The sequence below is a fragment of the Mesorhizobium sp. WSM4313 genome (assembly GCF_002294725.1).
Taxonomy (GTDB): Bacteria; Pseudomonadota; Alphaproteobacteria; order Rhizobiales; family Rhizobiaceae; genus Mesorhizobium.
On the sequence record NZ_NSFT01000003.1, the window covers coordinates 112,472 to 571,205 of the forward strand.

General features: G+C 63.4%; 419 protein-coding genes, 3 tRNA genes and 7 pseudogenes (2 of these 429 cut by a window edge). 197 read left to right on the plus strand and 232 right to left on the minus strand.

Annotation, left to right across the window (positions count from 1 at the left end; translation table 11 throughout):
* On the minus strand, nt 1-269 hold the 5' portion of the coding sequence (locus CK219_RS08390) for a LacI family DNA-binding transcriptional regulator (protein WP_095766312.1). 775 nt of this gene lie to the left of the window's left edge; 269 of the gene's 1,044 nt are visible here — the first part of the coding sequence; its start codon is at nt 267-269; its stop codon lies beyond the left edge, outside the window.
* Nucleotides 270-509: 240 nt separating this feature from the next.
* Here CK219_RS08390 and CK219_RS08395 point away from each other — a divergent pair, with 240 nt between their 5' ends.
* The 4 genes from CK219_RS08395 to CK219_RS08410 all read left to right on the plus strand — a co-directional run bounded on the left by CK219_RS08395 (nt 510) and on the right by CK219_RS08410 (nt 5,247).
* Nucleotides 510-1,664: a dihydrodipicolinate synthase family protein gene (locus CK219_RS08395; protein ID WP_095766313.1), complete on the plus strand. Its 1,155-nt coding sequence runs from the start codon at nt 510-512 to the stop codon at nt 1,662-1,664.
* Nucleotides 1,665-1,743: 79 nt separating this feature from the next.
* Nucleotides 1,744-2,850 carry a GDP-mannose 4,6-dehydratase gene (gene gmd / locus CK219_RS08400; RefSeq protein ID WP_095766314.1) on the plus strand — a complete coding sequence of 369 codons (1,107 nt, stop codon included), beginning with the start codon at nt 1,744-1,746 and terminating at the stop codon, nt 2,848-2,850.
* 11 nt (nt 2,851-2,861) lie between these two features.
* Nucleotides 2,862-3,830 carry a GDP-L-fucose synthase gene (locus CK219_RS08405; RefSeq protein WP_095766315.1) on the plus strand — a complete coding sequence of 323 codons (969 nt, stop codon included), beginning with the start codon at nt 2,862-2,864 and terminating at the stop codon, nt 3,828-3,830.
* Nucleotides 3,817-5,247, plus strand: coding sequence for a hypothetical protein (locus CK219_RS08410; RefSeq protein WP_245340425.1), 1,431 nt, complete (start codon nt 3,817-3,819; stop codon nt 5,245-5,247). Before CK219_RS08405 ends, CK219_RS08410 begins: the two co-directional genes overlap by 14 nt.
* 41 nt (nt 5,248-5,288) lie before the next feature.
* Here the strand turns inward: CK219_RS08410 and CK219_RS08415 are convergent, their stop codons facing one another.
* From CK219_RS08415 to CK219_RS08425, 3 genes are all read right to left on the minus strand, one after another.
* Nucleotides 5,289-5,957 (minus strand): outer membrane protein, encoded by a 669-nt coding sequence (locus CK219_RS08415; RefSeq protein WP_095766316.1) that lies wholly within the window; start codon nt 5,955-5,957, stop codon nt 5,289-5,291.
* A gap of 213 nt (nt 5,958-6,170) precedes the next feature.
* A tRNA-Val gene (locus tag CK219_RS08420) sits at nt 6,171-6,245 on the minus strand.
* A gap of 115 nt (nt 6,246-6,360) precedes the next feature.
* Entirely contained in the window at nt 6,361-6,723 is a 363-nt protein-coding gene (locus CK219_RS08425) for a response regulator (RefSeq protein WP_006199474.1), read from the minus strand.
* 150 nt (nt 6,724-6,873) lie between these two features.
* On the opposite strand from CK219_RS08425, the gene CK219_RS08430 reads away from it, so the two are divergent.
* Complete coding sequence (locus tag CK219_RS08430; RefSeq protein ID WP_095766700.1) at nt 6,874-7,830, plus strand: N-formylglutamate amidohydrolase; 957 nt, start codon at nt 6,874-6,876, stop codon at nt 7,828-7,830.
* A 356-nt stretch (nt 7,831-8,186) separates the two neighbouring features.
* Nucleotides 8,187-8,960, plus strand: a complete 774-nt coding sequence (gene hisN, locus CK219_RS08435; protein WP_095766701.1) for a histidinol-phosphatase — start codon at nt 8,187-8,189, stop codon at nt 8,958-8,960.
* A 58-nt stretch (nt 8,961-9,018) separates the two neighbouring features.
* On the opposite strand, the gene CK219_RS08440 is transcribed toward hisN, so the two are convergent.
* The 3 genes from CK219_RS08440 to CK219_RS08450 all read right to left on the minus strand — a co-directional run bounded on the left by CK219_RS08440 (nt 9,019) and on the right by CK219_RS08450 (nt 10,722).
* Nucleotides 9,019-9,204, minus strand: coding sequence for a hypothetical protein (locus CK219_RS08440; protein WP_095766317.1), 186 nt, complete (start codon nt 9,202-9,204; stop codon nt 9,019-9,021).
* Nucleotides 9,204-9,470, minus strand: a complete 267-nt coding sequence (locus tag CK219_RS08445; RefSeq protein ID WP_141245314.1) for a hypothetical protein — start codon at nt 9,468-9,470, stop codon at nt 9,204-9,206. The genes CK219_RS08440 and CK219_RS08445 overlap by 1 nt, the downstream gene beginning before the upstream one ends.
* Before the next feature lie 295 nt (nt 9,471-9,765).
* The gene (locus CK219_RS08450; RefSeq protein ID WP_095766319.1) at nt 9,766-10,722 is read right to left on the minus strand and encodes an alpha/beta hydrolase; all 957 of its coding nucleotides are present in this window, start codon (nt 10,720-10,722) and stop codon (nt 9,766-9,768) included.
* Nucleotides 10,723-11,336: 614 nt separating this feature from the next.
* On the opposite strand from CK219_RS08450, the gene CK219_RS08455 reads away from it, so the two are divergent.
* Together CK219_RS08455 and CK219_RS08460 are read left to right on the plus strand one after the other, a co-directional pair.
* Complete coding sequence (locus CK219_RS08455) at nt 11,337-11,804, plus strand: Hsp20 family protein (RefSeq protein WP_095766320.1); 468 nt, start codon at nt 11,337-11,339, stop codon at nt 11,802-11,804.
* 135 nt (nt 11,805-11,939) lie between these two features.
* Nucleotides 11,940-12,692 carry a sulfite exporter TauE/SafE family protein gene (locus CK219_RS08460; protein ID WP_095766321.1) on the plus strand — a complete coding sequence of 251 codons (753 nt, stop codon included), beginning with the start codon at nt 11,940-11,942 and terminating at the stop codon, nt 12,690-12,692.
* 10 nt (nt 12,693-12,702) lie between these two features.
* Here CK219_RS08460 and CK219_RS08465 read toward each other — a convergent pair whose 3' ends face one another.
* Entirely contained in the window at nt 12,703-13,596 is an 894-nt protein-coding gene (locus CK219_RS08465) for an MBL fold metallo-hydrolase (RefSeq protein ID WP_095766322.1), read from the minus strand.
* Between the two features lie 25 nt (nt 13,597-13,621).
* On the minus strand, nt 13,622-14,671 hold the full coding sequence (locus CK219_RS08470) for a low specificity L-threonine aldolase (RefSeq protein ID WP_095766323.1): 1,050 nt from the start codon (nt 14,669-14,671) through the stop codon (nt 13,622-13,624).
* Nucleotides 14,672-15,161: 490 nt separating this feature from the next.
* Between CK219_RS08470 and gltB the strand changes: the two genes are divergently transcribed.
* Both gltB and CK219_RS08480 read left to right on the plus strand, forming a co-directional pair.
* Nucleotides 15,162-19,898: a glutamate synthase large subunit gene (gene gltB, locus CK219_RS08475; RefSeq protein ID WP_095766324.1), complete on the plus strand. Its 4,737-nt coding sequence runs from the start codon at nt 15,162-15,164 to the stop codon at nt 19,896-19,898.
* Nucleotides 19,899-20,040: 142 nt separating this feature from the next.
* Complete coding sequence (locus tag CK219_RS08480; RefSeq protein WP_095766325.1) at nt 20,041-21,495, plus strand: glutamate synthase subunit beta; 1,455 nt, start codon at nt 20,041-20,043, stop codon at nt 21,493-21,495.
* Between the two features lie 41 nt (nt 21,496-21,536).
* Here the strand turns inward: CK219_RS08480 and CK219_RS08485 are convergent, their stop codons facing one another.
* The 3 genes from CK219_RS08485 to CK219_RS08495 form a co-directional block, all read right to left on the minus strand.
* On the minus strand, nt 21,537-21,944 hold the full coding sequence (locus CK219_RS08485; protein ID WP_095766326.1) for an MAPEG family protein: 408 nt from the start codon (nt 21,942-21,944) through the stop codon (nt 21,537-21,539).
* A 91-nt stretch (nt 21,945-22,035) separates the two neighbouring features.
* Entirely contained in the window at nt 22,036-23,253 is a 1,218-nt protein-coding gene (locus tag CK219_RS08490; protein WP_095766702.1) for a DUF459 domain-containing protein, read from the minus strand.
* Between the two features lie 112 nt (nt 23,254-23,365).
* Entirely contained in the window at nt 23,366-24,586 is a 1,221-nt protein-coding gene (locus CK219_RS08495; RefSeq protein WP_095766703.1) for a lytic murein transglycosylase, read from the minus strand.
* A 235-nt stretch (nt 24,587-24,821) separates the two neighbouring features.
* Between CK219_RS08495 and galU the strand changes: the two genes are divergently transcribed.
* Nucleotides 24,822-25,727: a UTP--glucose-1-phosphate uridylyltransferase GalU gene (galU, locus tag CK219_RS08500; RefSeq protein ID WP_095766327.1), complete on the plus strand. Its 906-nt coding sequence runs from the start codon at nt 24,822-24,824 to the stop codon at nt 25,725-25,727.
* A 157-nt stretch (nt 25,728-25,884) separates the two neighbouring features.
* On the opposite strand, the gene CK219_RS08505 is transcribed toward galU, so the two are convergent.
* On the minus strand, nt 25,885-27,678 hold the full coding sequence (locus tag CK219_RS08505; RefSeq protein ID WP_176476967.1) for an outer membrane beta-barrel protein: 1,794 nt from the start codon (nt 27,676-27,678) through the stop codon (nt 25,885-25,887).
* Nucleotides 27,679-27,838: 160 nt separating this feature from the next.
* On the opposite strand from CK219_RS08505, the gene CK219_RS08510 reads away from it, so the two are divergent.
* Nucleotides 27,839-28,840: a KpsF/GutQ family sugar-phosphate isomerase gene (locus CK219_RS08510; protein ID WP_095766328.1), complete on the plus strand. Its 1,002-nt coding sequence runs from the start codon at nt 27,839-27,841 to the stop codon at nt 28,838-28,840.
* A gap of 56 nt (nt 28,841-28,896) precedes the next feature.
* Here CK219_RS08510 and CK219_RS08515 read toward each other — a convergent pair whose 3' ends face one another.
* The 11 genes from CK219_RS08515 to CK219_RS08565 form a co-directional block, all read right to left on the minus strand.
* Nucleotides 28,897-29,361 carry an NfeD family protein gene (locus tag CK219_RS08515; RefSeq protein WP_095766329.1) on the minus strand — a complete coding sequence of 155 codons (465 nt, stop codon included), beginning with the start codon at nt 29,359-29,361 and terminating at the stop codon, nt 28,897-28,899.
* 20 nt (nt 29,362-29,381) lie between these two features.
* Nucleotides 29,382-30,332 (minus strand): SPFH domain-containing protein, encoded by a 951-nt coding sequence (locus CK219_RS08520; protein ID WP_095766330.1) that lies wholly within the window; start codon nt 30,330-30,332, stop codon nt 29,382-29,384.
* Nucleotides 30,333-30,467: 135 nt separating this feature from the next.
* Complete coding sequence (gene hemH, locus CK219_RS08525; RefSeq protein ID WP_095766331.1) at nt 30,468-31,532, minus strand: ferrochelatase; 1,065 nt, start codon at nt 31,530-31,532, stop codon at nt 30,468-30,470.
* A gap of 144 nt (nt 31,533-31,676) precedes the next feature.
* A complete protein-coding gene (locus tag CK219_RS08530) occupies nt 31,677-33,812 on the minus strand; it encodes a bifunctional UDP-sugar hydrolase/5'-nucleotidase (RefSeq protein ID WP_095766332.1) in 2,136 nt (711 codons plus the stop codon).
* A 190-nt stretch (nt 33,813-34,002) separates the two neighbouring features.
* On the minus strand, nt 34,003-34,377 hold the full coding sequence (locus CK219_RS08535; RefSeq protein WP_095766333.1) for a hypothetical protein: 375 nt from the start codon (nt 34,375-34,377) through the stop codon (nt 34,003-34,005).
* Between the two features lie 188 nt (nt 34,378-34,565).
* Entirely contained in the window at nt 34,566-36,011 is a 1,446-nt protein-coding gene (locus CK219_RS08540; RefSeq protein ID WP_095766334.1) for a homospermidine synthase, read from the minus strand.
* Between the two features lie 132 nt (nt 36,012-36,143).
* The gene (locus tag CK219_RS08545; RefSeq protein WP_095766335.1) at nt 36,144-37,079 is read right to left on the minus strand and encodes a DUF3445 domain-containing protein; all 936 of its coding nucleotides are present in this window, start codon (nt 37,077-37,079) and stop codon (nt 36,144-36,146) included.
* A 39-nt stretch (nt 37,080-37,118) separates the two neighbouring features.
* Nucleotides 37,119-37,781 (minus strand): aminotransferase class IV family protein, encoded by a 663-nt coding sequence (locus CK219_RS08550; protein WP_095766336.1) that lies wholly within the window; start codon nt 37,779-37,781, stop codon nt 37,119-37,121.
* On the minus strand, nt 37,730-38,875 hold the full coding sequence (locus CK219_RS08555) for an aminodeoxychorismate synthase component I (RefSeq protein ID WP_095766337.1): 1,146 nt from the start codon (nt 38,873-38,875) through the stop codon (nt 37,730-37,732). The genes CK219_RS08550 and CK219_RS08555 overlap by 52 nt, the downstream gene beginning before the upstream one ends.
* A 152-nt stretch (nt 38,876-39,027) precedes the next feature.
* The gene (locus CK219_RS08560) at nt 39,028-39,732 is read right to left on the minus strand and encodes a proton-conducting membrane transporter (protein ID WP_095766338.1); all 705 of its coding nucleotides are present in this window, start codon (nt 39,730-39,732) and stop codon (nt 39,028-39,030) included.
* Nucleotides 39,733-40,085: 353 nt separating this feature from the next.
* Nucleotides 40,086-41,924 (minus strand): M3 family oligoendopeptidase, encoded by a 1,839-nt coding sequence (locus tag CK219_RS08565; RefSeq protein WP_176476968.1) that lies wholly within the window; start codon nt 41,922-41,924, stop codon nt 40,086-40,088.
* 156 nt (nt 41,925-42,080) lie between these two features.
* Between CK219_RS08565 and CK219_RS08570 the strand changes: the two genes are divergently transcribed.
* Complete coding sequence (locus CK219_RS08570; protein ID WP_095766339.1) at nt 42,081-43,628, plus strand: sigma-54 dependent transcriptional regulator; 1,548 nt, start codon at nt 42,081-42,083, stop codon at nt 43,626-43,628.
* Nucleotides 43,629-44,007: 379 nt separating this feature from the next.
* Nucleotides 44,008-45,864 (plus strand): DUF882 domain-containing protein, encoded by a 1,857-nt coding sequence (locus CK219_RS08575; RefSeq protein ID WP_095766340.1) that lies wholly within the window; start codon nt 44,008-44,010, stop codon nt 45,862-45,864.
* 72 nt (nt 45,865-45,936) lie between these two features.
* On the opposite strand, the gene CK219_RS08580 is transcribed toward CK219_RS08575, so the two are convergent.
* Complete coding sequence (locus tag CK219_RS08580) at nt 45,937-46,575, minus strand: 2-dehydro-3-deoxy-phosphogluconate aldolase (protein ID WP_095766341.1); 639 nt, start codon at nt 46,573-46,575, stop codon at nt 45,937-45,939.
* Between the two features lie 156 nt (nt 46,576-46,731).
* Here CK219_RS08580 and CK219_RS08585 point away from each other — a divergent pair, with 156 nt between their 5' ends.
* The 3 genes from CK219_RS08585 to CK219_RS08595 all read left to right on the plus strand — a co-directional run bounded on the left by CK219_RS08585 (nt 46,732) and on the right by CK219_RS08595 (nt 49,516).
* Nucleotides 46,732-47,661: a rhodanese-related sulfurtransferase gene (locus tag CK219_RS08585; RefSeq protein ID WP_095766706.1), complete on the plus strand. Its 930-nt coding sequence runs from the start codon at nt 46,732-46,734 to the stop codon at nt 47,659-47,661.
* A 123-nt stretch (nt 47,662-47,784) separates the two neighbouring features.
* Nucleotides 47,785-48,516, plus strand: a complete 732-nt coding sequence (locus CK219_RS08590; protein ID WP_095766707.1) for a tellurite resistance TerB family protein — start codon at nt 47,785-47,787, stop codon at nt 48,514-48,516.
* 238 nt (nt 48,517-48,754) lie between these two features.
* A complete protein-coding gene (locus CK219_RS08595) occupies nt 48,755-49,516 on the plus strand; it encodes an SDR family oxidoreductase (protein WP_095766342.1) in 762 nt (253 codons plus the stop codon).
* Between the two features lie 12 nt (nt 49,517-49,528).
* Here CK219_RS08595 and CK219_RS08600 read toward each other — a convergent pair whose 3' ends face one another.
* A complete protein-coding gene (locus CK219_RS08600; protein ID WP_095766343.1) occupies nt 49,529-50,713 on the minus strand; it encodes a pyridoxal phosphate-dependent aminotransferase in 1,185 nt (394 codons plus the stop codon).
* Between the two features lie 82 nt (nt 50,714-50,795).
* On the opposite strand from CK219_RS08600, the gene CK219_RS08605 reads away from it, so the two are divergent.
* The 4 genes from CK219_RS08605 to denD are packed head-to-tail and all read left to right on the plus strand — an operon-like array spanning nt 50,796 to nt 53,714.
* On the plus strand, nt 50,796-51,482 hold the full coding sequence (locus CK219_RS08605) for a GNAT family protein (protein ID WP_095766708.1): 687 nt from the start codon (nt 50,796-50,798) through the stop codon (nt 51,480-51,482).
* A 13-nt stretch (nt 51,483-51,495) separates the two neighbouring features.
* Nucleotides 51,496-52,479 carry a cation diffusion facilitator family transporter gene (locus tag CK219_RS08610; RefSeq protein WP_095766344.1) on the plus strand — a complete coding sequence of 328 codons (984 nt, stop codon included), beginning with the start codon at nt 51,496-51,498 and terminating at the stop codon, nt 52,477-52,479.
* 51 nt (nt 52,480-52,530) lie between these two features.
* Nucleotides 52,531-52,737 carry a hypothetical protein gene (locus tag CK219_RS08615; RefSeq protein WP_095766345.1) on the plus strand — a complete coding sequence of 69 codons (207 nt, stop codon included), beginning with the start codon at nt 52,531-52,533 and terminating at the stop codon, nt 52,735-52,737.
* Between the two features lie 2 nt (nt 52,738-52,739).
* A complete protein-coding gene (gene denD / locus CK219_RS08620) occupies nt 52,740-53,714 on the plus strand; it encodes a D-erythronate dehydrogenase (RefSeq protein WP_095766346.1) in 975 nt (324 codons plus the stop codon).
* 65 nt (nt 53,715-53,779) lie between these two features.
* Here the strand turns inward: denD and CK219_RS08625 are convergent, their stop codons facing one another.
* The 4 genes from CK219_RS08625 to CK219_RS08640 form a co-directional block, all read right to left on the minus strand.
* The gene (locus CK219_RS08625; RefSeq protein WP_280950875.1) at nt 53,780-54,847 is read right to left on the minus strand and encodes a nickel/cobalt transporter; all 1,068 of its coding nucleotides are present in this window, start codon (nt 54,845-54,847) and stop codon (nt 53,780-53,782) included.
* Nucleotides 54,848-55,001: 154 nt separating this feature from the next.
* The gene (locus tag CK219_RS08630; RefSeq protein WP_095766709.1) at nt 55,002-55,670 is read right to left on the minus strand and encodes a DUF1007 family protein; all 669 of its coding nucleotides are present in this window, start codon (nt 55,668-55,670) and stop codon (nt 55,002-55,004) included.
* 79 nt (nt 55,671-55,749) lie between these two features.
* Entirely contained in the window at nt 55,750-56,649 is a 900-nt protein-coding gene (locus CK219_RS08635; protein WP_095766348.1) for a LysR family transcriptional regulator, read from the minus strand.
* Nucleotides 56,650-56,651: 2 nt separating this feature from the next.
* Entirely contained in the window at nt 56,652-57,848 is a 1,197-nt protein-coding gene (locus tag CK219_RS08640) for an amidase (RefSeq protein WP_095766349.1), read from the minus strand.
* Between the two features lie 542 nt (nt 57,849-58,390).
* Between CK219_RS08640 and odc2 the strand changes: the two genes are divergently transcribed.
* Both odc2 and CK219_RS08650 read left to right on the plus strand, forming a co-directional pair.
* The gene (gene odc2, locus CK219_RS08645; protein ID WP_095766350.1) at nt 58,391-59,524 is read left to right on the plus strand and encodes an ornithine/lysine decarboxylase; all 1,134 of its coding nucleotides are present in this window, start codon (nt 58,391-58,393) and stop codon (nt 59,522-59,524) included.
* A 343-nt stretch (nt 59,525-59,867) separates the two neighbouring features.
* Nucleotides 59,868-60,392: an N-acetyltransferase gene (locus tag CK219_RS08650; RefSeq protein WP_245340444.1), complete on the plus strand. Its 525-nt coding sequence runs from the start codon at nt 59,868-59,870 to the stop codon at nt 60,390-60,392.
* 120 nt (nt 60,393-60,512) lie between these two features.
* Here the strand turns inward: CK219_RS08650 and CK219_RS08655 are convergent, their stop codons facing one another.
* From CK219_RS08655 to flhA, 7 genes are all read right to left on the minus strand, one after another.
* Nucleotides 60,513-60,797, minus strand: a complete 285-nt coding sequence (locus CK219_RS08655; RefSeq protein WP_027165149.1) for an SCP2 sterol-binding domain-containing protein — start codon at nt 60,795-60,797, stop codon at nt 60,513-60,515.
* A gap of 190 nt (nt 60,798-60,987) precedes the next feature.
* Complete coding sequence (locus tag CK219_RS08660; protein WP_095766351.1) at nt 60,988-61,518, minus strand: hypothetical protein; 531 nt, start codon at nt 61,516-61,518, stop codon at nt 60,988-60,990.
* A gap of 30 nt (nt 61,519-61,548) precedes the next feature.
* Nucleotides 61,549-61,968, minus strand: coding sequence for a hypothetical protein (locus CK219_RS08665; protein WP_095766352.1), 420 nt, complete (start codon nt 61,966-61,968; stop codon nt 61,549-61,551).
* 8 nt (nt 61,969-61,976) lie between these two features.
* Complete coding sequence (locus CK219_RS08670; protein WP_245340427.1) at nt 61,977-62,546, minus strand: rod-binding protein; 570 nt, start codon at nt 62,544-62,546, stop codon at nt 61,977-61,979.
* A 70-nt stretch (nt 62,547-62,616) separates the two neighbouring features.
* Nucleotides 62,617-63,003 (minus strand): hypothetical protein, encoded by a 387-nt coding sequence (locus CK219_RS08675; protein WP_095766354.1) that lies wholly within the window; start codon nt 63,001-63,003, stop codon nt 62,617-62,619.
* Nucleotides 63,004-63,005: 2 nt separating this feature from the next.
* On the minus strand, nt 63,006-63,758 hold the full coding sequence (gene fliR / locus CK219_RS08680; RefSeq protein WP_095766355.1) for a flagellar biosynthetic protein FliR: 753 nt from the start codon (nt 63,756-63,758) through the stop codon (nt 63,006-63,008).
* Nucleotides 63,755-65,842, minus strand: a complete 2,088-nt coding sequence (gene flhA / locus CK219_RS08685) for a flagellar biosynthesis protein FlhA (protein WP_095766356.1) — start codon at nt 65,840-65,842, stop codon at nt 63,755-63,757. Before flhA ends, fliR begins: the two co-directional genes overlap by 4 nt.
* Before the next feature lie 121 nt (nt 65,843-65,963).
* Between flhA and CK219_RS08690 the strand changes: the two genes are divergently transcribed.
* Both CK219_RS08690 and CK219_RS08695 read left to right on the plus strand, forming a co-directional pair.
* Nucleotides 65,964-66,263, plus strand: a complete 300-nt coding sequence (locus tag CK219_RS08690) for a putative quinol monooxygenase (RefSeq protein WP_095766357.1) — start codon at nt 65,964-65,966, stop codon at nt 66,261-66,263.
* A 320-nt stretch (nt 66,264-66,583) separates the two neighbouring features.
* Complete coding sequence (locus CK219_RS08695) at nt 66,584-68,365, plus strand: chloride channel protein (protein WP_095766358.1); 1,782 nt, start codon at nt 66,584-66,586, stop codon at nt 68,363-68,365.
* Between the two features lie 99 nt (nt 68,366-68,464).
* Here the strand turns inward: CK219_RS08695 and CK219_RS08700 are convergent, their stop codons facing one another.
* The 32 genes from CK219_RS08700 to CK219_RS08855 all read right to left on the minus strand — a co-directional run bounded on the left by CK219_RS08700 (nt 68,465) and on the right by CK219_RS08855 (nt 99,113).
* Nucleotides 68,465-70,108 (minus strand): MFS transporter, encoded by a 1,644-nt coding sequence (locus CK219_RS08700; RefSeq protein ID WP_095766359.1) that lies wholly within the window; start codon nt 70,106-70,108, stop codon nt 68,465-68,467.
* Nucleotides 70,109-70,258: 150 nt separating this feature from the next.
* Entirely contained in the window at nt 70,259-72,124 is a 1,866-nt protein-coding gene (gene asnB, locus CK219_RS08705) for an asparagine synthase (glutamine-hydrolyzing) (protein WP_095766360.1), read from the minus strand.
* Nucleotides 72,125-72,286: 162 nt separating this feature from the next.
* Entirely contained in the window at nt 72,287-72,553 is a 267-nt protein-coding gene (fliQ, locus tag CK219_RS08710; protein ID WP_095766361.1) for a flagellar biosynthesis protein FliQ, read from the minus strand.
* Between the two features lie 122 nt (nt 72,554-72,675).
* The gene (flgD, locus tag CK219_RS08715; RefSeq protein ID WP_095766362.1) at nt 72,676-73,083 is read right to left on the minus strand and encodes a flagellar hook assembly protein FlgD; all 408 of its coding nucleotides are present in this window, start codon (nt 73,081-73,083) and stop codon (nt 72,676-72,678) included.
* 1 nt (nt 73,084) lies between these two features.
* On the minus strand, nt 73,085-73,522 hold the full coding sequence (gene flbT, locus CK219_RS08720) for a flagellar biosynthesis repressor FlbT (protein ID WP_095766363.1): 438 nt from the start codon (nt 73,520-73,522) through the stop codon (nt 73,085-73,087).
* Nucleotides 73,519-73,866 (minus strand): flagellar biosynthesis regulator FlaF, encoded by a 348-nt coding sequence (flaF, locus tag CK219_RS08725; RefSeq protein WP_040989989.1) that lies wholly within the window; start codon nt 73,864-73,866, stop codon nt 73,519-73,521. The genes flbT and flaF overlap by 4 nt, the downstream gene beginning before the upstream one ends.
* Before the next feature lie 31 nt (nt 73,867-73,897).
* Nucleotides 73,898-74,947: a flagellar hook-associated family protein gene (locus CK219_RS08730; protein WP_095766364.1), complete on the minus strand. Its 1,050-nt coding sequence runs from the start codon at nt 74,945-74,947 to the stop codon at nt 73,898-73,900.
* Nucleotides 74,948-74,950: 3 nt separating this feature from the next.
* Entirely contained in the window at nt 74,951-76,402 is a 1,452-nt protein-coding gene (gene flgK / locus CK219_RS08735; RefSeq protein WP_095766365.1) for a flagellar hook-associated protein FlgK, read from the minus strand.
* A 29-nt stretch (nt 76,403-76,431) separates the two neighbouring features.
* Nucleotides 76,432-77,685: a flagellar hook protein FlgE gene (locus CK219_RS08740; RefSeq protein WP_095766366.1), complete on the minus strand. Its 1,254-nt coding sequence runs from the start codon at nt 77,683-77,685 to the stop codon at nt 76,432-76,434.
* Between the two features lie 214 nt (nt 77,686-77,899).
* A complete protein-coding gene (locus tag CK219_RS08745) occupies nt 77,900-78,568 on the minus strand; it encodes a response regulator transcription factor (protein ID WP_095766367.1) in 669 nt (222 codons plus the stop codon).
* A 222-nt stretch (nt 78,569-78,790) separates the two neighbouring features.
* Nucleotides 78,791-79,381 carry a transglycosylase SLT domain-containing protein gene (locus CK219_RS08750; RefSeq protein WP_095766368.1) on the minus strand — a complete coding sequence of 197 codons (591 nt, stop codon included), beginning with the start codon at nt 79,379-79,381 and terminating at the stop codon, nt 78,791-78,793.
* Nucleotides 79,311-80,660: a flagellar hook-length control protein FliK gene (locus tag CK219_RS08755; RefSeq protein WP_095766369.1), complete on the minus strand. Its 1,350-nt coding sequence runs from the start codon at nt 80,658-80,660 to the stop codon at nt 79,311-79,313. Before CK219_RS08755 ends, CK219_RS08750 begins: the two co-directional genes overlap by 71 nt.
* Nucleotides 80,657-82,222: a chemotaxis protein MotC gene (locus CK219_RS08760; protein ID WP_245340428.1), complete on the minus strand. Its 1,566-nt coding sequence runs from the start codon at nt 82,220-82,222 to the stop codon at nt 80,657-80,659. The genes CK219_RS08755 and CK219_RS08760 overlap by 4 nt, the downstream gene beginning before the upstream one ends.
* Entirely contained in the window at nt 82,219-83,637 is a 1,419-nt protein-coding gene (locus CK219_RS08765; protein ID WP_095766370.1) for a MotB family protein, read from the minus strand. The genes CK219_RS08760 and CK219_RS08765 overlap by 4 nt, the downstream gene beginning before the upstream one ends.
* Nucleotides 83,634-84,260 (minus strand): hypothetical protein, encoded by a 627-nt coding sequence (locus CK219_RS08770; RefSeq protein ID WP_095766371.1) that lies wholly within the window; start codon nt 84,258-84,260, stop codon nt 83,634-83,636. The genes CK219_RS08765 and CK219_RS08770 overlap by 4 nt, the downstream gene beginning before the upstream one ends.
* A 3-nt stretch (nt 84,261-84,263) precedes the next feature.
* Nucleotides 84,264-85,922 (minus strand): flagellar basal-body MS-ring/collar protein FliF, encoded by a 1,659-nt coding sequence (gene fliF / locus CK219_RS08775; protein WP_095766372.1) that lies wholly within the window; start codon nt 85,920-85,922, stop codon nt 84,264-84,266.
* Between the two features lie 173 nt (nt 85,923-86,095).
* Nucleotides 86,096-87,166 (minus strand): flagellin, encoded by a 1,071-nt coding sequence (locus tag CK219_RS08780; RefSeq protein WP_095766373.1) that lies wholly within the window; start codon nt 87,164-87,166, stop codon nt 86,096-86,098.
* A gap of 256 nt (nt 87,167-87,422) precedes the next feature.
* Nucleotides 87,423-88,409: a flagellin gene (locus CK219_RS08785; RefSeq protein ID WP_095766374.1), complete on the minus strand. Its 987-nt coding sequence runs from the start codon at nt 88,407-88,409 to the stop codon at nt 87,423-87,425.
* Nucleotides 88,410-88,654: 245 nt separating this feature from the next.
* The gene (gene fliP / locus CK219_RS08790) at nt 88,655-89,386 is read right to left on the minus strand and encodes a flagellar type III secretion system pore protein FliP (RefSeq protein WP_095766375.1); all 732 of its coding nucleotides are present in this window, start codon (nt 89,384-89,386) and stop codon (nt 88,655-88,657) included.
* Nucleotides 89,383-89,877 carry a flagellar basal body-associated FliL family protein gene (locus tag CK219_RS08795; RefSeq protein ID WP_095766376.1) on the minus strand — a complete coding sequence of 165 codons (495 nt, stop codon included), beginning with the start codon at nt 89,875-89,877 and terminating at the stop codon, nt 89,383-89,385. Before CK219_RS08795 ends, fliP begins: the two co-directional genes overlap by 4 nt.
* Before the next feature lie 18 nt (nt 89,878-89,895).
* Nucleotides 89,896-90,600, minus strand: a complete 705-nt coding sequence (flgH, locus tag CK219_RS08800) for a flagellar basal body L-ring protein FlgH (RefSeq protein ID WP_095766377.1) — start codon at nt 90,598-90,600, stop codon at nt 89,896-89,898.
* On the minus strand, nt 90,597-91,142 hold the full coding sequence (locus tag CK219_RS08805) for a MotE family protein (RefSeq protein ID WP_224524356.1): 546 nt from the start codon (nt 91,140-91,142) through the stop codon (nt 90,597-90,599). The genes flgH and CK219_RS08805 overlap by 4 nt, the downstream gene beginning before the upstream one ends.
* A gap of 68 nt (nt 91,143-91,210) precedes the next feature.
* Complete coding sequence (locus CK219_RS08810) at nt 91,211-92,299, minus strand: flagellar basal body P-ring protein FlgI (protein ID WP_224603773.1); 1,089 nt, start codon at nt 92,297-92,299, stop codon at nt 91,211-91,213.
* A gap of 149 nt (nt 92,300-92,448) precedes the next feature.
* Entirely contained in the window at nt 92,449-92,973 is a 525-nt protein-coding gene (flgA, locus tag CK219_RS08815; RefSeq protein ID WP_095766380.1) for a flagellar basal body P-ring formation chaperone FlgA, read from the minus strand.
* A gap of 3 nt (nt 92,974-92,976) precedes the next feature.
* Complete coding sequence (gene flgG, locus CK219_RS08820; protein ID WP_095766381.1) at nt 92,977-93,765, minus strand: flagellar basal-body rod protein FlgG; 789 nt, start codon at nt 93,763-93,765, stop codon at nt 92,977-92,979.
* 4 nt (nt 93,766-93,769) lie between these two features.
* Nucleotides 93,770-94,099 (minus strand): flagellar hook-basal body complex protein FliE, encoded by a 330-nt coding sequence (locus CK219_RS08825; protein WP_095766382.1) that lies wholly within the window; start codon nt 94,097-94,099, stop codon nt 93,770-93,772.
* Nucleotides 94,099-94,515, minus strand: coding sequence for a flagellar basal body rod protein FlgC (gene flgC, locus CK219_RS08830; RefSeq protein ID WP_095766383.1), 417 nt, complete (start codon nt 94,513-94,515; stop codon nt 94,099-94,101). Before flgC ends, CK219_RS08825 begins: the two co-directional genes overlap by 1 nt.
* Before the next feature lie 2 nt (nt 94,516-94,517).
* A complete protein-coding gene (gene flgB / locus CK219_RS08835) occupies nt 94,518-94,898 on the minus strand; it encodes a flagellar basal body rod protein FlgB (protein WP_095766384.1) in 381 nt (126 codons plus the stop codon).
* Nucleotides 94,899-95,093: 195 nt separating this feature from the next.
* Nucleotides 95,094-95,870: a hypothetical protein gene (locus CK219_RS08840; RefSeq protein ID WP_095766385.1), complete on the minus strand. Its 777-nt coding sequence runs from the start codon at nt 95,868-95,870 to the stop codon at nt 95,094-95,096.
* Nucleotides 95,851-97,257: a flagellar protein export ATPase FliI gene (gene fliI / locus CK219_RS08845; protein ID WP_095766386.1), complete on the minus strand. Its 1,407-nt coding sequence runs from the start codon at nt 97,255-97,257 to the stop codon at nt 95,851-95,853. Before fliI ends, CK219_RS08840 begins: the two co-directional genes overlap by 20 nt.
* 4 nt (nt 97,258-97,261) lie before the next feature.
* Nucleotides 97,262-97,984: a flagellar basal-body rod protein FlgF gene (flgF, locus tag CK219_RS08850; protein WP_095766387.1), complete on the minus strand. Its 723-nt coding sequence runs from the start codon at nt 97,982-97,984 to the stop codon at nt 97,262-97,264.
* Between the two features lie 7 nt (nt 97,985-97,991).
* Nucleotides 97,992-99,113 (minus strand): DUF1217 domain-containing protein, encoded by a 1,122-nt coding sequence (locus CK219_RS08855; protein ID WP_095766388.1) that lies wholly within the window; start codon nt 99,111-99,113, stop codon nt 97,992-97,994.
* A 148-nt stretch (nt 99,114-99,261) separates the two neighbouring features.
* Between CK219_RS08855 and motA the strand changes: the two genes are divergently transcribed.
* Genes motA through CK219_RS08885 form a run of 6 tightly spaced genes read left to right on the plus strand, consistent with a single transcriptional unit; the run spans nt 99,262 to nt 104,146 of the window.
* Complete coding sequence (motA, locus tag CK219_RS08860) at nt 99,262-100,137, plus strand: flagellar motor stator protein MotA (protein WP_095766389.1); 876 nt, start codon at nt 99,262-99,264, stop codon at nt 100,135-100,137.
* 34 nt (nt 100,138-100,171) lie between these two features.
* Nucleotides 100,172-101,107, plus strand: a complete 936-nt coding sequence (locus CK219_RS08865) for a FliM/FliN family flagellar motor switch protein (RefSeq protein ID WP_095766390.1) — start codon at nt 100,172-100,174, stop codon at nt 101,105-101,107.
* Nucleotides 101,108-101,137: 30 nt separating this feature from the next.
* On the plus strand, nt 101,138-101,518 hold the full coding sequence (gene fliN, locus CK219_RS08870; RefSeq protein ID WP_095766391.1) for a flagellar motor switch protein FliN: 381 nt from the start codon (nt 101,138-101,140) through the stop codon (nt 101,516-101,518).
* A 43-nt stretch (nt 101,519-101,561) separates the two neighbouring features.
* On the plus strand, nt 101,562-102,584 hold the full coding sequence (locus CK219_RS08875) for a flagellar motor switch protein FliG (protein WP_095766392.1): 1,023 nt from the start codon (nt 101,562-101,564) through the stop codon (nt 102,582-102,584).
* Between the two features lie 24 nt (nt 102,585-102,608).
* Nucleotides 102,609-103,691 (plus strand): flagellar biosynthesis protein FlhB, encoded by a 1,083-nt coding sequence (flhB, locus tag CK219_RS08880; protein ID WP_095766393.1) that lies wholly within the window; start codon nt 102,609-102,611, stop codon nt 103,689-103,691.
* A gap of 17 nt (nt 103,692-103,708) precedes the next feature.
* A complete protein-coding gene (locus CK219_RS08885; RefSeq protein WP_095766394.1) occupies nt 103,709-104,146 on the plus strand; it encodes a hypothetical protein in 438 nt (145 codons plus the stop codon).
* Nucleotides 104,147-104,307: 161 nt separating this feature from the next.
* Here CK219_RS08885 and CK219_RS08890 read toward each other — a convergent pair whose 3' ends face one another.
* The 4 genes from CK219_RS08890 to CK219_RS08905 all read right to left on the minus strand — a co-directional run bounded on the left by CK219_RS08890 (nt 104,308) and on the right by CK219_RS08905 (nt 107,944).
* The gene (locus CK219_RS08890; protein ID WP_095766395.1) at nt 104,308-105,078 is read right to left on the minus strand and encodes a helix-turn-helix transcriptional regulator; all 771 of its coding nucleotides are present in this window, start codon (nt 105,076-105,078) and stop codon (nt 104,308-104,310) included.
* The gene (locus CK219_RS08895) at nt 105,075-105,785 is read right to left on the minus strand and encodes a helix-turn-helix transcriptional regulator (RefSeq protein WP_095766396.1); all 711 of its coding nucleotides are present in this window, start codon (nt 105,783-105,785) and stop codon (nt 105,075-105,077) included. The genes CK219_RS08890 and CK219_RS08895 overlap by 4 nt, the downstream gene beginning before the upstream one ends.
* 431 nt (nt 105,786-106,216) lie before the next feature.
* Entirely contained in the window at nt 106,217-107,248 is a 1,032-nt protein-coding gene (locus CK219_RS08900; protein WP_095766397.1) for a histone deacetylase family protein, read from the minus strand.
* A 42-nt stretch (nt 107,249-107,290) separates the two neighbouring features.
* Complete coding sequence (locus CK219_RS08905; protein ID WP_095766398.1) at nt 107,291-107,944, minus strand: TetR/AcrR family transcriptional regulator; 654 nt, start codon at nt 107,942-107,944, stop codon at nt 107,291-107,293.
* A 250-nt stretch (nt 107,945-108,194) separates the two neighbouring features.
* Here CK219_RS08905 and CK219_RS08910 point away from each other — a divergent pair, with 250 nt between their 5' ends.
* The 8 genes from CK219_RS08910 (at nt 108,195) to CK219_RS08945 (ending at nt 118,903) form a co-directional block, all read left to right on the plus strand.
* Entirely contained in the window at nt 108,195-109,862 is a 1,668-nt protein-coding gene (locus tag CK219_RS08910; RefSeq protein ID WP_095766399.1) for an amidohydrolase, read from the plus strand.
* A gap of 141 nt (nt 109,863-110,003) precedes the next feature.
* Nucleotides 110,004-111,107 carry an ABC transporter ATP-binding protein gene (locus CK219_RS08915; RefSeq protein ID WP_095766400.1) on the plus strand — a complete coding sequence of 368 codons (1,104 nt, stop codon included), beginning with the start codon at nt 110,004-110,006 and terminating at the stop codon, nt 111,105-111,107.
* Nucleotides 111,107-112,054 (plus strand): ABC transporter permease, encoded by a 948-nt coding sequence (locus tag CK219_RS08920; RefSeq protein ID WP_095766401.1) that lies wholly within the window; start codon nt 111,107-111,109, stop codon nt 112,052-112,054. Before CK219_RS08915 ends, CK219_RS08920 begins: the two co-directional genes overlap by 1 nt.
* Entirely contained in the window at nt 112,047-112,859 is an 813-nt protein-coding gene (locus tag CK219_RS08925) for an ABC transporter permease (protein ID WP_095766402.1), read from the plus strand. Before CK219_RS08920 ends, CK219_RS08925 begins: the two co-directional genes overlap by 8 nt.
* Nucleotides 112,860-112,904: 45 nt before the next feature.
* Nucleotides 112,905-113,933, plus strand: a complete 1,029-nt coding sequence (locus CK219_RS08930) for an extracellular solute-binding protein (protein WP_176476969.1) — start codon at nt 112,905-112,907, stop codon at nt 113,931-113,933.
* Between the two features lie 121 nt (nt 113,934-114,054).
* Nucleotides 114,055-115,251: a serine hydrolase gene (locus CK219_RS08935; RefSeq protein ID WP_095766403.1), complete on the plus strand. Its 1,197-nt coding sequence runs from the start codon at nt 114,055-114,057 to the stop codon at nt 115,249-115,251.
* A gap of 29 nt (nt 115,252-115,280) precedes the next feature.
* Nucleotides 115,281-116,459, plus strand: coding sequence for a serine hydrolase (locus tag CK219_RS08940; protein WP_095766404.1), 1,179 nt, complete (start codon nt 115,281-115,283; stop codon nt 116,457-116,459).
* Between the two features lie 122 nt (nt 116,460-116,581).
* Complete coding sequence (locus CK219_RS08945; protein ID WP_095766405.1) at nt 116,582-118,903, plus strand: Tex family protein; 2,322 nt, start codon at nt 116,582-116,584, stop codon at nt 118,901-118,903.
* Here CK219_RS08945 and CK219_RS08950 read toward each other — a convergent pair whose 3' ends face one another.
* Nucleotides 118,904-119,815, minus strand: coding sequence for a LysR family transcriptional regulator (locus tag CK219_RS08950; RefSeq protein ID WP_095766406.1), 912 nt, complete (start codon nt 119,813-119,815; stop codon nt 118,904-118,906).
* 106 nt (nt 119,816-119,921) lie between these two features.
* On the opposite strand from CK219_RS08950, the gene CK219_RS08955 reads away from it, so the two are divergent.
* From CK219_RS08955 to CK219_RS09005, 11 genes are all read left to right on the plus strand, one after another.
* On the plus strand, nt 119,922-121,118 hold the full coding sequence (locus CK219_RS08955) for an acyl-CoA dehydrogenase (RefSeq protein ID WP_095766407.1): 1,197 nt from the start codon (nt 119,922-119,924) through the stop codon (nt 121,116-121,118).
* A 106-nt stretch (nt 121,119-121,224) separates the two neighbouring features.
* Nucleotides 121,225-124,575: a transglutaminase family protein gene (locus CK219_RS08960; protein ID WP_095766408.1), complete on the plus strand. Its 3,351-nt coding sequence runs from the start codon at nt 121,225-121,227 to the stop codon at nt 124,573-124,575.
* A 6-nt stretch (nt 124,576-124,581) separates the two neighbouring features.
* On the plus strand, nt 124,582-126,993 hold the full coding sequence (locus CK219_RS08965; protein ID WP_095766409.1) for a circularly permuted type 2 ATP-grasp protein: 2,412 nt from the start codon (nt 124,582-124,584) through the stop codon (nt 126,991-126,993).
* 124 nt (nt 126,994-127,117) lie between these two features.
* Nucleotides 127,118-128,002: a transglutaminase family protein gene (locus tag CK219_RS08970; RefSeq protein ID WP_095766410.1), complete on the plus strand. Its 885-nt coding sequence runs from the start codon at nt 127,118-127,120 to the stop codon at nt 128,000-128,002.
* Nucleotides 128,003-128,112: 110 nt separating this feature from the next.
* Nucleotides 128,113-129,048, plus strand: coding sequence for a glycosyltransferase family 2 protein (locus CK219_RS08975; RefSeq protein WP_095766411.1), 936 nt, complete (start codon nt 128,113-128,115; stop codon nt 129,046-129,048).
* Nucleotides 129,048-129,920 (plus strand): glycosyltransferase family A protein, encoded by an 873-nt coding sequence (locus CK219_RS08980; protein WP_095766412.1) that lies wholly within the window; start codon nt 129,048-129,050, stop codon nt 129,918-129,920. Before CK219_RS08975 ends, CK219_RS08980 begins: the two co-directional genes overlap by 1 nt.
* Nucleotides 129,917-130,660 carry a hypothetical protein gene (locus tag CK219_RS08985; protein WP_095766413.1) on the plus strand — a complete coding sequence of 248 codons (744 nt, stop codon included), beginning with the start codon at nt 129,917-129,919 and terminating at the stop codon, nt 130,658-130,660. The genes CK219_RS08980 and CK219_RS08985 overlap by 4 nt, the downstream gene beginning before the upstream one ends.
* A 63-nt stretch (nt 130,661-130,723) precedes the next feature.
* Nucleotides 130,724-131,815: a DNA topoisomerase IB gene (locus CK219_RS08990; protein ID WP_095766414.1), complete on the plus strand. Its 1,092-nt coding sequence runs from the start codon at nt 130,724-130,726 to the stop codon at nt 131,813-131,815.
* A 110-nt stretch (nt 131,816-131,925) separates the two neighbouring features.
* Nucleotides 131,926-132,300 (plus strand): YciI family protein, encoded by a 375-nt coding sequence (locus CK219_RS08995; RefSeq protein ID WP_095766415.1) that lies wholly within the window; start codon nt 131,926-131,928, stop codon nt 132,298-132,300.
* Complete coding sequence (locus tag CK219_RS09000) at nt 132,297-133,571, plus strand: RNA polymerase sigma factor (RefSeq protein ID WP_095766416.1); 1,275 nt, start codon at nt 132,297-132,299, stop codon at nt 133,569-133,571. Before CK219_RS08995 ends, CK219_RS09000 begins: the two co-directional genes overlap by 4 nt.
* A gap of 179 nt (nt 133,572-133,750) precedes the next feature.
* Nucleotides 133,751-135,265 (plus strand): aldehyde dehydrogenase family protein, encoded by a 1,515-nt coding sequence (locus CK219_RS09005; protein WP_095766713.1) that lies wholly within the window; start codon nt 133,751-133,753, stop codon nt 135,263-135,265.
* 74 nt (nt 135,266-135,339) lie between these two features.
* On the opposite strand, the gene ugpC is transcribed toward CK219_RS09005, so the two are convergent.
* From ugpC to CK219_RS09035, 6 genes are all read right to left on the minus strand, one after another.
* Nucleotides 135,340-136,416 (minus strand): sn-glycerol-3-phosphate ABC transporter ATP-binding protein UgpC, encoded by a 1,077-nt coding sequence (gene ugpC / locus CK219_RS09010; RefSeq protein WP_095766417.1) that lies wholly within the window; start codon nt 136,414-136,416, stop codon nt 135,340-135,342.
* Nucleotides 136,403-137,341: a PfkB family carbohydrate kinase gene (locus CK219_RS09015; RefSeq protein ID WP_095766418.1), complete on the minus strand. Its 939-nt coding sequence runs from the start codon at nt 137,339-137,341 to the stop codon at nt 136,403-136,405. Before CK219_RS09015 ends, ugpC begins: the two co-directional genes overlap by 14 nt.
* Nucleotides 137,341-138,357, minus strand: coding sequence for an SIS domain-containing protein (locus tag CK219_RS09020; RefSeq protein ID WP_095766419.1), 1,017 nt, complete (start codon nt 138,355-138,357; stop codon nt 137,341-137,343). Before CK219_RS09020 ends, CK219_RS09015 begins: the two co-directional genes overlap by 1 nt.
* Nucleotides 138,358-138,359: 2 nt before the next feature.
* A complete protein-coding gene (locus CK219_RS09025) occupies nt 138,360-139,205 on the minus strand; it encodes a carbohydrate ABC transporter permease (RefSeq protein ID WP_095766420.1) in 846 nt (281 codons plus the stop codon).
* Entirely contained in the window at nt 139,205-140,089 is an 885-nt protein-coding gene (locus CK219_RS09030; protein ID WP_095766421.1) for a sugar ABC transporter permease, read from the minus strand. Before CK219_RS09030 ends, CK219_RS09025 begins: the two co-directional genes overlap by 1 nt.
* 187 nt (nt 140,090-140,276) lie before the next feature.
* Nucleotides 140,277-141,515, minus strand: a complete 1,239-nt coding sequence (locus CK219_RS09035) for an extracellular solute-binding protein (RefSeq protein ID WP_095766422.1) — start codon at nt 141,513-141,515, stop codon at nt 140,277-140,279.
* Between the two features lie 222 nt (nt 141,516-141,737).
* On the opposite strand from CK219_RS09035, the gene CK219_RS09040 reads away from it, so the two are divergent.
* The gene (locus tag CK219_RS09040; RefSeq protein ID WP_095766423.1) at nt 141,738-142,940 is read left to right on the plus strand and encodes an ROK family transcriptional regulator; all 1,203 of its coding nucleotides are present in this window, start codon (nt 141,738-141,740) and stop codon (nt 142,938-142,940) included.
* A 130-nt stretch (nt 142,941-143,070) separates the two neighbouring features.
* Here CK219_RS09040 and CK219_RS09045 read toward each other — a convergent pair whose 3' ends face one another.
* Nucleotides 143,071-143,937 carry a hypothetical protein gene (locus CK219_RS09045; RefSeq protein WP_095766424.1) on the minus strand — a complete coding sequence of 289 codons (867 nt, stop codon included), beginning with the start codon at nt 143,935-143,937 and terminating at the stop codon, nt 143,071-143,073.
* A 463-nt stretch (nt 143,938-144,400) separates the two neighbouring features.
* Between CK219_RS09045 and CK219_RS09050 the strand changes: the two genes are divergently transcribed.
* The 5 genes from CK219_RS09050 to CK219_RS09075 all read left to right on the plus strand — a co-directional run bounded on the left by CK219_RS09050 (nt 144,401) and on the right by CK219_RS09075 (nt 151,061).
* On the plus strand, nt 144,401-145,234 hold the full coding sequence (locus CK219_RS09050) for a GNAT family N-acetyltransferase (protein ID WP_095766425.1): 834 nt from the start codon (nt 144,401-144,403) through the stop codon (nt 145,232-145,234).
* Nucleotides 145,235-145,329: 95 nt separating this feature from the next.
* Complete coding sequence (locus CK219_RS09055) at nt 145,330-146,100, plus strand: SDR family oxidoreductase (protein ID WP_095766714.1); 771 nt, start codon at nt 145,330-145,332, stop codon at nt 146,098-146,100.
* A gap of 68 nt (nt 146,101-146,168) precedes the next feature.
* The gene (locus CK219_RS09060; RefSeq protein WP_095766426.1) at nt 146,169-146,930 is read left to right on the plus strand and encodes an SDR family NAD(P)-dependent oxidoreductase; all 762 of its coding nucleotides are present in this window, start codon (nt 146,169-146,171) and stop codon (nt 146,928-146,930) included.
* A 512-nt stretch (nt 146,931-147,442) separates the two neighbouring features.
* Nucleotides 147,443-149,824, plus strand: a complete 2,382-nt coding sequence (locus CK219_RS09070) for a phosphoketolase family protein (protein WP_095766428.1) — start codon at nt 147,443-147,445, stop codon at nt 149,822-149,824.
* A gap of 61 nt (nt 149,825-149,885) precedes the next feature.
* Complete coding sequence (locus tag CK219_RS09075; protein ID WP_095766429.1) at nt 149,886-151,061, plus strand: acetate/propionate family kinase; 1,176 nt, start codon at nt 149,886-149,888, stop codon at nt 151,059-151,061.
* A gap of 154 nt (nt 151,062-151,215) precedes the next feature.
* Here the strand turns inward: CK219_RS09075 and CK219_RS32080 are convergent.
* A pseudogene (locus CK219_RS32080) lies at nt 151,216-151,505 on the minus strand (GNAT family N-acetyltransferase); the annotation flags it as partial.
* A gap of 34 nt (nt 151,506-151,539) precedes the next feature.
* Nucleotides 151,540-151,616, minus strand: a tRNA-Met gene (locus CK219_RS09085).
* A gap of 252 nt (nt 151,617-151,868) precedes the next feature.
* On the opposite strand from CK219_RS09085, the gene CK219_RS09090 reads away from it, so the two are divergent.
* The gene (locus CK219_RS09090; protein ID WP_095766430.1) at nt 151,869-152,834 is read left to right on the plus strand and encodes a Gfo/Idh/MocA family oxidoreductase; all 966 of its coding nucleotides are present in this window, start codon (nt 151,869-151,871) and stop codon (nt 152,832-152,834) included.
* A gap of 18 nt (nt 152,835-152,852) precedes the next feature.
* On the opposite strand, the gene mnmA is transcribed toward CK219_RS09090, so the two are convergent.
* Nucleotides 152,853-154,043, minus strand: a complete 1,191-nt coding sequence (gene mnmA / locus CK219_RS09095) for a tRNA 2-thiouridine(34) synthase MnmA (protein WP_095766431.1) — start codon at nt 154,041-154,043, stop codon at nt 152,853-152,855.
* 253 nt (nt 154,044-154,296) lie between these two features.
* On the opposite strand from mnmA, the gene CK219_RS09100 reads away from it, so the two are divergent.
* On the plus strand, nt 154,297-154,572 hold the full coding sequence (locus tag CK219_RS09100; protein WP_006203587.1) for a DUF1153 domain-containing protein: 276 nt from the start codon (nt 154,297-154,299) through the stop codon (nt 154,570-154,572).
* A gap of 66 nt (nt 154,573-154,638) precedes the next feature.
* Here the strand turns inward: CK219_RS09100 and CK219_RS09105 are convergent, their stop codons facing one another.
* Nucleotides 154,639-155,565: an NADP-dependent oxidoreductase gene (locus CK219_RS09105; RefSeq protein ID WP_095766432.1), complete on the minus strand. Its 927-nt coding sequence runs from the start codon at nt 155,563-155,565 to the stop codon at nt 154,639-154,641.
* 92 nt (nt 155,566-155,657) lie between these two features.
* Here CK219_RS09105 and CK219_RS09110 point away from each other — a divergent pair, with 92 nt between their 5' ends.
* Nucleotides 155,658-156,059 carry a helix-turn-helix domain-containing protein gene (locus tag CK219_RS09110; RefSeq protein ID WP_095766433.1) on the plus strand — a complete coding sequence of 134 codons (402 nt, stop codon included), beginning with the start codon at nt 155,658-155,660 and terminating at the stop codon, nt 156,057-156,059.
* 82 nt (nt 156,060-156,141) lie between these two features.
* On the opposite strand, the gene CK219_RS09115 is transcribed toward CK219_RS09110, so the two are convergent.
* A complete protein-coding gene (locus CK219_RS09115) occupies nt 156,142-156,519 on the minus strand; it encodes a flagellar export protein FliJ (RefSeq protein ID WP_040989842.1) in 378 nt (125 codons plus the stop codon).
* 448 nt (nt 156,520-156,967) lie between these two features.
* Between CK219_RS09115 and ctrA the strand changes: the two genes are divergently transcribed.
* The gene (ctrA, locus tag CK219_RS09120) at nt 156,968-157,663 is read left to right on the plus strand and encodes a cell cycle two-component system response regulator CtrA (RefSeq protein ID WP_006203583.1); all 696 of its coding nucleotides are present in this window, start codon (nt 156,968-156,970) and stop codon (nt 157,661-157,663) included.
* A 130-nt stretch (nt 157,664-157,793) separates the two neighbouring features.
* Here ctrA and CK219_RS09125 read toward each other — a convergent pair whose 3' ends face one another.
* Together CK219_RS09125 and CK219_RS09130 are read right to left on the minus strand one after the other, a co-directional pair.
* The gene (locus CK219_RS09125; RefSeq protein ID WP_095766434.1) at nt 157,794-158,162 is read right to left on the minus strand and encodes a response regulator; all 369 of its coding nucleotides are present in this window, start codon (nt 158,160-158,162) and stop codon (nt 157,794-157,796) included.
* A gap of 222 nt (nt 158,163-158,384) precedes the next feature.
* On the minus strand, nt 158,385-159,014 hold the full coding sequence (locus CK219_RS09130) for a histidine phosphotransferase family protein (RefSeq protein ID WP_095766435.1): 630 nt from the start codon (nt 159,012-159,014) through the stop codon (nt 158,385-158,387).
* A gap of 382 nt (nt 159,015-159,396) precedes the next feature.
* Between CK219_RS09130 and CK219_RS09135 the strand changes: the two genes are divergently transcribed.
* Together CK219_RS09135 and CK219_RS09140 are read left to right on the plus strand one after the other, a co-directional pair.
* Entirely contained in the window at nt 159,397-159,933 is a 537-nt protein-coding gene (locus tag CK219_RS09135) for an EipA family protein (RefSeq protein WP_224514585.1), read from the plus strand.
* Nucleotides 159,934-160,067: 134 nt separating this feature from the next.
* A complete protein-coding gene (locus tag CK219_RS09140; protein WP_095766436.1) occupies nt 160,068-161,210 on the plus strand; it encodes a hypothetical protein in 1,143 nt (380 codons plus the stop codon).
* Nucleotides 161,211-161,389: 179 nt separating this feature from the next.
* Here CK219_RS09140 and CK219_RS09145 read toward each other — a convergent pair whose 3' ends face one another.
* From CK219_RS09145 to CK219_RS09170, 6 genes are all read right to left on the minus strand, one after another.
* Nucleotides 161,390-162,187 carry an RNA methyltransferase gene (locus CK219_RS09145; protein ID WP_095766437.1) on the minus strand — a complete coding sequence of 266 codons (798 nt, stop codon included), beginning with the start codon at nt 162,185-162,187 and terminating at the stop codon, nt 161,390-161,392.
* Between the two features lie 55 nt (nt 162,188-162,242).
* Nucleotides 162,243-162,581 (minus strand): metalloregulator ArsR/SmtB family transcription factor, encoded by a 339-nt coding sequence (locus CK219_RS09150; protein ID WP_095766438.1) that lies wholly within the window; start codon nt 162,579-162,581, stop codon nt 162,243-162,245.
* 158 nt (nt 162,582-162,739) lie between these two features.
* Nucleotides 162,740-163,510: a HugZ family protein gene (locus CK219_RS09155; RefSeq protein ID WP_095766439.1), complete on the minus strand. Its 771-nt coding sequence runs from the start codon at nt 163,508-163,510 to the stop codon at nt 162,740-162,742.
* A 36-nt stretch (nt 163,511-163,546) separates the two neighbouring features.
* A complete protein-coding gene (locus CK219_RS09160) occupies nt 163,547-164,734 on the minus strand; it encodes a CaiB/BaiF CoA-transferase family protein (RefSeq protein WP_095766440.1) in 1,188 nt (395 codons plus the stop codon).
* Nucleotides 164,735-164,740: 6 nt separating this feature from the next.
* Complete coding sequence (locus CK219_RS09165; RefSeq protein ID WP_095766441.1) at nt 164,741-165,502, minus strand: 3-hydroxyacyl-CoA dehydrogenase; 762 nt, start codon at nt 165,500-165,502, stop codon at nt 164,741-164,743.
* Nucleotides 165,503-165,529: 27 nt separating this feature from the next.
* Complete coding sequence (locus CK219_RS09170; protein ID WP_095766442.1) at nt 165,530-166,135, minus strand: N-acetyltransferase; 606 nt, start codon at nt 166,133-166,135, stop codon at nt 165,530-165,532.
* A gap of 325 nt (nt 166,136-166,460) precedes the next feature.
* Here CK219_RS09170 and CK219_RS09175 point away from each other — a divergent pair, with 325 nt between their 5' ends.
* Entirely contained in the window at nt 166,461-167,447 is a 987-nt protein-coding gene (locus CK219_RS09175; RefSeq protein ID WP_095766443.1) for a glutathione S-transferase family protein, read from the plus strand.
* Here CK219_RS09175 and CK219_RS09180 read toward each other — a convergent pair whose 3' ends face one another.
* The gene (locus tag CK219_RS09180; protein WP_095766444.1) at nt 167,448-167,951 is read right to left on the minus strand and encodes an NUDIX domain-containing protein; all 504 of its coding nucleotides are present in this window, start codon (nt 167,949-167,951) and stop codon (nt 167,448-167,450) included.
* A gap of 164 nt (nt 167,952-168,115) precedes the next feature.
* On the opposite strand from CK219_RS09180, the gene CK219_RS09185 reads away from it, so the two are divergent.
* Nucleotides 168,116-169,051, plus strand: a complete 936-nt coding sequence (locus CK219_RS09185) for a metallophosphoesterase (protein ID WP_095766445.1) — start codon at nt 168,116-168,118, stop codon at nt 169,049-169,051.
* On the opposite strand, the gene CK219_RS09190 is transcribed toward CK219_RS09185, so the two are convergent.
* The 4 genes from CK219_RS09190 to leuA all read right to left on the minus strand — a co-directional run bounded on the left by CK219_RS09190 (nt 169,041) and on the right by leuA (nt 174,613).
* Nucleotides 169,041-169,658: a hypothetical protein gene (locus CK219_RS09190; RefSeq protein WP_095766446.1), complete on the minus strand. Its 618-nt coding sequence runs from the start codon at nt 169,656-169,658 to the stop codon at nt 169,041-169,043. The two genes, CK219_RS09185 and CK219_RS09190, sit on opposite strands and share 11 nt — an antisense overlap.
* Before the next feature lie 134 nt (nt 169,659-169,792).
* Nucleotides 169,793-170,596 (minus strand): alpha/beta fold hydrolase, encoded by an 804-nt coding sequence (locus CK219_RS09195; protein WP_095766447.1) that lies wholly within the window; start codon nt 170,594-170,596, stop codon nt 169,793-169,795.
* Nucleotides 170,597-170,768: 172 nt separating this feature from the next.
* Nucleotides 170,769-172,556, minus strand: coding sequence for a hypothetical protein (locus tag CK219_RS09200; RefSeq protein ID WP_095766448.1), 1,788 nt, complete (start codon nt 172,554-172,556; stop codon nt 170,769-170,771).
* Nucleotides 172,557-172,882: 326 nt separating this feature from the next.
* Nucleotides 172,883-174,613 (minus strand): 2-isopropylmalate synthase, encoded by a 1,731-nt coding sequence (leuA, locus tag CK219_RS09205; protein WP_095766449.1) that lies wholly within the window; start codon nt 174,611-174,613, stop codon nt 172,883-172,885.
* A 440-nt stretch (nt 174,614-175,053) separates the two neighbouring features.
* Here leuA and CK219_RS09215 point away from each other — a divergent pair, with 440 nt between their 5' ends.
* From CK219_RS09215 to CK219_RS09230, 4 genes are all read left to right on the plus strand, one after another.
* A complete protein-coding gene (locus CK219_RS09215) occupies nt 175,054-176,220 on the plus strand; it encodes an ATP-grasp domain-containing protein (RefSeq protein ID WP_095766451.1) in 1,167 nt (388 codons plus the stop codon).
* A gap of 4 nt (nt 176,221-176,224) precedes the next feature.
* The gene (locus CK219_RS09220) at nt 176,225-177,001 is read left to right on the plus strand and encodes an alpha/beta hydrolase-fold protein (RefSeq protein WP_095766452.1); all 777 of its coding nucleotides are present in this window, start codon (nt 176,225-176,227) and stop codon (nt 176,999-177,001) included.
* 157 nt (nt 177,002-177,158) lie between these two features.
* Nucleotides 177,159-177,473, plus strand: coding sequence for a nuclear transport factor 2 family protein (locus CK219_RS09225; protein WP_095766453.1), 315 nt, complete (start codon nt 177,159-177,161; stop codon nt 177,471-177,473).
* Nucleotides 177,474-177,622: 149 nt separating this feature from the next.
* Entirely contained in the window at nt 177,623-178,696 is a 1,074-nt protein-coding gene (locus tag CK219_RS09230; RefSeq protein WP_095766715.1) for a siderophore-interacting protein, read from the plus strand.
* 9 nt (nt 178,697-178,705) lie between these two features.
* Here CK219_RS09230 and CK219_RS09235 read toward each other — a convergent pair whose 3' ends face one another.
* The 3 genes from CK219_RS09235 to CK219_RS09245 form a co-directional block, all read right to left on the minus strand.
* A complete protein-coding gene (locus tag CK219_RS09235; protein ID WP_095766454.1) occupies nt 178,706-179,923 on the minus strand; it encodes an MFS transporter in 1,218 nt (405 codons plus the stop codon).
* On the minus strand, nt 179,923-181,995 hold the full coding sequence (locus tag CK219_RS09240; protein ID WP_095766455.1) for a TonB-dependent siderophore receptor: 2,073 nt from the start codon (nt 181,993-181,995) through the stop codon (nt 179,923-179,925). Before CK219_RS09240 ends, CK219_RS09235 begins: the two co-directional genes overlap by 1 nt.
* Nucleotides 181,996-182,144: 149 nt before the next feature.
* On the minus strand, nt 182,145-183,671 hold the full coding sequence (locus CK219_RS09245) for an MFS transporter (protein WP_095766456.1): 1,527 nt from the start codon (nt 183,669-183,671) through the stop codon (nt 182,145-182,147).
* 144 nt (nt 183,672-183,815) lie between these two features.
* Between CK219_RS09245 and CK219_RS09250 the strand changes: the two genes are divergently transcribed.
* Nucleotides 183,816-184,703, plus strand: a complete 888-nt coding sequence (locus CK219_RS09250; RefSeq protein ID WP_095766457.1) for a LysR family transcriptional regulator — start codon at nt 183,816-183,818, stop codon at nt 184,701-184,703.
* Nucleotides 184,704-184,737: 34 nt separating this feature from the next.
* Here the strand turns inward: CK219_RS09250 and CK219_RS09255 are convergent, their stop codons facing one another.
* The 5 genes and pseudogenes from CK219_RS09255 to CK219_RS09270 form a co-directional block, all read right to left on the minus strand.
* Nucleotides 184,738-185,490: an SDR family NAD(P)-dependent oxidoreductase gene (locus CK219_RS09255; RefSeq protein WP_095766716.1), complete on the minus strand. Its 753-nt coding sequence runs from the start codon at nt 185,488-185,490 to the stop codon at nt 184,738-184,740.
* 151 nt (nt 185,491-185,641) lie between these two features.
* Nucleotides 185,642-185,765, minus strand: a pseudogene (locus CK219_RS31105) (AbrB family transcriptional regulator); the annotation flags it as partial.
* A 1-nt stretch (nt 185,766) separates the two neighbouring features.
* Entirely contained in the window at nt 185,767-186,078 is a 312-nt protein-coding gene (locus CK219_RS09260; RefSeq protein ID WP_095766458.1) for a putative quinol monooxygenase, read from the minus strand.
* A gap of 51 nt (nt 186,079-186,129) precedes the next feature.
* Nucleotides 186,130-186,903, minus strand: a complete 774-nt coding sequence (locus tag CK219_RS09265; protein ID WP_176476970.1) for an SDR family oxidoreductase — start codon at nt 186,901-186,903, stop codon at nt 186,130-186,132.
* Nucleotides 186,904-186,984: 81 nt separating this feature from the next.
* The gene (locus CK219_RS09270) at nt 186,985-187,419 is read right to left on the minus strand and encodes a DsrE family protein (protein ID WP_095766460.1); all 435 of its coding nucleotides are present in this window, start codon (nt 187,417-187,419) and stop codon (nt 186,985-186,987) included.
* Nucleotides 187,420-187,515: 96 nt separating this feature from the next.
* Between CK219_RS09270 and CK219_RS09275 the strand changes: the two genes are divergently transcribed.
* Entirely contained in the window at nt 187,516-188,598 is a 1,083-nt protein-coding gene (locus tag CK219_RS09275; protein ID WP_095766461.1) for a hypothetical protein, read from the plus strand.
* A gap of 239 nt (nt 188,599-188,837) precedes the next feature.
* Here CK219_RS09275 and CK219_RS09280 read toward each other — a convergent pair whose 3' ends face one another.
* From CK219_RS09280 to CK219_RS09300, 5 genes are all read right to left on the minus strand, one after another.
* Nucleotides 188,838-189,785 carry a cation diffusion facilitator family transporter gene (locus CK219_RS09280; protein WP_095766462.1) on the minus strand — a complete coding sequence of 316 codons (948 nt, stop codon included), beginning with the start codon at nt 189,783-189,785 and terminating at the stop codon, nt 188,838-188,840.
* Nucleotides 189,786-189,790: 5 nt separating this feature from the next.
* Complete coding sequence (locus tag CK219_RS09285) at nt 189,791-191,980, minus strand: anthranilate synthase (RefSeq protein WP_095766717.1); 2,190 nt, start codon at nt 191,978-191,980, stop codon at nt 189,791-189,793.
* A gap of 238 nt (nt 191,981-192,218) precedes the next feature.
* A complete protein-coding gene (locus CK219_RS09290) occupies nt 192,219-193,274 on the minus strand; it encodes a succinylglutamate desuccinylase/aspartoacylase family protein (RefSeq protein ID WP_095766463.1) in 1,056 nt (351 codons plus the stop codon).
* Nucleotides 193,275-193,441: 167 nt separating this feature from the next.
* On the minus strand, nt 193,442-194,818 hold the full coding sequence (locus tag CK219_RS09295; protein WP_095766464.1) for an FAD-containing oxidoreductase: 1,377 nt from the start codon (nt 194,816-194,818) through the stop codon (nt 193,442-193,444).
* Nucleotides 194,815-195,276 (minus strand): DUF4126 domain-containing protein, encoded by a 462-nt coding sequence (locus CK219_RS09300; RefSeq protein WP_095766718.1) that lies wholly within the window; start codon nt 195,274-195,276, stop codon nt 194,815-194,817. The genes CK219_RS09295 and CK219_RS09300 overlap by 4 nt, the downstream gene beginning before the upstream one ends.
* A 134-nt stretch (nt 195,277-195,410) precedes the next feature.
* On the opposite strand from CK219_RS09300, the gene CK219_RS09305 reads away from it, so the two are divergent.
* Nucleotides 195,411-195,968: a sugar O-acetyltransferase gene (locus CK219_RS09305; protein ID WP_095766465.1), complete on the plus strand. Its 558-nt coding sequence runs from the start codon at nt 195,411-195,413 to the stop codon at nt 195,966-195,968.
* On the opposite strand, the gene CK219_RS09310 is transcribed toward CK219_RS09305, so the two are convergent.
* Nucleotides 195,955-196,941 carry a helix-turn-helix domain-containing protein gene (locus CK219_RS09310; protein WP_095766719.1) on the minus strand — a complete coding sequence of 329 codons (987 nt, stop codon included), beginning with the start codon at nt 196,939-196,941 and terminating at the stop codon, nt 195,955-195,957. The two genes, CK219_RS09305 and CK219_RS09310, sit on opposite strands and share 14 nt — an antisense overlap.
* Nucleotides 196,942-197,068: 127 nt before the next feature.
* On the opposite strand from CK219_RS09310, the gene CK219_RS09315 reads away from it, so the two are divergent.
* The 3 genes from CK219_RS09315 to CK219_RS09325 all read left to right on the plus strand — a co-directional run bounded on the left by CK219_RS09315 (nt 197,069) and on the right by CK219_RS09325 (nt 199,403).
* A complete protein-coding gene (locus tag CK219_RS09315; RefSeq protein WP_095766466.1) occupies nt 197,069-197,710 on the plus strand; it encodes a cysteine hydrolase family protein in 642 nt (213 codons plus the stop codon).
* Between the two features lie 157 nt (nt 197,711-197,867).
* Complete coding sequence (locus tag CK219_RS09320) at nt 197,868-198,083, plus strand: hypothetical protein (protein WP_140838766.1); 216 nt, start codon at nt 197,868-197,870, stop codon at nt 198,081-198,083.
* Nucleotides 198,084-198,098: 15 nt separating this feature from the next.
* Nucleotides 198,099-199,403 (plus strand): hypothetical protein, encoded by a 1,305-nt coding sequence (locus tag CK219_RS09325; protein ID WP_141245315.1) that lies wholly within the window; start codon nt 198,099-198,101, stop codon nt 199,401-199,403.
* Between the two features lie 66 nt (nt 199,404-199,469).
* On the opposite strand, the gene CK219_RS09330 is transcribed toward CK219_RS09325, so the two are convergent.
* The 8 genes from CK219_RS09330 to CK219_RS09365 all read right to left on the minus strand — a co-directional run bounded on the left by CK219_RS09330 (nt 199,470) and on the right by CK219_RS09365 (nt 209,867).
* Entirely contained in the window at nt 199,470-201,149 is a 1,680-nt protein-coding gene (locus tag CK219_RS09330) for a formate--tetrahydrofolate ligase (protein WP_095766469.1), read from the minus strand.
* Between the two features lie 314 nt (nt 201,150-201,463).
* Complete coding sequence (locus CK219_RS09335) at nt 201,464-202,588, minus strand: DUF2333 family protein (protein ID WP_095766470.1); 1,125 nt, start codon at nt 202,586-202,588, stop codon at nt 201,464-201,466.
* A 217-nt stretch (nt 202,589-202,805) separates the two neighbouring features.
* On the minus strand, nt 202,806-204,110 hold the full coding sequence (locus CK219_RS09340; RefSeq protein ID WP_095766471.1) for a DUF6638 family protein: 1,305 nt from the start codon (nt 204,108-204,110) through the stop codon (nt 202,806-202,808).
* Between the two features lie 225 nt (nt 204,111-204,335).
* Nucleotides 204,336-206,246, minus strand: a complete 1,911-nt coding sequence (locus tag CK219_RS09345) for an ATP-binding protein (protein WP_095766472.1) — start codon at nt 206,244-206,246, stop codon at nt 204,336-204,338.
* A gap of 23 nt (nt 206,247-206,269) precedes the next feature.
* Nucleotides 206,270-207,415, minus strand: coding sequence for a hypothetical protein (locus tag CK219_RS09350; protein ID WP_095766473.1), 1,146 nt, complete (start codon nt 207,413-207,415; stop codon nt 206,270-206,272).
* Between the two features lie 34 nt (nt 207,416-207,449).
* Nucleotides 207,450-208,538, minus strand: coding sequence for a hypothetical protein (locus CK219_RS09355; protein ID WP_095766474.1), 1,089 nt, complete (start codon nt 208,536-208,538; stop codon nt 207,450-207,452).
* A 430-nt stretch (nt 208,539-208,968) separates the two neighbouring features.
* Nucleotides 208,969-209,580: a thymidine kinase gene (locus CK219_RS09360; protein WP_095766475.1), complete on the minus strand. Its 612-nt coding sequence runs from the start codon at nt 209,578-209,580 to the stop codon at nt 208,969-208,971.
* A gap of 62 nt (nt 209,581-209,642) precedes the next feature.
* A complete protein-coding gene (locus tag CK219_RS09365; protein WP_095766476.1) occupies nt 209,643-209,867 on the minus strand; it encodes a hypothetical protein in 225 nt (74 codons plus the stop codon).
* Between CK219_RS09365 and CK219_RS09370 the strand changes: the two genes are divergently transcribed.
* The 4 genes from CK219_RS09370 (at nt 209,866) to CK219_RS09385 (ending at nt 214,101) form a co-directional block, all read left to right on the plus strand.
* Entirely contained in the window at nt 209,866-210,801 is a 936-nt protein-coding gene (locus tag CK219_RS09370; RefSeq protein ID WP_095766477.1) for a choline ABC transporter substrate-binding protein, read from the plus strand. The two genes, CK219_RS09365 and CK219_RS09370, sit on opposite strands and share 2 nt — an antisense overlap.
* A 123-nt stretch (nt 210,802-210,924) precedes the next feature.
* Nucleotides 210,925-211,779, plus strand: a complete 855-nt coding sequence (gene choW / locus CK219_RS09375; RefSeq protein WP_095766478.1) for a choline ABC transporter permease subunit — start codon at nt 210,925-210,927, stop codon at nt 211,777-211,779.
* Nucleotides 211,776-212,957 carry a choline ABC transporter ATP-binding protein gene (gene choV / locus CK219_RS09380; RefSeq protein ID WP_095766479.1) on the plus strand — a complete coding sequence of 394 codons (1,182 nt, stop codon included), beginning with the start codon at nt 211,776-211,778 and terminating at the stop codon, nt 212,955-212,957. Before choW ends, choV begins: the two co-directional genes overlap by 4 nt.
* 106 nt (nt 212,958-213,063) lie before the next feature.
* Nucleotides 213,064-214,101 (plus strand): MBL fold metallo-hydrolase, encoded by a 1,038-nt coding sequence (locus CK219_RS09385; protein WP_095766480.1) that lies wholly within the window; start codon nt 213,064-213,066, stop codon nt 214,099-214,101.
* A gap of 149 nt (nt 214,102-214,250) precedes the next feature.
* Here CK219_RS09385 and CK219_RS09390 read toward each other — a convergent pair whose 3' ends face one another.
* Nucleotides 214,251-216,251, minus strand: coding sequence for a transcriptional regulator (locus tag CK219_RS09390; protein ID WP_095766720.1), 2,001 nt, complete (start codon nt 216,249-216,251; stop codon nt 214,251-214,253).
* A 242-nt stretch (nt 216,252-216,493) separates the two neighbouring features.
* Here CK219_RS09390 and CK219_RS09395 point away from each other — a divergent pair, with 242 nt between their 5' ends.
* Both CK219_RS09395 and CK219_RS09400 read left to right on the plus strand, forming a co-directional pair.
* Nucleotides 216,494-217,579 (plus strand): pyridoxal-phosphate dependent enzyme, encoded by a 1,086-nt coding sequence (locus tag CK219_RS09395; RefSeq protein ID WP_095766481.1) that lies wholly within the window; start codon nt 216,494-216,496, stop codon nt 217,577-217,579.
* 81 nt (nt 217,580-217,660) lie between these two features.
* Nucleotides 217,661-219,142 carry a pyridoxal-dependent decarboxylase gene (locus CK219_RS09400; protein ID WP_095766482.1) on the plus strand — a complete coding sequence of 494 codons (1,482 nt, stop codon included), beginning with the start codon at nt 217,661-217,663 and terminating at the stop codon, nt 219,140-219,142.
* 20 nt (nt 219,143-219,162) lie between these two features.
* Here CK219_RS09400 and CK219_RS09405 read toward each other — a convergent pair whose 3' ends face one another.
* From CK219_RS09405 to CK219_RS09415, 3 genes are all read right to left on the minus strand, one after another.
* Nucleotides 219,163-219,537: a YciI family protein gene (locus CK219_RS09405; RefSeq protein ID WP_095766483.1), complete on the minus strand. Its 375-nt coding sequence runs from the start codon at nt 219,535-219,537 to the stop codon at nt 219,163-219,165.
* A 95-nt stretch (nt 219,538-219,632) separates the two neighbouring features.
* A complete protein-coding gene (locus tag CK219_RS09410; protein ID WP_095766484.1) occupies nt 219,633-221,042 on the minus strand; it encodes an ATP-binding protein in 1,410 nt (469 codons plus the stop codon).
* Nucleotides 221,039-221,755 carry a response regulator transcription factor gene (locus CK219_RS09415; protein WP_095766485.1) on the minus strand — a complete coding sequence of 239 codons (717 nt, stop codon included), beginning with the start codon at nt 221,753-221,755 and terminating at the stop codon, nt 221,039-221,041. The genes CK219_RS09410 and CK219_RS09415 overlap by 4 nt, the downstream gene beginning before the upstream one ends.
* 246 nt (nt 221,756-222,001) lie before the next feature.
* Here CK219_RS09415 and CK219_RS09420 point away from each other — a divergent pair, with 246 nt between their 5' ends.
* From CK219_RS09420 to clpS, 4 genes are all read left to right on the plus strand, one after another.
* Entirely contained in the window at nt 222,002-222,307 is a 306-nt protein-coding gene (locus tag CK219_RS09420) for a hypothetical protein (protein ID WP_095766486.1), read from the plus strand.
* A gap of 37 nt (nt 222,308-222,344) precedes the next feature.
* Complete coding sequence (locus tag CK219_RS09425; RefSeq protein ID WP_095766487.1) at nt 222,345-222,620, plus strand: hypothetical protein; 276 nt, start codon at nt 222,345-222,347, stop codon at nt 222,618-222,620.
* Nucleotides 222,621-222,772: 152 nt separating this feature from the next.
* Nucleotides 222,773-223,105 (plus strand): hypothetical protein, encoded by a 333-nt coding sequence (locus tag CK219_RS09430; RefSeq protein ID WP_095766488.1) that lies wholly within the window; start codon nt 222,773-222,775, stop codon nt 223,103-223,105.
* Nucleotides 223,106-223,233: 128 nt separating this feature from the next.
* Nucleotides 223,234-223,539, plus strand: coding sequence for an ATP-dependent Clp protease adapter ClpS (gene clpS / locus CK219_RS09435; RefSeq protein ID WP_095766489.1), 306 nt, complete (start codon nt 223,234-223,236; stop codon nt 223,537-223,539).
* A gap of 252 nt (nt 223,540-223,791) precedes the next feature.
* Here clpS and CK219_RS09440 read toward each other — a convergent pair whose 3' ends face one another.
* From CK219_RS09440 to CK219_RS09455, 4 genes are read right to left on the minus strand one after another with little or no spacing between them, the layout of a single operon-like run.
* A complete protein-coding gene (locus CK219_RS09440) occupies nt 223,792-225,879 on the minus strand; it encodes a hypothetical protein (protein ID WP_095766490.1) in 2,088 nt (695 codons plus the stop codon).
* Between the two features lie 3 nt (nt 225,880-225,882).
* Nucleotides 225,883-228,705: a DUF4159 domain-containing protein gene (locus CK219_RS09445; protein WP_095766491.1), complete on the minus strand. Its 2,823-nt coding sequence runs from the start codon at nt 228,703-228,705 to the stop codon at nt 225,883-225,885.
* Complete coding sequence (locus CK219_RS09450) at nt 228,702-229,616, minus strand: DUF58 domain-containing protein (RefSeq protein WP_095766492.1); 915 nt, start codon at nt 229,614-229,616, stop codon at nt 228,702-228,704. The genes CK219_RS09445 and CK219_RS09450 overlap by 4 nt, the downstream gene beginning before the upstream one ends.
* Nucleotides 229,616-230,620 (minus strand): MoxR family ATPase, encoded by a 1,005-nt coding sequence (locus CK219_RS09455; protein WP_095766493.1) that lies wholly within the window; start codon nt 230,618-230,620, stop codon nt 229,616-229,618. The genes CK219_RS09450 and CK219_RS09455 overlap by 1 nt, the downstream gene beginning before the upstream one ends.
* Nucleotides 230,621-230,663: 43 nt before the next feature.
* Between CK219_RS09455 and CK219_RS09460 the strand changes: the two genes are divergently transcribed.
* From CK219_RS09460 to CK219_RS09470, 3 genes are read left to right on the plus strand one after another with little or no spacing between them, the layout of a single operon-like run.
* Complete coding sequence (locus CK219_RS09460; RefSeq protein ID WP_224524592.1) at nt 230,664-231,449, plus strand: DUF1285 domain-containing protein; 786 nt, start codon at nt 230,664-230,666, stop codon at nt 231,447-231,449.
* Nucleotides 231,449-232,081 (plus strand): CoA pyrophosphatase, encoded by a 633-nt coding sequence (locus CK219_RS09465; protein WP_095766494.1) that lies wholly within the window; start codon nt 231,449-231,451, stop codon nt 232,079-232,081. Before CK219_RS09460 ends, CK219_RS09465 begins: the two co-directional genes overlap by 1 nt.
* Nucleotides 232,078-233,346: a CCA tRNA nucleotidyltransferase gene (locus CK219_RS09470; protein WP_095766495.1), complete on the plus strand. Its 1,269-nt coding sequence runs from the start codon at nt 232,078-232,080 to the stop codon at nt 233,344-233,346. Before CK219_RS09465 ends, CK219_RS09470 begins: the two co-directional genes overlap by 4 nt.
* 24 nt (nt 233,347-233,370) lie before the next feature.
* Here CK219_RS09470 and CK219_RS09475 read toward each other — a convergent pair whose 3' ends face one another.
* The 5 genes from CK219_RS09475 to hemF all read right to left on the minus strand — a co-directional run bounded on the left by CK219_RS09475 (nt 233,371) and on the right by hemF (nt 237,093).
* Nucleotides 233,371-234,351 (minus strand): S8 family serine peptidase, encoded by a 981-nt coding sequence (locus CK219_RS09475; RefSeq protein ID WP_095766496.1) that lies wholly within the window; start codon nt 234,349-234,351, stop codon nt 233,371-233,373.
* A gap of 85 nt (nt 234,352-234,436) precedes the next feature.
* Nucleotides 234,437-235,099: a hypothetical protein gene (locus tag CK219_RS09480; protein WP_224524597.1), complete on the minus strand. Its 663-nt coding sequence runs from the start codon at nt 235,097-235,099 to the stop codon at nt 234,437-234,439.
* Nucleotides 235,100-235,302: 203 nt separating this feature from the next.
* Nucleotides 235,303-235,488: a DUF1059 domain-containing protein gene (locus CK219_RS09485; RefSeq protein WP_095766497.1), complete on the minus strand. Its 186-nt coding sequence runs from the start codon at nt 235,486-235,488 to the stop codon at nt 235,303-235,305.
* A 169-nt stretch (nt 235,489-235,657) separates the two neighbouring features.
* Nucleotides 235,658-235,918, minus strand: a complete 261-nt coding sequence (locus CK219_RS09490) for a DUF1344 domain-containing protein (protein ID WP_095766498.1) — start codon at nt 235,916-235,918, stop codon at nt 235,658-235,660.
* A 260-nt stretch (nt 235,919-236,178) separates the two neighbouring features.
* Entirely contained in the window at nt 236,179-237,093 is a 915-nt protein-coding gene (gene hemF, locus CK219_RS09495; protein ID WP_095766499.1) for an oxygen-dependent coproporphyrinogen oxidase, read from the minus strand.
* Nucleotides 237,094-237,214: 121 nt separating this feature from the next.
* Here hemF and CK219_RS09500 point away from each other — a divergent pair, with 121 nt between their 5' ends.
* On the plus strand, nt 237,215-237,472 hold the full coding sequence (locus CK219_RS09500; RefSeq protein ID WP_095766723.1) for a hypothetical protein: 258 nt from the start codon (nt 237,215-237,217) through the stop codon (nt 237,470-237,472).
* A 154-nt stretch (nt 237,473-237,626) separates the two neighbouring features.
* Here the strand turns inward: CK219_RS09500 and soxR are convergent, their stop codons facing one another.
* Together soxR and CK219_RS09510 are read right to left on the minus strand one after the other, a co-directional pair.
* The gene (gene soxR, locus CK219_RS09505; protein ID WP_095766500.1) at nt 237,627-238,070 is read right to left on the minus strand and encodes a redox-sensitive transcriptional activator SoxR; all 444 of its coding nucleotides are present in this window, start codon (nt 238,068-238,070) and stop codon (nt 237,627-237,629) included.
* Between the two features lie 148 nt (nt 238,071-238,218).
* Entirely contained in the window at nt 238,219-238,677 is a 459-nt protein-coding gene (locus CK219_RS09510; protein WP_095766501.1) for a tRNA (cytidine(34)-2'-O)-methyltransferase, read from the minus strand.
* 443 nt (nt 238,678-239,120) lie between these two features.
* Here CK219_RS09510 and CK219_RS09515 point away from each other — a divergent pair, with 443 nt between their 5' ends.
* The 5 genes from CK219_RS09515 (at nt 239,121) to CK219_RS09535 (ending at nt 245,743) form a co-directional block, all read left to right on the plus strand.
* Nucleotides 239,121-239,537, plus strand: coding sequence for a hypothetical protein (locus CK219_RS09515; RefSeq protein ID WP_224606058.1), 417 nt, complete (start codon nt 239,121-239,123; stop codon nt 239,535-239,537).
* Nucleotides 239,538-239,562: 25 nt separating this feature from the next.
* Nucleotides 239,563-241,443, plus strand: coding sequence for an ABC transporter ATP-binding protein (locus CK219_RS09520; RefSeq protein ID WP_095766503.1), 1,881 nt, complete (start codon nt 239,563-239,565; stop codon nt 241,441-241,443).
* 206 nt (nt 241,444-241,649) lie between these two features.
* A complete protein-coding gene (locus tag CK219_RS09525) occupies nt 241,650-243,542 on the plus strand; it encodes an ABC transporter ATP-binding protein (RefSeq protein WP_095766504.1) in 1,893 nt (630 codons plus the stop codon).
* Nucleotides 243,539-245,422: an ABC transporter ATP-binding protein gene (locus tag CK219_RS09530; protein WP_095766505.1), complete on the plus strand. Its 1,884-nt coding sequence runs from the start codon at nt 243,539-243,541 to the stop codon at nt 245,420-245,422. The genes CK219_RS09525 and CK219_RS09530 overlap by 4 nt, the downstream gene beginning before the upstream one ends.
* 9 nt (nt 245,423-245,431) lie before the next feature.
* A complete protein-coding gene (locus tag CK219_RS09535; protein WP_095766506.1) occupies nt 245,432-245,743 on the plus strand; it encodes a DUF6665 family protein in 312 nt (103 codons plus the stop codon).
* Here the strand turns inward: CK219_RS09535 and CK219_RS09540 are convergent.
* Nucleotides 245,740-246,594 carry an alpha/beta hydrolase gene (locus tag CK219_RS09540; RefSeq protein ID WP_095766507.1) on the minus strand — a complete coding sequence of 285 codons (855 nt, stop codon included), beginning with the start codon at nt 246,592-246,594 and terminating at the stop codon, nt 245,740-245,742. The two genes, CK219_RS09535 and CK219_RS09540, sit on opposite strands and share 4 nt — an antisense overlap.
* Before the next feature lie 81 nt (nt 246,595-246,675).
* Nucleotides 246,676-247,020 carry a cupin domain-containing protein gene (locus CK219_RS09545; RefSeq protein ID WP_095766508.1) on the minus strand — a complete coding sequence of 115 codons (345 nt, stop codon included), beginning with the start codon at nt 247,018-247,020 and terminating at the stop codon, nt 246,676-246,678.
* Between the two features lie 310 nt (nt 247,021-247,330).
* Between CK219_RS09545 and petA the strand changes: the two genes are divergently transcribed.
* The 5 genes from petA (at nt 247,331) to CK219_RS09570 (ending at nt 251,660) form a co-directional block, all read left to right on the plus strand.
* Nucleotides 247,331-247,891 (plus strand): ubiquinol-cytochrome c reductase iron-sulfur subunit, encoded by a 561-nt coding sequence (gene petA, locus CK219_RS09550; RefSeq protein ID WP_095766509.1) that lies wholly within the window; start codon nt 247,331-247,333, stop codon nt 247,889-247,891.
* 16 nt (nt 247,892-247,907) lie between these two features.
* Entirely contained in the window at nt 247,908-249,206 is a 1,299-nt protein-coding gene (locus CK219_RS09555) for a cytochrome b N-terminal domain-containing protein (RefSeq protein ID WP_095766510.1), read from the plus strand.
* A gap of 21 nt (nt 249,207-249,227) precedes the next feature.
* Nucleotides 249,228-250,085, plus strand: coding sequence for a cytochrome c1 (locus CK219_RS09560; RefSeq protein WP_095766511.1), 858 nt, complete (start codon nt 249,228-249,230; stop codon nt 250,083-250,085).
* A gap of 139 nt (nt 250,086-250,224) precedes the next feature.
* On the plus strand, nt 250,225-250,920 hold the full coding sequence (locus CK219_RS09565; RefSeq protein ID WP_095766512.1) for a phosphatase PAP2 family protein: 696 nt from the start codon (nt 250,225-250,227) through the stop codon (nt 250,918-250,920).
* A gap of 194 nt (nt 250,921-251,114) precedes the next feature.
* Nucleotides 251,115-251,660, plus strand: a complete 546-nt coding sequence (locus CK219_RS09570; protein WP_095766724.1) for an adenine phosphoribosyltransferase — start codon at nt 251,115-251,117, stop codon at nt 251,658-251,660.
* Between the two features lie 157 nt (nt 251,661-251,817).
* Here the strand turns inward: CK219_RS09570 and CK219_RS09575 are convergent, their stop codons facing one another.
* From CK219_RS09575 to CK219_RS09600, 6 genes are all read right to left on the minus strand, one after another.
* Nucleotides 251,818-252,288 (minus strand): MaoC family dehydratase, encoded by a 471-nt coding sequence (locus tag CK219_RS09575; RefSeq protein WP_095766513.1) that lies wholly within the window; start codon nt 252,286-252,288, stop codon nt 251,818-251,820.
* Nucleotides 252,285-252,755, minus strand: coding sequence for a MaoC family dehydratase (locus tag CK219_RS09580; protein ID WP_095766514.1), 471 nt, complete (start codon nt 252,753-252,755; stop codon nt 252,285-252,287). Before CK219_RS09580 ends, CK219_RS09575 begins: the two co-directional genes overlap by 4 nt.
* Before the next feature lie 114 nt (nt 252,756-252,869).
* Nucleotides 252,870-253,844 (minus strand): magnesium/cobalt transporter CorA, encoded by a 975-nt coding sequence (corA, locus tag CK219_RS09585; RefSeq protein ID WP_095766515.1) that lies wholly within the window; start codon nt 253,842-253,844, stop codon nt 252,870-252,872.
* A 19-nt stretch (nt 253,845-253,863) separates the two neighbouring features.
* Nucleotides 253,864-254,967: a redox-regulated ATPase YchF gene (gene ychF / locus CK219_RS09590; protein ID WP_095766516.1), complete on the minus strand. Its 1,104-nt coding sequence runs from the start codon at nt 254,965-254,967 to the stop codon at nt 253,864-253,866.
* Between the two features lie 198 nt (nt 254,968-255,165).
* On the minus strand, nt 255,166-255,888 hold the full coding sequence (gene pth / locus CK219_RS09595; RefSeq protein ID WP_095766517.1) for an aminoacyl-tRNA hydrolase: 723 nt from the start codon (nt 255,886-255,888) through the stop codon (nt 255,166-255,168).
* Nucleotides 255,889-255,999: 111 nt separating this feature from the next.
* Nucleotides 256,000-256,641, minus strand: a complete 642-nt coding sequence (locus CK219_RS09600; RefSeq protein WP_095766518.1) for a 50S ribosomal protein L25/general stress protein Ctc — start codon at nt 256,639-256,641, stop codon at nt 256,000-256,002.
* A 346-nt stretch (nt 256,642-256,987) separates the two neighbouring features.
* Here CK219_RS09600 and CK219_RS09605 point away from each other — a divergent pair, with 346 nt between their 5' ends.
* The 6 genes from CK219_RS09605 to CK219_RS09630 all read left to right on the plus strand — a co-directional run bounded on the left by CK219_RS09605 (nt 256,988) and on the right by CK219_RS09630 (nt 262,424).
* Nucleotides 256,988-257,632 carry a glutathione S-transferase family protein gene (locus CK219_RS09605; RefSeq protein ID WP_095766725.1) on the plus strand — a complete coding sequence of 215 codons (645 nt, stop codon included), beginning with the start codon at nt 256,988-256,990 and terminating at the stop codon, nt 257,630-257,632.
* A 140-nt stretch (nt 257,633-257,772) separates the two neighbouring features.
* Entirely contained in the window at nt 257,773-258,330 is a 558-nt protein-coding gene (gene msuE / locus CK219_RS09610; RefSeq protein WP_095766519.1) for an FMN reductase, read from the plus strand.
* A gap of 37 nt (nt 258,331-258,367) precedes the next feature.
* Nucleotides 258,368-259,732 (plus strand): LLM class flavin-dependent oxidoreductase, encoded by a 1,365-nt coding sequence (locus CK219_RS09615; RefSeq protein WP_095766520.1) that lies wholly within the window; start codon nt 258,368-258,370, stop codon nt 259,730-259,732.
* Nucleotides 259,733-259,756: 24 nt separating this feature from the next.
* Complete coding sequence (locus tag CK219_RS09620; RefSeq protein WP_095766521.1) at nt 259,757-260,605, plus strand: ABC transporter permease; 849 nt, start codon at nt 259,757-259,759, stop codon at nt 260,603-260,605.
* A 44-nt stretch (nt 260,606-260,649) separates the two neighbouring features.
* The gene (locus tag CK219_RS09625) at nt 260,650-261,645 is read left to right on the plus strand and encodes an ABC transporter substrate-binding protein (RefSeq protein ID WP_095766522.1); all 996 of its coding nucleotides are present in this window, start codon (nt 260,650-260,652) and stop codon (nt 261,643-261,645) included.
* Between the two features lie 17 nt (nt 261,646-261,662).
* Nucleotides 261,663-262,424, plus strand: coding sequence for an ABC transporter ATP-binding protein (locus CK219_RS09630; RefSeq protein ID WP_095766523.1), 762 nt, complete (start codon nt 261,663-261,665; stop codon nt 262,422-262,424).
* Between the two features lie 39 nt (nt 262,425-262,463).
* Here the strand turns inward: CK219_RS09630 and CK219_RS09635 are convergent, their stop codons facing one another.
* Nucleotides 262,464-262,913, minus strand: a complete 450-nt coding sequence (locus tag CK219_RS09635; protein WP_095766524.1) for a MarR family transcriptional regulator — start codon at nt 262,911-262,913, stop codon at nt 262,464-262,466.
* A gap of 146 nt (nt 262,914-263,059) precedes the next feature.
* Here CK219_RS09635 and CK219_RS09640 point away from each other — a divergent pair, with 146 nt between their 5' ends.
* Complete coding sequence (locus CK219_RS09640) at nt 263,060-263,917, plus strand: alpha/beta hydrolase (RefSeq protein WP_095766525.1); 858 nt, start codon at nt 263,060-263,062, stop codon at nt 263,915-263,917.
* 266 nt (nt 263,918-264,183) lie between these two features.
* A complete protein-coding gene (locus CK219_RS09645) occupies nt 264,184-265,470 on the plus strand; it encodes a glycosyltransferase (RefSeq protein ID WP_095766526.1) in 1,287 nt (428 codons plus the stop codon).
* 143 nt (nt 265,471-265,613) lie between these two features.
* Here CK219_RS09645 and CK219_RS09650 read toward each other — a convergent pair whose 3' ends face one another.
* The gene (locus CK219_RS09650) at nt 265,614-266,843 is read right to left on the minus strand and encodes an MFS transporter (protein WP_176476971.1); all 1,230 of its coding nucleotides are present in this window, start codon (nt 266,841-266,843) and stop codon (nt 265,614-265,616) included.
* A 167-nt stretch (nt 266,844-267,010) separates the two neighbouring features.
* On the opposite strand from CK219_RS09650, the gene CK219_RS09655 reads away from it, so the two are divergent.
* Together CK219_RS09655 and CK219_RS09660 are read left to right on the plus strand one after the other, a co-directional pair.
* Nucleotides 267,011-267,880, plus strand: coding sequence for a helix-turn-helix transcriptional regulator (locus CK219_RS09655; protein ID WP_095766527.1), 870 nt, complete (start codon nt 267,011-267,013; stop codon nt 267,878-267,880).
* 115 nt (nt 267,881-267,995) lie between these two features.
* Nucleotides 267,996-268,562 (plus strand): dihydrofolate reductase family protein, encoded by a 567-nt coding sequence (locus tag CK219_RS09660; protein WP_095766528.1) that lies wholly within the window; start codon nt 267,996-267,998, stop codon nt 268,560-268,562.
* On the opposite strand, the gene CK219_RS09665 is transcribed toward CK219_RS09660, so the two are convergent.
* The 8 genes from CK219_RS09665 to CK219_RS09695 form a co-directional block, all read right to left on the minus strand.
* A complete protein-coding gene (locus tag CK219_RS09665; RefSeq protein ID WP_095766529.1) occupies nt 268,563-269,498 on the minus strand; it encodes a ribose-phosphate pyrophosphokinase in 936 nt (311 codons plus the stop codon). It abuts the gene before it with no gap.
* Between the two features lie 189 nt (nt 269,499-269,687).
* Nucleotides 269,688-270,314, minus strand: a complete 627-nt coding sequence (locus CK219_RS09670; RefSeq protein WP_095766530.1) for a hypothetical protein — start codon at nt 270,312-270,314, stop codon at nt 269,688-269,690.
* 55 nt (nt 270,315-270,369) lie between these two features.
* A complete protein-coding gene (locus CK219_RS09675; RefSeq protein WP_095766531.1) occupies nt 270,370-271,521 on the minus strand; it encodes a Xaa-Pro peptidase family protein in 1,152 nt (383 codons plus the stop codon).
* Entirely contained in the window at nt 271,521-272,309 is a 789-nt protein-coding gene (gene pgeF / locus CK219_RS09680; protein WP_095766532.1) for a peptidoglycan editing factor PgeF, read from the minus strand. The genes CK219_RS09675 and pgeF overlap by 1 nt, the downstream gene beginning before the upstream one ends.
* Nucleotides 272,310-272,398: 89 nt before the next feature.
* Nucleotides 272,399-273,466: a class I SAM-dependent methyltransferase gene (locus tag CK219_RS09685; RefSeq protein WP_095766533.1), complete on the minus strand. Its 1,068-nt coding sequence runs from the start codon at nt 273,464-273,466 to the stop codon at nt 272,399-272,401.
* On the minus strand, nt 273,463-274,317 hold the full coding sequence (lgt, locus tag CK219_RS09690) for a prolipoprotein diacylglyceryl transferase (RefSeq protein ID WP_095766534.1): 855 nt from the start codon (nt 274,315-274,317) through the stop codon (nt 273,463-273,465). The genes CK219_RS09685 and lgt overlap by 4 nt, the downstream gene beginning before the upstream one ends.
* A 144-nt stretch (nt 274,318-274,461) precedes the next feature.
* Nucleotides 274,462-274,593 carry a type II toxin-antitoxin system RelE/ParE family toxin gene (locus tag CK219_RS32715; RefSeq protein WP_348628330.1) on the minus strand — a complete coding sequence of 44 codons (132 nt, stop codon included), beginning with the start codon at nt 274,591-274,593 and terminating at the stop codon, nt 274,462-274,464.
* Nucleotides 274,590-274,850 carry a type II toxin-antitoxin system ParD family antitoxin gene (locus CK219_RS09695; protein ID WP_095766535.1) on the minus strand — a complete coding sequence of 87 codons (261 nt, stop codon included), beginning with the start codon at nt 274,848-274,850 and terminating at the stop codon, nt 274,590-274,592. Before CK219_RS09695 ends, CK219_RS32715 begins: the two co-directional genes overlap by 4 nt.
* Before the next feature lie 135 nt (nt 274,851-274,985).
* On the opposite strand from CK219_RS09695, the gene CK219_RS09700 reads away from it, so the two are divergent.
* The 3 genes from CK219_RS09700 (at nt 274,986) to CK219_RS09710 (ending at nt 276,479) form a co-directional block, all read left to right on the plus strand.
* On the plus strand, nt 274,986-275,288 hold the full coding sequence (locus CK219_RS09700; protein ID WP_040990372.1) for an accessory factor UbiK family protein: 303 nt from the start codon (nt 274,986-274,988) through the stop codon (nt 275,286-275,288).
* Between the two features lie 313 nt (nt 275,289-275,601).
* Nucleotides 275,602-276,102, plus strand: a complete 501-nt coding sequence (locus CK219_RS09705; protein ID WP_040989643.1) for a YbjN domain-containing protein — start codon at nt 275,602-275,604, stop codon at nt 276,100-276,102.
* A gap of 17 nt (nt 276,103-276,119) precedes the next feature.
* A complete protein-coding gene (locus CK219_RS09710) occupies nt 276,120-276,479 on the plus strand; it encodes a tRNA-binding protein (RefSeq protein WP_040989641.1) in 360 nt (119 codons plus the stop codon).
* Here CK219_RS09710 and CK219_RS09715 read toward each other — a convergent pair.
* The 4 genes from CK219_RS09715 to CK219_RS09730 all read right to left on the minus strand — a co-directional run bounded on the left by CK219_RS09715 (nt 276,471) and on the right by CK219_RS09730 (nt 280,461).
* A complete protein-coding gene (locus CK219_RS09715) occupies nt 276,471-277,535 on the minus strand; it encodes a glycosyltransferase family 1 protein (RefSeq protein ID WP_245340445.1) in 1,065 nt (354 codons plus the stop codon). The genes CK219_RS09710 and CK219_RS09715 overlap by 9 nt on opposite strands.
* A gap of 225 nt (nt 277,536-277,760) precedes the next feature.
* Nucleotides 277,761-279,176 carry an ATP-binding protein gene (locus tag CK219_RS09720; RefSeq protein WP_095766536.1) on the minus strand — a complete coding sequence of 472 codons (1,416 nt, stop codon included), beginning with the start codon at nt 279,174-279,176 and terminating at the stop codon, nt 277,761-277,763.
* 51 nt (nt 279,177-279,227) lie between these two features.
* Entirely contained in the window at nt 279,228-279,947 is a 720-nt protein-coding gene (locus CK219_RS09725; RefSeq protein ID WP_095766537.1) for a response regulator transcription factor, read from the minus strand.
* The gene (locus CK219_RS09730) at nt 279,934-280,461 is read right to left on the minus strand and encodes a MarR family transcriptional regulator (RefSeq protein WP_140647554.1); all 528 of its coding nucleotides are present in this window, start codon (nt 280,459-280,461) and stop codon (nt 279,934-279,936) included. Before CK219_RS09730 ends, CK219_RS09725 begins: the two co-directional genes overlap by 14 nt.
* A 259-nt stretch (nt 280,462-280,720) precedes the next feature.
* Between CK219_RS09730 and CK219_RS09735 the strand changes: the two genes are divergently transcribed.
* From CK219_RS09735 to CK219_RS09745, 3 genes are all read left to right on the plus strand, one after another.
* On the plus strand, nt 280,721-281,614 hold the full coding sequence (locus CK219_RS09735) for a branched-chain amino acid aminotransferase (RefSeq protein ID WP_095766539.1): 894 nt from the start codon (nt 280,721-280,723) through the stop codon (nt 281,612-281,614).
* Nucleotides 281,615-281,760: 146 nt separating this feature from the next.
* Nucleotides 281,761-282,069 (plus strand): hypothetical protein, encoded by a 309-nt coding sequence (locus tag CK219_RS09740; protein WP_095766540.1) that lies wholly within the window; start codon nt 281,761-281,763, stop codon nt 282,067-282,069.
* A 131-nt stretch (nt 282,070-282,200) separates the two neighbouring features.
* On the plus strand, nt 282,201-282,842 hold the full coding sequence (locus tag CK219_RS09745; protein WP_095766541.1) for an MBL fold metallo-hydrolase: 642 nt from the start codon (nt 282,201-282,203) through the stop codon (nt 282,840-282,842).
* A gap of 212 nt (nt 282,843-283,054) precedes the next feature.
* Here the strand turns inward: CK219_RS09745 and CK219_RS09750 are convergent, their stop codons facing one another.
* The 3 genes from CK219_RS09750 to CK219_RS09760 all read right to left on the minus strand — a co-directional run bounded on the left by CK219_RS09750 (nt 283,055) and on the right by CK219_RS09760 (nt 284,399).
* Entirely contained in the window at nt 283,055-283,468 is a 414-nt protein-coding gene (locus CK219_RS09750) for a BA14K family protein (RefSeq protein ID WP_095766542.1), read from the minus strand.
* Between the two features lie 267 nt (nt 283,469-283,735).
* Nucleotides 283,736-283,948 (minus strand): cold-shock protein, encoded by a 213-nt coding sequence (locus tag CK219_RS09755; RefSeq protein WP_008877668.1) that lies wholly within the window; start codon nt 283,946-283,948, stop codon nt 283,736-283,738.
* A 238-nt stretch (nt 283,949-284,186) separates the two neighbouring features.
* Nucleotides 284,187-284,399 carry a cold-shock protein gene (locus CK219_RS09760; RefSeq protein ID WP_006202520.1) on the minus strand — a complete coding sequence of 71 codons (213 nt, stop codon included), beginning with the start codon at nt 284,397-284,399 and terminating at the stop codon, nt 284,187-284,189.
* A 450-nt stretch (nt 284,400-284,849) separates the two neighbouring features.
* Between CK219_RS09760 and CK219_RS09765 the strand changes: the two genes are divergently transcribed.
* Complete coding sequence (locus CK219_RS09765; RefSeq protein ID WP_095766543.1) at nt 284,850-285,242, plus strand: Kazal-type serine protease inhibitor domain-containing protein; 393 nt, start codon at nt 284,850-284,852, stop codon at nt 285,240-285,242.
* 190 nt (nt 285,243-285,432) lie between these two features.
* Nucleotides 285,433-287,067, plus strand: coding sequence for a sulfotransferase (locus tag CK219_RS09770; RefSeq protein WP_095766544.1), 1,635 nt, complete (start codon nt 285,433-285,435; stop codon nt 287,065-287,067).
* Between the two features lie 234 nt (nt 287,068-287,301).
* Here the strand turns inward: CK219_RS09770 and CK219_RS09775 are convergent, their stop codons facing one another.
* From CK219_RS09775 to CK219_RS09805, 7 genes are all read right to left on the minus strand, one after another.
* On the minus strand, nt 287,302-287,655 hold the full coding sequence (locus tag CK219_RS09775; protein WP_095766545.1) for a DUF1428 family protein: 354 nt from the start codon (nt 287,653-287,655) through the stop codon (nt 287,302-287,304).
* Between the two features lie 179 nt (nt 287,656-287,834).
* Nucleotides 287,835-288,251 carry a glyoxalase/bleomycin resistance/extradiol dioxygenase family protein gene (locus CK219_RS09780; RefSeq protein WP_095766546.1) on the minus strand — a complete coding sequence of 139 codons (417 nt, stop codon included), beginning with the start codon at nt 288,249-288,251 and terminating at the stop codon, nt 287,835-287,837.
* A gap of 156 nt (nt 288,252-288,407) precedes the next feature.
* A complete protein-coding gene (locus tag CK219_RS09785; RefSeq protein ID WP_095766547.1) occupies nt 288,408-288,590 on the minus strand; it encodes a hypothetical protein in 183 nt (60 codons plus the stop codon).
* A gap of 92 nt (nt 288,591-288,682) precedes the next feature.
* Nucleotides 288,683-289,072 carry a nuclear transport factor 2 family protein gene (locus tag CK219_RS09790; protein WP_095766548.1) on the minus strand — a complete coding sequence of 130 codons (390 nt, stop codon included), beginning with the start codon at nt 289,070-289,072 and terminating at the stop codon, nt 288,683-288,685.
* Nucleotides 289,073-289,193: 121 nt separating this feature from the next.
* A complete protein-coding gene (locus tag CK219_RS09795) occupies nt 289,194-290,720 on the minus strand; it encodes an ABC-F family ATP-binding cassette domain-containing protein (RefSeq protein ID WP_095766549.1) in 1,527 nt (508 codons plus the stop codon).
* Between the two features lie 309 nt (nt 290,721-291,029).
* Nucleotides 291,030-294,152, minus strand: coding sequence for an excinuclease ABC subunit UvrB (gene uvrB / locus CK219_RS09800; RefSeq protein WP_095766550.1), 3,123 nt, complete (start codon nt 294,150-294,152; stop codon nt 291,030-291,032).
* A gap of 99 nt (nt 294,153-294,251) precedes the next feature.
* Nucleotides 294,252-295,187 carry a LysR substrate-binding domain-containing protein gene (locus CK219_RS09805; protein ID WP_095766551.1) on the minus strand — a complete coding sequence of 312 codons (936 nt, stop codon included), beginning with the start codon at nt 295,185-295,187 and terminating at the stop codon, nt 294,252-294,254.
* Between the two features lie 104 nt (nt 295,188-295,291).
* Here CK219_RS09805 and CK219_RS09810 point away from each other — a divergent pair, with 104 nt between their 5' ends.
* A complete protein-coding gene (locus CK219_RS09810) occupies nt 295,292-296,512 on the plus strand; it encodes a TauD/TfdA family dioxygenase (protein WP_095766552.1) in 1,221 nt (406 codons plus the stop codon).
* Between the two features lie 226 nt (nt 296,513-296,738).
* Here the strand turns inward: CK219_RS09810 and CK219_RS09815 are convergent, their stop codons facing one another.
* The gene (locus CK219_RS09815) at nt 296,739-297,995 is read right to left on the minus strand and encodes a hypothetical protein (protein ID WP_095766553.1); all 1,257 of its coding nucleotides are present in this window, start codon (nt 297,993-297,995) and stop codon (nt 296,739-296,741) included.
* Between the two features lie 131 nt (nt 297,996-298,126).
* Between CK219_RS09815 and CK219_RS09820 the strand changes: the two genes are divergently transcribed.
* Both CK219_RS09820 and CK219_RS09825 read left to right on the plus strand, forming a co-directional pair.
* A complete protein-coding gene (locus CK219_RS09820; RefSeq protein ID WP_095766554.1) occupies nt 298,127-299,170 on the plus strand; it encodes a CapA family protein in 1,044 nt (347 codons plus the stop codon).
* A 465-nt stretch (nt 299,171-299,635) separates the two neighbouring features.
* A complete protein-coding gene (locus CK219_RS09825; RefSeq protein ID WP_095766727.1) occupies nt 299,636-300,607 on the plus strand; it encodes a DUF3137 domain-containing protein in 972 nt (323 codons plus the stop codon).
* A gap of 3 nt (nt 300,608-300,610) precedes the next feature.
* On the opposite strand, the gene CK219_RS09830 is transcribed toward CK219_RS09825, so the two are convergent.
* Nucleotides 300,611-301,093 carry a DUF2314 domain-containing protein gene (locus CK219_RS09830; protein WP_095766555.1) on the minus strand — a complete coding sequence of 161 codons (483 nt, stop codon included), beginning with the start codon at nt 301,091-301,093 and terminating at the stop codon, nt 300,611-300,613.
* Between the two features lie 164 nt (nt 301,094-301,257).
* Between CK219_RS09830 and CK219_RS09835 the strand changes: the two genes are divergently transcribed.
* Entirely contained in the window at nt 301,258-301,884 is a 627-nt protein-coding gene (locus CK219_RS09835; protein WP_095766556.1) for a hypothetical protein, read from the plus strand.
* Nucleotides 301,885-301,893: 9 nt separating this feature from the next.
* On the opposite strand, the gene CK219_RS09840 is transcribed toward CK219_RS09835, so the two are convergent.
* Entirely contained in the window at nt 301,894-302,409 is a 516-nt protein-coding gene (locus tag CK219_RS09840) for a hypothetical protein (RefSeq protein ID WP_095766557.1), read from the minus strand.
* Nucleotides 302,410-303,233: 824 nt separating this feature from the next.
* Between CK219_RS09840 and CK219_RS09845 the strand changes: the two genes are divergently transcribed.
* Nucleotides 303,234-304,172, plus strand: a complete 939-nt coding sequence (locus CK219_RS09845) for a diacylglycerol kinase family protein (RefSeq protein WP_095766558.1) — start codon at nt 303,234-303,236, stop codon at nt 304,170-304,172.
* Between the two features lie 349 nt (nt 304,173-304,521).
* Here the strand turns inward: CK219_RS09845 and CK219_RS09850 are convergent, their stop codons facing one another.
* Genes CK219_RS09850 through CK219_RS09860 form a run of 3 tightly spaced genes read right to left on the minus strand, consistent with a single transcriptional unit; the run spans nt 304,522 to nt 308,260 of the window.
* On the minus strand, nt 304,522-305,439 hold the full coding sequence (locus CK219_RS09850) for an NAD(P)-dependent oxidoreductase (protein ID WP_095766559.1): 918 nt from the start codon (nt 305,437-305,439) through the stop codon (nt 304,522-304,524).
* On the minus strand, nt 305,436-306,647 hold the full coding sequence (locus tag CK219_RS09855) for a mandelate racemase/muconate lactonizing enzyme family protein (RefSeq protein ID WP_095766560.1): 1,212 nt from the start codon (nt 306,645-306,647) through the stop codon (nt 305,436-305,438). Before CK219_RS09855 ends, CK219_RS09850 begins: the two co-directional genes overlap by 4 nt.
* A complete protein-coding gene (locus CK219_RS09860; RefSeq protein WP_095766561.1) occupies nt 306,644-308,260 on the minus strand; it encodes a GMC family oxidoreductase N-terminal domain-containing protein in 1,617 nt (538 codons plus the stop codon). The genes CK219_RS09855 and CK219_RS09860 overlap by 4 nt, the downstream gene beginning before the upstream one ends.
* A 188-nt stretch (nt 308,261-308,448) precedes the next feature.
* On the opposite strand from CK219_RS09860, the gene CK219_RS09865 reads away from it, so the two are divergent.
* Entirely contained in the window at nt 308,449-308,844 is a 396-nt protein-coding gene (locus CK219_RS09865; RefSeq protein ID WP_042646168.1) for an acyl-CoA thioesterase, read from the plus strand.
* Between the two features lie 124 nt (nt 308,845-308,968).
* On the plus strand, nt 308,969-309,172 hold the full coding sequence (locus tag CK219_RS09870) for a hypothetical protein (protein ID WP_095766728.1): 204 nt from the start codon (nt 308,969-308,971) through the stop codon (nt 309,170-309,172).
* Nucleotides 309,173-309,332: 160 nt separating this feature from the next.
* Here the strand turns inward: CK219_RS09870 and CK219_RS09875 are convergent, their stop codons facing one another.
* Nucleotides 309,333-309,701: a helix-turn-helix domain-containing protein gene (locus CK219_RS09875; RefSeq protein WP_095766562.1), complete on the minus strand. Its 369-nt coding sequence runs from the start codon at nt 309,699-309,701 to the stop codon at nt 309,333-309,335.
* Between the two features lie 90 nt (nt 309,702-309,791).
* Between CK219_RS09875 and CK219_RS09880 the strand changes: the two genes are divergently transcribed.
* Nucleotides 309,792-310,397 (plus strand): NADPH-dependent FMN reductase, encoded by a 606-nt coding sequence (locus tag CK219_RS09880; RefSeq protein WP_095766563.1) that lies wholly within the window; start codon nt 309,792-309,794, stop codon nt 310,395-310,397.
* A gap of 196 nt (nt 310,398-310,593) precedes the next feature.
* Nucleotides 310,594-310,959, plus strand: coding sequence for an avidin/streptavidin family protein (locus CK219_RS09885; RefSeq protein WP_095766564.1), 366 nt, complete (start codon nt 310,594-310,596; stop codon nt 310,957-310,959).
* Between the two features lie 46 nt (nt 310,960-311,005).
* Here the strand turns inward: CK219_RS09885 and CK219_RS09890 are convergent, their stop codons facing one another.
* Both CK219_RS09890 and CK219_RS09895 read right to left on the minus strand, forming a co-directional pair.
* Nucleotides 311,006-311,479 carry an SRPBCC family protein gene (locus CK219_RS09890; protein WP_095766565.1) on the minus strand — a complete coding sequence of 158 codons (474 nt, stop codon included), beginning with the start codon at nt 311,477-311,479 and terminating at the stop codon, nt 311,006-311,008.
* Between the two features lie 47 nt (nt 311,480-311,526).
* Nucleotides 311,527-312,396, minus strand: a complete 870-nt coding sequence (locus CK219_RS09895; protein WP_095766566.1) for an NmrA/HSCARG family protein — start codon at nt 312,394-312,396, stop codon at nt 311,527-311,529.
* A gap of 105 nt (nt 312,397-312,501) precedes the next feature.
* On the opposite strand from CK219_RS09895, the gene CK219_RS09900 reads away from it, so the two are divergent.
* Nucleotides 312,502-313,395 carry a LysR family transcriptional regulator gene (locus tag CK219_RS09900; protein WP_095766729.1) on the plus strand — a complete coding sequence of 298 codons (894 nt, stop codon included), beginning with the start codon at nt 312,502-312,504 and terminating at the stop codon, nt 313,393-313,395.
* A 152-nt stretch (nt 313,396-313,547) separates the two neighbouring features.
* Here CK219_RS09900 and CK219_RS09905 read toward each other — a convergent pair whose 3' ends face one another.
* Both CK219_RS09905 and CK219_RS09910 read right to left on the minus strand, forming a co-directional pair.
* The gene (locus CK219_RS09905; protein ID WP_095766567.1) at nt 313,548-314,858 is read right to left on the minus strand and encodes a hemolysin family protein; all 1,311 of its coding nucleotides are present in this window, start codon (nt 314,856-314,858) and stop codon (nt 313,548-313,550) included.
* A 171-nt stretch (nt 314,859-315,029) separates the two neighbouring features.
* Nucleotides 315,030-315,737 (minus strand): LssY C-terminal domain-containing protein, encoded by a 708-nt coding sequence (locus tag CK219_RS09910; protein ID WP_095766568.1) that lies wholly within the window; start codon nt 315,735-315,737, stop codon nt 315,030-315,032.
* 160 nt (nt 315,738-315,897) lie between these two features.
* Between CK219_RS09910 and CK219_RS09915 the strand changes: the two genes are divergently transcribed.
* Nucleotides 315,898-316,569 carry a gamma-glutamylcyclotransferase gene (locus CK219_RS09915; RefSeq protein ID WP_348628331.1) on the plus strand — a complete coding sequence of 224 codons (672 nt, stop codon included), beginning with the start codon at nt 315,898-315,900 and terminating at the stop codon, nt 316,567-316,569.
* Nucleotide 316,570: 1 nt separating this feature from the next.
* On the opposite strand, the gene CK219_RS09920 is transcribed toward CK219_RS09915, so the two are convergent.
* From CK219_RS09920 to CK219_RS09930, 3 genes are all read right to left on the minus strand, one after another.
* The gene (locus CK219_RS09920) at nt 316,571-317,401 is read right to left on the minus strand and encodes an extensin family protein (RefSeq protein ID WP_095766569.1); all 831 of its coding nucleotides are present in this window, start codon (nt 317,399-317,401) and stop codon (nt 316,571-316,573) included.
* A gap of 136 nt (nt 317,402-317,537) precedes the next feature.
* The gene (locus CK219_RS09925) at nt 317,538-318,527 is read right to left on the minus strand and encodes an extensin family protein (RefSeq protein ID WP_245340429.1); all 990 of its coding nucleotides are present in this window, start codon (nt 318,525-318,527) and stop codon (nt 317,538-317,540) included.
* A gap of 132 nt (nt 318,528-318,659) precedes the next feature.
* A complete protein-coding gene (locus CK219_RS09930) occupies nt 318,660-319,085 on the minus strand; it encodes a DUF3775 domain-containing protein (RefSeq protein WP_095766571.1) in 426 nt (141 codons plus the stop codon).
* Nucleotides 319,086-319,263: 178 nt separating this feature from the next.
* On the opposite strand from CK219_RS09930, the gene CK219_RS09935 reads away from it, so the two are divergent.
* Complete coding sequence (locus CK219_RS09935; protein ID WP_095766572.1) at nt 319,264-319,800, plus strand: tetratricopeptide repeat protein; 537 nt, start codon at nt 319,264-319,266, stop codon at nt 319,798-319,800.
* 260 nt (nt 319,801-320,060) lie between these two features.
* Complete coding sequence (gene greA / locus CK219_RS09940; RefSeq protein WP_095766573.1) at nt 320,061-320,534, plus strand: transcription elongation factor GreA; 474 nt, start codon at nt 320,061-320,063, stop codon at nt 320,532-320,534.
* Between the two features lie 140 nt (nt 320,535-320,674).
* Here the strand turns inward: greA and waaC are convergent, their stop codons facing one another.
* From waaC to rfaD, 3 genes are read right to left on the minus strand one after another with little or no spacing between them, the layout of a single operon-like run.
* Nucleotides 320,675-321,649 (minus strand): lipopolysaccharide heptosyltransferase I, encoded by a 975-nt coding sequence (gene waaC, locus CK219_RS09945; protein ID WP_095766574.1) that lies wholly within the window; start codon nt 321,647-321,649, stop codon nt 320,675-320,677.
* Nucleotides 321,646-322,653 (minus strand): lipopolysaccharide heptosyltransferase II, encoded by a 1,008-nt coding sequence (gene waaF, locus CK219_RS09950; RefSeq protein WP_095766575.1) that lies wholly within the window; start codon nt 322,651-322,653, stop codon nt 321,646-321,648. Before waaF ends, waaC begins: the two co-directional genes overlap by 4 nt.
* Nucleotides 322,626-323,576, minus strand: a complete 951-nt coding sequence (gene rfaD / locus CK219_RS09955; RefSeq protein ID WP_095766576.1) for an ADP-glyceromanno-heptose 6-epimerase — start codon at nt 323,574-323,576, stop codon at nt 322,626-322,628. Before rfaD ends, waaF begins: the two co-directional genes overlap by 28 nt.
* A gap of 163 nt (nt 323,577-323,739) precedes the next feature.
* Between rfaD and CK219_RS09960 the strand changes: the two genes are divergently transcribed.
* From CK219_RS09960 to CK219_RS09980, 5 genes are all read left to right on the plus strand, one after another.
* Entirely contained in the window at nt 323,740-324,198 is a 459-nt protein-coding gene (locus CK219_RS09960) for a thioesterase family protein (protein ID WP_210199996.1), read from the plus strand.
* 63 nt (nt 324,199-324,261) lie between these two features.
* Complete coding sequence (locus CK219_RS09965) at nt 324,262-324,894, plus strand: LysE family translocator (protein ID WP_095766577.1); 633 nt, start codon at nt 324,262-324,264, stop codon at nt 324,892-324,894.
* Between the two features lie 152 nt (nt 324,895-325,046).
* A complete protein-coding gene (rfaE1, locus tag CK219_RS09970; protein ID WP_095766578.1) occupies nt 325,047-326,531 on the plus strand; it encodes a D-glycero-beta-D-manno-heptose-7-phosphate kinase in 1,485 nt (494 codons plus the stop codon).
* A 7-nt stretch (nt 326,532-326,538) separates the two neighbouring features.
* Nucleotides 326,539-327,111: an SIS domain-containing protein gene (locus CK219_RS09975; RefSeq protein WP_095766579.1), complete on the plus strand. Its 573-nt coding sequence runs from the start codon at nt 326,539-326,541 to the stop codon at nt 327,109-327,111.
* Nucleotides 327,104-327,733: an HAD family hydrolase gene (locus CK219_RS09980; protein WP_095766580.1), complete on the plus strand. Its 630-nt coding sequence runs from the start codon at nt 327,104-327,106 to the stop codon at nt 327,731-327,733. Before CK219_RS09975 ends, CK219_RS09980 begins: the two co-directional genes overlap by 8 nt.
* 69 nt (nt 327,734-327,802) lie before the next feature.
* Here the strand turns inward: CK219_RS09980 and CK219_RS09985 are convergent, their stop codons facing one another.
* Nucleotides 327,803-328,279, minus strand: coding sequence for an Lrp/AsnC family transcriptional regulator (locus CK219_RS09985; RefSeq protein ID WP_040989590.1), 477 nt, complete (start codon nt 328,277-328,279; stop codon nt 327,803-327,805).
* 266 nt (nt 328,280-328,545) lie between these two features.
* On the opposite strand from CK219_RS09985, the gene trxB reads away from it, so the two are divergent.
* Nucleotides 328,546-329,520, plus strand: a complete 975-nt coding sequence (gene trxB / locus CK219_RS09990) for a thioredoxin-disulfide reductase (RefSeq protein ID WP_095766581.1) — start codon at nt 328,546-328,548, stop codon at nt 329,518-329,520.
* Between the two features lie 71 nt (nt 329,521-329,591).
* Nucleotides 329,592-330,488 carry a LysR family transcriptional regulator gene (locus CK219_RS09995; RefSeq protein ID WP_095766582.1) on the plus strand — a complete coding sequence of 299 codons (897 nt, stop codon included), beginning with the start codon at nt 329,592-329,594 and terminating at the stop codon, nt 330,486-330,488.
* A 146-nt stretch (nt 330,489-330,634) separates the two neighbouring features.
* On the opposite strand, the pseudogene CK219_RS10000 reads toward CK219_RS09995, so the two are convergent.
* The 3 genes and pseudogenes from CK219_RS10000 to CK219_RS10010 form a co-directional block, all read right to left on the minus strand.
* Nucleotides 330,635-331,130: pseudogene (locus CK219_RS10000) on the minus strand (isoprenylcysteine carboxylmethyltransferase family protein).
* 784 nt (nt 331,131-331,914) lie between these two features.
* Nucleotides 331,915-333,963, minus strand: a complete 2,049-nt coding sequence (locus CK219_RS10005; RefSeq protein ID WP_095766583.1) for an elongation factor G — start codon at nt 333,961-333,963, stop codon at nt 331,915-331,917.
* A 322-nt stretch (nt 333,964-334,285) separates the two neighbouring features.
* Nucleotides 334,286-335,143 carry an alpha/beta hydrolase gene (locus CK219_RS10010; RefSeq protein ID WP_095766584.1) on the minus strand — a complete coding sequence of 286 codons (858 nt, stop codon included), beginning with the start codon at nt 335,141-335,143 and terminating at the stop codon, nt 334,286-334,288.
* Nucleotides 335,144-335,250: 107 nt separating this feature from the next.
* On the opposite strand from CK219_RS10010, the gene CK219_RS10015 reads away from it, so the two are divergent.
* Nucleotides 335,251-335,844 (plus strand): isoprenylcysteine carboxylmethyltransferase family protein, encoded by a 594-nt coding sequence (locus CK219_RS10015; protein WP_245340430.1) that lies wholly within the window; start codon nt 335,251-335,253, stop codon nt 335,842-335,844.
* Here the strand turns inward: CK219_RS10015 and CK219_RS10020 are convergent.
* Nucleotides 335,799-336,212 (minus strand): annotated as a pseudogene (locus tag CK219_RS10020) (aminotransferase class I/II-fold pyridoxal phosphate-dependent enzyme); the annotation flags it as partial. The gene CK219_RS10015 and the pseudogene CK219_RS10020 overlap by 46 nt on opposite strands.
* 114 nt (nt 336,213-336,326) lie before the next feature.
* Complete coding sequence (locus CK219_RS10025; RefSeq protein ID WP_095766586.1) at nt 336,327-337,856, minus strand: EAL domain-containing protein; 1,530 nt, start codon at nt 337,854-337,856, stop codon at nt 336,327-336,329.
* A gap of 298 nt (nt 337,857-338,154) precedes the next feature.
* Here CK219_RS10025 and CK219_RS10030 point away from each other — a divergent pair, with 298 nt between their 5' ends.
* Nucleotides 338,155-338,550, plus strand: a complete 396-nt coding sequence (locus CK219_RS10030; RefSeq protein ID WP_095766587.1) for a cupin domain-containing protein — start codon at nt 338,155-338,157, stop codon at nt 338,548-338,550.
* A 63-nt stretch (nt 338,551-338,613) separates the two neighbouring features.
* Here the strand turns inward: CK219_RS10030 and CK219_RS10035 are convergent, their stop codons facing one another.
* The gene (locus CK219_RS10035; RefSeq protein WP_095766588.1) at nt 338,614-339,816 is read right to left on the minus strand and encodes a pyridoxal phosphate-dependent aminotransferase; all 1,203 of its coding nucleotides are present in this window, start codon (nt 339,814-339,816) and stop codon (nt 338,614-338,616) included.
* A 219-nt stretch (nt 339,817-340,035) separates the two neighbouring features.
* Between CK219_RS10035 and CK219_RS10040 the strand changes: the two genes are divergently transcribed.
* From CK219_RS10040 to CK219_RS10050, 3 genes are all read left to right on the plus strand, one after another.
* Nucleotides 340,036-340,938, plus strand: coding sequence for an EAL domain-containing protein (locus CK219_RS10040; protein WP_095766589.1), 903 nt, complete (start codon nt 340,036-340,038; stop codon nt 340,936-340,938).
* Nucleotides 340,935-341,795 (plus strand): EAL domain-containing protein, encoded by an 861-nt coding sequence (locus CK219_RS10045; protein ID WP_095766590.1) that lies wholly within the window; start codon nt 340,935-340,937, stop codon nt 341,793-341,795. Before CK219_RS10040 ends, CK219_RS10045 begins: the two co-directional genes overlap by 4 nt.
* A gap of 187 nt (nt 341,796-341,982) precedes the next feature.
* Nucleotides 341,983-342,591, plus strand: coding sequence for a glutathione S-transferase family protein (locus CK219_RS10050; protein ID WP_095766591.1), 609 nt, complete (start codon nt 341,983-341,985; stop codon nt 342,589-342,591).
* 82 nt (nt 342,592-342,673) lie between these two features.
* Here CK219_RS10050 and CK219_RS32085 read toward each other — a convergent pair whose 3' ends face one another.
* From CK219_RS32085 to CK219_RS10065, 3 genes are all read right to left on the minus strand, one after another.
* Nucleotides 342,674-342,928 (minus strand): hypothetical protein, encoded by a 255-nt coding sequence (locus tag CK219_RS32085; protein WP_095766592.1) that lies wholly within the window; start codon nt 342,926-342,928, stop codon nt 342,674-342,676.
* A complete protein-coding gene (locus CK219_RS10060) occupies nt 342,925-343,125 on the minus strand; it encodes a hypothetical protein (RefSeq protein WP_095766593.1) in 201 nt (66 codons plus the stop codon). The genes CK219_RS32085 and CK219_RS10060 overlap by 4 nt, the downstream gene beginning before the upstream one ends.
* Before the next feature lie 325 nt (nt 343,126-343,450).
* Complete coding sequence (locus CK219_RS10065) at nt 343,451-343,663, minus strand: cold-shock protein (RefSeq protein ID WP_027168154.1); 213 nt, start codon at nt 343,661-343,663, stop codon at nt 343,451-343,453.
* A 278-nt stretch (nt 343,664-343,941) separates the two neighbouring features.
* On the opposite strand from CK219_RS10065, the gene CK219_RS10070 reads away from it, so the two are divergent.
* Nucleotides 343,942-344,268, plus strand: a complete 327-nt coding sequence (locus tag CK219_RS10070) for a hypothetical protein (protein WP_095766594.1) — start codon at nt 343,942-343,944, stop codon at nt 344,266-344,268.
* Nucleotides 344,269-344,279: 11 nt separating this feature from the next.
* Here CK219_RS10070 and CK219_RS10075 read toward each other — a convergent pair whose 3' ends face one another.
* On the minus strand, nt 344,280-344,849 hold the full coding sequence (locus CK219_RS10075; RefSeq protein WP_095766731.1) for a methylated-DNA--[protein]-cysteine S-methyltransferase: 570 nt from the start codon (nt 344,847-344,849) through the stop codon (nt 344,280-344,282).
* A 165-nt stretch (nt 344,850-345,014) separates the two neighbouring features.
* Here CK219_RS10075 and CK219_RS10080 point away from each other — a divergent pair, with 165 nt between their 5' ends.
* From CK219_RS10080 to CK219_RS10120, 9 genes are all read left to right on the plus strand, one after another.
* Nucleotides 345,015-346,076 (plus strand): transglycosylase SLT domain-containing protein, encoded by a 1,062-nt coding sequence (locus CK219_RS10080; RefSeq protein ID WP_245340431.1) that lies wholly within the window; start codon nt 345,015-345,017, stop codon nt 346,074-346,076.
* Between the two features lie 35 nt (nt 346,077-346,111).
* Complete coding sequence (locus tag CK219_RS10085) at nt 346,112-346,609, plus strand: N-acetyltransferase (protein ID WP_095766596.1); 498 nt, start codon at nt 346,112-346,114, stop codon at nt 346,607-346,609.
* Nucleotides 346,610-347,031: 422 nt separating this feature from the next.
* Nucleotides 347,032-348,288, plus strand: a complete 1,257-nt coding sequence (locus tag CK219_RS10090) for an ABC transporter substrate-binding protein (protein ID WP_245340432.1) — start codon at nt 347,032-347,034, stop codon at nt 348,286-348,288.
* 23 nt (nt 348,289-348,311) lie between these two features.
* Complete coding sequence (locus CK219_RS10095; protein WP_095766598.1) at nt 348,312-349,226, plus strand: sugar ABC transporter permease; 915 nt, start codon at nt 348,312-348,314, stop codon at nt 349,224-349,226.
* 1 nt (nt 349,227) lies between these two features.
* Nucleotides 349,228-350,052 carry a carbohydrate ABC transporter permease gene (locus CK219_RS10100; protein ID WP_095766599.1) on the plus strand — a complete coding sequence of 275 codons (825 nt, stop codon included), beginning with the start codon at nt 349,228-349,230 and terminating at the stop codon, nt 350,050-350,052.
* A 116-nt stretch (nt 350,053-350,168) separates the two neighbouring features.
* Nucleotides 350,169-350,924 (plus strand): DUF899 family protein, encoded by a 756-nt coding sequence (locus CK219_RS10105; protein WP_095766732.1) that lies wholly within the window; start codon nt 350,169-350,171, stop codon nt 350,922-350,924.
* A gap of 114 nt (nt 350,925-351,038) precedes the next feature.
* Nucleotides 351,039-351,593, plus strand: a complete 555-nt coding sequence (locus tag CK219_RS10110; protein WP_095766600.1) for a DUF4142 domain-containing protein — start codon at nt 351,039-351,041, stop codon at nt 351,591-351,593.
* Between the two features lie 253 nt (nt 351,594-351,846).
* Entirely contained in the window at nt 351,847-352,239 is a 393-nt protein-coding gene (locus tag CK219_RS10115; protein ID WP_095766601.1) for a RidA family protein, read from the plus strand.
* 403 nt (nt 352,240-352,642) lie between these two features.
* On the plus strand, nt 352,643-354,718 hold the full coding sequence (locus CK219_RS10120) for a helix-turn-helix transcriptional regulator (protein ID WP_095766602.1): 2,076 nt from the start codon (nt 352,643-352,645) through the stop codon (nt 354,716-354,718).
* Between the two features lie 56 nt (nt 354,719-354,774).
* On the opposite strand, the gene carB is transcribed toward CK219_RS10120, so the two are convergent.
* The 4 genes from carB to CK219_RS10140 form a co-directional block, all read right to left on the minus strand.
* Nucleotides 354,775-358,278 carry a carbamoyl-phosphate synthase large subunit gene (carB, locus tag CK219_RS10125; RefSeq protein ID WP_095766603.1) on the minus strand — a complete coding sequence of 1,168 codons (3,504 nt, stop codon included), beginning with the start codon at nt 358,276-358,278 and terminating at the stop codon, nt 354,775-354,777.
* A gap of 326 nt (nt 358,279-358,604) precedes the next feature.
* Nucleotides 358,605-359,417: an SH3 domain-containing protein gene (locus tag CK219_RS10130; RefSeq protein WP_095766604.1), complete on the minus strand. Its 813-nt coding sequence runs from the start codon at nt 359,415-359,417 to the stop codon at nt 358,605-358,607.
* Nucleotides 359,401-360,210, minus strand: a complete 810-nt coding sequence (locus CK219_RS10135) for a metallophosphoesterase family protein (protein WP_095766605.1) — start codon at nt 360,208-360,210, stop codon at nt 359,401-359,403. The genes CK219_RS10130 and CK219_RS10135 overlap by 17 nt, the downstream gene beginning before the upstream one ends.
* Nucleotides 360,211-360,247: 37 nt before the next feature.
* Nucleotides 360,248-360,604, minus strand: a complete 357-nt coding sequence (locus CK219_RS10140) for a helix-turn-helix transcriptional regulator (RefSeq protein WP_095766606.1) — start codon at nt 360,602-360,604, stop codon at nt 360,248-360,250.
* A gap of 193 nt (nt 360,605-360,797) precedes the next feature.
* On the opposite strand from CK219_RS10140, the gene CK219_RS10145 reads away from it, so the two are divergent.
* Complete coding sequence (locus CK219_RS10145; protein WP_095766607.1) at nt 360,798-361,976, plus strand: MFS transporter; 1,179 nt, start codon at nt 360,798-360,800, stop codon at nt 361,974-361,976.
* A gap of 31 nt (nt 361,977-362,007) precedes the next feature.
* Here the strand turns inward: CK219_RS10145 and CK219_RS10150 are convergent, their stop codons facing one another.
* Nucleotides 362,008-362,472 (minus strand): MarR family winged helix-turn-helix transcriptional regulator, encoded by a 465-nt coding sequence (locus CK219_RS10150; protein WP_095766733.1) that lies wholly within the window; start codon nt 362,470-362,472, stop codon nt 362,008-362,010.
* Nucleotides 362,473-362,661: 189 nt separating this feature from the next.
* Between CK219_RS10150 and CK219_RS10155 the strand changes: the two genes are divergently transcribed.
* On the plus strand, nt 362,662-363,456 hold the full coding sequence (locus CK219_RS10155; protein ID WP_095766608.1) for an SDR family oxidoreductase: 795 nt from the start codon (nt 362,662-362,664) through the stop codon (nt 363,454-363,456).
* A gap of 369 nt (nt 363,457-363,825) precedes the next feature.
* Here the strand turns inward: CK219_RS10155 and CK219_RS10160 are convergent, their stop codons facing one another.
* A complete protein-coding gene (locus CK219_RS10160; protein ID WP_095766609.1) occupies nt 363,826-364,425 on the minus strand; it encodes a LysE family translocator in 600 nt (199 codons plus the stop codon).
* A 99-nt stretch (nt 364,426-364,524) separates the two neighbouring features.
* Here CK219_RS10160 and CK219_RS10165 point away from each other — a divergent pair, with 99 nt between their 5' ends.
* A complete protein-coding gene (locus CK219_RS10165; RefSeq protein ID WP_095766610.1) occupies nt 364,525-365,391 on the plus strand; it encodes a LysR substrate-binding domain-containing protein in 867 nt (288 codons plus the stop codon).
* Between the two features lie 7 nt (nt 365,392-365,398).
* Here CK219_RS10165 and CK219_RS10170 read toward each other — a convergent pair whose 3' ends face one another.
* The 4 genes from CK219_RS10170 to CK219_RS10185 form a co-directional block, all read right to left on the minus strand.
* A complete protein-coding gene (locus CK219_RS10170; protein ID WP_095766611.1) occupies nt 365,399-366,046 on the minus strand; it encodes a glutathione S-transferase family protein in 648 nt (215 codons plus the stop codon).
* An 80-nt stretch (nt 366,047-366,126) separates the two neighbouring features.
* On the minus strand, nt 366,127-366,777 hold the full coding sequence (locus CK219_RS10175; RefSeq protein ID WP_095766612.1) for a dihydrofolate reductase family protein: 651 nt from the start codon (nt 366,775-366,777) through the stop codon (nt 366,127-366,129).
* Nucleotides 366,778-366,929: 152 nt separating this feature from the next.
* Nucleotides 366,930-367,772: a methyltransferase domain-containing protein gene (locus CK219_RS10180; RefSeq protein WP_095766613.1), complete on the minus strand. Its 843-nt coding sequence runs from the start codon at nt 367,770-367,772 to the stop codon at nt 366,930-366,932.
* A gap of 36 nt (nt 367,773-367,808) precedes the next feature.
* Nucleotides 367,809-369,167, minus strand: coding sequence for an Nramp family divalent metal transporter (locus CK219_RS10185; RefSeq protein WP_095766614.1), 1,359 nt, complete (start codon nt 369,165-369,167; stop codon nt 367,809-367,811).
* A gap of 223 nt (nt 369,168-369,390) precedes the next feature.
* Here CK219_RS10185 and mntR point away from each other — a divergent pair, with 223 nt between their 5' ends.
* The 3 genes from mntR (at nt 369,391) to CK219_RS10200 (ending at nt 372,355) form a co-directional block, all read left to right on the plus strand.
* Nucleotides 369,391-369,846 (plus strand): manganese-binding transcriptional regulator MntR, encoded by a 456-nt coding sequence (gene mntR, locus CK219_RS10190; RefSeq protein WP_176476973.1) that lies wholly within the window; start codon nt 369,391-369,393, stop codon nt 369,844-369,846.
* A 154-nt stretch (nt 369,847-370,000) separates the two neighbouring features.
* Complete coding sequence (locus CK219_RS10195) at nt 370,001-370,921, plus strand: neutral zinc metallopeptidase (protein WP_095766616.1); 921 nt, start codon at nt 370,001-370,003, stop codon at nt 370,919-370,921.
* Nucleotides 370,922-371,086: 165 nt separating this feature from the next.
* On the plus strand, nt 371,087-372,355 hold the full coding sequence (locus CK219_RS10200) for a TCR/Tet family MFS transporter (protein WP_095766617.1): 1,269 nt from the start codon (nt 371,087-371,089) through the stop codon (nt 372,353-372,355).
* 14 nt (nt 372,356-372,369) lie between these two features.
* Here the strand turns inward: CK219_RS10200 and carA are convergent, their stop codons facing one another.
* Nucleotides 372,370-373,575: a glutamine-hydrolyzing carbamoyl-phosphate synthase small subunit gene (carA, locus tag CK219_RS10205; RefSeq protein WP_095766618.1), complete on the minus strand. Its 1,206-nt coding sequence runs from the start codon at nt 373,573-373,575 to the stop codon at nt 372,370-372,372.
* 270 nt (nt 373,576-373,845) lie between these two features.
* On the opposite strand from carA, the gene CK219_RS10210 reads away from it, so the two are divergent.
* Entirely contained in the window at nt 373,846-374,295 is a 450-nt protein-coding gene (locus CK219_RS10210) for a GatB/YqeY domain-containing protein (RefSeq protein ID WP_095766619.1), read from the plus strand.
* A 9-nt stretch (nt 374,296-374,304) separates the two neighbouring features.
* Here the strand turns inward: CK219_RS10210 and CK219_RS10215 are convergent, their stop codons facing one another.
* Nucleotides 374,305-375,303, minus strand: coding sequence for a hypothetical protein (locus CK219_RS10215; protein ID WP_095766620.1), 999 nt, complete (start codon nt 375,301-375,303; stop codon nt 374,305-374,307).
* A gap of 284 nt (nt 375,304-375,587) precedes the next feature.
* On the opposite strand from CK219_RS10215, the gene CK219_RS10220 reads away from it, so the two are divergent.
* Both CK219_RS10220 and CK219_RS10225 read left to right on the plus strand, forming a co-directional pair.
* Complete coding sequence (locus tag CK219_RS10220) at nt 375,588-376,298, plus strand: DNA helicase (protein WP_095766621.1); 711 nt, start codon at nt 375,588-375,590, stop codon at nt 376,296-376,298.
* Nucleotides 376,299-376,339: 41 nt separating this feature from the next.
* A complete protein-coding gene (locus tag CK219_RS10225) occupies nt 376,340-376,897 on the plus strand; it encodes a GNAT family N-acetyltransferase (protein ID WP_095766622.1) in 558 nt (185 codons plus the stop codon).
* Between the two features lie 105 nt (nt 376,898-377,002).
* Here the strand turns inward: CK219_RS10225 and CK219_RS10230 are convergent, their stop codons facing one another.
* The 3 genes from CK219_RS10230 to CK219_RS10240 form a co-directional block, all read right to left on the minus strand.
* A complete protein-coding gene (locus tag CK219_RS10230; RefSeq protein ID WP_095766623.1) occupies nt 377,003-378,184 on the minus strand; it encodes an MFS transporter in 1,182 nt (393 codons plus the stop codon).
* Nucleotides 378,185-378,310: 126 nt separating this feature from the next.
* The gene (locus tag CK219_RS10235; RefSeq protein WP_095766624.1) at nt 378,311-378,520 is read right to left on the minus strand and encodes a DUF2061 domain-containing protein; all 210 of its coding nucleotides are present in this window, start codon (nt 378,518-378,520) and stop codon (nt 378,311-378,313) included.
* Between the two features lie 94 nt (nt 378,521-378,614).
* Complete coding sequence (locus tag CK219_RS10240) at nt 378,615-380,279, minus strand: Na/Pi cotransporter family protein (RefSeq protein WP_095766625.1); 1,665 nt, start codon at nt 380,277-380,279, stop codon at nt 378,615-378,617.
* 352 nt (nt 380,280-380,631) lie between these two features.
* Between CK219_RS10240 and CK219_RS10245 the strand changes: the two genes are divergently transcribed.
* The 6 genes from CK219_RS10245 (at nt 380,632) to CK219_RS10270 (ending at nt 387,261) form a co-directional block, all read left to right on the plus strand.
* On the plus strand, nt 380,632-380,994 hold the full coding sequence (locus tag CK219_RS10245; protein WP_095766626.1) for an RcnB family protein: 363 nt from the start codon (nt 380,632-380,634) through the stop codon (nt 380,992-380,994).
* 137 nt (nt 380,995-381,131) lie between these two features.
* Complete coding sequence (dnaG, locus tag CK219_RS10250) at nt 381,132-383,072, plus strand: DNA primase (RefSeq protein ID WP_095766627.1); 1,941 nt, start codon at nt 381,132-381,134, stop codon at nt 383,070-383,072.
* A 426-nt stretch (nt 383,073-383,498) separates the two neighbouring features.
* Nucleotides 383,499-385,526 (plus strand): RNA polymerase sigma factor RpoD, encoded by a 2,028-nt coding sequence (rpoD, locus tag CK219_RS10255; RefSeq protein WP_095766628.1) that lies wholly within the window; start codon nt 383,499-383,501, stop codon nt 385,524-385,526.
* A gap of 208 nt (nt 385,527-385,734) precedes the next feature.
* Nucleotides 385,735-386,028 carry a GYD domain-containing protein gene (locus CK219_RS10260; RefSeq protein WP_095766734.1) on the plus strand — a complete coding sequence of 98 codons (294 nt, stop codon included), beginning with the start codon at nt 385,735-385,737 and terminating at the stop codon, nt 386,026-386,028.
* A gap of 60 nt (nt 386,029-386,088) precedes the next feature.
* Nucleotides 386,089-386,469 (plus strand): DCC1-like thiol-disulfide oxidoreductase family protein, encoded by a 381-nt coding sequence (locus tag CK219_RS10265; RefSeq protein WP_176476974.1) that lies wholly within the window; start codon nt 386,089-386,091, stop codon nt 386,467-386,469.
* A gap of 135 nt (nt 386,470-386,604) precedes the next feature.
* A complete protein-coding gene (locus CK219_RS10270; protein WP_095766629.1) occupies nt 386,605-387,261 on the plus strand; it encodes a PadR family transcriptional regulator in 657 nt (218 codons plus the stop codon).
* 79 nt (nt 387,262-387,340) lie between these two features.
* On the opposite strand, the gene CK219_RS10275 is transcribed toward CK219_RS10270, so the two are convergent.
* Together CK219_RS10275 and CK219_RS10280 are read right to left on the minus strand one after the other, a co-directional pair.
* The gene (locus CK219_RS10275; protein WP_095766630.1) at nt 387,341-387,601 is read right to left on the minus strand and encodes a YiaA/YiaB family inner membrane protein; all 261 of its coding nucleotides are present in this window, start codon (nt 387,599-387,601) and stop codon (nt 387,341-387,343) included.
* A 43-nt stretch (nt 387,602-387,644) separates the two neighbouring features.
* On the minus strand, nt 387,645-388,322 hold the full coding sequence (locus CK219_RS10280) for a PspA/IM30 family protein (protein ID WP_095766736.1): 678 nt from the start codon (nt 388,320-388,322) through the stop codon (nt 387,645-387,647).
* Between the two features lie 177 nt (nt 388,323-388,499).
* Between CK219_RS10280 and CK219_RS10285 the strand changes: the two genes are divergently transcribed.
* Both CK219_RS10285 and CK219_RS10290 read left to right on the plus strand, forming a co-directional pair.
* A complete protein-coding gene (locus CK219_RS10285) occupies nt 388,500-389,141 on the plus strand; it encodes a TetR/AcrR family transcriptional regulator (protein ID WP_095766631.1) in 642 nt (213 codons plus the stop codon).
* A 51-nt stretch (nt 389,142-389,192) separates the two neighbouring features.
* On the plus strand, nt 389,193-389,483 hold the full coding sequence (locus CK219_RS10290) for an HlyU family transcriptional regulator (RefSeq protein ID WP_095766632.1): 291 nt from the start codon (nt 389,193-389,195) through the stop codon (nt 389,481-389,483).
* Between the two features lie 36 nt (nt 389,484-389,519).
* Here the strand turns inward: CK219_RS10290 and CK219_RS10295 are convergent, their stop codons facing one another.
* The 3 genes from CK219_RS10295 to CK219_RS10305 form a co-directional block, all read right to left on the minus strand.
* Nucleotides 389,520-390,452: a 3-keto-5-aminohexanoate cleavage protein gene (locus CK219_RS10295; RefSeq protein WP_095766633.1), complete on the minus strand. Its 933-nt coding sequence runs from the start codon at nt 390,450-390,452 to the stop codon at nt 389,520-389,522.
* Between the two features lie 122 nt (nt 390,453-390,574).
* Complete coding sequence (locus CK219_RS32090) at nt 390,575-390,781, minus strand: hypothetical protein (protein ID WP_245340433.1); 207 nt, start codon at nt 390,779-390,781, stop codon at nt 390,575-390,577.
* A 107-nt stretch (nt 390,782-390,888) separates the two neighbouring features.
* A complete protein-coding gene (locus tag CK219_RS10305) occupies nt 390,889-391,527 on the minus strand; it encodes an FMN-dependent NADH-azoreductase (RefSeq protein WP_095766634.1) in 639 nt (212 codons plus the stop codon).
* 113 nt (nt 391,528-391,640) lie between these two features.
* Between CK219_RS10305 and CK219_RS10310 the strand changes: the two genes are divergently transcribed.
* The gene (locus CK219_RS10310; RefSeq protein ID WP_095766737.1) at nt 391,641-392,588 is read left to right on the plus strand and encodes a LysR family transcriptional regulator; all 948 of its coding nucleotides are present in this window, start codon (nt 391,641-391,643) and stop codon (nt 392,586-392,588) included.
* Here the strand turns inward: CK219_RS10310 and CK219_RS10315 are convergent.
* Nucleotides 392,530-393,156 (minus strand): TetR/AcrR family transcriptional regulator, encoded by a 627-nt coding sequence (locus CK219_RS10315; RefSeq protein WP_095766635.1) that lies wholly within the window; start codon nt 393,154-393,156, stop codon nt 392,530-392,532. The genes CK219_RS10310 and CK219_RS10315 overlap by 59 nt on opposite strands.
* A gap of 66 nt (nt 393,157-393,222) precedes the next feature.
* Here CK219_RS10315 and CK219_RS10320 point away from each other — a divergent pair, with 66 nt between their 5' ends.
* Entirely contained in the window at nt 393,223-393,648 is a 426-nt protein-coding gene (locus CK219_RS10320) for a VOC family protein (protein ID WP_095766636.1), read from the plus strand.
* A 15-nt stretch (nt 393,649-393,663) separates the two neighbouring features.
* Here CK219_RS10320 and CK219_RS10325 read toward each other — a convergent pair whose 3' ends face one another.
* Nucleotides 393,664-394,611 (minus strand): trypsin-like peptidase domain-containing protein, encoded by a 948-nt coding sequence (locus CK219_RS10325; protein WP_095766637.1) that lies wholly within the window; start codon nt 394,609-394,611, stop codon nt 393,664-393,666.
* A gap of 160 nt (nt 394,612-394,771) precedes the next feature.
* Between CK219_RS10325 and CK219_RS10330 the strand changes: the two genes are divergently transcribed.
* The 3 genes from CK219_RS10330 to CK219_RS10340 all read left to right on the plus strand — a co-directional run bounded on the left by CK219_RS10330 (nt 394,772) and on the right by CK219_RS10340 (nt 397,272).
* A complete protein-coding gene (locus CK219_RS10330; RefSeq protein WP_095766638.1) occupies nt 394,772-395,647 on the plus strand; it encodes a S1C family serine protease in 876 nt (291 codons plus the stop codon).
* An 8-nt stretch (nt 395,648-395,655) separates the two neighbouring features.
* Nucleotides 395,656-396,300: a helix-turn-helix transcriptional regulator gene (locus CK219_RS10335; RefSeq protein ID WP_095766639.1), complete on the plus strand. Its 645-nt coding sequence runs from the start codon at nt 395,656-395,658 to the stop codon at nt 396,298-396,300.
* A 105-nt stretch (nt 396,301-396,405) separates the two neighbouring features.
* Nucleotides 396,406-397,272, plus strand: coding sequence for an NAD(P)-dependent oxidoreductase (locus tag CK219_RS10340; RefSeq protein ID WP_095766640.1), 867 nt, complete (start codon nt 396,406-396,408; stop codon nt 397,270-397,272).
* On the opposite strand, the gene CK219_RS10345 is transcribed toward CK219_RS10340, so the two are convergent.
* Together CK219_RS10345 and CK219_RS32095 are read right to left on the minus strand one after the other, a co-directional pair.
* A complete protein-coding gene (locus tag CK219_RS10345) occupies nt 397,266-397,805 on the minus strand; it encodes a TIGR00645 family protein (protein WP_095766641.1) in 540 nt (179 codons plus the stop codon). The genes CK219_RS10340 and CK219_RS10345 overlap by 7 nt on opposite strands.
* Before the next feature lie 420 nt (nt 397,806-398,225).
* Nucleotides 398,226-399,392: an OmpA family protein gene (locus CK219_RS32095; protein WP_245340434.1), complete on the minus strand. Its 1,167-nt coding sequence runs from the start codon at nt 399,390-399,392 to the stop codon at nt 398,226-398,228.
* On the opposite strand from CK219_RS32095, the gene CK219_RS32100 reads away from it, so the two are divergent.
* The 3 genes from CK219_RS32100 to CK219_RS10365 all read left to right on the plus strand — a co-directional run bounded on the left by CK219_RS32100 (nt 399,327) and on the right by CK219_RS10365 (nt 402,008).
* Nucleotides 399,327-400,706, plus strand: coding sequence for a hypothetical protein (locus tag CK219_RS32100; protein WP_245340435.1), 1,380 nt, complete (start codon nt 399,327-399,329; stop codon nt 400,704-400,706). The two genes, CK219_RS32095 and CK219_RS32100, sit on opposite strands and share 66 nt — an antisense overlap.
* A 178-nt stretch (nt 400,707-400,884) precedes the next feature.
* Nucleotides 400,885-401,331 carry a YcgN family cysteine cluster protein gene (locus CK219_RS10355; protein ID WP_095766643.1) on the plus strand — a complete coding sequence of 149 codons (447 nt, stop codon included), beginning with the start codon at nt 400,885-400,887 and terminating at the stop codon, nt 401,329-401,331.
* A 323-nt stretch (nt 401,332-401,654) separates the two neighbouring features.
* Nucleotides 401,655-402,008, plus strand: coding sequence for a hypothetical protein (locus tag CK219_RS10365; protein WP_095766645.1), 354 nt, complete (start codon nt 401,655-401,657; stop codon nt 402,006-402,008).
* Between the two features lie 295 nt (nt 402,009-402,303).
* On the opposite strand, the gene CK219_RS10370 is transcribed toward CK219_RS10365, so the two are convergent.
* Nucleotides 402,304-403,014 (minus strand): SIMPL domain-containing protein, encoded by a 711-nt coding sequence (locus CK219_RS10370; RefSeq protein ID WP_095766646.1) that lies wholly within the window; start codon nt 403,012-403,014, stop codon nt 402,304-402,306.
* Between the two features lie 222 nt (nt 403,015-403,236).
* On the opposite strand from CK219_RS10370, the gene CK219_RS10375 reads away from it, so the two are divergent.
* Nucleotides 403,237-403,312: transfer RNA gene (locus tag CK219_RS10375), tRNA-Ile, on the plus strand.
* 201 nt (nt 403,313-403,513) lie between these two features.
* Here the strand turns inward: CK219_RS10375 and CK219_RS10380 are convergent.
* The 3 genes from CK219_RS10380 to CK219_RS10390 are packed head-to-tail and all read right to left on the minus strand — an operon-like array spanning nt 403,514 to nt 406,112.
* Entirely contained in the window at nt 403,514-405,208 is a 1,695-nt protein-coding gene (locus CK219_RS10380) for a recombinase family protein (RefSeq protein ID WP_095766647.1), read from the minus strand.
* Nucleotides 405,205-405,678 (minus strand): DUF2924 domain-containing protein, encoded by a 474-nt coding sequence (locus CK219_RS10385; protein WP_095766648.1) that lies wholly within the window; start codon nt 405,676-405,678, stop codon nt 405,205-405,207. Before CK219_RS10385 ends, CK219_RS10380 begins: the two co-directional genes overlap by 4 nt.
* 5 nt (nt 405,679-405,683) lie before the next feature.
* The gene (locus CK219_RS10390; protein WP_095766649.1) at nt 405,684-406,112 is read right to left on the minus strand and encodes a DUF3489 domain-containing protein; all 429 of its coding nucleotides are present in this window, start codon (nt 406,110-406,112) and stop codon (nt 405,684-405,686) included.
* 379 nt (nt 406,113-406,491) lie between these two features.
* Here CK219_RS10390 and CK219_RS10395 point away from each other — a divergent pair, with 379 nt between their 5' ends.
* Both CK219_RS10395 and CK219_RS10400 read left to right on the plus strand, forming a co-directional pair.
* A complete protein-coding gene (locus CK219_RS10395; protein ID WP_245340436.1) occupies nt 406,492-407,532 on the plus strand; it encodes an aminotransferase in 1,041 nt (346 codons plus the stop codon).
* Nucleotides 407,525-411,139, plus strand: coding sequence for a DEAD/DEAH box helicase (locus tag CK219_RS10400; RefSeq protein WP_245340437.1), 3,615 nt, complete (start codon nt 407,525-407,527; stop codon nt 411,137-411,139). Before CK219_RS10395 ends, CK219_RS10400 begins: the two co-directional genes overlap by 8 nt.
* A gap of 367 nt (nt 411,140-411,506) precedes the next feature.
* Here CK219_RS10400 and CK219_RS10405 read toward each other — a convergent pair whose 3' ends face one another.
* The 5 genes from CK219_RS10405 to CK219_RS10425 all read right to left on the minus strand — a co-directional run bounded on the left by CK219_RS10405 (nt 411,507) and on the right by CK219_RS10425 (nt 419,806).
* Nucleotides 411,507-412,706: a Wadjet anti-phage system protein JetD domain-containing protein gene (locus CK219_RS10405; protein ID WP_095766652.1), complete on the minus strand. Its 1,200-nt coding sequence runs from the start codon at nt 412,704-412,706 to the stop codon at nt 411,507-411,509.
* Nucleotides 412,703-416,146, minus strand: a complete 3,444-nt coding sequence (locus tag CK219_RS10410) for an SbcC/MukB-like Walker B domain-containing protein (RefSeq protein ID WP_095766653.1) — start codon at nt 416,144-416,146, stop codon at nt 412,703-412,705. Before CK219_RS10410 ends, CK219_RS10405 begins: the two co-directional genes overlap by 4 nt.
* Nucleotides 416,143-416,808 (minus strand): DUF4194 domain-containing protein, encoded by a 666-nt coding sequence (locus tag CK219_RS10415; protein WP_095766654.1) that lies wholly within the window; start codon nt 416,806-416,808, stop codon nt 416,143-416,145. Before CK219_RS10415 ends, CK219_RS10410 begins: the two co-directional genes overlap by 4 nt.
* Complete coding sequence (locus CK219_RS10420) at nt 416,798-418,318, minus strand: Wadjet anti-phage system protein JetA family protein (RefSeq protein WP_095766655.1); 1,521 nt, start codon at nt 418,316-418,318, stop codon at nt 416,798-416,800. The genes CK219_RS10415 and CK219_RS10420 overlap by 11 nt, the downstream gene beginning before the upstream one ends.
* Nucleotides 418,319-418,783: 465 nt before the next feature.
* Nucleotides 418,784-419,806, minus strand: a complete 1,023-nt coding sequence (locus tag CK219_RS10425) for a LacI family DNA-binding transcriptional regulator (RefSeq protein ID WP_095766656.1) — start codon at nt 419,804-419,806, stop codon at nt 418,784-418,786.
* Nucleotides 419,807-419,982: 176 nt separating this feature from the next.
* Here CK219_RS10425 and CK219_RS10430 point away from each other — a divergent pair, with 176 nt between their 5' ends.
* The 14 genes and pseudogenes from CK219_RS10430 to CK219_RS10495 all read left to right on the plus strand — a co-directional run bounded on the left by CK219_RS10430 (nt 419,983) and on the right by CK219_RS10495 (nt 435,342).
* A complete protein-coding gene (locus CK219_RS10430) occupies nt 419,983-421,200 on the plus strand; it encodes a CaiB/BaiF CoA-transferase family protein (RefSeq protein ID WP_095766657.1) in 1,218 nt (405 codons plus the stop codon).
* Complete coding sequence (locus tag CK219_RS10435) at nt 421,197-422,024, plus strand: 3-ketoacyl-ACP reductase (protein ID WP_095766658.1); 828 nt, start codon at nt 421,197-421,199, stop codon at nt 422,022-422,024. Before CK219_RS10430 ends, CK219_RS10435 begins: the two co-directional genes overlap by 4 nt.
* 67 nt (nt 422,025-422,091) lie before the next feature.
* Entirely contained in the window at nt 422,092-423,564 is a 1,473-nt protein-coding gene (locus CK219_RS10440) for a sugar ABC transporter ATP-binding protein (protein ID WP_245340438.1), read from the plus strand.
* Between the two features lie 13 nt (nt 423,565-423,577).
* Nucleotides 423,578-425,053, plus strand: a complete 1,476-nt coding sequence (locus CK219_RS10445) for an aldehyde dehydrogenase family protein (protein WP_245340439.1) — start codon at nt 423,578-423,580, stop codon at nt 425,051-425,053.
* Entirely contained in the window at nt 425,050-425,874 is an 825-nt protein-coding gene (locus tag CK219_RS10450; RefSeq protein WP_095766661.1) for a Cof-type HAD-IIB family hydrolase, read from the plus strand. The genes CK219_RS10445 and CK219_RS10450 overlap by 4 nt, the downstream gene beginning before the upstream one ends.
* Nucleotides 425,875-425,896: 22 nt before the next feature.
* The gene (locus tag CK219_RS10455) at nt 425,897-426,883 is read left to right on the plus strand and encodes an ABC transporter permease (protein WP_245340440.1); all 987 of its coding nucleotides are present in this window, start codon (nt 425,897-425,899) and stop codon (nt 426,881-426,883) included.
* Nucleotides 426,884-426,968: 85 nt separating this feature from the next.
* Nucleotides 426,969-427,916: a substrate-binding domain-containing protein gene (locus tag CK219_RS10460; protein WP_095766663.1), complete on the plus strand. Its 948-nt coding sequence runs from the start codon at nt 426,969-426,971 to the stop codon at nt 427,914-427,916.
* A gap of 60 nt (nt 427,917-427,976) precedes the next feature.
* Nucleotides 427,977-428,936, plus strand: coding sequence for a dihydrodipicolinate synthase family protein (locus CK219_RS10465; RefSeq protein ID WP_095766664.1), 960 nt, complete (start codon nt 427,977-427,979; stop codon nt 428,934-428,936).
* 3 nt (nt 428,937-428,939) lie between these two features.
* Nucleotides 428,940-429,716, plus strand: coding sequence for an enoyl-CoA hydratase-related protein (locus CK219_RS10470; RefSeq protein ID WP_095766665.1), 777 nt, complete (start codon nt 428,940-428,942; stop codon nt 429,714-429,716).
* A gap of 38 nt (nt 429,717-429,754) precedes the next feature.
* A complete protein-coding gene (locus CK219_RS10475; protein WP_095766666.1) occupies nt 429,755-431,368 on the plus strand; it encodes a GMC family oxidoreductase N-terminal domain-containing protein in 1,614 nt (537 codons plus the stop codon).
* 446 nt (nt 431,369-431,814) lie between these two features.
* A pseudogene (locus tag CK219_RS32105) lies at nt 431,815-432,317 on the plus strand (adenylate/guanylate cyclase domain-containing protein); the annotation flags it as partial.
* A 114-nt stretch (nt 432,318-432,431) separates the two neighbouring features.
* Complete coding sequence (locus CK219_RS10485) at nt 432,432-433,709, plus strand: hypothetical protein (protein WP_141245316.1); 1,278 nt, start codon at nt 432,432-432,434, stop codon at nt 433,707-433,709.
* A gap of 81 nt (nt 433,710-433,790) precedes the next feature.
* The gene (locus CK219_RS31110; protein WP_141245317.1) at nt 433,791-434,306 is read left to right on the plus strand and encodes a hypothetical protein; all 516 of its coding nucleotides are present in this window, start codon (nt 433,791-433,793) and stop codon (nt 434,304-434,306) included.
* 502 nt (nt 434,307-434,808) lie between these two features.
* On the plus strand, nt 434,809-435,342 hold the full coding sequence (locus tag CK219_RS10495) for a hypothetical protein (protein WP_141245318.1): 534 nt from the start codon (nt 434,809-434,811) through the stop codon (nt 435,340-435,342).
* Nucleotides 435,343-435,733: 391 nt separating this feature from the next.
* Here the strand turns inward: CK219_RS10495 and CK219_RS10505 are convergent, their stop codons facing one another.
* The 3 genes and pseudogenes from CK219_RS10505 to CK219_RS10520 form a co-directional block, all read right to left on the minus strand.
* Nucleotides 435,734-441,547, minus strand: a complete 5,814-nt coding sequence (locus tag CK219_RS10505; RefSeq protein WP_141245319.1) for a hypothetical protein — start codon at nt 441,545-441,547, stop codon at nt 435,734-435,736.
* Complete coding sequence (locus CK219_RS10510; RefSeq protein WP_095766672.1) at nt 441,544-451,329, minus strand: hypothetical protein; 9,786 nt, start codon at nt 451,327-451,329, stop codon at nt 441,544-441,546. Before CK219_RS10510 ends, CK219_RS10505 begins: the two co-directional genes overlap by 4 nt.
* 999 nt (nt 451,330-452,328) lie before the next feature.
* A pseudogene (locus tag CK219_RS10520) lies at nt 452,329-452,563 on the minus strand (MucR family transcriptional regulator); the annotation flags it as partial.
* Between the two features lie 549 nt (nt 452,564-453,112).
* Between CK219_RS10520 and CK219_RS10525 the strand changes: the two are divergent.
* The 4 genes and pseudogenes from CK219_RS10525 to CK219_RS10540 form a co-directional block, all read left to right on the plus strand.
* Nucleotides 453,113-454,921 carry a caspase family protein gene (locus CK219_RS10525; protein ID WP_095766674.1) on the plus strand — a complete coding sequence of 603 codons (1,809 nt, stop codon included), beginning with the start codon at nt 453,113-453,115 and terminating at the stop codon, nt 454,919-454,921.
* Between the two features lie 11 nt (nt 454,922-454,932).
* Nucleotides 454,933-455,880, plus strand: a complete 948-nt coding sequence (locus CK219_RS10530) for an alpha/beta hydrolase (RefSeq protein ID WP_095766675.1) — start codon at nt 454,933-454,935, stop codon at nt 455,878-455,880.
* A 394-nt stretch (nt 455,881-456,274) separates the two neighbouring features.
* Nucleotides 456,275-458,008: a hypothetical protein gene (locus tag CK219_RS10535; protein WP_141245321.1), complete on the plus strand. Its 1,734-nt coding sequence runs from the start codon at nt 456,275-456,277 to the stop codon at nt 458,006-458,008.
* A 194-nt stretch (nt 458,009-458,202) separates the two neighbouring features.
* A pseudogene (locus CK219_RS10540) lies at nt 458,203-458,734 on the plus strand (IS110 family transposase); it runs 491 nt beyond the window's last position.

Sequence of the window (458,734 nt, forward strand, 5' to 3'; positions counted from 1 at the left end):
AAGACGCGCTCCATGCCGACCGCCAACTCGGCGAAAAAGGGGTTGGTGAGATCGTTGATCACCATGCCGATGACATTGGAATGGGCCTTGCGCAGATTGGCGGCGCCGCGGTTGTAGACATAGCCGACATCCTCGATCGCCTTGCGCACCTTGACCGCGGTTTCAGGCCGGATCAACCCGCTGCCCTGCAGCACGAGCGACACCGTCGATTTGGACACGCCGGCCTCGCGGGCGATGTCCAGGATCGTCGCCTTGGCCCGGCTGGCCATCCTCGTCATGTCCTCCAAGTTTCGAGAAAATTTATTGGAACGTTCTAATCATCGATCCAAATCCGAGTCAATCAGGATTCCGCTGAGATTCGAAAAATTGATTGGAGCGGTTCAAAACGTCAATGAATGTAAGGACTATTCCAAAGGAGACACAATGTCTTCCGGCTTGGATGCCGTGAATCATAATGGTTCTTGATTTATTGGAACGTTCCATTTATAGCGACCGCACGGGAGAGTTCCATGGACATCACCTTGCCTGCGGCAAACGGCGACCGCATCAGTTATCGGCTTGTCGGCAAACCGGTCGAACCGATCGAGGGCGCACGCTTTTCGCGCATCGCCTATGCCGCCGCCCATGTCGTTGCCGATCCCATCGCCATGACCGATCCGTGGTCGCGGCCGGCGGTCGACTGGAACAGGACGATGGCGTTCCGCCATCATCTGTGGCGGCTCGGCTTTCGCATCGCCGAAGCCATGGACACGTCTCAGCGCGGGATGGGTTTCGACTGGGCGAGCGCGAAGGAGCTGATCCGCCGCTCGATCGCGGAAGCCAAAACGGTGCCGGGCGCCGACCTCGCGTCGGGGGCGGGGACCGATCACCTGGCGCCGGCTGCGGCCAAGACGCTCGATGACGTCATCGGCGCCTATGAAGAGCAATTCGCCTTCATCGAAGGCGAGGGCGGCAAGGCGATCATGATGGCGAGCCGCGCGCTCGCGGCGGTGGCCAAAGGGCCGGACGATTATGCCCGCGTTTATGAGCGCATGCTGTCCCAGGCATCGGGCAAGGTCATCCTGCACTGGCTGGGCGACATGTTCGATCCGGCACTCAAGGGCTATTGGGGCAGCAACGATTTTGACGCGGCGCTCGACACGGTCGTCGCCATCATCGGGCGGCATGCGGGCAAGGTCGAAGGCATCAAGATATCGCTGCTCGACGCGGAGAAGGAGGTCTTGCTGCGCAACCGGCTGCCCGAGGGCGTCGTGATGTTCACCGGCGACGATTTCAACTATCCCGAACTGATCGCCGGCGACGGCAGGAAACACTCGCACGCGCTGCTCGGCATCTTCGACGCCATCGCGCCGGTGGCAAATGCCGCGCTGGCGAAGCTGGCGGAAGGTGACAAGACCGGCTATGACGCGCTGATGGCGCCGACCGTGCCGCTGTCGCGAAAAATCTTCGAGGCGCCGACCGAATACTACAAGGCCGGCATCGTCTTCATGGCCTGGCTGAACGGGCATCAGGACCACTTCACGATGGTGGGCGGCATGCAATCGGCGCGCGGCATATGCCACTACGCGGATGCCTTCCGGCTCTCCGACCAGGCCGGGCTGCTGGCCGACCCCGATCTTGCCATCGCCAGGATGAAGACCCTGCTGGCGGTCGCGGGCGTTTAAGCCGGTCCCCGTGCGGGGATTTGCGTTTCGGCGATAAATCGTATTCGCTTGCCGAAAATAGGCGCGGGCGCACATGGCAATGGCGGAGAAAGTCGCCCCGGCAGACAAGGTCGCCCTGGCAGACAGGGTCGCGCTTGTCACCGGGGTTACCGGGCAGGACGGGGCTTATCTGGCTGAGCTGCTGCTCGGCAAGGGCTATGTCGTCCACGGCGTCAAACGCCGGTCGTCTTCCTTCAACACCGAGCGCGTCGACGACATCTATGTCGATCCGCATGAGAGCGGCACGCGCTTCTTTCTGCATCATGGCGATCTGACCGACGCGACCAATCTGATCCGCCTCGTGCAGGAGACGAAGCCCAGCGAGATCTATAATCTCGGCGCGCAAAGCCATGTCCAGGTGAGCTTCGAGACGCCGGAATACACCGCTAATGCCGATGCGCTGGGGACGCTCAAGCTTCTCGAAGCGATCCGCATTCTCGGCCTCGAGAAATCGGTGCGCTTCTACCAGGCCTCGACCTCGGAGCTCTATGGCGACGCGGTCGAAGCTCCGCAGAACGAGAGCACGCCATTCCGGCCGCGCTCGCCCTATGCGGCAGCCAAGCTTTATGCTTACTGGATCACGGTCAATTACCGCCAGGCCTATGGCATGTTCGCCGCCAACGGCATCCTGTTCAATCACGAGAGCCCGACGCGTGGCGAAATCTTCGTCACCCGCAAGATCACGCGCGCCGTTGCCGCGATCCATCACGGCCTGCAGGATACGCTATATCTCGGCAATATCGACGCACGTCGCGACTGGGGCCATGCACGCGACTATGTCGAGGGCATGTGGCGTATCCTGCAGCATGACGAGCCGGACGATTTCGTGCTCGCGACCGGCGAGGCGCATTCGGTGCGCGAATTCGTGGAACTCGCCTTCGCCGAGGCCGGACATCGCATTCGCTGGCAGGGCAGCGGCGCCGATGAAGTCGGCATCGACGCAGCCACCGGCGCCGCGCTTGTGCGGATCGATCCGCGCTACTTCCGGCCGACCGAAGTGGATACGCTGGTCGGCGACGCCGCCAAGGCAAGAAAGGTTTTGGGCTGGTCGCACACCATCGGCTTCAAGGACCTGGTGGCGGAAATGGTTCGGGCCGATCTGATGCGCGCCGCCGGCGCTACTTGGCGCAACGGCCGTTCAACCTAGGACCTGCGCTTATGGACAAGAGTTTCGATCTCAAAGGAAAGCGCATTTTCATTGCCGGCCACCGCGGCATGGTCGGCTCGGCCCTGATGCGCCGCCTGGCCGGCGAGGATTGCGAGATCGTGACCGTGGCGCGCAGCGAGCTCGACCTTCTCGACCAGGCCGGCGTGCGCCGCTGGATGGAGGACCGGCGGCCCGACGCGGTGATCATGGCGGCCGCCAAGGTCGGCGGCATCCTGGCCAATGACAGCTTCCCGGTGGATTTCCTTTACGAAAACCTCGTCGTGCAGACCAATGTCGTCGAGGCCGCCTTTCGCAGCGGGGTGCAGAAGCTCCTGTTCCTGGGCTCGTCCTGCATCTATCCGAAGCTTGCGCCGCAGCCGATCCCGGAAGACGCGCTGCTCACCGGCCCGCTCGAACCCACAAACGAATGGTACGCCGTCGCCAAGATCGCCGGGTTGAAACTTTGCCAGGCCTACCGGCGCCAACATAGCGTCGACTACATCTCGGCCATGCCGACAAATCTCTATGGTCCGGGCGATAATTTCGACCTCGACAGCAGTCATGTCGTGCCTGCGCTGATGCGCAAGGCGCATATGGCGAAGCTAACCGGTCAAAAGACCCTGCAGGTGTGGGGTTCGGGCCGGCCGATGCGAGAATTCCTGCATGTCGACGACGCCGCCGACGCCTTTGTCTGGCTTTTGAAGACTTATTCCGGCGACGGCCACGTCAATGTCGGCAGCGGTGAGGACATCACCATCGCGGAGCTTGCCGGCACCGTCGTATCGGTCGTCGGCGCCGGCGCCGAGATCGCGTTCGATCCGACGAAGCCGGACGGGATGCCGCGCAAGCTGATGGACGTCTCGCGCCTGTTCAAGACCGGCTGGAGGCCGGCCTATTCGCTTCGAGATGGATTGGAACAGACCTATGCCTGGTTCCTCGACCATGTCGAGAAAGGCGATATCCGTCTTGGCGCTGCATGATTCTCAATCGAAACTCATCGCGGCGACCAGGGAGGACGGTTTGGGCGGCCGGCTTCTGGCTATGGTCAACGCCAAGGCGCTTGCCGACTCGCTCGGCTATCGCTTCGGCTTTGCCTGGAAGCCGATCCATGACGATAAATTTCACTCGGTCGAGAAAGTCGACAAGATATTCTCCGCCGATTTCATCGAGAAGCACTGGCTGGGGGAGACGGTCGAACCATTGGGTTTCGATGTTCTCGGAGAGGTAGCCTTTAGCCGTGCCAGTCTCGATGCCGCGGCGGCACGGCGAAGGTTTCGCGGCTGGATCTGCAACGAGTTTGAGATACTGGATCATTTTCAGGGCGGACCCCAACTCGTCCAACGATCGGAGACATTGCGAGGTTTCGGTTTTTCCAAGACCGTGAATCAGGCGCTCGACGCCGCCGACAAGTGCCCGTTTCCGGGGCCGATCGCCGCTTTGCATCTTCGCAGCGGCGACATCGTGCGCGGCAAGTATCGCTTCATGCTGCATTTCAGCGACAAGGTAGTGGCCTCGACCTTGGTCAAGGCTGTCGCGTCGGAGCTTTCGTCAAAAGGCCTGACAACTCTTCTGATCGGTCAGGATCGTGAAACGCTCGAATATCTGCGGTCGGAAACGGGAGCCTTGCTGGGCGACGATCTGGGATCGGCGGAATTCGCAGATGAGACGCTCAAGGCATTCTTCGAGATGAGGCTGATGGCGCGGTGCCAGAAAATCTATGCAGGCGGCAGCGTCTATGCGTCCGTCGCATCGACGATGGGCGATGTCGGTCTCGTCCATCCGAAAACCTTGTTCGACGGTTCGAGAGCCGCGGAAATGATTCTGGCCGAACTCAGCCGACATCAGGGCGATTACCACCCGCTCGAGGCGGCCTTCGGCTATCAAACCGCGTTTCTCGATCTCGAGGATCAAATCAATCCCGCGCGAGCAAGAGACATCCTGGAAAAGGCTCACGCGCTGGATCCGCACAACGACGTCTATCCGCTCAAAATCGCGGCGGCCTTTTTTCGCGAACGCGACTATCGGTCCGGCGAAGCCGTTTTGAAGGCGCTCATGACAAGACAGTTCGAAGCCTCTCCCGCAATGCCGTTGCGAGCGATTGGCGTGCTGGTCTGCCGGACATGGCGCGGCGATGTCATGTCGAAGGATTTCGAGTCCTTCTTCGCGGCGGCCGCAGAGGGGCATCCCTACGCCGCGGCGTGCTCGGCGCATATCCTCCATGCAACATTCGGGAAGGTGAAGCCGGCTCTGCGGATGATTGCGAAGTCGCTGGATGCGGAACCGGCCAATGCCTTGTTCAAGAGAATCAAACGGCACATACGGCCATTGACGACGCCTCAGTCCGGTCCTCTGGCGAAGGCGCGGCTGCGACTCTGGAAGGCGGGGATTCGAATATAGGGACCGCCGCTGCGGTCTTTGCCGCGGCTGCATTAGGGAGATCAAAAGCGGTAGTTCAGACTCAGAGAAACCGTATGGGTGCTGGGCTTGACGAATGTTGGACCAACCAACGCGCTGTCGTTTTGGAAATTATGGTCCGAGAAATGCGCGTAGGCGTAATCAAGGCCGACAACCCATTTGTCATTGAGCGCGTAGTCGGCGCCGACACCGATCGTCCAGCCGGTATAAGTCCTGTCAAACTTGGTATCGCCAAAACCGAGAACGCTATATCCGGTATCGTGCAGGTGCAGGAAGGCCACGCCGCCCTTAACGTAGGGTAGGAAATTGCCCATCGCATATCCGGCCTTCGCAACGATATCGCCTTGCCAATCGGCAGCGGTCTCGAACGTTTCAGCGTCGATTGTCGGCACCGTCTTCTTGTTGAACACCGCAACCAGGCGGGCCTCCGCTCCGAGAACGAAATTGTTGTCGAACTGGTATTGATAGCCTACTTGGCCGCCAACCGATGCCGACGTGCTATCACCATCGTATTCGCTAGGATCGTTATTGGGGATCGTCACATCGCCCTGGAGAAAATTGACGCCGGCCACTGCGCCGATATAGGCGCCTGTCCAATTGTAGGACGTGGGCTCGACCGACAATGCATCCGCAGCAAAGGCTGACGAACAAAACCCAACAAGCATTGCCGACGTGAGTAGAACTTTCCTCATAATTCGCCTGTCGCTCCCGATCCGCCATTGCACCTAAGGGTTGATAGCATGGCTTTCAGGGGTTGCGCTGTAACACAGCGGCAACAGTGGCGCTGGAGGAGCTTAGCCTGACGTGCCGCGCGAGACCGGAGGCTAGGCCGGGCGGAGGCTGCAATATACCCAGCCGGTGTGCGCGGGGTCCACTGGCGGAGATCGGCCAATTTAATGGAAGGATGGTGGGCGTGACAAGGATTGAACTTGTGACCCCTGCAATGTCAATGCAGTGCTCTCCCGCTGAGCTACACGCCCATCCGAAGCCGCGCATACACCACTTTTGATCCGGCGCGTCAATAGCGGGAATGTGGAAAGACGGCTTCCGTTTGTCGCATCGACACGGCGCATCGTCGATGCCTGCCGAGGTGGCTCAGGCCGCCTGCAGCATCTTCTCGACCTCGTTGACGAGATCGCGCAGGTGGAAGGGCTTCGACAGCACCTTGGCGTCCTTGGGCGCCTTGGAATCCGGATTGAGCGCGACTGCGGCAAAGCCTGTGATGAACATCACTTTGAGGTCCGGATCGATCTCGGTGGCGCGGCGGGCAAGCTCGATGCCGTCCATCTCCGGCATGACGATGTCGGTCAGGAGCAGCGAAAAAGGCTCTTCGCGCAGCCGCTCATAGGCGCTGGCGCCATTGTCGAAATCGCTTACCTGGTAGCCGGCGCGTTCCAGCGCCTTGACGAGGAAGCGGCGCATATCGTCGTCGTCTTCCGCCAGCAGAATGCGTGCCATCATATCCCGTCCGAATCACCCGCCCCAAGCCTGCCGCCGGGCAAGGCTGTTAACCATGCTGTATATGAGGATGTGTCGGTAAACATCAAGTGAATGAAGGGCGTCCCGCATCCGGTTCAAGCTGCGGTTTCGTCGCCCGAAATGCTGGACATGCCGCACGCAAGGTGGCAAGTTTTACGTCATGATGCAGTGCTGTTTCCTGGTTCGTGCAAATTGAAAACGGCAGCCGAGGATTTTTCGGTCGTCCCACCCTTCGAAATCCGATCGGGCGCCGAGCAGCGCGTCCCTTTCCTGTTCAACTCACCGCATAGCGGCCGCCACTATCCGGAGCGCTTCCTGGCCATGGCGCGGCTTGACCGCAACGCCATCCGCCGGTCGGAGGACTGCTATGTCGAGGAGCTTTTCGGCGGCGCCGTGCCGCTCGGCGCGCCACTGCTGGCGGCCAATTTTCCGCGCGCCTATCTCGATGTCAACCGCGAGCCGTGGGAACTCGATCCGCGCATGTTCGCGGAGCCGGTCCCGTCCTTCTGCAACATCCGGTCGGCGCGTGTCGCCGGCGGGCTGGGCACGGTGCCGAAGCTTGTCGGCGAAGGCCTCGATATCTATCCCGGCCGCCTGCCGCTGGCTGAGGCCGTGGCGCGCATCGAAGCGGTGTACAAGCCTTATCACGAGACGCTGAAGCGGCTCCTGACCAGAACGCATGCCAGGTTCGGCTATGCCGTGCTGATCGACTGCCACTCGATGCCGGCCAGCATACGCGTCGGCGACAACGGCGTGCGGCCCGACTTCATCATCGGCGATCGGTTCGGAATTTCGGCCTCGCCGGCGCTCACCGAGATGGCCATCGGCCTGCTTGTCCGCATGGGCTACACCGTCGCGCACAACAAGCCCTATGCGGGAGGGTTCATCACCGAACATTACGGCAGGCCGGCGCGGCATCTGCATGCGTTGCAGATCGAGGTCAATCGCGGGCTTTACATGGACGAGCGGACGTTCCAGAAATCGGCCGGCTTCGACGCCTTGGCCTGCGACCTGACCCGCTTCTCGGCCGACCTGATGTCGATGCCCGACCACCATTTCGTCGATTTGCCGCTTGCGGCGGAATGACGGCGCGGTTGGCGCGCCGAGTTCTTGTATACGCAATTCCGGACGGAAAACCGCTTCACACTTTCCCGGAATTGCCTGAAAAAAAGACCGCATCGTTTTCACGACACGGTCGAAGTCTAGGGAGGAAACGCCCAAGGAGGGCATGGACAGGAAAACCTGTCCGATGACAAAATTATTGTGCGCCGCACAAATGTCAATCGACAGCGGGCTTTTTTAATTCAATATGATGTGGAAATTCCGCTTCGGCGGCTCAGATGTGACATTCGGGCAACAGAAAACGGGCATCTGACCGGTCTTCGGCGCGCCTGTTCCGCGAGCAAGAGCGGCCGGCAACGGCCGCGATGGGGGAGAGCGACTTGGATATCAGCACCGATTTCATGCGGCGCATCGCGCATGCCGCCGCCGCCGAAACCTTGCCGCGCTTCCGCAGCCAGGGGGCGGTCACCAACAAGCTTGCGGGAAGCTTCGATCCGGTAACCGAGGCCGATCGCGAAGCCGAACGCGCGATCCGGGCGCTGATTTCGTCCGAATATCCCGAGCACGGCATCCTCGGCGAGGAGCATGGCAGCCACAACCTCGCCAGCCGACATGTCTGGGTGATCGACCCGATCGACGGCACCCGCGCCTTCATTTCCGGCATCCCGGTCTGGGGAACGCTGGTCGGGCTGACCGTCGACGGCGAGGCGGTCGCCGGCATGATGTCGCAACCCTTCACCGGTGAGCTGTTTTACGCCAACACTTCCGGGTCGCATTATGAAGGACCTGGCGGCCCGCGCCGGCTCGCGACCCGCAAGACGACCGAACTCGCGCAAGCGACGCTGTTCACGACTACGCCGGCATTGTTCCAGGGCGATGCGCGCAAGCGCTATGACCAGTTCGAGACAAAGGTGCAGCTAGCCCGCTACGGCACCGATTGCTACGCCTTCGCCATGCTGGCGGCCGGCAGCATCGACATCGTCGCCGACCCGGGCCTGAAGCCCTACGACATCGTCGCGCTGATCCCGATCATCGAGAAGGCCGGCGGCGTCATCACCACTTTCGAAGGCGGGCCGGCGGAGAAGGGCGGCGATATATTGGCGGCAGCGACGCCCGAGCTTCACGCGGCAGCGATGGCGGCGCTGCGCGGCTGAGCACCAGGCGGCCCAAGAGACCGTTTCATGCAAAGCCGGTGCAAGACTGCGGCGCGCTCTAGCTCTCGGTTGACGAAGGCTCTGCAAGGCGCAAGCCCCACAGAATGAGCGCGAAAGCAATGAGGCCGGTTGGCGCCGACGAATATCCGATGCCCTTGATCGCCGTCTCCTGAAAGGCGCTGCCGTGGAAGGCTCCGGCCGCCAGGGGCATCGTCTCGTTGCCGGCACCCCAGACGCTCGCCATCACGTGGCGGCCAGAATGGCAAGAGCCGAATAGATCAGAAGCCAGAACGCAACCCGCGATGCGGCGACGCTGAGACTGAGCCTCTCCCAAAGGAGACCCAGCGCCAGCAGGAGAACGGCTTCCAGGCCGCTGAGCGTATGCGCCGACAGCCCCAGGCGCGGTGCGGCGAGGTACGGGATTGCAAATCCTTCGAACGACGAAAACAGCAGCAGGGCGACGCCGATCTGCAACAGGCGATGTCCCTGACGTGACAGCGATGCGTTCATGTCCGTTCCTCCTCCCGGCACTGTCGGCTGGCGCATGGCGCCCGGAAGGTATCTAGCGCTCCGTGCCTTGGCGGAAACGAGGTGTCGCTCCCGCGCGGGCGCGCCTTCCAGTCAAGCCGGTTCCGCCCGCGTTTGCTGCAGGATCGGCAATGACTATGCAGGTGACGTGCCGGCGATGCCGGCAGCGTTCAGCCGAGACTTGGCGGACCGAGCGGCGAGGGCGCGAACCCACCGGCCGTGAAGCTCGTGTCCCGGCCGCAAGGCGTCACCGGCTGCCGCCGCCCACCACCTGGCGTCAGATGGCATCACCCGTGCCGGGGATGAAGGCGTCGAAAGCCGCCAGGAGCTGCTCGCGGTAGATGTCCTTCTCCTGCAGGATCTCGTGTTGCGCGCCGTCAATCATCAACAGCGAGCCGACGCGCAGTTTCCTGGCATAGGCCTCCACCGCCTTGGTCGAGACCACCCGGTCGGCGCCGGCGGCGACGATCAGCATCGGCACCTTCACCCTTGCCATGAAATCCGGATCGCTGACGGCTTTCGCGGCCGCGGCGGCGGCCCTCAGCCAGCGGATGGTTGGACCGCCGAGCGCGAGCTGCGGCCAGGCCTCGTAGATTCCGACATTGCGCCGGTAGCGCGCAGCATCCGAGGTCACCTTGTTCACCTCGAAAGCGGGCGGCACTTTCGGGCGCGGACCGAGCGCGGCATAGAGCCGGCCGAGACCCAGCGCGCAGAAAACCGTGCAGACGCGCCGGACCGTGGCGATCGAGACCGGCAGGTCCGGCACCTCGAGAAAAGGAGCCAGCAGCACCATGCGTCGCACCCGGTTGACCATCGACGGCGAGGCAAGCAGCGCAATCACCGCGCCCGTGGAATGCGCGAGGATGTAATAGGGGCCGCGGCAGTCGGGCAGCACGATTTCTTCGAAGAATTGCTCGAGATCGCGCGTATAGTCACGGAAGCTGCGGACATAGCCGCGCTGGCGGTCACGCAGCAGGCGGCTGGAATCGCCCTGGCCGCGCCAGTCGAGGATGGCGACGCCGAAGCCGCGATCGGCGAGATCGCGGATGGTCTCGAAATATTTCTCGATGCATTCGTTGCGCCCGGTCAGCAGAACCACCGTGCCCTGCAGCGGGCGGCTGACAGCGGCAAAGACGCCATAGCGGATCTTCTTGCCGTCGCGTGTGGTGAAGAAGCCGCCCGCGGCATTCTGCGGCGCGGGATTGTCCTCGGTCAGATGGAAAAGATCCGTCATGCGGCGTCTTGCTTGTTTTTTGCCCGGACGGGCGAGGCGTCGGCATGGTGATAGACGGCCAGGCGGCAAAAGCAAAGGCGTTGCGAGGATTTACGCAGTTGCCGCGCATGACCCCCGAAAACCGGAATCGATTTCGGAAAGGATCATGCGCGAAATCAAAAGGCTACTGCGTCCTTAGCGCGTCCAGAGGACGCGCGGCGCTGTAGCGCGGGGAAGGCCGGAAGTGCCTCGGTGCACTTCCGGCCTCTGTCGATCCGGGAGGAAGGGACGTTGCACCCGGTTCGGCCTCGTCGCGGCGCAGGGAAGGGGGGCGCCGCTTGTCTCTCTGTCTTGACGCAATTCCGGACGGAAAACCGCTTCACACTTTTCCTGGAATTGCTCGAACTTGACCAAAGCCTAATGCCGCATGACTGAACGGATGCCGAAGCCGTGGTTCATCCACCGTTCATGAACGTGGCTGCATTGCGACCAAGGAAAACCTTGAAATGGCTTTTTGAGCTTCCCAAATGAAGGTTGTGGCCGCCGATGTCGGGGCCGCTGGCCTATCCCGAACGCCTTTCGAGGGTTTCGCACCGGGTCATACGCAAACCATGTTGCTCAAAAGGAGAACACTCATGCGTCACGTTGATTTTTCCCCGCTTTATCGTTCGACCGTCGGCTTCGACCGGCTGTTCACCATGCTCGATTCGCTCGGCCAGCCCGAGACCGCGCAGACCTATCCGCCCTATAATATCGAGCGCACGGGCGAGAACGCCTATCGCATCTCGATGGCCGTTGCCGGCTTCTCGGAAGACGAGATTTCGATCGAAGCCCACCGCAACGTGCTGACCGTCAAGGGCGAGCGCAAGGAAGAGAACAACAGCGAGGGTTCCGAGCTGCTTTACCGCGGCATCGCCTCGAGGTCCTTCGAGCGCCGCTTCCAGCTCGCCGACCACGTCGAAGTGGAAGGCGCCACGCTGAAGAACGGCCTGCTCTTCGTCGACCTCAAGCGCAACATTCCCGAGGAACTGAAGCCGCGCAAGATCGCGATCACCTCGTCCGCGGACAAGGCCAAGCAGATCGAAACCAAGGCCGCCGCGTAACCCGCGGGGCCCGTAGTAGACAACGTCTCCCTCCCGAGACGAAAGCGGCGCCGCGAGGCGCCGCTTTTTATTGTGCCACCGGCAACGCGCCGTTCTGGCTCTTTTGAAGCATGCAGCGGCGGATCATGAAGGGCGATGTCCGATTTTTCCCTGCTGCTGACACTCACCGTTGCAATCACTTTCCTGCTCGCCGGTATCGTCAAGGGCGTCACCGGCATGGGCCTGCCGACGCTGGCCATGGGATTGCTTGGCACCATCATGCCGCCGGTGACCGCGGCGTCGCTGCTGATCGTGCCGTCCTTCGTCACCAATCTCTGGCAGCTTTTCGCCGGCCCGAGTTTTTCGGCGGTCCTGCGCCGGCTTTGGCTGATGATGGCGGGCATTCTGATCGGCACGATCGCCGGCTCGCGGCTGCTCGCCAGCGACAATGTCAAATGGACGACCGCCGGCCTCGGCGCGGCATTGATCGTCTATGCCGCCTATAGCCTGCTCGCGCGGCAGCCTGTCGTTCCCGAGAAAAGCGAGCACTGGTCGTCGCCGGCCGTGGGTTTCCTCACCGGCCTGGTCACGGGCGGCACCGGCGTCTTCGTAGTGCCTGCCGTGCCTTACATCCAGGCGCTGGGCTTGAGCCGGGACGATCTGATCCAGGCGCTCGGTCTTTCCTTCACGGTGTCGACGATCGCCCTGGCGCTGGGCCTTGCCTCGCATGGCGTCTTCGAGGCGGGACATCTGGCGATGTCCTCGCTTGCCGTGCTGCCGGCCCTGCTCGGCATGTGGCTGGGGCAAATCCTTCGCCGGAAGATCAGCCCGGCAACTTTTCGCCGCTGGTTCCTGATTTTTCTGGTCCTGCTCGGCGTCGAGTTGTTGCTGCGGCCCTTTGTGGCCTAGCTGCAGGGGACTACTTATTATTTGCCGCAAGAACGGCTTCGAGATTCCGCCGGTGAACGGCTTCGTATGGCGCGAAATACTCGGTCGCCGTGGTGGCGAAAATCTCGGCGCCGAAGGTCCGCAGATCCTGCTTGGCTAGGTCGGGGTCTTGCCGGCAGGCAAGCAGCTTTCGGACGTAAGCCTCGGTGGCATCGATGAAGCTTCTGTCATAGCCGCCGGCTTCGATCGCCTCAAAGGAACCGTGGTTGGGCAGGATCCGGTCGAACTGCCAACTGGACATGCGCCCAAGGTCGACCAGATGCTCGCTCAGGCGCTCCGGCTCCGACACATAGGTGACGGAGTCTTCCAGCGTGTCGCCTGCCAAAAGCAGGCCGGCGTCGGGCATCAGCAGCACCGTGCCGTCATGGCTGTGGATCTCGACCTGGCGCAGTTCGATGGGGACCGCCCCGACCGTCAGGCTGAGGCTGTTGTCGAAAACTCTGTTGGGCAGCACAAGCGGCTTGATCGGCGGATTACCGCCCTCGATGTCGGCCCGGCCGCGTTCGAGCGCCAAGGCGGTGAGGCGGTTGGCGATGATCTCGCAATCCTCAAACACCTCGTTGCCGGCGATATGGTCGTCATGCCAGTGGCTGAGCACGACGCGGATCGAGGTCACGCCCATCTCTTGGAGGGTTTTCCGGATGAAGCGGGCATGGGGCAGGGATATGTGCGTGTCATAGACAAGCGCCTGCGACCCATCGACGATCGCATAGGTGCAGATGCCAAGCGTGTAAGCGCCGTCGTCAAGCCAATTCGGCTCGTCCGACCAGATGCGAACGCCTTCGATGCGGCCGTCATAGAAGCCCAGCACGTTCGGCGCCGGACGGGCCAGCCGCATCGTCGAGCCGAGAGACGGCTTGGTCATCTGGCTGCTCCCGAGTGCCGCAAGCTCAGCCAAGCAACTGGCCGAGACGGTCGATCTCTTGCTTCGTGGTGGCGAAGCTGGCGACGAAGCGGTAGATCGCTTCATTGTCGCCGAGGTGGCCATCGAACCCCTGCGGCACGCCCCACTCGTAGAATTTGGCGCCGGCCGCTTGCAGCTTTTCCGCGGTGGCCCGACCGAGGATGGCAAACACTTCGTTGGCCTGCGGCAGCCAGGCGAGCTTGCCGGCCGGCGCATCCTCGATCGTCTCGGCCAGATGCGCGGCCATCGCATTGGCGTGGCCTGCCATCCTCAACCACAGATCGTCGGTGAAATAGGCCTCGAACTGGGCCGAGATGAAGCGGGCCTTGGAAAAAGTCTGTCCGGCGCGCTGGCGCAGCAGGCGCAGATCCTTGCTGGCATCCGGATTGAGAACCACGACCGCATCGGCCATCCAGCAGCCATTCTTGGTGCCGCCGAAGGAGATAAGATCGACGCCGCTCTTCCAGGTCATTTCGGCCGGGCTGACGCCGGTCGCTGCAATCGCATTGGCGAAGCGCGCGCCGTCCATGTGCAGCGGCAGCTTGTGGCGGCGGCTGACCTCGGCGATCGCCTTGACATCGTCGACGCTGTAGACCGTGCCGACCTCGGTCGCCTGGGTCACGGTGACCGCCATCGGCTGGCCGGCGGGGGCCAGGTCCTGCGAATATCGCTTGATGGTCCGGTCGAGAGCCTCCGGGGTCATGCGCCCCAGCGGTCCCGCCACCGGCGCCATGCGCGCGCCGCCGGTGTAGAAACCCATCGCGCCGAACTCGTCGACATTCATATGCGCTTCGTAATGGCAAAGCGCGATACCGCCGATGCGGTTCAACGCAGCCATCGAAAGCGCGTTGGCCGCCGTGCCGGTCGCGACGAAGAAGACCTGCACCTCGCGCTCGAAGATCTCGTTGAAGCGACGATAGACGGCGCGGTCAAGATCGCCGTCGCCATAGGCGGTCGCGATGCCTGCGGCGTGGCGCGACAGGTTGGCCGAAATGTCGGGATGGACGCCCGCCCAGTTGTCGGATGCAAAGAACATCGAGAAATCCGTATCGTGATCGGCGAAAGTGGCGGGACTTGACCGCTTCGGCAGTCGAAGCGCAAGGGCCAATCGTCGGCGAAGCGGTGAAGCCAGCAATCGACGCCAAAATGCCTGGACCAAAGCTTGCGTTTCCGACGCCTTTCACGAAATTTTGTGTCGTGGCACGCCCAAGTTTTTTGTGAATCGGTCTTGTGCGGCTGTCTGATTTCTGCCATAAAAAATTTAGGACAGTAGTGCTGTCTTATTTTGTCGCACAAAACAGGCCGGACTGGCGTATCATCGCTGCCATTCCGGCCATTGTCGCGAGCGGCGGGTAGACGGCCCGGCTCTGGCCTGTACGATACCGGATGCGAACCGGGCGTATAGCCGTTTGGTTCGGTGGATTTCGCGAGACGTGCAGCAACATGAAGGGGAAGCATCATGCTTCCCAAGGCAAACCAGCGTCCTGAGACAGTCGGGGCCAAGGTGGAGAACGGAGGATAGGACGATGACGGAACTGACGCCATCTGCGATCAACGGCCAGGCCGCGCAGACGAAAGCGGCAGCCGTTAAAAATACCGTCCTGGCCAAAGGGCTGCGAACCGCCAACGGCATGACCGCGCAGGGCCTCTATGATCCGCGCAACGAGCACGACGCCTGCGGCGTCGGCTTCATCGCCAATATGAAGGGCGTGAAGTCGCACGGGATCGTCGAGGACGGTCTGGCGATGCTGGAAAACCTCACCCATCGCGGCGCCGTCGGCGCCGATCCGCTGGTCGGCGACGGCGCCGGCGTGCTGGTGCAGATCCCGGACGCTTTCTTCCGCGAAGAAATGGCGGTCGTGGGCGTCGAACTGCCGCCGGCCGGTCAATACGGCGTAGGCCATTGGTTCATGCCGCAAGACGCGGCGCTGCGCGCCCATATCGAAGAGATCATCGCCGAATCGGCGCAGTCGGAAGGGCTGCCGCTTATCGGCTTCCGCGACGTGCCGGTCGACAATTCGTCGCTGTCGAAGGCGCCGGACATCGTGGCGTCCGAGCCGTTCCATCGGCAGGTGTTCATCGGCCGCACGGCCGACATCCCGGACGACGAGGAATATGAGGCGCGGCTTTACCTGCTGCGCAAGGTGATCTCGGGCCGCATCTATGCCGAGAACGACAACAAGGATGTCGGCGCCTATTGCGTGTCGCTGTCGGCGCGCACCATCGTCTACAAGGGCATGTTCCTGGCCTATCAGGTCGGCGCCTATTACAAGGACCTCAAGGATACGCGCTTCGAAACGGCGCTGATCCTGGTTCACCAGCGCTTCTCGACCAACACCTTCCCGTCATGGAAGCTGGCGCATCCCTATCGCATGGTCGCGCATAACGGCGAGATCAACACCGTGCGCGGCAACAACAACTGGATGGCGGCGCGCCAGGCCTCGGTCGATTCCGAGCTGTTCGGCAACAACATCTCGAAGCTCTGGCCGATCTCCTATGAAGGCCAGTCGGACACGGCGTGCTTCGACAACGCGCTCGAGTTCCTGTTCCAGGGCGGCTACTCGCTCACCCACGCCATGATGATGCTGATCCCGGAAGCCTGGGCCGGCAACAAGCTCATGGACGCCGACCGCAAGGCTTTTTACGAGTACCATGCGGCGCTGATGGAGCCGTGGGACGGACCGGCGGCGGTGGTCTTCACCGACGGCCGCCAGATCGGCGCTACGCTCGACCGCAACGGCCTGCGCCCGGCGCGCTATATCGTCACCGACGACGACCGCGTCATCATGGCGTCGGAGGCCGGCGCGCTGCCGGTGCCGGAGGAAAAGATCGTGCAGAAGTGGCGGCTGCAGCCCGGCCGCATGCTGCTCATCGATCTCGCCAAGGGCCGCATCGTCTCCGACGAGGAGATCAAGTCGGAGATCGCGACCAGGCACCCCTACAAGACCTGGCTCGCCAACACGCAGCTGATCCTGGAAGATCTGAAGCCGGTCGAGCCGCGCGCGCTGCGCAAGGATGTCAGCCTGCTCGATCGCCAGCAGTCCTTCGGCTACACGCAGGAAGACACCAAGCTTCTGATGGCGCCGATGGCCACCACCGGCCAGGAAGCCGTCGGCTCGATGGGGACCGACACGCCGATCTCGGCGATGTCGGACAAGTCGAAGCTGCTCTACACCTATTTCAAGCAGAACTTCGCCCAGGTCACCAACCCGCCGATCGACCCGATCCGCGAGGAGCTAGTGATGAGCCTGGTATCGTTCATCGGGCCGCGGCCCAACATCTTCGACCTCGTCGGCACGTCGCGCCGCAAGCGGCTCGAAGTGCGCCAGCCGATCCTGACCAATGGCGATCTGGAGAAGATCCGCTCGATCGGCCACACCGAGGACCGTTTCGACACCAAGACGATCGACATCACCTACGGCTCGAACGAGGGCGCCGCCGGCATGCAGGGCGCCATCGACCGGCTCTGCGAGCGCGCGGAGGCGGCGGTCGCCGGCGGCTACAACATCATCATCCTGTCCGACCGCCAGGTCGGCCCGGACCGCATCGCGATCCCATCGCTGCTGGCGACGGCGGCCGTGCATCATCACCTGATCCGCAAGGGCCTGCGCACCGCGGTCGGCCTCGTGGTGGAATCCGGCGAGCCGCGCGAGGTGCATCATTTCTGCTGCCTGGCAGGCTACGGCGCCGAGGCGATCAATCCCTATCTCGCCTTCGACACGCTGCTCGACATGCACAAGCGTGGCGAGCTGCCGGAAGAGGTCGACGAATACGAGGTGGTCTCGCGCTACATCAAGTCGATCGGCAAGGGCATCCTCAAGGTGATGTCCAAGATGGGCATCTCGACCTACCAGTCCTATTGCGGCGCGCAGATCTTCGACGCCATCGGGCTGAAGTCAGACTTCGTCGAGAAGTATTTCACCGGCACAGCGACGCTGATCGAAGGCGTCGGCCTGGACGAGATCGCCACCGAGACGCTCAGCCGCCACAGCGACGCCTTCGGCAGCGATCCGGTGCTGCGCAACAACCTCGAGGTCGGCGGCGAGTACATGTTCCGCATGCGCGGCGAGGCGCATATGTGGTCGCCCGATGCCGTCGCCAGCCTGCAGCACGCCGTGCGGCAGGGCTCCTGGGACACGTTCAAGGACTATTCGGCGCAGATCGACAGCGCGACCGCTCGCGCCCAGACCATTCGCGGCCTGTTCAAGATCAGAACAGCGGAAGAGACCGGCCGCAAGAAGGTCGCGATCGAGGACGTCATGCCGGCGGCCGAGATCGTCAAGCGCTTCTCGACCGGGGCGATGTCGTTCGGCTCGATCTCCAGGGAAGCGCACACCACCCTGGCGCGCGCCATGAACGCCATCGGCGGCAAGTCCAACACCGGCGAGGGCGGCGAAGAGGCCGACCGCTATCTGCCGCTGCCCGGCGGCGGCAAGAACCCGGAACGCTCTGCGATCAAGCAGGTCGCTTCGGGGCGCTTCGGCGTCACGGCGGAATATCTGGTCAATTCCGACGTCATGCAGATCAAGGTTGCGCAGGGCGCCAAGCCCGGCGAGGGCGGCCAGCTGCCCGGACACAAGGTCGACGCGACTATCGCCAAGGTCCGGCACTCGACACCCGGCGTCGGCCTGATCTCGCCGCCGCCGCATCACGACATCTATTCGATCGAGGATCTGGCGCAGCTGATCTACGACCTGAAGAACGTCAATCCGGCGGCCGACGTCTCGGTCAAGCTGGTGTCGGAGGTCGGCGTCGGCACGGTCGCGGCGGGCGTCGCCAAGGCGCGCGCCGACCACATCACCATCTCAGGCTATGACGGCGGCACCGGCGCTTCGCCGCTGACCTCGCTCAAGCATGCCGGCAGCCCGTGGGAAATGGGCCTTGCCGAAACACATCAGACGCTGGTGCTCAACGGCTTGCGCTCACGCGTCGCGCTGCAGGTCGATGGCGGCCTGCGCACCGGGCGCGACGTCATCATCGGCGCGCTGCTCGGCGCCGACGAGTTCGGCTTCTCGACCGCGCCGCTGATCGCGGCCGGCTGCATCATGATGCGCAAGTGCCACCTCAACACCTGCCCGGTCGGCGTGGCGACGCAGGACCCGGTGTTGCGCAAGCGCTTCAAGGGCACGCCGGAGCACGTCATCAACTTCTTCTTCTACGTGGCGGAAGAGGTGCGGGCGCTGCTTGCCGACATGGGCTTCACCCATATCGACCAGATCATCGGCGACACCGATCTCCTGGAAAAGCGCGACGTCATCCAACACTGGAAGGCGCGCGGGCTCGACTTCTCGAAGATGTTCTTCAAGCCGGACGCGCCGCACGAGGCGCTGCACTGGACCGAGCGGCAGAAGCATCCGATCGACGACGTGCTCGACCGCAAGCTGATCGAGCTGGCGAAGCCGGCGCTGGACGCCAAGCAGCCGGTCACCATCGAGCTGCCGATCCGCAACGTCGACCGCTCTGTCGGCGCCATGCTGTCGGGTGAAGTCGCCAAGCGTTTCAAGCACAAGGGCCTGCGCGAGGACACGATCAAGGTGAAGCTGACCGGCACCGCCGGCCAATCCTTCGCCGCCTTCCTGGCGCGCGGCGTCTCCTTCGAGCTGGTCGGCGCCGGCAATGACTATGTCGGCAAGGGCCTGTCGGGCGGCCGCATCGTCATCCGGCCGCCGCAAGAGGCCAAGATCGTCGCGGCGGACTCGATCATCGTCGGCAACACGGTGCTCTACGGCGCCACCGAAGGCGAGGCGTATTTCGCCGGCGTCGCCGGCGAGCGTTTCGCGGTGCGCAATTCCGGCGTGGCGGCCGTCGTCGAGGGCGTCGGCGACCACGGCTGCGAATACATGACCGGCGGCATCGTCGTCGTGCTCGGCAAGACCGGGCGCAACTTCGCGGCCGGCATGTCGGGCGGCGTCGCCTATGTGCTGGACGAGAAGGGCGATTTCGCCGAGCGCTGCAACATGGCGATGGTCGAGCTCGAGCCTGTCCCGGAAGAGGACGACCTGATGGAGAAGCTGCTCCATCACGGCGGCGACCTCGACCACAAGGGCCGCGTCGACGTGTCGGGCGACATGACCAGCCATGACGAGGAACGGCTCTACCAGCTGATCTCGAACCACGTGCATTTCACCGGTTCGGTACGCGGCCGCGAAATCCTCGACGATTGGCAGAACTTCCGGCCGAAATTCCGGAAAATCATGCCGGTGGAGTATCGCCGCGCGCTGATCGAGATGGAACGCATGCGCATGAGCGTGGCGGCGGAATAGTTTCGGGCATGGCCGGAAAGATGACTTTCCGGCCGGCCTCCTCACCAACAATCCTGACCTCGGAACGAAGGTTGCCACGGCAGCCTTATGGGGTTAACGGGTGCGCTGCAAAAGCGTGCCTTCGGACAGCAGGGACTGGACTATGGGCAAGGTAACAGGCTTTCTCGAGATCGACCGGCAGGTGCACAAGTACCAGCCGGCCTCCGACCGCATCCGGCATTTCCGCGAATTCACGCTGCCGATGTCTGACAAGGAGGTTGAGAAACAGGCCGCGCGCTGCATGGATTGCGGCATTCCGTTCTGCCATGGGCCGACCGGCTGCCCGATCCACAACCAGATCCCGGACTGGAACGACCTCGTCTACAATGGCGACTGGGACAGCGCGATCCGCAACCTGCACTCGACCAACAATTTCCCGGAGTTCACCGGCCGCATCTGCCCCGCGCCTTGCGAGGAAGCCTGCACGCTGAATCTCGAGGACATTCCGGTCGCCATCAAGACGGTCGAGCAGGCGATCGCCGACAAGGCATATGAGACCGGCCACATCCGGCCCTATCCGCCGGAGAAGAAGACCGGCAAGCGCGTTGCCGTCATCGGCTCAGGCCCGGCCGGCATGGCAGCGGCGCAGCAGCTCGGGCGCGCCGGTCATGACGTGCATGTCTATGAGCGCGAAAGCCGCCCCGGCGGGCTGATGCGCTACGGCATACCGGACTTCAAGATCGAGAAGCACTATATCGACCGGCGCATCGAGCAGATGCAGGGCGAGGGCGTGACCTTCCATTGCGGCGTCAATGTCGGCGTCGACATGAAAGCGGCCGATCTGCTCGGGGAATTCGACGCTGTGCTCTATTGCGGCGGTTCGGAGACGCCGCGTCCGGCCGGCATTCCGGGCAGCGACCTCAGCGGAGTCTATGACGCCATGCCCTACCTGGTGCAGCAGAACCGCCGCGTCGGCGGCGAGCCGATCCAGTCGGTGGCCTGGCCCTCGCACCCGATCATTGCCGGTGGCCAGCATGTCGTGGTCGTCGGCGGCGGCGACACCGCGTCCGACTGCATCGGCACCGCCTTCCGCCAGGGCGCGGTGCGCGTGACGCAGCTCGACATCCGCCCGCAGCCGCCGGAGAAGGAAGACAAGCTTGCCGTCTGGCCCTACTGGGCGACGAAAATGCGCACGTCCTCCTCGCAGGCCGAGGGCGCCGAGCGCGAATTCCAGGTGGCGACGCTCGAGTTCATCGGCGAGGAAGGCCAGCTGACCGGCGTGCGCTGCTGCGAGGTCGACGACAAGCGCAAGCCGATCGCCGGCAGCGAGTTCGTCATCCGCGCCGATCTCGCCTTCATCGCCATCGGCTTCGCCGGTCCGGCGGGCGACAGCCTGATGAAGGAGCTCGACGGCAAGATCAAGGTCGTCACCGACAGCCGCCGCTCGAACAATGTCGAGGCCAACGATCGCGACTACAGGACCAGCGTCGACAAGCTCTATGCGGCGGGCGACGTGCGCCGCGGCCAGTCGCTGGTGGTGTGGGCGATCCGCGAGGGCCGCCAGGCGGCGCGCTCGATCGACGAGGCGCTGATGGGATCGACGGTGCTGCCGCGGTAAGGCTTCAAAGCACTCACTGAGCCGTAAGCTTCTTGAAGCGTCTAACCGGCCAGCAGCTTTACCGCCCAGTAGAGGCCGATGGCCATCTGGATCGCGAACGCGGAAAATCGAGCCTTGACCGCGTTTGGACTTGTCGATGCCAGATGAATGGCCGACTGGATTAGCCGCGCGGCGATAAACCAGTATGCAAGTGGGTCGGTGATCCCCGTCCGCGAAGTCATCATGGCCACGCCCATGAGGCCCCCGAATATCGGGAGTCCCTCAATGCAATTTGCGTGGGCTCGCGCAAGCCGCTGCAAAAAGGGCGAAAGACCTGCGTTATCCGGCGTGAAGCCATTTGCCGGGATGCGCCCACTCACCACAAGACAGGTGCGCAGGATCTCCATCCATACAAGCAGGAGGAGGGTCCAAGTTACGAACCCAAGCAAGGCATAGCCCGTCGCCGACATGTTCGCCCCCTGTAATCCCAGCCGAATAGAACAATGCCATTGTTCGGCCTGGCGTGAAATCGCTCCTCCCGACGAATCCGATGGACGTCGATTAAGGGCTGGCGGGCGTGGGGTCCGACTCGACAGTTGCTGTCGCCGGCTGCGTCTTCGGCGGCCACGAAAAATCGTCGGCGCGGCCCGGCGAGGCGGCGGGCGCCTTGCCTTCGACGATCAGTTTTTCGCCTGGCAGGTTCGGATCGGCCCTGGCCGGCTGCGCGGCGCCGAGCAGCTCGGTGCCGCCGTCGAGCGCCGGGTCGCCGAGAAGCATCGGCGCGGTGCGGTCGACGATGACGGGCGCCGCGGCCGGTTTCGGCGCCTCGACCGGAGCGCCGGCCGGCGCCGACACGGTCGTGACGCTTCCGGGCGCCGCCAGGCCCAGGATCTTCGCCAGCGGCTTTTCCGCATAGAAGGCGAGCTTGCGCTTGCCGGCCTTGGTGACGTTGATGCCGTCATCGGAACGCAGGCGAACAGGCTGGCCGTTGATGTCCGGGCCGGAGGTGACGAAAGCGCCGTTCTCGTCGACGAAGCCGTCCCAGACGTCGACGAATTCGCCGCCATGCTTTTCGGCGACCGAATGGTAGATGTCGTTGAAGGCGAGCATGTCCGAGTTCATCTTCGACACACCGAAAGCCGGCATGCCGATCCATAGGAACGGCACCTTGGTGTCCTGGATGCCCTTGCCGAGCGCATCGGCGCGGCGCTCGTATTCCTTGGTCCAGTTCTCCGAGCGCGGCTGCTCGCGCACCTCGCCGACCCGCATCTGCTGGCGGTCATTGGAGCCCAGCATGACGATCACGGCCGACGGCTTCTCGGTCTCGATCAGTGACTTGATCTCGACCGGCCAGTTATAGAAATCGTCGCGAACGAAGCCCGACGACCCGTTGGCGCGGGCGACGATCCTGACGGCGGGATTGTCGGCAAAGGCGGTGTCCAGGCCCTCGGCCAGCCCGCCCGCCAGAAAATCGCCGACCACCAGCACGACATGGGCGTCGTTCGTCTTCTCGACGACCGGCGTTTCCGGCTCGGCCGGCGGGCGCGGCTTGGATTTCTTCTTCGGTTTCGGCCTTGATTTCTGGATTTCGAACGGTGGCTCGACCCGTTCGCTGCGGCGCGGGAACAGAAGGTCACGCAACGACCAGCCGCGGCTTTCCTCCTGCGCGAATGCCGGTGCGTGGAAAGCGCCCGCGGCAGTGACGACGAGCACGGCCAGGGCGAGAATCAGGATCGGCGCCCGGCGAATGCCCTGCCTGATACGCGCGACCGAAACCAAACACCTCTCCATCCCTTGGCGCATGACCGGAAGACGTGGGAAAGTCATGCGCAAGCCGAAGCGCTACAGCATCCTTGCCGTCTTTGAGAGGATGCTGGCGCTTCCCCAGGCTTTACTGCTTGCGGAGCCATTTGAGCACTTCCAGGCTCGGATAGCCATCCTGGTTCAAGCCGACCTTGGCCTGGTAGGCCATGATGGCGGCTTTCGAGCCATCGCCGATCTTGCCGTCGAACTTGCCGTCATAGTAGCCGTGATCTGAAAGCCGCTTCTGCAGTTCCTGCCGTTCCTCGAAGCTTAGCTTGGTGAAAGGCCGCTGCCAGTCCTGCACCAGGCCGGTGCCGCCGGCGATCTCGTCGGCCAGAAGGCCCACGGCCAAAGCGTATTTGTCGGCGTTGTTATAGGCCTTGATGACGGAGAAATTCCTGATCATCAGGAAGGCGGGTCCACCCCGGCCGTCCGGCACTTTCAACGTCGCCTTGTCGGTCAGGTTCTTGAACGGCTTGCCGCCGGCCCTGACGACGCCGAGCGCCTGCCATTGGGCGATCGTCTTTGGGCCGCCGGGCAATTTGCCGGCCGGTATGGAGACCTCATAGCCCCAGGTCTTGCCGGCCTGCCAGCCGTTCTTCTTGAGCAGATTGGCGGAGGTCGCCAGCGCGTCGGGGATCGAACTCCAGATGTCGCGCTTGCCATTGCCGTCCATGTCGACCGCATAGCGCTGGTAGCTGGTCGGGATGAATTGGGTCTGGCCCATCGCGCCTGCCCAGGAGCCCATCAGATGGCTTTCATCGATGTCGCCGGTCTGCAGGATCTTCAAGGCCGCGATCAGTTGGGTGCGGGCATATTTCGAGCGCTTCGGATCGCCATAGGCAAGCGTCGCCAGCGAGCGGACGACGTTGCGCATGATGTCGTCGCGCTTGAGCGTCTCGCCATAGTTCGATTCCATCGACCAGATGGCCAAAAGGATGTTGCGGTCGACACCGAACCGCGCCTCGATGCGATCGAGCCACGGCCTCCATTTCTTCGCCATCGCCTGGCCGTTGGCGACTGCCTGGTCGTGCACGCGGTTGTCGAAATAGTCCCAGGCGGGCGCGGTGAATTCCGGCTGGGTGCGGGCCTTTTCCAGCACGACCGGGTCGGGCTCGATGCCTCTCATGGACTGATCGTAGACCGCCCCCGAAACGCCGCCCGCCACCGCGGTTGCGCGGAAATCCGAGACCCACTGGCGGAATCCGGCATCGGCCAAAGCGGGTCCGGCGGGCATCAGCAAGGCCAGCGTGAGGCCGGCGGCCGTCGCCAGTGCCGTCAGGCGCCTCGCGGTGTTGCGAACGGACATCATTTCCTCCTTCGTCAAATCAGGAAGATCATTCAACGCCGAACCGGGTTAGCATTTGGTTTACCATAGGTCCCCCGGGGAACGAAAAGAGGTGTCGCGGCTTTTAGTTCTCACGTTCACTGCTCGCCCTTAATCCAACATTCCGGCGTGAAAATGATTTCCGTCGGGAAATGTTTGGGGGATTGCGGAGCGTGCCGCCGAGCGGATAATTGGCTGAAACGCAGGGGGTGTCAGCATGAAGCGCGTTCGCAAGGCAGTTTTCCCGGTCGCCGGCCTCGGCACGCGGTTTCTTCCGGCCACCAAGGCCATCCCGAAGGAAATGCTCACCGTCGTCGACCGGCCGGTCATCCAATATGTGGTCGATGAGGCACGCGAGGCCGGCATCGAGCATTTCATCTTCGTGACCGGACGCAACAAGGCGGTCATCGAGGACCATTTCGACGTACAGTTCGAGCTGTATGACACGCTTGCCCAGCGCGGCAAGGACGATCAGCTCGCCCATCTGCAGCGGCTGCAGCCGGCGCCGGGACAGACGAGCTTCACGCGCCAGCAGGTGCCGATGGGCCTTGGCCACGCCGTCTGGTGCGCCCGCGAGCTGGTCGGCGAGGAGCCGTTCGCCTTGCTTCTGCCGGACATGATCATGCAGTCGGAAAAGAGCTGCACGAGGAGTATGGTCGAACTCTATGCCGAGACCGGCAACAATATCGTCGCCGTGCAGGAATGCGATCCGGCGGAAGCGCATAAATACGGCATCGTCGGCCGCGGCGAGGACGCGCATTACGGCTTCCGCATCACCGGCATGGTGGAGAAGCCGAAACAGGGGACCGCGCCCTCCAATCTCTTCATCAACGGCCGCTACATCCTGCAGCCGGAAATCTTCGGCATCCTGGAGAGCCAGGAGCGTGGCGCCGGCAACGAGATCCAGCTGACCGACGCGATGCTGAAGCTGGAGAAAGAGCAGCCCTTCTACGGCTATCACTACAAGGGGCGCACGTTCGATTGCGGCTCGCCGGAAGGTTTCGTCGAGGCCAATGTCGCCTTCGCGCTCTGGCGTAGCGACATGAACGGAAGCATGGCCGGCGTCATCCGCACGCTGCTGGACGAGGTGCGGCCGGTAGAGCGGCGCGGCGCCGCGTCTTAGCCTATGCCGATATTCAGGTGAGGCCGGTCTGCGAACGGCAGTTTCCTGCGCTTCCGGTGCTCACGTACTTTGAGTACGCTCCGCTCCGGTTCTCGGAAGTCACCGTTCTCGACTCGGCCTCACCTGAATCTCGGCATAGGCTTGGCGGTTGCTGCCTTCAGCGCTGGACCTTCAGGCCGAGATAGACACTGTTGGTCGTATAGTCTCGGCCAGGCAGATTGCTGGTCAGCTTCTCCGTCCTTACCCTGGTGGTGACCCCGGCATAGCGGTTCAACCACCAGGTCAGCCCGGCCTCGGCGCTCAGGATCAAATCGTGGCCGTCGGAGCCGGTGTAATCGCGCCAGTCGAGGCCGAGCGCCGAGTTCGCCGTGAGATTGGCGCGGATCTGGCGCTCGCCGGTCAGACGGCCGGAGTAGAGGATATCGCCGCTCTCATTAGCCGTCGTGGTTGTTTCGACCCTGGTCTTGCCGGTCAGGCCTATAGTGGTGCCGCGCTCGGGCGACCATTTGAGGTCGGCATCGATGCTCGGACCCGCTACCGCCGGAAGGCGGTTGTCGTCGATCGCCTCGCGCAGCCAGCCGACGGAAAATTCGCCGGACAGCTTCTCGCCCATGTCGAGCTCGAGCCCGGCGCGCGCGCCAAGCCTGGTCGAGGATCGCTCGAAGCCGTCGGTGTCGACGCGCAGGTCATAGAGGCGCCGCCCGGCCTCGACTTCCGTGAACGGCGTCAGCGCCGGCGAAATCTCGTAACCGGTGCGCAAGGTCGCGGTATAGAGCGTGGAGTCGCGATCCTTCTGCGAAACGGTGGTGCCGTCGGAGAGTTCGGCATCGCCGTAGAAATCATGCGAGACCGCGCCGGTCAGCGCGTAGCGCATCTTGCCGACACTCTTTTCGAGACCGAGGCTGCCGTCGACGGTCTGGCGCAGCGGCTGTTGGGTGACACCGGCGATCGCATCCGGCGAGGAGGCCGATTCTGGCGCGGCCTCGTAGCCCAGCTTGGCGATGGCGCGCAGCTCGTTGTCGAGGTCAACATTGAGCTGACCCTCGATACGGCCCTGCGCGTCGTTAATCTTCTGGCCAGAGACGGTGTTGCGGAACTGGCCGTAGCCGGTAATCAAAGCCGAATTCTCGCGCCAGTCGGAGGTCGCGGTGAAGCGCAGCGCCGTCTCGGACAGAACCGCCGATTTGCCGGTGCTGCTGGAATCGGCATTGGAGGTCGCGGTGAAGCCCTGCTCGAGCGTCGGCCGGAAGAGAAAGGTGCCGACCTTGATGCCCGGCGCGGCGAAGGGATCCTCCTCCGGCTTGACTTTCAGGCCTTCTATGGAGGCGGTGCGCTCCTGACCGGGGTCCAGCTTCTGCTTGTCGACGCTGTCGATGGTGACGGCACGGCGGTTGCTGCCGTCTTCATCGCCGGTGGCCGCGGCGTCGGTCCGGTTGCCTGTGCCGGCGGTCGCGGCGGTGGTCGTGCTGTCCGTCGCTTCGCCGGTTTTCTTCTTGGCCTTTTTCTTGTCGGCGGTTTTGGTGCCGGCCTTGGCGTCCTGAGCACGCTGCTTTGCCGTCGAAGGTCGGCGGGGTTTTACCGGAGCCTTCGTATCGGCCAATGGATCATCCGTTGCCTGCGGCTGGTCGAAGATGCTGTCCGTCGCGCCCGCCGTCTGATCGTCATCGGGAACGGCGCCGGGGCTTGACGGCTGATAGGTCGTCGATGCCGTGTCCTGGACGGCAGCGGCGGCGGGCGGGGTCTGACCCTGCGATTCCCGCGCCCGCAACTGCCTGGCCTTGCGCTGCTGGTCGGCGAGTATGGCCGATTCGGAGACCTCGCCGCGCAGCTCGGTTTCCTGGGAGAATGCCGGCGCGGGACGCAGCAAGGCTAGCGCGCTTGCTGTCAGCAGCAGTGCTGCAACGGCAATGCCCTTCCGACCGATTTTCGTTTCAGGCTGGCCCCCGGACATCGTCACCACTGCTTGCGCGGCGCGGTTGCGCCATACTTACCGAACCGTAAATGCGGATGGTTAACGGAGGGTTGAGAGAGCCGCCTCTGAGCCTCCCCAATCGGAGGTTGAGGGCAATTCCGTTGGACAGGGGCGCGGCAAAGCGCTAATCGCTTGCGCCATGCATGCGGGGTCCCCAGAGAGAAAGCAGCCGGACAGGCAGGCCGTGATCGAATCGGCGCTGAGAACGGTGGCGACGGAGCAGACCGGCGTGGCGGCCCTGGCCGCCGCGCTCGCAAACGGGCTGACCGAGCCTTTTGCCGCCGCGATCGACCTGATCTCGCGGATCGAGGGCCGCGTCATCGTCACGGGCGTCGGCAAGAGCGGGCATATCGGCGCCAAGATCGCCGCGACGCTTGCCTCGACCGGCACGCCAGCCTTTTTCGTCCATCCCGCCGAGGCCAATCACGGCGATCTCGGCATGATCGCCAAGGACGACGCCATCATCGCCATGTCTTGGTCGGGCGAAAGCAAGGAATTGATGGGCATCGTCGCCTATTCGAGGCGTTTTTCCATCCCGCTGATCGCCATTACTTCCGGCGAGAGCTCGGCGCTGGCGCGTGCGGCCGATGTGGTCTTGCTGCTGCCGGTCGTGCCCGAGGCTTGTCCGCACGGGCTGGCACCGACGACATCGACCCTTCTCCAACTCGTGCTGGGCGACGCGTTGGCTATCGCTCTGCTCGAAGCGCGGGGCTTCACGCCGGATCACTTCCGAACCTTGCACCCCGGCGGGCAGCTTGGCGCCAATCTGACCCTGGTGTCGGAGATCATGCGGACCGGCGATCAGGTGCCGCTCGCCCTGCTCGGCACCAAGATGCCGGAAGCGGTGATGACGCTGTCGCAGAAGAAAGTCGGGTGCGTCTGCATTGTCGATGCGAGCGGCAAACTGGTCGGGATCGTGACCGACGGCGACGTTGCACGCAATCTGCATCGCAATCTGGCCGACGTGACCGTCGATGAGGTCATGACCCGCACGCCCAAGACGATCGATCCGCAGACGCTGGCGGGCACGGCGATCGCCATGCTCAACGAGCACAATATCGGCGCGCTGGTCGTGACCAAAGACAAAATGCCGGTGGGCGTAGTTCACTTCCACGACCTGCTGCGCATTGGCGCAGCCTAGCCACGCACTTTTCCAGGAATTGCCTTAGTCTCAGCCTGTCCGATACCTGTCTCGGTTCAAGCCGCCTCGACCGTCAGCTCCAGGTCGGTGTCGGCGGCGCCGACAACGCGCACTTGCGTGCCGGCAGGGAGGTCAGGACCGGAAACGCGCCACAGCGTGTCGCCGAGCTTGATGCGGCCGCGGCCGTCCTTGATCGGCTCGGCCAGCGTCGCCAGCTTGCCCACCATCTGCGCGCCGCGGCGGTTGAGCAGCGGCTGGTCGGCATCGTCGTGGCGGCCGGCCATCAGCTTCTTGCCGACGAAAGCCGAGATCAGCGACAGGATCAGGAACGCCAGCACCTGCACCTGCCAGGTCCAGAAAGCGGCGTCCCATATCGCCAGCGACACGGCGCCGACGATGAGCGCGGCGATGCCGATCCACAGCATGAAGACGCCCGGCGCGACGATCTCCATCACCAGGAGCACGAAGCCCAGAACCATCCAGTTCCACGGGCCGAGCTCGGAAACGATACGGTCGAACATGGGAGCAGCCTCCTATGATCTCAGTTTTCGTTCGGCCGAACCAGCGGCGGGCGTGCGGCCTGCCGCTGCGCGCCGGCCGTACCTTCACTCCTGAAAACTTCCTTGGCGATCTCGCCGATGCCGCCGAGCGTTCCGATCAGCGACGAGGCTTCAAGCGGCATCAGCACCACCTTGCTGTTCGTGGCCGAGCCGATCCTGGTCAACGCCTCGGTGTATTTCTGGGCGATGAAGTAGTTGAGCGCCTGGACGTCGCCCTTGGCGATGGCTTCCGACACGACCTGCGTCGCCTTGGCCTCCGCTTCGGCCGAGCGCTCGCGCGCCTCGGCGTCGCGGAAGGCTGCTTCCCTGCGGCCCTCGGCCTCGAGGATCTGCGACTGCTTGAGGCCTTCGGCGGCCAGGATCTGGGCGCGCTTGTTGCGCTCGGCCGTCATCTGGCGGCCCATAGATTCGATCAGATTGGCCGGCGGATTGATGTCCTTGATCTCGACGCGGGTGATCTTGATGCCCCACGGATGCGCCGCCTCGTCGACGACGCGCAACAGGCGCTCGTTGATGGCGTCGCGATTGGACAGCAATTCGTCGAGGTCCATCGAGCCCATGACGGTACGGATGTTGGTCATGGTCAGGTTGAGAATGGCGTTCTGCAGCCCGGCCACCTGATAAGCGGCCTGCGCGGCATTGAGGATCTGGTAGAAGGCGATGCCGTCGACACCGACGATGGCGTTGTCGCGGGTGATGATCTCCTGCGTCGGCACGTCGAGCACCTGCTCCATCATATTCATCTTGGCGCCGACGCGCTCGAAGATGGGGTTAATAATGTTCAGGCCAGGCGTCAGCGTCTTGGTGTACCGGCCGAAGCGTTCCACCGTGTAATTATAACCTTGCGGCACCGTCTTGATGCCTTTGAAAAGAAGGATGATGACCAGGAAGACAAGAACAATGATGGCAATATCGAAACCGCTGAAGCCCATTTCGTTTCTCCCTCAAAAGGCGGCGACCTCACGGAATCACTTAAGTGTGTTTCCGCAGCGTTACAATCAGGTGATCGGGAATATTGGTTAGCGAAGGCTTTTGCGCACCGGTTTCGAGCCTGTCGGTGAAACCGGTCACACCCAGCCGGAAAGCTCGCGCCGGGCCAGCGCTTCGATGACCGCCATGCCCTCGGCGCTGTCGTTGAGGCAGGGGATGTGCGCAAAATTCTCGCCGCCGGCGTGATGGAAGGTTTCGGCCGCCTCGCGGCCGATCTCGTCCAGCGTCTCGATGCAGTCGACGGAGAAGCCCGGATTGACGATGGCGATCGATTTCACGCCGTCCTTGGCCAGTTTCTCGACGGTGACGTCGGTGTAAGGCTGCAGCCATTCCTGCGCGCCGAAACGCGACTGGAAGGTGGTGATGAGCTTGTTCTCGTCCCAGCCGAGCCTTGCCCGCAGCAGCCGCGTGGTCTCCAGGCAATGCGCCCGGTATGGATCGCCCTTGTCGGAATAGGGCTTGGGGATGCCGTGATAGGAGGCGATCACGACCTCCGGCACGAAGTCGAGGGTCGCCAGGTGCTGCTCGATCGAACGCGCAAGCGCGTCGATATAGACCGGTTCGTCATAATAGGGCGGCACGCTGCGGATCGCCGGCGCGCGCCTGATCTTCATCAGCGCGCGGAACAACTGGTCGTTGGCGGTCGCCGTCGTCGTCGCCGAATATTGCGGATAGAGCGGAAAGGTGAGGATGCGGTCGCAGCCCTGGTCGACCAGCTTCTGAGTGACGCTTGCCGTCGAGGGATTGCCGTAGCGCATCGCCCAGTCGACCACCACATCGGGCAGGTCGGCAAGTGCGGCGGCCAGCTTCTGGCCTTGAGCGCGGGTGAAAGTGCGCAGCGGCGACTCGTTCATCTCCCGGTTCCAGATACGGGCGTAGTTGGCGCCGGATTTCTTCGGCCGGGTCGTCAGCACCAGTCCATACAGGATCGGATACCAGATCGCCTTGTTGAGCTCGATGACGCGCGGATCGGAGAGGAATTCGCGCAGGTAGCGCCACATCGGCCTGAAATCTGTGCCGTCGGGCGTGCCGAGATTGACCAGCATGATGCCGATCTTGCCCGGCCTGACCGGCGCGGCATGCGCCGGCGGCAGGCCGACGGCCTTTGCGGCTTTGGCATCGGTGGGGTTGGCAAGGGTCATCGACAGTCTCCGGTAGCGCCGCGAAACTAGCGATGCCCTGCCGGGTTTCAATGCCGCGTCTGGCCGCACCTTATCGCGTCAGGACCTCAAAAAGGAACACCCGCCCGGTTGCCCGGACGGGTGCGATCAGTCCCGGCCCAGGCGTTACTTCGCGGCCGGCGGAATGGTCAGCGTCGCGCCGAGCGGCAGGCGCCGCGGCTTAAAGTCCTTGTTGGCTTCGGAGATGAGCTTCCACTTGGTTGCGTCGCCATAGGCTTTCTTGGCCAGGTCCCAATAGGTATCGCCGGCGGCGATGGTGTGGCTGGTCTCGGCCGGTTTCGCTTCGGGCTGCGTTGCCTGCGCCGGCTTGGCCGGCTCGGCTGCGGGAGCAGGCGTTGCCGGGGCGGTCTCGGCGGGCTTTGCCGGTTCCGCGGCCGGCGCCGCGGGCGCGGTCTCGGCCGGCTTCGCGGTCTCGGTGGGCGCGGCCGGAGCGGTTTCAGTAGAAACCGCCGGCGGCGTGCCGGCAATGTCGCTGGAACCGGAAGGCGGAGCCGGCATCGCCGGCTCGCTGTTTGCCGGCGCAGTCTCGGCTGGTTTTGCTGCCCCGGCCGCAGGCGCCTGGGTGGCGGGGGCGGTCTCGGCAGGCTTTGCCGATTCCGCAGGCTTGGCCGGCTCGGCCGCCGTCGCCGTTGCCGCAAGCTCGGTGATGCGGCCGTCGAGCTTGGGCGTATAGGGACGGTGGGCGCCGAGATAGTCGGCCACCACCTGCTCCAGGCCGGGGCCGTAGTCATAGGCGTCGGTCGCCTTGTCGGCGAAAACCTTGTAGCCGTCGCCGCCCTGGCGGACGTAGTTGTTGGTGGCGACGAGGTACCGCTTGTCCGGGCTGATCGGCGTCCAGGCGCCGTTCTCCATCACCTCGACGGATTTGACGCGGCCGGCATTGGGCGCGACGGATCTGTCGAAGGAATATTTGATGCCGGCAACCTGCGGGAAGCGGCCGGCGCCGTCCTCGATCTGGCTGAGGCCGTTTTCAAGGCCCGCGACCAGGTCCTTGCCCGAGATCTTGAAAGTGGCCAGCGTGTTCTGGAACGGCAGCACGGTCAGCACCTCGCCCATAGTCACTGTGCCCTGGTCGATCGAGGCGCGCAGGCCGCCGCCATTGGAGATGACGATTTCGACGCCCTGGCCCTTGGTGCGGTCGAGAATGGCGTCGGAGACGAGATTGCCCATCTCGCATTCGCGCGCGCGGCAATTCTCGCGGCTGCCGTCGATGGCCTTGGTGGTCTCGGCCACCTCTTTGTTCTTCAGCGCCTCGATCGGCGCGCCGAGCTCCTTGATGCGGGCAAGAACGGCGGGATCGGGGGTGATCGACTTGTCGAGATAGATCGGCGCGCCGCTCGCCTCCTTGACGACGCCGTTGTCGTCGAACACGACCTTGAACTCGCCGAGATATTTCGAATAGGACGCCGCCTGCACCACCGGCACCTTGTAACCGTCGGGGTTGTCGACCATCGTCGGGTACGGTCCCTCGGCCTTCGGATCGGTGTTCGACAGAAGGGTGTGGCTGTGGCCGCCGACCACCACGTCGACACCCGGGATTTTCGCTATGACGTCGCGCTCGCGCCTGTAGCCGATATGGGTGACCGCGATGATCTTGTTGATGCCTTGTGCCTTGAGCTTCTCGACCTCGGCCGTGATCGACTTGACATCGTCGGCGATGGCGATGTTCGGGCCGGGCGAGGCGAGTTCCGGCGTGTCGTTGGTGACGGCGCCGACGATGCCGATCTTCTGGCCACCGACCTCGACGACGATCGAAGGCTTGATCTTGTCCTTGGCGCCGGACTTGTCGTTGGGCACGACATTGGCGCTGACGATCGGGAATTTCGCCTTGTCGAGATAGGGAACCAGCGCAGTCTCGCCGTCGTCGAACTCGTGGTTGCCGAGCGTTACCGCGTCGGGCTTGATCTGATTGAGGAATTCCTCTTCCGCCGCACCCTTGTAGGTGATGTAGAACAGCGATCCCTGGAAGCTGTCGCCGGCATTGAGCAGCAGCAGGTTCTGGCCTTCGAGCTTCTTGCGCTCCTGAGCGATCGCCGTGATCAGCCGGCCGGCGCCGCCGATGCATTCGCCCTTGGTCTCCTCGTCGGCGGAGCAGGTCGACTCGTATTTGTTGTTACCTTCGATGCGGCTATGCCAATCGTTGAAATGCAGGATGTTCAGCGTGTAGTCGGCAAAAGACGCGCCTGCCGACAGGCCGAGCGCCGATGCCGACAGGGCTAGGATCGCGGCAATCTTCTTCATCTTCGTCTCCCGGATAAGCTGACTTCGAATATGCTTAGCGCCCTCGCTTGACTGGAAAATAACAGTCAGCTCCGGTCATGTTCACATCGGGTTCCGGTCGATGCAAGCACAAATCAGGGAGATGTTTGCCGGCACAAAAAAGGACGGCGGCTTGCGCCGCCGGCCCTGTCGGCTGACGATTTGCGAACGCTCAAGCCCGGCGCGTCAGCACGAAATTCTGGCCGCTGGCGCTGGTGCAATTGAGTTGGCTGATGGAGACCATCAGGCAGTTGAAGCTGACCGGCGTCTGGCGGATCAGCGAGGTGCCGTGGATCTCGACCGAGGTCGCTCCGGTCATGGTGTAGCTGCCTTCCGACAGTTTCTGGCCGGTGTCGGTGGCGACGGTGGTGAAGCTGCCGGCCGCGAAGGTCGACAGGCCGGTGCCCTTGGCGTCGATCCAGTTGCCCTCGACGCCCTTCGGCGCCGCCATCGAAGGCTGGTCCGCGGGGCCGGTGGTGGTGCAGGCGGCCGCAGCCAGAAGGCTTGCCGCGGCGCCTGCCGAAAGCAGTTTGCGCGCAATGGTCATTTTGAAAATCCTCTCCTCAGTCCGCCGATACTCAATCGCCCGATTTCCGGGCGATTGCAAGGCGCAGAGGGAGAGCGTCTCCACCGTTTCGCGGAAACGGCGAGCCGCTCTATCCCCTTGTTTTCACGCAAATCCGGACGGAAAACCGTTTCACACTTTTCCTCGAATTGCTCTGGTAGGTCCGGCTGCTATCGGACCAGAATGTTGCGGAACTGCCACGGGTCGTCCTTGTCCAGGTCCTCGGGGAAGAGACCCGGCCGGTTATCCAGCGGCGTCCAGTCGGTGTAGTAGCCCCTGACCGGGCCGAGATAGGGAAGTTGCACTTCGAGGCAGCGCCGGTAGTCCATCTCGTCGGCCTCGACGATGCCGGCGGTCGGGTTCTCCAGCGCCCAGACCATGCCGGCGAGCACAGCCGAGGTGACCTGCAGGCCGGTTGCGTTCTGATAGGGGGCGAGCTTACGCGCCTCGGCCAGCGACAGCTGCGATCCATACCAGTAGGCGTTCTTGTCGTGGCCGTAGAGCAGCACGCCGAGCTCGTCGACGCCGTCGACCAATTCGTTCTCGTCGAGCACGTGGTGGACGGGCTGCGACTTGCCGGCGGCGCCGAACATCTCGTCCAGCGACAGCATGGCGTCGTTGCAAGGATGGTAGGCGTAGTGGCAGGTCGGGCGATACTGGACCTTGCCCTTTTTCGAGCGCACGGTGAAGAAGTCGGCGATCGAGATCGACTCGTTATGCGTCACCAGCAGGCCGTATTGCGCGCCGGGCGTCGGGCACCAGCTGCGCACGCGCGTGTTGGCGCCGGGCTGTTCCAGATAGATCGCCGCTTTGGAGCCGTGCTTGTGCTTCTTGCCGTTCTTAGGCATCCAGTTTTCATGCGTGCCCCAGCCGAGCTCGGCCGGCTGCAGGCCCTCCGAGATGAAGCCTTCGACCGACCAGGTGTTCCAGAACACGTTCATCGGCTTCGGCTTCTTCGTGCGCTGGGTGTCGCGCTCGGCGATATGGATGCCCTTGACGCCGGCCTTCTTCATCAGCCTGGCCCAGGCCTCGCGATCCTCCTGCGCGGGCTCGGAAAACTCGAGACCGAGATCGGTGGCGAGGTTGACCAGCGCCTTCTTGACGAACCACGAGACCATGCCAGGATTGGCGCCGCAGGTGGAGACCGCCGTCGGGCCGCCGGGCTTGTCTTGCTTTTCCTTGATCATCGCCTCGCGCAGCGCATAGTTGGTGCGGCTGGCATTATCGGCCTCGGTGTCGAAATAGAAGCCGAGCCACGGCTCGACGACGGTGTCGATGTAGAGCACGCCGAGCTTGCGGCACAATTTCATCAGGTCCACCGAGCCGGTGTCGACCGACAGGTTGACGCAAAAGCCCTGGCCGCCGCCATTGGTCAGAAGCGGCGTCAGCAGCTTCTTGTAATTCTTCTCGGTCACCGCGTCCTGCATGAAGGCGATGCCGCGCTCGTCGAGCAGCTTGCGGTCGGTGTCGCGCGGGTCGATAACCGTCATGCGCGACTTGTCGAACTTGAAATGGCGCTCGATCAGCGGCAGCGTTCCCCGTCCGATCGAGCCGAAGCCGATCATCACGACAGGGCCGGTGATTTCACCGTAAACGGGCCAGTTTTCGTTCGCCATTTTTTCGCACACTCCTTCAAACACGCGCAAAACCGGGGCCTTTTGCCCGACGGCCAAGCGCTACAACCACAGATCATTGTCATAAACCAGCGAAAAGCACCAACCGCCGGCCAGGCCCGGCTGGCACCTTGGTTAAGGCGTGCAGGCCATGCCGCTGAGGAATTCGACAAGCCGGTCGCGGTCCGCGGTCAGGCCCTTATAGTCGAGTTGTTGCTGATCGAGGGCCAGGAGCTGCTCCGCGAAGGAGACGGCGAGGGCTGCCCGGTCAGGATGGCGAACGAGCAGCTTGAGCGGATCGAGATGGATGCGGATGGTGAAGAGGATGTCGCGCGACAGGGGAAGCTTGCGCAGCGTCTGGCGTTCGACGCGGATGAAGGCGTGGACGTCGACATCGCCGTCGGCGAAGCGGCCCGGGCGGTTCGTGGCGCGGTCGATGCGTTCGACATTGGAGAGCGGATGATAGAGCGCATCGCCGGCCTGGATCGACCAGTTGAAGCGCTCGACCGCCTGGCCCTGCAGGCCGTCGAACATGCGGTTGATGAGCTCGGCCGGCCGCGTGCCGGGTCCGAATCCAGGCACCGGTTTGTGAATCTCCTGCAATGGCTTGCCGAATTTTTCCTGCAGCGACCAAGACGAAGGGAAGCAGAGCGAGCCGGCGGCGAGTCGCCAGCCGCGTTCGTCGCGGCGCATCAGGATCAGGTCTTCCTGGACGAGCAGCGAAGCCTTAGCCAGCGGCGCCTCGCGCAGGGCAGGAGGCAGCCTGTCGCTTGCCGTCTCGAAACCGATCGGCTCGACAACCTCTCCGTTGCGACGATACGTGCCGGGATGCGCGGCTTCGAGATGCGCGACGAGCAGGTCCAGCACTTCGCGCTGAGCCTCGCTTGTGTGGTCTTCCTCGACAAAGACCTTTTCCGGGATTTCCGCATAGAGCCGTTGCTTCTCGGCCAGATGCGGCAGCAGCAATTCATCGACCTCGATCCAGCGGTCGAAGTCGAGCGGCTTCAGCCCGATGGTGAAGAGTTTCGAAGACCCGTCATAGGGCGTGTGCGTCGGCTGGCGAATGGTCATGCCTGTTTGGGTGTTATCCAGTTTATGTCTCCAGCACGGTCAGCCGAGTCGCGCCGGAATCAGCCCGCGCAGCGAGTTACCGACGAAGATCGCCTTCGCCGCCTTCAGATCGTCGAAGCTGTAGATCGCTTCCACGGCGCGGCCTTCGTCCAGAAGCGCGCCGCGCAATATTCCAGGCAAAAGGCCGCAGTCGAGGCGAGGCGTGACAAGCGGGCCGTCGCCGAAATCGGCGAAGAGATTGGTGATCGTGCCCTCGCAGAGCTCGCCGCGCTCGTTGGCCAAAAGCACTTCGTCGGCGCGGGTCGCGAGATATTCGCTGCGCGCCTGCGTGTAGACCTGGCGCAGGCTTGTCTTGTGGCGCAGCAGCGTGTTGGCTGAATCGAGACGGATGCGCGCCAGCTGCAGCCGCCAGACCTTGTCGGCGGGCAGCGGTTCATAGGCTTGAGCGGCGGCTGCCGCTTCGCCATTGCGCTGCAGGGCGAGGCGCACGCGCAAGGCAACTCCCTGTCCGCCGACGGTATTCGAAAGCACCTCACCGATCCGCGCCGGATCGCAGGTGAAGCCGAGTTCAGCGGCGGACGCATAGAGCCTCGCAAGGTGGCGCTCGAAGCGCAGAAAGCCTGTGGCCGGCTCCCAGCGCATGGTCTCGATCAGCTCGAAGCCGGCACCGTTCCCGTCGCGAAGCGAGCTTTCAACAGGCACTCCCGATACTCCTCCTCGGCGGTGGAATCGAAGACGACGCCGCCGCCGACATTGTAGACGGCCTCGCCGTCGGCAAAGAGCGAGATGGTGCGGATCGCCACCGAAAAGCGCATCCTGCCACCCGGCGCGATCCAGCCGATGGCGCCGCAATAGACGTCTCGCGGCGCGTCTTCCAGCTCGTACAGGATTTCCATGGCGCGGATTTTCGGCGCGCCGGTGATCGAGCCGCAGGGGAAGAGCGCGGCGAAGACCTGGCGGATGCCGATGTCGGGCAAAAGCCGCGCCCGCACGCGGCTGACCATCTGGTGCACCGTCGGATAGGTCTCGATGCGGAACAGTTCCGGCACGTCGAGCGTGCCGACTTGGCTGATCAGCGAGATATCGTTGCGCAGAAGGTCGACGATCATCCGGTTCTCGGCCTGGTTCTTCTCGTCGTTGCGAAGGAAGGCCTTCAGCCGGGCGTCTTCGGCCTTGGTCGCGCCGCGCGGCGCGGTGCCTTTCATCGGATGCGTCTCGATCATGCCGTCGGCATCGATCTCGAAGAACAGTTCGGGCGAGCGCGACAGGACGATCGGATCGCCGAGCGAGACCAGCGCGCCGTATTTCACCGGCTGGCGTTCGGTGAGCGCGTCGAAGGCCGCAAGCGAATCTCCGGACCACTGCGCACGGACCGGAAAGGTGAGGTTGCCCTGATAGCAATCGCCCTTGCGGATGTGGTTGTGAAGGCGCGCGAAACGGCCAGCATAGTCCTCGGCCGACCAGGCTGCGCGGGCATCGAAGATTGGACCATTGCTGGCTGACGCCCGTGACTGCGGGACCTCCTCCTCGTCCGGCGCATCGAATACGCCGAGGCAAACCAACGGCGCGCGGCGGCCATCGGGCAGCAGCGGCACCAGTTTCGGCTCGAGCAGGTAACCTGCTTCGTAGGAGAAATAGCCCGCCAGCCATTTGCCGGAGTCGGAGGCGGCCTGGGCCCTTTCAAGCGCAGGCCCGAACTCTTCAGCCTCGTGCGCGACGATGATCTCATCCGGCCGGTCGAAGACCAGCTGACGAGCGGTCGCGTCGTTGCGGAAAATGGCTGCGGGCAGGGACATGAGCCTCGGATGCGGACAATTCAGCCGACCGCTCTATATGGGGGTTCGGCGTGGCGCAATCGAGGGAACGGCGTCGCGCGCCGCAAAGGCGGCTGGGCCAAAACAAAGACGGCGCCCGTGAGGACGCCGCCTTGCTTCAACAAGCGGATTGTTCAGCTGTTGCTTGCGGTTCCGGCCGTCGGGAACTGGCTGGCGAATTCGGCCTCGTTGCCCGAAGCCAGCAATTTTGCCTGCTCGATCCACTTTTCACGCGCGATGCGGCCGTCGAAATTGAGCACCTCCTCGATGCGTTTGACGTCGGCGGCGGTCCAGGCGGCGATCTGGGCGTAGGTGGTGACGCCTTGGCCTTTGAGCAGCCTTTCATTGACCGGCCCGATGCCGATGAGGCGGCGCAGATTGTCTGCCTTGCCGGACGCGGCCTGCGGCGCTGCCGCCTTCTTTGCCGCGGGCGCTGCCGCCTTCTTCGGCGCGGCGGCTTTGGCCGCCGGCTTCGGTGCCGCTGCAGTCTTCGTTGCGGCCGGCTTCTTTGCAGCGGCGGGCTTTGCGGGCCCGGCCTTTGCCGTCGCCGATGTCGTCGGCATCAGCGCCGACGGCGCCGGCGTGGCGGCCTTGTCGGCGCCGGCCTTGGCGGAAGGCGTATCACGTAGCCGGCTTTCGAGATCGGCGCGGGCACGGCCGCTGGCGTCGAGCTCGCCCTTCAACCGATCGCTGTCGGCGCGCAGCCTGTCGCGCTCGCTCCGCGTGCGGTCGAGATCGCCACGCACGCTGTCGAGCTCGCCGCGCAGACGGCCCCAGATGAACCAGCCGACCAGGATACCCACAACGAACGCCAGGAGCATGTAGAAAAAAGTGCTCATTTCCCTCTCCAGTCCGATCTGTCGGCCGAGGCCCGGAAAGGCGAGCTCACGCCAGGGATCGTCAAAGGTTCCGTGATCGGCGCAATCGCCGGCTTCAATCGAGCCATCGGCGTTGGCCTTGTCCGAAGCCGACGGCCGTCATCGCATTCGCCGTGGCGGCGCGACCAGCCATCTCTGGCCTGCGCGATGCATCCGGCTGAGCTTGAGGCCGGACGCTATCATATGGCTTGTCGAAAGCCAGTTGAAAAATGCGCCGGAGAGTTATTCAAGAACAGCTATTTAGGGCAAGAATAGATTCTTGCTAATATGCGTCTTGGCTAAACTATAGCTGCCGATGCGCCCTTCGTTGCTGTTCACCTCTCGAGCGCTTCCAACTCGTCGATCAGCGAACCAATCACGCCAAGGCCGATCTGCCAGAAAGCGGGATCGGTGGCGTCGAGGCCGAAGGGCGCCAGAAGCTCCGAATGATGCTTCGTGCCGCCGGCGCGCAGCATCTCGAAATACTTCTCCTGAAATCCGCGCTCGGCATTCTGGTAGACGGCGTAGAGCGAATTCACCAGGCAATCGCCGAAGGCATAGGCATAGACGTAGAAAGGCGAGTGGATGAAGTGCGGGATGTAGGTCCAGAAGACCTCGTAGCCCTCGCGCAGCTTGATCGCCGGCCCCAGGCTCTCGGCCTGCACCTCCAGCCAGAATTCGCCGAGCCTGTCCGAGGTCAGCTCGCCGTTCTTGCGCTCGGCATGCACCTTGCGCTCAAACTCGTAGAAGGCGATCTGGCGCACGACGGTGTTGATCATGTCCTCGACCTTCTGGGCAAGCATGGCCTTGCGCTCGCGGCGGTCAGCGGTCTGCTCGAGCAGCGAACGGAAGGTCAGCATCTCGCCGAAGACGGAGGCGGTCTCGGCCAGCGTCAGCGGCGTCGAGGCCATCAGCGCGCCCTGGCCGGCGGCCAGCACCTGGTGCACGCCATGGCCGAGCTCATGCGCTAGCGTCATCACATCGCGCGGCTTGCCCATGTAGTTCAGCAGCACATAAGGATGCGCCGACGGCACCGTCGGATGGGCGAAGGCGCCGGGCGACTTGCCCGGCCGCACCGGCGCGTCGATCCATCTGCGATCGAAAAAGCCGCGGGCGATCTCGGCCATGTCGGGCGAGAAGCGCTGATAGGCGGAAAGCACCGTGTCCTTGGCGTCGTCCCAGCGGATCACCGCCTGCGGCGTCTCCGGCAGCGGCGCGTTGCGGTCCCAATGGTTCATCACCTCCATGCCGAGCCAGCGCGCCTTCATCGCGTAATAGCGATGCGACAGCCGCGGATAGGCCTCGCGCACCGCCGCGGCCAGCGCGTCGACGACGTCGCGCTCGACGCGGTTGGCGAGGTGGCGCGAGTCGGCGATGTCCTGGAATCCGCGCCAGCGATCGGAGATTTCCTTATCCTTGGCTAAGGTATTGGTGATGAGGGTGAAGGTGCGCAGGTTCTTGCGGAAGGTCGCCGCGAGCGCCTCGGAAGCACGGCGCCGCACCTCGCCATTGGCATCCTGCAGTCGGTTCAGCGCCGGCTCGAGCGTCAGCTCCTCGCCGTCGACGTCGAAGCGCAGGTCGGTCATCGTCTCGTCGAACAGGCGGTTCCAGGCGCCCCGCCCGGTGACCGACTTTTCGTGGAACAACTGCTCGACGCGATCTTCGAGCTGGTAGGGCTTGTCCTTCCTGAGGTCGAGCACCCAAGGCCGGTAGTGGCCGAAGTCCTTGTCGGCGGCTAAGGCGTTCTCGATCGCCGCATCGTCGATCAGGTTCAGCTCGAGCGCGAAGAACAGGAGATGGGCGCTGGCGTCCGTCATCTTTTCCTGGACGTCGCCATAGAGCTTGGCGCGCTGCGGATCGGCGGTGTTGCCGGCATAGACGAGCCCGGCATAGGAGACGATGCGGCCGATCAGTTCCTCGAGCGCCTCATAGGTTTTCAGCGCCTCGCCAAGCCGGCCGGCGCCGCCGCGCCCGGCCTCGGTGGCCAAAGTGCCCTTCCAGCGGGCTTCGAAGGCAATGGCGTCGCTGGCCGCCTTGGCGATGTCGCGCTTCAACTCGGGCGCTTCCATGCCCGAATAGAGATCGGCGAGATTCCACTCCGGCAGGTCGCCAAGCTCCGCCGCGCCCTGGCCGGACGCTGGGGCCGCAAGCCGCCGGCCAAACATCATGCGCATCGACAATACCTTCTTTGAACCAAGGCCAGAATCAAAGGGAAAGGAGAAGCCGGTCAAATCCTAAGGAATTCGTTCACCGGGTTTTTTGAAACCTTATTTAGAACCCTGTGCCAAGATGATCCATGGGATTTTCTCGGGCGGACAACTCAAACAGTCATGACAGGTTCCATACTCATAGTCGATGACGATCCGGTGCAGCGCAGGCTGGTCGAGGCCGCGTTGACCAAGTTCGGCCACACCGCGATCGTCACGGATAGCGGCGCCGCCGGCCTCGACGTGCTCGACGGGCCGAACGCGCGCGAGGTCTCGGTCGTCATTCTCGATCTCGTCATGCCCGGCCTCGACGGCATCGGCGTGCTGAAGGCGATGCGCGAGCGCGCCATCAACATCCCCGTCATCGTGCAGACCGCCCAGGGCGGAATCGAAACCGTCGTCTCGGCGATGCGGCACGGCGCCTTCGACTTCGTCGTCAAGCCGGCCTCGCCTGACAGGCTGCAGACCGCGATCTCCAACGCGCTCAAGGTGGAAGCCGTCGAGGACGAGATGAAGCGTGCGTCGCGGCGGCGCGGCGGCGGCCACCTCACCTTCAAGGACATGATCACGCGCAGCCCGGCAATGGACCGCGTGATACGCCTCGGGCAGAAGGCGGCGGCCTCCAACATCCCAATCCTGATCGAGGGCGAATCCGGCGTCGGCAAGGAACTGGTGGCGCGCGCCATCCAGGGCAGCGGCGACCGCCGCTCAAAGCCCTTCGTCACCGTCAATTGCGGCGCTATCCCCGACAATCTGGTCGAATCGATCCTGTTCGGCCATGAGAAGGGCTCCTTCACCGGCGCAACGGACAAGCACATCGGCAAGTTCGTCGAGGCGAATTCCGGTACGCTGTTCCTCGACGAGATCGGCGACCTGCCGCTCGACGTCCAGGTCAAGCTTTTGCGTGCCGTGCAGGAAGGCGAGGTCGATCCGGTCGGCGGCCGCTCGACCGTCAAGGTCGATATAAGGCTGATCTCGGCCACGCACCGCAACCTTCTGCAGCAGGTGAAGGACGGCAAGTTCCGCGAGGACCTGTTCTACCGGCTGAACGTCTACCCGATCTTCGTGCCGCCGCTGCGCGACCGCCGCGACGACATTCCCTACCTGGTCCGGCATTTCATGGAAAAGGTCGCTCCGACCGATCCGCGCCGCCGCCTTGCCGGCATATCGGCCACGGCGCTTGCGATGCTCCAGGCCTATGACTGGCCGGGCAACATCCGCCAGCTGGAGAATGCGGTCTTCCGGGCGTCGGTGCTTGCCGAGGGCGACGTGCTGACCGAGGAGGAATTCCCGCAGATCCGTGCGCAGGTGGAAGGAACGGTCAATCTCGGAGCGGAACCGGCATCCGCCATCGCCGATACCGTTGCGGACACGACTCGGCAAGGGGATGAGACTGTCGCAGATGCAATGGGAGCCGGCTTGTCCGACGGCGAAGCGTCAGCCAGGCCGCAGCCGCGTTTCGGAACGCTCCGTGCGCTCGATGAGCGCGGCAATGTGCGGGCGCTGGCCGACGTCGAGCTCGAGATGATCAAGCTTGCGATCGACCATTACAACGGCCAGATGAGCGAAGTCGCCCGGCGATTGGGCATCGGCCGCTCGACGCTCTACCGCAAGTTGAAGGAATATGGCATTGATCCCGAAGCTGGTCGCGTCGACCGGCTTGCCTCATGAGGGGCAAGCCTCGAACCAGCTTGCCTGCCTAAAATCCGAATCAAATTGTCGCTTTTGACCTGAAAACGCTGGGTTTTCAGCGGTTGGCGTTGCCGAGGATCACGCATTAACGCTAACGGTAACAGATCGTGTTCTCGGCGAGGCCGGATTCTTGATATAAACCAGCGGTTTACCACGAAATGCTGTGCATCATTTTTGACGGGATATCGCCACGGTGTTACCGCATTTCGGCTTCAATAAACGATGATTAACCATTAGGATCGATATTCGGATGTGAAAACGACGCATCCGTTTGGTCAAATCCGGGGACAAACGGCAGCCTGCAAGGCCATTTGATTTGAACAAAGTCGAACGACACAACAACGGGCGGCATTTTCACATGAGCGTCTGGCCGAGGTGGCTGGCGTTCGTGATTTTGGCCGTCGGTTTTCTGTCCGCGGCGACGTCGGGCGCCCGGGCCGAGGTTCGTACGCTCAAGCTCTATCACCTGCACACCCACGAGAAGGCCGAGATCGTCTACAAGCGCAATGGTCGCTACGATCCCGAAGGCCTGCGCAAGATCAACATCATCCTGCGCGACTGGCGCCGCAACGAGCCGACCAAGATGGACCCGCGGCTGCTCGACCTCGTCTGGGAAGCCTATCGCGAAAGCGGCGCGACCGACTATATCCAGGTCGTCTGCGGCTATCGCTCGCCGTCGACCAACGCGCTGTTGCGCTCGCGCAGCCGCGGCGTCGCCGAGAAGAGCCAGCACATGCTAGGCAAGGCGATGGATTTCTACATCCCCGGCGTGCCGTTGAAGAAACTGCGCAACATCGGCCTCAAGATGCAGGGCGGCGGCGTCGGCTATTACCCGACTTCCGGTTCGCCCTTCGTGCATATGGATGTCGGCAACGTGCGCCATTGGCCGGGCATCAGCCGCCAGGAACTGGTCAGCCTGTTCCCCAACGGCAAGACGCTGCATGTGCCGAGCGACGGACGCCCGCTGCCCGGCTATGAGCAAGCAGTGGCAGCGTATCAGGCCCGCAAGGGGGCCGGCACCCCGAACATCGAACTGGCCAGCGCCGGCGGCTCGACCAAGCGCTCCGGCGGCCTGCTTGCGGCCTTGTTCGGCGGCGGTGCCGACGAGGCCGACGACGCCGCCGACGAAAGTGCCCCGGCGCCCCAGCGGAAAGCCGTGAAGCAGGTTCAGGTCGCTACTGCTGCCACGGCACGCGACAGCAATCTTCCGGGCATCGCGATTGTTTCGCCGAAGGATGCCAAGCGCGCCAGCATCCCGCAGATCGCGGATGACGGCGCCGACGAGCAACAGCAGGATACGCCGGAGACGATCATCGCCGCCCTGCCGCCCAAGGAAATCCCGCTGCCCGATTTCGCGCCGCGTCCGAAGGTTGATGTCGGCCAGCAGACGCCGCAGAACGTGCCGTTCGCCATGGCGGATGCCTCGGCGACGACGGAGCAGGCGGTTTCGACTGCGCAGGCGCCGGTGCCGGACAAGGTTCCGTTCGCCACGGCCAGCGCCGCCGAGGCCGCGAGCACCGATCCGGCCCAGGTAGCGGTCAACAACATCCCGCTGCCAACCTGGCGTCCCGACCGCTCGGCGACGCCGGCCGATCTGGCGCCGAAGGACAAGAGCGTGCTTCTGGCGCTGGCCGAAACCGCTTCGCAGGACAAGAGCGCGACCGACGCGTTCTCCGTGCTGCCGACCGCCCGGCCGCAGCCCGGCAAGCAGGACGAGGTCAAAGCCGTCCTCGAACAGGCCAATGCCACCGTCGAGGCCGATGGCGTCGGCGTCGCCGAATATCAGCTTGCGTCGCTGACCGAGCCGGAGCCGCGCTCCGCGTTCAACGACCCGTCGGGCGTCGATGCGGCCTCGCCGCGCCAGGCCATTGCCGCGCTCCCGGCCGGGAGCGATCCGGCGCAGGCAATTGGCGCCGGCGTGAAGACGACGGCCAAGGAAGCCAGGGCGTCTGCCCACGATCTGAAGCCCGGGCCCAAGGCCATGGTGGTGGCGACGCCGCCGCAAGCCGCGCGCTGGGCGCTGGGCAGCGGCGTCAACATTGCCACGGTATCCGACCCGACGACAGCGCCGCGCTATGCCTACAACATCGTGCATACGCCGCCGAGCGAAGTGTATACGGCCGGCTTCCAGGCGGATGGCGGGGTGCCGGACGCAAGCCGGTTCACGGGCAACGCGGTGAAGTTCCTCTCGGTCGCGCGTTTCCAGACGAAATAGGCGAGCCAGCGTGGCCGCTGAAAAGCCGCGTTGGCCCGCCAGCGCGGCTTTTGCTTTATGGCGGCGGACCGATTACTTCTTGAGCTTGCTTGCCTCACGCGCCAGCGCTTCGATCTCGTCCCACTTGCCGGCCTTGATGAGATCGTCGGGCGCGACCCAGGAGCCGCCGACGCAGACGACGTTCGGCAGGCTCAGATAGTCGGCGGCGTTCTTGGCCGTGATGCCGCCGGTCGGGCAGAATTTCACGTCGGCCAGCGGCGAGGCGAAGGCTTTCAGCGAAGCGATGCCGCCGGACTGCTCGGCCGGGAAAAATTTCAGGAAGCGCAGGCCGGCTTCGCGGGCGGCCATGATCTCGCCGGGCGTGATGGCGCCGGGCAAAAGCGGCACCTGGCTGTCCTTGGCAGCGTCGAGAAGCTGGCTGGTGATGCCTGGGCTGACGATGAATTTCGAGCCGGCGGCGGCCGCTTCATCGAACTGCCTGGCATCGAGAATGGTGCCGGCGCCGACAACCGCGTCCTCAACCTCGGCCGCGACGCGGCGGATCGCCTCCAGCGCGCCGGCGGTGCGCAGCGTGATCTCGATGGCCCGCAAGCCGCCGCGCGACAAAGCGCGGGCGAGCGGCACCGCATCGGCGACATTGGCAATCTTGAGCACCGGGATGACCGGCTGACCATTGAGGAGCGACAGGAGCTTTTCGGTCTTGCTGGTCATGTGCTGGTCTCCAATTCGATCGTTTTAAACCGATTAGCAGAAGGGTTCGCTCAAGTCCACGGAGCCCAGCGTGTCGCTATGCCGCGCAACGGGTCGTGCGCCGCGTGAACTTTCTTTGCCTTGAAACAGCTTTGACCACAGTCTAGTGGCATGGCCATGACGACAACCAAGGAAATTCAGCCCATCCGTGTCGCCGCGCTTTACAAATTCGCGCGGCTCGACGGATACGAGGCCTTGCGCGCGCCGCTCGCCGCCTTCTGTTGCGGGCGCGGCATCAAGGGCACGCTGCTGCTGGCGCATGAAGGCATCAACGGCACCGTCGCCGGCAGCGAGGAGGCGATCGCCTCGCTCATCGACCATCTCCAGGCCATCGAAAACCTAGCAGGTCTGGAAGTCAAATACAGCAGCGCCGCAGAGATGCCGTTCCACCGCATGAAGGTGCGGCTGAAGCGCGAGATCGTCACCATGGGCGTCGAGGACATCGATCCGAAGGCGAGCGCCGGCACCTATGTCGCGCCGGCCGACTGGAACGCGCTGATATCGGATGCCGACACGCTCGTCATCGACACGCGCAACGCCTACGAAGTCTCGCTCGGCACTTTCCGGGGCGCGGTCGATCCCAAGACCACCAGCTTCCGCGAGTTCCCCGCCTGGGTCGAGCAGCATCGTGGAGAGCTCGATGGCCGCAAGGTGGCGATGTTCTGCACCGGCGGCATTCGCTGCGAGAAGGCGACGGCCTATGTGAAGTCGCTCGGCCTCAAAAACGTTTTCCATCTCAAGGGCGGCATCCTGAAATATCTGGAGGACGTGCCGGCCGAAGAGAGCCTCTGGCAAGGCGAATGTTTCGTGTTCGACGAGCGGGTCTCCGTCTCGCATGGTCTGGTCGAGGGGGAAGCGGAGCTCTGCCGGGCCTGCCGGCATCCGCTGACGGTCGAGGACCGGCTGTCGCCGAAATACGCAATCGGCGTCTCATGCCCGCATTGCTTTGAAGTGCGGTCCGACGAGGATCGCGAGCGCTATGCCGAACGCCACCGCCAGGTCGAGCTGGCGCAAGCGCGCGGCGGCAAGCGCCATATCGGCAATTAGAGCGGCCAGCTCTGCGAGCGAAAAGCTGCCCCCGTCATTGTAATGTCGATGCACGGGGCCTACCTCTTGCCGGTCCGAAACCCTGCCCGGGCGCGTTCGGCCGGGCCCATTCTGGAGGCATTGATGCTCGATCCCAAGAAGCTGCTCGACGACCTTCTCGGCTCGCAAATCCCCGGGACCGGCTCGACTGTCCGTGACAAGGCGGGGCAGGCGGTGCAGATGGCAAAGGACAATCCGCTCGCCGCCGGCGCGCTGGCAGCCGTGCTGCTCGGCACCGGCACTGGCCGGCAGGTCACGGGCGCGGCCGTCAAGCTCGGCGGCCTGGCTGCGATCGGAGGCCTCGCCTATAAGGCTTATCAGAACTACAAGGCCGGCAAGGAGCCGGCGCAGGCGCCGGCCGCCGGCGAGCCGGAGCTGCTGCCGCCGCCGGCCGACACCGCCTTCCATCCCTCGCAGGCGCCGCAGGGCGAGGCCGAGTTCACGCTGACGCTGGTCAGGGCGATGATCTCGGCGGCGAAGGCCGACGGCCATGTCGACGATGACGAGCGCAAGAAGATCGCCGACAAGCTCAAGCTCGCGGGCATGGGCGCCGAAGCGGAAAAATTCCTGCTTGCGGAGCTCGAAAGCCCGCTCGATCTCGACGCGCTGATCGCCGGCGCCAAGACCGATGCGCAGAAGCTCGAACTCTACACCGCCTCGCGGCTCACCATCGATCCCGACACGCGCACCGAGCGCGGTTATCTCGACCTGCTCGCCGGCCGCCTCGGCCTGCCGGACGCCCTGGTCGATCATGTCGAGGCGACGGTTTCGGCGGCCAAGGTGCCGGCGGGAACGGCGTCCAATTCACCGTGGTGATTCGGCGTGGTAAACGTCCTTCGGGGACGCCTTGCCGGTCGTTAATCTTCCGTTAACCCAGCAAGCGCATCATTCTAATCAGTCGGACCGGCTTTTCTTCCTCCCAAGCGCGGTTCAGATCGGGGCGGTCGCCAATGGCCGCCCTTTTTGTTGGCCTTTCTTTATTGCCAACAGCGGCTTGCCATGACCCCATGCATTTGCGATGCCACGTCTTTCCATCCATGACCGGAGGACGGCGATGACAGCCATAGCAGAGAAGACCGCCATCGTTACCGGCGCCGGCACCGGCATCGGCAAGAGCGTCGCGGCGGCGCTGCTCAAGGCAGGCTGGAACACGGTGTTCTGCGGCCGCCGCAAGACGCTGCTGGATGAGGCGATCGCAGAGGCGGGGAAGACGCAGGCCAAGGCATTGGCCATCGCCTGCGACATCAGCAAGGCCGAGGAAGTCGACGACATGTTCGAGACCGTGCTCGAAGGCTTCGGCCGCGTCGACCTGCTCTTCAACAATGCCGGCATGGGCTACAAGTCGACGCTGATCGACGAGATTCCGGTCGAGGTGTGGAACGACGTCGTCGGCGTCAATCTCACCGGATCGTTCCTGTGCGCTCGCGCAGCCTTCGGTGCGATGCGGCGGCAGAAGCCGATGGGCGGCCGGATCATCAACAACGGCTCGGTGTCGGCCTATGCACCGCGCCCGGGCTCAGCGCCCTATACGGCGACCAAGCACGCGATCACCGGGCTCACGAAGACGCTGGCACTTGACGGCCGGCCCTTCGATATCGCCTGCGGCCAGATCGACATCGGCAATGCGCTGACCGAGATGGCGCAGCCGATGACGGTGGGCGTGCCGCAGGCCAATGGTTCGATCGCCGCCGAAGCGGTGATGGATGTGCAGCGCGTCGCCGACGCGGTGCTGCATATGGCCAGCCTGCCACTCGACGCCAACGTGTTGTTCATGACGGTGATGGCGACGAAGATGCCATTCGTCGGGCGCGGATGAGCGCTTGATCGATCACTTGTTCAGGAACGCCTCGATCCGCTCCAGCGCGCGCAGGATGTTCTCCTCCGAATTGGCATAGGAAAGCCGGATATAGCCTTCGCCGAGAACGCCGAAATCGGGGCCGCCGATGAGCGCCACGCCGGCGTCTTCCAACAGCGCCGAGGCGAGCTTCTTCGCCTTCCAGCCAGTCTTCGAGACATTGGGGAAGGCATAGAAGGCGCCCTTCGGCGTGATGCAGGAAATGCCCGGGAGCGCGTTCAGCCCTTCGACCACGATCTTCCTGCGATTGTCGAAGGCGCGCATCATCTTTTCGACATCGTCCTGCGGACCGTCGATCGCGGCGATGCCGGCGAACTGGCTCGGCGCGTTGACGCAGGACCAGCAGTTCACCGCCAGCTTGCGAACCTTGTCATAGAGATGCGCGCCCTTGTCGCCGTTCGGCCAGATCGACCAGCCCATGCGCCAGCCGGTCATCGCCCAGGTCTTCGACCAGCCGTTGAGCACGATCAGCCGGTCGCGGATCTCGGGGAAATTGAGTAGCGAGCAGTGGGTCTCGCCGTCATAGGTCATGACGTCGTAGATCTCGTCGGACATGATGGCGACCTCAGGGTGCTTCTCCAGGCCCTTGACCAGCTTCTCGATCTCGGCCCGCGGGGTAACGCCGCCGGTCGGATTGGCGGGCGAGTTGAGGATCAGCAGCCTGGTCCTGGGCGTGATCAGCGCCAGCGTCTCGTCGGCCGAGAAGGCAAAGCCGTTCTCCTCGCGGATCGGAACCGGCACCGGAGTGGCGCCGGTGAACTCGATCATCGAGCGGTAGATCGGAAAGCCGGGATCGGGGTAGAGGATCTCGGTGCCGGCCTCGCCGAACATCAGGATCGCGGCGAACATGGTCGGCTTGCCGCCGGGCAGGATCATCACGTTCTCGGGCGACACCTCGACGCCGGTGGTGGTCAGCGTGCGGCGCACGACGGCCTCGCGGGTGGCCAAGAGGCCGTTTGCCGGCGTGTAGCCATGGTGGCCGTCGCGCAGCGCCTTGATCGCCGCCTCGACGATGTGCTGCGGCGTCTTGAAGTCGGGCTGGCCGATGCCGAGGTTGACGATGTCGCGACCCTGATGGGCAAGCGCGGTGGCCCTCGCCAGCACCGCGAAGGCATTTTCCTCGCCGAGACGGTCGAAGGCCGCGATCGTGTGGAGCATTTTTCCCGATCCTGTGGTTCTTTCTGTGAGCGAGCGTTTTTGTGACCGTCCGCAGGCAAAAGTCAAACGGATTGGAATGGCCGTGTCGGAAGATCTGAAGAATTGGCAGCCGCGCCCGCGGCCGGAGCGCAAAGCGATAGAGGGACGCACCGTCAGGCTCGAGCCGCTGAGCGCGGCAAAGCATGGCGACGGCCTCTACGAGGCCTCCTCGGTTTCGGATGCCGGCGGACGTTTCGCCTGGCTGCCGGACTATCCGCCAGAGACCCGCGCGGCCTTCCAGCCTTGGCTGGACAAGGCCGAAGCGAGCGAGGACCCGCTGTTCTTCACCGTCATCGACAAGGCGAGCCGCAAGGTCGCTGGGCGTCAGACGCTGATGCGCATCGACGCCGCCAACGGCGTCGGCGAGATCGGCAACATCTATTGGGGTCCGCTGATCTCGCGCAAGCCGGCCGCGACCGAGGCGCAGTTCCTGTTTGCGAAATATCTCTTCGACGATCTCGGCTACCGCCGTTACGAGTGGAAGTGCAACAACCGCAACGAGCCCTCGAAGCGCGCCGCCGAGCGCTTCGGCTTCAGGTTCGAAGGCATTTTCCGGCAACACCTTGTGGTCAAGGGTGAAAACCGCGATACGGCGTGGTATTCGATCATTGACAAGGAGTGGCCGGCCTTGCGCAACGCCTATGAGGGCTGGCTCGATCCGGCGAATTTCGACCGCGAAGGCGCTCAGAAGCGGCGGCTCGAGGATTTCCGCGCTGATTTCGGCGCGTGACAGGAGTTCAGCGATGGCGCATGACCACGCTTCGCACGATCACGGCCCGGCCGGTCCCGGCCATGTGCATGGCTCGACTGACAAGAAACGGGTGCTGATCGCGACCTGCCTGACCGCGGGCTTCATGGTCGCCGAGGCGCTAGGCGGCTGGCTGACCGGATCGCTGGCGCTGGTCGCCGATGCCGGGCACATGCTGGCCGACGCCATCGCGCTCGGTCTCGCCTGGTATGCCTTCCACCTGACAGGCCGTCCGGCCACCGGCCGCCTCACCTATGGCTTCGCCCGGGTGAAGACGCTGGTCGCCTACACCAACGGCATCGCCATCTTCGTCATCGCGCTCTGGATCGTCTACGAGGCCTGGGGGCGGCTGATGAACCCGGCGCCGGTGCTCGGCGGGCCGATGCTGGTGGTGGCGGTGGCAGGCCTCCTGGTCAACATCGCGTCCTTCTTCGTGCTGCATGGCGGCGATCGGGAAAGCCTCAACATGCGCGGCGCCATCCTGCATGTGCTGGGCGACTTGCTGGGTTCCGCGGCGGCGATCGTCGCCGCCATCATCATCGTGGCGACGGGGTGGACGCCGATCGATCCGATCCTGTCGGTGCTGGTAGCGCTGCTCATTCTCTCGACAGCATGGTCGCTGATGCGCGAGGCGGCCCACGTCCTGCTCGAAGGCGTGCCGGCAAGCCTCGACCGCGACGTGGTCGCCAAGGACATCGAAAGCGCGGTCAAAGGCGTGCGCGAGGTGCATCACATGCATGTCTGGTCGCTCGACGGGACCTCCAACATGGCGACGCTGCATGCCTGCCTGAACGACGGCGTCGATGCGCATGTGGCGGTGAGCGCCATCAAGAAGCGGCTTGCGGTCAAGCACGGCATCGAACATGCCACGGTCGAGCCCGAATTCGGACAATGCGCCGACAGCCATGACGAGCACGACCACCATCATGATCACGACCATGCGCATGATGCGCCGCGCGATCGCCGGCACTATCACTGATCGCGGCGTGATGATGAACCCGAACAGCCTCGAACTGAAGAACGTCAGCTGATGGATCGTGACACCCGCAACGCGGCGACGGCCGCGGCCGTGATACTGCTCGTGTTCGGCCTCGCCGCCTATTTCCTGCCGGCCATCATGCTGGCCGCCGGCAAGGTGTCGACGGTGCTCGCGGCCGTCATCGCCGCGATCTTCATGGTCGGTCTGTTCGTCGTCCTGTGGCTGCGCGGACGCAGCCAGCGCAAGAAAGGTCTCTGAAGATGAGAATACTGATCACGGGCGCGGCCGGCATGGTCGGCCGCAAGCTTATCGCGCGGCTCGCCAAGGACGGCGCCTTGCGCGGGCGAAAGATCACGGCGCTCGACCTGCATGACATCGTGGCGCCGCAGGCGCCGGCGCTCGCCGGCGTCGATGTCTCGATCCATACCGGCGATCTTTCCGCGCCCGGCGCCATGTCCGCTCTCGTGGCTCCGCGCCCGGATGTGATTTTCCATCTGGCGGGCATCGTCTCGGGCGAGGCAGAGGCTAATTTCGACCTCGGCTATCGCGTCAATCTCGACGGCACGCGCACCCTGTTTGACGCCGTGCGGCTGGCGGCGTTCGCGCCGCGCCTCGTCTTCACCTCGTCGATCGCCGTGTTCGGCGCGCCGTTTCCGGACGTCATCCCGGACGAATTCCATCCGACGCCGCTCACCTCCTACGGCACGCAGAAGCAGATGAGCGAAGCGCTGCTCGCCGACTATACGCGGCGCGGCTTCTTCGACGGCATCGGCATCCGGCTGCCGACGATCTGCGTCCGCCCCGGCAAGCCGAACAAGGCGGCGTCGAGCTTCTTCTCAGGCATCATCCGCGAGCCGCTCGCCGGGCAGGAGGCGATCCTGCCGGTTCCGCGTTCGGTGCTGCATACCCATGCCAGCCCGCGCTCGGCGGTGAATTTCCTCATCCATGCGGCCGAGATCGACGGCGACAAGGTCGGCCCGCGCCGCAACCTTACAATGCCGGGCGTCGCCGTCACGGTCGGCGAGCAGATCGAGGCGCTGCAGCGCATTGCCGGCGCCGAGGTCGCGCAGCGGATTCGCGAGCAGCCCGACGAGACCATCTGGGCGATCGTCAAAGGCTGGCCGACGCGCTTCGAGGCGAGGCGGGCGCGGGAATTGGGGTTTACCGCCGAAAGCAGCTTTGGCGAGATCATCCGCGCGCATATCGAGGATGAGCTTGGCGGGAAGATCGCCTGACGTCTATCGATGCCAAGTGATGCCGGCCTGACCCGAAGCTCAATACAGCTTTGGGCACTGCCTGGTCAGGCGCCGCCCGACAGGCCGGCCGACAGAAGCAGCAGGCCGACCAGGAAGATGAAGGCGGCGCCGCCGATCTCGACGATCGAGTGGATGCGGTTGCCGATGCGTCCATCGCCGGCGAAATAGACCGCCCAATTTTTGGCCAGCACCGCGATCGTCGCCAGCGCCGAGACGGTGATCGCGGTGCCGATCGACATCGCCAGCACCGACAGCAGCCCTCCTACCCACAGTCCGTTGAGCAGCGCGAAGCTCAGCACGATCAGCGCGCCGGAGCAGGGGCGGATGCCGACGGCGGCCACCGCCGACCAGGCGGTCTTCCAATCGAAGCGGTCACCCGACAGCATTGCCGGATCCGGGGCATGCGAATGGCCACAGGTCTCGCAGACTTCTCCCGGGCCATGATCGTGGTGGTCGTGGTCGGTGTGATGGTGACCGTGCGAATGATCATGATCGTCATGCACGTGCAGTGCATGCGTATGAGCATGCGAGTGGCCCGCATGCCCGCCATGCGAATGACCGGCATGAGCGGCCGACAGGCTGTAGGCAGGCGTCCTGCCGAACAGGCGCAGGATCGACGGCCCGAGCTTGCGCCACAAAAGCCAGGCGCCGAACAGCGTCACCAGCACGTAGCTCGAGATTTCGAGGAACCAGGCCGCATCGGTCATCGAGATCGCGGTGCCGCGCAGCACGAAATAGGCAAGCATCATGACGACCACCGCCGTCAGGCCCTGCAGCATCGCCGAGACAAAGGAGAGCATGATGCCGCGTCTCAACGCCACTTCGTTGGCGACCATATAGGAGGAAATCACCGCCTTGCCGTGGCCGGGACCGGCGGCGTGGAAGATGCCATAGGCGAAGGACAAGCCGATCAGCAGCCAAAGCTTGCTGCCGTCCTGGCGCATCGCCTTCATGGCGGCCGCCAGCGAATGGTAGAACTCCTGCTGACGCAGATTGATCCACATCAGGATGTGGGCGAACGGACCGGTGGTGGTGGGCGCCAGGCCGTCATTGGTGCCGATGCCGAGCGAACTTTGCGCATGCGCGACGACAGGCAGATGGGTCACAATCAAGGCGGCGGCCAAGAGCCCGAGGGCCAGTCGGATATTCGTGGGATGCCCCACGAATATCCGCTTGGATTCCCTTGTTTGTCGCAGGTTCCGATCGCAAAACCGTGAGACACTTTTGCGGAACCTGCTTGCGCGCAGCGACGGTTTCATCACCAAATCATCCTTCCGGCGGGCAGTTCAACTCGAGCTTGGTGGCGAAGATCTTGCTCATGTTGGTGCCTGTCGGATCGTTGAAGAACGCCTCCGTCAGGGTCTTCTGGTTTTCCTTGATCGCCTCGTCAGGATCGGGCCGGATGACCTTTTTGGTGCAGGTCGATGGCAGGCCTTCGACGGCAAGGTTGGCGTCGTCGGTGAAGTCGATCGCTGTATAGAAGGTCGGATCGTAGACGCCGATGTCGACTTTGCCGGCGAGCTTGATCGGGGTCTTCGGCTGCGACTCGAACAGGATGATCAGCTGGTCGTTGTCGAAGTTCGCCATCAGATGCGGCGGCGGCACCATCGGCACGTCCTTGCCGTCCTGGGTGACGAGCTGGAAGTAATTGAACTCGGCCAACGAGGAATGGACGGTGTCGGCCACTTCCTTGAGCTCTTTGTCGTCAAGTTTCAGATCGGAGTTCTTGTCGAACTCCATCATCACCGTACTCGAAAAAAGGTCGTCGAAGCGCCAAAGGTGGCGCAGCGCCGTCACACTTTGGTGATCCTGGCTGAGGATCACGTCGAGGCGAGCCTCGGCGAAGACATGCGGGTGCACCTCGGCCTGCTCGACCGAGGCGAACGTGGCCACTATGGCCGAAGCCAGCATGGCTGCTTGCCGTTTCAGATGCATTCCGGGCCGCGATTCCATCGACTTCGGGAGTGAGGGCCCGAGAGTTAACATAAAGGGGGCGAAATTGGGACGCGGGTTATCACGCTGTGTCGCGCGTCTTGAACCACTGCACCAGGAAATCGACGAGGACCCTTACCTTGGCCGGCAGATAGCGGCGGTGCGGGTAGACGGCGAAGATGCCGGTGCCCGCCAGGAGACGATCGTCGAGCGCGGTGACCAGCTTGCCGGATGCGACGTCGGGGGCGGCGACGAAATCCGGCAGCATGGCAAAGCCCAGGCCGGAGAGCGCGGCGGCTCTCGCCACGATCGGGCTGTTGACCTCGATCGGGCCCGAAACGGCGACGCTGATGGAGTCCTCGCCCTCGCCCTTGAAGCGCCAGTTGGACAGCGAGCGGCCGTTGGTGTCGACGATGCAGGGCATGTTGGCGAGATCCTGCGGACGTGTCGGCTTGCCATGCTTGGCCATCAGCTCCGGCGACGCGCAAAGCCTGACCGAGAACGGCGCCAGCCGCCTGGCGATCAGCGAGGAGTTCTCCAGCCGCGAGATGCGCACGGCAAGGTCGAAGCCTTCCTCGACAAGATCGACGAAGCGGTCGTCTAGATGGATGTCGAGCACGATATCGGGGTGCTGCCTGGCGAAGTCGACCAATGACTGACCGATCGGCGCATCTGCGAAGGTACGGGCGGCCGACAGCTTGATCCTGCCGCGGACGTCGCCGGAAGACTGGCGCACAGCCTCGGCGAGGCTGTCGACCTCACGCACGATCTCGGAGGCGCGCTGATAATAGGTGTGGCCGGCTTCGGTCAGCGAGAACTGGCGCGTTGTGCGGTTCAAGAGCAGCGCGCCGAGCTCGTCCTCCAGCTCGCGCACATATTTCGACAAGAGCGCCTTGGAGCGGCCGATCTTGCGCGCCGCGGCCGAAAAGCCTTCCGCCTCGACCACGTCGATGAAGGCGCGCATGCGCGTCAATGTATCCATGGTCAGACCTTTCGTACCGCGTCTAGAATCCTCCGGGCGAGCCGTATCAGGGCAACGTCGCTGCCGGAAGGGCCGAGCAGCGAAAGACCGAAAGGCGCGCCATCGACGGAGCCGATCGGCAAGGTGATCTGCGGAAAGCCCGAAAGACCGGAAAGGCACAAGAGATGCAGCGCCCTTTCGCGGTAGGCCTGGAACTGTTCCGGCGTGCTGGCGGCGAGCGGCGCCGCGCCGGGAACGGTGGGCAGGACCAGAAAGCCGTTGTTGCCGAGCAGCGCCCCGAATTCGGCCCGGAACGCCAAGCGGCGCGCGGCTTCGGTGGTGGCAGTTTTGGCATCGATGGTGCGGCCGAAGCCGAAACGCTCCTCGACGCCCGGGCTGAGCCGGCCGCCGGCCGAGATCCAGGGGCCATGCTCGCGCCAGGCCTCGAAGGCCTGCAGGCGGCGGAAGCACCAGTAAAGCTCGTCCGGGAAAGAAGCGAAGGCGTATTCGGTCTCCACCGGCTGGCCGATGACGCCGGCCGCCAACGCCTTTATGCGCGCATATTCGGTGGCTTCCGCCGGACCCATGACGAAAGCGTCAAGCCAGCGGATCGACAGCGGCCGGTTGAGCGGGTGCTGGTGCGGATCGCGGCCGAGCAAAAGCTTGCCGACGGTCTCATAGGTCTCGATGTCGTCGGCGAACCAGCCGAACGTGTCGAAGCTCGATGCTAGCTTCATCGCGCCGTCGAGCGGGATGCGGCCATGGGTGGTGCGCAGCCCGATCAGGCCGCAGAAGCTTGCCGGCGCGCGGATCGAGCCGCCAGTGTCGGAGCCGGTGGCGATGTTCGCCAGCCCGCCGGCAACAGCGGCCGCCGAGCCGGAGGAGGAGCCGCCGGTGACGCGCTCGGGCGCGGCGGGATTGATCGGGTAGGGGAAATGCGCGTTCTGGCCGAACAGCGAGAAGGCCAGCTCGTCGGTCTGGGTCTTGCCGACGAATCGCGCGCCGGCGTCGAGGATCGTCTGCACCGCTTGCGCCGTGCGCGAGGCAGCGTGCGCCTCCTCGAATTTTTGCGGGTTGCCGCAGCCTGTGCGGTAGCCGGCAACGTCATAGATGTCCTTGACGGCCAGGCGAAGGCCTGCGAGCGGGCCCAATTCCGCATTCGCCACAGGCATTTGGCGCAGATCGAGGAAGGCGTTGAGCGGTGCTTGAGTTCCTGGCATCGTTCGATATCCGGATACAGTGCGGCAAGCATTGTTCGATGCCAGAAATTTTACAACCTGCGCTTACGATTTTTATTGATTGTGAAACCCTTCGCTCCTATATGGCGCTTGCCCAAAGTCGCACGTGCCTGTGGGTGTCCGCCGATCCTCGAATGGTGAGGGCAATCGGTAAGGTAACTGGAGCCAACCCCTCCAGTCGGTCAGTGGCCAACCACAAGACCGAGGACACCTTGAAGCAACGACGGTGCGGGCCTTTCTGGTTCTCTTCCGGTTGTCCAAAGACCGGGGTTACTAAAGAGGCACACCTTCATTGCCGGCAGTGCGGACGGGGTCTCCCATCCAAGCCAAGGCAGACAAAGCGAACCGAGGCCGGGCAAGGCCAAGGTTCACCGCCGCGAGACGGCGATTCGTGGTTCCGGGGTCTCCACCGGCTGGTTCCATGGATTTTCCGTCCCGCCTTTGTCCACCGCGAGTTCGCGAGGCTGAGCGCCCGCGTTCCGCAGCCTTTGTGCGCGCCGAAAGGCGCCAATGGAGAGACCTCGATGGCCACTCAGCGCATCCTTGATTTCCTCGCCACCCGACGTCCGAACGGCCCTTGCCTCGTCGTCGACCTCGATGTCGTGCGCGACAATTTCCGCGCCTTCGAGAAGGCGTTGCCCGATTCCAAGATCTACTATGCGGTGAAAGCAAACCCGGCGCCGGAAATCCTGCGCCTGCTTGCTGCGATGGGCTCGTCCTTCGACACCGCATCGGTTGCCGAGGTCGAGATGGCGATGGATGCCGGCGCGCCGGCGGACCGCATTTCCTTCGGCAACACCATCAAGAAGGAGCGTGACATCGCACGCGCCTACCAACTCGGCATTCGCCTCTACGCGGTGGACTGCGTCGAAGAGGTCGAGAAGATCGCGCGTGCCGCTCCCGGCTCGCGCGTGTTCTGCCGCGTGCTGACCGACGGCGAAGGCGCGGAATGGCCGCTGTCGCGCAAGTTCGGCTGCGAGCCGGCGATGGCCGTCGACGTGCTGCGTCATGCCAAGGGCCTCGGCCTCGATGCCTATGGCGTGTCGTTCCATGTGGGCTCGCAGCAGACCGACCTGTCGGCCTGGGATCGCGCGCTGGGCGACGCCAGGAAGGTGTTCGCGACGCTCGCCGAGGAAGGCATCGTCTTGAAGATGGTCAACATGGGCGGCGGCTTCCCGACCCGTTACCTGAAGGACGTGCCGGCGGCCCAGGCCTACGGCCAGGCGATCTTCTCGGCCCTGCGCAAGCATTTCGGCAACGCGCTGCCCGAGACGATCATCGAGCCGGGACGCGGCATGGTCGGCAATGCCGGCGTGATCAAGTCGGAAGTCGTGCTGATCTCGAAGAAGGCCGACAACGACAATGTGCGCTGGGTGTTCCTCGACATCGGCAAGTTCGGCGGTCTCGCCGAGACCATGGACGAGGCGATCCGCTATCCGCTGGTCACCCGCCATGACGGCTCGGAGACCGCGCCCTGTGTGCTCGCCGGCCCGACCTGCGATTCGGCCGACGTGATGTATGAGAAGACACCTTATCCGCTGCCCTTGTCGCTGACCATCGGCGACGAGGTGCTGATCGAAGGCACCGGGGCCTACACGACCACCTATTCGGCGGTCGCCTTCAACGGCTTCGAACCTCTCCGATCCTACGTGATCTGAGCATTTCGCAAGAAACCGCTCAGATCAAACCGGCGCGGGCGCCTGTCGCCCGCCCGGGCTCGCTTGTGGGACAGATCTCCGCTCGTGAAGGATCGCGGACATGGAATACCTGACCAAATCGGCCTTCGCGGCCACTGAAATTGCCCCCTCGTCCGGACCGTTGGCTGAGCTTTTCTCCGCGGGGGAGAATGGCTCGACGGCAGCGCTTCTCGGCTCATTTTCTTACGGCGAACCGGTCTCCACTTCGCCTGAAAATGGGTTTGCGCCCTCCCTGGCCCTGCGGGCACAGGCTGGCTCGCGCGGCGCGCCGGACGAGGGGGCCGCCCAGGCGCCGGCCTTCGTCATTCTTGGCGAAGGCGCGGGCGACGTCGCGGCGCGCGAAGCGCTGCTCGACCGCGCCATGGGGCCGAAGCGCAAGAAGAAGTCATCCGAGAAGCTGCGGCGCGGCCGCCGGCCCTCGGAAGGCCTGGCCTTTGTCGCCCGCGATGCGTCGGGCGCGGTCGTCGGCACGGTGCGGCTGTGGGATGTGAGGTTGGGCGAGGGCGGTCCGGCAGCGCTGCTGCTCGGCCCGCTCGCGGTCGAGCCGGGATTGAAGAGCGGCGGCATCGGCTCGGCGCTGATGCGGCACGCACTCGCCGAAGCGGCGCGGCTCGGCCATGGCGCGATCCTGCTCGTCGGCGATGCGCCGTATTATGGACGCTTCGGCTTCTCGGCCCACCGAACCGGGGCGCTTGCCATGCCCGGCCCCTATGAGCGGCACCGGCTTCTGGCGCTGGAACTGCAGGAAGGCGCGTTGGACGGCGCCAAAGGCACGATCAAGGCCGCCGGCCGCAAGATCAAAGGACAGGCGCTGGATTTCGTCGCCTGAAACCTTTGTTTTCACGCAATTCCGGACGGAAAACCGCTACGCACGTTTCCTGGAATTGTTTTAGGTTCGACAAAAACAGCAACGCCGCCCGATGGGCGGCGTTGCTGTTTTTGCAAAGGGTCAGCCGAGCAACTGGCTGAGTGCCATGGCGACGGTCATGTCGCCCTCGACCTTCAGCTTGCCGGACATGAAGGCCATGGTCGGATTGAGGTCGCCGGCAATCAGCGAGTCCAGATCGTCGAGCGACAGCTTGACGGTGCAGTCGGTCGGCGCGTCGGTGGTCGAGACGGTCGCGCCGTCGATGACGATGACGCCGTCGCTGCCGGTGTCGAACTTGACCGAATGCTCGAAGCCGGCGCTTGCCACGCGCGACTTGATCTTGTCGGCAATCTCCTGAACGCCCATGGCGGTTCTCCTCGTTGGTTGCGTTGACGCGCACCGGCGCTTGGCCGCTGGGCGAGGTAGACGCGCCGCGCTCCAGCGCGACCACAGGCGCATATAGCTTCGAGTTGACGTTTACGTCAACGCGGTCACCATGCGTCATATCGCTTAGGGAAACTGGGCCATGTCTATCGCCGCGGACGCGGCCACGCAGTCAATGCTCCGGCGCCGCCTGGAAAGGCTTGGTCATCGCCGCCGCGGTGTCGCCGGCATTCTTGCGGCGCCGAAGCGCGTTGTCGCGGATATCGTCCTTGGACAGGAAGTTGACCTGGTCGATCAGCACCTCGTGCACCAGCTCGACGCCGACGCGGGTGTTGATGGTGTCGCGGATCGACTTGCGGAAAGCGTCGAGATCGATCGATTCCTTCTTGGTGAAATCGATCTGCGGGTTGGAATAGAGATAGGAATAGACCTGGTCGGTCATCAGCGCCTGCGCCGGGATCGACAGCTTCTTTATCTGGTCCGGCTCAACCGTGTAGACGAGCTTGGTGAGGAAATAGCCCTCGATCGTCCCGTCGCGCAGCAACGGCACCGAGATCATGTCGGTCTTGACATAGTCGAGGCCGCCCAGCATCGGCTTCGGCGGCTCGGCCGCGCCGCGCTGGCCCGCCGCCTGGAAGGAATAGAAGACCGCGCCGAGCGTCACGGCGCAGATCCACAGCGCGGCGGCGATGAATTTTATCACCGGGTCTGTCCTTGCGCCTCGATCATCTCATCAGGCTCGCGCCATTCCGAACTCACCGGCCGAATAGGTGCCGTCGGTATCGGCGCGCTGGATGGCGTTCCTCAAAAGCGTGGCGACTTCGTTGACCGCGTTGAGATGGGCAAGGATCGCCGCCTCGTTCCTAGCCAGCTTCTGGCGCAGCCGCAGCAGGCCTTCGCGATGCTGCTCGAGGAATTCGATCTCGTTGGCGCCCTTCATGGCGCGGTTCAGCTCGTAGAGATACCGGCTCTTGCGCGCGTTCGAGGCCTTGAGATCATAGGCCGTTCCGCTGCGGATGCCGGCGGTTTCCTCGTCCACGACTTCCTCGATGCGGCCGATGATGGCGGCGAGGTTGCCGGGTCGCGCGGCGGCGGGCGCCGCCATTGCGCTGGTGCGTGCGGGAAGGTTGGAAAGGTCCGTTTGGTCGGCCATGTAGGTCCCTAGATCTTAATATCTGTTTTTATGGTCGTCTCGTCGCCGGTCATCGACCGTGCTGCTTTGCGCTCAAGCTCCTCGATCATCGAGGCCGAAAGCCGGGTCTGCCGGTCGATCTCGGTTTTCTGCGCTCCACCGGCAATGGGGCCGACCGGCACCTTGTGCTTGCCGTCGAGATAATGGTCGGCAAGCATGGATCTGGCGATGCCGATGCCGCCATGCGCGGCCATGACATCGGCCACCTTTTCGGCGAGCTGCGACTTCCACATGTCGCCGGCCAGGCCCTTGCCGTAAACACCCTCGGTGTCCTTGGGCATCATGTTCTGGATGAAGGTGGTCAGCACCATCGCCTCGAAGCGCTGGAACTTCTTCGCCGGATTGGCGGCTTCCGCCTTGTCGGCCGTTGCGCGCGAGAGAATGGAGCCGGCATCGACCGTCGCGGATGGATCGACAGAGAAAGGCGCCGAGGTGCCATTCGCCCTTCTCGCGAGCGCCGCGCGCGCGGCCTCGACATCGGCCGGCTCCGCTGCGCGGGCAACGTCCATGACGATGTCGCTGGGTGGGGAAATGGCCAAGAAAGTCCGCCCTTTGCCGGTTTTGTTAGTTGCACAATGACTGAAGAAGCTTGTGGCAGGCTTGCGATGATCAGCCGTCGGAGGTTCGCTTCTGCATGATCAGATCGAGCCGCTCGCGGTCGGAGCGTTCGCGCTCGTCGCGGCGGCGCTCGTCCTTGTAGGCGCGCTCGACCATGTTGGTGCGCGCCGTCGCAGTGGCGATCAGCGATACTTCCTGGCGGGCGTTCTCGAGGTTCCGTTCCTGACGGCCGAGCGCGTCGGTGATGCGGCGGTGGTAGATTTCCGGAAAGAGGGAACCCAGCGAGCTGTCGGTGTCGAAGCGCTCGATCAGCTCCTTGGCCTCCGTTTCGGCCTTGACGGCGGCGGCGAGGAAGCCGGCATGGCGGGTCTCGTGCAGCGCTTTCAACTGCTCCTGCACCTTGACCAGTTTCTTCAGGCGGTCTTTGCGCGCAGTCATGGCTATCTCGCCAGCGTGAGGTCGACGAAGCCGTCGACGAACAGCGACAGCAAGGTGCCGACGGCGAAATAGAAGATGATCATGCCGCCGGCGATGACGAAGGGCAGCGAGATGAAATAGACCGGGATCTGCGGCGTCAGCTTGTTGACGAAACCGATCGTCAGATTGACCAGGATGGCATAGGCGACGAACGGGCTGCCGAGCCGAATGACCAGAAAGAACGCATCCGACACCGTGTCGGTGACGTCGACCAGGGCGGCCTGCGGGTTGAAGAACACGTTGACCGGAGCGACCTGGTAGGAGGCGACGAGCGCCTTGACGATCTCGTGGTCGAAGTCGAAGACGAAGAGCAGAAGCAGCGCCGAGAACGAGATGATGGCGGCAAGCGCCGCCTGCGGTTCCGGCTCCTCGATCGCCGGTCCGCCCGAGCCGCCATAGCCGATCAGCATGGCGATGGCCGAACCCATGAAGCGCAGCGCCTCCATGTAGAGCCTGGTCATGGCGCCGATCAGGCCACCGACCAGGAGCTCCGAGACGATCATCGGCGCCAGGACCTGCGGGCGCGGATCGACGAACGGGTAGATGCGGTCCCAAAGGAAAGCGAGCAGGCCGCCGGTGGCGGCGAGCGAAACGAACAGCCGGATCTGCAGCGGCACGCGGGCGCTGGACAGGCCGGGCATCAGCATGAAGCAGGCGCCGATACGGCAGAAGGCGAGGAAGGCGGCGATGACGACGCCTTGCGAGAGCGCGTTCACGAGATTGTTCCGAGCACCTTGATCTCGACGCCCTTGGCGATCTCGACATGGCTGAGAACGGGAAGCGTCGTGAACAGCCGCTCGATGATCATGCGTACATAGGGACGGGCGTCGGGCGCGGTGACGAGCACAAAACGCTCGCCGGCCTCGAGATGCTTGCGGATCGCCTTGGTGGCGTCCTGGCCGAATTCCTCGAGCTGACGCGGATCGATGTCGAACTCGCGCACCTCGCCCTTGGCGTCGCGTTTGAGGCTCTGATGGAAGGCCAGGTCCCAGCGGTTGCCCAGGCGCAGCACCTTGAGCGTGCCGCCTTCGGAGAGGTCGCCGCAGATCTGCTGCGCCATGCGGATGCGCACGTGCTCGACGATCTGCTCTGTGCGGCGCACATGCGGCGCGATCTCGGCGATCGCCTCGATGATCAAATGCAGGTTGCGGATCGAGACGCGCTCGGCGAGCAGCAGCTTCAGCACGGCCTGCAGGCCCGGATAGGAGATGTGCGAGGTGCATATCTCGTCGGCGAGCTTGCGGTATTCCGGGTCGAGCCGCTCCAAGAGCGCCTTCATGTCCTTGTAGGACAGAAGCTGCGGCAGGTTGTTGCGGATCACCTCGGAGAGATGCGTGAGCAGCACCGACATGTTATCGGCGAAGGTGAAGTTCTCGCGTCTCAGATCCTCGGCGAAGGTTTCGAGCACCGAATAGGCGCGCATGCCGAAGGCCGGCTCGCGAATTTCCTCGCCGGGGATTTCCGGCACGCCGCGCGTGCCGAGCAGCACCATGATCTCGCCGACGCGCATCTGGTATTCGGCGACCACCGTGCCGTGCACCTTGATCTGGTAGCTCTTCGGCGGGATGGCGAAGTCGTCGGCGACGCGCACCTCCGGCACCACGAAGCCGTATTGCTGGGCGAATTTCTTGCGCATCTTCGACATGCGGAACACCAGTTCCTGATGCGCCACCATCAGCCTTGTCGAAAGCTGCTTGCCGATCAGAAGCTCGATCTCGGCGGTGACCAGCGAGGCCTTGACCGAGTTCTTCTCCTCCTCGACCTTGTTCGCCTTTTCCTGCGTCTTCAGGGCTTCGGCGGCGGCACGCTCGCGGCTCAGGCGCAGCGGGATGATGTAGCCGAGGCCGGCCATGCCGCCGGCAAGCGCGAAGAAGGGGAACAGGGGCAGGCCGGGCATCAGGCCGAGGATGACCAGCAGCGAGGCCGCGACATAGAGCGCTCGCGGATGCGCGCCGAGCTGGCCGAACACCGCCTGGTTGGTCGAGCCGCGCGTGCCGCCCTTGGAGACGAGCATGCCCGCGGCGAGCGAGACGATAAGCGCCGGGATCTGGGTGACGAGACCGTCGCCGACCGACAGCTTGATGAAGACGTCGGCCGCCTGGCCAAGGCCCATGCCGTGGCGCAGATAGCCGATGGCGATGCCGCCGACGATATTGATGGCGGTGATGATCAGGCCGGCGATGGCGTCGCCGCGCACGAATTTCGAGGCGCCGTCCATCGAGCCGAAGAAGGAGCTCTCCTCCTCCAGCTCGCGGCGGCGCAGCTGCGCCGTCTTCTCATCGATCATGCCGGCGGAAAGGTCGGCGTCGATCGACATCTGCTTGCCGGGAATGGCGTCGAGCGTGAAGCGCGCGCCGACCTCGGCGATACGGGTCGCGCCCTTGGTGATGACGATGAAGTTCACCACGATCAGGATCATGAAGACGATGAGGCCGATGACGAAGTCGCTCGACATCACCAGCTTCGAGAAGCCCGAGATGACATAGCCGGCAGCATGCGTGCCCTCGTTGCCGTGCGACAGGATCATGCGCGTGGTGGCGATGTTGAGCGATAGCCTGAGCATGGTGGCGATGAGCAGCACGGTCGGGAAGGACGAGAAGTCGAGCGGCCGCTGGATCCACAGCGCCACCATCAGGATCAGCACCGAAAGCGCGATCGAGAAGGCGAGGCCGATATCGATCAGGAAGGCCGGAATCGGCAGGAACAGCACCGCCAAGATGAAGACGATGCCGAGCGCGAAGAAGATGTCGCGGCCGTTCTTGACCGCCAGGCCGGACGGTAGTGTTTCGCTGATCGCCATGTCGTCCTCAAATCCAGGGCAGCCACGCACAGGGCAGGCCCTCGACCGTAGCCCTCCAAGCTTGCGCGAAGGTGGGAGAGCGGCTACGGCGCCTTAGCCACTTATCGGAAGGGAAAAGCGCATGCTCCTGATCATCGGCACGGTCCGCTTGCCGCCCGACAGGCTCGACCAGGCAAAGCCGGCGATGCAACGCATGATCATGGCGAGCCGCGCCGAGCCGGGCTGCCTCGACTATTCCTACGCGCAGGATGTGCTGGATGCCGGGCTCATCCATGTCTCGGAGGCCTGGAGCGACCGTGCCGCGCTCGAAGCCCACTTCAAATCGGCGCATATCGCGGAATGGCGCGCGAGCTGGGCCGAGCTCGGCATCGGCGAGCGCAAGCTCACGCTTTTCGAGACGGACGGCGGCGCGCCGACCTGATCGTGTGAGGCATTTACGGCTGTGCCGCATCCGCGGTCGCGACGGCGACCAGCCAGCGCCGCACGGCGCGTTCTTCCGCGGCGGAGAGGCCGGCGGGCGGAGCTGCTGGCGATCTTCGTCGTACAAGACGATTCCGGCCCTCTCACCATACCGGTGCCCGACTAAGTCTATCTCCTGGTCACGCGGCAAGTCTTGCTTAAGACTAATGCGGCGCAACGCCAAAATGGCCACATGCGGTCGGCATTGCGGTTGCCACGCAAAGCCGCCGCGCGTATCAGGCACGGCAGTTCTTATCTTTCGCATACCGGCGAGCCGCTTCGTTGCCTGCCAGAAACGACCCACAAGTTTACGCCCGCCGGCTTCGCGCGGTGCTGATCAGCTCGATCCCCGTGCTCGAGGCGCGCGGCATCGTGATCGTGCTGATGGCCGGCATGGTCGGCGTCATCGCGGGCGCGCTGGTCACCGGCATGAGCGCGCTGGTGCAAGGCATGCATTACCTGCTGTTCGACGTGCAGCCGGGCGGCCGGCTTTCGGCGATGTTCTCGCTTGCCGACCCCGTACAGGCGATGTTCCCGGCGATCGGCGGCCTGCTGCTCGGACTTTCCGTCCTCTGGCTCAGAAAGCGCAAGTTTCGCACACCTGTCGACCCGATCGAGGCCAACGCGCTCTATGGCGGCCGCATGTCGCTCACCGACACGTTCATCATCGTGGCGCAGACGATGATCTCCAGCGGCTTCGGCGCCTCGGTCGGATTGGAAGCCGGCTACACGCAGATCGGCTCCGGCGTAGCTTCCCGACTTGCCCGCGCCTTCCACCTGCGCCGCAATGACGTGCGCATTCTGGTCGGCTGCGGTGCGGCCGGCGCGATCGCCGCCGCCTTCGACGCGCCGCTGACCGGCGCCTTCTACGGTTTCGAGCTGGTCATCGGCATCTACTCCGTCGCCAATGTGGCGCCGGTGATGGCGGCGGCGATCGCCGCTTCGCTGACGGCGGAAATGTTCGGCGGCGTGCCGTTCCCGCTGGAACTCTCAGGTCTGCCGAATCTGACCGCCAGCGAATATGTGCCGTTCCTGCTGCTGGGGCTGCTCGGCGGGGCTGCCTCGATCGCGATCATGCATCTGGTGAGCATCGTCGAGCGGCTCTTTGTACGGTTGTCGATCGACGTATCGGTCAGGCCGTTCATCGGCGGCATCTTCGTTGGCTTGCTCGGGCTGGTCACGCCGCAGGTGCTCTCCAGCGGCCATGGCGCGCTGCACCGCGAGTTCGCCATGAATTATGCCCTTCCCGTGGTGGCGAGCGTCTTCGTGATGAAGCTGGCAGCCTCCGCCATCTCGCTCGGCTCGGGCTTCCGCGGCGGCCTGTTCTTCGCCTCGCTGTTCCTGGGGGCCTTGCTCGGCAAGGTCTTTGCCGGCGTCATGGCGCTGACCGCGCCGTCGGCTGGCATCGACCCGGCGGTCGCCGCCGTCGTCGGCATGACCTCGCTTGCGGTGGGCGTCGTCGGCGGTCCGCTGACCATGACGTTCCTGGCGCTGGAATCCACCCGCGACCTGACGCTCACCGGCGTGGTGCTGGCCGCCTCGATCATGTCGGCGATCCTGGTGCGCGAGACCTTCGGCTACTCCTTCTCGACCTGGCGTTTCCACCTGCGCGGCGAAACGATCCGCAGCGCCCATGACGTCGGCTGGATGCGCAGCCTCACCGTCGGCTCGATGATGCGCAAGGACGTCCGCACCGTCCCTGCCTCGACCACGCTCTCCGAATTCCGCAAGGAGGTGCCGCTCGGCTCGGCGCAGCGGGTCATCGCCGTCGAGCAGGCCGACCAATATGTCGGCATGCTGCTGGTGCCGGAACTGCACAGCGATCGCTCTGATGGCGAAATGCCGGTGAGCACGCTCGCCCAGTTCAAGGATGCGGTGCTGGTGCCGTCGATGAATGTCCAGACCGCCGCCGAGACCTTCCAGCGCACCGGGGCCGAGGAACTGGCGGTGGTCGAGGATTTCGACGAGCGCATCGTGCTTGGCCTGCTCACCGAAAGCCATCTGATGCGCCGTTATGCCGAAGAGCTCGACAAGGCGCGCCGCGATCTGTCGGGTGAGGGCTAGTCGGTCGACGGCACAGCCACTCGCAAGCTCTACATGATCCAGAGCGCCGACTGATCGTCGACCCTTTGCACGCCGAAGCAGGCTTCGGACGACGTGCGATCAGTGATCGATCGGCCCCTTCGGCGAGACAAGCGTCGTGCCCGCGGTGGTCGGACGCTCGATCATGCGGCGCACGCGCGGCGGGTTGTCGCCGCTGTGCAGCGCGCGGATGCGTTCGCCGACCACGGCGTCGGCATGGGTGGCGCGCCGGTTGTGGCGGATATACTCGACCCAGGTCGGCGTGTGGTAGTGCTCGATCCACACCGACGGATTTTCGAGGTCGCGGGCCAAAGTCCAGTTGCGGGCGCCGTCACGGCGGCGGATGCGGCCGCGCTCGGCCATGGTCGCCAGGAATTCCGGCACGTCCTCCTCGCGGATGATGTATTCGATCATGATAGCGATCGGGCCGATGCGCGGCTTGAGGTCGAGCGCCAGCATCGGTTCCTTGAAACGGTTGAGCGGATCGAGGTTGAGCACCGTCTGCCGCGGCAAGGGTAGGACGAAGCCGATGGCGCCGCCGGCGAGCATCGCGACCGCCGCAGCGGTCAACGCGGTCTCCGCGCCATGCGCGTCGGCGACGACGCCCCAGATCCAGCTGCCCAGCGCGATGCCGCCGAAGGTCGCCGTCTGGTAGATCGACAGCACGCGGCCGACCACCCAGCGCGGCGTCGACATCTGCACCGTGACGTTGAAATGCGAGAGCGCGATCACCCAGCAGGCGCCGCCGATGAGCAGGCCCGCCGATGTCTGCCAGGCATTGTGGCTGACTGCGGCGTTGAGGGCGCAGAGCGCGAAGCCGCTAAAGGCCATGCGCACCATCGTCTCGCTGGACAGCAGCTGCCGCAGCCGCACACTGATCAGCGCGCCGCCCACCGCGCCGATGCCGAAAGCGCCGAGCATGATGCCGTAGGTCAGCGCATCGCCCTTGACGACATCGCGCGCCACCAGGGGAAGAAGCGCCAGCACCGCGCCGGCGCTGAAGCCGAAGGCCGAACCGCGGACCAGCACCTTGGCGATGTTGGGCGACATGGCGACATAGCGCAGGCCGGCGCCCATCGCCGCGCCGAGCGACTCGCGCGGCAGGGTTTGCTCGGGCAGCGCCGGCTTCCAGCGGGCGAGCACGACGATCAGGCCGATATAGCTGACGGCGTTGGCGGCGAAGGCGGCCGCCGCACCCGCGGCGGCGACGATGACGCCGCCGATGGCCGGGCCGACACTGCGGGTGATGTTGAAGCCCAGCGAATTGAGCGCGACCGCCGCCGGCACCTTGGCGCGCGGCACCATGTCGCCGACCGAGGCCTGCCATGACGGGCTGTTCAGCGCCGTGCCGCTGTCGATCAGGAAGGTGAAGGCAAGCAGCGTCCAGGGCGTCATCCAGCCTTGCCAGGTGAACAAGGTCAGCAGCGCCGAGACGACCAGCATGAAGGTCTGCGCCACCAGCATCACCTTGCGGCGGTTGAAGCTGTCGGCGATGGCGCCGGCAACGAGCGCGAACAGCATGATCGGCAAGGTAGTCGAGGCCTGGACCAGCGCCACCTGGTAGGGCGAGGTAGCGATCGTGGTCATCATCCAGGCGGCGCCCACGCCCTGGATCAGGCCGCCGAAATTCGACACCAGGCTGGCCGACCAGACGGCGCGGAAGATGCCGTGCCGGAACGGCGCCAGCGCGGAGACGCGTTCGCTTTCCGGCTCGTCGTCGATCATGGTTGCGCCTTCGTCCGCTTTAGAGGCTCGCCGCGCCCGCGCAGGCGGGCGACTCGCCAAAGAGTGCGACCCAACAACAGGATGGCAAAGGCGAAAATGCGTCGGTGAAGCTTTAAGCCAAGCATCTGGCCTGTCTGGACCAACTTCTGGCTATGTCGCGTTTCTCGCCTCGGCATGCAGGGCCTCGGTCAGGCCGCCTGGCGTCTCGCCATTCATGTAAAGCCTGAGCAGCATTTCCATGCCGACGAGACGCAGGCGCGACGTTTCCTGGCTGCTTGCCATGTCGATCAGGTCGTCCAATTCGGAAGCAGACCATTTCATCGCGTCGCGTAGCAGACCGCCGCGCAGCAGGCCCTGCGTGCCGGCTGAAAAAGCGGCCCCGATCTCGAAACCGTTCTTCGCTGCGCGAACATTTTCGCGCGGCAGATGGCGTTCGGCGACCTTCTTGAGCAGCCACTTGCCGGTCCCGTCGCGATATTTCTGCCGTCGCGGCAAATGAAGGGCGAAGTCGATCAGCCGGTTCTCGAGGAACGGCACCCTGAGCTCGACGGACGCCGCCATGCTCAACCGGTCGTGCCGGTGCAGCAGGTCCTGCAGGTGCGAATAGAGGTCGTAAAAACAGCTTGCCAGGAAAGCGCGATCGCCGGGCGGCGCGACACCGTCCAACCTGTCGAACAGCTTGGTCTGCAGGAAGTTCAGCTCGGGGGACAGGGCTCTGAGCGCCATGGCGCGGTCCGTCGGCGAGCCGCGACCGATCGAATTGCGGAACGGGGCGCGGCGCAATTCGGCGAATTTGCGGTCGCGCCCGGCTTTCGACCGGAACAGGCGCTGCAGCCAGGACTGGCGCCAGAGCCTGATCGTCGATGCCTGCCATTTGTAGCCGCCGAAAAGCTCGTCGGAGCCCTCGCCGGTCAGCAGCACCTTGACGCCGTCGGCGCGGCACTGCTCGGCAAGCGCCAGCAGCGCCGCGTGGCTGGCATGCCAGCCATCGGTTTCGAGATGCCAGACCGCGCGCGGCCAGAGCTCGAGGAACCGGTCTCTGTCGAACGGCACTCGGCGCAGGCTAACGCCGATATGGCGACCGGTCCGCTCGGCATCCTCGGCCTCGCTGCGGCCGAGCTTCGGGTCGACGACATAGCCGTGCAGCTCGGGCCTGAAGCGTTTGGCAAGCGCAGTGATCAGGCCCGAATCGATGCCGCCGCTGCAGGCGGTGGCAAGGCTGGTATCGGCGATGCAATGCAGCTCGACACTTTCCTCGAGCAGCGTCTGGAGCATCGCCATGTGTCCGGCGTCGGACGTCTTGTCGCCGGCGATGCGCGCGGTCTCGAGGACGTCGAGGACGTGCCAGAAGCGGCGCTTGTCGATGCCGTCCCCGGTGATCTTCCAAAGGCCGGCCGGCGGCAGCCGCTCGATCCCGTCGAAAACGCTGTAGCTCGAATCGCGGCTCTGCCAGGCGAGCCGCAGCGTCAGCTCGCGCGTGTCGATCCGGCGGGTAAAGTCGGGGCAGGCGAGGATCGCCTTGTCCTCGGAGGCGAACAGAACGCGGTCGCCGGTCTCGGCGACCGACATCGGTTTGATGCCCAGCCTGTCCCTGGCAAGCCACAAGGCGCCGGCGCGGGCATCGAAATAAGCGAAGGAGAACATGCCGTCGAACAACGGCACCGCCTTTTGCGGGCCCCAGTGATGCAGGGCCTGAAGCACCACCTCGGTGTCGGACACCGTGCGGAACGTCAGGCCTTCCGCCTCCAGCGACCTGCGCAACGCGCGAAAATTATAGACCTCGCCGTTGTAGCAAAGCACACTGTCGCCGGACGCGATCAGCATCGGCTCGCGCGCGGCGGGCGATGGGTCGATGATGGTCAGCCGGCGATGGCCGAGCGCCAGGCGGGCGTCGTTCCAGTTGCCGTGATCGTCGGGACCGCGATGCGCCAATGCCTGCATCATGCGCGCGACGTCGCGACGATCGCCGCTGCCGATCGGATCGCGCTTTCGCCAGACGCCGGCTATTGCGCACATGGCCCGCCGGCCGTTTCTGCCCGATGCATCGCTTCCTGAAGTGGCCTAGGACAAGGGCACCGGCCGATGCCGGCGCGCTTCACAATCTAGCTGCTACAGATTCCGCCGCAAGAGATCATCCGGGGTCGGGGCGAAAGGCTACCCGACGCTCGCTGCCTTGCGTCAGAAGCCGTGCTCGATGCGTTCGAAGATGACGTTGGTGAAGGCCGAGATCTGGCCGCCGATGAAGGGGCCGGTCAGCGCCACCACGAGCATGATGGCGACGATCTTCGGCACGAAGGTCAGGGTGATTTCCTGGATCTGGGTCAGCGCCTGGATGAGCGCGATGCCGATACCGACAACCATCGCCACCAGCACCACGGGAGCGGAAGCGGTAAGAACCGTCCACACGGCGTACTGGACGATGTCGAGGGCATCGGCCTCGTTCATGGCTGACCTCTCGCGAGCCCGCTAAAGCGGGTCGCATGAAAAACAGTACACGCGACCTGTTTTTGGCTTTGATTTAAGCATGTCTTTGCCCCGAAAACCGGATCCACTTTCGTGAGACATGCTCAGGCGGCCGGCTTGATCGACACGCCCGCGCCGACGGGAACCTGGGTGCCGTCCTGCAGCACGGCGATCAGGCCGCTGCTGGAGAGCGTCACCGAAGCCACCGTTCCGGTTGTCTTGCCGTCGGCCGAGGTGATCGAGCGGCCGATCAGCGCATCGGCCTGCGACAATGCCGAGGACTGCATGATCTGGTCGAGCTTGGTGTTGGTCTGCACCGACTGCTCGACCTGGGAGAAGGTGGCGAGCTGCGCGACATATTGCGTGGAATCCATCGGCTTGGTCGGATCCTGGTTCTTCATCTCGGCGATCAGGAGCTTCAGGAACGACTGGTAGTCAACCGCCGTCTTGGAAGTCTTCTGGCTGGCCTGGTTGGCGCCAACCGGGATCGTTGTCCTCATGTCGACGGCCATCTTATGCTCCTACAGCCAGTGCGCGCGGCGTTTGGGAAATGTCGTCATCGTCTTCGAGCACCCTGCGCTCGAGCGGATAGAGCGCGCGGATCGCTTTCAGCGCCTCGTAGATCTCATCCTCGCCGACCATCCGGTCGATCTGCTTCAGGCTCTTGCAGATGTCCTGATTGTCGAAGCTTGCGATCAGCATCGGCAGCGAGCGGCGGAACATCTCGCGCGCCTCGGGGGCGCCGAGCGGGTTGATCAGCATGATCTGCACGATGAAATAAAGCTGCCTGAGCGGCGTAGAGGCCTGATCGGCCTGGAGGACGTGGCTTTCGAGCAGGAACTGCACGTCGTTCATCAGCTCGATGGTGACCTTGCGGTCGACGCGGATGACCGCGCCGTTGATATAGATCTTCTCGTTGGGCTTTAGCGAGATCTTCAGCGTGTTGGTCATTGGATGCCGTCTCGGATGATCTGGGAGACCTCGATCAGTCCTTCGAAATTGTTGGTGCGGCCCTGGCGGATGTCTTCCGTCTCGCGCAGCAGCCATAGGCCGATCGAGATCAGGTTGGCGCGCAGTTCCTTGGGCAGGGCGTTGTCGCTGGAGCCGAGATCCTCGACGAAGGTGGTCCAGATGCGGTTGGTGAAATGCAGCGCCTCGACGGCTTCCATCGACTCGGTGCCAACGGCTGCTGCCGCTGCCAGCATGTCGATCGACCGGGTGAGCAGCTGCCGCTCCCGGTCCTTGGCATCGGCGACGGAGTCGGTCTGGATGTCGGCGTAGGAGAATTGATACATCGTCGGCGCTCTGGCGTTCCGGTTTACGTGTTCAAGTCAGATAGTTCAGCAGGCTGAGCTGCTGCAGACGCGCGGTCAAGGCGAAGGAGGTCTCGATATGCTGTGTCAGGTCGGCGACCCGGGTAGCGGCTTCCGCGGGATCGACGCCTTCGAGATCGACGATATGCTTCTCGAACAGGTCGACTTGGGTTTTCATGCGGTCGCTGGCGTCGAATACGCGCTGCTGGGCAAGGCCCGTTTCGGCCCGCACCTGGGTAATGCCGCCGATGGCTTCGCCGACCAGCGCCTGCGCGCGGCTGACGACCGCGTTCTGGGCGGCCTCGCTGATGCTGCCGGTAAGCAGGCTGCTGACCATGGCGGACGCCATGGCGAGCTTGCGGATACCCTGTTCGTTGGCGCTGACCGAGGTCTGGGTGGTTTCGTTGAGCGAGATGCGGCTGGTGATCTGCTCATCGGTGGCGCTCGACCAGTTGGCCTGCCAGCCGGCGCCCAGGAATTGCGGCTCGACTTTGGTGGTGATGAAGTCGTCCATCTGGGCAGCGGTGATGTTGGCCGCCGCCGGGTCGGTTTGGGCAAAGCCGAAATAGCTCGAGAAGGCCGCATCGAAGGCGGCTTTGGCCGGCGAGCCAGTGGCGTTGAAATCGTCGATCGGCTTGACGTCGGTGTTGGTGCCGGCAAACAGATATTCGCCGTTGACGCTGGTGTTCAAAATACCCGTCATCTGCTGCAGCGCCGAGGCGCCGGCGGTCTGCAGGATGCTGGTCGAGGAGTCGCCCGACACGCCGCTGGTCAGTGCCGACAGGAAGCTCTGCGCGGCACCGGCGATCTGGCCGAGCGAATCCTGGGTCGATGTCAGTCGCGCGGTGACGAGCGCGTTGGAATCGACGATGCCGTTCAGCCGGTCGAGGTCGCGCTGGAAGGTGACGGCCTGGGTCGTGCGCCCGCCAAGCGCCAGACCGACATCCGCGACCTTGCCGGTCGTGGATTCCGTCGTCGCCTTCACAAGGTCGGCCTGCATTTTCGCTTGCTGGTAACGCAGGGCGTTGGAGATGGCGGCTGAGGAAACGGCTGTCGCTTTCATGAATTATCCTACCGCGCTCATCAGGGCGTCCAGCATGTCGCTCACGGTCTTCATCATATGCGCCGAGGCCTGATAGGTGTGCTCGAGGTCGAGAAGCAGGGACATCTCCTGGTCGACATTGACCCCGGTATCGTTGGACAGCGCCTCGGCCGTTCGCGCTGCCAGCGCCTGCTTGCTGTCGGCGTTGGTCGAGGCCTGCTGGCGCACGCCTTCGAACCATCCGATGGCATTGGCCGCGTAATCGGAGACGCCGGAGCTGACGGCGATGCCGGCCGAGGCATCGAAGGCCATCGGCTGATCGAGCTTGTTGCCATAGCTGATCAGAAGGTCCGAATAGGATGCGTTGCCGGTGTTGACGACATAGGCCGCGCCGTTGGCGCCGCCGTCGCGCAACAGCGCGGGATTGCCGCCAGCGCTCGGATCGAAGGCGGCGTTGACGCCGATCGATCCGGCGAGGCCGTCGACCAGGGTGCCGGCGGCCGGGATTGCCGGCGCGCCGGACCATGTGAACAGGCCGGCCGCATTGGGCTGCGATGGCGCGGTTTCGGCAAATGCGGTGATAAGGCCGCGCGCGATCTCGTCGAGCTGGCTCTGCATGGTCGAGGCGACGCCGTCGCGCAGCTTCAGCAGGCCCGCAAGCTTGCCGTCGGCGGTCGCGTTGTCGCCAGTGCCGGCCGAGACCGGCACATTGTCGATGTAGACCGTGTTGCCGGGCGTGCCGGCCGAATAGCCGGCCGATGGCGCGAAGGTCACCGAGCGCGGCACGGTCTCGAACAGCGTCGTGCCGTCCTTGGTGGTGACGACCATGTCGTTGTCGCCGCGCGTGAAGGTCGATACCGGGACATATTCCGATATCTTCTTCAGGAGGGCGTCGCGCTGATCGAGCGCGTCGGACACGTCGGTGCCAGATCGCGTGCCGGAGATGACGGCCTTGTTGGCGTCCTGGAACTGGCCGAGCAGGGAGTTGAGGTCGTCGACGGCGGTGGCGATCTGGCTGTCGGCCTGGGTGCGGAAGTCCTGGATCGCCTTGGTGCCGCTGTTGAGAGAATTCACCACCTGCTTGGCGGCATCGATGACGCTGGTGCCGAGGGTCTGGTTCGATGGCGTCGTGGCGTAAAGCTGCAGAGATTGTTGCAGCTTGGCGATGGCCGTCGAGGGAGACGACGCGTTGTCGACCCCGTTGACCGACAGTTCGAGTTGATCCATGCCGTTGTAAAGCGCGCTCTGGCCGCTCCATGCCGACAGCGCCGAAAGGTTCTGGCGGAACAGGAGCTCGTTCGCGGCGCGTTGGATTTCCACCGCCCGGGCGCCCGGCGCCGTGCTGGTCACCACGGCGATGCGGCGGGTATAGTCAGGGTTCGACGCGTCGGCCACATTGCGCGATACGACGCTGGTCTGCTTGGACGTGGCCAGGAGCGCCGATTGGGCAATGCTTAGTGCGGAGGAAAGCGACATGCTGATCTTTCACGGGCGGCGCCCGTCGTTTATCTCTTCAAGTTGACGAGGACGTCCATCAGGTCCGAGCCGGTCTGGAAGACCTTGGAATTGGCGGTGTAGCTGCGCTGCGCCGCAATCATGTTGGTCAGTTCCTCGGCGATATCGACGTTGGAGTTTTCGAGCGCCCCGGAGACGATGGAGCCGAGCTTGCCCTCATTGGCAAAGCCGATGTGGACGGCGCCGGAGTCGGTGCTCTGCACATAGACGTTGCCGGGCATCGCGGTGAGGTTGTCGGGGCTCTGAACATCGGCAAGCGGGATCTTGTAAAGCGCCTTGGTCGAGCCGTCCGCGAACTGAGCGTAGATGACGCCATCCTGGCCGATCTGAACCTTCTGGATGGAGCTCGGGGCGTTGCCGTTGACCTTGGCGTCGGCGACGGTGAAGCCGGTGCCGAGCTGGGTCAGCTTGGAGAGATCGAGGTTGAGGGTCTGGCCGCCCGGAACGGTGAAGGAGACGCCCGTGGTCGCGCCGGTGAGCTTGCCGGTGGTGGTGTCGAAGGTGAGGTTGGCCGATCCCAGCGCACCGCCGGTATAGGGGAAGGAGGTGCCGGGGGTCGCCTTCGACTGATCGAAGACCGAGACTTCCCATGTTCCGGTGCCGGTCTTGGTGAAATAGACGTCGAGCAGCTTCTTGTTGCCGAGATTGTCATAGGCGACCAGCGAGGTTTTCGACGTGTATTCGGCGGTCGCGCTGTTACTGGACGGCAGCGGACCGGAGGGCGGCGTCGCGCCCGCGGGCAGGTTGCCGGAGAACAGGCCCTCGGTGCTCGGCGTCGCCGTCATTTGCTGATCGGAGATCTGCACCGGCACGAGGCCCTCGAAGCCGTTGGCGGTCGCTGCCGGATCGCCATTGGCGTAGTCGTAGGCCATGAGCTGGTAGCCCGCGGCATTGACCAGCCGGCCCTGCGCATCCGGAACGAAGGAACCGGCGCGGGTGAGGTAGGGCGTGCCGCCGGCATCCTGGACGACGAAGAAGCCGTCGCCGTTGACGGCAAGATCGGACACCGAGGTGGTGTAGGTCATGACGCCTTGCGTGCTGACGGCCGAGCGGATCGCGGTGGTCACGCCACCGGAATTATAGGCGCCGCCGGTGCCGGGCATGATCAGTGACGAGAACTCGGCCGAAGAGCGCTTGTAGCCGGTGGTGTCGGAGTTGGCGATGTTGTCGGCCACCGCGGAGAGGCGGTTGGCCTGCGCGTTCATGCCGGAAACGCCGGTCCGCATCATTCCGTAGAGGCTCATCGATGGATCTCCGCAGTGCCTGGATAGCAGGCCGTAAAACTATGCCTCGTGTCTTGCGCGAGGCTGGCGCGGGATGGGCCTAGACCGCGATGGCGCTTCGTTGAATCGCCAACGCGCTCTGACTCTTCGTTGGAGCATGATCCTTGTCCGAAAACCGGTTCCCACTTTTTGCTTTCGCTGACCTTCGGTTCGGGATCACGCTCGAGGGCGGCCATCAAAACACCAGCCGGTAGCCGAGGAACCTCTTGGAATCGATCGGATCGTGACCGAGCTTCTCGCGCAGCTTCTTGCGCAGCTTCGAGATGTGACTCTCAACAACGTTCTCCTCGACCTCCTCGTCGAAGATGCCGTAGATGGCGTTGAAGACCTGGGTCTTGGTCACGCGCCGGCCGCGGTTGCCGGCCAGATATTCCAGGATGCGTCGCTCGCGCCGCGGCAACGGCAGCGGCTCGCCGTTGATCTCCGGATCGCGGCCATCCATGAAGATCCGCATCGACCCGACCTCGGTATAGGCGGCCTCTTCGGAGCCGCGGCGGCGGATGGCGGTGATGCGGGCGAGAATCTCACGGATATGCACCGGCTTGCGTACGACATCGTCGACGCCGCTTTCGAACAGCCGCAGCGTGTGCTCGAGCGAGTGATGTTCGCTCAGCGCGATCACCGGCGCGCCGGTGCGGTCGCGGATCTGGCGCGGCGATATCGCGCCTTCGCGGCAGTCGCCGATGAGAAAGGCCCTGACGGATCTGAGATCGGTGTCGGCGGCGGAACTCACCCACTCGCCGAACTCGCCTGGCGCAAAGCCGGCAGTGGCCACCCCCTCGCGATCGAAAAGTGAAGAGTAGCCCTCTGTCACGAGCTCTCGCTCGTCAACGATCACGATCATCGGCCCGCCCTCCGAATCATTTCACTTGCCCCGTGGGGAAAGGCGTACCCGGCTCGATGAATCCTGAAAAACCATCATTTCTTGTAGCTATTTTCTTGGGAGTTTTTTTGGGAGCCGTAATAAAAGCGGTTGCGCTGGTGTATTCGCGCCAACTGTTGGCCGACGAGTATCGGGGTCGGCGGATAGGCTGGCGAAGGTCGACCGGCTTCTCACGTACAACAACTACTGATTGCAGAAGGTGCTGGCATTCGGAGTCCATTTGCCGAAGCCGGTGGCGACCATGTTGGCGATGACGCGGCAGACATAGACCTTCTGCGCGGGGTCGTTGTCGGGGCCGGCATGATAGCGGGCGACGGCCATTGACCAGGTCATGTGCCGGGCATGCAGGCTGACCAGGAAGCGCGCCGCGTAGTCGACATTGCGATGCGGGTCGAGCATGTCCTCGACGCTGCGGAACTGCGCGCCGTGATAGCGATGGTTGATCTGCATGCAGCCGAGATCGATCAGCGTCTTGCCCTCGCGACGCGCGTTCTCGAATGCGGCGAGCGCTTCGCCGCGGCTGCGAGGAAACACGGCTTTTCCTTCTATATTCAAGGCATTAGGCTGAAGGCTGCCCTTCTTTCCGGTCTCGGTCAGGCCGACGGCGTACAGGATTCCGGCGGGCACCCCGTAGCGATCGGCGGCGCGCAGGATCTCCGGCTCGCAGGGATTGGCTGCGGCGCTGGCCGCGCCGGCAGCGAAACTAGATATACATATCGTCGTCAGCACGCTCGCGAAGAGGCGAAGCAGCTCGACCGAATTCCTGTGCGCCATCGCCATTGTTCCTTCCCGGTTGCCGGCCGCCGCCCGCGCCGTTGCTGCCCGAGTTCCCAGGCTGGAACGAAGGCTGGTCACGGCCTGTCGACATCGGCATGGCGCTGGTTGCGTCGGCGCGGCTGGCCGCATGCACTGCTATTGAGGGTTGCAGTATGGTGACCTTGTCGACGTCGAAGCCGAGGCTGCGCATCGACTTGACGACGGCGTCGCTGTCGGCGGTGAGACGGCGGTATGCCTCGTGTGTCTCGGGCTTCATCTCAATCGAAAGTCGCTCCCCCGAGAGCCGCAGGCTGGCGACAACCGATCCGAGTTCCGAAGGGTGCAGCTCGATCTTCAGCACGTGTGTCGGAACGGCAACAGAATTGGTCGTCTGGGAGCCCGTCGAGGCGCTTGCAAAGGCTTGCTGGAAGCCATTGTCGGAGGCAAGCCCTTCAACCAGCGCCGATGCCGTCTGGCCGATCGGATTTTGCGCCGGCGCCGGGAAGCTCTGCTGGCTGACGACTTCCATGCGTCCGGCGGAAGAAGACGGCTTGCCCGGAGTCTGCTGCGCGGCCGACTGCGATTGCAGCGAAGCCTTGGATGCGGAAGCCGGCCGCCAGCCTTGCGGCGGCAACGGGCTACCGGCCGCCGGATCATCCCCTTGCGCCGGCAAGGCATCGGCATCACGCCGGCCCGGCATATCGAGAGCCATTTGCGCCTTCACCGGCTTTAGCCCAAAATCGGGCCCGGAATCGTCCGCTGCCGTCGAACGGGTGGATCGCGACAGCGGCTCGGCGGAACTGTCGATCGCCGTGCGCTTGCCGGCGCGCAGCCGCAGTTCCAGCGATCCGTGGTCGCCGGCGGCTTCTTCACCATCAGCGCCGCCCGCGCCCGACGATTGCGCGAAATGCTTCATGTCGCCCAGCGCCATCAGCAACGGCAAGCGGTCCTGCAGCGGCGTGGAATCATCGGCTTGCGCCGCGGTATCCTTATCCGCGGTCTGCTTCGCGGATAAGGATTGCCCGTCGGTCTTCGCGGACTTTCCCGTCGCCTTCTGCGAACCGGTTTTCCCCTGCCGGTCCTGGTCCGGCTCATGCCTGCCGGCATTGGCCGGCAAGAGCCTTGCCGGATGCGCGTTCGGCATTACCGGTTCGGCCGTGTGCTTGTCCTGTGGGCTCTCGGTCCCATGCACCATCTTGCCGAAATTCTGATCCCCATCCTTGTCGCCGGCAGTGTGCTGCCGGGACTGGGACTGTGTCGAAGCAAAGCCCGGCAAGGTCTGGTTGACGCTGGTCATTTTGGGGCTGCTCCGAGGAGTTGGTCGATCTGGTCGAGCTGACGCCGCGTGCTGGTGACCGCCGCATCGATCGGGTCTTGCATATCGGGCGTCGCCGGTGCGGATGCCTTAACCACCGGCGCGGCGCCGGTCGGAGCCGGAGCGGCCGCCGGGGTTCCAGCCGATGCTTGCGCGGGCTGCGGGAAAGGGGGCGGCGAAGCGGCGGGCGGCGTGTCTTTCTCCTGGTCGCTCGGCGCGACCGGCGGATCGCTCACCGCGACCGCCGGATCGCGTGCCGCGATCGGTGGCTGGTCGGGCATCGCTCCTTCAACGGGAGGCAAGTCGGCATTGGCCGGGTCGGCTGCGGCCTCGGTCGCGGATTTCCCTCTGTCGCCTCTTGCAACGATTGTCGGTGCGGCTTCGGCATTTGCGGGCGCTTTCACCGGCGCCATCACTTCGCCCGCCACGGCCTGCGCGGCGTCGAGCAGGTCGCGGTCGCTTTGCGAAAGCTTGCCGCGATCGATCTTGCCGAGCTTGGCGCGCACTTCATCGACATTGGCCGATGTCATGGTGGAAAGGCTCGAATAGAGCTGAGTGCGCGGGTCGTCCCGGCTGCCGCTGCCGTTGCGGCCCAGCTCGGCCTTCGCCGAGGCGAAAGCCGAGAGTTCCGTCATCCCGTCGATCGCGGCACGGCGTGCGATGCGCAGGTAGATCACTTTCTCGCGCTCGGGATCCATCATCGAGGTGATGTCGGCGATCTTGTCCTGGCTGATCGCCATGTGCAGCGTAATGACGCCGGAAACAAAGGCATCGGCGAACTGGCTGGCGTAAGGCGAATAGAGGTAGGACGCGACATACTGGGTCGAGGCCAGCGCGAAACGGGCGGCATCGCCCCGCGCGGCCGCCATGCCCACGGAGCGGCGAAGCGCTGCCTCCTCGACCAGCGTGCCGGGGCTAAGCAGGCGCGCCTCGTCGAGCAGGTTCAGCGCTGCCGCAGGGTCATCGGTCGCAAGCAGCGAACCCTTGACCAGCGCCAGGAAGGCGCCGAGGTCGGCGGGCACGCCCATCGGATCGATCGGCTTCAGCATATCGATCGCCTCGGCCGGCCGGCCGCTCAGATAGGCGACGACGCCTTTGGCGATGGCCAGGCTTTGCGGGTCGGTTACCGCGCGCGAAGCCGCCGCCGCGACCGTCACCGGGTTGCCGCCGCTCATGCCGTAGACGAGCAAAGCGCGGAAGTTCTTCGGCTCCTTGAAATCCTCGGCATCGGCATTGCGCATCCGGGCGTCGATCATTTCGAGGAGTTTTGCCTGCATCGGCAGCGCGGCATGATCGCCGCCGGCAATACGATCCTGGATCAGCTGCAGCGAACGCACCAGCTGATAGGGTTGCAGGGCGTCCTGCGCCAAGGCCGCCGATGACGGCCCGGCAACGAACAGCGCCAGCGCCAGCGCCGTTCCGGGAAAAGCGTGAGGTGGTTTTCCATTCGGAATTGCGCCTAGGCAAAGAGGTGGAGCGGTTCGCCGTTTCGCTGAAACGGCGAGGCGCTCCATAGCATGGCCGATGACGGTCCTGGCCCTCATCCGCCGGCCGCCATCAGGATTTCGATGCGTCGGTTCGCGGCAGCCATCGGATCGGAGGCGATCTTTGGCTGCCGGTCGGCGAAGCCCGCGACCTCGGTGATGCGGCTTTCGTCGACGCCCCCGCGCACCAGCATATAGTAGGCCGAATGGGCGCGCGCGGTGGACAGCCGCCAGTTGTCGTAAGTGTCGCTGCGAAACGGCCGCGCGTCCGTGTGGCCGCTGATGGTGATGGTGCCCTTCTTCTCGTTGACGATGCGGCCGATCTTTTCCATCGCCAGCACCAGCTCGCGGCGTGGCATGGCCGAGCCGATCTCGAACATGCCGAAATCGAGCTGGTCGGTGATCGAAATGACGACGCCCTTGTCGGTGGCCTCGACCGAGACGCCGTCGGCCAGCTTTTCGCCCGGCAGGAATGCCTTGGCGAGCTCCTTCTTGATATCCGCCGCTTCCTGAAGAGCGGCTTTGCTCGGCGCCTTGTCGCCTTTGTCGGCGGCTTGCTCGGGTTCGGCCTTTTCTGCCTTCGCGCTTTCGGCTTTGGTGTCGGCCGCTGCAGCCTCGCGCTTGTCGACTTCAGCTTTCCCGCGTTGGGCTTTCTCGGTTTTGTCTGCTTCGCCCGACGCCTTCTCGGCGTCGCCTTGCGCGGCCTTTGGCCCGCTCTTGGCGTCGGTCTTTTGCGGGGTTGCCAGCGGCTCCAGCGGCGCGGCCGTCAGGGCAGGAGCGGCCGGAACGACCTTCACCTTCGGCACCGCGACGGCGGCGACCTTCTCGCCAGGCTTGACCGGATCGCCTTCGATCCTGGCGCGTTCGGCGGTGGCCTCGGCGCCAGGCGCCGCCACTTGCTGCGACCAGAAATCCGGCGCGAACGGATCGCGGTAGGATTCGCCGCCGGATGCGCCGGTTGCCGGACCTGCCGCCTGGGCGCCGCCTTCGCCCTTGGCGCTGACGTTCTGCATCACGCCCGTATCGGCGGCGATCTCCGCCAGCACCGCGTAGGGATCGGCAAACAGCTTTTCATCGGAGAGCTGGGCATCCTGCGCCCCGGCCTTGGTCTGGCGGCGTTCGGAGGAACCGGCGCCGCCCTTGCCGTCATCGCCCGCCTTGGTCGCGCCCTGCTGCGGGTTGTCCGCGGTCAGCCCGACCTTGCTCGGGCCGTCGCCGAGGTCTTCCAGGCCCTTGCGGCTGGAGTTGCGATCGATCAGCTCGACCGGGTTGAAATAGCTGGCGACGGCCGCCTTGGTCTGCTCGTTGGCGGCGTTGATCAGCCACATGACGAGGAAGAAGCACATCATCGCCGTCATGAAGTCGGCGAAGGCGATCTTCCACACGCCACCATGGTGACCGTCGTCATGACCGTCGTGATTGCGCTTGACGATGATGATCTCGTGCCGGGGGTCGGCATGGTCGACGGCGCTCATGACAGGACCTCCGACAAGGACGCCGACCACTCGGCGATACGCGTCTCGAACACGGTTTCGTCGATGGTGACGGTCAGGTCGAAGCCCGGCGCCTCGGTGAAGTCGAGATTGGCGGCGCGGGATCCGAGCGCCGCCTGCAGCGGCTCGAACAGCGACAACGGCCCGCGGACAGCGATGCGCACGGCCTCGCTGTCGGCGATCGCCGCACTGATGGCGCGGGAAAGGGCGGCGAGCGAACGCTGCTGCAGGTCGTCGCTGAGAAGGCCGCCGACGATACGGGCGACGGTTGCGCCGGCAAGCTCGGCAACGCGCTGCTCCATGGCCTCGATGCGCGTGGCGACGGCGGCGCCGAGATCGCCGCCGAAGCTCTCAAGGAAAGTTTGCGCGGCCTGGTCGCTGGCCTGGCGCTCGGCGTCGAGCGCTGCCTGATGGGCCAGCGCGAGGCGCGCCTCGAGCGCTGCCTCCGCGTCGGCCACGGCCTCGGCGATCAGCGCGCCGATATCGGCCTGCGGCTCCGGCGCGGCCGGCAGATGCTCGGCGTCGCGCGCGGTCGGCGCCTGATTGGCACGCGGCGTGCGCGAACCAAAATCGGGCAGGAGATCGAAGAGGGCTGCGGAGGCCATGGCCTAACCCACGGCTTCCGGGACGGCTGCCCATTTGCGCAGAATCTGCGCGGTGCGCTCCTCGTTGAGGTCGACCATGCGGGCAAGCCGGTCCTGCGGCGCCGGCCGGATTTTCTGGCGCAGGTCATCGAGCGGGGTTGCACCGGCGCGCGCGCCGGGCAGGGCGCCGGCCGGGGCCTCGGCGGTGATCGCGGCGACCGGCGCATCGGGGGTCGGCAAGGAACGCTGCACGTCGTCGAAGCTCGGGCCGGCAATGGCCGCAGGCCTTGCCGACGCCGTCAGCGCGGCGGCCATCGGCTTGAGGCCGAAGAACGCCACCAGGAAGACGACGACGATGAAGGCGCCGGCATTGATCAGCGTGCCGGTATAGGTGCCGATCGAGGCGAGAATGCCCGGCTGATCTATCGGCTCGCCGTCGAGGCCGTTGATGAATTCGACCGCCGAGACGTCGATGATGTCGCCGCGCTTGTCGTCGAAGCCGGTCGCCGAGGCGACCATCTTCTGGATATCGGCGACTCGCTTGGCGATCTGCTCCGGCGTGGCGTCCTTGCCGAGGATGGTCTTCAGGCGATCCTGGTTGACGACGACCGCGATCGACATCTTGTTGACCGTGTAACCGTTGGAGACGGTGGCGATCTTCTTGGAATTGATCTCGTAGTTCGTGATCTCTTCCTTGCGGTCGTTCTGCGATGTGGATTGCGGGCCCTCGGTGGTGGTGGTCTGCGTCTCGGGCAGGTTCTGCTCGACGCTGGTCGGGGTCGAAGCCTGCTTCTGGTTGCTGGCCTCGTTGGTCTTCACCGACTGCACCGAACGCTCGACGCGCGAGTTCGGATCGAAGATCGTCTCCTCGGTCTGGCGCGTGTCGGTGTTGACGTCGGCCTTGACGCTGGCGCGGAAATTGTCCGGGCCGAGATAAGGGGTGAGCGCGCGGCGGATGTTGTCGCCGATCTGCGCCTCGACCGTCTGCTCGACGCCCAGCGTGCGCGCGGCGCTCGTGTTGGACGGGTCGTCGCCGGCGGCCAAAAGGTTGCCGTTGGAATCGAGCACGGTGACCTTGTCGGCCGAGAGGCCGGGAACGGCCGCGGCGACGAGGTGGCGGATCGACATGGCGCTCTTCTCGGCATCGCTGCCCGCATAGCGGATGACCACCGAGGCGGAGGGCTGCTGCTCGTCGCGACGGAAATTGGCACGCTCGGACATGACGATGTGGACTCGAGCCGCCTTGACGCCGGAGATCGACTGGATGGTGCGCGCGATCTCGCCTTCCAGGGCGCGCACGCGGGTGATCTGCTGCATGAAGGAGGTGAGGCCGAGCGAGCCGACATTGTCGAACAGCTCATAGCCGGCGTTGGCGCTGGTCGGCAGGCCTTTCTCGGCAAGCAGCATGCGCGCCTGCGCGGTGGTGCCGGCCGGTACCATCACGGATGTGCCGTCGGAGCCGACGTCGAAGCCGATGCCGGCGTCGGCCAGCACCAGTCCGATCTGATTGACGTCGGAACGCTCGAGGCCGACATAGAGCGTCTCATAGGCCGGACGGTTGAGATAGACCGACGCGATGCCGATGACGGCCATGACCAGGGCCGCGATGCCGCCCATGAGCGCCAGACGCCTCACGCCGAAGCTCTTCAAATTCGCGATGACGCTCTGGATCTGTTCCGGCACGATTCAACCGCTCCCAGCATGACTGTCCGCCGGAAGACTAGACCGCGAAGCTTGTGCGAGGATGATAGGCGTGCCGCCGAAGGTCCAGCAAAGCGTCGACCCGGCTCTTATCCAAAAACGAAAAAGGCCGCGCCCGTGGCGCGGCCTTTCGCCGGTCGGAATATTTCTGCCGATTAGCCGTTCTTGAACAGCGCCAGGATCGACTGCGAGGAGCTGTTGGCGATCGACAGCGACTGGATGCCGAGCTGCTGCTGCACCTGCAGCGCCTGAAGGCGGGTCGATTCCTTGTTCATGTCGGCATCGACGAGCTGGCCGACGCCGCGGTCGATGGAGTCCATCAGGCTCTGGGTGAAGGTCTTCTGCAGGTCGATCGAGCTCTTGGCGGCGCCGAGCACGGTGGCGGCGTCGGTAAGCTGACTCATGACGTTGTCGATCTTGGTGACCATCTGGGTGATGATGTCGTCGGTCACGCCCGTTGCCGTGATGTCGAGATTGAAGGCGGAGACGTTGTCGATCTTGACGGGCGAGCCCGACACAGCGGCCTGGCCCGCGGTGTTGGCGGCGATGTCGGTGGCGCCGCCGGCGATCGAGGCCGCGTAAGCGGCATCATATGCCGACTGGTCCGCAGCGGTGGAATAGATCGAAGTCTTGCGATCGAGAATGCCCTGGTTCTTGACGGCCGTTGCGAGGCCGGAATCGAACAGCTTGGTGCTCTCGACATTGATGTCGATGGTTCCGAGCGAGATGGCGCCGGACGAGGAGCGGTTGAACGAGGAGACGATCTGGGCGTCGGGCTGGACACCGTCATTGGCGGCGGCGACTTGGGTCGACGTGACCGAAAGGTAATTCGAACCGGAGAAGGTGGCGGCATCGGCGAAGGACTTCATCTGCGCCTGAAGCGAGGTGATTTCCGTCTGCGTCTTGGCTTTGTTGGCACCCGATTGGCCGACGCTCGAAAGCAGCTTGGTCTTGATCTGGCCGATCGTCGAAAGGACGTTGTTCATACCAGTGTAGGCTGTATCGACTTTCGAGGCGCCGAGGCCGAGCGCGTCCTGCACCGTGGAGAGTGCTTGATTGTCGGACCGCATGGTGGTGGCGATCGACCAGTAGGCGGCGTTGTCGGCGGCCTCGGAAACCCGATAGCCGGTCGAGATCCGGGCCTGCGTCTGCTCGAGCGATTTGTTGGTGGCGTTGAGGCTTTGAAGTGCAGTCAACGCCGCAGCGTTCGTCATGATGCTCGCCAAGAAACTCGCTCCTTCTCAAAAGCCGGCATGCCACACAGGCCGGGATCGGCCCGTCCATCGGTTGCGATCATGCCGGTGGGCCGATTCGACAACCTAAGTGATTGGTTAACCATACCTAGCGCGATATGGTTAATGGCCTGTTAAAAGTAGGCTTCGGAGAAGTTAAGGAACGAGGGTTGCGCGAGCCTTGAGCAAACGCAAATCGGGCCGCGCTTTTGGCGCGGCCCGATGCTTTGGTCCGGTCAGTATGAAGCGATCAGCCGCGGAAGAGCGACAGGATCGACTGCGACGAGCCGTTGGCGATCGACAGCGCCTGGACGCCAAGCTGCTGCTGAACCTGCAGCGCCTGGAGGCGGGTCGATTCCTTGTTCATGTCGGCATCGACGAGCTGGCCGACACCGCGATCGATGGAGTCCATCAGGCTCGAGGTGAAGGTCTTCTGCAGGTTGATCGAGCTCTTGGCGGCGCCGAGCTTGGTGGCGGCGTTCGTCATGTCCTTGAGCGCGGCGTCGACGACGTTCATCATCTGCTGGATCTGAGCGTCGCTGGCAGCGGTGGTGCCCGAGAAGATGGCCAGGCTGGCAACCGAATAGGTATCGCCGGCTGCCGGAGCTGCACCCAAGGTCGGGTTCTGAGCCGTGGCGGTCGTCGCGCCGGTGGTGCCGAGGCGAGCCGCATCGAGGATACCCTTCGAGGTCGGGGCAGCGCCCGAGTCATAGAGCTTGATGCTTTCCACATTGACGTCGATCGTCGAGATCGAAACCGCGCCAGCGGCGCTGCGGTTGAAGGCCGAGACGATCTTGACGTCCGCCGCCGTGCCTGAAGCCGTCGAGACGGACAGCATGTTGGTGCCGGAGAAGGTGGCGCCGTCGGCATAGGCCTTCAGCTGCTTCTGAAGAGCGGCGATTTCGACCTGGGTCTTTTCCTTCGAAGCATCCGTCTGGCCGTAGGAAGCGGTCAGCTTCTGCTGGATCTGGTTGATGGTCGTGATCGCGCTGTCCATGCCGGTGTAGGCGGTGTCGACCTTCGAGGCGCCGAGGCCGAGCGCGTCCGAAACGGTGGACATGGCCTGGTTGTCGGAGCGCATCGTGGTGGCAATCGACCAGTAAGCGGCGTTGTCGGAAGCCTGGGAAACGCGATAACCCGTCGAGATGCGGGACTGGGTGGTGTCGAGGTTCTTCTGGGTGGCGTTCAAGCTCTGCAGCGCGGTCAGCGCCGAGGCATTGGTCATGATACTGGCCATGGTACTCGTACCTTATTTTTACACGGATTTTTTTGACATACCGGCATGTCCGGTATGACGGTGCGGCATCATGCCAATGACCGCTCAATTGGGTCACCCGCCATCTGCAGGCGACTATGGCGGCAAGTTGCTACCAAAGACCTAAATCGGACGGTTAATCGAAAATAATGTTGGAAGATTTGCGCGCAGCTTGCTCAAGCTGTCGAGGCGTGGCGCGGCATGCTTGTGCGGTCCGGCGGGAACGATCAGGTGAAGGATCGTACCAGGCTGCCGACCAGAAGGTTCCAGCCGTCGATCAGCACGAAGAACAGGATCTTGAACGGCAGCGATACCACCGTCGGCGGCAGCATCATCATGCCCATGGCCATGGTGACGGTGGCGACGATCAGGTCGATGACGAGGAAGGGCAGGACGATGAGGAAGCCAATCTCGAAGCCGCGGCGGATCTCCGAGATCATGAAGGCCGGCACCAGGATGCGCAGGTCGACAGTCTCGCGCGAGACGGTCTGGCCGCGCTCGCGAGCGAGGTCGGCGAAGAGGTCGAAATCCTTGTCGCGCACATTGTGCAGCATGAAGTCGCGGAACGGGCCGGAAATCTTCTCGAACGCCTCGCCCTGCGTGATCTGGTTGTCCATCAGCGGCTTGACGCCGGTGTTCCAGGCCTGGTCGAAGGTCGGCGCCATGACATAGAACGTCATGAACAGCGACAGCGAGATCAGGATCAGGTTGGCCGGCGTCGATTGCAGGCCGATGCCGGCGCGCAGAATCGAGAAGGCGATGACGAAGCGGGTGAAGCTCGTCACCATGATCAAAAGGCCCGGGGCCACCGAGAGCACGGTGAGCAGGCCGAACATCTGAATCAGATAGCCGACGGTCGTGCCGTCGGCCTTTCCGATGCCGCCAAGATCGAGCTGCTGAGCCGCGGCGACGGACGTGGTGACGACGATGAGCGCCGTGGCTATGAGGAACTTTCTCATTCGAGCAGCATCGTCCTGACGAGAACCTGTTTGACGTGGCCGCCGCTGCGCAGCGCCGCGCGCTCCTCGAGATCGGCCTTGAGATGCTGGTAGCCGCTGGCGCCTTCTATCTGATGCAGCTTGAGCGTGCGCACATAGGCGAGCAGGTCCTGGTGGATCTGCTCGGTCATCTCCTGCGGCTGCGGGGCATCGTAGAGCAGCGACGCCTCCAGCCGGATCCAGACTTCCGACGGCGAGGCGAGATTGGTGGTGATCGGCGCCAGCTGCACCAGCGCTGGCCCGGCGCCCACCTTGCCGCCTTCGGCGGGTTTTTCCGCGGCACCGGCGTTTTCCGGAGCTGCGGGCACCGCTGCCGGCGTTTCGCCTTGCTTGAGATAGCCGCCAGAAAGCCAACCCATGCCGACGGCCGCGCCGGTCATGGCCAACAGCATGGCGAGCTGGATCGCCAGGGAAGGTCCCTTCTTGGGCTGGATTTGCTCGACATTTGCCACGGCAGCGCTCTCCCGGCCCTAGAAAGGAAGAACCTGGTCGAGGATCTGCTGGCCATAGGCAGGCTGCTGGACCTCGCTCACACGGCCACGGCCGCCATAAGAAATGCGCGCCTCGGCGATGCGCTCGTAGGGGATGGTGTTTTCCGCGCCGATGTCGGACGGACGGACCATGCCGGCGATTGTCAGCACCCGAAGCTCGTAATTGACGCGGACCTCCTGCGAGCCCCTGATCATCAGATTGCCGTTGGGCAGCACGTCTGTCACGACAGCGGCGACATTGAGCTCGAGATTTTCCGAACGTTTGATCTCCCCATCGGCATTGGTCTCGGTGCTGGAGCTCAGGCCGGCGTCGCCCTTGCCGCTGGTGCTTGCCTTTTCCCATCCGAGATTGATGTCATAGCCAAGCTTGCGCGCGGCGGTGCGGCTGCGGTCGTTCTGGTTCTTGAAATTGGCCTTGTCGTTGAGCCTGATGTTGACGGTCAGGATGTCGCCGGCGCGCAGCGCGCGCGGGTCGGTAAACAGCCGGCTCTGGCGATCGTCCCACAGCGAGAATTTCTTCGGCCGGGAGACAGGCGGCTCGGGGTAGCTGTAAGGGCCGGAACCACCTTCGCCGATGCCGGAGCCGACCGGCGACAAAGCGGGCTCCCTGCCGACCTCCCTGAGATCGGTACCGCAGCCGGCCAGGGTGGCGAGGGCGATCAGGGCCAGCAATTTCAACTTCATGACGGATCAACCCTTCGCGCCGCGCTGGCCATGATGCCGGTGAGCGTCGCCGCCGCCTTCTGGTCCATTTCGTTCAGGATGACGCCGGCCTTGCGCGAATCGAGCTTCATCAGGATGGCCGCCGCGAGCTCGGCGTTGACCATCGCCAGACGTTCGGCGGCGGCATCGGGCTTCATGCCGGCATAGATCTTGACGACGCCGTCTTCGGCACGCGCCAGGAACACTTCGCGGCGTTTCAGCCATTCCTCGTATTCGGCCCGCTTTGCCTCCAGCGCTTTCATGCGCTCGTCGATGCCGGCCTGCAGCTGCTTCAATTCCTCGGCCTGGAGAGCGTAGCGGCGGTCGCGCGCGGCGTCCGCGATGTTGGAACAGAAGCGCTGGATCTCGCTTTCGTCCGGCGCCTTGCCGCCTGCGAGCGCAGCCGGCTGAAGCGGCGCATTTTCATGTGTGAGCTGTGCCGGCTGAACCGGCGCCTGACCGCCCGGCAACACCTGTCGTACCTCGTCCGCATGGGCAGCGGTGCCGCCAAGCAGAGCAACCATTGCTGCGATGGCCCGGAAGCTCAGGTGACGGCGGGGTGTTAGGGAGGAAAGCGCGATCATCGGCATGCCTATTGGAGAACCAGATCGGCCTGCAAGGCGCCGGCCGATTTGATGCCTTGCAGGATGGCGATGATGCCGTCGGGCTTCACGCCGAGGCGATTGAGGCCCGAGACCAGCGTTTCGAGGTCGGGACCGTCGAGCACGGCAACGCGGGCGTCGGGCCGGCTCGCCTCGATGGCGGTGAAGGGCTCGACGGCGGTGTGACCCCTGGAGAAGGGTTCCGGCTGAACCACCTTCGGCGCTTCGGTGATGCGCACGGTGAGGGTGCCGTGGCTGATCGCCACGCGCGAGATCCTGACATTGCTGCCGATGACGATGGTGCCGGTGCGCTCGTCGATGACGACGCGGGCAGGGGCGTCGGATTCGACGACGAGATTTTCGATCTCGGCATAAAAACGCGCGGCCGAGACATTCCTCGGCCGCCTGATCTGCACCGTGCGGGCATCGCGTTCGGCGGCGACCCGCATGCCGAAGCGCTGCGAGGTGTAGTCGTTGATGGCGTCGGCGATGCGGATGGCGGTCGAGAAATCGGGATTGCGCAATTGCAGCGTCAACACGCCCTGGTCATCGAACTCGGCCGGCACCGAGCGCTCGACGATGGCGCCGTTCGGCACGCGGCCGGCGGTCGGCACGCCTTGCGTCAACTGCTCGGCCTGGCCCTGGGCGGTGAAACCGCCGACGATCACCGAGCCCTGCCCGACGGCATAGATCTCGCCGTCGGCCGCCTTCAGCGGCGTCATCACCAGCGTGCCGCCGGCGAGCGAGGTGGCGTCGCCCATCGAGGAGACGTCGATGTCGATACGGCTGCCCGACTGGACGAAGGGCGGCATGTTGGCGGTGACGATGACGGCCGCCACGTTCTTGGCGCGCGCTCGGCCGTCTTCGGTGGCAATGCCGAGATTCTCCAGCATGGCCCGGATCGACTGTTCGGTGAACGGCGAGTTGCGCAGGCTGTCGCCGGTTCCGGCGAGGCCGATGACCAGTCCATAGCCGACGAGCTGGTTGTCGCGCGCGCTCTGCAGCTGGGCGATGTCCTTGATGCGCGCCGCGACCTGACCGGGCGGCAGCGTGCTTGGCCCGGTCGAGACCCGGAACATGCGCTGGGTGGTGGCCGGATCGTATTCCGGATCGTCGTAGACACCGCCGTTTTTCTGCGCGAGCTCCCGCTTGGCCTTGGGCGTCAGCCCATCCGCGAATGCCGGCTGCAGGCCGATGGCGGCGCTCAGCAGAAGAACAAAGGCGCGCATCACGAAGCGCCGACCTTGATGGTGCCGTCGGCCATCACCGTGCCGGAGATGATCTTGCCGCTGTCGGTGTTGCGGATCCTGATCTGGTCACCGGCAGCACCTGGCTGCAGCGTGACGCCGGCGGCCGAAATGGTGAGCGCGCCGGCGGTGAAATAGACCTGGACGGAAGCGCCCTGCTCGACCAGCCAGGCGTCGCGGATGGCAGTCACCGGGATGTAGCGGCCGGGCAGCAGCGTGCGCTTGGCAACCTTGCCCTGAAGCTCCTCCGAGCGCGTCGCCATGCCGTCCGGCTTGTGCTTGCCGGGGATGAGCGTCACCTGCTTGAGCGAGGCGGGCTCGATGGTCTCGCCGGGATAGATGACCCGGTTGGGGATCAGCACGGCCTCGCCGACGACCTGGCCGGCGGCGATCTGGTTTGCCGACTGGCCGGTCGGGTCCTGCGCCAAAGCCGGCGTGCCGGCGGCCACCAGGACGGTGGCCAGCACGGCGCGACGGAGTGCGGAGGAGATCGGCCAGGCCATCATCCGTTACCTGATGTTCTTTGAGACCACCGAGGCCATGTCGTCGGCGGCCTGGATGACCTTGGAATTCATTTCGTAGGCGCGCTGCGCCGAAATCAGCTCGGTGATTTCCTTCACCGGATCGACGTTGGAGGATTCGAGATAGCCCTGCTGGATCGTGGCGAAGCCCGGATCGCCGGGGACGCCCACATTGGCCGGGCCTGAGGCGGCCGTTTCCTGGAAGAGGTTGTCGCCGAGCGGCGCCAGGCCCGCCTCGTTGGCGAAGTTGGCGATTTGAAGCTGGCCGAGCAGCTGGAGGTCCGTCTGGCCCTGGATGCGGGCGAAGACCTGGCCTGTCTTGTTGACGATCACCTCGACCGCGTCGGTCGGCACAGAGATGGCCGGAATGACATTGGCGCCGTCGACCGTCACGAGCTGCCCGGTGGCGTTGGTGTTGAAGGCGCCGGCGCGGCTGTAGAGCGTGGCTCCATCGGCGCCCTCGATCTGGAACCAGCCCCTGCCGGTCAACGCCAGGTCGAAGCTGTTGCCGGTGCTGGTCAGCTCGCCTTGCGTGTGGACGTTGCGCACCGCCGTCGTCTTGACGCCAAGACCGATCGAGACGCCTTCCGGCACCAGCGAGGTGTTGGAACGGTTGGGCACCCCTTGGGTGCGGTCGACCTGGTAGAGCAGGTCGGAGAATTCGGCCCGCGCCCGCTTGTAGCCGGTGGTGTTGATGTTGGCGATGTTGTTGGCGATGACTTCCAGGTTGGTCTGCTGGGCATTCATGCCGGTGGCGGCGATGGCAAGGGCTTTCATGACGCTAGATACTCATGCGGCTGATTTCGAGATAGGCCGAGACGACTTTGTCGCGGATCGCGATGGTGGTCTGCAGCGCCTGCTGGGCGCTCAGCACCGCATCGACAACCTGGCGCGTATCGGCGTCGCCCTTCAGGGCCTGTATCGACATCTGCTCGGCGCCCTGCAGGGTGTTGACGGTCTTCGTCGCCGCTTGGCTGAGCACCTCGGCGAAGCTGCTGCCGACGCTTTCGCCGGTCTGCGTTCCGACGCCGCCCTGCAGCAGGTTCGGTGACGCCTGCTCCGCCCCATCAACCGCCGTTTTGAATTGTATTGCCCCGATACCGCCGATCATTACTGGTTCCTCATCAGGTCGATGGTCATGGAAATCAGATCGCGAGCCTGCTTGATGACCTGCAGGTTGGCTTCATAGGAGCGGTTCGCCTCGCTCATGTCGGCCATTTCGACCAATGTGTTGACGTTGGGCATCTTGACGTACCCTTTGGCGTCGGCGGCTTCGTTGCCGGGCTGGAATTCGATCGGGAAGTCCGAAGGATCGCGGGAGATCGCGTTGACTTCCACCAGCGAGCCGCCGGTTGCGCGGTCGACCTCGGACTGGAAGGTGATGGTCTTGCGGCGATAGGGATCGGCGCCGGGCGTGCTGCCGGTCGACTGGGCGTTGGCAAGGTTCTCCGAGACCACGCGCAGCCGCTCGGACTGGGCGCCAAGGCCGGATGCCGCGACTTTGAGGGCTGCAGTCAGCGCATCCATGATCAGCTCTTCACCACCATCGTCATCATCGAGTGGAAGGCCTTGACGATCGCCGTGTTGAGCTCGAAGGAGCGGCGAACCTCGCCGGCTTTCATCAACTCCTGTTCGAGAACCACGGTGTTCTTCGACGGCATGATCGCGCCGTCAGGGTCCTCGGGCTTGACGTTGAAGCCGGCATTGGCCGCTTTGGCGCCAAGGTGGCCACTCTGCGTGGCGGCAAGCGTCACCGCGGTCCGCTCGAGGAGCTTTTCGAAGGGCTCGACGTCATTGGCGATGTAGCCGGGGGTGTTGGCATTGGCGATGTTGGAGGCAATCGCCGACTGGCGCACGGCCAGCCATTGCGACTGCCGCGTGGCGAGATCGAAAAGATTTACGGGTTCCATGGGAATCTCCCGGGCAAGTACGCGCAAGACTAGGCGGCCAGTCTTGCGTGGACCTTGCGCGGGGTGGGCTTGCGCCCTGGAGCCGGATGATTTCAGGTCTATGGACCTGAAATCTGAATCCTCTTCTAAATCAAGGAATAGAGCACGACGTCGTCCGAAAACCGCTTCACACTTTTCGGCATCATGCTCTAGCGGCTACTTCGAGAGCTGGATCACCTTATCGGCGCTGGTGACGATCACCCATTTGCCGCCGCGCTGCTCGATCGAGGCGACGCGGCTGGAATCCGGCAGGACGGAGCCGCGCTGCACGATCCACAGACCGGTATCGTCCTCGATCATCGCGCGGCCGTTGGCGGCATGCACCATCTTGAATTCCGAAGCGGCGGCCGGGAAGGGCTGTTCGCCAGGCGCCGGCGCGGGGTCGTCCTGCACCGTTCCGGTGGCAAACAGGTCGATATCGGCATTTGGAATGTCCTTGACCGTCAGCGGCCCGCTGCGTTCGGCCACAACGCCGCCACCCTCGCGTCCGGAATTGCTGCCGCTGCCGCCGAACTTGATGGCCTGAACGCCGAACTGCTCCTGGTTGAAGAAAATGTACCAGGGAAACAAGGCGCAGATCAGCCCGAGCGTGATGCCGAGCGCGGCGATGACGAAATCGCTGCGGCGATCCGCGCTCTTGTCGGCGAGGCGCGGGAACTGGGCTTTCGGCGGCTCAGGCCACTCGGTGTGAGGAAAAAGCCCGTCGAGCAACGAATCGCGACTGGCCTGTGCCATATCGGCGGTCGCCCTCGGCGGATGCGGCCTGTTGGCTCTGTTTAGAAGAGCCGTCGCCTTCTCCGTCCTGGCGCGCGCGGCTCTGTTCCTGGCAATTCTTGCTTCATCGGCAGCGGCTTTCTCCGCCGCCTCGGCCTCGGCAAGCATGTCGCGCAACATGCGCTCGGTGTATTGGAGCTCAGTCTCCTTGATCGCCATTCAGCTTCCCCTTGAGGTGGCGGGCGAGGTCGGCGAACGGATCGGCCGATGCGCGGTCTCTCGGCGATTGCGTGAGCGCCTCATAGATCAGCGGCACCTGGCGCACCGCGATGTCGAGCTCGGCATCGGCGCCGCTCTGGTAAGCGCCCAGCAGACGGATGTCGCGCGTGTCCTCGAAGCGCGCGATCATCGATTTCAGCCTTGTCACCAGGATGCGCTGCTCCGCGCTCCAAGCCTTGTCGGCGAGGCGCGAGATCGACGACAGCGGATTGACCGGCGGATAACGACCCTGCTCGGCAAGCGCGCGGTCGAGCACGACGTGGCCGTCGAGGATGCCGCGCACCGAATCGGCGACCGGATCGTTGTGGTCGTCGCCGTCGACCAGCACGGAAATGATGGCGGTGATCGAACCCTTGCCTTCGGCCCCCGGCCCGGCTCGTTCGAGCAGCTTCGGCAGGTCGGTGAAGACCGAGGCCGGATAGCCGCGCGCGACCGGCGGCTCGCCGGTTCCCGTCGCCACCTCACGCAGCGCATGGGCGAAGCGGGTGATGGAATCCAGCACCAGCAGCACGCGATGGCCCTGGTCGCGGAAATGCTCTGCCACGCACATGGCGGTGTCGGGCGCGCGCCGGCGCATCATGGCGCTTTCGTCGCTGGTGGCGACGACGGCGACGGTCTTGGCCATGCTCTGGGCGCCGATCGTATCCTCGAGGAATTCGCGCACCTCGCGGCCGCGCTCGCCGATCAGCGCCACGACCACCGTATCGAAGGCCTCGGCGCCGGCCAGCATCGCAAGCAGCGTCGACTTGCCGACGCCGGAGCCGGCGAAGATGCCGAGCCGCTGGCCGAAGCAGAGCGGCGTGAAGATGTCTATGACCCTGACGCCGGTGAGGAAGCCGGTGCCGACGCGCTGACGCGCCAGGGCGCCGGGCGTCGCGCGATGCGCGACCTCGGCGGCATTCGGCCTGATCAGCGGCGGTCCGCCGTCAATGACGCGGGTCAAGGCATCGATGGCGCGCCCGCGCCAGGAAACATGCGGTGCGACCGCGAGCGGGCCGCGGCGGAAAACGACGTCGCCGATGCCGGCGTCGGCGCTGCGCTCGAAAGGCGCGACCACCACCTCGTCGCTGCCGATCTTGACGATCTCGCCGCGGCGTGCGCCGGCCTTGCCGCGCTGCTCGACGATGTCGCCGAGCCTGGCAATCCCGGACAGGCCGCGGACCTTGTAATGCGTCGGCGAGATCTCGACGACGCGGCCGCCGCGTGAAAGCAGCGCCTGCGGATCGTCGAACCGCCGCCAGACGCGTTCGAGCGCGACCAGCCTGTCGGTCCGTTCGGTGGCCGGCGGGTTGTCGGAAGCGCGCAACAGGGACGAGCCGGTCGTCATGCCGTCACTTCGAGCCGAGCGTCTTGATCGCGTCGTCGGTGGAGGAATCGGTCTGCCGCATCAGCGCCGCCGTGTTCTCGAAAGCGCGCTGCACCTGGATCAGCCGAGTCATTTCCAGCACCGGGTTGACGTTCGACTCTTCCAGAAACCCTTGGGCGATACCGACGTCCGAGCGGTCGGTGACGGGTTCGGGCGTGCGCGCCGGAACGACACCCGAATTGCCATAGCGGACGAAATTCTCGCCGGGGTCGAAATTGTAGAGGCCGATCGCGCCGACCAGTTGATCGTTCTGCCTGAGCGAGCCGTCGGCGCCCGCCTTGGGCGGGCCGTTGCGCGGATCGAGCTGGATCGGGGCGCCGCCGCCGTCCAGGACGGGGTAGCCTTCGATCGACATCAATTCGCCGTTCTCGTTCATGGAGAAGCGGCCGTCGCGCGTCATCACCGTGCCGGCGGGCGTCTCGATGGCGAACCAGGCGTCGCCCTGGACGGCGAAGTCGAACGGGTTGCCGGTTTCGGTCAGCGCGCCATGCGCGCCGGAAAGATAGGTCTTGCCGGAGGAGGCGAAGGAAACCGACTTCGGCCCGGTGCCCGAAACCATATCCTCGAATTTCACGCCGGTGGCGCGAAAGCCGATTGTCGAGGCGTTGGCTACGTTGTCGGCGATGGTGTCGAGACGGCGCTCGAGCGCGATCTGCGAGGAAAGGGCGACGTAAAGGCTATCCTGCATGATCTTCTCAGAACTTCAACTGCTGCATGGCCATCATCAAATCGGTGGAGATGCCGACACTGGTCGGCTGCGCGAAGAGCACACTGACAGACGTCACCGCCGTCGAGGTCGGGTGGTTGATCTCGTACATGCTGGTGAAGCGAGTCAGGAATTTGGTGAGCTTGTCCGGATCGATGAAGTCCTTGATGTCGAGCTTCTGCTCAAATAGCTGCGCCTGCTTGTCGATATCGGCGGTGGCGAAGGAATCGGGCAGGCCGAGCGCGGTGCGGACCACGCTGGCTAAAGCGGTGTCGGCGAGCACGTCGTACCAGCTGGTGATGTCGGGTGCCTTGCGCTGGAAATAGAGCGCCAGCCGCACGCCTTCATTGGTCTTGCCGGCATCCTCCTCCAGCGTCTGGCGCATGTACATGTCGACGGTCGGCTGCTGCGCCGGAACATAGGTGGTGGCATTTGCGCCGTACTGCTCGAAGTTGAGGGCCGAGGCCAGCCCGGCATAGGCCTTGTTGGTCTGCTTGTTGGCAACGCTGTCCGGATCGCGCACACCGCCCTCAAGGACCTGCCTGATCAGGTCCTTGTCTTCGGTGGCGGAGTCGAGACCGAACGCGGCCAGCGCGTAGGTGTAGAGGCGGTCGTTCGACATCAGGTCGTCGACCGATTTCACCTTGGTGATGTTGGCGAGATAATATGTCGTCTCGCCCTTCACATAGTCCGAATCCGGGTCGAGACCGGCGATCTCAGCCTGCATTGCGTAGTTCTTCGTGACCAGCTGCTGCGCCGGATTGTAGACCGTCGCATCGGCGCCATCCGCCGCGAAGTTGAAAGCGCGGACGAATTGGGCGTAGCGCTTGTCGGTCAGCTTGTTGGCGAAGCTGTCGGGATTGGAGACGCCTTCCTTCAGCGCCTTGACCATAAAGGCCTTGGCATAGTCCATGTTCTCCAGCCCGTAGGCCTTCATGGCGTATTTGAACAGGCGGTCGTTGTTGACGAAATCGTCGATCGATTTCACCTTGGTGATGTTGGCCAGATAGTATTGGGTATCGCGATCGACCGTCGGCTGCTGCTCGATGCGGGCGATAGACTTAGGGATGTCTTTGGCGATCAACTGGTAGCTGATGTAGGTGCTAAGCAAAGGGCATGCCTCCGGCCGAAGCTATCCCCGCACAATAGCGTCACTTCCTTGCGCGAAGCTGAATCGCGTTCGATGCCTTCGATTCAAGCCTCACACAAGGCACGAGGACTATCCCTGATCCACGATGTGACATGCGGAAGGACCTGTCGTGGGCATTCTGATCGGACTTGTGGTGACGCTCGGCTGCGTTCTCGGCGGCTTCATGGCCATGGGCGGCCATCTGCATGTGCTGCTGCAGCCGTGGGAAGCGGTGGTGATCTGCGGCGCCGCGCTCGGCACCTTCCTCGTCGCCAATCCGATGAAGACGGTCAAGGATACCGGCAAGGGCATTCTCGAAGCCTTCAAGCAGGCGGTGCCGAAGGAGCGCGACTACCTCGAGACGCTGGGCGTCCTGCACAGCCTGATGCGCGAGCTGCGCTCGAAGTCGCGCAGCGAGGTCGAGGCGCATATCGACAATCCGGAGGAGTCGGCCATCTTCCAGGCCTTTCCGACCGTGCTGAAGAACCACGACCTGACCCATTTCATCTGCGACTACTGCCGCATCATCATCATCGGCAACGCTCGCTCGCATGAGATCGAGGCGCTGATGGACGAGGAGATCCAGACGATCCGTACCGACAAGCTGAAGGCCTATCACGCGATGGTCGCGGTCGGCGACGGCCTGCCGGCGCTGGGCATCGTCGCGGCCGTGCTCGGCGTGGTGAAGGCGATGGGTGCGCTGGACCAGTCGCCGGAAATCCTCGGCGGCCTGATCGGCGCGGCACTCGTCGGAACCTTCCTCGGCATCTTCCTGTCCTATGCGGTGGTCGGTCCGGTTGCCACGAAGATCAAGACGGTGCGCGAAAAGAAGAACCGCCTCTACATCATCGTCAAGCAGACGCTGCTTGCGTATATGAACGGGGCCCTGCCGCAGGTGGCGATCGAATTCGGCCGCAAGACCATATCCTCTTACGAACGTCCGACGATCGATGCGGTGGAGCAGAGCACCATGAACGCCGGCACCGCCGAGAAGAAGGCGGCCTGAGCATGCTCCATCGCAGACAGGGCCGCCTGCCGTCATGACCAGTCCGGCCAGTCCGTCAGAAACGCGGGCCTTGATCATCGAGCGGCTCGTCGGCGACAGCGGCGAGGCGGCGCAGGTGATCGGCGTCGGCCGCGGCATGGCCGAGCGGGCGCTGCCGTTGCTGCAGAAGGCGCTTGTCGCAGAACTCGGCGCGGCGGTGACCGTCGATCTGCAAGTGGTAGAGGTCGGCCGCGTTCCAGAGGCGCGGTCGCGCGCCGGCGATGCCTTCGCGCTGACCATCGTATCCTCGCCGGCCTCGGCCGACGCCATGACGCTGGTGATGGATGCGCATGCGGTGGCCGTCATGGTGAGCGCGCTGTTCGGCGGCGATCCCGACCAGCCGGTGGCGCCGATCGAGCGCGACCTGTCGCAGATCGAGGCCGATGTCGCGACCATGGTGTTCCAGGAGGTCGCGGCGGCGCTCAACGGATCCGGCAAGCGCTCGCTCGAGCTGCGCCTGCCGGTGCCAAAGGCGACGTCGGGCGGCGAAGCGAGGCGGCGCGTGCTGCGCGACGGCGCCGCGGTCCGCATCGTGTTCGGTGTCTCCACGCCGACCGATACCGGCACCATCACGGTGATGATTCCGCAGCGCGTCCTTCTGTCTACGCGCGGAGCCACCGCCAGAACCGAAGAAGGCGAAGCCAGTGAATTCGACTGGCGGGCCCGCTTCTCCGAAGAGGTGATGCGCTCGACCGTCCGGCTCGAAGCGACGATGCCGCTCGCCCGGCTGACGCTCGGCGACCTCGCCGCGTTCGAGCCCGGCCAGGTGATCGAATTGGAGGAGAACGCCCAGCTCAACGCCAAGCTCAGCGCCCGCGACAAGACCCTGTTTGTCTGCGAGTTCGGCAAGCTGGGACAGAACTACACCGTCCGCATCAGCCATCCGCATGATGCCGGGCAGGATTTCATCGACGGACTGTTGCCGGGCTGACGCCAGGCACGGGATTCATGGAGACGACAGATGGCAAAAACCAAGGTGGAAGCCGAACCCGATCAGCCCGACGAGCAGCTCGACCGCGCCATCGAGGAACTGCGCGGCGTGCTGCGGGAAGAGGAGAGGCGTCCGGACGCCGCCCTTCAGTCGAGCGCCAATTCCTCGATCATCATGACCATTCCGGTCGACGTCCAGATCATCCTCGGCAGCACGGAGATGCCGGTGTCGGAGCTGATGGCGCTGCAGAAGGGTTCCACGGTCGCGCTCAATCGCCGTATCGGCGAGCCGGTCGACGTCGTGGTCAACGGCCGCAGAATAGCGCGCGGCGAGATCACGGTGCTGGAAAGCGATCCGACGCGTTTCGGGATCCGGCTCACCGAAATCATCGCCGCGACGAAGAGCGCCTGAGAATGGCCGGCGGGCGGACCAATCGGCAGCGAGGACAACACGCATGACGACGGCATTGGCGCTCACACGTCCGCAAAAGGCGGCGGCCATATTGGTGGCCATGGGCAAGCCCGCGGCCAGCCGCCTGCTCAAATTCTTCAAACAGGACGAGCTGAAGGCGCTGATCGAGGGCGCGCGTCTCCTACGCACCATTCCGCAGGCTGATCTGGAACGGATCGTCGCCGAGTTCGAAGCCGAGTTCACCGAGGGCGCCGGCCTGCTCGATTCAGCCGACCGGATGGACACGATCCTCAACGAATCGCTGTCGCCCGAGGAAATGAGCGCCATCATGGGCGACAAGAAATTCGAGCCTGTCCCGGAAGGACCTGCGCCGATATGGCCGGACCTAGAAAAGCTCGAGCCGGCGCGCCTTGGCAGCTTCCTTGCGGGCGAGCATCCGCAGACATCGGCCATGGTGCTGTCGAAGCTTGCGCCGCAGACAGCCGCTAACGTGCTGCTCACCATGGAAAAACCGATGCGCAGCCAGATCATCAAGCGCATGGTGACAATGGCCAACATCCCGGACGCGGCATCGCGGATCGTCGAGAACCAGCTGCGCGTGAGCGTGCTGTCGCAGAAAGCCAGCCGGGACACCACTGCCGGCCAGGAGCGCGTCGCCAGCATGCTCAATGAAATGGCGAAGCCGGAACTGGACGACCTTATGCAGGACCTGGAGGAAGCCGGCACGCCAGATCTCGCCGGCGTCAGGTCGCGGCTGTTCGCCTTCGACGATCTGCCGCTGCTGCCGCAAAAAGCCCGGGTTCTGCTGTTCGACGGATTGTCGACGGAGCTCGTCACGCTGGCGCTGCGCGGCGCGCCGCCGGAACTCGCCGAATCGGTGCTCTCGGCGATCGGCGCACGCTCCCGCCGCATGATCGAATCCGAGCTCGGACAAGGATCGGAAGGCATTGCCCTTGCCGACATCATGGCGGCGCGCAAGAGCATATCGGTCGCGGCCATCCGGCTGTCGCGCGAAGGGGCTTTCGAGCTGCCCTCGACGCAGACCGCCACCGCCGAAGCCGCCTGACGATCATAGCCCGGTCAGGACGCCATGGCTGAAGCGGTCGACAAGGATTCCAAAACAGAGGAAGCCACAGAAAAGAAGATCCGCGACACGATCGAACAGGGCAAGCTGCCCCATTCGCGTGAGACCGCGATCTTTGCCTCCTTCCTCGCCATACTGGTTTTCGCCGTCTTCTACGCCAAGGACGCGATCGTCGATCTCGGCATGTTCCTGTCGACGTTCCTGGAAAAGCCGGAAGCCTGGCCGATGGACACCGAGACCGACGTCATCTCGCTCTACAAGCAGGTCTTGGTCGAGATCGGCGGCGCTGTCGTCAGCCTGCTGGTGCTGCTGACGGTTGCCGGCATCGGCGCCTCGGTGTTCCAGAACATGCCGCAAATCGTCGGCGAGCGGATCAGGCCGCAACTGTCGCGCATCTCGATCGCCAAGGGCTGGAGCCGGATGTTCGGCGTGCAGGGCTGGGTCGAATTCCTGAGATCGCTGGCCAAGCTCGGCTTCGCTATCGCGGTGTTGACCTTCACGCTCTCGGAAGATCATCGCAAGCTGCTCGCCGGCATGATCACCAATCCAGCCTCGTTCGGCCTGGTCATACGCGGCATCTTCGTCGACATATTGGTGGCGATCGTCTTCGTCATGGGGCTGATCGCGGTGGTCGACATCGTCTGGTCGCGTTTCCACTGGCGGCGTGACCTGCGCATGACCAAGCAGGAAGTCAAGGACGAGCTGAAGCAGTCGGAAGGCGATCCGATCGTCAAGTCGCGGCTGCGCTCGCTGGCGCGCGACCGGGCGCGCAAACGCATGATGACGGCCGTGCCGCGCGCGACGCTGGTGATCGCCAATCCGACGCACTATTCGATCGCGCTGAAATATGTGCGCGAGGAGGATTCCGCGCCGATCGTGCTGGCCAAGGGACAGGACCTGGTGGCGCTCAAGATCCGTGAGATCGCCAGGGAGAACAACATCCCGATCTTCGAGGACGTGGCGCTCGCGCGCTCCATGTACAAGCAAGTTTCGGTTGATAGCGTGATCCCATCGCAATTCTATCAGGCGGTCGCCGAGTTGGTGCGGATCGTCTACTCGAAGAAGGCAGCGCGAAAAGCAACCCAATGAACGGACGCCGCTAACCCATGGACCGGCAACCACACGCCAATTCCCGCGAGCTGATCGTCGCCAGCGCCATCGAGCCCGTGGTGGGCGAATTGAGGCTCATCGACGTTGCCGACTATATCGCCTTCATCCGGCTTGAGCATTTCGCCTGCCTCTCGGACCTAGTGGATTCGGCGGCCGAGCTCTACTTCCGGCCGGGCATGCTGCGGCTCGGCCATGGCGGCGAGGCGCATGTCGACTGGAGCGGCAGCCCGCGCATCGTGCTCGACCTCGAGCTTCGGCCGCGCGGCGTGACGGTCTATTTCCAGCTTACGCTGATCGAGCACGAGGCAGCTGTGACGGTCAACTACGTGTCGTTCGAGAAGCCTGGCGAGACGCCCGAGCACAACACGGCCTTGCTCGAGGACGCGATCGAAGAGGCTCGCATCCGCAGGACCGAGCCGCTGGCATTCCCCTGAGATTGATAGCAGGCGAGCCAACCTAAAGCGCGTCGCAATCTTTTGGATTCGCTCCCTGCGCTTTAGGCTTTTGATTTTGCGCATGTCTTTGCCCCGAAACCAGTTCCCACTTTCGGGAGACATGCTTTAGCCGCGGCATGTTCAGCGCCGCAGGCGTGACGTCACTCGATCAAGCCGAGCCGCAACGCCTTGGCGACCGCCTGGTTGCGGTTCACCGCGTTGAGCTTCTGCGTCGACTGGGTGAGGTACTGGTTGGCGGTATGCACCGAGAGCTTGAGGAGCTTGGCGATCTCCTCGCTGGTGTTGCCGTTGGCGGTCAGCTTCAGGCATTCCAGCTCGCGCTTGGAGATTGAACGCGCCCTGCCGGTGTCGCCGGGGCGGATGCGGGCGACCGCCGCGAAAAGCGCGAAGGAGCGGGCGTGGATCTCGCACAGCGTTTCGTCGGACAGCGCGATCTCCGAGCCGAGAAAGACGACCAGACCGCATTGGCCGCGATCGGCATGCACCGGAAAGGCGATGCCGTTGGTGCCGGGCGCCAGCGGCGTGGTCGGCTCCGCCCAGGCGAGCGAGTGGAAGACCTGCCGCGATCCGGCGCTGCCGTCGTCGGCCCACCAACGCGGCGCCGTCGAGAGCCGGCTGTGGCGCACCATGTCCTCGCCATTGGCGCCGGAGATGAACTTGGTCGCGACCGCGGTGCCGGGATAGTCGGAATCGAAACACGCCACGAGACGTTCGCGCTCGGGCGAGGGGCTGACGAAATAGAGGCCGAACGCCGAGGCATTGATATCGACCGCAATCCAGCGGCAGCGACGCACGGCATCCGGAATGGTGACCGCTTGATGGGTCTCCGAGCCGAGCGAGAAGGCGCCGAACGGATTGCGCTGATCGTTGAAAAGGGCGGCGGCCGCCTCTTTGACCTGTGCGTGCTTCAAATGATGCCGCTCCTGATCGCGGTCGCGATCGCCATCGCGCGGTTGCTGGCCGCGAACTTCTGGATGGCGTGCGTGATGTAGCTGTTGACGGTGTTCGACGAGACGCCGAGGATGACAGCCACCTCATCGGTGGTCTTGCCTTCCGAGACCCAGAACAGGCACTCGCGTTCGCGGTCCGACAGCGGATCCTGCATGGATGCCGCCGCGATCAGCTGCGGGATGCTGGAAAGCGCATAGCAGCATTTGAGCTGTGCCTTCATCAGCGCAGCCAGGTCGATCCTGCCTGCCTCGGCGGCCGAGAACAGCACGAACAGGCGCTGCCGGCCGACATTGAGCCGCAGCGAATAGATTTCGGCGTGGCCGAGCACGTCGAGCAGGCGGGCTTCCTCGCCGGTCAGCAACGCGCCGGCGTCGGGCGCGTGCGCCGCCACCAACGGCTTCGGGCGTACGCCCGGCGCCACGGTCAAGGGGCCCAGCGCCAAATTGGCGATCAGCCTTTTGCCGATCAGCTCTATGGCGTCGAAGATCCAGTTGGAGGAGACGATGCGCGCATCGTTACGGTCCTGGTCATGCACGATGGCGACCAGCATGTAGCTGTCGGCGCCGATATCGGCGGCGAGCTGCATGAAGAAGCTGGTGAGATCGCCGCGCGACGTCAGGCGCGAGCCTGAAGCGTCGGGTTGGAGAAGCGCGGCGGGACTGCTCATTTTAATTCTTGGATTCTTGCCGGAATCGATCCTTGTGCCCGGTGCTGGCGAAGCCAACGGCCGGACCCGAAACGCGTCACGTTTACGAAGACACACTCACGGGCGCGAACGGCGCCCAACCGCGCCGAATCCTTCTAGGGAACGCGAAACCGTCCGCGTCTGGTGCCGGCCTGACGCCGGACTCGAGACTTTGGGTGGTCGCCGCGCCCCCGTGGACCGGCTGATTCGGGTCTAATCTACCCGCAGATGAATCTGACATCAAACGCGATTTGACAAAATCGAATCCGATGGACTCGCATTGCGACTCAGCAGCCGGTCTTCGCGTTATTTGGCGGTAGTTCAAAGCTGAATTGAGCCGATGATTTCGAGGCGAGGTCGTAAAAAAATACGCCCCCGGTTGCATCCGGGAGCGCATGGCCTTGAACAGGGGCTTAGCGATCCTCGAAGCCGGTCAGCACGCCGACGGCGTTGATGCCGATCTCTTCCACGGCGTAGCCGCCTTCCATGACGAACAACGTCGGCAGGCCGAGCTTGGCGATACGGCGACCGATCTTGGGATAGTCGACGCTCTTCAGCTTGAACTGGCTGATCGGGTCCTTCTCGAAAGTGTCGACGCCGAGCGAGACGATGACGACATCGGGGGCGTAGGCCGTGAGCTTGGCGCAGGCGTCCTCCAGCGACGCGCTCCAGCCGTCCCAATCGGTGCCGAAAGGCATCGGATAATTGATGTTGAAACCTTCGCCTTCGCCTTCGCCGCGCTCGTCGGCATGGCCAAGGAAGAACGGATACTCGACCATCGGGTTACCATGCAGGTTGAGCACCTGGACGTCGCCGCGGCGATAGAAGATCTCCTGCGTGCCGTTGCCGTGATGGTAGTCGACATCGAGAATGGAGACACGGCTTGCGCCGTGGTCGCGGAACCACTGCGCGACCACGGCGGCGTTGTTGATGAAGCAATAGCCGCCCATGAAGGCAGCGCCGGCATGATGTCCAGGCGGGCGGCAAAGCGCGAAGGCGCTGCGTTCGCCGTCCTTGACCAGGGCGGCGGCGGTCAGCGCCACGTCATAGGAGGACTTGATCGCCGCCCAGGTGCCTTCGACGAAGGTGGCGCCGGCATCGAAGGAGTAATAGCCGAGCAAGGCATCGATGCGCTTCGGCGGCACGTCGCCGCGCAGGCCGCGCGTCGGCCAGGTGAAGCCCATGGCCGATCCAGTGAAGCCGGCGGCGACCCATTCCGGCCATACCGTCGGCAGGAAGTCGATGTAGGGGGCTTCATGCACACGTTTTGCGGCGGCGAGGTCGTGCTCGGTCGGTCCGATGATCGGCCCGAGTTTCTCGCTCTCCACCCGCGCCTTGATGAATTCGGCCCGCGACGGCTTCTCGAAACCCGGCACGATGGCCGACGTGACCAGTTCCATCTGGCCTGAATGGCCGGCATGAAGTGGCGAATAGACAGTTTTCATGGAAACTCCCCTGGAAATGCGAAATCGGTTGGAAGTGCGAAATCACTCGAGATTGAGATGAGGGCTGACCAGAGCGAGCCACATGGCTTCCACATCGTCCTCGATGAGGTCGTATGTCCTGCGATCCCTCTTCAGCCCGACAAGCCGGCAGACATGGCCGACTTCCATCATCAGCACGCCGAGCCGGCTGGCGACCTTGTCTTCGAGAGACGGATTCACATGCTGCAGCCACGCGGCGTAAAGGGCGACGATCTCTTTGTCGTATTCGTCCTGGATCGGCCTCAGGTCGGCGTTGCCGGATATGGCCTCGATCACCGGCATCAGCGTGGCGTTCTCGAGATAGAGCCTCGATGTGTCGGCGAAGAGCTTGCGCACCTCGCGCCGAAACTCGTCACGGTTGGTCGGCCGGGGGACGTTGATGCGTTTCCGGATCACCTCGGGAAAAGACGACAGCCAGCGCCGGGCCAGGTCCAGAAGAATGGCTTCCTTGTTGGGAAAGTACTGATAGACGGAGCCCACCGACAGGCCCGCGCGCTGCGCGATGGCGAGCGTCGTCGGCGTTCTGGTTCCTTGCTCTCGCGTCAGGATCAGGGCCGCATCGAGAATCCTGTCGACCACCTTGCTTGACCGTTGTTGCCGCGGCTGCTTGCGCGGTTCGAGCGCTATTCTGGTCTTGCGGTCGAGACTGCGCTTCACTGCTTGTTGCCCCCGTTCCCCGCTCGGCCTCGCCATCGGCGTGCGGTGCAGTCCACAGTACATTCTAAATCCGGCATGTTGACAAACGCGAATAATCAGTCGCATTCTTTATCCACGCTGTCTTCCACGATAACAAGGGGAATTTCGAAGACGGCGCATCGGCATCGATTTGTCCCACGGCGCTGTCCATATGGAGCGGCGGCTCGTTGGGTCTGGCGTTGCCGATCCCTCAGCAAAATGTGGAGTCGCGATGTCGGTTGCGGATGGTGGTGCGGATCTTGTGGTCGTCAACGGCCGCGTGCTGACCATGGACAATGACAATCCCGCTGCCGAGGCCGTTGCCGTCAAGGACGGCGCCATCATCGCCATTGGCAGCCGCGCTTCCATCGAGGAGCTCAAAGGTCCGACGACAAAGGTCGTCGATGCACAGGGCGGCTCCGTCCTGCCGGGCTTCATCGAGGCGCATATGCATCTGTTCGGCGGCGTGGCCGAGCTCGACAATCTGCATCTGGCGGGCGTGCACGGCTTCGAGGCGCTGCGCGACGCGATCCAGGATTTCGCGGCGAAGCGCCCGGACGCCAGGCTTCTGATCGGCGCCGGCGTCGACTATGCCATCCTGCCGGAGCCGGTGACGCGCCACGATCTCGACCGCATCATTCCCGACCGTCCGTTCGCCATGTCGGCTTCGGACCACCACACGATGTGGGCGAACACCAAGGCGCTGGAAGAGGCCGGCTTGCTCCAGGGTAGGCAGGTCGGACAGGGCAATGAGATCGTCATGGGCGCTGACGGGCTTGCCGCCGGCGAGCTGCGCGAAAGCGAGGCATTCGGTCCGGTCCTCGACCATTACGGGGCGAGCCGGGCGCGGCTTGGCCTCGAGGGCGCCGAGCCGGATCCATCTCCTTCGGAGAACGAATTGGCGGCCGATCGCGATCTGATGCATCGCGGCCTTGAATGGTGCGCCAAGCATGGCATCACCTCGATCCAGAACATGGACGGCAATCTCTACCAGCTCGAGCTGCTGGCCGGGCTGGAAAAAGAGGGGCGGCTCCTTTGCCGCACCAAGATCCCGTTCCACTTCAAGAATTTCATGAAGCTGGACATGCTTGAGAAAGCCTCGCGGATGGCCGCGAGCTACAATTCCGAGTGGCTGTCGTCCGGCATGGTCAAGCTCTTCTATGACGGCGTGCTGGATTCCTGGACGGCGGTGATGGTCGACGACTATGCCGATCGGCCCGGATGGCGGGGCGAGCCGCTGTTTTCGCCTGAACATTTCGCCGAGGTGGCGGTCGAGGCCGACAGGCGCGGGCTGCAGATTGCCGTGCATTCGATCGGCGACGGCGCCGTGCGGGCAGTGCTCGACGGCTACCAGGCGGCGCTGAAGAAGAACGGTCGGCGCGACAGCCGGCATCGCGTCGAGCATATCGAGGTGATCACGGCCGCCGACGTGCCGCGCTTCGCCGAGCTCGGCGTGTTGGCGTCGATGCAGCCGGCGCATCCGCCCGGCGCACTGAACTTCCCGCTCGAGCCGACGATCTCGCGCATCGGCCGCGACAAGTGGCCGTTGAGCTATGCCTGGCGCACGCTGAAAAACGCCGGCGCGCGCGTGGTGTTCGCTTCCGACTGGCCGGTCTCGCCGGTCGATCCGATCCTGTCGATCCAGGCGGCAGTGATGCGCAAGCCTTGGGCAGAAGGCATGCCGGACCAGAGCTTCTCGTTGCAGGAGGCAATAGAGGGCTACACGCTCGAGGGCGCTTATGCGGAGTTCAATGAACATCGCAAGGGCCGCCTCAAAACCGGATATCTCGCCGATATCGTCGTTTTGTCGGCCGATATCGAGGCGACCGCGCCGGAGGCGCTGCACACCGTGCATCCGGTGACCACCATCTGTGGAGGGAGGATCACCTACCAAGCCTGACGATGGCATAGGAATTGCTTAATTGAATGGGGACTCGGGATCGAGTCACTGCTGCGCAGTTGCCAAGCCGACCGGCTTGTGGTGACAATCAAAACAGGAACACACCTGCCGACAAGAGCAGGCGCTCTCAATGGGGTAATCGTGCCGGAACAACCGGGTAAGAACGCGATCGAAGTTCGCGGTGTTCGCAAGGTTTTCGGAACCGGCGAAAACCAGGTAGCCGCCCTCGACACGGTATCGGTGTCGATCCGCGAGAACGAGTTTTTCACACTGCTCGGCCCCTCCGGATGCGGAAAGACGACGCTGCTGAGATTGATTGCCGGCTTCGATTTCCCAACCGCCGGCGAAATTCTGCTGCACGGCCAGGACATCGCGCCGCTGCCGCCCTACAAACGCCCGGTCAACACCGTCTTCCAAAGTTATGCGCTCTTCCCGCATATGACGGTGGCGCAGAATATCGGCTTCGGACTGGAGATGCTGGGCAAGCCGAAAGCCGAGATCGAGGCGCGCGTCGCCCAGATGCTGAAGCTGGTCAAGATGGAGGCGCTGAAGGCCCGCCGCACCAGCCAGATTTCAGGCGGCCAGCAGCAGCGCGTGGCGCTGGCCCGGGCGCTGGCGCCGCAGCCGAAAGTGCTCTTGCTCGACGAGCCGCTCTCGGCGCTGGACTACAAGCTGCGCAAGGAAATGCAGATCGAGCTGAAGCGGCTGCAGAACGAGACCGGCATCACCTTCATCTTCGTCACCCATGACCAGGAGGAAGCGCTGACCATGTCCGACCGCATCGCGGTGATGTCGGCCGGCAAGATCCTGCAGGTCGGCACGCCGCGCGACATCTATGACCGGCCTGCCGAACGCTTCGTCGCCGACTTCATCGGCGAGACGAACTTCCTGCCCGGCACTGTGGTGTCGAAGCAGGGCGGCGTGGCGACGGTCAAATTCGCCAGCAGCGCCACGATTAGTGCCGGCTATCCAGAAGGCTTCAATCCGACCGGCGAGGTGACGCTGGTGGTGCGTCCCGAGCATGCCGATCTGGTACCCGATCCGACCAAGGGCACGATTACCGGCACGCTCTCCAACATCGTCTATTTCGGCACCGACACCCATTTCCACGTAAAACTCGACGGGGACGGCGAGAATTTCATCGTGCGCCACCAGAACAGCCGTTCGAGCGCGGTGACCTACGAGACCGGCGCCAAGGTCGGCATCCAGTTCGAGGAGGACGCCGCCCGCGTCCTGAAAGACTGATGACGACAGCTGCTCTCTCCTCAGCCCCGCTCTCCAAGGCCGCGTTGTTTGAAGCCCAGGCGGTGAAAACCAGCGCGCGGCGCAACCGGCTCTTGTCACTGCCGGCGCTGATCATCATCGGCATTTTCGGCGTGCTGCCGCTGGTCATCATCTGCGTCTATTCATTCCTGGTCGCTGCGCCTTATGGCGGCGTGCAGTGGCAGTTCTCGACCGACGCCTATCTGAACTTCCTGTTCCAGCGCGACATTTTCGACGACACGCTGCAGTTCACGCCGGACTTCCTGATCATCTATCTGCGCTCCTTCCTGTTCGCGGTGGTGACGACGATCATCTGCCTGCTGCTCGGCTTTCCGACCGCCTATTTCATGGCGACGCGGCCGCCGGCGCAGCGCAACTGGTGGGTGCTTCTGATTACCATCCCGTTCTGGTCGAACCTCCTGGTCCGCACGCTGGCGATCATGTTCATCATCCGCGACGAGGGGCTGATCAACAATGCGCTTCTGGCGCTCGGCGTGATCGATAGGCCGATCACGATGCTCTACACCAATTTCGCCATCCAGCTCGGCCTGCTCTACGCCTTCCTGCCGTTCATGGTGCTGCCGCTCTATTCGAGCCTGGAAAAGCTCGACTTCCGCCTGGTTGAGGCAGCCTACGATCTTTACGCGACGCGCCGGCAGGTGCTGTGGCGGGTGATCATCCCCCTGTCCAAGCCCGGCATCATCGCCGGCTGCCTGCTCGTCTTTATTCCGGCGCTCGGCGCTTATGTGACGCCGCTGATCCTGGGCGGCGGCGTGCACCTGATGATCGGCGATCTCATCGCGCAGCAATTCGGTTCGGGCCGCAACTGGCCGCTCGGCTGCGCGCAGGCGCTGATTCTGATGGCGGCGGTGCTGGTGGCGCTGTACTTCTATGTCCGCAATACGTCGGGCAAGGTGCAGCATGGCTGAGCCTCGCGTCATGGACATCAAGGACCAGCCGGGCTTCCGCTCGATCGCTATCATCTGCTTGCTGGTGCTTTATATACCGGTGCTGATCCTGATGATCTTCTCGTTGAACAGCGGCTCGCTGGTCACGCATTGGGAAGGCGTCACGCTCAAATGGTATGGCAGCGCCTTCCTCAACCAGGAGTTCCACAGCGCTGCGAAGAACACGCTGATCATCTCGGTGACCGCGACGATAGTCTCGACCATCTGCGCGACGCTGGCCGCGATCGGCATGACGCGGGTGAAGCCATGGCGCGGGCTCGCCGCGGCCTTCATGGTCATCAACCTGCCGCTGATGGTGCCGGAGATCATCACGGCGGTGGCGACGCTCTCGTTCTTCGCGCTGATCGCCGGCACGCTCGGGCTGAATTTCGGCATCGGCAATTTGATCCTCGCCCACACCGTGTTCTGTATCCCCTTCGCCTATATGCCGATCAGGGCGCGGCTCGAGGACATGGACCTGACGCTGGAATACGCGGCGGCAGATCTCTATGCGACGCCGTGGAACGCCTTCAAGCGCATCACGCTGCCGCTTTTGGTTCCCGGCATCATGTCGGGCGCGGCGCTGGCCTTCATCGTCTCCTTCGACGATTTCACCATCACGCAACTCGTCGCCGGCCCCGGCCAGACGACGCTGCCCCTCTACATCTGGAACCAGATCCGGCGGCCGATGACGCCGGAGATCAACGCCATCTCGACCATCTTGCTCCTGGTGTCGATCCTGTTCGTTTCGGTCTCGTTCCTGATCGCGCGGCGGCGAGCAAAATGATCCGCGAGCTCCAACACAACAATGGGAAGGCAAGGAGAACATAAAATGTCTGGAAAGATGATGGCGGCCGTGTCCGCGGCCGTTCTGCTATGGGCAGTGCCGGCGCTCGCCGACGGCGAACTGCACATCTACAATTGGGGCGACTACACCAACCCCAAGCTGATCGAAAAATTCGAGAAGCAGTACAACGTCAAGGTGACGCTGGACGACTACGATTCCAACGAAACCATGCTGTCCAAGGTGCGCGCCGGCAATTCCGGCTACGACATCGTCGTGCCGTCCGACTACACTGTGAAGATCATGATCGAAGAAGGCCTGCTCGAAAAAACCGAGCCCAACGCGATGCCGAACGGCAAGAACATCGATCCGCGCTTCCTCAACATTTATTGGGACGACGGCCGCCATTATACCGTGCCGTGGCAATTCGGCACGACCGCGTTCTCCGTCAATACGGACAAGTTCAAGGGCGACATCAACACGTTGGCCATCCTGTTCAATCCCCCCGATGAACTGAAGGGCCAGATCAACATGCTGGACGACGTCAACACCGTCATGCATGCGGCCGAGCGCTATGCCGGCGTGCCGCGCTGCGGCGCCGACAAGGCCAATTTGAAGAAAATCAACGACATCCTAACGGCCGCCAAGCCGTCGTGGAAAACCTTCAGTTACGACACCATCACCAAGATCACCTCCGGCGACGTCATCGTCTCGGAGCAGTGGAACGGCGCCAGCTACCGTTCGCGGCAGAAGACTCCGGCGATCAAATATGCCTATCCGAAGGAAGGCATCGAAGGTTGGATGGACAATGTCGCGGTGCTGAAGGGCGCCAAGAACCTCGAAAACGCGAAGCTGTTCCAGGACTTCGTCATGGCGCCTGAGAACGCGGCGCTGATCTCCGAGTTTGCCGGTTACGACAACGGCATCGCCGGCAGCCATAAATTCCTGCCGCCGGAGTTTGCCAACTCGCCGGAAATCAGCCCTCCGGCCGGCTCGCCGACGCCGGAATTCGTACCGCCATGCCCGCCGGACGTGGTGGAGATCTACAACAAGATCTGGACCAACCTGCGCAAATAAAACAGCGCGGCGCATGGAAGGAGGGGAGGCTCCGGCCTCCCTTTCTTGTGACTGGTTCTGTGCATATCGTTCTGCGAAAAACCGCTTACGCATTTGGGCGACATGCATCGAGGAGGAAATCTTGTCGTCCTATCGCAACTCCGATCCGCGGCTGCCGATCATGCAGGGCTCGCCGCCAAAGCTGGTGCCGCCGAAGCTCGACTGGGATCGGCCGCCCTGGAACCGCTGGGCCTTCCAGCACATCCGCGAATTTCTGCCGACCGTCGAGGTGTGGCGCGGCAGCGGCCATCGCCATCGCCTCGAGCGCGCGGAGGTGGACCTCGACGATCTGCCGGTGGCCGACAGCAACGGTGCGCCGACGTCACTCGCGGGCCTGCTCGACGAGACCTATGCCGACGGCTTCCTGGTGCTGAAGGACGGCAGGATCGCCTATGAGCGTTATTTCAACGGCATGGACGAGCGCACGCTGCATCTGTCGCAATCGATGGCGAAGTCGGTCACCGGAGCGGTGTGTGGCATCCTGGTTGGCCGCGGCCTGATCGATCCGGGCAAGCTGGTCACCGACTATCTGCCGGAGCTTGTCGAGACCGGCTGGGCCGGCGCCACGGTGCAGCAGGTGCTCGACATGACGACGGGCGTGCGCTTTTCCGAAGAATACACCGACCGCTATTCCGAGATCGGCCAGGTCGATGTCGCGACCGGCTGGAAGCCGATCCCGCCGGGCAGCGATCCGGACTTCGAGTGGCCGTCGCATCTGTTCGAGCTGATCCTGCGGCTGAAGGACAGAGTGCGCCCGCATGGCGAGGCGTTCGAATACCGCTCGATCGAGACCGACGTGCTCGCCTTCATCATGGAGCGGGTGAGCGGCAAGCGCCTGGCGCAGCTCGTCTCGGAAGAGCTCTGGCAGAAGCTCGGCGCCGACGAGAGCGCCTGCTTCACCGTCGATAGCGCCGGCTATGCGCTGGCCGATGGCGGCTTCAATGCGACGCTGCGCGACTATGGCCGCTTCGGGCAATTGATCCTCGACAATGGCGGCGGCGTGATCCCGGCCGACTGGATCGAGGCGACACGCAGCGGCAAACACGGGCCGAATTTCAGCCCGAGCCTTCCCGACGGCAGCTACCGCAACCAGTTCTGGATCGAGGATTCGCGCTCACGCTCGCTGATGTGCCGCGGCGTGTTCGGCCAATTGATCCACATGAGCTGGGAACACAGGATGGTCGTTGTGAAGCTTTCGAGCTATCCGGATTTCGTCAATTCCGCCTATTCGGTGGCGACGCAGAAGGCGGTGCATGCCATCGCCGCCGCGCTGACCTGAAACCGCAAAACAAGATCCGGGAGAGCATCATGAGCGGCAAGACCGCGTTCGAGGCCAGATACGGCTTTGCCCGCAAGGATGTGCGGCTCGACAACTGGCGGCTTTCGCCGTTCAACCGATGGTCGTTCCAGAATGTCGGCGAGCTGGTGCCGAGCGCGCATATCGCGGCGGCGCCCGCCGGCGAGAGCCAAGCGAAATCGCTCGGCGCATTGCTTGAGGAAAAAATATCGCTCGCCGGTGGCAGCGAGACCGTCGAGGGTTTCCTGAAGCGTTCCGACACGGACGGGCTGACGATCCTGAAAGCCGGCAAGCTGGTCGGCGACTGGTCGGCGCCGCATATGCCGTTCGGAGCGCGCCACATCATCTTTTCGATCAGCAAGTCGGTGACGGCGATTCTCGCAGGCATACTGGAAGGCGAGGGGTTGTTCGATCCCAACGCGCCGGTAACGCACTACATCCCTGAAGCCAAGGGCTCAGCCTATGGCGACGCGAGCGTGCGCAACGTGCTCGACATGACGGTGAGCCTCGATTTCGAGGAAGCCTATCTCGATCCGGAAAGCGCCTTCGCCCGCTACCGCCGCTCGACGCTGTGGAATCCCGGCGGCGGGTCCGAGAGCCTCACCGCGTTCCTGATGACCATCCAGCGGCTTGCCGAGCCGCATGGCCAGACCTATCGCTACCGTTCGCCCAATTCAGACGTGCTCGGCATCCTGATCGAACGGGCTTCCGGCAGGCGTGTCAGCGACCTGCTCAGCGAGAAACTGTGGCAGCCGCTCGGTGCTGGAAGCGAAATGTCGGTGACCGTCGACATGGAAGGCACGGCGCGCACCGCCGGTGGCATGTCGATGACGCCGCGCGACCTTGTCCGCATCGGCGACATGATGCGGCAGGGCGGCATCGCCAATGGCCGCCGCATCGTGCCGGAAGCCTGGGTGCGCGACACGGTGGCCACCGGCGGCAGCCATGAAGCCTGGCAACGCGGCACGATGGCGTTCCTGTTCCCGAAGGGACGCTACCGCAACAAATGGTATCAGACCGGCCACGACAGCGGCGCCTTCTGCGGCATCGGCATTCACGGCCAGTGGCTTTACGTCAATCCGAAGACGGACGTGGTCATCGCCAAGATGTCGTCGCAGCCGGAACCGGTGGACGACAAGCTGGATGGGGACATCGTGGCGTTCTTCGAAGCGTTGAGCGGCATGGTTTGAGCCGGTCAGAGGCTGGTTCCAACAGCTGTTTTCTGTGGACCTTCGGCGCGTGACGAAACCGTTGCGGTTGGCGCAGCGGTTCTCCCGTCCTATGGTCGCCGCTCTTTTCCGCAGGGACCAGCATGGCATCGGACATCAAGCGCATCGCAGCAATCATCGCGGCCGAGATCGGCGCGCGGCCGGAACAGGCAGCGGCGGCAATCGGGCTGCTCGACGAAGGCGCGACAGTCCCCTTCGTGGCGCGTTACCGCAAGGAAGTCACCGGCGGGCTCGACGATACGCAGCTGCGCGACCTTTCCGAGCGGCTCGCCTATCTGCGTGAGCTCGATGCGCGGCGCGAGACCATCGTCAGCTCCATCCGCGAGCAGGGCAAGCTTACCGAGGAGCTGGAAGCCAAGATCCGGGCGGCCGCCACAAAGGCGGAGCTCGAGGACATCTATCTGCCCTACAAGCCGAAGCGGCGCACCAAGGCCGAAATCGCCAAGGAGCGTGGGCTTGGGCCGCTCGCAGAGGCGATCCTCGCCGATCGCTCGAAAATTCCGGCCGAGCTTGCGCTCGCCTATGTCACGGAAGAGGTGGCCGACGCCAAGGCGGCGCTTGAAGGCGCGCGAGACATCCTGTCGGAGCAGTTCGCCGAAAATGCCGATCTGGTCGGCAAGCTGCGCGCCTATATGAAGGAACGCGCCTTCCTGCGCGCAAAAGTCGTCGACGGCAAGCAGGAGGCCGGCGCGAAATTCTCCGACTATTTCGACCATGTCGAGCGCTGGGCAGGCGTGCCCAGCCACCGCGCCCTGGCCATGCTGCGCGGCCGCAACGAGGAAGTGCTGTCGCTCGACATCGAGGTCGATGCCGACGATCAATCGCCGGTGAAGCCGGTCGATCGCATGATCGCCAACGCCTATGCGATCGGCGCGACGCTGCCCGGCGATAAATGGCTGATGGAGGTAGCCGGTTGGACCTGGCGGATAAAACTGTCGCTGCATCTGACGCTTGACCTGATGCGCGACCTGCGCGAGCGGGCCGAGGAAGAGGCGATCCATGTCTTTGCCCGCAACCTGAAGGACCTGCTGCTGGCCGCGCCCGCCGGCTCGCGGCCGACCATGGGGCTCGATCCAGGCATCCGCACCGGAGTCAAGGTTGCGGTGGTCGACGGCACCGGCAAGCTGGTGGCGACCACCACCGTCTATCCGTTCCCGCCAAGGAACGACGTGCGCGGCACGCAGGCCGAGCTCGCCGCCCTCATCCGCCAGCACAAGGTCGAGCTGATCTCGATCGGCAACGGTACCGGCAGCCGAGAGACCGAGAAGCTGGTGGCCGACATGCTTTCGGACCTGCCGGCAGGTGCCGGGCCGAAGCCGCTCAAGGTGATCGTCAGCGAGGCTGGCGCCTCGGTCTATTCGGCCTCGGCGACGGCAGCGGCAGAATTCCCGGGCCTGGATGTGTCGCTGCGCGGCGCGGTGTCGATAGCACGGCGCCTGCAGGACCCGCTGGCCGAGCTGGTCAAGATCGAGCCGAAGTCGATCGGCGTCGGCCAGTATCAGCACGATGTCGACCAGTACCGGCTCGGCCGTTCGCTGGAAGCCGTGGTCGAGGATGCGGTGAACGCCGTCGGTGTCGACCTCAACACGGCGTCGGCGCCGCTTTTGGCGCGCGTGTCGGGACTTGGGCCGTCGCTGGCCGAGGCGATCGTTGCGCATCGCGACGCGGCCGGGCCGTTTGCCAGCCGTAAGGACCTGCTCAAGGTGGCGCGGCTCGGGCCGCGCGCATTCGAGCAAAGTGCCGGCTTCCTGCGCATTCCGAACGGGACAGAGCCGCTCGATGCGTCATCGGTGCATCCGGAAGCCTATGGTGTGGCCAAGAAAATCGTCGCCGCTTGCGGCCGCGACGTGCGCGCGCTGATGGGGGACAGCGCGGCGCTGAAGGCGCTCGACCCGCGCGTCTTCGTCGACGAGCGTTTCGGCCTGCCGACTGTGCGCGACATCATCGCCGAGCTGGAAAAACCCGGACGCGACCCGCGCCCCGGCTTCAAGACGGCGACCTTTGCCGAGGGTGTCGACGACATCAAGGATTTGAAGCCGGGCATGCTGCTCGAAGGCACAGTTACCAATGTCGCCGCCTTCGGCGCTTTCGTCGATATTGGCGTGCACCAGGATGGGCTGGTGCATGTCTCGCAACTGGCCGACCGCTTCATCAAGGACGCGCATGAAGTGGTGAAGGCCGGCGATGTCGTGAAGGTGCGGGTCGTCGATGTCGACATCAAGCGCAAGCGCATCGGCCTTTCGATGCGCAAGGATGGCGGCGAGGGCGGGGCGCCCCGTGGCGGCGAGCGCGATCACGGCGGCAGCAAGCCGGCGCCGCGCTCGCCAGCGCCGCAGCGCCAGCCGGAGCGGCCGTCGCAGGGCGCGCTCGGTGCGGCGCTCGCCGAGGCGATGAAGCGCAAATAGCTACCACGCCAGGACAGCCGGCTCCTTGCCGATCTGACCCAGCAGCCAGTCGCGAAAACTGGCGACCGGCGGGTGGCCGCGCTTGTCGTGCGGCACGACGAGGTAATAGGCGCTGCGGCTTTGCATCGGCGTGCCCGGCGCCGGCACCAGCTGGCCGCGCTGCAACTCGCCGGCAATCAGGATTTCCGGCAGCAGCGCCACGCCGAGACCCGCCATGCAGGCCTGGGCGACGGTGCCGAACTGCTCGAACTGCATGCCGGGCCCGGTCGGGGCCTCAAGCCCCTGATGCTCGAACCACTCGCTCCAGGCGCCGGGGCGGGTCGCCATATGCAGCAGCGGCAGACGGCTGATGTCGGCCGGCATGGCGATGGCGCGGCTGGCCAAAAATTCGGGCGAAACCACCGGCATTACGGTCTCGCGCATCAAGAGCGTGCAATCGGCGTCCGGCCAGTCGGGCATGCCGTGATGGATGGCGGCATCCAGCCGCTCGCGGGCGAAGTCGAAGCGTCCGATGCGGGTGGCGAAGTTGATGGTGATGTCGGGATGGCGGGCGACGAAATCCGGGATCAGCGGCATCAGCCAGCGTGTGCCGAAGGTCGGCAGGATGGCCAGGTTGAGAACGCCGCTATGCCGATTGCTCATCAATCCAAGCGCTGCGTCGCGCAATTGGCCAAGCGCCGAGCGCACCGCTTCGGCATAGATCTCGCCGGGCGGCGACAGCCGGACGTTGCGGCTGTCGCGTTCGAACAGCCGGCGACCGAATTGCTCTTCTAGGAGGCTGATCTGCCGGCTGACAGCCCCTTGCGTCAGGTGGAGCTCACGCGCGGCGGCGGTGAAGGAGCCGAGACGCGCAACCGCTTCGAAGGCGGCGAGGGCGGCGGTGTTGGGTAGAAGGCGGCGCTGGACATTCATGATCCATTACTAACGCTCATTGATCCGTGATGCAATTTCGTTTGATTTTTTGCACGCGGAGTCCGATAAGCCGGCCATCTCAACAATATGTCGGGAGATCGAGGCCATGGCCGCCGAGAAGAACGCCTTCGTGTGGAACGATCCTTTCCTGATCGAGGACCAGCTTTCCGAGGATGAGCGCATGGTGCGCGACGGCGCGGCCGCTTTCGCGGCCGACAAGCTGGCGCCGCGCATCGAGGAAGCCTATGCCGAAGAGAAGACCGATCCATCGATCTTCCGCGAGATGGGCGAAGCGGGCCTGCTCGGCATCACCATTCCGGAAGAATATGGCGGGCTCGGCGCCAACTATGTGACTTACGGCCTGGTGGCGCGCGAAGTCGAGCGGATCGATTCCGGCTACCGCTCGATGATGAGCGTGCAATCCTCGCTGGTCATGTATCCGATCCATGCCTATGGCTCGGAAGCGCAGCGCAAGAAATACCTGCCGAAGCTGGCGTCGGGCGAATGGATCGGCTGTTTCGGGCTCACCGAGCCGGACGCCGGCTCCGATCCAGGCGGCATGAAGACGCGCGCCGAGAAGACGGCGAACGGCTACAGGCTCTCCGGCTCCAAGATGTGGATCTCGAACGCGCCGATCGCCGACGTCTTCGTCGTGTGGGCGAAGCTGAAGGGCGACAGCGGCAAGGACGAGATCCGCGGCTTCGTGCTGGAAAAGGGCATGAAGGGACTGTCGGCGCCGAAGATCGGCGGCAAGTTGTCGTTGCGGGCGTCAATCACCGGCGAGGTGGTGCTGGAAGGCGTCGAGGTCGGCGAAGACGCGTTGCTGCCCAACGCCAAGGGCCTCGGCGGTCCGTTCGGCTGCCTCAACCGGGCGCGCTACGGCATCTCCTGGGGAGCGATGGGCGCGGCCGAGGATTGCTGGCACCGGGCGCGGCAATACGGCCTCGACAGAAAACAGTTTGGCAAGCCGCTCGCCGGCACGCAATTGTTCCAGAAGAAGCTCGCCGACATGCAGACCGAGATCGCGCTCGGACTGCAGGGCTCGCTGCGCGTCGGCCGGCTGATGGACGAAGGCAAGATGGCGCCGGAAATGATCTCGATCGTCAAGCGCAACAATTGCGGCAAGGCGCTCGACATCGCCCGCCAGGCCCGCGACATGCATGGCGGCAACGGCATCCAGATCGGCTATCACGTGATGCGCCACGCGCAGAACCTGGAGACGGTCAACACCTACGAAGGGACGCATGATGTGCATGCGCTGATCCTCGGAAGGGCGCAGACGGGGATCCAGGCGTTTTTCTAAGCCGGTAAGGCTGCTTAAATTAGGTGCAGCGCAACATCTCTGCTTGGAGAATGGCCAGCATCTATGTCAGGGTTCGGCGAATTGAAACGCCGAACTCCGGGGCACCATGGCAATTCAGGCAGCCGTTCATCACCTGACCCATTACAAATATGACCGGCCGGTGGTGCTCGGTCCCCAGGTGATCAGGCTGCAGCCGGCGCCGCATTCTCGCACCAAGGTGCTCAGCCATTCGCTGAAGGTCGAGCCGGCAAACCACTTCGTCAATCTGCAGCAGGATCCCTACGGCAACTTCCTCGCCCGCTTCGTCTTTCCGGAGCCGGTGACGGAACTGAAGATCGAAGTCGACCTCGTCGCCGACATGACGGTCTATAATCCGTTCGACTTTTTTGTCGAGGAGAGCGCCGAGACCTTTCCGTTCGACTATCCCGAAGAGATCAGGGAAGACCTCGCCATCTACCGCGCGCCGGAGCCAGCCGGGCCGCTGTTGTCGAAATTCCTGGCAAGCATCGACCGCAGCCCGACAAACACCGTCAATTTCCTCGTCGACCTCAATGCAAGGCTGCAGCGCGAGATCGCCTACATCGTGCGCATGGAGACCGGCGTCTACTCGCCGGAAGAGACACTGGCCGCGGCCAAGGGTTCGTGCCGGGATTCGAGCTGGCTCTTTGTGCAGATCCTGCGCAATCTCGGCATCGCCGCGCGCTTCGTCTCCGGCTACTTGATCCAGCTCAAGCCGGATCTCGTCTCGCTCGACGGACCGCCGGGAACCGCTATCGACTTCACCGACCTGCATGCCTGGTGCGAGGTCTATATTCCCGGCGCCGGCTGGATCGGCTTCGATCCGACCTCCGGCCTGCTCACCGGCGAAAGCCATGTGCCGCTGGCGGCGACGCCGCATTTCCGCAATGCCGCGCCGATCTCCGGCATGGCGAGCTTCGCCAATGTCGATTTCAACTTCGACATGCGCGTCGACCGGATTGCCGAGCATCCGCGCATCACCAAGCCGTTCTCGGACGAAAGCTGGGAGGCGCTCGATCGACTGGGTGAAAAAGTCGACGCGGTGCTGAAAGACGGCGACGTGCGGCTCACCATGGGCGGCGAGCCGACCTTCGTGTCGATCGACGATTTCGAGTCCGCCGAATGGAACACGGCTGCCGTCGGTCCGACCAAGCGCGACAAGGCGGATGAGTTGATCCGCCGGCTGCGCGAGCGGTTCGCGCCGGGCGGCTTCCTGCATTACGGCCAGGGCAAGTGGTATCCGGGCGAGAGCCTGCCGCGCTGGACCTTCTCGCTCTACTGGCGCACCGACGGCGAGCCGGTGTGGCGCGATCCGTCGCTGATCGCGCGGGAAAAGAGTGGCGCTGCCGTGGGACCGGAGCAGGCCGAGAGCCTGCTCACGGCGATCGCCGGCGAGCTCGGCATCGACAAAGCGATGGTGGGCGAGGCCTATGAGGATCCGGGCGAGTGGCTGCTCAAGGAAGGCAAGCTGCCGGACAATGTCGATCCTTCCAATTCGAAGCTGGAAGACCCTGAAGAGCGGAGCCGCATGGCGCGCGTCTTCGAGCGTGGCCTGACCAAGCCGTCAGGCTATGTGCTGCCGGTGCAGCGCTGGAACAGCCAGGCCGCTGGACAGCGCTGGCGCTCGGAAAAATGGAAGACCAGGCGCGGGCGCCTGTTTCTGGTGCCGGGCGACTCTCCAGTCGGCTACCGCTTGCCGCTCGGTACGTTGCCCTATGTTCCGCCGGCGCAATTCCCTTACATCGTGCCCGTCGACCCCTCAGTGCCACGTGGCCCGCTGCCTGCGCGCGCCGAAATCCTGCCGGAAGCTCCGGCCGGCGGCGCGGACGAAATGGCGCGTCAGCAGGCTGAGGCCTCCTTCACCGCCGCCACGGCCCAGCAGGACCGGGTCGAGCAGCGACTGACCGAGATCGGCGGCGCGGTGCGGACCGCACTCACCGTCGAGCCGCGCGACGGCAGGCTCTGTGTGTTCATGCCGCCGGTCGAAGCGCTGGAGGATTATCTCGAACTGGTGGCGGCGGCGGAAAATGCTGCCAAGGCCATCGGGTTGCCGGTGCATATCGAGGGCTATGCTCCGCCGCACGACCCGCGCCTCAACGTCATCCGCGTCGCGCCGGATCCAGGCGTCATCGAGGTCAACATCCACCCGGCCGCCAACTGGCAGGAATGTGTCACGACAACCACAGCCATTTACGAGGAAGCGCGGCAGTCGCGGCTCGGTACCGACAAGTTCATGATCGACGGCCGCCACACCGGCACCGGCGGCGGCAATCATGTCGTGGTCGGCGGCGCGACGCCCAATGACAGCCCGTTCCTGCGCCGGCCAGACCTTCTGAAGAGCCTGGTGCTGCAATGGCAGCGGCATCCGTCCCTGTCCTACCTGTTTTCGGGCCTGTTCATCGGCCCGACCAGCCAGGCGCCGCGCATCGACGAGGCGCGGCACGATTCGCTCTACGAACTGGAGATCGCGCTGGCGCAGGTGCCGCATCCCGAGAAGGGCGAGGCGCCCTTGCCATGGCTGGTCGACCGGCTGTTCCGCAATCTCTTGACCGACGTGACCGGCAACACGCACCGTTCGGAAATCTGCATCGACAAACTGTTCTCGCCGGATGGCCCGACCGGCCGGCTCGGGCTGGTCGAGTTCCGCGGCTTCGAGATGCCGCCCAATGCGCGCATGAGCCTCGCGCAGCAATTGCTGGTGCGCGCGATCATCGCCCGCGCCTGGAGGAACCCGCTCGACGGACGCTTCGTGCGCTGGGGCACCTCGCTGCACGACCGTTTCATGCTGCCGCACTACGTCTGGGCGGATTTCCTCGACGTGCTGGAGGATCTGAAGCTGAACGGCTTCGATTTCCGCCCCGAATGGTTCGCGGCCCAGCTCGAATTCCGTTTCCCGTTCTGCGGCGAGGTCCAACATGCCGGCGTCAAGCTGGAGTTGAGGCAGGCGCTAGAGCCGTGGCATGTGATGGGCGAGCAGGGCGCTATCGGCGGCACGGTCCGCTTCGTCGATTCCTCGGTCGAGCGGCTGCAGGTGCGAACCGAAGGCCTCAATCCGGAGCGTCACGCCATCGTCTGCAACGGCCGCCTCGTGCCGATGAAGGTCACCGACAATCGCGAGGTCGCGGTGGCCGGCGTTCGCTTCAAGGCTTGGCAGCCGGCGTCGGGCCTGCATCCGGCGCTGCCGGTCAACACGCCGCTGGTCTTCGACATCTATGACCGCTGGTCGGGCCGCTCGGTCGGCGGCTGCGTCTACCATGTCGCGCATCCGGGCGGCCGCAACTACGACACCTTCCCAGTCAACGGCAACGAGGCCGAGGCGCGACGGCTTGCCCGGTTCGAACCGCGCGGCCACACGCCGGGCGGCTATGTGCTGCGTGACGAAGAAGCTGCTGAAGAGTTCCCCATGACCCTTGACCTCAGGCAGCCGGCGAGATTCTGATCGACAATGGCCAAGGGGAATCAGAGACGGGTGGGCGGCAGGCCGCGGGCGCCGAGCCTGCTGGAAAGCTACCGACCGATCGAAGGCGTCGTCGACGAGATGGTCGACGCGGCCGGCAGCCCGCGCCCGGCCTGGCGCTCCTTCATCGACGCGCTCGACGATCTCGGGGCGGATCGGCTCGGGCAGCGGTTTGCCCGCGCCGACCAGTATCTGCGCGATGCCGGCGTCTATTACCGTGTCTATGAGCAGGCTGGCGCCAATGAGCGGGAGTGGCCGCTCGCGCATGTCCCGCTGCTGATCGACGAGAAGGAATGGGCCGAGATCAGCGCCGGCCTCGTCCAGCGCGCCGACCTGTTCGAGGCGATCCTGTCCGACATTTACGGGCCGAACCGGTTGGTCGAGAAAGGCATTCTGCCGGCCGGCCTGATTGCAGCCAGCCCGGAATATCTGCGCCCGATAGCCGGCGTCCGGCCGGCCAACGGGCATTTTCTGCATATGGTCGCCTTCGAGCTCGGCCGTGGCCCGGACGGCCGCTGGTGGGTGCTGGGCGATCGCACCCAGGCGCCGTCGGGCGCAGGCTTCGCGCTGGAGAACCGCGTCGCCACAACGCGCGCGCTGTCGGATATCTATGGCGAGATGCATGTGCATCGGCTTGCCGGCTTTTTCCGCCGCTTCCGCGACGCGCTGAACGCTATGGCAAGGGAGTCGGGCGGCCGCGTCGCCATCCTGACGCCGGGACCGCTCAACGAAACCTATTACGAGCACGCCTATATCGCCCGCTATCTGGGCATCATGCTGCTCGAGGGCGAGGACCTGACCGTTTCCGGCGGCAGGCTGATGGTGCGAACCGTTTCCGGCCTGATGCCGATCGGCGTCCTGTGGCGGAGGCTCGATGCCGCTTTCGCCGATCCGCTGGAGCTCAGGCCGGACTCGCAGATCGGCACACCGGGATTGGTCGAGGCAATCCGGCGCGGCTCCGTATCGGCCGTCAATGCGCTGGGTTCGGGCCTGATGGAGACGCGGGCATTGCTGTCGTTCCTGCCCAGGATCGCGCGAGAACTGCAAGGTGACAATCTCAAGCTGCCGAGCATCGCCACCTGGTGGTGCGGGCAAGAGGCGGAGCGCGCGCATGTGCTGGCCAATATCGACCGCATGGTGGTCGGCCCGGCGCTCTCGACCCGGCTTGCCTTCGAGGACGATGGCGCGACCCGGCTCGGCTCGTCCCTTTCGGCCGGCGAGCGGGCCGAGCTCATCGCGCGCATCGAGGCGGACGGCGCCGGCTTCGTCGGGCAGGAAGCCGTGACGTTGTCGACCACGCCGGTGTTCGTCGACGGCTTGCTGGAGCCGCGGCCTGCCAGCCTGCGCGTCTATCTGGCGCGCACGCCGGAAGGCTGGACGGTGATGCCCGGCGGCTTCGCCCGTGTCGGATTTTCGCTCGACCCGACGGCGATCGCCATGCAGCGCGGCGGCCAGGCGGCGGATGTCTGGGTGGTCAGCGACAGGCCGGTCGAGCGCGAGACATTGTTGCCGCAAGAGCATGACGGCTTCACCCGCACCATGCCGGGCAGCCTGCCCAGCCGCGCGGCCGAGAACCTGACCTGGCTCGGACGCTATATCGAGCGCTCCGAAGACACGGTGCGCGTGCTGCGCGCCTATCACGTGCGGCTTGCCGAGACGTCCGATCCGGATATGCCGCTGCTTGCCGATATCAGGGACTATCTGGAACCGTTCGGCATCGACGTCGAAACGGCGATACCACCGGGGTTGATCGGCACTTTGGACAGCGCGGTCTACAGCGCCGGCCAGATTCGCGACCGCTTCTCTCCCGATGGCTGGCTGGCGCTGAAGGATCTGTCCAAGACCATCCACAAATTCGCGGAGACGGTCGCGCCCGGAGACGACGCGACGCGTGCGATGACGGTGATGCTGCGCAAGCTTGCCGGCTTTTCCGGCCTGCTGCACGAGAACATGTACCGCTTCACCGGTTGGCGCTTCCTGGAGATCGGCCGCAGGCTGGAACGCGGCATCCAGATCGCGCGCACGCTCAGCCAGCTGACAAGGAATGAGGTGCCGGAAGGGGCGCTGGACATGATGCTGGAGATCGGCGACAGCGTCATGACCCATCGCCGGCAATATCCGGTGCAGGCCGGGCGGCACACGGTTATCGACCTGCTCGCGCTCGACCCGCTCAATCCTCGCTCGATCTTGTTCCAGCTGGAGCGGCTGAAGGCCGAGATCGGCATGCTGCCTTCGATCGGCGGCGAGGGGCACATGTCACCCGCCGCCAAGGAGATCCTGCGGCTCAACACGGCAATAGCCGTCATGGAGCCATCGGACATGAGCGCCAAGGCGCTCGACGACCTCGCCGGCCAGATCGGCGATCTCTACAACAGCCTCTCCAAGGCCTATTTCGGTTAGAGCATTTCCAGCGAAAAGGATCGCCTTCAATGCTCTATCTCTCTGTTTTTGCGCAATTCCGGACGCAAGGCTACGGCGAAGCCGCCGAGCCCAACGGCTGCGCTTTTTTGCTGGAATTGCCCTAATGCTCTACGACATCAAACTCCATTTGCATTACGACTACGCCGCTGCCGCCGGTGGCGGACGGCACCAGGTGCGCGTCATGCCGCAGACGATCGCCGGAGTGCAGCGCGTGATCGCCGCCTCGCTGTCGTTCCAGCCGTCGCCGGCCGAGCGTGCCGATTTTTCCGATTTCTTCGGGAACAACGTCACCTCGATCGCTTTTCGCGACGCGCATGAGACGCTCGACATCCGCATGAGCGCGCGCGTGTCTGTCTCGCGGCCCGAGCCAGGTCTCGATGTCTCGCCCGATATAAGCGGGCTGAGGTCGGAGCTCGATCTGGTACGCTCGCTATTGCCGTCCGCGCCGCATCATTTCCTCGCCGCCAGCGACCATGCCGGCATCGATGCGGCGATCACGGCCTATGCGCGGGAAAGCCTGGCCGGCTCAGCGGTGGCAACGGCGGCCGATCTCTGCAACCGCATCCATCGCGATTTCACCTATGACGGCAAGGCAACCACGGTGCAGACGCGGGCAAGCGACGCCTTCGCGCTGAAACGCGGCGTCTGCCAGGATTTCTCGCATATCATGATCGCCGGCCTGCGCGGGCTTGGCATTCCCGCCGGTTATGTCAGCGGCTTTTTGCGCACGATCCCGCCCAAGGGCAAGCCTCGGCTCGAGGGCGCCGATGCCATGCATGCCTGGGTCAAGGCCTGGTGCGGACGCGATGCCGGCTGGCAGGAGTTCGACCCGACCAACGGCATAAGGGCGAGCAACGACCATATCACGGTCGGCTACGGCCGCGACTATTCCGACGTCGCGCCGATCGTCGGCGTGTTGAAGACCACCGGCGGCCAGGTCGGCGAGCAAGCGGTCGACGTCATTCCGGTCGTCGTCGAAAAGGTGTAACGACAACCCGATTGCCCGTGGGCGCTTCTCAAATGCGCCTGCCGTCAGTATCCTGGGCACGGGATTGACGGGGGCGCGCGCCTGCGTGGGCGTGGCGCGCGGAGATAGATTTGGAAGCGGTAAGCGTCATCATACCAGCACATGATGCGGCTCGGACGATTGCCCGGACGCTCGCTTCACTGGTTTCGGAAAAAGAAGTTATCGGCGAGGTGCTGCTGGTTGACGATTCGTCGTCCGACGCCACCGCGGCCGTCGCGTCGGATTTGTCCTTGCAGTGCGGGTTGCCGCTGTGCGTCGTCAAATCGAGCTGCCGTGACGCCGGCGGCTCCAGGAATCTGGCTCTGGAGCAGGCCCGCTTTCCCTGGATCTATCTGATCGATGCCGACGATATTCATCTCGAAGGCGGCCTGCGCGCACTGCTGGCCAAGGCCGTAGGGGATCGAGGAGCGGACATGGTGGTCGGCGCCTACCGCCGACAGGTCGGCGGCGAGGAGCGGTCGACCAAGCTGCCGGGCGGCTACACGAAGAGCGGACCGGCCAATGCCTGCGCCTATCTCGAAGGGCGGATACGGTCGATCGCAGTCGGCAGCGCGCTGGTGTCGCGGCGGGTTGTCGGCGACACGAGGTTCCCCACCGGGCTCGCCTATGACGAGGACACGCTGTTTTGGGCGCGCCTGATGGCCAAAGCCTCGCTTGCGGTCCTGACGCGACCGATCTTCATCTATTTCGTCTCGGCGGAGCGTTCCGACGATCGTTTCACGATCAGGCCCGCCGCTTGCTTTCTCGAATGGCGCCTGGCGCTGCGCCGGCTCCGGTCCTGCGGCATCGCGGAGCGGTCGCTCAAGACCAGGGAAGGCCTCGTCGCCTTGAAGATCGCGCGCGTTCATTATGCGCGCGGTGATTTCGACATGGCGGGAAGATTCCTCAGCGTGGCCGAAGCTGCGCCACGGACGGGCGCGGCTGTCTGGCGGTGCATGCGCTATCGGCTGAAGATCGCGTTGCGGCGCCGGTTCTGGGCGCCGGCCGCCCAATTGCAACGCGCCTGATGGCCGCAAGGCCGGATCTCGCGGTCGTGGTGATTGGTTTGCGGGCACCCGCCTCACTGGCGGCTGCGGTAAGGTCGGTGCTCGACCAGAATGTTCCGCTCGAGATCGTGGTGGTGAATTCCGGCGGCGGCGACGCCATGGCGCTGCTTGCCGATTGCGGCATCGGCGTAACTGTCATCGATGTCGAGGAGCGGTTGTTTGCCGGGGCCGCGCGAAATCGCGGCATCGCTGCAACGCAGGCTCCGTTCATCGCCTTTCTCGCGGATGATTGCCTGGCCTGTCCGCAATGGGCCGAAATCCGGCTGCAGCGTCACCGGGAGGGTGCCGCGGCTGTGGCGAGCGCCGTCCTCAACAGCCATCCGCGCAATCTAGTCGCCTGCGCGGCGCATCTCGTCACCTATATGCGACGCCTGCCCGGTCTCCCGGCCGGGAAGGCGCAGTGCTACGGCGTTTCGTTCGACCGGAAGTTGTTCGAGCGATATGGAGCGTTCGACGAGGGGCTGAAGTCCGGAGAAGACACCGAATTCATGGCCAGACTGCCGGAGGCTCTGCGGCCGGTCTGGGAACCGAGGGTCCTGACCGTTCACCGCAACGAGATGAGCTTGTCCGGCTTGCTTGCCGACCAGTATCGCCGCGGGCGCCGCTATGGCGCCTATCTCCGGTCCCTCGACACCGGAAAACCCATGCGTCCGTTCCGAAAGGTGTTCCGCGACCGGCGCAATGTCGGCAAGCTGATCAAGGAGGGGTTGTCCGGCAAGGACAGGACCTTCGCAAGGCTGTCGCTGCCGATCGTGTGGCTGGCATTGTTCGCCAAATCGCTGGGGGCGTCCGCCGGCGCCCGGCATGGCGACACGACGGAGGACCGGCGATGATCACCATCGAGATGAAGCCGCCGCGTCGGCGGCGCGGCCGATGGTTTTGGTCACAGCGCAAAATCGTCGCCGTTTTCAGCTACCGCTACGATCAGCATCTCGTGCCCGACCTTATCGCCAATCTCGAGCCTGTCGTCGACGGCTGGATCGCCTATGACGACCGCGCCTCGGAGGGGCTTTTCAGCAGCGAGCCGCAGAGGCGGCGTGCGCTTATCGCCGCGGCCCATGAGGCCGGCGCCGATTGGGTTCTGGCCATGGATCCTGATGAAAGGCTGGAACAAGCCGTTGCCGGCCGGATCGGCCGCCTGACCAGCGGGTCCAGGCGCATCGCCTGGGGGTTCCGCTGTCGGGAGCTGTATACGCCGGCCAGCTACAGGATCGACGGTCGCTGGGGCCAGAAGATGCAGCACAGGCTTTTTGCCGCCTATCCCCCTGACCGTTATCGATCGAAAGAACTGCACGGCGCCTGGTTTCCCGACGATATCGGCTTCAGGCTCGAGGATAGCGGTCTCAATCTTTATCATTTGAAGATGATCGAGCCAAAGCGGCGCGCAGCGCGTCGCGACCTCTACAATTGCCTCGACCCGGATCGCCGGCTGCAGCAGATCGGCTACGACTATCTGGCGGACGAGTCGGGAATGGTTCTCGAGGCCGTGCCGGCCGGGCGAGAGTACGTTCCCGCTCATGCCGACGACGGCGGGCTCTGGATGGCGGATCTCTCCGCCATGCGGCGGGACTGAAAGCTGTTTCGGAACCAGCCGCCGGTTACGCGGCTTATCTACGGGAACTTCCGTGGAGCCATCATGCTGCAACAATCGCGATCCTGCGTCGACCGGCCGGCAGGCGAGGACCGAAGCCGGAAAGACGGTGCGCAGGATTCGGCCGAGCGCGCGTCGCTCAGCTATGTCAGCGACACCGATCCCGGCGTCCGACGATTGAGAAAAGGCAAGGGATTTTCCTATGTCGGTCCGAACGGGCGCAAGGTCAGCGCGGAGACACTTGCCCGCATCAAGGCGATCGTCATTCCGCCGGCCTGGACGGATGTATGGATATCCCCCGATCCGGACGGCCACATCCAGGCAACAGGTCGGGATCAGCGGGGCCGCAAGCAGTACCGCTATCACCCGCAATGGACCGAGGAACGCGACGGCGTCAAATATTCCAGCCTCGTCGCCTTCGCGGAAAGCCTGCCTGCCCTCAGGCGGCAGATCGATGCCGATCTGCGCCGCCACGGGCTGCCGATGGAGCGCGTCGTCGCCTCGGTGGTCTGGTTGCTCGACAACACCATGATCCGGATAGGCAACGCGGCCTATGCGCGCGACAACAAGAGTTTCGGACTGACCACGCTGCGTGACCGCCATGTCGAGATCACGGGCTCCAGCCTACGCTTCGCCTTCAAGGGCAAATCGGGCAAGGAATGGAAGCTGAAGCTGGCCGATCGCCGCATCGCCAAGGTCGTGCGCGGCGCCCAGGATCTGCCGGGACAGAAGCTGTTCCAATATCTCGACGAGGACGGCGACCGGCGGCCGGTGCGCTCGGAGGACGTCAACCGCTATATTCGCGAGGCATCCGGCGCTGAATTCAGCTCAAAGCATTTCCGCACCTGGGGCGGCACGATCCATGCAGCGTCGCTGTTTGCCGGGACCGAGCTGCCGGAAAGCAAAACGCAGCAAAACCGGGTCATCAACAGCGTCGTCGACAAGGTCGCCGAGCGGTTGGGCAACACCCGTGCCGTCTGTCGCAAATGCTACATCCACCCGCTGGTGTTCGAGGCGTGGAGCAACGGGCGCCTGCTCGACGAAATGGCCGAAGCCAATAAGCGCAAGCGCGTCATACCCGGTCTCGACGAGGAAGAAACGCTGGTGCTCAGATGGCTGCAGGCGCGCGGCGCCTGACAGGCGGTTGCGGAGATCGTCAAGTCAGTGATCCCTCGATAAATTTTTTTATCGACCTGGTGTCGGGAAGGGTCCTAGTGTCGCGTCCTTTGATACGGAAAGGACCTGCCATGCTTTACGCCATCCTCTGCTACGCCTCCGAAGACGTCGTCTGCTCCTGGAGCAAGGAACAGGACGACGAGGTCATGGCAAAGCTCCTCAACGTGCAGGACAAATACGCCAAGGCGGGCCGGCTGGGGCCGGTGGCGCGCCTGTTGCCGACGACGGCGGCCACGACGCTGCGAAAGGTCAAAGGGGAATCGATCGTGCTCGACGGCCCATTCGCCGAGACCAAGGAACAATTCCTCGGCTTCTACACGCTCGAATGCAACGATCTCGACGAAGCCGTCGAATTCGCGCGCGAGCTTTCCGAAGTCAATCCGAGCGGCGGCTCCTACGAGATCCGGCCGGTTTCGGTATTCAATCCGACAAAGGTCGCGGTATGACGGAACTCGCCTGGATAAACGCCGCGATCAGCAATGCCCGCCCGCAGGCGATGGGCGCGCTGCTGCGCTACTTCCGCGACCTCGACGCCGCGGAAGAGGCTTTCCAGGACGCATGCCTGAGGGCGCTCAACAACTGGCCGAAGAACGGGCCGCCACGCGATCCCGCGGCCTGGCTGATCTTCGTCGGACGCAACAGCGGCATCGACGCCGTGCGCAAGCGCGCCAAGCAGGCGCCGATGCCGGAAGAGGACCAGATTTCCGATCTCGAGGATGCCGAAGGCGATATGGCCGAGCGGCTGGACGGCGCGCATTATCGCGACGATATCCTGCGGCTTCTGTTCATCTGCTGCCATCCGGATCTGCCGGCGACGCAGCAGATCGCGGTGGCGCTGCGCATCGTGTCCGGCCTCACCGTCAAGCAGATCGCGCGCGCCTTTCTCGTCGGCGAGAGCGCCATGGAACAGCGCATCACCCGCGCCAAGGCGCGCATTGCCGATGCCGGCGTGCCGTTCGAGACGCCGGGCGCGGTTGAGCGCTCGGAGCGGCTCGCCGCAGTCTCCGCAATGGTCTATCTGATCTTCAACGAGGGCTATTCGAGCAATGGCGGCGAGGCGCCGGCTCGCGCGCCGCTGTGCGAGGAGGCGATCCGGCTCGCCCGGCTGCTGCTCAGGCTGTTCCAGCAGGAACCTGAAATCATGGGGCTGACGGCGCTGCTGCTTCTCCAGCATGCGCGGGCACCGGCGCGTTTCGACGAAGACGGCGAGATCGTGCTGCTCGAGGACCAGGACCGCTCGCTCTGGAGCCGCAAGATGATCGACGAGGGCTTGGCGCTGGTCGACAAGGCGCTGCGCCACCGCAAGCCCGGCCCTTATCAGGTGCAGGCGGCGATCGCAGCGCTGCATGCGCGGGCGGCGACGGCCGAGGATACCGACTGGACCGAGATCGACCTGCTCTATGGTCTGCTGGAGCAGATGCAGCCGTCGCCGGTGGTAACGCTCAACCGCGCCGTCGCGGTCAGCAAGGTGCGCGGCCCGGAAGCCGCACTTGCCATGATCGAGCCGCTGGAAGAGCGGCTGTCGGGCTATTTTCACTTCTTTGGGCTGAGGGGCGGGCTGCTGATGCAGCTTGGGCGCAACGACGAGGCGCGCATCGCCTTCGACCGCGCCATCGCCCTGGCCAACACCGCGGCCGAGGCGGCGCATATCCGCATGCATATCGACCGGCTGATCAAGGAAAGCACTGAGAAGTCTTCCTTCCAAAAAGCGCGCTGATCCGGCTTCGCCGTCTGGCCCAATTTCGCAATCCGGCCTTGGACCATGCCGGGGTAGCGGTTTTCCCCCGAAACGCGTAATGCCACGCCATGAAAGCGCCCGGCTGTGCCCGACGGCACGGACATGGCGCATGGCTTCCACGCCCGTCCCATGAGCGGCGGGATATGAAAGGGACAAAAATGACGTTAGCGAAGGAAACCGCTTCACTTCTTGAGAAACTGGGCGTCGCCAAAGATGCGCTTTCGGGGGGCGACCTGATCGTGCGCAGCCCGGTGACGGGCGAACAGATCGCGGCGCTGAAGTCGATCTCGGCCGCCGACGCCGGCAAGGCCATCGATGCCGCGCACAAGGCTTTCCAGGCCTGGCGGCTGGTGCCGGGGCCAAAGCGCGGCGAGCTGGTGCGCCTGCTCGGCGAGGAGCTGCGCGCGCATAAGGACGAGCTTGGCCGGCTGGTGTCGATCGAGGTCGGCAAGATCCCGTCCGAGGGGCTGGGCGAAGTCCAGGAGATGATCGACATCTGCGATTTCGCCGTCGGCCTTTCCCGGCAACTCTATGGCCTCACCATCGCCACCGAGCGCCCCGGACACCGCATGATGGAGACCTGGCATCCGCTCGGCGTCGTCGGGGTGATCTCGGCCTTCAATTTCCCGGTTGCCGTTTGGTCTTGGAACTCGGCGCTGGCCTTCGTCTGCGGCGACGCGGTGGTGTGGAAACCGTCGGAAAAGACGCCGCTGACGGCGCTTGCCTGCGAGGCGATCTTCAAGCGCGCCGCCAAGCGTTTCGGCACTGATGCGCCGGCAGGACTGCTCCAGGTGCTGATCGGCGACCGCGCCGCCGGCGAGGTGCTGGTGGATCATCCGAAGGTGCCGCTGGTCTCGGCCACCGGCTCGACCCGCATGGGCCGCGAGGTCGGCCCCAGGCTCGCCAGGCGTTTTGCGCGCGCCGTGCTTGAGCTCGGCGGCAACAATGCCGGCATCGTCACGCCCACCGCCGATCTCGACATGGCGCTGCGGGCGATTGCCTTCGGCGCCATGGGCACGGCCGGCCAACGTTGCACCACGTTGCGGCGCCTGTTCGTGCATGACAGCGTCTATGACGCGCTCTTGCCGCGGCTGAAGAAGGCCTATCAGTCCGTCTCGGTCGGCAATCCGCTGGAGGGCAAGGCGCTGGTCGGTCCGCTGATCGACAAGGCGGCCTTCGACAACATGCAGAAGGCATTGAAGGAGGCTGAAGCGCATGGCGGCAAGGTGACCGGCGGCACGCGGGTCGAGAACGGCCACCCGGACGCCTATTATGTGCATCCGGCACTGGTCGAGATGCCTGCCCAGGTCTCGCCGGTGACGGAAGAGACCTTCGCGCCGATCCTCTATGTGATGAAATACTCCGATTTCGACGAGGCGCTGGAGCAGCACAATGCCGTGGGCGCCGGCCTGTCATCGTCGATCTTCACGCGCGACCTGCAGGAATCAGAGCGCTTCCTAGGCGTCGACGGTTCGGATTGCGGCATCGCCAACGTCAATATCGGCACTTCGGGCGCGGAGATCGGCGGCGCCTTCGGCGGCGAGAAGGAGACGGGCGGCGGCCGCGAGAGCGGCTCGGACGCCTGGAAGGCGTATATGCGCCGCGCCACCAACACGGTGAACTATTCCAAGGCGCTGCCGTTGGCGCAGGGCGTGTCGTTCGACATCGATTGAGGACGAAGCGACGGGTCGCCCGCGAGCTGACCCGGCTCGAGATCAGGCCATGCGGGCGGAAGGCGAGCGATTGCTCAGAAAGCCTTGCCGGTGGCCGGATCGAAGAGGCGGAGCGCGTCCGCATCGAAGACGAACGCGCATGGCTGACCCTTGGCGACGCGGGCGCGCGGCGGCAAGGTCGCCGTCAAGTTCTGCGCGCCGATCCGGGCCGTGGTGACCTGTTCGGGACCGGTCAGTTCGACGACGTCGATCTCGACCGGCAGCGACAGATCCGCGCCGCTGCCCGGCCCCAGCCGGAGCGCTTCCGGCCTCACTCCGGCAATGACCTGAGCACCGTCGCGGCCCGCTTTGGCGTAGCGCGCCGGCAGCGCCAGTCGCGCATCGGTGCCGGCAATGGCGAGCTTGCCGTCCTCGACAAAAGCTTCCAGCATGTTCATCGCAGGCGCGCCGACGAAGCCTGCCACATAGAGTGTCGCCGGATGGTTGTAGATCTCTTCCGGCGTGCCGAGCTGCTCGATGCGACCGTCGCGCATGACGGCGATGCGGGTCGCCAGCGTCATCGCCTCAATCTGGTCGTGGGTGACGTATACGACCGTGGTGCGCAGCATCTCGTGCAGGCGCTTCAACTCGGTGCGCATCTCGAGCCGCAGCTTGGCGTCGAGGTTGGAGAGCGGTTCGTCGAACAGGAAGACCTGCGGCTTGCGCACCAACGCCCGGCCGATGGCGACGCGCTGGCGCTGGCCGCCGGAGAGCTGCCCGGGCTTGCGGTCGAGCAGGTTCTCGATTTGCAAAAGCTTCGCCGCCTCGCGCACCGCCTTGTCGCGCTCGGCGACGGGAACCTTGCGCATCTCCAGCCCGAAGCCGATGTTGCGGCTCACCGTCAGGTTCGGATAGAGCGCGTAGGACTGGAAGACCATGGCGATGTCGCGGTTCTTCGGATGCACGCCAAGCACGGACCGGCCGCCGATCAACACGTCGCCGCTGGTCGCCTCGGCAAGACCAGCGATGATGTTGAGCAAGGTCGACTTGCCACAGCCGGAGGAGCCCAGCAGCACCAGGAATTCGCCGTTCTCGAGCGCGATGTCGATGCCTTTCAGCGTTTCGACGCTGCCGTAATTCTTGCGGATATCGCGGATTTCAAGCGCGCTCATGGATGGCTTCCTCGAAGAAAATCGGCCCGCCATAATCGCGGGGCAGGGTGGAAATGGCCCGCGATGCCACCTGAACAGCCGCTGCAAGGCAACGTGCCAGAGCGTGCTCCCGAGCAAGCGCCGCCAGAAAGGCGCCGTTGAAGACATCGCCGGCGCCGATAGTGTCGACGACGTTGACGCGTGGCGCGGTCGCATCGATGATCTGGCCGTCCGGGCCGATAGCGATCGCGCCCTCGGGTCCGCGCTTGACGACCACGGTCGCGGCTTTTTTCATGCCGTCGCGGATCTTGCGTGCCGCGTCCGTGGGATTCTTCAACCCCGCCAGCGTCGTCGTCTCGACCTCGTTGAAGAGCGCAAGCTCGCAACGCGACAGCCAGGCGCGCGCCGCGGCACAATTTTGCGCCGTCCAGCCATCCATCGGCCAGCCGGTGTCGAGCGCGACGGCGATGCGGTGTGCCTCCGCCCAATCGAAAAAAGCATCGTACTGGCGCGTGAGGTCGTCGGTCAGGAAGGAGCCGCAAAGCAGCGCGTAGCCGCCCGAGAGCCGCTTGCCGTCCAGAACCGAAAGCACGTCGTCGAGATTGAAGCGCGGCAGGTGACCGCGGGTGGTGAAGAAGGTGCGTTCGCCGTCCGGATGGGTCATGCCGACCGACAGCGTCGTGCCCTCCGTGTGGACCGGCCATCTCGCGGCGCGGCCCCCGAATGCTTCGCGCAGCCAGCGCCCGAACTGGTCGTCGCCAAGATTGGCGGCAATCTCGAAATCGATGCCCAGCGCCTGCCAGGCAAGCGCCGTGTTACCGGCCTGGCCGCCGACACGCAGGTCGTCGTGGTCGACGACGGTCTCCGTGCCCGCCTTCGGCCATGGCGCGACCGGCCCGACGATCAGGTCGACGTTGACGTTGCCGATCACCGCGAGCGGCCGCATCACTCGCTCCTGGTGATCTTGGTGGTGCGCACCGGCGTTCCGGCATTCTCGACGCGGGAATCGGCGAACGCGATCATCAGGCTTTGCGCCACCGGCAGCATGGCAAAGATCGCCGCCAGTCCGGACGCGGGCTTGAACCTCAATGTGACGGCGCCTGCGACCGGCGGTTTGCCCGAAGCATCGAACACGATCAGCGGCGCCCCGGTCTCGACCGCTGAAGCGGCCATGGCGGTGACGAGGTCGGCGGTCGGGTCGTTGCCGCGGAAGAGCACGACGCCAATGCTTGGACCCAGCATCTCCATCGGCCCGTGGCGCAACTGACCGCCTTCGAGCGAGAAACAAGGCAGGCGCGACAGTTCGGTGAAGCCGAGCGCAAGGGCTTCAGCCACGCCTTGAAGCTTGCGGCCAGAAGTGACGATGGTCGTCACCATCCTGAGCGCCGCGAGCGCGGCATCGATCTCGACCGTCTGGGGCGCCTTGAGCCCGGCGAGCGCGCCGGCGGGATCGTCGCCTAGCGCAGTCAGGATGGCGAGATGCAGGGCGAAGGTCACGGTCAGGCTGCGGGTCGCGGCAAAGGCGAGCTCGCTACCGCCGGCGCCGACGAGGCAAGGCACCCTACGGCCAAGAAACGAGCCGGCCTCGAGCGTCAGACCGAAGGTCTCCGTGCGATCGCCGGTCTCGGCAAACCAGCGCAAGACCTCGGCGCTTTCGCCGGATTGAGAGGTGACGATCACCGTCTTGCCGGCCAGCGGAAGCGGCTGGCCGAGCTGCTCCGACAGCGGCAGCGCGATGGCGTCGATGCCGTGCGCGCGATAGAGCGGCTCGACTGCGCGGGCGACGGCATGCGAGGCGCCCATGCCGAGCAGGAGGAGCCTGCCGTTCTTGTTGATCGAGGCAGCGATCTCGGCGGCTACTTCTTGATTGCTGGCGAACGAGGCAAGCGCATCCTCATGCTGGCGCGCCATCTCGCGGTCGATGGCAAGGAGGCCTGTCGGCCGTTGTTTGTCTGCGGTCATGATTATCCTTTCACACCGCCGCTGGTCAGGCCCGAGATCAGCGCGCGTTGCATGACGAGGCCGATCAGCACCGGCGGCAAGGCCGCAAGCACGCCGGCGGTGGCGATCAGTCCGTAGTCGGAGACGCGGCCGCCGGCCAGATCGGCGATGGCGACCGTCAGCGTCTTTGCCCGCTGGTCCGAGGTGAAGAGCAGGGCGTAGAAGAACTCGTCCCAGGCAAGCAGCACGGCAAACAGCGCCGATGTCGCCACCACGGGCGCAGCCAGCGGCAAGGTGATGATGCGCCACGTCTGGAGCAGCCCCGCTCCGTCGATCATGGCCGCCGCCTCGATCTCGCGCGGGATGGAATCGAAACCCGATTTCATCAGCCAGGTGGTGAAGGGCGCGAGGATCGTCAGATAGATCAGCGCCAGGCCGAAGACGTTGTTGAGCAGGCCGAGATGGGACAGGCCTATGTAAAGCGGTACAGAGAGGGCCACCGGCGGCAGCATGTAGGTGGCGATCACCATCGACAGCGACCAGCCGACCGAAGGCGTGCGCGAGACGGCCCAGCCGGCCGGCACGGCAAGGACACTCGTTGCCAGCGTCGCCATGGCGGCGACCTCCAGGCTGTTGCGCAGCGATGCGGTGAAGGCGGCGCCGGCACTGTTCTCGGCCCTCGATAGAAGCTGCGTGTAACGGGAGAAGTCGGCCGCCTGCGGCCACCAGCGCAGCGGCTTGGCGGCGAGGTCGGCGGCCGGCGATATGCTCATGACGAAGAGCCAGGCGAGCGGCGCCAGGATCACGACGGCGAGCAGAATGGCGCAGGCGTAGATGAAAGCGGTGAAGACCGGGCTCTTGCGTTCCATCAGGCCGCGCTCCCCGCGGTCTTCTTGACCAGCGTCGCATAAGCGACGGCGAGCACGGTGACGAGCAGGGTGACGGTCAGCGCCAGCGAGGCGCCGGAGCCGGCGCGCTGGAAGGAGAAGGCTTCCTGGTAGACCAGGATCGACAGCGAGCGCGTGCTGTTGGCCGGGCCGCCGCGCGTCATGACCCAGATGATGTCGAAGACCTTGAAGGCCTCGATGGTGCGCAGCACCAGCGCCACCATCAGCGGGCCTGCCAAATAGGGCAGGATGACAAAGCGGAAGCGGTTGAACGGGCCGGCGCCGTCGACAAGCGCCGCTGCGGTGACGTCGCGCGGCACCGCCTGCAGGGCGGCGAGCGCAATCAGCGCGACCAGCGGGAAATTCTTCCAGCAGTCGGCGACGATCAGCGCCGCCAGGGCCGTTCCCGGCTCGCCTAGCCAGGAGCGGTAATCGTCTATGATATGGAGCTGCGTCAGCGCCGCGTTCAGCGCGCCATATTCGGGATTGTAGATCAGCCGCCAGAGCGTCGCGTTGACGACGGTGGGCAGCGCCCAAGGCAGGATCATCAGCCCGCGCAGCACGGCGCGGCCGCGGAATTCCTGATTGAGCAGAAGGGCCGCAAGCACGCCGATCACCATCTCGGCGGCGACCGAGATAACCGCGAACCAGGTGGTGGTCGAGAGCGTGCGGGTGAAGTTCGAACTGGTCAGCATCTTGGTATAGTTGTCGAAGCCGACGTAGTTGCCCGCCGTGCCGACCAGCTGGGCGTCGGTGAAGGAAAGCCTGACGGTATCGACCAACGGCCAGCCGATGACGGCCACCATGATCATCAGAAGCGGCAGCATCAACAGCCACGCGCGCATCGTCATCCAGGTGCCCGACATTAGAGCGCCTCTCTCCTGTCATCCGGTCAGAGCGGTTCACCCGTTTCACGGAAACGGCGAACCGCTCTATCTCTTTGTTTTGACGCAATTCCGGACGGAAAACCGCTTCACACTTTTCCTGGAATTGCTCTCGAAATAGCACGGGCGGCGCTCGTGGATGAGGCCGCCCGCGTGGAGGAACGCCAGATCAGAGGCCGCTGTTTTCGGCAGCGGTCTTGAGCGCGTCTTCCGGCGTCGCCTGGCCGAGCAGCGATTCCTGGATCGCCTGCTGCAGCGCCGTCGACAGCTGCTGGTATTTCGGCGTGGTCGGGCGCGGATACATCGCGGCAAGACCGAGCTTGGCGGCGGCGATCAGTTCTTCCTGGCCCTTGGTGACGGCCGGATCGTCATAGGACGAGGCCCAGATCGGCAGCGACAGCTTGGCATACTGGTTCTGGGTCGCCTGCGAGGTCATGAACTCGATATATTTCCAGGCTTCGTCCTGGTGCTTCGACACCGCCGTCACGCCAAGGCCCATCGAGCCGTTGACGGCCGAGACCTCGCTGGTGCCGGCAACGCCCGGCGCCGGCACGACGCCGACCTTGCCCGCGACCTTGGAGTCCTTCGGATCGTTGGCCATGTTGTACATGTAGGTCCAGTTCAGCGCGAAAGCGGCATCGCCGTTCTCGAACACCTTGCGTACATCCTCTTCCAGGAATTCCTTGGAGTTCGGATTGGTCAGGCCCGACTTGTAGCTGTCGACCATGTATTTCAGCGCCGAGAGACCGCCGCCGTTCTGGAAGTCGGGCTTGCCGTCCTTGAGGAAGTCGCCGCCATAGGCGCTGACCAGCGTGGTGTAGTCGCAGATGGCGGCTTCGGCCTGCGACCAGCTCCAGGCGATCGGCGTCTTCAGCAAGCCCTTGTCCTGGATGGCCTTGGCCTGCTGGCCGAGTTCTTCCCAGGTCTTCGGCGGCGCCTTGATACCTGCCTTTTCCAGGATTTCCTTGTTGTAGAACAGGTATTTGGTGTCGAGGATCCACGGCATGCCATAGTACTTGCCGTCATATTGGACGGTGGTCCAGGCCCCGGGCAGAACGCCCTTCTTCATGTCATCGGTGATCTTCGACGACACGTCGACCAGCACCTTGTTGGTCGCATATTCGGCCGGCCAGATGACGTCGAACAGCACCACGTCATAGCCGCCGCCGGATCCTTGGGCGAGCACGGTCTTGTCGTGCAGGCCTTCATAAGGAACGAATTCGAGATTGACCTTGATGTCCGGATTGGCCTTGGTGAAGGCCTCCGTCATCGAGCGCACGTCAGCCTCGCTATAGGCGGCCTGCGCCATGAAGAGCGCGTTCAAGGTGGTTTCAGCAAAGGCGTGGGGGACGAGCAGCCCGCCAACGAACAACGCGCCCAGAAGTGTCTTACCGATCGATTTCAGCATTTGTCTTTCTCCCATTTTCGACGGCTGCGAGTGGGCGGCCAAGGCTGTGCCGCTTTCTCGAATTCCCATCGCGTCTGACCGGATCCATCCCCAACGGCGCGCGGCGGAGCTCGAAAGCTTTTGCCGTCTTTTTTAAAACCGCGGAGGTCTCACCTATTAAGTCAATTCGCTTGACTTAATTAGTCGATCAATCCTTTAATGGAGTCAAGAGGGGAAACGACGGTGCACGACATTAGCCCGATCCGCGCCAAAAGCGGCACCAACCAGGAGGGAACGAGCGCCCACAACCGGCGCGTCATGATCGAGGCGCTGCGGCTCAACGGCGCGCTTTCGCGCGCCGACCTGGCACGGGCGACGCAGCTTACCAAGCAGGCGGTCTCCAACATCGTCGAGGATCTCGAGCGCGATGGCCTGGTCGTGGCGCTGGATGCGGTGCGCAAGGGCAGGGGACAGCCTTTCACGCCCTACCGGCTGGTCCCTGAGGGAGCTTTCGCCATCGGGCTGCAGATCGACCGGCATTTGACACGCGTGGTGGTGGTCGACCTCGTCGGCAAGGTGATCGCACGCGCCGAGGCGGGGCTGCCGTTCGACGTGCCCTCAGAGGGCGTGGAAATAATCCTCGGCTTGGTCGACCGTGTCAGAGGCGAGCTGGCTTCCTTGTTTGCCCAGTCCGAGCGGCGACTGGTCGGACTGGGCGTCGCCATGCCGGGACCCTTCGGGCTGAAGAACCCCGACAACAAATGGATGATGCCCGCCTGGCAGCAATTTCCGCTGGTGGAGGCGCTTGCGGCCGGTACCGGACTCAATGTCGGCCTGCAAAACGATGCGGCAGCCTGCGCGACGGCGGAGCGGATCGTCGGCGCGGCGCATGGCGTCGATCACGCCGTCTGCCTTTATGTCGGTTACGGCATCGCCGCCGGGCTGATCCTCAATGGCGAGCTCTACAGCGGCGGCAACGGCAATGCGGGCGAGGTCGGCATGGCGCTGCTTTCGCCGGCCGGCCCCGGTTCCACGCCGCTCGAACACCGTGCATCGCTGGCCTCGCTCTATCAGCATCTCGGCCTGGACCCCACCGAGAGGGGGCTTTACGAGACGCTTGGCGCACTGGCGCTTGCGCAAGATCCGCGGGTCATGGGCTGGGTCGAAAGAGCCGCGTCCGACCTGCGCTGGAGCGTGCATCTGATCGAAACGATCTTCGATCCGCAAACCGTCATCCTCACCTCCAGCGCGCCGGAGGCGCTCGCCCGGCTCCTGCTTCGGGCCATGCATCCGCTGCTGCCGTCGATTGCGGATCGCCCGGTCCGGCGCCTGCCACGGCTGCAACTGGGCACCACCGATCCCTGGGCGATCGCGGTCGGCGCCGCGGCAGAGCCGATCAGCCGGGCCTTCGATCCGCGCTTTTCCGCGATCCTGAAGGCCGGATAGAAGCGGTCGGCCCGTCGCCTGCGTCATGCTTGCGGCGAAAGCCGCGTCGATGATGGCGAGCTTGACCGCCTGCGCGGCGCCCGCCAGCGCGGGTACCGGTCTTGGGCGGCGCCGGGCGGAGTCTTGACGGTCAGCGATTCTTCAGAGCCGAGATACAGGCTTCGAAGGCCTCGTCGACGACGGCGAGCTTGGCTGCCTGGACGGCCATGTATTCGTCGAAGAAAGCCCTCGAAACCCACATCACGGAATGGCCGCGCTGGCCGATCCAGCCGATGCTGCCGAGCGCCTCGGCATCATACAGTTTGCGCGCCAGATGGGTGCGTGAGAGCTTCAGCCAGTGGGCGAATTCCCTGACCGAGATGACGCCGGTCGGTATCCTGTCGAGATGGACATCCTCAGGATCGATACCGGACATCAGCCAGTCCATGACGATGCCGCCGTTGTTTAGCCAGATGAACAATGAAAAGGTCTGCCCAGGCTCCCGCACTGCGCCGCTGGCCAGCAATCCATCGGCGATCAGAGGCTGCAGGATGGGCAGCATCTCGGGTCGCTCGAGGAAGTTTTCCAGCCGGTTCGCGCCATCTATGCGGTCGAGCGTTCGCAGATGCGCGTAAATCCAGCCGGTGAAGGTCTCTATGGTGCCCGCCGTGACCCGCAACGGATGGGCGCGGCCATCACCGCTGGCCGAAATATATTCGGCGATGTTGTAGTGCAGCATCTCCTTGACGAAAGCCTCGGCGGTGTTGCGGCTGGCCACGGAATTGCGGCGCACGACCTCGATGAAACGCGCCATCGTCATGTCGGTGCGGCGGTCGTTGGGATCGCGCCGGAAATGCAGAGCCAAGCCGACATGAGCGAGCAGCCAGCGCTGCTGGGTGGCAAACACGGCAGCCAGCCGCGGGCTCGTTTGATAAATATGGATGAGCGCTTTGGACTGCTCCTGGACACCGCGAAGCGCTGCCGGATGACGGGCGATTTCTGCGGCACTCAGCGGCATTTCCTACGGCACTCCATGCGATTCCAAGCACGACAAATGAAGATTCCCAGTCTTCGCCGGTCGTGTCCAGTTGCCCATTGGAACAACGAACGATCAGGCGGTGAATTCGCTGCTAACTCTTTGCATCGGTTCGGGAAAGCCGTCGGGCCCGCAGCTCCTGCGTTGAATTGACGAGTCCCGCCAGGCGAGCATAGGTTCCGCGCCATCGGGGCTGCGGGGAGTGCTTCCCGGGGCCGGGCTCCGTCCCTGGTGCCGATTCGCAGACAATCCTGCAGGATCCGCGCTTCGAGGATGCCGCATTCTGTCGGGCCAGCGCGACGGTCTCCAATACATGCGCCTTGGCGTCGGCCGCGCCGGTCGGCGCCGATCGATAACGTATGGCTGACGAGGAATACGCGCAGCCCTTTGCAGCCTGCGGAGGGCGGCCTATCCTGGTCGGTGATGGCCAACCCTGAGTGAAACGATGCCGAGAACAATCAGGACGCTGACCGCCAGCGAGGTGGAAACGCTTGTTGGCTGGGCAGCGGAGGAGGGCTGGAATCCGGGCACCGGCGATGCCGCGGCGTTTCGGGCGGTCGATCCGCAAGGGTTCATCGGCGCCTTTGTCGGCGGCGAGGTGGTGGCCGGCATTTCGGCCGTCGCATACGGCTCGGGCTTTGGCTTCATCGGCCTCTACATCTGCCGGCCCGACCGGCGCGGCGAAGGTCACGGCAAGGCGGTCTGGGACGCCGGCATGGCGCGTCTGGGCAACCGCATCATCGGTCTCGACGGGGTGGCCGAGCAGCAGGCGAACTACCGGCGTATGGGCTTCGTGCCTGCCTATGAGACCGTCCGCCACAGCGGCCGCCCCGCCGGCTTGCCCGAGGGCGGCAAGACAAGACCCGTGACGGCCGGCGACACGGCTGAGATTTTCGCCTACGATCGCAAGTGCTTTCCAGCACCGCGCGAAACCTTCCTTGGCGAGTGGCTGCGACCGCCGCGGATTGCGCGGCTCTCAGCCCGATCGGACGCCATTGCCGGCTACGGCGTGGCGCGCCGTTGCAGGCAGGGTTTCAAGGTCGGGCCGCTGTTCGCAGATCGGACGGACCTGGCCCTGGCGATGCTGGCGGACCTGTCGGACGCAACTGCCGGCGAGGAATTGCACATCGACGTGCCGGCCGGCCAGGTTCAATTCACCGCCATGCTGCAGGCCGCCGGCATGGTTCCCGGCTTCACGACGACACGCATGTACAAGGGCGGCAAGCCCGGCAACGACCAGTCGACGGTTTTCGGCGTCACGACGCTCGAGCTGGGATGATCGCGTGCTGAGATCATTGTTTTGCCTGGCTGGTCCATGCGACATGGCTTCATGACGTGGTTGCCTTTGCCGAGCTGCGTTTCGGAGATTATCGAATGGCTGGAAGGACTGTTCTGATTGCCGGCGGCGCCGGCGGAATGGGTCTGGCGACCGGACTGCGTTTCGCCGCCGACGGCGAGCGGATCGTGCTCGCGGATCTTCCCGGCTCCAAGCTCGACGGCGCTGTGGCCAAGATTACCGCGGCTGGGGCGGCCGCGATCGGCTTGCCGCTCGATATCCGCTCCGTCGCTGCCTGCCGCGACGTGGTGGGCAAGGCCAGGGAGTGGGGCGGTGCGATCGACATTCTCGTCAACGCCGCCGGGGTCTGGCTCGAGGGACCGGCACGCGAGGTCGAGGAAGATCAGTGGGACCTGGTGCTGGACATCAATCTCAAGGGAGCCTTCTTCCTGATCTCGGCATCCATACCGCATCTGTCGACGGCGCAGGGCGTGATCGTCAACATTGCGTCCGACGCCGGCATCGTCGGCAACAACGGGGCTTCCGTCTATTGCGCCTCGAAGGGCGGACTGGTGCTCTTGACCAAGGCTCTCGCGCTGGAGCTCGCCCCGCAAGGCATCAGGGTCAACGCCGTCTGTCCTGGCGACACGGCAACGCCGATGATCGAATACCAGGCCAAAACCTATGGCGCGGACGACCCCGACGGCTACAAGCGCCGGCTCCTGGGGCACTATCCGCAAGGGGACAAAGCAAGGTTCATCCAGGTGGAGGAGATTGCTTCCTTCATCCACTATCTGTGCCAGCCGGGCGCGGCGCCGATCACCGGGGCCGCGCTTTCGATCGATTTCGGCGTCAGCGCCGGCTATTGAGCCGGTTCGGTTCGTCGCGGCTGTGATTGGCCGCGCCGGCATGTCGGCGCCTGTATCCTGGAGGGCAAATGATCGTGTTCCGCAAATCCCGCAAGGCACTGGTGACCGGCGCGGGCGCCGCCGACGGCATCGGCGTGGCGATCGCGCGTGCGTTGGCCGAGGCCGGTGTTTCGGTCACCATCACCGCTTCATCCGCACGCGTCGAGCAACGAGCGGCGGAACTGCGGGGCGAGGGGCTCGATGTCAGCGCTTTCGCGGCCGACCTGACGCTCTCGGGCGACGTCGATCGTTTACGCTCCGAGACCGGCGAGATCGACGTCCTCGTCAACAATGCCGGGATGGGCACCGTTGCCCAGCCGGCGCTGCAGCGGCGGTTTCTCGATCTCACAGAAAGCGATTGGGATCGCGGCATCGATGTCAGCCTGAAAACCGCCTTTTTGAGCACGCGCGGCTTTCTGGCCGGCATGGTGCAGCGCGGCCATGGACGCGTCGTCAACATGGCATCGGTGACGGGGCCTTACGTATCCAATGAAGGCGAGGCCGCCTACTCCGCGGCCAAGGCCGGCATGATCGGGCTGACGCATGCGCTTGCCCTGGAGGTCGGCCGCAGCGGGGTCACGGTCAATGCCGTGGCGCCGGGATGGATCGCGACGGGCGCCTCGACGCCTGAGGAGCTTGTCGCTGCCCGCAACACACCGCTTGGCCGTGCCGGCAGCTCCGAGGAAGTCGCGGCGGCCGTGCTGTTCCTGGCGTCCGACGGAGCCAGTTATGTCAACGGCGCCGTTCTCGTCGTGGACGGCGGCAACATCCTGCAGGAACGCAAGGCATGACCGCGAGCGCGAAAGTCAAAATACAGGGACGCTCTGGTACTCAGGTCATAACAGGATGAAATGCGAACCCAGGAACACGAGGAACTGGCCGGTAATCAGAGGGACCCGCAAAATAGGGCCGCTCTCTGCGCTGTCCTGAACGGGTTGTCCGCGCATGCAAGGGTGCGCCTTCAGCACATTTCTCCAGATCGTGGGAAAGTCCGATCCCTTGCTTCTTTCGGCGTTGCACGTGTCGACAAGTCTCGCGACGGCATTTTTCATCGAGCGGAATTCACCTTAAGCGCCTGATTGTAAGACATATGGCCATTATGACAGGAAGAATTTGAGCTCGATCAATGCGCCGAAAAATGAGCCGCTCACAGCGGTACATTTGCGATGGATCAAAGCTCGATCAGTCTTGTCCGGATAAATCGAAATCGCCCGTTGTTGACGCCGACCAGTGGTGAACCGGCGGCGGCCTTTAAGCGTTCAGCTTCAGCCGGGTGGGTCTGGCACCAGCGAAGGAGCGGAAAATGACCGAGCGTCCCAGCACCAATCGCTTGTCCGCACAGGAACTGCACGACATCGATGCCTACTGGCGTGCCGCCAACTATCTGACTATCGGGCAGATCTATCTGCTCGACAATCCGCTGCTTCGCGAGCCGCTTCGGCTGGAGCACGTCAAGCCGCGGCTGCTCGGCCATTGGGGCACGTCGCCGGGCCTCAGTTTCATCTATGCGCATTTGAACCGAGTGATCCGGCAACGCGACGCCAATGTCATCTATGTCTGCGGTCCGGGTCATGGCGGACCCGCGATGGTTGCCAACAGCTACCTTGAAGGCACCTACAGCGAGATCAATCCGGACGTCGCGCCGGGCGAGGCTGGGATGAAGAAGCTTTTCCGGCAATTCTCCTTTCCGGGCGGCATCCCAAGCCATGCCGCGCCCGACGTGCCCGGCTCGATCCATGAAGGCGGCGAGCTTGGCTACGCGCTCTCGCATGCCTATGGCGCGGCTTTCGACAACCCGGACCTTGTCGTTGCCTGCGTGGTTGGCGACGGCGAGGCGGAAACCGGACCACTCGCCACGTCCTGGCATTCCAACAAGTTCCTCAACCCGGCGTTTGACGGCGCGGTGCTGCCGATCCTCCATCTCAACGGCTACAAGATCGCCAATCCCACCATTCTCGCCCGCATTCCCGAAGAAGAGCTGCGTGCCTTGTTCGTCGGCTATGGTTACGAGCCGTTGTTCGTCGAGGGCGACGATCCGGCATGGATGCATGAGCGAATGGCGCTCGTGCTCGACGATGCGCTCGACCGCATCAAGGCGATTCAGGACACGGCTCGTAACGGCGCGAAGACCGCGCGGTCGCGGCCGAACTGGCCGATGATCGTGCTGCGAAGCCCGAAGGGCTGGACCGGTCCCAAGGAGGTCGACGGACTGAAGACCGAAGGGTTCTGGCGCGCCCACCAAGTCCCGCTTTCCGGCCTCGCCGATAACCCCGCGCATCTGAGGATGCTCGAGGAATGGATGAGAAGCTACCGGCCCGAAGAGCTTTTCGATGCCGCCGGCGCGCCCGTGGCTGCGGTCCGCACTACTGCGCCAAAAGGTGAAAGGCGCATGAGCGCCAACCCGCATGCCAATGGCGGCCTGCTGCGCCGGTCTCTGGAACTGCCCGCCTTGCAAGAGCACGCCGTCCCGGTCGAGCGGCCCGGCGGCGTCAAGGCGGAGTCGACCCGTGTGATGGGCCGTTTCCTGCGTGACGTCATGGCATTGAATCAAGGCACCAGGAACTTCCGCATCGTCGGGCCCGATGAAACGGCATCGAACCGGCTGCAGGATGTCTTCGAGGTGACGGAGCGTGCCTGGATGGAAGAGATCCTGCTCGAGGACGTGCATCTCGGTCGAGAAGGCAGGGTTCTGGAAATTCTATCCGAGCATACCTGCCAGGGCTGGCTGGAAGGTTACCTGCTCACCGGGCGCCACGGTTTCTTTTCCTGTTACGAGGCTTTCACGCATATCGTCGATTCCATGTTCAACCAGCATGCGAAATGGCTCGATGCCTGCCGCAAGCTTGCCTGGCGGCGGCCGATCGCCTCGCTGAACTATCTGTTGTCTAGCCATGTCTGGCAGCAGGAGCACAACGGCTTCAGCCATCAGGATCCGGGCTTCATCGACGTGGCGTTGAACAAGAAGGCGGATGTCGTGCGCGTCTATCTGCCGGCGGATGCCAACAGCCTGATCTGCGTGACCGATCATGTGCTGCGGACATGGAACCGCATCAACATCATCGTCGCCGGGAAAGCCAATTCCTGGCAGTGGCTGTCCATCGACGAGGCGAAAGTCCATTGCAACGCCGGCATCGGCATATGGGGTTGGGCGTCGACCGACGGCGGGGCCGAGCCGGATGTGGTGATGGCCTGCGCCGGAGACGTGCCGACGCTCGAGACGCTGGCCGCCGTTCAAATCCTGAGGCGCCACATTCCCGGCCTCAAGGTGCGTGTGGTCAACATCGTCGACCTGATGACCCTGCAGCCAAGGGAACACCATCCGCACGGACTGTCGGATCGCGAATTCGATGCTTTGTTCACCAGGGACAAGCCCGTCATCTTGGCCTATCACGGCTATCCTTGGACCATCCATCGCCTGACCTACCGGCGGACCAATCACGACAACATCCACGTGCGTGGCTATAATGAGGAGGGGACGACGACGACGCCCTTCGACATGACCGTGCTTAATGGGCTCGACCGCTATCATCTGGTGCTCGGCGTGCTCGACCGCATTCCCGAGCCGGCCGGTGCGCATATCCAGCTGAAACAGGCCATGGAAGGCAAGCTGATCGAGCACCGGGCCTATATCCGCGAGCACGGGCAGGACATGCCGGAGATCCTCGGCTGGAAATGGGAGCAGTAGCCGATGCCGAAGCGCCAGACCGACAGGATCCGACCCGCAAAAGTGGCTGGAACGGTCGGACATGACTGATGTCATCCTTGTCCTCAATGGCGGCTCATCGAGCCTGAAGTTCGCCGCCTTTCAAGGACGCCGCGAGCTTCACCTACTGATGCGGGGCAGCGTCTCGTCGATCGGCGAGCGGCCCAGACTCCATGTCGCGCCGACTGCAACGACGCCGCCGTTCGACAGGAGCCTCGGCGAACGAGCGATCTCCGTCGGCGAGGCATTCGAAGCCGTTGCGTCCTATCTGACGGACCGCGGCCTGTTGCGCCGCGTGAGCAGGGTCGGGCATCGCATCGTCCATGGCGGTCGGGAGTTTGCCCGCGCAACGCTGCTTGACCAGGCCACGCTCGATGCCTTGCACAAGCTCGAGCCGCTCGCTCCGATTCATCAGGCGATCAACCTGGAGCTCGTCGATCTGGCCCACCGTCTTTTGCCCGGCGCCATGCAGGTCGGCTGCTTCGATACCGCCTTTCACGCCACGCAGCCTCAGATCGCAAGACTTTATGGCCTGCCGCACGAGATGTCGGAGCAGGGCATCGTGTCCTTTGGGTTCCACGGGCTCTCCTACAGCCATATCGCCAACGAGCTCCGCAGGCGTTACGGCGCCGGCGCGGGTGGCCGCGCCGTCGTCGCCCATCTTGGCAGCGGCGCAAGCCTTTGCGCGATGAAGGCAGGGGTAAGCCAGGCAACCACCATGGGTTTCTCGACGCTCGACGGCCTGGTCATGAGCACGCGTTGCGGCGCGATCGATCCGGGCGTCCTCCTGCACCTTCTGCAAGACAGGAAGCTGTCCGCCGACGAACTGTCCACCTTGCTTTACGAGAAATCCGGTCTGCTCGGCGTGTCCGGCATCTCCGGGAACATGCAGACGCTGCTGGCGTCGAAGGATCCGGCGGCAATGCGCGCTGTCGATCTGTTCGTCTATCGGGTCGGGCGAGAGATCGGATCACTGGCGGCCGCGCTGGGCGGGCTCGACACGCTGGTGTTCACCGCCGGCATAGGCGAGCATGCGCCGGCGATCCGGCGACGGATATGCGAGGCTGCCGCATGGCTGGGCGTCGCTATGGATGACGGTTTGAACGGCAGCGGCGAAGACCTTGTAAGTGCCGCGAATTCCCGTGTCGATGTGCTTGTCATTTCGGCCGACGAAGAACGAGCGGTGGCGGCAGAACTGCTCGGCGTCGAAACGGCTTGAGCGCAACAGTCTCCCGCTTATTGGCGGAACGCCCCTCGCATGCCTGAGCTGTCGATTGAAGTGGATGGCCGATCCCTCGGAGGCAGCCATTTGCGCCCGCTGCCGATCTCCACGACCGTGTAGCGGCTCCCATACGGCTGGAAATGGCAGGATCTTAATCCGCCAACGTGGCGCCGAGCTTCCGCTGGACCAGGACAAGCGTCGGATCGTCGGGAACCATCGCGACAGTGAAGCCCATCTCGCGCTCAAGCTCGATCGCCGCTCGGTTCTCGCGCTTTCGATCGACTCGAGCGTCTCGATGCCATGGTCGTCGGCATAGTGCGCGATATAGCCGAGAAATTCCCAGCCGACGCCGAGATGCTTACGGTCCTCGCGAATGCAGATGGCGACTTCGCCACGCCTGTCGGCCGGATCGGCTGCGAGGGTCGCCACCGCGATCAGCATTCCTCTAAGCATTTCGGCCGTACAGGGGGAGCAATGGTAGCGGGAGAGGGACTTGAACCCCCGACCCCAGGATTATGATTCCCGTGCTCTAACCAACTGAGCTACCCCGCCAGGGTGGCAAATGGCCCGAAAAACCGTCCTGGACGGACGGGTTGTTTCAAGGCGTTCGCCAAGGTCGCGCGGATATAAGGTTGGGAGGGTGGGCCTGTCAAGCTTCGAAGCGGCCGACATGTGGGCATAATCCGGCCGTCATGATCTCATCCCAGAAAAGCTTTGCCGGACAGACACTCAGGGCCTGCCCCGGGGTTGAGTTCGGCGGGGCACGTCGTTATGTCTCGGCCAAGAAATTCTAGAGTTGAGCGAATGAAGCCGCGCATCGCCGTCCTCGGTTGCGGATACTGGGGCAGCAACCATATCCGCACCCTCAAGGCGCTTGGCACGCTCCATGCCGTTTCCGACGCCAACCGCGCCCGCGCCGAAGGATTCGCCAGCGAGCAGGATTGCCTGGCAATCGAGCCGGACAGGCTGTTCGAGCGCAACGACATCGACGCCATCGTCATGGCGCTGCCGCCGCAATTCCATGCCGACACCGCGGTGCGGGCCGTCGAAAGCGGCAAGGACGTGCTGGTGGAAAAGCCGATCGCGCTGACGGTCGCCGATGCCGAGCGCGCGGTGAAGGCGGCAAAGGACAATGGCCGCATCTTCATGGTCGGCCATGTGTTGCGCTTTCATCCCGCATTCGAGACGCTCAAGGCGCTGATCGACAATGGCGAGCTCGGCGAGGTGCGCTACATCCATTCGCACCGGCTCGGCCTCGGCAAGTTTCATACCGAGAACGACGCTCTCTGGGACCTTGCGCCGCACGATTTGTCGATGATCCTCGCCATCACCGGCACCGAGCCGATCGAAGTGAGGGGCGAGGGGGCAGCACTTCTCGACAATCTCAGCGACTTCGCGCATCTGCATATGCGCTTCCCGAACGGATTGCGCAGCCATCTCTTCGCCTCGCGACTCAATCCCTATCGCGAGCGGCGGCTGACGGTCGTCGGCACCAAGGCGATGGCGGTGTTCGACGACGTCGAGCCCTGGGAGCGCAAGCTTGCCGTCTACCGCCACGCAGTATGGCAGGACAGCGGCCAGTGGGCCTTCACCGCCAACGAACCTGCCTATGTGGCCGTCGGCGAGGGCATGCCGCTGACTCGCGAGCTTGCCCATTTCATGCAATGCATCGAGACGCGCGCCGAACCGCGCACCGACGGCGAGGAAGCGATAAGGGTGCTGCGCATCCTGACCGCCGGCACAGTGATCCACACCGGCTCGTCTGCATAAAGCAATCAGATCGAGAATTTACTCAGCGGGAATCTGCGCCGGCCTGTCCGCCAGCCGGGACAGCATGGCCTCGGCCTCGGCGCCGCGCTCGGAGCGCTCGATGAAGCCGCCGCCGAAGACACGCGCCTCATTGCCGTCGTCGGAATAGAGCACGCAGGCCTGCCCCGGCGCGATGCCCGACTCGCCGTCGGCCAGCTCGACGGAGGTCACGCCGTCGCGGTGATGCAGCACGGCCGGACGCGGCGGCCTGGTCGAGCGGACCTTGGCGAAGAGCTCGATCCCGCCGGCCGGAACATCCGACAACAGTCCGTCGCCCAGCCAGTTCATGTTGCGCAGATAGATCTTGTGCGTCTCCAGCGCTTCGCGCGGGCCGACGATGACGCGCGCGCGGTCGGCGTCGAGGTGAACGACGTAGAGCGGCTCGCCGGAAGCGATGCCGATGCCGCGGCGCTGGCCGATCGTGTAGCGCAGGATGCCTTCATGGCGGCCGAGCACGCGGCCGTCGATATGGACGATGTCGCCAGGATTGGCGGCGGCCGGCTTCAGCCTGGCGATGATGTCGGAATATTTGCCCTGCGGCACGAAGCAGATGTCCTGGCTATCCTGCTTGGCGGCGACGGTCAGGCCCATTTCCTCGGCAATGGCGCGGACCTGCGGCTTCGACAGGCCGCCGAGCGGAAAGCGCAGATAATCGATCTGCGCCTGCGTGGTGGCAAACAGGAAATAGCTCTGGTCGCGATCGGCGTCGACCGGCCGGTAAAGCGCACGATGCGCTCCATTGGCGCGCGAACGAATGTAATGGCCGGTGGCCAAGGCGTCGGCGCCGAGATCCTGAGCGGTCGCCAAAAGATCGGCAAACTTCACAGTCTGGTTGCAGGACACGCAAGGGATGGGGGTCTCGCCGGCGACATAGCTTTCGGCGAAGGGATCGATGACCGCCTTGCGGAAACGTTCCTCGTAGTCGAGCACGTAATGCGGGATGCCGAGCGTCTCCGAGACGCGACGCGCGTCATCGATATCCTGTCCGGCACAGCAGGAGCCGGCACGATGGGTGGCCGCGCCGTGGTCGTAAAGCTGCAGCGTCACACCGACGACATCATAGCCTTCGCGCTTGAGGATGCCGGCAACCACCGAGGAATCGACACCACCCGACATCGCGACGACGACGCGGGTTTCTTCGGGGCGGCGAGGGAGATCGAGGCTGTTCATGATGCTTTCACTGTGCGGCGCTCAATGCCAATGGCCGGAATATAGGTCAAGCGCCACGCATGCGCCAGCTTGCGGCCAAGACGGGTTCACCGGCAAAATCAAGGCCCGGAGGCCGGTGTTTCAAATTCTAAACGAAATCCTAACCGGGCGTTCACGATCCTTACTTAGTCATTAGGGTTCGCTTAGGCAATTTTTAAAGCTGTGACGGTACTGTGGCGGGGATTGGGTCTTTGAGTTTTTAGTAGAGAGTACGATGACCGATCTGGTTAGACCTAGAGTCAAGTATGTTATTGGGCCCGACGGCAGCCCTCTTACGATCGCCGATCTGCCGCCGACAAACACGCGGCGCTGGGTTATCCGGCGCAAGGCGGAAGTGGTCGCCGCTGTACGCGGCGGCCTGCTCAGCCTTGAGGAAGCCTGCCAGCGCTACAAGCTCACCACCGAAGAATTTCTCTCCTGGCAGGCATCGATCGACGAATACGGCCTTGCCGGGCTGCGCACCACGCGAATCCAGCAATACCGGCATTAAGCTGCCGGCCGAAAACGAGCAAGGGCGCGGGACTCCGCGCCCTTCGCTTTTGCAGCGGCCTTCCATTCAAACTGTCAGCACGACCTTTCCGATGGGTCGGGTCGCGAGGAAGGCATGGGCGGCCGCCGCCTGGTCGAGCGGGAAAGCTTTGGCCACATGCGGCATCAGCTTTTTGGCCTCGACCAGCCTGGCGAGTTCGGCGAGGCCCTCGCGATCAGGCACCACAGACATGCGTTCAACGCGGATGTTCCGCTCCTTGGCATTCGCCCTGGTGGCGTCGTGTACGTCGAGCAGCGACACCAGAACGCCGCCGTCACGCAGCACTTCCAGCGACTTATCGGCGTGGTCGCCGCCGATCGGGTCCAGCACCAGATCGACATTGCCGACCTTCCCGGTGAAATCGTCCCTGGTGTAGTCGATCACCTCGTCGGCGCCGATCGAGCGGACATAGTCGGTTTTGTCCGGACTGGCGGTCGATGCCACCCAGGCGCCGCGCGCCTTGGCGATCTGCACCGCCAGATGGCCGACGCCGCCGGCGCCGGCGTGAACCAGCACGCGTTGTGCTGCCTGCAGGCCGCCATGGCGGACGAGGCCTTGCCAGGCCGTCAGCCCGGCCAGCGGCAATGCAGCCGCATGGGCATGGTCGATGGCGGCAGGTTTCGCGACGATCTCGTCCACCGGCGCCGCGGCGAGCTCGGCATAGGCGCCGGCCTGCTTGGGAAAGCGCGGCATGCCGAACACCTCGTCGCCGACCTTGAAGGCGGTTACGCCGCCTCCGAGCGCCGCGACGGTCCCGGAAATGTCCCAGCCAAGGATGAAAGGCGGTTCGCCGAGCAGCGGGTAGAACCCGCCGCGCACGGCGCCGTCGACCGGGTTGAGGCCCGCCGCCTTGACGCGGACGAGCACTGCACCGGGGCCGGGCTCGGGGTCGGGCTGCTCGGCCGCGAAAAGGACCTCGGGTCCGCCGACGGAAGTCTGGATAACGGCACGCATGAACGCCTCCTGTTCGAGTGGATGTGCCCGCTATCATTTGGATAGTAATATTCGATTGTCGAGTATGTACCTTTTGTATATATAGGCACCTCATGGATAGCGAAGACAGATCCCCCTGCGGCTACGACGCGTTCCGGCGCACCTGCCCGTCGCATACGGTGCTCGAGATGCTGGCCAGCAAATGGGTCTATCTCACCGTCTGCGCATTGCGGCGCGGCCGGCTGCGCAATGGCGAGCTGGCGCGCAAGCTGGAGGGCATCACGCCCAAAATGCTGACTCAGACGCTGCGCGTGCTGGAGCGCGACGGCCTCGTGCGGCGCGAGGTGTTCGCGGTGATCCCGCCGCGCGTGGAGTACGAACTGACGGAGCTTGGGCGGAACCTTGCGGGATTGCTCAGCCAGATACGCTCCTGGGCGGAAGAGCATGCATCCGAAATCAAGGATGCCCGAACCCGGGCATCGGCCGATCACGGCGAGAAGGCCGCTATGCCGTGAAGACGGCGAGGACGATTTTTGGCGATTGCCAGCTCTGAGGATGCCGGCAGGTCTCCGGCATGGCCGCGATTAGGCCCGGCGATCAGCCGATCATGGCGCTGCGGCCGCCCGTTTCGGCCTCGCGGATCTTGGTGTCGCGCGATTCCAGCATCTCTGCCTTGGACAGCTCCGCTTCAGCTTCGCCGAGTAATGATTCGGCGGTGCTTCGCTGCTGGGCGAGGTCACTTTGTGAATTCCTGAGGTTGTCGCGGCGCAAGCGGGCCGCCTTGGCGAAGGTCGGATAGGCGAAATGGTTGATGTCGGTGATGCCGGCTTTTTTCTCTTCGGCGATGATCTGCGCCTCCAGCTCGACGGCCATGCGCTCGAACTCGGCGATCATCATGTCCAGCTGCAAGAGCTGCCGCCGCTTCTCATTCACCTGAAACTGTTTCAGTCGAACGAGGTTTTCACGTGACTTCATGACTCGATACTCCGCAAACGCACACCTGCAATACCGTCCAGTCCGCCCGGAAAGACCTAAGCGCCGCCCGTTTCTCCCGGCTTTCCCTGGGCTATAGGAAACAAAGCCCTAAAGATTTTCGCCGGCGGTAACCATTCGTTTACGGGCATTGTTAATCATACGGGCGAGGACTTAAGGCCGGGTAAACTTCCGGCGGCGGCGGGAAGCCCGGGCCAGCGAGTCCCTGGAGTCACTTAGGCTGACTTTTTAATGTGGTGCATTAGCGGTTTTGGTGTGTGATTCGTTATTAGATTCAAGTGGGTGTAGAAAGGGGTTAAAAAATCTGGTATCGTGGATGGCACGAAATTAGGATTTGTTAACCAGTCGGTGGCACCTTCTGTTCAGGCAATCACTGCTCCGGGTCCCGGACGGGTCGTGACACGGTCCGGCAGCAGAAAAGGGGAATGAAATGCGTGTTCTGCTGATTGAAGATGACAGTGCAACCGCACAGAGCATCGAACTGATGCTGAAGTCGGAGAGCTTCAACGTCTATACGACCGATCTCGGCGAAGAAGGTGTCGATCTCGGCAAGCTCTACGACTACGACATCATCCTTCTGGACCTCAATCTCCCCGATATGTCGGGCTATGAAGTCCTGCGCACGTTGCGCCTTTCCAAGGTCAAGACGCCGATCCTGATCCTCTCCGGCATGGCCGGCATCGAGGACAAGGTGCGCGGCCTGGGCTTCGGCGCCGACGACTATATGACCAAGCCCTTCCATAAGGACGAGCTGGTGGCGCGCATCCACGCAATCGTGCGCCGCTCCAAAGGGCATGCCCAGTCGGTCATCACCACCGGCGACCTTGTGGTCAATCTCGACGCCAAGACAGTCGAGGTCGGCGGTCAGCGCGTGCACCTGACCGGCAAGGAATATCAGATGCTGGAGCTGCTCTCGCTGCGCAAGGGCACGACGCTCACCAAGGAAATGTTCCTCAACCATCTCTATGGCGGTATGGACGAGCCGGAGCTGAAGATCATCGACGTCTTCATTTGCAAGCTGCGCAAGAAACTCGACGCGGCGTCCGGCGGTCAGAACTACATCGAAACGGTGTGGGGCCGCGGCTATGTGCTGCGCGAGCCGGAGGATATTCGCGTCAGCGCATAAGCCATCCCAGCGATTCGAACGAAAAACCCGGCTCAGGCCGGGTTTTTGCTTGAGCGCATAAGCGATCCAGGTGATTCGAACGAAAAAGCCGGCTCAGGCCGGGTTTTTGCTTGAAAACGGTTCCGGCGAATCAGGCGGCTATCTTCAGGACGCGAAAGCTTTCGAGCAGTTGCGCACGGTTGAAGGGCTTCAGCAGATAGCCTTGGGCGCCGGCGCGCTTGGCGCGCATGATCGCCGCGACGTCGACCTCGACCAGCGAGACCAGAATCTGCGGCTTGATGGGCGCTTCGATAGCACGGATGCGGCGAATAAGGTCCACGGCCGGGACGTCGGCAAGACCACCGTCGATGACGATGACATCGGGCATGTCGCCGGCGCAAATGTCTGTAGCCTCGACTCCGGTCGAGGCCTCGACGACAATCATATCCGAGCCGCCAAGAATGCGTTTTGCGACCTTCCTGATGACGCTCGAATCATCGACGAACAGGCAGCGCTTCATGTCCGGGTCCTCTTTGCCATCTGCCGAACCGCAATCTCGGAGTGGCCGCAAACCACCATAGGCCAATCTGGTAAAGAAGCCGAAAAGGCGTTGGGTAAAGTTTTTCCAAACACGGTATCGCGCGGCCTTGGCCCCGCAGCGCGATTACATGGATCGCGGCTGGCATTGCTCAATCTGCGCCGCCAGCAAAAATATCAGCAACAAAAGATACTTCGGTTTTTCTTAGGCTGCCGTCAGCACGATCTCCTCGGCGGTCGCGTGGATCGAGATCGTCATATTGGCCTCGCGCGCCAGAAGCAGCGTATAATAGGGCTGGACCGAATGGGCGTCGATCGGCTCCTCCGGCTTGTGGCCGGAATGCAGCTCGAGGAATTTCGGCGGCACGCGCAGCATCGGGCCACTGGCCGACAGCGAAAAACGCGGCTCGGTTTCGAGACTTTCCAGCGTGACCACCAACTTGCCGCCCCGCGGTATGGCTGCGTTGGCGACGAGAATGAGGTTGAGCAGCAGCTTGACCTTGTTCTTAGGAAGCAGCGCACGGGGGCCGTTCCACAGCAGTTCCGGCTTTTCGTTCTTCAAGAAGGCGATGGCCACGGCCTCGGCATCGCCCGTGTCGATCATCATGCCGGCGGAACCCGCGGCGCCGAAGGCGATGCGGGCAAACTGCAATCGCGCCGAAGCGTTCTTGGCGCTCTGGCGAATAAGTTTCATGGCGTCTTCGTCGGCGCCGCCTTCGTCGAGCAGCTCGAGGCCGTTGTTGATTGCGCCGACCGGCGAAATGATGTCGTGGCAGACACGGCTGCAAAGCAGCGCGGCGAGATCTGGCGCGGAAAGGGTGAAAAGCTCGGCCATCGGCGAAATCCCTGCTTAAGTCATTTGTTCATGGCCGAGCGACGGTTTCGCGCCTGCCCACACGAATCACGCTCTTTTCCAAGGCTTTCTGAATACACAGGGCCCGAGCGCGCATCAACAAATCCAAAATCATCGACGGCGAAAATGGTGTGTTTCGCGGGGGAAACCCGCCGCAGCGGCAAAAGCGCAGCCTTCGAACCGCCATCTTCGTGTGGGAGCTTAATGGTTGAAAAAGGATTACGGCATAATTTGCCCGTGATAGCCACCCCGAACGGCCGGCAAGAGCCGCAGGGGTGCGAGGCGTCGGCGAAAGTGCTCCCTGACGGAGATTGGAAGCATGTTTTCCCGATACTACGACCGGACGTTCGTCCGCGTCCTCACCATGACCATCACACTCCTGGCGGCTTTGGTCCTTTCGACCTCGGCGTCGCGGGCTCAGCAGTACACCGCTCAGGAAATCGTCGATTCCGGTCATAAATTCTTCGGCGAGACATCCGGCGGCCTGGCCACCGTCGTCGAGAAGATCTTCGCCTCCTACGGCCTGCCCAATGGCTACCTGCTCGGCGAGGAAGGATCCGGCGCCCTGATCGGCGGCCTGACCTATGGCGAGGGGACGCTCTACACCAAGAACGCCGGCGATCATAAGGTGTTCTGGCAAGGCCCTTCGCTCGGCTGGGATTTCGGTGGCGAGGGGTCCCGGGTGATGATGCTGGTCTACAACCTCGACGACATCAGCAGCCTTTATAACCGCTTCGGCGGCGTTGCCGGCTCAGCCTATGTCATCGCCGGCGTCGGCTTCAACGTGCTGCAGAGCAACCGGGTGCTGCTCGTGCCGATCCGCACCGGCGTCGGCGCGCGTCTGGGAGTCAATCTCGGCTATCTGAAGCTCACCGAAAGGCCGACCTGGAACCCGTTCTGATCGGATTGCGCTCGCTACGATCGCTCGGACAGTGCTGATCGCGCCGCGGCAAGCTCTTGCCGCGGCGTTGAATTTCCGCCATGCCAAGCTGGCACGATCCAGCGATTGCCGCGCCGTAAAGTGGATAGCACGCCTTGGTCCAGTCGGTTCTGTTCTTCGTACTCGGTTTCCTTTGCGCCGTTTTTCTGGCGTCGCTGGTAGCGCCGGCGGTCTGGCGGCGGGCCGTTGTCCTGACGCGCAGGCGCCTCGAGGCTTCGCTGCCGCTGACGCCGGCCGAAATTCAGGCGGACAAGGACCGGGTGCGGGCGGAATATGCCATGACGACGCGCCGGCTGGAGATAACCGTCAAGAACCTTCAGGAAAAGGTCGCTGAGCAACTGGTGGAGATCGGCCGCGCGAACGAGGCTTTGAAGGGGCTCGCGGTTGAAAGAAAGGACAAGAATCAGGCGCTTTCCGACCTGCAGGCCAAGAATGCGGAGCTCAGGCAGCGCGAGGAAGAGTTGCACCGCCTGGCGGAGAAGCACGCGCAGACGGAGCGGGCGTTGGAGAAGCGCGCGCTGGAGCTGCAGAAGCTCGAGCAGATGTATGACGACGCCAGCTTCTCGTCCTCGAACCGGCAGATCGAGCTGGTTGCCCGCGAATCGGAGCTGGAAAAGCTCGCCAGTGACATCGCGTTGCTCAAAGGCCAGCGCAGGGAGGCGGACCGACGCAATCAGGAGGTCGCGTCAGAAAGCAAGGCCGCCCGAGAAGCGCTGAAGGCGGAGAAGAAGAAAACGGCCGAGCTCGACAAGAAGGTCGAGCGGCTTCTGGCGACGCTTGCCGACCGCGAGGAAAAGCTCAACCGGCGCGAGAAGGATCTCGCCCGAATGCGCGAACGTTCGAAGGAGAGCGCTGCAAACGGCGTTGCGCGGCTGGCTGCCGGAACGGACACGAAAGGCGACGATGTCGACAAGGCAATCGCCAGGCTCGAGGGCGATCGGGAACGGCTGGAGGCGAGGCTGACGGCGCTGGCGCGCGAGAACAAGCGGCTGAAGACCGATCTTGCCGCCGCCACGGGGGCGGCAATGCCCGAATCGGCGGGCGACGCACGCTCCGGTGCCGGCCTGCGCGAACAAATGAACGAACTGGCAGCCGAGGTGGTCAATCTGACGATGAAGCTCGACGGGCCGGATTCGCCTATCGCCAAGGCCCTGGCGGGCGAGGGGCAGCAGAATGGGCGCGGCGTCAGCCTTGCCGACCGCGTGAGGGCTTTGCAGAAGGCCGGCTCGTCCAACTGAGGTGTGTTGGTATTCAGGTGAGGCCGGCCTGCAAATGCCGTCTTCCTGCGCTTCCGGTGCTCACGTACTTAAAGTACGCTCCGCTCCGGTTCTCGGAAGCCACCATTTTCGACTCGGCCTGACCTGAATCTCAACACACCTCAAGCGTTGCAGCTGTTCGGGCTCCCAGGTCGGGACCGCTAGCGGTTTGAAAAGTGGTGCAGCGCGATGGCCGACGCGGCGGCGACGTTCAGGCTGTCGAAACCTTCCGCCATGCCGATCCGCACCGTGTGCAACCGGGCAAGCAGGTCTTGCGGCAGGCCTTCGCCTTCGGTGCCGAGGTAAAGCGCCAGGCGCGCCGATCGCTCCGCGGCGCGGATGTCGACGTTTCCGCGTGGCGATAGTGCGAACTGGGCGAAGCCAAGCCGATCGAGCGTCGCGGTGAAGCTTCCGGTGTCGCCGAATGACGCGAAGGGAATCTTCAGCGCCGCACCGACGGAAACACGGATTGCCTTGCGGTAGAGCGGATCGCAGCACGTCTGGTCCAGCAGCACCGCGTCCGCGCCGAAGGCCGCCGCATTGCGGAAGATCGCGCCCATATTATCGTGATTGGATATGCCGACCAGGATGACGGCCAAGGCACGCCGGGGCAAGGTTTCCACCAGAATCTCGGCGGGCGCCGGATCGCCGCGCAAGCCGATCGCCAGGATGCCGCGGTGCATGTGGAAGCCGGCGATCCGGTCCATGACCTCGCCGGCGGCGACATGGACCGGAAAACCCGCGGGCGCCTTGCGCAAGATCTCCTGCACGCCAGCCAGCCTGTTTTCGAGGATGAGGGCAGACTCGGCGGCGAAGCGTCCGCTCGACAGAAGAAGGTCCAGCACGACCTTGCCTTCGGCGACGAAGCGGCCATGCCGGCCGACAAGGTCGCGCTCGCGGATGTCGAGATAGGCGGCGACGCGCGGGTCGCGAGGATCGTCGATGGAGATGAGGTTCATGCAAATCTCGTCGGCAAAAATTGCCAGCGAGGTAAGGGGCTTTGGATGGCGCGGGTCAAGCCCCGGCGCGGCGCAACCGATAGGCCATCTGTGAAAGGTCGCCGTCGCCGAAAATGCCTTCCAGCATGCGCAGCAATTCGCGCACCGCCTCGGATTTGCAGGAATAGTAAATCATCTGGCGGTCGCGCCGGGTCTCGACGAGATCGAGCGCCCTCAGCTTGGCGAGATGCTGCGACAGCGCGGACTGGCTGAGTTGCACCTTCTCGGCGATGGCGCCGACCGACATTTCATCGTCGATCAGGTGAGCCATGATCAGCAAGCGCTTTTCGTTGCCCATGAGCGTGAGAAAGGCGGCCGCCGATTCCGCATTGGCGATTAGCTTATTTGAGATCATAGATCCCCCAAGGGTCCTGGCTCATCCAGACGCCAGGGGGCAATGGCGCCTGATTCCACGATGTTCAGATGTCGCTAGGCGCTGCTGAATCAGCGCCACTACAAAGGTAGATCATTTCATCTAAATCTCAAGCGTTGCTTTTGCCGGCGCGCGATCAACTATCGCTCTTGCTCGGCCGCGCGTCCCGCCCTGGCCATCTCGACAAGCACCGAACGCAATTCGCGCGCGCTTTGCAAAGGCCGGGGAAAGAAAACCCTGCAGGTCGCATCGGCGACGGCGAGATCCATGCCATCGGGGTCGAAACCGGTGACGATCCAGCCGCCGTCTTCGGCGCGGCCGAAATGACGGGCGTAAAGGGCAAGCGCGTCGCGATGGTCGGTATTCATGTGATCGAGTGCGGCCTGCTCGCTGCCGGCGAACTCCTCGATAAGGGCGGGATCGGTGATGAAATCATCACGGTCGAGAAGAAAGGCCTTGCCGAAGCCGCCATTCAGGCTGGCGCGCTCGGGCTCGAGCCGGAAGAACGAGAAGTCGCCGAGCCCGGCATAGAGCTTCGCCTTCGGATTGCGGTTGAGATAGCGGCGTTCGGCTCGGATCTGATCGGCAGATCCCCGCTCCAGCCGCAGGGCCCGGCATGCCAGGCTGATGCGCGGATGCGCCAGCGGATCGCCCTTGCCGGGTTCGCCAAGCAACAGCGAACAGCGCGGATCCGCGAGCAACGCACCGGTGTGGGCGGACAGCATCGAGATCAGGATCAGCGGCGCGCCGTCGATGTCGGTGGCGACGCCAACCCTGCTTGCCAGCGGCGCGCCGGTGCCGGGCTCGATCGCCGCGAGCGCGCCGAAACGTGCTGCGCGGATCAGGGTTTTCGCGAGCCTGATCGCCTCGGCGTCGGTCTCGCGAATGACGTCCTTTTTCGGTTCGGTCACAGGTTCACCCGAGATAAGTTGATTTCTGCTCTCCGGTTATCGGCCGAGTACACCCGCCTTTGCAAGGGCTGCGATTTCGTCTTCGTTCAACCCAAAACGGCTCAATATGTCCGCAGGGTCGCGATCGGCGACGTCCGGCGCCGCGGCAAGCGTCTGCGGGTTTTGCGAGAAACGCGGCGCCGGTGCCGGGCGGTCGAGCTCGCCGGACTTCACAAAGCATTTCCTGGCGCGGTTGTGCGGATGGTTCCTGGCTTCGACCAGGGACAGCACGGGCGCCACACAAGCGTCGGTCACGGCGAAAAGCGTGGCCCATTCGTCGCGCGTCTTCTGCTTGATCCGGCCGGCAATGGCGGCGCGCATTGCGGGCCACGACGACTTGTCGAACTGGCTGCCGACAAAATGCTCGTCGAGAGACAGCAGCCTGGCGAATTCGGCGAAGAAGCGCGGCTCGAGGCAGCCGACGGCAATGTGCCTTGCGTCAGCCGTCTCATACGTATCGTAGAAAGGCGCGCCGGAATCGAGCAGGTTGTCGCCGCGCCTGTCGCTCCAGAGACCCGCCGCCATGTAGGCGTGGATGGGTGCGGCGAGCATCGAGGCTCCCTCGATCATCGAGGCATCGACCACCTGGCCCTTTCCGCTGCGCGAGCGCTGGAAAAGAGCGGCGAGCACGCCGGCGATCAGCATCATGGCGCCGCCGCCTTGATCCGCGACGAGGTTGAGCGGTGGCGCCGGCGGCGCGTCCTGCCTGCCGATCGCATGCAAGAGGCCCGCATAAGCGAGATAGGTGATGTCGTGCCCGGCTCGCCCGGACAGCGGCCCGTCCTGTCCGAATCCGGTCAAGCGGCCATAGATCAGCGCCGGATTGCGCTGCAGAACGGCATCCGGCCCGAGGCCGAGCCGCTCCATCACGCCGGGGCGGAAGCCTTCGACAAGCACGTCGGCCCCTGCCGCAAGGCGCAGCAGCAGGTCGGCGCCCGCCGGGCTCTTCAGGTCGAGCTTGAGGATGGAACGGCCGTGGCGGTCGAGATCGTATTGTTCGGGCAGGCTCAGAAGCGGCTGGCCGGCATCGGCGCGTTCGATGCGCAGCACCTCGGCGCCCATTTCGGACAGCATCAGGGCGGCAAGCGGCACCGGGCCAAGCCCGGCCATCTCGATCACTTTCAGGCCGGCGAGCGGCCCGGTCTTTCCGGTGGAAGCACCGGCGCCTGTCGGCGAGCCAGACATCCCCGCTTATTTCGGCGCCATGCGGATAGCGCCGTCGAGGCGGATGGTCTCGCCGTTCAGCATCTGGTTCTCGACGACGTGGAGCGCAAGCGACGCATATTCGGACGGCTCGCCGAGCCGCGGCGGGAAGGGCACGGAAGCGCCGAGCGAATCCTGCACTTCCTGCGGCATGCCGGCCATCATCGGCGTCTTGAAGATGCCGGGCGCGATGGTGCAGACGCGAATGCCGGATCGCGCCAGATCGCGGGCCACAGGCAGCGTCATGCCGACGACGCCGCCCTTGGAAGCCGCATAGGCGGCCTGCCCGATCTGGCCGTCATAGGCGGCGACGGAGGCGGTGTTGACGATGACGCCGCGCTCGCCGCCGGCGAGCGGTTCGAGTTTCGCCGCCCGGTCGGCAACGAGGCGGATCATGTTGAAGGTGCCGATGAGATTGATCTCGATCACCTTGCGATACTGGTCGAGCGGATGCGGTCCGTCCTTGCCGATCGTCTTCATGCCGATGGCAATGCCGGCGCAATTGACCAGGATGCGCGGCTGCCCAAGCTTTTCAGCCACTTCGGCGATCGCGGCCGTGGCGCTGTCGCCGCTGCCGACATCGCATTGGACGGCAACGCCGCCGATCTCGGCTGCAACTTTCGCCGCGCGCTCGATGCCCACGTCGAGGATGGCGACGCGGGCGCCCCTGGCCGCCAAGGCGCGCGCCGTTGCCTCGCCAAGGCCCGACCCGCCGCCGGTGACGATCGCGATCTGGCCGTTCGGGTTCATGCAGGCCTCCCAGGATTCCCGATTATGCTACGAAGCGCGCAAAGGAGGCGCAACCGCAATAGGCGGGGAGATTGAAGGCTGCACACTCGCGGTCGAACGCGACACGGCCGGGGCAAATTCCGCAACCTTTGCCGTGTTGGCGTGACAGACATCGCCGGCAAAGCGGGCGACCGCCCCCGGCTTGATCTCGTGATACAGCAGCCGGTCGAGATCGACCGGGCGCGGCATGGTGATCTGTCCGCGCGGGAAGCGCTTGAAGCCAAGCGGTCCATAATATGGTTCGTCACCAACCAGAATGACGGCAGGCGCACCGGCCTTCCTGGCCGCCTCCAGCGCGATCGCGACCAGCTTGCGGCCGATGCCGAGATTCTTGTAGGCGGGGCGCACCGCAAGCGGGCCGAGCATCATGGCGCGTCCGGCGCCCGCTGCCACGCGCGTCATGCGCACCGAAGCGATGACCGTGCCGTCCTTGACGGCGACGAAGGACATCGAGCGGTCATGTCCTCCCGACTCGCGGATCTTGTAAGCGGCAAGCACGAAACGACCCGGACCGAAGGCCTCGTCGTTGATGGCTTCGATTTCAGGGTCATGCGCCGGAGTCTCCGGCAGGTATTTCACGTCGGCAAGGCTCATGGTCTTTGCGTTCCGATATCGAGGAAGGTCTGCTGCAAAGCGGCAGCGTTCGCCAGTCAACGCTTCTTAAGCGCGGGCGCCCTTTCGTCGTCGGTCGAACCGGATCGAGGCAAAGTCGAACATGGGCGCCTCCGCTAGCATCAATTTTGGGCCGCTGCAATCGGTGCTTTCAGGCTTTCTTTGCGTCCATGACGAACTTATCCGTTTCCGAGCGGTTGGTCATTTGACGAACTGGTTCGTCGTTTGACGAACTGTTCATCCGCTGAGGGCTTCGCGAGCCCGGTCATCAACCTAGATAGTATCGAGCCGCAGGGAGATTTTTCGCATGGGATTGCTGATTGAAGGCAGATGGCAGGATCGCACGCCCAACACCGACAGCGGCGGCCGGTTCGTGCGAACGGAATCGCAATGGCGCGACTGGATCACGCGCGACGGCGCGCCGGCGCAAGGGCGCACGCGCGGCTTCAAGGCGGAACCCGGCCGTTATCACCTCTATGTGTCGCTCGCCTGCCCATGGGCGCATCGCACACTGATCTTTCGCGTCCTGAAGAAGCTGGAGGGCATCATCTCCGTCTCCGTGGTGCACCATTTCATGGGGGAGAACGGATGGACCTTCAAAGCTGAGGACGGCGCCACGGGCGACACGCTCCACGGCCTCGATTTTCTGCACCAGGTCTATGCCAAGGCCGATCCGGCATATTCAGGCCGCGTGACGGTGCCGGTGCTGTGGGACAAAAGGCAAGAGACCATCGTCAACAATGAGTCCTCCGAGATCATCCGCATGCTCAATTCCGCCTTCGACGAATGGGGCGACGCCGGTCTCGACTTCTATCCGGCGGCGCTACGCGCGGAGATCGACAGGATCAATGCGCTGGTCTATCCGGCAATCAACAACGGCGTCTATCGCGCCGGCTTCGCCACCACGCAGAAAGCCTATGAGGAAGCGTTCGGCGAATTGTTCTTAGCGCTTGATACGATCGAAGAGCGGCTTTCGCAGCAGCGCTTTCTGACCGGCGAACGCATCACCGAGGCCGACTGGCGGCTGTTCACGACGCTGGTTCGTTTCGATCCGGTCTATGTCGGCCACTTCAAATGCAACCTGCGCCGCATCGCCGACTATCCGAACCTGTCGAACTATTTGCGCGATCTCTATCAGGTGCCCGGCGTCGCGGGCACGGTCAGCCTGCATCACATCAAGGCGCATTATTACGGCAGCCACAGATCGATCAACCCGACGGGGATCATTCCGGCAGGGCCGGAGCTTGATTATGCCGCGCCGCATGACCGGAACAGGTTCAGGAAGGCGGCGTGATTACCAGTAAGCCGAGTTACGCTCGCCGCCAAAAATCTCCGCTATCCGCTGCAGCGTCGCCGGCGTCGTGCCCTCCGGCAGGCGGTCGAGCGGAAAGAAACCCGCTTCGGCGATCTCGTGGTCAGGCAGTTTCGGCGCCGTCTGGTAGAAGGCTTCGATCAGATAAAGGCCGACATGGTCGCGCTTGCTGGGGCGATGGTTGAAATGCATCGACTTCAGCACCGGCGGCGCAGTCAGAGCGATGTTGCCTTCCTCGGCCAGTTCGCGCGCCAGCGCTTCCTCAAGGGTCTCGCCCACCTCGACGCCGCCGCCCGGCAATTGCCAACCGGGAACATAGGTGTGGCGGATCAGGAAGACTGAGTTGGAGGCACGGTCATAGACCAGCCCGCGCACGCCAAGCGTCATCGGGCGGCGCAGCAGGAAGTAGAAATGGAAGAGCCTTGCCCGCAACCCCGGCCAGCCGGTCTGGCGGAATGCCGCGTCAGGATCGGCCGGGCGGTTCATTCAACGATCCCGAAGCAGATGGGTTGCCCCACGAACATCTGCCTGGCTTTCCTTGTTTTTCGCAGGTTCTGGCCCCAAAACCGTGGGACACTTTTGCGGAACTTGCTTGGGCGAACAGCAAACGGTGAGTGGAAAGCCTCGTCGGCGTCGCTTAAGAAGGGGCCATGTTCAGGCTCGCGCATATTTCCGATGCTCATCTGGGACCGCTGCCCGATGTAACCTATCGCGACCTCGCCTCCAAGCGCGTGCTGGGCTACGTCAACTGGCAGCGCAATCGCCGCCGCCATATGCATGACTCGGTGATCGACACCATCGTCGCCGACATCAAGGCCGGCGCGCCCGATCACCTGGCCGTCACGGGCGACCTCGTCAACTTGGCGCTCGATGGCGAGATCGATATGGCCAAGCACTGGCTGGAGACGCTTGGATCGCCTCATGACGTTTCCGTGGTCCCCGGCAATCACGACGCCTATGTGCCGGGCGCCTTCGACAAGGTCTGCCGGTCGTGGGCTCCCTGGATGACGGGCGACGGCGTCAACAGCCCGGTCGACCGCAATTCCTTTCCGTATCTGCGTGTGCGCGGCAATGTAGCGCTGATCGGAGTCACCACGGCGCGCGCCACCGCGCCCTTCATGGCCAACGGCTTCTTCATGGAAGGGCAGGCCGAGCGGCTCGCCAAGATCCTCGACGATGCCGCGGAGCAAGGGCTGTTCCGCGCCATCATGATCCACCACCCTCCGGTGCGCGGTGCCGTCCCGCAGCGTAAGCGGCTGTTCGGCATCACTCGCTTTCACAAGGTCATTCGCCGTCATGGCGCTGAACTCGTCCTGCACGGGCATTCGCATCTGCCGTCACTGTTCACCATCGGCGCACGGGGCGCCAAGGTGCCCGTGGTCGGGGTTGCCGCCGCGGGCCAGGCGCCCGGCGGCAAACACCCGCCGGCTCAATACAACATCTTCGAAATCGACGGTGAAAAGGGCGACTGGCGTCTTCGCCTGATCCGGCGCGGCCTGACGGGACCAGCCCTGCCGCCTGCCGACCTGCAGGCCATCGACCTCGATGTGCCCGCCGGCACGGCGCGCCAGCTCGTCAGAAGCTGATCTTCATCTGCATGATGCGGTCCCAAAACAACGCCAGCGAAACCGCCAGGCCGACAAGGGCGCCTGCGGCGATCAGGCCGAGGCCGGCGAAGAAGGTCGTCCAGCCATTGCGGCCGCTTTCGGATCGGATGGGCGGCTCCGCTTCCTGGACCACGGGGCGATGCAGGCCGCGAACGGCGCTCTCCACGCTCCCTTCCATCATGCGCTGCCGCTCGACGACACGCTCGGCCACGTAGCGCATCACCGCATCGGCAACGGCTTTCATCTCGGTCGATTCGGCCAGCACCACGCGGCCGACGCGCGTATCCCTGAGGAAGCGATAGGTGCGGCGGTCGCGTCCCATGGCGACATGGCTCACCGCATCGATCCATAGCCGCGGCTGCAGGCCGGACGAGACGGCGAAGTCGAAGCTGTCCATGTCGGCCGGGACATCGGCAAAGACCGGGGCAAGCTCGCTCGCCAGAAGATCGAGCCGCATGCGGTGCGCCTCGCGCATGTCGACGACCACGTCATCGCGGTCGGCAAAGGCGTTCTTGACGTCGCGTACGGCATCGGCGAGCTTTCGCGACGGTTCGATCGGGGTGATTTTGTCGCCTGCATCCGTCATGGCGGCTGCCTCACTGTTGGTTAACAGCGAGTTACCACAGTCGCCGGCAAAATGCACTGCCGACGACGAACCGCGCGACTGCCGCGGTCCGGCGAAAGCGGGTAAGGGACGTTTCGAGATCGGTCCGGGAGCGATCAACCCGCCGAAGCGTCCAGCGGTGGACGCAACCGTCTGCCGCGCCGCCGCACGTTGCGACGCACGATTTCGGCAATCAGGTCAGGAGCTTCCTCGACCAGCATGTGACCTGCGTCAAGGACATGATGCAGATGGAAATGCGACGGCAGCGCCTCGGCCTGCTCAACCCGCAGCAGCGGATCCTCCGCTCCCCAAACGACCATGACCGGCATGTCAAGCGTATCCAACTGCGCGCGGGGGATGATCCCTTGCCGGTCATCCCTCGTCATCGCGGCCGCCATATCGATCAGGGTCTGCAACTGGCCCGGTCGGGTGCGCATCCGGCAGAGTGCATCCACCACGTGATCAGGCGGCACGCTGCGCGGACCCGACATGGCGGCAAGGCTGGCGCGGACCTGGTTCCTGCCGGCCGCGGCGGCGTAGCGGTGCAGCAAGGCTGCGTTGATTTCCGGGCCAAAACCGCCGGGCGCCAACAGCGTAAGCGAGGCCACCCTGTCGGGGTCGGCAAGCGCCATCGATGTCGCGATCGCGCCGCCCATGGAGTGACCGACGAGATGGACCTTGCCCAACCGGCGGGCGGCCAGATCGGCGAGGATGGCTCGCGCGGCTGGCTTGGCGCCGCCCAGGCCTTCGCTTTCCAGGGACTGTCCATGGCCCGGTAGATCATAGGCCAACACTCTCGCCCGCGCCGCCAGTGAGGCCGCGACGTCACGCCAGATCTCACCACAGGCTCCGAAGCCGTGCAGAAGCACGATCGTCCTCGGACGGGCGCCGCTTTCGACCGCATAAGGGAATGGACGCATGAAAAAATGGGGCGGTGAACAAGGCAGGAGCTTCAAATTGTGGCTGAATTGCTCCCGAACCGGATTGATGGCTAGTAAAATTTTCGCGACCGCAGCGCCCCGTCAGGCGCTCGATGCGTCATACTTTGGTGCTCCGGCATTCGTGTGGCCCAAATGAGTATGGAGAGTTGGATTAGCTCGGGTTGCCGATCCCGGCGGCTCGCAAGGATTGAACTAGCCGATCCGTGAGATCCGGGGGGTATTTGCGATCGACGAATGTCGCGCGCGGGTCGGCGGCGAACTTCGGGAATTCGGCGGTGAGCTCGTTGGCAAGCTCACCCGCCAGCTTGTCGCGTCCCGAAATCCTGGCGCCGATCAGGCGCGCGGCCAGGTAATGCGACTTTGATGCCGTCGTGCGCAGCGACTCGCTGGCGAGCGCGGCCTTTTTCATATCGCCCTGCATGAAGGCTCCGACGAAAAGGCCATAATCCCACCAGGTCGGATGGCCGCTGAAGGCTTCGACCGCGTGGTCCAGGATCGGCGTCCCCTCATCATATTTGCCGGCGAAGATCAGCCCGTAGCCATAGGCGGCGGCCATGCCGAGGTCGTACGGGTTGAGTTCGTAGGCCTTTCGCATTAATCGGATCGCTTCGTCCGTGTTGCCGAGACGCGAGTTGAGGTAGCCAAAGGCGCGATGCGCATGCGGGCTCATCGGCCCCATCTGGACGGCGCGGTGGGCAAGCGACATGGCCTTTTCGAGCGTCGCTTCCGGTGGATAGGCATAGTGCGCGGTGACGGCTTCCACATGAAGCGCGGCCAGCTCCGCGTAGACAAGCGACGATTTGGTGCCTTCGCTGACCAGCTTCTCCAGGCAGCGATACGCAATTTCGTGCGTCTGGGCGCTCATGTCGAGATAATAGCGGTCGTCGAGCACCAGGCACCCGATCTGGCTGGTCCGGATGTCGCTCTGATCGATGTAGCTGTAGATAGCGCCCGAAGCGGGAACGGTCGAGGTGAGAAGGCTGGCGACGTTGCCTTCAACCGCGCCAGGGGCGCTCTCGGCCGATGTAAGGTTGCGCGACAGGAGAACCCGCCCGGTCGCGACGCTCTGCAACTCCACCGTGACGTCGCCGGCAGCAGGCCCGGGAACGATTTCGAAAACGAAACTGATCGGATCGGCGGACCGATCACGCGTCGAATCCGCATCGCGCCCGATGAAATCGATGGTGTCGAAACCCGCGAGCCCGGCGCGCAGCGACGACGCGACACGAGCCGCCTCCGCTCCATCGGCTTTGACGGCGATGTAGATCAGCGGCAGGGAGTCGAATCGGGACTGGGCGGTGCCGGCCAGGCGCGCCGTTTCGGCTGTCGCGGCAGTGTCGCCGCCGTTGAGGAAGGCATTGCCTTGACGCACGATGAGCACGCCGAGCATGACAATGACCAGAGCCATGGCAGCCCAGAAGAACCGCAATTGCCGCGTGAGCGACTGGGCGGGTGCTGCCGGCGCCATCAGCGCTGCAGGTTCGCCCGCGGCAGAGGCGTCGAGATGTTCGGTTGCGGCCTGAGCGGCTTCGGCCAAAGCGTCGGACCGCTGCGCGACGGTTTTGGAGGCGGACCTGGCGTCGCCGGGCAGGCGGATCGCATTCGGCTCGTAGGACGGGACATAACCGCCGCGCGGGATCGCGATGCGCACCGGCTCGGCGACACCTTCATTGGCGAAATACTGCTCCAGAAGTTCGCGCAGACGACCGGCCTGAACCCTGACCACGGCATCGGTGGAGGCGTCGAAGTCGCCGTCCTTGCCGAAGACGTCCATGGCGATTGAAACGCCTTTCAGCCTGTCCGCCTCGCCGGCCTGCTCGCGTTCGACCAGATAGCGTAATAGCCTGCGGGCACGCTCGGATCGGCCGAACGTTTCGCTGGCAAGCAGTCGCTCCAATGTCTCGCGCACTGCGGGGGCGGCAGGCGGGGCATGCTCCAAGTGTCGAACCTTTCGAAGTCGGCACAGGTTAGGGAGCGATAATATAGCGCTCGCGCCGGCGCACAAGGATGCTTCTATTATGTGATCGCGTAAGCCACCGGAAATTCCTCCGGCGGTTAACGAATGGCAGATTCGCGTCCGCGTCTGCAGCGTGGCGCAAGCTGGAATGCGCCAGCTCCATCGCTGAATCAGATCATCCGGCTAGAGCGGTTCACCGTTTCACGAAACGGTGAACCGCTCAATTTTTTGTTTGACCGCAATTCCGGACGGAAGGCTACGGCGAAACCGCCGAGCCTAACCGCCTCACACTTTTCCTGGAATTTGCTCTAGCCGCCGATGATCCGGTTGGCGGCCGAAACTACGGCCTCCAGCGAGGCGGCGACGATGTTGGTGTTGATGCCGGCGCCGAACAGCTTGCCGCCCGGATACTCCATCTCGACATAGGAGATCGCCGAGGCGTTGGAGCCGCGCTGCAGGGAATGCTCGGAATAGTCGAGCACCGACATGTCGACGCCCACATGGCGCGAGAGCGCATCGACAAAGCCGTCGATCGGGCCGGTGCCCGAGCCGGTGATGGTCACTTCCTTGCCATTGTCGAGAATATCCGCTTCGACCATGCGCCGGCCCTTCACCTCGGTGTCCGGATAGGTGCGATGGTCGAGGAACTTCAGCCGCGCGCCGGGTTGGTCGACATAGGTTTCGAGGAAGCGTTCGTGGACGCGCCTGGCCGGCACTTCCTTGCCTTCAGCATCGGTGATCGCCTGGATCGCCTGGCTGAACTCGATCTGCAGATTGCGCGGCAAGTTGAGGCCGTAATCTGCCTGCAGCACGTATGCGATGCCGCCTTTGCCGGACTGCGAGTTGATGCGGATGATCGCCTCGTAGGTGCGGCCGACATCGGCCGGATCAATCGGCAGATAGGGCACTTCCCAGATTGGGGTGTTGGCCTTCTTCAGAGCTTTCATGCCCTTGTTGATGGCGTCCTGGTGCGAGCCGGAGAAAGCCGTGTAGACCAGCTCGCCGACATAAGGGTGACGTTCCGGGATCTTCAGCTGGTTCGAATATTCGTAGACGTCCTTCATCCGGTTGATGTCGGAGCAGTCGAGCTCCGGATCGACACCCTGGGTGAACATGTTGAGCGCCAGCGTGACGATATCGACATTGCCGGTGCGTTCGCCATTGCCGAACAGCGTGCCTTCGACGCGGTCGGCGCCAGCCATCAGGCCGAGCTCGGTGGTGGCGATGCCGGTGCCGCGGTCGTTGTGCGGATGCAGCGAGACGATCAGGTTCTCTCTGGCATCGAGGTTGCGGCACATCCATTCGATGCGATCTGCATAGACGTTGGGCGTCGACATCTCGACCGTCGACGGCAGGTTGATGATCAGCTTGTTGTCGGCCGTCGGCTTCACGATCTCGGTGACCGCGTTGCAGATCTCCAGCGCGACTTCGAGCTCGGTGCCGGTGAAGCTCTCCGGCGAATATTCGAAGCGGTAGCCGCCGCCGGCCTTGGCGGCCATGTCGGTGATCATCTTGGCGGCGTCGGTGGCGATGCGCTTGATGCCGGCGACATCCTTCTCGAACACGACCCGGCGCTGCAGCTCGCTGGTCGAATTGTAGAAATGCACGATCGGGCGGTGTGCGCCCTTGAGCGCCTCGAAGGTCCGCGTGATCAACTCGGGCCGGCACTGCACCAGCACCTGGAGCGAGACGTCGGCGGGGACGCCGCCTTCCTCGATGCACCAGCGGGCAAAGTCGAAATCCGTCTGCGAAGCCGAGGGGAAGCCGATTTCGATTTCCTTGAAGCCCATGTCGAGGAGCAGCGCGAACATGCGCGCCTTGCGCTCATGACCCATCGGGTCGATCAGCGCCTGGTTGCCGTCGCGCAGGTCGACCGAGCACCAGATCGGCGCCTTGTCGATGGTCTTGTTCGGCCAGGTGCGGTCGGTCAGGCCGACCGTCGGGTAGGATTGGTATTTGCGTGCCGCATCCGGCATGTGGCCGGCCGCGCGCTTCCCGGCTTCAGCCTCGCCGGCGCGGATTTCTTCTCGTGCGTTCATCGTCGTTTCTCCCGGCGGCCCGCATGCCCGCTTCAGGCGGATGGGTGGCGAGCGTCGCCTCTACCAAAAATTCGTTCGCTTGATGTGACTTTGCCAAAGTCTGGCCAAGGAGCATGCGCCTTGAGCGGCGGTTTCGACCGCCGGGCGCTCCTTCAGCGAACCCGGCGATCGCCGATAAGGCCGAGAAGAAGCAGGGTCGAAGCGAGCGCGCGCGCAGTCTCGCCGGCAAAGCCGGTGCGAGAGGAGGCGACGGAGCGGACGCGCGTGGTCATGCCGGCTCTCTTACAGGAGCGGCCCGTCGGAGGCAAGCGGGACGCATGAATGAACGCCCTTGCCTAATATCGCCGCCGGTGCGGACAGTCTTCCCCGCGCCTCGCAAATGCGCCAGACTTGGTTTCGAAGGCTTGGCACCGAGCGAAGCTCCGGGGAGGGGTTCGTCCATGAATTTCGTGTTCTTCTCGCCGCATTTCCCGGCCAACGGCACCGATTTTTGCGACCGGCTGAAAAAGGCGGGCGCCACCGTGCTCGGCATCGGCGATGCGCCTTACGAAACCTTGAACGCCAACCTCAAGGCGGCGCTTTCGGAATATTACCGCATCGCCGACATGGAAGATTACGACGCCGTTTTGCGGGCGATGGGGCACTTCATCCACAAATGGGGCCGCATCGATCGCTTCGAGTCCCTCAACGAGCATTGGCTCGAACTCGAAGCCAACATCCGCACCGATTTCAACATCTTCGGCACCAAGCTCGACTTCGTGAAGAATTTGAAGCGGAAAAGCCGTATGCGCGCTTTCTTCCGCAAGAGCGGCGTGGAGACCATCCCGCAGCGCAAATGCTCCGACCGCGCCGGCGCCATGACCTTCATCCGCCGCGTCGGCTTTCCGGTGGTGGTCAAGCCGGATTCGGGCTCCGGGGCTTCCAACACTTTCAAGATCTCTAACGCCAAGGAGCTCGACCAGTTTTTCAAGGACAAGCCGGAGGGTGTCACCTTCGTCATGGAGCAGTTCATCGAGGGGCTGGTGGTGACCTTCGACGGGCTGGTCAACCGCGACGGCGAGGTGGTGCTGGCGGCCAGCCACCGTTACGACCAGAGCATCATGGAGGCGGTCAACAAGGATCGCCATATGAGCTACACCTGCTTTCCCGAGATCAGCCCGGAAGTCGAGGAGGCGGGCCGCAAGATCCTCGAGGCGTTCGACGTACGCGAGCGCTTCTTCCATATCGAGCTGTTCGAAACCAGCGACAAGCGCGTCATCGCGCTTGAGGTCAACATGCGGCCGCCCGGCGCCTGGATGACAGACGCCATCAACTACACGTTCGACATCGACGTCTATGCCGCCTGGGCCGACATGGTGGTCAAGGATGCCGCCGGCGGCCCTTACAAGGGCAAGTATTTCACCGCCTATGCCAGCCGCAAACGCCACATCGACTATTTGCACAGCCATGCGGACGTGCTAGCCGCCCACGGCGACAAGATCGTCCATCATCAGGCCATCGAAGAGGTCTTCAGCCGCGCCATGGGCAATTACGCCTACCAGATGCGTTCGAAGGATCCGAAGGCGTTGCGCCAGGCGGTCGACTACATCCACGCGGAAAAGGCCTGAGCCGATGGACGTCTCCTATCACAAGGGTCATGCCCGCAATCTCGGCCGGGACATGGAATACAAGCGCTACGGCCATGCCGGGCGGCCGGTGGTGGTGTTCCCGACCTCGCAAGGGCGGTTCTACCAGCTCGAGGATTCGGGTGGGGTCGGCGCGCTTGCCGAGTTCATCGACACCGGCCGCATCCAGCTCTTCACGCTCGACGGCATCGACTCGGAATCCTTCTTCGACAAGCATGCCGACCCGGCGCAACGCATCGCCCGCCACGAAGCCTATTTCCGCTATGTGCGCGAAGAAGCGCTGCCGGATTTGCAGGCGGTTGCCGCCAAGTCCAACGGTGGCCGCGTTTTGAAGCCGCTGTTTTGCGGCTGCTCGATGGGCGGCTATCACTCATCCAATTTCGTGTTCCGCTTCCCGGAGCTGGCGAGCGGGGTGATCTCGCTGTCCGGCGTCTATTCGGCGCGCGACTTTTTCGGCCGGGCTCTGGAAGGCAATATCTATTTCAACTCGCCGCTCGATTATCTGCCCGGCATCGTCGACCAGAAGCTGCTCGGGCGGCTCAGGGCGCTCAGGCTGATCTTCTGTTGCGGCCAGGGCGCCTGGGAAGAGCGCATGCTGGTCGAAACGCGCGAGCTGGAACAGGTGCTGCGCGACAAATCGATCCCGGCCTGGGTCGACTATTGGGGTGGCGACGTCAGCCATGACTGGCCGTGGTGGCATAAGCAGCTCGTCTATTTCTTCGGCCGTTGGCTGGATGACGACCTCATGCACAGGTTGGACTGAGGTGCGTTGATATTCAGGTGAGGCCGGCCTGCAAATGGCGGTTTCCTGCGCTTCCGGTGCTCACGTACATGAAGTACGCTCCGCTCCGGTTCTCGGAAGCCACCATTTTCGTCTCGGCCTGACCTGAATCTCAACACACCTCAAAATGTACAGACCAATGACCACACCCGATCCGATCCGTCGCTTTGTCGAAGCGACCAACGCCGCCGATACCGAAGCCTTTCTGGCCACATTCACAGACGATGCTTTCCTCAGCGACTGGGGTCGCGATTTCAGTGGCCGCGATGGCGTCGCGCGGTGGAACCAGTCGGACAATATCGGCGTGCAGTCCAACCTTCGCATCGTTCGCATCGCGAGGCGCGACGGCGTCTATCATGCCCGCGTCGCCGTGACCGGCAACGGCTTCAACGGCGAGGGCGACATGGCCTTCACGCTCAACGGCGACCGGATCGCGAGCCTGGTCATCAGCTGAAGAACGGATGCGTCGCGACCTTCGTGCGGCATCGTCCAAAAATATGACCATTGTAATCATGTTTTTGTGGCAATGCCGCCGGCGCTGTGGCATGCCGGCGCGGCGATATCGGGCTTCGGCCGATCTCGTCGATATCGGAAGGCCCGGCGATGAAGCTCTTGAGCGCGCAAACCCGTATCCAAAACGACGACATCCGCGCGGTGATGGACAGGCTGCGCGCCGAGCACGGCGACTATGAAAACGACACCGGCGTTGCCGGCCAATGGGAATTCCGCATGCATTACGGCACGTTGAATGCCTCATTCGACGACCGCGGCGTGCTGGTCCGTGTCGCGGCGGAGGACGAGACCTGCCTCTCCTACATGAAGATGATCTTCGCCGGCCACATCGCCGCGCATCTCCGCACCACCGAAGGCCTGCGCTGGCAAGGAGACGGCATGGATGCCGGCACACCGATATTCTTCCGCGAGATATCGGTCCTGTCCTCGACACGGTTGTCGCCGCATATGCAACGCGTGCGCTTCTGCGGCCGCGCCCTCGGCCGCTTCGCCCATGGCGGATTTCATGTTCGGCTTCTGCTGCCGCCGGCCGGACGGCAGGCGGTTTGGCCGACCATGGGCCCGGACGGTCTGATCGTCTGGCCGTCGGGCGAGGATGCGCTCACCATCCGCGTCTACACGATCCGCGCGCTGGACGTGGCCGAGGGTTGGCTCGACATCGACTTCGTGCTGCATCCCGGCGCCGAGACGCCGGCTGCGAGTTTCGCGCAGAATGCGAGGGCCGGCGACATCATCGGCATGATCGGCCCCGGCGGCGGCGATGTGCCCGAGGCATCAAACCTGCTTCTTCTGGGCGACGATACCGCGCTTCCGGCGATCGGCCGGATGCTGGAAGAGCTTGCGCCGTCCGTCCGTGCCGAGGCCTTCATCGAGGTTGACGGTCCGCAAGACCGGGTGACGCTGGCGGCGGGCGAGAACATCGCTGTCCATTGGCTTTATCGGCATGGCCGCGAAGCAGGCCGGGCCGGCCTGCTGCCGGAAGCGCTGCGCGAGCGCGGCCGCGGGGCCGACGATCTCTTTGTCTGGGCCGGATGCGAGTTCGCCGACTTCCGCGACATCCGCCGGATCGTGCGCAAGGAATGGGCCCTGTCGCGCAACCGGCATCTTGTCACCGCCTATTGGCGCCGCGGCGAGTCGGGCGGAGACGGTGCCGGCGAGGAATAGTTCAATCTTTTAGTTGCGATCGCTGACCATGGCGATGGCCGGCACCGCCAGCAGCGCGACGACGCCCGCGCCGCCGAACAGTGCGCCATAGCCCAGATGCTGCGCCGCATAGCCGGCCAGGATGCCGCCCGCCATGCTGACCAAGGCATCCATGCACTGGAAAAGCGTGAAATCGACCCCTGCCTGCTTCGGATCCGACCAGCGCATGAACTGCGCATAGAGCGCCACGAAGCCGAGCGCCATGATGCCCGAGGAACTCAGCGTCGCGACGGCCGCCAGCGGGCCTGCCGGGAAAACGCCGGAAAGCGCGAAGGCCGCGAGGATAAACAGCGATCCGGCCTGCAGCATAAGCGCGAGCACAAGCACGCTGCGCGTGCCCAGCCATCGGACAAGAGCGCCGCCGGCAAGGGCGGCCGCGCCGCCGAGAACCATGCTGCCGACACCGTTGACCAGGCCGATCGTGGAAAGGCTGAGCCCGGCATCGACCAGAAACGGGCCGAGCATGGTCAGCGCCGCTTTGTGCGCCAGAACGTAGATCGCCGACGCCGCCAGACCGCGGCGTATCTGCGAGCGCCGCAGCGCCGTGCCGAGCGCGGGCACGTGTTCGCGCACTTCCTCGCGCGATCGGCCGGCGATGCCGAGCAGGAAGGGCAGTCCGAGCAGCACCAGCAGCGAGGCCATCGCCGACACCGCCGCGCGCCAGCCGTGGATTTCGACGAGATAGAGGAAGAGACCGGCGCCGATCGCCGAGCCGAGATAGGCGCCGCCGACCTGGGCGGCATTGCCCCAGCCGAGATTTTTGCCGGCAAGGTTCTGCACCGCAAAGCCATCGCAGGCGATGTCGACCGTCGAGGCGGCAAAGGCGACCACCGTCAGGCAGGCGACGACCGGCCAGAAGGTGGCGGGACCGAGCTGGGCGATGGCCAGCAGTCCAGTGATGGAGATGAGGCCGCCGATGAGGACGATCGCGCCGGTGCGGTTCCTGCCCGCTGGCGGAAGCCGGTAACGCTCCACCGCCGGCGACCACAGGAACTTCAGCGCCCATGGCAGGGCGATCAGGGTGAGCAGGCCGATGCGGTCGAGCGGCAGGCCCTGGTCGCGCATCACGGCCGGGAGACCCGTCCAGGTGATGCCGCCGATCACGCTCTGCGCCACATAGAGGCCGCCGATCGCGGCGACGATGGCGGCCGGCGACGAGGCGGCCCGGTTCGAGACGGAGACCGACATCAGAAGCGATAGCGCAGGCTGCCGAACAGCGAGCGGCCCTCGTCGCGGTAGCAATAGCCGGCCGAGCAAATTGCCTGCTGGTTGTCGAACAGGTTCTTGGCGTTGATCTGCAGCTTCACGCCTTCGAGGCTCGGGTTGCGATAGCCGAAATCATAGGACAGCGAGGCATCGACGAAGGCGCGCGCGTCGTTCTTGAAAGTATTGGTGTCGTCGCCGTAGCTCGCGCCGGCGAAACGCACGCCAGCGCCGAGCCCAAGCCCTTCAAGCGTGCCGTTCTCGAACTGGTAATGGCCCCAGAGCGACAGGATGTGGTTCGGCGTGGCCGACAGTTCCTTGCCGTCGGTGCCTTCGGCGCCGCGTTCGATCTTCACGCGCAGATAGGTGTAGGAGGCGATGACGCTGAAGCCATTATCGAGTGAGGCATTGGCTTCCAGCTCGACGCCGCGCGAGTTGAGGTCGAGCTGGCGCTGCTTGTTGATGCCGGTGGAGGCGTCGAAGACGACGCCGTCCTTCTGGTCGATGTCGAACAGCGCGGCGCTGACGGTCGCGTTGTGGTCGGGGATCTCGTATTTGACGCCGATCTCCGTCTGCGTGGCGATGGTCGGGCGGGCGACGCGGCTGACGGAACTCGAGACGTCGTCATAGACGAAGCCGATGTTGGGAGAGAACGAGGTCGAATAGTTGACGTAGGGGATGATGCCCCATTCGGTCCGGTAGGACAGGCCGACGCGGCCGGAGAAGGCGCTGTCCTTCTGCTTCGACTGACTGAAATCCGCCGCGGTGGAGGTGGTGTCGACCCAGTCGTAGCGGCCGCTGGTGAACAGGGTGAAATCGTTCCACTCCATCTGGTCGTGCAGGTAGACGCCGAGCTGGTTCATCTCCTGCCCGCCGAAATGGGGGACGGGAGCGGCCTTGATATCCTCGACCGAGACATAGGAAAGCCCGCTGCCGGCGTCATAGTCCGACCAGGCATAGTCGATGCCGGCAATCACGGTGTGCCGCACCGGACCCGTGTCGAATTCGAGCTGCGCCATGTTGTCGACGACGAAGTTCTTCATCGTCTCGGTGTAGTGGCCCCAGTAGCGCTCAAGCGGCTGATCGGCGCCGATCGAGTAATGGCCGCTATATTCGATATCCGAGTCAACGGCGTTGTAGCGCAGGTTCTGGCGCACGGTCAGCCAGTCATTGAAGCGGTGCTCGAACTCGTAGCCGATGCGCCCCTGATCTTGGGTGAAATCATTCCAGGACGCATCGCCTTCATAGACGTTCGACAGCACGCCATAGGCGGAGTTGTAGAAGGCGGCGGTGCCACCGGTGACGGACTTCGAATATTCGCCGAGGATGGTGAGCTTGGTGTCCTCGTCCGGCTTGAAAGTGACAGCCGGCCCCAGATAGAGTTTATCGTCGGGATAGTCGGGCAGGCCGGTCCCGCTCAGACGGCCGAGGCTGGTGAAGCGATAGAGAATGCTGCCGTCGTCATTGACCGGCCCGGAAGCATCGAGCGCCGCCTGGTAGCGGTTGTGCTCGCCGGCCAGCAACTCGATCTCATGGAACGGCTCGTCCTTGGGGCGTTTGGTGACGACATTGACGATGCCGCCCGGACCGCTGACGCCGTAAAGCGAGGAGGCCGGTCCCTTCAGGATGGTGACGCCCTCGATGCCGTAAGGTTCTGTCTTGAACCAGGCGGAAGGGCCGTTGTACTGGCGCAGCCCGTCGCGGAACATGCCGTTGTAGAAGGCCTGGAAGCCTCGCAGGAAGAAGGCGTCGTAGCGCGTGTCGAAACCGAAGCTGTTTGGATTGGCGCTGGCCGTGTAGCCCAGCGCGTCGTTCAGTGTACGCGGCTTCTGGTCCTCGATCTGCTTCTGCGTGACGACCGAGACCGCCTGCGGGATCCTGGCGATCGGCGTGTCGGTCTTGGTGCCGATGCGGTCCTTCTTCGCGACGTAGCCGTCCTGCTTCAGGATCTCGTTGCTCTCGGCGGTCACCTCGATCCTGTCGAGAACGGTGGCGTCGCCGCCTTCCTGGGCAATTGTCGGCCAGGCATGGCCGAGGATGGCGCTGCCCGCCAGCAATGATAATCCCCGGCGCCACGTCCTCGACCGCTTCGTCATTAACTTGTCTCCAATCCTCATGTTTGGTTGCGCCTCCGCGCTCTCAAATATGAGTAAGAGAGTCAAGTATTTTTTTGATACCTCGCCGGACTTGACGGCGTCACATGGCGTCAGCCTTCCAGGCAGGCCGGGACAGGCGCGACGTCTTGTTGCGACGGCGATCCGCGACGCAAGCCGAAGAAGACGACGACGGCGGTGAGCACGGTGATCGTCGCCAGCACGATGAGCAGCCGGTCGAAAGCCGTCTCATAGGCTTGGACCAGGGCACTGGCGTCGGCCAAGTGCAGATGTTGCACCGTTTCGCTGATATTGCCGGTTGCCAGTAGCTGTGCCGCTTCGGCAGGCGAGGCCAATCCTTGAGCACCAAGCTGCGTGGCCGTGAAACCGGACAAGGCCGCCATGACGATAGCCAGGGCCACGCCCTCGCTGGCGACGCGGGTGGTGTTGAATATGCCGACCGCCATGCCGGCGCGCTCCTTTGGCACGACGCTGACGGCAGGTCCGTCCATCAGTCCGCAGGGCAAGGCGATGCCGATGCCGACCAAGACCAGCGGGAGCAGCAGCGCGTTGTCCGCCACGGGCACGCAACTGAGCCAGACCAGGCCGGCCGCGGCAGCGAGGAGGCCCACACCGCAGATGGTGGCCGGGGCGATCCGGCGTGCCGCCTGGCCGGCCAGCAGCGGCAAGATCAGCAGCGGCCCGGACAGGCAGATCATCAATTGCCCCGCCTTGATCTCGCTCATCCCCTCAATGCCGATGAAGCGGATCGGCAGGAGCACGAGCAAGACGACGAAGGCATAGGCAGGTGCGGCGGCCAGGAACTGCACGCCGACGAAACGTGGGAAGCGAAACAGCGTCAGGTCCAGCATCGGCCGGCGCACCCGCCGCTCGACAATGACGAAGGCGGCAAAGAAGATGGCTGCAACGCCGAGGAGGGCGATAACGAGGGGATTGGCCCAACCGCTCTGGGGCGCCTGCAGCACGCCGCAGGTCAGCGCGGCAAGCGCGATGGTGAAGGTGGCGGCTCCCGCCCAGTCGAGCCCGGTTGCGTCCGGGTCGCGCGATTCGGCGACGGTGCGCAGGCCGAGCGCGGCGGCGGCAACGCCAAGCACCGCCACCAGAAGAAAGATCGCGCGCCAGCCGAACGCGTCGATGAGCAGGCCGGAGGCAACAGGGCCGAAGGCAAGGCCGATGCCGAAGCTGGTGCCGAGAAAGCTGAAGGCGCGCAAACGCGATTGCCCGTCGAATTCCTGGGCAAGCGCAGAGGCGCCGCCGGCGAAGGCGGCAGCGCCGCCAACGCCTTGCAGAGCCCTGAAGAAATCGAACCAGACGACGCCTGGCGCCAGCATGCAGCCCAGCGCGGCTAGGGAATAGGCGGCGAGGCCGGCGAGAAAAATCCGCTTGCGGCCATGATTGTCAGCCAGCGCTCCGGCCGCCATTAGGCCGGCGCCGAAGGTCAGCATGAAGGCATTGGTCACCCAATTGAGCTCGATCGGACTGCCGCCGAGATCGGCGGCAATGCGGGACAACGCTACGGCGGGACCGGTGAAACTCAACGGCATCGTCATGGCTGCGAGGCAAACTGACAGCAGCACGAGCCATCTGCCGGCCGGGCCGGTTCTGGTCATCAAAGTCATGGATTTTCCTATCCGAGGCGGGATTTGCCGGCATGTCCTGACTGGCATAGCCGATCGCAACGACAAGATAGGGCGGCGACGTTTCCGGCAAAATAGTATTAAATCTCCGTTCATCTCGGAACAAAACGCTCGAATAGGTTCACCATGGATCGTCTCAACGGCCTTCTGGCTTTCGCCCGCACCGCCGAGCTCGGCAGTTTCGTCGCCGCCGGACAAGCGCTCGGCATTTCCGCCTCCGCCGTCGGCAAGAGCGTCGCCCGGCTCGAGCAGGAACTCGGCGTGCGTCTCCTGCAGCGCAGCACGCGGCGCATAGGTCTGACCGAGGAGGGCAAGCTTTTCAACGAGCGGGTGCGCCGCATCCTCGACGACATAGAAGACGCGGAGGCGATGCTGTCGCGTACACGCGAAACGCCGCATGGCCGGCTGCGCATCTCAACGCCGATCGTCACCTATCATCTGCTTTTGCCGGTGCTGTCGGAATTCATGGCGCGATACCCGGAAATCGAGCTCGACATCGATTTCAACGATCGCATCGTCGACGTCATCGACGAGGGTATCGACGTCGCGATCCGCAGCGGTGAGCTGCCCGATTCGCGATTGGTGTCGAGGCCGGTCGCGCCCTTTCGCATGATATTGTGCGCGGCCGCCTCCTATCTCGATCGCCATGGCATGCCCGGCACGCCGGCGGATCTAGCGGCACATTTCGGGATACACTTCCGCTTTCTCAACAGCGGCAGGCTGCTCAACTGGCCGTTCATCACCGGGAGCGCCGAGCCGCAGATCCGTTCGATGCTGACCTGCAACAACATGGAGGCATTGAAGGGCGCTACGATTGCCGGTCTCGGCATCGCCTGCATGCCCGACTTCCTGGTGCGGGAGGCGCTGCATGACGGCAGGCTGCGCGCCGTGCTCGACGACCATGTCGACGGCCGCGGCCAGTTCCGCATGCTGTGGCCGTCCAATCGCCATCTTTCGCCGAAGGTCCGGGTCTTCGTCGATTTTCTTCCCGAGAGGCTTGCGGCGGGGCGATAGGCCCGGCAATCCAAACGAAGCTCCGCGGGGATGGTCAGTAGGTCGCGCGGCCGCCGGAGAGATCGAAGGTCGCGCCGGTGGTGAAAGAGTTCTCGTCCGACAGCATGAAGACGATCATCGCGGCGGCCTCTTCCACCTCGACGAAGCGGCCGCGCGGCACTTTGCCGAGCATATAAGCGACCTGCGCTTCCGTGAGCTGCTCGAGAATTCTGGTACGGGCGGGCGAGGGGGTCAGCGCGTTGACGGCGATGTCGTGTCCCGCGAGCTCCTTGCCGAGCGACTTGGTCAGCGCCAGCACGCCGGCCTTGGCGGCCGAATAGGCGGCGGCATTCGGATTGCCTTCCTTGCCGGCCACCGAGGAGATGTTGACGATGCGGCCGTAATTGCGCGCGACCATGCCGGGCACCAGGCGCCGGCAGCAGTAGAAGACGCCGTTGAGGTCGATATCGACGATCTGACGCCAGGCGGCGGGGTCGTAGTCCGCCACGGTCGCCGCCGGCCCGGCAATGCCGGCATTGTTGACCAGGAGATCGACGGGGCCAAGCGTGCGCTCAGTCGCGGCGGCCGAGCGATCGACGGCCTCGATCTGGGACTGGTCGCAGAGGATGGCTTCAACGCGGCCCAGCGAATTGAGCTCGGCGACAGCCCGGGTCATTGCGGCCTGGTCGACGTCCCAGATGGCAACGCTGGCGCCCGACGACAACAGGCGCTGGGCGACCGCAAGGCCGATGCCTTGCGCCCCGCCGGTCACCACGGCGACGCGGCCGGAAAGATCGACGGCGTTCAAACGGCGGTTCATTGGCAATTCCCTTGCTCGTCGAGCAATTCAGCATCCTGATGGATTGCTGACTTGCTCCAACTTTCTGATCTTACGCAATTCCGAACGGAAAACCGCCGAGCACTTTTCCTGGAATTCCTTTGGCATTGGATACCCCGGATCAAGCCCCGACGTTTCGCGCCACCAGCCTGGCTACGCTTGGCACAAAGCAGCACGACCAGGAAGCGCGCCGTCTGCAAGGCCATGAAGAAAGAGATGTCGACGTGCTGCGCCGCGGCGGCGATTTCACCCAGCCTTTTCTGGCGCAGGAAGGCCGAAGCCGCCAACGGGATGGGTCTCGATCTGGAATTCGAAGCCGGCAATGAAGGGACGCGCCCTGGCGATCGCCGCCTGGACTTCCGGCAGCTGCAGCGATGCCTTATGGCTCGCCTGGTCGGTCCACACTTCGGTGACCCAGATGGCGTCGGCGTCGGCTGGATCGGTGGCGATGATGTAGCTCAGGCAGCCGGGGAGAGCGCCGGTGCTTTCGCGCAGCACGTCCATGACCGCATCGCGCTGGCCGCGCGCTGCCCGCATCTTGCCGATCAGTCCGTACATGCCCTTGATCTCCTCCAGGTTGTGCGCTGCATCGAGTATGCAGTCGACCGCTCACGGCATCAACTGGCCACCGTTGACCTCGATCACCTGGCCGATGATGTAGCCGCTCAACAGATCGGACGACAGGAACAGGTAAGCTCCGACGCAATCCTCCGGCGTTCCGGCGCGCCCTTGCGGAATGGTGGCGACCATCGCCTTGATCTGCTCGGCATTCGAATAGCGTTCGTGGAAGGGCGTCAAGATCGTACCGGGCGCCACGGCGTTGACGCGGATGCCGAAGCCGATCAGCTCCTTGGCCATGCCGCGCGTCACGTTGGAAACGAAGGCCTTGGACGATCCGTAGAGGCCGGCGCCGCCGCCGGCGCCGTTGCGGGCGGCGATCGAGGTGGTGTTGATGATGAAGCCACCCTGGCGCTTCAGCCAGGGGATCGCCTTGCGCGAAGCGGTCAGGACAGAGCGCGCATTGAGGTCCATCACGGCGTCGTAATGCGCCTCGTCCTGGTCGGCAAAGGCGACGCGGCCAAGCATGCCGCCGGCATTGTTGACCAGGCCGTCGAGCCGGCCGAAATGGTTTGCGCTCTCTTCGACCACACGCTCGACGTCGGCAGGTTTCGAGAAGTCGCCCTGGACCAGGAACACCTCGCCGCCACCGTCGCGAATGGATCCGGCCACGGTTTCGGCGGGAGCGCGGCTTGCATTGAAATGCAGCGCGACGCGGCATTTCTGCGCCGCATAGGCACGGGCAAGTGCCGCGCCGATCCCGGTCGAAGCGCCGGTGACCAGCACCGCCTTGCCGGCAAGATCGGGGATGGCAAGTGTCGTCATGTCGGCTGGTCTCCGGGTTGCCATCCTTCGTAGGCCATTGCCGGCCCGGCCTTCAAGTGTTGGCGTTCAGTGCGGGCGCATTCAGGGCCTGAGATAGACATAGCCCTGATGCTGCAGTTCGGCGAGCTTCACGACGCCGCCCTTGTCGGCAAGCTCGAAGCCCGCCAGCAGGTCGGTCAGCGTGATATCCATGCCGTGCAAGGTGTTGCCGCAGGCTTGCGGCACAAGTCCCTGCTGGACAAGGCCGGCAAAGCGGCTGGAAACAGCGCCGGAAGCGCCCTTGACTTTGAAGGCGGCCAGAGCCGGACCGTGCACCACCAGCACGATGTCGACATTGCCGCCGGCGCCTTCATAGTGGTTCTTGATGTTGCCGAGGACGAAGTTGACCTTGTCGGCGTCGCTGAGGTGATAGGCGACTTTCAACCTTCCCTCAGGCGTTGCCGCATTTGCCCGGCTCAGGCCGAAAAGGCCTGCGGCGCCAGCGAGACCGGCACGAAAGATGTCACGGCGCAGCATCGTATCCTCCGTTCGCCGCGCGCTTGCGATTTTGCATGGTCCAGGCGGCACTCCTAGACTAGCATATCCAAGTCCTGTCGGTGGGAGGAGGATCACATGACATCGAGGACCATGGCGGTGGTGCTTTGCGCCGCCTTTGCCGCTTTGTTCGGCGCGGCGCGCGCCGAACAGCCGCCTAAGCTTCCCGAGCTCAGCCCGACTGGCGCCGACGCCTGCTTCGGCCGTGTCTACGACGCCGCCCATCTCAAGGCGCATCCGCGCCAGAAGGTGGCGCGCATCTTCTTCTTCTACGGCCATGACCCGGTCAGCCGGACGAACGAAGAACCCGCCGCCAACCAGGATACGTCCTATAACGGCTTTCTCACCACAACGGTGCGCGGCGCCAAGAAGCCGGAATGGGCGAGCAGCTGGTGCAACAAGGAGGATCCAGGCGACAAGGCGAGCGGCATCCGTTGCGGCATGGACTGCGACAGGACGCTGGCTTCGCTGAGAGTCGACGACAAGGGAAAGCTTCTTCTGTCCGGCCTGTCGCCAGACGTCTATCTCGACCCGGATTCGGAAGAGCAGCTCGGCGAGGCCGAGTACAACAAGCAGGCGCTGGGCAGCGAGGATGACAATTTCAAGCTGGACCCGATGCCGGCCGAGACCTGCAAGGCGGAGTTCGCGCGCATCGACCCGATCGACCCTGCGCTAGGCGAGCCGCTGCGCGTGCGGCTCAAGTCCGATCAGCCCTTCTGCTTCGGGCATGACTATGACGATGCGCATCTGAAGTCGCATCCCAACCAGCTGACGCAATCGATCCGCGTGTTTCGCGGACCCGTCGAGCTCGCCTCCTTCTCAGCCGGCGGCGATGCCGCGAACTGGCCGGATGGGGCGGATGTCGCCGTTTCGGTGACGACGAGGCAGAAAGGGAAAAAGGTCACGCAGATCTATTCCTGCCAGGGCGAGGCCGATCAGTGGCGCTGCTCGGCCAGTTCCAAGACGAGCGATTTTTCCTGCGACGTCTCGCAGAAGGAGATCTTCCTCAAGCGCGGCGTCAATGGCACGATGATGGTTGCGAACCCCAACAATGCGGTGGCGGTGCTCGATCTCTGCTCGAAGGCGGCGGATGGCAAGACCAGGTCCGACGACAAGGTCTATCGGCTGCAGCCTATGCCGCAGTCGGCCTGTGCTCCGTAACCAGCGCTTCGTCATTCTATGGCGGAGCAAGGAGCGAAGCGACGCGGCGCAGACCATAGAATCCATGCCGTGGGTTGGAAGCGCCGCCACGGTGCAGAATTTTGCTCCGTTGCACTCCTTGGCGAAGGTAACGGCATGGATTCTAGGGTCTTCGCGACGGAGCTTCGCTCCTGCTCCGCCCTAGAATGACGAAATTGAGAGGCTCCGGCCAATCTCCAATGTCTGCCGTGCTGCCACCGTCAGGCGAACGGCACCGCCGCGGTGCCTTTCGGCAGCTTCGCTTCGTCGTCCGGCTCGACATGGATGGTGACTCGCACCGAGGGGATCTCGGCTTTCAGCGCATCCTCGATGCGGTCGCAGATGACATGGCTGGCGCCGACGGTCATGTCGGCGTCGACCACGAGATGGAACTCGATGAAGGTGGCGCGGCCGGCAATGCGCGTCTTGAGATCATGCACCTCGAGCGCGCCCTTCGAATTGGCCGATATGATGTCGCGGATCTGCATGTGCTCGTGGTTGTCGACGGCGCGGTCCATCAGCCCGCTCATCGACGAGCCGATGACATGCCAGCCCTGCCACAGGATGTTGAGCGCGACGATCACGGCAAGCGCGGGGTCGAGGATCTGCCAGCCGGTGAGCACGGCACCGACAAGACCGCCGAACACGCCGACTGACGTTACCACGTCGGTCATGATGTGCTGGCCGTCGGCTACAAGCGCAGGCGACTTCGCATTCCGGCCGGCGCGGATCAGCGTCCAGGCCCAGATCGCATTGATGACCGTCGCGATGCCGTTAACGGCAAGTCCTTCCCAAGGCTGTTCCAGCGGGGCCGGATGTTGCCAGGACTGCCAGACCTCGTTGAGGATCAGCAGCGCCGCGACGACGATCAGCACGCCTTCGAGGACGGCGGAAAAATATTCGGCTTTATGATGACCGAAGGGATGGTCCTGGTCGGCGGGCTTGTAGCTGACCTGGATCGCCCAGAAGGCGGCGGCCGATGCGATCACGTTGACGATCGATTCCAGCGCGTCGGAATAGAGCGCCACGGAACCGGTGATGTACCAGGCGGCAAGCTTCAAGACGAGCACCATGAAGGCGACCAGGATCGACCAGAAGGCAAGCCTGGCAATCTTCTCGCGGGTCGCGGCTTTCGCCGCGGCCGCCACCGTGTCCTGCGTCGCAGCCATAGGTCCTACGCGGCCTTTTCCTTGGCCTTGCGCGGCAGATGCGCGACAATGTTTTCGATGATGCGCATGCCGGCATTGTGACCGAGCGTCATGATCGATTCCGGATGGAACTGCACCGCCGCGATCGGCTCCTTGCGGTGCTCGAAAGCCATGATGATGCCGTCCTCGGTCTCGGCGGTCACCACGAAACCGTCGGGCAGGCGCACCGGGTCGGCGAAAATCGAGTGATAGCGGCCGACGGTCACTTCCTTGGGCAGGCCTGAGAAGATGATGCCGGGCTTCGAAACGCGGATGCGCGATGGTTTGCCATGCATGGGGATGTGCAACTGCCTGAGCTCGCCGCCATAGGCTTCGGCCAATGCCTGCAGGCCGAGACAGACGCCGAAGATCGGCAGGTCGCGGCTGCGCGCTCGTCTGATGGTGGCGGCGCAGTCGAAATCCTTCGGCGTGCCAGGGCCGGGCGAAAGCACGACGAGGTCCGGCTTCAACCGCTCGAAGACCTCCTCCGGCACCGGCGAGCGAACCGTGGAGACGTTGGCGCCGGTCTGGCGGAAGTAGTTGGCCAAGGTATGGACGAAACTGTCCTCATGGTCGACCAGCAGGATGTTGACGCCGTCGCCGACGCGCGCGGTGGTGCGCTCGGTTCCGGTGGCGTTGCCGGTCTTGGCGTCGCGGATGGCGGAGAGCATGGCGGATGCCTTCAGTTCGGTTTCGGCTTCTTCTTCCTCGGGAATGCTGTCGAAAAGCAGTGTGGCGCCGGCGCGGACCTCGGCGATGCCGTCCTTGATGCGGATGGTGCGCAAGGTCAGCCCGGTGTTCATGTCGCCGTTGAAATTGACCATGCCGACCGCCCCGCCATACCAGGCGCGCGGGCTCTTCTCGTTCTGCTCGATGAAGCGCATGGCCCACAGTTTCGGCGCGCCGGTGACGGTGACCGCCCAGGCATGCGAGAGAAACGCGTCGAAGGCGTCCATGCCTTCGCGCAAGCGCCCCTCGATATGGTCGACGGTGTGGATCAGGCGCGAATACATCTCGATCTGGCGGCGGCCGATGACGCGCACGGAGCCCGGTTCGCAGACGCGCGACTTGTCGTTGCGGTCGACGTCCGAGCACATGGTGAGCTCGGACTCATCCTTCTTCGAGTTGAGCAGCTTCAGGATCTGCTCGCTGTCGGAAATGGCGTCGTCGCCGCGTTTGATGGTGCCCGAGATCGGGCAGGTCTCGACGCGGCGGCCGTTGACGCGCACGAACATCTCCGGCGAGGCACCGATCAGATATTCGTTCTCGCCGAGATTGATGAAGAAGGAATAGGGCGAGGGGTTGATCGATTTCAACTTGCGCGAGATGTCGGAAGGCTGGGTCTCGCAGCGCTCGTAGAACATCTGTCCAGGCACGACCTCGAACAAGTCGCCGCGCTTGAAGCTCTCCATGGCGCGGCGCACCAGGTTGGCGTATTCGCCCGGCTCGTGGTCGCCGCGCGGCGGGATGCGGTCGGCGGTCTTGAACGGCTCGGCGGTGGCGTCGCGGGCCAAGCCTTCGGTCGAAAAGCCGTCGCCGGAATAGTCGTAGCGGTCGGTCCAGGCCTTGGTCGAATAATGGTCGACGACGAGGATCTCGTCGGGCAGGAACAGCACCAGGTCGCGCTGGCTCTCCTTGCGCTCGAGCTTGTAGTCGACAGGATCGAACTGGAAAGCTAGGTCGTAGCCGAAGGCGCCGTAAAGGCCGAGATTCGCGTCCTCGGCGGTCTTGAACAGCGCGGTGATGGCGCGCAGCACCGTGAACACGGACGGTACGCGGCTGCGCTCCTCCTCGGTGAAGACGCGGCCTGGTTTGGCGACATCGAGGCGGATGAGCGTCTTCGAGGTCTCGACGATCGTCACTTCACTGAGCTCGCCAAGCGCCTTGCCGATCCCCGGCAGCAACACTTCGCCGCGTTTGTTGAGTGCTTCGATGCGCATGGTGCGTCCCCGCGCGGAAATCACCAGCGGCGGATCGATGATGGCGGTATCCCAGCGCGTGTAGCGGCCCGGATATTCGTAGTTGGAGGAAAACACTGCGCCGCGGCGCGAATTCAGGCCGTCGACATAGGCATCGATCGCGCCTTCATAGGGCCGCTCGTGCCGCTCGCGGGTGATCGTCACGCCGCCCGCGGTGATGAAGCGCTCGGCCCCGTTGTCCAGAACTTTAGTCGTCATTGCCGTCTCCATCAGCGTCTTGGGCAACGGACCCGGGAATGGCGTTAAAAAACAAATGGCCGCCCGGATATTCCGCTGCGGCCACCCTCTTTTTCACGCGCACACGCACGAACAGGCCGCTGTCAGCGAGCCCACCACCAAATGGTCTTGTTCGAACGCATGTTCATGGCGACTCCCATAGCGGCGAATGGAGGTCCATGCAACTGGATTTCACGGCGATGGTGAAAGCCGCTATGCCTCAGTCTTCCAGCGTGCCGGAGCGTGCATCGGTGCTCCTGGCGTCGCCGGCGAGCTTCAGAAGATCCTCGCCGGCGCGGATGATGCGGCGCGCGCGGCGGGTCAGGATGAAGCCCGACTGAGGGGCGAACACTTCCGTGCGGCCGCCGGCCTCGCCGGGCGCGTGGACGATCGTCGCCAGCCTTTCGCCTTTCTTGACGCGGTCGCCGGGTTTGACCTCGTAAAGGATCGCGCCGGCCCTGGGCGAAGGCATCATGTCGATGTTTTCCAGCGGTACGACCGGTCCGGAAAATTTCTCGAATTTCGGCACTGATGAGTCCTGGACGACGCCGCGCGCCACCAGCAGGCGATAGAGCCCGGCGGCATCGGCCGCGGCGAAGGCGGCGTCGACATCGAGCATGCCGCGATATTCGACCGTGGTGACGACGCGGCGATCGAAGCGCGCGACGCTCGCCGGCACGTTCTGGTAGGGCATGATCGAGGCGCCTTCGAAGGTGCCGGTATCGTCCTCGCTCCACAGCAGGACGGCTTCGGCGCCCATGGCCGCCGCGCAATCGGCCATATGCGGCCACAGGCTGGTGTGGATGTAGAGATAGGCCAGACCTTCGTCGTCGCAGTGGAGGTCAAGCACGATGTCGTTGCCGAGCGAGAGCTGGACGAGCCGGTTCTTCAGCCGGCGATCGGCGCCGCCGAGGCTGACATCCGGCAGAAGCCTGGCGTCGGGCGCGGCAAGCAGCGGAAAGGAGCGATTGAAGTTGGTGCGGGTGCCGAGATTGAAGCGGCCCTGGTGCTCGCCGAAATGATATTGCGCGCGGCCGATCGGGTTGGCCCAGGGTACGATGGTGATCGGACCCTTGATGCGGCCCTCGGCCTCCGCCTTGGCCAGCATCGGCATCAGCGCGTCGATGGCGACGAAGCCCGGCAGCTCGCCGGCATGCAGCGCCGCCTGCAGATAGGCGGAAGGAGCCGCCTTGTCCTTGCCCTCGAAGCGCAAGACCGGAAATTCGTAGGCGACACCCTCGCTGTCGCCGGCGATGCGTTCGATCGTCTTCTGCATGGGATATCTCCGCGTGAGGAGGTTTCAGCCATGCATTGTTGCGATCGGGCTGTCGAGTGGTCCAGCCTCGCCGGTCTGTCGGGGCAGGGCGGCTACGGCGAAGACGCCGAGCCCTGCTACGGCGAAGACGCCGAGCCTAACCGCAGCGCTTTTTTCCTGGAATTGCTCTACTCCAGCGGCTTCAATTCCTGGGCGATGGTCGGCAGCAGCTCCGAGACATTGGGGTGGATGTGCATGGCGCGCGCCAGCGTCGAGATCGGCGCCTTGGCGTACATGAGGTCGAGCACGCAGTGGATCGCCTCGTCGCCGCCCGGGCCGAGCACGGAGCAGCCGAGGATTTCACCGGTGTCGGCATCGGCCAGGATCTTCATGAAGCCTTGCGTCTCGCCCTTCTCGACCGCGCGGCCGACACGCGTCATCGGCCGCTGTCCGACCAGCGCGCGGCGGCCGGATTTCTTCACGGCGGCTTCCGTCATGCCGCAGCGCCCGAGCGGCGGATCGATATAGAGCGCATAGGCTTCGATGCGGTCGCTCACCTTGCGCGGATCGTTGTCGAGCAGGTTGGCGGCGACGATCTCGAAGTCGTTGTAGGAGGTGTGGGTGAAGGCGCCCTTGCCGTTGCAGTCGCCCATCGCCCAGATGCCCGGCACATTGGTGCGCAACTGGTCGTCGACGACGATATAGCCGCGCTGGTCGACCGCGACGCCGGCCTTGTCGAGGCCGAGATCGTCGGTGTTGGGCTTGCGCCCCAGCGCCAGCAGCACATGCGAGCCGACCGCCGGCGGCTTGCTGGCGGCGAAGGTGACGGCGATCCCATTGCCTTGCCTGGCAAAGGCGATGTCGTCCGCGCCGACATGGACGGCGATGCCTTCGTTTTCGAGTATCGATTGGATGGCGGCGGAGGTGTCCTCGTCCTCGCGGCCGGTCAGCCGCGGCGCCTTCTCGATTACCGTGACCTCGGAGCCGAAGCGGCGGAACATCTGCGCGAATTCGAGCGAGATATAGCTGCCGCCGATGACGATCAGGTGGCTGGGCAGCACATCGAGATCCATCATCGAGGAATTGGTGAGATAGGGCACGTCGTTGACGCCAGGCAGATCGGGCACCGAGGCGCGGCCGCCGGTGTTGAGGAAGATTTTTGGCGCGGTGAGCAGCTCATCGCCGACGCGCACCGTGTCGGCGGTGACGAAACGGGCATGGTCGCGATAAAGCGTGCAGCCCTTCATTTCGGCGATCCATTTTTCGAGGTTGCCGCGGGCGTCGTTGGTGACCTTGTCCTTGCGCGCCTTGATGCGTTTGTAGTCCACGCCGACGGGGCCTGAGAGAGCGACACCGTAGTCGGCGGCGCGGCGGGCGAGATGCGCGGCATAGGCGCTCGCTACCATCGCCTTGGTCGGCATGCAGCCGGTGTTGACGCAGGTGCCGCCGATGAACTTGCGCTCAATCAGCGCAACCTTCATGCCGGCGGCCTCAAGCCGGCCAACCAGTGGCGGCCCGGCCTGGCCAGCGCCGATGACGATGGCGTCGAAGCTCTTTGCGCTCATGCGACCGCCGCCACGATGAGCAGCCCGCCGATGATGGCGACCGCATCCTCGATGAAGGCGGCGGGCGGATCCTTGCCGAATGCGACGGACAGCCGGCCGCGGACCTCGGCGCCGCCCAGCGTGCCGATCACCGCGCCGATCGCGCCGGCGACCAGGCCGCCGATGGTGGCGCCGGCGGTCGCGCCGATGACTGCGCCACAGAAGGCGCCGACGACGATGCGGGTGCCGAACTGCGGCGGCACCTTGCGGCTCGGCGTCGACGGCAGCTGGTCGGCGACCAGCTCGACGATGGCCAGGATGGTGAAGATGCCGACAGTGATCCAGTGGCCCATGAAGCTCGCCCAGGTGCCTGTTACCGGCAGCCAGCCGAGATAGGAACCCCAGGCGACGGCGGCGGGCGCCGTCATGGCGCGCAGGCCGGCAATGACGCCTATCAGCAATGCAAGAATGTAAAGCATGATCGACCCCATCAAACCGAGACCGTCGCATGGCCTCGCAACGGCAGGCTAGCACAAGCCAGGCGTTTGGCTACGGGGCTTTTGTCAGACGATCGATTGTGCTTTGGGAGCAGACGAAAACCTGGAGGGCCACCATGACGACAAGCGAACGCATAAAGATGGCGGCGGGCGAATGGTACACCTGCATCGACGATGAGCTCGAGGCGTTGCGCATCGCCGCACGCGATGCGGTGTTCGAGCATAACAGCCTGCCGCCCAGGCAGCGCGGCAACATCGCTCCGGCCCTGCGGGCGCTGCTCGGCGGCGTCGGCGAGGAGGCTCGCATCGAGGCGCCGTTCCATTGCGCGTACGGGTTCAACATCCATCTCGGCGACGGCGTCTTCCTCAATGCCGGCTGCACCATCCTCGATACCGCGCCGGTGCGCATCGGCAAGGGGACGATGCTGGGGCCCAATGTGCAGATCTACTGCGCCGAGCATCATCGCGAAGCTGCCGGCCGGCTGGCCGGGCTGGAGATCGCCAGGCCGGTAAGGATCGGCGACAATGCCTGGATCGGCGGCAGCGCGGTGATCCTCGCCGGCGTCAGCATAGGCGAGGGCGCCATCGTCGGCGCGGGCGCGGTGGTGACCCGCGACGTACCGGCCAACGCGACCGTCGTCGGCAACCCGGCACGGGCCGTTACAAGAGGCTGAGTCCGTCTGACGCCTTGGTGCTTCTGGAAAACTCGCGCCGGTACTGCCTCGGCGAGGTCCTGAGCCGCGCGGCGAAATGCTGGCGCAGTGAGGTGGCGCTGCCGAAGCCGGCTTCGAAGGCCACGATGTCCATCGATTTGTCCGTCTGCTCCAGCAGCCTCTGCGCAAGTGCTACGCGTTGGTCGGCGAGCCAGTCGCCGAAGCTGGTGCCGGTGGTTTTCTGGAAACGGCGCGTGAAGGTGCGGCGGGTAAGGCCCGCTGCTTCAGCGACACTGTCCAGGCTGTGGGCTTCGCCGAGCGATGCCCGCACTTCATCGAGGGTCTTGGCGAAGCGGTCGGCGCTCGGCGTGGGCGCAAGCGGTCGCTCGATGAACTGCGCCTGCCCGCCCTGCCGGTGCGGCGAGAGCACGACATGGCGGGCAAGCCGAAGGGCGGCCTCCGCGCCGTAGCGAGCGCGCACGATGTGCAGGCAGCAGTCGAGCCCGGCGGCGACGCCGGCCGAGGTTATTATGTCGCCCTCGTCGACATAGAGCACGTCAGCGTCGATCGCGATGTCAGGATGAAGCTTCTGCAATCGATCGGTATAGGCCCAGTGGGTCGTCGCCTTGCGCCCGGCAAGCAATCCGGCGCCGGCAATTGCGAAGGTGCCGAGGCACAAGCCCACGATCAAAGCGCCACGCCGATGCGCGCGTTGCAGAGCATCCTTGAACGGCGCGGCCAGGGGATCCTCGAGATCCTTCCAGCTCGGGATGATGACGATGTCGGCCTCCTCGAGCGCGGAAAGCCCATGCGGCACGACAATGCTCAGCCCCGCATCGGTATGAATGGGTCTCTCGTCCATCGCACAGACGCGGAAGTCGAAGCGCGGCAGGCCAAGGTTGGTTCGATCGGTGCCGAACACCAGGCACGGCACAGAGAGGTGGAAAGGACTGATGCCGTCGAAGGCGACGGCGGCGATGATCGGATTCTTCATGGCAAGCATCGTTTCGTTGAAAGTTGAATGTCCCAATTTTTTCGAATTATGTCAATCGGGACACTTTCTCGACTCGAAACATCGGCCTAGCCTTGCGCCCATCAACCCGGTCGAAAGGAAAACCGCCATGTCAGCACCAGCCACCCAGCCGCGCCGCGCGCTTGTCGTCGTCGATGTCCAGAACGACTACAATGGCGGCAATCTCGCCATCCAGCATCCGCCATTCGCTGAGACCGTCGCCAATGTGGCGCGCGCCATGGATGCCGCCGCGGCGGCCGGCATCAAAATCGTCGTCGTCAAGCAGATGGCGCCCGAGACCTCGCCGATATTCGCCAAGGGCAGCCATGGCGGCGAGTTGCATGCCGAGATCGCCAGGCGCGGCCGCGACCACTATGTCGAAAAGACGCTGCCTTCGGCCTTCACCGGCACGGATCTCGAAGCCTGGCTGCGCGCCAACGCCATCGATACGATCGCGGTCGTCGGCTACATGACCCACAACTGCGATCTGTCGACCATCATCCACGCGGTGCATATGGGCTTTGCCGTCGAGTTCCTCTCGGATGCCAGCGGCTCGGTGCCCTATGCCAACAGCGCCGGCTACGCGTCGGCCGAGGACATACACCGGGTGGTGAGCGTCGTCCTGCAGTCGCGCTTCGCTGCGGTGCTCAAGACCGCCGAGTGGATCGATTGCCTGAAGACCGCGAAGTTGCCCGAGCGCGACACGATCTATGCGTCCAACCAGCGGGCCCTGCAGCGGAACGCAGCGTAACCCGAAGCCTTCAAAACAAGGGCGCCGCCAGGATGCGGCGCCTTTTTCTTGGCGCCAAATATCCAGCAAGAGCGTGAGCCATTTCACGGACGCCGTTCCGGTATTTTTAGAAAGTCGCCGCGCATGTGAATAAGCGCGGATGGCTCGGGGGGCTGGATTGAAGGCGCGCGTTGCACGAACTTTGGTCGTCCTGACCCTCGCTGTCGGCGCGGCGCTGCTGCCGTGGCCCGCCTTCGCGCAAGTGCCGCCGCATGCGCCAGGCACGATCTGCTTCACCCAATTCTTCTGGTGCTGGGCGCAACCGCCCGGGCCGGCCGGCTATCCCTGCGGATGCCCGTCGCAATATGGCTTCGTGCAGGGTTATCTGGGCTAGTCGTCGGGGGGCGCGATGACGACATTCCACGATCCTCTTGTCTCCGGGTTGCTTGCCGACGCCAAGCTGGTTGCCGGCTACGGCCGCTACGGCGTGTTCAAGGACAGCGCGCTCTTCGCTGCGATCGGCGACGCGGAAAAACTCAGTGACGCGAGCGCAAGCCAGCCCGAGGTCGTCAAACTTCAAACGGTGCTCAACGACTGCTCCAGCACCGTGCCGTTTTCAACCCTGGCTGCGCTGCGCACCGGCTGGTCGCCGGGCGACATGTCGCGCCGGACCGCTCTCGCGACCTATTTCCTCATCGCCCTGTCGGTGACGATGATGATCGTCATCGGCAAGCTGACCTATGTCTACAACAGGGGCGTCTCGATCAACGCGGAACTGCAGGAGATCGACAACAACGATTTCAGCGCTCGGTTCGGGCAGTCGATCAGGCAGGTCTGGGCGACCAAGAAGCAATTGAGCTCGGCCGCCGCCCAGCAGGCGTCGGCGACCGATCTGACGCTTCTGAAGGACGCCTATTACAATTCCGTCGACAGCCTGCATTCGCTTGACCAGCGTTTTTCCTCGTTGCTGGTGCGGGCGCAGGGGTTCATGACGCAGGAGGCGCCGTTTCCGCTCTGGGGCATGCAATGGGCCTATTGCAAGTTTTCGGCTTCCTCGGCCAAAGCGGGCGCGCTGCTTGATTTCTCGAACCCCAGGCAGATGGCGATTGACCAGTTCTGCGGCCAGCAAATCGCGCTGGCGCAACAGCAGAGCGGGGCCGGGAGCAGCCAGCCGCTCAAGCAGTCGGATTTCGATTGCAGGAACAACGGCAACACTCAAGGCGGCATGCAAGTCGTCAGTTCTACCGGGATGGTCGAAGACGTGAGCGCGGATTTCGACGCGGCGACACGCGATCTGCAGTGCGAAGGCGTCATCACCATCACGCCGAATTCGATTTCGATGCTGACACTGCAGGCCAAGACGCTGAGCGAAGTCCTCAGCCCCTATGCGCTGTGGATCCTGCCCGCGCTTTACGGCGCGCTTGGCGGCATCATGTTCCACATGCGCATGATCCTGAACCCGCTCTTACCCAATCCGCCGCTGTCGCGGCTCATTCATCGCATTGCGCTGGGCGGGCTTGCCGGGATGATCCTAGCCTGGTTCATGGCGCCGGGAACCAAGCTCGGCGGCGAGGTGACCGGCATAGGCTTCAGCCTGTTCACCTTCGCTTTCCTGTTCGGCTTCAGCCTCGATATCTTCTTCGCCATCCTCGACCAGTTCGTCTCGATGTCGGTCGCCGGCATCAAGAAGTTCGGCTCGCCCACGGTGGCGTGAAAGCCGGCGAAGAAAAAAGGGCGCCGCGGTGGGGCGGCGCCCTTGGGCTTTCAGTTCGAGCAGCGTCTAGAACAGGCCCTCGATCTGGCCGGTCTCGTTCAAGAAGATCTTCTCCGAGGACGGCGCCTTGGGCAGGCCCGGCATGGTCATGACCTCGCCGCAGATGATGACGACGAAGCCGGCGCCGGCCGATAGCCTGACCTCGCGCACCGGCACGGTATGGCCGGTCGGCGCGCCGCGCAGGTTCGGGTCGGTCGAGAACGAGTACTGGGTCTTGGCCATGCAGACCGGCAGGTTGCCGTAGCCGGCCTGCTCCCAGGCATGCAGCTGGTCGCGGATCGACTTGTCGGCGATCGCCTCGTCGCCGCGATAGATGCGCTTGACGATGGTGTTGACCTTCTCGAACAGCGGCATCTCGTCCGGGTAGAGCGGCGAGAACTGTGAGGCGCCGGATTCTGCGATCTCGACCACCTTCCTGGCGAGGTCCTCGATGCCTGCCGAGCCCTGCGCCCAGTGCTTGCACAGGATGGCCTCGGCGCCCTGCGCCTTGACGAAGTCCTTCATCGCCTGGATCTCGGTTTCGGTGTCGGTGGTGAAGTGGTTGATCGCCACCACTGCCGGCACGCCGAACTGCTTCACATTCTCGATATGGCGGCCGAGATTCAGGCAGCCTTTCTTGACCGCCTCGATGTTTTCTTTGCCGAGGTCTTCCTTCTTGACGCCGCCATTCATCTTCATGGCGCGCACCGTGGCGACGATGACCGCCGCCGACGGCTTCAGCCCCGCCTTGCGACACTTGATATCGAAGAACTTTTCCGCGCCGAGGTCGGCGCCGAAGCCGGCTTCGGTGACGACATAGTCGGCAAGCTTCAGCGCTGTCGTGGTGGCGACGACCGAGTTGCAGCCATGCGCGATGTTGGCGAACGGGCCGCCATGCACGAAGGCCGGGTTGTTCTCCAGCGTCTGCACCAAATTGGGCTGCATGGCGTCCTTGAGCAGAACTGCCATGGCGCCGTCGGCCTTGAGGTCGCGGGCATAGACCGGCGACTTGTCGCGGCGGTAGGCGACGATGATGTCGCCGAGGCGCTTCTCGAGGTCCTTGAGGTCGGTGGAGAGGCACAGGATCGCCATGACTTCGGAAGCCACGGTGATGTCGAAGCCGGCTTCGCGCGGATAACCGTTGGCGACGCCGCCGAGCGAGCAGATGATCTCGCGCAGCGCCCGATCGTTCATGTCCATAACGCGGCGCCAGGCGACGCGGCGAGTATCGATGCCGAGCTCGTTGCCCCAATAGATGTGGTTGTCGATCAGCGCGGACAGCAAATTATGCGCGGTGGTGATGGCGTGGAAGTCGCCGGTGAAGTGAAGGTTCATGTCCTCCATCGGCACCACCTGGGCGAGGCCGCCGCCGGCGGCGCCGCCCTTGACGCCGAAATTCGGTCCGAGCGAGGCCTCGCGGATGCAGACGATCGCCTTCTTGCCGATGCGATTGAGGCCATCGCCAAGGCCGACCGTGGTGGTGGTCTTGCCTTCGCCGGCCGGCGTCGGGTTGATGGCGGTGACCAGGATCAGCTTGCCGTCCTTCCTGTCCTTCACCGACTTGATGAACTCGGCCGAGACCTTCGCCTTGTCGTGGCCATAGGGCAAGAGATGCTCGTTCGGGATGCCGATCTTGGCGCCGATCTCCTGGATCGGTTTCTTCCTGGCGGCGCGCGCGATCTCGATGTCGGACTTCACTTCGGCCATGACGGCTTTCCTCTGGATTGGGCGGTGGAAGGGACGGTTTTGATCATTTGTGCATGTTCGAAACGCCGCGCGGGCGCAAGGGTAAGTTCTAACCCTGTCGCGGCCGCGGCGTCAACTTCCATGCAACTAAGTTTCCTGCAAAGAAAAACTGCTGTTCCCGGTCCGACCCTGTTCGGGTCTTCGGCCCCGGTCGCTTGCGGCGTATAGAAGCCAGAGCCAAGACCGTTCCGCCGTCTCAAAACAGCCGCTGAATACGCGAAAAGCGACAGAGGCGACGGCGCAAATCCACCATCGCCGTGTCGCCTCGAAAGGCGCTATTGCGTGAGCACGTTGCTGATCTCGACCATGTTGGAGCGCACGCGCAGGATGTAGAAGCCCATCGTCGTCAGATGCGTCGGCAGGAGCCAACCGTCTTCGCGGCCGTTGGCGATGATGAAGGGCTGGATGCGCAGCGCCGAGACGAATTGCGAATCCATCGTGTCCCAAAGGCTCTGCAGGTGCTTTTCCTTGATCACGTCGTCGAAGTCGGCCTGGGCGCCCTTCATCAAGCCGTAATATGCATAGAGCTGACCATAGGCGAACCAGAAGCGGTCATCGGCGCGGGTATCGAACCAGCCATCATTGTGGTTTTCCGCGCGCTCCTTGAGGATGGCCGAGGTCGATCCGATGTCCGAGGAGATGCGGTCGATATATTGCTTCAGATTGTCGGCACGGGCGTCGAACGTCGCCTGGCAGGTGGCCAGCCGGGCGTTGAAGTTTCGCAGCTTGCGCACCGCGTCGCGATAATAGCTCGGCGTCGGCGTCTTGGGGCCGAACGGGTTCAGGCCGAAATACCAGGTGTATTCATCGAACTGCAGATTGCCGCGCGCATCCTGCAGGTCGGCGTCGATCTGCGATGTCGTGCGCACGCGGCCGAGATTGTCGGCAAGCTCGGTCGCGGTGCGCCGCACCGCCTGGTTGATGCCGCGCTGGAAGGAGGCCTTGTTGTCCATCCAGGGCGTGTGGTCCCAATCGATGCCGAACAAGCCGAGCTTGTAGAGGATCATCGAGGAGATCCAGGCATTCTGGTTGACGTTGAAGTCCGTCAAATCGGCGGCAACCTGGGCGATCGCCGAGTTGCCGCATGTCTTGGCCGTATCAGTGCCGCTGCCGGCTGAAACCTGCTCGCCCGCCGACACGTTCCGCTTCTCGAACGTGTAGGTGTCGGGATAGTTCGGGTTGAAATTGTTCCACCACTGCGTGGCGTAGAAGAAATTGGCATAGAGGCCGATCAATACCAGAACGGCAAGGCCGACCACCGCCTTCAGAATCCAGCCGCGCTGGCCGTACCAGCGGCCAACCCACATGAACGGCCACAGGATGAGGCCGATGACGAAGCCGATGCCGCGGCCGATCCATTGAAAAATCCGGGTGAAGAAGTTCACGATCGGGTCGAGCATGGCTGTGGCACCCCTCAGAGCATTTCACCGTTTCAAGGGAAATGGCGATCTGCCCTAACCCTTTGTTTTGGCGCAATTCCGGGCGGAAAACCGCCCACATTTTTCCTGGAATTGCTCTAGATCAGAATAACGTTTCGTTGAAACGTCATCCTGATCTAACTCTTTGTTGGAGCATGATTTCCCCCGAAAACCGGTTCCCACTTTTCGGAATCATGCTCTAGTCAGTCAAACCGTAAAGGCGCGCGCGGAACGCCGCCTTGTCCTTCAGATATGTGGTTTTCAGAACGTCCACAACATGGCTTCGCCAGGCGTCGCTGAAGCCGTCATAATCCTTGTAGAAGCCGGGCTTGTTGAAGACGTAGCGCGACACGAAGTCCTGCGGCACGAAATCCGAGATCAGCTGGTTGGTCAGCCAGGCATCGGGATGATCGGGCTTGGCGCGCACGACGAGGAAACGCTGGCGCGGCGACACATCCTCGATCTTGAGATGGCCGAGCTGGGCGATCTCGCGCTTGGCGGCGTTGAGGAACGGGAAATTGCCGTCGCTGGCGATCAGGTCGGCGTGGCCAAGGATCCAGGTCTGCAGCCAGACCTTGTCGACATCGGTCAGATTGCGGTTGGGCTCGGCATCGCGGATCAGCGCCCGCACGATCATTTCGGCGCGGTGTTCGAGATAACCGGAAGTCTCGATCCAGGAGGCGCGCGGCAGGTCGAGGCGGCCGGTGGCGGCCAGGAAGCCGAACACCTTGTCGGCGTCATTGATCGACAGATAGCTCACCTGCCAGGGGCGCGAGCGGCGGAACCCGGGAGCGGCCGGATCGCTGATCACCGTCGTCATGTCGGGGTCGACGAAGACATAGAGCCCGCCGAAATGGCTGGTCCAGTAGGCATTGTGGCGGAAGATCACTTGGTCCGGCACCAGCGCGTTCTCGCGGATGTCGCCGCAGACCTTGGCAAGGTCGACCATGCGCTCAAGCATGGCGTCGTCGCGCCAGGCGTCAGGCTCCTGCCTCAGCCGGTCGACGAGCTTGCCGAGCTCGGCCGCCTTGCCGAGCACGTCCTCGGCTGACAACACCTTGAACTCGACCTGGTTGATCGACAGCAGGTCCTCGATATCGTTGACCTTGGGAACCGAGTCCTCGATCTCGCCGTAGATGACGTCCTTGATGGTCAGCGCGTCGATGGCGCGCTGGTTCTTCGACATGAACTCGAACATCAGCTGCGAGGTGTTGGAGAAGGCGGTGTGGACCACCGGCAGGTCGATCTGCGACGGCGTCAGGATGATGAAACGGCGGTTGACCTCGTTGGGATCGAGATAGTCGTAGTCGCCGCATTCCTCGGCGATTTCGGGCGAGAAGCCGGTGCGGTCGATCTGGAAGCTCGCAAGCTTGGTGGGCTCGAGGCCGAAAGCGGCAAGCGCCTTGTTGTAGCGCTGGATGAGATGCGGCTCGTCGATGGCGAGCAGCCTGCCGTAGATCAGCTCGTTGTCGCGCAGAAGGTCGGGTTTCTTGGCTGCTTTCATCTGTCCTTCTCCCCGTTCACGGGGAGAAGGTGCCCGATGGGCGGATGAGGGGCAGCGCACTCTTCCCTTCTCCCCTTGTGGGAGAAGGTGGATCGGCGCGATAGCGCCGAGACGGATGAGGGGTGTTCCAGCGGAGTGAGACGCTGGCGTTCCCTGGAGCACCCCTCATCCGTCGCCTTCGGCGACACCTTCTCCCACAAGGGGAGAAGGCGAGGTCGGCGCAGCTCACGCATTCCACAGCCCCTTCTTCTTCAACTCCTCCATCTCGCGTGCTGCGCGCTCGCGCAGCCTGGCGTCGCGCAGGAGCTTCTCCACGGCGGCGTCGTCGGATTTATCGGAATAGCGGAACTCGGAATCGGCGTAGCGGTTGATCTCCTGCATGACCATGTCCATCGAGAACGGTCCGCGCAGTTCCTCGATCATCGCCTTCTTGTCGTCGTAGCTCTTGTGCATGAAGGCTTCCGGCTTCTCGAACCAGTCGTCCGGCAGCTCGATGTCCATGGCGCGCATTTTTATCGCGTCGGTGACGTTCTTGATGGCGCGGCCGGTGAAGCGCGGCTCGGCGTCCTTGATCATGTGCAGATAGGTGCCGACATCGGCCATGGTCTTCGGCGCGCCGTTTTCCTTCATGTAGCGCTCATAGACCTTCATCAGCCCGTCTTCCTGCGGCTTTTCGTGCTCTTCATAAGCTTCGGCCACGGCGCGCCGGATTTCCTGCGCGGCATAGAGCTCGTGCTTGCCAAGCGGGATCTCGTGGTTCTTGCCGGCAAGCAGCACGAAGATGTCGATATAGTCGTCGCGCGTCTGCGGGCCGTCGACCAGCCAGCGCGCGCCGGCGCGCTGGCGCAGCGCGTCGTCGACATTTTCCGGATAGTTGGAGAACATGCCGAAGGAGCAATTGCCGCGCACCACCGTCGAGGCGCCGGCGAAGGCGTCCATCAGGACGCCGGTGATCTCCTGCTGACCGGCGGAAGCACGGTCGTCGGAACGGCGCGCCGCCACCTGGTCGATGTCGTCGATGGTGCCGAAGCCGATGACGCGCGGATTGAGCACGTTGTTGATGAACTGTCGGCAGTTCTGGCCCGACTTGCCCTGGTAGGACGAGATCTGGTCGACGCCGAAATTCTCATAGGCGAAGGGATAGCCGGCGACCTGGCAGTAGCCGTTGACGAGGCCGGCGATCATCTGGATCAGCGTCGTCTTGCCGGTGCCCGGCGCCCCGTCGCCGATGAAGGTGAACAGGAACCCGCCGAGCTCGACGAAGGGGTTCAGCTCGCGCTCGAAGTCGTAGGCCATGAGCATCTTGGCCAGCCTGACCGACTGGAATTTGGCGATGTGGTTGCCGATGACCTCTTCCGGTTTCTTGAAGGTCATCACCAGCGGCTTGGTGCGCTTGCCGGGCGCGACGTCGAAACCATCGAGGGTGAAATCGTCGACGTCGATACGGATATGCGCATTTTCGAACGGGCCAATGCCGTCGAAGCGACCTTTGCGCGCAAGCAACCCGTCGATGGCGACGCGGGCGAAGGCGCGAGCGCGCGTCGTCAGGTCGGCGTCGTCCTTCGAGCCGGCTATTGCCTTGTCGAGACCGGCGATGATCGACTTGACCGCGTCCTGCGGTGTGTCGAACAGGAAGTCGGGCTCGGGGGTGTCGTTCGGCGCCTCGCCATCGCTGTCGATCAGCTGGAACAGATACGAAGCGAAACTGAAGGCGGAAACGTAAGCCGAGGCCGACAGAAGCTTCTTGAAGGTGGCTGCCTCATCGCCTTCCAGCGGCGCACGCGCATTCCTCGCCTGCAGGCTTTCGAGGTCGGAGCCTTCGGCGAAGACGTCGGATATGGCGAGCGCGATCGCCAGGCCGCGGCGGGCGCGGTAGAGCAGCGTGTGCTGCGGGATGCTCATCAACTGGTCGTCGGGATGAATGGCCGCTACTGTTTTCGTGAGCTCGACCTCGCGCGTGCGGCGCACCGAGCCGACCGACACGGTCGAGACGAAGCGGCGGTTGGTGCCGGCAAGCGCCGTGCCGGATTCGCGCGAAGGGTCCTCCAGCACGACGATGCGGGTGATGAAGCTCTGCGCGGTCGCGCGGTGCTTTTCGATTGCGGCTTCCGAGATCGTGGTCAGGCCGGTGTCCATGAAGGATGCTCCGCGATTGACGGTCAGACGTCGCTGATCACCTGTCCGTTGGACAGGATGTGGACCTTGTAACCGGAAAAGATCTTCTGCGCCTCGCCGGCGGCGTAGAGCGCCTGATAGGCCTCGTGCGGGATCAGCGCGTGGTTCTCGTAGCTCGACACGCCCTGGCGCGCCGCTTCGAGATCGTCGGTGTTGATGAAGAATTCCTGCGTTGTCTTCTCGCTGGAGAACAGTCCCCTGCGGCCGGGCTTCTCGCTCTTGGAGAAGACTTCCTGGATGGTCCAGGTGAGCAGCCAGGCGTTCTGCGGCTTGCGCACCTTGGCCAGCACCTCGGCCACCGTCGAATTGTTCTGGGTGATGCCGGCCGAGTAGAAGGGTCCCAGCACCACGCGCCTCAGCTGCTTGGGATGCAGCGGCTCGAAATCCTTGTCGAGATTGACGGCGATCGTCGCCGGAGACAGCGTATAGGCCGAGTTCTTCTCGGTGAAATCGTCGAAGCGGTGCGCAAGCTCCGGGTTGAGCAAGCCGTCGACGGGAAGCGGGATATCGACCCGCTCGTTGAGCTTGCCGTTCACGTCGACCAGCTGGCGCACCATGCTTTCGGAGGAGTCCTCCACCGTCACCATGTAGACCAGCGGCAGGTTGGCGCTGCCGTCGAACGCGGCCCAGTGGACGAGATAATATGGCCGCATTGTCTTCGGGTTGACCGAGACCTTTGCCGTCTGCGCCAGGGTGAAGGGGCCGAAGGTCGCCTCGCTCTTGACGTCCTCAAGATAGAGCCGCTCTGCCATCGACTTCTGCAGCGCCTCTGGGAATTCCTTGTGGCGCAGGATGAAGTCGGCCATCTCCTCGCGCAGCTCGCCGGCCTGCGGGATGTTGGCCAGCCGCGCATCGGCCTGCTGGCGGTCGTTTTCCAGCTCGAGCAGGTTCTGGAAGACGGGGTAGCCGCTTTCGGCGCGCGAGATGCGGAAGGTGTCCATGAAACCGAGCCGGTTGCGCCAGCAGGCAAAGGACTTGTCCAGCCGCGCGATATACTCCGCGACGATCCTGGCGACGATGCCGTGCCGGTAGAGCGGCGAGCGGTCGTCGCGCATGAACACTTCCAGCCCGCTCAGCGCCGCCGTGATGGCGGAGAAATAGCGTACCGCGGCGTCGTTCTCAGGTGTCATGTGGCTGCCGTGGAAATGAAATCAGCGGCGCCGCCTATTGCTGCACATAGTTGGCGGCGTTGTGCTTCTTCATCACATCGTCGAAGCGGCGGGCGAAAGCATCGTCGGCAAGCTTCTTGCGGCGCTGGATGTCGGCTGAAGCCACCATGTTCTTCTCATGCATCTCGAGCAGGTCGCCGATATGCTTCTGCGAGGCGGCGCCGATGCCGGCCATCGTCTCCTCGGCCGTGTTGTCGACCTGGCTGCCCAGCGTGTTGATCTTGTGGGCGACGTCCTGCTGGGCGGCGGTCTTGAGCGAATCTTCCAGCGCCTTGTAGAGGACGATGCGCTGCTCGGTGTCGATGGTCAGCTTGTTGATCAGGGTCGACTGCGCGGCAATCTGGTTGTTGAGTGAATCGACGAAGGTCTGGAACATCGAGGTGTAGCGCTCCAGCGTCTGGCTTTCGGCCAGCAGCTCCTGCTCCTTGGCCTGCTTTTCATTGTATTCGGTCGCCATTTTGGAGCGCTCGCCCTCAAGCTCGGTGCGCTCCTTCTGGGTCGTGGAGGCGGCGATCTTGTTTTCGATGTCGAGCAGCATCGGGTTCAATTCCTCGATGCGCTTCTGCACCGCTTCAAGATTGGTCATCGTCACCTTGCGGCGCTCGATAACCTGCGAAAGGCTGGCCTCGGAGGTCTTGTAGCGCTGGTCGAGGACCTGCTTCTGCGCCTTCAAGATGCCGACGATGGTGTCCGACTTTGCCAGCAGCTCCTGCAGATTGCCGGCCAGCGACATATTGCGGACGCGGTCGGTGCGCATGCGCTGCTTGCGCTGCGCCGAAAAGACACCGACGAAGTTTTCCCAGCCGGTGTAGTTCTTCATGCTTTCGAACTCGGCGCCGAAGACATTGGTTGCGTCCTCGAGCCCGATGATCAGGTCGGCAATATTGCCTTCCATGACTTTCTGCTGCTTGAGCACGTCCTCGATGCGGGCGTTCTCGATGTCGAAATTGGCGTCGCCGATCTTCTTGTCGGCCTGAGCAAGCGTGTCGAGCACGGTGCCGGACTGCTCGATCTTGCTGCGCATGTCCTGCACGACCTGCTTGGTCTTGGCAATTTCGGCATCGAAATTCTGCAATGTCGCCATTGGGGCCTCCCGCTTCGGCATCCGTTTCCGTGTCGTGGCGGCGAATATATGTGGGGCTTCAAGGGATTGAAAGAAGGAAGACAAAGGGAAGCGTCAAAACAAAAGAATTGGTTAGGTCCTTGAAAGGCAAGGCTAGCATGCGCATGGCGCCTAGTAACGCGCGCCATCATCGAACAGCTTTTGCTGACATGCCCTAAGGTCTTGTTTTTGCGAACGGCCATGAAACAGCGCCGGCAAATATCTTGCGGCGGCGATGCCGGTTTCACCGGCGCCGGTCAGGGCTTGAAGCGGTTTTAGGACGACATCCAGCTCTAGAGCGGTTCAGCGTTTCACGGAATCGCCGAACCGCTCTAAGTCTTTGTTTTTACACAATCCCGGACGGAAAACCGCTACGCACTTTTCCTGGGATTGCTCTATGCAGGCTTTCGGCTCAGCGGTTGACAAAGCCGATGAAGTCGTCGGGCGCGGCCCGGCCCATCTCCTCTTCCCAATGCCTTCGGCAGAGCGAGACATAGACGTCCTTGCCGATCGCCACCTGCTCGCCCTGCTTCGCCACCTTGCCGTCGGGCCCCAGGCGCACCACCATCGTCGCCTTACGGCCGCAACGGCAGATGGTGCGGACCTCGCGCAGGTCGTCGGCGATGGCGAGCAGAGCGCGCGAGCCGGAGAACAGATTACCCTGGAAGTCGGTGCGCAGGCCGTAGCACATGACCGGAATGCCTAGACGGTCGGCGATGCGGGCGAGCTGCCAGACCTGCTCTTCCTCGAGGAACTGCGCCTCGTCGACGAAGATGCAATGCACAGGGCCATGCCGATGGTGCTCGGCGACCGTGGCATAGAGGTCGTCGCCGTCGCGGAAAATCTCTGCCTCGGATTCGAGACCGATGCGCGACGAGATCAGCCCGGTGTCGCCCTTACGATAGTGGCCGGCGACGAACAGCATCGTCGACATACCGCGTTCGCGATAATTGTAAGACGCTTGCAAAAGCATCGTCGTCTTGCCGGCGTTCATCGTCGCGTAGTGGAAGTAAAGCTTGGCCATGTCGCTCTTTTGGGTGTGTCGGGATTCAGGCGAGGCCGGCTCGACCTGAATCTCGACACACCCTAAGCCGACTTGCCGCGGCTCGGGGAGAGGGCACCGGCTCCGTCCACCAAAAACTCGATGTCGTTCAAAAAGCTGTCATGTCGCTTAATGGCCAGCGCGCGCCGTTCGTCGCGACGTTGAACCGCTTGAAACAACATCAAAATGGTGTTTGGCTGACGAAACAAGGCGGGCGCAAGAACCGTGACTTCGCTTTGCCTCGGAAATCCAATGGGAGATAAGTTCATGTCGCGTATGAAATCTTTCGTCGCAGGCCTCGGCCTTGCGGCGTTCCTGTCGACAACCGCCGCCAATGCCGGCGATCCGGCGAGCTGCAAGGCCGTGCGGCTGTCGGATGTCGGCTGGACCGACATCCAGGCCACCACGGGCCTCGCCTCGGTGCTGCTCACCGCGCTCGGCTATGAGCCGCAGACGATCCAGCTTTCGGTGCCGGTGACCATGGCCTCGCTGAAGAACAAGGACCTGGACGTCTTCCTCGGCAATTGGATGCCGTCGATGACCAACGACATCAAGGACTACACCAAGGAAGGCTCGATCGAGACGATCAGCACCAACCTGACCGGCGCCGGCTATGGCATCGTCGTGCCGACCTATGTCGCGGATGCCGGTGTCAAGACGCTGACCGATCTCGGCAAGTTCAAGGACAAGTTCAACGGCAAGATTTACGGCATCGAGGCCGGCAATGACGGCAACCGCATCATCCTGGACATGATCAAGAACCCGAAGGACAACCTCGAAGGCTTCGAGCTGGTCGAATCCTCGGAGGCCGGCATGCTGACGCAGGCCGAGCAGTCGATGAAGAACAATGAGTGGATCGCCTTCCTCGGCTGGACGCCGCATCCGGTGATGGGCGCCATGAAGATCACCTATCTCGACGGCATGGGCGACAGCGGCTTCGGCGCCGCCACCGTCTATACCATCGTGCGCAAGGGCTACACCACCGAATGCCCGAACGCCGGCAAGTTCATCGCCAACCTGAAGTTCAATCTCGACATGGAAGGCGAGATGATGGACGCGATCCTCAAGGGTGGCGATCCGCAGACGGTGGCGACCGATTGGCTGAAGAAGCATCCGGACGCGGTGGCGCCCTGGATCGCCGGCGTCACCACCTTTGATGGCGGCGACGCGGCGGCTGCCGTCAAGACCGCGCTCGGGGGCTGATCCGCTTGGGACCGGCATGATTTCCGAAAAAGGGCAGCCCTCGAAGAGGCTGCCCTTTTTCATATGCCTGGAGACGTGAGAGGATAACCGTGCGGCGAGCGCGGCGAAGCCGAGAGGGGAAAGATGGATCCGATTTCTAAATTCCTGACCGACTACAAAATTCCGATCGGGCCATGGGGCAAGGCTTTCTTCGGTTTCCTGACCGACAATTTCGACACCATCTTCCGCGCATTTTCAAACGGTCTGAATTTCATCCTCGACGGAGCAGTGAGCCTCCTGCTCATGGTGCCGCCGGTTTTGTTGGCCCTGGTCATCGCGTTCATCGCCTGGCTCTTACAGCGTTCGCGGCCGCTCGCCATCGGCGTCTTCCTCGGCCTGATCTTCATCATCAACCAGAATCTGTGGAAACAGACGGTGCAGACGCTGGTGCTGGTCGTTGCCGCCGCCGCAATGGCAATGGCGATCGGCGTGCCGCTCGGCATCTGGGCGGCGCACAAGCCGAAGGTCTACCGCGTCATGCTGCCGGTGCTCGACCTGATGCAGACGCTGCCGACCTTCGTCTACCTGATACCGGTGCTCACCCTGTTCGGGCTCGGCAATGCGCCCGGCCTCATCGTCACCATCATCTTCGTCATCCCGACGGCCGTTCGGCTCACCCATCTCGGCGTCGTTTCGGTGCCCAAGGCAATCATCGAAGCGGGCGAGGCGTTCGGCGCCACCAAGCGCCAGCTTCTGTGGAAGGTGGAGCTGCCCTCGGCGCTGCCGACCATCATGGCGGGCCTGACGCAATCGATCATGCTGTCGCTGTCGATGGTGGTGTTCGCCGCCCTGATCGGCGCCGGTGGCCTCGGCACCGAAATCAACCGGGCGCTCGGCTCGCGGCGCATCGATCTCGGGCTTGAGGCCGGCCTCGCCATCGTCGTGCTCGCCATCGTGCTCGACCGCATGACCCGCATCGGCGTTGGAGGCAAGAAATGACCGTCGCGGTTGATTTCAAGAATGTAGACATCGTCTTCGGCGCCGACCAGGCCGGTTCGCTGGCGCTGATCGACCAGGGCGCAACGCGCGCCGAGATTCTCGAAAAGACCGGCAATGTGCTCGGATGCGCCGACGCCAGCCTCACCGTGCACGAAGGCGAGATCTCGGTGTTGATGGGCTTGTCCGGTTCCGGCAAGTCGACGCTGCTGCGGGCCGTCAACCGGCTCAACGTCGTGTCGCGCGGCCAGGTGCTCGTCAAGGACGGCGACCGCATCGTCGATGTCGTCACCTGCGACGAGGCGACCTTGCGGCGGTTGCGGCAGAAGCAGGTGGCCATGGTGTTCCAGCAGTTCGGCCTGCTGCCATGGCGCACGGTCGAGGAAAATGTCGGCTTCGGCCTCGAGCTTGCCGGCGTGCCGGAGGCGGAACGCAAGGCGCGCGTGCAGAAGCAATTGCAACTGGTCCATCTCGACCAATGGTCGAAGAAATATGCCCATGAGCTTTCGGGCGGCATGCAGCAGCGCGTCGGTCTCGCCCGGGCTTTCGCCACCGAGGCGCCGATCCTGTTGATGGACGAGCCGTTCTCGGCGCTCGACCCGCTTATCCGCACCAAGCTGCAGGACGAATTGCTGCAGCTCCAGGCCGAGCTGAAGAAGACCATCATCTTCGTCAGCCACGACCTCGAGGAGGCGCTGAAGATCGGCAGCCACATCACGATCATGGAGGGCGGCCGCATCGTGCAGACCGGCGCGCCGGAAGACATCGTCTTGCGCCCTGCCAACGACTATGTCCGCGACTTCATCGCCAATGTGAATCCGCTGTCGGTGCTGACGGCGTGGAACGTGATGCGGGACCGCCGCGACCTGGAGCAGGGCGACAATGGTTGGGTGTGGCTCGACCGGCGCAAGACGACACGCTTCAAGATCGACGACCACGGCCTTGTGGCGGCGGCCGAGCGCGACGGCAAGCCGGCGGTGTGGGTGTCCTGCGCCGATGTCGAGCGCCAGCCGGAGGAGGGCGCCCAGGTGTTCTGGGCCAATCCCGGCACGCCGCTGAAAACGGTGATGCTCGCCATGCACCGGTCGCAGACGGCGCCGGTGGCGCTGTTCGACGAAGGCTCGCGCTTCGTCGGCTCGATTGGCATCAGGGACGTGCTGAGTGCTGTGCTGAGGCGGTAGGTGTCAGCCTTTTGGACGGACACGAGGTGTGCCGCTGGCGGGCACCTCGCGCTTGTTCTAGACTGGCCGGCAGCCGAACAACCGGCGTCAGGCGAAAGAGGCGCGAATGATCTTCCGTCAGCTCTTCGATTCCGTTTCGGGCACCTATTCCTACCTGCTCGCAAGCCGGCGCGGCGGCGAGGCGTTGATCATCGATCCGGTGCTGGAAAAAGTCGACCGCTACCTGCAACTGGTCAACGAGCTGGACCTGAGGCTGGTCAAGGCGGTGGACACGCACCTCCATGCCGACCATATCACCGGCCTCGGCGCGCTGCGCGACAAGACGCATTGCGTGACCGTGATGGGTGAGCAGACCAAGGCCGACGTGGTATCGATGCGGCTTGCCGATGGCGACAAGCTCGGCATCGAAGGCCTGGCGCTCGACGTCATCTACACGCCGGGCCACACCGACGATTCCTACAGCTTCATCCTGCCGGATCGTGTGTTCACCGGCGACACGCTGCTCATCCGCGGCACCGGCCGCACCGACTTCCAGAACGGCGATCCGCGCCAGCAATATGAATCGATCTTCGGCCGCCTGCTCAAGCTGCCCGACGAGACGCTGATCTTCCCAGCGCATGACTACAAGGGCGAGACCGTGTCGACGATCGGCGAGGAAAAGGCCTTCAATCCGCGCCTGCAGGTGAAGTCGGTCGACGAGTATGTGAACATCATGAACAATCTCAATCTGTCCAACCCGAAAATGATGGATGTGGCCGTGCCCGCCAACATGCGGGTCGGGCTGCATCAGGACGACATCGCCAGCCGCGGCTGGGCGGTCAGCGCGGAGCAGGCGCTGGCGCTGGTCGGGCGGGCCGACGTGGCGCTGATCGACCTGCGCGAGCAAACCGAGCGCGAGCGACACGGGGTCATCCCCGGCGCGATCCATCTTCCCTATGCGCGGCTGCAGGAAAACATCGCCGCCGGCGGCATGTTGCACGAGCTGGCGAAATCGACCAGCAAACAGATCCTGTTCTACTGCGCCTTCGGCGAGCGCTCGGCGATGGCGGTGCAAGCGGCGCAGGATGTCGGGATTACCAGCGCCCGCCATATCCAGGGCGGCATCGACGCCTGGCGGAAAGCCAGCGGCCCGCTGATGCATTAAAGCGCGTCGCACTTCTGGGCGACATGCACTAGTGCGTTTCACCGTTTCACGGAAACGGCGAAACGCCCTATCTCTTTGTTTTTTACGCAATTCCGGACGGAAAACCGCTCACACTTTTCCTGGAATTGCTATAGGCGCGCCGGCCAGGTTCAGTTCAGCCCGATGAGCTTGGCGCCGTTCCGGAACAGTGCTTCTCCATCCCGGTCGAAACGGAATGTCGCGATGAAATCGTCGGCGCGATAGTTCGGCAAGGTGTTGCGGATAGCGGCGGCGAAGGTTCGCGCCTCTTCCTGCCGGCCGGCCAGCGCCAGGCAATGAGCGGCGATCGCCAGGATGATGAGATGGGCGTTAGGGCGTGCCGCCGCTTTCAGCGCCCATTCGGCCGCCGCTTCGAATTCGCCCAGCCTCGCATGCGCCATGGCGCGCGCGCCCATCATGCCGAACAGCAGCGGATCGAAGGGGCTTAGATGGCGGGAATGGTCGGATGAGCCGATCGCCGATTGCGGGTCGCCCGATTGCGAATGGACGAAGGACAGCGCGTAGTGGCCGAGCGCGAAATTGGGACTGAGGTCGACGGCGCTCGCGAGCTCCAGCAGCGAGCCGTCCTGCTCGCCGCGCAGCCATAGCGCGCGGCCCATCGCCCAATGGGCGGCGGGGTTGCGGTCGTCGACCAAAAGGCTCTGGCCGGCGCTTTCGAAGGCAAGCGCGGTCTCGCGGTCGCGGTCGCCCCAGCGCTGGAAAGCATTCTGCCAGTGGGTGAAGGACATGCCGGCATAGGCGCGTGCGAAAGTAGGATCGAGCTTCAACGCCTCGCCGAAGAAATGCTGCGCCAGCTCGTTTTCCTGGCGGGTGAAGCGATACATGTGCCAAAGGCCGCGATGGTAAGCCTCCCAGGCATTGAGCGAGTTTGGCGCTTTCAGCAATGCGCGGTTGCGTTCCACCGTCGCGATCTCGGCGGCGAGCGATGAGACGATGCTGTTGCCGATATCCTCGATGACGATGAAGATGTCGTCGGGTTTGTGCTCGAAGGTCTCGGCCCAAACGATCCTTGCTGTGCGGACCTCGACAAGCTCGACCGAGACGATGAACCGGCCCGGCAGAGCCCGCACCGAGCCTGTCGCGACATAGTCGACATTCAGCCTGCGCCCGGCGTCTTCCGGCGCGATGTTCTTCTCGGCGAGCGCGAAGACAGAGCCGCGGGCGATAACGAAGAAATCGCGCAGCTTGGCAAGTCGTGTGATGATGTCATGCGTGAGGCCATCGGCAAGCCCGCCGCGGAAGCCGCCAGTGCCGGCGCTCTCCGCAAACGGCATCACCGCGAGCGAAGCCCGGCGCGTCGCAACGGGCTCGGATTCGTCCGCGGCGACCGGCGATTCCGAAACCGGGAAAGCCGGCCCGGATCGGGCGCATGCCGTTGCGCCGGCGTTCCGGGCTCTTATCTCCTGCCAAGCCTCGCGCAATGGCGTGAAATCCAGCTCTTCCGAGCGAAACAACTCCGCTGCCGTGGCAAGATGCTCTTCGCCGGCGCCGATCTGCCCGCGCCGGGCCAGATTTTCCAGCAGCGCCACATGCGCGCGGCCGTCGAAGGGCGCTAGCTCCAGCCATTTGTCGATATAAGCGCCGGCCTCATCGGTTCCACGTGGGAGAAGCCCAATGATATGCTCCAGAACCGCGACATGGCATGCGCTGAAACGGCGGCGCTGCGCCGTCAGCCAGCTGCCGAAATGCGGGCTGCGATCGAGCTCGAGGCCGTCGAGAAAATCGCCGGCGAAATGTTGCGAAATCGCCTGCAGCCGCACGAGATCGAGCGTCTGGACACCTTCGGCCACCGCCGAGGCGGCATCCAGCGCGTCCACATGGACATCGTCAAGACGGAGCGACACCATATCGCCGTCGGTTTCGACCCGGCGCAAGCCCGCTTCGTCGAGCGCGGCACGCAGCTTGCTCAGGCACCAGCGCAACTCGCCGCGCGGATCGTTGGGCACGTCCCAGAGAAGTTCGCAAAGACGGCTGCGGCTGACTGGGTGGGGCGCCAGCGCCAGATAAGCAAGCAGGGCGCGCAGCTTGCGTGACGAAGGCAAGGCCACAGGAACATCGTCGCGCATGATCGTAAACGGGCCGAGCAGCCTGATCGAAAGGCTGGCTGCCATGCCTTTCAGAGTCGACCGAACGGATTCCACGTCCGTTTCCACGCTCGCTCCCACGTCGAACAGTTGGTCCATATTCTATCACCAAACACGACAGGGCGCATCCGGCAGCGAATTTTCGAGCCGGACGCGGCCTTTGCCGAATTGCCGGCAAGTCACACGCAACTAGCGCGGCAAGGTGTCGAAACCGCGCCGCCCAATTCGCCGGTTTGTAACCGGCACGTGAGGAGATCGAGGAGAGAGCCATGTTGCATCAATTGAAAATCAGGACCACGGCCGGTCGCGGTCGGCTGTTCGACAGCATTCTCGACACGGTCGGCGACACGCCGGTCATCCGCATCAACAATCTCGGGCCAGGTCACGCGACGATCTATGTGAAGGCGGAGTTCTTCAACCCGGCGGCCTCGGTGAAGGACCGGCTGGCGCTCAACATCATCGAGGAAGGCGAGCGCAGCGGTAAGCTCAAGCCTGGCCAGACCGTGGTCGAGGCGACGAGCGGCAATACCGGCATCGGCCTCGCCATGGTCTGCGCGCAGAAAGGCTATCCGCTGGTGGTGACGATGGCCGACAGCTTCTCGATCGAGCGCCGCAAGCTAATGCGCATGCTGGGCGCCAAGGTGGTGCTGACGCCGCGCGCCCAAAAAGGTTTCGGCATGTACAAGAAGGCGGTCGAGCTCGCCGAAGCCAATGGCTGGTTCCTGGCGCGCCAGTTTGAGACCGAGGCCAATGCCGCCATTCACGAGGCGACGACGGCGCGCGAGATCATCAATGACTTCGCCGGCTCGAGGCTGGACGTGCTTGTCACCGGCTACGGCACGGGCGGCACGATGGCCGGCGTGGGCCGCGTGCTGCGCCGCGAGCGGCCGGAGGTGAAGATCGTGCTCGCCGAGCCGGCGAACGCGCAGCTGATCGGCAGCGGCAAGGCCCAGGAGCGCGGCGCCGGCGGTGCGCCGTCCGCCAGCCATCCGGCCTTCGAACCGCATCCGATCCAGGGCTGGACGCCGGACTTCATCCCCAACGTGCTGCAGGAGGCGATCGACCAACGCTATTATGACGAGGTGGTGCCGATCCCCGGTCCCGAAGGCATCAAATGGACGAAGGCGCTGGCGCGGCAGGAGGGCATTTTCACCGGCATCTCCGGCGGCGCCACTTTCGCCGTGGCGCGGCAGATCGCGGGAAAGGCCCCGGCCGGCTCGGTGATCCTGTGCATGCTGCCCGACACGGGAGAGCGCTACATGTCGACGCCGCTTTTCGACGGCATCGAGGCCGAGATGGACGCCGAGGAGACGGCGCTGTCGCGCTCGACGCCGAGCTGCCAGTTCGAAGGCTGAGAACAGAAACGCGACGCCGCCCCCGCATGGCGGCGTCGTTCTTTTATGCGCGGGTCGACCCACGCCGGCGGGAGAGGCGAGATGGATATATTTCCGGAAGCGACCAACGCGGAGGAAACGCTCGATCCGCCGGATTGGGCCGATGTGGGAGCGCTCTCGCACCGAATCCTCGACGATGCCATCGCCTATCTCGAGGATGTCCGCAACCGGCCGGTCTGGCGCGAGATGCCGGCCGAGGTGCGGGCATTCTTCGGCGCACCTTTGCCGCGCTCGCCGGCGCCGGCGGCTGACGTCTATGACGACGTCGCCCGCAACGTGATGCCTTACCCGATGGGCAACATCCATCCGCGTTTCTGGTCCTGGTATATGGGATCCAGCAACTTCACCGGCGCGCTCGGCGATTTCCTGGCGGCGATCCAGGGCTCCAATCTCGGCGGCGGCAACCATGCCGCCGCACTGATGGACAGCCAGGTCGTCAACTGGATGAAGGAGATGGTCGGTTTCCCGGTCTCGGCCAGCGGCACCCTGGTCAGCGGCGGCTCGATGGCCAACATTATCGGACTTACCGTGGCGCGCAACGTCAAGGCAGGCGTCGACGTGCGCGAGCGGGGTGTCGGCGCCATGCCGAAGCCGTTGCGCTACTACGCCTCGGACCAGGTCCATTCCTGTCATCGCAAGGCTGTGGAGGCGCTCGGCCTCGGCAATCAGGCGCTGCGGCGCATCCAGACCGATGCCGGCTTGCGCATCGATATCGCCGCGCTCAAGGCGGCAATCGCGGAGGACCGCGAGGCGGGCTTCAGGCCGGCCTGCGTGATCGGCACCGCCGGCACCGTCAACGCCGGCGCGGTCGACGACCTGCGGGCGCTGGCGAGCGTGGCGGCCGAAGAGGACCTCTGGTTCCATGTCGACGGCTGCATCGGCGCGCTCATCGCGATCGCGCCTAAGAACCGATCGCTCGTCGCCGGCATCGAACAGGCGGATTCGATCGCACTCGATCCGCATAAATGGCTGCACGCGCCGTTCGAAGCCGGCTGCGCCCTGGTGCGGGACGCATCCCAGCACCGCAACACGTTTGCCGTGACGCCGGAATATCTGGAATCGACGCCGCGGGGCCTGGCCTCCGGAGAGTGGCTGCACGATTATGGGCTTCAAACGTCGCGCGGCTTCCGTGCGCTCAAGATCTGGATGGCGCTGAAGGAGCATGGCGTCGAGAAGTTCGGCCGCCTTATCGACCAGAACATCGCCCAGGCCCGCCACCTCACCCGGCTGATCGAGGCGGAGCCGGCGCTCGAACTGATGGCGCCAACCACCATCAACATCGTCAGCTTCCGCCACCGGCTGGATGGCGCGTCGGAGGAAAAGCTCAAGGCGTTCAACACCGAGATCATGCTGAGACTCCAGGAGGAGGGCATCGCGGCCTTGTCCGACACCACGGTGCAGGGCCGGCATTGCCTGAGGGTGGCAATCGCCAATCACCGCACTCGCCGGGACGATCTCGACCTGCTGGTCGCGGAGATGCTCCGGCTGGGACGGGAAATCGCGGCTACCGCGACATTAATGTGAAACGCGGACCTAAGCGTATTTCAACCAGCCTGCAGCGTGGCGCCCGGAAGATAGAGCATGATCGGTCGGATCTCGTAGACGGCGGTGGGGTTGACGCGCTTGAGATCGCGCGCCGCGGCAATCGCCTCGTCCTGGGTCGCGCAGTCGAGGACATAGAGGCCGAGCAACTGCTCCTTGGTCTCGGCGAAGGGACCGTCGATCACCAAGCCGTCGCCCGGACCGCGCAGCGTCACGGCCTTGGCCGTCGCGCCGAGCCTGGCCGCGGGCCCGAGCTTGCCCTCGCGCGTCAGCCTGTCGTTGACCTCGAGCAGGTCTTTCATCAGCGCCGCATCCTCATCGGGCGACCAGGACTGCACGGTGTCTTCGACATGATAGGCAAGGACGGCGTAGAACATGGGTGGATTTCCCTCGTGACCAGGCGGGCCGCACTATCACAAGGATGGTTCGGCTGATCCAGTGGCGCCGGTGGCGGACAGAGCCCACTCCTGACTCAAGCTGCCAGCGGCAGCCGCAGCTCCGTCAACAGCCCGCCACCGGGGTAGTTGGAGAGATCGACCTCGCCGCCGGCGCCGCGCGCGATGTTGCGGGCGATTGTGAGGCCGAGGCCTAGACCGCCAGTGGTGCGGTTGCGCGATTCCTCCAGCCGCACGAAGGAGCCGAACACCGCGTCCAGCTTCGCCTGCGGGATGCCGGGGCCCTCGTCGCGGATTGAAAGCGTGATCGTGTCACCCGATCGCCGCACGCCGAGATGCGCCTTTTTGCCGTAGGTCACCGCATTTTGGATGAGATTGGTGATGCAGCGCCGCAGCGCCACCGGCCGCGCGACGCAGATCAGGCCGCGCGACGGGACCACGCCTTCGTCGAAGGACGCGCCGTCGAAGGAGTCCGCCACCGATTCCACCAGCGACCAGAAATCGATCCGCTCGGCCTTTTCCTCAGTCACCTCGAATTTGGCGAAGTCGATGACCGAGCTGGCGATGCTTTCGATGTCGGCGAGGTCGTGCGCCAGCGCCTCGCGCGCGGGCGACCTGCGCAACAGTTCGAGACGCAGGCGCATCCGGGTCAGCGGCGTGCGCAGATCATGCGCCAGTGCTGCCGCGAGATGCTCGCGGTCCTCGACATAATCGCGCAGCCGCATCTGCATGGCATTTATCGCCTTTGCGGCCGCGCGGATCTCGCGGCTGCCGCTTTCGGCGATCGGCGGGCTTTTCAGATCGTTGCCAATGCGCGTCACCGCCGTTTCCATCATCCGGTAGGGCGCGGTCAGCCGGCGCAGCGACCAGATCGACATGATGATGATCAAGCCGGCGATCAGTGAGTAAAGCGGCAGGCTGTCGAGGCTCAGAATCGGTCCCGCCGGCGTGATCGGTTCGGTGAAATTCAGCCACTGCCCGTCGGAAAAGCGCAGCGAGGCGGTCAGCTTATCGCTTTGCGCGAAATCCGCGGCCAGGACCAGCAGGTCGCGCTCGACCTGGCCGACATCCTTGTTCACCGCCTGCCCGTCTGGGACATCGGCCTCCTGGGTGGCCGGATCGCGCCGCACGCGCGCATCGGTGATGCCGAACTTCGACAAGCGTCCGACCAGGATATCCTCCAACTCGGCAAGCTGGTCGTCGCCGGCGATCGAAGAGGTGACGGCGGGCGTGTCCGAAACCGTCAGCGCATAGGTCGAGTTGAACAGGCCGGAGGCGGTCGCCTTGCGCTCTTCGGGCGTGGCGTCATGCATCAGCTGCACCAGCGAATAGGCGCGGTCGTTCAACCGGTAGAGATCGACGACGCCGTTGGCGGCGGCCCGATCGCGCGCGACGATGTAAAGCGTTGTCACCTGGCTCAGCATGAGACCGGCAATGACGATGAGCAGCACCCAGACTGGCAGGGTCTGCGGCAGGAAGCGTCTCATTCGGCCGTCGTCTCGGGCAGGAACTGATAGCCGCCGCTGCGCACGGTCAGGATCAGTTTCGGCGTTTTCGGATCGTCTTCCATCTTGCGGCGCAGCCGGCTCACCAGAATGTCGACGCTGCGGTCGAAGCTGTAGCCGGTGTCGCCGCCGGACAGCTCGATCAGCTGCTCACGGGTAAGCACGCGCTGCGCGCTCTTGACGAAGGTCTGCAGCAAGTTGAACTCCGCCATCGTCAGCTCAACCCGGACGTCGTCGGGCGCGGTCAGGCGGCGGCGCGCGCAATCCATAGTCCAGCCGGCAAAGCGGTAGACCTGCCTGGCGGCGGGCCGACGCGGCTCGGCGCTGCCGTTGCGTCTCAGCACGGCGCGGATGCGGGCCAACAGCTCGCGCGGATCGAAGGGCTTGGGCACGTAGTCGTCTGCCCCCATTTCGAGGCCCACAACACGGTCGGTCGTTTCGGTGACCGCGGTCAGCATGATGATCGGCGTGGTGTAGTTGGCGCGGATCTCGCGGCAAAGCTCAAGTCCGCTTTTGCCGGGCAACATCACGTCGAGAACGATCAGGTCGACCGGCGTGCGGCGCAGGACCGCTTCCATCTCGGTGCCGTCGCCGGCCACCGTCGTGTGCAGCCCGCGCTTGTGGAAGAACTCCTGCAGCAGGTCGCGTATGCCCTTGTCGTCGTCGACGATCAGTATGTGCGCATCGGATTTCACTCGAAACCTATCATTCTCTTTGCCGGCTCTTGCTGGATATCCGTTCGAGACAACCCACACGATAGAATTCGGGCCACATCTTGGCCAGTGGCCGCGATCGCCGCGTCGGCTGAGTGCCCAGAAACAATCCAGAAACAAAATTCTACAATCGAGAAAAACTGGTGAAAAATTTCAAAGGCATAACCGGTGCCGTGGCGGTCAGGTCATCGGCTGCGACGCAAGTTTCCGGAGTAACGGACAAGACCAATGCAGAGGTTCTGGATCAGCGTGATGGGTGCTTTGCTCAGCATATCGCTCATCACAGCCGCGGACGGCGCCTCCACCGCAAAGGTCGTCGCTCCGCTCACCCGGACCGAGCGCTGCACCAATCTGAGCCGTCAGGTTGACGAAGCTCTCGAAACCCATGCCGCGGCAACGCAGGTCACCGCGGCGAAAGCACTGCAAAGAAGGGGGAACCGGTTCTGCGCCAACAAGAAGCAGGCACAGGGAATCCGGATGCTCGCAAATGCTTTGAAGCTGCTTGGAGTGGCACCGATCGATCCCGTTCAGTGACACCCACCCAGACCCGCAAGAAAAAGGAAATGAAGCCATGAAGAAGTCCATCCTCTCCGCCCTCGGCCTCGGTGTTGCTCTCGCCTTCGCGATGCCGGCGCTCGGCAACGCCGCCGCCACGACGACGGCTGCCCCGGCTGCTTCGACCGCGACCACCACGGCTGCTCCGGCGGATAGCACGGCTGCGAAGCCGATGAAGAAGGTCGCTGCCAAGAAGGCCTGCAAAGTGACCAAGACGCACAAGTGCCCGGTCAAGAAGAAAGCGTCGGCTGCGAAGCCCGTTGCTGCGAAGCCGGCTGCCAAGAAGCCCTGATCCAGCGCTCTGCGCCACTAGACGAAGCCGCTCCGGTCGATTTCGGCAGGGGCGGCTTGCTTGCGGCAGGGAGCCCGAAACCAGCAGGTTTCCACCGCGCTCAAGTCCGATCCTTAACCCGATCGCAATGCCGGTGCTGTAGGACAGTCCGCATGAAGAAGCGGTTTTCGTCCCTGATGCGTTCGCTGACCCTCGGCGGCCTGATCGCCACCGCGGTGGCACGATCGTTGATCATCTTTACCGCAAGCCCCGTGCCGGATCCCGCCAGCGGCAGGACCGAGCCCGAGCTGTTCGCTCCGCTGATCTCTTCAAGCTTCGACTACATCACGCCGGCGCAGTCCTGGGTCCTGATCCTGCTGGCCGGTGCGACCGTGATCGGCTTTGTCGCCTGGATGTTGTTCGCCTTCGTCGAACGCGGCTCCGACATGGATGGCGGTGCAGGTTCCGGCAGATCGGGCACCGCGTTGCGCCGCCAGGGCCGTTGACCGTTCGGCAGTGATTCCCCACATAGGGCTGATGGTCCAAGCCGGCATTACCCGCGCGTGGAATTGGACGGATATTTGCTGCGTGACAGAATGAGAGCGAGAGAGCCCAGTTCTCGCTGGTGGATCCGATGCCCGAAACCGTCCTCAAACCCCGCACTAAGACGCAGCCGAAAACCGAGCGGCCGAAGCTCTACAAAGTCATCCTCGTCAATGACGATTTCACGCCGCGCGAGTTCGTGGTGACGGTGCTCAAGGGCGAATTCAAGCTCAGTGAGGATCAGGCGCGTCGCGTCATGATCACCGCGCATACGCGCGGCGTGTGCGTCGTCGCGGTGTTTACGCGCGATATCGCCGAGACCAAGGCGACGCGGGCGACCGACGCCGGCAAGGCCAAGGGCTATCCGCTGCTGTTCACCACAGAACCGGAAGAGTAGGGGCAGGCGCTTTCCCTTCTCCCCTTGTGGGAGAAGGTGGCCGCGAAGCGGCCGGATGAGGGGTGCTCCAGGGAACGCCGACGCCTCACTCCGCTGGAACACCCCTCATCCGTCTCGGCGCTGCGCGCCGATCCACCACCCGGCCCTTTGCAGGCTCAGGGCGTTCGAAGCTCGAAAAGCCAAGCAATTGGCTTTTCGTCCGCTAACGCGGACCGCTTCTCACCCCACAAGGGGAGAAGGAAGAAGGTGGCGTCACCGCCCTTCGCGATACCACATCGAGCCGATGGCGAGCAGCAGCAGGCCGAGGCCGAGGAAACCGCCGAACAGCGGCACGCGCGACACGGCCTTGAGGGTACTGTCGTCGGTGGTGCGCAGGCCGATCCAGTCGTCGCCCGACGCGGCCGCTGAAGAGCGGACGGGAACGATCGACGGCAGTGTCAAGCCGCCGGCGAGATTGCCGAGCGTCAACGACGGAGCCAGCCGCCGCACGCTGCCGCCGGTCGCCTCAGCGGGCGCCTTCAGCCGATCCTCGGTCGAGATCACGTCGGAAAATTCCGGCGCGTTGATCGGGCCGACATGGGCAAGCGCGGTAAGGTCGCCATTGCCGATCTGGTAAAGGCCGATCTCGCCGGTCTGCAAGCTGCCGGTGAAAATGCCGGGCTCGGCTTTCTCGAGCTTCACCGCCACCGCCTTGCCGGACGGCGTGATGACCTGGGCGGGACCGGGATCGTCGCTCATCGTCTGGCGGCGGATTTCGAGCATCATGCCGCGGCCGTCGGCGGTTAGCCGTTCTTCTTCCAGTTCCGGCTCCTTCATCAGCCAGTGGGCGATGCGGCGATAAAGCTGGACATGCGGCCCGCCGCCCTCGAAGCCGCGCGCCCACAGCCAGCCCTGATCGGACAGGAGCATGCCGACACGGCCCTCGCCCTTGCGAGCGAGCAGGAGCAGGGGCCGATCGTCGGCGCCTTTCATCACCACTTCGCCTTCCGGGTTCTTGACGCCGATGGTGCGGAACCAGCGGCTCCAATGCGGCGGCTCGCTTGCCGAGCCGTCGAGCCCGCGCGTCACCGGATGGCGCTGGCCGAGATCGGTCAGGCGCGGGTAGAAGGCCTTGTCCACCACCTCGCCGGTCGGCATGGCCGGCAGCGCGGCATTGAGCGGCGTGCGGGCAATGGAGTTCTCGCCGGCATATTCGGGGCCGGCGGCAATCAGCAGCGCGCCGCCCTTTTCGACATATTCGGAAATGTAGTCGTAATAGAGGATCGGCAGCACGTCGCGGTGCTGGTAGCGGTCGAAGATGATCAGATCGAAATCCTTGATCTTCTCGACGAACAGCTCGCGCGTCGGGAAAGCGATCAGCGACAGCTCATTGATCGGCGTTCCGTCCTGCTTTTCCGGCGGACGCAGGATCGTGAAGTGGACGAGATCGACCGACGCGTCCGACTTCAAAAGGTTGCGCCAGGTGCGCTCGCCGGCATGCGGTTCGCCGGAAACCAGGAGCACGCGCAGGTTCTCGCGGATGCCGTCGACCAGGGCAATCGCCCGGTTGTTGGCGTCAGTCAGCTCGCCGGGCTCCCGGTCGATGCCGAGCTGGACGATGTTGCGGCCGGCATTGGGTATGGTGACCGAGAGCTTCATCGGCTGGCCGACGGTCGCGTGCTCGACCGAGACCTGCTCGCCATTGACCGAGACGCGCACGTCCACCGGAGCGCCGTCGCCTTCCGTCGAGATGACGCGGTAGGTCATGTCGAGCGGCTTGCCGACGAGACCGAAGCGCGGCGCGTTCTCGAAGCGGATGCGACGGTCCTTCTCATGCTCGTTGCCGGTGATCAGCGCATGCAGCGGCGCGTTGAACTCCGGCGCGCCGGCAGGCGCATCATGCACCTCGCCGTCGGTGATCATGACGGCACCGCCGATGCGCGACGGCGGCACGTCGCGGAAGACGCCTTCCAGCGCGTTGAACAGCCTGGTTTCGGTGCGCTCGTCGGCGGCTTCGGACTTGCCGGCCTCGACGACACGGACATCGAACTGCTTGAAGCGGGCAAGACGCTGCTGCAGGCCGGCCAGCGCCTCGTCGGTCTGCTTGGTGCGGTCGCCGATGTCCTGGCTCTGGCTGCGGTCGACGACGAGGGCGACGACGCTCTTCAGCGCCTCGCGCTCCTCGGCGAGGAAAACGGGATTGAGCAATGAAGCGGCGAGTGCGAGCAGCGCGATGAAGCGCAATGCCGAGCCGCGCTGGCGGAACCACAGGCCGACCAGCGCCAGCAAAAGCAGGGGCACGAAGAGCAGGCCGAAGAGAGGCCAGGAGAGAAGCGGTTCGAATGAGATGGACCAGTTCATGATCTACTGCCCCAGCCGTTCGAGCAGCACCGGCACATGCACCTGATCGGATTTGTAGTTGCCGGTCAGCATGTACATCATGATGTTGACGCCGGCGCGCAGCGCGTAGATGCGCTGCATCGGGTCCGGCGGCACGGTCGGCAGCATCGGATCGCCGTTCTCGTCGATGGCCCAGGCCCCGGCGAAATCATTGGCGGTAATCATGATCGGCGAGACGCCGTCGCCGGTGCGCACGGGCCGGTTCTCGGTGTTGCTGGCGTCGAGCGAGGCCTCGACCCAGAGCGGGCTGCCGTTGAAGCGGCCGGGGAACTCCGGAAGGATGAAGAAGGATTTGGTCAGCACGTGGTCCGACGGCACCGGCTCCAGCGGCGGCACGTTGAGATTGCCGAGGATGTCGCGCAGCCGCTCGGTCGCCGGGCTTGCCGAGCCGGCGCCGATGCCGTTGGAAAACTGGTCGCGCGTATCGAACAGAACCGTGCCGCCCTGCTGCATATAGGCGTCGATGCGGGCGATCGCCGCCTGGCTGGGCATGGGCGCCGTCGCATCGATCGGCCAATAGATCAGCGGGAAGAATGACAGCTCGTCCTTGGCGATGTCGACGCCCGCCGGCGGCCCGGGCTCAAGCGCGGTCTTTTCGATGAGGAAACGGGTGAGGCCTTCGAGGCCGGCGCGGCTGATCGAATCGACGCCCGGCTCGCCGGTGATGACATAGGCGATGCGGGTTTTCGAAATATCCTCGATCGCCTGGGTGTCGCCGGGCTTGGAATCATCGGCGCGGACAAGATCGGCATGGCCGAAGAGGCCGCCCAGCACGACCAGAACGGCCGCGGCGGTCGCCGCCGTGCCTGCGCGGCGCGGCCGGCGCGCCAGCAGTCCGCCCATCCAGAACACGGCCAAAGTGTCGAGCACCATCAACAGCAGCGCGATGGCGACCAGCGGCCCCTTCAGGTTCTCCGATTCATCGAAGGCATAGGGGATGGCTGTCACCGGCAGCGAAACCTGCGGACGGACCAGCGGCGTGAACGTGCTCGACGCATCGAGCAGATTGTGCGCGAAGACGCCGGTCTCGGAGCCGTAAAGGCCGGGCGGATTCTCCAGCGTCACCGGCAGCGGACCGGCGCCGGGCACCAGCGGTCGGGCATCCGGCGAGGGCGGCGTCAGGGTGCCGTCTGCTCCGATCATGCGGTAGGGCGCGAGCGACGCGGCGGCGGCTTCGGCATTGGCGATCGCGGCGCCCTGGTTGCGCGACAATTGCACGACACGCCGCAGCATTTCGACGAAGCTGCCGGAGATCGGCAGGTTCGACCAGGTCGCCTCAGGCGTGACATGGAAGAGCACCAGCGTGCCCTTGTCCTTCTTCATGCCCGTCACCAGCGGCGTGCCGTCGGCGAGCGTGGCCCAGGTACGCTCGACGATGTCGGGCGTCGGCTCGGCCAGAACCTGCCGGCTCACCGTCACCTCGGAGGGCGGCGAGAGGTCGGCGAAGGGGCCGCTCTTCGGGAATTCGGTCACCGCCTGCGGCGTCGTCCACGACAGCGCGCCGCCCAGCGCGCGCTCGCCGCTGCGCAGCCTGACCGGCAAAAGGTCGTCGTCATTGCCGGACGCGGCAAGGCGGGGACCGGCAAAACGGACCAGCGTGCCGCCCTTGTCGACCCAGTCGACCAGCCGCTGCTTGACCTGCGCCGGGATGGTGCCGACGTCGGCCATGATGATCATCGCCGGCTTCTGGTCGAGAAGCTGCGGAATGGCGTCGGCGAGATCGGCGCTCGACGGCTCGACCAGGTCGGCAAAGGGCTGCAGGGCGCGGCGGATGTAATAGAGCGGCGACAGAAGCGGCTGCGCCTGGTCGGCCTCGGCCTGCGACAGAAGGCCGACGCGGCGGCGTTTCGAGCTCTCGTCCAGCACGCGCACGGCGCCGGCTTGGTGCTCGCCGTCGAGCGCGATCGAAGCGAAGTCGTTGCGCAGCTCGAAGGGAACCGCCATCGTCCCCGTGGCGGTGGCTTCGCCCGGCGCGAAGGTCAGCGTCGCATCGGCGATGCGGCGGCCCTTGTCGTCGAAGGCGCCAGCGGTGACCTGCGCCGGCGCCGGATTGCCCGGCGCGCGAATGGCGCTCAAAGCGAAACCATCGACCTGGTTGTCGGCGCCGATCAGGCCGGTCACGGAAGGCCGGTCGGACGTGGCCCAGACCAGCCGTGTCGCATTCTTTTCGAGCAGCGTCTTGAAAGCGGCCTCGTCGCCTTTGGCGGCAAGCCCATCGGCGAGCACCGCAACGCTGGCGCCCGGCAGGCGCTCCAACGCGGCGGCGACGCGGGCGTAGACGGCGGGCCTGTCGGTAGGAATCGGCCGCGGCTTGGCGGCGCGCAGGTGATCGAGCGCGCCCGAAGCGTCGAAAGGGCCGATCTCGGCATTGGGCTTCTCGGCGGTGAAGGCGATCACGACCGGCACGCCGTTCGAGCCGGCGTCGGCGATCAGCCGCTCGGCGGTGGCGACGCGCTTGTTCCAGTCGGCGGCGCTTGCCCAGCCATTGTCGATGACAAGCGCCAGGGCGGCGCCCTCCGCCGGCAGTTTTTCGCGCGGGTTGAAGACCGGCTCGGCCAGCGCCGTGACGATGAGCGCCGCCATCAGCAACCGAAGCAGCGTCAGCCACCATGGGCTTTGCTGCGGGGTTTCTTCGCGCCTCAGGACCCGGGCGAGGATTCTCAGCGGCGGAAAAACTTCCGTTTGCGGCCTAGGCGGGGTAAGCCGCAGCAGCCACCAGATCACCGGCAGGGCCAGAAGGCCCCACAGCACCATGGGCGCCCCGAAGGAAAGCGGCAGCCAGCTCATGCGACCGCCCTTCCGAAATTGGTGCCGTCAGCGGTCATCGCCAGGTGGACGCGCACCAGCGCCTCGGAGGCGAGGCGGTCGGTGTGGTTGACGGTGTAGCTCCAGCCGAGACGCTTGCACCAGGCAGCCAGTTCGTCGCGGCGGGCCCGGTAAAGCAGGCGGTATTCCTCGGCCAGCATCTCGGCGCGGCCGGCGGTCAGCTTGTCGCCGGTCTCGGGATCGGTGAACTCGGTGCGGCCGGCATAGGGGAAGGTCTCTTCGGCCGGGTCGGCCACCTCGATCAGATGCGCACGCACGCCGTGGCGGGCGAGCACGTCGAGCCAGGCCATGGTTTCCTCGACCGGATCGAGGAAATCGCTGACCAGCACGATGTCGCAGAAACGGCGGATGGCCGACAGATCGGGCTTGGCCGGAAGCGCGGCGGCGTGGCTGAGCTGGGCGGCGATCCGCTCGGCGCCGTTGCGGGCGGTGAACGGATCCGTCAGGCCCGGCCAGGCGATGCGCTCGCCGCTGCGCGACAAGAGCTCGGCCAAGGCGAGCGCCAGCACCAGCGCGCGCGATTGCTTGGAGACGCTTGCCGCGGCCGATTTGTAGAGCATGGAAGGCGAGGGGTCGGCCCAGAGCCAGACGGTGTGCGCGGCTTCCCATTCGCGGTCGCGCACATAAGTATGGTCGTCTCTCGCGGAGCGGCGCCAGTCGATGCGCGATGAATCCCCTTCGACATAGGGCCGGAACTGCCAGAAATTCTCGCCGATGCCGCGCTTGCGACGGCCATGCCAGCCGGCGATCACCGTATTGACGATACGGCGTGCCTCGACCAGCAGGTCCGGCACCAGTGAAGCCCGCAACCGGCCACGGGCGAGCGCGTCGCGCGTTGCAACCGGTGCCTGGACCTCGCCTATTCGACCCATCAGATGCCTTTTGCCAGCTTCGCCACCACGTCGCGCACGGAAGTGCCTTCGGCGCGGGCGGCGAAAGTCAGCGCCATGCGATGCTGCAGCACCGGTTCGGCCAAGGCGCGAACGTCGTCGACCGAGGGCGCCAACCTGCCATCATATAGGGCGCGGGCGCGGGCGCACAGGGTGAGCGCCTGGCTGGCGCGGGGACCTGGCCCCCAGGCGACGTGCTTGTCCGTCTCGGCATTGCCCTGGCCTGGCCGGGCCGAACGCACCAGCTTGAGGATCGCCTCGACGACGCTTTCCGGCACCGGCATGCGCCGGATCAGCGTCTGGATTTCCCTCAGCCGTGCCGGCTGCAGCACATTGTCGGCCTTGGCTTCGTCGACGCCGGTGGTTTCGAGCAGGATACGGCGTTCCGCCTCAATCTCGGGATAGAGGATGTCGACCTGCATCAGAAAGCGGTCGAGCTGAGCCTCCGGCAGCGGGTAGGTGCCTTCCTGTTCCAGCGGGTTCTGCGTCGCCAGCACGTGGAAGGGCGCGGGCAGGTCGTGGCGGGCGCCGGCGATGGTGACGTGATATTCCTGCATGGCCTGCAGCAGCGCCGATTGCGTGCGCGGCGAAGCGCGGTTGATCTCGTCGGCCATCAGCAATTGCGTGAAGATCGGCCCGGAAATGAAGCGGAAGGAGCGCTTGCCGAACTCGTCCTGTTCCATCACCTCGGAACCGAGGATGTCCGACGGCATCAGGTCGGGCGTGAACTGGACGCGGCGCGAATCAAGGCCGAGCACGATGCCTAGTGTCTCGACCAGCTTGGTCTTGGCGAGGCCCGGCACGCCGACCAGCAGCGCATGACCGCCGGCCAGCAGAGCCACCAGCGTGCGCTCGACGACCGCCTCCTGGCCGAAGATCACCCTGCCGACCGCGTCGCGGATCCTGGAGATATCGGCCAGCGCCTTTTCGGCTTCCTCGATCATCGCTTTTTCGCTGATCGGGCTTTCCTTGATCATCACGCTCATGCCGTTCGATCCTTGTGGTTGGAAATGCCGGCCTGCACTCTCGATGCCGCAGAATGCCGCGATTCGGCCTCACCTGGCGCCTGTAATTGAACTTAAATCACAGACTCGGGCGGACAAGGCTGACAATCGGGACAACAGTGACTATTTCGTGACCATGGCCGAACGCAGCGAACATCGTGAACAAACGCCCGACGAACAGAGCGCTGGCGAGCACAGCTTGAGCAAACAGAGCCTGATCGGCGCCACAGAAGCGCGCGGCCTGGAGGCGCTGATCTCCCGCGCGGCCCGGGCCGGCAAGGGGCCGGCGCCGGTCGAGCGCTGGAATCCGGAGTTCTGCGGCGACCTCGACATGGAGATCAAGGCCGACGGGACCTGGTTCTATCTCGGCACGCCGATCGGCCGCATGCCGCTGGTGCAGCTCTTTTCCAGCGTGTTGCGCAAGGATGCCGACGGCAAGACCTATCTGGTGACGCCGGTCGAGCGGGTTGGGATCCGCGTCGTCGACGCACCCTTCATCGCCGTCGAAATGAACGTGTCCGGGAGCGGGAACGACCAGGTTGTCACCTTCCGCACGAATGTCGGCGATGTCGTCGCCGCCGGCCCCGGCCATGCGCTGCGCTTCGTCGACGAGGACGAAACCGGCGGACTGAAACCCTATGTGCTGGTGCGCGGACGACTGGAAGCGCTGTTGGCGCGTCCGGTGATGTATGAGTTGGTCGAGCATGGCGAGGAGATCGACATCGGCGGCAAGGCGATGTTCGCCATTCGCTCGGGCGGAGAGGTCTATCCGATCATGCCGGCCGAGAAACTGAAGCGGCTGAGCGCGTGATGGACCAGGTTACGCCGGCGGCGTTTTCGGTCGCGGATTTTCGGGCGCGCGTCGCGGCGCAAGCGGCGATCGTCCCCGGCGACGAATTCGGCGATCATCGCTTCAATCCCGGCCATCCCAGGCTCAAGCACATCAAGCCGCTGCGCGACGCGGCGGTGCTGATTCCCGTGGTCGACCGCGCCGAGGGCGCCATGGTGCTGCTCACCAAGCGCGCCGAGAAGCTGCGCAGCCATTCCGGCCAGGTGGCCTTTCCAGGCGGCACCATTGATGCGACCGATGCAAGCCCCGAGGCAACCGCTTTGCGCGAGACCTTCGAGGAGATCGGCCTCGAACGGGATTTCGTCGAGATCATCGGCCGCATGCCCGACTACGTCGCCGGCAGCGGCTACCGCATCGTGCCGGTGCTTGCCATCGTGCGCCAGGGTTTTTTGCTGACGCTCAATGCCGATGAGGTCGACGCGGCTTTCGAGGTGCCCCTGAGTTTCCTGATGGATCCGGCCAACCACGCGCGCGACAGCCGCATGTGGAACGAGCTCGAATGGTTCTTCTACGAGATGCCCTATGGCGGCCAGCGTATCTGGGGCGTCACCGCCGGCATAATCCGCACGCTCTATGAAAGGCTTTATGGTTGACCGCTGAGGCGTCACTCTCGGGCAAGGCCGATTGGCTGGCCGACAAGCATCTGCAGAAGCTTCTTGCCGCGCTGAAGCAGGGCGGCGAGGAAGCGCGTGTCGCCGGCGGCGCGGTGCGCAATGCGCTGATCGGCCAGCCGGTCGCCGACATCGACATCGCCGCGACCACCGTGCCCGAGGAAACGGTCCGGCGCGCGGAGGCGGCCGGTTTCAAGACGGTGCCGACAGGCATTGAGCATGGCACGATCACGGTGATCGCCGGCGGCAAGCCTTATGAGGTGACGACGCTCAGGGCCGATGTCGAGACCGACGGCCGGCGGGCAAAGGTGATCTTCGGGCGCGATTGGAAAGCGGACGCCGAGCGGCGCGACTTCACCATCAACGCGCTCTACGCCAAAGCGGACGGCACGGTCGTCGATCTCGTCGGCGGCGTCGCCGATATAGAGGGGAGGCGGCTGCGTTTCATCGGCGACGCGGAGGCGCGCATCCGCGAGGATTATCTGCGCATCCTGCGCTTTTTCCGTTTCTTTGCCTGGTATGGCGACGGACGGCCGGACGCGGAAGGGCTGAAGGCCTGTGCCAGGCTGAAGGACGGACTTGCCCGGCTTTCGGCCGAACGCGTCTGGTCCGAGCTGAAGAAGCTGCTGTCGGCTCCAGATCCCTCGCGCGCGCTCTTATGGATGCGCCAGGCAGGCGTGCTCACCGCCGTGCTGCCGGAAAGCGAGAAGTGGGGCATCGACGCCATCCATGGCCTGGTCAAAACTGGAAAAGATCTCGGCTGGGCCGCCGATCCTGTGCTGAGGCTGGAGGCGATCGTCCCGCCCGATGCCGTGCGCATGAAGACGCTTGGCGAGCGGCTGCGATTGTCGAACGACGAGGCCGGCCGCCTGCGGCATTGGGCACTGACCATCGCGCCGGATGCCAAGGCGACGGAGACCGAGCTGGCCAAGAAACTCTATTACGGCGACCGCAACGGCTATATCGACCGCATTCGGCTGGCGCTTGCCGCCGCGCGGACACGCGCAGTCGAGGACAATCAGGCGATGATGGAAGCCGGCGGCTTTTCACGCCTGCTCAATTTCACGCTGAAATGGGAAAAGCCGGTGTTTCCGATAAAAGGCGCCGACCTGACCGCGCTTGGCGCGTCGCCAGGACCGAAGCTCGGCGCCACGCTGAAGAACCTCGAGAAGGAATGGGTCGAGTCCGGCTTCACCCTGGAACGCGGCGCGCTGGTGGAACGCGCCGCGCAGGCGCTGGAGAGCTAGACGAGCCGGAACGGCCGGTGCCTGTCAGTGTATGGCCACAGGAGCGAGAGCGCGCGAGAGACTTGCTTCGCCCTTGCCGTAGACGGACGGGTCGTAATTGGCCAGCGTGTCGGTGCGGGCCGTATTGAGCAGGTCGTTGGTGATCTGGACGGGCGTCGCCTTGGTGAACTTGCTGCCGATGATCGCAGCATAGCCGGAGATGATCGGCGCGGCAAAAGACGTTCCGTAGAGCCCGGTCTTGTCACCCTCGACGCCGACCACCAGGAAGTGGCTCTGCACAGCCTGGTCGGAGCCGGCATAATTGGAATACCAGGCGAGCTGGGCCTTGTTGGCTGTGGTTCCGTTCGTCGACAGCGCGCCGACGAAGATCGCGGTCGGTTTGCCGATCAAAGCAAGGTCGAGATAGTCCTGCTGGCCACCAGTGACCCCGCCAACAGCGACCGCGTCGTTGCCGGCCGCCTTCGAGACGATGGCCGAACCTTTGGTGGCGTAGGAGATGATCGAGGACTCCTCCGGAGCCCACCAGATCTGGTTCGCGCTGTAGCCCGCGGTTGTGTACATGCCGTAGCTCAGGTTCAGCACATTAAGGCCGCGTGCCAGCGAAACGGCCGTGCCGGTCGAGAAATCCTTGGAGCGGATGGTCGCGGCGGGAGCAATCATGCTTGCTTCCTCGCGCGTCCATTCGCCGTGTCGCTGGGTCTGCACGCCGATCCCGAAATTGCCGGAAAAGCGCGAGGTGCTGCTGAAGTCGTCGACCATGGTGATGGTGACGCCCTTGCCCTTGTAGCCGGCGGCCCATGCCGCGCCGACGTCGGGGCTCATCCAGTTCTGTACCGTTTGCGTCGTGCGCGCGACCGGTATCTTTGCGCTCACGCAGATGGAGCCGCCGCCATGGCAGAGCGCCGCCGTCTCGTCCGCGCCGAGGCCCTCCTGCGCCGAGGCAATGGGCGCCGAAAGGATGGCAAGGGCGGCAACGAGGCCGAATTTCAGGTGACCAGCAGACATGTTCCAACTCCAGCCAAACAAGAACCAGGACGGGCGATCGCGCGTTTCGGGACGAGATGGACTTTTCATTCGCGGCTCCCGGCGATCAGAAAGTGAGACGATAATTCAGCCACAGATGCATGCTCTCAGGCTTGGCGCTAACCAGGTATTTCAGGGTTTCCTGCGGCGCCATCTCACCGGCTGCGAGCCGGCAATTGACACTGTAGGAGCCCAGATCCCCGTAGTCGGCCAGGCAAGGTTTCTCGGTGAGGTTTCCGCCGATGATCGACGTTACGGACAGCGATAGGGTGCTGTTCGGATTCGGATGCGTCTGGGTGAGGAAACCGAGCTTCAGGCTGGGCCCGATGCTGTATTTGTCGCCTTGTTCGCCGGTCCCGAACCCCCAAAGGATGCCGGTGTTTTCGGTAACCTGGGTGAGCAGGTCGACATGCATGTCTACCCAGTTCGTGTGGTACCATTGGTTGAATGAGACCCAGCTTCCATTCTGCAGCTCATAGCCGCCACCGCCGAGGCCTCGGGCACGGTCGCTCAGCGGCGACCCCTGATGCATGCCGATCAGCGAGGTGGTCATCATTTCCTGGGCGGTCGCGGGAGACGCGCCGAGACATGCGCACAGCAGCAGCGCCGCCTCGCACGATGTGCCCCTCTTGCCGGATCGTTCGCGCATGCGCGAAACACCTCGCCCCACCGATCCGGTCAGCGCCTTGGGTGGCGGCGAGTTTCTCGGCCAGCCCTGCAGCCGGATCATTTGCCCGACGGTGGCACGAATTCCGTTACCGCAAACTTAAATGAGACGACTCGAATATAAGTATCTGTTTGAAATGCCGGGCCGGTCCGGACCTTCCGGGATCGACTCAGGCAAATTGGTTCGCAACTCGCGATGGAACATGCTCAGGCCCTGAGCCGTCCTGATTTCGCTACCGGTCGATCTGTTCGAAGGTGAGGAGTCCCTCAGGCCGCGTCGCGAACCTTCTGGATGCGGGAGCGTATCGCCTCGATCATCGTCTCGCGGATGACGGTCTCGCCATGCGTCTCGCGCATGTGCTCGACGGCACGGCGCATCACCTCGGCTTCTTCCTCGGCGCGCGTATGCCAGTCGCAGCCGGGGACAAGCGACCCGCATTGGAATTCCTTCATGGGACTTTCCTTTCCTCGTTCTGCTGGAAAACCATAACACATGCGACCGGTTTCGGTTGCATCGCAGCCCGCGGCAGACTGCTTTTCTCTCCAAAAAAGGAAGGCGGAGCAGTGCTGCCCCGCCTTCCTTGCCGCCTGAGAACTCGATCTGCCTTTGACGGGCAGGCCTTCACTTCATGATCTTGACGGCCTCGGCAATCTTGTTCTTGCCGCTCATGTCCCAGGAGACGCGAACCTTCTCGCCGGCCTGGATGCCGGGATCCTTGAAGGCCTTGGACAGCTTGAAAGTGGATCCGTCGTCCAGAACAAGGCTCATGGCCGTTCCGTCAAAGCTCTTGACGGTGCCGGTGGTGTGCTTGACCGCTGCGAACGCGGCGCCGCCGGAGGCGAGAAGGGCGGCGGTAGCTGCGGTCACGATAAGCTTGCGCATGGCGTGCTCTCCTGGAATGCGGGTGCCCGATTCGGCGAGGCACCTCTCGTGATCAGGGTCGTCAAGTCGCGCCGGCTCACGGCCGGAGGGAGACGAGATGATCTCCGCTTCGACCGCCGGCGCTTCCCGACCCGGCGATCTTAAATAGCTCAATTTTTTCAAAAGGATATTAGACGAAAAAGATATCGTCCCTGCCACATTGCCGGCCAAGATTCGGCGAATTGGACAGCAATGCGGCCGTCGCCGCGCTCACCGGATCGTTACGGCCATTTTACCTCGGGCGGCAGGCTGGACAGGATCGAGGCGACATTGCCGCCGGTTTTCAGGCCGAAGATGGTGCCGCGATCGTGAAGCAAGTTGAATTCGACGTAGCGGCCGCGCCGGATGAGCTGTTCCTCGCGCTCGCCATCGGTCCAGTTCTGGTTGAAGTTGCCCCGCACCAGATGGGCATAGACGACGAGAAAAGAACGTCCGACATCCTGGACGAAATTGAGATCGGCGTCCCAGCCGCCCCTGTCCTCGTCAGAATGCAGCCAGTCGAAGAAGATGCCGCCGATGCCGCGCGGCTCGTTGCGGTGCGGCAGGAAGAAATACTCGTCGCACCAGGATTTGAATTTGGGATAGTCGGCGACGGCGGCGTTCTTCTCGCAGGCGAACTGCATGGCGCGATGGAAGGCGATCGTGTCGGGATCGTCCTGGGTTCGGCGGCGGTCGAGCACCGGCGTCAGATCGGCGCCGCCACCGAACCACTGGCGCGTGGTGACGACCATGCGGGTATTCATATGCACGGCCGGCACGTTGGGGTTCCAGGGGTGGGCAATCAACGAGATGCCGCTCGCCCAGAAGCGCGGGTCTTCCTCGGCGCCGGGAATCTGCTTCCTGAACTCGGGCGAGAATTCGCCATGGACGGTCGAGGTATGGACGCCGACCTTCTCGAAGACGCGGCCGCGCATCATCGACATGGTGCCGCCGCCGCCGCGGCCGTCGTCGCGCTCCCAGGGGGTCTTCTCGAAATGGCCGGGCGACCATGACGCTTGCGGGCCGGTGAGTTCCTGCTCGATCTGCTCGAAAGTGGCGCAGATGCGCTCGCGCAAGGCCTCGAACCACAGACGTGCCTTCATCTTCTTCTGCTCGATGTCGGCCGGCAGGCCCACGGGAAGGTCAGGTCTTTCCAATTCGGTCTCCAGTCGCAGGCGCGCTTGCCTGACAAATGACTCGTCTTTTCAGGGCGCGATCCCTAATCTCTTGAGAGGAAGGGTCAAGTCCTGTCTGACCAAGGTGCAAGGGAGTTCCTTCGTGCGCACCCCGGCAAGACCGCCGCTGGATGGCTTACGCAAGAGGCTGGAGCGCTCACGGGCTGAGCGCGAAAACCAGCCGCGCGACGGTTTCCTGCGCGAAACCTTCGTGCTGCCGCGCCCGGATGCGCGCCTGAAGGCCAAGGAGTGGTTCGAGCGTTTTCCGAAACAGGCCTACTGGACCGAGATCGAAAGCTGGTTCGAGCGCCCGGGCGACGTGATCGAGTTTACCATGCGGCGGCTGCCGGCGGCCGATTAAGGTGCATTGATATTCAGGTGATGCCGGCCTGCAAATGGCGGCTTCCTGCGCTTCCGGTGCTCACGTACTTTAAGTACGCTCCGCTCCGGTTCTCGGAAGCCACCATTTTCGACTCGGCCTGACCTGAATCTCAATGCACCTTGGCGACAGACTGTCAGCGCACCGCCAGCCGTCTCGCCCCCGTCCCCTCCTTGGCCAGCCGATCTTCCTTGTTCCTCAGCGGGCATTTGTCGATCGACATGCAGCCGCAGCCGATGCAATCGGTCAGGCCGTCGCGCAATTTCTTGAGCTGGGCGATCTTCTGGTCGAGCTCGTCGCGCCAGGCTGTCGAAAGCAGGTTCCAGTCCTCGCGGTTCGGTGTGCGCTCTTCCGGCAGCGACTGGAACGCCCGGGCGATGTCGGCAAGCGAGATGCCGACCTCCTGGGCGACGCGGATGATCGCCACGCGCCGAAGCACGTCGCGGCTGTAGCGCCGCTGGTTGCCGGAGGTGCGGTGGCTGCGGATCAGGCCGCGCGCCTCGTAGAAATGCAGCGCCGATACCGCAACGCCGCTGCGAACGGCCACCTGGCCGACCGTCAATTCCCTTGCCGGAGCCATCTCGATTTTTCCGCTTGACCTCAAGTTAAGTTGAGCTTGTAGCCAACAAATGTCGATAGGGCAATTGCAGGAGAAGGCGATGTGCGCCTGGGTGAGAATGACGCCGCGAGTGGAGCCTGCGCGCGGCAATGAAGAGGGGTTCGGGGTTCTAGCCGAGCTGGCGCAGCGCTTCGCCCGCGACCATGGCGACGGACAGCGCGACATTGATGCTGCGCGCTCCGGGCCGCATCGGGATGGTCAGTCGCGCATCCGCCGCCTGGTGGACCTGGTCCGGCACGCCGGCGGATTCGCGGCCGAACAAAAGGATGTCGCCGGCAGCGAAAGCAAAGTCGGTGTACGCGGTCGTGGCTTTGGTGGTGAGCAGCACGAGGCGGCGCGCGCCGGTCTTTCGCCACTCCTCGAAGGCGTGCCAGTCGGCATGGCGGGAAAGCGCCGCCATTTCGAGGTAGTCCATGCCGGCCCGTTTCAGCGCCCGGTCGGAGAGCGGGAAACCAGCCGGCTCGATGATGTCGACGCCGATACCGAGGCAGGCGGCGAAGCGCAGGATTGTCCCGGTGTTGCCGGCGATATCCGGCTGGTAGAGCGCGATGCGGAGACGATCGTTCATTTCCGTATCCTGCTAATAAGTGGCAGATCGGCCACAGGCGCCTGCGGCTTTCGGCGATTCCTGGACTGGCGGGTGGCCATTTTCTGCGAAGTCGAGTATATGCTCACCATCGTCAACCCGAACCGAAGGAGGGGGACCACATGATGACCATGCACTTCCAGCTCCTCTCCGGGGCACCCCTATGCCCACTGGCGGTTTCGGTACGACGATTCTTCTGATACTTTAAGTCCTCATCGCACCGATTCCCGCCGAACCCAGTTTTCGGCCTTCGAAGGAATCTTGCGATGTTTTTCAAACTGCCAAAGGGGCGCCGTGCCCCAGCTGAGCGTGTCCGGACCGACGCTAGTCGTGTCCCGGCCGATTCGATCCGCGCCTTCGGCCGAATGCCGATGATCGAGGACGCATCACCCTTTTTAACGCATTTGCATATGGAGGACGGACCAATGTTCGATCCCTACAAGATACCGGGGTCAAGAAGCCTGCATGAACGCAAGGTGGCTACCTGGGCGCTGCTGATCGGCGAGACCTATTCGTCGGCGGTACATGCCGAGGAACGGCGCAGGCCGCATCGCGGCATGCTGCCGGACGTCGATTTCTCGCGCGCGGTGCCCGATCACAGCCGGCCCACGCTGGTGCGCCGGATCATCCGCTTGATCCGGCCGGGCGACAGGAGCAGGGCTGGTTCCGCCCTTTCGTCCGGAAGTTCCGGGCCGTCAGGGACGTCAAACGAGCCTGTCGGCGAAATGCCGGCGAAACCCTATATTGCGCGGGACAGGGCCGGCGATGCGGATGATTCCGTATCGCCGGCCCGCAATGCCGCGCGGCCGCAAAGCCTTGCCCATCAATCCCGCGCCGCGTGAGCGCCTAGATAGTCGAGTGCCTGGAATGTTCCGCTGGTTTGAAAACAGGCTCGATCCGTTTCCCGCCGCGGAGCCGGTCGAGCCGCCGAAGACGCTGATCGCCTTCTGCGTGCATTACACGCGCGGCGCCTGGCCCTACATCATCCTCGACGCGGTGCTGGTGACGGCGATCGCCTTTACCGAAGTCTGGATGTTCGGGTTCCTCGGCCGCATCGTCGACTGGCTGTCGGCGCAAAACCGCGAAACCTTCCTGCAGACCGAGAGCTGGAAGCTCGCCGGCATGGCTTTCGTCGTGCTGTTCGCGCTGCCGGGCACGGTATGGCTGCATTCGCTCCTCAACCAGCAGACGCTGATGGGCAATTATCCCATGCGCATCCGCTGGCAGGTGCACCGCTATCTGCTCAAGCAGTCGATGGCCTTCTATCAGGACGAGTTCGCCGGCCGCATCGCCACCAAGCTGATGCAGACCGCGCTCGCCGTGCGCGAATGCGTAATCAAGCTGATCGACGTGCTGAATTACGTCGTCGTCTACTTCCTCGGCATGCTGTTCATCGTCGGCTCGGCCGACTGGCGTTTGGCGGCGCCGCTCGCCGTATGGCTGGCCGGCTATATCGGTCTGCTGCGCTTTTTCATTCCGCGGCTCGGCAAGGTCGGCGAGGAGCAGGCCAATGCGCGTTCGACCATGACCGGCCGCGTCGTCGACAGCTACACCAACATCCAGACGGTGAAGCTGTTTTCGCATGCGCGGCGCGAGGCGACCTTCGCCAGGGAAGGCATGGCGAGCTTCCTCGGCACCGTCTACCGCTCGATGCGGCTGGTGACGGTGCTTTACGGTCTGCTCTACATCCTGAATTCGCTGCTGCTGTTCTCGGTGACGGCGATCTCGCTGTGGCTTTGGCTCGGCCAGGCGGTGACGATCGGCGCGGTCGCCGTGGTCATCGGCCTGGTGCTGCGCATGTGGGGCATGTCGCAGTGGATCATGTGGGAGATGTCGGGCCTGTTCGAGAATATCGGCACAGTGCAGGACGGCATCCAGTCGATCTCGCTGCCGCGTCTCGTCGAAGACCGGCCCGGCGCGAAGGACATCGCCGTCAGCCAGGGTGAAATCCGCTTTGACGACATCCGCTTCCACTACGGCAAGCAGAAGGGCGTCATCGAGAACCTGACGCTGACGGTAAAGCCCGGCGAGAAAGTCGGCATTGTCGGTCGCTCCGGCGCGGGCAAGTCGACGCTGGTCAATCTGTTGCTGCGCTTCTACGACCTGGAAAGCGGCAGGATCCTCGTTGACGGCCAGGAGATTGCGGCGGTGACGCAGGATTCTTTGCGCGCGCAGATCGGCATGGTCACGCAGGACACTTCGCTGCTGCACCGCTCGGTGAAGGAGAACATCCTCTATGGCCGGCCGGACGCGACCGACGAAATGCTCATCGAGGCGGCGCGCCGGGCGGAGGCGCTCGATTTCATCGGCGGGCTCTCGGACCATAACGGCCGCAAGGGATTCGATGCCCATGTCGGCGACCGCGGCGTCAAACTGTCCGGCGGCCAGCGGCAGCGCATCGCGATTGCCCGCGTCATGCTGAAGGACGCGCCGATCCTCATCCTCGACGAGGCGACGTCGGCGCTCGATTCGGAAGCCGAGGCGGCCATCCAGGAGAACCTGTACAAGCTGATGCAGGGCAAGACCGTCATCGCCATCGCGCACCGCCTGTCGACGATCGCGGCGATGGACCGGCTCGTCGTCATGGACAAGGGGCACATCATCGAGGAAGGGTCGCATGAGGAGCTCGTCGCCAAGGGCGGGCTCTACGCCCAGCTCTGGCAACGCCAGTCCGGCGGCTTCCTGCTCGATGACGCGCCGGCTGAGCCCGATGCCAGGTCGCTTCGATCCGAGATGGCTGCGGAATAACGCGATCGCGATTGCAGCAACTCCGTCCGGAATTGCGCAAAACAAAGACTTGGAGCGGCCCGGCGGTTCTGTGAGCCGTCGAGCCGCTCCGGCATCAAGGTTACGGCGATTGCGGGGAATCGATCCCGGGCGTAACCACGACCTGGCCAGAGGGCTGCTGGCGACCAGATCGGTTGCCGGCGGATTTCCGGCGCGATGAGAGAAAAATGTTCGACCGCATCTTCGCCTGGTTCGAAAGCCGTTATTCGCCGGTGGCGCTGGCCGACGACAGGCAGCCGCCAATGGGGCTTTGGCGGTTCTACTGGTATTTCATAAGACAGTTTCGCGCTGCCTATCGGCTGCGCATGATCATCGTTGCCGTAGCGGCGGTAGTGGACGCGATGCTGCCGATTTTCGTCGGCCTGATCGTCGGCCTGCTCTCCAGCACCAAGCCAGGCAATTTCTTCGCTGCGCACATGCCGTTGCTCGTCATGATGGCGATCGTCGTGCTGCTGCGTCCGCTGTCGATGGTTGTCGATGGTCTCATCCGCAACCACGCTATCGCGCCGAACCTCATCGACCTCATCCGCTGGCAGAGCCATTGGCACGTCGTGCGCCAGGACTGGTCGTTCTTCCAGAACGACTTCGCCGGCCGCATCGGAACCAAGGTCATGCAGAGCGGCGATTCGGTGGAGATGAGCGTCAACCTCACCGTCGATGCGGTCTGGTACGCGCTGGTCTTCGTCGCAGTCGCCATCGTCGTGCTGGCGCGGCTCGACACGTTGCTGCTGGCTGTGGTGGCGGTGTGGCTGGTATTCTACTGCCTCATCTTCTGGTCTGCGATGCCGAAGATCACCCAGCGCTCGTCCCAACTGTCGGAGCGGTGGTCGCAGGTGAGCGGCCGCATGGTCGACAGCTACACCAACATCCTGACGCTCAAGACGTTCTCGACCGGCGAGCACGAAGACAAATATGTCTCGCAGGCGGTGGTCGAGCATGCCGACACGTTTTACCAGCTGATGCGCGTTTTCACGCTGATGTGGTCGGCCCTGTTCGTCCTCAACGCGGCGCTGCTCATCGCCATAAGCTGGCTGGCGCTGGCCGGCTGGAACGCGGGGACCATGGCTACGGCAGCCGTGGCGACCGCGATACCGTTCGCGCTGCAGATCGCCAATATCTCCGGCAGGATCCTCGATGTCGGCGCCAACGTTTTCCGGCAGATCGGCGTTGCCAGCAATTCGATGACGACGATCGCGCGTCCCATCACCATGCAGGACCAGCCTGACGCACCGGCCCTCGCCGTGACCGCCGGCGGCATCGAGTTCGACCGGGTGAATTTCAACTACTGGCGCAAGGACGGCAAAGGCGGCGTCATCGACAATCTGTCGCTGAAGATCGCGCCGGGCGAGCGGGTCGGCCTGATCGGTCGCTCCGGGGCCGGCAAGTCGACGCTGGTCAATCTCGTGCTGCGGCTGTTCGACGTGCAGGACGGCAAGGTGCTGATCGACGGACAGGACATCCGCCACGTCTCGCAAGAGAGCGTTCGCGCGGCGATCGGCTTCGTCAACCAGGACACGTCGCTCTTGCATCGATCCGTTCGCGAGAACCTCAAATATGGACGCCAGTCGGCCAGCGACGAGGCCATGTTCAGCGCCGCAAAAGCCGCTCAGGTCGACGATGTGATCGCGGCACTGACCGATCCGTATGGGCAGAGCGGCTATGAGGCGCTTGTCGGCGAACGCGGCGTGAAGCTGTCCGGCGGCCAGCGGCAACGCATCGCAATTGCCCGCGTTATGCTGAAGGACGCGCCGATCCTCATTCTCGACGAGGCCACCTCCGCGCTCGATTCGGAAGTGGAGGCCGCCATTCAGGAGAACCTCTACAAGCTCATGCAGGGCAAGACCGTCATCGCCATCGCCCACCGGCTGTCGACCATCGCGGCGATGGACAGGCTGGTGGTGATGGACAAGGGACGCATCGTTGAGGACGGCTCGCATGAGACCTTGATCGCCAAGGGTGGGCTCTACGCCCAGCTCTGGCGGCGCCAGTCGGGCGGTTTCCTGCTCGAGGAAAAGCAGGCCGCCGACGATCTGGCGGCGAAAGGTGAAGCCGCGGAATGATGAAAGGCGTCTATCGCTGGTTCGAGGGCTGGGTCTATCCATTCCGCGAGCCCGTGAATCTTCGGCCTCCGGCCAGCGTCGGCGGCTTCCTCTGGCACTATGTCGGGCAGGCCAAGCTCGCCTTCTTCGCCATGCTCATCATCGGCGGCATCGCGCCGCTGGTCGAGGCCGGCCTGTTCTATTTCGTCGGAAGATTGGTCGATATTCTCGACCAGCTACCCGGCGAGCGCAGCTGGCACGCGCTGTGGGCGGCCGCCGGTCCCGAGCTCCTGTTCATGGGCGCCGTGGTTCTGTTCATCCGCACTCTGGTGGTCGGCCTGTCGGCGCTGGTCGACGAGCAGACGATCACGCCCGGATTCTACAATCTGGTGCGCTGGCAGGCGCACCGGCACGTCTCGCGCCAATCCTATGCCTTCTTCCAGAACGATTTCGCCGGCCGCATCGCAACAAAAGTCTGGCAGGCGGGGCAGGCGACCGGCGACCTGATGGAGAGCTTCATCGAGGTGGTCTGGTTCATGATCGTCTACACGGTGACAACGCTCGCGCTGGTCGCCGGTCTCGATCTGCGGCTGGCGGTGCTGGTGGTGATCTGGATCGCTGCCTTCGGCTGGCTGGCGAAACTCTATCTGCCGGCTATCCGCAAGCATGCCGAGGCGACCGCCGAGGCCGGTTCGATGATCACCGGCCGCATCGTCGATTCCTACTCGAACGTGCAGACGTTGAAGCTGTTTTCGGCCGACGGCGACGATCGCTATATTCGCAGCGGCTTCGGCATCTATCTCGACGCGCTGCGGCCGTTCACACGCCGGCTGACCGGCGTGCGCATGGCGCTGACCATGCTCTCCGGCATCATGATCACGGCGATCGCCGCGTTCGCCATCTATCTGTGGGTCGAAGGCTCGATCACGGTCGGCGCCGTCGCCTTCACGCTGTCGCTGGTGCTCAGGCTCAACATGCTGCTTGGAAGGCTGATGATGCAGCTCAACGGCATCCTGAGGAATCTCGGCGTGCTGGAGAATTCCAAGGCGCTGATCTCGCAGCCGCTCGGCCTCACCGACGCGCCGGACGCCAAGGAACTGGTCGTCGCCGGCGGCCGCATCGACGTCAGGAACGTCACCTTCCATTATGGCAAGGGGGCCGGAGTGCTCGACGGCATCGACCTCGTCGTGCATCCGGGCGAGAAGGTCGGGCTGGTCGGCCCGTCGGGCGCCGGCAAGACGACCTTGGCCAACCTGATCCTGCGCCTCTATGACCTCGAGGGCGGCCAGATCCTGATCGACGGCCAAGACATCGCGCATGTGACGCAGAACTCGCTGCGCGGCAATATCGGCGTGGTCAGCCAGGATACCGCACTTTTCCACCGCTCGCTGCGCGACAACATCAAGCTCGGCATGCCGGACGCGACCGATGCGCAGGTGATCGCCGCGGCCCGGAAAGCCGAGGCGCATGACTTCATCCTGGGGCTGCGCGACAACCGCGAGCGCTCCGGCTATGAGGCCTATGTCGGCGAGCGTGGCGTGAAGCTGTCCGGCGGCCAGCGGCAGCGCGTCGCCATCGCGCGCGTCTTCCTCAAGGATGCGCCGATCCTGATCCTCGATGAGGCAACCTCGGCGCTCGATTCCGACATCGAGGCGGCGATCCAGGAGAACCTGACCAGACTGATGGAGAACAAGACCGTGATCGCCATCGCGCACCGGCTGTCGACCATCGCAGCGCTCGACCGGCTCGTGGTGCTGGACGGCGGCCGCATCGTCGAACAGGGCACGCATGACGAGCTGGTGGCGCTCGACGGGCTCTATGCGCGGCTCTGGAAGCGGCAGTCCGGCGGCTTCCTGTTCAACGAGGAAAGCGCGCTGGAAGAGACGCGGCCAGCGGAGTAGAACGGCATCATGTCGGTACGCATGCCTATGAATTTCGGACGGTCAGGCGCGCAGGAAAGCGCGCTCGATCTGCTCGGCCACGAAATCCTCGCCGAGGAGGCCGCAGCGCTCGGCCGCGCCGGCCGGCGTGTCGAGGAAACCCTTGCCAGATTGCGCGAGAGCGGCGAGGGCGAGCATCGCAACCGGCTGCTCAAGGAGGCGGCAGCGGCCGTCCATGCCTATTTCATCCAGCGCGAGCTTTGCGGTTTGCGCAAGCATGACGCCGTGATCCGCGAATACGACATCCCGCGCGCGGTGCTGGTCAGGCTCGGCGCCAGCTAGGCGCCGATTTCCTGGCGAAAACGCGCCAATCGCGCAGCAAGGGCTCCGGGATTCTCGTCGGCGACGAAGTGGCCGCTACCCGGGATGATGTCGCCTTCGACATTGGATAGGCCTGCTGCCTTCAAGCCGTCGAGATAGTCGGCGATGTCGCCGGATTCGGCCGAGCCTCTGAGATAAAGAACCGGCGTGGCGATCGGCGTCGCGGATGGGTGGGAATTGACCTTGGCGTCCGCGGCAAAGGCGCGGTACCAGTCGAAGCCGGCCTTGAGGCTTTCCGGCCGCGAATAGGCCTTGGCATAGATGTCCCTGGCTTCCGCAGGGATCGCCGATTTTTCCTTCGAAAGAATATCGAAGAAGAAATCGAAATAGGCGCGCTCATGGCCGCTCACCAGTATCTCGGGCAAGGCCGGGATCGCATGAAAGGCGAAATGCCAGATACGCGGGTTGCGGATGACATCTTGCCACGGCGCCACGCCGGGGATGACGACGTCCATGATCACCGCGCCGGTCAAATTTTCGGGCTCGTCGCGCAACAGCGCGAAGACGATCTGGCCGCCGACGTCATGACCGGCGACGATGACCTGCCGCAAGCCGCAAACGGCGATCAGCCCCTTCATCAATCTGGCCAGATATGCCTTTTCTCCGGTCTCGGGCGCGCCGTGTGAACCGCCGATGCCCGGCAAGTCCGGCGCGACCACGCGCTGGTCGCCGGCCAGCTCGTCGACGATTGCCTCAAAAGCATGGGAGCTTTGCGGCCAACCATGCAGCAGCAGAAGGCCCGGCGCATCGGGCGGCCCTGCGTCCCGGATCGCGATAGCCAGCCCCTCGACCTCAACGGTGCGCTGTCGCATGCTTCATCTCCATCGATGCCAGATCGATGGAACTAGGCTGCAATCAGCGTTCGGACAGGCCCGGTCCGACGATCGGAAGAATCATTCCAACCATTCGGTGATGAAGTGGCCGTTCTCGTGTTTGTCGGTGCTTTCGAGCGGGCCAGGCCCGAGATTGGTGAATTTGTGCGGCGTGTCGGGCGGCACGATCAGGATCTGGCCGGCCGTGGCCTTGATCTCCTGGTCGCCGACCGTGAACAGGCCGGTGCCGGAACGGATGACGAAGATTTCCGCGTAGGGATGCTTGTGCAGACGTGGGCCGCCGCCGACAGTCGGCTGATAGTTGAAGATCAGGCAGGAATTGGCACCGAACTGGCCGCATTGCAGCTCGCCTTTCCAGCAGTCGGGGGCGTCGGCCCAGCTGTCGCGTTCAATGACATGCGCCATGACGCCAGAATAGACCGGGCCAGGAGCCGATGTCGAGGCGAACACCGGCTCGATTGACCCCGGATTTCCCGCTGTTTCACCCTGTCCGGCGGCCTGGCGGGGACGCGTCGGCCTGGGCCGCCGCGCATCCCCGCGACAATCTGCCCTTGTGGTCTCACCCCGCTGGACAAAAACGGGCCGCACGCATAAACCGAACTCCAAATGCCGGAGGAATTCGCTAGCCTGTTCGCCATGCGCTGTCGGGCAGGTGCGATTGAGCGGGGACAAGGCTCGGCCTCCGGTTAGGAAGAGGCGAAAGGATCAGGCACCCGTGAGCGCAACCGACATCCACGATCCCAACCGTCGCGATTTTCTCTACGTAGCCACCGGCATGGCCGCCGTTGTCGGCGCCGGAGCCGTCGCGTGGCCGTTCATCGACCAGATGCGCCCCGATGCCTCGACCCTGGCGCTGGCTTCGGTCGAGGTCGATGTTTCTTCACTGCAGCCCGGCAGCTCGCTGGTCGTCAAGTGGCGCGGCAAGCCGGTGGTGGTGCGCAACCGCACCGAAAAGGAAATGAAGGACGGCGCGGCCGTCAATCTCGCCGATCTCAAGGATCCGATCGCGCGCAACGCCAACCTGCCGTCCGACGCGCCGGCGACCGACGCCAACCGCACCACGCCCGGCAAGGAAGCCTGGATGGTGATGGTGCAGGTCTGCACGCATCTCGGCTGCATCCCGCTCGGCCAGGAAGGCGATTTCGGCGGCTGGTTCTGCCCGTGCCACGGTTCGCAATACGACACCGCCGGCCGCATCCGCAAAGGCCCGGCGCCGGAGAACATGGCGATCCCGGTATTCAAGTTCATTTCCGATACCAAGATCCTTATCGGTTGAGGCAGGGGACATTTCGATGAGCGAGGGACACTCGACCTATACGCCCAAGACCGGTATCGAGCGCTGGTTCGACGCCCGCATGCCGCTGCCGCGGCTGGTCCATGACAGCTTCGTCGCCTATCCAGTGCCGCGCAACCTCAACTACATGTGGACGTTCGGCGGTATCCTGTCGCTCATGCTGGCCGCGCAGATCCTGACCGGCATCGTGCTGGCGATGCACTACACCTCCGACACCAATCTCGCCTTCGATTCGGTCGAGAAGATCATGCGCGACGTGAATTCGGGATGGCTCTTGCGCTATCTCCATTCCAATGGCGCCTCGTTCTTCTTCGTCGCCGTCTACATCCATATTTTCCGCGGCCTGTTCTACGGCTCCTACAAGGCGCCGCGCGAGCTCTTGTGGATCCTCGGCTGCATCATCTACCTCCTAATGATGGCCACCGGCTTCATGGGCTACGTGCTGCCTTGGGGCCAGATGAGCTTCTGGGGCGCTACCGTCATCACCGGCTTCTTCAGCGCCATTCCGCTGGTGGGGAACTGGATCCAGGAACTACTGCTCGGCGGCTTCGCCGTCGACAATCCGACGCTGAACCGCTTCTTTGCGCTGCATTACCTGTTGCCGTTCATGATCGCCGGCGTCGTCGTGCTGCACATCTGGGCGCTGCATGTCGTGGGCCAGTCGAACCCGACCGGCATCGAGGTCAAGTCTAAGACCGACACCGTCGCCTTCACGCCCTACGCCACCATCAAGGACGCGTTCGGCATGATCGTGTTCCTCTTCGTCTTCGCCTATTTCGTCTTCTACCTGCCGAACTTTCTCGGCCATCCGGATAACTACACGGTCGCCAACCCGCTGAAGACGCCGGCCCACATCGTTCCGGAATGGTACTTCCTGCCGTTCTACGCGATCCTGCGCGCCATCACCTTCAATATCGGCCCGATCAACTCCAAGCTCGGCGGCGTGCTGTGCATGTTCGGCGCCATCGCCATGCTGTTCCTGGTGCCGTGGCTCGACACTTCCAAGGTGCGCTCGGCGGTCTATCGTCCATGGTACAAGCTGTTCTTCTGGCTGTTCGTAGCCGACGCCATCCTGCTCGGCTGGCTGGGCTCGCAGCCGGCGGAAGGCAGCTATGTGTTCATGGCGCAGATGGCGACGCTGTTCTACTTCGCCTTCTTCCTCGTCGTCATGCCGGTGCTCGGCCTGATCGAGACGCCGCGCAGGCTGCCGAACTCGATCACCGAGGCCGTGCTTGAAAAGAAAAAGGGCAGCGGGCATCCGGCACGCGCTACCGCCGCGCCGGAAATCACGGGCTGAGAATCTGAGGGGATTTTGGGTATGAAGAAGATTCTCACCTCGCTGGCGCTGCTTGGCCTGGTGGTCGCGGGCACCGCTGCCATCGCCGCCGAAGAGGAACACAACGCGGCCGCTCCGACGCATTTCCCGATCAACGAACCGAAGGAAATGAGCTGGAGCTTCGCCGGTCCGTTCGGCACCTATGACAAGGCGCAGCTGCAGCGCGGCCTGAAGGTCTACAAGGAAGTCTGCTCGGCCTGCCACTCGATGAACCTGGTGGCTTTCCGCACGCTGGAAGGCCTCGGCTATTCGGAGGCGCAGATCAAGACTTTGGCCGCCGAATACACCATCCATGACGGCCCGAACGATGCCGGCGACATGTTCGATCGTCCCGGCAAGCCGTCGGATCACTTCCCGGCGCCGTTCCCGAACACGGAGGCCGCCGCTGCCGCCAATGGCGGCGCCGCGCCGCCCGACATGTCGCTGCTTGCCAAGGCGCGCGGCGTCGAGCGCGGCTTCCCGCGCTTCATCTTCGACATCTTCACCCAGTATGCGCAGGGCGGCCCGGACTACATCCACTCGCTGCTCACCGGCTACGACCAGACGCCGCCGGCCGGCATGGTGATCCCGGAAGGCACGCACTACAACCCGTACTTCCTGTCCGGCGTGTCGTTGAAGATGCCCAAGCCGCTCTCGGACGGCCAGGTGACCTATGACGACGGCTCGCCGCAGACCGTCGACCAGTATGCGCGCGACGTCTCGGCCTTCCTGATGTTCGCCGCCGAGCCGCATCTCGAGGATCGCAAGAAAACCGGCTTCCGCGTCATGATATTTCTGCTGGTCTTCGGCGCATTGGTCTACATGACCAAGCGCAGGGTGTGGGCCGACGTGGCGCACTGAGGGGGCGTCGATCGCAAGAATTTCAAAAGGGCGCCACAAGGCGCCCTTTTGTATTTCGGCACGCGCAAACCGGGGCCGTGTCACATGACCGTCATCGCTCGTGGCGATCCTGTCTCGCACTCACCAAAGGATCGCACCCATGAAAAGATATGCATCGCTCGCGGCGGGTTTCCTGCTGCTTGTCACCGGATATGTCGCCCATGCCGATGAGGCCCAGCCTTTCGTCACCAGCAAGGACATTGACCTGACGATGATCCTGCCGCCGCCACCGGCCAATGACTCGGCGGAAACCAAAGCCGAGCTCGGCGAGGTGCTGACGCTGCAGGTGACGCGCACGCCGGAAATGGAAAAGCGCGCCATCGCCGACGCCGAGGAGAATATCTGGCGCTTCGCCGACGTCATGGGCCCGAATTTCAACAAGGAGAAGCTGCCGAAGTTCAGTGCCTTCTTCGATCGCGTCGTGGCGACCGAAGGCGCCGTCGTTGATCCGGCCAAGGATGTCTGGAAGCGGCCGCGGCCGCATCAGCTCAGCGATCTGGTCAAGCCGGTCGTGAAGCTGTCGAGCTCCGGTTCCTGGCCGTCTGGCCATGCGACGGTCGGCACCATGATGGGCATCGTCCTTGCCGACATGGTCCCCGAAAAGCCCGCCGAGATCATGGCGCGCGCGGCCGAATTCGCCCACAACCGCGTGGTCGGCGGCATCCACTATCCGTCCGACATCGAGATGGGCAAGATCTCCGGCAGCGTGATCGCCGCGGTCCTGCTCAACCGTCCAGATTTCAAGGCCGAGTACGAAGTGGCGCGCTCCGAGCTGCGCTCGGATCTCGGCATGTAGCCGCTCGGTAGCGCCTGCTTTTCGAAGGGCGCCTTCGCGGGCGCCCTTTTTCATTACGGCCGAGGCCGATGGGTGCCGATCCTTTGCCGGATGTGCTTGTCTCTGGCGCGACATCGCGGTAGCCGTTGTCGGTCGCGTCGGGCAGCAAAGGCCGACGCCGCCAAATCCGACAGCCGGACACGCGGAAAGCCTCGATGAAATCCTCCCTTGAAGACACGCTGCTTGCGGCCATCCGCACCATTCCGGATTACCCCAGGCCCGGCATCCTGTTTCGCGACATCACCACGCTGCTTGGCGACGCGCGCGCCTTTCGCCGTGCCATCGACGAGCTGGTCCATCCCTATGCGGGATTGAAGATCGACAAGATCGCCGGCATCGAGGCGCGCGGCTTCATCCTCGGCGGCGCCGTGGCGCACCAGCTTTCGGCAGGCTTCGTGCCGATCCGCAAGAAAGGCAAGCTGCCCTACGAGACGGTGCGCGTCGCCTACAGCCTCGAATACGGCCTGGACGAGATGGAGATGCACAAGGACGGCGTCTCGCCGGGCGAGAAGGTGATCGTGGTCGACGACCTGATCGCCACCGGCGGTACGGCGGAAGCCGCGGTGAAGCTGCTCAGGCAGATCGGCGCCGACATCGTCGCGGCATGCTTCGTCATCGACTTGCCCGACCTCGGCGGCCGCCAGAAGCTGGAAGCGCTAGGCGTGCCGGTGAGGACGTTGATCGGGTTCGAGGGGCATTGATCTTTCCCTTCTCCCCTTGTGGGAGAAGGTGTCGCCGAAGGCGACGGATGAGGGGTGTTCCAGGGAACGCCAACGTCGCACTTCGCTGGAACACCCCTCATCCGTCTCGGCGCTGCGCGCCGATCCACCTTCTCCCACAAGGGGAGAAGGAGAGGCGCTATCCCACCTTCACCAGAACGGCGCTGTCGAACTCAATCACCTTGTCGCCGGTCGAATCGAAGCCTTCCGAACGCAGCGTCAGCAGGTTCCAGCCTGGGCGCCCGGCGAGCGGGCGGTGCGCCTGCGCGGTGCGCGTGAAAGTCACGGTCTCGCCGGCATAGACCGGCTTCAGCCATTTCAAATTGCGGAAGCCGGGCGAGGGGCCGAACTCGGGCTGCGGACCGGGGCCTGTCCAGCGCACGCCCTCGGTCTCCATGCGCTTTTCGAGATTGTATTTCATCCAGGTGGCGGCAGTGTGCCAGCCTGAGGCGCAGAGCCCGCCAAGCACGCTCTTCTTCGCCGCCTCTTCATCGACGTGGAAGACCTGCGGATCGTATTTGTTGGCGAACGCCTTGATCTCGTCGGCTTCGAATTTATGCGAGCCGAGCGTGACGGTCTCGCCGATCAGGAAATACTCGTCCAGGGTCATGACAGGTCCCTTGCGGCATCACGCGCGAGGAACATGCCAGTGTTTTCGAGCTCGAAGACGCTTTCGCCGCGCTGGTTGACGAGCTCGCTGCGCATGGTGATCAAGCCGAGCTGCGGCCTCGATTTCGACTGGCGCTTGGAAATTATGGTGAGCGTGCCGGTAAGCCTGTCGCCGGCCAGCACCGGCTTCTTCCATTTCACATGCTCGATGCCGGGCGAGCCCTGCGAGGTCGAATCGAGCAGGAAGGCGTCGCACAGCATGCGCATGAACATCGCGCAGGTGTGCCAGCCCGAGGCCGAAAGACCGCCAAGAATGCTGGCCTTGCCGGCTTCCTCGTCGAGATGCATCGGCTGGGCATCGAACTCCGCGGCGAATTCGATGATCTCGGCGGCACTTACGTCCTTGCTGCCGAGGTCGAGCGAGGCGCCCTCGGCGAAGTCCTCATAGGCCCAGGTCTTTCCGGTCATGTCGGCAATCCGGTTGACGAACGCGATCCCCCAAGGATCGGAAAACCCGGATGCCGGCCCAAGTCGATTTGGTCAAGTGATTTCTGGTAAGCCAGCTGTCGCCGGCCAAGTCCGTCAGAGCCAGCCGCGGCGGCGGAAATACCAGAAGGGCAGGATCGCCGAGACCACCATCAGGGCGATGGCGAAGGGGTAGCCGAACTCCCATTTGAGCTCGGGGATGATGTCGAAGTTCATGCCGTAGATCGAGGCGACCAGCGTCGGCGGCAGGAAGATGACGGCGGCGACCGAGAAGATCTTGATGATGGCATTCTGCTCGATCGAGATCATGCCGAGCGTGGCGTCGAGCAGGAAGGAGATCTTCTGCGACAGGAAGGTGGCATGGTCGGCGAGCGAGAGCACGTCGCGCGACAGCGTCTTGATGCGGGCGCGCACATCCTTGCTCATCTTGGTCTGGTCAGCGACGTGGGCGAGAAAGCCGGCCAGGCGCTGCAACGAGATCAGGCTGTCGCGGACCGAGGAAGCGATGTCCTCCTTGCGGCCGATGCCTTTCAGGAGCTCCTGGAAATCGCGGTTGCGCTTCGAGGCCTTGGTCGAGCGCGCTTCGAAAATGTCGCGCGAGATCGTTTCCACCTCGCGGCCGGCGCGCTCGAGGATGTCGGCCAGGCGATCGACGATCGCCTCGAGGAGGCCGATCAGGATGGTGTCGCCGCTGGTGCAGCCGGTCGCCACCTTTTCGGCGCGCTGCGGGAAGGTCTTGAAGGCCTTGGGCTCGTGATATCGGATGGTGATCAGCCTCTTGCCGGCGAGCGCGAAGGTCACCGGCGACATCAAGGGATCGTCGGCCTCGGTCTGCGCCGGCAGCACGGCGGTCATGAAGTAGCCGCCGTCCTCGATATAGAGCCGGCTCGAAATCTCGATCTCTTCCATCTCCTCGCGGGTCGGAATGGCAATGCCCAGCCAGCTCTCGATGCGCGCCTCTTCCTCCTTGGTCGGGTTGAGAAGGTCGGCCCAGACGACCCTGTCGCCATCCGCCGCAAGGTCCTCGGTAAGACGCAGGCGATCATTGTCCACGACGAAGGTTTTTATCATCGCCGGGTCTCCCTGGAGATCAGGTGTTGAACTTGAACAGCATGATGTCGCCGTCCTGAACGACGTATTCCTTGCCCTCGTCGCGCGCCTTGCCAGCTTCCTTGGCGGCTGCCTCGCCGCCCAGCGTGACGAAGTCGTTGTAGGAGATCGTCTGGGCGCGGATGAAGCCGCGCTCGAAGTCGGTGTGGATGACGCCGGCCGCCTGCGGCGCCTTATCGCCCTTGTGGATCGTCCAGGCGCGCGTTTCCTTCGGCCCGACGGTGAAATAGGTGATCAGGTGCAGGAGCTCGTAGCCGGCGCGGATCACCTTGTTGAGGCCCGGCTCATCGAGGCCGATCGAGGCAAGGAACTCCATTTCCTCCTCGTCTGAAAGCTGGGCGACTTCAGCCTCGATCGCCGCTGAGATCACAACCGTGCCGGCGCCCTGCGCGGCCGCCATTTTCTCCACCGCCCTGGTGTGCTCGTTGCCGGTGGCGGCGTCCGCCTCGGCGACGTTGCAGACATAGAGAACGGGATGCGAGGTGAGCAGATTCAGCCCCTGCAGGATGCGCAGGTCCTCCGCGGCGATGCCGTTGAGCAGGAAGCGCGTCGGCTTGCCGGCCTGCAGAAGCTCGAGCGCGGCCTCCATCATGGGCAGGACGGCCATGGCTTCCTTGTCCTTGCCGGCGGCGCGCTTGCGGATCTGGGCGATGCGGCGCTCGAGGCTTTCGAGGTCGGCGAGCATCAGCTCGGTCTCGACCGTCTCGGCGTCGGCGACAGGGTCGATACGGCCTTCGACATGGGTGATGTCGTCATCCTCGAAGCAGCGCAGCACATGCACAATGGCGTCGACCTCGCGGATGTTGGCGAGGAACTGGTTGCCCAGCCCTTCGCCCTTGGAGGCGCCGCGCACCAGGCCGGCGATATCGACGAAGGAGATGCGGGTCGGAATGATCTCCTTCGACTTGCCGATCGCCGCGATCTTCTGCAGGCGCGGGTCGGGCACCGCCACCTCGCCGGTGTTCGGCTCGATGGTGCAGAAAGGATAGTTGGCGGCCTGCGCGGCGGCCGTCCTGGTCAGCGCGTTGAACAGCGTCGACTTGCCGACGTTGGGCAAGCCAACGATGCCACATTTGAAACCCATGTTCGTCCAATCCTGTCGGAAATTCGATTTTGGTGAGGGCTATGGGCGATAGGGGTGACGAACGTCAAGCCCCATGCCTTTATCGTGACAGGGCCTAAAGCGCGTCGCGATCTTTTAGATTCGCTCCCTGCGCTTTAGGCTTTTGATTTTGCGCATGTCTTTACCCCGAAACCGGTTCCCACTTTCGGGAGACATGCTTTAGTCCTTGCCAAAGAGCTTCTTCAGCATGGCAGCCATCGGGCCGCTTTCTGGAAGCTTTGCCGCCGGCTGCTGCGGGCGCGCCTGGCGGACATGGCTTTGCTGCTTCGGCGCCTTGGGCGGCGGGCGGTCGTCGTCGCCGGTCGGCACAAGCTTGTCGCGCAAGGCGAGCGTGACGCGGTTCATGAACGAGCTGTCGTCGCCCTTGGCGAGCAAGCCGGCAGCGTCGGCGATTGCGTCCAGCAGGACATCGAGCCACTCGCGGTCGGCCTTGGCGAAATCGCCAAGCACATGGCCGTGCACCATCTCCTTGACGCCGGGATGGCCGACGCCGATGCGCACCCGGCGATAGGCGTTGCCGACATGCTGGTCGAGCGAGCGGATGCCGTTATGGCCGCCGGAGCCGCCGCCCACCTTGACCCGGAGCTTGCCGGCAGCAAGGTCGATCTCGTCGTAGAAGACGGTGAGGGCGGATGGTTCGAGCTTGTAGAAGCGCAGCGCTTCGCCGACCGACTGTCCGGAGAGGTTCATGAAGGTCTGCGGCTTGATCAGCAGGATTTTTTCGCCGCCGAGCGTGCCTTCTGAGACCAGGCCCTGGAATTTTCTCGACCAGGGCGAAAAGGAATGGCGGCGGGCAATCGCGTCCGCCGCCATGAAGCCGACGTTGTGCCGGTTGTTTTCGTATTTCGCGCCCGGATTGCCGAGGCCTGCAAAGACAAGCATCGCCGCCTCCAGACTTAGAGCACGATGCCGAAAAGTGGGAAGCGGTTTTCGGAAAACATCATGCTCTATTTCTTTAGTTTAGAGCCGGATGAAATCATCCGGCTCGGAGAATTACTTCTCTTCGGCCTCCGGAGCCGCCGTCTCTTCCACAGCTTCCGTGGTCGCTTCCGTCTCCGGCTTCATCGCCGACGAGCCGGCAACGGTCGCGATGGTGAAATCGCGATCGGAGATGACCGGCTTGACGCCGGCCGGCAGCTTGACCGCCGAGATATGGATCGAATCGCCGATGTCGGTGCCGGTGAGATCGACGGTGATGAACTCCGGGATCGCGTTGGCCGGGCAGTGGAACTCGACTTCGTGACGAACGATGTTGAGCACGCCGCCGCGCTTGATGCCTGGCGACTTGTCTTCATTGATGAAGTGGACAGGCACGTCGACATTGACTTCGGTGTCCTTGCCGATGCGCAGGAAGTCGACATGGACAGGAAAATCCTTGACCGGGTCGAGCTGGAAATCCTTCGGCAGGACCTGGATCTTCTTGCCGTCGACATCGATCGTGGCGATCGTGGTCAGAAACCCGCCGCCATGGATCTTGTAGAAGATGTCCTTGTAGTTGAGCGCAATCGCCAGGGGAGGCTGCTTGTCGCCATAGATAACTGCAGGCACTTTACCGTCGCGACGAACTGCACGGGCGGACCCCTTACCGACCTGTTCGCGCGCTTCGGCTTTCAGCTCATAAGCATCGTGGCTCATGGCATTTCCTTTCGCGTGTTGTGGAGCGTTCGCGGCCGGCAAACCCGTCCGTAAACGTCGAAAGCCGTCGCGGCCTTGCACGATCTGTCGATGCGTTTGGCGATCCAAAAGCGTCTAGAGGATCATGCAGGCCCGGCCGGCCTTCCTCCGCGTTGCCTCCAAGGGTGTCTACGCGGGTGGCGGCTCTATAGCGGAAGGCGGGCAAGGGTGCAAGCGGTTGGCCGGGCGGGTTGCGGGCGGTTTCCGGTGCCGAAAGGATAAACCGGAAATCCGACTTGCGGCAAATGTAGGAACGCGCAGTTCTCAGCCGTCCTGCGGGCATGTGGCCAAATCCATGGGGACCAATATGAAGCTTCTGTTCAGCCGCAATCCCAATCCTCGCCTCGCGGTCGCGACGGCGCGCCATCTCAAGGCGGAGATCGCGTTCGAGTTCGCATCGCCCATGGCGCCGGGGCAGGCCGAACGCTATCGCGCGCTGAACCCCAATCTGACCTTGCCGATCCTGGTCGGGCCGGGATGGAGTCTTTGGGAGGCCGATGCCATCGCCTGCCGGCTTTCGCGCGAGATGCATTCGGATTTCTGGCGCGGCGGGCAGGACGAGCCGGACATGATCCGCTGGATCAGCTGGGGCAAGGAACGGTTCGCTTTCGCTTGCGACATGGTGCATTTCGAGCGTGGGACCAAGCAGCGCTATGGACTCGGTCCTATCGACCACGCGCTGGTCGAGGAGGGATTGAGGCAGTTCCACGCCGCCGCCGCGATCCTCGAGCCTGAGCTTGCCGGACGCGAATGGCTGGTCGGCAATTCCGTCTCCTATGCCGACTTCCGCATGGCGACGTTCCTGCCTTTCAACGATGCCGCCCGATTGCCGCTCGACGACTACCCATCTATCCGCCGCTGGTATGGCCGGCTCGAGGCGATCGATGCCTGGCGCGACCCGTTCCAGGGACTTCAGGCGCCTCCACTGGCTCCGGTCAAGATCGAGGCCTGACCCGCATGGGCTGAACCAATCAACGCTTCTCCCGCGCAAACTCAATCCGTTTGCGCGGCGCGTTTTGAAATCTTCTCGCTCATTTAATTATACAAAATCTGTAGTCTTAATGAAGAAGTGTCCGCGAGGAGAGCCCGAACATGACAAAGAAGCTGGTGGTTGGATTTTCCGGCAATCTGACCCGTCCGTCAAAGACCAAGGCATTTATCACGCAGATCGCGGACGAAGCGGCTGGCCGCATCGGGGCGGCCTCGGCGGTCCATGACATTGAAGATCTCGGTCTATCGTTCCCGTCGGCACGGCGCATTTCCGATCTCGATCAAACGGCGCGCAATATCGTTGAGCAATTGCTCGGCGCCGACGTTCTGGTGGTGGGGTCGCCGACCTTCAAAGGCAGCTATACCGGACTTTTCAAGCACTTGTTCGATCTGCTCGATCCGTCGTCGCTGCGCGGCAAGCCGATCATTCTCGTTGCCACGGGCGGCGGCGAGCGCCATTCGCTGATCGTCGAGCATCAGCTGCGGCCGCTGTTCGGATTCTTCGAAGCGCTCACCATGCCGACCGCGATCTACGCTTCCGACAAGGATTTCACCGACGGCGTGCTGGTGTCGGAAGCTACCCAAGCCCGCGCCCGACAGGCCGTTGCCGAGGTTTTGCGCATCGTTGGCGAAACTCGCAGCGTCGGCCTCGCCGCCTGAATTCAGGCAGTCGTTTTGGAACCCGAAGGATCAGCCCATGACCAGCCCCAGCACATCCAGACAGATCAAGCTCGGCGCCTTTCTGCCCGGCGGCGGCCAGCACGTCGCGGCTTGGCGCCATCCGGACGCGCCGGCCGATGGCGCGACCAATTTCGAGTTCCACAAGCAACTCGCACTGACCGCCGAGCGGGGTCTGTTCGACGCCTATTTCCTGGCTGACAATCTCACCATCGGCCTCGGCGCCCGTGAAGGCGGCAACGCCAAGATCGCCGGTTTCGAGCCGGTGACATTGTTTGCCGCGCTGGCGCCGTTGACCACGCATATCGGCTTCATCGCCACCGCCTCGACCACCTATGAAGAACCCTACACGCTCGCGCGCAAATTCGCCTCGCTCGATCTTTTGTCGAACGGGCGCGCCGGCTGGAACGTGGTGACGTCGGCCGGCGACGACACGGCGCGCAACTTCAATCGTGACGTCCAGCCCAATCATGCCGAGCGCTATGCGCGGGCGCATGAGCATGTCGAAACGGTCAAGGCGCTGTGGGACAGCTGGGAAGACGACGCCTTCATTCGCGACAAGAAGACGGGCCGTTTCTACGACAAGGACAAGCTGCATGACGTGAACCACAAGGGCGCGCATTTCAGCGTCAAGGGGCCGCTCAACGTGCCGCGTCCGGTGCAGGGTCATCCGGTGGTCGTGCAGGCGGGACAGTCGGAGGACGGTCGCGGGCTCGCGGCGGCGTCGGCCGAGGTGATATTCACGGCGCATCAGAACCTTGCCTCGGCGCAGGAATTCTATCGCGACATCAAGGCGCGCGTCGCGGCGACCGGGCGCGATCCGGCGCAGGTGCTTATCATGCCGGGCGTGGCGCCCTTCGTCGGCCGCACCGAAGAGGAGGCCCGTGCCAAATACCAGCAGCTTAACGACCTGATCCTGCCGGAGGACGGCGTGGCGCTGCTCAACGGACTTGCCGGCCAGACGCTCGACCTCAGGGACTATCCGCTCGACGGCCCGCTGCCGCCGAGCAGGGAGACCGAAGGCATGAAGAGCCGCCAGGCGCTGATCCGCCAGATTGCGGACGAGCATAATTTCACGATCCGCCAGCTCTATCAGTGGGTTGCGACCGCGCGCGGCCATTACACGGTCATCGGCAGCGCCGCCCAAGTCGCGGATCAGCTGGAGGAATGGTTCACGAGCGAGGGCGCCGACGGCTTCAACATCCTGCCGCCATGGCTGCCCGGCGCGCTCGACGACTTCGTAGACCTGGTGATCCCGGAGCTGCAGCGTCGCGGCCTGTTCCGCACCGCTTACGAGGGCAGCACGCTGCGCGAAAATCTTGGCCTGAGGCGACCGCAGAATCCGTGGGCGGCCGCGCGCTCGACCGTGCTCGCCGCCGAATGATTCCTGACGCGAGAGGGCAAGACGATGACTTTGCAGCATATCGAAAAGACGGTCGGTATCGGCCGGCATGAGGGTGGCAGCGGCACCGGCATGGAGCCGCTGCACCTCCTGACGCGGACTTCGGCGCGAATCCTGTCGCGTTATGGCGTGCTGCTCGGCTTCCTCGTGTTCTGGCAGGTGGCAGCGAGCAGCGGCTGGGTCAATTCGGCCGTGCTGCCGCCGGTCGACACGATCGTCGCGGCGCTCTGGAAGGGCCTCATTGGCGGCAGCCTGCTCGGCGACATAGCCATCAGCCTGCAGCGTGCCGGCCTTGCATTCGCGGCGGCCGTCGTCGTTGCCATTCCGCTTGGCCTGGTCATGGGCCAGGCGCGTGCCGTGGAGACCGCGCTCGACCCGATCCTGCAGCTGTTCCGTCAGACCTCGGCGCTGGCGCTCTACCCGGTGTTCATCCTGCTTTTGGGACTGGGTGAAGCTTCGAAGGTGTTCGTCATCTTCTGGGCGACGCTGTTTCCGCTGCTGCTCAACACCATCAGCGGCGTCAAGGAGGTCGACCCGAAGCTGCTCGAAATGGCGCGCGCCTATGGTGCCCGGCGGCTGACGATTTTCCGTCGCGTCGTGCTGCCGGGCGCGGTGCCGTCGATCTTCGTCGGCCTGCGGCTCGGCGCCACGACCGCGCTGCTGCTCTTGATCGCTTCGGAGATGATCGGTGCCAACAAGGGCATCGGCTTCCAGGTGATGAATGCCCAGTACAATTTCCAGATTCCGCTGATGTTCGCGGCGATCGTCATCCTGGCGGCACTCGGCCTGATCGCCAACCAGGTGCTGGTCGTCCTGCAGCGGCGGCTGTGTCGTTGGAATGTTTCAGCCGGCTAAGCACCCAAACCTTCACCACTCCCAAAACAACGAAAGGCTTGATCATGAGCATCACCCGCCGTTCGCTTCTCCTGCGCGCTCCGCTTGCTGCCGGCATTCTCGCCGGCCTGCCGTCGATCGCTATGGCGCAAGCCGCATCCGTCAAGATCCGCTATCTCGCCAGCCGCGGCAGCATCTCCCCGCATGAGCTGGCCGACGCGCTCGGCTATTTCAAGGGCCTCGGCATCGAGCTCGAAAATGTCGGCTATGCCGCGGGCGGCCCGGAATCGCTGTTCGCGCTCGCGTCCGGCAGCGTCGACCTGGGCTCGGCAGCCACGCCGGCGGTGATCAACTCTATCGCCGGCGGCAACGACTTCGTCGCGGCTTATCCCAGCAACGGCATCAACAAGGATGTGAAGAGTGTCTTCTACGTGCTGGAAGACAGTCCGATCAAATCGATCGCCGACATTGCCGGCAAGACGATCTCGGTCAACACGCTCGGCGCCCATCTCGACTATACGGTGCGCGAAGCGCTGCACAGCGTTGGCCTGCCGCCGGACGCGGCCAAGCTGGTGGTGGTGCCCGGGCCGCAGCTCGAACAAACCTTGCGCTCGCGTCAGGTCGATGTCGCCGGGCTGGGTTATTGGCAAGCGACGTTTGCGGGCCAACTGGTCAGCAATGGCGGCGTGCGCGGCGTCTTCAACGATACCGACGTGCTCGGCGAAATCGCCGGTGGCTTCGTCGTGCTGCGTCGTGATTTCATCGCGGCGAATCCGGATGCGGCCCGCAACTTCGTCGAACAGTCGGCGCGCGCGTCGGACTGGTCGCGGCAAAATCCGGACGAGACGCGCAAGCTGCTCGCCGACATTCTCAACAGGCGTGGCGAGAATGGCGAGCTGGCGCGCTACTGGACCGGCTTCGGCCTGCGCGAGAAGGCGGCGGTGACCGACCGCGACGTCGAGTTCTGGGTGAATATCCTCGAGCGCGACGGCCGGCTGCCGAAAGGCAAGCTCAAGGCTTCCGACATTCTCTACCGTCTCGGCGAAACCAAGACCAATTGAGCACGGAGACGCAAACCATGCCCACGGCACGCGGCGGCGATGTCACGATCCGCGACCTGTCGAAATCCTTCGCACTCGGCGGGCGGCAGCTTGCCGTGCTGCGCTCGCTCAATCTCGATATCCGCTCCGGCGAATGCCTGGTCATTGTCGGGGCAAGCGGTTCCGGCAAGACGACGCTGCTGCGCATCCTTGCCGGGCTGGAGCGGGCCGACGGCGGCGCCGTCGCGATCGACGGCAAGCGGATTGAGGGCGTCGGCGAAGAGCGAGCGGTAATTTTCCAGGAGCCGCGGCTGCTGCCCTGGCTGACGGTGCTCGGCAATGTCGCCTTCGGTCTCGAAGTGCGCGGCATTGCCAAGGCGGAGGCCGAGAAGCGGGCGCGTTTCTATATCGCCCTGGTCGGCCTTGCCGAATTCAGCGATGCGTATCCCAGGCAGCTCTCCGGCGGCATGGCGCAGCGCGTCGGCATCGCCAGGGCACTGACGGTGCAGCCGGAAATCCTGCTGCTCGACGAGCCGCTCGGGGCGCTCGACGCCATGACCAAGATCTCCATGCAGGAGGAGCTGGCGCGCATCTGGAGCGAGGAGAATGTCACCATGGTCATGGTGACCCATGACCTTGAAGAGGCGATCTATCTTGCCGACAGGGTGCTGATCCTGCCCAGGGAGAAAGGCGGCGCGGCGCGACTGATCGATGTCGACCTACCGCGGCCGCGCGAGCGCAGCGAAAGCCGCTTCGTGCGCTATCGCGAGGAGTTGCTACGCGAGTTCGGCCTGCACTAGGTTGATATTCAGGTGATGCCGGCTCGATCTTGATCTCAATTAGCCTTCGGCGGTGTCCACCACCTGGCCGCCGCTTAAAGCATTGCGCAGCGCCTGGATTTGCCGGTTCAGAGCATCGAGTTCAGCCAGCTTCATGCCTGAGCGCTCGATCAGGGTCTCGTTCAGACAATTGCACCGGACCAACAGCGCACGTCCGGCGGCGGTCAGGTCGACCTGCACCTGGCGCTCGTCCGTCTGGCTGCGCTGGCGGGTGACAAGGCCAGCCTGTTCCATGCGTTTCACCAGCGGCGTGATGGTGCTCGATTCGAGGGCCAGCCGATGCGCGATGCTGCCCACCGACATGCCGTCCGTCTCTCCCAGCGCATTGAGCACGAGATATTGCGGATAGGTGATCCCCATCTCGTCCAGCATCGGCTTGTAGGTGCGGTTGATCGCCATGCTGGTGGCGTAGAGGGTGAAGCAGAGCTGATTGTCCAACGGGAGAGGCACGGCGCATTCCTTTGCCGACTGAGCATCATTTATGTACCACGGGAAATGGTATCGCGATACATTTTTTCGTGGACAAGGCTCTCGATCTTCATTTACGAGATGGTTATCGCGAATATTGTTTATCGCGCTAATATAAGGAGATTGAGATGACCTCGCAGACCAAGTCGGGTTCGGGCAGCGGCACGATCACCACGAAGGACGGAACACAGATCTTCTACAAGGACTGGGGGACTGGCCAGCCGGTCGTCTTCCACCATGGCTGGCCGCTGAGCAGCGACGACTGGGACGCCCAGATGCTGTTCTTCCTGGCACAGGGCTACCGCGTCATCGCCCATGACCGGCGCGGCCATGGCAGGTCCAGCCAGACCGATACCGGCAACGAGATGGACACCTATGCCGCGGATGTGGCGGCGCTCGCGGAACATCTCGACCTCAAGGATGCCATCCACGTCGGTCATTCGACAGGCGGCGGCGAGGTCGCGCGCTATGTCGCGCAACATGGCGGCGGAGGCCGCGTCGCCAAGGCCGTGCTGATCGGCGCGGTGCCGCCGATCATGTTGAAGACGCCGGCCAATCCCGGCGGCCTGCCGATCGAGGTGTTCGACGGTTTCCGCGCGGCGCTGGCGGCCAACCGGGCACAGTTCTTCCACGACGTGCCGGCCGGCCCGTTCTACGGCTTCAACCGTCCCGGCGCCCAGGCTTCCGAAGGTGTCATCGACAATTGGTGGCGCCAGGGCATGATGGGCGGCGCCAAGGCGCATTACGACTGCATCAAGGCCTTCTCAGAAACAGACTTCACCGAGGACCTGAAGAAAATCGACGTGCCGGTGCTGGTCATGCATGGCGACGATGACCAGATCGTCCCGATCGCCGACTCCGCGCTCCTCTCGATCAAGCTGCTCAAGAAGGGCGAGCTCAAGGTTTACAAGGGCTTTCCGCACGGCATGGCAACGACCCATGCGGATGTCATCAACGCCGACCTGCTGGCCTTCTTCAAGGCCTGAGGCTGGCCGCCAAAACGCGAAAGCACCCGCCCTCGGGCGGGTGCTGTAAGATGACGGATCATCGTTTCGCGGTTGGGCGGGGCGCTCGATATTGTCCCTATGCCGTCCTTTCGATATCGGCGAGAAGTCAGCGCCCGGCCGCCGATATCATCTCCAGACTCGGCACCGAAAAATGGTACTGTCGCCTCTGAAGAAGGGGGCAAAAAAATGAGTGCCGTCGTAGGATCGCTGCTTGATGCCGGCGATTGCAGCATCACGCTGATCCGATGAGATATGTTTCGCTGGGAACGTATCCGATCCGGCAGCCGGTCCAGGGCGGCCAGCTGCGGGCGAACGCCATCCACAAGGTCCTGCGGGATTGTGGATGGGAAACACGCCATGTCCTCGTTACTCCCAACCGCGGCGCCAGGCGGGAAATGGAGGCCGGCGATCTTTTCATCGAGATGCCGCGCCGGTTTCGCAAGCAGATGGCCAGGCGCAAATGGCGTTCCGATGTCGCCACCGCCGAATTCATCGCGCGCAGCAGCTCCCATCGCCTTGAAATCGCAAGATTTCTCGACGACTTCAGGCCGGATGTCATTGCCGTGGAGCAAGGCTGGCTTTGGCCGGCTTTGCGTGAGTATGTTGAAACGTGCTCGCCCGAGGCGAATTTTTCAATCCTCTACAGCTCGCACAATGTCGAACAGCACTTGCTGGCGCAAGAGGCCGCGATTGCCGGCGCGGGAACGGACCTCTGGAGCGCTCGACGTGCGGCGGACATCGAGTCCGATCTTGCCGCAAAGGCGGACCTGGTGGTCGCGGTCAGCGAGCAGGATGCAGCCCATTTTCGCAAGCTCAATCCAAGCGTGGTGGTCGCCGCCAACGGCGTATGGCCGCGGGAAACGCCCGTCGGCCTCGATCGTTGGGCATCGCGGTTCGCCGGCCTGCGCACGGCGCTATTCATCGGGTCGGGCCATCCGCCCAACGCCCGCGGTTTTCTCCAGATGACGGATCCGGACCTTGGTTTTCTCTCAGCCTCGGAGCGGATTGTGGTGGTCGGCGGCGTTGCCGACCAGATCCGCAACGATCCCGGATTCCTGCGGCATCGTGGCGCCGACAATGCCCGGATCGAGTTGCTTGGCATGCAGGACGGCGCGGCCCTCGGCGCGCTGATCGAGCTTGCCGACGTCGTGATGCTTCCGATCGTCGAGGGCGGCGGCACGAATATCAAGACCGCGGAAGCGCTGTACAACCGCAAGCCGATCGTGGCGACATCCTTCGCGTTGCGCGGCTACGAGCAATTCAAGCATTGGCCGAATGTCCGGCTGGCGGACAGGCCGGAAGACTTCCGGGATGTGCTTGCCCAGGCGCTGAGAAGCGAACCGGAAGCGCTGAATTCGGCGGACATCGCGCAGCTCGACACGCTGCTTTGGAGTTCGACGCTCCGAAAGCTTCCCGAGCTGTTCGCGGCGCTGCCGAGGCGGCAACGCCAGCCGGCGGCGAACCCGGCAGATGGCCCGGGCCGCTTTCTTCACGGCCTTTTGCAACGCCTGGGTTTGAGGGGAAAGAGCTGATCTCGTCGCGAGGGAAGAACCTGCTTGTTGGGTAAAGCGAGCGTCGCGCCATAGGATGCCGCCGCCGGCTCCGGAACCTTCAAGGCTCCGAGCCCGGCGGCGATCTTTTGTTGAACGGCAGCTTGGCCGCTGATCCGATCGGCTCAGGCCTTCCGGGCTTCCTTCATGTTGGGCAGGAACACAGTCAGCAGGCCAAGCAAGGGCAGGTACGAGCAGATCTGGTAGACGAAGTCGATGCCCTTCATGTCGGCGACGACGCCGAGCACCGCGGCGGCGATGCCGCCCATGCCGAAGGCGAAGCCGAAAAAGATGCCGGCGATCATACCGACGCGGCCCGGAACCAGCTCCTGCGCGAAGACGACGATGTTGGAGAAGGCCGACGACAGGATCAGGCCGATCAGCACGGTGAGCACCATCGTCCATTCCAGATTGGCGTAGGGCAGCGCCAGCGTGAACGGCAGCACACCGACAATCGAGAACCAGATCATAGCCTTCTGGCCGTAGCGGTCGCCGAAGGGGCCGCCGAGCAGGATGCCCAGCGCCGAGGCGCCGAGGAAGAGGAACAGCATCACCTGGCTCATCTGCACCGAAACGCCGAATTTATGCATGGCGTAGAAGGTGTAGTAGCTGGAGAGCGAGGCGATATAGGCGTTCTTGGTCAGTACCAGCAGTGTCAGCACGGCCAACGCCCACATGACCTTCTTGCGCGCGAAGGGCGAGACATGGGCAGCCTGCTTACGGGTGGCCAGCGAGGCGCGCAGCCGGCTGTACCAGCCGCCGACCCGCCACAGAACGACGATGCCGATCAGCGAGCCGACGGCGAACCAGGAAATGCTGGTCTGGCCGAACGGCACGACGATGAAGGCGGCGAGCAGCGGGCCCATGGCCTGGCCGAAATTGCCGCCCACCTGGAACAGCGATTGCGCCAGGCCGAAGCGGCCGCCCGAGGCGAAGCGGGCGATACGCGAGGATTCCGGATGGAAGATCGCCGAGCCGATGCCGATCAGCGAGGCGCCGATCAGCAGCAGCCAGTAATGGCCGGCATGGGCGAGCACCACCAGGCCGACCAGCGACGAGGCCATGCCCCAGGGCAAGGAGTAGGGCATCGGCTTCTTGTCGGTGATCATGCCGATCACCGGCTGCAGCAGCGAGGCCGTCACCTGGAAGGTGAAGGTCAGGAGGCCGATCTGCCAGAAATCGAGACCGTAATTGTCCTTGAGCAGCGGATAGATCGCCGAAAGCAGCGACTGCATGATGTCGTTGACGCAGTGGCAGAAGCTCACCGCAAGAATGACGGTGAAGGCCGTCGCTTGCGCCGAGATGTTGCTTGCCGGCGCCGGTGCGGCGACGGAGGTGGCGGTCGTATCAGTCAAGGCAATGCTCCGTAGTCTCTTGTTGGAGCATGATCTTTTCCGAAAACCGGTTCCCACTTTTCGGGATCATGCTCTGGGCGGGCCGAACCGCAGCCGGCCTTATAGGCCCGTTGCCAAGCGACTTCTTTCGTGGTTTGGTCCAATAGTTTCGCAAGTGGGCCACATCGATGTCGCATGGCAAGGAGATATTCAAGGGCGACGCCGCCGAGCTCGGCCGGCTGCATGAAAGCCGCTGGCAATGGCTGGAACAGGCTGTCGGGCCGGCGGTCGCGCTGCCGACCGAATATCCGGACGGCTATCACGTGCCGCAGCACCGCCACAGCCGCAGCCAGCTGCTGCACGCGCTGGTCGGCGTGGTCCTGGTGACGACCAGGCATGGGCGCTGGATGGTGCCGCCCGACCATGCGATGTGGATACCAGCCGGCATCGAGCATTCCGTCGAGATGCTGGGCGACGTCTCGATGCGCTCGGTCTATGTGATGCCGGGCGCCATTGCCGGCCTGCCGGACAGCTTGCGCGTCGTCGGCATTACCGAGCTGATGCACAGCCTGATCGTCGAATCGGAGAAGCTGCCGCAGGGCGGCGAGCTCGAAGGGCGGGCGGCGCTCGTCATGGGACTGCTGCTGCACGAGATCCCGAACCTGCCGGAACGGCCGCTCGGCTTGCCTTTCCCGTCCGATCCGAAGCTCGCGGCGCTTTGCCGGCGTTTCGTGGCGGCCCCTTCGCCGCATGCGACGATCGACGAATGGGCGGATGCCGCGGGCATGAGCCGGCGCTCTTTCACCCGCGCCTTCCATCGCCAGACCGGGCTGTCGCTGTCGACCTGGCGCCAGCAGGCCTGCCTTTTCGCGGCGTTGCCAAGGCTCGCCGACGGCGAGCCGATCACCAGGGTGGCGCTCGATCTCGGCTATGACAGCGTGCCGGCCTTTATCACCATGTTCAAGCGCATGCTCGGCACCTCGCCGCGCGGCTATATGCGCAGAGCGCGCGATGCCGGTGAGAACCCGCGCCGCACAGGCGGTCCGATCGCCGCGTGAAACAGCGCCCGGCGGCATTGAGCCGGTGTGCCGGTTCTCGGCCTAGCGCCAATTCTGATTGCAATTTGCAATCAGTTATGTTTCTTTTCCGAGAAACGCAAAATCGGAGGCCCCCATGGCAACGCTCGTCTATGCCATGCTGACATCGCTGGACGGCTACATCGCCGGGCCGAGCGGAGACATCGACCTGCCGGTTCCCGAGGAAGAATTGCATCGGCATTTCAACGACGAGATGAGGCGGACGTCGATCGCGCTCTGCGGGCGCAGAATGTATGAAACCATGCGCTTCTGGGACAACCCGGAACGCGATATCGCGGCTGGGGAGGTCGAGCGGGATTTTGCCCGCGCGTGGCGGGAGACGCCGAAGGTCGTGTTTTCGACCACGCTTCAGGAGGTCGGGCCGAATGCCCGCCTGGTGAAGGCTGACGCGGAGGCGGTGGCAAGGACCCTCAAGACGGATACAGATGGCGAGATTTCGGTCTCCGGCGTCGACCTTGCCGGGCACCTTGCGCGTGCCGGCCTGATCGACGAGTACCGGCTTTACGTGCATCCGGTCGTGCTGGGCGGCGGCAAGCCCTATTTCCAGTCCGGCCGGTCGCTGGCGTTAAAGCCGCTCGGCACAGAGCGCCTTGCCCAAGGGGTCACGCTGCTGCGCTATGCGCCCGCGGAAACCAGTTTCTGATCAATCGAACAGGCTCGAGACCGATTCTTCCGTCGCGGTGCGCGAGATCGCTTCGCCCAGCAGGTCGGCGATCGAAATGACCCGGATGTTCGGGGCGTCGAGCACGCCCTGCGTCGGCTGAATGGAATCTGTGATCACCAGTTCCTGCAGCTTCGAGCCGGCGATACGGGCAACGGCGCCGCCGGAGAGCACGCCATGGGTGATGTAGGCGGTGACGGAGGTCGCGCCATTGGCCAGCAGCGCGTCGGCCGCGTTGCAAAGCGTGCCGCCGGAATCGACGATGTCGTCGATCAGGAGGCAGTCCTTGCCGGCGACGGCGCCGATGATGTTCATGACTTCCGATTCGCCCGGACGCTCGCGGCGCTTGTCGACAATGGCCAACTGCGCGTCGAAGCGCTTGGCCAGCGCGCGCGCCCGCACCACGCCGCCAATGTCGGGCGACACGACGACGACATTGCCGAGCTGCTTGTACTTGGCCTTCACGTCGCGGGCCATCACCGGCACCGAGAACAGATTGTCGGTCGGGATGTCGAAGAAACCCTGGATCTGGCCGGCATGGAGATCAAGCGTCAGCACGCGGTCGGCGCCGGCGCGGGTGATCATATTGGCGACCAGCTTGGCCGAGATCGGCGTGCGGCCCGAGGCGCGGCGGTCCTGCCTTGCATAGCCGAAATAGGGGATGACCGCCGTGATGCGCCGCGCCGAGGAGCGCATGAAGGCGTCCATCATGATGAGCAGTTCCATCAGATGGTCGTTGGTCGGATAAGAGGTCGACTGCAGGATGAAGACATCCTCGCCGCGCACGTTTTCCTGGATCTCGACGAAGATCTCCTGGTCGGCGAAGCGCCTGACGCTGGCCTTGCCCAGCGGGACGTTGAGATAGCGAGCGACCGCCTCGGCCAGCACCCGATTGGAATTGCCCGCGAAAAGCTTCATGCACCGTTCCTGGTGAAGGATGGAGAGGCCGGAGAGACTCTCATGCGCCTTTTAAGCGGGCTTTTAGCGGGCCGGGCCGGTATTGCAAGCCTCGTCGTCGGGAATCCTTCCGGCGGCCGCAACAAACAGGGAAAACATCGCAAGCCGGCAACAGTTTGGCCGGCAACAGTTTGGCCCGCGCCGGTCCGGTCAACCGGCGCCGCCGCTGCCGAGCCAGGCGGCGAACTGGTCGATCGTCTGGTCGGCAATGGCCTGCATGGTCGCGGGCGCCACCGTGGGCCAGCCCTCGCCGCTGCCGGCCGCGGGCGCCTTCTGCTGGCCATTGATGCGGTGCAGGCGATTGCCGGAGGGGTCGTAGATGTCCCAGACATAGATGACGGTCGTGTCCTTGCCCTCGGACATCGTCGAAAAATAGCCCTTCAGCACATGCGTGGCCGTTTGGTCGGTGCTGCCGACAAGCGTCAGGCCGCGCTGCCGGGCACGGGCCTGCAGTTCCGCCGTCAAGGGCGCCGCAGCCTCCACGGACGCGCCGACGATCGGCGCCACCTGCAGCCGCGTCTTGGCGACAGCCGCAGTCTGGGCCGGTGTCCTGGATGTCGCGGGCGACGCTGTGGTGGAAGGCGCGGGCGAAGGGGCGGGCGCGGTCGTGGTCGGGGTTGTGGCCGTCGTCGATGTGCCCTGCGAAGCGGCCGAGGACTGGGCCGAGCCCGCCGGCGGGGTGATCGCCGAAGGTTCGAGCACGTCCTTGGCATTGGTGCAGGCGCCAAGCGCCAGCGCCGCAAGCAATGACACGGTCGTCACCTGCGATCGTCTCATTTGCCTGAAAACTCCCTGCTGGCGAACGCCCCCGCGTGAACGAACGATTATGGATTCACTGCACGATCAAGTCGAGATCATGGCGCGACAGCGGCTTCGGCGCCGATTCCGTGGTGAGGTAGGTGCGGCCAAGCGTCATCGCGGTCTCGGTCTCAGAGTCCATGATGATCATATGCGCGAACAGCGTCATGTTGGGCGCGATCGGTTCCGTGTTGCCCTGGTAGAACATCGGCATGTCCATCCAGGACGGCGTGAAGCGGGCGCCGACCGAATAGCCGCAGGCGTTCAGCCGGTGCTTGGTCAGATTGTGCGTTTCGAGCGTGCGGGCATGCGCGTCGAAGACATCGCCGAAAGTGTTGCCCGGCGTCATCGCCTTTTCGACCGCGAGCAGGGCGGCGCGGGAAGCGTCGAACAATTCCTGATGACGTTTCGACACCTTGCCGGTCAAAACGGTGCGCATCATGGGGGCATGGTAGTGGTGGAAGACGCCGGCCCATTCGAGCGTCAGCTGGTCGTTCTTGGTGAGCTTGCGGCGGCCGGCCTTGTAGCGGCAGAGCAAGGCATCGGCGCCGGAGCCGATGATATACTCATTGGCGGGATAGTCGCCGCCGCCGGCAAAGACCGCGCCCTGCATGGCGGCAAGGATCAGCCCTTCGTCGCCGCCTTGCTTGATCAGGGGCAGGGCGGCATCCAGCGCGTCGTCGGAAAGATTGGCGGCCTTTTCCGCCTTGGCGATCTCGGCCGGGCTCTTGAACAGGCGCAGCCGGCCGACGATGCCGGAAGCATCGGCGATCTGGCCGAAGGTCTGCAACTGCTCGTCCAGGCGGCGGCCATTGTAGGCGGTCAAGCCATGGGTGTCGTATTCGACGCCGATGCGGGCGCCGAGCAGATCGAGGTCGTTAAGCAGGTTGCGCAGGTCGATCGCCGGATTGGCCCCCTGACGATCGGTCCACAGCACGATATTCTCGATGGTCGAGGTATGGCGCGCCTGTCTCAGATCGGCCGAACGGGTGAGCAGCACCATCGAGCCGTCGGCCTTCACCACCAGGCACTGGAAGAAGCAGAAGCCGAACGTGTCGTAGCCGGTCAGCCAATACATGCTCTCCTGCGCGAACAGGAGCACGGCGTCGAGCTTCTTCTCAGCCATCTCGATCAGCAGCCGGTCGCGCCGCGCGTCGAATTCCGAACGTTCGAAATGCAGCGCCATTATTCTTTCTCCAGAACGATTGCCGAAACCTGGCGCCCGTAATCCGCTTCCTTGCGGTGTGTGGTGCGCCGGTAGGAATAGAACAGGTCTTCTTCCGCATAGGTGCAGCGGCCAAGCCCCTCGGCGGTCACGCCGGCCTTGCGCAGCCGGTCGACCGTATATCGGTTGAGATCGAACATCGAGTGGCCGGCGGTCCTCGATGGCCTGAAATAGCGATGATTGCCGGTGTCGGCCTCGACGAAGCGGGCGACGAATTCCGGCCCGACCTCGTAATTGTCGGGGCCGATGGAAGGACCGAGCACGGCGACGATGCGCTCGCGGCTGGCGCCGAGGCTCTCCATCGCGGCGACGGTATTCTCGAGCACGCCGGTGAAGGCACCCTTCCAGCCCGCATGGGCGGCACCGATGACGCGCGCCTCGGCATCGGCGAAGAGAACCGGCCCGCAATCGGCGGTCGAGGCGCCGATAGCGATGCCCGGACGGTCGGTGACGATGGCGTCGGCCTTTGGGCGAGGACCAGCGAAGGGTTCCCTGGCGACGACGACATCTGGCGAATGGACCTGGTGCGCGGTCAACAGATGATCGGCCGGCACGCCCATCCAGGCGGCAACGCGCCGCCGGTTCTCGGCGACTAGTGTCTGATCGTCGCTGGAGCCCGTGCCGATGTTGAGCCCCCGATAGATGCCGTCGGAGACGCCGCCGATGCGCGTGAAATAGCCGTGGCGCATGCCTTGCGCCTTTTCAAGCAGCGGCGAGCGCACTGGATCGGGTCTGGTCTGATTCAGCATGGTTGGGTTTGTCGTCCGTGCGGGGCGGTCTCGTCAAGGTGAAGTTCGGATGACGAGGCGGGCCATGCGGCATGACCCGCTCCTCGATCTCAGGCTGTTCTCGCGGCCGGCAGGATCTTCATCACCTTGAACAGCTCGCCCATCGCGTCGCGGCCGGCCAGGCGTTCGACCGCTTCCGAAATGGCTTGACGTGTCTTGGCATCGGCATCGGCACCCAACGTGCCGGCGCGCTCGAGCAGGCCCATGCCGAGCAGGAATTCGCCCTGGGTCGACAATTGCACATCGAGACCGTGAGCGCGCGCCATATCGGCAAGGGGCGTGAAATCGACATGGGCGGTGAGATCGGCTTCACCTGGGTTGGCCAGCACGTCTTCGCGCCGATGCCGGCGCAGCGCCTGGAAGGTGTCGCCGATCCCCGGCCGGAGGTGGCCGTAGTCGATGAACAGGCCGGCGCCGCCCTGGCCGGCGATGCGTTCGGCGATCACCGCCATCAGCGCCGAACGGGCGGGCGCGATTTCGGCGACGGCGCCTTGCGGCGCATCGGCCGCGGCGGCCGGTAGCAGTGCCGGATCGACAGACCCCGCGCCGGCGAAGAAACGCAGTTCATCGGCGCCATCGAGGCCGACCACGCGCTCTCGCCAGCTTTCGCCGACATGGACGAACTGCCGGATCGGCACCGCGTCGAACAGCTCGTTGCCGACGATGAAGAGCGGCTGCCGCGGCAGCGTGTCGATGGTCTGGTGCCAGGCTAGCTTTGCGTCTTGGTCGGCAAGCGTCTGCTTCTGGATCTCAGCCAGGCGCGGGCTGGTCTCGATGAGGGCAAACGAAGCCTTACCGGTGAGCGCCGGGTCGAGCCGCGACCAGGTGCGCAGCATGTCGTTCATCAGGGTGCCGCGGCCGGGACCGATCTCGGCGAAGGTCGCGGGCAACGGCCGGCCGGCACCTTGCCAGGCCTGATAGAGCCAGACGGCGACAAGCTCGCCGAACATCTGGCTGATCTCTGGCGCGGTGATGAAGTCGCCGGCGGCGCCGAAGGGCTCGCGCGTCGTGTAGTAACCGGCGTCGGGATCGAACAGGCAGAGCGCCATATATTCGCTGACCGGGATCGGCCCCGCCGCGCCGATCAGGCCTATGATGCGCTCCTTCAGCCGGGTCATGCCGCCCGCGGCTCGGCCGCCGGCCTTGCGGTGACCATGGCCCAGATACCGGCGAGCAGCATCGGCGTGGACAGGATCATGCCCATGGTCAGCCAGCCGGTGCCGAGCAGATAGCCGAGCTGCTGGTCGGGCTCGCGGAAGAACTCGACAAAGATGCGCGACAGGCCGTAGCCGCAGATGAAGGCGCCGCCGACGAAGCGCGGCGTCTTCAGCTTGAGCCGCGAGTTGGTGAGGAAGCGCAGCACCAGGAAAAGCACGAGCCCTTCGAGCAGCGCCTCGTAGAGCTGGCTGGGGTGGCGGGTGAACGGGCCGCCATTGGGGAATTCGATCGCCCAGGGCACGTCCGACGGCCGGCCCCAAAGCTCCGAATTGATGAAGTTGGCGACCCGGACCAGGCCCAGCCCAACCGGCACGCCCGCCGACACCACATCGAACAATGTCCAGGTGGGGATGCGGCGCTTGAGCGAAAACAGCGTCATGGCGAGGATGACGCCAAGCAGGCCGCCGTGGAACGACATGCCGCCCTGCCAGACCGCGAAGATGTCGAGCGGATGCGCGATATAGCGCGGCAGGTCGTAGAAGAGCACGTAGCCGGTGCGCCCGCCGAGCACGACGCCGATCGCCGCCCAGACAATGAAGTCGTCGAGATCCTCGGGCTTCATCGGCAGATTGCCGTTGGGCCACAGGCGCGGGTTGGTGACCAGGCGCTTGGCGTACCACCAGGCAAAGAGGATGCCGACGATATAGCCGACGCCGTACCAATGCACCGCCAGCGGCCCGATATGGACAATGACCGGATCGATATTGGGGAAGGGCAGGGAGGCCAGCGGCAGCAGGAAATATTCGCTCAAAACGGGTCCCCGGTGACGGTCACGATTGGGCGCGGACCATGCGGCAGGGTTTTGGCGCGGTCAAGGCAAGGTCAATGTCGCAGCCGACCGTCACGATACCGGAGGACTGATGGCGTGGGACCAGCTGACAACGTTCCGGCATTGTTATAGCTCAATGCAGGCATTGCGCAATTCGCGAACGAAGGTCATCGCCCGGAATGGGTTGTCGCTGGCGATGTGATCGCCGATAGCCTCAAGGTCACCCTCGGCCTGGTCGGCAAATACCAGTAGTTTCACCTACGCTTCTCGGCCATCGCCTTATATTTGCTCTCCAGGCGATCGAACACGTCCACGCCAGGTTTCACGCGTCCTGCGTCTGCGTCAGCGACGCCTCGCGCGAGGGCTGCATCGAGCGTGGCGAGTCGTTTCTCCCTTTCTTCAACGAGGCGGACACCCTCGCGCAACACCTCGCTTTTCGAATTATAGCGACCGGTTTTGACGAGCCGGTTCACGACCTCTTCCAGGCGGTCACCGAGATCTGCACTGATTGCCATGACATGCTCCTAGGGGCTCTTGTCGACATAATAATAGTTATTGAGCGCTGCGCCAACATGAACCGCTCGTCATCAGGCACGCTTGCATTCCGCGCCGCGCCCCACTACGTCAAAACGACAAAGCGAGGATCTGCCATGGCGACTGGACCGAACCGCATTCTCGATGAATTCGCAAAGATCATGACCGATGCCGCGGGTGCCGCGCAGGGCGTGCGGCGCGAAGTGGAGACGGCGTTCCGGGCCCAGGCCGAGCGCATGCTGAATTCCATGGATGTGGTGCAGCGCGAAGAGTTCGAGGCGGTGCGCGAGATGGCGGTCAAGGCGCGGGAAGACAACATTCAGCTGGCGACGCGCGTCGAGGCGCTCGAGGCCAGGCTCGCCGAATTGACCGGACAAGCCGCACCAGCGGGTGCCGCGAAGCCCCGCGCAAAAAAATAATCGTTAAACTTTTCCACATAGCGCGATCCGAAAAATCGCTTTGCCGTGAATCGCTTACCGGCATTGCATGAATCTTTGTCACAGCCACCTTTCCACATGCGGATGACGCAGTGCGAAAAATTGGGCTGTTCACGCGACTCCCGATCAATAGACTGAATTTGTTGCATGATTCGAAGCAGGGTCATGCGCCGGGCGGTGGGGTCCGGTTGGGTCTTTGTGTTGGAAAGTCCTGACCGTCCGAGTTCTAGACAAGATTGTTCGTCGTGTGTGCCCCGCGGAGCGTGTGGCGCTCCCCTGAACACAGGAAGCATTCATGGAACTCCTCGAACTCGAATTCTCCCGCGAAATCCACCCGGTGGATGTCATCGAGCAGGTGGCCCACAACAACGACTGGTCCTTCGAGCGCGCCGGCGACGACGAGATTTCGATTTCGGTGGCCGGTAGCTGGACAGACTATCACGTCTCCTTTTCCTGGATGGAGGATTTCGAGGCGCTGCATCTGGCCTGCGCCTTCGACATCAAGGTGCCGGAGACGCGCGCGCTGGAAGTGATGCGGCTGCTTTCGCTGATCAACGAGCAGATGCTGTTCGGGCATTTCGACCTGTGGGAGCAGGAAGGCGCGATCATGTTCCGGCAGTCGCTGCTGCTTGCCGGCGGGGTCGAGCCGTCGAGCCAGCAGGTCGAGGTGCTGCTGTCGTCGGCGCTGGAGGCCTGCGAATGCTATTTCCAGGCCTTCCAGTTCGTCGTCTGGTCGGGTACATCGGCCAAGGACGCGCTGTCCAGCGTGCTCTTTGAGACCCATGGAAACGCCTGAGCCAAGCCGAATCGCCGATGAGTTCCAGCAGCGAGCGCAAGCCCGAGATCAGCTTTGCCGATTTTGACCGTGTCGATATCCGTGCCGGCACGATCGTCGAGGCCGAGCCGTTTCCGGAGGCGCGCAAGCCGGCGATCAAGTTGAAGATCGATTTCGGTCCGGCGATCGGGGTGAAGAAGTCGTCGGCGCAGATCACCAAATATTATGCGCCGGAAACGCTTGTCGGCCGCCAGGTCTTCGCGGTGGTCAATTTCCCACCGCGCCAGATCGGCCCGTTCATGTCGGAGGTGCTGACGCTGGGCTTTCCCGATGAAGAGGGCGCCGTGGTGCTCGGCGCCATCGAGCGCAAGGTGCCGGACGGCGGGCGTTTATTCTAGGACGAGCCTGGGGCGACCTGGAGCCACCCTGTCCTGATCGGCGCGCTTACTTGGCATCCCCAACGCCTCGTCGACCGCGTCGAGGAACATTTCTGCGCAGGCCTGCCAGCTGTAGCGCATCGCGCGCTGGCGCGCCTCGGCCCGATTGACGTGAAGCGCCGTCATCGCCGCCTCGCCCAGGTCGTTCGACACGGCCCCGCCGACGCCATCGCCGACAATATCGATCGGTCCGGTCACCGGATAGGCGGCGACGGGCGTTCCGCTGGCCAGCGCCTCGATGATGACGTTGCCGAAGGTGTCGGTGCGGCTCGGAAAGACGAAGACATCGGCCGACGCGTATATCTCGGCCAGCTCGTCGTTCGGGCGGTGGCCGAGGAAATGCGCGTTGGGATAGCGCGCCTTGAGCTTTGCCAGTTCCGGTCCTTCGCCGACGATAACCTTGCTGCCGGGCAGGTCGAGATCGAGGAAGGCGGTCAGGTTCTTTTCGATTGCGACACGGCCGACGCATAGGAAAACCGGACGGGGGAATCCGGTTTCCTTGCGCTTGTTGGGCCGGAAATGGTCGGTGTCGACGCCGCGCGTCCAGGGCCTCAGCTTGTTGAAGCCGCGTGCCGCGAGATCGTCCGCCAGCGATTGCGTGGCGACAAGCGTGCCCTGTCCGGAATTGTGGAAGTCGCGCAGCCAATTGTAAGCCCAGCTCTCCGGCACCGGCAGGCGGGCGCTGAGATATTCGGGAAAGCGCGTGTGGTAGCTGGTGGTGAAGGGGCGGCCCACTTTTCGGCAATGGCGGCGCGCCATGATGCCGAGCGGACCCTCGGTGACGATGTGGATGTGGTCGGCCTTGGCGGCCTCGATCACGCGCGCGACGCGGCTAGGCGTGGTCAGCGCCAAGCGGATGTCGGGATAGGTCGGCATCGGCAAGGTGCGAAACAGGTTCGGCGTCAGGAAATCGAGCTCGACGTCGAAGGGTTTCAGCGCCTCGGTGAGGCGTTCCAGCGTGTGCACCACGCCGTTGACCTGGGGCCGCCACGCGTCGGTGATCATCAGGATACGCATGGCGATCCCGATACGCATGGCGATCCTTTGCCGTAATAATTCCTGAGCGCGCCGGCGCGGTGCCGGAACGGCGACCAGGCAGCCGCTCGCGCCTCGCTCCAGCGCACCCGGGCAGGGGCCGGATCGAAGCGATGCGGCAGGGCCGAATCAACAGAGGTCGCGCGCTTCATGCGCGCTCTTGACCATGATTTCATGACGGGCGGATGAAGCCTGTCTCGGCTGGACTTACGCAGGCACCTTGATCACTGCGCGCAGGCCGCCGAGCGGGCTGTCCTCGAGGCCGACGTCGCCGCCGTGACTGCGGGCGATGTCGCGGGCGATCGACAGGCCAAGGCCGGTGCCGCTGGCATCGAGATTGCGCGCCTCGTCGAGCCGCAGGAAAGGCTTGAACACCTCTTCGCGCTTGTCGGGTGCGATGCCCGGTCCGTCGTCGTCGATGGTGACGGTAAGCGAGCCGCGGCCATGATTGGCGTGGACCTCGACGGTCTTGGCATAGCGGAAAGCATTGCCGATGACGTTCGACAGCAAACGGGCAAAGGCGTTTGGCCGCACATGCACGGTCGGATCGCCGACCAGCGTCGTCGCGAGCTTGCAGCCGCGCAATTGCGCTTCCTCGCCGAGCTTCTGGAAATAGGTCTCAAGGTCGAAGCGGCCGGTATCCTCCGCGGACTCGCCGCGGGCAAAAGAGAGATAGCCTTCCAGCATAGACTGCATGTCGTCGATGTCCTGGTTCAGCGCGGCCTTGGTCTCGGACTTGCCGCCGGCCAGCGCCAGCTGCAGCTTGAAGCGGGTGAGAATGGTCCTGAGGTCGTGGCTGACGCCGGTCAGCATCGCGGTGCGCTGCTCGATCTGGCGCTCGATGCGCTCTCGCATCTGGATGAAGGCGAAGCCGGCGCGACGGACTTCCTCGGCGCCGCGCGGGCGGAAATCGCGCGGCATCGGTCGACCCTTGCCGAAACTCTCGGCGGCCTCGGCGAGCGTCAGGATCGGCCTGATCTGATTGCGCAGGAACGGGATGGCGATCATCAACAGCACCAGCGAGGTCCCGACCATCCAGATCAGGAAGATATGGGTGTTCGAGGCATAAGCCTGGCTGCGCCTCACGAAGACGCGCAGCACCTTGCCTTCAAGCTGGACGCGAACCTCGACGACGTTGGAGTTGCCGACGGTGTCGATCCAGAACGGACGGTTGATCTGCTTCGTGATCTCCGACGACAAGGCCTCGTCGAGGATCGAGAAGAACGGTTTGGGACCGGGCGGCGGCAGCGGGTCCGGCGGCAGCAGATCCACCTTCAACTGCATGCGGTCCTGGGCGATGCGGATGATGTTGGCGTAGTCAGCGTCGTGCGGATAGGTCTCCATCATGTCAATGACGGCCGCTATGTCCGAGATGGTCGCCTGCGACAGGCGCTGCGTGACCGTCTGCCAATGGCGCTCCATGAAGACGAAGGCGACCACCGACTGCAGCAGGATCATCGGCGCGATGACGATGATCAGCGAGCGGGCGTAAAGCCGTTTCGGCATGTAGAGCGCGACCAGGCGCCAGAACCGGTTCCAGGCACGCGGCATCGCCCTCAGCGTCCGCAATGCGAGATCGCCGGGACCGCTTCCTTTCGGCTTGTCCAGTTGCGTGGTCGCCATTCGCCCTTCCGCTCGTCGATGGCCGTTCAGCAAAGGGCCTTCGACGGTAACCTATTCGACGCTGAGCCGATACCCAATACCGCGCACCGTCTGCAGCCACACCGGATTGGACGGATCGCGCTCTATCTTGCGGCGCAGCCGGTTGATCTGCACGTCGATGGTGCGCTCGCCGACATCCGATTCATCGCCCACCAGCTCATGGCGCGGTATGGTCTCGCCCGCCCGCGCGGCGAAAATCGCGAGGATCTCCTGTTCGCGGTCGGTCAGCTTAAGCGCCTCGCCGCCGCGCTTCAATTCACGCTTGGCGATCTGGAATGTGTAGGGCCCGAACACCAGTTGCTCCACCTTCGGCGTTGCCGCCGGGCCGCCACGGCGCAGGATGTTGTTGATGCGCAGGATCAGCTCGCGCGGATCGAACGGTTTGGGCAGGTAGTCATCGGCGCCGGCTTCCAGGCCGGTGATGCGGCTGTCGGTCTCGGACAGCGCCGTCAGCATCAGGATCGGCACGTTCTTCTCGGCCCGCAGCGCCTTGGTGAGGTCGACGCCGGTCTCTCCCGGCATCATCACATCGAGCACCAGAAGGTCGAAGTCGAGGCCGGCGAGCTTGCGCCTGGCCTCGCCGGAATTGCCGGCCACGGTGACGCGAAAACCGTTCTCGGACAGATACTGCTTGAGCAGGTTACGGATACGCGTGTCGTCGTCGACGACCAGAAGATGCGGCGCGTCATCGTCGGGCGCTGACGGATGATCGACCTTCTCAATGGTCTCCATGGTTCTTCCCCGATGTTTGCGCAGGCACAATGTCAATCTGCGCTCTTAGTTCCGGATTGACCATCGCTTCCAGGAAACGCTCGATCGTGGCGCGTTCGGTGGTTCCGGAATCCTCCAATGCCGCACGGATGCGGCGCGACTGTGGCCGCGCCAGTGCCAGTGCCAGAGCGCGACCCTTGGCGGTCGGGTAAAGCTCGCGCTGCCGGCGGTCACGCGGACCCTGCACCTGGACGATGTGATCGGTGTCGATCAACTGCTTCAAAACCCGCGCCAGGCTCTGCTTGGTGATCTTCAGCACATCGAGCAGCTCGGCGACAGTGAGGCCCGGCCTGCGGTTGACGAAATGCAGCACGCGATGATGGGCGCGGCCGAAGCCGTAATCGGCGAGGATCTGGTCCGGGTCGGAGGTGAAATCGCGATAGGCGAAGAAAAACAGCTCGATGATGGCGAAGTCGATGCCGTCCTCATCGGCGATGGCCGTCCTGATCGGTTTTCCGGCTGCGGGGCTCGTCATCGTTTCTCCATGCGAGGCGGGAATTATGTCAGTACTATTGACGTAATTTCCGGGCAATGATAATTTTTGACAAGCTTTTCGGCGGATTGCGAACAAAAAGGCAAGAGGAAGCCGTTTTTCCGGAACTTCCTGAGTTTGCCACGGATTGAATATCCGCCTACGCTTTCAAGCATTGGCCAGCGTTTCGGATCCTGTGCGGGGCCGGTTCGAAAGGTCATAAACACAACGATTTGCGGGCGCCTGCCCGCGGGAGGTTTCCATGGCATCCGTTCCCTTCGATCAATTGGAAGGCTTCATCTGGATGAACGGCGAGTTCGTCAAATGGGCCGACGCCAAGATCCATGTGCTGACCCATGGCCTGCACTATGCCAGTGCCGTCTTCGAGGGCGAGCGCGCCTATGGCGGCCAGATCTTCAAGCTGACCGAGCACAATGAGCGCCTGCATGAATCGGCGCGCCTGCTCGGCTTCAAGATTCCCTATCCGGTCGCCGAGATCGACGAGGCCTGCCGCACGCTGCTGAAGAAGCAGGGTTTCCAGGACGCCTATGTGCGTCCGATCGCCTGGCGCGGCAGCGAGCAGATGGGCGTTTCGGCGCAGAACAACCGCATCAACTGCGCCATCGCCATCTGGCAGTGGCCGAGCTATTTCGATCCCGCGCAGAAGCTCAAGGGCATTCGGCTCGACGTCGCCGAGTGGCGCCGGCCCGATCCGCGCACCGCGCCGTCCAAGTCGAAGGCCGCCGGCCTCTACATGATCTGCACGCTGTCCAAGCACGCCGCCGAGGCCAATGGCTACGCCGACGCCATGATGCTCGATTGGCGCGGCCAGGTGGCGGAAGCGACGGGCGCCAACATCTTCTTCGTCAAGGACGGCAAGATCCATACGCCGACGCCCGACTGCTTCCTGGACGGCATAACCCGCCGCACGGTGATCGGCCTGGCGAAGGACCGCGGTTTCGAGGTGATCGAGCGCGCCATCATGCCGGAGGAACTCGAAGGTTTCGAGCAGTGCTTCCTCACCGGCACCGCCGCCGAGGTCACGCCGGTTTCCGAGATCGGTCCATACCGATTCGAGGTCGGTGAGATCGCCAAGACATTGATGAATGACTATTCCGCCGCGGTGCAGCCAAAGCATGCAATCGCTGCAGAATAGAGATAGTCACAGCTTTTTTGTGCAATAGGGGCGGTTTTCGAGCCGCCCCTTTTATTTAAGCGCGCGCGCATTTGACTTTCGAACAATTCGGCGTCTCATGATGGCGTCGGCCCGAGGAGGCTGGCGGCTATGGAGGGACTAGTTACATGGACAGCAACACGATTATTCAGATCGTTGTACAGGTAATTGCCGGCGTTATCGGTGGCCAGGCGGTTGGCGCGGCGTTCAAGCAGGCGGCGATGGGCCAACTTACCAAAATCCTCAGCGGTGCGATCGGCGGCGTCGGCGGCGCGGCCATTCTCGGCAGCCTGCTCGGCGGCGGCGGCGTTGACGCGGCAGCGGCGGCGGGCGGCATCGGCAGCGCGCTCGACCTGAAGAACCTCCTCGGCGGCGTTGGCGGTGGCGCGATCCTGACGGGCATCGTCGGCGCGGTCATGAATGCGATGAAGAAATAGGTCCGGTCTTTCGGACTTTGCCATGGGCGGCCTCGGCCGCGCATTTCCTCCCGAAGTTCGGACAATGGTGGACGAGGTTCGCCGGGCTGTCTACATCAGGGCGACACTTCGAAGGAAGGGAAAGGAATGCCATGGGTCAGCTCAATGCCGGTATCGTGCCGGTCACGCCCTTCCAGCAGAACTGCACCATTCTCTTCGACATGGACGACAGGTCGGGCGTCGTGGTCGATCCCGGCGGCGATGTCGACCAGATACTGTCGGCGCTGAAGGACAATGCCATCACCGCCGGCGCAATTTGGATCACGCACGGCCATATCGACCATGCCGGCGGCGCGATGGACCTGAAGGACGCGCTGGGCATCGACATTATCGGCCCACATGAGGCCGACAAGCCGCTGCTTGCCAATCTCGAGAACCAGGCCAAACGTTTCGGCCTCACCGATCCGGTGCGCAATTGCGTGCCGGACCGTTTTCTCACCGAAGGCGAAACGGTGTCGTTCGGCAACCATGTGTTCGAAGTGCTGCATTGCCCGGGACATGCGCCGGGCCATGTCGTCTACTACAACCGGGCGGCCAAATTCGCGCATGTCGGCGACGTGCTGTTCCGCGGCTCGATCGGGCGCACCGACCTGCCCGGTGGCGACCACGCAGCGCTGATCGCCTCAATCAAGCACAAGCTTCTGCCGCTAGGCGACGACATAGGTTTCATCTGCGGCCATGGCCCGGGTAGCCGCCTTGGCGATGAACGGCGGACCAATCCGTTTCTGACCTAGGCTATGCCGATATTCAGGTGATGCCGGCCTGCGAGCGTCAGTTTCCTGCGCTTCCGGTGCTCACGTACTGTAAGTACGCTCCGCTCCGGTTCTCGGAACCCATCGCTCTCGGCTCGGCCTGACCTGAATCTCGGCATAGCCATCGTTGGCGAGTTATTCAAAAAAGCGCCGCCCAAGGGCGGCGCTTTTTAAGGTAGGGAACCTGGGTTTTCTTAATTGGCGACGCAGAAATGCTGAGCGCCGTCACTGCCGGTGAAAGTGCCGGTCCGCGAATTGAAGCTGCGGTAGCGGTCCGAGCAATACTCGTACCAGCCGCGGGTCCACGGCTCGGCGTAGCGGTCGGCGTAGACGACACGCGGCTGCTGAACATAGTAGCGGCGCACCGGCCGGTAGACATAATAATCGTCACCATAGGCCGGTTCGTAATAGCGCGGCCCGGGGTTGCTGAGCGCGCTGCCGATCAGAGCGCCGGCCGCGAGGCCGACAACGCCGGCGGCGAGGGCGTCACCGCCATGATGACGATGATGGTGCCAGCGCCAGTCGTCCGCATTGGCCGCCGAGAAGGTGGCCAAGGTGGTCGCGGCAATGCCAACACTGAGGATGGCGGTCCTGAGAAAACGGTTCATTTTCGGTCTCCTTAGCGCCGGCCCGCGCGTTTTTCGGGGGATACGGACCGGCTTTAGCAAAGGTTAATAGAAGACCGTGGCTGAACGGAGGCTGAACGGAAATCGGCGTAAACGATTTTTCGAGGCCTGGGGATTTTTCGAGCCTCGGCGGTTTGCGAGGCTTGGCGATTTTCGAAGCCGGCGACCTTTCCGGACCTAGGCACAATCCGTTCCGGGGCGGGAGCGGTCCCGCCTGAAAAGCTTCCGTCGGATCCGTCGCGAGCCGGCTTAGCCGACCGACAGATTGACGGCCTTCGGACCCTTGCCGCGCTTGTCCGGCTCGGTGTCGAATGTCACTTTCTGCCCATCCTCAAGACCGGGAAGGCCCGACGCCTGCACAGCCGAGATGTGGACGAAGACATCCTTCGCGCCATCATCGGGCGTGATGAAGCCGAAGCCCTTGGCATGGTTGAAGAATTTGACGGTGCCGGTCTGCGGCATGGGAAACTCCTTTGATCCCATCAAGTCAAGTCTCGGGCCGGCAAACTGCCCGAGAGGAAATTTGTCCTTTATTTTAGCGCTATCGGCAAGAGAAAGTTTTCGCCTGCCGATCCAAGCATTTGCGCGCAAAAAAGGCGCAACCTTTTCGGTCGCGCCTTCGCAAATTCAGGCCTGTCCTGAAGCCGGCTCATGATCCTGCCGCACCATTGCATCCGCAACGATAGGCTGTTTCGGCGGATCAGGCAGCGCGCAGGTTGACCGCCTTCGGGCCCTTGCCCATGCGGTCCGGCTCGACGTCGAAGGTGACCTTCTGGCCGTCGACCAGCGTGCGCAGGCCAGAGGCCTCGATCGCGGAAATGTGGACGAACACGTCCTTGGCGCCACCATCCGGCGTGATAAAGCCGAAGCCTTTGGTGGCATTGAAGAACTTTACAGTACCGGTCTGGGCCATTGGGGAAAACTCCTTCACCCGTGTCAGTCTTGGTGGTTTGCCCGCTGCCTCGCGCCTTGGGCAAATCCCGGTGGTTGCTTCGGCGGTCATGCATTCGCGCATGGTCAAACCCCCCGCCGAAAAACGGGGTTGTCAGAGATTCACACTTATCGGGGAAAGGTCGTCCAAAACGTTCCGCTCTCCGGGTCGCAAATGCCCGAACATGATTTTTATTACACGGAAACGTGATGGTTGCAAGACGACGCTCGCGGGCGGCCAGCGGCGCGTCCAACGCTGGGCCTCGATAGACCCGGCCCTATCACCGGTCATCGGCCAGAGGCGGGCCAAGCATGGTCCAGAATGTAGGTGGCGACGACCGTTCCGTGGCTCCACAAACGATGGTTGCGTTTAACGCACAGGATGCGAGGATACCGCGAGCCGGCATCACGCGTCGGGATGGAGGAGGGGTATATGCGGCTTCTTGCGGTGTTATGGCAGGGCGTTGTCGTTTTCACGCTGTCGGCGCTGCTGGCAGCCTGCACCGTCGTCGTCGACGATGGGCCGCGCCCGCTGCCGTCCCGGCCGCATCCGCAGCTCTGCACCATGCAGTACCAACCGGTCTGCGCCCGGCGCGGCGGCGACCGGCAGACCTTTGCCAATGCCTGCGTGGCTGAAAGGGAAGGCTACCGCATCGTGCGGGACGGTCCTTGCCGCGACGGCGGTGGCGGTGGTGCCGAACAAGCCTTCTGCACGCGCGAATACGCGCCGGTCTGCGCCAGGCGCCATGGGCAGATGCGCACCTTCCCGAACGCCTGCGAGGCGCGCGCGGCGGACTATCGCATCGTCGGCGACGGGCCGTGCTGAGCAGACCGCGGTGTCCATTCGCAAGATAGACACCGCGAGGCGCGCTGACGTTTGCCTTGAATCTCTTGCCCGCATGGCTTAGGTCCGGCGGACCAACAAATACGGCAGGTTTCCCATTAACAAAGATCGCAGAAGAGCGGCAAACGCCGGTGGCAGGCCAGGTGGCTCGGCGAGCCCGCTCGATCCTTATGTGCAAAAGGCGCTGCAACTGCACCAGGCCGGCCGGCGCCAGGAGGCCGAGGGCCTCTACCGGCAGGTATTGGGGCAGCAGCCGAACCATGCCGCCGCGCTGCATTTCCTCGGGCTGCTGCTGCACCAGAGCGGCAGGAGCGAGGAAGGGCTCGATCTCATCGAGCAGTCCGTGACGCTGCAGCCCCAGAATGCCGACTTCCTTAACAATATGGGCACGGTCATGCGCGATCTCGGGCGCGTCGCCGCCGCGATCGATTTCTTCCGCGGCGCGGTGGATATCCGGCCGGACCAACTGGCCGCGCGCGACAATCTCGGCTCGTCGCTGAAGCAGCTCGGACAGCTCGACGCGGCTGAGGAGATCTATCGCGGCACCATCGGCCGCAACCCGTTCCATGTCCGCGCGCGCATCGGCCTTGCCGAGACGATGCAGGAGGCCGGGCGGCTGGATGAGGCGATCAAGCTGTTTAGCGAGGCGCTGTCGATCCGGCCGAAGGATGCCGAGTTGCTCTATGGGCTTGGCGTCGCGATGATGGAGAAGGGCAAGCTCGGCGAGGCGGCCGATTTCGCCCGCCAGGCGTTGGCGATCGCCCCGAACATGTCGAAAGCCTGGCTGCTGCTCTCGCAGGTCAAGCGCCAGACCGAGCGCGACAAGGAGCTTTCCGGCATGGAGGCCGAGCACGCCAAGGCGCCGCAAGGCAGCCTCGCGCGCATGCAGCTCTCCTTCGGCCTGGGCAAGGTCAATGACGACCTCAAGGATTACGGTCGCGCCTTCGACTATTTCGCCGAGGGCAATGCCATCCGCCGCAAGGCGATCGACTACGATCCCGCGCGCACGCGCGGCGAATTCGAGGCGATGAAGGCGGCCTTCGACACAGCCTTCTTCGAGAAGCGCAGGCCAAGCGGCATTTCCGACGACACGCCGATTTTCGTCGTCGGCATGCCGCGCTCCGGCACCACGCTGGTCGAGCAGATCATCGCCAGCCACCCGACGGTCTTTGGCGCGGGCGAGTTGAACATCCTGAAGACGGCCGTCGGCAAGCAGTTTCCGATGAGCATGCCGGGCGGCTTCCCCGCCGGTATCGCCGACATGCCCGACAAGGCATTCGCCGAGGCGGGCCAGGCCTATCTCGACATGCTGCATAGCCGCTATCCGGGCTACCGCCATGTCACCGACAAGATGCCGGGCAACTTCCTGCTGGTCGGCTTCCTGCACATGATGCTGCCGAAGGCCAAGATCGTCCATTGCGCGCGCGATGCGGCGGCCACGTGCCTGTCGATCTTCAAGGTGCATTTCCGCGGCGACAGCCACCGCTACGGCTACGACCTCGGCGAGCTCGCCGATTTCCATAACCTCTACACAGACATCATGGCGCATTGGCACAAGGTGCTGCCAGGCGTCGTGCATGATGTGCGCTATGAGGATTTCGTCGCCGACCAGGAAGGGCAGTCGCGGGCGCTGATGGCGTATCTCGGCCTGCCCTGGGACGACAAGGTGCTGTCCTTCCACGAGACGGACCGGCCGGTGCGCACCGCTTCCGCCGCGCAGGTGCGCCAGCCGATGTATCAGGGCTCGGTCGATCTGTGGAAGAGGTATGGGGAGCGGCTGAAGCCGCTGCTCGACAAGCTAGCGTAGCGGATTGGCGAAGCCTCTCAGCTTCGTCATCCACGGGCGGAGCAGCCGCGAAGCGGCGTCGCGAAGACCCGAGGATCCATTCCGTGACCTCACGCGAAGAGTAAAGGCAGCACAGAACGGAGATTGTTCCGCACCGCTGCAACACTCATAGGTCACGGAATGGATCCTATGGTCTGCGCTACGTCGCTTCGCTCCTTGCTTCGCCATAGGATGACGAAGCAAGGGCCGAGTTCCTCAAAGCTGGATGAATGGCTGGAAGCCGCCGAAGATCATGCGCTTGCCGTCGAACGGCATGGCGGACCAGTCCATCTTGAGACGCTCATCGGCCATCACCTTGGCCATGACCGCGTCGCGGCTCTGCCTGGACTCGTAGACGACCCAGGAGAAGATGACGACCTCGTCGTCCTTCGCCTGCACGGCGCGCGGGAACGAGGTCAGCTCGCCATAGGGGACATCGTCGCCGACGCATTCGACATAGGCGAGCGCGCCGTGCTCCATCCAGACGGCGCCGGCGTTCTCGGCCATCTTCTTGTACGCATCGAGATTTGCCTTCGGCACGGCAAGCACGAAACCATCGACATAGGACATGCTGAACTCCTCTTTGTGGCGTCTCTTCCCCTGTGGGAGAAGGTGGATCGGCGCGCAGCGGCGAGACGGATGAGGGGTGCGCCAGCTCGGCGTCGCTTACCCCTCACCCGGAGCCGATTTGCGAAGGGCAATTCGGGGCAATCCGACCTCTCCCACAAGAGGGGGAGAGGTGGGCGGGCTCACTTCACCGGCGCGTTCATCGCCCAAGCGACGCCGAAGGGGTCTTTCACCTGGCCCCAGCGGTCGCCCCAGAACATCACCTGCAGCGGCGTGACGACCTCGCAGCCGGCATCCACCGCGCGCTGCCACCAGGCATCGATGTCGTCGCTGCCGAGATGCAGCTGCAGCGTATAGCCTTGCGCCGCCTGGTGCGGATGACCGTGTTCGGGATAGGCATCGCCCAGCATCAGCGTCGAGCCGTTGACGTAGAGATGGATGTGCATGGTGCGGCCCTTGTCGTCAGGCGGATAGGCGAACACTTCCTCCGCGCCGAAAGCCTTCTTGTAGAACTCGGCGGCCTTGATGGCGCCGTCGACCTGCAGGTAGGGGGTCAATCCGCCAAGGACCTTGGCGCGGGGCGGGGTCTGGTCGTTCATTCTCGTGTTCCTCTTCACGGGTTGATCCGGTTTTGCGACCCCAGGACGGATGAAGCGGCGGCGATCCTACATGGCCCGCCAATTTTTTTAGAGTAGCTGGCCCAGACAGCTCCGGCGACAAGCGCCGGCTGCAAACAATCGCGTCGAAGTTGCGACTTATATGACCTTCGCCGAGAAGGTGGCGGCGCGGCGGCTTTCGCGCGTTTCGAAAATCTCCGGAAAGCCGATGTCCTTGCGCAGCTCGGCCGGCAGCGACAGCAGGATGCGCTCGCTGCGATGACGGGCGCGCGCCTGGACGTAGCGGTTGGCAAGACGGCCGATGGATGACAGTACCGACATGATGTCTCTCCCTGGTTGATGCCGGCATCATCGTGTCGGCATCCCAAGGACGAGGCGGCAATCGGCGATCCGACAGGTCGCCCTCGATTTTTTCAGAGCACCGACGCGGCCAGCGCGGTGTCGTAATATTCCACCATCTCGATGATCTCGCCGTCGCGGACCGTCCAGAAATTGGCGGTACGCATGATAAGCTCCTCGCCGGTGGCGCGGCGCGTCATGTGGATCTCGACTTGCGCGGCGACCTTGTCGCCGCCGTCGATGAGCTCGACGGGGACAAAATGCCGGTACTCGAAGTCGTCATCGAGCGCCAGGAGCCTGGCGAGGAATTCCTGCTTGCCGTGCGCGGTGCCGGCATGACGCGATTGCCGGGGATCGGCAATCCAGCGGAACACGACATCTTCAGCGCACCGAGACAAGGCGCCTTCGATGTCGCGGTCCGCGTAGGCCTGATAAAGATTGCTGACGATTTCCACTGCACGCATGGCCCATTCCCTCCATGGCTAAGCAGTTCAGCATGCGCTTTTTTTAGCAGGTGGAAAAGTATCGCCAGGCCGGCAGCAACGCCTGTTGGACCGGCAGTGCCGGCCCAACAGAGGTATCGCCTCAGTTCGGCATCTCGGCGACCGAGCGGAAGAACGCCTCCGGGTCGTCGACCTCGGTCAGCCGCTGCCTGTCGATCAGCCAGAAGCGGTTGCCGACGGCGCGGATGAAGGAGCGATCATGCGAGGCAAGCAGGCAGCTCGCCTGATGCTTCAACAATTCGTCCTCCAATGCTTCCTGGCCGTCGATGTCGAGATGGTTGGTCGGCTCGTCGAGCAGATAGAAATTGGGATGGATGAGCCTGAGCACCAGCATCATCAGCCTCGATCTCTGTCCGCCGGACAGAGCGCCAATCTTCCTCTCCTGCATCTCGATCGCGACGCCGGCGCCGGCGAGCAGCGAGCGGGCGCGCTGCTCGCCGACCTCGAAGCGGCGCGAGACCATCGCCAGCGGCGTGTCGTCGCTATCGATGCCCGACAGCGCCTGATCGCTGTAACCGAGCACGGTCGACGGCGTCACCTTGATGTTCGCGACCGATCCCGGCTCGGCGATGGCGCCACGGATCATCGCGATGAAGCGCGTCTTGCCGACGCCGTTGCGGCCAAGCAGCACGATGCGATCACCCTGGCAGATCTGGCGATTGCCGGTCCTGAACAGCAGCGTGCCGTCGGGCGTTTCGACCGCCGCGTCCTCCAGCGTGATCAGCACCTTGGCGTGGGTGCCGCGGTTCGCCAGCTTGATCGCGCCGGCCGAGCGCTCGCGATGCGCTTGTATGGCGGCATCCTCCAGCTTCTCGGCCCGTTCCTTGAGCTGCCTGGTCTTAATCGTCAAAAGGTCGCTGCCGGAATTGATGCCGATATTGTTCAACTTGGCGGCCTGCTTGCGCAGCTGCTGGGCGATCTTCATGTCGCGCTCGAACTTGCGCGCCGTCGAGGCGTCGAGCTCGTCGAGCGCCTGCCGGGCACGGGAATAGGGCAGCGCGAACACCGCCGACTCTTCCGGGCGCAGGAACAGGGTACGGTTGGTGGCCGCGTCGAGGAAGGCGCGGTCGTGGCTGGCGATGATGACCGGCACATCGCGTGGTAGCGCATTGAGCCATGTTTCCAGCTGGCTGATCCTGGCGAGGTCGAGATGATTGGTCGGCTCGTCGAGCAGAAGCACGTCGGGATCGGTGACCCAGACGCGGGCGATCAGCGCCAGACGCTGCCAGCCGCCGCTCAGAGCGCGCATCGGCCGGCCGCGCATGTCTTCCGGCACCTCGAGCGAATCCAGCACGACGTCGACGCGCCAGAACTCGCTGTCGCGCTGTTCGGGCGGCAAGGCATCGGCGACGACGTCATGGAAGCTGCGGCCGAGAAATGCGTCAGGGATGGATTGCTCGACATGGCCGACGCGCAGGCCGCGCGACCGGGTGATGTCGCCGGTCGTGGCTTCGACTTCGCCGGCCAGGCATTTGAGAAGTGTCGATTTGCCACGGCCATTGGCCGCGACGATGCCGAGCCGGTCGCCGGCGCCGATGATGAGGTCGAGGTTGGAGAAGAGCGGCGCACTCATGGTGACGCCGAGAGATTTGAGGCTGATCAGGGCCATGTCGATTTCTCTGGTCTGTCCGGAAAATCCGGCTCAATGCACTTTGACGGTGCGCCCCTAGGCCATCAGGCCAGGTTCAGCGGCACCACGAAGGGCAGACCAAAAATCGAAGCGGGAAAACCCGGACCGTCCTGGTCAGCCCTGCAAGCAAGCTCGCAGGGCACAGACAGGGCCGCGCTGACGGTGGTGGCAGTAGTTCACGCAGCCCTCCTTTCCAGATGTTCGAGTTGGGAACTGGGTACACCGGGGGAGGGGCGGAGGCAAGTGGTCCGCACTTCCCTTCTCCCACAAGGGGAGAAGGAAAAGGCGCTACTGCCCCGGCCGTCCGGTCTTACTAGGCCGGCGTTTCTGCCGGCGCTCGTCGGCCGGGTCTTCGTAGGAGCCGATGCCGGCTCGCTGACGGACGATCGGCTTATCGTCGCGTTCCTTCGCGCCCGTCCTGCCGGACATCTCCCCCGCCTGAGGAGGCGTTGGCTGCGGCTTCGCCGGCTTCTTGCCCTCGACCGGTTTCTCTGTGCGGCGCACCGTCATCTCGTCGAGCGAGTTCTTCCTGAACAGGGGCTTGATCGGCTCGCCGGGGATGCCGAAATCGGAACCGTGCGCTTCCTGCGCGCTCTGCTTCTTGAACAGCGAACGCGACACCGCGCCGGCCGGGGTCGCCATGTCGGTGCCCGGCCCCATGTCGTCGATCGACGGTTTGGCGAAGAGCGGCTTCTTCACCGGCACGGCGCCGTCAGCGCCCATCTCGTCCAGATGCGGCTTGCGGAAGAGGTTGGGCCGGGCAGCCTTTGCCGCCTCCTCGGCGGCGCGTGCCTCATCGAGCTTGCGGAAACGCTCCTGTTCCTCGACCGTGCGATGCTTGGCCACGCCCTTGTTGTGCTTGCCCTTTTCGCGGCCTGAGGCAGGGCTTTGGCCTTCCACCTCGCGCGCCAGCGGGTCGTCGGAGATGGCAAGCTCCATCTCGCGCAGCCGCTTGATCTCGTCGCGGACGCGCGCCGCCTTCTCGAAGTCGAGATTGGCGGCGGCGTCGCGCATCTGCTTGTCTAGCGCCTCGAGGTGCGTCTTCAGATTGTTGCCGATCATCGCCCCGGCGTCGTCGGTGAACTGCGAGATGTCGGCGCGGACATGGTCCTTCTCGTAGACCGAATCGAGGATGTCGGCGATACGCGACTTGACCGATTCCGGCGTGATGCCGTTGGCGGCGTTCCACTCCATCTGCTTCTCGCGGCGGCGGTTGGTCTCGGCCATCGCCCGTTCCATCGAGCCGGTGATCTGGTCGGCGTAGAGGATGACCTTGCCGTCGACGTTGCGGGCGGCGCGGCCGATGGTCTGGATCAGCGAGGTTTCCGAACGCAGGAACCCTTCCTTGTCGGCATCGAGAATGGCGACGAAGCCGCATTCGGGAATGTCGAGGCCTTCGCGCAACAGGTTGATGCCGACCAGCACGTCGAAGGCGCCGAGGCGCAAATCGCGCAGGATCTCGATGCGCTCCAGCGTGTCGATGTCGGAATGCATGTAGCGGACGCGGATGCCGTTCTCGTGCAAATATTCGGTGAGGTCCTCGGCCATGCGCTTGGTCAGTACGGTGACCAGCGTGCGATAGCCGGCCCGGGTCGTGTCGCGGATCTCGCCGACGACGTCGTCGACCTGGCTCTTGGCCGGACGCACCTCGACCGGCGGATCGATCAGGCCGGTCGGACGGATGACCTGCTCGGCGAAGACGCCGCCGGACTGGTCGAGTTCCCAGGCGCCCGGCGTCGCCGAGACCGCCACCGACAGCGGGCGCATGGCGTCCCATTCCTCGAAGCGGAGCGGCCGGTTGTCCATACAGGAGGGCAGGCGGAAACCGTACTCGGCCAGCGTTGCCTTGCGGCGAAAGTCGCCGCGATACATGCCGCCGATCTGCGGCACGGTGACGTGGCTTTCGTCGATGAAGATCAGCGCGTTGTCGGGCACATATTCGAACAAGGTCGGCGGCGGATCGCCGGGCTGGCGTCCGGTGAGGTAACGCGAATAGTTCTCGATGCCGGCGCAGGAGCCGGTCGCCTCCAGCATCTCCAGATCGAAGCGCGTGCGCTGTTCCAGCCGCTGCGCCTCCAGCAAACGGCCAGCCTTTTCAAGCTCTTGCAGGCGATGCTTGAGCTCCTCCTTGATCGACTTGATGGCTTGATTCAAGGTCGGGCGCGGCGTCACATAGTGCGAGTTGGCGTAGATCTTGACGCTTTTCAGCTCGCCGGTCTTCTGGCCGGTGAGCGGATCGAACTCGGTGATCTGTTCGATCTCGTCGCCGAACATCGAGATGCGCCAGGCGCGGTCTTCCAGGTGGGCGGGGAAGATCTCGATGGTGTCGCCGCGCACGCGAAACGAGCCGCGCACGAAGTTGATGTCCTGGCGCTTGTATTGCTGGGCGACGAGGTCGGCGAGAAGCGAGCGCTGGTCGAGCCGGTCGCCGACCTGCATCTGGAACGTCATCGCCGTGTAGGTCTCGACCGAGCCGATACCATAGATGCAGGACACGGAGGCGACGATGATGACGTCGTCGCGCTCGAGCAGCGAGCGCGTCGCCGAGTGGCGCATGCGGTCGATCTGCTCGTTGATCGAGGATTCCTTCTCGATATAGGTGTCCGTGCGCGGGACGTAGGCTTCCGGCTGGTAATAGTCGTAATAGGAGACGAAATACTCGACCGCGTTCTCGGGGAAGAATTTCTTGAACTCGGCATAGAGCTGCGCGGCAAGCGTCTTGTTCGGCGCCAGGATCAAAGCAGGGCGCTGCGTCTCCTCGATCACCTTGGCCATGGTGAAGGTCTTGCCCGAGCCGGTGACGCCGAGCAGCACCTGGGTGCGGTCGTTCCGCTCGACGCCTTCGACGAGGTCCTTGATGGCTGTCGGCTGATCTCCGGCGGGCTCGAAATCCGAGACCATCTTGATGGCGATGCCGCCCTCAGACTTTTCCGGGCGGGCCGGACGGTGCGGCGTCCACAGCTGGCCGTCCTTGTGCAGCGGATTGCCGGATTCGATCAGCGCCGACAGCGCCGCGACCGTCGCGGTGACGCCGCCGGACGAAACCGACTCGGCATCCTCCAGGCTGATGTCGAGGCCGGCCACAGGGTTGAGGCCAGCGGCCGCGCGCTCCTTCGCCGAGGCAGCGCCGCCCATCGAGGTGCCGCGCGCGGTGCGGCCGGGCGCCGACGAGCGCTCGGGTATCTTCTTCGGCGCTTTTGCCTTCGGCTGCTTTTCAGCTTCACGCTCGATCTGCCCGGCCCAATCGGAGATCGAGCCGGTCAGCGGCGCGCCGGCAAAGTCGGCCTGCGGCGCTTCCGCGAAGCCGCCGGGCTCTAGCGGCTCGGCGGCATCGAGGAATTCGGTCAGCGGGCTGCGCCGCTTCGGCGCGCCGTCTTGCGAAGGCGTCTTCTTGTCAGGATGTCTGGCCATGGCCCGAATATGGGTGGACTCGGCCGAAATGGAAAGAGCCGAGTGAAAGGGCTCCGGCCGCGCTTGGACGCTGCTGACAGAAGGCTGTCAGGAGAGGGGTCATGATCCGATGGGCCTGGGATCGTCCGGCTCCGCCTTGGCAACCGCGGCAAGCGCCGCGGCGACGACGGCGGCGCGGCGGGCCTTCGGTCCATCCACCGGCCAGACCAGACGGCGCTTGATGGTCAGCGCGGGAATAACGCGGGCGATCTCGACGAGCTGGCCGGAGCGGAAATGCTCCCTAAGCACCAGTTCGCTGGCAAGCAGCGCCCCCATGCCGGAAAGCGCGGCCTGCGCGGCCAGCACGGTCAAGGGGAACCGCGGTCCGTGATCGATGTTCTTACGCTGGCGGCCGGCGGCGGCGAACCAGCTTGCCCATGTGGGGTAGACGTCGTCGCCCATTGTCTGGTCGATGTGGAGGAGGGGCAGGCGGTCGAGCACTTCGGCGCTATCTTGATCTGCGCGGTTGCGGATCAGCGCCGGGGCACAGGCCGGGATCACCCTTTCGGCGAAGAGATCGGCCGATGCGAGATCTCTTGCCGTGCTGTTGCGGTAGCTGATGGCGAGGTCGATGCCTTCCTCCAGCATCGAATCCAACGCGATCGACACCACGATGCGCACGTCCAGCCTGCCGAGAGCTGCGCGGACATTGCCAAGGCGCGGCGCCAGCCAAAGCGAGGCGAAGGACGGATCGGCGGCGATGGTGAAGGTATCGGCACGGCGCTCGAAACGCAGCCGCCGCAAGCCGGAGACCAGCGCGTCGAAGCCGCGGTCGATGTCGGGCAGCGCCGCCTCGGCGATGCGTGTGAGCGCGATGCCGTTGCCCTCGCGCCTGACCAGCTTGACGCCAAGCCGATCCTCCAGCTGCCGCAACTGATGACCGACGGCGCCCGGCGTGACGCCGAGCTCGTCGGCGGCCCGCGTCAGACTGCCGGTGCGCGCGGCGGCGGCCAGCGCACGCAGGGCCGACAGCGGGAGGTCGCGAAGAAGCATCATGGATTGAGAATACCTCAAAACTTGCGAAAACAAACTCGTTTGCAGGAAAAGCCGCGAGCGCCCTACCGTTGTTGAAGACAACTCAATCCAGGAAAGCCGTCGCCATGCTCGATATGCAGACTCAGTCCGTCCCCGCCGGCCAGGCACTCGCGACGCGCTCCTTGCGAGCGATGCGCAACGAAGGACTGCGTATCGCCGTGGAATTCGATGACGGCAGCGCCGGCCGGCTGTCGATGCGCTGGCTGCGGCTTGCCTGCGAATGCGAGATATGCGGCGACACCGCTTCCGGAAAGCGCTGGCTGACGCCTGCCGATGTTCCGGCCGATATTCGCGCGGCCTCGATCGAGATCTCGACGGATGGGACGACGGACGTGGTCTGGCGGGACGGCCATGTCTCGCGCTTCGCGGTGGGCTTTCTGGCGGCCCATGCCGGACGCGGCGGCGATTTCGGCGCGCCACGCTTTCAGCCGGAACTGTGGAATAGCGATCTCGGCGCGCGGCTTGGGCGTTTCGCCTTCGACGCCGTGGTGGAGGACGACGCAGCGCTTTTCCACTCGCTGCGCGCCTTGCGCGACCATGGTATCGCCATGCTGACCGGCGTCCCGGCCGAGCCTGAGGCGACGCTGCGCGTCGCCGGCCGCTACGGGCTGGTGCGCGAGACCAGCTACGGCAAGGTTTTCGATCTCATCTCGCGGCCCGACGCGCGGGTGGCCGGGGAAACGGCGCGCGCGCAAATTCCGCACACGGACGAGCCGTTCCGCTATTCGCCGCCGGGCTTCATCTTCTTCCATGCGATCAGGACCGGCGCGGGCAGCGGTGGCACCTCGTTGATGGTCGATGGCTTTCAAGTCGCCGAACGGATGCGCACAAACAGTCCGGAGCTGTTCGACCTGCTCGCTCGACATGGCGTGACATTCCATCGCGAGCATGCCGGCGACGTGTTCTTCAGCGCCGAGGCGCATGTCATCAGCCTCGACGCGAGCGGCGCCGTCACCGGCATACGCTTCAACGATCGCTGCCTGGCGCCGCAGACGGGCGCTGTCGATGAGATCGACGGGCTGATCGAGGCGCTTGCCGAGCTGACGCGGCTGATCTGCAATCCGGCGAACCAGTTCCGGCACCAGCTGCAGCCCGGCGAGGTGCTGGTCTTCGACAATCAGCGGGTCCTGCACGGGCGCACCGAATTCGATCCGACGCTGGCCGTCCGCCACCTCAGAAGCTGCAACCTCGACCGCGACGGCGTCCACAGCGCCTTCCGCACGCTGGCCCGGCGCTTCGCGCCTGAGGAGGCGGAAGCGGTGCTTTATCAGGGCGCAATTTTCTGACGATAGCCAGGGGGACGGCGTCGACCTCGAAGGTTCGGTTCCTCGCCCCCGCCAGAGGCGGGGGAGAGGTGTCCGCGAAGCGGACGGAGAGGGGGTTTCGTAAGGCGCAAGCCCTTCTCTTCAAAGCGCTTTCGCCGCGCGGGACCGGCGCCCCCCTCTCCGTCTCGGCTTCGCCGAGCCACCTCTCCCCCATTTCATGGGGGCGAGGAACCTAAGACCGCGGGCCTCAATTGAACCACAGCGCAAAGGTCAAGAAACCGGCGCCGCCGAACTCGCGTTGGATCTGGTCGAAATCGTCGCTGGTGAGGATCTTGCCGCTTTCGAGATAGGGCGCGATGCCGGGACCGGTGATCGAAAGGACCAGGTCAAAAGGTTTCGGCTCGTCGAAGAAGCGCTTCATGTTGATGCCCTTCCCGGTAATGCGAAAATGCGGCAGCAGCGCGCGGCCTTCGAGAAGATCCTCGGCTATCGTCAGCGTGGCGAGCCAGGCCTGCACCTGTTCCTCGCCGACCTCGAGGCCGGTCAGCGGGTTGACGCCCTTCTGCTGCGGTCCCGGCAGCCATTCACGGTCATTGTCGGTCTCGGCCAGGATCGACTTCCAGTCCTCGCGCGACAGCCGGATCATCTCCAGCAGGTGGCGGCGCGCAGCCCGCCGGCGTTCCGGCTCGATCACCGGCCAGTTGACGAGATGCACCAGCGAGATGAAGTCGGCGAAGCGCCATTCCGAGGCGAACATGTTGCCGCTCATGCCGCCGTCCAGCGGCACGAGCGTATCCTGCAATGGCAGTTTCGCACGCGGGAACAGCATGTGGAACGAGCCGTCAAAGGCATTGCGGAAATCATGCGCCAGCCAGAAATCGGCCTGCGCCATGAGGAACTCGGCATAGCCTTGCAGCCAAAAACCGTCGGCGCGGTCGAAGCGGAAGGTGAGCGAAGGCGCGGTATTGCTGGTGTCGATGCTGCCGCGCGACAGCGACGCCATGATGGCGGTGATGCTTTCGTCGGGCGCGAGCTTGCCATCTTCGTTGAGGTCGATGCCGACATGGGTGAGGTCGACAATCATGCCGATATCGGCATCCTTTGGCACGGAGCCAAGCGTGACGGCGGATTTCTCCAGCCGGTCACGGAAGGCGACCAGGATGGCGCGGAATTCTTCGTAGGTCAGCGGCTGCGGGTGGGGATTGTCGGGCACCGGCAACCGCATCAGCGGCAGCATGAAGGATCTCGGGCTCTCGAAACCGTGGCGATGCAGGCCGCCGGCGAGGAGCTCGAGCGCAGTGAAGAATTCGCCGGCGCCGGCCGCATAGGCTGAGGCTGGGTCCTTGGCCGCTGCCGCCTCCAACGTCGACAGCGCCGTGTTCCGGTCGGCCACGCTCTTCGCCTCGAACATGGACTTGGCTTCGTCCGGCATCTCGGCCCAGGCGACGGACGCCGGCAGGAATGCAAACAAGGCTGCTGCAAGGATCACTCTACGCATCGTCATCGCCCTCCACTGCTCCACGTCGTGAGCATACACGGATTTCGGTCAGTCCGAGATGCCCGCCGCGGGATCGCCAGCAACCCGCTTCAACCTATCCATCAGACAGTCTACACAGGGCGAAACTGGATGGGCCCGTGTCGAACTATCCGCTTGCCTATAAACTGTCATGGCTGCCGCGCCTGCTGAGACCGTCGCTTGCCGGCGACAGAAGCGGCTTCGCGGCGCCCGCGGCGACGTTGCTCGATCCGCAGCCCACACGGAAGGTGCGGCTGGCCTTCGTCGGCGACATTTCGGCAGTCGCCAATCGCGATGCGCCGGATTGGGATCCGGCGATCACGACGCTGCTTTCATCCGCCGACCTCGTGATCGGCAATTGCGAAAGTCCGATCGTCGAACGAGCACGCGCGGTCATAGGCACGCGGCTCGGCACGCATCATGCGATGAGCGAGCATTTCCTGGCCGATGCGCTCGCAGCCGCCGGCATCGCGCGCGACAGGCTCGTTCTGTCCCTGGCCAACAACCACGTGCTCGATCAGGGCATCGCCGGTTTCGACGAAACGCTCGCGGCGCTGAACCGGCTCGGGATCCGGACCATCGGCACGGTTGCCGGCGGGCCCGTCCAGCGTCATGCGGCCGGACCGCTGACGATCGGCTTTGCGGCTTTCACGCTCTGGCGCAACACGGATGGCGCGCCGTTCGAAGAACGCATCTCGATGCATGCCGCCGAATGGCCGAGCGACGCCGTTTCCGGCATCGATCTCACCTGCGCCGTGCCGCACTGGGACTGGGAGTTCCGGCATTTTCCACGACCCGCGACGCGGGCGCTGGCGAGACGGCTGGCGGATCACGGCGTCCGGTTGATCGCTGGGCATCACGCGCATGTCGTGCAGCCCATCGAGCGTGTCGGCGACAGCGTGATCGCCTACGGCCTTGGCGATTTCCTCGGCACTGCGCTCGCCAGACTGCCATGGCCGGCACGCATCGGCTCGATATTCGTCGTCGATGTCAGCGTCGATCCGGCCACGCGCGGCGCCATCGCCGCCTACAAGATGCATTTCTTCATGCGGCTCCCTGATAAAGGCTATGAGCGGCTGATGCCGGTCGAGGCTTTGGACGGCCGGCTCAAGCGGCGGGTCGGTGCCCGGCTGGAGGCGATTTTTCCCACTTCGGGCAACTAGTGGCACCGCACAGGGATTTTGAAAGGTTGCCGTTTGTCTACGGGCACGATTTTCACCGTTCCTTTCCGTGAAGTCGGCGCAAACGCCGGGGATTGGCGGAAGCCTTCCAACCTCGTCATCCCTGGGCGGAGCAGACGCCAAGCGGCGTCGCGGAGACCCTGGGATCCATTCCGTGACCCTGATCAAAGAGTGCAGCGGAGCAGAATTCTGGACCGCAGCAGCGCTCATGCGTCACGGAATGGATCCTCGGGTCTGCGCGCGTCGCTTCGCTCCTTGCTCCGCCCGTGGATGACGACTGGGTGGACGTTTCGGCCAATTTCCAAGGCATGCCACCTGCCAACACAACATGGCCAGTCGGTCAAAATTCCTTTGCAGAACCATCAGCCGCCGATCGCCACGGGCGCAGGCGACTTTCGCGCAAAAGCCGCTATCATGGCGGCATCTCAGCGGCGGCCGGGGGTGGCCATGGAAGCAGCGGATTTCATGCCGAGCGAAGCAGCCATCGCGGGCATCAGGCGCGGCATAGAGGACTATGAGGCGAAACGGGCGTCAGCCCAGAAACAGGTCCGCTGGCGGGTGCCTGTGTTCGTCGGCCTGGTCGTCGTCATCGTCGCGCTCATCGCCTGGCTGTTCAACGCTGCCGCCGATCCTCACGAACAGTGGCTTTCGACGCCGCATGTCTTTCTCTATCTCGGCGGCCTCGTTGTCGCGGTGCTGCTCTATTTCCAGGCGCTGAGGCCGGCGACCCGGCTGCAGCAATCTTTTCGCGATACGTTGCTGCCGATGATCTTCGGCTTCGTGCGCGAAGTGCGCTACCAGCGCGGCGCGCGGCCGAACTCCTTCGGCAGGATGCCACGCGAAACCGTCGGCGCTTTCAACCGTCAGAGCTTCGACGATGTCATTTCCGGGCGCTACGAGGATTTTCCCTTCGAGCTCTACGAGGCGAAGCTCTGGGAAGGCTCCGGCAAAAGCGAGACGACCGCCTTCAAGGGCGTCATCGTCGCCTTCGAGACCATCGAGCCGTTCCCCGGCACGCTGGTCGCCGCGCGTAAGGCCGGCAAGGTGGCGCATTTCTTCCGCGGCATGTTCGCCGGCAAGATGCAGGAGCTGTCCTCCGGCGTCGAAGACCTCGATGCCACTTATGAATTCCGCACAGACAATGTCGAGGCGGCGCGGCCGCTGGTCACCGGCCGGATGGCGCAGGCGCTGACCTGGCTCCGCGAGACATGGCCCTACGACCAGGCGCGGGTGGCGCTCAGCGGCAGCGACGGCTTTCTGTTGATGCCGCGTTCGAAGAACTTCTTCGAGCTACCGGATATCTCGCAGCCGATCGATTACAACACCCATGTCGCGCCGATGATCACCGATCTCGGCGCGATGCTGGCGACGGCCGCACTGGTGCGCAAGATCGGCGCGAGGGATGAAGTGAGCGGATAGACCTCAGCAGTCGAAGCCGTATTGAGTGCGCATATAGTCGGCCTCTTCCTTCGACATCTTCTTAAACATCACGCAGACGGTGAAGCTGCCGACCTGGCGGCCGTTTTTGGTGTAGCCCCAGTCGGAGATGTCGTCCCTGGTGAATTCGATGTTCTGGCCAAGGACGACATTGCGGACGATTTCCGGCTCGTTCGCCAATATGCCGACGAAGCCGTCGGCGGTCCGCTTGAAGGGGATGACCCAGAAATGCTCCGTCGCCTTTCCGTCGACGACCATCACCTTCAGCTTGAACCTGTCGGTTCCCGGCGGCGGAGCGTCGGACAAGGCCAGGAATTCATCCAGGCTGGATCGCGCCTTTGCGATCGCCGCCGCCATCTCGGCGTCGTCCGAGGCGATCATCATGGCCTTGTCGTCGCTTTGCGCGCGGGCATGCAAGGGACCGAGCGCCAGCAGCAGGCATAGCGCGACGCGAACGGCAATTGTCATGGCACCCCCCGGTCAAAGCCAATATCCCTGCGCACTATCTTCGGGCAATGTGTCGGCTTTATCAATCGGGGAACCGACCCACGCCAATTGTCATCGGCGAATGATAACGGAGGGGCTTCGGCCGCCGAAACGAGGCACTAGAACTAGGCGCGGAGGACAGGGACATGCGATTGAGATTTGCGGCTGCGGCGTACGCAGCGATCGTCCTTTGCGCCGGGCCTGCCCGTGCCGACGACCCGAAGGCCTTCAGGCTGACCATCGACGGCGTGACCGTCGACATCGATCCGGGCGAAGATGTCGACGTCAAGCTCCCCAGCGGCAAGACCAGCAAGGTAAGGCTCGACCACAATGATTTTGCCACCTTCTCCGACGGAACATTCTCCTTCGTCCATCCGAGCAGCAATTCGGTCACCAAGAGCGATCTCGGCGACGGTATCGCTCAATATCTCATGGCTTCGGCGCTCGGCACCCTCGTCGTGGTGCAGACATACGACAAGATGAACCCTGTCTCCCTCAACCAGCTGATGCTGCAGGAGATGACCAAAGAAACGGTCCAGGCGGGTGGGCAACTGACGCAGCAGCCGACGACGCGCAAGCTTGCCGACGGCAAGCAACTGACCGGCCTCAAGGCGACCGTGAAGACGCGCACCGACAGGGCGGATTTCGAGATCGTCGGTTTCGGCGCAGCCGATCGGGGGCTGCTCTTCATCACGCGCGTCGGCGATCAGGATAACGTCACCGAACAGCCGCTGATCGACAAGTTCTGGGAGACCCTGAAGATCAAGCTGTAAAAGGCTAGGTCAAAGGCCCGTAAGTCCGGCCAGCCAGTTCGCCGAGCGCTTCGCCACGTCCACCGTTGCGCCAGCAGCGCGGCTGAGGTCGGTCTTGACCACGGCATAGCCGGCCTTGGTGCGGTAAAGCACGGCGCGGCCGCCATCGACCGACCCGTCGAAGGCCAGGGGCTTTGCCGATTCCGTTTCGCTGGCGGTCACCGTTCCGCCGACCGGAGCGCTCGGGCGATGGTCGAGCTCGGGCGGCAGCGGGGCGATGGTTTCGACAACGCGGTTCCTGGGTTTCAGATCCGGCCTGGAAGCTTTCTCGGCAAGCTCGGAGGAAGCGGCCGAGCCCTTGACGCGGCAGATGCCTGAAACCAGCGGATAGTCGAAATTGCGCTGGTGCAGCATCTGGCTCTTCATCGCCGCTTCGCAGTCGGCGAGCGTCGTCCATTTGGCCGGCGTCTCGCCGATATATTCGCAGAGCTTGGCGTCGCAGTCGCAGCCGACAATGGTCATGGCGACAAGGGCGGTCTTGATCACGGTCTTGTCCCTTTAAATATTCCCAAACCGATCAATCGCCGCGGAACAAGGCGGGATTTGGCCGCGATTGTGGATTGTGCGTGTCGATGCGTTACGGAAGGTTGCTTGGCCGGCGACTGTGGCCGGAAAGCATCAGCAGCGGATGTCCGGGAGGGCGGTAGCCTGTGAGGCGGACAGCACCAAAAAGACAGTTGGCGCTGGGATTTCTCCCAGCGCCTCCCTGTCAGATCAGGAACCGGTTACGGCAGCAACTTCCGTAAAGTCGTCGCGCCAGGCCGGCCTTGATTTTGACGGTCCTGCCAGTCGCCGCCCGAAGGGCAGCTCCCGTTCCAGACCACGCCGATCTCCACCCTTGCGGGCTTCGCCCAGCGTGCCATCGAAGGTTTTTACCGGCCTTCATGGCAGCATCGGTCCGCCGTCGGCGTTGGCACGCTTTCCGCGGCACCCGTAGGTCTCGGCATCCGTCCCTCAAACAGGCGAGCCTGCTCTCGTTCTGGGCCGTACGGGCCTCAGGAAATCCGCCTTGCGCTTTGCCTTTCGGCTGGGCGTTCGGTAGCCGCCTGAGATGGGTTGAATGTACGCCGGGTAAGGGCTCTGGGAAATGCCGGCGCGCCTGTGGATAGCGGGATTATCGGGGACCAATGGCGAAAGCTTCGGAATCCGCCGGCCGAACCGCTTAGACAGCCTGCCCCGCTTTTCTGTGACCGCTCGATGTTGGAGCCTTGCTCCGGCGCCCGGTCCGCGTTTCAATGTCGGCAAAAGACTCTGGGTGCCAGCGCGGGTGCCGCCGCGCATGTGCGCGACGTGCCTCGGGGGAGGTCGACTTGAAAGTCGGGGTTGTTCTCAATCCGATTGCCGGCGGCGGCAGGCTCAAGCGGCATTGGGCGGAGGCCGCGGCATCGCTCAACAGGAATTTCGGCGATTTCCACTTGCGGGAAACTCAGGCCAGCGGCGACGCAGAGCGGCTGGCGATCGACCTCGCCGCCGGCGGGTGCGACCTGGTGATCGCGGCAGGCGGCGACGGCACCGCAAGCGAGGTGGCCGACGGGTTGCTGCAGGCACAAGATGAGACCGGCCAGGAAGCCGCGCTTGGCCTTCTGCCCTGTGGTACCGGCATCGACTTCGCGCGCGGGCTCGACTTGCCGCGCGGCATCGATGCCGCGCTGAAGCGGATCGCCGATTCCAATGCGCGAAAAATCGACGCCGGCCGCATCTGCTACATCGACGACCACGGCGCGCTGGCCAGCCGCCACTTCATCAACATCGCCAGCCTCGGCCTGTCCGGCGCGACGGATCGCGCCGTCAATGCGGACAAGCGCAAGGGCAGGGTCTCGGCCAAGGCGCTGTTCTTCTGGCGCACCGTGCTGGAGTTCATCCGCTACCGTTTTCAGGATGTCAGGATCACCATCGACGACGGCGAGCCGGTCGAGGCGCGCATGGCGCTGGTGGCGGTGGCCAACGGCAAATTCTTCGGCGGCGGCATGATGATCGCGCCGGACGCCGAGCTCGCCGACGGCCAGTTCGATATCATCATCCTGCGGGCCGCCGGCAAGCTTGGGCTGATCCGCGACCTCCGCCTGCTCTACGGCGGGCGCCACCGCAACCATCCGGCAATCACCATCCTGCGTGGCCGCAAGGTGCTGGTCGAGCCGCTCGGCGATGCCGAGAAGAACGGCGCGCTGGTCGACATAGACGGCGAGTCGCCAGGCCGAATTCCGGCGACATTCGAGATCCTGCCCGGCGCGCTGACGCTGAGAGGTTGAATCAAGACGTTGGCCAGGGGTGGAGCGCCCCGCGGCGTCGTCATCCCTGGGCGAAGCAGGAGCGAAGCTCCGTCGCGGAGACCCTGGGATCCATGCCGGGACTCCTGAGCGCAGCCACGGTGCAGAATTCTTCACCGCTGCACCTTCGGCTTGGTCGCGGCATGGATACTCGGGTCAAGCCCGAGTATGACGAAGGGAGGGCCGGTTCCGCCAATTGTCGAGGTATGCAGTCCGGTCGGAACTTCTGCCTGAGAACCAACCGAGATGTTGAAGTTCCGATTCAATTCGTTGCGGGGATGATTCCGGAGGCTTACTCAAAGTCCTGATTTCATTCCACGATCCCACTGTTTCAAATCTCCAGCTTGGCCGGGAACCCCGGCGCGCGAAGCTCCGTGCCGACCGCGTCCTCCAAAAGCTTGACGATCTGTGTCGACCAGGCACCACCACCATAGGCGCGCTTACCCTCTTCGAAAATCGCGTTGACGCGGGTGGCAAGATCGAGCGGCGCGCCGAAATCCCTGCCCATGGCAAGCGCGAAGCCGAGGTCCTTCAGCGCCAGGTCCATGGTGAAGCCGACGTCGTAGGAGCCGTTAAGCACCAGCTGGCTTTCGGTCTCGTGGACGAAGCTGTTGCCGGAAGAGGCGACGATGGCGTGGTAGGCCTGGGCGAGATCGAGCCCGCCCTGCTTCGCCAGCATCAACGCTTCGCCGGCAGCGACGAGATGAATGAAGGCGAGCATATTGGTGATGACCTTGATCACCGCCGCCGAGCCGATCGGCCCCATCAGGAAGGATTTCGCGCACATCGCCTCGATGGCCGGACGATGGCGTTCGTAGAGCGCCGCATCGCCGCCGACGAGCGCCGTGATCCTGCCCACTGCGGCCAGATGCACGCCGCCGGTCACCGGGCATTCGAGCGTCTCGATGCCTTGTGCCGATGCCAGCGCGGCGAGTCGTAAAATCTCGTCACGGCCATTGGTCGACATCTCGATCCAGGTGCCGCCCGCGGGCAGGCCCTGGAGCAATCCGTCGGGGCCGGCGAGCACTGTTTCGCTGACCTTCGGCGAGGGCAGGCAGGTGATTGCATTGCCGGCGCGGGCAGCGGCCTCGGCGGGGCTACCCGACGCCGATGCACCGAGCGCGACCAGGCGCTCGACCGGCGCCGGGTCGCGGTCGAAGACGGTGACGGCAAAGCCGTTGCGCAGCAGGCTGGCGGCAAGGTTGCCGCCGAGATGGCCAAGGCCGACGAAGGCATAAGCGAGGGTCACGGCATCAGCGGCGTCTGCATCATCTGCAGATGCAGCTCCTTGCCGCTATAGGGATGGGCCTCGCAGACCGCCTCGTCGAGCTCGACGCCGAGGCCGGGCTCCTTCGAGGGGATGACGTTGCCGTCCTGCCATTCGATTTTCTTCTTGAGCAGCGTGGCGTGGAAACCGTCCCACTGCTTGAGCGATTCCAGGATGAGGAAGTTGGGCAGCGTCACCGCGAGCTGGATGTTGGCGGCGCCGACGATCGGGCCGCAATAGCAATGCGGCGCCACCTGGATGTGGTAGGCTTCGGCCATGGCAGCGATCTTCTTGGTCTCGAGAATGCCGCCGGAGCGGCCGAGATCCGGCTGCAGGATGGTCGCGGCGCGGTTCTCGATGACGCGGGCGAACTCGAACTTCGTCGTCAGCCGCTCGCCGGTTGCTATCGGGATGGAGGTCTGGCGGGCGACTTGCGCCATTACTTCCGGCATGTCCGGAGGCACCGGCTCCTCGAACCACAGCGGATCGTAGGGCTCGATGGCGCGGGCGAGCCGCAGCGCGCCCGAGGCGGTGAACTGGCCATGCGTGCCAAACAGGATATCCGCCCTGTTACCGACTGCTTCGCGGATCGCCTTGACCATGCGCGCCGACAGATCGATGTCGATCAAGCGCGGCTGATGGCCGTCATAGGCGGTGTAGGGGCCGGCCGGATCGAGCTTCACGGCATTAAAACCCTGCTCGACATATTCGAGCGCACAGGCGGCCGCCATATCGGGGTCATTGTAGACGTTCTTGCCGCGCGCATCTTCCGAATGGACGCTGCCGGTGTGCGGATAGAGGTAGGTGTAGGAGCGCAGGGTCTCGTGCACCTGGCCGCCGAGCAGCTTGTAGACCGGCTTGCCGGCCTCCTTGCCGACGATGTCCCAGCAGGCCATTTCGAGCGCCGAGAAGCAGCCCATGCCGGAAACGTCGGGGCGCTGGGTGAAGCCGGAGGAATAGGCGCGGCGGAAGAAATTCTCGATGTCGTGCGGATCGCGGCCGACGAGATAGCGCTCGGCCATGTCCTCGATCATCCTGGCGGTGACATGCGCGGAGAAGGTGGCGTTGTAGGCCTCGCCATAGCCGACCACGCCGCCATCGGTGGTGAGCTTGACGAAGATGAAATACTTGCCGCCGATGCCGGGCGGCGGGTTGCCGACAACCCAGGTCTTCACGTCGGTGATTTTCATTTGTGATCCTCCAGAACCAGGTCGGCGCCTTTCCATCCGGTCAGGATCGAGGCGGCGTTGGTGTTGCCCGTGATGTTGTCGGGGAAAATCGAAGCGTCGATGACGCGCAGGCTGTCCAGCCCATGCACCCGAAGCCGCGGGTCGACGACGGCGCGCGCGGCATCAGGCCCCATGCGGCAGGTCGAGACCGGGTGATAGACGGTGCCCGAGCGTTTCCTGAAATCCTGGATCAGGTCGGCGTCCGACTGGATCGAGGGGCCGGGCAGAACCTCTTCCTCGATGATCTCGGCCATGGCCGGCATCGAGGCGATCTTGCGCACGAACTTCACCGCCGCCAGCATCTCGTCGACATCGGCGTTGGTCGAATAGGCGTTGGGCGTGATCCTTGGATACTCGCGCGGGTCCTTCGAGCGGATCATGATCTCGCCGCGGCTCGAGGGCCGGCAGTTGGACAGGCCTATCGAGAAGCCCGGCCAGGGGTCGGGCGTCAGGATCGGACGCTCGCCGCTCTTCGGGATGACGGTGGAGAAGGCCTGGAAATAGAGCTGCATGTTCGGCCGTGTCATCGACGGGTCGGTGCGGAAGAAGCCGCCGGCATTGTTCATCGACAGCGACAGCGGACCGGAGCGCAAGAGGATGTATTGCATGCCGACGAGCAGCTTGCCCCACCAGGGCCTGAGGATCTGATTGAGCGTCGGCAGCTTGCCCTTGAAGGTGTAGTTGATGCCGACATGGTCCTGCAGATTGGCGCCGATATTGTCGTTGGCATGGACGACCGGGATGCCGAGGTCGGCCAGCAATGCCGCAGGGCCGATACCGGACAGCTGCAGCAACTGCGGCGAGTTGATCGAGCCGCCCGACAGGATCACCTCGCGGCCCGCGCGAGCCGTCTTCTTCTGCCCGTTCTGCTCGTATTCGATGCCGACGGCGCGTTTGCCCTCGAACAGGATTTTCGTCGCCAGCGCGTTGGTTTCGACACGGACATTGCCGCGTTTCATCGCCGGCCGCAGGAAGGCGCGGGCGGCCGACATGCGGCGTCCGTTCTTCGTCGTGATCTGGTAGACGCCGACGCCTTCCTGGGAGGCGCCGTTGAAGTCCGGATTGAGCGGCAGCCCGGCTTGCTGTGCGGCGGCAAGGTAGCGCTTGGTCAGCGGATGCACCGCGTTCGTGCAGTCGGTGATGTGCAAGGGGCCGCCGACGCCCCGCCACTGGTCGGCGCCCGCCGCATTGTCTTCCAGCGCCTTGAAGGAGGGCAGGAGGTCATCATAGGCCCAGCCGGGATTGCCAGCGGCCGCCCAAGCGTCGAAATCCTCGCGCGCGCCCCTGATATAGACCATGGCGTTGATCGAGCTCGAGCCGCCGAGCAGCTTGCCGCGCGGCCAGTGGTCGCTGTTGCCGGCCAGGCCAGGGTCGGACTCCGCCTTGTAGTTCCAGTTGACGGCCGGGTCGAAGAAGGTCTTGCCGTAGCCGAGCGGCATCTGAACATAGAACCGCCGGTCGGTTCCGCCGGCCTCCAGCACCAGCACCGAGAAGCGGCCCGAGGCCGACAGCCTGTCGGCAACGACGGAACCGGCCGAGCCGGAGCCGACGATGATGAAGTCGTAAGTCTGCATGATGGAAAAGCGGGCTCCGCAATGTTGCGCTTACCCTAGACATTGCCGGCTTGCGGCGTCGCCGTGGCTTCCGGCATGGCTTGTGAAAAAAGCGACCGGCGCAGTGGGGCACATTTCGCTTTTACCTGAGCTTGCGACATGGCGGTCGCATTGATACGCAACAGAAGCTACCCTTTGAGGATTTCGCCATGGTGCATTACGCGGACGGAAAACCCCTTGGCGATCTGACCTTGCGCACGCTCGCCATGCCCTCCGACGCCAATGCGGCCGGCGACATCTTCGGCGGCTGGGTGATGGCGCAGATGGACCTTGCCTGCGGCATCCGCGCCGCCGAGCGCGCCAAGGGCCGCGTGGTCACCGCCGCGGTCAAGGAGATGTCCTTCGCCAAGCCGATGAAGATCGGCGACACGCTCTGCATCTACACCCATGTCGAGCGCGTCGGCCGCACCTCGATGGTGCTCAAGGTCGAGGCTTGGGCGCAGCGCTATCTTTCCGATCTGATGGAGAAGGTCACCCATGCCGACTTCGTCATGGTGGCACTCGACGGCGAAGGCAAGCCGAAGCCGGTTCCGGCCGAGAGCTGATGCTCCGGCGGGACTGATTCTCCCCAGACTTGCCGCTCTGTAACAACGCCTGCGCGGGAGATTTGCTTCGCGACATCCAATGGTTGCCTTCACGCCCCACCTTGTAGGCGCAGGGGGAAAGACAATGCGTCAACATATGCTGAACGGCTGGCTCGTGGCAGCCCTTGTTGCTTTGGTCTGCCTGCTCGGCGTAACGGCCTACATGGAAGTCAGCACAGGTCTTCCACACGTCGCCTGCATGCGGGATCTGACGGCGGTCGGCAAGATGGCAGCGCAATTCAAGAGCTGCTCGACGGCGTGCTGCGACAGCACTGCCCCAAGCGTCTGATCGGTGGCGGCTAAAGGCGGGGTCTCCTTGGCGAAGCAGCTGCCCGGCGACGCCGGCGGCGGAACCGCGGAGGCTCTGATCAAAACCGAAAGCGCGATGCGACCGGCGCTGAGGCCCACGGTTTCATCGGCAGGCTAAAAACCCTTGCATTGCAATGGCTTCAGGCCTCTAGGCCGTCAAATTTCGCGCGTGCTTCGCGGACCCGATTGGTGTTCTTGCGCGCCCATTCGCCGAGCGCGCCGACCGGCACGAGCAGCTCGTGACCGAGTTGGGTGAGCTCGTAATCGACACGTGGCGGAATGGTCGGAAACACTTTGCGCGTGACGAAGCCGTCACGCTCCAAACCGCGCAAGGTGGTGGTCAGCATCTTTTGCGAAATTCCGCCAACGGCGGCGCGCAATTCGTTGAAGCGCATTGGTCCGCCGCCGAGCTTGCCGACCACGAGCACCGTCCATTTGTCGCCGACCCGTTGCAGGATTTCTGAAACGGCCCGGCAGTCCTCGGTGTTGTGCGGGTGCCTCAGTAACAAAGAAGTGCCTCCTTGCGCGCCGATTTGTCAGTATCACATATAGCGCCGGTATCCAAACGATACCAGAAATTCCCGCAAGGAGAGCCCCTTATGTCCAAGCCCAAAATCGCCATTGTCGTCGGTTCGACGCGCGCCGCCCGCTTCGCCGACGTGCCGACGCAGTGGATCGCCAAGATCGCCAAGTCGCACGCCGATATCGATGTCGAGATCGTCGATCTGCGCGACTGGCCGCTGCCTTTCTTCGACGAGGTCGCTTCCTCCGCCTGGGCGCCGTCGCAGAACGAAGTGGCGCAGCGCTGGCAGAAGAAGGTCGCCGAGTTCGACGGCTTCATCTTCACCGCCGCCGAATACAATCACGCCCCGACCGCTGTGCTAAAGAACGCCATCGATTACGCCGCCAATGAGTGGAACAAGAAGCCGGCCGGCTTTGTCGGCTATGGCAGCGTCGGCGGCTCGCGCGCGATCGAGCACCTTCGGCTGATCGCCGTCGAGCTGCAGATGGCGCCGGTCAAGTCGGCGGTGCACATCGCCTGGGGCGATTTCCTTGCGGTTCGCCAGGGCGAGAAGAAGCTCGAGGATCTCGAGCACCTGAACCAGTCGGCCGCCGCGCTGGTCAACGATGTCGCCTGGTGGGCAAGGGTGCTGAAAGCGGCCCGCGCCGCCGACGCGATCGCCGGCGAAGCCCAAGCCGCCTGAGCGGTCGATCGACACTGTCCTCCCAATGAGAAAGGGGCGGCGCCAGCGCTGCCCCTTTCCATTTGCGGAGCTGTCTGTCTGGCCTGGATCCCAGGCTGATCCCTTTGCCGCCGCGCCGTTGACCGCTCGGAACGGCGCGTTAGATGCAGGCCCGAATCCACCGAAGAAAAAGACAGCACAGTCATGGAGGAGCGGGATGCCTTGGCTTGGCAGATGGCGCAATCAGTATGGGTCCGTCCTCGACATCACCGGCGAGGACGGCAGCCGGATTGAAGGCACGTTTCGCACGGCGCTCGAAGACAGCAGCTTCTATGGACAGACCGTGCCGATATCCGGCATCGCGCATGGCGACGTGATTGGAGTAACGGCCGCCGGCGAGGGTACGGCCGGCCCTGCCGCCGTGAGCTACACCGGCATTTTGCGGGACGGCAAACTGGAGACGATGTGGCTGACAGTGGCCGGCAGCACCATCACCGGCAAGGAGGGCGAAACCGCTTCCCGCAAGCAGGTAGGAACCTGGCGCGCCTTCGGCATCAGCCTCGACACCTTCGTCCGAGAATAGCCAAGCCGACGAGAGAAGGTCCCTGATTGATGTTCATGGGTGATGGTCAGAGCCGGCCCTCCATGAGCAGCTCGCGGGTGCGCTTCAATGTGGACAGCAGGGCGGCTTTGTAGCCCTGGTCGCCGTCGAACTGCGCCTGTTCGGCCTGCTCCTCTGGGCCGTTCGGCTCTTTGCCACGCAGGCCGAGATAGCAGTAGAAGCGCAGATGGAGCGTGCCGTCGGCGCTCTCGAACAGTTCGTTGATGATCGCGCCCTCGCGCGGCCCGGTGGCCTGGAAGAATGTGACTTTGCTCTCCGGTTCAAGCGTGATGATCTCGCGCAGATCTGCACCCGCGATGGTCGCTTCGCGCACGAAATGCGTCGCGCTTTCTTCCACGACATCGCAGCGGGTGCAGAGGCCGGGCGGCAGGAATTGGCGGGCGTCGCGGGCCTTGAGCTCCAGGCCAGCCCAGGCTTGTGCACGGGTCAGCCTGGTCGCGCCTTCCGGGTTCACCGGGACGGTGGCGGTTGAGTAGATCATAATGGTGTCCTTGGGATTGATGTTGGGGTGGCAGGCTGCCGCCGGCGTCAGGCCGAGGCAGCGATTTCTGCGGCGAAGTCGCGATAGGTGCGCAGCGGACGGCCCAGCAGCTTGGTCAGGCGATCGACGTCGCCAGCATCGGGAATCATGCCCTCGCTGATGAAGCGCTCGCCCATCAGGCGCATGTCGAGCGCCATCCAACCCGGCATGAACTGCCGCAGGCTTTGTTCGAAGCCTGCCAGGTCTTCGCCGGGATAGGCGATCTGGCGACCCAGGACCTCGGTCCAGATGCCGGCGACATCCGTGCCGGTCAGCGTGTCGGGACCGACGAGGTTGATCCGGTCGAGCGGGAGGGCAATTTCGGCCTGCTCGCGGCGAAGCAACTCGATTGCTGCGACCTCGGCTATGTCGCGCGCGTCGACCATTGCCAAGCCCTTGCTGCCGATCGGCATCGGATAGACGCCCTGGCTGAGGATCACGTCTTTGATCATGAGCTCGTTGTTCATGAAATAGGCCGGACGAAGGATGGTGGCGTTGAGGCCCATCTGGTCGATCATCCGCTCGACCGCGAGCTTGCCGGCGAAGTGCGGCACGTTCACGTAAAGCTCGCCGTGGATCACCGACAGGTAGACGATGCGCTCGATGCCTGCCTCGCGGGCCAGGTTGAGCGCGATCAGCGCCTGGGTGAATTCATCGGGCACCACGGCATTGAGCAGGAACAGGGTGGAGACGCCCGAGAAGGCGCTGCGCAGGGAATCGGCGTCGAGCAGGTCGCCCTGCACCACGGCGACGCCCGCCGGGAAGCTCGCCTTGGAAGGATCGCGGACAAGCGCACGGATATCGGCGCCGCGCTTGACGAGCTGGTTAACGACTTGGCTGCCGACATTGCCGGTCGCGCCGGTAACGAGAATGGTCATGGGGTTCACTCCGGGTTTTGGGTCAAAAGACATCCCGTAAATGAGTGATCCACATTCGAACCGATAGGCGCTATATTTGGACACAGCGTCTCAATGGTGGAACAGATGGACCTTCTCGCCCTCGCTGATTTCAATCTGGTTGCCCGGCATGGAGGGTTCGGAAAGGCGGCGCGCGCCGCGGGGCGCCCGAAGGCGACCCTGTCTCGCCGGGTCGCGGAACTGGAGGCCGCCCTCGACTTGCGTCTGTTCGAGCGCGGGGCGCGCGCGCTGAAGCTCACCGAGGAAGGACGGGCGCTCTTCGAGCGGACGGGAGCGTTGCTGACCGAACTGGACGAAACCGCGACGGCGATCGCTTCGGGCGGACACACGCCGCGGGGCAAGCTGCGGATCAGCGCACCGCTGCTCTTCTCCCAAACTGCGATGGGGAAGCTGGCCGCCGGGTTCGCGCTGAAATATCCGGAAATCCGGCTCGAGGTCACGACGGAAGACCGGGCCGTCGATATGATCGAGGAGGGGTACGATCTGGTGATCCGGGTCAATCCTGAGCCCGATGAAAGTCTTGTCGGACGGGTGTTCCTGCGCGACCGGCTGGTGGTGGTCGCGAGTCCGGGCCTCGCCAGACCGACCGACGATCTCGCCGTTCCGGCCGTCGTGCGGGAATCCGGCGAGCGCGTTGCCGCCTGGGACATCGTGACGCCGACCGGACGATCACGCATCGCGATTGAGCCAGTCCTTCGCCTTTCGTCGCTCCTGATGTTCCGCGATGCCGTCCGGGCGGGCGTCGGCGCCGGACGTTTGCCGATCTCGCTTGTAAGTCACGATCTGGCTGCTGGAACGCTGGTGCATTGGGGCGATGTCGACGGCCCGGACATCGCCCTATGGACGCTCTATCCGTCCCGACGCTTGCTCAGCGTCCGCGTATCGGCGTTCCTCGACTATTTGAAGCAGGCCTTTCCCAAGGGAACCCCTGACGAATTGGCGGCCTATATCGGCGGATGAGACGGAATGATCGAAACGCTATCTGCGCCTTCTCTATGCAGCGACCCTGTACGGTCGGGGGCGGCAGCTTGTTCGTGGGCCTGCCGAAAAGCAGACTGGGCGCCTCCCGCCGCAAAGCTGACGGCGAGTTGGTTACCACATAAATTTCGTTCTCAGCGCGCCACAGGGCGGTGGCCGTCGGGCAGGCGGGTGGCGATCAGCTTGTCGATGCGGCGGCCGTCGAGGTCGACCACCTCGAAACGCCAGCCTTGCGCGTCGACGCATTCGCCGGTGGTCGGCAGATGATGCAGATGCGACAGCACATAGCCGGCGACGGTCTCGTAGTCGCGGTTTTCGGGCAGGTCGATGCCAAGCACCTCGGCCATCTCGTCGGCCTGCATGTAGCCGGCGAGCAGCCACGAGCCGTCATCGCGCTTGACGGCGTTTTCCTCCTCGCCGGCCTCGAGGTCTGAGCGGAACACGCCGGTGATGGCTTCGAGGATGTCGGCCGGCGTGACGATGCCTTCGAAATGGCCGTATTCGTCATGAACGAGCGCCATCGGCACGTCCGATTCCCTCAGCTTCTGCAGGACGTCGAGCGCGTCGGCCTGATCATGCACGATGGGGGCGGCGCGCACATGCTGGCGCGGATCCAGCACCCTGCCGGCGAGAAGGGCGGCCAGCACGTCGCGCGTCTGGATGACGCCGACCATGGCGTCGACATTGCCGTCGCCGACGGGCAGGCGCGAGTGCTGGGTATCCATCAGAAGCTTTTTGACCGTGGTCTCGTCGGACTGCAGGTTCAGCCAGTCGACCTCGGTGCGCGGCGTCATGACGGCGCGCACGGCGCGGTCGCCGAGACGCATGACGCCGGCGATCATGCGGCGCTCATCGGATTCGATGGTGCCGTGATGCTCGGCCTCGGCGACCAGCATCTTGATCTCCTCGTCGGTGACCTTCTCTTCGGTCTCACCGGCCTGCCCAAGCAGCCACAGAACGGCTCGGCCCGAGAGGTCGAGCAGGAAGACCAGCGGCGCCGAGAAGGTGGCGAGGATGGTCATTGCCGGCGCGGCTCTGACCGCGACGCGCTCCGGATCCTTGAGCGCGATCTGCTTCGGCACCAGCTCGCCGACGATGAGCGAGGCATAGGTGATCAAAGCGACCACGATGCCGACGCCGACAGGATCGGCGATGTTTTCGCGGATGCCGGTCGACGCCAGATATTGCGCCAGCCTTTCGCCGAGCGTGGCGCCCGAAAAGGCGCCGGAGAGAACGCCGACCAGGGTGATGCCGATCTGCACCGAGGACAGGAACTTGCCGGGGTTAGAGCCGAGCGCCAGCGCGCGGCCGGCGCCCCTGACGTTGCGGTCGATCATCGCCTTGAGGCGGGCGGGCCGCGACGAGACGATGGCTAGCTCCGACATCGACAAGAGGCCGTTCACCAGAATGAGGACGGCCACGACGGCGATTTCAACATATAGCATGGGCGGTCAATAGCATTGCTGCAGTGCGTTCGAAAATAGCCCGCGGGTATTTTTGGAACATGACAGGCGCGCTGTTCAGGCGGCATCCCAAAGCGGCGCCGAAAAATGCCCGACAAACGCGTCGACCACGACGCGCACCTTCGGCGTCAGCGCGCGCGTGACAGTGCGCCGTCACTGCTGCGTCTTCAGAACGCCGATAATGGCCATGCCGTCGGTGAAATAGGGGTCGCCGCCGCCATTGCGTCCGGCCTTGGTGGCGCCGATCCCGGGTATCGCGCTGGTGGAGGCCAGCAGGTCGGCGGCCCTCAGATCGCCGATCAGGAAGTCGCGCTCCGCGTCGATGTCGGGGCCGATATGGTGGGTGACGGCGCCGGTATCGTGGCTGAGGCCGACGCCGCGGTCGAAGCTCGCGGCGCCCAGCCAGAGCGGGCGGCCGTCGTCGCCCACCGTGTCCGTCTGCCAGAAGCGGACGTGGTGGCGCCGGTCGGCGCTGTCGCCGACCGGCTTCTCGAAGGCCAGATCCTGGGCTCGGCCCTCAAACAAAAGGCGGCTCATCGGCGCATCGGGATAGGGGCGGGAAAACAAGACGCTTTCGCCGATGTCGATCGCGGTCCGCAGCGTCACGGCATCGGCCGTGTCCCAGCCCGCGACCGCGAAGGCGTGGACAACTTCCTTCTCGGTGCCGACAAGGCCGACATTGATCGGGTCGCCGGGAATGCCCTGCGGCGTATGCGTCACCATCTCGAAGGGCCGGGTGCGGAAGCCGCGCTCCCGCCAGGTCCAGAATTCCGGCGCGGCGAGATAGGCGAGCATCACGTAGAAGGCGCAGAAAGCCGCGATCCAGATCACCGCGCGTCGTCTCAAACTTCTGTGGCTCATGAACGCCGCTCGATCCCGTGTGGCATGTGTTGCCCGACAATCACGGGAAATCAATGGCCAGCGATCTGGAGACCGTCTACCATCGATTATCGTTTGACGGGGGTGCGGCGAATGGAACCGACAAAGACAGGCCGCGGTAAAATGGCGCTGACTGCCGAGCTTGTCGCGAGGGTCGAGCGCATGGAGCCGGATCCAGGTCCCCGAGCCCGGAACAAGCGAGCATAGCGACGCTGAATTTGACGGTCTGGCCGAACAGCTGCTTGCGCAATATCGGCCTGAGACGCTTTGGGTCTTTGCGTATGGCTCGCTGATCTGGAATCCAGAGTTCATCTATGAAGAGCAGCGTCAGGCGACGGCACTGGGTTGGCACCGCTCATTTTGCCTGAAGCTGACACGCTGGCGCGGAACGCCTGAATTGCCGGCGCTGATGCTGGCGCTCGACCGGGGAGGCAGCTGCAACGGCATCGCCTATCGGCTGCCGGCGGAGGACCATCTGGGGCAGATCGTCCAACTGCTTCGTCGCGAAATAGATGCGAACCCGCCGACCAACGTGCCATGCTGGATCAAGCTCCGGACCAGGGACGGGCCATTGCGTGCGCTGGCTTTTGTCGCCGCGCCCGAGGGCAGGGCTTATGCCGGCAGGCTGGCGTTGGAGCAGGTTGCGCACACGCTGGCGCGCGCCGCCGGGCATTGGGGCTCCTCGGCGCAATATCTTTTCCGGACGGTCGCCAAGCTGGAGGAAAGCGGGATCCGCGACAGAAACCTTTGGCGTATCCAGGATCTGGTCGCCCGGCAGATCATCGCTTCGACTGAAGCCCAACGGCAAGGCTGATCTAGCGGCAGGCGCGGTAACCGCTTTTGCGGTTCTTGATGTCGAAATGGAAATGGTTGCGGTGGTCGTAATTGTAGCCTGGGCCGAGCACCGTGGTGAAATACTCGCAGCCGTCGGCGCGCACATTGTTGAGGAAGCCGCGCGTGCGGAAGGCGAACAGGCCGGGCTTGCGGACGTCGATGTCGTCGCCATTGTTGAGCTCGATGCTCATGACGTCGAGGGCGTTGCCCTTGCCGTGCTCGGACAGCACGCCTTCGCCGGCGATGTTGCGGCAGGAATAGCTGGAACCCTGGTGGATCGCCTTGACGCCGGAGAAATAGCGCCAGCGGGCAGCCGGCTGCAGCTCGTTCTTCGTCCAGGCGGCAAAGGTTGCGGCCATGTTGCAGGTCAGCGTCGCCGCGGGCGTCATGGCGACGTTGCCGATGGCCGAGACTTTTACCGGATAATCGATGCCGCACCGGCCCTCATGGATCGGCTGGACGTCCTGATAGACGACTCCCATCCGCCTCAGCTCGTTGCGGCAGTCGATCTCGCTGGCCGGCATCTGCTCGAGAGGCGACATCGGCTCGTCCATGCGCGGATAGGCGGCCTGCGTCATATAGGGGTTGGACGGAACAAGACGCTGCATGCCGGAATATTGCGGCGCATCGGGCTGCGGCACGGCTGCCGTCTGGCTGCCGACATCGACGGCCGGCTGCAGCGCAAAGACGTCGCCGGTCGTGCAGGCCGATATCGCCGCCATGGCGACGCCCGCGGCCAGCCCGGCGATCGTGATGCGCGCACGCTTGCTCCGTCGCGCCGCTGCCAGCATAGCGCCAAGTCTTCGAGCCATTGAAAGGCGTCCTTGTCCCCGAATGGCACAAGATTAACCGCCAACAGTAAAGGAAAGATCAGCGCCGGCATTCACGCATGGGGCGGAATTGCGGCGCTGTGCTTGGCTTGGCACGGGCAAGACTTCCGGAATTCACCTATTGGCAGAAGGTTCCGCCGTGGCGGCGCGGTTCCAGGTCCAGATGGAAATGCAGCGCGTGGTCGGGATCGGCGCCTGGTCCGAGCACCGTCTTGAACGGCCCGCAGGCAGCCTTGCGCACCGCGTCGAGGAATTTTGCGTCCTTCTCAGGCGGCGCCGGCCCGACCTCGATCTTCCTCCCGTCCGACAAGGTGAAGCTGGCGATGTCGAGCGCGTTGCCGAAGGCGTGTTCGGACAGTTTGCGGGTTCCGTTGCGCGGGCGGCAGACAAAGGCCGAGCCCTGGTCGATCGACTTCAAATCGGCGCCGAGCTCGGCCTTTGCCGTGGGTTGGACGATTTCGGCCATGAAGCGTGCCGCCGCCTCGGCCATCTGGCAGTTGAGCTCGGTGCCGGGACTGATGCCGATGGACTTGCCGAGCGTTTTCAGAATTATCGGATAGGGGATCGAGCAGCCGATTTCCGCATCGTGCTCGGCCTTGTGCTCCTCGAACTCGACGCCCAGAGCCTTCAGCCGCTCGCGGCACGCGGTTTCTTCCGCCGGCATCGTTTCGGCCGGCATGTCGGCCGAGCGCGGATCGGGAAGCATCTTTTCCTCGCCCGGCGGTTCGGGTTTCTCCGCTGGCTGCGGCGCGGTTTCCGGCGGCTCCGGCTCCAGTTCGGTGGGCTTCTGCGGGGGCGTCGTCACGACATCCGGCGTCTGCGGCTCGGCTTCCGTCCGCGGCGCAGATTGAGCGCTCTTCGAACGCGGCGGACGGGCGTCCCATTTCGGATGCGATTTCTGCTGGTTGAGGAAGTCGTCGCTGCCGTCCGCGCGCGGCTTGCCTTGCCCGGACTTCTCAGTGCCGTTCTCCAGGTCCTGCGGACGCGATCCTGGAACCGGGGTCGCCGGCGGCGTTTCCGGAGCCGGAGCGGCGCTCTGGCTGGCCGGCGGCAGATGTCTTTTATGCCGATGATGATGCTTGGCTATGGCCGGCGTAACCAGCAACATCGCAGCCGCCACAGGCAGCGCCAATCTGCAAAGTCGTGAAAGGCTCAGCGTTGCCATCGCCCGGAAACGGCGGTCGCGGTGCGAAGTTGCCTGTATCGGCTGCCTTGCCGATCACAATCGGTTACCGGCGCGTTACGCGCCGATGGCTTCAAGGCCTTCCTCCAGCCAGTCGGCAAGCATCGGCAGCCCGAGCAGATATTTGGCCACGCGCTTCCTGGGGCGCTCCCTGGCGGCGGCCACCGCGTCCGTCCATTCGGATGCCTCATAGTCACCGCGCCCGACCCAGGCGAGCGCGATGAGCTCGGCCGCTTCGTCGATATTGAGATCGTTGATCAGCTCGCGCAATTCTTCCCCGGTCAGGTCTTCCGAGGCTTCCTCGACCAGGCCGTCATGATGGTGGCTGTCATGCGTGTCGCCGTCGAACTCGACCTCGTGCTCAGCGCCGTCATCATAGTCCTCGTTGACGGCAGCACTCAGCGCCTTCGCCTTGAGGATGAACAGGCGCACCGTGTCCGGATCGATCGAAAGTTCCCACTCCTTCTCGAGGCGCTGCTGCACGGTCCTTCTCCACGTGATGCGCTTGGTCCGATGATAGCGGAATTAAAGCGCGCGTCACGTCCGTAGCTATCGGCTTCTGTCCGGCCCGTTCAAAATAGTTCGGTAGTCGCCCGCATTTCGGGATGAAACCGCGCCAAGGCGGCGTTAATCTGGCATTGTCACACTCACGGAGGCTTCGATGCGCAGACGTTTGCTTGTTCAGGTCATGGCTATTGCGGCGCTGCCGCTGTTCGTTGCGCCGGCTTTTGCGGCTGGTGAAGGCGGCAGCAGCGGTGGCCAGACGACCACCACCTGCAAGAAGGGCGAGGTCTGGGACAAGAAGAAGAACAAATGCGTAAAGCCGCAATATGGCATGCTGGACGACGACAGCATCTACGAGGCCGGTCACGATCTGGCGATGGCCGGACGCTATGACGAAGCGATCTCGGTGCTGACGCTCGCCGCCAACAAGCAGGATCCGCGCATCCTCAATTATCTCGGCTATTCGCACCGCCATTCGGGCCGCGTCACGGTCGGTCTCGGCTATTACGAGGAAGCGCTGCGGATCGACCCGAATTACACGCTGGTGCGCGAATATCTCGGCGAGGCGCATCTGCAGATCGGCGATCTCGCCGGCGCGCAGCAGCAGCTCCAGGAAATCGAAAAGCGGACCGGCAAGGGCTCGCGCGAATACGGCATGCTGTCCGAGCAGATCGATCATTTCCTGAGGAGCTGAACAGGGCTCGAAGCCTCTCGAACCGGCTGCGGGCAATCGCAGCCGGTTTTTTATTGCTCGCCGTCAGCCGCGGACCCGCGAAAGCGGTGATCATTTTGCCGAACTTCAATTTTTGGGCGTGAAAATCGCGCAAAGATCGCTATATTCAGGGAAATTGTGGTGAGACGGTTCCGTTAGCCCGAGGCTGCCGGACCGTTTTCTTTTTGTACCTATTGACAAGGTCCCTCCCGAAACGGGGGTGGCGGCAGAAAGGTCAGGCTATGATCAAGGTCCCGATGACAGGCGAGGGGTTCGCGTCATTGAAGGAAGAACTTCGCTGGCGCCAGCAGGAGGAGCGGCCTCGCATCATCGAGGCGATTTCCGAAGCGCGCTCGCATGGCGACCTTTCCGAAAATGCCGAGTATCACGCGGCGAAAGAGTCGCAGAGCCTCAATGAAGGCCGCATCAACGAGCTCGAGGATCTGATCGCGCGCGCCGAGGTCATCGACGTCTCCAAGCTCAGCGGCGACAAGGTCAAGTTCGGCGCGACCGTCGTGCTCGTCGACGAGGACACCGAGGAAAAGAAGACTTATCAGATCGTCGGCGACCAGGAAGCGGACGTGAAGTCGGGCCGCATCTCGATTTCATCGCCGATCGCGCGTGCATTGATCGGCAAGGAAGTCGGCGACGCCATCGAGGTCAATGCTCCGGGCGGCGCCCGAGGCTACGAGATTGTCCAGGTGCAGTTTATCTGAGGACCTTTTGATAATTCTACTCTGGCGGCCGACTAGCGTAGTTTTCTGCGCTTCCGGTGCTCACGTACTTTAAGTACGCTCCGCTCCGGTTCTCGAAAACTACGCCATTCGACTCGCCAGAGCGAATTCTGAAAAAGTCCTCACGCTGGCGCCTTTGAACTGAGCGCCAGCAGCCGCTCAGCCTCCACCATCACCTCAGCCGGCGTGATCCTGCCGCCCGCAGGCGCAAGCAAGGTCGATGCGAAAGGCCCGCGCGGGCCGGTGAGACCTGGCTCCGTCGCCAGGAAAATGGCGACCGTCGGCCGGCCGAAGGCGCTGGCGAGGTGGGTGAGGCCGGTGTCGGCGCCGATGACCAGCGCCGCGCGGCCAAGGATCGCGGCGACATCCGCGAGCGGCGATTTCGCAACCAACACCGTCCCTGGCACCGCACTGGCAACGGCTTTCGCCACATTCTTTTCCGCCTCATTCGACCAGGTGACCACTGGTGTGAACTGCCGGTCGGTCAGTCGGCGCGCGGTTTCGATCCAGTCCTCGACCGGCCATTTCTTGTCCTCGCGGCTGGTGCCGTGCAGCAGGAAGGCGGTCTGCCCGTCGATGCCAGGCAGGTTGCCCGCCGGCAGCACGATGCCTGAGCGAAGCGTCAACAGGTCGGGCTGATAGCCAAGCGCCAGCCCGAACAGCCGTCTGGTGCGCTCGATGGCGTGCAGGTCGCGCGGCACCGCATATCTGTGTCGATAAAACAGCGTCGCCGACGGCTCGCGGGCGCTCGCCCGATCGAAGCCGGCAATCGGCGCGCCGGCCTGGATCGCGACCAGGGCCGATTTCAATAAGCCCTGCGCATCGATGACCAGATCGTAGCGGGAGGCGCGGAGCGCTCCGCGCAGTCCGGTCATCTCGCGCCACGTGGCTCCGTCGAGAAGCCGCTTGCGCCAGCGCCGGACCGCCACCTTGTGAATGGTGCCGATCGCCGGATGCAGAGCCACGATACCGGCAAACGGTTCCTCCACGCACCAATCGAAATCTATATCGGGGCGATTGCGCACCGCGTCCTCGATGGCGGCAAAAGTGTGGATGACATCGCCCATCGACGATGTCTTGACGATCAGCACCTTCATGCCGCTGCCGGAACCTTGAGCAAGCGGTCGGCCGCGGCGGTGACGCGCGCGACATCGAGCGTGTTCAGGCAGTTGAGATGGCCAAGCGGGCAGACCTTCTTATGGCAGGGCGAGCAGGACAGATGCAGCCAGATCAGCTCGGAACGCTCGCTGAGAGGCGGCGTGTTGTCCGGCGAGGTCGAACCATAGACGGCGACGATCGGCGTGCCGACGGCGGCGGCGACATGCATCAGCCCGCTGTCATTCGAGACCGCAAGCTTCGCCGCGGCGATCAGATCGATGGCGTCCTCGAGGCGTGTCTTGCCGGCAAGGTCGACGGCGCCCGGCGCAAGGGCTGCGATCTCGCCGGTCACGTCGGCATCGTTCTTCGAGCCGAGCAGCGCGACGCCCAAGCCCTTGGCCCTCATGTCCCGGGCCAGCCCGGCATAGCGATCGCTCGGCCAGCGTTTTGCCGGGCCGAATTCGGCGCCGGGCATGAGCGCCACGAATTTCTTCCCGGTCAGCCCGAAGCGCGCCAGCAGATCGGCCTGATTGGCCTTGTCGACGGTAAGACGCGGCGCGCGAAAAGTGCCGCCGCGCGCCAAGCCGAAATAGGCGCGCGCCGTACGCCGTTTCAGGCTTTCCGGCAGCGGCACGACATCCGTCAGCAGGCCGTAGCGCATCTCGCGCAGATTGCCGACGCGATGTGGGATGCGGGCGAAGAACGGGATCAGCGCCGATTTCCAGCTCCCCGGCAGCACATAGGCCATGTCGTAGCGGCCGCGCAGCAGGCGGCCGAAGCGCCTGCGGCTGCGGAACTCGAGCGCTCCCGGCATCAAAGGAAAGTCGATCTGGCTGCGTATCTCAGGCATGCGCTTGACCAGCGGGGCCGCCCAGGCCGGCGCCAGCACATCGATGGCCGCGTTCGGATGTTTTTCCTTCAGCGCCGCAAACAGGCACTGCGCCATGACCATGTCGCCCACCCAGCGTGGGCCGATCACGAGGATCGTTGGGCCTTCAGCCATTCGACATAGTCCCTGACGCCGGTTTCGACTGTGCGGAATTGGCCATTGTAGCCGGCCGCGCGCAAGCGGGACATATCAGCCTGCGTGAAACTCTGGTAGCTGCCCTTGAGATGGTCGGGGAAGGGGATGAATTCAATCTCGCCCTTGCCCAGGGTGTCGATCACCGTCTCGGCAATCGCCCGGAACGGCTGGGCGCGGCCGGTGCCGCAATTGAAGATGCCGCTCGCGCCGCGCTTCCACAGCCACAGATTGACGTCGGCCACATCGCCGACATGAATGAAGTCGCGGCTCTGCTCGCCGGGTCCGAAGTCGCCATAGGCGCCGAACAGCTTCGGGTTTTCGCCACGCTCGACCTGGTTGAACAGATGGAAGGCGACCGAGGCCATGGCGCCCTTATGCGCCTCGCGCGGCCCATAGACATTGAAATAGCGCAGGCCCGCCACTTGCGAATGATCGGTATCGAAGACGTTGCGGCGGACGTAGTCGTCGAACAGCTTCTTCGAATAGGCATAGACGTTGAGGGGACGCTCGAACTCGGGCTCCTCGCGAAACTCGCTGCCGCCGCCATAGACCGAAGCCGACGAGGCGTAGAGGAAGGGCACGCGCAGCTTCAGGCAGGCATGCAGCAGCCGTTTCGAATAGGCGTAGTTCACCTCCATCATGAACTTGCCGTTCCACTCTGTGGTGGTCGAGCAGGCGCCTTGATGGAAGACGGCTTCGATGCGACCGAGCGCGCCGTCCTCGAGCCGGGCGAGAAAATCATCCTTGTCGAGATAGTCGGCGATGCGAAGGTCGGCAAGGTTGGCGATCTTGTGGCCGTCGGTGAGATCGTCGACGACGACGATGTCATCATGGCCCTCGGCATTGAGAGCGGCGACGATGTTGGAGCCGATCATGCCGGCGCCGCCCGTGACGATGATCATGCTTTCTTCAGCCTCGCTCCGTTGCCGATTCCGGCCCTTATAGGGGAGGTGGGCTGGGCTGTCGATAAAGCTCGCCAGCCGCGGGTACGACGAACGTAGGGATAGATCGGCGGAAGGGCTTTCGGGATAAGCTGCTTGCGAGCACCGCGGCGAAAGGCCGCCGGTGCGGGTCCTTGCTCGTGGTGCAACAGTGACGTCCGATCTAAAGCCCGGCCTCCGCCGTCGTCAAATCCTGCGGGTCGATGACACCCTGACGGTGCCTGCCATGACGCCCGCCTTTGCGGGTTTTGGCGACATGCCACCGGTTTTCGCCACCGCCTTCATGGTCGGCTTCATTGAATGGGCGTGCATCGAGGCCTTGCGCCCGTTCCTTGGCAGCCCCGAGAGAACCGTCGGCACCCATGTCGACGTCAGCCATGTCGCCGCCACCCCCGTCGGCATGATGGTCACCGCCGATGTCGAGCTTGTCGCCGTGAAAGGGCGAAAATTGCGCTTCAAGGTGTCATGCACCGACGAGGGCGGACTGATCGGGGAAGGTCTGCATGAGCGCGCGGTGATCGACCATGACAAGTTCATGGCGCGTGTCTTGACCAAATCCGGGCAGACAGGTTCTTTGTCATAGCGAGGCCGCAAAGCTACGGCTTCAGTTCGGCCTTCGCCACCTGGCGTAGCGTGAGGGAACAAGATGCCGTCGACCGAACTGCTCATCGCTTTTTTCGCCACCACCGCGGTCTTCGCCTATATCCCTGGCCCCGCCATGCTCTACGCCGCTGCGCAGACAATGGCGCGCGGGCGCTGGTCTGGGCTGACGGCGGCGCTCGGCATCCATCTCGGCGGCTATGTGCATGTCTTCGCGGCCGCTGCCGGCCTGTCGGTGCTGTTTCACGCCGTGCCGCCGCTGTACCTTGCGGTCAAGCTCCTCGGCGCGCTCTACCTGATCTGGCTCGGCGTTGCCATGTTCCGCAAACGGGCGGACGACGATACGGCTCTGCCCGCCATCGCGCGGAAATCGGTCCGCCGCGCCTTTTTCGAAAGCGTCACCGTCGAGGTGCTCAATCCCAAGACGGCGATCTTCTTCATGGCGTTCCTGCCGCAATTCATCGATGCTTCGGCGGCGTTTCCGGTCTGGCTGCAGTTCGTCGTGCTTGGAACCATCGTCAACCTGATGTTCTCCTCCGCCGACGTCATGTGCGTATTCCTTGCCGGCGCGATGATAGCGCGGCTGCGGCGTTCGGGACGCGCGCAGCGCCTGATGCAGCGAGCGGGCGGCGCCGTGCTGGTCGGCCTCGGCGTCCACGTCGCCCTGCAGAGGAGCTGATTGCCAACCCGGCTCCGGCTAAGGTCCGCGCCGGGCTGCCGTTGCGCTCGCCCGAATTGCGGTATATCGGCATCGCTTTGAACAGCCCGCGCCACAATTCCGGCGCTGAAACCTAATCAAGTCCGGCCGTCTTCAGGCATAGCTCGAGCGAGATGATCAAGCACCATCTGCCTTCTCCGGAACCTTTGCATCGCACCATCGCCCGCTTCGGCGACGTCACCGTGCTGGTGGTGGGCGATTTCATCCTGGACCGTTTCGTCAGCGGGGTGATCGAGCGCATCTCGCCGGAAGCTCCCATTCCCGTGCTGCATGGAAAGGGCGAGGCGTTGAACATCGGCGGCGCCGGCAATGTCGTCTCCAACATCGTTTCGTTGGGCGCGGCCGCCATTCCCGTCTCGGTGATCGGTGCCGACCAGGCCGGCGACAATCTGATGCGCATGCTCAGCGAGATCGGCGTCGATACCGACGGGCTCCTGCAGCGCCAGGACCGCATGACCTCTTCGAAAAGCCGCTTCAGCGCGCTCAACCAGCAGGTGCTGCGGTTCGACGAGGAAGAGATCAAGCCGCTCACCGGGGCCGAGCGGGCGAAGCTCATCGATCATTTCCAGGCGGCGCTTGGCCGCGCCGACATCGTCATCCTCTCCGATTACGGCAAGGGCATCCTGCTCGACAGCGTCGCCGGCGAGCTGATCGCGATCTGCCGAGATGCCGGCAAGCCGGTGCTGGTCGATCCGAAGGGACGCGACTATGCGCGCTACGCCGGCGCCACGGCTGTGACGCCGAACCGCAAGGAGCTTGGCGAGGCGGTCGGGCGCAAGGTCTTCGGCGATGACGAGATCGTGGCGGCGGCGCGCGACCTGATCGCCACGCATGATTTCGAGTTCATCGTCGCCACGCGCAGCGAGAAGGGCATGAGCGTGGTCTCCGCCGAGGACGCCCGCCACATTTCCACCCAGGCGCGCGAAGTCTTCGACGTCTCCGGTGCCGGCGATACAGTCATCGCGAGTTTCGCGCTGTCGCTCGCCGCCGGCGCCGACCGGGTGCATGCCGCGGTCATCGCCAACGCGGCCGGCGGCGTGGTGGTCGGCAAGCGCGGCACGGCGCGGCTCAACGTCGAGGAGCTATCCGGCGCGCTGTTCCGCTCGCACGGGCCGACCGGCCATCAGGACGCCATCCTCGATTTCAATGCCGCGGCCAGGATGGTCGCTGCCTGGAAGGAAGAGGGGCTGACCGTGGGCTTCACCAATGGCTGCTTCGACATCCTGCATGCCGGCCATGTCAGCCTGCTGCATGCCGCGCGCAGCCAGTGCGACCGGCTGGTGCTCGGTCTCAACAGCGACGCCTCGGTGCACCGGCTGAAAGGGCCGGGGCGCCCGGTCAACAACCAGCATGACCGCGCCTGCGTGCTGGCGGCACTTGCCTCTGTCGATGCGGTCGTCGTCTTCGAGGAGGACACGCCGCTGAAGCTGATCGAGGCGCTTCTGCCGGACATTCTGGTCAAGGGCGCGGATTACACGGTCGAGACCGTGGTCGGCGCCGATGTCGTGCAGAAGGCGGGCGGGCGCGTGGTGCTGGTCGATCTCGTCGCCGGCAAGAGCACGACGAACACGATCGGCAAGCTGCGTGCCGCAAACTGAGGATCTCATGTCCGATTTGAACGACTACCTGGTCCGCTCCGCGGCGGCTATCTCGGCGATGGTCGAGCGCGACCTCACCGATGAGATGGAGCGCGCGGTGAGCACCGTGGTGACGGCGCTGTCGCAAGGCAAGGCGCTGCTGATCTGCGGCAATGGCGGCTCGGCCAGCGACGCCATCCACATCGCCGGCGAGCTGGTCGGCCGCTTCCTGAAGGAGCGCAAGGCCTATAACGTCATCGCGCTGCCGGCCAACGCCGCGGTGCTGACCGCCTGGGGCAATGATTACGGCTTCGACACCGTGTTCTCGCGCCAGGTCGAGGCGCATGGATCGGAAGGCGCGGTGCTGCTCGCCATTTCCACCAGCGGCAATTCGCCAAGCATCCTTGCCGCCGCCGAGCAGGCGCGGGCGATGGACATGACGGTGATCAGCCTGACCGGCGAGACCGGCGGCAAGCTCAAGCCGCTGACCGATATCCTGCTCAACGTGCCGTCGACGTCGACGCCGATCATCCAACAGGGGCATTTGTGCCTCTATCACCATCTGTGCGAGGCTGTCGAAGCGCGTCTCAGCAATGGCTGAGAGCGAAGGCTTTCCGCTGGCCGAGCCGGGCCTTTGGATCGAGCGGGTCGGTGACAGGACGTTTCCGGCCGGCCGGCCGGCGCTGTTCCTCGATCGCGACGGCACCATCAATGTCGATACCGGCTATCCAGACTATCCGGCGACCATGGTGCTGCGCGATGGCATCGCGCCGGTCATCGAGGCCGCGAACGTGCGCGGTATTCCGGCCATTGTCATCACCAACCAGTCCGGCATCGCGCGCGGCTATTTCGGCTGGGACGCGTTCGCGCGGGTCAACGGGCGCGTGCTCGAGCTGCTGGCTGAGAAAAATGCCTTCGTCGACATGGTGCTGGCCTGCGCCTATCACGAGGCCGGCAGGGGCGCGTTGGCGGTTGCCGATCATCCGATGCGCAAGCCCAATCCGGGCATGCTGCTGGAGGCGGGGCGCCGCCTCGGCCTCGATCTCAGCCGATCGCTGATCGTCGGCGACAAGCCGGCCGATATGGAAGCCGGCCAGCGCGCCGGCCTTGCGCGTGGCTGGCTGGTGGACGGCGACGGCTCGACGATAGGCGGGTTTTCGGTTTCGCCGTTGCGCGGCGCCACGGACCTTGAGGGACTGCTTGCCGCGATACGGTCGCTCTGATCGCGGATTGATTCAAAACCCTACGCTAAGCCCTTTGTTTGCGCAGGCGAATTTCCGGAAGCCGGCACATTACGTTGGAAAAGCGACAAGCCCTTCATCCTTGACCCGGCGGATGGTCAGCGCGGTGCGTACCGTGTCCACATTCGGGGCCGACGCCAGTTCCTCGATGACGAAGGTTTGGAAGGTGCCGAGGTCGCTCGCCACGCAGTGCAGCAAGAAATCGGATTCGCCCGAAACCATCCAGGCGTCGCGCACGATCGGCCAGCCGCGCGTGCGCTCGGCGAAGGTCTTCAGCTCGGCATCGGCCTGATGATGCAGGCCAATCAGGCAGAAGGCGACGACATCCATGCCGAGCGCCGGCGCGTTCAGCAGCGCGCGGTAACCGCGGATGATGCCGGCCTCTTCCAGCCGCCTGACACGGCGCAGGCAGGGCGGCGCCGAAATGCCGACCCGGTTGGACAATTCGACATTGGTCATGCGGCCGTCGCCCTGCAGCTCGCGCAGGATCTTCCAGTCGATGGCATCGAGATCGGCTTTGAGCGGCATGGATGGCTTTCGCGCAAGAATCTTTCGTGGTTTTGTAATTTGGTTTCGCCTGGGAGACCATCCCTTTACGATGATTTTCTTTTGATGGTGAGCCCAGAGCCGCGCATATCTCCGGACGGCATGCATCGGTGAGGGCGGCGATATGGCCCGATATACGGGGAACGAAGCTTTCCGGGGACGAAAGCCAACTTGCCTTGCTGGTCTCACGGGCAACACTTACATTAAGCCCAACAAAACCACGGCTTCGCGCCGCAGGGGACTTTTTCATGAACACCAAACATGCGCCCGTTCTCATCATCGGTTCCGGCCCGGCCGGCTACACGGCGGCGGTCTATGCCGCGCGCGCCATGCTGAAGCCGATGCTGGTCGCCGGCCTGCAGCAGGGCGGCCAATTAATGATCACCACCGACGTGGAAAACTATCCGGGCTTCGCCGATCCGATCCAGGGTCCGTGGCTGATGGAGCAGATGCTCAAGCAGGCCGAGCATGTCGGCACCGACATCATCAACGACATCATCACCGAGGTCGATCTCAATGTGCGGCCGTTCCGCGCCACCGGCGATTCCGGCACCGTCTACACCGCGGACGCCTTGATCATCGCCACGGGCGCGCAGGCGAAGTGGCTGGGCATCCCGTCGGAGCAGACCTTCATGGGCTTCGGCGTTTCGGCCTGCGCCACCTGCGACGGCTTCTTCTATCGCGGCAAGGACGTCGCGGTGGTGGGCGGCGGCAATTCGGCGGTCGAGGAAGCGCTCTATCTGTCGAACCTCGCCAAGAGCGTCACCGTCATCCACCGGCGCGGCGATTTCCGCGCCGAGCGCATCCTGCGCGAGCGGCTGCTCAAGAGGGACAATGTCCGCGTCATCTGGGACACGGTCGTCGACGAGATCACCGGACGGCCGGGAAAGGCGCCGCTGCCGCCCTCAGTCGAGGGCTTGACGCTGCGCAACGTGGTGACCGGCCAGGAATCGAAGCTGCCGGTCGACGGCGTGTTCGTCGCCATCGGCCATGCGCCGGCGGTCGAGCTCTTCGCGGGCAAGCTGAAGCAGAAGCCGAACGGCTATCTGTGGACGGCGCCCGATTCCACCCGCACCGACGTGCCCGGCGTGTTCGCCGCCGGCGACGTCACCGACGACGTCTACCGCCAGGCGGTGACGGCGGCCGGGCTTGGCTGCATGGCGGCGCTCGAGGCGGAAAAATATCTGGCGGGCATCGAGGTTCACCGCGAAGCGGCGGAATGACAATCGGCTGAAAAGAGCCGTTTAAAAGCCTGATTTTTCATTCAGACGCCAAAGGCAACGCGAGGGGAATCATGGCGCTGGACTGGGACAAGCTACGCGTATTTCACGCAGCGGCGGAGGCTGGGTCGTTCACCCATGCCGCCGAGACGCTGCATCTGTCGCAATCGGCCATTTCGCGGCAGGTCAGCGCGCTGGAGCACGATGTCGGCGTAGCACTGTTCCACCGCCATGCGCGCGGCCTGGTGCTGACCGAGCAGGGCGAGATGCTGTTCCGCACGGCGCATGACGTGCTGATGAAGCTGGAAACCATCAAGACGCGGCTCACAGAGACCAAGGATCGGCCGTCGGGCGTGCTCAGGGTGACGACTACGGTCGGCCTGGGCGCCGGCTGGCTGACCGAGCGCGTGCAGGAATTCATTGAGCTCTATCCCGAGATCAGCCTGCAGCTGATCCTGGCCAATGAGGAGCTCGATCTCACCATGCGCCAGGCCGATTGCGCGATCCGGCTGCGCCAGCCACAGCAGCCCGACCTTATCCAGCGCCGGCTGTTCACGGTGCATTTCCACCTCTATGCGGCGCCGTCCTATATCGCCAAGTTCGGCAGGCCGGCCTCGATCGCCGAGCTCAGGAACCACCGCATCGTCACTTTCGGCCTGCCGGTGCCCTCGCATCTGTCGGAGCTGAACTGGCTGGAGACGGTCGGCGATTTCGAGGGCGGGCAGCGGGTGCCGACGCTGCAGATCAACGACATCCTGTCGATCAAGCGGGCAGTGCAGGGCGGCGCCGGCATCGCCATGCTGCCGGACTACGTGATCAACAAGGACACGAACCTGGTGCAGCTGCTGCCGGAGACCGAGGTGCCGTCCTTCGACACCTATTTCGCCTATCCCGACGCGATGAAGAACCAGGCGAAGCTGCACGTGTTTCGCGACTTTATCATCGCCAAGGCGCGCAGCTGGTCTTACTGAATGTTCAGGTGAGGCCTGCCTGCGAACGGCAGGCTCCTGCGCTTCCGGTACTCACGTACTGAAGTACGCTCCGTTCCGGTTCTCGGAGCCTACCGTTCTCGACTCGGCCTGACCTGAATATCGGCACCCCTCTCGGAAAGGGCGGCTTATCCGCGCCAGGGTTTCAGGCGCGGCAGCCAGCCGGGCACGGCGCGGCGGTAGACCTCGTATTCTTCGCCATAGCGGTTGGCGAGCGTCGGCTCTTCATAGAGCTTGACGAAGGAGATCATCGCCGCCGCGGCGATGAGGCCGTAGGCCAGCACCGCCCAACTCGAAAAGATCAGCGCCTGGCCGAGGATGATCGACAACACCGCCACATACATGGGATTGCGCACATGGCGGTAGACGCCGCCGACGATCAGTTTCTCGGTCGGCGCCACGGGAGCGGGCGTGCCCAGACCCTCGAGGGCAAAGCGGGCGAAGGCATGAAGCAGGATGGCGGCCGCTCCGATCACAAGAATCGAGCCCACAGCCACGAAGCCAGGCAGGGCCGACAGAGGTTTGCGATAGTGGTCGGTCAGCAGCCACGGCCAAGCCGGCGACGACGCCCGGCGCTGCGACTAGGAACAGCGCGCTGCCGGCGATTGCTGAAAAAGTTCGCATCATCGGTCTCCTGCCGTAAAAATAAACTCGACCTGCCGAAATCGACATCATTTCGCCGACTCGCATATTTCTGAGCAAAATCGGCTCGGTTTGCTTTTAAGCAGTCGCTTTAGCGCCTGAAACGCGCCGGAATCGGCGACTTTTCTGGTCCTATGGCTTCGAGGAACAGGTTGGACCACAGCCTACGTCTTTTTGCATGCGTGTGTTGCAAAATAGATGCTTGTTTCTTGGGCATGATGAGCACATATATAGTCGTATCTCCGGGGCGCGTTCTCCTCCCATTAGCGCCCTCGAGTGTTCCCCTCTGGAGGTTAGCCTTAATCGGCACTTCCAATCAAACTCAGCCGGATCTTTATTGATCCGGCTTTTTTGTTGCCCGCATGCCTTCGAGCCGGCAAGAAAACGACTGAATCCACCGCGTAACAGTGACATGTAACATCGGGTAACATGTCGCAGACCCACTCTATCGTTTAAGTAGACGATAGGACGCGGTTGGTCGGTTCGGGAGATGGGGGCATCACTCGAAAGACCGGGCTCAGGCAAGCACCGCGTCCGAACCTTTTTACGGATGCGGCGGGCCAGCCGTTGCCTCCCAGGAGAACGGTCCGCAATAGGAACGGCGTCCGGATCATCCGGACGCCGCTTTCATATCTCCAACAGAAGCCTGCCAGCAGGTCGACCTGCTCGTGCGTTTCACCGTTTCACGGAAACGGCGAACCGCACTATCTCCTTGTTCTTTCGCAATTCCGCACGGAAAACCGCTCACACTTTTCCCGGAATTGCTCTAGGCCGCTTTGCCGTTGGCGTTCATCGCTTCGTCGGCCAGCCGGCCGGTGAGCTCGGCCATGTGATCGAAAGTGGCCTTGTAGCTGGCGACGCCGGCAGTGGCCGAGCGCAGCTCGATGATCAGGTCACCGATCTCGGCCTGCGGCATGGTCGCCTCGACCACGTCCCAGCCCGGCCAGTCCGGCCTTGCGTCATAGCCGAGGATCTGGCCGCGCCGCTGCGGGATCAGCGCGATGATCTTCGAGGTGGCATCCGAGGGCGTGACGATCTCGACCTTCATGATCGGCTCAAGCAGGACCGGCGAACAGGCGGCCATGCCTTCCTTCATCGCGAGCTTCGCCGCCATCTGGAAGGCCATGTCGGAGGAATCGACCGCGTGGTAGGAACCATCCGACAGATTGACGGCGACATCGACGACCGGAAAGCCGAGCGGGCCTGTCTTCAGATAGTCGCGAATGCCGGTCTCCACCGATTGGATATAGGTTTTCGGCACCACGCCGCCGGTGATGGTGTCGGAGAACTGGAAGCCGGACCCGCGCGGCAGCGGCTTGATCTCGATCACCACGTCGCCGAACTGGCCGTGGCCGCCGGACTGCTTCTTGTGGCGGCCACGCTGTTGCGCCGATTTGCGGATCGTCTCCCGGTAAGGCACCGCCGGGGTATGGCCCTCGATCGGGATCTGGTTCTTGCCTTCGAGGCGCTCGCGCACCACGCGCAGATGCATCTCGCCGTGCCCAGACAGGACGGTCTCGGCGGAATCCTGGTTGTGGCGCAGGCTGAGCGATGGATCTTCCTCGGCAAGCCGCTGGATCGCCGCCGACATCTTGACCTCGTCCTTGCGCTCCTTGGGGCGAAGCGCGAAGGCGAAGACCGGCTGCGGCGGCTCCAGCGTGACCAATGGCCGGATGCCGCCCTTGGCCGAGCTCAGCGTCTGGCCGGTCTTGACGTTGTCGAGCTTGCCAAGCGCAACCGTGTCGCCCGCCTTGGCGGATGTCAGCTTCGACTGGTCCTTGCCGAGCATCCTGTAGATGCCGGAAACCTTCGCCGTGTCGCCGTTGGAAAGGAAGAGCTCGGCTGCGTCGGCCAGTTGGCCCGAGAGCACGCGCGACACCGAAAGCTTGCCGCCATGCGCGGTGTGAATGGTCTTCATCACCTGCACTACCGTCTGGCCGTCCGGCGCGCCAAGGCGCTTCCGCGTCGCCTCGACATCCGGCGCGTCATGGCGGATGGCTTTCAACAGGCGCAGCACGCCGTTGCCCTTCTCGGCCGTGCCGATCAGCACCGGCGTCACCGCGCCGGCGCGCAGATCGGCCGAGAGATCGTCGAAGATAGCGTCCTTCGGCGGCTCGATCTCCTCCAGCAATTGCTCCATCAGGTGATCGTCATGATCGGCGAGCGTCTCCAGCATGGAGAAACGGGCTTCCAGCTCGCGCGCCTTGTCGTCGTTCGGGATCTCGGCAACCTGGCTCTCGGCGTATTCGCGATAGATGTAGGCGCGTTCCAGCGCCAGATCGATCGAGCCGATGACGATGCCGTCCTTGCGCACCGGAATCTGGCGCAGCAGCAACGGTACCGTGCTTGCCGGCTGCAGCATCTTCAGCGTCTCGCGCACGCCCGCGACCGCCTTGTCGACCTTGTTGAGGAACAGGATGCGCGGAATGGCGAGATCGTCGAGCTTGCGCATGATGAGCTGCAGCGCCGGGATCTTCTTCTCATCGGCCTCGGCGACGACGACCGCGAGGTCGCAAGCGGCAAGCACGGGTTCGGCCTCGAAGGCAAATTCGATCGAGCCGGGGCAGTCGACGAAAGTGATCTGCTCGCCCATGAAATCGGTGGTGGCGAAGGTCGCCTCGACGCTCATGGCGTGGGCGCGTGCCTCCGGCGAATGGTCGGAAACGGTGTTGCCCGATGAAACTGGTGACTGGCGGGGAATGGCGCCCGTGCGGGCGAGGATGGCTTCGAGAAGTGTCGTTTTACCGCTTGCGAAGGGACCGACTATGGCAATGCATTTCGGTCCCGTGCGTCGTCCTCCGGCGCGAGTACCCATGGCTGAACCTCCACTCAGGCGTTTCCCAAGAGAGCGATCAGCAAAAGTGGAAACCGGTTTGCGTCCGATCGCACCCTATGCAGAGCGGCGGCCGGCCTGTTCGGCCGTCGCGGGCGGGTTTTCACCTCTTCCCAAAACCATCGTCACACGGGTTTGTCGGGAGGGCAAGAAAAATAGGACGTTCGCCGGCTTGGGTTTCGTCAGGTCGCGATTTCCTGTTTGTCAGCCCGTGAGGGCAAGACCGCAGCCGCTAAAAGCCAAGCCGGCACCGGCCAATTGGGCCGTCCGCGAGAAGCCGGAATCGGAAGATGTCAATAAAGGCTCAGCCGGCCTCAGTTCGGCGCACCGGCATGACTGCGCTCTGCTTCACTACCTTCTCGGCAAAGCGTGACAGCAGCGGATTGAATAGGTCCGGCTTTTCCCAGAAAGGTGCATGGCCGGCGCCGGATATGACATGGCACCGTTCCCACAGCGAGGCGTAGGCCACTGTCTCGAAGTAGCTCAGCCGCACGAGCGGGTCATGCTCCCCATTGATCACCGCGACCGGGAAGGGGGCATTCTCGACCACCTGCTTCTGGTCGGCGCCCTTGCCGGCAAACATGCCGAATGCCACGCCCGAGCGCAGCCTGCCGTCGGTGCGCCTTATGGCCTCGCGGAAAGACGGACTTGCGCTGCCGCCGAAGCAAAACGCCTCAAAGCGCTCGATGTCGCGTTCGGAGTAAACTTTCTTGGAGGTGAGCAGCATGTCCCAGTTGGCATGAAAGCCACGCAGCATGCCGAGCGGCCCCCTCGACACCGGCGGCGCCCCGGTCAACACCAGACCGTTCACCGCGTGATGGAAGCTGGCAAGTTCAATCGCTACATGGCCGCCAAGCGACCAGCCGAAGATGATGGCGTGGCCGATGTTGAGGGCATCGAGAAGGCGGGCTGTGGTCTGGGCGAGGCCGGTGATCGTATAGGTTGCGGCCGGGTCGCGAGCATCGGAGGAGTCGCCATGGCCGGGAAGGTCGAAAGCGATCAGCCGGTGGGCATCGGCGAGCGGACTGTCGAACTGACGCGCAAAGACGGCGCGCGAACTGCCCGAGCCGTGGATCATGACGATGGGCATGCCGGAACCAGACGACTGGCTGAGGCGCAAATCAGCCTGCGGCGTACGGATTGTGTGGTCAGTGACGCTCATGCTGGATTAGATCCTCGGATGTGGCTGGTGGCCAACATCGCATCCGGGGCTCTATATCTTCTTTAAGCATGTGGTTAAGAGAGGGTTCCTGGAAATAAGCGGCCGGCGTGGCTACCGGCTGGATGGCAGCACCGGCGGAAACCCCCACGATGGAACCACTCCTCGATCTTCTTGTCTCGATTTGCAGCATCGCGACCATTGGCCAATATGTCTGGTCGATGCGGGCGCATTTCCAATTGCAGGCCATGTTTCCAGGCGCCATGGTGATTTCGGCAGCGGTGATTGCTACGACTTTTTTCTTTCTCGCCATCCTGTGGATCCAATCGCAGCCGGTTCCGGCAAAACTCGCCGGGCTCGCCGTCGAACTGGCAAGCTCTGCCCTCTTCTGGTGGGCGATCGTCACCTCGCGGAAGGCGCGGCTGCACTTCGCCTTCGCGCCCGATAATCCGCACAGCCTGCTGACCGGTGGCCCCTACCGCTACATCCGCCACCCTTTCTACTCGTCATACATCATCTTCTGGATTGGATGGGGGATCGCGACCTGGTCGATCTGGGCGATAGTGCCGGTCGCTGGGATCGCCGTCCTCTATGTGGTTGCGGCGCTGGGCGAAGAAAAGAAGTTTTCGCGTACGCCATTGGCGGGCGATTACCAGGCCTATCGCGGTCGAGCCGGCCTGTTCTGGCCGCGACTGGGGTGGTAGCCGACACAGGGCAGGGATTCTCCCCAATGGAAGGATTGCCAGATGCCGCCGCAGATCGCCACCATTTCGGGATAGCTCACCCCACAGGGGCGCGGGATGACGACCTCGTCGCCCGGGTTCAGCGTCGCCATGAAGGCGTTGAACAGGATCTGCTTGCCGCCAGCGCCGACGATGGTCTGCTCCGGCCGGTAATCGAGATTGTCCTCGCGCTTGAATTTTTTCGCGATCGCCTCGCGCAACGGCACGATGCCGGAAACCGGCGGATATTTGGTCTCGCCGCGGCGGATCGCCTCGATCGCCGCGTTCTTGATGTTGTCGGGCGTATCGAAGTCCGGCTCGCCGGCGCCGAGGCCGATCACGTCACGACCGGCATTTTTCAGGGTTTCACCTCTTCCCAAAACCATCGTCACACAGGTTTGTCGGAGGGCAAGAAAAATAGGACGTTCGCCGGCTTGGGTTCAGCAGGCCGCCATTTTTGCTTGTCAGGCTGTGAGGGCGAGCGGTTCGCGGGCGGCGGCACATAACGCGCTTGCCTTGTCGCGCGGCGCCGGCCTGCCGAAGAAATAGCCCTGGAAGCGGCTGCAGCCGGCCGTCCGGGCAAGCGCGAATTCCTCCGCGGTTTCGACGCCTTCCGCGACGATGGCGATGTCCTGGATGCGGGCGATCTGCGCAAGCGCAGACACGAAGATCTGCGCCACCTGGTCGTGGGCGAGGCTGCGGATATAGGAGCGATCGATCTTGACGCTGTCGATGGGCAGCGACTTCAGGTAGTTGAAGCCGCAATGGCCGGTGCCGAAGTCGTCGAGGGCGATGTGGAAGCCGAGGCCGCGCAGTGCCTCGAGGCGCCTGAGAACCTCGGGCGTCGCGGCCGTCGCCACCGTCTCGGTGATCTCGATGATGAACTGCGACGCGGACCGGCCGGTCTCGCGCAGGACCCGGTCGCACATCGTCACGATCTCGTCGCGCTTCAGCTGCTCGCCGGAGACGTTGATCGAGATGCGCCGTCCGGGAAAATGCCCGATATCGGCGCAGGCCCGCTTGAAGACCCATTCGCCGATCATGTCGATCAGCGTCGAACGCTCGGCGATCGGGATGAATTCCGACGGCGAGATCAAGCTGCGCACGGGATGACGCCAGCGGATCAATCCTTCCAGTGCGTCGACCGAGCCGTCGGGATCGACGATCGGCTGGTAGTGCAGTTCCAATTCGCCGAGATAGATTGCGGCGCGCAGCTCGCGTTCCACCAGCCGGCGATAGCGTTTGTCAGACAGCATCTCCTCGTCGAAAACGGTGACGCGGCCGCGGCCGCCCGCCTTGCTCTCGTAGAGCGCGAGATCGGCCAGCAGCATCAATTCAGTGCCGTTCGAAGCGTGCAACGGCGCGAGCGCGACGCCCACCGAGATCGACAGGGGAATGATCTTGCCTTCATGTCTCTTGCCGGCCCGCATCGCATGCAGCAGCCGGCGCGCGTCCTTGCCGATACTGGCGACGTCGCCATGCGGAACCATGATGCCGAACTCGTCGCCGCCGAGCCGGCCGATGACGCCGTCCTCGAAGATGCGCTGCGCTTCCGCGACCAGATGCGCCAGCGCCAGATCGCCGAACTGATGGCCGAATGTATCGTTGAGCTGCTTGAAATGATCGAGGTCGATCAAAAGCAGGCTTGCCTGGCGGCGATTGCGCGAGCCGCTCAGCCAATCGCCCAACGCTTCGATGAAGTAGCGCCGGGTCATGGCGCCTGTCATGGCATCGACAGTGAGGAAGCGATGCTTCTCGGCCTCGGCGTCCGCCGCCGATTGCAGGCGCTGGACGATGTTCGAGCGCATATATATCAACACCAGAAGCGCCAATAAGGTCGAAGTCACCGACACCGCGAGCGCGCCGGCGCGGGAGGCGTTCTCCGTCAGCGCGAAAGCCGCAAGCCCGGTGGTGGCGATGCTCATCACGAGCAACGCCTGGATGCCGCGATAGATACGGCCGCTGTGATCTTTGATTGTCGCCAAGATACTCATGTCCGCGCCCCCACAGCACGCGACATGGCTAGGACCTCAGCCGTTAAGAAACGCTGAGCTTGGCCGCTGCCTGGATCTATTCCTTTGCCGCTGAGTGGAGATCGCGATTTTATGGTTTAAAAGCAACTGTTTGTGACAGTTCTCTGACATTCTAATGCTGCAATCCGCCCGCTGCGCGAATGAGAAATCGAGGTTGCCGCCCGGCAACGGCTCAAAGCCAGTTGCAACGGTCTCCCGACGAGGTGAAACTACCGCGTGAGACGCCGGGCGGGGCGCTTTGTTCGAGAGGATCTGAACGATGAAGCTCATTGCGTGCGGCAGCGTGCCGACGATCATCGCGCCGGAGACATATTTCACCGGGCGGGTGCTGCAGACGCCGATCATCGAGAAAGAGGCGCCGGCGCGGCTGAGGGCGACGCTGGTCAGCTTCGAGCCCGGCGCGCGCACCCATTGGCACACGCATCCGCTTGGACAGACGCTCTATGTCACCGCCGGCGCCGGCCTGGCGCAAAGCTGGGGCGGCCCCGTGCAGAAGATCAGGGCAGGGGATGTCGTTTCCTTCGCGCCGGGCGAAAAGCACTGGCATGGCGCCGGCCGGAAAACCGCCATGACACACATCGCCATGCAGGAGGCGCTGGACGGCGTCCACGCCGACTGGCTGGAGCAGGTTTCCGACGAGCAATATGGCAGCTGATCGGCGTCCAGGAAAAACCCGGCGCGGCGCCGGGTTTTTCTTGCTGGCCGGCCGGGCGGCCGATCAGGTCAGCGACGCGGTAAAGCGCTGGATGCGCGTGCAGGCTTCTTCCAGCAAGGCATCCGACGTGGCGTAGGAGATGCGGAAGTTCGGTCCGAGGCCGAAGGCCGAGCCGAACACCACCGCGACACCTTCGGCCTCCAGCAGTTCGGAGCAGAAGGTCTCGTCATTGTCGATCACCTTGCCCGTCTTGGTCTTCTTGCCGATCAGCTGGGCGCAGGACGGGTAGACGTAGAAGGCGCCTTCCGGCGACGGGCAGGAGATGCCGCGCGCCTGGTTGAGCATCGAGACCACAAGGTCGCGCCGGCCCTGGAAGATCGCCTTGTTCCTGGCGATGAAATCCTGCGGTCCGTTGAGCGCCTCGACCGAAGCCCATTGCGCGATGGTGCAGGCGCCCGAGGTCTGCTGGCCCTGGATCATGTCCATCGCCTTGATCAGCGGCACCGGGCCGGCGGCATAGCCGATGCGCCAGCCGGTCATGGCATAGGCTTTCGATACGCCGTTCATGGTCAGCGTGCGCTCATAGAGGTTCGGCTCGACCTCGGCGATGGTTTTGAAGACGAAATCGCCATAGGTCAGGTGCTCATACATGTCGTCGGTCAACGTCCAGACATGCGGATGCCTGAGCAGCACGTCGGCCAGCGCCCGCAGCTCGGCCTCCGTGTAGGCGGCGCCCGACGGGTTTGACGGCGAGTTCATCAGCAGCCATTTGGTCTTGGGCGTGATCGCCTTTTCCAGCACTTGCGGCGTGAGCTTGAAGCCGTTGTCGATCGAGGTGTCGGCGAACACCGACGTGCCGCCGCAGATCGCCACCATTTCGGGATAGCTCACCCAGTAGGGGCGCGGGATGATGACCTCGTCACCCGGGTTCAGCGTCGCCATGAAGGCGTTGAACAGGATCTGCTTGCCGCCGGTGCCGACGATGGTCTGCTCCGGCCGGTAGTCGAGATTGTTCTCGCGCTTGAATTTTTTCGCGATCGCCTCGCGCAGCGGCACGATGCCGGAAACCGGCGGATATTTGGTCTCGCCGCGGCGGATCGCCTCGATCGCCGCATTCTTGATGTTGTCGGGCGTATCGAAGTCCGGCTCGCCGGCGCCGAGTCCGATCACGTCACGGCCGGCATTTTTCAGCTCGCGCGCTTTCTGCGTCACCGCGATGGTCGCGGAAGGCTTAACGCGGGAAAGGGCGTCGGCGAGAAAGGCCATGACGAAGTGTCTCCTAGGAAAAGCGGCCAGGAGCGGCCGCGGCGCCTCTCATGTCGCATCATGGCGCGGAGCGCAAGCATTGTGCGATGAGCCAGAGGTCAAGGAGGCGTGACCAAAGTCAGCCTGCGTGAGCGGCAACGCTAAATTCATCAACGGCCGGTAAACCCTTGGCTGGCAGGATCGCAGATCGGATTGCGACTATTCGCGGAGCGAGAAACCTTGTCGCGCAGCATCGGGCTCGCCCACATCATCCGTCATGATGACGGCACCTCGACCGGTGTCTGGGGTATCTATACGTTGCAGAGCGCGTTCCAGCCGATCTTCGCCTTCAAGGAGGGCAAGCTCTCGGTCGCCGCTTTCGAAGGGCTGATCCGGCCGTTCCGCGATGGCGAGCCGCAGTCGCCGGGGACATTTTTCGGCACCTGCCCGGCGGCCGACCGGCTGCATATCGAGGCGCTGACGCGCACGCTGCATCTTCTGAACGCCGGCGCCTGCCTGCCGCAAGAGGCCTCTATCTTCGTCAATTTCGACCCGTCGGTCTTCACCGATCGCCACATCGCCGACAAGGCCCTGCGCGACATGCGGCTGGTGCTGCATGAAGCCGGCATCGATCCGCGCCGCATCGTCTGCGAGGTCACCGAGCAGAAATCGGCTTCGCAGGAAGCGCTCTACGGTTTTGTCGAGGCGCTGAGGGCCAATGGCTTCAGCATCGCGGTGGACGACTATGGCGCCGATGAATCCGACATCAACCGGATCAAGGAACTCAAGCCAGACATCGTCAAATTCGATGCGAATTGGATCACCCATCTGATGGAGTCCGGCGCCGGCTTCGCCTTACTGACGGCGATGGTGCAAAGTTTCGAGAACCAGAGCATCCGCACCGTCTTCGAAGGTATCGAGGAAGGCTGGCAGTTGGAGCTCGCCGAGAGGTCCGGCGCCTCCATGGTGCAGGGCTATGTGCTTGCCCGGCCGGAGCTTGCCCCCACCAGCTTTCGCGTCTTCGGCAAGGGCGCGCAGCAGCCTTCGAGCGAAGACAGCAAGGCACCGGCCGCCGCAAGCCCGGCGGCCCCAACGCTGCACGGACGGCCGGCAAGGGTGTTCGGGCGCAAGGTCGCGCCATGAGCGGACAATCAGACAGGCGGCGCAACATCGCCGAGGCGATCTTCACTGACGAGATCGGCCTACAGTTCGGCGTCTATGGCGAGTACCGGCTGTGGAGCGCCTATCAGCCGATCTTCGCGCCGGAGGGCAGGGTGCTCAGAGCCGTCGCCGTCGAGGGGCTGATCGAGCCGCGCCGCGTCGCGCAGCCGGTAGCCGCTTCGGTCTTCTTCGGCAGCATTCCCGCGTCCGACCTCCTGTTTGTCGAAACGATGTGCCGGATGCTGCATCTCGGCAATTACCGCAACATCGGCGTCGAGGGATTGACGCTGTTCTTCAACTATAATCCGACCATCAACGACCATCTCGGACGGGCGCTCGCCGAGATCCGGCTGATGACCAGGCATCTCGGCGATCTGGAGCTCGAGCCCAGCCTGCTGGTCTGCGAGATCACCGAACAGGCAGCCGACGACCAGGTTCTTGCCAGCCTGGTGCGCGAAATGCGGCGCGACGGCATCCGCATCGCCATCGACGACTTCGGCACGGGGCATTCGACCGAAGCGCGCATCGATCTGCTTGCACCCGACATCGTCAAGATCGATGGCGCCTGGTTTGGCGAGCTCTGCCGCCATGCCGCCGCCGAACGCTTCTTCCGGCCGTTGGTGGCGATGCTGCACGAGCGCGGCGCTAAAGTGCTGGTCGAGGGCATCGAGAATGCACAGCACCTGCGCGTCGCGCTCGAGGGCGGCGTCGACCTGCTGCAAGGCTTCCATCTCGCCCGCCCGGCGCTCGCCGGCACGGTCTTCAAGGAAGAACCGCTTTCCATCGACGCTCTCATCGACGCCGGCAACAAGGTCGTGCCCCTGCATCAGCATCGCTGATGCTCGATCCAAAAGGCGCATCAGCATCGCTGATGCTCGATCCAAAGGCGCATCAGCATCGCTGATGCAGCGAAAAAATATCAGCGCCGCTGATGGTTCTTCTTGAAAACAAATCACTGGATGGTCTCGCCCGGGCGCGTTAGAGCCGTGCTGAAATGGGCTTCAGGCGACGCGCGAGGTATGTGCGATGATCCTTTACGACATGGCCGACAGTGGCAATTGCTATAAGCCGCGGCTGTTAATGGCCAAGCTCGGCATTCCTTTCACCCGGGTCGAGGTGAGCTCGCACACCGGCGAGACGCGCAAACCAAATTACGTCGCCAAGAATCCGAACGCGATGGTGCCGATGCTCGAGCTGGACGACGGCAGGCGTATCACCGAGAGCAACGCCATCCTGCTCTATCTTGCCGAAGGGACGCGCTTCTTGCCCGCCGAGAAATATGAACGCGCGCTGGCTTACCAATGGCTGTTCTTCGAGCAATACAGCCACGAGCCCTATATCGCGGTGCGCAAGGCGCTTTTGACTTTTCCGGAACGTGCGAAGGACGCCACGCCGGAACGATTGGCGCAGACGCTGGAGCGCGGCAACAAGGCGCTCGGCGTCATGGACCAGCATCTGCAGCGGAACGAATTCTTCGCCGGCAGCGTCTATAGCGTCGCCGACATCGCCTTATACGCCTATACCCACACCGCCGGGATGGGCGGCTTCCAGCTCGACGCCTATCCGGCCGTTGCCGCCTGGCTGAAGCGGGTGGAGGCGGATAAGGGGCATGTGCCGATCGACTGGGTGGGATAATTCCTCACGCAGTCACCGCTTTGCAACCTGACCTGTATGGGCGCGCCAACGAGCCGCTCGGTATGCATATGGCCGTAAGCGGCTATTTCAAAAGTCGTTCATATTCCGAGTGAGTGCCGATCCAAAACCAGATCATGTCGTCCTGGTCCCTGACTGCAACAGCACGGTAGTCCAGATCAACTCGAGCTGACCAATAACGTCCGACCCGCTTGAAATGGAGCGAAGGATGAAACGGATCTGCACGCAGCTTGGCGAAGCTGCTGTCAGCCTTCATCCTGATTGGTTTAGGTAGTTTATTGTAGGCGTCCCAAAACGCAGGGGCGGCAAAGTGGTTCACACGGGTCGCGTCCGACCCGCGCGATGGTCGGCCAGTGCTTGCTCTGCAAGCTTGTCCAGCCGGCCCGCCTTCGCGTCGGCTTCGATCTTCTTGTCCCACAAATCGGCCTGCAGAGCCTCGAACCAGGCGGCAAATGCCTTCAGCTCTTCAGGGCTCAGTTCGGCGACGGATTTTTCGATCTGTTCAAGCTTGGTCATGGGCCAATGATACCTTATTGGGCTAAAATGGCACCACCAATGGAACCATTCAACCCGGACAGCAACTCGCCAAAATCCAGACAACAAAAAAGGCGGGCAATGCCCGCCTTCCTCTGCCGGTAGCCTGATCGGGAGCGTCTGGTCCGGGCCGGCAGCTATCTGCTGTTCCAGCTTGTCGGGTCTTTTCGCTCCGGCGCGCTTCTCGCGCGACCGTCAGTACATCCGTGACTTGCCGCGCGCCCCGAACCTTCGCCCGGTGCGCGCCTTACTTAGTCGCATTTTGCGCCGCTGGCCGTAAAGCCTGCCGCAAAATGCTTAAGCCAAATCAGGCTGCCTTGCTAAGAGACCCAGCAGCGGACTTGCCGGTGCGGCGGTCCTGCTCGATCTCGAAGTTGATTTTCTGGCCTTCAGCCAGGCTCGTCATGCCAGCGCGCTCGACAGCGGAGATGTGGACGAAAACGTCCGCGCCGCCATTGTCAGGCTGGATGAAGCCGTAGCCCTTGGTGGCGTTGAACCACTTGACCGTACCAGTTGCCATATAGAATGCCCTTCACATTTGCTTTTGTTTGACCGGACCAACGTCCGGCCGGCGGTATCGAAATTTTGGAGATAGACGTCAGCAAACGCGAAGATCGCGGCCCGATCGATCGGCCAAATTCAATGCTGCGGATATAGGATAGTTTGAGCAAGAAAACAAGACGGGTTGCCTGGACGCTGCCCCGCATCCCGGATCGAGCGGAATACAAGCATGGAAGTTTTGACAGCGGTGCCGCGTTGTGAAGGGATGGGATGCTTGCCCTTCCGAGGAGAGAAGCCATGAAGACCATTCTGCTTGCCGCCTGCTTCCTGCTGCTGGCCGCGGAAGCGCAGGCGGTGACGCGCTACGATCCGACGCGCATGAGCTGCGACCGGGTGCAGGCGACGATCGCCAGACAGGGCGCCGTCATCCTGCGCTACCAGTCGACGCGCGTGCCGGGGCTGCCGCTCTACGACCGCTATGTGCGCGACGAGCGTTTCTGCAACGCGGGCGAAGTGAGGGCACGCGCCTACGTGCCGAGTGCCGACACCCGGTCCTGCATGGTCTATGTCTGCAAGCGTCCGGATTTCGAGCGGCGTTTCCGCCGCCGGTTCCTGCAGGACTGATACGCAGCGCCTTAGAACCCGAACGAAGCCTGCGCGGCCGGCGGCGGGCCGACGCGAACGCCTTCCATGGCCAGCATCTTTTCCTTGGTGGCCGAGCCGCCGGGCGCGGAGAAGCCGCCGATCTTGCCGCCGGCCGCCAGGATGCGATGGCACGGAATGACCAGCGGCACCGGATTGGCGCCTAGCGCCGCGCCCGTTTCGCGCGGAAGGCCCGCATGGCCGGCGCGCTTGGCCAGTTCGCCATAGGTGGTGGTCTCGCCGAAGCCGAGCTTGCGAGCCGCGTCGTAGATGGCGAGGCGGAAATCGTCGACGCCGTCGAGATCGACCGGCACGCTCGAGAAGTCGACGTCCTCGCCGGCCGCATAGGCCTTGATCTTGGCGATCAGATCGACCACCCAGGACGGCTGGTCTGTCGAGGCTGAGACGCCGGGGTGGCGAAGCAGCCGGCGCTCGACCGCTTCGCGGCTGCGCTCCGGCAGGCAAAGCCGGATCAGGCCCTTCTCGCTCCAGGCAATGCCCATGAAGCCGATCACTGTTTCTAACACTGCGTGGCCGGCCGTGATCTGGGATGTGGGTTTCATGGCGTATTCCTTCGGCAAAACAGCGAAAAACGAGTACATATCCAGAACAATATGGCACTTCGGCCCTGTTGTCGCCACCCGAAAACCGCCGGGTGGCCCCGATTGCCGGGTGTGAATCGCTGGTGTAAGGACTCCTTAACAACCGACAAACCGGACCCGCACGGCTTGCCAGCTAAAATCATATTCACCGCGCTCAGCGTGCTCGTAGCCGCTGCTGGTCTCAGCGGCTGTACCTCGACCTCGCAGATGAAGGCCGCGCCCGCGCTTGCGGAAGCCTCGACGCCTGCCGTCGCGGACGATACGCCGACGCTCGCGCTGCCCGAAACGGTGGCCGTGCTGCCGGAACCTTCGGGTCTCGCGCAGGTGCAGACCGCGGCGCTGGCTGGCGATGCCGTCGCCATGGCGACCACGCCAGGCGCGACCGCGACGCAAGGCGCGCCCGCGACGCAAAGCGCGCCCGCGACGCAAAGCGCGCCCGCGACGCAAAGCGCGCCCGCGACGCAAAGCGCGCTGTTGCCGCCGCCTGTCCAGCCCGGCGCGCCCGCCGCGGCGCTGGCTCAGCCTGCGGCTTTCGCCGGAGCGACGCCGATAGCCGGCCAGTTTCCGCCGCCGCCGGTGCTGACGGCCGGCGGCTCGCCGACCGGCCCGGTATCCATCAGCCGAGCGGCATCCATCAGCCGAGCGGCGGTCTATACGACCGCAGGCGTCGCCATGCCGGTCACCGGCCAGTCGGCGAAAGTCGCCCCGATGGCCGGCGTCCAGCAGGTCGCCTATATGATGCCGGAAAATCCGGCGCTGCTTGCGGCACCCGGCCAACCCGAGCAGCACGCCAGTGGCCCGCGCGGCGAGATCGAGCGGCTGATCGAGAAATATTCGGCGATTTATGAAGTGCCGGTCGAGCTGGTGCGCCATGTCGTCAACCGCGAGAGCACCTTCAACCCGAAAGCCTACAATCATGGCCATTGGGGGCTGATGCAGATCAAGCACGCGACGGCGCGCGGCATGGGCTATGACGGGCCGGCGGCCGGCCTGTTCGACGCCGAGACCAACCTCAAATACGCGGTGAAATATCTGCGCGGCGCCTGGCTGGTTTCGGGCGGCAACGCCAAGCGGGCCGACACGCTCTACCAGACCGGTTACTACTACGACGCCAAGCGCAAGGGCCTGCTCGAGGCGACGGGGCTTGGCTCCGACCGCAAGCGGCATCGCCTGCCACCCGACGCCTGAGCGGACGGTCCCACGCGGCGTTTCGAGACAGCGCCATGCATGAAAACACAACGCCCCGCCCGCCGGCTGCCAACGACATCCGCCTGCGCAAGCTGCTCGACGATACACTCACCGCGCCGCACTGGCCGCAGGGCTTCGTCATGCGCGCGTTCGAGCACCGGGATGCGCCAGCCTTGCACGCGCTGCTGGAAGAGGTGTTCGATGACGGCGCCGACGGGCCGTTCGACGAGTGGTGGCCGCGCATTGCCGGCGATGCGGAGTTCGATCCCGCTCTCTGTTTCCTGGCGATCGACGGCAAGGGGCTGCTGGCGGGCGCGGCGCTCTGCTGGACGTCCGGTTTTGTCAAGGATCTCGCCGTCCATCCGGAATCGAGACGGCAGGGCCTCGGCGAGGCGCTGATGCGGCAGGTGTTCCTGACCTTTCGCGAGCGCGGGGCGACCCATGTCGATCTTAAGACTAATATTGTGAAGAATACCGCGGCCTTCAGGCTCTACGAGCGGCTCGGCATGATCCCGGTCGACTGGGAAGGCTGACGCGCAAAGCGCGGCGGCCCGTATTGGAGGCTCCCGGCGCGGCGTTGCAATCGCCTGCGCCCGGACATTGTGAACTCCTTCACATAGGCTGACGTTAGGGCATGCTAATTCGTCGTCGTGCCGGGCGGCCGATCGGCGGATCGACGCGGGCAAGGCGTCGGAGGAGGCTGTGCCGGCATGCGTCAGCCACTCCCAGGCGGGCTCCGGGGCGGGGGTTTCGGAGCCCGTCCGCTTTGCGTGAAGCGAGGCGGACGGAAGGGCCGCCGACGCGGTCGAGCCAACCGGGATCGGCTTCACCGACCTGCTGGCCCGGTCGGCCACGCACAACGCGGGAACCCTAAGCGGCGTCGCGCATTCAACGCAGGGGCCTTGATGAGCCGCGACCTATGCGTCGCCGGTCGCGCAGGGAGGTCCGCAATCCCGTGAAGCTCGCTTCAGCATTCCTGGCCGCCGGCATCCTGCTCGGCGCTGTTCAAGCGCGAGCCGTGGAACTGTCGATCGTGTCGGGTGATACGGGCAACGGCATCAAGGTGCTGCGCGAGATACTCGATCGTTACGAGAAGAAGAGCGGCAACAAGGTCGATATCGTCGTCATTCCGCCTTCGACCACCGACCAGTTCGGCCAGTACCGGCTCTGGCTCGCCGCCGGCAGCAGCGATATCGACGTCTACCAGACCGACGTGATCTGGGCCCCGCAGCTTGCCAGCCAACTGGTCGACCTGACCGAGGCGACAAGGGATGTGGTGGGTGAGCATTTCCCGTCGATCATCCAATCGCAGACGGTCAACGGCAGGCTGGTCGCGCTGCCGATCTTCACCGACGCGCCGGCGCTCTATTACCGCAAGGATCTGCTCGACAAATATGGCGCCAAGGTTCCGACCACCTGGAAGGAGCTCGCCGATACCGCGAAGCTCGTGATGAACAAGGAGCGGGCGGCCGGCAACAAGGACATCTGGGGCTTCGTCTTCCAGGGCAACGCCTATGAGGGGCTGACCTGCAACGCGCTCGAATGGGTGATGTCGAATGGCGGCGGTCGGATCATCGAGCCGGACGGTGAAATCTCCGTCGACAATCCAAAGGCGGCCGCGGCGCTCGACATGGTCAAGGGCTGGATCGGCACGATAGCGCCGCCGGGCGTGCTCGCCTATCAGGAGGAAGAAACGCGCGGCGTCTGGCAGACCGGCAATGCCGTCTTCATGCGCAACTGGCCATACGCCTATGCGCTCGGCAACAGCGAGAATTCGCCGATCAAGGGCAAGTTCGACGTGGCGCCGCTGCCCGCCGGCGAAGGCGGGCATCCCGCCGCCACGCTGGGCGGCTGGAATCTTGCCGTCTCCAGATATTCGAAACATCCAGACGAGGCGATCGAGCTGGTCAAGTTCATCGCGTCGCGCGAGATGCAGAAATACCGGACGCTCAGAACGTCCAACCTGCCGACCATCCCGGCGCTCTATGACGACCCCGACATCGCCCGGCAGCAGCCGATCGTGCCGCGCTGGAAAGAGATTTTTCTCAACGCGCAGCCAAGGCCGTCGGCAACCGCCAGGATCAAGTACAACGAGGCATCCAGCCAGTTCTGGACTGCCGTGCACGACACGATCTCCGGCCAGGGCGCCGCCGCCGACAATTTGGCCGATCTCGGCGCGAGGCTGACCAGGCTGAAAGGCAAGGGCTGGTGAGCGCGGCAAGGCGATCGCCGCTGATGCGCCGACGCGTGCGCACGGCCTGGCTGTTCCTCGCGCCGATGCTTCTCGTGCTCGCCGCCGTCGCCGGCTGGCCGTTCCTGCGCACGGTCTATTATGGTTTCACCGATGCTTCGCTGGCGGACCTCGACGCGCGGCAATGGGTGGGCTTCGACAATTACTTTTCGGTGCTGCGCCTGCCGAGCGGCCGCCTGCTCTATGACGGGTTGCTCGTCGATCCGGTCTGGTGGCGCGCGGTGTGGAACACGGTGCGCTTTGCCGTGGTGTCGGTGGCCTGCGAGACGGTGCTGGGCATGATCGTGGCGCTTGCGCTCAACACCGAGTTCCCGGGACGCGGCATCGTGCGGGCCGCGATCCTCATTCCCTGGGCGATCCCGACCATCGTCTCGGCCAAGATGTGGCAGTGGATGCTCAACGACCAGTTCGGCATCATCAATGTCGCGCTTCTCAATCTCGGCCTGATCGACACCAAGATCGCCTGGACCGCCAATGCCGATACCGCGATGATCGCCGTGCTGATCGTCGACATCTGGAAGACGACGCCGTTCATGGCGCTGCTGATCCTGGCGGCCCTGCAGATGCTGCCGCGCGAGATTCTCGAGGTGGCCAAGCTCGATGGCGCGAACCCGTGGCAGATCTTCTGGCGGGTGACCTTGCCGCTGATCCGGCCGGCGGTGATGGTGGCGGTGATCTTCCGCGCGCTCGACGCGCTGCGCATCTTCGACCTGATCTATGTGCTGACGCCGAACAATGTGCAGACCAAGTCAATGTCGATCTTCGCGCGCGAGAACCTGTTCGAGTTCGACAAGTTCGCCTATGGCTCGGCCGCCTCGACGCTGCTTTTCCTGATCATCGGCCTGCTCACCATCGCCTATATCCGCATCGGCCGGCTGAGTTTCGACGGAGGGCGCTGACATGAAGATGCTGAAGCGCGCCGGCTTCTACCTGCTGCTCCTGGCGATCGTCTTCGTCGCGGTGTTTCCGTTCTACTACGCAATCGTCACCAGCCTGAAATCGGGAACAGAGCTGTTCCAGGCAGGGCTGTGGCCGCAATCGTTCAGCCTTGCCAATTACCGCAACGTGCTGACCGAAGGTCCCTTCCTGCGCAATCTCGTCAATTCGCTGATCGTCTCCGGCGCGGTCGTCGCGGTCTCGCTGCTGCTCGGCGTCACCGCGGCCTATGCGCTGGCGCGCATTCGTTTCCGCGGGCGCTCGGCGCTGATGCTGGCCATCCTGTCGGTGTCGATGTTTCCGCAGGTCGCGGCACTTGCCGGGCTGTTCGAGATTATCCGGGCGCTGCATCTCTACAATTCGCTCTTGGCGCTCATCCTGTCCTATATGATCTTCACCCTGCCGTTCACCGTTTGGGTGCTCACCACTTTCGTGCGCGACCTGCCGGTCGAGATCGAGGAGGCGGCGATCATCGACGGTGCCGGGCCGTGGACCATCCTCACGCGCATCTTCCTGCCGTTGATGTGGCCGGCGCTCGCCACTACCGGGCTGCTTGCCTTCATCAGCGCCTGGAACGAGTTCCTCTTCGCGCTCACCTTCACCTCCACCAACACGCAGCGCACCGTGCCGGTGGCGATCGCGCTTCTGTCAGGCAATTCGCAGTTCGAGATCCCGTGGGGCAACATCATGGCCGCCTCGGTGATCGTCACCGTGCCGCTGGTGGTGCTGGTGCTCGTCTTCCAGCGCAGGATTGTCTCGGGTCTCACGGCCGGCGGCGTCAAAGGCTAGACGCGACGCGAAAAAGTGACCGGAAAGCGTGTGCCGAAATGTCGGATCAGGTCGCGGCGGGCCGTCCTTGGATCGTAGAGCAACCCGCGCCGGGACGCCGGCGCCAGGAGACGATCATGATCACCTTTCCCAATGAATCCGCCAAATATCGCACTGCGCGCGAAAAACTGCTGCGCAAGGAAATCGAGCTGCGCCGCGCCATGGAAGCGGTGGCGGAGGCAAGGCGCGCTTTGCCGCCGGGCGGTTTGGTGCCGCAGGACTATGTGTTCGACGCCCTGGACGACCAGGGCCAGCCGGCGAAAGTCAAGCTGTCGGACCTCTTCGCGCCGGGCAAGGATTCGCTCATCCTCTACCAGATGATGTTCCCGCGTCATCCGCAGGAGACGCGCGAGGTGGCGAAAGGCGGCGAGACGGCGAAGCTTGCCCGGCAGGACCAGCCATGCCCGTCCTGCACGGCGCTGCTCGACCAGTTCGACGGCGCGATCGGCCATCTCGAAGCGGCGGGTTTCAACTTCGCCGTGGTTGCGAAGACCGCGCTCGACAATCTGACGGCGCTCGGCCGCGACCGCGGCTGGAAAAACATGCGGCTCGTCTCGTCGGCCGGCAACGCTTTCAAGCGCGACTACAACTCCGAAACGGCCGAGGGCGCGCAGATACCGCTGCTTTCGGTGTTCCACCGTGATGGTGACGGCATCCGGCATTTCTGGTCGTCGGAACTCGATTTCGCACCGGCAGACCCAGGCCAGGACCCGCGCGGCATCGGCACCTGCGAGATTCTGTGGAACCTGATGGATTTCACGCCCGAAGGCCGGCCGAACTGGCACGAGCAGCTGCAATATGCCGGGCACGCCGCCGGCGCGCACTGCCACTGATGGCGACGCGGGCGCCAGGCCCGCGCGCTTCCTTTCGAGGCAACCTCTTAGGCAACCCTGGGGCCGGTGCCGCGTTGGGAAAGGCGGAGGGGCTGTTTCGGATCGGAGATCGAGATGAAAACGCTGCTGCCCCTGGTCGCCGTCGCGCTTCTTGCCGGCGCGCCCGCCGCGTTCGCCCAGTCGGACAACTCAGACGCCGTGGGACCGATGGTGACCGAGAACAAGGTCGACACCCAGACCTTCGTCACCACGGTGCCCAATGCCAACATGTTCGAGATCGAGTCGAGCAAGCTGGCGCAAGAGAAGTCGGTGTCGGCCGACGTCAAGGCTTTCGCCGCGCAGATGATCAAGGATCACACCAAGGCCGGCGAGGAGTTCAAGACGGCGCTGAGCCAGGGCCAGACCACCGCGTCGATCAAGCCCGCCGGCCCCGCGCTGCAGCCGAAGGAGCAGCAGCTGCTCGATGAATTGAAGAGCGCCAGCGGCAAGGAGTTCGACGCCAAATATATCAAGATGCAGACCGACGCGCATAAAGCTGCGGTGGCGCTGTTTTCCACCTACGCCAATTCCGGCGACGACCCGGCGATGAAGGAATTCGCCAAGAAGACGCTGCCGGTGCTGAAGATGCACGAGAAGCATGTGAAGGAACTGGCGGTGGCGCATCAGTGAGGGGGCGCACTTGCCTTCTCCCCCTGTGGGAGAAGGTGGCCGCGCAGCGGCCGGATGAGGGGTGCTCCAGCGGAGTGAGACGCTGGCAATAAGCCATACGGTCACGGTTGGACGAGCGGTTTTGCCAGGCTGGAACACCCCTCATCCGTCTCGGCGCTGCGCGCCGATCCACCTTCCCCCACAAGGGGGGAAGGGAAGGCTGGCGTTCCCCCGCTGCCCCGATAAGCTCGCGCGCAACAAAGGGAGGACCGCCATGGACAAGGAAGTCATCGAAGTGCCCGTGATGTCGGCCAAGGTGCGCTCGCTCGGCCTGCCGTGCTCGACGGCGGTGCGGGCCAACGGCTTCGTCTTCATCTCGGCGACGCCGCCGGTCGACATGGCGACCGGCGAGATGGTGCGCGGCAACATCGAAACGCAGACCGAAGCGTCGCTGAAGGCGCTCAAACATTGCCTGGAAGCGGCCGGCACCTCGCTGGACAAGGTGGTGATGGTACGCATCTACGCCGTCAATTCCGGCTTCTACAGTGCCATCAACCGGGTCTATGCGAAGTATTTTTCGACCAACCCACCGGCACGGAGTTTCGTGCCAGTGGCATCATGGCCGATGGAGTTTGATATCGAGATTGAGTGTGTGGCTGTGGCGTGAGCGGCCACCTCTCAAATGGACGCTAATCTGGGTGGCTTAGCCGGGAGCAGCTACGTATCCAGGCACAGCATTTGCCGACGATCATCCGCCAACGCGCCCGTTGAATGACTTTCCGGAGGTTCGAATGGGCGCGCACGGGTAAGGGCCAATCGGAGGCTGACAGGCTCATTGAACGCGTAGCACCCGTGCTCACAATTTTCCCTGAGTGACACCTCTTTTCGTTTCAAAATTGCAAAAGATTTCTCATTTAAATAAAATCATTTGCAGTCTTTCACCGTTTACGGTAGTCAATCGTGCCCCAGGAGGCGATCCTCAATCGGCTCCTGTGACTTGTACGTCAGGACACAGCCCCGCTGGGGAGAGGTTTCCAAGTCTTTGGGCACAGCTTGCTGAAGGAGACGAAATGCCAATCCCGACAAATGTGCTGCGAAAGGCTCGTGAGGAGGCCGGTGTCAAGCAATCCGAGTTGGCGAAGGCTCTGGGTGTCAGCCCAAGCGTTGTCTCTCGGTTAGAAAAAACTGACGAGACTGAAGATGCGATGGCTCGGCGTTACTTGGGTGCGATTGGAACCCAGGTGGGTGATGCAATAATCGATTTCTACCAGCGCGATTGGACGTTTTCGGAGCGTCCATCGTTCTATCATCCTGACAAAGATATTTTGTGGGATTGCGAATTGTCACTAAAGAAACTAGCTAGCCTAGAGAACGACGAGAACTACGATCATCTCCTGGATCTTCCAATTCAAAAGACTCGCGGTAGTATTATTGTATCATCTGAATATATATTTAGGCTCGACCATACTATAGCCTGGATTGGTCCCATTGGCGTCGGGAAAACGACGGCTCTCTCGCATCTAACGGGGCTGATCATCGACGGCAGTTCGGGCAAACAGCCTGTCTTTCCTGCAACTGGCGGTCGCACAACAATCTGTGAAGTGGTGATTCGGCCTGCGCCCGCATTTGGAGTTGCGGTGGAGCCGATGACTGAAGATGCGGTTCGTCTTCTGGTAAGGGACATGGTTCGAGGAATTTCGCTCGGTGAGGGTGGCCTCACGACCGAGATGGACCGAGCTGTTCGAAATATGGCGGATGTGAAGCGTCCTAAGGGTGTGATTGTTGACCCAGTGTCTTTAATTCTGGAAGAAAATAATGGCGCCGTCGACGAGGCTGTTGAACAGATAATTTTGCGTATGAATCTAAAACAAAGAACCGAGACGCAAATTATCTTGTCAGAAACAAATGAAAAAGGTCTTCGATGGGTTTCCGAAAACGTTACGAAAATCAACTACGGTCAACATCCCGGGTTCTCATTGCCGTCAAAAATAACTGTGTTTGTTCCTGAGAGTTATTTTAGGAATAGCGAATATAATCTGAGCATTGTCGATACAAAGGGAATTATTGGCACATCCCAGAGAAATGATCTTAGGGACTATATAGATGATCCCCGTACTCTCTCTGTTTTATGCTCTGGATTTAACGACGCTCCTGGTGCTGATACGACAAGGATATTGTCTGATTTGAAAGCGACTGGGTCAGACGCCATTGAGAGGCAGAGGATTTCAATTCTGATATTGGCTCGTAGTGACGAAGCCATGAAGGTAATTGACGATTCTGGAGACCTTCCAGATACCGCTCAGGAGGGGTATGCGATTCGTGAGGATCAAGCCCGCAAATCTTTAACGGATGAAGGCGCGTCAGGCGTTCCGATAGGTTTTTTCAATGCTTTGACTGATAGTGCATCAGAAGCTTGGGCGCGGCTGGACAATCAGATTGGCCTCATCCGTCAAAGGCAGGTTGATCGACTTAAGAGATCCGTTGAGCTTGCTGAGGCACTTGTTTCGAATCCAGACGTTGCAAAAATTGAACAAGCGCGCGCTTCGATAGACGAAGAGATTGGGCGGATCATAGCAGCCTATTCAAAATTGGTGCCTCTGATTCGACCGGCGCAGCAGAATTTAATTCAAGAGCTTGAAAGGGGCCATCCTAGCTCCATCGCTGCGTCGGTAGTAAGGCGCGGGGCATGGGATAACTTCTCAGTTGATCATATTATCGGCGTCGGCGTACGGGTTGATGCAAATTTGCGTACCAAAGACGTGTTTCTTAAGATTCATGGTAGACTGGAGGCACTTGAGCAGAAGTTTTCGTCACTGCCTGAGGTTGTTGCCATTGTAACCAATATTCGTGATGACCTTAACGAATGGAGGCAGGAGTTTTTAACTAGAGCCTTGTCGATTGGACGTGTGGCTTATAAAGCTGTCTTGGATACTGAGCCCGACCTTTGGGAACGTTTAGCCACTCATTGGGGGCAAGGACCAGGTTACAGGAATAGAGTAATCGCGGACGTCAAGAAATGGTTTGAAGAGACAACAAAGCTAGCGGCTGTACGCACGACGGTCGAGAGACGTTTGAGCGAGGCGTGGCAAGATGCGGTACTGTCTCGCTTAGGAGAGGCTTTGAAGGAGCATGATCCGGAAGAATAGTTTGGAATTCAGCGTAGCTCCCACCTATCCTTTCGGGGTGTAAAGTCACCTAATCATCACCCAAAATACTCCTGCAGCGGCCGAACCTCCAGATTCCCCGCCCGCAGCGCCGCAATCGCCTCCGCCACCGCCGCAGCGCCAGACAGCGTCGTGTAATACGGCACCTTCTGCATCAGCGTCGCCCGGCGCAGCGATTTCGAGTCCGATACCGCCTTCTGGCCGTCCGTCGTGTTGAAGACGATCTGGACCTGACGGTTGCGGATGGCGTCCTCGATGTGGGGGCGGCCTTCCAGCACCTTGTTGATCTTTTCGGCCGTCACGCCGTTCTCGGCGAGGAAGCGGGCGGTACCGGAGGTGGCGAGGACCTTGAAACCCTGGCCGGCGAGGCGTTTTACCGCCGGCAGGATGCCCTTCTTGTCCTCGTCGCGCACCGAGACGAACAGCGTGCCGGAGCGTGGCAGGTCGACACCCGCTCCGAGCTGGCTCTTGGCGAAAGCCAGCGCAAAGTCGCGGTCGAGGCCCATGACCTCGCCGGTCGAGCGCATCTCCGGGCCGAGCAGGATATCGACACCGGGGAAACGGGCGAAGGGGAAGACAGCTTCCTTGACCGCGATGTGGCCAGGGTTGCGCGCGTCGGGCATGGCGCCGTAATGGGCGAAGGCGTTTTCAAGCGTCTCGCCGGCCATGATGCGGGCGGCGATCTTGGCGATCGGACGCCCGATGGTCTTGGCGACGAAGGGCACGGTGCGCGAGGCGCGGGGGTTCACCTCCAGCACATAGACCGTGCCGTCTTGAATAGCGTATTGCACGTTCATCAGGCCGCCGACATTGAGCGCGCGCGCCAGGGCCGCCGTCTGCCGCTCCAGCTCGTCGACGAGGTCGGAGGGGAGCGAGTGAACGGGGAGCGAGCAGGCCGAGTCGCCCGAGTGGATACCGGCTTCCTCGATATGCTCCAGAATGCCGGAGACGAAGGTATCCTTGCCGTCGCACAGGCAATCGACATCGACTTCGATGGCGCCGGAGAGATAGGTGTCGAACAGTAGCGGGTTCTTGCCCAGCAGCGTGTTGATCTGGCCGGTCTTGTCATTGGGGTATTTCTGCTTGATGTCCTCCGGCACCAGGCCGGGCACGGTGTCGAGCAGGTAGGTCTGCAGCATGCCTTCGTCATGGATGATCTGCATGGCGCGGCCGCCGAGCACATAGGACGGGCGCACCACCAGCGGGAAGCCGAGCTCGCCGGCGACGAGGCGGGCCTGCTCGACCGAATAGGCGATGCCGTTCTTCGGCTGGCTGAGGTTGAGCTTGTGCAAGAGCTTCTGGAAGCGGTCGCGGTCCTCCGCCAAGTCGATCATGTCGGGCGAGGTGCCGAGGATCGGGATGCCGGCCTTCTCCAGCGCGTCGGCCAGCTTCAGCGGCGTCTGGCCGCCGAACTGGACGATGACGCCGACCAACTCGCCGGACGCCTGCTCGGCGCGCAGGATCTCCAGCACGTCCTCCGCCGTCAGCGGATCGAAATAGAGGCGGTCGGAAGTGTCGTAGTCGGTCGAGACCGTCTCCGGGTTGCAGTTGACCATGATCGCTTCATAGCCGGCGTCGCGCAGCGCGAACGCGGCATGGCAGCAGCAATAGTCGAACTCGATGCCCTGGCCGATGCGGTTCGGGCCGCCGCCGAGGATGACGACCTTCTTGCGCGACGAGACGCGCGCCTCATTGGCGGGCTCGCCGACGAAGGGCACTTCATAGGTCGAGTACATATAGGCGGTCGGCGAGGCGAATTCGGCCGCGCAGGTGTCGATGCGCTTGTAGACCGGATGAACGTCGAGCTTTTGCCTAGCCTTCTGGATCACTTCCGCGTCTGTCTTCGTCAGCGAGGCGAGGCGGGCGTCGGAAAAGCCCATCGCCTTCAGCATACGCAGATTGACGGCGTCCTGCGGCAGGCCGTGCTCGCGGACGCGTTCCTCCATGGCGATGATGGCGGCGATCTGCTCGAGGAACCACGGGTCGATCTTGCACATGGCGTGCACGTCTTCCAGCGAGGTGCCCATGCGGATCGCCTGCGCCACCATGCGCAGCCGGTCCGGCGTCGGCGTGCCAAGTGCTGCACGGATCGCGTTGCGGTCGTCGGCATGGCTTGCGGCGGTGCTCCCGTGGCCAAGGCCCGGAATCTCGATCTCATCCAATCCGGTGAGACCGGTTTCCAGTCCGCGCAAAGCCTTCTGCAGCGATTCCTGGAAGGTTCGGCCGATGGCCATCACTTCGCCCACCGACTTCATGGCGGTGGTCAGCACCGGCTCGGCGCCGGGGAATTTCTCGAAGGCAAAGCGCGGGATCTTCGTCACCACGTAATCGATGGTCGGCTCGAACGAAGCCGGCGTCGCGCCGCCGGTGATATCGTTCTCCAGCTCGTCCAGCGTGTAGCCGACGGCAAGCTTGGCCGCGACCTTGGCGATCGGGAAGCCGGTGGCCTTGGAGGCAAGCGCCGACGAGCGCGAGACGCGCGGGTTCATCTCGATGACCACCAGACGGCCGTCGGCCGGGTTGACGGCGAACTGCACGTTGGAGCCGCCGGTCTCGACGCCGATCTCGCGCAGCACCGCGATCGAGGCGTTGCGCATCATCTGGTATTCCTTGTCGGTCAAGGTCAGCGCCGGCGCGACGGTGATGGAATCGCCGGTGTGCACGCCCATCGGATCGAGGTTCTCGATCGAGCAGATGATGATGCAATTGTCCGCCTTGTCGCGGACGACCTCCATCTCGTATTCCTTCCAGCCGAGCACGCTCTCCTCGATCAGCACCTCGGTGGTGGGCGAGGCGTCGAGGCCGGACTGGACGATGTCGTAGAATTCGGCGCGGTTGTAGGCGATGCCGCCGCCGGTGCCGCCCATGGTGAAGGAGGGGCGGATGATGGCCGGCAGGCCGACATGGTCGAGCGCCTGGGCGGCGATCGCCATGGCATGGCTGATATAGCGCTGCTTGCGGTCGCCTTCGCCGAGGTTCCAGCGGGTTTCCAGCGCATCGAGCGCAGCGTCGAGGTTTTCGGGATGTTCGGCCTTCAGCGCGGCGCGCTCGGCCTCATGCGTCTTGCGGTCGGCGTTCTTGACGTCGGTGGCGTTGGCCAGCATCGACTTCGGCGTTTCGAGGCCGATCTTGCTCATCGCCTCGCGGAACAGCGCGCGGTCCTCGGCCTTGTCGATGGCGGCCGCGTCGGCGCCGATCATCTCCACTTGATAGCGCTCGAGTACGCCCATGCGACGCAGCGACAGCGCCGTGTTGAGCGCAGTCTGGCCGCCCATGGTCGGCAGCAGCGCGTCCGGCCGCTCCTTGGCGATGATCTTGGCCACCACTTCGGGCGTGATCGGCTCGATATACGTGGCGTCGGCCAGTTCCGGATCGGTCATGATGGTGGCCGGATTGGAGTTGACCAGGATGACGCGGAAGCCCTCTTCCTTCAGCGCCTTGCAGGCCTGGGTGCCGGAATAGTCGAACTCGCAAGCCTGGCCGATGACGATGGGGCCGGCCCCGATGATCAGGATCGACTTGATGTCGGTGCGTCTTGGCATGTCTACGGGTTCCGTTCGGCGAGCAGCTTGCACGAAAAACCGGGCGGGAAGGACCCGGCCGGTTGTGCTTGCGATTCTGGTATCAGGCTAGGAGGGCCTTATAGGGAAGAGTTTTGGCGGATGTAACCCCGAAAATGAGGGGAGTAGGGGAGTAGGCAGTAGGGAGTAGGGCAGTAGGGAGTAGGGAGTAGGGAGTAGGGAGTAGGGCAGTAGGGCAGTAGGGCAGTAGGGCAGTAGGGCAGTAGGGCAGTAGGGCAGTAGGGCAGTAGGGCAGTAGGGCAGTAGGGGCTCTCTTCCCTACTGCCCTACTGCCTTATTCCCCTGTATCAGTAAAACGCCAGTGCGTCCGTGATCTCGAAGCGCTCGGAAACGCCAATGCGGATCATGTTGAGGCTGCCTTCGCGGGTGAAGCGGAATTCGTCGGAGGAGTCGGAGCCGGCGGGCCTGCCGTCGTGGAAATTGATGAGGCGGGTGCCGCCGTCCGGCCAGGTCACGGTCACGACGCTATCGCCGCCCTCATGCGCGACACTGATTTCGCAGCGGGTCATCGGCTGGCCGACATGGCGGGCGCAGGGGATGCCGCTGGCATCGGGGGCAGGGGCATCGGCCTGAGAGGTTGCCGAGGCCGCGAAGGCGAGGGCGTAGGCATCCCGCATGGCGATTGCGCTGATATCGATTGCCGTTGGCGGAGCGGCTGGCTCGCTGCGGCCCAGGCGCGCCGCGATGTCCGGCTGCGGTTCTTCGGAAGGCTCGGGCGCGTTGGCTTCCCGTGGCAGGCTGGCGTCCGTGGCCGGCGCTGCTGCATCTTCAGGGGCCGGCGCCGGATTGGCGGGGCTGAGATAGCGGGCCGGCGCCCAGCCGGTTATGTGGGCGTCCTGCGTGTCCTCGACCTTGCACCATGGATAGTTGTTGACGGTCTTGCAGCCGTAATTCTTCACGGCGGTGCCGTTGGGCAGCCGCGCCGCCACCTTCCCACTTGCTGAAGCGGTGGCGCGGATGTTGAGGAGATCATCCGGCGCGAGGCCGCCGATGATCGAGACGATCGGTCCCGGCGCATCCTGGGCCATGGCCGGCAGGGGCGCCGCCAGCAGTGGAGCGACGAAGAGCAGCGTCGATGGGAGCCTAACCCTGCGCTTCATGCATAGGCTCCGCTCGATCGGGATATGAACTCCGCTCAATCCTCATAAATCCGGTCCGCAGCGCGTGTGCCCATTCCGGCCGTCCCGCCTGTTCGGCCTGCTTTGCGGCGGCTTCATGGTCGTAGTCCACCGCGATCGCCTCGAAGCGGTCGGCGCGGCCGGGCACGTCCAGCTCGACGATGCCGTAGCGGGCGTGCGGCGATCCTTGCTCGGAGACATGCGCCGGCGGCGTGTCATCGTCGTAGGCGGGGCAGCCGACGCTGCCGGGGTTGAAGATGACCGGACCGTTGGGGATGCGGATCAGCTCGTTGCGATGGCTGTGGCCGCACAGCACGAGGCGGCAGGCCGGATCGAGCGGCTTCAGCCGGCGCCTGATCGCGGCGAGCGGCGCGCGCACCAACTGGCCGTCGACAATGGCGTCGGCGAGGTATTTTTCGTCATGGTCCCGCCGGGCGTGGAAGGCTATGACGCCGGGCACGATCTCCAATGTGAGCGGCAGGGCGAGCAACGCCTCGCGCTGCGGCGCGGTCAACCGCTCCTGGGCGTAGCGGTCGGACGGCCACATGGCTTCATCGGCCACGTCCTGGGCGACGCGGCGGTCGTGATTGCCGCGCACCGTCGGCAGATTGAGCGCCTGCAGCCGTTCCATCGTCTGGCGCGGCCAGAGCGGGCCAGACACGCAGTCCCCGAGATTGACGATGATGTCGGCGCCGCCTCGCTGGTTCAGATCGTCGAGCACAGCGTCCAAGGCGAGCACGTTGCCGTGGATGTCGGCCACTACGGCGATGCGCATGAGAGCTCCATGACAGGCAATTTCGTCAGCGCCGCAATCAGGCCTCGAGTTCCATCTCGGACGTGCCGACCGCCGGCAGATCCTTGTCGCCGTCAGCCGCGGCGATCACGCTGTCGAGCAGGCCGGGGAAGCGCTTGTCGAGGTCGTCGCGGCGCAGCGTGATCAACCGGCTGGTGCCGACCGCTTCGCTGCGGGTGACGCCCGCCTCGCGCAGCTTGGCGAGGTGGTAACTGAGATTGGTCTTGGAGGCGAGGTCGAGGAACTTGCTGCAGTTCATCGGCACGCCTTCCTTGCGAGCCAGATAGCGGACAATGGCAAGCCGGGTCGGGTCGCCGAGCACGGCGAGCACGATCGGTAGGCTGATCTGGTCGGCGGTTGGATGGGGCAGGCTCATGGCCCAGAATTAAGCACAAACGGCACGAACTTCAACGCTGGCTTCCTTTTCTGCCGACAGACATAACCTCTTCCTTTCGGCCCGTCCTGACACAGGGCTGTCAGCAGGGTTCAGCTATTTTATCCCGGCTCGGTTGACATCATGCCCCGCTATGTCCAATTGTTCAATAACTTTTGAACTAAGGACAGCTTCCATGGACAAGCGGATCTTCTGGCTTGCGCTCGGATCGTTCGCGATCTCGACCGAAGGCTTCGTCATCTCCAGCCTTCTTCCCGACATCGCCACTGACGCCGGCATATCGGTGCCGCTCGCCGGCTCGCTGATCACCGCCTTCGCGCTCGCCTATGCGTTCGGCGCGCCGGTGCTGGCGACGCTGACCGGCGAATGGGACCGGCGGCGCGTCATCTTGTGGACGCTGGTGTTCTTCGTCCTTGGCAATGTTGCTGCCGCGCTCAGTTCCTCCTTCGAGGTGCTTTTGATCGCCCGCATCGTCATGGCGCTGTCGTCCGGCCTGTTCGCAGCGACCGCGCAAGGCACGGCAGTGGCACTGGTCGACGACCACCACCGGGCGCGCGCCATCGCCGTCGTCGTCGGCGGCACCACTGTGGCGGTTGCCGTCGGCGCGCCGCTCGGCGCGCTGGTCGCGGCGATTGCCGGCTGGCGCGGCACTTTCTTCGCCATTGCCGGGCTCGGCGCGCTGGCCGGTGCGATCCTGTGGTACCGGTTGCCGCGCGGCATCGTCGGCACCAAGCTGCCGCTGAGGGCGCGGCTGGCGGCGGCAGTGCGGCCCGGCGTGATGCCGATCCTGCTGACCACGGTGCTGGCGCTGATCGGAGCCTTCACCGTCTTTGCCTTCATCGCGCCCTTGGCCATAGAAGGCGGCGGGCTCTCTCCGATCGCGCTGCCGGGCATGCTGCTCGCTTTCGGCGTCGGCGCCGTCATCGGCAACATCGCCGGCGGGCAGGCCGCCGACCGCTTCGGCGCCACCCGAACCGTCGCCTGGTCGCTGGCGCTGTCGGCCGCGATGCTCGCCACCTTCTCGCTGATCCCGGCCCTCCTGCCGCAGTCGATCGCCGGGCCGGCGCTGATGGCCATGATGGTGCCGTGGGGTATTGTCGGCTGGGCCTTCCCGCCGGCGCAGGCAAGCCGCATCATAAAGATCGCGCCGGATGCCGCGCCCATCGTGCTGTCGCTCAACGCCTCAGCGCTCTATCTCGGCGTCGCGCTGGGCGCGGTGGTCGGCGCCGCGGTGCTGCGCTTCGGCGCTCCGGCCGATCTCGGCCTGATCGCCGCGGTGTTCCCGATCGTCGGGCTGGGCGTCGTGCTCGCCGGCCGGGTGTTCGCCCGGCCAGTGGCGATGCCGGCCGAGTAACGGTTTCAAAGCCTGATCGGCGGCCGCTTCTTCAGAGCGAATGAGCGACCGTCGGCATTTCCAGATCGAGATCAGCCACCGCGTCCAGCGCCGCACGCAGCTTTGCCGCCTGCTCCGCACCAACCTTTTTCTCGAACTGCCGCTGCGCGACGCTCCACAGCTTGAGCGCCTCGTCGAGCTTGGCCTGTCCTCGCGGCGTCAGCCGCACGCGCTTGACGCGGCGGTCGTCCTTGTCGGGGAAGGTCTGGACATAGCCGTCGCGGATCAGCGGCTTCAGCGTATGGCCGAGCGCGGACAGATCCATGATCAGCGCTTCGGCGATGGTGCCCATTGCCGGCTCGTCGCTGATGTGGATCTGAAAGAGCAGCCCGAACTGCGTGCTCTTCAGGCCCGAAGGCGCCAGCGCGTCGTCGTAGAAGCGGCCGAGACTGCGCGCGGCACGGCGCAGCGTGGCGTTGTTGCAGTCGCTGAATCCGGGCTTGTGAGCTTCGGTCATGATCACTCCTCGCCGGCGCGTCGACGCGCCAGCCTGCCGCAGAAATAGTTTTCGCCGCCGCCGTTGACAAGATAGTGGCATATACCTACTTCGCCGAAAGTGGCATATGCCACTAAGTTGGATCAGAAGCCCGGCAGATGATCGGATGGTCGGCGCTGGGCCAAGCGAAGCAAACAAAGGAACAGGACAATGAGCACGAAGGACAATAAAGGCACGGCCGTCATCACTGGCGCCTCGTCGGGCATAGGCGCGGTCTATGCAGACCGGCTGGCAGGGCAGGGATACGATCTGGTGCTGGTGGCGCGGCGCGCCGACCGGCTGCGGGAGTTGGCGGACAAGCTGGCCTATGCCTATGGCCGCAAGGTCGAGACGATCATCGCCGACCTTGCGGTCGATGCCGATTTGCGCCGCGTCGAGCAGGCGGTGGCGGCGGATGACAGCGTGACGCTGTTGGTCAACAATGCCGGCGTGGGTGGCCTGGAGACGATCGCCGACGCCGACGCCGACACGGCCGAGCGCATGATCAAGGTCAATGTCGTGGCGCTGACCCGGCTGACCCGCGCGGTGCTGCCCGGCCTGCTTGCGCGCAATCGCGGCGGGATCATCAACATCGCCTCGGTCGTTGCCTATGGCATCGCCGTCGGCGGTATCTACAGCGGCACCAAGGCCTATGTCGCCAACTTCACGGAAGCGCTGCAGAAGGAAGTCGCCGGCACCAATGTGAAAGTCCAGTCCGTCGTGCCCGGACCGGTCCGCACCGAGTTGTGGGACGTCTCCGGAATCAGCCTCGACGGGATCAATCCGGACTGGATCATGAGCGCCGACGATCTGGTCGACGCGGCGCTTGCCGGGTTCGCTCAGGGCGAGACCGTCACCGCGCCCGGCCTTGCCGACGCGGCTGGGTTGGATGCCTATCTCGGTGCCCGGGACCAGTTCTTCGGGAGCCTGTTCTCCGGCAAGCCGGCGGCGCGCTACGCCGTCTGAGGCTGGTTCCTCGCCCCGCAAAGCGGCTACGGCATGCACACATTTCCAAACGGCTGGCCTTTGGCGATAGCGTGCATGGCAGCTTGGCGCATGCATTGTCCAATGTAGCGCTGGTCGACCCCCACTCCGTCTCGGCTGCGCCGAGCCACCTCTCCCCCGATCGACGGGGTAGAGGAAAGGCGCCGAGCTTTTTGCCGTCAACGTCCGTCCAGCAACGCTCCCTTCCTTTCCCTCCGGAGGGGGAAAGGTGGCGCTGCGAAGCAGCGACGGATTGGGGGAACCACATGGCAATCAAGCTTCGGTCTGATCAGTCAATCACAGAAGATGTGTGCATAGCGTAGCTACCTCCGTGGGGCGAGGAACCAGCGTTTATACCGGCCGCCACATCTGTAGGATCGAGGCGGCCAGCAAAAGGCCGAGCACGATGTTGAGCGCGCGCCACTGGCGCTCCGTCTTGAGCAGACGGGCAAGCAGGGTTCCCGCCACGCACCACAGCGACAGCGAAAAGGCTGCGGTCAGCCCGAACACGGCACCCAGCAGCAGCGCAAGCTGCAACGGGCCATCCGCCAGTGCCGCGAAGGATGCGGCGGCGCCAAGCCCCATCGCCCAGCCTTTCGGATTCATCCACTGGATGCCGGCGCCGCCGAAAAAGCTGTTCGGCCTGGCCATGCTGATGTCGAGGTTGGGAGGCCCGCTGCGGCCGATCTTGATCGCCAGCCAGATCAGATAGAGCGAGCCGGCGATCTTCATGGCAAACTGCAGGGATGGGATGGCGGCCAGAAGTCCAGCCAGGCCTGCCGCGCCTGCGGCCGCCACGGTAGCCAGCCCCGCGGCGCTCCCGGCCATCAGCGGCACCGAACGGCGAAAGCCGAATTGTGCGCCCGACGCGGTCGACAACGTCGTGGCGATGCCGGGCGTCGAGGTCGAGATCAGCGCGAACAGGACCAGGGGGATGATGGTGTCTGACATGCGGGCCTCCCAATCGGGGAGCAGACATACTTAGGCGCTTGGCAGCATCAGTAAATGCAATGTTTGGTATGGTTTGCATTAGCGATTATAATACCGGGCATGATCCGCGATCTCGACACGACCCTTATCCGCACCTTCGTCACCACCGCCGACATGGCCAGCATGACGGCGGCCGCCAATGCGCTTCACCTGACGCAAGGCGCCGTCAGCCAGCAGATCAAGCGGCTGGAGGAGGTGCTCGGCCAGAGCCTGTTCGAGCGCGACCGCCGCGGCCTGAGGCTGACGCGGGTGGGCGAGCGGCTGCTCGACAAAGCCCGCCGCCTGCTGCAGCTCAATGACGAGATCCTTGCCGAGATCAGGGGAAGGGCGGTTGCCGGGCAGGTGCGGATCGGCGTACCTTACGACCTTGTCGGCACGCTGCTCGCGCCCGTGCTGAAGGCCTATGCGGAAGCCTATCCGCAGGTGGAGATTTCGCTGATCTGCGCGTCCTCGCCGGAACTCGCGGCGGCCCTGGCGGCGGGCACCATCGACCTTGCCGTCATCGAGGAGCGTGTCGGCCCGACCCTTGGCGAATGCCTGCTCGTCGACCGGCTGGTCTGGGTCGGCGCCAGAGGCGGGACGGCACGCCTGAAGCGGCCGCTGCCAGTTTCGATCGTCGCCGACACCTGCGCCTTCCGACCGGCGGTGCTGACAGCGCTCGGTGAGCAGGGGCTCGACTGGCGCACAGTGTTCGAAAACGGCAACATCGATGCGACCACCGCGACAGTGCGCTCGGACCTCGCGGTGACAGCGTGGCTTGCCTCGACGGTTCCGGCCGATCTCGATATCCTGTCCGATGCCGGCCTTCCGGCGCTGCCGAATTTCTCCGTCAACCTGCATCTGCCGAAACATGCCGCCGCGCCGGCCGCAAAGGCTTTTGCCAGCCATATCCGCGAAGGTCTTTCCCGCTATCGGCAAGCGGCGTGACGCGGCGTCAGCCTTTCGCTGCCATGGCGACCGCCAATTGCGCGTCGAAAGCGCGCTTGAAGGCCGGCCGCGCCTCGCCGCGGGCGACATAGGCGGCAACGTTCGGGAATTCGTTCAGCAGTCCCGATCTCTGCAGCCGGCGCAGCACGCCCACCATGACAAGGTCGCCGGCGCTGAAGGCGCCATCGAGCCAATCACTATCGCCGAGATGGCGGGCAAGATCGGCCAGCCGCTTGCGGATGCGGTCGTCAACCAAGGGCAGGCGCTGGTCGTGCCACGGTGCGTCGCGCTCCAGAATCACGGCCGTCGCGCGGTCCAGGATCGGCTGCTCGATGGTGCTGAAGGCTGCGAACATCCAGGCGACGGCGCGCGCCCGAGCGTTCGCGTCCTCCGGCAACAGGCCCGCGTGACGCACCGCGATGTGAAGGACGATCGCGCCTGACTCGAACAGGGTGAGATCGCCTTCTTCATAGGTCGGGATACTGCCGAAGGGATTGATCGCAAGGTGCGCGGGTTGCTTCATCGCATCGAACGAAACGAGGCGAATATCATAGGGCTGGCCGACTTCCTCGAGCGCCCAGCGCACGTGCATGTCGCGCGCGAGCCCCCTGCCGCCATCGGGCGATCGTTCAAAGGCGGTGATCGTGGGCATCATTGGCGGCTCCTGACCGTTCAATCGTCGTTCAAAAGAGAGGCAATGCGCGGCGGGTCTGCCCGCCGCGCGACAGCTTTGTGCTACTTCCAATTTTTGCGCCGTTCGAGCTCGGCTTCCGAAGGCTCCTGCTGGGCAAACGAGCCCGTACGGATTTCGCCTCCGCGCTCATAGGTCGCCACGATGACGCCGGTGGTGGAAGCCTGCGATTTGACGAGCTTGAAGGCCGCCGGCATCGCGTCGTCGCCGAACAGCCGCTTGCCCTTGCCCAGCAGCAGCGGGAAGGTCATCAGCCGGATCTCGTCGATCAGCCCGTTGGCGAGCAGGGTCTGGATCAGATTGCCCGATCCCTGGATGAGCAGGTCGGGTCCATCTTCCTGCTTGAGCTCCTTGAGCCTTGCAACGACATCCGGTCCGAGCGACTGCGTGTTCTGCCAGGTCAGCGTATCCGGCCGGTGCGTCGCCACATATTTGACCGCGGGGTTGAAGACAGCCGCGATCGGATCGTTCTGATACGGCCAGTATGCGGCGAAGATATCGTAGGTTCTGCGGCCGAGCAGCAGGTCGAACGGCTTGGAGAACATTTCCTCCATGGCCGCACCTGCCACCTCGTCAAAATAGTGGAAGGTCCAGCCGCCGAATTTGAAGCCGCCGACCGGATCCTCTTCCGGCCCGCCCGGCGCCTGCATGACGCCGTCGAGGCTAACGAATGTGGCGGCGATGATCTTGCGCATCTGTCTTCTCCCTTTCACGATCCGCGCCGTCGCGGCCGGATTTCTGCCTAAAGCATTCGACGCATTCCTGACGGAAAACCGCTTCGCACTTTTCCTTGAATTGCTCCAAGGACGAACGGCAAGGCTGATCTCCGACACAGCCCCTCGAATTTCTAGCGCGTGTCGTCGACGCGAACGGCGCGTGACGAGAACCAGACCTCGCCGAAGACGGCGGTTGCCGTGCGGTCGGGCGCCTTGTCTTTCCTCAGCCAGATCGAGCGGGTGCGCGCGGCGCGCTCACGTGTCGGTATTTTTGCGCCCGGCTCGGCAGTGGAGGCGCCGACGCAAGGGATGAACCAGGAGCCCATGAAAGGCCGGCAGGCAAAGCCGTTTTCCAGGCGCATTACGAGCACCGCGAGGCCGACGGTTTCGGAGGGACGCCACGGAAAGATCATGCGGCCGCCGGGCTTCAGCGCTTTCAGCCACGCGGCGGGCGGCGCGACGACGCCGGCATTGACATAGACGATGTCGGAGGGCGGCAAAGGGTTGGCGACGGCGTCGCCGTGGATCACCTCGATGTTGCGGTACCGGGCGAGGTTCACCTTGGCGCGCGCGGCAAGATCGGCCTCGATCTCGAAGGCGGTGACGCCGCCGCCCGGCTCGACCAGCCTCGCCAGCAGCGCCGTGTAATAGCCTGTGCCGGCGCCGATATGGGTAACGTGCTCGCCCGGCTTCGGCTCGACCTTGCCGAGCCACATCGCGTGCAGCATCGGCTCGCCATTGTTGATGCCCTTGTCGGCATCGAGCACGACGAGCACATTCTGGTAGATATAGCCAGGATCGGCGCTTGGCGTCTGGAACCGGCCTTCGCCGGCAAAGACGGTCCATGGTCCCGGACCCAGGAAGGCCTCGCGCGGCACCGCAGCGAACACCTCCTCGATGCGTGGATCGGCCGACCGGGCGTGCGCAGCCATCAGCCTGGCGTAGAATCTGCGGGCTTCGTCCGGTTTGGCCATGGCGCGAAGATAGCGCGGCCGGCGCGAATGTCGCGGTCAGCCGGCGAAGGTGTCGTAGAGGAGCTTGAAGTTGAGAACGAGGATGACGGCGGCAACCACCCAGGCCAACGCTGCAACGCCGCGCGGTATGGCGAAATTGCCCATCTTCTTCTTGTCCGACACGAACTGCACCAGCGGCACCACCGCGAAAGGCAGCTGCATCGACAGGATCACCTGGCTGAAGACGAGCAGCTGGCCGGTTCCCTTCTCGCCATAGAGTGCCGTGACGACCACCACGGGGACGATGGCAATGCCGCGCGTCACCAGGCGCCGCGCCCATTGCGGGATGCGCAGGCGCAGGAAGCCTTCCATCACGATCTGGCCGGCGAGCGTCGCGGTGACGGTCGAGTTGAGGCCGGAGGCAAGCAGCGCGACGGCGAACAGGATCGAGGCGATGCCCAGGCCGAGCAGCGGCGAGAGCAGCTCGAAGGCCTGGCCGATCTCGGCGACGTGGTGATGGCCGGTATCGTGGAAGGCGACCGCCGCGACAATCAGGATCGACGCATTGACGAACAGCGCCAGGATCAGCGCGATGGTCGAATCCGTCGTCGCCCATTTGATGGCGTCGCGCTTGCCGGCATCGGTGCGCTCATAGGCGCGGGTCTGCACGATCGAGGAATGCAGATAGAGATTATGCGGCATGACTGTCGCGCCGATGATGCCGATGGCGATGTAGAGCATCGCCGGATTGGTGACGATCTCCGGCGACGGCACGAACATCGAATGCAGGATCGTGCCGGCCGGCGGCGCGGCGACGAAGATCTGGATGGCAAAGCAGCCGAAGATGATGATCAGCAGCGCGACGACGAAGGCCTCGAGATAGCGGAAGCCCTTGTTCATCAGCAGCAGCACAAGGAAAGCATCGAGCGCGGTCAGCATGGCGCCGCCGATCAGCGGGATGCCGAACAGAAGCTGCAGCGCGATCGCCGTGCCGATCACCTCGGCGAGGTCGCAGGCGATGATGGCCAGCTCGCAGGCGATCCAGAGCAGCAGATTGACCGGGCGCGGATAATAGGCGCGGCAGGCCTGGGCGAGGTCGCGGCCGGTGGCGATGCCGAGACGCGCGGCAAGCGCCTGCAGCAGGATCGCCATCAGGTTCGACAGCATGATGATGAAAAGCAGCGTATAGCCGAACTGGGCACCACCGGCGAGGTCGGTCGCCCAGTTGCCTGGGTCCATATAGCCGACCGAGACCATGTAGCCCGGCCCCATGAAGGCGAACAGGCGGCGGAACCAGACGCCGGTCCGCGGCACCGCGATCGAGGCGTTCACCTCGCGCAGGCTCGGCTGCTCGTCGTCGGGCCTGTCGAATCGCCATGCGGGTCGGGCTACGGTTGCTGCATCGGCATCGGACATTGGATTTCCGCTGGAATTGTCGAACGTGCCTCTTATCTACGCCATGGCTCAACATTATGCAATATGCTATATTTCATTGATCATGCTTTCGTGATGAGCCGAGACAAGGCTGGCGGCGGGCTGCCGCAAACGCCCGTTGCGCATGAGCGGGAATGCAAATAAACGGCCGGACCATCAGGGGTTCGTGCTATGGATGCGGTCCCGATTCAAGGAGGAGCGCGGATTGGCGCTGAGGAACAAACCGGTTCGACGCGAAGAGCCGCTTCCCGATGCCGAAATCCATTCGGCGGGTTTCCGGCAGACGCGCGAGGCGCGCCGTAGCGCGCTGGTCGAGGACTATGTCGAGCTGATCGCCGACCTGATCGAGGACGGCAATGAAGCGCGGCAGGTGGATATCGCGGCAAGGCTCGGCGTCGCGCAGCCGACGGTGGCAAAGATGCTGACCAGGCTGTGCGCCGACGGGCTGGTGTCGCGAAAGCCCTATCGGGGCGTGTTCCTGACCGAGGCCGGCCGCAGGGTCGCCGAGCAAAGCCGCATCCGCCACCAGACGGTCGAGGCGTTCCTGCGCTCTCTCGGCGTCAGCGCCGAGACGGCGCGCATCGACGCCGAGGGCATCGAGCACCATGTCAGCGCCGAAACGCTGGAAGCTTTCCGCCGGGCGATGACCTCCGCTCGTTGAACTCGGGCTCGATACGAGAATAGCGCTGCAGGACGCAAAGTGTCGGTACCGACCTCGCGAAAAATACTGACTTGACGTATTCGTTGCGATAATTGTCTGCAGGGGGCGGTGGCATGCCGGTCCCTCCAGGACGTTTGTGTCGCGAGGAGTTGCCATGCTTTGGAGAGGCCGTCGTCAGAGCGACAACATCGAAGACGAACGCAGCGACAGCGGCGGCGGGCCTGGCGGCGGATTGGGCGGCGGTGGCCAGTTCCGCATCCCCATCGGCGGCCGTACCGGTGGCGGCGGCAGCATCATCCTGGTTATCCTTGTCGTGCTCGCAGGATGGTATTTCGGCTTCGATCCATCGCAGATCCTGGGTGACGGCAGCGGCGGCCTGGTGCCGGGAGACGGCGGCCAGATCTCCGACACACAGGACAATGGCAACGCCCCCGCCAATGACGAGATGAAGCAGTTCGTCGCGACCGTGCTTGCCGATACCGAGGACACCTGGACCGGCATTTTCAAGTCCGAAGGGCTGACCTACCAGGATCCCAAGCTGGTGCTGTTCAGTGGCCAGGTCCGTTCGGCCTGTGGTTTCGCCTCGGCGGCGGCCGGGCCATTCTACTGCCCAGGCGATCGCAAAGTCTATCTCGACATGACCTTCTTCCAGCAGCTCGACCAGCAGTTCGGCGCGTCCGGGGAATTCGCCCGTGCCTATGTGGTGGCGCATGAGGTCGGCCACCATGTGCAGAATCTCACCGGTATCATGGGCAAGTTCAACCAGATGCGGCAAGGAATGAGCGAGGCCGACGCCAACCAGCTGTCGGTGCGTATCGAGCTTCAGGCCGATTGCTTTGCTGGTGTCTGGGCACATTACACGCAGCAGAAGGGCATCCTGGAGCAGGGCGATATCGAAAGCGCGCTGAACGCGGCCAAGCAGATCGGCGACGACACGCTGCAGAAGAGGATGCAGGGCTATGTCGTGCCGGAAAGCTTCAACCACGGCACCTCGCAGCAGCGGCAGACGTGGCTGGCGCGCGGCATCAAGAGCGGCAAGCTGTCCGACTGCAACACGATGGGCGGTCCGATCTGACGCGGCCCTGCCGCTTCTTTGGCGGCGAGGATCGGCGATCAAAGGCGGCTGGCAAGTGATGTCAGGATGAGGCAATTGCCTTCGTTCGCGTATTGTTCCTGCCGGCGACGTCGCCTATAAGATGCCTCCCGCCTTTGCCCCGGGCGGCCTGAGGAGATTATCATCATGATCGACCCCAAAACCGCCAGGCGGGGCCTTGCGCTCGTTTTCACCACGCTGCTGCTCGACGTCATCGGCTTCGGCATCATCATGCCTGTGCTGCCGGCCTATCTCGAGGAACTGAGCGGCGTCAGCGTCAGCCAGGCCGCGATCGAGGGCGGCTGGCTGTTCTTCGTCTATGCGGCGATGCAGTTCGTCTTCGCGCCGATCATGGGCGGCTTAAGCGACCGCTTCGGCCGGCGGCCGATCCTGCTTGCCTCGGTGCTGACCTTTTCCATCGACAACCTGATCTGCGCGATCGCCTGGTCCTATCCGATGCTGTTCATCGGCCGCGTGCTCGCCGGTGTTTCCGGCGCCAGCTATTCGACGACATCGGCCTTCATCGCCGACATCTCGAACGACGAGAACCGGGCGAAGAATTTCGGCCTGCTCGGCATCGCCTTTGGCGTCGGCTTCGTCATCGGCCCGGTGCTGGGCGGTCTGCTCGGCACGTTCGGGCCGCGCGTGCCGTTCTATTTCGCGGCCGCGCTTGCCTTCGTGAATTTCCTGATCGCGATGTTCCTGCTGCCGGAGACGCTGGACGAAAAGCATCGTCGCCGTTTCGAATGGAAGCGCGCCAATCCGGTCGGCACGCTCATGCAGATGCGCAATTATCCCGGCATCGGCTGGATCGGGCTGGTGTTCTTTCTGATGACGCTCGGCCACATGATGTATCCTGCCGTCTGGGCGTTCGTTTCCAACTACCGCTATGGCTGGAACCAGCAGCAGATCGGCTTCTCGCTCGGCGCCTTCGGCCTGTGCGGCGCAATTATCATGGCGACGGTGCTGCCGCGGATCATTCCCAAGCTCGGCGAGTGGAGGACGGCGGCGATCGGCCTGACCTTTACCGCGCTCAGCGCCTTCGGCTATGCGTTTTCGACGCAAGGCTGGATGATTTATGCGGTCATCGTGGCCGGCTGCCTGGAGGCGCTGGCCGATCCGCCGCTCAGAAGCCTCGCCGCCGCCAAGGTGCCGCCCTCGGCGCAGGGCGAATTGCAGGGCGCGATGACCTCGATCTTCTCGATCACCTCGATCATCACGCCGCTGCTCTACACCGCGATATTTTCCTGGTTCACGGGCCCGGCGGCGCCGGTCGTGTTCGGCGGCGCTCCCTATGTGCTCGGCGCAATTTTCCTGACGCTGGCGGTGATCGTCTTCGTGACGAAAGTTGCCAAGCCGACGCCGAAGGAAGTCGAGCGCATGCACACGCAGGAGCCGGTGACGGACGCTGCTTAGGCCGGCTGCTTGGGCTAGGCGCGTTCGGCCAGCGCTTCCTCGCCGCGGCGTTCGCGGATCAGATTGACGAAGCGACGGAACAGGTAATGCGAATCCTGCGGGCCGGGCGAGGCCTCGGGATGATGCTGAACCGAGAACACTGGACGGCCGGTCAGGGCGATGCCGCAATTCGAGCCGTCGAAGAGCGAGACATGGGTTTCCTCGACGCCTTCGGGCAGAGAGTCCGCGTCGACGGCGAAACCGTGGTTCATCGAGACGATCTCGACCTTGCCGGTGGTGTGGTCCTTGACCGGATGGTTGGCGCCGTGGTGGCCCTGGTGCATCTTCTCGGTCCGGCCGCCGAGCGCCAGCGCCAGCATCTGATGGCCGAGGCAGATGCCGAACACCGGGATGTCGGTCTTCAAGAGATCCTGGATCACCGGCACGGCATATTCGCCGGTCGCTTCCGGATCGCCGGGGCCGTTCGACAGGAAGATGCCGTCCGGCTGCATGGCCATGATCTCCTCGGCGCCGGTCTTGGCCGGCACGACGGTGACCTTGGCGCCGAGGCCCGCAAGCAGGCGTAGGATGTTGCGCTTGACGCCATAGTCGACGGCCACGACGTGCATGGAAGGCTCGCTCCGCTCGCCATAGCCTTCGTTCCAGATCCAGGGCGTCTCGCGCCAGACCGAAGACTGGCCCGACGTGACCTCCTTGGCGAGATCGAGGCCGATCAGGCCCGACCAGGCAGCCGCCTGCCGCTTCAGGTCCTCGATGTCGAACACGCCGTCGGGGGCATGCGCGATGACGGCATTGGGCATGCCCTTCTCGCGGATCAGCACAGTCAGCGCGCGGGTGTCGATGCCGGATAGCGCGACGATGCCGCGCCGCTTCAGCCACTGGTCGAGATGGCCGGCGGCGCGATAGTTGGACGGGTCGGTGACGTTGGCCTTGAAGATGGCGCCGACAGCGCCGGCGCGGGCGGCTGGATGCAAATCCTCGATGTCCTCGTCATTGGTGCCGACATTGCCGATATGCGGGAAAGTGAAGGTGACGATCTGGCCGGCGTAAGACGGATCGGTGAGGATTTCTTCATAACCTGTCAGCGCGGTGTTGAAGCACACCTCCGCAACCGCCGATCCCGTGGCGCCAAGGCCGCGGCCTTCGATCACCGTGCCGTCGGCGAGCACCAGAAGGGCGGTCGGCTTTTCGGTTGCCCACGGGGCGGTGGTCGTGGCCATGGCGGCACTCCTAGAGGCTGTTTCGCAATTGTCCCGCAAGCGGGAGGATCCGCGCAACAAACGGCGCGCGGCAGCGAATTCGCGAGCCTGCGCGCAACCAAAGTTTCAGTTCATGCGAGGCTCAGTACATAGGGGAAGGCGCGGGAACGGTCAATGTGCCGCCCCCGAACCACGACCGATTGCTTTCGTCCAGCAATATCAGCGGCTTGGCCGGATTTGCGTTGGTCGTTCGGCAAAGCTATTGTCCGCCGCATTCGAAGGAGAAGCACGATGCGCGAGAAAATCGCCGAATCCATGAAGAGCGCGATGAAGGCGCAGGACAAGCACCGCCTGCCGACACTGCGGCTGATCCAGGCCGCCATCCACGATCGCGACATCGCCAATCGCGGCGCCGGAAAGCCGCCGGCGAGCGAGGAGGAGATCCTTCAGATCCTCGCCAAGATGGTGAAGCAGCGCGAGGAATCGGCCAAGGCCTTCGAGGACGGCAAGCGGCCGGAGTTGGCGGCGCAGGAGCGCGGCGAGATGGAGATCATCCGGGAGTTCCTGCCGACGCAGCTCGACGACGCGGCGATCCAGGCTGCGGCGCGCGAGGCGATCGCGGCGACGGGCGCGGCCAGCCAGAAGGACATGGGCAAGGTGATCGGCGCGCTGAAGCAGAAATATGCCGGCCAGATGGACTTCGCCAAGGCGAGCGCCATCGTCAAGGGTCTGCTGCAATAGACGACGGTGTCAGTCCTTGCAGATCGGCACCGGCTGCGGCGGTGGTGCCGGATGATCCTTCTTGTACTGGGCGATGATCGGCTCCAGCATCTTCTTCGGCCAGAATTTGGGAGTGCCGATCTCCTTCAGGCAGGAGGCGTTCCAATAGGTGCCCGCGTTTGAGAGCGCCTGGCCGGCAGCCTTGGCCCGGGCGACAGCGGCGATGTCGCGTGATTCCGGATAGATGTAGAGCGTGGTCGGGTTGTTCTTCACGAGGGGGATGATCTGCTCGGCGTCGGCGGGCGACCAGCTGGTGCAGCCATTGCTGCGGCCGCCGGCATAGTTCACCAGCTTGCCGAACGGAACCAGGCCGTCATGGTCGGCGTAGGAGCTTTGCGGGCTCTTGCGCATGCACAGGCCCTTCAAGATCGCGGCCGGATGGCCGCCGATCACGCGCTGCCTGGCGTTCGCCGCCTCGCCTTCGCCGTCGAACTGGATGAAGCTGCGCATGAACACCGCGTTCTGCGCGCCGACACGATAGTAGCCCTTGAAGGACGTCTTGGTCTCGGCCGTCATATAGGCGCCGCCGGCCGTCAGCGCCGAGTCCATGGCGTTGCCGAAATTCTTGGCGCAGCGCCTGCCGTTGGAGAAATCGGCAACGCCTTTCAGGTTGCGTCCGCCGCCATGGCCCGAGGAAACCGCGCGGAAGAGCTGCTTGCTTTCACAAATGATGTAGTAGCGCTGGCCAGGCACGCTGTTGCCCAAATCCGCGGGACGCGTGGCATCCATGGCGAAGTAGCAGGGGTTGCTGACCGAACCTTCGCTGACCTTCTTCTGGTAGAGCGCGCGCGCCCGCTCCAGCACGACCTGAGAGATCTGGCCTTCGCCATCGCCGACATGGCGCTGCAACCAGTCGGGAACAGCCGACGGCCGCAAAGCCGCAAAAGAGCTGACCGATGCCGTCAGGGCGGCCAGGATCGCGACAAGGCAGAAGATGACCGCGCCCCGCGGAACAGATCTCAACCGCACCCTCTTGCCCCTCCCGTCGAAATGTCTCGTACCTGTGAATCAGCATGGACGATTATAGAAGGTCTCGCACGCATCGGCGAAACACTTCTAGTTTAGCGACGCCTTTTGGGAGGTCGGATTTTCGGCCCCCTTCGATTGAGCTATGATCTGATTCCGGCGCGCCCACGCCTCCTCCCTCCGTCGGGAAGCATCGTTCATGCAGGGCAGTTTATCACCGAACCAACTGTTCGAGCGCCAGGCATAAGGAGGGGTTGTCAAGACTGCTCGCGGCAGGAGGTTTTTCGATGCGGTTTTCCGCACCCGTCTATCATCTGAAGCGCCAGGCGAGGCTTCTGTCCCGCAGCGAAAATGTGCCCCTCCACCAGGCGCTCGACCGCGTTGCCGCCAAGCAAGGCTTCGGCAGTTGGAGCCTGCTTGCGGCCAAGGCTGCCGAGGCTGCGCCAGCCGGCGCCCTGTTGGCGCGGCTGATCCCCGGCGACATGGTCCTCGTGGCGGCGCGGCCGGGGCAGGGCAAGACGCTGATGAGCCTCGAACTTGCCGTGGCAGCCATGAAGCAAGGCAGTCGCGCCGTATTCTTCACCCTGGAATACATGCATGCCGACATCCTCGACCGGTTCCGTGACATCGGCGTCGATCCTGCCGATTTCGACCACTTGTTCACCTTCGACAATTCCGACGCCATCAGCGCCGCCTACATCATCGAGACGTTGCGGGCGGCGCCGCGCGGCACGCTGGCGGTCATCGACTATCTGCAACTGCTCGACCAGAAGCGGGAGAATCCGGAACTCATGGTCCAGATCCGCGCCTTGAAGTCGTTTGCCCGGGAACGCGGACTGGTGCTCATCTTCATCTCGCAGGTCGACAGGTCATATGATTGCGCCCGGAAAGCGTTCCCGGATATCGGCGATATCCGGCTGCCGAACCCGCTCGACCTGTCGCTGTTCGACAAAGCCTGTTTCCTGAACAAGGGCGAAATCCGGTTTCAGGCGACTTGAGAGCGATCCGTGTCGCTTCTATGCCGGCTCGACAGGGAAGAATGATCGAAATCGTCAAACCCGCGCTCCAACATTTGCCGTCCTACAAGGCGGCGCTCGAGCGCGGATGGTCGCCCGACAATGTGCGGCTCCTCGAAGCGACGCGCGAGCAACTCGACGCGATCGAGAAGGATCCCGTTGAATTTCTCGCCGGCCTCGACGATCCCGAAGCGAAGGGGCCGCCCATCGTCTTGCCCGACGGCACCGAGGTCGCGCGGCTGCCTGGATTCCGGCGCTGGATCTGGGACGGCGAGGCCGCCGGCTCGATCGGCTTTCGCTGGCAGAAGGGCACGTCGGAGCTGCCCTCGCATGTGCTTGGCCATATCGGCTATGCGGTGGTGCCGTGGAAGCGCAACCGCGGCTATGCCACCGAAGCGCTGTGGCTGATGCTGGACGAGGCGAGAGCGGTCGGGCTCGATCATGTCGAGATCACCAGTGATCTCGACAATCCTGCCTCGCACAAAGTGGTGCTTGCCAATGGCGGCAGGCTGGTCGGGCGGTTTGCCAAACTTGCAGCCTATGGCGGCGCAGAGAGCCTGAGGTTCCGGATCGATCTTTAAAGCGCGTCGCGCTGAAACGGATTCAGGCGACGCGCTTTAAATCTTTGTTTTGATGCATGTCGTTGTCCCAGAACCGCTGCACACTTCTGGGCGACATGCATTAAATTATTCCGCGGCCGCCGGCAGCGGCGGCGTCGCGCGGCTGCGCCATTCCCAGGTCTGCGAGGCAAAAGCCACCACGACCGCCACCAGCATGGCGAGCACGCCGGCCAGCGGCAGGCTGCGATAGCCCAGGCCGGCATTGAGCATCGCCGCGCCCAGCGAGGCAGCCAGCGCGATGCCGACATTGAAGCCGGACGGGATCAGCGAGGAGGCGAGATTGGAGGCATCGGCCGTCCAGGCGAGGATGCGCGTCTGGATCGGCGCGCCGATGGCGAAGTTGAGACCGCCCCAGATGACGATTGCCGCGACCATCGGCAACGGATAGGGGCTGACGAGATAGATGACGCCAAGCGTCACCGCCTGCAGGGCAAGCATGACGATGAGCGACGGCATCAGCTTCCAGTCGGCGAGCTTGCCGCCGACCAGGACGCCGATCGTGGCGCCGACGCCGTTGAGCAAAAGCACAAAGGGGATCAGGCCCTCGTCGAGGCCCGTGACCTCGAGCAGCATCGGCGTGATGTAGGTGAACAGCGCAAACTGGCCGATCATCAGCATCAGCATCAGGATCAGCGAGGTCCAGACCTGCTGGCGGCCGAGCACGCGAACTTCGCGCGCCAGCCCGGCTGGCCGGTTGGCGGCGCCCGCCGTGCGCGGCAGCAGCGCCAGCATGGCGAGGATCGCGACGAGGCCCAGCGCGCCCATCACCCAGAAGGTCGCGCGCCAGCCCCACAGGCTGCCGATCGCGGTGCCGGCGGGCACGCCGATGATATTGGAAACCGTCAGCCCCGAGAGAATGACCGCGACCGCCCGGCCGCGCTGGTCCTCGCGCACCAGGCTGACTGCAACCACCATGGCGACACCGAAATAGCAGCCATGCGCCACGGCAGTCGCGATACGCAGCAGAAGCATCGAGGTGAAGTCGGGCGCCAGCGCGCAAGCCGCCTGGCCAAGGGTGAAAGCGATCGTGAGCCCAATCAGCAGCGTCTTGCGCGAAACCTTGCCGGTGGCCAAAGCCAGCAGCGGGCCGCCGATGGCAATGCCGCAGGCATAGCCGGAGACGAGATAGCCGGCGGTCGGCACCGAAACGCCGAGGCCCTGCGCCACCTCCGGCAGCACGCCGGCGATGACGAATTCGGTGGTGCCGAAGGCGAAGGCGGCAAGGAAAAGGGCAATCAGCGGCAGCATGTTCAAAACATAGGCGAGGAATGCACGTCTCAAACCATGCCTGCGCGGGCGCGGCAATGCAGAAATTGGCGATGGCGCTTTAGCTTTTCTTGACCGGACGGATCAAAGCCGGCCTGTCGCTTGCTGCTACGCTGCCGTTTTGCGCCCGTAAGGGATCTTCAGCCAGGCCCGTTCGTGCAGGTAGTAAAGCAGCGACTTGGTGACGACCTCGGTGAGCCCGATCGTGGCGGCGAGCTTGATGCTGCCGGTGACCACCAGGGAGATGATCATCGTGTCGATCGTGCCGGTGGCGCGCCATGAAAGCGCCTTGGCGAAGCTGCGCGAATGCGTGTCCATCGACGGATCGTCCTCCCAACAGGTCCACTGGCGTTCCTTAGCCGACGGAAGCGAGGATGAGCAAAGACTAATTTTTTGGCAGGTCCCGATCGCCTCAGCTGGCCTTCAGCCGCGACCCGCCGAGCAGGCCGCGCTCCTCGAGCACCGGATAGGCGATCGAGGCGAGCAGCGAGTTGATCTGCTTCAGGTCGCGGATGGTGTCGAGGTGGATCGAGCTCGTCTCGACGCTCTTGGCGGTGCCTTCGCGCAGGCGCTGAAAATGGCTGGCGCTGGTTTCCTTCTCGCGTTCACGCAAGAGATCCTTTTCCAGCACCAGCTGGCGCGCGGTTTCCGGATCGCGCGAGACCAGCACGTTGAAGGCGAGCCGCGCATTGGCGAGCACCGAGGAATGGAAGGCGCAGAGCTCCTGCCAGCCTTCCGGTGTGAATTCCAGGCCGCGCTCCAGCTTCTTCCTGACATGCACCAGCATGTTGCGCACGATGATGTCGCCGACCTGCTCCAGCTTGACGCAGGCGCCGATCAGCTCCTGGCACCGCAATGCCTCATCCTCGGTCAGCGGGTTCCTGGTGATCTTGGCGAGATAGAGTTTTATCGCCGCGTGCTTCCTGTCGACGCGGTCGTCGAGCGCGGCCAGCGCCTTGATCTTGTCAGTGTCGGCGTCCTCGTAAAGCTCGATGATGCGCTTCAACATGATCTCGACCGTCTCGCAGACCCGCACCACCTCGCGCGTCGCATTGGCCAGCGCCTGGCTCGGCGTGTCCAACGCGCTTTCATTGAGCGCCGACAGTTCGACGACATCCAGCGTGGCGGTCGGCTCCGGCACGGCTCCGAGCGCAACGATCTTCTCCGAGACGCGGTAGACGAGGCCCGCGAGTGGCAGTCCGGCGAGCAGGATGATCACATTGAACAGGATGTGGGCGTTGACGATCTGGTCCGGAACGGTGGCGCCGGGGAAGCCGATGGGCGGCTTCAGCGTCATGAACAGGATCAGCATCACCAGCGAGCCCATGCCGCGCATCAAAAGGTTCCCGATCGGCACGACGCGGACGCCCGGATCGGCATTGCGGGTAAGCAGGGGCGCGATGATCGAGGAGCCGAGATTGACGCCGAGCACCAGCACGATGCCGAGCTCGGGAGGGATAAAGCCGCGCCCGGCCAGCGTCACCAGGAGCAGCACGGCGGCGATCGAGGAATGGAACAGCCAGGTAACCAGCGCGGCGAGCAGGTAAGCGGTGACATAGTCGCCGGAGAAATAGTTGACGATCAGCGGCATCAACTGGCTGTTGCGCAGCGGTTCCGACGCCTGACCGATCATCTCCAGCGACAGGATCAGCAGGCCGACGCCAATCAGGATACGGCCTATCTGCCGCCAATCGCGCCGCTCGGTGGCCATGAACATGACCGTGCCGGCGATCAGGCAGAGCGGCACCAAAAGCGTCAGGTCGAAGGTGAGCAGCTTGGCCACCAGCGCCGAACCGATCTCGGCGCCGCGCACTGCCAATTGCCCGGCGGCGCCCGAAACGATGCCGGCGCCGGCGAAGGAGCCGACCAGCAGCGTCACCGCGGTCGAGCTCTGCAGCGCGATCGCCAGCCCGCAGCCGGCCAGCACCGCCATGACCGGATTGCGCATGGTGGCGCGCAGCCGGTGGCGCAGCACGTCGCCATAGGCGCGCTCGACGCCCGTCTTCATCATGCGGGTGGCGAACAGCATCAGCGCCACCGCGCCGGCAAGGTGCAGGAGGACGACGGAGCCGCTCACAGCCGAACCCGTGAGATGGCACCAGGGGTGCGGAGAGGGGTGCGAATCTTAGTCATTTCAACGAGTCGAAATATACCAGTTAAAATTAGCCGAATAATAGATTTTTCTGATGCGATGATCGTCTCGACTCGACGGCGCATGTCGGAAATGACTGCAGGAAGCATTGGTTGCATGCGCCTAGCGGCAGCGCTTCGCCTCATATCGCCCGACGCTCGGCCGCATGATCCGAAGCGTTGTTCAAGCGGCCGGTGCAAGTCTTGGAAAACATTGCAGAATTGTAATTCTGGCATTCAGTTTCGGTTCATCCATTGGCGGCTATTCCTCTGCCTATCGACAACAAGGAATACCGACCATGAAGCGTCTCATACTTTGCGCCGTCACCGCCTCGTTGCTGGCCGCCTCGGCCTTCTCCGGCCAGGCCGCGCCGCTCGCCCAGCCGAGCACGCCGCAGTCGAGCTACACCCAGGTCGACTGGCAGAAGCCCGGCAGGCATCTCGACAAGCGGGTCATCGTAAAGAACAAGGTGGTAAGGCGCAGCCATTGGCGCAACGGCCAAAGATATTCCGACTGGAACCGTCACCAGCCGGTCCGCGACTGGAACCGCCACGGCCTGCGCCGCCCTGGTCCCGGCCAGGAATGGATCCGCGTCGGCAACGACTATTTGCTGGTCAGCATCCTCTCCGGCATCGTGTTCGGCGCGATCGCCGCGCGGTAATCCGCGACAATCGCGAAATTCGGAAGGCTGCCACCCGCCGCCGCGTTCTTTTCGTCTGTGAAAAGCGGGTACGATGAGCCGGATGGGGTCGCCGTGCCCGGGCGGGTTGATTATATGGAGGGCAAACGAGTTCCCCGATGCGCTTTCCGCCCGCCTTCCTCGACGAGATACGCGACCGCGTGCCGATTTCGCAGGTGATCGGCACGCGCGTCGCATGGGACAGGAAGAAGACCAACGCGTCGCGCGGCGACTACTGGGCCTGCTGTCCCTTCCACGGCGAGAAGAGCCCGTCCTTCCATTGCGAGGACAAGAAGGGCCGCTATCACTGTTTCGGCTGCTCGGTTTCGGGCGACCATTTCAAGTTCCTCACCGAGCTAGACGGATTAAGCTTCCCCGAAGCCGTCGAGAAGATCGCCGAGATGGCCGGCGTGCCGATGCCGGTGCGCGACGAACAGGAAGAGCGGCGCGAGAAGGAACGCGCCAGCCTGACCGACGTCATGGAAATGGCGACCGCCTTCTTCCAGGAGCGGCTGCAGAGCGCCGACGGCGCCAAAGCCCGCGCGTATCTGCGCGACCGCGGGCTGACGCCGGCAACGCAGCAATCCTTTCGTCTGGGCTATGCGCCCGACAGCCGCAACGCGCTCAAGGAACATCTTGCCGCCAAGGGCGTGCCGAAGGCCGATATCGAGGCCTGCGGCCTGGTGCGGCACGGCGACGACATCCCGGTCTCCTATGACTGGTTCCGCGACCGCATCATGTTTCCAATCCCGGATTCGCGCGGCAAGATCATCGCCTTTGGCGGGCGCGCGCTGGCGCCCGACGCGCTCGCCAAATACATGAATTCGCCGGAGACGGAGCTCTTCCACAAGGGCAACGTGCTCTACAATTTCGCGCGCGCCCGCAAGGCGTTGGCCAAAGGCGGCACGGTGATCGCCGTCGAAGGCTATATGGACGTGATCGCGCTGGCGCAGGCAGGCTTCGAGAATGCCGTGGCGCCGCTCGGCACTGCGCTGACCGAAAACCAGCTCGAGCTTCTGTGGCGCATGGCGCCCGAGCCGGTGCTGTGCTTCGACGGCGACCAGGCCGGGCTGAAGGCGGCATGGCGTGCGGCCGATCTCGCGCTCCCCTCCGTGCAGGCCGGGCGCTCGGCACGTTTTGCGCTGCTGCCGGAAGGCAAGGACCCCGACGACCTGGTCAAGGCCGAGGGACCGGACGCGTTCCGCGTGGTGCTGGCGGAGGCGCGACCGCTTGTCGACCTTCTGTGGATGCGGGAGACCGCCGGCGGTGTCTTCGAGACGCCAGAGCGACGCGCCGAGCTGGGAAAAAGGCTGAGTGAACTCGCCAGCCGTATCCGCGACGAGAGTGTTCGCTACGAATATCAACAGGTGATGCGCGAACGGGTGCGGAGCTTCTTTGGCGCCCAGCGGAATGTTCGGCAAGGCCGTCAAGATTGGAAGCCGGGGCAGGGCAAGACGCCCGTGCCCGGTGGGCAGTTCGCGAAAGGTGGGGCGGCCGGCGGGCGCGCCGCGATCACCGAGAGCCTGGGTCGCTCGGCGCTGGTCAAGCGGGCCGGCGAGGGGATGTCGGTGCGCGAGGCGACGATTATCGTGGCGCTGGTCAATCATCCGGCGCTGATCGACGAGAATTTCGCCCACGTCGAATTCCTCGACCTCGCCAATTCGGATTTGCGCAAGCTGCACGCGGCCATTCTCGACGCCATGGCGCATGACGCGGCCGACGAGCGCGGCGCGGTCATCGCCACCATCGAGCGCGCCGGATGCAGCGGCATCTGGGAGCGGGCTGTCGAGTTGATCAAGCGCGCGCGGCAATGGCCGGCGCTCGAAACCGCGGCGCTTGAGGATGCCCGCGACGCCTTCAACCAGGCGATGCACTTGCAGCGCAGCGCCCGCACATTACATAGAGAGCTGAAACAGGCGCAGGCGGCGCTCGATGCAGACCCTTCGGATGAAAACTTCCGGCATCTCGTCGAGATTCAAGCGCAATTCAACGATGTGCAGGCAACGGAAGCGCTGATCGAGGGATTCGGCGTCTCGTCGGGCAGGGTTGGCCGCGTTTAGGCCGAACACCACCCATTGGAAGTGAAGTGGAAATGCGCGGCGCGTCGAATCGACGCCTCTAAGTCGGGTAATTGATTCGCTTTTTTCATGCGAATCATGCCAGAGGCGCTTGACCTTCTGGCAGATTGGCGGAATCAGGACGATTCGAAACGTTAACCGTGCCACGGCATCGGCGGGAATTCGAGCGATGTGAGGCACCGGTGGCGACTGGACAGGCAAAGTGCCCGCTCCAGATATCAGGGTTAATCTGGACTTAATGCATGTCGCCCAAAAGTGGAAACCGGTTTGGGACAGAGACATGCACAAAACAAAAGAGATGACACGGTTGCTGGGCCGGTGAAAAGCGTTCCCGCGCGAGCGCGTCCAGCATAACCGGTACGGCAGTTTACGCGGCCTCGATATTCGGCCGCTTGGAGACGACAAAGAATGGCGACAAAGGAAAAGGAAGAGGTCGAGACCGAACGCGAAGGCGCCACTGATGGCCCCCTGCTCGACCTTTCCGACGATGCTGTCAAGAAGATGATCAAGGCCGCGAAGAAACGCGGCTATGTCACGCTCGACGAGCTCAACGCGGTGCTTCCCTCGGAAGAGACGGATCCGGACCGCATCGAAGATATCAATGCGATGCTCAGTGACATGGGCATCAACGTCGTCGAGGACGACGAGGTCGGCGAGGAGGCGGAAGCCGAGCCGGCCGCCGACGCCGAGGAAGACGCCAACGAGCTCGCCGAGCAGACCGGCACCGCCGTCGCCGCCACGACCACCAAGAAAGAGCCTACCGATCGCACCGACGACCCGGTGCGCATGTATCTGCGCGAGATGGGCTCGGTCGAGCTTCTGTCGCGCGAGGGCGAAATTGCGATCGCCAAGCGCATCGAGGCCGGCCGCGAAACGATGATCGCGGGGCTGTGCGAAAGCCCGCTGACGTTCCAGGCCATCATCATCTGGCGCGACGAGCTCAACGAATCGAAGATCCTGCTGCGCGAGATCATCGACCTCGAGGCGACCTATGCCGGCCCCGAAGCCAAGCAGGCGCCCGTCGTCGAACGCATCGAGGAAGCGCCCAAGCCCGAGGAGAAGCCGCGCGGCCGTTCGGCGGCACGCGAGGAAGAAGACGACATCACCAATGTCGGCGGCGACACGCGCGGGCTGGAGGAAGAGGAAGACGACGAGGACGAGGCGAGCCTGTCGCTGGCCGCGATGGAAGCGGAACTGCGCCCGCAGGTGATGGAGACGCTCGACGTCATCGCCGACACCTACAAGAAGCTGCGCAAGCTGCAGGACCAGCAGGTCGAGAACCGCCTGGCCGCGGCCGGGACACTGTCGCCCAGCCAGGACCGCCGCCTGAAGGAGCTGAAGGACCAGCTGATCAAGGCAGTGAAGTCGCTGTCGCTCAACGCCGCGCGTATCGAGGCGCTGGTGGAGCAGCTCTACGACATCAACAAGCGCCTGGTGCAGAACGAGGGCAAGCTTTTGCGCCTCGCCGAAAGCTATGGCGTGCGCCGTGAGGAGTTCCTGCGGGAGTATCAGGGCTCGGAGCTCGATCCGAACTGGACGCGCTCGATCGCCAACCTGACGTCGCGTGGCTGGAAGGAGTTCACGAAGAACGAGAAGGATGCGATCAAGGAGCTGCGCGCCGAGATCCAGAACCTCGCCACCGAAACGGCGATCTCGATCCTGGAATTCCGCAAGATCGTCAACCAGGTGCAGAAGGGCGAGCGCGAGGCCGCGATCGCCAAGAAGGAAATGGTCGAGGCGAACCTTCGCCTGGTCATCTCCATCGCCAAGAAATATACCAACCGCGGCCTGCAGTTCCTGGATCTCATCCAGGAAGGCAATATCGGCCTGATGAAGGCGGTCGACAAGTTCGAGTACCGTCGCGGCTACAAGTTCTCGACCTACGCCACCTGGTGGATCCGGCAGGCCATCACCCGCTCGATCGCCGACCAGGCGCGCACCATCCGCATTCCGGTGCACATGATCGAGACGATCAACAAGATCGTGCGCACCTCGCGCCAGATGCTGCATGAGATCGGCCGCGAGCCGACGCCGGAGGAACTGGCGGAAAAGCTCGCCATGCCGCTGGAAAAAGTGCGCAAGGTGCTGAAGATCGCCAAAGAGCCGATCTCGCTCGAAACGCCTGTCGGCGACGAGGAGGATTCGCATCTCGGCGACTTCATCGAGGACAAGATGGCGATCCTGCCGATCGACGCGGCGATCCAGGCCAACCTGCGCGAGACGACGACGCGCGTGCTTGCCTCGCTGACGCCGCGCGAGGAGCGCGTGCTCAGAATGCGCTTCGGCATCGGCATGAACACCGATCATACGCTGGAAGAAGTCGGCCAGCAGTTCTCGGTGACGCGCGAGCGTATCCGCCAGATCGAGGCCAAGGCGCTGCGCAAGCTCAAGCATCCGAGCAGGTCGCGCAAGCTCAGAAGCTTCCTCGACAGCTGAGCGGGAATACAATCACACGAAATCGAAAGGGCGCCTCGGGCGCCCTTTTTGCTTTTCCGGCTACCTCTCATGCCGCCTTGTCGGGTTTGCCCCACAGGAGGATAATCGTGCGTCGGATGCATTTATGGGCTACAAGCCGGATGCCCGCCCCGGCGCCGGTCGCAGCGGCCAGGTGTCGCGCTCCGTGGCTCCCGGTGGGAGGTGTGCCATGACAACCTATATCGTGCTTATCAACTGGACTGAGCTCGGCGCCAAGAATGTGCGGGAATCGCCGAAACGGCTCGATGCCGCCAAGAAGCTGCTGGGGGAAATGGGCGGTTCGTTCAAGGCATTCTATCTGACCATGGGCGAATGCGACATGGTCGCCATCGTCGAAGCGCCGGACGATGCGGTGCTCGCCCGCTTCGCGCTGATGTTGTCGTCGGGCGGCAATGTCAAAACGCGGACGATGAAGGCGTTTCCGGAATTCGCCTATCGCGAGATCATCAGCTCACTCGGGTAAAGTGCTGACGGGCGCAGCGCGGCTGTTGCGAAGCCGCGCCGCATTCCCGATAGTCGCGCCATGCCCGAGCCGTTGCTGACAGTCTGGTACAACACACGCTGTCCGGTGTGCGACGCCGGCATCAACCGGCAGAAGCGGCGGCTGGTCGAGGCGGTCAAGGCGGGCTGGGTCGAATTCCGCGACATCAATTTCGAACCTGAGGCGCTCACCGCCTTCGGCGCCTCGCTGGAGGATATCCGCCGGCGCCTGCATGCGACCGACGCAAGCGGGCGGCTGCTGGTCGGCGCCGACGTGGCGATCGCGGTCTGGCGGATCACGCCGGGCGAGGGATGGCTGGCGAGCTTGTTCGGCAACCCCATCGCGCTGCCGTTGACGCGCTTTGCCTATGACCGTTTCGCGGACGTGCTCTACGCCTGGAACCGACGCAAGGGCCGTTGGTAGCGGTCTGGCCGAGCCGTATGAGGACGCATACGCGATCTTGGAACGGTGTAAGATACATCTTAAGATATATCTTGACTCAACAAGCGCCGCGCCTTACTTACGATGTATCGTAAGATATAGCTCAAGGAGCAATCCATGCACAGACACAACCACTTTGGCGAGCGCATGTTCATGCATATGGCTGGCAAATTTGGTGCCAGAGGGGGCGGCGGTTTCGGCCCGTTCGGCCATGGCGGCAGGGGCGGTGGACGCGGCGGCCCGGGCGACATGTTTCGCGCCGGGCGCATGCTGGCCGACGGCGATCTCAAGCTGATCACGCTGTCGCTGCTGGCCGACGCGCCGCGCCACGGCTACGACATCATCAAGGCTCTGGAAGAGCGCACCAGCGGCATCTACAGCCCGAGCCCGGGCGTGGTTTATCCAACGCTGACCTTCCTGGAGGAGGCGGGCTACGCGGTATCCTCGAGCGAAGGCAACAAGAAGGTGTTTTCGATCACCGAGGCCGGCAAGGCGCATCTGGACGAGAACCGCGAGATGATCGACAGCGTGCTCGACCATCTCGAGCGTTTCGGCCGCAAGATGGCCGCGGCGCGCGAATGGTTCGGCTGGGGCGACGACAAGGACGAGGGGCGCCGCGGCCGCTCCGAAACGCGTGACCGGTTCCGCTCGTTGCGACACCGGCTGCGCGCCGCGCTCGGCGACATCGCCGACGCGCCGGAGGACAAGCAGGCCGAGGCGATCAGCATCCTGGAAGACGCCGCCGAGGCGATCGAAGCCTTGGCTCGCCGCTAAGACATTCTCATAGGGAAGCCCAAAAGCCCGGATCGCTCCGGGCTTTTGCATTCAGTCAGCGATCGGCAAGGGCAGGGGATTATTCCTTGCCGACATATTCGCTGATCAGCTTCTCGTTGCGCGCCTTCTCGATCTTGGCAGTGGTCTCGGCCGCAATCCGCTCGTCGGTGCGGTATTTGACCAGGTTCACCAGGCTGCCGGTGAGCAGCAGCACGCCCATCGCCCAGTAACCTTTGGTCGAGAGGTCGACGGGAGCAAGCCACAGCGACAGGCCGAGCATGAAATAGGCAGCGCCCACCGATATGGTGTTGAAGAGGATATAGGTCTGATTGCCGTTCATCGTCGTATTCCTTGGATTTGATCCGTCACGGGAAATTGCGGGTTCAGTTCAGGGATTTGAGGCGTGCCAGAACATCCTGGGCGCGCACCTTGGTGGCCGGTCCATGGCCTGCTTCGGCGAGACGTTCGCGGATCGCCTCGTGGCGCAGCTCGCCGTCGATCTCGTCGAGGATGCTGGCTTCCTCGAACGGGTCGGAGCTGTCCTTGATGCGGGCCAGCAATTCCTCCGCTTCGTTGATGCTTGCGGTGCGGCCGATCGAGCGGTTGAGGCGCGACTGCGCCTTGCGTTCGGCATCGATCGCCCGGGCTGAGATCATGCCTTGGTTGAGATCGATGATGCGGCGATGCGCCTGTTCCACGGACAGACGCATCCGCAAGGTCTTCTCGCCCAGGCTCTTGACCGTGGCGCGACGAACCTCGCGCTCGTTCTCGAGTTCGGCGATTGCGGAGGCGCCGCCTTCGGCAAGCGCCTGGTTGTTGGCGGAAAGCGCGCTGAGCGTGCGGGTTTCCAGATCGGCGATGCGGCGGTCGAGCTGGTCGAGGCTGGTCTGCTCGGCGCGCTGGCGCACGATCAGCGAGGCGAGCGTCTGCTTGGCGGCGGCAAGGCCCGCCTCCGCGTCGCGGATGCGCTGGGCCAGAAGGTCGATCGCAAAGCGATCCTTCAGATTGTCCTCGGCCCGCGCGCTGGCGCCATCCAGCAATGTCTTGATCAGGCTAAGCATGGTCTTCTTCTCCCTGTTTTCGTGAACGTTGTTCACAAGCTCAACATAACAGGAAATGAACATTGTTCAAAAGCTATTTTGAACGCTGTTCATGAAGCGCCGGACATGGTAAATGCAAGCAACGGAATGAATCCCGGCCGGGCTTGCCGACTTCGGACATAAGGACAGGAAAGAAGCATGGCGCTGGACAAGGAAGAGATGAGTGACAAGGTGCTCGCCATTGCCGAGGCGCTGCTCAACGAGGGCGGCGCCGACAACCTGAAAGCGCGCACCATTGCCGAGCAGGCCGGCATCTCGGTCGGATCCGTCTATAACCTCTTTGCCGATCTCGACGAGGTGCACCGTGCCGTCAACATGCGGCTGCTCGACCGGCTCGGCGCGACAGGTATCGCGGCGATGGCCGATCTCGAAAGGCAAGGGGTAACCGATGTCCGGCACCGCATCCTGGCGATGGCGGCGGCCTATGTGCGCTTCGTCGAGGCGCATCCCGGCAGCTGGCCGGCGGTGCTTGCGTTCAACCGCCGCCGGGCGACGCGGCCGGGCCCCGATGCCTATGACGCGCTGCTCGACGCGCTCTTCGACATCGTCGCCGGCGTGCTCAAGGCCGGCGATTTCGGCCTCGACGACGACCGCCGCGCGCTTGCGGCGCGGACCTTGTGGTCAAGCGTGCACGGCATCGTGACCAGCGGCTATGTGGCGAATTCGAACAGCAGGCAGGCCGAGGAGATCTGGCGTCAGATCGAGCTTCTGGTCGGCGTTTTCGTCAAGGGGCTGGAACACGGCGGCGCATTCGCGCATGCTGACGCAAAGCCTGCGTAACCAGGGGCGCCGCGAATCCTTGGTGCCCGCGTGAATAGGAGTTTTGAAAAAATGTCTTTTCTGAAGAAGCTTTTCGGCGGCGGCGGTGAGGCAACGGAGGCCGGCACCGCCAAGCCGGCAAAGCAGGTCGAGCACAAGGGATTTCTGATCAGCGCCACGCCCTACAAGGCCGAGGGCCAATACCAGACCTGCGGCGTCGTCTCAAAGGAAGTGGACGGTGTGATGAAAGAGCACCGCTTCATCCGCGCCGACCGTTTCGCCGGGCTGGACGACGCCGTCGACATCTCGATCAAGAAGGGCATCCAGCTCGTCGACGAGCAGGGCGAGCGGATGTTCGGGTAAGCAGTACTTCGGCTGCGCCCGCCAGCTTCTCCTCGCTCAGAACGAGACCTTGTCGCCGCCCTTGAGCTGCAGGATCTGCCGCGCTTCGTCGGGTGTGGCGATCGAGGCGCCGAGGCCTTCGATGATCTGGCGCACCTTGGTCACCTGTTCGGCGCTGGAGCGGGCGAGCTTGCCCTTGCCGATCCATAGCGAGTCCTCCAGGCCGACACGCACATTGCCGCCCAGCGCAATCGCTTGCGTGGCGATCGGCAGTTGGTGGCGGCCGGCGCCCAGCACCGACCAGTGATAGTCGTTGCCGAACAGGCGGTCGGCGGTGCGCTTCATATGGGCAACGTCTTCCGGGTGAGTGCCGATGCCGCCGAGGATACCGAACACGCTCTGGACGAAGAACGGCGCCTTGACCAGGCCGCGCTCGACGAAATGCGCCAGCGTGTAGAGGTGGCCGATGTCGTAGCATTCGATCTCGAAGCGCGTGCCGTTGTCGGCGCAGGTGCGCAAGATGTGCTCGATGTCGCCAAAGGTGTTGCGGAAGATGCGGTCGCGCGAGGATTCCAGATAGGGCCGCTCCCAGTCATGCTCGAATGTCTTGAAGCGCTCCAGCATCGGGAACAGCGCGAAATTCATCGAGCCCATGTTGAGCGACGCGACTTCGGGCGCGAACATCTTGGCCGGCCTGACGCGCTCCTCCACGCTCATCGTCGCCGCACCCCCGGTGGTGATGTTGACCACACAGTTGGAGCGCTGCTTGATGACCTGCAGGAACGGGGCGAAGGCCTCGGTCGACTGGTCTGGGCGACCGTCGACCGGGTTGCGGGCGTGAAGGTGTACGATCGCGGCACCCGCTTCGGCCGCCTCGATGGCGGCAGTGGCGATCTCCTCAGCTGTCACCGGCAGATGCGGCGACATTGACGGCGTATGGATCGAGCCTGTGACCGCGCAGGTGATGATGATCTTGTTCTGGTTCGCCACTTTTGGTGTCCTGACTTCGTTGTTGGACTGCGCCTATTTAACCGCGCCTTACTTTGATGCCGGAAAAATGAACTGCTTCGACAGCACGATGTCGAGCAAGGTAATCGGCGGTGCCGCCAGTGTCAGCCCGGTGAACAGCACCCCCAATCGGTGGTGAATTCGCCGACGAACACAGTCAGCCCTTGCGGCAGTGTCTTCAAATTGTTGGAGGTGGTCAGGACCAGGGGGAAGAAAAAGTCGTTCCAGCTGTTTGCGCTGGCGGCGGGCGGATCGCTGTCGGCACGGGAGGATATCGGGGTCGCGCTCGGTGCCTTGGATTGATCCTGCACGAGGACCGCCACCCTGTCGTGGTGCTGCCGCCGCTGTACCGAGGCGAAAATGCAAAGAGAGGCAGGCGCTGGCGGGCGCCTGCCTCTCTTTATTCCGGCATCGGCGGTCAGGCCGCGGCGGCGACCTGGTCAGCCGTGGCGGCGGCGATCGCGTCGACCTTGGCAGTGGCCTTGGCAAGCGCGGCGGTGACGGCGTCGGCGCCCATGCCGACACCCTCAACGCGGATCACTTCGATATCGGTCATGCCGAGGAAGCCGAGCACGCTGCGCAGATAGGGAACGGCATGGTCCATCTGCACTGCGGCGCCTTCCGAATAGATGCCGCCGGAAGCGAGCACGATATAGACCTTCTTGCCGTTGACGAGGCCCTTCGGGCCGTTCTCGCCATAGGCAAAGCTCTTGCCCGAGCGGGCGACGTGGTCGACCCAGGACTTCAACGTCGAGGAGATGTTGAAGTTGATGAAGCCTGTCGCGAGGATCACGGTGTCGGCAGCGAAAAGCTCGTCGAGCACGGCGTCGGAGACGCCGACGACCTCGGCCTGGCGCGCGGTGCGGGCCTCGGCCGGCGTGTAGATGCCGGTGGCGTAGTCAGGGTCGATATGCGGCAGCGGGTTGGCGACGAGATCGCGCACGACGAGCGTGTTGGACGGATCGGCGGCAGCGAGCTTCTGAGCAAGGTCGGTGGCGACGCGGGTCGAGTGCGAAGCGGCGCCGCGCGGGCTGGAGGTAACGAGAAGAATAGACATGGCGGTGTCCCCTTGGGGTTGGATTGAAACTTCCCCGCCAATATGGGATTGCTGCCTCATCAGGATAATGGGTATAATATGCATACAATCCATCAACAAAATGGATGGGAAGCATGCAGCCGAACCCGACATTGGATCAGCTCCAAATTCTAGTGGCGGTGGCCGACACCGGCAGCTTCTCTGCCGCGGGCCGCAAGCTCAACCGGGCGCAGTCGGTGGTAAGCTACGGCATCGCCAATCTCGAAGCGCAGCTCGGACTGAAATTGTTCGAACGCGAAGGCGTGCGCGAGCCGCAACTGACCGACGTCGGCAAGGCGATGCTGGAAGATGCGCGGCGCATGATCGGCGTGCTGCAGCGCATCCGTTCGCGTGCCGACGGCTACCGGCAAGGGCTGGAAGCGGAAGTGGCGATATCGGTCGACGTGGCGCTGCCCTCACCGGCGCTGGTGCGCGTGCTCAAAGCCTTCGAGGCGCAATTCCCGGCGGTCATGCTGCGGCTTTATATCGGATCGCTCGGCCTCATTGTCGACCAGGTGGTCAACGGCCAGGCGGATCTCGGCTTCGGCGGTCTGCAAGGCGATGCCGATGTCAATCTGCTGCGCGTCGGCTTCATCTCGCTGGTGCCGGCTGCCGCACCCGATCATCCGCTGGCGAAACTGCCGAAGCCGGTCGGGATCGAGGATCTGCGCGAGCACATCCAGCTTGTCGTCACCGACCAGTCGGAGCGGACGCGCGGCCGCGACTATGGCGTGTTTGCCTATCGCACTTGGCGGCTTACGGACCTGCGCACCAAGCACGCGCTGATGCGCGAGGGACTTGGCTGGGGCGGCCTGCCGCGCTGGCTGATCGCCGACGACCTAGCCAGCGGACGGCTGGTCGAGCTCGATCTCGAGCCTTACCGCGAAGTCCGTTCGCCGATGTACGCCATGCACCGCAACGACCGCAGCCCCAAGCCGGCGGCATCCTGGCTGATCGACGAGTTCAAGCGGCAACTCGGCTGCTTCACCGAGACGGAGCCGGGCGTTTGGACGGAGGAGGAGCCGGAGACAAGCCGTCCATGAGCGCGATCAGCACCGCGCGGTAATCCTCGCTGGACGCGCCGGCCTCGATGGCTAATGCGGCTCGATCGAAGGCGGCCGCCAGCAGGGCGGTCAACGCCTCGACCGGCAATCTGGTCATTGCTTGCGCGCGCATCGCCGCGACCAGGCCTTCGCGCAGCGAGCGGTTGCCGTGGCGGTTGTCGATCTCGTCCATGGCGGCGCGGCCGAGCACGGCCGGCCCGTCAAGCAGCAGAAGCCGCGTGCGGCCGGGCGCTCGCATTGCCTTGAGATAGGCGTCCGAGCCGGCGATCAGCGCGTCACGCGCGGACAGCGAAGGCGGCGAGGCATGGTCGATCTCGGCCGCAACGGCCGCCGCTTCCTGCTCGACGACTGCCGCGAACAGCGCCTGCTTGTCGGCGAAGTGATGGTAGAGCGCGCCGCGCGTCACGCCGGCCTCGGCGACGATCTCCGGCGTGCCGGTCTCGGCATAGGACTTTTCCGTAAACAGCTTTCGCGCCGCGCGGATCAGATCGGCGCGCGTCGCCTCGGTGCGGTCGCGATTGGAGCGGCGTTCGGACTCTTGTTGCATACATGCAGCCTGTATGTTATTCGCACTTACATACAGACTGTATGTTGGATGAGAGGAGAAGGAAAGATGAGGACGACAAGCTATTATCCGGTGCTGATGACGGATGATGTCGCAGGCACTGCGGATTTTTATGTCGAGCATTTCCGCTTCGAGCCGCTGTTTGCGAGCGACTGGTATGTGCATCTGCGCTCGAGCGAGGACAGGCGCGTCAACCTTGGCATCGTCCAGGGCAACCATGAGACGATCCCGCAAGAGGGGCGGGGGCGAACGTCGGGCCTGCTGATCAATTTCGAGGTCCGCGATCCCGACGCGGTCTATGAGCGGATTGTCGCCGCTGGCCTGCCGATCCTGCGCAGCTTGCGCGACGAGCCCTTCGGCCAGCGCCATTTCATCACCAGGGATCCCAACGGCGTGCTGATCGACGTCATCAAGCCGATCCCGCCAAGCGAGGAGTTCCTGGCGCAATATGCCGAGGGCGCAGCCGGGAGTTAGACCGGCGCGGCAATCTCAGCTCGTCCGCGCCACCGGCGTCACCGTCACCTGGCTGACGCCGGTGCGGCGCACGACCGTGCAGAGCGTCTCGCGGCCGATGCGCTCGGCGTCGAGCATGCGCACGAGGTCGTCGACGCCGGTGACCGGCCGTCCGTCGATAGCGGCGATGATGTCGCCTTCCTTCAGGCCGGCCTTGGCGGCGGGACCGTTCTTCTCGACGCTGCGCAGGCGCACCGCCGTGTTCGTGGTCACCTGCGACAAGAGTGCTGCCCGGCGCGGCAGGTTGGTCGTGTCGGCGGAAATGCCGATGAAGGCGCGACGCACGCGGCCGAAGCGGATGATTTCCGAGATGACGAAATTGGCGGTATTGGAGGCGACCGCGAAGGCGATGCCTTGCGCGCCGTGGATCATGGCGGTGTTGACGCCGATCACCTCGCCCGCCGACGATACCAGCGGTCCGCCCGAATTGCCGGGATTGAGCGCGGCATCGGTCTGGATGACGTCGTCGATCAGCCGGCCGGTCGAGGCGCGCATCGAGCGGCCGAGCGCAGAGACGACGCCGGCGGTGACGGTCCATTCGAAACCGAGCGGATTGCCGATCGCAATTGCGATCTGGCCGCGGCGCAGGCGCTTGGAATCGCCGAGCGGCGCAATGTCGGCGAAGCTGCCGTCGGCGCGCACGAGCGCGATGTCGGTGTCGGGATCGCGGCCAAGCACATGACCTTCGCGCGAAGCACCGTCCGGCATGGTCACCCGCACGGCGCGCGCGTCGCCGACGACATGGAAGTTGGTGACAACCAGCCCGTCCTGCGCGATGACGAAGCCGGAGCCGTGGCCGCCGGCGCCGATGCGCTCGATGCGGCACACGGCCGGTCCAATGCGGTCGACGGCGTCGGCAACGGATGCCGAATAGGCGTCGAGCAAGGTGTCGTCGGATGGAAGTTTTTCGGCTGCGAAAGCCATCGGCGTGTTCCCTCGTAGAATGATGACTATATGTGCGGAGCAGCCGCAATTGCCGCGACCTGACCAGATGGCCAGTCCGGCCGGCGACTAGCCGTCAGGCGAGTACCCGCGGCGGTGTTACCGAGCGATATCTGGGTCACCGAACCCAGGAGACAGTCTTATGAGCGACTTCAACCTCAGTGCCTTTTCCGACGCGATCGCCGATGTCGCGGCCACCGCCGCCCCCGCGCTGGCGAGTTTCGTCACGCACCATCACCGCACCGCGAGCGCCTTCCATTGGCGCGACGACTATTTCGTCACCGCCGAGGAAGCGGTCGAAGCCGGCGAGGAGATCGAATTGACGCTGGCTTCCGGCGAAACCGTCAAGACCGAGCTCGTCGGACGCGATCCTTCGACGGGCGTTGCCCTGTTGAAGCCTGCTTCCGGCGCTGCCGGGTTGCCGCAACTGGCTCAGGCCGGCGCCGTGCGGCCCGGCCATATCGCGATTGCGGTCGGCAACAGCGACGGCGCCGCGCTTGCGGTGCTCGGCACGGTCGGCGAGGTCGGGCCGGCCTGGCGCTCGATGCGCGGCGGCACGATCGACCGGCGCATCAACCTTGCCATCAACACCGGCGGGCGCTTCGAGGGCGGGCCGGTGCTCGACGCCAAGGGCGGCGTGATCGGCATGCTCTTGTTCGGGCCGCGCCGGCGGGCGCTGGTGATGCCCTATGAGACGATCGAGCGCGCGGTGGCGACGCTGCGCGAGAAGGGTCATGTCGCGCGCGGCTATCTCGGCGCTGGGCTGCATCCGATCCGCAATGGCGACACGAAAGGCGCCATGGTGATGAGCCTCGACGATAACGGCCCGGCCAAGGCCGCCGGCCTGCATGTCGGCGACATCATCGTCGCCTGGAACGGCGAGGCGGTGCATGGTCCGCGCGAGCTTATCCGCAAGCTCGGGCCGGACAGCGCCGGCACCACCGTCACGCTCGGTGTTTCAAGCGGCGGCGCTGAGCGCGATGTCTCGATCACCATCGGCGAGAAGCCGCTGAGCTGAGAGGGTCTATGGCAAACAGCGCAGCACAAGCAGTCGCGAGACCGGAGCCGGCAATTCACCGGCTGACGGTGCTGGTCGCGCTCGCCGATGCCCAGCGCGCCGAGCAACTTGCCGATGCGCTGGCCGCGAGCGACGATCTGGCACCGGCCTTGGCTGGAAGCGGCGTCGGCCAAATGGCGGATGTCGCCATCGCCGATGAGGCCGGCCTGGAAGGCTGGGTCGTCAGTTCGGCCACCCCAATCGTCCTGCTTTCGCGGCGTGCGGGCAGCGAGCAGGTGGCAGACAATGTGCTGGCCGTGCTGCCTGCCTCCGCAGATGGCCTGCTGATCGCCGCCGCAGCGCGGTTGGCGGCCTCAGGCTACCGCGTCGGCAGGGCGGCGCCGTCGGAGGCGCATGGCGATTTCCACGATGACGAGCCTGCCGAGGAAGAGACGCCTGACGACAACCAGCCTCGCCCGGCTTTGTCGCCCCGCGAGGCTGAGGTGCTGGCTCTGCTGGCCGAAGGCGCGCCGAACAAGGTCATCGCCCGGCGGCTCAACATTTCCGTCCACACGGCGAAGTTCCATGTCGCCGCCATCCTGATCAAGCTCGGCGCCGCCAACCGCACCGACGCGATTGCGATCGCGATGCGGCAGGGGCTGGTATTGGTCTGACCCTGTCCGCACGACGTTGCGTAATCTCGGCCCGTCCCCTTCGGCTCTTGCGCCAAGTGTGTCGCCCGCGCAAGTTGCCTTCCCAATTGAAGAGGGAGGCAAAAAATGTCGCTCAACGGAAAGACGCTGTTCATCTCGGGCGGATCGCGCGGCATCGGGTTGGCGATCGCGCTGCGCGCGGCGCGCGACGGCGCCAATGTGACGATCGCGGCCAAGACCGCCGAGCCGCATCCGAAGCTGCCGGGCACCATCTACACGGCAGCCGAAGAGATCGAGCAGGCCGGCGGCAAGGCGCTGCCGGTGCTTTGCGACATTCGCGACGAGGCGCAGGTCGCCGATGCGGTGGCAAGAACCGTCGAGCGGTTCGGCGGCATCGATATCTGCGTCAACAATGCCAGCGCCATCCAGCTCACCGGCACACTGGAGACCGACATGAAGCGCTACGATCTGATGCACCAGATCAATACGCGCGGCACCTTCCTCGTCTCCAAAATGTGCATTCCCCACCTTAAGTTGGCAAAGAATCCTCACATCCTGAATCTGGCGCCGCCGCTCGACATGAAGGCCAAGTGGTTCAAGAACCATGTCGCCTACACAATGGCCAAGTTCGGCATGTCGATGTGCACGCTGGGCATGAGCGCCGAATTCGCCAAGGACGGTATCGCGGTCAATTCGCTATGGCCGATCTCCACCATCGATACCGCGGCCGTGCGCAATCTTCTGGGCGGTGCAACAGTGGCCGCGATGAGCCGCTCACCCGACATCATGGCCGACGCGGCGCATGCGATCTTCATGCGCCCGTCGCGCGAGGCGACCGGCAATTTCTACATCGACGAAGAGGTGCTGCGCGCCGAAGGCGTGACGGACTTTTCGATCTATGCGCCAGGCGCGGCCGATCAGCTGGCGGGCGACTTCTTCGTTCCCGACGAGGTGTTCGCGAACTCGCAGACGAAGGTAAAAAGGATCTACTGACGGACCGGGTCCGCCTCAATCCTCTCGGCCTTCTTGCCCTTGGCGAGCGCCATGACGCGGTCGATATAGGCCAGCATCAGCGCCGAGACGACGAAGGCGAGGTGGATGATGGTCAGCCACATCAGCTGGTCGGTCGTGTAGGACACCGAATTCAGGAACACCTGCAAAAGGTGGATGGAGGAGATGGCGACGATGGTCGAGGCGACCTTGACCTTCAGCGAGCCGACATCGATCGTTCCCAGCCAATGGACCTCGCCATCCTGCTCGTCGAAGCGGCTGACGAAATTCTCGTAGCCCGAGATGATGACCATCACCACCAGCGAGGCGACAAGCGCCGCGTCGATCAGGCCGAGCATCTTCAGGATCGTGTCGGTGTCGCCGAGCATGAAGGCGCTCATGACGAACTCATAGAGCTTCTTGCCGAAGGAGAGCGCGTAGATCGCCAGCGCCACGCCGAGCCCGAGATAGAAGGCGACCAGCAGCCAGCGCGAGGCGAGGATGACGGATTCGATGGCGAGTTCGAGACGCTTCATGAAGGCTCCGGTCAATTGCGATAGAGCGTTTCACCGTTTCACGGAAAGGCGAACCGCTATATCTTTTGTTTTGACGCAAGTCCGGACGGAAGGCTACGGCGAAGGCGCCGAGCCTAACCGCTCACACTGTTCCTGGAATTGCTCTGGACGTATTTCGGCCAGGTGACACAGGTTTTCAAGGCAAAAAACCCCGCCGGGGAGGGGGCCCGGCGGGGCTCAACGTGTCCCGCTGGAGTCGGGACAGGGCAGGGAACGCCCTATCTGGAATCTGGGTGCCGCAATGCGGCGATTCAATGAGCAGGCCGGGCCAGGCAGGACAATTCTTTTTGAGCCGGTAAGGAAAAAAGGCCCGTCCGAAGCGGACGGGCCCGTCTTGCGCGCTGATTCTGCAGATCCGGGCAGGATCTTGAAATCAAACGCTCATTGTTGCTCGCTGTTGCTCGCCACCGGCGCCACCAGCGAGGTGATGCGGCGGATGGCGACACGCCGGTTCTCGCGGTTCGGACCGGGCGTGTTCACCTTGAGATACTCCTCGCCATAGCCCTGCGTGGTGAGGTTCTCGGCCGGGATGCCAAAGGCGTTGGTGAGCGCCTCGGCCACCGCCTCGGCGCGCCGGTCCGACAGAGCGAGGTTTGCGTCCGGCGTGCCGACGGCGTCGGTATGGCCCTCGATCAGGAAGGTTTCCGCCGGGTTCTTCTTGAGCAGTTTTTCCATGGCGGTGGCGACGCCTTCGAGCTTTTGCACTTCGGTGTCGGAGAGCGTCGCCGAGCCGAAATCGAAGTTCAGCGTGTCGAGGTCGATACGCCTGGCGATGTCGCGCACGCGGGCCGAGCGCTTGACCTCGTCAATCGAGTAGAGACGCTGCACCCTTTCCACAGGTGGCTGCTCGAGGAAGGTATAATATTCGTCCGGATCCTCGACTTCCTCCGAATCCAGGATGTAGTCCCGGCGCGGGATGTCGAGCCGCATCGGTGGCAGGTCGTCGCCGGGATCGCGCCACTCGTCGACGTCGTTATAGTAGCGCTCGTCGACATAGCTCAGCACGTATTCGCGGCCATCCGATGTAACGCGCGATCGCCGGATGACGTCGCCATTACGGTTGCGGATGGTGATGATCCTGACGCCGTTGTCGCGCTCCACGATTTCGCGGGTGCGGCCGCCCGAAAGATCCTCGTAGTAAACATCCCTGGCGCCGCGGGTGATGCGAGGAGCTTCGTTGCTTTCCACGAATGTCTGGTTGTTGAACTGAAGGATCACCCGGTCGCCGAACTGCTTCACCACGTCGGCACCCTGCGGCCGGCGGCGCTCACGGACAACCTGCTCGGGCGTAAGCTCGATCCGCTTGCCTTTCTCCTGGTCCACTGGGACGATCTTTTCGGGCTTGATCGCCTGCTGCGCCGACTTGTCGTCGGTGGGCGGCGGCCCCTGATCGACCGGAGCCGGCCTCTGCGCCTGCTCGCCACCTTGCTGCTGTCCGGCCTGATTGGCGTTCTGGCCGTTGCCGGCCTGGCCATTTTCGATTTGAGCGCCACCGGTCTGGGCCGCGCCGTTCTGGCCGTTGTCGTTGCGGCCCCGGTGCTTGCGCATGGCATCTTTCTGGCTGTCCAGGACGGGCGCCTCGTTCGGATTGGCGGTTTCGCCCTGCGCGGCGTTGCCATTGGCAGGCTGGTTGTTGTTCGCCGGCTGATTGCCATTGGCCGGCTGCTCGCCGGTTGCGGGTTGCTGCTCGCCGGTGAGGGGCTTGCGGCCGGTCTTTGTCTGCTCTCCGGTCTGTGGCTGTTCGCCGGTCGCGGGTTGTTCACCTGTCGCGGGCTGTTCACCCGTCGCCGGCTGTTCCGCGTTCGGCTTCTTGCCGCGCTTCTTGTTGCCCTGGGCCTGTTCGCCCTGGGCTGGCTGCTCGCCATTCTGCAGCGGCTGGGCCTGCTGCACGGGCTCACCGGCCGGCGCCCGCTTCTTGGCCGGCTCGTTGGTCTGCGTCTGCTCGGCCGGGGCGGTCTCACCCTGCTGGTTCTGCTTAAGCTTCTTCCTGAGCTGATTGCCGCCTTGCTGGTTGTCGTTGGCGGGAGCGGTCTGTTCGGTCGGGGCAACCTGCTCGCCGGCTTGGCCGGCGGGCGCCCCCTCAGTCTGCTGCTGATCGTGCTTGCGCTTCTTGCGGCCCTGGTTCCCTTGCTGCTGGTCGCCGGCGGCAGGCGCGACCTGTTCCGCGGGCTGCTGGTCGGCTGGCGCCGCTTCGATCTGCTGCTGGTTGCGCTTCTTCTTGCGCGGCTGCTGCTCCTCGGCCGCGGGCTGGCCGCCCTGGTCGGCGGGTGCAGCCTCGATCTGCTGCTGCTGGTCACGCTTCTTGCGCGGCTTGAATTGCTGCTCGTCGGCCGCCGGCTGGCCGCCCTGGTCGGCGGGTGCTGCCTGGATCTGCTGCTGTTGATCGCGCTTCTTGCGCGGCTTGAATTGTTGCTCGTCGGCCGCAGGCTGGCCGCCCTGGTCGGCGGGTGCCGCCTCGATTTGCTGCTGTTGGTCGCGCTTCTTGCGTGGCTTGAACTGCTGCTCGGCCGGTGCAGCTTCCCCGGACTGGGCGCCCTCCGTCTGCTGCTGCTCGTGCCGCTTCTTGCGCGGCTGTTGCTCGGATTCGGCGGGCGCGGCCTGTTCGGCCGGCACCGATTCGCTTTGCTGCTGCTGCTCGCGCTTCTTTCTACGCGGCTGTTCGGCTCCGCCTTGCGCGCATTCTTCGGCCGACTGGCCTTCGGCGCAGGCGGCCTGAGCCAGCACGAGCGGCGCTCCGTGCAGGCCGCCGGAAGCGACACCCCCCTGCAGCGGGTACGCGCCCAACGGCGCGGATGCCATAAGCAGGCCGATTGCCGTGCCCGCCAGAATCCGTGGTTGGCGTTTCATATCGATTTCTCCTAATGGGGTCCCATCCCTGCCCAAACTTTCATCAACCATAATTGGTTCCGTCAGGCATTGGCGCCAACCAAGGATGCCTGGCCGGCCTTTTGAAGGCAATTTCGTGTTTTTCTAATGTTGATACTGGGTCGCCGCCACACAGCGCTTGACCGGAAGACCGCGGAGGGCCAAATCCAGCCAAATGACCGCGCCATTCTGGAAAACCAAGACGCTTGAGGCGATGACCCCGGCCGAATGGGAATCGCTTTGCGACGGCTGCGGCAAATGCTGCCTGTCCAAGCTCGAGGATGAGGATACGGGCGAGATCTTCTGGACAAGCGTGGGCTGCAGGCTGTTCGACGCCGAGAACTGCCGCTGCTCCGACTATGCAAACCGCCTGGCGCGGGTGCCCGATTGCGTCGGCCTGACGCCACAGAATGTGCGCACCATCACCTGGCTGCCAAAAACCTGTGCCTACCGGCTTATTGCCGAGGGCCATGATCTCTACTGGTGGCACAGACTTGTTTCGGGAAGCGCTGAGACCGTGCACGAGGCCGGCATCTCGATCCGGGGTCGGGTGAAGGCCAAGGAAACCGATCTGGCCGACCCGGACGATTATTTTGATTATATATTGGACGACGAACCTTAGCAGTTCGTGTCTGGACGACGAACCCTGACGGGTTCGCGTCTAGATGACGAACGCTGACGAGGCGCTTTTGACGAGGAACGACGAAACCTGCGGGTTCGCGTTTAGAAACCTGAGGGGCCTCGCTTTTACGCACTTACGAGCGACGAACCCTGGCGGGTTCGCGCCTAAGGGGTTCGCGATTTTGGCACGAGCGACGAACCCTGGCGGGTTGGCGCTTATATGAACCGGACATGAATGGCCGGTTCGCGGAAGGTTCAGACGCAAAAGGGCATCTTCCAGTCATCGGTTCTACGGGCGACAGCCCACAATAAGGAGAGAAGACGATGTTCAACACGATCAGGACGGCAGCCCTTTCGGCCCTTGTCGGGCTTGGCACTTTGACCGCCATTCCGGCGCATGCGGACAGCCTCTATCTCGGTTTCGGGGACAGGCACGACCCGCGTTTCGGCATCTACACCGGCGACGATGACGGTTATCGCCGCGACTGGCGCCGCGACCGCGACTGGCGCGGCTGTTCGCCGGACCGCGCCCTCGACAAGGCCGAGCGCATGGGTCTGCACCGCGCCCGCATCGTCGACATCAGCCGCCGTACCGTGAAGGTGGCAGGTCGCCAGTATGGCGACCGTGTCGTGGTGGTGTTCGCCAACGAACGCGGCTGCCCGATCATCTACCGCTGAGGCTGAAAGGGCGATCCCGTTCGAGGATCGCTTATGCGGACGATCCTCTGCGAGGATCGCCTATGCGGACGATCCTCTGCGAGAATCGCCTATGAGTAGCTGAGCCCCTCAAGATGAGGCGCGGCTCGAAAACGCCCCGCAGGATGATCCTGCGGGGCGTTTTGCTAGAGCGTTTCACCGTTTCACGGAAACGGCGAACCGCTCTATCTCTTTGTTTTGACGCAATTCCGGACGGAAAACCGCTCACACTTTTCCTGGAATTGCCCTAACGGCATGTCCGCGGCTGGGCCGGATGTCACCTCAGCTCGAAGGTGACCGTGACCTGGACGTTGTAGGAATTCTCGCCGGCCTGCACGGGGACGGCCGAACGGGCCGCATCGAACGACTTGGCCGCCATCGGCATCGGCACCGGCGCGACATTCTGGTCGGCGATCTCGAGCACCTTGCCCAGACTGACGCCCGCCGCTTCGGCGAGGGTCTTTGCCTTGGCCATCGCGTCGGCGACGGCCTTCTTGCGCGCCTCGGTGATCGTGGCCTTCGGATTATCGTTGGTAAAAGCAATGCCGCCGCCCTGGTTGACGCCGAGCGACACCGCCTTGTCCAGAATCTCGCCGGTCTTGTCGACGTCGCGCACGCGCACCGACAGCGTGTTGGTCACCTGATAGGCGACGAGCTCGGCTTCCTGGCTGCCGTCGGCCTTGTTGGTGTAGTTGTAGCGCGGGTTGATCTGGATGCCGGCGGTCTGCAGGTCGCGTTCTGCAATGCCGGCGGATTTCATCGCCGCGATCACCGCCGCCATGGCGTCGTTGTTGGCGTCGAGCGCTTCGCGCGCGCTTTTGGCCTCGCGCATCACGCTGAGCGAAAGGATCGCCATGTCCGGCGCCACGGTCGCTTCGCCTTCGCCGGACACGATGATGCGTGGCGGAGGCTGGATGTCGGCGGCGCTCGCCAGCGCCGGGAACGCGACCGCGGCAGCGAGCGCGATGGGCAAAAGTTGTCTGGTCATGAAACTCCTCGAAGTCTGCGGTCCGCCCCCCCCCCGTGCCGCATCTGCCTCGACCCGCAAAGGGCGCCGATTCCTGCAGTGCGGTGCAAGGGCTGGACCTTTCTCGCGCCATATGGGCGCAGGCCGCTCTACGGCGCGAATATGGGCTGATTTTGGCGTTTTGCGCCAGAGCTTTCGAAAGCCTTGTGCGACGACAAGAAAAACACTAAGCCAGGCCGCGTGGGGCCTGTAGCTCAATGGTTAGAGCCGGCGGCTCATAACCGCTTGGTTGGGGGTTCGAGTCCCTCCGGGCCCACCATTCAGTCCGCCATTTTTGGCGTGCTTTCGACCGTCTCAGAATAGTGTCGACATTTCCGTAGGTTAGCGGCGCCTTCACGGCAAAGCTTGGCTGAGACGCCACCTTCTCGATCCAGAATGCCCTGAATTCTGGGCTTCGTCTCTGCGGGCCAATTTCCGTAGCCAACTGTTTCGAAAAGCGATGCTCGACTGATGGTCGGAATCAGAGGCCGAGCAGGGCAGATTGATCGGACCAAGCGAGGGGAAGGCCAGAGAGGCGCGACAGCCTGTGGGCCGTGAGTTCGATCGGCTGGTTGCCGGCGATGATCTTGGACACGATCTTCGGTGACAGAAACGCCATGGGCAGGAGCCTGCTGACCTCAGAAACAGTGGTCGCGTTCAAGCTAGCGATCTCGGTCAGGCTGCGGCCAGAGCCATCGGTGAGTTGATGGAGATAAAGCTGAGAGCGATGGACCACGTCGATCAAAGCAGCGTCCGGCTCAGGGCTGTTGGACGAGGTATCGCTTAGAACGATGCGCATCTCGGCGCCGCGTCGTTTGATGTCGAATGGGCATGTGATCAACAGGCTCTCGGCACCGCCATCGGTTGGCAATGCTCTATCGAGCAGATGCTCAGACAGTGCCCGGCAATTAAAGTCGATAGTCAGTGCTTTCTGGCTAAGTGCGATACAGCGAACAAGCTTCTGCAACAGCGATCGCTTAGCGCCAGCTGTCTCGGCGGTCCAAGCAAGCCGGACCTCAGCCGCGCGGGTCATCGCGTATTGGATCTCGCCGGGACCACCCCAACGCTGAATCAAATCAGCGATTTGACCGTGATCGTTGAGAATACGATTCAGTTGATGCTCAACGACTGATTCAACTGCATCGGCGGGAAGGCGCCATCCGTCGGAACTGCCGCGCCGCTGATCAACGAACTGTTTTGACACGTAGTAGCGATAGCGAACGCCACGCTTGTTGGCATGGACCGATCGAAGCTTCTCGCCGTGTTCGTCAAAGAGCAGCCCGGTGAGAAGATGATGTTGGGAGACGTTTGATTTGCTCCTGCGGCGCGGTGCTTGAGACGTCAAAAGCGCCTGCGTCGCATCGAACACCGGACCTGCAATGATCGGCTCGTGCTCGCCTTCGTGGATCTGCTCCTTGTGCCTGATCTTGCCGATGTAAATAAAGTTCGAGAGCAGGTGATAGAGGTTGCCTCGCCCGAACGGCATCGTGACCGCAACAGTCCCATCCTGGCGTTTGCGGGTCCGCGTCACGAGTCCATCGTGCGCGGCCTCATCAGCAAGGTCGCGCACGGACTTCAGAACAAGGTAGCGTTCGAAGAGATGTCGAACGATCTTGGCTTCAGCATCGTCGATGACTAGCTTGCGATGCTCAACGCGATAGCCGAGCGGCACGACGCCACCCATCCAAATGCCCTTTTTCTTCGAGGCCGCTATCTTGTCGCGGATTCGCTCCGCCGTAACCTCGCGCTCGAACTGTGCGAAGGACAGAAGCACGTTCAGCGTGAGCCTACCCATTGATGTGGTCGTGTTAAACTGCTGGGTCACGGAGACGAATGACACCGAGCTGGCATCGAAGATCTCGACGATCTTCGAGAAGTCCATCAGCGACCGCGTGAGGCGGTCGATCTTGTAAACGACCACGACATCCACCTTCTTATCGCGAATGTGCTGAAGCAGCCGTTGCAGGGCGGGCCGCTCCATCGTCCCGCCAGAGATGCCGCCGTCGTCATACTGATCAGGGACAAGCTTCCAGCCGAGCCCAATCTGCGAGGCGATGAACGCAACGCAGGCCTCACGCTGGGCATCGAGCGAGTTGAATTCCTGGTCGAGACCTTCCTCACTCGATTTGCGAGTGTAGACCGCACAGCGCAGGCGCGGTGTCGAGTTGCTGCTCATAGCCCGAAGAACCTCGGACCGGACCAATGCGCGCCGGTGATCTTGCGCGCGATCGAAGACAACGATGGATAGACCTTAGCCTCGAAAACGAAGCCATCCTCAATCACGTCGACGACGTGGGTCTTGCCGTTCCAGTTACGGACCAACCGTGCGCCTGGCAAAACTTGTTTGCGTTTGGGCGCGATCGTCACCTTGATGTCGTTGACGACGACGTTAGCTTGGCTGTCGCGGTCGGCGATCTTTTTCTCGACCTGGTCTATGGCGGACCTGAGCATGCGACGCGTCTCGGTGGAAAATCCACCGAGACGCTTTGCCTGAAGATGCCAGGCTGCCGCCCTGATCAGAAGCTCACGCCTGACACCCTTTGGTGGTGCGCACCTGTAGATTTTCTCCCATTGTGCTGCGAGTTCCTCGCGGGAGAGGCCGCCCAACTCGGCGACCTCTGCTTCGATGTCGAGCTTGGCGCGCATTAGGCTCAAGCGCCCCTCGCGCTATCATCGATGCGGTAGCGGCGAAGCCCGTCCTTGCCGACATCACTGACCAGGTTGAGGCCAAGCTTCTTCTTGACGACCGCCGACAAGAAGCCCCGCACCGAGTGCGCCTGCCAGTCGGTCACCTCCATCAGCATCTCGATGGTGGCGCCCTTGGCCAAGCGAAGCTTCTTCAGCACTAGTTCCGATTTGGGTTGCTTGCTTTCGGTGCGGGCGGCGGCCTTCGATGGCTTTGCCGTTGCCGGCTCCGCACCTGCTTCTGCGTTACGAGCTTTCTTTTTGGGCGACTTCGCCTTCTTCAGCCGCTTGGGTGGGTTCTCTAGCGCATCCCAGATGTGCTCATGCGGTTCTGGCGGAATTTGAAGCTTATCGTGATCGGATTCAGTGCCTTGATCGGTGCCGATTGTCGCCATAGGTCGTTCTCCTTCAGTTGCAGTTGCCGGCCAATCCGGCGCCTGTACTGACCTAAGCCCGCCTGGCGGGCTGGAGAGACCTGGTAAGGGCAAAGGCGAGAGCCGCTGCGTTGTTACCCAGAGCAATGCTTGCGTGCCGAACGAAGTCCAGTGGAATGTGCGTCGACGGCTAGCCATTTCGGAGATGGCGGGCAACAAACATAGCTGACCGCCATGTGCTCGCGCGTCGAATGTCTGGAATGGCCTTATGTCGGCCGTTGCTGAAGGCGTCGCGAAATGCCAAAAGCCGACATTGCCGGTAGCCATCCAAGAAGCCGCGATCAGGGTGACCTACTAAAGAAGAAACGCGAGTGGCTGCCAGTATAGAGAATGTTCTGTATTGCATGACAGTGCAGTAGAGAAACTCTGGCGTTTTGGTAAATTGCGAAAAGCCTCATCTAAGAAACAGGTCTTTATGCATACCGCACCTCCTCCCAAAAAAGCACTTAACGCTTGGCTCAGCAAATATCCGAGCGAGTTCGGAAACTACGGTCACTTGCTTCTCGAAGAGAAGCAGGCGGCCGACGCCAATCTCCAAAGAGATTTTGTCCCGTATTTTGAATCGGCCCATCTGGACGCGCGGGGCTGCTTTCACAGGTTGGCTCGCATCAGCCTCCATCCGGACGCTGGCGACATCGGTTGCGACGCCCAATATCCAGGGTCACTGCCTTTGACCGCTCGTAAAGGTCTCTTCGGCGAGGTGATGTCGGGGATGATGTCGGAGACCTACGACTTCGTTGGGAAGCACGAATACTTGATACCCGTTTTCCTCTTCCGCAATCATGAGGACGCAGGCCAATATATCTACACTCTCAGCCGAGACGCGACCCGCACACGCGAGGTCCTCGGGCGCAAAGGCGACGATTTCATCGCGATTGTGGTCGATGAAGAAGACAACGTCACGCGCTTCATTGCCGGCGAAGCCAAGTGGCGCGGGAATTGGTCGCCATCGGTCCTGAACACCGTCATGCTCGGTGACAAGATCGACGATCCGGCCGACAAGACGAAGAGAATCCACAATGGCAAAGGTGTCTGGTACGAGGTCAATCGGGCCCTTCCCGTGCCGCTCGGCCTTGAGCAACTCCACGCCGTCCTGGAGGAATGCGAGCCCGATAAGTTCGCTAAGGTTATTGCCTCGCTCGACCGCATCCTTGCGCGGCGCAACCCCGATCCTGTCGAGCGCACCGATATGATCCTGCTCGTCGGCGGTCCCCCCGCCAAACGAAACCCCGGTCAGGCCCTCCTGCCCTGGGAGACTGTGCCAGACGAGTATAAGGCCGGCCGGGACCTTCAGGTAGTCGAACTGCTCATCGCGGATGGCGATAGTTTGATCAACACGATCTATGCAAGCCTCTGGGCAAAGGAGGCTGCTCTTGCCTGAATTCGATCAAGACCGTCTCGACCTGGCACGCGCCATCCAAAACGACCTTGCTCAGGAAAGGACACTCAGTGCTTTGCAGGCGAGATCATTCGTCCGGTGCCTGCAAACGGATTGGGATGTTGAGACGATTCAATGGAGCGCGAACGATTCCGACACAATCCTCCAGCAGTCACGGTACCTGATTCGCGCTGGCAAGGTACTTTCGACTGTCGGCGATGGAAGTCCCGAGGAAGCGACACTCGCGTTCCGGAGGGCCGGCGAGCTGCTGGAGTGGCTCGCACGAGCAAGAGACAGGATCGGCGAAGAAATTCCGACCGCATTGTTTGCTGCTGGTTGCTACCAGCTTGGTGGCCTACCGGCGATGGCCTCAGGATTGCTGCGCCAAGTCGTCCCAGACGATAGGGGATCGCGGCTGTTCGCCGATTTTCTGAAGGCCGATTTCGACGCGGTGCTCCGCCGCGCTGCAGGGTTCTGGAACGACAACCGCGACCTGACGCTGCGAGGCGTTGAGAAGGAATTCTTCGGTGAAGGCACCGAAGAAAGCGTCACATGGTTCGGCACAATCGAGCTTGTTCGCTGCATCGGCCTTGCAGCGCAGACATTGCGGCGGGGCGATACAGCGAGGTTCTCGGTTGCACTCGATCGCTTGCGAGATGTTGAGCGTCTTCTCGTTCGAACCTCGCCCGATGATGTTGCGCTGCTCGCGTTCTTTCTGCGCTCGGCCTGCGAGCGGTTCGGCACGTCCACGATCTACGAACCCTTGCGGCAACTGGGCTTGCTCAACCCCGAGAGACTCCTGGATGTAAACCAGTTTGCGAGGCGGCAGTATGCGCGCGGTCGAGGCATTCTCTGGCAGTCGCAAAAGCAGGGTATAGAGAGGCTTCTCAACAACTCGTCCTTTGCCCTTTGCACGCCGACGGGCTCCGGAAAGACGCTCGTCGCCAACCTGGCGATCCTCAAGGAGCTGTTAATCCTCCGGGACAATCAGGAGGGCCTTGCACCGCTCGGGCTCTATCTCGTGCCATCGCGTGCACTTGCGGGCGAAGTTGAAGCGAAACTCACTGGGGAGCTGGGCCGCGACTTCGTGGTGACAGGGCTCTACGGCGGTTCCGACTGGGGAATCACGGATGCATGGCTGACGTCCGCCTCACCGACAGTTCTCATCGCGACGGTCGAGAAGGCCGATGCCCTTATGCGTTATCTGGGTCCCATGCTGCTAGCGCGCCTCAAATTACTTATCGTCGATGAGGCCCATCAGGTCGTTCTTGAAGACAATGAGCGCGAGCGCAATGCCCTTGCCGAACATATGAACCGGGCGATCCGGCTCGAAAGCTTCATCTCTCGCCTGCTGCTGCGCAAACCGAACATCGTCCGCATTGCGCTGACAGCAGTTGCAGGGGGCGCGGCTACGCCCGTTGCCCGCTGGATAGAATCTGATCCCGACGCGCAGCCGGTCGGGTCGAACTATCGCAGTACTCGCCAGGCTATTGGCGTACTCGAGGTGAGCAAGGGATCGCCCCGCATCGAGCTGCACCGGGTCAATGACCATCGGCTCGGCGTGCGGGGCCGTGGTGACGTTTATATTCCGCTTAAGATTGATCCGATGCCGGAGCCGCTTTCAGGCATCCGCAACAGTCTCAATCATTTTACGCAGAACAGCATACTGTGGACGGCGCTGCACCTCGCAGGCGACGACCGCCGCATCCTAATCTCGATCTCGCAGCGCCCCGAACTGACGATGGGCTGGTATGCCGAGGCGTTCGATTTGGCGGGTTGGGAGGACATCCCGGCCTTCGACCCTCCCTCGGAGGGCGATGATGCGGCGCTCTTTGCCGAAGCACGCACGGTCTGCATCGATTATTGCGGCGAGAACTCCCACGAACTCCGCCTTCTTGATCGCGGCATAGCAACCAATCATGGCCAGATGCCGCAGCGGCTAAGGCGGCTGATGGTAGCTCTCATCGATCGGTCCATCTGCCCGATCACTGTCGCAACAGCGACCCTCACCGAAGGCGTCAACCTGCCCTTCGATATGATTTTTCTTCCCGTCCTGAAGCGAACAATGTTTGACGTCGCGACGCAAACCCCGACCGAGTATCCGATGTCGGCGGCAGAGTTCCGCAATCTCTCAGGCCGGGCCGGCCGGCCGGGCGCCGCGAAAGGAATGGAAGGGCTTACACTCGTCGCTCTGCCGATCGCGCCATCCACGACGGCTGCAGGGCAACTTGGCACGCATCGAAGGCAAGTGCGCGAGCGGCGCAATGAATACGACAGCCTCATAGCAAGATTGAGGGCGGACGCCGCGGGCGATGGCAACACAAAAAGTCCGCTTACTGTCTTGCTCCGCGCTATTCGGCAACAGGCGCTGCGTCTGCCTGGTGTCGACGACAACGAAGATTTCGTTCGCTGGCTGGAAGTGACTGCCCCTGCGACCATTTCAGCCGATGCCGGCCAAGCGCGCGCGACGCCTGCAGCGCGGCTTGCTGATCGGCTCGACGAACTCGACACGATGATCCTGGCGGCCGTCGAGGAGACTGAGGCGATCAGCGCGGTCGCAGCAACCCCGGCCAATACCGAGGCAATGCTGACGCAACTTTGGCAACTAACATTCACGCAAGTCGCGCACGCGACCGAAGAATGGATGGAGCAGGCCTTTATCAAGCGAGGGCGGGGGATGGTCGAGACGATCTATCCTGACGCCACAGAGCGAAAGCGCCTCTACGACTATGGCTACGCCCCCCACGTCGGTAAACGCTTCGAGCCGGTCGCACGGACCATTCTCGAGCAGCTACAGCAGACTGTAGGCTACGGCACAATGCGCCCAGAAGCGCGCCTCGCCGTCTTTATTGCGCTCGGGGAAGCGGTTGCCGATGATGGTGGTTATGGATTCTCCATCCGCGACACAGAAATGGGCCGCACTCTCTACGCCAACTGGCACGAAGTGCTCCGCTGGTGGATGGCGGTGCCGGGAGCCGCAGGACCCGCGCCGCAGGATCTTCGTGCCTGGCAGATTTTCACCTCGGACAATTTCGAGTTTCGTTTGGGCGTTGCCATCGGCGCTGTTGTCGCGCGGGCTTGGTCACAAGGGACCGATGATCCGCTCGATACACCTACGATCGACACTTGGAAGGATGTCACCGGACTTCCATGGTACGCCTTTTGGGCAAAAGAGCTGCTGCGCTGGGGGACGCTCGATCCGTTTGTCGCCTTTGTACTCTCGCTCGGCATCGCAAAATCGCGTCCCGAAGCTGAAGGCATGCGCGGGCAATATCTCGCATGGCTTGAGGAAGAGATTGAAGATCTGAGCAGCGAGGATCAGATTGATCCAAGCAACTTACTCTCATGGTCTAAGATTCTGAGGACCCCTGAAGCACCTGCAGCGAGGCGTGCTCCGATCGCTGCAGAACTCGCTGGGACAGATGGAAGGGCGGGGCGTTACGCCGTCATTCCTGTGCGCTCCGAAAGGCGCATCCGCTGGCTCGATGCATCTGGCTTCAGGCTCGCGGTGTCGGCAATACCCAAGGATTTCCCGACTGGGTTCAGGCAGCCCAACGACTATGATCTTCTCATCGAGAACGGAGAAGCCTCTGTCGTAAGGACGTTTTAGCAATCGAGCGGGACTCGCCAATAGAGGACTGACAGTCGGTGACGGTCGGTCAAATTGCAGGTACGACGTGGGGTTGCGGTCCCGTTGCATTCTGCTACTCGACTGCCAGTCTGCCGGCCCCAAGAGCTGCCGAGCAGCAATGCGCTTCTTCGCCATTGGGGTGGCAATCCGTGCCTTGTACATTCTCTCACCAGCGCGAAACGAATCCGGGCCGAGCAGCTTCCGCGCGTCAGTTTGAGAGCTTGCATTTCAGTCCAGCTTCGCGACATGGGGTTCAAGGTCCTGGCGCTAGCGAATGATTGGGATCCAAACTCAACGTTAGAAGCTTCTTCGTACTGGGAGTCCTGAGGTGCCCAATCGTTCGGGATCATATGGGTTTTCTGGGGTGTCGAGGAGACAAGCTCTCCTGTTCAAGTACTAGAGCAGAAGTCACAAGCGCCTCCCACAGACCGCGAACGGCGCTCTCCCGCGGTGGCGCATCAGCGGTCCGCATATGTCTGTCTCTCACAACTCCATGCTCATAGAGCGCGGCGACATCCATGAGATGGGGCAAGAGGCATAATCCACGCTCCGCCAACGTGCGTTCCAAATGGCCAAAGATACGAACGCCCCCATCATCTATGTCACCCCAATGGAATATCGGCGCTTGGGCTTTTACTGCCAGTCTAACGATCTGTCGCAGATGGCTTCGAGATGGAAAGCCACCTGTATAGATGATGAGCGCCGATCGATCGCTATTTATCTCGCGTGCATGCCGAACGAACGAAGTGTAGTTCTCGATCGTTAGGAGATAGTCGACCTGTGCAGCCAAGCCGAGCTGATCCCCTTGCTCCGGCGGCACCCCGTAAAAGCGTAGTGGCGGAACTGGCTCGGTAGCGATGGTGATCGGGCCACTGACGATCAGGAGCTGAGGCGTTCGGATCACGCCAAGAGTTGCAAGCCAGTCCGCCGGATCCAGTTCGGCCATAGGGACCCGATCTGGATAAAGGCGCTCGAACAGCCTGGGCACCGTCGAAACAAAGCGCTCGAGTGCTTTGCTGTAAGTGCCAGCCAATCGAGAGAATGTACGATAGTCGACCGGCGCAACGCCGCCGTCTTCGGCCCGGATAGCGAGTGCATGGACGAGATCAAGCGACGCTGAAAGGCCGGAGCTATCTCCAGGTGCGAGCCCGAACCGGCCGACGCCTCGGGACCAAGCGCTCGCAATCTCGTCTAGTAACTTAAGCGCGCCCTCGGGAAGATCTGGTCGCGCGCGAGCTTCGCCAAGGGCGGCGCTAGCACCCACGCCAGCAGGCGTTCGATTGACATGAGCATAGAGAACCGCGGCGTTGGCAAGGCGGACATGACCGAGGGTGGGCGCGCCGTCGGTCAGCTTACGTTGGACAATTATGCCGCCTGCCGCCTCTACGGCAGACAGTGCCTGAATGAAGCGATCTCGTTCCTCGACGGTGTGGAGAGCATCTTCGTCGATGTAGGCCAGAATCCTAGACGCTTCCGGATTGCTTTCGTGCCGGTCAAGCAGATCATGGATCAACTGGTGGACATCGCCGAACTGCTTTCGGCTCATTCGGCTGCATCCGAAGCGGGCGAGTTAACACGCGCGGCCAGCGCGGTATCGCTCAAGTGCTGTGGATTTGCAGCACGCATTTGGGCACGTGCGTGAGCCTTGATCCGAACGGTTTCGGCACTGGCACTGTCGCCATGACGGAATACGTCGATGACGCTATCGAGGTTCTCATAGACGACGGAGCGCTTCTCCGAAGGAGCAGCGATCACCACCTGAAGCCCGATGTCATCATAAAACTCAAGCAGCGTGCGCTGGTTCGGGCCGTCCATTTTGCTGAATGCCTCGTCGAAGACGGCCAATCCGAGCCCAAGCTCGTTCGCCTCGTATTGCCGTCGGGCGCCATGGTAGATACTCGCTAAAGCTGCGCCGATTACCACATAATAGGGAACCTGACGCTCGGCACCGCTTGCGGTTCCTTTTCGCTTATCAAAGCTGGTCTGCCGACCCTTCGCGACGTCCTCCATGCGAAGGTCGAAGGTAAAATAGTTGCGGTAGTCCTGATAGGCCGTGAAATCGAGTGCCTCCTCGCTGAGTAACCGCTCAACCTCGGCAAGTGCCTGTGCATGTTCTTCGTTGCGCGGCGTCCCTCGCCCGAACAGCGCATCGAAGACCTGATCGTCATTTTCGCTCTCTCGTGCCAGCTGGTGGAGCGATGCAAACTCTTCCTTAGGCCGGGCATGTAGCGTGTAAATTTCGCCGTGAAGCGGGCGAGCCTTCAGCGCGCGGGTGAGGTTGTCGAGTTCGGTCTTGAGATCATTGAACCTGGCGTTGAGCTCATGGATAAAAGCTGTGCGGAACAGGTGGCCGATCCGCTCTGCCGCTTCGTCCGCCTGTCGACGGTATTGAATGAGCTCATTCTCCTCCAGCGCCTGCACATTGGAGGTAACCCACGGCCGTATCTCAGAGTTGATCGATCCTTGTGTTGCGACCGGGGCAGTGCTGTCAAAGCTTGCGCGGTAGTGGCCGAGTGCCTCGCGGATCTCCCCCTCGCAGGCTCGATATTCGTCCCGAGCTTCGTCGGCACGCTTGGACATGTCCTGTGCCACCCGAGACAGTGGCCGCGAGCGGTGAGCGATGTAGGTCTCACGCAGAGCAATTAATTGTGCTTGCGATCGTACACGATCCCTGAACAACACACGCCGAGCCTTCAGACAATGCCAGGAGCCTGGCTGTCCATCGCCGGCTCCGAGCCGGCGCTGGATTTCAAGTCCAGCCTGTTTCAGCTGGCCTCGGCGATCAACGAGCTCCTCCTTCTCGTCGCTCGCGCTGCTCAGCTGAAGCTTCAAGCGATCCAGTCCTTGTTGGATCGCTGGGTCGACTGTCGCAGCAATTCGGTCCAGCCGCTTCTGGAGTTCGGTGCGCGTCACATTATGCTGGTCGATCGCTTCAGCCAGCAAGTCGAGGCGGTCGCTGACTATCACCGGGTCGGTCAACGGCTCGAGCTTGCGTCGGATATCGTCGTGGAAGCGCTCGGCTTCCAAATGTGTTGCCACCCACCCCTCGCGTTCCTTGATCTGGCGCGCCAATTCCGTTTCCATCAACGGAGCGGCGGCGCGGCCAATCTTGAGGTCCTGGGTGCGCAGCACTTCAACAACGATCCCGCTATTGTATGCACCGTCGCGCATGATCGCGCGGCCACCCCCGAGCAATTCGGCTTGCGTGTCAGCTAGACGCACCTGACCAGTGCGGAAACGGATGAAGGCCATGGCGAGCGGGTCCTCGCTGGCGAAGATGGTCGCCAACGAACCAGCCTCGAAGCCGGGTGGTTGCTCGTTTAGGCGACGCGTATTTACAACGCGGCACCCGCGAAAGCTGTCACGACCCGCACGTAGGATCTCGACCGCGCGAGAAGCATGCTCGGGCTCGACCAGAACAGCTTCACGATCACGTCCGAGCAGGGCTTCCGCCGCCTCGCGCCAATCAGGATCGGTGATTTCCGCCACCTGACAGAGCGCCCGTGGCCGCATATTCTCTCTTTCTAGCGTGGCCATTAGCCGGACGGTGCGTTCGTCGAGCGTAACCTGACCAGCGCGCGCCCGGTCGCGGCGGTCGACTAGATCGGCAATCTCTTCCTGTAGCTTGTGCCGCTGTGCGATCGCATTGTCGCGGCGGTCGAGTATCTTGGCGATATTGACCAATGCAGCCTCGCGTGCCACCGCGATGAGCTCTTCCATCTCGTGCGGCTCGCGTGGCCATCTCGGCGGTACTAGTCCCTCGCTCTTTTTCTTGAGGGCCTCGAGACTTTGGAACAAGACGCCAAGCTTTAGCGATGCCAATCGTTCACGATGGTCAAGTAAGCTGGCTGCGCGCGCAACGGCGAGAAATCGTGCTTGCAAGCGCTGTGAGACAGCCTCTTGGGCGAGCTCGACGGCTCTTAGCTCGCTCTGCACCACCGCACGTTTGCCGGCAACACCCTCTGCTAGCGACTGCGCGACGAGGCTCTCCAGCTGCTCGCGCAGCGACTCGATCTCGGCATCGTATCGCTCGATCTTGCGCTGCGTGTGGTCGACCGCAGCAATGTTGTCCCGTCTCTCTTTGATGTTGGCAAGAAGAGCCGAGCCCGCCTCGATTAGTGCGGCCAGCCGTGCGACGCCCCTTGCGATTTCCTCACGCTCTAGCAAACTTACAAATTTGGCTACCAGTTCCGCGAGTGCTCTGAGCGCACCCAGCCGCCGTTCGAGCTCGTGGATGTCCTTCTGGATGTCACGATATCGCTGAATGCTCTCACGTAGCTCGCCGATGTTGATGTCGTTCTTAGCCAAGAGGAAATTGTGCACAAAGCCTTCGACCGACCGCATGTCTTCGAACGAAAGTGCCATCACGAACGCGCGAATGAAGCGCTCAGGATCGCTGTGCCGCCTGCCGGTGAAGAGTTGGCGCATATATTCGCGGATGTGATTGCGCGGCCCGTCGGCGCGGATTAGCGCTGTTCCCTTAGCGCTGCAGGCCAACTCTAGGCGCTCGCGCGCTAACGTCCACGACGCTGACCGCTGCTGATTGCCTTCAAGCTGCTCGACGAGAAGGTTAGTATCTATACGGATTCCAGGCGCGATATAGCGCCCAACCACTTGCGCCTCGTCAGTGGCCGAAGCCTCGATACACAATCCGACACTCACGGGCGGCCGAACACCGTGTGGGTCAGCAAATACAAGAGCGATATGGGTTACGGCCTCTTCGCGCAAAAACTCATGCTCGTTGAGTTGGCCCAAGCAATAGCTGCGCAGGGTTCGCTCCGATTTGCGGCTACCGGTTTCGCCTGCCGAGCGGTTGAACTGATACCAGCGCCGCGAGCCCCCTGTCATCACGGCCTGGATTAAATCTATCAGCGTTGATTTGCCCGAACGATTCTGGCCCAGGATCGCGGTGTCGCCGGCGATCGCCAGATCTTCGCGGCCGAACAAGTGCCATTGTACGAGCGCGATGTGGACGAGCTGCATCATGGTTCGTCCTCCTCGCTAGCGTCCGTATTGTTGTGCACTTGCTCAAACTCGCTGTCCTGAAAATCCGGGCGAGCGAGCAGCTCTTCGAGATGAGCGAGGAATTCATCACCGGCGACAGTTGCTACCAGCGCGCGGATCGTTAGTGGGATGTCTTCTAGCTCGTCGTCGAACTCTCCCGAGCGAACGATAGCACGCCGCTCGAGGGTCGCGACCAGCGCTTTGAACTCGGCAATCGAGAGGGTAGGCCGGCGAGCGCGTGCAACCATGTCCTGATAAGCGTCATAAGCAGCATTAAGCGTTACCAGTACGCTACCATAGCGCTCCACATCGCCTTCCTGGACGCCTTCCTCCCACAATCTGCGTAAGAGAAGTAGGATCAGGGTCTCGTCGATTCGCATGCGCGGATGGCTGATCTGTTCCGTGTCGGGCAGAACGCCGGCCCACCCTTCGCTCTCGCGCACAATCAACCGATAGCCTGCAACGTCGAAATAGTCGGATACAAGTCGTTCGACATCCGATTTGAGCAATGTATCGAGAAGACCCGACGAGCCTCGATCCTCGACGTGCAAGAACTGGTTGCGCAGCAAATGACTGATTACCTGTCTCACACGTTGCATACGGCGCGGATCGCGCGCTTCGAGTGCCTGGAACTCACTGAGCATGCCGCACCTCAAGCGTCACGCTGTCGTCCCTGCGTGTGACGGTGAAGCCGGCGCAACTTAGCCAGGCATTGTCGACCCACTGGCCAAGGGCAGGCGAAAAGCCAAACGCGGATGCGAGATGATCAGCAATAGCGTTACCCCGGCCGTCCCGGTCTGCAGCGAGTATCGAGAGTCGCAAAGTCTCGAACGCGAGAAAATCGTCGATAGAATCAATCCAGAAGTGGCTGGCTTCGCTTGCTCCGAAGGGTGGAACACGCTTCTCCAAGAAGCGGCTGACTTGTTCTGGTGTCACAGCGAGGCGATTGAGATACTCTCGCTCGAGCCGCTTTCGAAGTTCGCGCAACGGATCTGGAGCGGGAAGGACGATTACGCCGCCGGTCACACTAGAACGGTAGTTGCGTGCTCGCGCGAGCAGCATCGGTGACCAATGCGTCTGTCGCCCTTCGAGCAGCCCGGATAAGCCAACATCGCGACTGCGTCGCTCGAGCAGTTTATCAAGCCGAAGCAGGATCGGCTCGCTTCGTTGAAGGAAAGTGCCACCACGACGGCCTGCATATCGCACCGTGTTGCGGAGGCGCGTCTCGAGCCGACTACGGTGCTGTTGGATGCGCTCGAACGCTTCCTCAATCTGATCGAAAACGCGGCGGACCTTGTGAAGGTCGTCGTACACCATGTCCCGTGCAGCGATGCTATCCGAGGCGAGCCGAGCCTCGCAATAGGCTTCGGCGATGGCGCCAACATCGGCGATCGAATCCTCGATTGAGTCGAGCGCCGTGAAGATGTGATGACGAAACCGGTACGGATGAGAAGTCGTTGAAATCGCAGCATAGTCCTGCAGCAGAATCCGCTCGACAAAGTCTTCGAAGTAATGACGTAGCCTGCGGCCGACGCTGTCGCTTTGCAATACCTGCTTGTCGATCTCGCGTAGCGCACTCAGTACGCTGCGCAGGTAGCGTCCAAATGTGGCGGCGTCGCGCGCGGCTTTATGAAGTCCTGGCGCGTTCTCCCGCGCGTTGCGTTGCAGGGCTTCGAGTTCATTCTTCACCTGAATTACTAGGCCGCCCAACTGCTCCGTGAGGCCCTCTCGCAGATTGCAGAGAAACTCGGCGAGCCGCATGGCACCCGCAGGCATGTCCACGGTTACCTTTAGGCCATAGCGGCTCTCTTCGAGCCAGCCTGTTGCAATCAGCCGGCTGTAGATGTGGCGCGCCCGTACCATCGCCTCGTTCGTCGCTTTCGGATCGGCCGCTTCCAAATTCCGCCGCCTTATACGTCGTCCACGGCGTGCGGCTAGCTGGTCGAGAACGACCGGGGCCTCGTCCTCGCGCCAGAATTCAGCATGCTCGCCTAACAATCCGTAGGTCAGATGAAGGACCTCGCCCTGCGAAGGGAAGTGCAGGTCGGACCGGTAAAAACCTTCATATAGGCCGATCAAGATCCGCTCGTATAAGAAGCGGTTCGACCCAGCGAAAAGTGCGAAGACGTCCGGGTTAAGTTGGCCGAATAGCATCAATTCGGTGCCTCTCCGCAATACGAATCAGCTGTGTTCGCCATTCGCGTAGAATAAACAGAAATGGCATCCCCCTCGATCCCCCAAGCCTGCAGATCACATTGGGTCAGAACACGTGCTGCCTTTCGACTATCGAATATATGGCAGGCTTGAGCAAGTAGATCGGCGAGAATCTAAGATGGCGGATGCGAGGGCAGGGTGGCTTTCATCGATCGAGCGACGCAAACGGAGGCTCTTTCCCGCTGTTGACCAGCGACTGCCGGCTAGAGCAGACCAAAACTGTGATACGCTGTTTTCCAGACAAATCATCAGCCGACCGGTCGAGGGACCTGGAGTGCTTATGAATTCAGACATTCAGTCTGATCAGGCGCTCCGAGCGGCAGCTCTCCGCATCAGCTGCACTAGGACGCCTGTCGGCCGGAAGCGGACACCCAAATCAGTTCAGCAAACTAGAGGTCGAAGTGTCTAGCGCCTCACTGGAGCCGTGCTTTCCCTGACGATCAACCTGATCGCCAACTCGCGTTGCCTCAAATGCAGCCGCTGCGAGGGCGATGCCAGAATGTAATCGGCAGCGATGCGGCCCATATCTCGCGCCGGCACCTCCAGCGTGGTCAATTCCGGCGAGGTGAGTTCCGCGATTTCCAGATTGTCGAAGCCAACGATCGAAACCTGCCCGGGGACCTCAATCCCGGCGGCGTGGCAGTATTTGATGGCGCCGGCTGCAAGGATATCGCTGCCGCAAAACACCGCCGTCGGCCTTGTGCCTTCTTCCATCAGCCGCTGCATGCATCGCCGTCCGTCATCCAGCCTGTAGGCCCCTTCGACAACCGGAACGGTTGCGCGGCCGATGCCTGACCGCTCGAGTTCATTCAGGAAACCGTCGCGGCGACCTGCTGCACGATCATTGTCTTGGGTGATGCCTGCGATCATCCCGAATTGGAAGTGGCCGAGATCGAGCAGGTAGCGCGCCGCCGTGCGCCCAGCTTTCTCGTTGTCGAACCCCACTGCAGCGCCGGACTCCATCGCTTTCGATGTGTAAGTATAGACATAGTCGATACGTTTCTGCTCAAGCATCGCAAGTGTGGCCGGCAGGTGCGTGGATCCAACCAGCACCACCGACTCGACGCCGCGCTCGACAAGCAGGCGCGCTTGCTCGTACTCGAGATTGATGTCGTAGCCCGAGGTGTTGATGATCAGCGAAACGTCCTTTTCGGAGAGCCGGGCCTGAAGCCCGTCGACCATCGTGGCGTAGATCGCGTGGTCCAAGGTCGGAATGATGGCGCCGACCAGTCTTGTTCGTGTGGACCGCAGCGCCCTAGCCGAGCCATTGGGCACATAGCCAAGCTCCCGGGCGGCTCGCACCACGCGATCCCGGACGACCTCATTGACGTTTGGATTGCCATTCAGGACGCGCGAAACAGTGGCCGGCGAGCAGTTCGCAAGCCGGGCCACGTCAATCAGTTTGGCGCTGCCGTCTTCGATATCCATTGAGTATGGCCATTGCCAGTTTTGAGAAACCGTTTTCTAGATCGCACAAATTCTTTCAGGTCGCCACATGTCTTTTTCAACGAAAAGTCCGGAAAACAGGATTGACAGCGCTCTGAAAAGTTGTGAAAACGATTTCACAAAGAGTGCAATGAAAGCGCTACATCAAGGGAAGAGACATGCTCAGCGGGATCAAGGTCGTCAGCTTTTGCCATTTCCTGCAAGGTCCCGCAGGCGCCCAGTATCTGGCCGACATGGGTGCCGACGTCATCAAGGTCGAACCGATCGATGGCGCTCATGAGCGTCGGTGGTCAGGCGCGGATGTGTATGTCGACGGCGTCAGCGGCTTCTATCTCTGCGCCAACCGCAACAAACGCTCCATCGGCATCGATCTGAAAAGCCCTGAGGGCAAGGAAGTCGCGCGGCGTCTGATTGCGGAGGCCGACGTGGTCATGGAGAATTTCCGGCCCGGCGTGTTCGCCAAGCTGGGTTTCGACGACCAAGCGCTTCGCGCGATCAATCCTACACTGATCTTCGCCTCGGCAAGCGGGTTCGGCTCCACCGGACCGATGGCGCTGAAGCCTGGTCAGGACCTTCTCGCCCAAGCACGGGCAGGTCTCATGAGTGTCACCGGCACACCCGATCGGGGCCCGACGCCCGTCGGGGCGGCGATCGTCGATCAGCATGGCGGCGCGCTGCTGGCGATGGGCATCCTGGGCGCGCTGGTGCGCCGACTTCGTGATGGCAAAGGCACGCGCGTCGAAGCCAGCCTGATCAACTCGGCGATCGATCTGCAGGGGGAGCCTCTCGTCAACTACTTCGCGGGTGGAATGAGCCGCGAAGTCCTGAAGCGCGAGAAGAACCTGGCTACGTGGTTCCACGCTGCGCCCTATGGCGTCTATCCCGCCACCGACGGCCATGTTGTGATCTCACTTTGCGACTCCTCGGTGCTGGCCGAAGCGCTAAGCAGCGATGGTCTGCGCGAAGTGGCGGACGTCGACCGATACGCGGATCGGGACGAATACGCTCGCCGCTTGGCCGAGGCCACGGCGATCTTTTCTGTAGCGGAACTTGCTGACCGCTTCGATCGCCACGGCATCTGGTGGGCGCCGATCAACTACTATGATGATCTGCTGGCTGATCCGCAGCTAAGTCACGCTCAGGTGTTCCGCCAGGTCACCGTGCGGGGCCGCACCATCTATCTGGTCAATCATCCCAACCGCTATGACGGCGACGTGCCGGAACTGCGTTGCCTGGCCCTCGAGATTGGCGAGCATACCCGCGAGATCCTGCACGAGCTCGGTTATGCCGAGGGCGAGGTCCAGAGCCTGTTGGCCTCGAAGGCAGTGGTCGCCGCGAGCGGTGTTGACGCTGCCGTGGAAAGGAAGGCGTCATGATGCTGAACCAGACTGCTCCAGCGGTCCGGGACATGGCTGAACGGCAGTCCCCCGGCGACCGCGGTCTTGCGGTTGTTACAGGCGGCCGACGCGGCATTGGCCGCGCCATCTGTTGCGAGCTTGCACGGGTGGGCTTCGATATAGCAATCGTCGATATTGTCGATGACGAGAATGCCAGCGAGACTGTCGATCTTGTGAGCAGGCTCGGGCGCAACAGCGCTTTCTACCGCAGGGACATCTCCGAGACGTCGGGCAACGCGACCTTTGTCGAAGGCCTTGAACGCGACCTGGGCGAGATCACGTGTCTGGTCAACAATGCCGGCGTGCAGGTGAGCGTGCGCGGCGACCTTCTCGATGTCACCGAGGAAAGCTTCGACCGGCTGATCGGTGTCAACCTGCGTGGCACATTCTTCCTCACCCAAGCCGTCGCGCGCGCGATGCTTTCAAGGCCGCAGACCGCGTCGGAGCGATCGGTCGTGACGATCACCTCGGCCAATGCCGGTCTCGTCTCGCCGGAGAAGGGCCCATATTGCATATCGAAGGCCGGGCTCTCGATGGCGTCGCAACAGTTTGCGATCCGCCTGGCGGACGCCGGCATCCGGGTGCACGAGATTCGCCCCGGCTTGATCCAGACCGACATGACCGCAGACGTCTACGAGAAGTATTCGTCGCAGGTCGAGGCAGGTGAGTTGTCGGCGATCCGGCGATGGGGCCAGCCGGACGACATTGCTCGCGCAGTCGCGACCTTGGCTGCAGGCGGTCTGCCGTTCAGTACCGGAGACATCTACCACATCGGCGGCGGCATGCAGATCCACCGCTTGTGAGCTTTTTTGAGCATAGCGTGAAAACGATTTCTTGAGGCTCAGTAGTATGAAAGACGCAGTTCTCGAGATGCGCGGCATCCACAAGCGCTTTCCCGGTGTGTACGCGCTGAATGACGTCAGCTTTGCCGTGCGCAAAGGCAGTGTTCATGGCGTGATCGGCGAAAACGGCGCCGGCAAGTCGACGTTGATGCGCGTCCTCTCCGGCGCCTTCCTTGCCAACGAGGGCGAGGTGGTCATCGATGGCACTGTCGTGCCGACGCCGACGCCGGAGCGGATGCTCGAACTGGGTATTGCGGTCATCTATCAGGAACTGGCCCAGGCGCCCCATCTGACGGTTGCCGAAAACATTTTTCTCGGCCGATTGCCGAAGACCGTGCTCGGCAGCGTCGACTGGCGCAAGACCCAAGCTGCGGCTCGCGAGGTGTTGGACAGGTTGGGTTTCCGGGTTGATCCGGCCGCCCGGATCAATGCGATAAGCGTGGCCCAGCGTCAAATGGTGGAGATCGCCAAGGCGATTGCACGCGAAGCGCGCATCGTGGTCCTCGACGAGCCGTCCGCTGTCCTGGGCGACGCCGAGCTGGAACACCTGTTCACGACGATCCGGCGGCTAAGCGCCGAACAGGGCGTGTCCTTCATCTACATCACGCATCGTCTCAAGGAGCTCCACGAGATCTGCGACGAAGTCACCGTGCTGCGCGACGGGCAGGTTGTCGCGTCCATGCCGCTGGCGCATACGACAACCGCCGACCTCATTCGTCACATGGTCGGACGCGAGCTCAAGGACGTGTTCCCGCCCCGTCCGAAACCGGGCTCGAATGTGCGCCTTGAAGTGCGCAATATCTCGCGATCCGGCGTTTTAAGGGACATTTCCTTCGATGTCCGGCAAGGCGAGATCGTCGGCATCTGCGGTCTCGCCGGGGCCGGCCGGACGGAGGTGCTGCGGGCAATCGCGGGCGCCGACGCGATTGACAGCGGCGAGATCAGGATCGATGGCAAGGCGATCGCTGTCGATGGGCCGCGTGCGGCGCTCGCGCATGGGATCGGCCTGTTGCCGGAGGACCGCAAGACCGAGGGCCTTTTCCTCGAACAATCGGTTGCCTTCAACGTCACCGTTTCCGAACTTGCAGCCATCGTCCAGGGCGGACTGATCAGCCGCAGACGTGAGCAGGAGCAGGTTTCCCGCTTCATTCGGCAGATGCGCATCAAGACGCCGAGTGCGGGCGCCAAGGTGCGCACGCTCTCGGGTGGCAACCAGCAGAAGTGCGGCATAGCCCGGCAGTTGCATGCCGGGACCGAAATCCTTCTGGTGGATGAGCCGACGCGCGGCGTTGATGTCGCCGCCAAGCGCGAGATCTACGACCTGCTTGTCGAGCTGACCTCCACGCGCGGTGCGGCCATCGTGATGGTTTCGTCCGAACTCCCGGAAATTCTAGGCCTCTGCAATCGCATCGTCGTGATGCGGGAAGGCGCCGTCTCGGCGGTCCTGGATGGGGAGGGCGCGACCGAGGAAACCATCATGGCCCATGCGGTCTGGCAGTAGGAGCGAGATGGGCATGCGCAGCTACCAACAATTCATTGGCGGGCGGTTCGTCGCCGGCTCGGGCACAGGATCAATTGAACGCAGAGCGCCAGCAAGTGGCGAGCGGGTCGCCACTTATGCGGAAGGCTCGCCGACGGATGTCGATCTGGCTGTCGAGTCGGCGCGGATCGCTTTCGAGGAGGGGCCCTGGCCGCGCCTGAGCGGCATCGAGCGAGCCGAAGTGCTCAACCGGTTCGCCGACCTCATCAGCGCCAATCGGGAGCGGCTGGTGAGGATAGAGGTGGAGGAGGTCGGCAAGCCGATAAGGTTTGCTCGTGGCGACATCGACGGCGCGATCGGTCTGACGCGCTACGCCGCTTCCCTTGCAATGCAGATGGCGGGTCTATCCTACACCAACATTGGCGAGGGCAAGACGGCGCTGGTCACGCGTGAGCCTGCTGGGGTCGTGGCACTGATAACGCCATGGAACTTTCCCGCTCTCATCCTGTCACAAAAGGTGCCGTTCGCGCTTGCCGCCGGCTGCACGGTCGTGCTGAAGCCGTCCGAGTTCACATCCGGCTCGGCCTTTGAGATCGCGGCGCTGGCGAGCGAGGCAGGGCTGCCGGCCGGCGCCTTCAATGTCGTCAGCGGTTATGGCGCCGCGGTCGGTGATCACCTGACCGCGCATCCTGGCATCGACTTCGTTTCCTTCACCGGGTCGACCCGCACCGGCAGCCGCGTCGTCGCCAACACATCGCGCCACCTGGTCAAGTCCTCGGTCGAGCTCGGGGGCAAGTCGGCCAATATCGTCTTTGCCGATGCCGATCTCGATGCCGCTACTGACGGCGCGCTGATGGGTGTCTTCTTCAACAATGGCGAATGCTGCGTCTCAGGTTCACGGCTGTTCGTTCAATCATCCGTCGCTGACGAGTTCATCGCCAAAGTGGTCGCACGGGCGCGCACGATGAAGGTGGGCAACCCGTTCGACGAAGACACCGACATCGGGGCCCTGATCGACAGCAATCACCTGGAAAAGGTGGCGGGGTTCGTCAGAGGTGGGATCAAGGATGGAGCCGAGCTCGTCCTGGGCGGCAACATTGCAACCGGAACGCCCGGACACTTTCACGAGGCAACCATCTTCGATCGTGTCGAGCCGCGCATGGCGATCTTCCGCGAGGAAATTTTCGGCCCCGTTCTGAGCATCACCCGGTTCGATACGGCAGACGACGCGGTAAGGCTGGCCAACGATACCGCCTATGGCCTGTCGAACTACATCTGGTCGAAGAACATCGACACGGTGCTGACTGTGGCTAAACGCCTGAGGAGCGGCTGGGTCCAGGCCAATACGATCATCGATGGTGCGCCACAGCTTCCGCTCACCGGTGTCAAGGGATCCGGCTTCGGTTACGAAATGGGCCAGGCCGGCTTCGAGGAATTCACGCAGCTCAAGACGCTTCTCATCCACACCGGTCCTCGTGCCCCGGTGTTTCCGATCCGAGGCGGTCAATGACCCTGCCACGCCTCATCGTTTCCGACGTCGACCGGACCCTGCTCACCCACGACTACGTACTGCCCCAGCGGGTCGCCGATGCCGTGCGCGCGGCTCAGGACAGGGGAACCGTGGTCGTTCTGGCGACCGCACGTTCTCCGCTCGGGGTCAGGCCCTTTGCCGAACGGCTGGGGATCGCCGATCTCGTCATCGCGTTCAACGGCGGCTGGATCGGCAATGTGGTAACCAGGTCGTCGCTCTCACAGCAGCGGATCTCGCGCTCGGACGCCCTGCACGCCACGGCAACCGCGCAAGCGGCGGGCGTGCGGCCCATGTGGTTCACTGGCGATGCTGTTTTCGCGCTGACGAACGACCCGCTCATCGCACGCGAAGCCGCGGTGACGAGGGAGCCCCTGTTCGTAGCCGAAACGATTGAAGCGCTCCCGGGCGAACCCGGCAAGATCATGTGCGTTGCCGGCCAGGCCTCCGACCGACAGGCCTTCGCACTGCTCCGCGAAACGCTTGGCGAACGGCTCTCGGTTTCGGGGTCGCATCCGCGCCTGCTCGAGATCGGACCGCCGGGGGCATCGAAGAAGACCGCGATAAGTCTTGTCGCCGCCAAGCTTGGTATTGCGGCTGATGAATGCGCAGCGGCCGGCGATGCGGAAAACGACCTCGAAATGTTGGCCTGGGCGGGAACCGCGATGACGGTCGGAAATGCTGTGCCTCAGGTCATGCAGCTTGCGCATTTCGTCGGACCGTCCTGCGACGAAGGCGGGCTGGCCGATGCCATAGCCTGGCTGATGCGGAGCCGGCAGCCAAGATCCACTGCCGCGCAATGAATGGGAGGAAGGGATGGTTGAGATGACGACAAGACAAGCATCGGCCGCGCTTCAGCCGGGGTCGGTCGGACGCCTGCGCGGATGGGCGCAGAGCCTCGGGCTGCTCTGGGTTCTGATCGTGCTGTGCGCCTTCGCCATATACCTGTCGCCGAGCTTCGTTCACATGGGCAATGTGCTGAACGTCGGTCGTCAGATCGCCCTGTTCGGCATTGTCAGCGTCGGCATGACCTTCGTCATTCTGACACGCGGCATTGACCTTTCGGTCGGCTCGATCGTCGGTGTCGTGGCTGTCTCAACGGCGCTGATGATTTCGAACGGCGTCTCAATACCGCTGGCCATGATCGCCGCGCTCGCCATCGGCGCCTTGTTCGGCGCAGTGAATGGCGCCGGCGTTGTCTTCTTCGGTATGCCGCCTTTCATCATGACCTTGGGCACATTGGTCATGGGCCGTGGCATAGCCATGACGATCGCCAACGGCGAACCGAAGGCGCTTGGCGAGGCCGCGGACGCCTTCGCTTATCTGGGCAGCGGATTTCTGCTCGGCATCCCGGTTCCGATCTGGCTTTTTGCCGCCATCGCCGCCGTGGCCTTCGTCGTCCTTCGCCATACGCCGTTCGGGCGCCAGGTCTATGCTGTCGGCTCCAACACCGAGGCCGCGCGGCTGGCAGGGATAAGCGTGCCTCGCACCTTGATGTCGGTCTATGTGATTTCTGGCCTGCTGTCGGCGCTGACCGCCCTGGTTTTTGTGTCGAGGCTGACCGTCGGCGAACCGACGGCGGGAACCAATCTGGAGCTGGAAGCAATCTCGATCGTCGTCATCGGCGGGACCAGCCTGTTTGGCGGGGAGGGCGGCGTGATCGGCACGGTTATCGGTGCCGCGATCATTGCCGTGATGGCTAACATCCTGAACCTGCTCGGTATTTCGCCCTTCACGCAACAAATCGTCAAGGGCGCCATCATCATCGCAGCGGTGATGTTCGAGGTCTACCGCCACCGCGTGCGGTCCTGACATCCAAGCGTGTCCGGTCCCGCCGCGGCAGACCGGTTGGGGCGCTTGGAACACCTTAACTTGAAGTCCAACGGAGGAGTTAACAATGACAAGTCGCAGACATTTCCTACGCACGACCGCACTGGCCGCGACGCTGCTGGCAGGGGGCATGCTGACCGGCGCCGCCTTCGCCGAGGAGAAGATCAAGATCGGTTTCAGCCAAGGTACGATGAACCACCCGTGGCGCGTGGCCATGGTGGAAGGCAACAAGAAGTACGCAGCCGAACATTATCCGGACGTCGATCTCATCATCACCGACGGCAACAACGATGCCTCCAAGCAGGTGGCCGACGTCGAAAACCTGATCGCTCAGGGCATCAAGGTGCTGATGATCTCGCCGCTGACCGAGCAGGCGCTCACGCCCGTCGTCAAGGAGGCCATGGATGCAGGCATCAAGGTCGTCACGCTCGACCGCAAGGTGAATACGCCGGTGACGGTCCATGTCGGCGGTGAAAATCTTCCGCTCGGCGTCGGAGCGGGCGAGTTCCTCGCCAAGAAGTTGAATGGGAAGGGCAACATCATCGAGCTTCAGGGCACCGCGGGGGCTTCCGCCACCATAGACCGCAACAAGGGCTTCGCCGAAGCGATCGCGAAGTTTCCGGACATGAAGGTCGTCGCCTCGCAGAACTGCGACTATACGCGTGACAAGGCGGTCAAGTTCATGGAGGACATGGTTCAGCGCTTCGGGCCGGGCCAGATCCAGGCCGTTTACGCGCACAATGACGAGATGGCGCTCGGCGCCATACAGGTGCTTGAGGCAGCCGGCAGGCTGAACGAGGTGGCTGTCGTCGGTATTGACGGCCAGGAAACCGCGTTCGAAGCCGTCAAGCAGGGCAAGCTGGCGGCGACCTTCGTCTACCCGTTCGTGGCCCCGGAAGGCATCGAGACCGCCTACAAGGTCGCCAAAGGAGAACAGGTGCCGCCGACCATCACGCTGCCCACAGTTTCCGTCACCGCGGACAATATCGCGCAGATGATCGGAAAGGGCTTCTGAGGCCACGATTCATTGGGACGCCGCGACTTGCGGCGTCCTGCCATTTCTGAAGGGAATCCGATGATGAGCGAGAAGAGACAATTTGTTGCCACAGGAGTCATCCCAGCCTGCCTGATGCCGTTCAGCGCCGACCTGGCCGTCGACGAGGGCGCCTATCGCCGGCATCTTCGCGACGTCGGGTCCGTGGAAGGTATCTCGGGTATGACCATCAACGGACATGCCGCCGAAGTGCACGCGCTCACGATCGAGGAACAATTCCGCGCGATCGTCGTGACCAAGGATGTCCTGCAAGACAGGGTCCCGACCATCGTCGGCATCTATACCAATTCGAGCCTGGAGGCCGCCCGCATCGCTGCCTATGCGGAGCATGAAGGCGCCGATGCTCTGCTGGTGTTTCCCCCTGACTTCATGACGCTTGGCGGGCATCTCAGGCCTGAGATGATCTACGAGCATCTGCGGCGCATTACGGATGCATCGGGGCTGCCGATCATTCTTTTCCAGTATCCGCTCGCCTCAAATCTTGCCTATCCGTTGCCGACTTTGCTGGAGCTTTGCCGCCGCTTCCCATCCATTGTCGCCATCAAGGACCAATGCGGTGACGGCAACCTGCACGAACGTCAGATACGGGAACTGAAGGCGCTCGATCGGCCAGTGAATACGCTGACCACCCACAGTGCCTGGCTGCTTGGGTCGCTGGCTCTCGGATGTGACGGGCTCCTGTCGGGGGCCGGAAGTGTCATCGCCGATCTGCAGGTTGCGCTATTTCGCGCCGTGCAGGCGAACGACCTGAAGACTGCCAGGGCGATCAACGATCGCATTTATCCTACAGTCAGGGCTTTCTATGACGCGCCACTTCTCGATATGCACAATCGCATGAAAGAGGCACTTGTGATCCTCGGTCGATTGGACGAAGCCCACGTCAGGCCACCACTGATGAAGCCTGGTGTTGCCGAAATCGAAAAGGTCCGTGGACTGCTGGCTAAAGCTGGTCTCAGCGCGGGATACAGAAAGGTCGCCTGATCGATGACCGACGCCCTGGTGCGGACCGAGGAACCGTCTCCCGGCATCCGCCTGCTGACACTCAATCGGCCCGAAAAGCTGAACGCGCTGTCAAAGGAATTACTCGGCGAATTGCGTGATTTGCTCGCGATCTATGATGCCGATGCGAACGTTGGCTGCGTGGTCTTGACCGGTGCAGGACGCGCCTTTGCGGCGGGGGCGGACATTTCAGACATGCTGGAACGAGGAGTTGCCTCCTACAGCGATCCGGAGCGACTGGTTTGTTGGCGTGCGATCGAGGGCTTTTCCAAGCCGATCATCGCTGCCGTCAACGGCTACGCTCTGGGCGGCGGTCTCGAACTTGCTCTGCTGTGCGACATCGTCGTCGCTTCCGATGCGGCGAAATTTGCCACGCCGGAAATCAAGATCGGCTCCTTCCCTGGTGACGGCGGCACGCAGCGCCTGCCTCGTCTGGTTGGCAAGTCCTTCGCCATGCAAATGGTGCTGACTGGAGAGATGGTCGACGCGGCGCTGGCCGAACGCAAAGGGCTGGTCAGCGAGGTGGTCGCGCCTGAAAGACTGTTGCCCAGGGCGCTGGAAATCGCTGCTGCGATCGCTGCCAAGTCGGTCGCCATCACGCCTTATGCCAAAAGGGCAGTGCTGGCGGCGTTCGAGACCGATCTGAAATCCGGGCTGGAGATCGAGCACCGGCTGACGGTCGAGGCATTCGCGAAGGAGGACCGCATCGAGGGCTTGCGAGCCTTCGCCGAGAAACGGCCGCCTGTGTTCAAGGGCAGGTAGGCCCTTGCGATCTGGTGCGAACTAGGGTGGAGAAGTCTATGTGGGATTACATCATCGTCGGCGCCGGCTCGGCGGGTTGCGTGCTGGCCAACCGCTTGTCGGAAGATCCTGAGGTCAAGGTGCTGCTTTTGGAGGCTGGCAGTCGTGACTGGAATCCGATGATCCACATTCCCGGCGGCATCGGCAAGTTGTTTGGTCCCGGCGTCAACTGGCGTTTTCATACCGTCCCTCAGACGAATCTCGACAATCGCTCCATCTGGTATCCGCAGGGCAAGACGCTTGGCGGCTCGAGCTCGGTCAACGCCATGATCTACATCCGCTGCCAGAGGGAGGACTATGACAACTGGGCGGTTCTCGGCAACGAAGGGTGGGCCTACGAGGATGTCCTACCCTATTTCCGGAAGTCTGAGGACAATGACCGGCTGGTCAATCGCTATCACGGCCAGGGTGGTCCGCTATGTGTTTCCGACCAGGTCGGCCCACACCCGCTGACCCGGGCCTTCGTGCGCGCGGTGCAGCAGTATGGCCTGCCGTACAATCCGGATTTCAACGGCGAAACGATGTATGGCGCCGGCTTCTATCAAGTTACTTGCCGGGATGGGCGCCGGCGTTCGTCCGCCGTCTCCTATCTGCATCCCGTCAGCAAGCGCGCCAACCTAACGGTCAGAACACATGCCAGGGTCACTCGCGTGGTGGTCGAGGGCGGACGCGCGGTTGGTGTCGAACTGGTGCAGGGGCGGTCGCGGCAAGTCCTGCGCGCTGGTCGGGAAGTGATCGTCTCCGCAGGCGCAATCAACTCGCCGCGCCTGCTGCTCCTGTCCGGCATCGGGCCGGCCGACGAGCTGAAAGCGCTTGGGATTTCTCCGGTGTGCGATCTTCCGGGCGTTGGCCGCAACCTGCAGGATCATCTATGCACCAACGTCCATCTGACGCTGAAGGACCCGATCAGCTATGACGGTCAGGACCGCTATCCCAAGGCACTTCTGCACGGCATGCGCTGGCTGCTCTATCGCGACGGCCCGGCCGCTTCGGTCATTGTCGAAGGCGGCGGTTTCTTTCGGACAGAGGGTGCGACCCGACCCGACCTGCAGATCCATATCGCGCCGGCCATGGTGGTGCGCGGCGGTCAGACGAGGCTTGATGGGCACGGCTTCACGATCAACTCGACGTTTCTGCGGCCGCGCAGCATAGGTTCAGTCAAGCTTCGCTCGGCCAACCCCGGGGAGGAGCCGCTGGTCGATCCTAACTATCTTTCGGACCCATACGATCGAGCCATGGCGCTGAAGTCGGTCCGCATCATTCGCGAAGTGTTGGCGCAGAGCGAGATCGCCAAATTCATCAAGGTCGAGCGGCTGCCAGGGCCTTCCGCGAAGAGCGACGAGGAAATCATGTCCTATATCAGGCAGTATGCCTGCTGCGACTACCATCCCGTAGGCACCTGCAAGATGGGCGTCGACGTGATGTCGGTCGTCGACCCGGAATTGCGGCTGCGCGGGATAGAAGGATTGCGGGTGGTCGATTCTTCGATCATGCCGGTGCTGATCAGCGGCAATACCAACGGTCCGACGATGATGATCGGAGAAAAGGGCGCGGATCTCATAAGGGGCGTTCGGTCCGCCCGCTCGCATCCCGCAATGGCGGCGGTCGCCTGAGCCTGGGGATCGATCCGGGCAATTCCTCGTTCTGCCTCGCCGCCGGACAGACCAGTTCAGTGACGCGGACTTCGAACAACTGGTGCCCGACAAGGGTGCGCAGGCCTGCTAGAATGCTCTGACCAGCAGTATTAACTATGATGGCGGCGCGAATAATGCATGCTGGATGCAAGTAGCTGAATTGTCTTGAAATGGACTCTCCGCTTTTCAGACTACTAGTCTGATCGCGATTGAGCGAACGGCAGTTTTGCGCCTCATATCGGCCGTTGAGATCCGACTCGCCATTTCCTGAAAGCAGACGTTCGGATAGGCCAGACCGAATGCGGACACGTAACCACTCGCGCGGGCTATCGTCCTTTGGTCTGTCGCCTTGTTTTGCGACGGGGAAGCCTTAACCGAGCTGGACCTCTGATTCAGGTAGAAGGTGGCATGATGAGACCCGGAAAATAGCAGCGAGCCTGGTGTCGGATGTGGTCGGCTACAGGCGGCTCGCGGGTGCTGTCAAAGCTGGTATCCCGGCACGGCTACGGGTGATGCGCAGCGATCTCACCGACCCCACTGTCGAGATACATCGTGGTCGCGTCGTTAAGCGCACTGGCGACGAGGGTCTCTTCGGGTTCAGTAGCGTCGTGGAGGCTGTACGCTGCGCCATCGCGATCCACAACGCCATGGTCGAACGCAATACCGGCGTGCCCGACGACCCCCGCATCGAGTTTCGGATCGGCATTCATCTCGTCGACGTCGTTCAAGAGAACGACGACGACCTGAAGGGCGACCGCGTAAATATCGCGCGCGTCTCGAAAGTATCTGCGAACCTGGGAACATGCGTCTTTTCGAGCAGGCCTATTGGCAGGTCAAGGCAAGGCTGGACATCGCGATCAACGATAGCGGCGAGGTGCAACTCAAGAACATTGCCGATCCGATAGGTGTCTCCTCGCTACAGGTTGGCGTACCTGTTCAATCAACGAACTCAGTAACTTTGCGCTCGTGCATGTGAGATAGACTAGACGTTTACGCTGTTTCGTGCTGTAAATACCTGTCTGCACCTACGCGGAGCAAGAACATGGCGACGGGACGAGTGGCCGCTGCGGCATTGGCCGCTGCGATGTCTTTGGCGTTCACGTGGCAAACTGCGAGCGCTTTAGATCTCGACGTTGGCCTCGACAAGGGCACGCGTGACATGATCGAGCAACTTCCGCCTGCGATACGAGTGCAAATGCTGCAGCTGCTGAAGGATGCTTTGCCCCTTATTGACGTCAGCGTTTCCTCATATATTACCCAGATTGGAACCGTCTTTCATGACAATCTTAATGACGCGATAAGGCAGGTGTCGTGCAGAACGGGGGGAACGATTACAAATGCCTCCGAGTCTCTGAAATCGTCGATCGGATGGGTGTTCTTCGGAGACTGGCCGGCTGGTGAGATCGTCGCATCTCACGTGCCGAAAGGTATCGACCAACTAGGGAAAGATATCGCCAACACGCGCGCGGCCATCAAGATTGACACTAATCTGGACGCAATTCGAACCGCATATGTAGAGTTGCTTCACGAGGCCTCGATCGTCAAATGCTCGTCATACGCTTCCGATGACGCTCCTGTCGTCATGCTAACAATCGCAGGGCGCGTTGGCCAGATAATGGATCCGGCGATGGAATACACTACCCTGCTCGACAGCCCGGGTGGGCCAATTTGTAGCTTCCTTTCAGACTGCATTTCAGTTCGTGTCCAATACTTGGACAAGTATTTAAAAACGGCGGACGTCCGAGACGTTGCAGCAGCAAACGCAATGCAAATGGTCGACGATCTACCTCCAATGCCTGCGTCGCCGGATTGGCTGTCCTATTCGATGCAGGCTGTAGGATTGCAACATTTCGATATCGCACCTTATGAGACGTTCCTGCTGCAGATCCGCAACATCGAACGAACGGTGGAAGTTACAAAGGTTGCGCGTGAAAAGAAGGCACAGGCGGAGTGGGACGACGTTATCGAACGCAAGCCCGCTCTTGACACCTTCATGAGAAACGAAGGCGCGTCGATGGATGCATCGGCTCCGTCGGCCCAGGACTTTGTCAACATGATCTGCCGCCACGAGGACGCTCATAGTTCAATTGAGAAGCTAACGAGCGACGGCCAACAGGCGTTCAATCTCGATAGTCGACGAACGACAGATTGGGGTAGGTTGAAGTCAGAATTGGAAACTTACAAGGCAAGGGAAGAATCCTGGATACAGCGCGCGCGCAATGCTGTGCCGGAAGTGGCGAAGTCGTTTGACTTCCACAAGGCGAACCCCGGAAAGCGGCGTACACCATTTGATTTTCCACCTTGCCCCGGTATGGGATAGTCTACCTAGAAGAGGGCTCGCTTCGGGAGATTTCCGCACTTGTCCCGATGAGGCTCCTTGGCGCACCGCCCGGGTGATGACTTGCCGGTGGAGATCCACGGTGAACAAAGATCGATGCCCATCTATTTGGCTATTCCGGAGTTGCAACATTACGAGACGGCGGAACCATTGTTCGAGCGGCATTCTTTGACGGCACCCGCTGGGCCGTTCATCTGCGGTTGGGGAGGCGATCCGATACGGCAGGACCGTGCGCTGTTGTGCAAACCTCTTGCCCAGGAAACGTTTCAAGGTAAGGACCGGCAATGGGAGGGCAGTGCAATAGTACTGGTCAAGGATGTTGTCGTGCCGATTCAATTCCAAGGCCGCCAGTGGCGCAAGACAATGTCACCGTTCTGGAAAGACGGATCTTCTCACCTTCGAGTCTTGCTTGGATGTCGACCGCGAGCAATGATTTGTCAATCTCCGGATACCGGCCCCGATGACCCCAATCTTTGTGCGGCTAGGGTTGGTTCGCTATCAGCCAAATGCAATCAGCAAGGATCTGCAGGTCTCAGAGCACCGCGTTTGCAGCTCGGGTCGATTCAAAACCTATTCTGAGGAAGATTGGAAGAAATAGTTTGGGCACCAGCTCAGGGCGCTTGTTTCGGGGCGCCAGGATTAGTGGTCTTACCTGAGCCGCTGAGTGAGGTTCCTGGGAGGACGAAATGGGTGTGGCGAGCGCTTGGCTCTGGTTGATTGTGGGCGTCATCCTAATGTTCATCTTTGGTCGGGGGCAGGTGTCGGGGCTATTGGTCGATATCGGCAACGGGATCGGTACATTCAGGTAGACTCTGCGCGACAGTGCGAACGTCCGATCCGCCGACCGAGACCCCAGCGACGGTTCGATGGAAACCATCCTCTGGGGCGATCATGCTGAAAAGAGACCCGGGACTATCTCGCAGATTGGCAAGAACACAGGTCAATAGGAGACTCTTTCGGACACCACTTAGCTCAGTGGCCTCAGGTTCTTCGCTCGCATCAAATTCGAGTCGATAACCCGCATGCCGACCTCGTTCAGAGTAACACCAACAACTTTAAAAAATGTGGGAAGGATAGATAAATGCGCATTTCCAAGTCCATGTGTGCAGGGATCGTCGTGGCTGTTTTTGTAACGTTTTCCACGGCAGCTTTCTCAGAGACAGTAACAGTCGTGATTGAAACGCGTATCAAGGAGAAGACCCTCAGCTTCGAGGCGGGAATGAAATCAACTCAAACTTTGAAACTTAATTTTGATGCGCAGAAATTAACAAGCGATTTCTCTACCGGAGTGACAAATATTGCAGTAACAGACTTAAAGAGTGTTCGAGACAAGTTCGTGGTCGAAGGGGTGAATTTTACCAAAACTGCGGCAAATTTTATAGCGAAAGGACAGACGGCATCTGGAGTTTTATTTATGCCGGATATCGACTACAAATTCTCGATCACAGTCGATATAGCTGCGCGAGAGGTTGTTTTGAGCGGTTGCCACGATGGTTACCCTAGCTATAAAGTTCTCGTTAACAACAGCCAGGTCTATGATTTTGACCAAGAGTTTTTGGGAGCTCTTCTTGGAACATGCGACACGGATGTTGGAAGTATAACTAAGAATTTTTGAAACGTCGCGTGGCATTTTGCCGGCGGCCTGTGGGGCGAGGGCGACAAGTGCTGTCCAGCGGCGGAGAGGCCGCAGGACTTGCCGAGCTTGCCATAGAAGTACAAGAAGGCGCCTTGCCGCATGGCATGCAGATCGGCCCCGCCCGCCGTTCCGATGAGGCTTCACGAGGGCGCGCGCGCCGAGATCGAGCGTATCGTAGGAACGAACAGGAACGACTGGGTAGCGCTTCAACGCCTGATCAATAGGACGATGAACAAAAATCTCCTCACTGCCTTCGTCATTTTGTCCTCCTGGAAGTCGTCGGACTTCCATTTGTGTTCAATCCTCGCAACTGCTTCTGCGCAGTTCGCCGTTTCCCTCAATGGAGCTATGTGGGCGATGCTTCCGCAACTCAGGTCTTTTCGTGGCCTTGCCGTGCGACAGGCTGTCGAAATAGTTCGAACGTCACTGCCAACCGCGGGCCTGCCTGGACAAAGTTTCCTTCCTCCAGCATAGATTTCTCAGTCACAGGCTCCTTATCGAAGCTGGCAGGGAGGAAATGTTCGACCTCTTCGACGTGGAGTTTGTATTGCCCGACGGCACCCTCCAGCGGGATCGTTGTTTGCCATGAGGCATAGTCATTCGTTGCTCCAAACCCGGTCCTTGACGGTTTGACGAGGAGGCTGCCGTCCTTCCAAGTCTTCGCGTACGCAAAGTTCAGTCCCTCTATGATCTTTGCCTCGGCGTTCCGATCGTCCGCGTTCGTTAAGAATTGGTGGAAGCGGCGGGCTTGCCGTCCGCCGCTATCAAGGTAATCTTCAAACAATGCGACGCGCATCGACGGCAGATTCGCGTCCTCGGCGTCGGATGGATTCACTACGGACGGCCAGCATCGTCCCGTCGCAGCACGCCCGACCATAGTGACCTCCACGCTCCTCTGGTCCTGCGAAGGGCGGATCGAAACGTAGCGCTTCGGCAATGGCTTGACCCATTGCACCATCGGCCGCGAGCACCGCAAGGCGCGGTGGGTATTGGGCTGGTAACGCACCAACCCGAAACGGACGAATGGGCTGGCGGTTTCACCGTCCCGAAGCCGCACATCGACGTACCACTCTTCCCGCTCGACGTCGAAGCGTGGTTCGTACGTGACGAGGGCGACACGCAGCGGTGGCTGCGGAGCTTCGTCGCTGCCCTTGGTTTGCTTGCGCTCCGCGGTGCCCATCTCTGACCCGTCGTCGGCGAGCGGCATGTCGACCTCTCCCACAAAAGTCGCTCGCATCAAATCGCCGCTCGGACGAAGCAGATCCGGGAAGTCTGCCTGAGACATGAATATTCGCGTTTGAGGCGGACCGTCTTCAATCGGATCGGCCCCCCGCCGTGTGATGAACGCGCCGCCCGGCCCAAGATCGGCGTCGGCGAACGTCGTGAGATCGATAACTCGCTCGACCCCGTAGTGGCCGGTACCGCGAATCGGCACCTGATTCTTATCCAGGGCCGGGGTGTCACCGAGGAGAAGGTTTGGCGGCCAAAGCACAATGCCCAATCTCTCGCCTTGGCCTGACGAAAACCATTCACGCCCGAGCGGAATACGCACGACGCTGTCGCGTCGCCGGATCAGCCTGAACGGCGTGCGCATCTCCTTCCATTGAAAGACGGGTGCGGGCGCCCGGGCGTCACACTTTGCCGGTCGTCCGGTCGCTGGAAGGATCACCGTGACGGACCGGCTGAAGTTGCTTTGATCCTCCATTGCGATGTTTTCGCTCGGGACGAGTTCGTCGCGGAGATAAAACAGCCCGTTGCCCGAAAGCCAAGCGTCTCCAGCCTTTGCGACGCGGTTGGCGGTCCGCAACATATCCAGGCTCCGCGCAAGACCGTTGACACGCACCTCCATGATGCGCGCCTTGCCGTCGTTGAACTTGTGTGGGCGCAATAGGCGCAAGCCCTCCACCGGCGGTTTGGTTCCCGCCTCTTGTTCGGCCAGCATCGCGAAGAGTTCTTCCAGGGATATTTTGCCGCCCGCTCCTAGCCCCGCGCCGGGAAGCGGGAGATTCTCAGCCCTGAGCAGGACGACCTCCGCTTGGCGGTGGCAGACGCGGCCGTCAGGGAAGACTTGGAATCCGAATATATCCTCGACGCCCTTATAGACGAATCCCGGATTGCCGGGGACAGGCTGCTGACCCTTCTCCGCCGAGGTGCTGGGGATCATTGGCCATTCGCCCGCTCGCTTCATCGAGGTGCTGCGTTTGCGCAGTTTGGAGTCGAAAAGACCTGACGTGGGCAGGGCTGTCTTCGCTATGACCTCAATCGTATCGATTTCTTTGAGGTCGAGACCGACGTCGCCGGACAGAAAAACATTGGTCGACCCCACTGCGGCGACGGGTATTGAATTGTATTGCACCCCGCCATTTTCGGCCAGGTTGCGATAGCGCCAGTTTGGGGGAGGTCGGAAGGCCCGGATCGGTGAAAGGCCGTTGACGCTGGAGAGTACCGTGGGATCTACCAAGCCAGTGTCGAACACTTCAGAACCAAGCTGCGCAATCTCCGGCTTTGTGTCCGGCCGGTTGCAGGCGTGGTTGACTGTCAGGCTTTGCAGTCCCACCAGTTCAGGAAGTGGTGACTTGCAGAGGCACTGCTCAACTGCCTGCGCAACAGCGCGGATGCTGGCAATATCCGGCACCGGTGCGGAACCGGGGCCGATATAGCTGATCGACCCAACCGTCTTCTTCTTTGCCTGCAGTAGTGGTTTTAAGGACTCCGGAAGCTGCGAGCATGCACCAGCGAGGATGGGGTCAAGGGCAGCGTCTGCCTGGCCGCATTGAGCCAGGTATTGAGCAAGGCCCTGAAGCACCGCGAACTCCCGCGTCAGGCGCTCCGCGGTCGGGACACACCATACGTCCACCAAAAATGTCTCATTAGGGGCTAGCGTCAGGGTCACCTCGTGGCATTGGAATTTGCCCCACCCCGACGTTATGTCGCCCTCGCTGTCCGGGTCGAAGCGGGTTTGGCGCATCTGCGCGACCTCGCGGATGTCCGATGGCTTCTTTGCGCGGGGGCGTTGTTGCTGGCGCAGCGTCAAGACGATCGGAAGGCGGTCCGGATATCGCCGTCCTTCGCCCAAGGCGACGATCAGCGGCGCTCCGATGTAATCTTTGGAGCCCGGGAACCTGAGCCCGATGGCCATTCGATCCGCCGCAGGGTCCGGGTAGTAGCTGCTCCGGCCGGAACCGCCCGTTCTGAAGACCGCGTCGGAAATCTCCTCGTTTTCACGGACTGTGCCATCGCTTTGGCCTAGGACGACGGTGCGTTGATCGATATGACGCCTCCCGTCGATGCCGGTTCGCACACTTGTCTTTACGACTGGGAACCGGGTGCTTCCGCCGCCCTGTTCGATTTGGGGGAACGCTCCCGCCGGTGTTGTCGACGACTCGACCGAATCCAGGACGGGTCGGTCGGTCACGGAGTCCCAGTGGCGAGCGGCCTCGGACAACGCGATGCCAGGCGCGATGACTATGCGCTGGGAAATGACCGGCACTGCGCGAGATGTCAGGCGGCGATCTTTGCTCTCCGACTTCACCGAACGCACGACAAGGTTGCGCGCCACTTCATAACCCATTGGGCCGATCTGGCGCGTCGCATGCCCGCCGGGAAGCAGCACCTCGGGCGCGGCCAACTTCGTTTGACGAAGCGCACGCACATAAGGCTCGATGCGCTGACCACCGCCGGCCCCTTTGCAGGAATCAGGCGGATAAAACCGCTGGGTGGCCGCACCGTCCGTATGAACCTGCCTTTCTAGGTCATCGAGTTCCAGAGAGGCGCCGCCCGAATAGACGGCCATCATCGCAAACCTATATGGATAGCCATAGCGTAGGCGCGGCAGCGTGATGTCGGGTGTCGTCGGAACGCTGAGAGTTCTGCCGAAACCGAGTGAATCGAGCACGTAGCCCGTTGTTTCGTCGGGGGCAGAGCAGTCCACGCCCATCGGTCCGCCGTCCCATACGCAGACGGCTTGCTCTACGCTCGCCTCGACGTTGCCGTCCGCAGTCGGCATCAAACGCGCGGGGACAGTATGAAAGGAACTATCGAGCGCAATCCGCTGACGTGACGTATGCAGACCGACAAGTTTGCTCAGAACGCCTTCGATGACCCGCCGGTCCTTGTGGCCGCTGGTGCCGAATTCGATCTGCCGCGCCTTCAGTGGCCGCCACTCCGTCGTCCACGTGCCGTTGCTGGACATTGGGACGCCTACGGCCAGCCGAAAGCCGATCGTCAGGTCTTCAGCATCGAGCACGACATGGCTGCTCCCATCGGCATCGACCACACAGCCGCCAGGCTCGGCCTTCTTAACCCTCATCGCCATGCGGGCGACCGCATCATTCTGCGCTGATCGACACAGCAACGTCAGGCCGGTCGTCTGGCGATTGGCGGCGTAGTCGAGATCGGAAAATTCCCTTTGCAAGGGCTCATCGGATTCGGCCCCGCGCAACAGGCGCCGCTGCATCTCGAGCTCCGCGACCGTGCGAATATCCATACTCGTGACGTCGTAGCGCGAATTGTTGGACTTGGGTTCGCACGAATGCCCCCGCGACATCATCAGCACGCCGTCAAACTGGGAAACCGAGTTCGCGCATATCTCTGCGGATTCTGCATCGCCCGTGGGTCGGTACTGCGCGAACTCAGTGACCGTTGTCGGCCAGAAGTGCCAGCCACCTTGCCGCTCGAGAAACTTCGTCAATGTCCACGGAACGGGGTTTGGGCTCGGGACCGGTTTCGGGCCTTCCCCCGTGGAACTAAGCGATGCCGAAAGGAAGCCGTAGGCCCGCTTGGCGGGTTCGGGAATCGAGTTGATATCGATCTCGATATCGAGCGCGAGCAGAAAGGCGCGCGCCAGGCTGGGCGTCGTCTGAATAGCAAAGAACGCGCTCAACGCATCCCTATCCTCGTCCAACTTGATGGATATGTCGGTTTTGGTGCCTCGCTTTTTGCGGTACTGGGGCCAAGTCGAAAGCGCGTGCGCGTCAAGCGAGTCGCGAATGTGTTTTTCGCGTTTCCCGGGATCGGCGGCATCAACCGGCTTCAAGGTGCTCCAACCGACCCCCTCGGGAGACGTGACACACGAGCTTGCGCCCGCATTCACGGATGCCGCAGCAAGCTCATAGGCTTTCCGTGCATTGTCTCGCTGGGCACTAAGGCTCTCCTGCAGCTTCTTGTATTGACGTAGCTTCTGCCGTCGAATGTGGTTGAGGGCGCCCTTCGTTTCGGCTTCCGTGAGTACGGCTAGCAGGCGATCGGAATCCGATTTCCCCCGACCCTCACCGTTCCATTTCGCGTCCTTATTCAGGCGCTGAATGTAATCTGGCTGTCTTTCTTCCTTTGCCCGCAACGGCCGCCCCGTCACGAGCTTTATCGCGAAGGAAATATCTTCTTCATCGGCGCGTTGCTCAAGCTGCTCAAGCGCGACATCAAAATCGTAGGATATAGTCTGTTCTTGTTGCGCGGCACGCCTGTCGACTGGATCGCCGCACGCCTCCTTGAGAGACATGCACAACTCGGCCGCGTGCTGGAACTCGAGTGCGAGAGCCATATCGGCATGGGGTACTTGCACCACGCTCTCTACCGTCTGCCGGGTGCCGTTCTGGATGCCTCCATCTTCCGGCCGTGAGGGCAGAAGCTGCCCATCCTCGCCGAACTTGTCGTCGGAGGGTCCAGCGACATCTCCCTCCTTTTCCGCGATCTTCCCGGGCTGCGTCGCTCCTTTTCCGAGCGACGCAGCAATCGCCGTCGCCAGTTTGGTCCACTTCGTCTGGTCGCCCCCTTTGCTTTTCAGGAAGATAGTTTCCTGCCAGAGCCGATTTAGTGTGGTGATCTGCGAACTGGCCAATCCCTTAACCTTCGGCAACCGCACCGAGAGTTCTTGCCATTTCACCGTGCACGGCGTCGGTAAAATCCTGCCGTCATGGGCATCCGCGAAGGCCAAGGCTACTCGGGAATAGCCTCCGTCGGCCAGCCAGCCATGGACACTTAAAGGCCAAGTGGCAAGGTCGAATGTCAGTTCGCCGCTATTCGTGCCTGGCGAAACAAGGTCGGGTGTAATCAGCAAAGTCGCCTTCAGCTTTTTTGGGATGCCTTTGTCGTTTCTTACGACGCCGGTGGGCAAAATTCGGACATAGGGCGCTACGCTGACCGGCGTCTCGTTATCCCGATCATTCGTTTTGAGGGGCAGACTCACACGAAGACCTCCTTGGGTGGCGTATAATCCATGAAGTACTTGCCGTAGCGCGACCAGTTCTGGCCCTGGCAGAACGTATCGTTCCGAATGTGCGCGATGTCCGGCGTCACGTTTCTCGGCAGCACAGATCCGACGTCCGAGGCCATCGAACCGGAGGCCTGAGCGAACTGAACCGCAGGATTGGTCAATGCTGCGGTTTGACCAGAGAACCCCTTGCCTTCCTGCTTCCAGACCGTCACCGAGAACTCAAAGTCCTTGATTCCGATCGAGAACGAATAGGTGAAGACCGCTTCGCCCGACATGTTGCCATTGACCATGCCCAGACGGACATGCAGCGATGCGCCGAACGAAAATATCCAGATAGACGCCGAACCGCCCACGTAGAACGTGCCGGAAATCTCGGTCAGCTTGCGCCCGCCGCTCAGCTTCTGCTGGCGGATGTAGACGCCCGCCATCAGACGGCCCTTGCCGCTGAGCGGTCCAAAAGCGAAGACTGCGGAGCCGCCAAACTCGAACGAAGCTTCGAAGCCGACAATGCCGTTGGTGTTGGCCTCGATGGCGAAGAAGCCGCTTCCGCCGTAGGGAGTGTAGGTGATGGTGAACGGACTCAACCGGCTCGACAGACTGGCCCGGAACCGGGCATCTTCGTTATTGAAAGGCAACTTCGCCGATGTGTTGAGGGCGACGTTCGAAAAGGCCATCACGCCAATCGAAAAGTCACCCAATGTCAACCCGTAGCCTGCTTCGATGCCTATCGGGGAGAAGGTTGGGCGGATGAAGGCCCCTGACGCCTTGGGCGTCATGATGCTTTGGAGCGCCTGTACGAACTCAAGCTCGGGGCCGATGACATAGTCACGGTACTCGATGTCGAACGTCGACTTCGCCCCGATCTCGGAGGTAAACCGCGCGCCGCCGAAGCGCAGCGTCAAGGCATCGAAAAAATCGCCAATCAACTTGATGTCAAAGGCACCAAGCTTGCCAACGGCCTTTCCAGTCAGGCTCGGTTTCGTCGGATTTATGTCTACGACGAGCTTGGTATCGACTTCGAGCTTCGTGCCGGCTTGCGGCGCGAAGATCCCGGCCGTTGCCGCCTTTACCTCGTTACCCAACGGCACGTCGAGTTTGTAGGAAAATTCCCGCTTCGTGGGGATCAGCGACAAAAGATACCGCTCCAGCGCGTCGTGGATTAAGTTGAAGTCAATGGCTTTGAAGAATTCTCCGCGGAACAGTTCCGTCACGAGATCGCCGACCTGATCCAGAATGACGAGCGGGGTTGACTTCAGGTCACCCCACTCACTCAAAAAGGTGAGTATGAAGCGCCGTGAGTTGGAATCGCTGGCTGGTTTGCTATTAGCGTCCGACAGTGCTCGGAGCCATCGAGCGTCACCCGTGAGGCGGTCTCCCGCAAGAGCGAATGGGCCGCTGTCGGCATTCGGCTCATAAACCTGGTCGATGCGGTCGCGGCGAGGCGGATTGACCTGCAATGTGCGGTCGGCGAGCGGTGCGAATTCCTTCGCAACCAGTTCCGCGTGTATCTTGTCGCGTGGGTCGAGCAGAAACTCGTCATAGAACACTGCCAGACCTACTTTTTGACCCTCGACCTGGAACGGCAGATTCTGTTGCAGGGCGCCACGGAGCACTTTGTCCAAGTTGCCGAGAGCATCCGCGCGAGCCGCCCTCAGGAAGGCGTCGCCTACCGATCTGAGCTTTTGCAATTCCGCTGCGAAGGCGTCCTGTGCCGTGTTCAAGGAGCCTAGAGAATTGGGAGAACCTGTTGTCAGGAAGTTCAGGAACGTTCTGCTCTCCGTGTCCTTGAGAGCCACCAGCGCCTTGAAATCTCCCTCAGACGGGGCGTCAGATATGGTCTTGAGCTGCGCAGCATATTGAGCGACGACATCCTTCAGCACCGAAAGTTTCCGACTTTCCCCGTCGAGAATATCCAGCTTTACGAATTCGCCGGCTCGGCCGGCCGAAGATCTCAATTCGCCAACGCACGTCTCGATGCGTGAGACGATCGTGCCCACGTCCTGTAGCAGGAGAGACGCATAACCGGCGATTTTTCCGGAAACCTGATCGACCTCGCCTTGGAGCGTGCCGATCCCGTCAGAAATGACTTTGCGTATTTCGTCGAAGGTTTCTTTGAGTTCGGCCAGTAAGGCGTTATCGCCGACATTGATCGACCACTGTGCCATGGTGGCGAGGGCCGCCCCGGCCGCGAGCGTCACGACATCGTCATTTTCGGCTAGTGACTTCAACTCGTCGCCAATCGTTCGAGCATGGCTGAGCATGTGGCTCAGCAACCGCCGACGGCGGTCTAGGGCCACCGAGAAGGTTGTGTGGGCTTCCCGGAGCGCATTGATGATCTCTTGCGCGTCGGTGCAGGCGTTCTCTTGACCGACAGCCTGCGCGACGGCCGCGCTTAGCTCCGTTAGCCCATGTGAATCGTTGATCAAGTCGCACAGCGTGCTGCGCGCAATCCGGGAGAATGTGTCTACGGACGATTGGATCGCTGCAAGGCCGCGGCTTATCTTGCCCGTCAGTTCCCGCACTTGAGGACCAAGAGGTGCCAACCCCGCGCCGCCGACTTCGCTATCAACCTTTTCGGCAACGAGAATCAGTTCGGTCGCCTTCGTCTTGATAGCCTTCTCGCCTCCAAGGCTGATTTCCTTCAGGCGGAGAGCCGCGTTGTCGGCGGTTCGCGCGACGGAGATCAGCGCTTGCGCGAATGCGTCTGAGGGCTCGCCATTCAAATGATCAGCGAGGATCTTGTCGATCGAGGGTGGCGGTTCTACCAGCGCGCAGTAGGCCTTGACCGCAAGTGTCGGGCAGATCGACAGATCGTCAATTCGGACTGATGCGAACGCCGCGCGAAGCGGCGTCCAAAGTTCGTTCAGGGCGTTGCAGAAATTGTCGTCCCAAAGACGGATCGGCCCTGCGAAGAGTTGGATGATTTCGACGGCAGCCTGCGCGGCTTCCCTCGGTTGGCCCGCCTGGACCGCGCCCATGAACTTGGCGGCAAGATCGTAGGTTCGCTCTGCTTGGCGCCATTCATCGCCGAATTCGGCTTCGAGCCACGCCGCCAGTTCCACGGGATCAGCCAACCGGGCCTGCAAGAACGCCTTGAAGAATTCGAGCTGGGTGTTCACCGTGCTCCTGGCGGCCTCGGACCAGCCTGCGATCAGGGTCTGCACGGTGTCGATCTGGTCCTGCTGAAGCGCGATCAACGCTTCCGCCAGAGGCTTGCCGAAGGGCCAATCCTGCTTCGCCAGCCGGTCGAAGGCCGTCTCCGCAGGAAGATTCTCCCGCGCGTCCGATGCGGCTCGAAACAGCATCCCCTGCACAAGCTTGCGTGCGTCGGAGCGCCTGAGTCTCAGCGCAAGAACCACGCTTCGCCATTGGTCAGGCGTCACGACAGCCGCCGGTGGCGCCAGCGGCAGACGGATCACTTCGACTTCCCAGGCGTCAGTCGCGTCGTTGGCGCTCTGCGGCACAACGAGAAACGATAGCAGTTGGGCAACGTCTTGGATCTCATCGTCCGTCGGGCGTTTTCCCTTTACTACCCCCAACACCCGGACCAGCGCATCCTTGGCTTCCTTGGGCGAGGTGCCGAACAAACCGAACAACCACGACGAATCGTTCTCCTCGAGATATTTGTCGACCAGCGTGTCGGCGATCTTCGGTAGGATGTTCTTTGCGTCTCTATCGAGCAATTCGATAAACTTGAATGCTGTCGCGTAGCCAGAACGGACCGCGTCCTCAAGATACCGCCCCGGATTCGAAGCCGTCCGTTTCAGCGCGTCGAGGAAACGCCGCCCGGCCTCGTAGACCTCGGATAGGGACAAGGCAAACTGAGTTGGGTCGGCTTCGTTGGCTGAGGCTTGCAGTGCAAGCGCAAGCTCCCGCAGTCCCTTGTCGAGCTCCGGGAAGATGTTGGAGATTCTTACGCCCTGGTCGCTCAACGTGCGAAGCGCTGAGATTTCCCTCTGTGCTTGCATGACCTGCCGCTCGAGTTCGTCCCATTCTCTGCGGATATCGCTGGCGGCCTTGGACAGCGGTTGAACGATCTCGGTTCTGACTGCTTCAATGCCGGCAGCGGCATCGCCGGCGAGTTCTTGCAACTGCCCAGCTCCGTATTGGACCACCTCGCTGAGCTCGGGCAGCCCGGTATCGGGATCAGCCAGCACATCGACTAGGAACTCGAAGAGGTCCCTTATGCTGACAAGGCCCAGTATTTTGGCGTCACCGGAAAAGAAGTTCCGATAAACCTCTTGAATCTGTTTTCTGACATCGGCATCTGACATTGGCGGGACGGGTTCGTCGCCCGGCTGCGCGCTCGGGCTGATCGCCGCCTGCGCCGTCGGGGCGAACTCGAATTTGCGCGCCACTGAGAACGCAACGTCGACGGTTGCCTGTCCGGCCGCGTCGGTCGGAGGAGGGGGCTCACTCGGCGCGGCCGCGTTCTGGGTGAGCATCCCAAGCTTCCGCGACTTCCCAGCGAGCACGCCCGCTTGTCGGAAAACGCCGCCGCCCTGATCTCCATTGTTCCCCATGTCCTGGGAAATCTGATCAAGGAATGCCAGGAAGACTTCTGATTGATTCCCAGTGAGGCGCCCTGTTTCGCTCTTGGGATCGGTAAGGCCATTGAGGATATATTGCGGCTCCAAGACGGCGCGGATCGGTTCGAGAGGACGGCCGATCAATTGCTCGGCTTGTCGCGCCCGCACGCGCGCAACCTGAAGCGCCGGGTAGAAGGGCGGCTGGTCCGCACCTTGCAGCACCGGGTCGAAGTCGTAATCGAAGTCGAAGAAATGAGTCCACTCGTTGGCGGAGCTTGATCCTGGCAGGGTTGTCGACGGCGAGGCGGCCCTGTTGGTCTTGCCCGTCGCGATCAGGGTCCAGAGATCTGTTTCGATGGAGGCGGTGCCAGACTTCTGTTCAGGCGCGTATGCGTGCTTTTCTGAATTCAACCCGACCGTCCGCAGATGCCGTAGTGGCTCGTAGGGCATTCGGTTTGCCGCCGTATCGCCGACGCTTGCCTTGTCCGGAGCGTCTAACCGATTGTAGTAGTTGCCGATTTCGGTGAGGGTAATGGGGTCATTGGCCGCGACATTGTCGACGAATAGCATCGCCATGTCGGTCTTCTTGCCGTCAATATCCAGCTCGAACCGGACATTGGCTTCCTGCACGCGCGCCGTCCGTGGCCAGAACACGAGCCCGGTGCCCCCGGCGATGTCGACTCGCCCATTCGCATTCAGCTTGGCGCCCTGAATATCGGAGTCACTACGAGGATCGGTGGGATCAACGATGTCCGGCGTCACATCCGTCAGAATGTCGATTGACGATGCCGGAAAGCGTCGCCCTTCATAGGGTTGGCGGATGGCGGGATAGTCTTTCTTGGTCTTGCCGACGCGGATGAACAGCCGTTGACGAAGATAGGCCCGCACGCCCTCCGTCGGATGGACGAAGAAATCCCGCACGGTGACCATCACGAGGGATGCTCGGTGCCCAAGCGGGTAGAGGAACCCTTTGAACACAATCTCGCAGAAAACGTCGCGGCCGAGATTGGTCCACTGCTGCCAGCTTTCAATCGACAGCGCGTCGAAGAGCGGTTCCCCCCAGTCGTCTTTTGCGGCTGCCGGCGGTTCGAAAGTGCTGGCGTGACGCAGCGTTCCGCCAAGCGCGGTCAAAGCCAGTTCCTGCACTTTGAGCGGCCTAGGCTCATAGAGCGCCGCGCCGGGCATCAACCCCTGGAGGCGATAGTTTTCACCCGGTTCGAGTTGACTGGAATTCTTCACCAGCTTTCCCGCCTGCGTTCGCCTGCCGACAACAGGAAGCCCCCAACCGGAAGAGAGCAGCACCAGTTCATGCCGGATGTAGGCGTCCGTTGGCCCGCGAAAGCGCAGGTCGTTGAGCGGTTGCTTGCCAGTTGGCCCGCAGCAGAACTTCGCAAGCTTGGTCCAGATCGAGGCTTGCGCTTGCGTGATCGGGCGGCGATCGACCAACCACGGTGCCAAGGGACCCCGCGGAGGAGCACCAACGCGGGGCACGATGAGTCCATCCTTCGAGGGCCGCAGGGTGCGCCTGTTGCGATCTGGCACCGCAGACACGAAATCGTCGGCGAAATCGGGTGAGTGAACGGCTCGGAGCCCGGGATCGACTTCGCCGGTCAGGAATTCGGCAGACCAAAGCCGGCGCACGGGATTGGCGGGCGTTGCCTGCAGCGCCGACATTCCCGGATCGGACACCAATGAATAGACCTCCGCGGGCACGCCCATCGGGGCTACCACGACGGCATTTTGGTTGGGCGACAGAATAAGCCGCGCCGGAATTTCGATTGCCGTCTCGTGTCGTTCAGGCGGATCGCGCAGAGATGCCGAAATGTCCCGCAGCCGCTGTTCCGGCGTTACATTCGGTCCTGTCGCGAAGCCGAGGTGATCAAGCATTGCGCCAGTGTTCAGATCGACCTGCTGTTGTGTGCCGAAACCTATCAGACCGGTTGCAGAGGGCTTATAGACGACCTCAGCTCTGCGTGTCACCGCAAGCTCGAAGTCATGGAACCGTGTTAGGTCTTGCAGCGAAAACATCAACCGTTTGCGCGCCAGCTCGGCGCGGTCATCCTCGGTGAGATCGAGCTCGTCCACGGCCAGGCGTGCCTCCTGAATGCCGTCCCGGCACCGGATGCGGAACGCCAGACGGGAGGGAGACGCCAGGCGCCCTTGAATAAGGCCGGACGGAGGATCAAAGGAAGTTACGACTCCCTTGAATGCCTTGAGGACGGCTGCATGGCGTTCAATCAGTAGCTCCGGCTTCAAGCCGCTGCCGCCATCGGCGCCTGGAAAGGCCCGAGCGATCGCAAGTGACTCGATTTCCCCGGCACGCAGGTCTTCCGGAGCCGCTACGGCAATGCCATGGCCCGACGCAAGGCCGTCCATGGCAAAAAGGGACAGCATCATCTCGCGGTAGAAGGCGCGGAATTGCTGGTAGGTCGGATAAGCGGCTTCAAGCGCCGATTCTAGCACGAGCGCGGCTTCTAAAGATGTGGGCGCCGAAGGATAGAGGGCAGTGTCCGCTGTCAGATTTTCGGCGGTTGTCTGTCTGGCGTCTAAAACGCGCTTCTTAGCCATGTCCGCGACGCCGTTGAGCATAGCGTCGATCGACTCTTCGACGTCTGTGCGCAATGTCGTTCCATAGAGATTTCGCGCCAGCTTCAACGCGTCCGGATCCAGCGCGAAAGGACCGATATAGATCATCTGATCGGCCGGGAGCTTGGCCGTCGTCTGAAGAGCCTTAGCCGCCTTCTCGTAAGTATCGGCCAATCTGCCGAACTTGGTCCTGTCTGACGAAGAGGGCCCCTTTTCCGCCGGAAGCTTTAGCTTCTGCAACTCTCTTCTGAAAGTCTCTCGGGCAGCGAGAGCCGGAAGCATGTCCAGTACCGAAGCCACCTGCGAACGGTTGTTCGCATCGATGACAAAGGTGGTGGCGGTCTGCACCATGACTTTGAGATCGGTTTCGGCGGGACCGTCTTTTATAGTGCCGGTGCGGCGGTCGATCTCGATGCGAGACTCTTCGAGTTCAACATCGGGCAGATCCCCAAGCCGTGGAATGAACTTGGCTTCCTCGAAGACATGTTGGCCAGGAAATTCGACGACCAGGATCGGACGGTTGTCATGCTTGACGAGCCGCCCCTTGGCATCGGGCCGCATCACCTCCTGGCAGACGTTTGATGTACGGACGAGCTCCAGCGCCGATTTTGACCAAGCGAGCGCCATGTCGGAAAAATAAAAGGTAAGGTGTAGAAGATCGTCGCCGCGCGAAGCGACAAGCTTAGCGCGGGATAGGTCTATGCGCGCATGCTCTTCCTCGTCCGGAGCTCCGAGCCTTATATAGTTGAACTGGGGTGGGGACTTGAGCCCCTTTCTCGTGTAAAGGAAGATCGCGTCCGTGGGGTCGAACGTAAGACGGCTGAACGCAGCCCCTTGAAGCGGCGTGTCCAGTTCGATGATCGCGCCGTTGACCTCCGCCCACTCAGCGCGCGGTGCGTTTCGCGAAACAGCCCCGCCCCACGTGAATACCACCGAGACTGCGTCGCCGCGTCTCTTTGCAAACGGGTCCGGCGCCGTCTTCGCTTTATCAGGCTCCGACGGTCGCTCTTGAACGTCGCCGACGAACAGGACGCCGCCGATCGGCGTCGAGACGCGCTCGGCTTTGTCACGTCCCGGAAGGAAGTAGCCATGAAAGCCTATATTGCCTTCCTTCTTCGCGGGTGACTGGTCGGTTGCCTTCTTCGGAGCATCGACACGTTCGAGCAATCGCGCTTCGATCCCCACAAAAGGTCCGGTCCGAGACTTGCCGTCGACAATGTACGCTTCGGACCAATTGCAGAGGAGCGCGGCTTCCGAGCGGGTTTTTGAATTGTCGACATGGATGTCGTCGTCCTCCGTATCAAATGCTGTTCTGATCGACAGCACCGGAGGCTTGGTACCGGCGGCTTTCCTGGCGGCGTCCCAATCCGCCTTGAGCTCGAGATGTAGTGATTGTCCATCACCGATAATGAGCTTCGTGGCAACGGGATCGATCTCGCCTTCACCAAAGAGGATAAGTTGCTGTGGCGGCGCATCGACGACAGGCGCGGCGGCCCCCACATCGTCTCCCTCTGGTGCATCTTCGGTCGCCCGACGCGGATCCGGAACTGCGGGTTTTGCAACGGCGCGCATTGCCCAAAACATGTCGAACTTCTTGGCGGTTATCCCCGGATGGAGGGCCGTCAAGGACACAGTCGGATCGACGTGCTCGGTCGCGTCTATGGACCAGCGGCAGTTCTGGTCAAAGCTCAGGTTAACGTCGGCACGGCCGACACGGTTGGGGAAGCCGATCTGGCCATTAAACACTAGCCTGAATGTGGAACTGATCCGCCCGGCATCGACAATCTGTCGGAGTAGAACAGGATTGGTTCGACTCAGGAAAGAGCGAAGCTTCACGTAGTTCTTGGGATTGTCCACCGGCGCTTCCGGCGGAAAGGATTGCAGTGTGAACCTGTCGGTCGTCGTCGCAGAGTTAGACAGGCTCCACAGATTGGTCTTTGCTGCTATTCGGAAGATCAGCCTGGGCGTGTAGCGCTCTTCGGGGATGCCGGTATCGGGCATCTGTCGGAAAACGAACTCGATGCTTCGGTTTCTGAGGCGGCCGAACGATGCGCCAACGACTCTGACCGTATACTGCTTGTGGCGGGCGGTGCCGATTTCCTCGTTTTTGAGGACGAAGCGGGCTTCGGGACCGAAGGCTTCCGCTCTGAGCGTCCATGACAGGTCTTCCGACTGCCAGTCAGCCTTGCTTAATAGCCACCCAGCCTGTTTCTCCAGGCGCTCAGCAGTCTCGGCCGGGGACACTCCCTGGATTATGGATACGACCAGTTCTTTCTCGGACTCTCGAAAAGCGAAGCTCAGGTCGAGATCGTCGAGTGCTGGTTTGGAGCTGTTTGCGAACGCGCTTGCTACGACAGGGGCACTTATCACTCCTGTGAGGAAGGCGCGTCGCGTCAAATCTTGAGAAGCCAGTTCCTGCATACCGGCAGGCAGGAACGCACCATTTTGCCGCTTGTCAGTCCCCCTCATAGCAAGCCTCCTCCCCGAGACATTGCCGCGCGCTTTCGCCCAAGAGGAGATAACAAAATAAAAAAATATCTTGTTGTCAATACCAGCACAATCCTCAATGCCGGCAGTCTTGATATATAGTTTAAGCCTTACCCGAACGGGGAGGGTGGCGATGCCGGTAAAATATTGCAATAGCTAAATCATGCACGCGGATTTCTTGTGCAGCATGAGTTGCAATAAACCTATATATTATTCCAGGAAAGATCCTGTCGTGCAGATTCAATTACTCCTTCAATACCACGCCTTTGGCTTTGCAAATTTTTACAGTCTCCGTGTCGTATGTGTAGCACTTTTTAGTTTCGGAAGTGTCGTCCGTCTTGAGGGCCTTTGCCTCTTTGCAGGCCTCTTCTAGAGTCGTCTTCGTAACAAATACATCCGGATACTGCGGGGCACGCGCGGTCGACACTCTTACCATACACGTGCCTCCGAAACCTGGTCCGTGAAAAACAGAGTGATCGGCAAACGCCTTCGACGAAAAGCAAATCGACCCCGCGATGAAACAGACGGAAATTGGGTGCGCTCTCATCAAGACTGAAGTCTCCGCTAAGACTTTTTGTAACCTAACGATGACGAGACTTTTACACACAGTCAAGTAAGATCATAAACGGCTTACGAAACTCACCCAGGATCATAAATCGGTGTCAGCGCCGTGCCCCATCTCGCGCGGCTTGTCGGAACAAGCGAGCAGACGATCCAAGGCGGCTATTGAACGCGGGCCTAGCGTTGCATCACAAGAAACTTCCCATCAGCACCGTGGTCGAAACAGAACCAGTGTGGTGCCTGCTTCAGCCTCTCAAAGCCCAAGCCAGCATCCTTGGCGCAACCGTCGTGCTCGCAGACATGATGTTGGACACCGGGCGGGATACTCAGGTTTCGGCAGTCGGATTTCGTCGCTCTTCTACAGGACTCAACGAGATGAAAATGAGCGGTCAAGCGGCTCTCGACCGAAGCCGCCGCCGTTCCTCATTTCAAATCATGCACGAGCAGCCAGAGAAGCGGCCGAGAGGTACCGCCCGCCTGACGCATGACCGTGGGCAAGTGGCCGGTATCCGCTGCGCCGGTGTCGCGTCACGCGCTGTAAGCTGGCAATGCGCCGGCGTCGGGCGCTCCTGGAACTGGCTGCACTAAGCCTTAGGTTACCTTAGGTTTGCGCTTGGCAGAAGCTTTTTTGGCTGGGGTCGGCTGCGGTTTGCGTCCGAGCCCCGCCGCCTTAGCGAGCGTTGATCTTTGAGCCGCGTAATTTGGCGCAACCATCGGGTGATCCGCCTTCAATCCCCATTCTCGCGGTATTCCTCCGGAGAAAGTCCGTAGTGTACCGACAGATGCCGCTTTAGCGATTTGAACCTTTTCCGTCCTCAAGGCAAATGCCCGCTATGGCCCCGCCTGCCGTCGGGGAAGAGTATGGCTACTCACGAGCACCACGCCGTCGAAATCCAGAGAGGCCAAGTGGTCGGTGCGAGTGACCACGTATGGCAAGACCCTGATTTTCGAAGCCGAGGACTACGCGCGTTCGTACGCTGACGGCCAGGCGTTCAGGCTTGGCGTGCAGGTGACGGAGCTGACACGGTCGGCTTGACAGCCCTCAAGCCAGCCGAAGCCAATCGCGGCAAACAAGTCCAACTGGCGGCGAGACTGTAGAACATCCCTTCGTAAGTGCGTTGGTGTAAAGTTGCCTGGCGTAGTTGTTGTTCGTCAACGGATCACGACGAAATCCGACGAAGTGATTCAAGGCCGTCAGTGGCATTTCCCCCCTAAAACCTCATTCGAGAACCGCAGCTTCGCGCCCCGGTGTGCACGTAGGCATCACCTTTGCTGCGGCAGAACAAGCGCACGTTATTGGCAAAATAAGGGTAACGTGCTGTATTCAACATTGTAGGAGTGTTTTTGGGTCCATCGCCGTCGGGGGGGGCATTCGATGAAACGCCGCCAGTTTATCTCGATGTCGGCAGTATTGTCGGCTACCTTGCTGACAAGAGCAAAAATTGCGAGAAGCCAGCCGCTCACCAGGGGGGCGGTCGTTATCGGGGTCGACTCGATCAGCGGTCTCCAGAAATTGTCAGCAACCGACGGCGCCAAATCAATCGCCGACTGGCTCACGTCCGAAGCGTTCGAAGTCAAACTGCTCGTAGACACCAACAACGGGAAGGTGTCGCTAAATTCGGTTTTCAACGCGGTCGCCGAATTCGTGAATCGCGGCACGATGGAGATGCTCGTGGTCTACTTCGCCGGGCATGGTTACATGTCCGGCTGCACCGAGTGGTGGATGCTCTCGGATGCTCCGGCTAACCCGAACGAGGCAATCAGCCTCCTTGAAAGTTCTGTTCTGGCGAAGGAATGCGGTATTCCAAACGTGGTATTTATCTCCGACGCATGCAGGTCGACGCCAGATAGTTTGAATGCCAGCTTTGTGAAAGGTGGCTACATATTTCCAAACAACACCGGTTCGGCAAATGTTGCCGACGTGGACAAGTTTATGGCAACTCGCGCGGGCAGTGCGGCGCTGGAACTACCGGTTTCAACAAGCATCGCGCAAGGGTACCAGGGAATCTTCACTGCCTGTTTTCTCGATGCCTTTCAGAAGTCGAGTTCCGACATGGTCCTCACCCTCCGGAACGGCGTTGCCGTGGTGCCCAACCGTCTGCTGAAGAATTACCTCAAAAAGGAGGTTTTGCGTCGCGCGCAGCTGAAATCCATCACACTGCGGCAACAGCCGGACGTGGAGGTCACCTCCAACGACGACGTCTACATGGGAAAGGCCCACGTCGCAGCGCAGCCCCCAGTATCGAATATCAAGATCGTCCCATGGAATTCGATCGTTGATCTCGCATTGAAGGAGGTCGGCGCATCGTTCAGCAACGACGCGCTTGCGACGAATAACGTTTCCTTCAATGTCACGAACACCGACGTCGCGATCTACTCCAGAGCCACAGGCTTTGATGCCACGAAGGAACAAATACTTGCAGCGCCTACTCCGTTGAGTTTCGAAACTCAGACCGGCTTTTCCGTCACCGGAATGCGTGTCATCCAAGCAACTGCCTCTTCTGGCCAAGCCACTGTGACAGACGATGGCAGCAGCGGCCGTTTCGCCTTGGTCAAAATCGAATTGCCGCCTCAGAGCCCCGGGGCGAGCGTGGCTATTCGCTTTGGGGACGGGTCTGGAACCGTGGTTGCAGCAATCGGTGGCTTTATTGGAAACATCGTTGCCTCCGGGGACGGTGTCACCAGCGTAACCTACGTCCCTTCCACCAACAGCGTTAAATGGTCCGAGTATGCCTCCGAAAGCGCTCGCCTTAAGCGATTGCACGCGGTTGTGGCGGCGGCGACGTCGCTTGGGGCGTTTCGGATTGAAGGCAATCGACCCACCCGGGAGCGCAAGGGGCAAGAGATCGGTGATGATATACGTATTCTGAAGTCGCTCGATCCTACTCTCGGTGTTTATGCCGCCTACGCCTATTGGGACGCCGACCTCAGGGACAGCGTGCGCTCGGTATCGGGTTTGATGAGCAATGACCTAGGAATGGGTCTGTTCGACGTCGAGATGCTGGCCCGAAAGAAACCATCTAGCAGCTTGGCCGTAGTTCCATTTTGTCCAATGTTGACGCAGGGCTGGGAGTTTCTGCGCGTACTTGGGTCAGAGACTGACCAGTTAAACCGGTTAAAGCCCTTTCTGAAAGACAGTTTATGGACAACGTTTGATGCTGTGGGAATGGATAAAATTCTATAGGGGACGTAAAAATGCTTGACCGACGCACTTTTCTCTCTTTGGTTACTGCAATTGCATTCCTGAGAGCGACCGCAAGAGGCCATGCTGCTCCGATATCAAAAATCGTTTTCGTTCACGGGAGAAGCCAACAAGGGCTGGATCCCAAGGTGTTGAAGAAGGAGTGGACAGATGAGCTCGTCGCGGCGCTCGCGATCGAAAACCATACTTTGTCGACTGGTCTCGACATTGAGTTCCCATACTACGGCGATGCGCTCGAAGCATTTGTGCAACAATCAACATTGCAAGTGCCGTCGCAGGTGCACTCACGCGGAAGCGGTCAACAAGACGAGTTCATGGCTTTTCAGGCGCAGCTGGCGACTGAGCTGGTTGTCGGCGCCGGGGTGACCGATGCTCAAATCGATGCGGAGTATGGAAGCAACCCCAAGCAGCGCGGTCCCTTAAACTGGGAATGGGTCCATGCGATCCTGAAGGCACTCGACAAGCATGGCGGCGGAATGAGTGCTAGCGCGATAGAGGAATTCACGCGCGACGTTTATTTGTATCTGACGTCGGATGTTGTACGTGAGGAAATCAACAAAATCGTGCTCGCGTCCATGACCAGCGAACCTACGATCGTAGTAGCCCATTCATTGGGATCCGTAGTCGCATACGATGTTCTGAGAAAGGCCGGCTCCTTGAAAGTCCCCACATTGGTGACGATTGGATGTCCTTTGGGTATTCGTGCGATCCGGACTCCCCTAAGTCCGATCGCGTACCCAAACAATGTTTCGGCCTGGTTCAACGCCTATGACACCCGCGATGTAGTTGCCCTCAATCCGCTCGATAGCGCCAATTTTGCGGTCACGCCGCCGATTGAAAACTATTCTGGAGTGAAAAATGGTACATCAAACAGACATGGGATTTCTGGATATCTGGGAGACCCGACGGTAGCGCGCAGGATCTACAATTCCCTCCAGTGATAGTGCGTTTCGGCCGGTCACGTGACACAGGCACGACAGGAAGCGCTTGATCCGAACTATTGCGAAGCGCGCGCCAACCTTGCGCTTGCTTTGCTGTTTGGCTGGGTTGTTTGGTGGCAATCTCAGACTCCCGACCGCGGGAATGCGTTGGCGCACACAATGCAAGGTAAAGACGGGCTTCGACTATGGTTGGCATGTGTTGAATTTTGCCAGGGCTGAACGGCAGCTGTGCGCCCCGAACCGCTCATTGCGCGACAACTGTCGCAACAGCGGAATGTTCGTGCCTCTGTCGGAGTTGTAATACATATTTTTCTGCATCGAGCAGCACACGCGGGTGCGCCTGTGTGCGGCCGAAGCGGGCCCAAGGCTTGGCCCCAAAGGCGGTGAGTAGGGTTTGAGCGATATGAAGTCTTTTCAAGAGTTTGAGCAGCTGCTTGATGACCATTTCGGGCGGCTCGAGAGCCTCAAATACGACGCCAACGCGGCTCTTGCGTTGGTTAGCAACATTCAAGAGCTCGCTGCATCCAGCATAGAAACTTTTGGCCTGGCTGCGTCCCTTGCACACGGTGTAACGATCCTCGCTTCGCATCTCGTAAGTGGCAAGGAAGGACCGCCACCCGACATTGAAACGCTTATGTCGGACCTCTCTTTCTGCGTTAACTACTTCTCGCTGCGCGAACTCTTGTACTATTCGTACAATGTACCAGGCGCCGTTGAGTGGACGTTTGAAGAGGGTAAGGTACAGGTCCGCTATGCTGACTCATCACTGCCACGGCAGTTCTATACGATATGGAATGAACATCTGGAGCTTTCGCGCGAGATGTTCGCTAGTAGCACTTACGTTGAGACTGCCCGCGCGCTGCTTAAGGGGGAAGCCGAGGGCCAGATCTCCCAAAATGTCGAGGCAGCATCGCTGCAAATCGATCAGGAGGTGGATCAAAAGCTGAACGCCTATTTTTCAATACTCGACCCAACGTCGTCAGCGGATCTCGGTGGCTACACCTATGCTGAGTTCGTAACCATCTATCGCTTCATGCTTGGCAATGCGCTCTATCATCGGCGCTTTGGCGAGGCCAATGATCAGGTCGGAGCCATCTTCATTGAGTACGACGAGCTTTTGAACGACTTGGAGGTAGGAACGGGATTGCCGCGTTCCAGAATAGCGAGCGCTCTAGACGACATGGTTTTCGATGTTGCAAAGCATCGTGAGAAGCTTGATGCGTCGTATTTCTCTTTAATGAGAGAGGGAGCGGGGACAAGACGGATCGTACTGAGGCCGGTGGATTTCACCATTCACGAAGGACTGGTCAATGTCTTGAGGGTGGTCGCTATCCGACGCCCACAGCTGTTCCTGCGCAATGTTAGTGGGGAGCTCGGCGTTGGGTTCGTTGCAAGAGTGAAAGCTGCTTTCGAGGCGGCCGGATTTCGATGCCTTACTGAGATTTCCCTGTCCCAGTTCGACCCGCAACTCGCCGACATAGACCTGCTCGTCATTTGCGAGGAACCCACGCTCGGCTACGTCCTTTTTGTCTGCGAACTGAAGGGGCCTATACCGCCTAGGTGGGCGAAGGATCAGCTCAAGGCGCTACGACAAGATGGTGTCTCGAAAGCCTTTCGGCAGTCTGAGGCGATCCAGAAGTTCTTGAGCACGCCTGCCGGAATTGGCGCGATGAAGTCCTGGTTGCCACCAGACAACCCACCCCTGTTTGAATCGTTCGTTCTTGTGGTGGAACCGCTGATCGTGACATCGGATAATGCGGGGATGTTCTTCGGTGACGAAAAGACACCTATTGCGAATTTCAGAACAATTGAGCGCCTTCTGAAAGCATCGGATGGTGACACGGCCTTCATCCAACACGTCATCCACACCTACAACAAGGAGGTGGATAAGATTATCAATCGTGTAGTCGCCAAAACCGAGTTTGCGGGAATTGTCGTGGAGTACGAGGGCGTTGCAGACTCTCCCATTATGCGGTTCCCCCAACAGTCATGGCGAAACTCAGAAGAGCGGCAGGCCATGATCGACGCGTTTCTCGCTGACGGTGCGCACCCATTTGATACGGTAGACTTAGACGCCAAGGAGGTCCCACCAGGGACGATCCTGATCGCCTTCAAGAACGGTTCCTAGGGGGGCACTTCCAGCCGGAGGTCCAGCCCTTGAACAGGTTCCGATTTGGGCGAGTATGAGACCTTTAAGCCGTCTGTTGAGCGTCCGCTAAGCGCTTGTGACGACTATAAGCAGGCGGTCTGCTTGTGATGCTGTGGACGGCTCTCCTCCGCCTCGCGCTACAATCGCGGGATTAGAGCTGGAGGAGCGCTATGATGAGCAACGTTACGACAATCGGTCTGGATATTGCGAAGTCCGTGTTTCAAGTCCACGGCGTGGATGCGGCTGGTGAGGTTGCAGTTCGCAGGAAGTTGACGCGTGGGCGTGTGCTGCCGTTCTTTGAGAGTTTGCAGCGATGCCTTGTCGGGATTGAGGCGTGCAGTTCGTCGCATTATTGGACTCGCGAGCTAATCGCGCGTGGCCACGATGTGCGGCTGCTGCCGGCACAGTACGTGAAGCCGTATCTGAAGCGGCAGAAGAATGATGCTGCAGATGCAGAGGCGATCTGCGAGGCCGTGACACGACCGACGATGCGCTTCGTGCCGGTGAAGTCGCCCGAGCAGCAGAGTGTGATGATGCTGCACCGGGTTCGATTGATGCTCAACCGCCAGCGCACACAGATATCGAACGCGTTGCGGGCGCACCTATCCGAGTTCGGGGTCGTGGCGCCGATCGGGCGGAATGGAATTGAGCAACTTTCTCGTGGTCATCAACGACGAGAACGATGCCAGGATACCTGCCGACGCA

Coding starts and splice junctions, on each gene's coding strand:
- CK219_RS09830 (WP_095766555.1), bottom strand. CDS start 301,093: ATGACAATTGCCGTTCGCGTCGCGCTATGCCTGCTGCTGGCGCTCGGT.
- CK219_RS09795 (WP_095766549.1), bottom strand. CDS start 290,720: ATGGCCCTGATCAGCCTCAAATCTCTCGGCGTCACCATGAGTGCGCCG.
- CK219_RS09000 (WP_095766416.1), top strand. CDS start 132,297: ATGACGGAACTCGCCTGGATAAACGCCGCGATCAGCAATGCCCGCCCG.
- CK219_RS08785 (WP_095766374.1), bottom strand. CDS start 88,409: ATGGCCAGTATCATGACCAATGCCTCGGCGCTGACCGCGCTGCAGAGC.
- CK219_RS09355 (WP_095766474.1), bottom strand. CDS start 208,538: ATGGCGACATTGCAGAATTTCGATGCCGAAATTGCCAAGACCAAGCAG.
- CK219_RS09060 (WP_095766426.1), top strand. CDS start 146,169: ATGATCGTGTTCCGCAAATCCCGCAAGGCACTGGTGACCGGCGCGGGC.
- CK219_RS09755 (WP_008877668.1), bottom strand. CDS start 283,948: ATGCCGCAGACCGGCACCGTCAAATTCTTCAACCATGCCAAGGGCTTC.
- CK219_RS09215 (WP_095766451.1), top strand. CDS start 175,054: ATGAATTTCGTGTTCTTCTCGCCGCATTTCCCGGCCAACGGCACCGAT.
- CK219_RS08485 (WP_095766326.1), bottom strand. CDS start 21,944: ATGTCGGCGACGGGCTATGCCTTGCTTGGGTTCGTAACTTGGACCCTC.
- CK219_RS08555 (WP_095766337.1), bottom strand. CDS start 38,875: ATGTCCCTGCCCGCAGCCATTTTCCGCAACGACGCGACCGCTCGTCAG.
- CK219_RS10095 (WP_095766598.1), top strand. CDS start 348,312: ATGCGCCGACGCGTGCGCACGGCCTGGCTGTTCCTCGCGCCGATGCTT.
- CK219_RS08920 (WP_095766401.1), top strand. CDS start 111,107: ATGACGACAGCTGCTCTCTCCTCAGCCCCGCTCTCCAAGGCCGCGTTG.
- CK219_RS09270 (WP_095766460.1), bottom strand. CDS start 187,419: ATGCTGCGCCGTGACATCTTTCGTGCCGGTCTCGCTGGCGCCGCAGGC.
- CK219_RS09005 (WP_095766713.1), top strand. CDS start 133,751: ATGACGTTAGCGAAGGAAACCGCTTCACTTCTTGAGAAACTGGGCGTC.
- CK219_RS10270 (WP_095766629.1), top strand. CDS start 386,605: ATGCACAGACACAACCACTTTGGCGAGCGCATGTTCATGCATATGGCT.
- CK219_RS09310 (WP_095766719.1), bottom strand. CDS start 196,941: ATGAAGAATCCGATCATCGCCGCCGTCGCCTTCGACGGCATCAGTCCT.
- CK219_RS08535 (WP_095766333.1), bottom strand. CDS start 34,377: ATGACCATTGCGCGCAAACTGCTTTCGGCAGGCGCCGCGGCAAGCCTT.
- CK219_RS08635 (WP_095766348.1), bottom strand. CDS start 56,649: ATGGATACATTGACGCGCATGCGCGCCTTCATCGACGTGGTCGAGGCG.
- CK219_RS08560 (WP_095766338.1), bottom strand. CDS start 39,732: ATGAGCACTTTTTTCTACATGCTCCTGGCGTTCGTTGTGGGTATCCTG.
- CK219_RS08415 (WP_095766316.1), bottom strand. CDS start 5,957: ATGAGGAAAGTTCTACTCACGTCGGCAATGCTTGTTGGGTTTTGTTCG.
- CK219_RS09420 (WP_095766486.1), top strand. CDS start 222,002: ATGCAGAGGTTCTGGATCAGCGTGATGGGTGCTTTGCTCAGCATATCG.
- CK219_RS08760 (WP_245340428.1), bottom strand. CDS start 82,222: ATGAGGGCCAGGACCGTCATCGGCCATGCTATGGAGCGCCTCGCCGTT.
- CK219_RS10450 (WP_095766661.1), top strand. CDS start 425,050: ATGACCCTGCCACGCCTCATCGTTTCCGACGTCGACCGGACCCTGCTC.
- CK219_RS10260 (WP_095766734.1), top strand. CDS start 385,735: ATGACAACCTATATCGTGCTTATCAACTGGACTGAGCTCGGCGCCAAG.
- CK219_RS10320 (WP_095766636.1), top strand. CDS start 393,223: ATGAGGACGACAAGCTATTATCCGGTGCTGATGACGGATGATGTCGCA.
- waaC (WP_095766574.1), bottom strand. CDS start 321,649: ATGAAGGTGCTGATCGTCAAGACATCGTCGATGGGCGATGTCATCCAC.
- CK219_RS09360 (WP_095766475.1), bottom strand. CDS start 209,580: ATGGCCAAGCTTTACTTCCACTACGCGACGATGAACGCCGGCAAGACG.
- CK219_RS09315 (WP_095766466.1), top strand. CDS start 197,069: ATGTCAGCACCAGCCACCCAGCCGCGCCGCGCGCTTGTCGTCGTCGAT.
- gmd (WP_095766314.1), top strand. CDS start 1,744: ATGGCGGAGAAAGTCGCCCCGGCAGACAAGGTCGCCCTGGCAGACAGG.
- CK219_RS09190 (WP_095766446.1), bottom strand. CDS start 169,658: ATGACGGATGCAGGCGACAAAATCACCCCGATCGAACCGTCGCGAAAG.
- CK219_RS10230 (WP_095766623.1), bottom strand. CDS start 378,184: ATGCTGCCGCTGATTGCCCTTTTCCTTGCCGCCTTCGCCTTCGGCACC.
- CK219_RS10405 (WP_095766652.1), bottom strand. CDS start 412,706: ATGAGCCGAAAGCAGTTCGGCGATGTCCACCAGTTGATCCATGATCTG.
- CK219_RS09975 (WP_095766579.1), top strand. CDS start 326,539: ATGTCCGATTTGAACGACTACCTGGTCCGCTCCGCGGCGGCTATCTCG.
- CK219_RS10445 (WP_245340439.1), top strand. CDS start 423,578: ATGCGCAGCTACCAACAATTCATTGGCGGGCGGTTCGTCGCCGGCTCG.
- CK219_RS10185 (WP_095766614.1), bottom strand. CDS start 369,167: ATGTCCGATGCCGATGCAGCAACCGTAGCCCGACCCGCATGGCGATTC.
- mnmA (WP_095766431.1), bottom strand. CDS start 154,043: ATGAACAGCCTCGATCTCCCTCGCCGCCCCGAAGAAACCCGCGTCGTC.
- CK219_RS08575 (WP_095766340.1), top strand. CDS start 44,008: ATGAGCGTCTGGCCGAGGTGGCTGGCGTTCGTGATTTTGGCCGTCGGT.
- CK219_RS10110 (WP_095766600.1), top strand. CDS start 351,039: ATGAAAACGCTGCTGCCCCTGGTCGCCGTCGCGCTTCTTGCCGGCGCG.
- CK219_RS09295 (WP_095766464.1), bottom strand. CDS start 194,818: ATGAGCGCAAAGAGCTTCGACGCCATCGTCATCGGCGCTGGCCAGGCC.
- CK219_RS10155 (WP_095766608.1), top strand. CDS start 362,662: ATGAGCACGAAGGACAATAAAGGCACGGCCGTCATCACTGGCGCCTCG.
- CK219_RS09035 (WP_095766422.1), bottom strand. CDS start 141,515: ATGCTGAAATCGATCGGTAAGACACTTCTGGGCGCGTTGTTCGTTGGC.
- CK219_RS09465 (WP_095766494.1), top strand. CDS start 231,449: ATGGACCAGGTTACGCCGGCGGCGTTTTCGGTCGCGGATTTTCGGGCG.
- CK219_RS09115 (WP_040989842.1), bottom strand. CDS start 156,519: ATGAAGTCACGTGAAAACCTCGTTCGACTGAAACAGTTTCAGGTGAAT.
- carB (WP_095766603.1), bottom strand. CDS start 358,278: ATGCCAAGACGCACCGACATCAAGTCGATCCTGATCATCGGGGCCGGC.
- CK219_RS10035 (WP_095766588.1), bottom strand. CDS start 339,816: ATGGCCTTTCTCGCCGACGCCCTTTCCCGCGTTAAGCCTTCCGCGACC.
- CK219_RS10165 (WP_095766610.1), top strand. CDS start 364,525: ATGATCCGCGATCTCGACACGACCCTTATCCGCACCTTCGTCACCACC.
- CK219_RS08995 (WP_095766415.1), top strand. CDS start 131,926: ATGCTTTACGCCATCCTCTGCTACGCCTCCGAAGACGTCGTCTGCTCC.
- CK219_RS08425 (WP_006199474.1), bottom strand. CDS start 6,723: ATGGCACGCATTCTGCTGGCGGAAGACGACGACGATATGCGCCGCTTC.
- CK219_RS09740 (WP_095766540.1), top strand. CDS start 281,761: ATGGACAGCAACACGATTATTCAGATCGTTGTACAGGTAATTGCCGGC.
- CK219_RS09135 (WP_224514585.1), top strand. CDS start 159,397: ATGACCATCACACTCCTGGCGGCTTTGGTCCTTTCGACCTCGGCGTCG.
- CK219_RS09175 (WP_095766443.1), top strand. CDS start 166,461: ATGGGATTGCTGATTGAAGGCAGATGGCAGGATCGCACGCCCAACACC.
- CK219_RS10340 (WP_095766640.1), top strand. CDS start 396,406: ATGTCGCTCAACGGAAAGACGCTGTTCATCTCGGGCGGATCGCGCGGC.
- CK219_RS09835 (WP_095766556.1), top strand. CDS start 301,258: ATGCGATTGAGATTTGCGGCTGCGGCGTACGCAGCGATCGTCCTTTGC.
- CK219_RS09265 (WP_176476970.1), bottom strand. CDS start 186,903: ATGACGACACTTGCCATCCCCGATCTTGCCGGCAAGGCGGTGCTGGTC.
- CK219_RS10305 (WP_095766634.1), bottom strand. CDS start 391,527: ATGTCTATTCTTCTCGTTACCTCCAGCCCGCGCGGCGCCGCTTCGCAC.
- CK219_RS09695 (WP_095766535.1), bottom strand. CDS start 274,850: ATGGCAATCAGTGCAGATCTCGGTGACCGCCTGGAAGAGGTCGTGAAC.
- CK219_RS09540 (WP_095766507.1), bottom strand. CDS start 246,594: ATGCGACAGCGCACCGTTGAGGTCGAGGGGCTGGCTATCGCGATCCGG.
- flgF (WP_095766387.1), bottom strand. CDS start 97,984: ATGCAGGATAGCCTTTACGTCGCCCTTTCCTCGCAGATCGCGCTCGAG.
- CK219_RS08740 (WP_095766366.1), bottom strand. CDS start 77,685: ATGAGCCTCTACGGAATGATGCGGACCGGCGTTTCCGGCATGAACGCG.
- CK219_RS08810 (WP_224603773.1), bottom strand. CDS start 92,299: ATGTTCCGGGTCTCGACCGGGCCAAGCACGCTGCCGCCCGGTCAGGTC.
- CK219_RS08545 (WP_095766335.1), bottom strand. CDS start 37,079: ATGACCATTCGCCAGCCGACGCACACGCCCTATGACGGGTCTTCGAAA.
- CK219_RS10140 (WP_095766606.1), bottom strand. CDS start 360,604: ATGAGCCTGCCCCATCCAACCGCCGACCAGATCAGCCTACCGATCGTG.
- CK219_RS10130 (WP_095766604.1), bottom strand. CDS start 359,417: ATGAAGCGCAGGGTTAGGCTCCCATCGACGCTGCTCTTCGTCGCTCCA.
- CK219_RS08610 (WP_095766344.1), top strand. CDS start 51,496: ATGGCGCATGACCACGCTTCGCACGATCACGGCCCGGCCGGTCCCGGC.
- CK219_RS09440 (WP_095766490.1), bottom strand. CDS start 225,879: ATGAACTGGTCCATCTCATTCGAACCGCTTCTCTCCTGGCCTCTCTTC.
- CK219_RS09860 (WP_095766561.1), bottom strand. CDS start 308,260: ATGCAGACTTACGACTTCATCATCGTCGGCTCCGGCTCGGCCGGTTCC.
- CK219_RS09025 (WP_095766420.1), bottom strand. CDS start 139,205: ATGGAACGCAAGAGCCCGGTCTTCACCGCTTTCATCTACGCCTGCGCC.
- CK219_RS09275 (WP_095766461.1), top strand. CDS start 187,516: ATGACATCGAGGACCATGGCGGTGGTGCTTTGCGCCGCCTTTGCCGCT.
- CK219_RS10365 (WP_095766645.1), top strand. CDS start 401,655: ATGTTCAACACGATCAGGACGGCAGCCCTTTCGGCCCTTGTCGGGCTT.
- CK219_RS08495 (WP_095766703.1), bottom strand. CDS start 24,586: ATGTCCGTTCGCAACACCGCGAGGCGCCTGACGGCACTGGCGACGGCC.
- CK219_RS08580 (WP_095766341.1), bottom strand. CDS start 46,575: ATGACCAGCAAGACCGAAAAGCTCCTGTCGCTCCTCAATGGTCAGCCG.
- CK219_RS10290 (WP_095766632.1), top strand. CDS start 389,193: ATGTCTTTTCTGAAGAAGCTTTTCGGCGGCGGCGGTGAGGCAACGGAG.
- fliI (WP_095766386.1), bottom strand. CDS start 97,257: ATGACGACCGGCTCGTCCCTGTTGCGCGCTTCCGACAACCCGCCGGCC.
- CK219_RS10195 (WP_095766616.1), top strand. CDS start 370,001: ATGCTTTGGAGAGGCCGTCGTCAGAGCGACAACATCGAAGACGAACGC.
- CK219_RS08655 (WP_027165149.1), bottom strand. CDS start 60,797: ATGGGCGTTCAGGAGATTGCCGACAAGATCAAGTCGCGCGTGGCAAGC.
- CK219_RS08950 (WP_095766406.1), bottom strand. CDS start 119,815: ATGAATGTCCAGCGCCGCCTTCTACCCAACACCGCCGCCCTCGCCGCC.
- CK219_RS10265 (WP_176476974.1), top strand. CDS start 386,089: ATGCCCGAGCCGTTGCTGACAGTCTGGTACAACACACGCTGTCCGGTG.
- flbT (WP_095766363.1), bottom strand. CDS start 73,522: ATGACCAACACGCTGAAGATCTCGCTAAAGCCCAACGAGAAGATCTAT.
- CK219_RS09050 (WP_095766425.1), top strand. CDS start 144,401: ATGCCGAGAACAATCAGGACGCTGACCGCCAGCGAGGTGGAAACGCTT.
- CK219_RS09515 (WP_224606058.1), top strand. CDS start 239,121: ATGTTCGATCCCTACAAGATACCGGGGTCAAGAAGCCTGCATGAACGC.
- CK219_RS09330 (WP_095766469.1), bottom strand. CDS start 201,149: ATGGCCGAAGTGAAGTCCGACATCGAGATCGCGCGCGCCGCCAGGAAG.
- choV (WP_095766479.1), top strand. CDS start 211,776: ATGACCGTCGCGGTTGATTTCAAGAATGTAGACATCGTCTTCGGCGCC.
- CK219_RS09245 (WP_095766456.1), bottom strand. CDS start 183,671: ATGACTTTGATGACCAGAACCGGCCCGGCCGGCAGATGGCTCGTGCTG.
- CK219_RS10485 (WP_141245316.1), top strand. CDS start 432,432: ATGGCGACGGGACGAGTGGCCGCTGCGGCATTGGCCGCTGCGATGTCT.
- CK219_RS09640 (WP_095766525.1), top strand. CDS start 263,060: ATGACCTCGCAGACCAAGTCGGGTTCGGGCAGCGGCACGATCACCACG.
- CK219_RS09545 (WP_095766508.1), bottom strand. CDS start 247,020: ATGGCGCATGTCATTGAACGCGACAGCTGGGCCGACGCCCCCGACTGC.
- CK219_RS10175 (WP_095766612.1), bottom strand. CDS start 366,777: ATGCGCAAGATCATCGCCGCCACATTCGTTAGCCTCGACGGCGTCATG.
- CK219_RS08745 (WP_095766367.1), bottom strand. CDS start 78,568: ATGATCGTGATCGTTGACGAGCGAGAGCTCGTGACAGAGGGCTACTCT.
- pth (WP_095766517.1), bottom strand. CDS start 255,888: ATGCTTGTCTTTGCAGGCCTCGGCAATCCGGGCGCGAAATACGAAAAC.
- CK219_RS09935 (WP_095766572.1), top strand. CDS start 319,264: ATGCGCAGACGTTTGCTTGTTCAGGTCATGGCTATTGCGGCGCTGCCG.
- CK219_RS09535 (WP_095766506.1), top strand. CDS start 245,432: ATGTCGGTACGCATGCCTATGAATTTCGGACGGTCAGGCGCGCAGGAA.
- carA (WP_095766618.1), bottom strand. CDS start 373,575: ATGGCCACGACCACCGCCCCGTGGGCAACCGAAAAGCCGACCGCCCTT.
- CK219_RS09895 (WP_095766566.1), bottom strand. CDS start 312,396: ATGACCATTCTCGTTACCGGCGCGACCGGCAATGTCGGCAGCCAAGTC.
- CK219_RS09325 (WP_141245315.1), top strand. CDS start 198,099: ATGACGACATTCCACGATCCTCTTGTCTCCGGGTTGCTTGCCGACGCC.
- CK219_RS08925 (WP_095766402.1), top strand. CDS start 112,047: ATGGCTGAGCCTCGCGTCATGGACATCAAGGACCAGCCGGGCTTCCGC.
- CK219_RS09805 (WP_095766551.1), bottom strand. CDS start 295,187: ATGATGCTTCTTCGCGACCTCCCGCTGTCGGCCCTGCGTGCGCTGGCC.
- CK219_RS08765 (WP_095766370.1), bottom strand. CDS start 83,637: ATGAGCGCCGTCGACCATGCCGACCCCCGGCACGAGATCATCATCGTC.
- CK219_RS09425 (WP_095766487.1), top strand. CDS start 222,345: ATGAAGAAGTCCATCCTCTCCGCCCTCGGCCTCGGTGTTGCTCTCGCC.
- CK219_RS08520 (WP_095766330.1), bottom strand. CDS start 30,332: ATGGGCTTCAGCGGTTTCGATATTGCCATCATTGTTCTTGTCTTCCTG.
- CK219_RS10100 (WP_095766599.1), top strand. CDS start 349,228: ATGAAGATGCTGAAGCGCGCCGGCTTCTACCTGCTGCTCCTGGCGATC.
- CK219_RS10120 (WP_095766602.1), top strand. CDS start 352,643: ATGCCAATCCCGACAAATGTGCTGCGAAAGGCTCGTGAGGAGGCCGGT.
- CK219_RS09685 (WP_095766533.1), bottom strand. CDS start 273,466: ATGACCCGGCTGAAGGAGCGCATCATAGGCCTGATCGGCGCGGCGGGG.
- CK219_RS09555 (WP_095766510.1), top strand. CDS start 247,908: ATGAGCGAGGGACACTCGACCTATACGCCCAAGACCGGTATCGAGCGC.
- CK219_RS09335 (WP_095766470.1), bottom strand. CDS start 202,588: ATGCTCGACCCGATCGTGAACTTCTTCACCCGGATTTTTCAATGGATC.
- CK219_RS09780 (WP_095766546.1), bottom strand. CDS start 288,251: ATGAACGACCAGACCCCGCCCCGCGCCAAGGTCCTTGGCGGATTGACC.
- CK219_RS10235 (WP_095766624.1), bottom strand. CDS start 378,520: ATGGACACGCATTCGCGCAGCTTCGCCAAGGCGCTTTCATGGCGCGCC.
- CK219_RS08675 (WP_095766354.1), bottom strand. CDS start 63,003: ATGACTGCGCGCAAAGACCGCCTGAAGAAACTGGTCAAGGTGCAGGAG.
- pgeF (WP_095766532.1), bottom strand. CDS start 272,309: ATGCTGAATCAGACCAGACCCGATCCAGTGCGCTCGCCGCTGCTTGAA.
- uvrB (WP_095766550.1), bottom strand. CDS start 294,152: ATGGCCAGACATCCTGACAAGAAGACGCCTTCGCAAGACGGCGCGCCG.
- CK219_RS09575 (WP_095766513.1), bottom strand. CDS start 252,288: ATGACCCTGGACGAGTATTTCCTGATCGGCGAGACCGTCACGCTCGGC.
- CK219_RS10045 (WP_095766590.1), top strand. CDS start 340,935: ATGAGCGGACAATCAGACAGGCGGCGCAACATCGCCGAGGCGATCTTC.
- CK219_RS09785 (WP_095766547.1), bottom strand. CDS start 288,590: ATGTCGGTACTGTCATCCATCGGCCGTCTTGCCAACCGCTACGTCCAG.
- CK219_RS10225 (WP_095766622.1), top strand. CDS start 376,340: ATGATCGAAATCGTCAAACCCGCGCTCCAACATTTGCCGTCCTACAAG.
- CK219_RS09605 (WP_095766725.1), top strand. CDS start 256,988: ATGAAGCTTCTGTTCAGCCGCAATCCCAATCCTCGCCTCGCGGTCGCG.
- CK219_RS08540 (WP_095766334.1), bottom strand. CDS start 36,011: ATGGCGAACGAAAACTGGCCCGTTTACGGTGAAATCACCGGCCCTGTC.
- fliN (WP_095766391.1), top strand. CDS start 101,138: ATGGCAAAAACCAAGGTGGAAGCCGAACCCGATCAGCCCGACGAGCAG.
- CK219_RS09790 (WP_095766548.1), bottom strand. CDS start 289,072: ATGCGTGCAGTGGAAATCGTCAGCAATCTTTATCAGGCCTACGCGGAC.
- CK219_RS10075 (WP_095766731.1), bottom strand. CDS start 344,849: ATGAAACCCACATCCCAGATCACGGCCGGCCACGCAGTGTTAGAAACA.
- CK219_RS10200 (WP_095766617.1), top strand. CDS start 371,087: ATGATCGACCCCAAAACCGCCAGGCGGGGCCTTGCGCTCGTTTTCACC.
- CK219_RS09995 (WP_095766582.1), top strand. CDS start 329,592: ATGGCGCTGGACTGGGACAAGCTACGCGTATTTCACGCAGCGGCGGAG.
- CK219_RS09900 (WP_095766729.1), top strand. CDS start 312,502: ATGGACCTTCTCGCCCTCGCTGATTTCAATCTGGTTGCCCGGCATGGA.
- CK219_RS09920 (WP_095766569.1), bottom strand. CDS start 317,401: ATGGCTCGAAGACTTGGCGCTATGCTGGCAGCGGCGCGACGGAGCAAG.
- CK219_RS09665 (WP_095766529.1), bottom strand. CDS start 269,498: ATGAAGCTTTTCGCGGGCAATTCCAATCGGGTGCTGGCCGAGGCGGTC.
- CK219_RS09735 (WP_095766539.1), top strand. CDS start 280,721: ATGGCATCCGTTCCCTTCGATCAATTGGAAGGCTTCATCTGGATGAAC.
- CK219_RS10135 (WP_095766605.1), bottom strand. CDS start 360,210: ATGCGCATCGCCGTAGTGGCCGACATCCACGGCAACGTGCTCGCCTTG.
- CK219_RS09750 (WP_095766542.1), bottom strand. CDS start 283,468: ATGAACCGTTTTCTCAGGACCGCCATCCTCAGTGTTGGCATTGCCGCG.
- CK219_RS09430 (WP_095766488.1), top strand. CDS start 222,773: ATGAAGAAGCGGTTTTCGTCCCTGATGCGTTCGCTGACCCTCGGCGGC.
- CK219_RS10470 (WP_095766665.1), top strand. CDS start 428,940: ATGACCGACGCCCTGGTGCGGACCGAGGAACCGTCTCCCGGCATCCGC.
- CK219_RS08875 (WP_095766392.1), top strand. CDS start 101,562: ATGACGACGGCATTGGCGCTCACACGTCCGCAAAAGGCGGCGGCCATA.
- CK219_RS09705 (WP_040989643.1), top strand. CDS start 275,602: ATGGAACTCCTCGAACTCGAATTCTCCCGCGAAATCCACCCGGTGGAT.
- flhB (WP_095766393.1), top strand. CDS start 102,609: ATGGCTGAAGCGGTCGACAAGGATTCCAAAACAGAGGAAGCCACAGAA.
- CK219_RS09715 (WP_245340445.1), bottom strand. CDS start 277,535: ATGCGTATCCTGATGATCACCGACGCGTGGCGGCCCCAGGTCAACGGC.
- CK219_RS10050 (WP_095766591.1), top strand. CDS start 341,983: ATGATCCTTTACGACATGGCCGACAGTGGCAATTGCTATAAGCCGCGG.
- CK219_RS09100 (WP_006203587.1), top strand. CDS start 154,297: ATGACCGATCTGGTTAGACCTAGAGTCAAGTATGTTATTGGGCCCGAC.
- CK219_RS08450 (WP_095766319.1), bottom strand. CDS start 10,722: ATGACGGATCTTTTCCATCTGACCGAGGACAATCCCGCGCCGCAGAAT.
- CK219_RS08840 (WP_095766385.1), bottom strand. CDS start 95,870: ATGGCGATCAAGGAGACTGAGCTCCAATACACCGAGCGCATGTTGCGC.
- CK219_RS08750 (WP_095766368.1), bottom strand. CDS start 79,381: ATGGCGCACAGGAATTCGGTCGAGCTGCTTCGCCTCTTCGCGAGCGTG.
- CK219_RS08930 (WP_176476969.1), top strand. CDS start 112,905: ATGTCTGGAAAGATGATGGCGGCCGTGTCCGCGGCCGTTCTGCTATGG.
- CK219_RS09125 (WP_095766434.1), bottom strand. CDS start 158,162: ATGAAGCGCTGCCTGTTCGTCGATGATTCGAGCGTCATCAGGAAGGTC.
- gltB (WP_095766324.1), top strand. CDS start 15,162: ATGACGGAACTGACGCCATCTGCGATCAACGGCCAGGCCGCGCAGACG.
- CK219_RS08985 (WP_095766413.1), top strand. CDS start 129,917: ATGATCACCATCGAGATGAAGCCGCCGCGTCGGCGGCGCGGCCGATGG.
- CK219_RS09855 (WP_095766560.1), bottom strand. CDS start 306,647: ATGAAAATCACCGACGTGAAGACCTGGGTTGTCGGCAACCCGCCGCCC.
- CK219_RS08980 (WP_095766412.1), top strand. CDS start 129,048: ATGGCCGCAAGGCCGGATCTCGCGGTCGTGGTGATTGGTTTGCGGGCA.
- CK219_RS08940 (WP_095766404.1), top strand. CDS start 115,281: ATGAGCGGCAAGACCGCGTTCGAGGCCAGATACGGCTTTGCCCGCAAG.
- CK219_RS08910 (WP_095766399.1), top strand. CDS start 108,195: ATGTCGGTTGCGGATGGTGGTGCGGATCTTGTGGTCGTCAACGGCCGC.
- CK219_RS09745 (WP_095766541.1), top strand. CDS start 282,201: ATGGGTCAGCTCAATGCCGGTATCGTGCCGGTCACGCCCTTCCAGCAG.
- flgG (WP_095766381.1), bottom strand. CDS start 93,765: ATGAAAGCCCTTGCCATCGCCGCCACCGGCATGAATGCCCAGCAGACC.
- CK219_RS09370 (WP_095766477.1), top strand. CDS start 209,866: ATGTCGCGTATGAAATCTTTCGTCGCAGGCCTCGGCCTTGCGGCGTTC.
- CK219_RS09765 (WP_095766543.1), top strand. CDS start 284,850: ATGCGGCTTCTTGCGGTGTTATGGCAGGGCGTTGTCGTTTTCACGCTG.
- CK219_RS09180 (WP_095766444.1), bottom strand. CDS start 167,951: ATGAACCGCCCGGCCGATCCTGACGCGGCATTCCGCCAGACCGGCTGG.
- ctrA (WP_006203583.1), top strand. CDS start 156,968: ATGCGTGTTCTGCTGATTGAAGATGACAGTGCAACCGCACAGAGCATC.
- CK219_RS08700 (WP_095766359.1), bottom strand. CDS start 70,108: ATGATCGACGACGAGCCGGAAAGCGAACGCGTCTCCGCGCTGGCGCCG.
- CK219_RS08730 (WP_095766364.1), bottom strand. CDS start 74,947: ATGAAAGCGACAGCCGTTTCCTCAGCCGCCATCTCCAACGCCCTGCGT.
- CK219_RS10180 (WP_095766613.1), bottom strand. CDS start 367,772: ATGGCCAAACCGGACGAAGCCCGCAGATTCTACGCCAGGCTGATGGCT.
- CK219_RS10355 (WP_095766643.1), top strand. CDS start 400,885: ATGACCGCGCCATTCTGGAAAACCAAGACGCTTGAGGCGATGACCCCG.
- CK219_RS10220 (WP_095766621.1), top strand. CDS start 375,588: ATGCGGTTTTCCGCACCCGTCTATCATCTGAAGCGCCAGGCGAGGCTT.
- rfaE1 (WP_095766578.1), top strand. CDS start 325,047: ATGATCAAGCACCATCTGCCTTCTCCGGAACCTTTGCATCGCACCATC.
- flgD (WP_095766362.1), bottom strand. CDS start 73,083: ATGGCCGTCGACATGAGGACAACGATCCCGGTTGGCGCCAACCAGGCC.
- CK219_RS10385 (WP_095766648.1), bottom strand. CDS start 405,678: ATGCGCGCCAAGCTCGACATCGAAGCAGAGGTCGCCGAGTTGGGCGGC.
- CK219_RS08690 (WP_095766357.1), top strand. CDS start 65,964: ATGCTCCTGATCATCGGCACGGTCCGCTTGCCGCCCGACAGGCTCGAC.
- denD (WP_095766346.1), top strand. CDS start 52,740: ATGAGAATACTGATCACGGGCGCGGCCGGCATGGTCGGCCGCAAGCTT.
- CK219_RS08770 (WP_095766371.1), bottom strand. CDS start 84,260: ATGGCCTCCGCAGCCCTCTTCGATCTCCTGCCCGATTTTGGTTCGCGC.
- CK219_RS09305 (WP_095766465.1), top strand. CDS start 195,411: ATGACGACAAGCGAACGCATAAAGATGGCGGCGGGCGAATGGTACACC.
- CK219_RS09570 (WP_095766724.1), top strand. CDS start 251,115: ATGAAATCCTCCCTTGAAGACACGCTGCTTGCGGCCATCCGCACCATT.
- greA (WP_095766573.1), top strand. CDS start 320,061: ATGATCAAGGTCCCGATGACAGGCGAGGGGTTCGCGTCATTGAAGGAA.
- CK219_RS09490 (WP_095766498.1), bottom strand. CDS start 235,918: ATGCGCAAGCTTATCGTGACCGCAGCTACCGCCGCCCTTCTCGCCTCC.
- CK219_RS09675 (WP_095766531.1), bottom strand. CDS start 271,521: ATGGCGCTGCATTTCGAACGTTCGGAATTCGACGCGCGGCGCGACCGG.
- CK219_RS09015 (WP_095766418.1), bottom strand. CDS start 137,341: ATGCGGCCGCTCGCGGTGATCGGCAACGTCAACGTCGACCTGATCGTC.
- CK219_RS08895 (WP_095766396.1), bottom strand. CDS start 105,785: ATGAGCAGTCCCGCCGCGCTTCTCCAACCCGACGCTTCAGGCTCGCGC.
- CK219_RS08630 (WP_095766709.1), bottom strand. CDS start 55,670: ATGCATCTGAAACGGCAAGCAGCCATGCTGGCTTCGGCCATAGTGGCC.
- CK219_RS09905 (WP_095766567.1), bottom strand. CDS start 314,858: ATGCTATATGTTGAAATCGCCGTCGTGGCCGTCCTCATTCTGGTGAAC.
- rpoD (WP_095766628.1), top strand. CDS start 383,499: ATGGCGACAAAGGAAAAGGAAGAGGTCGAGACCGAACGCGAAGGCGCC.
- CK219_RS08945 (WP_095766405.1), top strand. CDS start 116,582: ATGGCATCGGACATCAAGCGCATCGCAGCAATCATCGCGGCCGAGATC.
- CK219_RS09235 (WP_095766454.1), bottom strand. CDS start 179,923: ATGTCGGTCTCCGTCTCGAACCGGGCCGCCTCGTCGCCGGCCGCCATC.
- CK219_RS32095 (WP_245340434.1), bottom strand. CDS start 399,392: ATGCGCAAGCACCGGGGCCGCAACGACAACGGCCAGAACGGCGCGGCC.
- CK219_RS08590 (WP_095766707.1), top strand. CDS start 47,785: ATGCTCGATCCCAAGAAGCTGCTCGACGACCTTCTCGGCTCGCAAATC.
- CK219_RS09260 (WP_095766458.1), bottom strand. CDS start 186,078: ATGTACGGACTGATCGGCAAGATGCGGGCAGCGCGCGGCCAGCGCGAT.
- CK219_RS09395 (WP_095766481.1), top strand. CDS start 216,494: ATGTTGCATCAATTGAAAATCAGGACCACGGCCGGTCGCGGTCGGCTG.
- CK219_RS09630 (WP_095766523.1), top strand. CDS start 261,663: ATGCCCACGGCACGCGGCGGCGATGTCACGATCCGCGACCTGTCGAAA.
- CK219_RS09655 (WP_095766527.1), top strand. CDS start 267,011: ATGTCGCATGGCAAGGAGATATTCAAGGGCGACGCCGCCGAGCTCGGC.
- CK219_RS08990 (WP_095766414.1), top strand. CDS start 130,724: ATGCTGCAACAATCGCGATCCTGCGTCGACCGGCCGGCAGGCGAGGAC.
- CK219_RS09910 (WP_095766568.1), bottom strand. CDS start 315,737: ATGAGCCACAGAAGTTTGAGACGACGCGCGGTGATCTGGATCGCGGCT.
- waaF (WP_095766575.1), bottom strand. CDS start 322,653: ATGGCTGAAGGCCCAACGATCCTCGTGATCGGCCCACGCTGGGTGGGC.
- CK219_RS10415 (WP_095766654.1), bottom strand. CDS start 416,808: ATGCTCAGTGAGTTCCAGGCACTCGAAGCGCGCGATCCGCGCCGTATG.
- CK219_RS08885 (WP_095766394.1), top strand. CDS start 103,709: ATGGACCGGCAACCACACGCCAATTCCCGCGAGCTGATCGTCGCCAGC.
- CK219_RS09450 (WP_095766492.1), bottom strand. CDS start 229,616: ATGGGTCGAATAGGCGAGGTCCAGGCACCGGTTGCAACGCGCGACGCG.
- CK219_RS09870 (WP_095766728.1), top strand. CDS start 308,969: ATGCGTCAACATATGCTGAACGGCTGGCTCGTGGCAGCCCTTGTTGCT.
- CK219_RS08585 (WP_095766706.1), top strand. CDS start 46,732: ATGACGACAACCAAGGAAATTCAGCCCATCCGTGTCGCCGCGCTTTAC.
- fliP (WP_095766375.1), bottom strand. CDS start 89,386: ATGAGAAAGTTCCTCATAGCCACGGCGCTCATCGTCGTCACCACGTCC.
- CK219_RS10420 (WP_095766655.1), bottom strand. CDS start 418,318: ATGCTATTCGGCCAACTTAACCCGGACGTCTTCGCACTTTTCGCTGGG.
- CK219_RS09445 (WP_095766491.1), bottom strand. CDS start 228,705: ATGAGCTGGCTGCCGCTTTCCTTCGGGGCGCCCATGGTGCTGTGGGGC.
- ychF (WP_095766516.1), bottom strand. CDS start 254,967: ATGGGTTTCAAATGTGGCATCGTTGGCTTGCCCAACGTCGGCAAGTCG.
- CK219_RS09250 (WP_095766457.1), top strand. CDS start 183,816: ATGGATCGTCTCAACGGCCTTCTGGCTTTCGCCCGCACCGCCGAGCTC.
- CK219_RS09345 (WP_095766472.1), bottom strand. CDS start 206,246: ATGGACACCGGCCTGACCACGATCTCGGAAGCCGCAATCGAAAAGCAC.
- CK219_RS10280 (WP_095766736.1), bottom strand. CDS start 388,322: ATGCTTAGCCTGATCAAGACATTGCTGGATGGCGCCAGCGCGCGGGCC.
- CK219_RS08460 (WP_095766321.1), top strand. CDS start 11,940: ATGTCCGATTTTTCCCTGCTGCTGACACTCACCGTTGCAATCACTTTC.
- CK219_RS10325 (WP_095766637.1), bottom strand. CDS start 394,611: ATGGCTTTCGCAGCCGAAAAACTTCCATCCGACGACACCTTGCTCGAC.
- CK219_RS08505 (WP_176476967.1), bottom strand. CDS start 27,678: ATGTCCGGGGGCCAGCCTGAAACGAAAATCGGTCGGAAGGGCATTGCC.
- CK219_RS10065 (WP_027168154.1), bottom strand. CDS start 343,663: ATGGCAACTGGTACGGTCAAGTGGTTCAACGCCACCAAGGGCTACGGC.
- CK219_RS10435 (WP_095766658.1), top strand. CDS start 421,197: ATGATGCTGAACCAGACTGCTCCAGCGGTCCGGGACATGGCTGAACGG.
- CK219_RS08430 (WP_095766700.1), top strand. CDS start 6,874: ATGCCGCACGCAAGGTGGCAAGTTTTACGTCATGATGCAGTGCTGTTT.
- CK219_RS09815 (WP_095766553.1), bottom strand. CDS start 297,995: ATGACGATGCGTAGAGTGATCCTTGCAGCAGCCTTGTTTGCATTCCTG.
- CK219_RS10025 (WP_095766586.1), bottom strand. CDS start 337,856: ATGAGTATCTTGGCGACAATCAAAGATCACAGCGGCCGTATCTATCGC.
- CK219_RS10430 (WP_095766657.1), top strand. CDS start 419,983: ATGCTCAGCGGGATCAAGGTCGTCAGCTTTTGCCATTTCCTGCAAGGT.
- CK219_RS09720 (WP_095766536.1), bottom strand. CDS start 279,176: ATGGCGACCACGCAACTGGACAAGCCGAAAGGAAGCGGTCCCGGCGAT.
- CK219_RS08515 (WP_095766329.1), bottom strand. CDS start 29,361: ATGTTCGACCGTATCGTTTCCGAGCTCGGCCCGTGGAACTGGATGGTT.
- CK219_RS09625 (WP_095766522.1), top strand. CDS start 260,650: ATGAGCATCACCCGCCGTTCGCTTCTCCTGCGCGCTCCGCTTGCTGCC.
- CK219_RS09925 (WP_245340429.1), bottom strand. CDS start 318,527: ATGTTGCTGGTTACGCCGGCCATAGCCAAGCATCATCATCGGCATAAA.
- hemH (WP_095766331.1), bottom strand. CDS start 31,532: ATGACCCTTGCCAACCCCACCGATGCCAAAGCCGCAAAGGCCGTCGGC.
- CK219_RS09365 (WP_095766476.1), bottom strand. CDS start 209,867: ATGAACTTATCTCCCATTGGATTTCCGAGGCAAAGCGAAGTCACGGTT.
- CK219_RS08955 (WP_095766407.1), top strand. CDS start 119,922: ATGGCCGCCGAGAAGAACGCCTTCGTGTGGAACGATCCTTTCCTGATC.
- CK219_RS10105 (WP_095766732.1), top strand. CDS start 350,169: ATGATCACCTTTCCCAATGAATCCGCCAAATATCGCACTGCGCGCGAA.
- CK219_RS09825 (WP_095766727.1), top strand. CDS start 299,636: ATGGAAGCAGCGGATTTCATGCCGAGCGAAGCAGCCATCGCGGGCATC.
- CK219_RS08445 (WP_141245314.1), bottom strand. CDS start 9,470: ATGAACGCATCGCTGTCACGTCAGGGACATCGCCTGTTGCAGATCGGC.
- CK219_RS09670 (WP_095766530.1), bottom strand. CDS start 270,314: ATGAGACGATCGCAGGTGACGACCGTGTCATTGCTTGCGGCGCTGGCG.
- CK219_RS09980 (WP_095766580.1), top strand. CDS start 327,104: ATGGCTGAGAGCGAAGGCTTTCCGCTGGCCGAGCCGGGCCTTTGGATC.
- choW (WP_095766478.1), top strand. CDS start 210,925: ATGGATCCGATTTCTAAATTCCTGACCGACTACAAAATTCCGATCGGG.
- CK219_RS10285 (WP_095766631.1), top strand. CDS start 388,500: ATGGCGCTGGACAAGGAAGAGATGAGTGACAAGGTGCTCGCCATTGCC.
- CK219_RS09660 (WP_095766528.1), top strand. CDS start 267,996: ATGGCAACGCTCGTCTATGCCATGCTGACATCGCTGGACGGCTACATC.
- flgA (WP_095766380.1), bottom strand. CDS start 92,973: ATGATGGCCTGGCCGATCTCCTCCGCACTCCGTCGCGCCGTGCTGGCC.
- CK219_RS08665 (WP_095766352.1), bottom strand. CDS start 61,968: ATGGCCGACCAAACGGACCTTTCCAACCTTCCCGCACGCACCAGCGCA.
- CK219_RS09725 (WP_095766537.1), bottom strand. CDS start 279,947: ATGGAGACCATTGAGAAGGTCGATCATCCGTCAGCGCCCGACGATGAC.
- CK219_RS09165 (WP_095766441.1), bottom strand. CDS start 165,502: ATGAACCCGAACGGCCAGATCGCGATCGTCACCGGCGGCGGGTCGGGC.
- CK219_RS08530 (WP_095766332.1), bottom strand. CDS start 33,812: ATGAAGAAGATTGCCGCGATCCTAGCCCTGTCGGCATCGGCGCTCGGC.
- CK219_RS09985 (WP_040989590.1), bottom strand. CDS start 328,279: ATGCCGCTCAAAGCCGATCTCGATGCCATCGACTGGAAGATCCTGCGC.
- CK219_RS09030 (WP_095766421.1), bottom strand. CDS start 140,089: ATGTCGGGCACCTGGATGACGATGCGCGCGTGGCTGTTGATGCTGCCG.
- CK219_RS09410 (WP_095766484.1), bottom strand. CDS start 221,042: ATGAGACGCTTCCTGCCGCAGACCCTGCCAGTCTGGGTGCTGCTCATC.
- CK219_RS09485 (WP_095766497.1), bottom strand. CDS start 235,488: ATGAAGGAATTCCAATGCGGGTCGCTTGTCCCCGGCTGCGACTGGCAT.
- CK219_RS08480 (WP_095766325.1), top strand. CDS start 20,041: ATGGGCAAGGTAACAGGCTTTCTCGAGATCGACCGGCAGGTGCACAAG.
- CK219_RS09170 (WP_095766442.1), bottom strand. CDS start 166,135: ATGAGCCTTGCCGACGTGAAATACCTGCCGGAGACTCCGGCGCATGAC.
- CK219_RS09285 (WP_095766717.1), bottom strand. CDS start 191,980: ATGACGACTAAAGTTCTGGACAACGGGGCCGAGCGCTTCATCACCGCG.
- CK219_RS09455 (WP_095766493.1), bottom strand. CDS start 230,620: ATGAGCGTGATGATCAAGGAAAGCCCGATCAGCGAAAAAGCGATGATC.
- CK219_RS09070 (WP_095766428.1), top strand. CDS start 147,443: ATGACCGAGCGTCCCAGCACCAATCGCTTGTCCGCACAGGAACTGCAC.
- CK219_RS10115 (WP_095766601.1), top strand. CDS start 351,847: ATGGACAAGGAAGTCATCGAAGTGCCCGTGATGTCGGCCAAGGTGCGC.
- CK219_RS10410 (WP_095766653.1), bottom strand. CDS start 416,146: ATGATGCAGCTCGTCCACATCGCGCTCGTACAATGGCACTTGTTCGGC.
- CK219_RS09710 (WP_040989641.1), top strand. CDS start 276,120: ATGAGTTCCAGCAGCGAGCGCAAGCCCGAGATCAGCTTTGCCGATTTT.
- rfaD (WP_095766576.1), bottom strand. CDS start 323,576: ATGATCATCGTCACGGGCGGCGCCGGCATGATCGGCTCCAACATCGTC.
- CK219_RS09350 (WP_095766473.1), bottom strand. CDS start 207,415: ATGACACCTGAGAACGACGCCGCGGTACGCTATTTCTCCGCCATCACG.
- CK219_RS08970 (WP_095766410.1), top strand. CDS start 127,118: ATGCTCTACGACATCAAACTCCATTTGCATTACGACTACGCCGCTGCC.
- CK219_RS10390 (WP_095766649.1), bottom strand. CDS start 406,112: ATGGCGACAATCGGCACCGATCAAGGCACTGAATCCGATCACGATAAG.
- CK219_RS09460 (WP_224524592.1), top strand. CDS start 230,664: ATGCCGCAGAATGCCGCGATTCGGCCTCACCTGGCGCCTGTAATTGAA.
- CK219_RS10150 (WP_095766733.1), bottom strand. CDS start 362,472: ATGACCGAAGCTCACAAGCCCGGATTCAGCGACTGCAACAACGCCACG.
- ugpC (WP_095766417.1), bottom strand. CDS start 136,416: ATGAGCGCGCTTGAAATCCGCGATATCCGCAAGAATTACGGCAGCGTC.
- CK219_RS10275 (WP_095766630.1), bottom strand. CDS start 387,601: ATGAACGGCAATCAGACCTATATCCTCTTCAACACCATATCGGTGGGC.
- CK219_RS09110 (WP_095766433.1), top strand. CDS start 155,658: ATGGATAGCGAAGACAGATCCCCCTGCGGCTACGACGCGTTCCGGCGC.
- corA (WP_095766515.1), bottom strand. CDS start 253,844: ATGATAAAAACCTTCGTCGTGGACAATGATCGCCTGCGTCTTACCGAG.
- CK219_RS09340 (WP_095766471.1), bottom strand. CDS start 204,110: ATGAAAGCAGCCAAGAAACCCGACCTTCTGCGCGACAACGAGCTGATC.
- CK219_RS09525 (WP_095766504.1), top strand. CDS start 241,650: ATGTTCGACCGCATCTTCGCCTGGTTCGAAAGCCGTTATTCGCCGGTG.
- flgB (WP_095766384.1), bottom strand. CDS start 94,898: ATGGAACCCGTAAATCTTTTCGATCTCGCCACGCGGCAGTCGCAATGG.
- CK219_RS08470 (WP_095766323.1), bottom strand. CDS start 14,671: ATGTTCTTTGCATCCGACAACTGGGCGGGCGTCCATCCCGACATTTCG.
- flhA (WP_095766356.1), bottom strand. CDS start 65,842: ATGGCGATCAGCGAAACACTACCGTCCGGCCTGGCGGTCAAGAACGGC.
- CK219_RS09130 (WP_095766435.1), bottom strand. CDS start 159,014: ATGGCCGAGCTTTTCACCCTTTCCGCGCCAGATCTCGCCGCGCTGCTT.
- CK219_RS08440 (WP_095766317.1), bottom strand. CDS start 9,204: ATGGCGAGCGTCTGGGGTGCCGGCAACGAGACGATGCCCCTGGCGGCC.
- CK219_RS08965 (WP_095766409.1), top strand. CDS start 124,582: ATGGCCAAGGGGAATCAGAGACGGGTGGGCGGCAGGCCGCGGGCGCCG.
- CK219_RS09565 (WP_095766512.1), top strand. CDS start 250,225: ATGAAAAGATATGCATCGCTCGCGGCGGGTTTCCTGCTGCTTGTCACC.
- CK219_RS10085 (WP_095766596.1), top strand. CDS start 346,112: ATGCATGAAAACACAACGCCCCGCCCGCCGGCTGCCAACGACATCCGC.
- CK219_RS08565 (WP_176476968.1), bottom strand. CDS start 41,924: ATGCGCATGATGTTTGGCCGGCGGCTTGCGGCCCCAGCGTCCGGCCAG.
- CK219_RS09290 (WP_095766463.1), bottom strand. CDS start 193,274: ATGCAGAAGACGATCGAACGCATCGCCGGCGACAGCGAGGGTGTCGCC.
- CK219_RS10330 (WP_095766638.1), top strand. CDS start 394,772: ATGAGCGACTTCAACCTCAGTGCCTTTTCCGACGCGATCGCCGATGTC.
- flaF (WP_040989989.1), bottom strand. CDS start 73,866: ATGTATCAATTCTCCTACGCCGACATCCAGACCGACTCCGTCGCCGAT.
- CK219_RS10525 (WP_095766674.1), top strand. CDS start 453,113: ATGAAACGCCGCCAGTTTATCTCGATGTCGGCAGTATTGTCGGCTACC.
- CK219_RS10145 (WP_095766607.1), top strand. CDS start 360,798: ATGGACAAGCGGATCTTCTGGCTTGCGCTCGGATCGTTCGCGATCTCG.
- CK219_RS09405 (WP_095766483.1), bottom strand. CDS start 219,537: ATGTTCTACGCCGTCCTTGCCTATCATGTCGAAGACACCGTGCAGTCC.
- CK219_RS08825 (WP_095766382.1), bottom strand. CDS start 94,099: ATGATCGGCGGTATCGGGGCAATACAATTCAAAACGGCGGTTGATGGG.
- CK219_RS09645 (WP_095766526.1), top strand. CDS start 264,184: ATGAGATATGTTTCGCTGGGAACGTATCCGATCCGGCAGCCGGTCCAG.
- CK219_RS09530 (WP_095766505.1), top strand. CDS start 243,539: ATGATGAAAGGCGTCTATCGCTGGTTCGAGGGCTGGGTCTATCCATTC.
- CK219_RS10210 (WP_095766619.1), top strand. CDS start 373,846: ATGCGCGAGAAAATCGCCGAATCCATGAAGAGCGCGATGAAGGCGCAG.
- CK219_RS10010 (WP_095766584.1), bottom strand. CDS start 335,143: ATGAGCGTCACTGACCACACAATCCGTACGCCGCAGGCTGATTTGCGC.
- dnaG (WP_095766627.1), top strand. CDS start 381,132: ATGCGCTTTCCGCCCGCCTTCCTCGACGAGATACGCGACCGCGTGCCG.
- CK219_RS09055 (WP_095766714.1), top strand. CDS start 145,330: ATGGCTGGAAGGACTGTTCTGATTGCCGGCGGCGCCGGCGGAATGGGT.
- CK219_RS10160 (WP_095766609.1), bottom strand. CDS start 364,425: ATGTCAGACACCATCATCCCCCTGGTCCTGTTCGCGCTGATCTCGACC.
- CK219_RS09400 (WP_095766482.1), top strand. CDS start 217,661: ATGGATATATTTCCGGAAGCGACCAACGCGGAGGAAACGCTCGATCCG.
- CK219_RS10380 (WP_095766647.1), bottom strand. CDS start 405,208: ATGAGCAGCAACTCGACACCGCGCCTGCGCTGTGCGGTCTACACTCGC.
- fliQ (WP_095766361.1), bottom strand. CDS start 72,553: ATGAACGAGGCCGATGCCCTCGACATCGTCCAGTACGCCGTGTGGACG.
- CK219_RS09615 (WP_095766520.1), top strand. CDS start 258,368: ATGACCAGCCCCAGCACATCCAGACAGATCAAGCTCGGCGCCTTTCTG.
- CK219_RS09480 (WP_224524597.1), bottom strand. CDS start 235,099: ATGATCCGGCTGCAGGGCTGGCCGAGAAACTCGCCGCCACCCAAGGCG.
- CK219_RS08455 (WP_095766320.1), top strand. CDS start 11,337: ATGCGTCACGTTGATTTTTCCCCGCTTTATCGTTCGACCGTCGGCTTC.
- CK219_RS10425 (WP_095766656.1), bottom strand. CDS start 419,806: ATGGATATCGAAGACGGCAGCGCCAAACTGATTGACGTGGCCCGGCTT.
- clpS (WP_095766489.1), top strand. CDS start 223,234: ATGCCCGAAACCGTCCTCAAACCCCGCACTAAGACGCAGCCGAAAACC.
- CK219_RS09195 (WP_095766447.1), bottom strand. CDS start 170,596: ATGCGTCCATTCCCTTATGCGGTCGAAAGCGGCGCCCGTCCGAGGACG.
- leuA (WP_095766449.1), bottom strand. CDS start 174,613: ATGAACGCACGAGAAGAAATCCGCGCCGGCGAGGCTGAAGCCGGGAAG.
- CK219_RS08640 (WP_095766349.1), bottom strand. CDS start 57,848: ATGCCAGGAACTCAAGCACCGCTCAACGCCTTCCTCGATCTGCGCCAA.
- CK219_RS08595 (WP_095766342.1), top strand. CDS start 48,755: ATGACAGCCATAGCAGAGAAGACCGCCATCGTTACCGGCGCCGGCACC.
- CK219_RS09865 (WP_042646168.1), top strand. CDS start 308,449: ATGGTGCATTACGCGGACGGAAAACCCCTTGGCGATCTGACCTTGCGC.
- CK219_RS09475 (WP_095766496.1), bottom strand. CDS start 234,351: ATGTCTGCTGGTCACCTGAAATTCGGCCTCGTTGCCGCCCTTGCCATC.
- CK219_RS10310 (WP_095766737.1), top strand. CDS start 391,641: ATGCAGCCGAACCCGACATTGGATCAGCTCCAAATTCTAGTGGCGGTG.
- CK219_RS10315 (WP_095766635.1), bottom strand. CDS start 393,156: ATGCAACAAGAGTCCGAACGCCGCTCCAATCGCGACCGCACCGAGGCG.
- CK219_RS08395 (WP_095766313.1), top strand. CDS start 510: ATGGACATCACCTTGCCTGCGGCAAACGGCGACCGCATCAGTTATCGG.
- CK219_RS09700 (WP_040990372.1), top strand. CDS start 274,986: ATGGCGACTGGACCGAACCGCATTCTCGATGAATTCGCAAAGATCATG.
- CK219_RS10060 (WP_095766593.1), bottom strand. CDS start 343,125: ATGACCAAGCTTGAACAGATCGAAAAATCCGTCGCCGAACTGAGCCCT.
- odc2 (WP_095766350.1), top strand. CDS start 58,391: ATGGCCACTCAGCGCATCCTTGATTTCCTCGCCACCCGACGTCCGAAC.
- CK219_RS09620 (WP_095766521.1), top strand. CDS start 259,757: ATGACTTTGCAGCATATCGAAAAGACGGTCGGTATCGGCCGGCATGAG.
- CK219_RS08805 (WP_224524356.1), bottom strand. CDS start 91,142: ATGGTTGCTCTGCTTGGCGGCACCGCTGCCCATGCGGACGAGGTACGA.
- CK219_RS10335 (WP_095766639.1), top strand. CDS start 395,656: ATGGCAAACAGCGCAGCACAAGCAGTCGCGAGACCGGAGCCGGCAATT.
- galU (WP_095766327.1), top strand. CDS start 24,822: ATGAAGCGCGTTCGCAAGGCAGTTTTCCCGGTCGCCGGCCTCGGCACG.
- CK219_RS09160 (WP_095766440.1), bottom strand. CDS start 164,734: ATGTCTGGCTCGCCGACAGGCGCCGGTGCTTCCACCGGAAAGACCGGG.
- CK219_RS09075 (WP_095766429.1), top strand. CDS start 149,886: ATGACTGATGTCATCCTTGTCCTCAATGGCGGCTCATCGAGCCTGAAG.
- CK219_RS09105 (WP_095766432.1), bottom strand. CDS start 155,565: ATGCGTGCCGTTATCCAGACTTCCGTCGGCGGACCCGAGGTCCTTTTC.
- CK219_RS10440 (WP_245340438.1), top strand. CDS start 422,092: ATGCGCGGCATCCACAAGCGCTTTCCCGGTGTGTACGCGCTGAATGAC.
- CK219_RS10475 (WP_095766666.1), top strand. CDS start 429,755: ATGTGGGATTACATCATCGTCGGCGCCGGCTCGGCGGGTTGCGTGCTG.
- CK219_RS09385 (WP_095766480.1), top strand. CDS start 213,064: ATGATCTTCCGTCAGCTCTTCGATTCCGTTTCGGGCACCTATTCCTAC.
- CK219_RS10070 (WP_095766594.1), top strand. CDS start 343,942: ATGAAGACCATTCTGCTTGCCGCCTGCTTCCTGCTGCTGGCCGCGGAA.
- CK219_RS09520 (WP_095766503.1), top strand. CDS start 239,563: ATGTTCCGCTGGTTTGAAAACAGGCTCGATCCGTTTCCCGCCGCGGAG.
- msuE (WP_095766519.1), top strand. CDS start 257,773: ATGACAAAGAAGCTGGTGGTTGGATTTTCCGGCAATCTGACCCGTCCG.
- CK219_RS09890 (WP_095766565.1), bottom strand. CDS start 311,479: ATGATCTACTCAACCGCCACCGTCCCGGTGAACCCGGAAGGCGCGACC.
- soxR (WP_095766500.1), bottom strand. CDS start 238,070: ATGGCTCCGGCAAGGGAATTGACGGTCGGCCAGGTGGCCGTTCGCAGC.
- CK219_RS08465 (WP_095766322.1), bottom strand. CDS start 13,596: ATGACCAAGCCGTCTCTCGGCTCGACGATGCGGCTGGCCCGTCCGGCG.
- CK219_RS10455 (WP_245340440.1), top strand. CDS start 425,897: ATGACGACAAGACAAGCATCGGCCGCGCTTCAGCCGGGGTCGGTCGGA.
- CK219_RS10465 (WP_095766664.1), top strand. CDS start 427,977: ATGATGAGCGAGAAGAGACAATTTGTTGCCACAGGAGTCATCCCAGCC.
- CK219_RS10170 (WP_095766611.1), bottom strand. CDS start 366,046: ATGATGCCCACGATCACCGCCTTTGAACGATCGCCCGATGGCGGCAGG.
- CK219_RS09225 (WP_095766453.1), top strand. CDS start 177,159: ATGACCACACCCGATCCGATCCGTCGCTTTGTCGAAGCGACCAACGCC.
- asnB (WP_095766360.1), bottom strand. CDS start 72,124: ATGTGCGCAATAGCCGGCGTCTGGCGAAAGCGCGATCCGATCGGCAGC.
- CK219_RS09885 (WP_095766564.1), top strand. CDS start 310,594: ATGCCTTGGCTTGGCAGATGGCGCAATCAGTATGGGTCCGTCCTCGAC.
- CK219_RS09185 (WP_095766445.1), top strand. CDS start 168,116: ATGTTCAGGCTCGCGCATATTTCCGATGCTCATCTGGGACCGCTGCCC.
- CK219_RS09150 (WP_095766438.1), bottom strand. CDS start 162,581: ATGATCTCAAATAAGCTAATCGCCAATGCGGAATCGGCGGCCGCCTTT.
- CK219_RS08900 (WP_095766397.1), bottom strand. CDS start 107,248: ATGAAAACTGTCTATTCGCCACTTCATGCCGGCCATTCAGGCCAGATG.
- CK219_RS09280 (WP_095766462.1), bottom strand. CDS start 189,785: ATGGCTGCGACGCAGGACACGGTGGCGGCCGCGGCGAAAGCCGCGACC.
- CK219_RS10460 (WP_095766663.1), top strand. CDS start 426,969: ATGACAAGTCGCAGACATTTCCTACGCACGACCGCACTGGCCGCGACG.
- CK219_RS10030 (WP_095766587.1), top strand. CDS start 338,155: ATGAAGCTCATTGCGTGCGGCAGCGTGCCGACGATCATCGCGCCGGAG.
- CK219_RS08405 (WP_095766315.1), top strand. CDS start 2,862: ATGGACAAGAGTTTCGATCTCAAAGGAAAGCGCATTTTCATTGCCGGC.
- CK219_RS09220 (WP_095766452.1), top strand. CDS start 176,225: ATGGACGTCTCCTATCACAAGGGTCATGCCCGCAATCTCGGCCGGGAC.
- CK219_RS09880 (WP_095766563.1), top strand. CDS start 309,792: ATGTCCAAGCCCAAAATCGCCATTGTCGTCGGTTCGACGCGCGCCGCC.
- CK219_RS09600 (WP_095766518.1), bottom strand. CDS start 256,641: ATGAGCCACGATGCTTATGAGCTGAAAGCCGAAGCGCGCGAACAGGTC.
- CK219_RS09090 (WP_095766430.1), top strand. CDS start 151,869: ATGAAGCCGCGCATCGCCGTCCTCGGTTGCGGATACTGGGGCAGCAAC.
- CK219_RS09580 (WP_095766514.1), bottom strand. CDS start 252,755: ATGACCGGAAAGACCTGGGCCTATGAGGACTTCGCCGAGGGCGCCTCG.
- CK219_RS08615 (WP_095766345.1), top strand. CDS start 52,531: ATGGATCGTGACACCCGCAACGCGGCGACGGCCGCGGCCGTGATACTG.
- CK219_RS10005 (WP_095766583.1), bottom strand. CDS start 333,963: ATGGGTACTCGCGCCGGAGGACGACGCACGGGACCGAAATGCATTGCC.
- CK219_RS08570 (WP_095766339.1), top strand. CDS start 42,081: ATGACAGGTTCCATACTCATAGTCGATGACGATCCGGTGCAGCGCAGG.
- CK219_RS10370 (WP_095766646.1), bottom strand. CDS start 403,014: ATGACCAGACAACTTTTGCCCATCGCGCTCGCTGCCGCGGTCGCGTTC.
- flgH (WP_095766377.1), bottom strand. CDS start 90,600: ATGAAGTTGAAATTGCTGGCCCTGATCGCCCTCGCCACCCTGGCCGGC.
- CK219_RS09145 (WP_095766437.1), bottom strand. CDS start 162,187: ATGAACCTCATCTCCATCGACGATCCTCGCGACCCGCGCGTCGCCGCC.
- CK219_RS08510 (WP_095766328.1), top strand. CDS start 27,839: ATGCATGCGGGGTCCCCAGAGAGAAAGCAGCCGGACAGGCAGGCCGTG.
- CK219_RS10245 (WP_095766626.1), top strand. CDS start 380,632: ATGAAGCGTCTCATACTTTGCGCCGTCACCGCCTCGTTGCTGGCCGCC.
- CK219_RS08960 (WP_095766408.1), top strand. CDS start 121,225: ATGGCAATTCAGGCAGCCGTTCATCACCTGACCCATTACAAATATGAC.
- CK219_RS09760 (WP_006202520.1), bottom strand. CDS start 284,399: ATGGCCCAGACCGGTACTGTAAAGTTCTTCAATGCCACCAAAGGCTTC.
- CK219_RS10345 (WP_095766641.1), bottom strand. CDS start 397,805: ATGAAGCGTCTCGAACTCGCCATCGAATCCGTCATCCTCGCCTCGCGC.
- CK219_RS08755 (WP_095766369.1), bottom strand. CDS start 80,660: ATGACCAGCGTCAACCAGACCTTGCCGGGCTTTGCTTCGACACAGTCC.
- CK219_RS09730 (WP_140647554.1), bottom strand. CDS start 280,461: ATGACGAGCCCCGCAGCCGGAAAACCGATCAGGACGGCCATCGCCGAT.
- CK219_RS09020 (WP_095766419.1), bottom strand. CDS start 138,357: ATGACCGCAGACAAACAACGGCCGACAGGCCTCCTTGCCATCGACCGC.
- CK219_RS09045 (WP_095766424.1), bottom strand. CDS start 143,937: ATGCCGCTGAGTGCCGCAGAAATCGCCCGTCATCCGGCAGCGCTTCGC.
- CK219_RS09810 (WP_095766552.1), top strand. CDS start 295,292: ATGCTCGATATGCAGACTCAGTCCGTCCCCGCCGGCCAGGCACTCGCG.
- CK219_RS09560 (WP_095766511.1), top strand. CDS start 249,228: ATGAAGAAGATTCTCACCTCGCTGGCGCTGCTTGGCCTGGTGGTCGCG.
- flgC (WP_095766383.1), bottom strand. CDS start 94,515: ATGGATGCGCTGACTGCAGCCCTCAAAGTCGCGGCATCCGGCCTTGGC.
- flgK (WP_095766365.1), bottom strand. CDS start 76,402: ATGTCGCTTTCCTCCGCACTAAGCATTGCCCAATCGGCGCTCCTGGCC.
- CK219_RS09775 (WP_095766545.1), bottom strand. CDS start 287,655: ATGTCCTATGTCGATGGTTTCGTGCTTGCCGTGCCGAAGGCAAATCTC.
- CK219_RS08600 (WP_095766343.1), bottom strand. CDS start 50,713: ATGCTCCACACGATCGCGGCCTTCGACCGTCTCGGCGAGGAAAATGCC.
- CK219_RS08865 (WP_095766390.1), top strand. CDS start 100,172: ATGACCAGTCCGGCCAGTCCGTCAGAAACGCGGGCCTTGATCATCGAG.
- CK219_RS10530 (WP_095766675.1), top strand. CDS start 454,933: ATGCTTGACCGACGCACTTTTCTCTCTTTGGTTACTGCAATTGCATTC.
- trxB (WP_095766581.1), top strand. CDS start 328,546: ATGAACACCAAACATGCGCCCGTTCTCATCATCGGTTCCGGCCCGGCC.
- CK219_RS10495 (WP_141245318.1), top strand. CDS start 434,809: ATGCGCATTTCCAAGTCCATGTGTGCAGGGATCGTCGTGGCTGTTTTT.
- CK219_RS09230 (WP_095766715.1), top strand. CDS start 177,623: ATGAAGCTCTTGAGCGCGCAAACCCGTATCCAAAACGACGACATCCGC.
- CK219_RS09965 (WP_095766577.1), top strand. CDS start 324,262: ATGCCGTCGACCGAACTGCTCATCGCTTTTTTCGCCACCACCGCGGTC.
- CK219_RS09510 (WP_095766501.1), bottom strand. CDS start 238,677: ATGAACGATCGTCTCCGCATCGCGCTCTACCAGCCGGATATCGCCGGC.
- CK219_RS09390 (WP_095766720.1), bottom strand. CDS start 216,251: ATGGCAGCCAGCCTTTCGATCAGGCTGCTCGGCCCGTTTACGATCATG.
- CK219_RS09300 (WP_095766718.1), bottom strand. CDS start 195,276: ATGCTTTACATTCTTGCATTGCTGATAGGCGTCATTGCCGGCCTGCGC.